General features: G+C 59.0%; 320 protein-coding genes, 8 tRNA genes, 2 rRNA genes and 2 pseudogenes (2 of these 332 running past the window's edge). 137 read left to right on the top strand and 195 right to left on the bottom strand.

Annotation, left to right across the window (positions count from 1 at the left end; genetic code table 11):
- From msrP to HU718_RS25865, 5 genes are all read right to left on the bottom strand, one after another.
- Positions 1 to 150: the start of a protein-methionine-sulfoxide reductase catalytic subunit MsrP gene (gene msrP / locus HU718_RS25845; RefSeq protein ID WP_186613971.1), read on the bottom strand. It extends 864 nt beyond the left edge of the window; only the first 150 of its 1014 coding nucleotides appear in the window; its start codon is at positions 148 to 150; the stop codon falls past the left edge of the window.
- Positions 151 to 213: 63 nt separating this feature from the next.
- Positions 214 to 1071, bottom strand: a complete 858-nt coding sequence (gene pssA / locus HU718_RS25850) for a CDP-diacylglycerol--serine O-phosphatidyltransferase (RefSeq protein ID WP_016983477.1) — start codon at positions 1069 to 1071, stop codon at positions 214 to 216.
- A 148-nt stretch (positions 1072 to 1219) separates the two neighbouring features.
- On the bottom strand, positions 1220 to 2236 hold the full coding sequence (gene ilvC, locus HU718_RS25855) for a ketol-acid reductoisomerase (RefSeq protein ID WP_007909969.1): 1017 nt from the start codon (positions 2234 to 2236) through the stop codon (positions 1220 to 1222).
- Between the two features lie 48 nt (positions 2237 to 2284).
- Entirely contained in the window at positions 2285 to 2776 is a 492-nt protein-coding gene (gene ilvN / locus HU718_RS25860) for an acetolactate synthase small subunit (RefSeq protein WP_003176102.1), read from the bottom strand.
- A 2-nt stretch (positions 2777 to 2778) separates the two neighbouring features.
- Positions 2779 to 4503 carry an acetolactate synthase 3 large subunit gene (locus HU718_RS25865; protein WP_034153917.1) on the bottom strand — a complete coding sequence of 575 codons (1725 nt, stop codon included), beginning with the start codon at positions 4501 to 4503 and terminating at the stop codon, positions 2779 to 2781.
- A 399-nt stretch (positions 4504 to 4902) separates the two neighbouring features.
- Between HU718_RS25865 and HU718_RS25870 the strand changes: the two genes are divergently transcribed.
- Positions 4903 to 5319 (top strand): DUF4124 domain-containing protein, encoded by a 417-nt coding sequence (locus HU718_RS25870; RefSeq protein WP_150709011.1) that lies wholly within the window; start codon positions 4903 to 4905, stop codon positions 5317 to 5319.
- Between the two features lie 108 nt (positions 5320 to 5427).
- On the opposite strand, the gene HU718_RS25875 is transcribed toward HU718_RS25870, so the two are convergent.
- The 3 genes from HU718_RS25875 to mrcB are packed head-to-tail and all read right to left on the bottom strand — an operon-like array spanning position 5428 to position 8853.
- A complete protein-coding gene (locus HU718_RS25875; RefSeq protein WP_150709010.1) occupies positions 5428 to 5763 on the bottom strand; it encodes a YqcC family protein in 336 nt (111 codons plus the stop codon).
- Entirely contained in the window at positions 5763 to 6512 is a 750-nt protein-coding gene (locus tag HU718_RS25880) for a tetratricopeptide repeat protein (RefSeq protein ID WP_186613973.1), read from the bottom strand. The genes HU718_RS25875 and HU718_RS25880 overlap by 1 nt, the downstream gene beginning before the upstream one ends.
- A gap of 16 nt (positions 6513 to 6528) precedes the next feature.
- Positions 6529 to 8853, bottom strand: coding sequence for a penicillin-binding protein 1B (mrcB, locus tag HU718_RS25885; RefSeq protein ID WP_102900490.1), 2325 nt, complete (start codon positions 8851 to 8853; stop codon positions 6529 to 6531).
- A 118-nt stretch (positions 8854 to 8971) separates the two neighbouring features.
- Here mrcB and HU718_RS25890 point away from each other — a divergent pair, with 118 nt between their 5' ends.
- From HU718_RS25890 to HU718_RS25905, 4 genes are all read left to right on the top strand, one after another.
- On the top strand, positions 8972 to 10528 hold the full coding sequence (locus HU718_RS25890; protein WP_186613974.1) for a bifunctional aminoglycoside phosphotransferase/ATP-binding protein: 1557 nt from the start codon (positions 8972 to 8974) through the stop codon (positions 10526 to 10528).
- A gap of 90 nt (positions 10529 to 10618) precedes the next feature.
- The gene (locus HU718_RS25895) at positions 10619 to 10963 is read left to right on the top strand and encodes a pentapeptide repeat-containing protein (protein WP_102900492.1); all 345 of its coding nucleotides are present in this window, start codon (positions 10619 to 10621) and stop codon (positions 10961 to 10963) included.
- Between the two features lie 287 nt (positions 10964 to 11250).
- Entirely contained in the window at positions 11251 to 11523 is a 273-nt protein-coding gene (locus HU718_RS25900; protein WP_003228231.1) for a TfoX/Sxy family protein, read from the top strand.
- Between the two features lie 16 nt (positions 11524 to 11539).
- Positions 11540 to 12334: a Crp/Fnr family transcriptional regulator gene (locus tag HU718_RS25905; protein ID WP_186613976.1), complete on the top strand. Its 795-nt coding sequence runs from the start codon at positions 11540 to 11542 to the stop codon at positions 12332 to 12334.
- A gap of 232 nt (positions 12335 to 12566) precedes the next feature.
- On the opposite strand, the gene HU718_RS25910 is transcribed toward HU718_RS25905, so the two are convergent.
- The 4 genes and pseudogenes from HU718_RS25910 to HU718_RS25925 all read right to left on the bottom strand — a co-directional run bounded on the left by HU718_RS25910 (position 12567) and on the right by HU718_RS25925 (position 16113).
- The gene (locus tag HU718_RS25910; RefSeq protein WP_186613978.1) at positions 12567 to 13418 is read right to left on the bottom strand and encodes a ChaN family lipoprotein; all 852 of its coding nucleotides are present in this window, start codon (positions 13416 to 13418) and stop codon (positions 12567 to 12569) included.
- 21 nt (positions 13419 to 13439) lie between these two features.
- A pseudogene (locus HU718_RS25915) lies at positions 13440 to 14174 on the bottom strand (heme ABC transporter ATP-binding protein); the annotation flags it as partial.
- 32 nt (positions 14175 to 14206) lie between these two features.
- Complete coding sequence (locus HU718_RS25920) at positions 14207 to 15190, bottom strand: FecCD family ABC transporter permease (protein ID WP_177413920.1); 984 nt, start codon at positions 15188 to 15190, stop codon at positions 14207 to 14209.
- 50 nt (positions 15191 to 15240) lie between these two features.
- A complete protein-coding gene (locus HU718_RS25925) occupies positions 15241 to 16113 on the bottom strand; it encodes a heme/hemin ABC transporter substrate-binding protein (RefSeq protein WP_110720241.1) in 873 nt (290 codons plus the stop codon).
- A 165-nt stretch (positions 16114 to 16278) separates the two neighbouring features.
- On the opposite strand from HU718_RS25925, the gene HU718_RS25930 reads away from it, so the two are divergent.
- Positions 16279 to 16596, top strand: a complete 318-nt coding sequence (locus HU718_RS25930) for a Rieske (2Fe-2S) protein (RefSeq protein ID WP_150730471.1) — start codon at positions 16279 to 16281, stop codon at positions 16594 to 16596.
- On the opposite strand, the gene sfsA is transcribed toward HU718_RS25930, so the two are convergent.
- Both sfsA and HU718_RS25940 read right to left on the bottom strand, forming a co-directional pair.
- On the bottom strand, positions 16593 to 17306 hold the full coding sequence (sfsA, locus tag HU718_RS25935; protein ID WP_186613981.1) for a DNA/RNA nuclease SfsA: 714 nt from the start codon (positions 17304 to 17306) through the stop codon (positions 16593 to 16595). The two genes, HU718_RS25930 and sfsA, sit on opposite strands and share 4 nt — an antisense overlap.
- On the bottom strand, positions 17306 to 18478 hold the full coding sequence (locus HU718_RS25940; protein WP_127929800.1) for a pyridoxal phosphate-dependent aminotransferase: 1173 nt from the start codon (positions 18476 to 18478) through the stop codon (positions 17306 to 17308). Before HU718_RS25940 ends, sfsA begins: the two co-directional genes overlap by 1 nt.
- 334 nt (positions 18479 to 18812) lie before the next feature.
- Here HU718_RS25940 and dksA point away from each other — a divergent pair, with 334 nt between their 5' ends.
- The 16 genes from dksA (at position 18813) to HU718_RS26020 (ending at position 39841) form a co-directional block, all read left to right on the top strand.
- Positions 18813 to 19256, top strand: a complete 444-nt coding sequence (dksA, locus tag HU718_RS25945; RefSeq protein ID WP_064118688.1) for an RNA polymerase-binding protein DksA — start codon at positions 18813 to 18815, stop codon at positions 19254 to 19256.
- Positions 19257 to 19446: 190 nt separating this feature from the next.
- Entirely contained in the window at positions 19447 to 20343 is an 897-nt protein-coding gene (gluQRS, locus tag HU718_RS25950) for a tRNA glutamyl-Q(34) synthetase GluQRS (protein WP_186613983.1), read from the top strand.
- A 77-nt stretch (positions 20344 to 20420) separates the two neighbouring features.
- Positions 20421 to 20597, top strand: coding sequence for a hypothetical protein (locus tag HU718_RS25955; protein WP_003176118.1), 177 nt, complete (start codon positions 20421 to 20423; stop codon positions 20595 to 20597).
- Positions 20581 to 23535 (top strand): sensor histidine kinase, encoded by a 2955-nt coding sequence (locus HU718_RS25960; RefSeq protein ID WP_186613987.1) that lies wholly within the window; start codon positions 20581 to 20583, stop codon positions 23533 to 23535. Before HU718_RS25955 ends, HU718_RS25960 begins: the two co-directional genes overlap by 17 nt.
- A 22-nt stretch (positions 23536 to 23557) precedes the next feature.
- On the top strand, positions 23558 to 24994 hold the full coding sequence (locus HU718_RS25965; protein WP_034153889.1) for a sigma-54-dependent transcriptional regulator: 1437 nt from the start codon (positions 23558 to 23560) through the stop codon (positions 24992 to 24994).
- 735 nt (positions 24995 to 25729) lie between these two features.
- Positions 25730 to 27133 carry a polynucleotide adenylyltransferase PcnB gene (locus tag HU718_RS25970; protein ID WP_016983493.1) on the top strand — a complete coding sequence of 468 codons (1404 nt, stop codon included), beginning with the start codon at positions 25730 to 25732 and terminating at the stop codon, positions 27131 to 27133.
- A 4-nt stretch (positions 27134 to 27137) separates the two neighbouring features.
- Positions 27138 to 27623, top strand: a complete 486-nt coding sequence (gene folK / locus HU718_RS25975) for a 2-amino-4-hydroxy-6-hydroxymethyldihydropteridine diphosphokinase (RefSeq protein WP_150730468.1) — start codon at positions 27138 to 27140, stop codon at positions 27621 to 27623.
- A 397-nt stretch (positions 27624 to 28020) separates the two neighbouring features.
- Positions 28021 to 28821, top strand: a complete 801-nt coding sequence (panB, locus tag HU718_RS25980; RefSeq protein WP_134177334.1) for a 3-methyl-2-oxobutanoate hydroxymethyltransferase — start codon at positions 28021 to 28023, stop codon at positions 28819 to 28821.
- Positions 28818 to 29678 (top strand): pantoate--beta-alanine ligase, encoded by an 861-nt coding sequence (panC, locus tag HU718_RS25985; RefSeq protein ID WP_186613989.1) that lies wholly within the window; start codon positions 28818 to 28820, stop codon positions 29676 to 29678. The genes panB and panC overlap by 4 nt, the downstream gene beginning before the upstream one ends.
- A 211-nt stretch (positions 29679 to 29889) precedes the next feature.
- Entirely contained in the window at positions 29890 to 30270 is a 381-nt protein-coding gene (gene panD, locus HU718_RS25990) for an aspartate 1-decarboxylase (RefSeq protein ID WP_095048673.1), read from the top strand.
- Between the two features lie 231 nt (positions 30271 to 30501).
- Complete coding sequence (pgi, locus tag HU718_RS25995; protein ID WP_186614164.1) at positions 30502 to 32166, top strand: glucose-6-phosphate isomerase; 1665 nt, start codon at positions 30502 to 30504, stop codon at positions 32164 to 32166.
- A 214-nt stretch (positions 32167 to 32380) separates the two neighbouring features.
- Positions 32381 to 34318 (top strand): acetate--CoA ligase, encoded by a 1938-nt coding sequence (gene acs / locus HU718_RS26000; RefSeq protein WP_186613991.1) that lies wholly within the window; start codon positions 32381 to 32383, stop codon positions 34316 to 34318.
- A gap of 51 nt (positions 34319 to 34369) precedes the next feature.
- Positions 34370 to 35239, top strand: a complete 870-nt coding sequence (locus HU718_RS26005) for an oxygenase MpaB family protein (protein ID WP_186613993.1) — start codon at positions 34370 to 34372, stop codon at positions 35237 to 35239.
- Between the two features lie 117 nt (positions 35240 to 35356).
- On the top strand, positions 35357 to 36373 hold the full coding sequence (locus tag HU718_RS26010) for a class I SAM-dependent rRNA methyltransferase (protein WP_150706904.1): 1017 nt from the start codon (positions 35357 to 35359) through the stop codon (positions 36371 to 36373).
- A gap of 220 nt (positions 36374 to 36593) precedes the next feature.
- Positions 36594 to 39545 (top strand): DUF748 domain-containing protein, encoded by a 2952-nt coding sequence (locus tag HU718_RS26015; protein ID WP_150730464.1) that lies wholly within the window; start codon positions 36594 to 36596, stop codon positions 39543 to 39545.
- Complete coding sequence (locus HU718_RS26020; protein ID WP_077574576.1) at positions 39545 to 39841, top strand: DUF2845 domain-containing protein; 297 nt, start codon at positions 39545 to 39547, stop codon at positions 39839 to 39841. The genes HU718_RS26015 and HU718_RS26020 overlap by 1 nt, the downstream gene beginning before the upstream one ends.
- A gap of 270 nt (positions 39842 to 40111) precedes the next feature.
- On the opposite strand, the gene HU718_RS26025 is transcribed toward HU718_RS26020, so the two are convergent.
- Positions 40112 to 40468 (bottom strand): BON domain-containing protein, encoded by a 357-nt coding sequence (locus HU718_RS26025; protein ID WP_095189297.1) that lies wholly within the window; start codon positions 40466 to 40468, stop codon positions 40112 to 40114.
- 297 nt (positions 40469 to 40765) lie between these two features.
- Positions 40766 to 41197, bottom strand: coding sequence for a pilin (locus tag HU718_RS26030; RefSeq protein WP_007909907.1), 432 nt, complete (start codon positions 41195 to 41197; stop codon positions 40766 to 40768).
- Positions 41198 to 41422: 225 nt separating this feature from the next.
- Between HU718_RS26030 and pilB the strand changes: the two genes are divergently transcribed.
- The 5 genes from pilB to yacG are packed head-to-tail and all read left to right on the top strand — an operon-like array spanning position 41423 to position 46034.
- Positions 41423 to 43123, top strand: coding sequence for a type IV-A pilus assembly ATPase PilB (gene pilB / locus HU718_RS26035; RefSeq protein WP_102900513.1), 1701 nt, complete (start codon positions 41423 to 41425; stop codon positions 43121 to 43123).
- Positions 43124 to 43125: 2 nt separating this feature from the next.
- Complete coding sequence (locus HU718_RS26040; protein ID WP_102900514.1) at positions 43126 to 44343, top strand: type II secretion system F family protein; 1218 nt, start codon at positions 43126 to 43128, stop codon at positions 44341 to 44343.
- Position 44344: 1 nt separating this feature from the next.
- Entirely contained in the window at positions 44345 to 45217 is an 873-nt protein-coding gene (locus HU718_RS26045) for a prepilin peptidase (protein WP_186613995.1), read from the top strand.
- Positions 45214 to 45837: a dephospho-CoA kinase gene (gene coaE / locus HU718_RS26050; RefSeq protein WP_186613997.1), complete on the top strand. Its 624-nt coding sequence runs from the start codon at positions 45214 to 45216 to the stop codon at positions 45835 to 45837. Before HU718_RS26045 ends, coaE begins: the two co-directional genes overlap by 4 nt.
- A complete protein-coding gene (gene yacG, locus HU718_RS26055) occupies positions 45834 to 46034 on the top strand; it encodes a DNA gyrase inhibitor YacG (protein ID WP_007959585.1) in 201 nt (66 codons plus the stop codon). The genes coaE and yacG overlap by 4 nt, the downstream gene beginning before the upstream one ends.
- A 6-nt stretch (positions 46035 to 46040) precedes the next feature.
- Here the strand turns inward: yacG and HU718_RS26060 are convergent, their stop codons facing one another.
- The 3 genes from HU718_RS26060 to HU718_RS26070 form a co-directional block, all read right to left on the bottom strand.
- The gene (locus HU718_RS26060) at positions 46041 to 46256 is read right to left on the bottom strand and encodes a hypothetical protein (protein WP_008078491.1); all 216 of its coding nucleotides are present in this window, start codon (positions 46254 to 46256) and stop codon (positions 46041 to 46043) included.
- A 65-nt stretch (positions 46257 to 46321) separates the two neighbouring features.
- Positions 46322 to 47011: an energy-coupling factor ABC transporter permease gene (locus HU718_RS26065; RefSeq protein WP_095048686.1), complete on the bottom strand. Its 690-nt coding sequence runs from the start codon at positions 47009 to 47011 to the stop codon at positions 46322 to 46324.
- Positions 47008 to 47475: an FAD/FMN-containing dehydrogenase gene (locus HU718_RS26070; protein ID WP_186613999.1), complete on the bottom strand. Its 468-nt coding sequence runs from the start codon at positions 47473 to 47475 to the stop codon at positions 47008 to 47010. The genes HU718_RS26065 and HU718_RS26070 overlap by 4 nt, the downstream gene beginning before the upstream one ends.
- Positions 47476 to 47605: 130 nt before the next feature.
- Here HU718_RS26070 and HU718_RS26075 point away from each other — a divergent pair, with 130 nt between their 5' ends.
- The 5 genes from HU718_RS26075 to HU718_RS26095 all read left to right on the top strand — a co-directional run bounded on the left by HU718_RS26075 (position 47606) and on the right by HU718_RS26095 (position 51038).
- A complete protein-coding gene (locus HU718_RS26075) occupies positions 47606 to 48232 on the top strand; it encodes a DUF1780 domain-containing protein (protein ID WP_007909887.1) in 627 nt (208 codons plus the stop codon).
- Complete coding sequence (locus HU718_RS26080) at positions 48229 to 48756, top strand: MOSC domain-containing protein (protein ID WP_095121770.1); 528 nt, start codon at positions 48229 to 48231, stop codon at positions 48754 to 48756. The genes HU718_RS26075 and HU718_RS26080 overlap by 4 nt, the downstream gene beginning before the upstream one ends.
- A gap of 51 nt (positions 48757 to 48807) precedes the next feature.
- Positions 48808 to 48981 carry a DUF3094 domain-containing protein gene (locus HU718_RS26085; protein WP_007909875.1) on the top strand — a complete coding sequence of 58 codons (174 nt, stop codon included), beginning with the start codon at positions 48808 to 48810 and terminating at the stop codon, positions 48979 to 48981.
- A 63-nt stretch (positions 48982 to 49044) separates the two neighbouring features.
- Positions 49045 to 50343 carry an NAD(P)/FAD-dependent oxidoreductase gene (locus HU718_RS26090; protein ID WP_095121769.1) on the top strand — a complete coding sequence of 433 codons (1299 nt, stop codon included), beginning with the start codon at positions 49045 to 49047 and terminating at the stop codon, positions 50341 to 50343.
- A 287-nt stretch (positions 50344 to 50630) separates the two neighbouring features.
- Positions 50631 to 51038, top strand: coding sequence for an HvfA family oxazolone/thioamide-modified RiPP metallophore (locus tag HU718_RS26095; RefSeq protein WP_016986236.1), 408 nt, complete (start codon positions 50631 to 50633; stop codon positions 51036 to 51038).
- 63 nt (positions 51039 to 51101) lie between these two features.
- On the opposite strand, the gene HU718_RS26100 is transcribed toward HU718_RS26095, so the two are convergent.
- From HU718_RS26100 to rluD, 8 genes are all read right to left on the bottom strand, one after another.
- The gene (locus tag HU718_RS26100; RefSeq protein ID WP_102900518.1) at positions 51102 to 52727 is read right to left on the bottom strand and encodes a methyl-accepting chemotaxis protein; all 1626 of its coding nucleotides are present in this window, start codon (positions 52725 to 52727) and stop codon (positions 51102 to 51104) included.
- 164 nt (positions 52728 to 52891) lie between these two features.
- Positions 52892 to 52968 (bottom strand) — tRNA-Pro (locus HU718_RS26105).
- Positions 52969 to 53065: 97 nt separating this feature from the next.
- Positions 53066 to 53141, bottom strand: a tRNA-Lys gene (locus HU718_RS26110).
- A 5-nt stretch (positions 53142 to 53146) separates the two neighbouring features.
- A tRNA-Pro gene (locus HU718_RS26115) sits at positions 53147 to 53223 on the bottom strand.
- A 9-nt stretch (positions 53224 to 53232) separates the two neighbouring features.
- Positions 53233 to 53308, bottom strand: a tRNA-Asn gene (locus HU718_RS26120).
- A gap of 297 nt (positions 53309 to 53605) precedes the next feature.
- On the bottom strand, positions 53606 to 56170 hold the full coding sequence (gene clpB / locus HU718_RS26125) for an ATP-dependent chaperone ClpB (protein ID WP_064118713.1): 2565 nt from the start codon (positions 56168 to 56170) through the stop codon (positions 53606 to 53608).
- Positions 56171 to 56300: 130 nt separating this feature from the next.
- The gene (gene pgeF / locus HU718_RS26130; protein ID WP_186614001.1) at positions 56301 to 57023 is read right to left on the bottom strand and encodes a peptidoglycan editing factor PgeF; all 723 of its coding nucleotides are present in this window, start codon (positions 57021 to 57023) and stop codon (positions 56301 to 56303) included.
- Positions 57020 to 57982 carry a 23S rRNA pseudouridine(1911/1915/1917) synthase RluD gene (gene rluD, locus HU718_RS26135; RefSeq protein ID WP_016986220.1) on the bottom strand — a complete coding sequence of 321 codons (963 nt, stop codon included), beginning with the start codon at positions 57980 to 57982 and terminating at the stop codon, positions 57020 to 57022. Before rluD ends, pgeF begins: the two co-directional genes overlap by 4 nt.
- A gap of 151 nt (positions 57983 to 58133) precedes the next feature.
- Here rluD and HU718_RS26140 point away from each other — a divergent pair, with 151 nt between their 5' ends.
- The 4 genes from HU718_RS26140 to HU718_RS26155 all read left to right on the top strand — a co-directional run bounded on the left by HU718_RS26140 (position 58134) and on the right by HU718_RS26155 (position 62441).
- Positions 58134 to 59150: an outer membrane protein assembly factor BamD gene (locus HU718_RS26140; protein WP_077574589.1), complete on the top strand. Its 1017-nt coding sequence runs from the start codon at positions 58134 to 58136 to the stop codon at positions 59148 to 59150.
- 126 nt (positions 59151 to 59276) lie between these two features.
- The gene (locus tag HU718_RS26145; RefSeq protein WP_038361669.1) at positions 59277 to 59519 is read left to right on the top strand and encodes a PP0621 family protein; all 243 of its coding nucleotides are present in this window, start codon (positions 59277 to 59279) and stop codon (positions 59517 to 59519) included.
- Positions 59509 to 61098, top strand: a complete 1590-nt coding sequence (locus tag HU718_RS26150) for an ATP-binding protein (RefSeq protein ID WP_150706910.1) — start codon at positions 59509 to 59511, stop codon at positions 61096 to 61098. The genes HU718_RS26145 and HU718_RS26150 overlap by 11 nt, the downstream gene beginning before the upstream one ends.
- A complete protein-coding gene (locus tag HU718_RS26155) occupies positions 61095 to 62441 on the top strand; it encodes a sigma-54-dependent transcriptional regulator (RefSeq protein WP_186614003.1) in 1347 nt (448 codons plus the stop codon). The genes HU718_RS26150 and HU718_RS26155 overlap by 4 nt, the downstream gene beginning before the upstream one ends.
- 116 nt (positions 62442 to 62557) lie before the next feature.
- Here the strand turns inward: HU718_RS26155 and thiO are convergent, their stop codons facing one another.
- From thiO to HU718_RS26190, 7 genes are read right to left on the bottom strand one after another with little or no spacing between them, the layout of a single operon-like run.
- Positions 62558 to 63658: a glycine oxidase ThiO gene (thiO, locus tag HU718_RS26160; RefSeq protein WP_186614005.1), complete on the bottom strand. Its 1101-nt coding sequence runs from the start codon at positions 63656 to 63658 to the stop codon at positions 62558 to 62560.
- Between the two features lie 58 nt (positions 63659 to 63716).
- Positions 63717 to 64118 (bottom strand): type IV pilin protein, encoded by a 402-nt coding sequence (locus tag HU718_RS26165; protein WP_186614007.1) that lies wholly within the window; start codon positions 64116 to 64118, stop codon positions 63717 to 63719.
- Positions 64119 to 64133: 15 nt separating this feature from the next.
- Positions 64134 to 67223, bottom strand: coding sequence for a pilus assembly protein (locus HU718_RS26170; RefSeq protein ID WP_186614009.1), 3090 nt, complete (start codon positions 67221 to 67223; stop codon positions 64134 to 64136).
- Complete coding sequence (locus HU718_RS26175) at positions 67210 to 67689, bottom strand: pilus assembly PilX family protein (RefSeq protein WP_186614011.1); 480 nt, start codon at positions 67687 to 67689, stop codon at positions 67210 to 67212. The genes HU718_RS26170 and HU718_RS26175 overlap by 14 nt, the downstream gene beginning before the upstream one ends.
- Before the next feature lie 10 nt (positions 67690 to 67699).
- Entirely contained in the window at positions 67700 to 68413 is a 714-nt protein-coding gene (locus tag HU718_RS26180) for a PilW family protein (protein ID WP_095121755.1), read from the bottom strand.
- Entirely contained in the window at positions 68410 to 68859 is a 450-nt protein-coding gene (gene pilV, locus HU718_RS26185) for a type IV pilus modification protein PilV (RefSeq protein WP_150706887.1), read from the bottom strand. The genes HU718_RS26180 and pilV overlap by 4 nt, the downstream gene beginning before the upstream one ends.
- Positions 68856 to 69329, bottom strand: coding sequence for a GspH/FimT family pseudopilin (locus HU718_RS26190; RefSeq protein WP_150706886.1), 474 nt, complete (start codon positions 69327 to 69329; stop codon positions 68856 to 68858). The genes pilV and HU718_RS26190 overlap by 4 nt, the downstream gene beginning before the upstream one ends.
- Before the next feature lie 130 nt (positions 69330 to 69459).
- Here HU718_RS26190 and HU718_RS26195 point away from each other — a divergent pair, with 130 nt between their 5' ends.
- A complete protein-coding gene (locus HU718_RS26195) occupies positions 69460 to 70014 on the top strand; it encodes a GspH/FimT family pseudopilin (protein WP_150706885.1) in 555 nt (184 codons plus the stop codon).
- Here the strand turns inward: HU718_RS26195 and ispH are convergent.
- The 6 genes from ispH to murJ form a co-directional block, all read right to left on the bottom strand.
- Positions 69986 to 70930 carry a 4-hydroxy-3-methylbut-2-enyl diphosphate reductase gene (gene ispH / locus HU718_RS26200; protein ID WP_034153853.1) on the bottom strand — a complete coding sequence of 315 codons (945 nt, stop codon included), beginning with the start codon at positions 70928 to 70930 and terminating at the stop codon, positions 69986 to 69988. The two genes, HU718_RS26195 and ispH, sit on opposite strands and share 29 nt — an antisense overlap.
- Before the next feature lie 162 nt (positions 70931 to 71092).
- Entirely contained in the window at positions 71093 to 71530 is a 438-nt protein-coding gene (fkpB, locus tag HU718_RS26205) for an FKBP-type peptidyl-prolyl cis-trans isomerase (protein WP_174244532.1), read from the bottom strand.
- A gap of 7 nt (positions 71531 to 71537) precedes the next feature.
- Positions 71538 to 72050, bottom strand: a complete 513-nt coding sequence (lspA, locus tag HU718_RS26210; protein WP_150730452.1) for a signal peptidase II — start codon at positions 72048 to 72050, stop codon at positions 71538 to 71540.
- Positions 72043 to 74874 (bottom strand): isoleucine--tRNA ligase, encoded by a 2832-nt coding sequence (gene ileS, locus HU718_RS26215; protein WP_150730451.1) that lies wholly within the window; start codon positions 74872 to 74874, stop codon positions 72043 to 72045. Before ileS ends, lspA begins: the two co-directional genes overlap by 8 nt.
- A gap of 13 nt (positions 74875 to 74887) precedes the next feature.
- Positions 74888 to 75826, bottom strand: a complete 939-nt coding sequence (gene ribF / locus HU718_RS26220) for a bifunctional riboflavin kinase/FAD synthetase (RefSeq protein WP_008078544.1) — start codon at positions 75824 to 75826, stop codon at positions 74888 to 74890.
- A 129-nt stretch (positions 75827 to 75955) separates the two neighbouring features.
- On the bottom strand, positions 75956 to 77494 hold the full coding sequence (murJ, locus tag HU718_RS26225) for a murein biosynthesis integral membrane protein MurJ (protein ID WP_186614013.1): 1539 nt from the start codon (positions 77492 to 77494) through the stop codon (positions 75956 to 75958).
- Between the two features lie 252 nt (positions 77495 to 77746).
- Here murJ and rpsT point away from each other — a divergent pair, with 252 nt between their 5' ends.
- The gene (gene rpsT, locus HU718_RS26230) at positions 77747 to 78019 is read left to right on the top strand and encodes a 30S ribosomal protein S20 (protein WP_003228351.1); all 273 of its coding nucleotides are present in this window, start codon (positions 77747 to 77749) and stop codon (positions 78017 to 78019) included.
- 183 nt (positions 78020 to 78202) lie between these two features.
- Here the strand turns inward: rpsT and HU718_RS26235 are convergent, their stop codons facing one another.
- The 5 genes from HU718_RS26235 to rplU form a co-directional block, all read right to left on the bottom strand.
- Entirely contained in the window at positions 78203 to 78670 is a 468-nt protein-coding gene (locus HU718_RS26235; RefSeq protein WP_186614015.1) for a CreA family protein, read from the bottom strand.
- 10 nt (positions 78671 to 78680) lie between these two features.
- Positions 78681 to 79799, bottom strand: a complete 1119-nt coding sequence (gene proB / locus HU718_RS26240) for a glutamate 5-kinase (RefSeq protein ID WP_042561149.1) — start codon at positions 79797 to 79799, stop codon at positions 78681 to 78683.
- Positions 79800 to 80019: 220 nt separating this feature from the next.
- Complete coding sequence (cgtA, locus tag HU718_RS26245; protein WP_016986202.1) at positions 80020 to 81243, bottom strand: Obg family GTPase CgtA; 1224 nt, start codon at positions 81241 to 81243, stop codon at positions 80020 to 80022.
- Between the two features lie 193 nt (positions 81244 to 81436).
- Positions 81437 to 81694 (bottom strand): 50S ribosomal protein L27, encoded by a 258-nt coding sequence (gene rpmA, locus HU718_RS26250; protein WP_003176049.1) that lies wholly within the window; start codon positions 81692 to 81694, stop codon positions 81437 to 81439.
- 34 nt (positions 81695 to 81728) lie between these two features.
- On the bottom strand, positions 81729 to 82043 hold the full coding sequence (gene rplU, locus HU718_RS26255; protein ID WP_003176051.1) for a 50S ribosomal protein L21: 315 nt from the start codon (positions 82041 to 82043) through the stop codon (positions 81729 to 81731).
- A gap of 239 nt (positions 82044 to 82282) precedes the next feature.
- Between rplU and HU718_RS26260 the strand changes: the two genes are divergently transcribed.
- From HU718_RS26260 to HU718_RS26270, 3 genes are all read left to right on the top strand, one after another.
- Entirely contained in the window at positions 82283 to 83251 is a 969-nt protein-coding gene (locus HU718_RS26260) for a polyprenyl synthetase family protein (RefSeq protein WP_007909817.1), read from the top strand.
- 146 nt (positions 83252 to 83397) lie between these two features.
- The gene (locus HU718_RS26265; RefSeq protein ID WP_016986200.1) at positions 83398 to 83739 is read left to right on the top strand and encodes a zinc ribbon domain-containing protein YjdM; all 342 of its coding nucleotides are present in this window, start codon (positions 83398 to 83400) and stop codon (positions 83737 to 83739) included.
- A gap of 205 nt (positions 83740 to 83944) precedes the next feature.
- Positions 83945 to 84202, top strand: a complete 258-nt coding sequence (locus HU718_RS26270; protein ID WP_034153845.1) for a PA4570 family protein — start codon at positions 83945 to 83947, stop codon at positions 84200 to 84202.
- A 131-nt stretch (positions 84203 to 84333) separates the two neighbouring features.
- Here HU718_RS26270 and bamJ read toward each other — a convergent pair whose 3' ends face one another.
- From bamJ to HU718_RS26285, 3 genes are all read right to left on the bottom strand, one after another.
- The gene (gene bamJ / locus HU718_RS26275; RefSeq protein WP_008078561.1) at positions 84334 to 84951 is read right to left on the bottom strand and encodes a BamJ family beta-barrel-assembly machinery protein; all 618 of its coding nucleotides are present in this window, start codon (positions 84949 to 84951) and stop codon (positions 84334 to 84336) included.
- A 122-nt stretch (positions 84952 to 85073) separates the two neighbouring features.
- Positions 85074 to 85379 (bottom strand): DUF6482 family protein, encoded by a 306-nt coding sequence (locus tag HU718_RS26280; protein WP_008078563.1) that lies wholly within the window; start codon positions 85377 to 85379, stop codon positions 85074 to 85076.
- Positions 85380 to 85514: 135 nt separating this feature from the next.
- Entirely contained in the window at positions 85515 to 86003 is a 489-nt protein-coding gene (locus HU718_RS26285) for a TIGR00645 family protein (RefSeq protein ID WP_007909801.1), read from the bottom strand.
- 162 nt (positions 86004 to 86165) lie between these two features.
- Here HU718_RS26285 and HU718_RS26290 point away from each other — a divergent pair, with 162 nt between their 5' ends.
- On the top strand, positions 86166 to 87995 hold the full coding sequence (locus HU718_RS26290; RefSeq protein WP_186614017.1) for a hypothetical protein: 1830 nt from the start codon (positions 86166 to 86168) through the stop codon (positions 87993 to 87995).
- Between the two features lie 51 nt (positions 87996 to 88046).
- Here HU718_RS26290 and HU718_RS26295 read toward each other — a convergent pair whose 3' ends face one another.
- Positions 88047 to 88364 carry a PA4575 family protein gene (locus tag HU718_RS26295; protein ID WP_095121723.1) on the bottom strand — a complete coding sequence of 106 codons (318 nt, stop codon included), beginning with the start codon at positions 88362 to 88364 and terminating at the stop codon, positions 88047 to 88049.
- 312 nt (positions 88365 to 88676) lie between these two features.
- Positions 88677 to 91115: a Lon protease family protein gene (locus tag HU718_RS26300; protein WP_038361727.1), complete on the bottom strand. Its 2439-nt coding sequence runs from the start codon at positions 91113 to 91115 to the stop codon at positions 88677 to 88679.
- A 277-nt stretch (positions 91116 to 91392) separates the two neighbouring features.
- Between HU718_RS26300 and HU718_RS26305 the strand changes: the two genes are divergently transcribed.
- From HU718_RS26305 to HU718_RS26320, 4 genes are all read left to right on the top strand, one after another.
- Complete coding sequence (locus tag HU718_RS26305; protein ID WP_007909797.1) at positions 91393 to 91881, top strand: DUF3015 domain-containing protein; 489 nt, start codon at positions 91393 to 91395, stop codon at positions 91879 to 91881.
- A gap of 94 nt (positions 91882 to 91975) precedes the next feature.
- Positions 91976 to 93829 carry an Lnb N-terminal periplasmic domain-containing protein gene (locus tag HU718_RS26310; RefSeq protein WP_186614019.1) on the top strand — a complete coding sequence of 618 codons (1854 nt, stop codon included), beginning with the start codon at positions 91976 to 91978 and terminating at the stop codon, positions 93827 to 93829.
- A 220-nt stretch (positions 93830 to 94049) separates the two neighbouring features.
- Positions 94050 to 94406 (top strand): hypothetical protein, encoded by a 357-nt coding sequence (locus tag HU718_RS26315; protein ID WP_038361731.1) that lies wholly within the window; start codon positions 94050 to 94052, stop codon positions 94404 to 94406.
- A gap of 70 nt (positions 94407 to 94476) precedes the next feature.
- Positions 94477 to 94971 (top strand): GreA/GreB family elongation factor, encoded by a 495-nt coding sequence (locus HU718_RS26320; protein ID WP_150694649.1) that lies wholly within the window; start codon positions 94477 to 94479, stop codon positions 94969 to 94971.
- Here HU718_RS26320 and gdhA read toward each other — a convergent pair.
- Both gdhA and ettA read right to left on the bottom strand, forming a co-directional pair.
- Positions 94968 to 96323, bottom strand: coding sequence for an NADP-specific glutamate dehydrogenase (gdhA, locus tag HU718_RS26325; RefSeq protein WP_186614021.1), 1356 nt, complete (start codon positions 96321 to 96323; stop codon positions 94968 to 94970). The genes HU718_RS26320 and gdhA overlap by 4 nt on opposite strands.
- 345 nt (positions 96324 to 96668) lie before the next feature.
- A complete protein-coding gene (ettA, locus tag HU718_RS26330; protein WP_016986192.1) occupies positions 96669 to 98333 on the bottom strand; it encodes an energy-dependent translational throttle protein EttA in 1665 nt (554 codons plus the stop codon).
- A 285-nt stretch (positions 98334 to 98618) separates the two neighbouring features.
- On the opposite strand from ettA, the gene morA reads away from it, so the two are divergent.
- From morA to HU718_RS26355, 5 genes are all read left to right on the top strand, one after another.
- Positions 98619 to 102467 carry a cyclic di-GMP receptor MorA gene (gene morA / locus HU718_RS26335; RefSeq protein WP_217868255.1) on the top strand — a complete coding sequence of 1283 codons (3849 nt, stop codon included), beginning with the start codon at positions 98619 to 98621 and terminating at the stop codon, positions 102465 to 102467.
- A gap of 240 nt (positions 102468 to 102707) precedes the next feature.
- Complete coding sequence (gene glyA / locus HU718_RS26340) at positions 102708 to 103961, top strand: serine hydroxymethyltransferase (RefSeq protein WP_077574612.1); 1254 nt, start codon at positions 102708 to 102710, stop codon at positions 103959 to 103961.
- Positions 103962 to 104295: 334 nt separating this feature from the next.
- Positions 104296 to 105609 carry a C4-dicarboxylate transporter DctA gene (locus tag HU718_RS26345; RefSeq protein WP_110720273.1) on the top strand — a complete coding sequence of 438 codons (1314 nt, stop codon included), beginning with the start codon at positions 104296 to 104298 and terminating at the stop codon, positions 105607 to 105609.
- 83 nt (positions 105610 to 105692) lie between these two features.
- A complete protein-coding gene (locus HU718_RS26350) occupies positions 105693 to 106397 on the top strand; it encodes a FadR/GntR family transcriptional regulator (protein WP_123448187.1) in 705 nt (234 codons plus the stop codon).
- An 18-nt stretch (positions 106398 to 106415) separates the two neighbouring features.
- Positions 106416 to 107126, top strand: coding sequence for a GntR family transcriptional regulator (locus tag HU718_RS26355; protein ID WP_186614025.1), 711 nt, complete (start codon positions 106416 to 106418; stop codon positions 107124 to 107126).
- A gap of 116 nt (positions 107127 to 107242) precedes the next feature.
- On the opposite strand, the gene yjiA is transcribed toward HU718_RS26355, so the two are convergent.
- From yjiA to HU718_RS26370, 3 genes are all read right to left on the bottom strand, one after another.
- A complete protein-coding gene (yjiA, locus tag HU718_RS26360) occupies positions 107243 to 108214 on the bottom strand; it encodes a GTPase (protein WP_150706874.1) in 972 nt (323 codons plus the stop codon).
- 162 nt (positions 108215 to 108376) lie between these two features.
- A complete protein-coding gene (locus HU718_RS26365) occupies positions 108377 to 108574 on the bottom strand; it encodes a YbdD/YjiX family protein (protein WP_003228401.1) in 198 nt (65 codons plus the stop codon).
- A gap of 15 nt (positions 108575 to 108589) precedes the next feature.
- A complete protein-coding gene (locus HU718_RS26370; RefSeq protein ID WP_016986185.1) occupies positions 108590 to 110656 on the bottom strand; it encodes a carbon starvation CstA family protein in 2067 nt (688 codons plus the stop codon).
- Between the two features lie 159 nt (positions 110657 to 110815).
- Between HU718_RS26370 and HU718_RS26375 the strand changes: the two genes are divergently transcribed.
- On the top strand, positions 110816 to 111184 hold the full coding sequence (locus HU718_RS26375; protein WP_150730071.1) for a PilZ domain-containing protein: 369 nt from the start codon (positions 110816 to 110818) through the stop codon (positions 111182 to 111184).
- Between the two features lie 118 nt (positions 111185 to 111302).
- Here the strand turns inward: HU718_RS26375 and radA are convergent, their stop codons facing one another.
- From radA to katB, 3 genes are read right to left on the bottom strand one after another with little or no spacing between them, the layout of a single operon-like run.
- The gene (gene radA / locus HU718_RS26380) at positions 111303 to 112670 is read right to left on the bottom strand and encodes a DNA repair protein RadA (RefSeq protein WP_007909773.1); all 1368 of its coding nucleotides are present in this window, start codon (positions 112668 to 112670) and stop codon (positions 111303 to 111305) included.
- Positions 112671 to 112713: 43 nt separating this feature from the next.
- A complete protein-coding gene (locus HU718_RS26385) occupies positions 112714 to 113250 on the bottom strand; it encodes an ankyrin repeat domain-containing protein (protein WP_186614027.1) in 537 nt (178 codons plus the stop codon).
- A gap of 60 nt (positions 113251 to 113310) precedes the next feature.
- Positions 113311 to 114852, bottom strand: a complete 1542-nt coding sequence (katB, locus tag HU718_RS26390; RefSeq protein ID WP_186614029.1) for a catalase KatB — start codon at positions 114850 to 114852, stop codon at positions 113311 to 113313.
- 287 nt (positions 114853 to 115139) lie between these two features.
- Between katB and mscL the strand changes: the two genes are divergently transcribed.
- Positions 115140 to 115553 (top strand): large-conductance mechanosensitive channel protein MscL, encoded by a 414-nt coding sequence (gene mscL, locus HU718_RS26395; RefSeq protein WP_102899944.1) that lies wholly within the window; start codon positions 115140 to 115142, stop codon positions 115551 to 115553.
- Positions 115554 to 115597: 44 nt separating this feature from the next.
- Here mscL and HU718_RS26400 read toward each other — a convergent pair whose 3' ends face one another.
- Positions 115598 to 116374, bottom strand: coding sequence for a ferredoxin--NADP reductase (locus HU718_RS26400; RefSeq protein WP_102899943.1), 777 nt, complete (start codon positions 116372 to 116374; stop codon positions 115598 to 115600).
- Positions 116375 to 116690: 316 nt separating this feature from the next.
- Between HU718_RS26400 and HU718_RS26405 the strand changes: the two genes are divergently transcribed.
- Together HU718_RS26405 and HU718_RS26410 are read left to right on the top strand one after the other, a co-directional pair.
- The gene (locus HU718_RS26405) at positions 116691 to 117401 is read left to right on the top strand and encodes an autoinducer binding domain-containing protein (protein WP_186614031.1); all 711 of its coding nucleotides are present in this window, start codon (positions 116691 to 116693) and stop codon (positions 117399 to 117401) included.
- Between the two features lie 178 nt (positions 117402 to 117579).
- Entirely contained in the window at positions 117580 to 118704 is a 1125-nt protein-coding gene (locus tag HU718_RS26410; protein WP_186614033.1) for a methyltransferase, read from the top strand.
- Positions 118705 to 118776: 72 nt separating this feature from the next.
- Here HU718_RS26410 and HU718_RS26415 read toward each other — a convergent pair whose 3' ends face one another.
- The 3 genes from HU718_RS26415 to HU718_RS26425 form a co-directional block, all read right to left on the bottom strand.
- Positions 118777 to 118944 (bottom strand): DUF2474 domain-containing protein, encoded by a 168-nt coding sequence (locus HU718_RS26415; RefSeq protein WP_186614035.1) that lies wholly within the window; start codon positions 118942 to 118944, stop codon positions 118777 to 118779.
- 76 nt (positions 118945 to 119020) lie between these two features.
- On the bottom strand, positions 119021 to 120028 hold the full coding sequence (cydB, locus tag HU718_RS26420) for a cytochrome d ubiquinol oxidase subunit II (protein WP_007909749.1): 1008 nt from the start codon (positions 120026 to 120028) through the stop codon (positions 119021 to 119023).
- Between the two features lie 3 nt (positions 120029 to 120031).
- Positions 120032 to 121480, bottom strand: a complete 1449-nt coding sequence (locus HU718_RS26425) for a cytochrome ubiquinol oxidase subunit I (RefSeq protein WP_102899941.1) — start codon at positions 121478 to 121480, stop codon at positions 120032 to 120034.
- A 392-nt stretch (positions 121481 to 121872) separates the two neighbouring features.
- On the opposite strand from HU718_RS26425, the gene HU718_RS26430 reads away from it, so the two are divergent.
- The 3 genes from HU718_RS26430 (at position 121873) to HU718_RS26440 (ending at position 123770) form a co-directional block, all read left to right on the top strand.
- Positions 121873 to 123111, top strand: coding sequence for an MFS transporter (locus HU718_RS26430; protein ID WP_007909739.1), 1239 nt, complete (start codon positions 121873 to 121875; stop codon positions 123109 to 123111).
- Between the two features lie 84 nt (positions 123112 to 123195).
- Positions 123196 to 123525 (top strand): type II toxin-antitoxin system RelE/ParE family toxin, encoded by a 330-nt coding sequence (locus HU718_RS26435; RefSeq protein WP_186614037.1) that lies wholly within the window; start codon positions 123196 to 123198, stop codon positions 123523 to 123525.
- Positions 123483 to 123770 (top strand): HigA family addiction module antitoxin, encoded by a 288-nt coding sequence (locus tag HU718_RS26440; protein WP_102899939.1) that lies wholly within the window; start codon positions 123483 to 123485, stop codon positions 123768 to 123770. Before HU718_RS26435 ends, HU718_RS26440 begins: the two co-directional genes overlap by 43 nt.
- Before the next feature lie 12 nt (positions 123771 to 123782).
- Here the strand turns inward: HU718_RS26440 and HU718_RS26445 are convergent, their stop codons facing one another.
- Both HU718_RS26445 and HU718_RS26450 read right to left on the bottom strand, forming a co-directional pair.
- Positions 123783 to 124328, bottom strand: a complete 546-nt coding sequence (locus HU718_RS26445; RefSeq protein ID WP_186614039.1) for a DJ-1 family glyoxalase III — start codon at positions 124326 to 124328, stop codon at positions 123783 to 123785.
- 66 nt (positions 124329 to 124394) lie between these two features.
- Positions 124395 to 124844 carry a DUF4879 domain-containing protein gene (locus HU718_RS26450; protein ID WP_141126442.1) on the bottom strand — a complete coding sequence of 150 codons (450 nt, stop codon included), beginning with the start codon at positions 124842 to 124844 and terminating at the stop codon, positions 124395 to 124397.
- Positions 124845 to 125066: 222 nt separating this feature from the next.
- Here HU718_RS26450 and HU718_RS26455 point away from each other — a divergent pair, with 222 nt between their 5' ends.
- The 4 genes from HU718_RS26455 to HU718_RS26470 all read left to right on the top strand — a co-directional run bounded on the left by HU718_RS26455 (position 125067) and on the right by HU718_RS26470 (position 129023).
- The gene (locus HU718_RS26455; protein ID WP_102899937.1) at positions 125067 to 126362 is read left to right on the top strand and encodes an NCS2 family permease; all 1296 of its coding nucleotides are present in this window, start codon (positions 125067 to 125069) and stop codon (positions 126360 to 126362) included.
- Positions 126359 to 127438, top strand: coding sequence for a tRNA (uridine(54)-C5)-methyltransferase TrmA (trmA, locus tag HU718_RS26460; protein ID WP_186614041.1), 1080 nt, complete (start codon positions 126359 to 126361; stop codon positions 127436 to 127438). The genes HU718_RS26455 and trmA overlap by 4 nt, the downstream gene beginning before the upstream one ends.
- A gap of 284 nt (positions 127439 to 127722) precedes the next feature.
- Positions 127723 to 128163, top strand: a complete 441-nt coding sequence (gene aroQ, locus HU718_RS26465) for a type II 3-dehydroquinate dehydratase (protein WP_008084592.1) — start codon at positions 127723 to 127725, stop codon at positions 128161 to 128163.
- A gap of 5 nt (positions 128164 to 128168) precedes the next feature.
- Positions 128169 to 129023: a shikimate dehydrogenase gene (locus HU718_RS26470; protein WP_150706862.1), complete on the top strand. Its 855-nt coding sequence runs from the start codon at positions 128169 to 128171 to the stop codon at positions 129021 to 129023.
- Positions 129024 to 129127: 104 nt separating this feature from the next.
- Here the strand turns inward: HU718_RS26470 and HU718_RS26475 are convergent, their stop codons facing one another.
- Together HU718_RS26475 and quiC are read right to left on the bottom strand one after the other, a co-directional pair.
- Positions 129128 to 129805: a TetR/AcrR family transcriptional regulator gene (locus tag HU718_RS26475; RefSeq protein ID WP_150706861.1), complete on the bottom strand. Its 678-nt coding sequence runs from the start codon at positions 129803 to 129805 to the stop codon at positions 129128 to 129130.
- A gap of 101 nt (positions 129806 to 129906) precedes the next feature.
- Positions 129907 to 131808, bottom strand: a complete 1902-nt coding sequence (quiC, locus tag HU718_RS26480) for a 3-dehydroshikimate dehydratase QuiC (protein WP_186614043.1) — start codon at positions 131806 to 131808, stop codon at positions 129907 to 129909.
- A gap of 357 nt (positions 131809 to 132165) precedes the next feature.
- Here quiC and HU718_RS26485 point away from each other — a divergent pair, with 357 nt between their 5' ends.
- Positions 132166 to 133503, top strand: a complete 1338-nt coding sequence (locus tag HU718_RS26485; RefSeq protein ID WP_186614045.1) for an MFS transporter — start codon at positions 132166 to 132168, stop codon at positions 133501 to 133503.
- Positions 133504 to 133624: 121 nt separating this feature from the next.
- Here the strand turns inward: HU718_RS26485 and HU718_RS26490 are convergent, their stop codons facing one another.
- The 4 genes from HU718_RS26490 to HU718_RS26505 all read right to left on the bottom strand — a co-directional run bounded on the left by HU718_RS26490 (position 133625) and on the right by HU718_RS26505 (position 137521).
- Positions 133625 to 134503: a DMT family transporter gene (locus HU718_RS26490; RefSeq protein ID WP_007909717.1), complete on the bottom strand. Its 879-nt coding sequence runs from the start codon at positions 134501 to 134503 to the stop codon at positions 133625 to 133627.
- A gap of 116 nt (positions 134504 to 134619) precedes the next feature.
- Positions 134620 to 135435 carry a sugar phosphate isomerase/epimerase family protein gene (locus HU718_RS26495; protein ID WP_186614047.1) on the bottom strand — a complete coding sequence of 272 codons (816 nt, stop codon included), beginning with the start codon at positions 135433 to 135435 and terminating at the stop codon, positions 134620 to 134622.
- Between the two features lie 2 nt (positions 135436 to 135437).
- Positions 135438 to 136499: a Gfo/Idh/MocA family protein gene (locus HU718_RS26500; RefSeq protein ID WP_186614049.1), complete on the bottom strand. Its 1062-nt coding sequence runs from the start codon at positions 136497 to 136499 to the stop codon at positions 135438 to 135440.
- A gap of 245 nt (positions 136500 to 136744) precedes the next feature.
- The gene (locus HU718_RS26505; protein ID WP_150706857.1) at positions 136745 to 137521 is read right to left on the bottom strand and encodes an IclR family transcriptional regulator; all 777 of its coding nucleotides are present in this window, start codon (positions 137519 to 137521) and stop codon (positions 136745 to 136747) included.
- A gap of 177 nt (positions 137522 to 137698) precedes the next feature.
- Here HU718_RS26505 and HU718_RS26510 point away from each other — a divergent pair, with 177 nt between their 5' ends.
- From HU718_RS26510 to HU718_RS26525, 4 genes are all read left to right on the top strand, one after another.
- Positions 137699 to 139438 carry an FAD-dependent oxidoreductase gene (locus tag HU718_RS26510; protein ID WP_186614051.1) on the top strand — a complete coding sequence of 580 codons (1740 nt, stop codon included), beginning with the start codon at positions 137699 to 137701 and terminating at the stop codon, positions 139436 to 139438.
- Positions 139422 to 140255 (top strand): aldo/keto reductase, encoded by an 834-nt coding sequence (locus HU718_RS26515; protein ID WP_186614053.1) that lies wholly within the window; start codon positions 139422 to 139424, stop codon positions 140253 to 140255. Before HU718_RS26510 ends, HU718_RS26515 begins: the two co-directional genes overlap by 17 nt.
- A gap of 193 nt (positions 140256 to 140448) precedes the next feature.
- Positions 140449 to 141336 carry a KPN_02809 family neutral zinc metallopeptidase gene (ypfJ, locus tag HU718_RS26520; RefSeq protein WP_150706854.1) on the top strand — a complete coding sequence of 296 codons (888 nt, stop codon included), beginning with the start codon at positions 140449 to 140451 and terminating at the stop codon, positions 141334 to 141336.
- On the top strand, positions 141337 to 142290 hold the full coding sequence (locus tag HU718_RS26525) for an alpha/beta hydrolase family protein (protein ID WP_186614055.1): 954 nt from the start codon (positions 141337 to 141339) through the stop codon (positions 142288 to 142290). It abuts the gene before it with no gap.
- Between the two features lie 143 nt (positions 142291 to 142433).
- On the opposite strand, the gene HU718_RS26530 is transcribed toward HU718_RS26525, so the two are convergent.
- From HU718_RS26530 to HU718_RS26540, 3 genes are all read right to left on the bottom strand, one after another.
- On the bottom strand, positions 142434 to 143027 hold the full coding sequence (locus HU718_RS26530) for an HAD family hydrolase (protein ID WP_186614057.1): 594 nt from the start codon (positions 143025 to 143027) through the stop codon (positions 142434 to 142436).
- Positions 143024 to 143893: an acyl-CoA thioesterase II gene (tesB, locus tag HU718_RS26535; RefSeq protein ID WP_003228466.1), complete on the bottom strand. Its 870-nt coding sequence runs from the start codon at positions 143891 to 143893 to the stop codon at positions 143024 to 143026. The genes HU718_RS26530 and tesB overlap by 4 nt, the downstream gene beginning before the upstream one ends.
- Before the next feature lie 111 nt (positions 143894 to 144004).
- Entirely contained in the window at positions 144005 to 144574 is a 570-nt protein-coding gene (locus HU718_RS26540; protein WP_186614059.1) for a GNAT family N-acetyltransferase, read from the bottom strand.
- An 82-nt stretch (positions 144575 to 144656) separates the two neighbouring features.
- On the opposite strand from HU718_RS26540, the gene HU718_RS26545 reads away from it, so the two are divergent.
- Entirely contained in the window at positions 144657 to 145577 is a 921-nt protein-coding gene (locus tag HU718_RS26545) for a histone deacetylase family protein (protein WP_186614061.1), read from the top strand.
- A 279-nt stretch (positions 145578 to 145856) separates the two neighbouring features.
- A complete protein-coding gene (locus tag HU718_RS26550; RefSeq protein WP_186614166.1) occupies positions 145857 to 147092 on the top strand; it encodes a TIGR03862 family flavoprotein in 1236 nt (411 codons plus the stop codon).
- 350 nt (positions 147093 to 147442) lie between these two features.
- Here HU718_RS26550 and rhlE1 read toward each other — a convergent pair whose 3' ends face one another.
- Positions 147443 to 148780: an RNA helicase RhlE1 gene (rhlE1, locus tag HU718_RS26555; protein ID WP_016986155.1), complete on the bottom strand. Its 1338-nt coding sequence runs from the start codon at positions 148778 to 148780 to the stop codon at positions 147443 to 147445.
- Between the two features lie 52 nt (positions 148781 to 148832).
- Positions 148833 to 149768: a drug/metabolite exporter YedA gene (gene yedA / locus HU718_RS26560; RefSeq protein ID WP_110720298.1), complete on the bottom strand. Its 936-nt coding sequence runs from the start codon at positions 149766 to 149768 to the stop codon at positions 148833 to 148835.
- 163 nt (positions 149769 to 149931) lie between these two features.
- On the opposite strand from yedA, the gene HU718_RS26565 reads away from it, so the two are divergent.
- Entirely contained in the window at positions 149932 to 150387 is a 456-nt protein-coding gene (locus tag HU718_RS26565) for an Lrp/AsnC family transcriptional regulator (RefSeq protein ID WP_150706848.1), read from the top strand.
- A 153-nt stretch (positions 150388 to 150540) separates the two neighbouring features.
- Here HU718_RS26565 and HU718_RS26570 read toward each other — a convergent pair whose 3' ends face one another.
- Complete coding sequence (locus HU718_RS26570; protein ID WP_186614063.1) at positions 150541 to 151053, bottom strand: BRO-N domain-containing protein; 513 nt, start codon at positions 151051 to 151053, stop codon at positions 150541 to 150543.
- 451 nt (positions 151054 to 151504) lie between these two features.
- Between HU718_RS26570 and HU718_RS26575 the strand changes: the two genes are divergently transcribed.
- The gene (locus tag HU718_RS26575) at positions 151505 to 152509 is read left to right on the top strand and encodes a KIAA2012 family protein (protein ID WP_186614065.1); all 1005 of its coding nucleotides are present in this window, start codon (positions 151505 to 151507) and stop codon (positions 152507 to 152509) included.
- Positions 152510 to 152542: 33 nt separating this feature from the next.
- Positions 152543 to 152617: pseudogene (locus HU718_RS26580) on the top strand (Lrp/AsnC family transcriptional regulator); the annotation flags it as partial.
- A gap of 128 nt (positions 152618 to 152745) precedes the next feature.
- Here HU718_RS26580 and HU718_RS26585 read toward each other — a convergent pair.
- From HU718_RS26585 to HU718_RS26595, 3 genes are all read right to left on the bottom strand, one after another.
- Positions 152746 to 153351, bottom strand: coding sequence for a 3'-5' exonuclease (locus HU718_RS26585; protein WP_077574644.1), 606 nt, complete (start codon positions 153349 to 153351; stop codon positions 152746 to 152748).
- Between the two features lie 21 nt (positions 153352 to 153372).
- A complete protein-coding gene (locus tag HU718_RS26590; RefSeq protein ID WP_007949802.1) occupies positions 153373 to 153852 on the bottom strand; it encodes a LabA-like NYN domain-containing protein in 480 nt (159 codons plus the stop codon).
- Positions 153853 to 153990: 138 nt separating this feature from the next.
- On the bottom strand, positions 153991 to 154755 hold the full coding sequence (locus HU718_RS26595) for a DUF2076 domain-containing protein (protein ID WP_186614168.1): 765 nt from the start codon (positions 154753 to 154755) through the stop codon (positions 153991 to 153993).
- A gap of 178 nt (positions 154756 to 154933) precedes the next feature.
- On the opposite strand from HU718_RS26595, the gene HU718_RS26600 reads away from it, so the two are divergent.
- Positions 154934 to 155608, top strand: coding sequence for a YciC family protein (locus HU718_RS26600; protein ID WP_186614068.1), 675 nt, complete (start codon positions 154934 to 154936; stop codon positions 155606 to 155608).
- Positions 155609 to 155683: 75 nt separating this feature from the next.
- The gene (locus HU718_RS26605) at positions 155684 to 156763 is read left to right on the top strand and encodes an endonuclease/exonuclease/phosphatase family protein (RefSeq protein WP_186614070.1); all 1080 of its coding nucleotides are present in this window, start codon (positions 155684 to 155686) and stop codon (positions 156761 to 156763) included.
- A 126-nt stretch (positions 156764 to 156889) separates the two neighbouring features.
- Here the strand turns inward: HU718_RS26605 and HU718_RS26610 are convergent, their stop codons facing one another.
- The 8 genes from HU718_RS26610 to HU718_RS26645 form a co-directional block, all read right to left on the bottom strand.
- Entirely contained in the window at positions 156890 to 158074 is a 1185-nt protein-coding gene (locus HU718_RS26610) for an MFS transporter (protein ID WP_095121632.1), read from the bottom strand.
- Positions 158071 to 159306: an ATP-grasp domain-containing protein gene (locus HU718_RS26615; RefSeq protein ID WP_186614072.1), complete on the bottom strand. Its 1236-nt coding sequence runs from the start codon at positions 159304 to 159306 to the stop codon at positions 158071 to 158073. Before HU718_RS26615 ends, HU718_RS26610 begins: the two co-directional genes overlap by 4 nt.
- Before the next feature lie 36 nt (positions 159307 to 159342).
- Positions 159343 to 160725 carry an FAD-binding oxidoreductase gene (locus tag HU718_RS26620; RefSeq protein ID WP_150793984.1) on the bottom strand — a complete coding sequence of 461 codons (1383 nt, stop codon included), beginning with the start codon at positions 160723 to 160725 and terminating at the stop codon, positions 159343 to 159345.
- A 142-nt stretch (positions 160726 to 160867) separates the two neighbouring features.
- Entirely contained in the window at positions 160868 to 161767 is a 900-nt protein-coding gene (locus HU718_RS26625) for a hypothetical protein (protein WP_225936824.1), read from the bottom strand.
- 22 nt (positions 161768 to 161789) lie between these two features.
- Positions 161790 to 162533 carry an alanyl-tRNA editing protein gene (locus HU718_RS26630; protein WP_186614074.1) on the bottom strand — a complete coding sequence of 248 codons (744 nt, stop codon included), beginning with the start codon at positions 162531 to 162533 and terminating at the stop codon, positions 161790 to 161792.
- A 12-nt stretch (positions 162534 to 162545) separates the two neighbouring features.
- Positions 162546 to 163688 carry a pyridoxal phosphate-dependent aminotransferase gene (locus HU718_RS26635; RefSeq protein WP_225936825.1) on the bottom strand — a complete coding sequence of 381 codons (1143 nt, stop codon included), beginning with the start codon at positions 163686 to 163688 and terminating at the stop codon, positions 162546 to 162548.
- Positions 163685 to 165268 (bottom strand): phenylalanine aminomutase (D-beta-phenylalanine forming), encoded by a 1584-nt coding sequence (locus HU718_RS26640; protein WP_095121619.1) that lies wholly within the window; start codon positions 165266 to 165268, stop codon positions 163685 to 163687. The genes HU718_RS26635 and HU718_RS26640 overlap by 4 nt, the downstream gene beginning before the upstream one ends.
- 4 nt (positions 165269 to 165272) lie before the next feature.
- Positions 165273 to 166286 (bottom strand): TauD/TfdA family dioxygenase, encoded by a 1014-nt coding sequence (locus HU718_RS26645; protein WP_186614076.1) that lies wholly within the window; start codon positions 166284 to 166286, stop codon positions 165273 to 165275.
- A gap of 325 nt (positions 166287 to 166611) precedes the next feature.
- On the opposite strand from HU718_RS26645, the gene HU718_RS26650 reads away from it, so the two are divergent.
- Positions 166612 to 168021: an amino acid permease gene (locus tag HU718_RS26650; RefSeq protein ID WP_095121615.1), complete on the top strand. Its 1410-nt coding sequence runs from the start codon at positions 166612 to 166614 to the stop codon at positions 168019 to 168021.
- A 40-nt stretch (positions 168022 to 168061) separates the two neighbouring features.
- Here the strand turns inward: HU718_RS26650 and hrpB are convergent, their stop codons facing one another.
- Positions 168062 to 170578: an ATP-dependent helicase HrpB gene (gene hrpB, locus HU718_RS26655; protein ID WP_186614078.1), complete on the bottom strand. Its 2517-nt coding sequence runs from the start codon at positions 170576 to 170578 to the stop codon at positions 168062 to 168064.
- 364 nt (positions 170579 to 170942) lie between these two features.
- Here hrpB and pmcY point away from each other — a divergent pair, with 364 nt between their 5' ends.
- Positions 170943 to 171362 (top strand): periplasmic Zn2+ metallochaperone PmcY, encoded by a 420-nt coding sequence (gene pmcY, locus HU718_RS26660; protein ID WP_007909665.1) that lies wholly within the window; start codon positions 170943 to 170945, stop codon positions 171360 to 171362.
- A 12-nt stretch (positions 171363 to 171374) separates the two neighbouring features.
- The gene (locus HU718_RS26665; protein ID WP_102899908.1) at positions 171375 to 172283 is read left to right on the top strand and encodes a cation diffusion facilitator family transporter; all 909 of its coding nucleotides are present in this window, start codon (positions 171375 to 171377) and stop codon (positions 172281 to 172283) included.
- A gap of 27 nt (positions 172284 to 172310) precedes the next feature.
- On the opposite strand, the gene HU718_RS26670 is transcribed toward HU718_RS26665, so the two are convergent.
- Positions 172311 to 173372 (bottom strand): DUF6515 family protein, encoded by a 1062-nt coding sequence (locus tag HU718_RS26670; protein WP_150706841.1) that lies wholly within the window; start codon positions 173370 to 173372, stop codon positions 172311 to 172313.
- Positions 173373 to 173823: 451 nt separating this feature from the next.
- Between HU718_RS26670 and HU718_RS26675 the strand changes: the two genes are divergently transcribed.
- Complete coding sequence (locus HU718_RS26675) at positions 173824 to 174303, top strand: Lrp/AsnC family transcriptional regulator (protein WP_007909658.1); 480 nt, start codon at positions 173824 to 173826, stop codon at positions 174301 to 174303.
- Positions 174304 to 174584: 281 nt separating this feature from the next.
- Positions 174585 to 174794, top strand: a complete 210-nt coding sequence (locus tag HU718_RS26680; RefSeq protein WP_007909655.1) for a DUF2788 domain-containing protein — start codon at positions 174585 to 174587, stop codon at positions 174792 to 174794.
- Here the strand turns inward: HU718_RS26680 and HU718_RS26685 are convergent.
- The 4 genes from HU718_RS26685 to HU718_RS26700 all read right to left on the bottom strand — a co-directional run bounded on the left by HU718_RS26685 (position 174789) and on the right by HU718_RS26700 (position 181281).
- Positions 174789 to 175427 (bottom strand): pseudouridine synthase, encoded by a 639-nt coding sequence (locus tag HU718_RS26685; protein ID WP_225936826.1) that lies wholly within the window; start codon positions 175425 to 175427, stop codon positions 174789 to 174791. The genes HU718_RS26680 and HU718_RS26685 overlap by 6 nt on opposite strands.
- Positions 175428 to 175497: 70 nt before the next feature.
- Positions 175498 to 176997 carry an AMP nucleosidase gene (amn, locus tag HU718_RS26690; protein ID WP_161806656.1) on the bottom strand — a complete coding sequence of 500 codons (1500 nt, stop codon included), beginning with the start codon at positions 176995 to 176997 and terminating at the stop codon, positions 175498 to 175500.
- Positions 176998 to 177179: 182 nt separating this feature from the next.
- Entirely contained in the window at positions 177180 to 178829 is a 1650-nt protein-coding gene (locus HU718_RS26695) for an acyl-CoA dehydrogenase family protein (protein ID WP_186614080.1), read from the bottom strand.
- Positions 178830 to 178926: 97 nt separating this feature from the next.
- A complete protein-coding gene (locus tag HU718_RS26700) occupies positions 178927 to 181281 on the bottom strand; it encodes a hybrid sensor histidine kinase/response regulator (protein ID WP_186614082.1) in 2355 nt (784 codons plus the stop codon).
- A 303-nt stretch (positions 181282 to 181584) separates the two neighbouring features.
- Between HU718_RS26700 and HU718_RS26705 the strand changes: the two genes are divergently transcribed.
- From HU718_RS26705 to HU718_RS26720, 4 genes are all read left to right on the top strand, one after another.
- Positions 181585 to 182382 carry a hydroxymethylpyrimidine/phosphomethylpyrimidine kinase gene (locus tag HU718_RS26705; RefSeq protein ID WP_007909650.1) on the top strand — a complete coding sequence of 266 codons (798 nt, stop codon included), beginning with the start codon at positions 181585 to 181587 and terminating at the stop codon, positions 182380 to 182382.
- An 18-nt stretch (positions 182383 to 182400) separates the two neighbouring features.
- A complete protein-coding gene (thiE, locus tag HU718_RS26710; RefSeq protein ID WP_186614084.1) occupies positions 182401 to 183024 on the top strand; it encodes a thiamine phosphate synthase in 624 nt (207 codons plus the stop codon).
- Between the two features lie 15 nt (positions 183025 to 183039).
- The gene (hemL, locus tag HU718_RS26715) at positions 183040 to 184323 is read left to right on the top strand and encodes a glutamate-1-semialdehyde 2,1-aminomutase (RefSeq protein WP_038361864.1); all 1284 of its coding nucleotides are present in this window, start codon (positions 183040 to 183042) and stop codon (positions 184321 to 184323) included.
- A gap of 225 nt (positions 184324 to 184548) precedes the next feature.
- Entirely contained in the window at positions 184549 to 185103 is a 555-nt protein-coding gene (locus tag HU718_RS26720) for a tetratricopeptide repeat protein (protein ID WP_003228518.1), read from the top strand.
- 122 nt (positions 185104 to 185225) lie between these two features.
- On the opposite strand, the gene HU718_RS26725 is transcribed toward HU718_RS26720, so the two are convergent.
- Complete coding sequence (locus HU718_RS26725; RefSeq protein WP_003185742.1) at positions 185226 to 185555, bottom strand: DUF1820 family protein; 330 nt, start codon at positions 185553 to 185555, stop codon at positions 185226 to 185228.
- Between the two features lie 133 nt (positions 185556 to 185688).
- Between HU718_RS26725 and miaB the strand changes: the two genes are divergently transcribed.
- From miaB to lnt, 5 genes are all read left to right on the top strand, one after another.
- Positions 185689 to 187017 carry a tRNA (N6-isopentenyl adenosine(37)-C2)-methylthiotransferase MiaB gene (miaB, locus tag HU718_RS26730; protein WP_095122051.1) on the top strand — a complete coding sequence of 443 codons (1329 nt, stop codon included), beginning with the start codon at positions 185689 to 185691 and terminating at the stop codon, positions 187015 to 187017.
- A 194-nt stretch (positions 187018 to 187211) separates the two neighbouring features.
- Positions 187212 to 188210: a PhoH family protein gene (locus HU718_RS26735; RefSeq protein WP_186614086.1), complete on the top strand. Its 999-nt coding sequence runs from the start codon at positions 187212 to 187214 to the stop codon at positions 188208 to 188210.
- Positions 188203 to 188697, top strand: a complete 495-nt coding sequence (gene ybeY / locus HU718_RS26740; protein ID WP_095122053.1) for an rRNA maturation RNase YbeY — start codon at positions 188203 to 188205, stop codon at positions 188695 to 188697. Before HU718_RS26735 ends, ybeY begins: the two co-directional genes overlap by 8 nt.
- Before the next feature lie 5 nt (positions 188698 to 188702).
- Complete coding sequence (locus HU718_RS26745) at positions 188703 to 189542, top strand: CorC family transporter (protein ID WP_007909641.1); 840 nt, start codon at positions 188703 to 188705, stop codon at positions 189540 to 189542.
- A gap of 17 nt (positions 189543 to 189559) precedes the next feature.
- Positions 189560 to 191083 carry an apolipoprotein N-acyltransferase gene (gene lnt / locus HU718_RS26750; protein ID WP_110720312.1) on the top strand — a complete coding sequence of 508 codons (1524 nt, stop codon included), beginning with the start codon at positions 189560 to 189562 and terminating at the stop codon, positions 191081 to 191083.
- A gap of 87 nt (positions 191084 to 191170) precedes the next feature.
- Here lnt and HU718_RS26755 read toward each other — a convergent pair whose 3' ends face one another.
- Complete coding sequence (locus tag HU718_RS26755; RefSeq protein WP_186614088.1) at positions 191171 to 191932, bottom strand: YdcF family protein; 762 nt, start codon at positions 191930 to 191932, stop codon at positions 191171 to 191173.
- A 104-nt stretch (positions 191933 to 192036) separates the two neighbouring features.
- Positions 192037 to 192360, bottom strand: a complete 324-nt coding sequence (locus HU718_RS26760; protein WP_186614090.1) for a hypothetical protein — start codon at positions 192358 to 192360, stop codon at positions 192037 to 192039.
- Positions 192361 to 192614: 254 nt separating this feature from the next.
- Between HU718_RS26760 and leuS the strand changes: the two genes are divergently transcribed.
- From leuS to HU718_RS26785, 5 genes are all read left to right on the top strand, one after another.
- Entirely contained in the window at positions 192615 to 195221 is a 2607-nt protein-coding gene (leuS, locus tag HU718_RS26765) for a leucine--tRNA ligase (protein ID WP_186614092.1), read from the top strand.
- A gap of 87 nt (positions 195222 to 195308) precedes the next feature.
- Complete coding sequence (locus tag HU718_RS26770) at positions 195309 to 195914, top strand: LPS-assembly lipoprotein LptE (protein ID WP_102899896.1); 606 nt, start codon at positions 195309 to 195311, stop codon at positions 195912 to 195914.
- Positions 195915 to 195953: 39 nt separating this feature from the next.
- Positions 195954 to 196991 (top strand): DNA polymerase III subunit delta, encoded by a 1038-nt coding sequence (holA, locus tag HU718_RS26775; protein WP_102899895.1) that lies wholly within the window; start codon positions 195954 to 195956, stop codon positions 196989 to 196991.
- A gap of 175 nt (positions 196992 to 197166) precedes the next feature.
- Positions 197167 to 197331, top strand: a complete 165-nt coding sequence (gene arfA / locus HU718_RS26780) for an alternative ribosome rescue factor ArfA (RefSeq protein WP_186614094.1) — start codon at positions 197167 to 197169, stop codon at positions 197329 to 197331.
- 61 nt (positions 197332 to 197392) lie between these two features.
- Positions 197393 to 198715, top strand: a complete 1323-nt coding sequence (locus HU718_RS26785) for a lytic murein transglycosylase (RefSeq protein ID WP_150730041.1) — start codon at positions 197393 to 197395, stop codon at positions 198713 to 198715.
- 125 nt (positions 198716 to 198840) lie between these two features.
- Here the strand turns inward: HU718_RS26785 and HU718_RS26790 are convergent, their stop codons facing one another.
- The 13 genes from HU718_RS26790 to HU718_RS26850 all read right to left on the bottom strand — a co-directional run bounded on the left by HU718_RS26790 (position 198841) and on the right by HU718_RS26850 (position 211426).
- On the bottom strand, positions 198841 to 199791 hold the full coding sequence (locus HU718_RS26790) for a S66 peptidase family protein (RefSeq protein WP_186614096.1): 951 nt from the start codon (positions 199789 to 199791) through the stop codon (positions 198841 to 198843).
- Positions 199792 to 199963: 172 nt separating this feature from the next.
- Positions 199964 to 200962 (bottom strand): lipoyl synthase, encoded by a 999-nt coding sequence (gene lipA, locus HU718_RS26795; RefSeq protein ID WP_161986515.1) that lies wholly within the window; start codon positions 200960 to 200962, stop codon positions 199964 to 199966.
- 25 nt (positions 200963 to 200987) lie between these two features.
- A complete protein-coding gene (gene lipB / locus HU718_RS26800; protein ID WP_141126548.1) occupies positions 200988 to 201635 on the bottom strand; it encodes a lipoyl(octanoyl) transferase LipB in 648 nt (215 codons plus the stop codon).
- Positions 201635 to 201910 carry a DUF493 domain-containing protein gene (locus HU718_RS26805; protein ID WP_077574665.1) on the bottom strand — a complete coding sequence of 92 codons (276 nt, stop codon included), beginning with the start codon at positions 201908 to 201910 and terminating at the stop codon, positions 201635 to 201637. The genes lipB and HU718_RS26805 overlap by 1 nt, the downstream gene beginning before the upstream one ends.
- Positions 201911 to 201995: 85 nt before the next feature.
- Positions 201996 to 203153, bottom strand: coding sequence for a D-alanyl-D-alanine carboxypeptidase family protein (locus HU718_RS26810; RefSeq protein WP_016986121.1), 1158 nt, complete (start codon positions 203151 to 203153; stop codon positions 201996 to 201998).
- Between the two features lie 187 nt (positions 203154 to 203340).
- Positions 203341 to 204351 (bottom strand): septal ring lytic transglycosylase RlpA family protein, encoded by a 1011-nt coding sequence (locus tag HU718_RS26815; RefSeq protein ID WP_095122076.1) that lies wholly within the window; start codon positions 204349 to 204351, stop codon positions 203341 to 203343.
- Complete coding sequence (mltB, locus tag HU718_RS26820; RefSeq protein WP_150706825.1) at positions 204351 to 205361, bottom strand: lytic murein transglycosylase B; 1011 nt, start codon at positions 205359 to 205361, stop codon at positions 204351 to 204353. The genes HU718_RS26815 and mltB overlap by 1 nt, the downstream gene beginning before the upstream one ends.
- 17 nt (positions 205362 to 205378) lie before the next feature.
- Positions 205379 to 206482, bottom strand: coding sequence for a rod shape-determining protein RodA (gene rodA / locus HU718_RS26825; RefSeq protein ID WP_049802149.1), 1104 nt, complete (start codon positions 206480 to 206482; stop codon positions 205379 to 205381).
- Between the two features lie 31 nt (positions 206483 to 206513).
- Positions 206514 to 208409, bottom strand: coding sequence for a penicillin-binding protein 2 (gene mrdA, locus HU718_RS26830; RefSeq protein WP_102899891.1), 1896 nt, complete (start codon positions 208407 to 208409; stop codon positions 206514 to 206516).
- A gap of 10 nt (positions 208410 to 208419) precedes the next feature.
- Entirely contained in the window at positions 208420 to 208887 is a 468-nt protein-coding gene (gene rlmH / locus HU718_RS26835) for a 23S rRNA (pseudouridine(1915)-N(3))-methyltransferase RlmH (protein WP_003185785.1), read from the bottom strand.
- A 9-nt stretch (positions 208888 to 208896) separates the two neighbouring features.
- The gene (gene rsfS / locus HU718_RS26840; protein ID WP_016986117.1) at positions 208897 to 209391 is read right to left on the bottom strand and encodes a ribosome silencing factor; all 495 of its coding nucleotides are present in this window, start codon (positions 209389 to 209391) and stop codon (positions 208897 to 208899) included.
- 72 nt (positions 209392 to 209463) lie between these two features.
- Positions 209464 to 210186: a nicotinate-nucleotide adenylyltransferase gene (nadD, locus tag HU718_RS26845; protein ID WP_095122081.1), complete on the bottom strand. Its 723-nt coding sequence runs from the start codon at positions 210184 to 210186 to the stop codon at positions 209464 to 209466.
- Positions 210155 to 211426, bottom strand: coding sequence for a glutamate-5-semialdehyde dehydrogenase (locus tag HU718_RS26850; protein WP_186614098.1), 1272 nt, complete (start codon positions 211424 to 211426; stop codon positions 210155 to 210157). Before HU718_RS26850 ends, nadD begins: the two co-directional genes overlap by 32 nt.
- A gap of 177 nt (positions 211427 to 211603) precedes the next feature.
- Between HU718_RS26850 and HU718_RS26855 the strand changes: the two genes are divergently transcribed.
- From HU718_RS26855 to HU718_RS26870, 4 genes are all read left to right on the top strand, one after another.
- Positions 211604 to 212299 carry a DNA-3-methyladenine glycosylase gene (locus HU718_RS26855; RefSeq protein WP_186614100.1) on the top strand — a complete coding sequence of 232 codons (696 nt, stop codon included), beginning with the start codon at positions 211604 to 211606 and terminating at the stop codon, positions 212297 to 212299.
- A 68-nt stretch (positions 212300 to 212367) separates the two neighbouring features.
- A complete protein-coding gene (locus tag HU718_RS26860; protein ID WP_095122087.1) occupies positions 212368 to 213684 on the top strand; it encodes a bifunctional DedA family/phosphatase PAP2 family protein in 1317 nt (438 codons plus the stop codon).
- 636 nt (positions 213685 to 214320) lie between these two features.
- On the top strand, positions 214321 to 216084 hold the full coding sequence (locus HU718_RS26865; protein ID WP_150730034.1) for a hypothetical protein: 1764 nt from the start codon (positions 214321 to 214323) through the stop codon (positions 216082 to 216084).
- A 346-nt stretch (positions 216085 to 216430) separates the two neighbouring features.
- Positions 216431 to 219700 (top strand): calcium-binding protein, encoded by a 3270-nt coding sequence (locus HU718_RS26870; RefSeq protein ID WP_186614102.1) that lies wholly within the window; start codon positions 216431 to 216433, stop codon positions 219698 to 219700.
- A gap of 156 nt (positions 219701 to 219856) precedes the next feature.
- Here HU718_RS26870 and HU718_RS26875 read toward each other — a convergent pair whose 3' ends face one another.
- Genes HU718_RS26875 through HU718_RS26885 form a run of 3 tightly spaced genes read right to left on the bottom strand, consistent with a single transcriptional unit; the run spans position 219857 to position 221536 of the window.
- Complete coding sequence (locus HU718_RS26875; protein WP_095122093.1) at positions 219857 to 220447, bottom strand: LON peptidase substrate-binding domain-containing protein; 591 nt, start codon at positions 220445 to 220447, stop codon at positions 219857 to 219859.
- A 10-nt stretch (positions 220448 to 220457) separates the two neighbouring features.
- On the bottom strand, positions 220458 to 221174 hold the full coding sequence (locus HU718_RS26880; RefSeq protein WP_034153757.1) for an LrgB family protein: 717 nt from the start codon (positions 221172 to 221174) through the stop codon (positions 220458 to 220460).
- On the bottom strand, positions 221174 to 221536 hold the full coding sequence (locus HU718_RS26885; protein ID WP_102899886.1) for a CidA/LrgA family protein: 363 nt from the start codon (positions 221534 to 221536) through the stop codon (positions 221174 to 221176). Before HU718_RS26885 ends, HU718_RS26880 begins: the two co-directional genes overlap by 1 nt.
- A 194-nt stretch (positions 221537 to 221730) precedes the next feature.
- On the opposite strand from HU718_RS26885, the gene HU718_RS26890 reads away from it, so the two are divergent.
- From HU718_RS26890 to HU718_RS26900, 3 genes are all read left to right on the top strand, one after another.
- A complete protein-coding gene (locus HU718_RS26890; protein ID WP_007909575.1) occupies positions 221731 to 222186 on the top strand; it encodes a MaoC family dehydratase in 456 nt (151 codons plus the stop codon).
- 112 nt (positions 222187 to 222298) lie between these two features.
- Positions 222299 to 224026, top strand: coding sequence for a C13 family peptidase (locus HU718_RS26895; protein WP_186614104.1), 1728 nt, complete (start codon positions 222299 to 222301; stop codon positions 224024 to 224026).
- A gap of 27 nt (positions 224027 to 224053) precedes the next feature.
- Complete coding sequence (locus HU718_RS26900; protein WP_134177796.1) at positions 224054 to 224695, top strand: oxidoreductase; 642 nt, start codon at positions 224054 to 224056, stop codon at positions 224693 to 224695.
- Positions 224696 to 224778: 83 nt separating this feature from the next.
- Here the strand turns inward: HU718_RS26900 and HU718_RS26905 are convergent, their stop codons facing one another.
- From HU718_RS26905 to HU718_RS26920, 4 genes are all read right to left on the bottom strand, one after another.
- Positions 224779 to 225063 (bottom strand): YceK/YidQ family lipoprotein, encoded by a 285-nt coding sequence (locus HU718_RS26905; RefSeq protein ID WP_095048791.1) that lies wholly within the window; start codon positions 225061 to 225063, stop codon positions 224779 to 224781.
- The gene (ubiX, locus tag HU718_RS26910) at positions 225056 to 225688 is read right to left on the bottom strand and encodes a flavin prenyltransferase UbiX (RefSeq protein ID WP_095122104.1); all 633 of its coding nucleotides are present in this window, start codon (positions 225686 to 225688) and stop codon (positions 225056 to 225058) included. Before ubiX ends, HU718_RS26905 begins: the two co-directional genes overlap by 8 nt.
- Entirely contained in the window at positions 225685 to 227034 is a 1350-nt protein-coding gene (gene mpl / locus HU718_RS26915; RefSeq protein ID WP_095122106.1) for a UDP-N-acetylmuramate:L-alanyl-gamma-D-glutamyl-meso-diaminopimelate ligase, read from the bottom strand. Before mpl ends, ubiX begins: the two co-directional genes overlap by 4 nt.
- A gap of 346 nt (positions 227035 to 227380) precedes the next feature.
- Positions 227381 to 229294: a sigma-54-dependent Fis family transcriptional regulator gene (locus tag HU718_RS26920; RefSeq protein ID WP_186614106.1), complete on the bottom strand. Its 1914-nt coding sequence runs from the start codon at positions 229292 to 229294 to the stop codon at positions 227381 to 227383.
- Positions 229295 to 229595: 301 nt separating this feature from the next.
- Between HU718_RS26920 and exaC the strand changes: the two genes are divergently transcribed.
- The 9 genes from exaC to HU718_RS26965 all read left to right on the top strand — a co-directional run bounded on the left by exaC (position 229596) and on the right by HU718_RS26965 (position 238944).
- On the top strand, positions 229596 to 231116 hold the full coding sequence (gene exaC / locus HU718_RS26925; protein ID WP_016984137.1) for an acetaldehyde dehydrogenase ExaC: 1521 nt from the start codon (positions 229596 to 229598) through the stop codon (positions 231114 to 231116).
- A gap of 214 nt (positions 231117 to 231330) precedes the next feature.
- Entirely contained in the window at positions 231331 to 232782 is a 1452-nt protein-coding gene (eat, locus tag HU718_RS26930) for an ethanolamine permease (RefSeq protein ID WP_007910884.1), read from the top strand.
- Between the two features lie 52 nt (positions 232783 to 232834).
- Entirely contained in the window at positions 232835 to 234229 is a 1395-nt protein-coding gene (locus HU718_RS26935) for an ethanolamine ammonia-lyase subunit EutB (RefSeq protein ID WP_095122112.1), read from the top strand.
- Entirely contained in the window at positions 234226 to 235059 is an 834-nt protein-coding gene (gene eutC / locus HU718_RS26940; protein ID WP_437180866.1) for an ethanolamine ammonia-lyase subunit EutC, read from the top strand. Before HU718_RS26935 ends, eutC begins: the two co-directional genes overlap by 4 nt.
- A 115-nt stretch (positions 235060 to 235174) precedes the next feature.
- Entirely contained in the window at positions 235175 to 235636 is a 462-nt protein-coding gene (locus HU718_RS26945) for a GNAT family N-acetyltransferase (protein ID WP_007910890.1), read from the top strand.
- 229 nt (positions 235637 to 235865) lie between these two features.
- A complete protein-coding gene (locus tag HU718_RS26950; protein WP_007910892.1) occupies positions 235866 to 236516 on the top strand; it encodes a DedA family protein in 651 nt (216 codons plus the stop codon).
- Positions 236517 to 236520: 4 nt separating this feature from the next.
- Positions 236521 to 237333, top strand: a complete 813-nt coding sequence (locus tag HU718_RS26955; RefSeq protein WP_186614110.1) for a M90 family metallopeptidase — start codon at positions 236521 to 236523, stop codon at positions 237331 to 237333.
- 112 nt (positions 237334 to 237445) lie between these two features.
- Positions 237446 to 237973, top strand: a complete 528-nt coding sequence (ppa, locus tag HU718_RS26960; RefSeq protein WP_003205933.1) for an inorganic diphosphatase — start codon at positions 237446 to 237448, stop codon at positions 237971 to 237973.
- Positions 237974 to 238197: 224 nt separating this feature from the next.
- On the top strand, positions 238198 to 238944 hold the full coding sequence (locus HU718_RS26965; RefSeq protein ID WP_102899876.1) for a S24 family peptidase: 747 nt from the start codon (positions 238198 to 238200) through the stop codon (positions 238942 to 238944).
- A 405-nt stretch (positions 238945 to 239349) separates the two neighbouring features.
- Here the strand turns inward: HU718_RS26965 and HU718_RS26970 are convergent, their stop codons facing one another.
- The 6 genes from HU718_RS26970 to HU718_RS26995 are packed head-to-tail and all read right to left on the bottom strand — an operon-like array spanning position 239350 to position 249531.
- Positions 239350 to 240162 (bottom strand): YfaP family protein, encoded by an 813-nt coding sequence (locus HU718_RS26970; protein WP_186614112.1) that lies wholly within the window; start codon positions 240160 to 240162, stop codon positions 239350 to 239352.
- 3 nt (positions 240163 to 240165) lie between these two features.
- Positions 240166 to 241785: a DUF2300 domain-containing protein gene (locus HU718_RS26975; RefSeq protein ID WP_186614114.1), complete on the bottom strand. Its 1620-nt coding sequence runs from the start codon at positions 241783 to 241785 to the stop codon at positions 240166 to 240168.
- Position 241786: 1 nt separating this feature from the next.
- The gene (locus HU718_RS26980) at positions 241787 to 246361 is read right to left on the bottom strand and encodes an alpha-2-macroglobulin family protein (protein WP_186614116.1); all 4575 of its coding nucleotides are present in this window, start codon (positions 246359 to 246361) and stop codon (positions 241787 to 241789) included.
- A complete protein-coding gene (locus HU718_RS26985; RefSeq protein ID WP_127929933.1) occupies positions 246358 to 246996 on the bottom strand; it encodes a DUF1175 domain-containing protein in 639 nt (212 codons plus the stop codon). Before HU718_RS26985 ends, HU718_RS26980 begins: the two co-directional genes overlap by 4 nt.
- Positions 246993 to 248705, bottom strand: a complete 1713-nt coding sequence (locus HU718_RS26990; protein ID WP_186614118.1) for a DUF2138 domain-containing protein — start codon at positions 248703 to 248705, stop codon at positions 246993 to 246995. Before HU718_RS26990 ends, HU718_RS26985 begins: the two co-directional genes overlap by 4 nt.
- A 34-nt stretch (positions 248706 to 248739) precedes the next feature.
- Positions 248740 to 249531 (bottom strand): YfaP family protein, encoded by a 792-nt coding sequence (locus HU718_RS26995; protein ID WP_095122138.1) that lies wholly within the window; start codon positions 249529 to 249531, stop codon positions 248740 to 248742.
- 391 nt (positions 249532 to 249922) lie between these two features.
- Between HU718_RS26995 and HU718_RS27000 the strand changes: the two genes are divergently transcribed.
- The 4 genes from HU718_RS27000 to HU718_RS27015 all read left to right on the top strand — a co-directional run bounded on the left by HU718_RS27000 (position 249923) and on the right by HU718_RS27015 (position 255062).
- Positions 249923 to 250165 (top strand): exodeoxyribonuclease VII small subunit, encoded by a 243-nt coding sequence (locus HU718_RS27000; RefSeq protein ID WP_003228627.1) that lies wholly within the window; start codon positions 249923 to 249925, stop codon positions 250163 to 250165.
- Positions 250162 to 251049, top strand: coding sequence for a (2E,6E)-farnesyl diphosphate synthase (gene ispA / locus HU718_RS27005; RefSeq protein ID WP_186614120.1), 888 nt, complete (start codon positions 250162 to 250164; stop codon positions 251047 to 251049). The genes HU718_RS27000 and ispA overlap by 4 nt, the downstream gene beginning before the upstream one ends.
- A 91-nt stretch (positions 251050 to 251140) precedes the next feature.
- Positions 251141 to 253039: a 1-deoxy-D-xylulose-5-phosphate synthase gene (gene dxs / locus HU718_RS27010; RefSeq protein ID WP_186614122.1), complete on the top strand. Its 1899-nt coding sequence runs from the start codon at positions 251141 to 251143 to the stop codon at positions 253037 to 253039.
- 139 nt (positions 253040 to 253178) lie between these two features.
- Positions 253179 to 255062, top strand: coding sequence for a TonB-dependent receptor domain-containing protein (locus HU718_RS27015; RefSeq protein WP_186614124.1), 1884 nt, complete (start codon positions 253179 to 253181; stop codon positions 255060 to 255062).
- A 138-nt stretch (positions 255063 to 255200) separates the two neighbouring features.
- Here the strand turns inward: HU718_RS27015 and HU718_RS27020 are convergent, their stop codons facing one another.
- The 12 genes from HU718_RS27020 to nrdR all read right to left on the bottom strand — a co-directional run bounded on the left by HU718_RS27020 (position 255201) and on the right by nrdR (position 263918).
- Positions 255201 to 256001 (bottom strand): cobalamin-binding protein, encoded by an 801-nt coding sequence (locus HU718_RS27020; protein WP_186614126.1) that lies wholly within the window; start codon positions 255999 to 256001, stop codon positions 255201 to 255203.
- Entirely contained in the window at positions 256001 to 256420 is a 420-nt protein-coding gene (locus HU718_RS27025) for an MFS transporter (RefSeq protein ID WP_186614128.1), read from the bottom strand. Before HU718_RS27025 ends, HU718_RS27020 begins: the two co-directional genes overlap by 1 nt.
- Positions 256417 to 257034: a GTP cyclohydrolase II gene (gene ribA / locus HU718_RS27030; protein WP_016984117.1), complete on the bottom strand. Its 618-nt coding sequence runs from the start codon at positions 257032 to 257034 to the stop codon at positions 256417 to 256419. The genes HU718_RS27025 and ribA overlap by 4 nt, the downstream gene beginning before the upstream one ends.
- A gap of 148 nt (positions 257035 to 257182) precedes the next feature.
- Complete coding sequence (locus HU718_RS27035; RefSeq protein ID WP_186614130.1) at positions 257183 to 257920, bottom strand: substrate-binding periplasmic protein; 738 nt, start codon at positions 257918 to 257920, stop codon at positions 257183 to 257185.
- A gap of 36 nt (positions 257921 to 257956) precedes the next feature.
- Complete coding sequence (locus tag HU718_RS27040; RefSeq protein ID WP_011336134.1) at positions 257957 to 258460, bottom strand: phosphatidylglycerophosphatase A family protein; 504 nt, start codon at positions 258458 to 258460, stop codon at positions 257957 to 257959.
- Positions 258457 to 259422 (bottom strand): thiamine-phosphate kinase, encoded by a 966-nt coding sequence (gene thiL / locus HU718_RS27045; RefSeq protein ID WP_095122153.1) that lies wholly within the window; start codon positions 259420 to 259422, stop codon positions 258457 to 258459. The genes HU718_RS27040 and thiL overlap by 4 nt, the downstream gene beginning before the upstream one ends.
- An 18-nt stretch (positions 259423 to 259440) precedes the next feature.
- A complete protein-coding gene (gene nusB, locus HU718_RS27050; protein WP_039761889.1) occupies positions 259441 to 259941 on the bottom strand; it encodes a transcription antitermination factor NusB in 501 nt (166 codons plus the stop codon).
- Positions 259938 to 260414, bottom strand: coding sequence for a 6,7-dimethyl-8-ribityllumazine synthase (gene ribH, locus HU718_RS27055; protein ID WP_003228649.1), 477 nt, complete (start codon positions 260412 to 260414; stop codon positions 259938 to 259940). The genes nusB and ribH overlap by 4 nt, the downstream gene beginning before the upstream one ends.
- Positions 260415 to 260505: 91 nt before the next feature.
- Positions 260506 to 261597, bottom strand: coding sequence for a bifunctional 3,4-dihydroxy-2-butanone-4-phosphate synthase/GTP cyclohydrolase II (gene ribBA, locus HU718_RS27060; RefSeq protein ID WP_150706795.1), 1092 nt, complete (start codon positions 261595 to 261597; stop codon positions 260506 to 260508).
- Between the two features lie 16 nt (positions 261598 to 261613).
- Entirely contained in the window at positions 261614 to 262276 is a 663-nt protein-coding gene (locus tag HU718_RS27065; RefSeq protein ID WP_150694725.1) for a riboflavin synthase, read from the bottom strand.
- Positions 262277 to 262323: 47 nt separating this feature from the next.
- Positions 262324 to 263457: a bifunctional diaminohydroxyphosphoribosylaminopyrimidine deaminase/5-amino-6-(5-phosphoribosylamino)uracil reductase RibD gene (ribD, locus tag HU718_RS27070; protein WP_186614132.1), complete on the bottom strand. Its 1134-nt coding sequence runs from the start codon at positions 263455 to 263457 to the stop codon at positions 262324 to 262326.
- Positions 263454 to 263918, bottom strand: a complete 465-nt coding sequence (nrdR, locus tag HU718_RS27075) for a transcriptional regulator NrdR (RefSeq protein WP_007910946.1) — start codon at positions 263916 to 263918, stop codon at positions 263454 to 263456. The genes ribD and nrdR overlap by 4 nt, the downstream gene beginning before the upstream one ends.
- 128 nt (positions 263919 to 264046) lie before the next feature.
- Here nrdR and HU718_RS27080 point away from each other — a divergent pair, with 128 nt between their 5' ends.
- The 3 genes from HU718_RS27080 to trxA all read left to right on the top strand — a co-directional run bounded on the left by HU718_RS27080 (position 264047) and on the right by trxA (position 266219).
- Complete coding sequence (locus tag HU718_RS27080) at positions 264047 to 264511, top strand: YbaY family lipoprotein (protein WP_186614134.1); 465 nt, start codon at positions 264047 to 264049, stop codon at positions 264509 to 264511.
- Positions 264508 to 265164: a class I SAM-dependent methyltransferase gene (locus HU718_RS27085; RefSeq protein WP_186614136.1), complete on the top strand. Its 657-nt coding sequence runs from the start codon at positions 264508 to 264510 to the stop codon at positions 265162 to 265164. The genes HU718_RS27080 and HU718_RS27085 overlap by 4 nt, the downstream gene beginning before the upstream one ends.
- 182 nt (positions 265165 to 265346) lie before the next feature.
- Complete coding sequence (gene trxA, locus HU718_RS27090) at positions 265347 to 266219, top strand: thioredoxin (RefSeq protein WP_016984107.1); 873 nt, start codon at positions 265347 to 265349, stop codon at positions 266217 to 266219.
- Positions 266220 to 266331: 112 nt separating this feature from the next.
- Here trxA and HU718_RS27095 read toward each other — a convergent pair whose 3' ends face one another.
- Complete coding sequence (locus HU718_RS27095) at positions 266332 to 266688, bottom strand: hypothetical protein (protein WP_016984106.1); 357 nt, start codon at positions 266686 to 266688, stop codon at positions 266332 to 266334.
- A gap of 125 nt (positions 266689 to 266813) precedes the next feature.
- Between HU718_RS27095 and HU718_RS29770 the strand changes: the two genes are divergently transcribed.
- The 8 genes from HU718_RS29770 to HU718_RS27140 all read left to right on the top strand — a co-directional run bounded on the left by HU718_RS29770 (position 266814) and on the right by HU718_RS27140 (position 273222).
- Positions 266814 to 267395 (top strand): PAAR domain-containing protein, encoded by a 582-nt coding sequence (locus HU718_RS29770; protein WP_224795156.1) that lies wholly within the window; start codon positions 266814 to 266816, stop codon positions 267393 to 267395.
- Positions 267392 to 268339 carry a CHAP domain-containing protein gene (locus HU718_RS27110; protein ID WP_150706790.1) on the top strand — a complete coding sequence of 316 codons (948 nt, stop codon included), beginning with the start codon at positions 267392 to 267394 and terminating at the stop codon, positions 268337 to 268339. The genes HU718_RS29770 and HU718_RS27110 overlap by 4 nt, the downstream gene beginning before the upstream one ends.
- A 170-nt stretch (positions 268340 to 268509) precedes the next feature.
- Positions 268510 to 268902, top strand: coding sequence for a hypothetical protein (locus HU718_RS27115; protein WP_225936827.1), 393 nt, complete (start codon positions 268510 to 268512; stop codon positions 268900 to 268902).
- Between the two features lie 158 nt (positions 268903 to 269060).
- The gene (locus tag HU718_RS27120; RefSeq protein WP_186614140.1) at positions 269061 to 269654 is read left to right on the top strand and encodes a DUF2796 domain-containing protein; all 594 of its coding nucleotides are present in this window, start codon (positions 269061 to 269063) and stop codon (positions 269652 to 269654) included.
- Between the two features lie 139 nt (positions 269655 to 269793).
- The gene (locus tag HU718_RS27125) at positions 269794 to 270504 is read left to right on the top strand and encodes an ABC transporter ATP-binding protein (RefSeq protein WP_016984101.1); all 711 of its coding nucleotides are present in this window, start codon (positions 269794 to 269796) and stop codon (positions 270502 to 270504) included.
- Position 270505: 1 nt separating this feature from the next.
- On the top strand, positions 270506 to 271771 hold the full coding sequence (locus HU718_RS27130; RefSeq protein ID WP_158959674.1) for an ABC transporter permease: 1266 nt from the start codon (positions 270506 to 270508) through the stop codon (positions 271769 to 271771).
- Positions 271772 to 271782: 11 nt separating this feature from the next.
- Positions 271783 to 272301: a DUF3299 domain-containing protein gene (locus HU718_RS27135; protein ID WP_102899949.1), complete on the top strand. Its 519-nt coding sequence runs from the start codon at positions 271783 to 271785 to the stop codon at positions 272299 to 272301.
- Positions 272302 to 272523: 222 nt separating this feature from the next.
- The gene (locus tag HU718_RS27140) at positions 272524 to 273222 is read left to right on the top strand and encodes an OmpW/AlkL family protein (protein ID WP_123448294.1); all 699 of its coding nucleotides are present in this window, start codon (positions 272524 to 272526) and stop codon (positions 273220 to 273222) included.
- Positions 273223 to 273690: 468 nt separating this feature from the next.
- Here the strand turns inward: HU718_RS27140 and HU718_RS27145 are convergent, their stop codons facing one another.
- Positions 273691 to 274623 (bottom strand): NAD-dependent epimerase/dehydratase family protein, encoded by a 933-nt coding sequence (locus tag HU718_RS27145; RefSeq protein WP_150706787.1) that lies wholly within the window; start codon positions 274621 to 274623, stop codon positions 273691 to 273693.
- Entirely contained in the window at positions 274616 to 275500 is an 885-nt protein-coding gene (locus HU718_RS27150; protein WP_034155952.1) for a sugar nucleotide-binding protein, read from the bottom strand. Before HU718_RS27150 ends, HU718_RS27145 begins: the two co-directional genes overlap by 8 nt.
- A gap of 308 nt (positions 275501 to 275808) precedes the next feature.
- Here HU718_RS27150 and HU718_RS27155 point away from each other — a divergent pair, with 308 nt between their 5' ends.
- Positions 275809 to 280095: a DEAD/DEAH box helicase gene (locus HU718_RS27155; protein WP_186614142.1), complete on the top strand. Its 4287-nt coding sequence runs from the start codon at positions 275809 to 275811 to the stop codon at positions 280093 to 280095.
- Between the two features lie 115 nt (positions 280096 to 280210).
- Here the strand turns inward: HU718_RS27155 and HU718_RS27160 are convergent, their stop codons facing one another.
- The gene (locus tag HU718_RS27160; RefSeq protein WP_186614144.1) at positions 280211 to 282304 is read right to left on the bottom strand and encodes a mechanosensitive ion channel family protein; all 2094 of its coding nucleotides are present in this window, start codon (positions 282302 to 282304) and stop codon (positions 280211 to 280213) included.
- Between the two features lie 568 nt (positions 282305 to 282872).
- Here HU718_RS27160 and HU718_RS27165 point away from each other — a divergent pair.
- Genes HU718_RS27165 through HU718_RS27180 form a run of 4 tightly spaced genes read left to right on the top strand, consistent with a single transcriptional unit; the run spans position 282873 to position 286847 of the window.
- The gene (locus HU718_RS27165) at positions 282873 to 283799 is read left to right on the top strand and encodes a DUF72 domain-containing protein (RefSeq protein WP_186614146.1); all 927 of its coding nucleotides are present in this window, start codon (positions 282873 to 282875) and stop codon (positions 283797 to 283799) included.
- The gene (locus HU718_RS27170; protein WP_186614148.1) at positions 283796 to 284593 is read left to right on the top strand and encodes an endonuclease/exonuclease/phosphatase family protein; all 798 of its coding nucleotides are present in this window, start codon (positions 283796 to 283798) and stop codon (positions 284591 to 284593) included. The genes HU718_RS27165 and HU718_RS27170 overlap by 4 nt, the downstream gene beginning before the upstream one ends.
- A complete protein-coding gene (gene clsB, locus HU718_RS27175) occupies positions 284590 to 285864 on the top strand; it encodes a cardiolipin synthase ClsB (protein WP_186614150.1) in 1275 nt (424 codons plus the stop codon). Before HU718_RS27170 ends, clsB begins: the two co-directional genes overlap by 4 nt.
- Complete coding sequence (locus HU718_RS27180; protein ID WP_150706782.1) at positions 285861 to 286847, top strand: lysylphosphatidylglycerol synthase domain-containing protein; 987 nt, start codon at positions 285861 to 285863, stop codon at positions 286845 to 286847. Before clsB ends, HU718_RS27180 begins: the two co-directional genes overlap by 4 nt.
- 115 nt (positions 286848 to 286962) lie before the next feature.
- Here HU718_RS27180 and HU718_RS27185 read toward each other — a convergent pair whose 3' ends face one another.
- The 3 genes from HU718_RS27185 to HU718_RS27195 all read right to left on the bottom strand — a co-directional run bounded on the left by HU718_RS27185 (position 286963) and on the right by HU718_RS27195 (position 290102).
- Positions 286963 to 287721 (bottom strand): alpha/beta hydrolase family protein, encoded by a 759-nt coding sequence (locus tag HU718_RS27185; RefSeq protein ID WP_007917206.1) that lies wholly within the window; start codon positions 287719 to 287721, stop codon positions 286963 to 286965.
- On the bottom strand, positions 287711 to 288820 hold the full coding sequence (locus HU718_RS27190) for a DUF3182 family protein (RefSeq protein ID WP_186614152.1): 1110 nt from the start codon (positions 288818 to 288820) through the stop codon (positions 287711 to 287713). Before HU718_RS27190 ends, HU718_RS27185 begins: the two co-directional genes overlap by 11 nt.
- Before the next feature lie 280 nt (positions 288821 to 289100).
- Positions 289101 to 290102 carry a GlxA family transcriptional regulator gene (locus tag HU718_RS27195; protein WP_150706780.1) on the bottom strand — a complete coding sequence of 334 codons (1002 nt, stop codon included), beginning with the start codon at positions 290100 to 290102 and terminating at the stop codon, positions 289101 to 289103.
- Positions 290103 to 290203: 101 nt separating this feature from the next.
- Between HU718_RS27195 and HU718_RS27200 the strand changes: the two genes are divergently transcribed.
- From HU718_RS27200 to HU718_RS27230, 7 genes are all read left to right on the top strand, one after another.
- Positions 290204 to 290758, top strand: coding sequence for a cysteine hydrolase family protein (locus tag HU718_RS27200; protein WP_186614154.1), 555 nt, complete (start codon positions 290204 to 290206; stop codon positions 290756 to 290758).
- A gap of 145 nt (positions 290759 to 290903) precedes the next feature.
- Positions 290904 to 291572 (top strand): YjfI family protein, encoded by a 669-nt coding sequence (locus tag HU718_RS27205; RefSeq protein WP_102901728.1) that lies wholly within the window; start codon positions 290904 to 290906, stop codon positions 291570 to 291572.
- Positions 291573 to 291589: 17 nt separating this feature from the next.
- Entirely contained in the window at positions 291590 to 292288 is a 699-nt protein-coding gene (locus HU718_RS27210; protein ID WP_038362095.1) for a PspA/IM30 family protein, read from the top strand.
- A gap of 198 nt (positions 292289 to 292486) precedes the next feature.
- A complete protein-coding gene (locus HU718_RS27215) occupies positions 292487 to 293137 on the top strand; it encodes a DUF2491 family protein (RefSeq protein WP_102901729.1) in 651 nt (216 codons plus the stop codon).
- A 15-nt stretch (positions 293138 to 293152) separates the two neighbouring features.
- Positions 293153 to 293578 carry a DUF350 domain-containing protein gene (locus tag HU718_RS27220; protein ID WP_095122202.1) on the top strand — a complete coding sequence of 142 codons (426 nt, stop codon included), beginning with the start codon at positions 293153 to 293155 and terminating at the stop codon, positions 293576 to 293578.
- Between the two features lie 17 nt (positions 293579 to 293595).
- Entirely contained in the window at positions 293596 to 294297 is a 702-nt protein-coding gene (locus tag HU718_RS27225; protein ID WP_186614156.1) for a DUF1190 domain-containing protein, read from the top strand.
- Positions 294298 to 294299: 2 nt separating this feature from the next.
- A complete protein-coding gene (locus HU718_RS27230; protein WP_186614158.1) occupies positions 294300 to 295457 on the top strand; it encodes a glutathionylspermidine synthase family protein in 1158 nt (385 codons plus the stop codon).
- 198 nt (positions 295458 to 295655) lie between these two features.
- Here HU718_RS27230 and HU718_RS27235 read toward each other — a convergent pair whose 3' ends face one another.
- Positions 295656 to 296180 carry a single-stranded DNA-binding protein gene (locus tag HU718_RS27235; protein WP_008081898.1) on the bottom strand — a complete coding sequence of 175 codons (525 nt, stop codon included), beginning with the start codon at positions 296178 to 296180 and terminating at the stop codon, positions 295656 to 295658.
- Between the two features lie 9 nt (positions 296181 to 296189).
- Entirely contained in the window at positions 296190 to 297587 is a 1398-nt protein-coding gene (locus HU718_RS27240) for an MFS transporter (protein ID WP_102901732.1), read from the bottom strand.
- Between the two features lie 191 nt (positions 297588 to 297778).
- Here HU718_RS27240 and uvrA point away from each other — a divergent pair, with 191 nt between their 5' ends.
- On the top strand, positions 297779 to 300613 hold the full coding sequence (uvrA, locus tag HU718_RS27245) for an excinuclease ABC subunit UvrA (protein WP_186614160.1): 2835 nt from the start codon (positions 297779 to 297781) through the stop codon (positions 300611 to 300613).
- Between the two features lie 65 nt (positions 300614 to 300678).
- Here the strand turns inward: uvrA and bfr are convergent, their stop codons facing one another.
- From bfr to HU718_RS27505, 52 genes are all read right to left on the bottom strand, one after another.
- Positions 300679 to 301146: a bacterioferritin gene (gene bfr / locus HU718_RS27250; RefSeq protein ID WP_016983567.1), complete on the bottom strand. Its 468-nt coding sequence runs from the start codon at positions 301144 to 301146 to the stop codon at positions 300679 to 300681.
- Between the two features lie 149 nt (positions 301147 to 301295).
- Positions 301296 to 302750, bottom strand: coding sequence for a catalase (locus HU718_RS27255; RefSeq protein WP_186614162.1), 1455 nt, complete (start codon positions 302748 to 302750; stop codon positions 301296 to 301298).
- Positions 302751 to 302990: 240 nt separating this feature from the next.
- Positions 302991 to 303377 carry a 50S ribosomal protein L17 gene (gene rplQ, locus HU718_RS27260; protein ID WP_003176402.1) on the bottom strand — a complete coding sequence of 129 codons (387 nt, stop codon included), beginning with the start codon at positions 303375 to 303377 and terminating at the stop codon, positions 302991 to 302993.
- Between the two features lie 42 nt (positions 303378 to 303419).
- Complete coding sequence (locus HU718_RS27265) at positions 303420 to 304421, bottom strand: DNA-directed RNA polymerase subunit alpha (RefSeq protein WP_003186012.1); 1002 nt, start codon at positions 304419 to 304421, stop codon at positions 303420 to 303422.
- A gap of 22 nt (positions 304422 to 304443) precedes the next feature.
- Complete coding sequence (gene rpsD / locus HU718_RS27270; protein ID WP_003176404.1) at positions 304444 to 305064, bottom strand: 30S ribosomal protein S4; 621 nt, start codon at positions 305062 to 305064, stop codon at positions 304444 to 304446.
- Between the two features lie 18 nt (positions 305065 to 305082).
- Positions 305083 to 305472, bottom strand: coding sequence for a 30S ribosomal protein S11 (gene rpsK / locus HU718_RS27275; protein ID WP_002555466.1), 390 nt, complete (start codon positions 305470 to 305472; stop codon positions 305083 to 305085).
- A 30-nt stretch (positions 305473 to 305502) separates the two neighbouring features.
- On the bottom strand, positions 305503 to 305859 hold the full coding sequence (rpsM, locus tag HU718_RS27280) for a 30S ribosomal protein S13 (protein ID WP_009045849.1): 357 nt from the start codon (positions 305857 to 305859) through the stop codon (positions 305503 to 305505).
- 130 nt (positions 305860 to 305989) lie between these two features.
- Positions 305990 to 306106 carry a 50S ribosomal protein L36 gene (gene rpmJ / locus HU718_RS27285; protein WP_002555468.1) on the bottom strand — a complete coding sequence of 39 codons (117 nt, stop codon included), beginning with the start codon at positions 306104 to 306106 and terminating at the stop codon, positions 305990 to 305992.
- A 27-nt stretch (positions 306107 to 306133) separates the two neighbouring features.
- Positions 306134 to 307462: a preprotein translocase subunit SecY gene (gene secY, locus HU718_RS27290; protein ID WP_003228718.1), complete on the bottom strand. Its 1329-nt coding sequence runs from the start codon at positions 307460 to 307462 to the stop codon at positions 306134 to 306136.
- A complete protein-coding gene (rplO, locus tag HU718_RS27295) occupies positions 307463 to 307900 on the bottom strand; it encodes a 50S ribosomal protein L15 (protein ID WP_003228720.1) in 438 nt (145 codons plus the stop codon). It abuts the gene before it with no gap.
- A 3-nt stretch (positions 307901 to 307903) separates the two neighbouring features.
- Positions 307904 to 308080, bottom strand: a complete 177-nt coding sequence (gene rpmD, locus HU718_RS27300; RefSeq protein WP_003176408.1) for a 50S ribosomal protein L30 — start codon at positions 308078 to 308080, stop codon at positions 307904 to 307906.
- A gap of 2 nt (positions 308081 to 308082) precedes the next feature.
- The gene (gene rpsE / locus HU718_RS27305) at positions 308083 to 308583 is read right to left on the bottom strand and encodes a 30S ribosomal protein S5 (RefSeq protein ID WP_003186035.1); all 501 of its coding nucleotides are present in this window, start codon (positions 308581 to 308583) and stop codon (positions 308083 to 308085) included.
- A gap of 3 nt (positions 308584 to 308586) precedes the next feature.
- The gene (rplR, locus tag HU718_RS27310) at positions 308587 to 308937 is read right to left on the bottom strand and encodes a 50S ribosomal protein L18 (protein WP_003186037.1); all 351 of its coding nucleotides are present in this window, start codon (positions 308935 to 308937) and stop codon (positions 308587 to 308589) included.
- Between the two features lie 10 nt (positions 308938 to 308947).
- Complete coding sequence (rplF, locus tag HU718_RS27315; RefSeq protein ID WP_003176412.1) at positions 308948 to 309481, bottom strand: 50S ribosomal protein L6; 534 nt, start codon at positions 309479 to 309481, stop codon at positions 308948 to 308950.
- Between the two features lie 12 nt (positions 309482 to 309493).
- The gene (gene rpsH / locus HU718_RS27320; protein ID WP_077574736.1) at positions 309494 to 309886 is read right to left on the bottom strand and encodes a 30S ribosomal protein S8; all 393 of its coding nucleotides are present in this window, start codon (positions 309884 to 309886) and stop codon (positions 309494 to 309496) included.
- 209 nt (positions 309887 to 310095) lie between these two features.
- Positions 310096 to 310401, bottom strand: coding sequence for a 30S ribosomal protein S14 (rpsN, locus tag HU718_RS27325; RefSeq protein ID WP_003228726.1), 306 nt, complete (start codon positions 310399 to 310401; stop codon positions 310096 to 310098).
- Between the two features lie 13 nt (positions 310402 to 310414).
- Positions 310415 to 310954 (bottom strand): 50S ribosomal protein L5, encoded by a 540-nt coding sequence (rplE, locus tag HU718_RS27330; RefSeq protein ID WP_003176415.1) that lies wholly within the window; start codon positions 310952 to 310954, stop codon positions 310415 to 310417.
- A 20-nt stretch (positions 310955 to 310974) separates the two neighbouring features.
- The gene (gene rplX / locus HU718_RS27335) at positions 310975 to 311289 is read right to left on the bottom strand and encodes a 50S ribosomal protein L24 (RefSeq protein ID WP_008081905.1); all 315 of its coding nucleotides are present in this window, start codon (positions 311287 to 311289) and stop codon (positions 310975 to 310977) included.
- Positions 311290 to 311300: 11 nt separating this feature from the next.
- A complete protein-coding gene (gene rplN / locus HU718_RS27340) occupies positions 311301 to 311669 on the bottom strand; it encodes a 50S ribosomal protein L14 (RefSeq protein ID WP_002555479.1) in 369 nt (122 codons plus the stop codon).
- A gap of 23 nt (positions 311670 to 311692) precedes the next feature.
- Positions 311693 to 311959 (bottom strand): 30S ribosomal protein S17, encoded by a 267-nt coding sequence (rpsQ, locus tag HU718_RS27345; protein WP_003194644.1) that lies wholly within the window; start codon positions 311957 to 311959, stop codon positions 311693 to 311695.
- 2 nt (positions 311960 to 311961) lie between these two features.
- Positions 311962 to 312153 carry a 50S ribosomal protein L29 gene (rpmC, locus tag HU718_RS27350; RefSeq protein WP_002555481.1) on the bottom strand — a complete coding sequence of 64 codons (192 nt, stop codon included), beginning with the start codon at positions 312151 to 312153 and terminating at the stop codon, positions 311962 to 311964.
- Positions 312153 to 312566 (bottom strand): 50S ribosomal protein L16, encoded by a 414-nt coding sequence (gene rplP / locus HU718_RS27355; protein WP_007896757.1) that lies wholly within the window; start codon positions 312564 to 312566, stop codon positions 312153 to 312155. The genes rpmC and rplP overlap by 1 nt, the downstream gene beginning before the upstream one ends.
- A gap of 12 nt (positions 312567 to 312578) precedes the next feature.
- Positions 312579 to 313265 (bottom strand): 30S ribosomal protein S3, encoded by a 687-nt coding sequence (gene rpsC, locus HU718_RS27360; RefSeq protein ID WP_003176422.1) that lies wholly within the window; start codon positions 313263 to 313265, stop codon positions 312579 to 312581.
- A gap of 13 nt (positions 313266 to 313278) precedes the next feature.
- The gene (gene rplV / locus HU718_RS27365; RefSeq protein ID WP_003103908.1) at positions 313279 to 313611 is read right to left on the bottom strand and encodes a 50S ribosomal protein L22; all 333 of its coding nucleotides are present in this window, start codon (positions 313609 to 313611) and stop codon (positions 313279 to 313281) included.
- Between the two features lie 11 nt (positions 313612 to 313622).
- Entirely contained in the window at positions 313623 to 313898 is a 276-nt protein-coding gene (gene rpsS, locus HU718_RS27370) for a 30S ribosomal protein S19 (protein WP_011336172.1), read from the bottom strand.
- 16 nt (positions 313899 to 313914) lie between these two features.
- Positions 313915 to 314739 (bottom strand): 50S ribosomal protein L2, encoded by an 825-nt coding sequence (rplB, locus tag HU718_RS27375; RefSeq protein WP_003228734.1) that lies wholly within the window; start codon positions 314737 to 314739, stop codon positions 313915 to 313917.
- A 14-nt stretch (positions 314740 to 314753) separates the two neighbouring features.
- Positions 314754 to 315053 (bottom strand): 50S ribosomal protein L23, encoded by a 300-nt coding sequence (rplW, locus tag HU718_RS27380; protein ID WP_002555488.1) that lies wholly within the window; start codon positions 315051 to 315053, stop codon positions 314754 to 314756.
- Positions 315050 to 315652, bottom strand: a complete 603-nt coding sequence (rplD, locus tag HU718_RS27385; RefSeq protein ID WP_007918468.1) for a 50S ribosomal protein L4 — start codon at positions 315650 to 315652, stop codon at positions 315050 to 315052. Before rplD ends, rplW begins: the two co-directional genes overlap by 4 nt.
- Positions 315653 to 315664: 12 nt before the next feature.
- A complete protein-coding gene (rplC, locus tag HU718_RS27390) occupies positions 315665 to 316300 on the bottom strand; it encodes a 50S ribosomal protein L3 (RefSeq protein ID WP_003228738.1) in 636 nt (211 codons plus the stop codon).
- An 80-nt stretch (positions 316301 to 316380) separates the two neighbouring features.
- The gene (rpsJ, locus tag HU718_RS27395) at positions 316381 to 316692 is read right to left on the bottom strand and encodes a 30S ribosomal protein S10 (protein ID WP_003186070.1); all 312 of its coding nucleotides are present in this window, start codon (positions 316690 to 316692) and stop codon (positions 316381 to 316383) included.
- A gap of 157 nt (positions 316693 to 316849) precedes the next feature.
- Positions 316850 to 318043 (bottom strand): elongation factor Tu, encoded by a 1194-nt coding sequence (gene tuf, locus HU718_RS27400; protein WP_095122212.1) that lies wholly within the window; start codon positions 318041 to 318043, stop codon positions 316850 to 316852.
- Positions 318044 to 318074: 31 nt separating this feature from the next.
- Positions 318075 to 320180 (bottom strand): elongation factor G, encoded by a 2106-nt coding sequence (gene fusA / locus HU718_RS27405; RefSeq protein ID WP_016984188.1) that lies wholly within the window; start codon positions 320178 to 320180, stop codon positions 318075 to 318077.
- A 30-nt stretch (positions 320181 to 320210) separates the two neighbouring features.
- Entirely contained in the window at positions 320211 to 320684 is a 474-nt protein-coding gene (rpsG, locus tag HU718_RS27410; RefSeq protein WP_007916467.1) for a 30S ribosomal protein S7, read from the bottom strand.
- Between the two features lie 107 nt (positions 320685 to 320791).
- Complete coding sequence (gene rpsL, locus HU718_RS27415; protein ID WP_003186084.1) at positions 320792 to 321163, bottom strand: 30S ribosomal protein S12; 372 nt, start codon at positions 321161 to 321163, stop codon at positions 320792 to 320794.
- A 215-nt stretch (positions 321164 to 321378) separates the two neighbouring features.
- A complete protein-coding gene (gene rpoC / locus HU718_RS27420) occupies positions 321379 to 325578 on the bottom strand; it encodes a DNA-directed RNA polymerase subunit beta' (protein ID WP_016984189.1) in 4200 nt (1399 codons plus the stop codon).
- A 64-nt stretch (positions 325579 to 325642) separates the two neighbouring features.
- Positions 325643 to 329716 (bottom strand): DNA-directed RNA polymerase subunit beta, encoded by a 4074-nt coding sequence (gene rpoB / locus HU718_RS27425; protein WP_186616718.1) that lies wholly within the window; start codon positions 329714 to 329716, stop codon positions 325643 to 325645.
- A 221-nt stretch (positions 329717 to 329937) separates the two neighbouring features.
- A complete protein-coding gene (gene rplL, locus HU718_RS27430) occupies positions 329938 to 330303 on the bottom strand; it encodes a 50S ribosomal protein L7/L12 (protein ID WP_003228750.1) in 366 nt (121 codons plus the stop codon).
- Positions 330304 to 330377: 74 nt separating this feature from the next.
- Positions 330378 to 330878, bottom strand: a complete 501-nt coding sequence (rplJ, locus tag HU718_RS27435; RefSeq protein ID WP_003228752.1) for a 50S ribosomal protein L10 — start codon at positions 330876 to 330878, stop codon at positions 330378 to 330380.
- A 197-nt stretch (positions 330879 to 331075) separates the two neighbouring features.
- Positions 331076 to 331771, bottom strand: a complete 696-nt coding sequence (rplA, locus tag HU718_RS27440; RefSeq protein WP_007916481.1) for a 50S ribosomal protein L1 — start codon at positions 331769 to 331771, stop codon at positions 331076 to 331078.
- Entirely contained in the window at positions 331771 to 332202 is a 432-nt protein-coding gene (gene rplK / locus HU718_RS27445; RefSeq protein WP_003228756.1) for a 50S ribosomal protein L11, read from the bottom strand. Before rplK ends, rplA begins: the two co-directional genes overlap by 1 nt.
- 117 nt (positions 332203 to 332319) lie before the next feature.
- Positions 332320 to 332853 carry a transcription termination/antitermination protein NusG gene (nusG, locus tag HU718_RS27450; protein WP_007916492.1) on the bottom strand — a complete coding sequence of 178 codons (534 nt, stop codon included), beginning with the start codon at positions 332851 to 332853 and terminating at the stop codon, positions 332320 to 332322.
- A gap of 9 nt (positions 332854 to 332862) precedes the next feature.
- Positions 332863 to 333231 (bottom strand): preprotein translocase subunit SecE, encoded by a 369-nt coding sequence (gene secE / locus HU718_RS27455; protein WP_007916493.1) that lies wholly within the window; start codon positions 333229 to 333231, stop codon positions 332863 to 332865.
- Between the two features lie 45 nt (positions 333232 to 333276).
- Positions 333277 to 333352 (bottom strand) — tRNA-Trp (locus tag HU718_RS27460).
- A 53-nt stretch (positions 333353 to 333405) separates the two neighbouring features.
- Positions 333406 to 334599 carry an elongation factor Tu gene (gene tuf, locus HU718_RS27465; RefSeq protein WP_095122212.1) on the bottom strand — a complete coding sequence of 398 codons (1194 nt, stop codon included), beginning with the start codon at positions 334597 to 334599 and terminating at the stop codon, positions 333406 to 333408.
- Between the two features lie 85 nt (positions 334600 to 334684).
- A tRNA-Thr gene (locus HU718_RS27470) sits at positions 334685 to 334760 on the bottom strand.
- Positions 334761 to 334786: 26 nt separating this feature from the next.
- Positions 334787 to 334860, bottom strand: a tRNA-Gly gene (locus HU718_RS27475).
- A gap of 25 nt (positions 334861 to 334885) precedes the next feature.
- Positions 334886 to 334970, bottom strand: a tRNA-Tyr gene (locus HU718_RS27480).
- 143 nt (positions 334971 to 335113) lie between these two features.
- Positions 335114 to 335545 carry a hypothetical protein gene (locus HU718_RS27485; protein ID WP_102901735.1) on the bottom strand — a complete coding sequence of 144 codons (432 nt, stop codon included), beginning with the start codon at positions 335543 to 335545 and terminating at the stop codon, positions 335114 to 335116.
- A 7-nt stretch (positions 335546 to 335552) separates the two neighbouring features.
- A complete protein-coding gene (locus tag HU718_RS27490; protein ID WP_102901736.1) occupies positions 335553 to 336305 on the bottom strand; it encodes a pantothenate kinase in 753 nt (250 codons plus the stop codon).
- Positions 336295 to 337248, bottom strand: a complete 954-nt coding sequence (birA, locus tag HU718_RS27495) for a bifunctional biotin--[acetyl-CoA-carboxylase] ligase/biotin operon repressor BirA (RefSeq protein ID WP_186616734.1) — start codon at positions 337246 to 337248, stop codon at positions 336295 to 336297. Before birA ends, HU718_RS27490 begins: the two co-directional genes overlap by 11 nt.
- Positions 337249 to 337380: 132 nt before the next feature.
- A 5S ribosomal RNA gene (gene rrf, locus HU718_RS27500) occupies positions 337381 to 337496 on the bottom strand.
- 171 nt (positions 337497 to 337667) lie between these two features.
- Positions 337668 to 340000 (bottom strand): 23S ribosomal RNA (locus HU718_RS27505); it runs 561 nt beyond the window's last position.

Below are 340000 nucleotides of genomic sequence, written 5' to 3' on the forward strand. Positions count from 1 at the left end.
CGCATCCTCGGCATTGGCCCAGCGCGGCAGGCTGCTGACGGCGATACCGGCAGCAGTGGCCCCCAATAATTGGCGGCGAGAGAGATAAATGGCTTCCGGCGTGACATCCGACTCATGGCAGTCGGACGCTTTGGGGACTTTGATCAACATGGCAACTCCGCAGCTTTGGAGGACTGATGCACCCATAGACTGCGGAGTATGCGGGAAATTACATCACTCGGCTTTTTTGTGCCGACGAAGATGCAACAGGTACTGCACCGGGCCGGAAGCCGCATAGGCGAGGAACACCAGCAGCAGAATGCGCGGCGGATCGCTGAACACCACGGCGAACACCAGCACCACCGCAAGGATCGCCACGAACGGCACGCGACCTTTCAGATCCAGCTCTTTAAAGCTGTTGTACTTGATATTACTGACCATCAGCATGCCGGCCGCCGCAACCATCAGCGCGACCAGGAACGACATCTTCGAACCCTGAATGCCGTAATCGCTGAACGCCCAGACAATCCCCGCGACCACACCGGCAGCAGCCGGACTGGCCAGACCGATGAAATAGCGCTTGTCAGCCGTACCCACCTGAGTATTGAAGCGCGCCAGACGCAACGCCGCGCCCGCTACATAGATGAAGGCGACCATCCAGCCAACCTTGCCCATGTCGCCCAGTGCCCAGCCGAATGCGAGCAGCGCCGGCGCAACACCGAACGCAACCATGTCCGACAGCGAGTCATACTCGGCACCGAAGGCACTTTGCGTATTGGTCATGCGCGCCACGCGACCGTCGAGGCCGTCGAGCACCATGGCGACGAATATCGCGATCGCGGCGAACGCGAAATACTTGCTCGCATTCGCCGAGTCGCCAGCGCTTAGAGCAGCCTGCGCGCTCATCGAGTTGATGATGGAATAAAACCCTGCGAACAGGTTCGCAGTGGTGAACAGGTTCGGCAGCAGATAGATACCACGATGCCGGACTTTACGACCTTCTGCGTCGTGCCCTTCTTCGATGTGTTCATCGATGGGCAGCAGGCTTTCGGCGTCAGAAGCCTTGTTCGGCTCTTCGGGACGTTCGCTCATGGACATTACCTTGCAACGGTTTGAAGAAAATTCGACAGATGCTTGAGGACGACAGTTCGGCCACAAACGCTGCAGCTTTATACCAGAACCACCGCCCCAAACGAAAAAACGCGGCCGAGGCCGCGTTTTTCGTACAAGGAACGACGACTTAGTTTTTGGCTTTGTCGACGATCTTGTTGGCACCGATCCACGGCATCATGGAGCGCAGTTGCTCGCCGATGACTTCGATACCGTGAGCGGCGTTGTTACGACGCTTGGCGGTCATCGAAGGGTAGCCGGTTGCGCCTTCGCTGATGAACATTTTGGCGTATTCGCCGTCCTGAATACGTTTCAGGGCGTTGCGCATGGCCTGACGGGATTCGGCGTTGATCACTTCCGGACCAGTCACGTACTCGCCGTATTCAGCGTTGTTGGAGATCGAGTAGTTCATGTTGGCGATACCGCCTTCGTACATGAGGTCAACGATCAGCTTCAGTTCGTGCAGGCACTCGAAGTAGGCCATTTCCGGCGCGTAGCCAGCTTCAACCAGGGTTTCGAAACCGGCTTTTACCAGTTCAACGGTACCGCCGCACAGAACGGCTTGTTCGCCGAACAGGTCGGTTTCGGTCTCGTCCTTGAAGGTGGTTTCGATGATACCGGTACGACCGCCGCCAACACCGGCAGCGTAGGACAGTGCAACGTTCTTGGCGTTGCCCGAGGCGTCCTGGTAGATCGCGATCAGGTCAGGGATACCACCGCCCTTGACGAACTCGGAACGCACGGTGTGGCCCGGAGCTTTCGGCGCGATCATGATCACGTCGAGGTCGGCACGCGGCACAACCTGGTTGTAGTGGATCGCGAAACCGTGGGAGAAGGCCAGAGTGGCGCCTTTCTTGATGTTCGGCTCGATTTCGTTTTTGTACAGCGAGGACTGGAACTCGTCCGGGGTCAGGATCATGACCAGGTCGGCAGCAGCAACAGCGGAAGCAACGTCGGTCACTTTCAGGCCGTGAGCTTCAGCTTTGGCAACGGTGGCCGAACCTTTACGCAGACCAACGGTAACGTCGACACCGGAATCCTTCAGGTTGCACGCTTGGGCGTGGCCCTGGGAACCGTAACCGATGATGGCAACTTTCTTGCCCTGGATGATCGACAGGTCGCAGTCTTTATCGTAGAAAACTTTCATGAATTTCCCCTTTATATCCAGGCCGTTCAGGCCATTCGCTAATTTGGTTTAGATGCTGAGTACTTTGTCGCCGCGGGCGATGCCGGTCACGCCGCTACGGACGGTTTCCAGAATCGATGCGGTGCCGATGGACTGAATGAAGCTGTCGAGCTTGTCGCTGGTACCGGTCAATTGAACGGTATACACGCTGGCACTGACATCGACGATCTGTCCACGGTAAATATCGGTAGTGCGTTTGATCTCGGCGCGCTGGGCGCCAGTGGCCTTGACCTTGACCAGCATCAGTTCGCGCTCGATGTGAGCGCTTTCCGACAGGTCCACCAGCTTGACCACTTCGATCAGCTTGTTCAGGTTTTTGGTGATCTGCTCGATGACTTCATCGTGACCAACGGTGGTCAGCGTCAGACGCGACAAAGTCGGGTCTTCGGTCGGGGCCACGGTCAGGCTTTCGATGTTGTAGTTGCGCTGCGAGAACAGGCCGACTACGCGAGACAAAGCGCCGGGTTCGTTTTCCAGAAGCAAGGAAATAATGTGCCGCATGATTAAGTACGCTCCGTCTTGCTCAGCCACATATCGCGCATCGAGCCGTCTTTGATCTGCATCGGATAGACGTGCTCGCTGGTGTCGACCGAAATATCGATCACGACCAGGCGATCCTTCATGGCGAACGCTTCTGCCATCTTCGACTTCAAATCCTTCGACTCGGTGATGCGTACGCCGACGTGGCCGTAGGCTTCAGCCAGCTTGACGAAGTCAGGCAGCGATTCCATGTAGGAGTGCGAGTGACGGCTGCCGTAGCTCATGTCCTGCCACTGACGCACCATCCCCAGAACACCGTTGTTCAGGATGACGATTTTCACTGGCAAGCCATACTGCAGGCAGGTCGACAGTTCCTGGATGTTCATCTGGATACTGCCTTCACCGGTGACGCAGGCAACATCGTCATCCGGGAAGCTCAACTTGATGCCCATGGCCGCCGGGAAACCGAAGCCCATGGTGCCCAGACCGCCGGAGTTGATCCAGCGATTCGGCTTGTTGAACGTGTAGTACTGCGCCGCGAACATCTGATGCTGGCCCACGTCGGAAGTGATGAAGGCATCGCCCTTGGTCACTTCGCAGAGGGTTTCGATCACGGTCTGCGGCTTGATCATGCTGCCGTCGCCCTTTTCGTAAGGGAACAGGCCGCGATCACCGCGCCACTCATCCACCTGCTTCCACCAACTGGCCACGGACTCCTTGTTCGGGGTCTCGCCGATTTCCTTGAGGATCGCGACCATTTCGGTCAGGACGCTCTCGACCGGACCAACGATTGGCACGTCGGCCTTGATGGTCTTGGAAATCGAAGCCGGGTCGATGTCGATGTGGATGATCTTGGCGTTCGGGCAGAACTTCGCCGCGCCGTTGATCACGCGATCGTCGAAACGCGCGCCGACCGCGAGGATCACGTCAGCATGGTGCATCGCCAGGTTGGCGGTGTAGCTACCGTGCATGCCGAGCATGCCGATGAACTGCCGATCAGTCCCCGGGAAACCGCCCAGGCCCATCAACGTGTTGGTCACAGGCAGGTTGAGCATTTTCGCCAGTTCGGTCAGCGGTGCGGAACCGTTGCCGAGGATGACGCCGCCACCGGAGTACATGACCGGACGCTTGGCCGCCAAGAGCATTTCTGCTGCCTTGCGGATTTGCCCGGAGTGACCGCGAACGGCCGGGCTGTAGGAACGCAGCTTGGCTTTCTTCGGGAAGATGTATTCGAACTTCTCGGCCGGGTTGGTCATGTCTTTCGGGATATCGACCACGACCGGGCCCGGACGACCGGATTGCGCCAGGTAGAAGGCCTTCTTCATGACTTCCGGGATTTCCGAAGCGTGCTTGATCATGAAGCTGTGCTTCACGATCGGCCGGGAGATACCGATCATGTCGGTTTCCTGGAACGCGTCGGTGCCGACCATAGTGCTTGGCACCTGACCGGAAATGATCACCATTGGAATCGAGTCCATATAGGCGGTCGCGATACCGGTAATGGCGTTTGTGGCGCCAGGACCGGACGTCACCAATACCACGCCGGCTTTACCGGTGGCACGGGCATAACCGTCAGCCATATGGGTGGCCGCTTGTTCGTGACGAACCAGGATGTGAGTCACTTCCGGTTCTTTGAACAGGGCATCGTAAACATGCAGGAGAGCACCACCCGGGTACCCGTAGATATATTTGACGCCTTCGTCACGCAAAAAGCGGACGAGCATCTCACCGCCAGATAAAAGCTCCACGTTGTTCACCTCTAAAACGCCAGAATACCGTCCACAAAAAAGGGGCGGGTCTTAATAGGTTTACTTCTCGGCAGAGCATGAGCGACGGTGGTCGCCGACTACGTCAGCACTGACTGAGCAAGTATTGGGATCGTCCCAAGTGTTGCGGGCCTTTCCCACCCAGCGCGAGGTAACGCGTTGCGGGTGTAACAGGTCGGCGCGGATGTGCGCCTCATGATCTACCGAGTGGGTCTGCTTCTGGCAGTCCCTCTACAGCGGACTTTGGATTCTTCTGTTTCGCCCTCTCCAAGTCAAGTCGTCTGTGTGGTTAATTGTGGGTAAGCACATGAGAACGCAAGAAAAAACCTGAAAACCGCTACTCTGTTAGTGTCAATTGCGCATTTTTGCCAAGGAATCAGCATGCGAACGCTCCTCCTCACTCTGCTGATCGGCCTCAGCCCATGGTGCATGGCCGCTCAAATCTACAAATGGGTCGATGCCCAAGGTGTCACCCACTTCGATGCGCAGCCGCCACCGGGTCAGCCGTCGACAACCTTGCAGACGCCCTCCTCGCCCCCGCCGAAACCTGCGGCAATGCCGGGCAGTGGCGCGCTCGGTGATCAGAAGGCTATCGACGACAAGGTGAAGAAGCAGGTTGCGGATCAACAGGCGCAGCTCAAACAGTTTTGCGAACAGGCACGGACGAACCTTGCGCAATTGCAAAACAATCCGCGTCTGAGGGAGGAAGTGGAGGGGCAATTGCGCAGGCTGGATGATGCGCAGCGTCAGGAGCGCATTGTCGAGGCGCAGAAGCAAATCGCGCAGAATTGTGAATAGACACCTGTAGGAGCTGCCGCAGGCTGCGATCTCTTGATTTTGCTTTCAAAAACAAGATTAAAAGATCGCAGCCTTCGGCAGCTCCTACCTATCCGGTGTCAGTCTGGCTCAGCGCGAGGCGGTGATCAGCAGATCAAACTCTTTGAGCAGCACCTGCAACCGACGATCCTTGCCACCCACGTTGCGCTGGGCGAAGACCATTTCCGCCATTTCCTGAATCCCCGAGGCATTCGGCAACGGCAGATCCTGTTCGAGGATCATCTTCATGCGCGGCAGGAAGATCCATTGCAGCCACTGCTCGAAGTCCAGCGTATCGACCGAAAACGGCTCGACACTGCTCAGTGCCTCAACCGACGGCTGAACGTCGTCCCACCAACCCTGAGTGCGCAGTTCACGCTCGATCAGCAACAGCTGATCGGCGATCTTCGGGAAACGAGCATCCATCACAGCGAAACCTTGGCCTTCTGACGGGCCTGAGCGGCGCCGGCGGAATCGCCTTGTTTCTCACGGGACTGGGCGATGATTTCCCACAGGCTCGCTTGCAGGTCCGGGCGACCGTTAGCCATGGTCAGTGCACGACGGGCGAACTGCTCGGCTTGCGGCGCATCGCCTTGAGCCATGCGCACCTGCGCCAGACGATAAAGCACTTGCGGCTCACGCGGCGCCACACGCTGGGCGCGCTCCAGACTCGACGATGCGCCGTTGAGGTCGCCACCGGCCTGCTGCTGTTGAGCCGTCGTCAGCAAGGCAAGTACCGGGCCGTCCAGTTGCTCATCCGCCGACAAGCCACCGCCGCTGCTGGCCGAAGGAATTCCGCTCGGTGTCGAAGGCATGTTGTAAGTGCCCGAATTAATCGGCGCCGATTCAACTGCTGAAGGGTTGTACGGCCCCGGCGTGATGCCACCGGACGCAGGGCCCGGCACGATTGGCGAAGAGCTGATCGGCGTCGATACGGCGGCACCACCGGCGGGCACCATCACCACCACGCCAGTGTCACCTTGCGGAATCGCCTGAGTCTGGCCCTGCGCAGGACGCTTGACCGTCGTTTGACGGAAACCGCCATTGGCCGAAATACGCTCGCTGTTGGACACCGCAGTACCGGAATCAACCACCGGAATCGAACCACGCTGTACGGTAGAGCAGCCGCTGAGCAAAGCCACGGCGGTCACTGCTGGAATCAACCACTTGTTCACTTGAAACCCTCTTTGCTTAATTCATCCAGCCCTTGACCCAATCCATCACCGACTCGCCGGAAGCAGGCGTTTCGCTTGCACAGGCGGCGCCGGGTGGCGGTTCGCTGCCGCGAATATACGGCATCTGTACCGCCCCCGGGCAGTTGGCATCGGAGCCCTGCCCGGTACGCGAATCAACCCATGCCTGCACGACGTTATCCGGTTGCGGCATGTCCAGCGGCAACGGGTCGGCCTTGCGCATGAAACTGGTCCAGACCTGCAGTGCACCGGTGGCCCCGGTGAACGGCGTCTTGCCGTTGTCGTCGCGCCCCAGCCACACCACTGCCAGCAGATCCTGACTGAAACCGGCGAACCAGCTGTCACGGGAATCGTTACTGGTACCGGTTTTGCCGGCCAATGTCAGAGTCTTGGGCAGCACGTTATAAACCGAGCTGCCGGTACCTTCACGCATCACGCGCTGCATGGCGTTCTGGATCAGATAGATGGACGCCGGATCAAAACGCTGTTCGATCTGGAACGGATAACGCTTGAGCGGCTCACCCTCGGCGGTCAGTACGCTACGAATCCCGCGCATCGGCGTGTTGAAACCACCGTTGGCCAGCGTCTGGTACATGGTCGCTACTTCGATCGGGGTCATGCCGCCGGCGCCCAGCAGCATCGACGGGAATGCCGGAAACTCGCGCGTCACGCCCAGACGCCCGAGGGTCTTGAGCACGTTAGGCACACCGACTTCCAGACCCAGTCGCGATGTCGACAGGTTGTAGGAATGCGCGAGCCCCTGATAAAGGAACACGGTGCCGTGGGAGCGGCGGTCATAGTTCTGCGGTTTCCACACTTGACCGTTCGCGCCTTTGACCGACAACGGATCGTCCGACAGCCAACTAGTCAGGGTGTACTGGCTCGGTTTTTCCAGCGCAGTCAGATAAACCGCCGGCTTGATCAACGAACCGATCGGCCGCACGGCATCCAGTGCGCGGTTGAAACCGGCATAACTGGCCTGACGGCTACCGATCATCGCCTGGACTTCGCCGGTTTCCGGATTGGTCACGACCATCGCCGCTTCCACATCATCGGAGCCTTTGCGCCCGGACAGACGTTTAAAGGTGTCGTTGACCGAGGCCTCGGCTTTCATCTGCAGAATCGGGTCGAAACTGGTGAAGATGCGCAGGCCTTCTTCGGTCAAGTCTTCGTCGCGGTAGTCTTCACGCAACTGGCGTTTGACCAGATCGATAAAGCCCGGGAATGAGCTGTCGGCCAGTTTGCCGCGCGTGGTCACACCCAATGGCATTTTCTTCGCTGCTTCGACCTGTTCGGCCGTCGCCACGCCTTGCTGCTCAAGCACGTCGAGCACCAGGTTACGCCGCTCCAGCGCACGCTCCGGATTGCGACGCGGGTTGTAGTAGGACGGGCCTTTGACCATACCGACCAGCATCGCCACCTGATGCAGCTTCAGCTCGGACAACGGCTGACCGAAGAAGAACTGACTGGCCAGACCAAAACCGTGGACCGCACGCTGACCGTCCTGGCCGACAAAGACTTCATTGAGGTAGGCCTCAAGGATTTCCTTTTTGTCGTAATGCAGTTCCAGCAACATCGCCATCATCGCTTCAGTGAGCTTGCGGGTCAGGCTGCGTTCATTGGTCAGGTAGAAGTTTTTCACCAACTGCTGGGTCAGCGTACTGCCGCCCTGCGTCATCTTGCCGCCCGAGGTGTTGACCCAGATAGCCCGGGCAATCGACTTCGGCGACACGCCCCAGTGGCTATAAAAGTCGCGGTCTTCGACAGCGATCAGGGTTTCGAGCAAATACGGCGGCACCTGATCGAGCTTGATCAGAATGCGGTCTTCGAGATTTTTCGGATAAATGCCGCCAATCATCAGCGGTTCAAGACGCACCACAGACAATTTCGAACCGTTGGTCGCCGACAGCTCGGCCACATAATCGCCAGAGAAACGCACGCGCACCGGCTGCGGTTTCTCCAGACCTTCATAGAACTGGAAGCCACGGGTATTCAGATCGACTGTATTGCCACTGACGGCTGCGGCGCCGGGGCCATTGCTCACGGCTTCGCGGCGATAGCCGAGGGCATCGAGTTCGGTGAGGAAATCGTCCTTGCTGAGCTTTTGTCCGACGAACAGCTCGAGCGGCCGCGCGTAAACCTTGGCCGGGATGGTCCAGCGCTTGCCGGAGAACTTCTCCTGCACCACGGCATCGAGGTAAACGGCGAAGCCAGCCAGCACCACAAGGCCGACCAGACTGAGTTTAATGGCCCAGCTCAACCATGGGCTAAGGCCCTTGGAGGGTGGTTTTTTCTTGGTACGGGGAGATCGAGTTCGAGTCATGGCGGCGGATTATACGCACTTTATTCATACTCAACAGGAGCGCTCCGAGGTTTGCGTCAGGCTGGCGAGCGGCCATAATGGCGACCTCGAATTTCCCCCAGTCTCTGAAGGATCGCCCGTGAGCCAGTCACTGATCGCTGCCCTGCAAAACCCGGCCCTCTACCCGCACCCCGTTGAAGGGTTCCAGGTCATCGAAACCCATATCTCGTGGGTGATCCTCACCGGTCCCTTCGCTTATAAAGTGAAAAAACCGGTCAACTTCGGCTTTCTCGACTTCACCGGTCTCGACTCGCGCGCACATTTCTGTGCTGAAGAGCTGCGTCTGAACCAGCGTCTGACCGACGATTTGTACCTGGAAGTGTTGCCAGTGACCGGCAGCGTTGAAGCACCGCAACTGGGCGGCGACGGCCCGGCCATTGAATATGTGCTGAAAATGCGCCAGTTCCCGCAGACCGGTTTGCTCAGCACCCTGCAAGCCAACGGCGAGCTGACCACCCAGCACATCGACGAGATGGCCGAGCAGATTGCCCGCTTCCACCTCACCGCGCCAAAAGTCCCTGCCGAACACGATGCCGGCACCCCGGACAGTGTGATGGCGCCGGTGTCGCAAAACTTCGAGCAGATCCTGCCGTTCCTCAGCGACAAAAACGATCTGCTGCAACTCGAGGCACTGAAAGCCTGGGCCGAAAGCAGCTTCGAGCGTCTCAAGCCACTGTTCGCGCAACGCAAGGCCGAAGGTTTCACCCGTGAGTGCCACGGCGATATCCACCTGGGCAACGCCACGGTCATCGACGGCAAAGTGGTGATCTTCGACTGCATCGAGTTCAACGAACCGTTCCGCTTCACTGACGTCTGGGCCGACACCGGTTTCCTCGCGATGGACCTGGAAGACCGTGGCCTGAAATCCCTGGCGCGCCGCTTCATCAGCCAATACCTGGAGCTGACCGGCGACTATCAAGGCCTGGAAGTGCTGAACTTCTATAAAGCCTACCGCGCACTGGTTCGCGCCAAGGTTGCGCTGTTCAGCATGCCGGCGGACGCGACGCCGGTGCAGCGCGCCACCACCCTGCGCCAGTACCGCAACTACGCCAACCTGGCGGAAAGCTACAGCACCATTCCTTCGCGCTTCATGGCGATCACCCACGGCGTTTCCGCGGTCGGCAAGAGCCACGTGGCCATGCGTCTGGTCGAAGCGCTGGGCGCCATTCGTCTGCGTTCCGATGTCGAGCGCAAGCGCCTGTTCGGCGAGCAAACCGTTGCCAACGACGTGCAAGCCGGTATCTATAGTGCTGACGCCAGCACCGCGACCTACTCGCGTCTGCACGAAATTGCGGAAGTGATCCTGCACGCTGGTTTCCCGGTGGTGATCGATGCCACTTATCTCAAGCGTGAACAGCGCGACAACGCGGCGAAGATCGCCGAAGCCACCGGCACGCCGTTCCTGATCCTCGACTGCAATGCGCCGCAAGCGGTGATCGAGAGCTGGCTGGCGATTCGTCAGGCGGACAAACAGGATCCGTCCGACGCCACACTGGCCGTGATCGAAGCGCAGCAGGCCAATCGTGAAGCGCTGACGCCGGAAGAAATCTTGCGCAGCAAACGCGTACAGACCAATGAATCCGGCACGCTGGACACCGTGGTCGCACAGATCCGTCAGCGCCTGCCAGGCCTGTAAGAAACTATTTCGGCCGTGAAGCCCTCGCTTGCTTCACGGCCGTCAAATAGTGGCACTATACTGGCGTCATAAAACCAACGGTGATATGACATGAGCCAGCCGAAACTTCTCGACACCCCGCTGTATGCCTTGCTGCACAAAGACGACATCACAGGTTTCAACAAAGAGCGCCCACTGGATGGCCCGATCGATATGGTCGGCGGCGATTTCCGTGGCCTCGATCTGCGTGAACTGAATGCCGATGGCGTGGATTTCAGGGACGCGTATTTCCGTTCCGCCGATTTACGTGGCATCGATTTCCGTAACGCATCGCTGGAAGGTGCAAGCCTGGCCCATGCGCAGATTTCCGGGGCGTATTTCCCGCCTGAGCTGAGTGCCGACGAGATTCTGATGTCGATGAATTTCGGGACGCGCCTGCGTTATCGCACCCGCTGATACGCATACCCCTCACTGATACAACACCCACCTGGTGGGAGCGAGCCTGCTCGCGAAGAGGGAGTGTCAGTCACCCTGATCGTGAAAGTCATACCGCTTTCGCGAGCAGGCTCGCTCCCACATCTGGAATGTGTTTCCTCCTGCCTTTCTGCGCTCGCAAGCCTTACAAGCTCCCCTTCTTAGAAGCGTTTGCGTTGAATCCGACCAAACAACCACGCTTTTCCTACTGATGGCTACACTCCTGAGAAGCTCGCCCACGCACCATTCGGCCGTCGCAAGGAGGCTTGATGAATGATGAACTGCAACACCTGAAGAATCTTGGCAAGACGTCGGCGCAATGGCTGCATGCCGTGGGCATCCACAGCGCCTCGGACTTGCGTCGCCTGGGCGCTGTAGACGCCTACCGGGCCGTGCGTACCCGCGGGTTTCGCGCATCGAAGGTGTTGTTGTATGCGATCGAAGGCGCGCTGATGGATGTGCACTGGAACGACATCCCCGCCGAACGCAAAGACGCCCTGAACAAACAGCTCGAAGCCATTTCCTCGCGCCACAAGAACTGAACGGGCATTGACCGTCATGTATTTACTGGGGGAACAATCGGCCTGCGCCGATGCCTTGATCAACCGCTTGCAGAGTTTGCCCGCGCTGTGGCTGCGCGATCTGTTGCCTTGCGGGCCGGTTCTGCAACTTGAAGCGACGGACGATCTGATGACGCAGTTACCCGCCGATCAGTTGTTTCTGCTCAATGACGGTGTGATCAATGGCTGCATCGGAACCCGGCCACTGTTTTATTGGCAGGAGGGCGATGTGATCGGCCTTCAGCAGGGAGACGACTGGGCGGATTGCCGCTTATGCAGTGAGGGCACGTTACGTTTGACGCCCTATCGACGTCCGGAAGTCTTCCAGCATTTATTTGCTGACTCTCGTCGGGCAGAACAGTTTCTCGAGTATCTGCTGGGGCAAGTGGCGATCCTTGCCCATGCTGTCGCGGAACTGAAGCCGCGAGAGTTTCGCAGTACCAACGGTTTTAAACGGGTTGAGGCGGGGGAAACACTGATCAATCAGGGTGACGCTGCTGACCATGTGTTTGTGATCATCGATGGGCATGCCGAGGCGTTTGTGGACGGACTTAAGGTGGGAGACGTGGCCAAGGACGAGATTTTCGGGGCCATGGCCGTGTTTACCGGCGAGCTGCGCAATGCCACGGTCATTGCCCGGGAGCCAAGTACGGTGATGCTGATTCCCGGTGAGCAATTCTTGAGCATGACCCGCACCAATCCAAAGATTGCACACAGCCTGATCGAGAGCATGGCGCGACGAATCGGCCAACTGAACAAGCAAGTCACCCAATTGAGCGCAAACAAAAGCTAAGGCCAAGCCCTTTGTTTTCGGGCCATTGCGGCCATTTCCAAGTCTAATTCAAAGAAATGAGAAAACAGTTGTTGACGCGGTAATGAGAATCGCTATGATTATCACAACTGGTCGCGAGATCAGTCGATATTCTGAAAAGCCCTTGGTTCGGACTCTCAGATTATCTCCTCATCAGGCTAATCACGGTTATTTGACCCGGTTTTTACCGGGTCTTTTTTTGCCTGTGGAAAAGTCATTTGCCGAACTGTTTGCGCATCTGCTCGCAGTAATCCTGCTTTGGCGTGACGGACGTGTACCAAACGTAATCGGCCATTGTTGCGGTCACTTCGGCGCCCTGCTCTGCCAGCATCAGCACTGTCGGTGACTCAGTGGCGCCCAAATCCACAACATGCAGCGGCACGCCAACATCCTTGCGCGCATGCCATGCACCGGCCAGCAACAAAGCAGGTTTCGGTGCAGCCAACAAGCGTTCGGCCATCCGCCGATCACGCTGTTGCTGAACGGCGAGCATTGCCGGCATCTGTGATTCGGGCAGCAAGCCACAATGGGAGCCGCTGATCTGTTCTAGCAAAACAGCTTTCACGGATGCTGTATTACTGCGCTCCCCGTTAAGCACGGGCGGATCGCGATAGAAGGTGCGGATTTCAGCGCTATCCAGATTCGCCGCCAGCAGTGGATACGGCTGAGTCAGCGCGAAGCGGACAATGGGTCCATAGAGATTCCAGTCCCAGCCGTCCTCCCAGGCCAATGCGGCAGGGAAGTCCGCGGGCGGCGTTGCGGCCTGGCGCATTTGATCAACGCGAGGCTGCTGATCCGGCGTGAGCATTTCCAGTAGCAGACTGCCCTGCGGCCGCTGTTCACCGAGCGAGCGCAACAGCCACAATTGCGCGGCGTGATGATCGGCGTTGTCATGCTGTTCACCGATAATCAACCGCTCAGGCTCAGCCAAGCGCTTCAGTAGCTGCTGCGCCGTCAGCACTTCGCCGTTGCGTAGATCGCGAATCTCGCCACTGATCGGCGGCGGAGCCACAGCATGCTGACACCCCGCAAGCAACACCACCGCCAACAGCCACATTCCACGCATGCAATCACCTCGATGATCCAGTCAGCGGGCGATGATTAGCGGATGCCCACGCTCCGGGTGCGGCTGCACCAACACTTCGAGACCGAATACGGCTTGGAGCGTGTCCGGTCGCAAAACCTGCTGCGGTGTATCCAACGCCACCGGCCGCCCGCCTTCCAGCAGCAGAATGCGGTCACAATAACGCGCCGCCAGATTCAGATCATGCAGGATCACCAACACCGCCGCGCCACGATCGGCAAACTCGCGCACAGCCTGCAGCGTGGTGTGCTGATGCAGCGGATCAAGCATCGAAGTCGGCTCATCCAACAGCAACGTCTGCCCAGCCTGACCCGGCCACAATTGCGCCAGCACCCGGGCCAGATGCACACGCTGACGCTCGCCACCGGACAGCGCCAGATAACTGCGACCGCTCAAGTGCCGGGCATCCGCTGCCGTCAACGCCGCCGCGATGATTTCGTCATCGCGCATCCGACCGCTTTGCCAAGGCAAGCGGCCCATTCCGACCACCTCTTCGACGCGGAAAGCAAAATCCAGGGTCGACACTTGTGGCAACACCGCCAATCGTTGCGCACGCTGCGGGCCAGTCCATTGACTCAATGCCTGCCCGTCGAGCGAAACCTCGCCCGCACTCGCCGCCAACTCCCCGCACAAGGCGCCCAGCAAGGTACTTTTGCCAGCACCGTTCGGCCCAAGCACACCAAGCACCTCACCCGGTTCGAGTTGCAGCGTTACATCGCTGAGCACTGCCTTGCGCCCACGCTGGATGTGCAAATTTTGCGCACGCAACATCAGGCGCGTCCTCGCAGCAGCAGATAAAGGAAGAACGGCGCACCGATAAACGCAGTGACAATACCGATCGGCAACTCTGCCGGCGCCAGCGCCAGCCGCGCGACCAGATCAGCCAGCAACAACAGACTCGCCCCGGCCAGCACCGATGCCGGCAGCAGCACTTTGTGATCCGGCCCCGCCAGCAACCGCACCAGATGCGGCACCACCAGCCCGACAAACCCGATCATGCCCGCGGCTGCCACCGCTGCGCCCACACCCAGCGCCGTGCAGAACACCAATTCACGCTTGAGCCGCTCGACATCAATGCCCAAATGCCCAGCCTCGGATTCCCCGAGCAGCAAGGCATTCAGCGCTTTGGCGCGACGTGGCAACCACAACGCCACGCCGGCGCTGATGATCAGCAATGGCCACAGCCGCGCGTAACTGGCGCCGTTGAGACTGCCGAGGTTCCAGAACGTCAGCGTACGCAGGGTCGCGTCATCCGCCAGATAAGTGAACAGGCCGACCGCCGAACCGGCCAGCGCGGTCAGGGCAATACCCGCAAGCAACATGGTCGCCACATTGGTCTGACCGTTACGGCGACCGAGGCGATAAACCAGCGCCGTCACCCCGAGGCCGCCGAGGAACGCGCAGGCCGACAGCAGATACGGCCCGAACCACTCCGGCAAGCCACCAAAAAACGAACCACCGACAATCGCAATCGCCGCACCCAGCGCTGCGCCGCTGGAAACCCCCACCAGTCCTGGATCCGCCAGCGGATTACGGAACAAACCCTGCATCGCCACACCGGACAGCGCCAGCACACCGCCAACCGCCAACCCGAGCAAGGTTCGCGGCAGACGAATCTGTCCGAGGATCAGCTCAGCCTGCTCCAGACCGTCCGGCGCCAGCGGCACGCCGAGCATGCGCAACGCTGCGCGCAACGTATCGAACAGCGGCAGGCTCACCGGCCCCAGCGCCAGTGACAGCCAGATCGCCAACAGACATAGAAGCGTCAGGCCAATGAACAGACCACGGGGTTTTACCAATGTGGTCATTGGCCGCTCTTGGCCGGGTAGAAACCGTCAGACAGGGTTTTCAGCGCTGCCGGCAAGCGTGGTCCAAGGCCACCAACCAACAGGGTTGGGTCCAGTTCCAGCACTCGGCCGGCCTTGGCCGCGCGACTTGAATTGAGAATCGGGTTTTCCTTGAACAGCGCCGCTTTCGCCGCGTCTCCGGTCAATGCACGGTCGGCGAATACCAACACTTCAGGATCGAGGCTGGCGAGGGATTCCACGGAAAACGGTTTGTAACCGGTATGCGTCGCCAGGTTATGCCCGCCCGCCTGTTGCAGCAGCCAGTCGGCAGCGGTGTCCTTGCCGGCGATCAATGGCTTGCCACCGGCATGCCCGAGCAACAACAGAACGCCCGGCGCTTTTTGTTTGGACTGCGCATCTGCAACCCGCACGTTCTGCGCATCGAGTTGCTGTTGATAACTTTGCAGTAGCTGCTTTGCCTGGGCTTCTGTGCCGAGCAACTGGCCCAGATGGGTGACGTTTTTCTCCAGTGTCGGCAGATCCGGCTGAGCCGAGAACAACTCCACCTGAACCTTGGCGGCCTTGACCTGTGACAGCACCGGCGGCGGGCCCATTTCTTCGGTGCCGATAAGGATGTCCGGGCGCAGACTGAGAATGCCCTCAGCGGAAAGGCTACGCTGATAACCAATGCTCGGCAGCGCCTTCAACGACTCCGGATGCTGGCTGGTGGTATCAACGCCGACCAGCTTCGACTCGCCGCCCAACGCACTGACCCATTCCGACAGCGCACCGCCGGCGCTGACCCAACGTTGCGGCAAATCGGCCGCTGCAGCCTGATGGCTGACGAACAGTCCGGCACACAGCACAACAACGCGAGTACTCAGGCGCATACACAGCTTCCTTGAAAGACGTTTTTCCCGGGCATCCGGATGACAGGCCAAGTATCCTCGCCCCTGCCAGCCGCCCTGCGGACGAAGGTCGCCATTTGATAATTGTTTGCATTTAAACGTCAAGCTCGGACATATCCGGACACGAGCGGACATTAGAGGATAGCCATGAAGTTTCTCTGCGCGGGCACTGAACTCGCCGAAGCGGCCAGCCGTGGCTTTGAAGTCAACGGGAACAAGCTGTTCGCCGTGCGCCGCAATGGGCAAGCGTACGTTTATCTCAATCGCTGCCCGCACCGGGGCGTTGGTCTTGAATGGCATCCCGACCAATTTCTCGACCCGAGCAACAGCCTGATCCAGTGCGCCACCCACGGCGCACTGTTTCTGATCGAGGACGGTGAATGCGTCGCCGGGCCTTGCGCCGGGCAATCACTCACAGCCATTGCGTGCCGGGAAGACGCGCAAGGCTTGTGGATCGATGTTTAACCGTTGAGCAGCACGTCGAGACGCCGGTCGATGGCCATCTCTTCATGGTTCAAGCGAACGCCGTAAGCCAGCACTTCAACACCACACGCCACCGCTTCACGCAGCGCCTCGGCGTAGGCCGAGTCGATCTCCTCGGCCGGTCGCACCGCTTCAATTCCGCTCAGATTGACGCAATACAACTGCACCGCCCGGATCCCGTCCCGCGCCAGATGTGCCAACTCCCGCAGATGCTTGGCACCACGCTGGGTCACGGCATCGGGAAACGCCGCCACCGCTGTGCCGTCGAAGCCCAGGGTGACGCTTTTCACTTCCACATACGCCGGGCCGCTTGGGTATTCGAGGCGAAAATCGATGCGGCTTTTTTCCTGCCCGTAGGCCACTTCGCGCTTCAACGCGGTAAAGCCGTTCAACTCAGTGATAACGCCAGCCTGCAACGCCTCCTCAACCAAACCGTTGGCCCGGGCGGTATTCACGCAAAACAAGCGGCCCTGCGGGGTTTCACCGATTTCCCAAGTGCCCGGTAATTTGCGTTTCGGGTCATTGGAGCGGCTGAACCAGACCTGTCCGCCCTCGACCTGGCAATTGAGCATAGAACCGGTGTTCGGGCAGTGAATGGTCAGCAACTCGCCGCCAACGGTTTCGATATCGGCGAGAAAACGCTTGTAACGCCGGATCAGACGCGCCTCTTCAAGTGGTGGATAAAAACGCATCAGCCTTGCCAACTCTTCAAGCCACGGGCGATTCGCTCCACCGCTTCCTGTAAGCGAGGGAGGTTTTGCGTGTAGGCAAAACGCACATGGTGACTGGCCTGATAACGACCGAAGTCCAGACCCGGCGTGAAGGCAACGTGCTCGGTTTCGAGGAAATGTCGGCAGAACGCGAAGGCATCGCCGCCGAACTGGCTGATATCGGCGTACAAATAGAACGCGCCCTCAGGCTCCACGGCGATGTTGAAACCCAATTCGCGTAATGCCGGCAAAAGGAAATCACGACGACGGCCAAATTCGGCGCGGCGCTCTTCCAGAATCAAGAGGGTGTCCGGCTCGAAGCAGGCCAACGCCGCGTACTGCGCCATGCTCGGCGCGCTGATGTAGAGGTTCTGCGCCAGCTTCTCCAACTCGCTGACCGCCGCATCCGGTGCCACCAGCCAACCCAGGCGCCACCCGGTCATGCCGAAATACTTGGAGAAACTGTTCAACACAAAAGCGTTGTCATCGACTTCCAGAACGCTGGCGGCATCGGTGCCGTACGTCAGGCCGTGATAGATCTCGTCCACCACCAGATGTCCATGCTTAGCCTTGATGGCTGTGGATAACCCGGCCAGTTCATCGCGAGTCAAAATCGTGCCAGTCGGGTTGGCTGGCGAGGCGACCAGTGCGCCGACGCTGTCGTGATCCCAATGGCGCTCGACCAGATCCGGGGTCAGCTGATAGCGCACGTCCGGACCTACAGGAACGAGCTGCGCCGCGCCTTCGACCAAACGCAGGAAGTGCCGGTTGCACGGGTAGCCCGGATCCGCCAGCAGCCAGTGTTTGCCGGGATCGACCAGCAGCGCGCTAGCCAACAGCAATGCACCGGAGCCACCCGGCGTGATCAAAATCCGTCGCGGATCAATGTTCAAGCCATAACGCGATTGATAAAACCCGGCAATCGCCTCGCGCAGCTCCGGAATGCCGCGCGCGGCGGTGTAGCGCGTCTTGCCTGCCGTCAGCGCCGCTTGCCCGGCACGGATGATCGGCTCGGCGGTGGTGAAGTCCGGCTCGCCGATCTCCAGATGGATCACATCGTGGCCTTCAGCCTGCAATTCATTGGCCCGCGCCAGCAACGCCATGACATGGAACGGTTCGATCGCACGACTGCGCGCACTGTAGGGCTGAGCCATTGGTTTTCCTTCGGCAGGGAAAAAGAGACGATTCTACCCATCTGCCGGAACGAGCGAGAACCCGCAGCGGTCACAGCCTCAAGAACGCTGGACTGTAACGACATGAGCGTACGCTCCAGGATTGACTAAAATCAGTGATTGAACAGGTCTTCAACACCAACAGACACGGCTTGCCAAACATTTGCAAGCGCCACCCGCCGGGGCCTCGACATCCGGGAGTAGCGCAGGCCGATTTGATCTGGTAAGTTCGCCCGCTTGCAGCCGCAGGGCCGGCAGGTGTCGGTGATGGAGCAATCCTGCGCAATGGATTACAAGAGTAGAGGCGGTCCATTTCATGCCCACCCAAGCAAAGCAACAGCAGCAAACGACGATCAGCGGTTTCGAACCTTACGTTCCGAAAGCCGGTGAAGAGTACATGGGCGCTCCGATGCGCGCGCACTTCACCAAGATCCTGAACAAGTGGAAACAGGACTTGATGCAGGAAGTCGACCGTACTGTTGATCATATGAAGGACGAAGCGGCCAACTTCCCTGACCCGGCCGATCGTGCCAGTCAGGAAGAAGAATTCGCCCTCGAGCTGCGCGCCCGCGACCGCGAGCGCAAGTTGATCAAGAAGATCGACAAGACGCTGGAGCTGATTCAGGACGAAGAATACGGCTGGTGCGAGTCCTGCGGCATCGAGATCGGCGTCAAGCGCCTCGAAGCCCGTCCTACTGCGGATCTGTGCATCGACTGCAAGACCCTGGCGGAAATCAAGGAAAAGCAGGTCGGCAAGTAATCTCGACCTGAACGAAAAACGGAGCGTGTGAACGCTCCGTTTTTGTTTCTGCCTTTTGCCTTTGTGGGAGCGAGCCTGCTCGCGAAAGCGGTGTGTCATTCAACATTTAATCGTCTGACACTACGCTTTCGCGAGCAGGCTCGCTCCCACAGGTTGACCTGCATATAGCCTGAAAAGTAGTTTCGTTTCCATGACTGCCAACACACCCCCCGCCTACATCGGCCGCTTCGCCCCAACCCCGAGTGGCCACCTGCACTTCGGTTCGCTGGTCGCTGCCCTCGCCTCCTACCTCGACGCCCGTTCGGTCGGCGGTCGCTGGCTGGTGCGCATGGAAGACCTCGATCCGCCCCGCGAAGAACCCGGTGCGCAAACGGCAATTCTCAAGGCGCTGGAAAGTTACGGCTTTGAATGGGACGGCGACATGGTGCGCCAGAGCGATCGGCACGACGCTTACGCCGACGTGCTCAACAGCCTGTTCAATCATGGCTTGGCCTACGCCTGCACCTGCTCGCGCAAACAGCTCGAAGCGTACAACGGCATTTATCCTGGCCTGTGCCGCAATGCCGGCCACGATCAACAGGACGCGGCAATCCGCCTGCGCGTACCCGAACTGGAATACCACTTCATCGACCGCGTACAGGGCGAATACCGCCAGCATCTGGGTCGCGACGTCGGTGATTTCGTGATCCGTCGCCGCGACGGTCTCTACGCCTACCAATTGGCCGTGGTCCTCGACGATGCCTGGCAAGGTATCACCGACATCGTCCGCGGTGCCGACCTGCTCGACTCGACGCCACGTCAGTTGTACCTGCAAGAACTGCTCGGCCTGCGCCAACCGCGTTACCTGCACCTGCCGCTGATTACCCAACCGGACGGCAACAAGCTCGGCAAGTCCTACCGTTCACCGCCGCTTGAAGCGGATCAAGCCACGCCACTGTTACTGCGAGCCCTGCGCGCCTTGGGGCAAAACCCCGGCGCCGAACTGGCCCACGCTTCGCAGCAAGAGTTACTCAAGTGGGGCAGCGCGCACTGGGATGCCACACAGATCCCGCGCACACTGACTTTGCCCGAGGCGCAACTACTGTGACGACACTTGCAGTCGCGCGCCCATCCGTTACCATCGCCGCACGTTTTCGGGCACGCGCATAAAAAAGAGAGGCCGGGATGTACATCTATCGCTTGGTCCTGCTTTTAGTCGTGGGGATCTACTTGTTTTCCCCCGCCATCATGGATTGGTGGATCGACGCTACGGGCGCCTGGTATCGCCCCTATCTGCTTTGGCTGATCCTGATTGTCGTGACCTTCATCCTGCAGAGCCAAAAAGATGCCGATGAGCTTTAGCCTGACCCAGATGATCCTGGTCAGCGCCGCGTACCTGGCGGTGCTGTTCGGCGTTGCCTGGATCAGCGAACGGGGCATGATCCCGCGGGCGATCATTCGCCACCCGCTGACCTACACACTGTCGCTGGGTGTTTACGCCAGTGCCTGGGCGTTTTACGGCACGGTGGGTCTGGCCTATCAGTATGGCTACGGCTTTCTTTCCAGTTATCTCGGCGTGTCTGGGGCGTTTCTGCTGGCGCCGGTGTTGCTGTATCCGATTCTGAAAATCACCCGTACTTATCAATTGTCGTCACTGGCGGATCTGTTCGCGTTCCGCTTTCGCAGCACCTGGGCCGGTGCGCTGACCACGATTTTCATGCTGATCGGTGTGCTGCCGCTGCTGGCGCTGCAGATTCAAGCGGTGGCCGATTCCATCGGCATCCTCACCGGCGAACCGATTCAGAGCCGCGTGGCGCTGGCGTTCTGCGCACTGATCATTCTGTTTACGATCTTCTTTGGTTCCCGCCATATCGCCACCCGCGAAAAACATGAAGGGCTGGTGTTCGCGATTGCCTTTGAGTCGGTGATCAAACTCGTTGCCCTTGGCGGCGTCGGCCTGTATGCGTTGTACGGCGTGTTCGATGGTCCGCAACAGTTGGAACTGTGGCTGCTGCAAAACCAGACCGCCCTCGCGGCGTTGCATACGCCCTTGCAGGAAGGCCCGTGGCGCACGCTGCTGCTGGTGTTCTTCGCCTCGGCGATCGTGATGCCGCACATGTATCACATGACCTTTACCGAAAACCTCAACCCCCGTTCATTGGTGAGTGCGAGCTGGGGCCTGCCGTTGTTTCTGCTGTTGATGAGCCTGGCGGTACCGTTGATCCTGTGGGCCGGCCTCAAGCTCGGCGCCACCACCGACCCGGAATATTTCACCCTGGGCATCGGCATTGCAGCCAACAGCAAACCGCTGGCATTGCTTGCCTACGTCGGAGGACTGTCGGCGGCCAGCGGCCTGATCATCGTCACCACGCTGGCCCTTTCGGGCATGGCGTTGAATCACTTGGTGCTGCCGCTTTATCAACCACCGGCTGAAGGCAACATCTATCGCTGGTTGAAATGGACCCGCCGGGCTCTGATCGTCGCGATCATCATGGCCGGGTTTTGCTTCTATCTGATGCTCGGTGCCGGACAGGATCTGGCCAACCTCGGCATTGTTGCCTTTGTCGCGACGCTGCAATTCCTGCCGGGTGTGCTCTCGGTGCTGTACTGGCCGACCGCTAACCGGCGCGGCTTCATTGCCGGTTTACTGGCGGGAATCCTGGTCTGGGTGGTGACGATGCTGCTGCCGTTGGTCGGCAATCTGCAGGGTTTCTACATTCCGCTGCTGAACATGATTTACGTGCTCGACGACACCAGTTGGCACATGGCAGCCATCGCCTCGCTGGCGGCCAACGTGTTGATGTTCACGTTGATCTCGCTGTTCACCAATGCCAGCCCCGAAGAAGCCAGTGCCGCTGAAGCCTGCGCTGTGGATAACGTGCGTCGTCCGCAACGCCGCGAATTGCACGCCGCCTCGCCGCAGGAATTCGCCACGCAACTGGCGAAACCGTTGGGTGCCAAGGCTGCGCAGAAGGAAGTCGAGCAAGCGCTGCGTGACCTTTATTTGCCGTTCGACGAACGCCGCCCGTATGCCCTGCGCCGTTTGCGCGATCGCATCGAAGCCAACCTCTCCGGTCTGATGGGTCCGAGCGTGGCGCAGGACATGGTCGAAACCTTCCTGCCGTACAAGGCCGGCGGCGAAAACTATGTGACCGAAGACATTCACTTCATCGAAAGCCGCCTCGAGGATTACCACTCGCGCCTCACCGGTCTGGCTGCCGAACTCGATGCCCTGCGTCGCTACCACCGCCAGACCCTGCAGGAACTGCCGATGGGCGTCTGCTCGCTGGCCAAGGATCAAGAGATCCTGATGTGGAACAAGGCCATGGAAGAACTCACCGGGATCGCCGCGCAGCGTGTGGTCGGTTCGCGCCTGAGTACCATCGGCGAGCCGTGGAAGGGATTGCTGCAGGGTTTTATCAACCTGCCCGACGAGCATTTGCACAAACAACATCTGGCCCTCGACGGTCAGACGCGCTGGCTGAACCTGCACAAAGCGGCGATCGATGAGCCGTTGGCACCGGGTAACAGTGGCTTGGTTCTGCTGGTCGAAGATCTGACCGAAACGCAGATGCTCGAAGACAAACTGGTGCACTCCGAACGCCTGGCGAGCATTGGTCGCCTTGCGGCCGGTGTAGCCCACGAAATCGGCAACCCGATCACCGGCATCGCTTGTCTTGCGCAAAACCTGCGCGAAGAACGCGAAGACGACGGCGAACTGACGGAAATCAGCGGGCAGATTCTCGAACAGACCAAACGCGTCTCGCGCATCGTTCAGTCGCTGATGAGTTTCGCCCACGCCGGCAGTCATCAGCACAGCGATGAACCCGTTTGTCTGGCAGAGGTCGCTCAAGATGCAATTGGCCTGCTGGCGCTGAACCGACGCAATTTCGAAGTGCAGTTCTACAACCTGTGCGATCCCGATCACTGGGTCGAAGGCGATCCGCAGCGACTCGCTCAGGTCTTGATCAATCTGCTCTCCAACGCCCGCGACGCCTCGCCGCCGCACAGTGCGGTACGGGTCAAGAGCGAAGCCGGCGAACACACGGTCGATCTGATCGTCGAAGACGAAGGCAGCGGTATTCCGAAGAACATCATGGATAGATTGTTCGAACCCTTCTTCACCACCAAGGATCCTGGCGAAGGCACCGGTCTGGGCCTTGCACTGGTCTATTCCATCGTTGAAGAGCATTATGGACAAATCACCATCGACAGCCCGGCTGATGTACAAAGCCAACGCGGCACCCGTATCCGGGTGACCTTACCGCGTCATGTCGAAGCGACGTCCGCTGTGAACTGAGACCGTCGAGAGTATCGAATCAATGCCGCACATTTTGATCGTCGAAGACGAAACAATTATCCGCTCCGCCTTGCGCCGCCTGCTGGAACGCAACCAGTACCAGGTCAGCGAAGCCGGTTCAGTGCAGGAAGCACAAGAACGCTTCACCATTCCTACGTTCGATCTGATCGTCAGCGATCTGCGTTTGCCGGGCGCTCCGGGCACCGAGCTGATCAAGCTTGGCCAGGGCACGCCGGTGCTGATCATGACCAGTTACGCCAGCCTGCGCTCGGCGGTCGACTCGATGAAGATGGGCGCGGTGGACTACATCGCCAAGCCTTTCGACCACGACGAAATGCTTCAGGCTGTCGCGCGGATCCTGCGTGATCGTCAATCGGCTCCTGCTGCAGGTGAGCCCGTTGCCGTGAAAACGACCAACGGCAGCGGCAAATCCGCGGTCGACAACAGCAACGGCGAGATCGGCATCATCGGCTCCTGCCCACCGATGCAGGATCTGTACAGCAAGATCCGCAAAGTCGCGCCGACCGATTCCAATGTGTTGATCCAGGGCGAGTCCGGCACTGGTAAGGAACTGGTGGCCCGCGCCCTGCACAACCTGTCGAAACGCGCCAAGGCGCCGATGATTTCGGTGAACTGCGCGGCCATTCCGGAAAGCCTGATCGAGTCCGAACTGTTCGGCCACGAGAAAGGCGCGTTCACTGGCGCCAGCGCCGGGCGTGCCGGTCTGGTCGAAGCGGCGGACGGCGGCACCTTGTTCCTCGACGAAATCGGCGAATTGCCGCTGGAAGCCCAAGCGCGCCTGCTGCGTGTGTTGCAGGAAGGTGAAATTCGCCGTGTTGGTTCCGTGCAGTCACAGAAAGTTGATGTGCGCCTGATCGCGGCCACTCACCGGGACCTGAAGAGCCTGGCGAAAATCGGCCAGTTCCGTGAAGACCTTTATTACCGCCTGCACGTGATCGCGCTGAAACTGCCGGCCCTGCGCGAGCGCGGTGCCGACGTCAACGAAATCGCCACTGCCTTCCTGGCTCGCCAGAGTGCGCGCATCAACCGTACCGACCTGAAGTTTGCCGCCGATGCCGAACAGGCGATCCGGCATTATTCCTGGCCGGGTAACGTGCGAGAGCTGGAGAACGCAGTCGAGCGTGCGGTGATTCTGAGCGAAAGCCCGGAAATCTCCGCCGACCTGCTGGGCATCGATATTGAACTCAGCGATCTGGAAGACGACGAGTTCATCGGCCTGCCGCCACAAACGCCGGGTAACGCCAGCAACAGCAGCCATGAACCGACCGAAGACCTGTCGCTGGAAGATTACTTCCAGCACTTCGTCCTCGAGCATCAGGACCACATGACCGAGACCGAACTGGCGCGCAAACTGGGCGTTAGCCGTAAATGTCTGTGGGAACGCCGTCAGCGTCTGGGCATCCCACGGCGCAAGACCGGGGTCGCCAGCGAGAGCTGAACGTTACCTGTCGAGTGTGCAGGTAACGCTTGAAGAGGTGAAAAAACTGTTACCTCAGTCCTTTCACGTAACAGAAGCCGGGGTTATCGGTAACGAAACCCCGGCTTTTTTTCGCCCCGACAAAACGGTTATATCGACCTAACCCCTTGTTTTATTGGGTTTCGCAAAAGTTGGCACGCCCCCTGCTATATGTTTGGTACAAGAACAATAACAAGCAATGCACAAGACAATAAAAATAAGACGAATCGACTCACGCACAATAAAAACAAGACGGCGAGAGGCGCAGCTAACTGATTCTTTTGGAGAGGCGTTGTATTTGGGGCTTGCCCCACGACCAGGCCGAGAACAACAAAAACTGTCCTAAGACAGAGCCTGTACTGGTTGGATCGAGAGATCACTGCAATTCAGCGACCAAAGCAATCCGTTTGCTCTTGGCTCCCGATTGGGAGGGTCACGAAGGAAACACTTCGTGGCGAGGGCACTCAACAAAAACAAGAAGCCCGAATCAATAATAAAAAGAGCACGCAACTACTTCTTGGGGAGCTTCGGCTCCCCTTGTAGTTTCTCCCTTCTGTAAAAAACTCCCTGTTTTACCCCCGTTTCACCCTTGTAGCTTGCGGCTTTCAGCTCGAAACTGCTGTCTCCTACACCATCCCCCGACTAAATGCTAGAATCTGCGCCCATCATGCGGTCATTCTTTGGTATGGCCGAACATTCCTTCAAACAGTGCATCCCATGCTGAAGAAGTTGTTCCAGTCATTCCGAACTCCCGTGCGTCGTACGCAACACATCCGCAGCACCCCTGAAGTGCTCAACAGCGGCCAACATTCGCTGCAGAAAACGCAGTTCAGCCGCTATGCGGTGAATATCGTCGAACGCCTGCAAGGTGCCGGTTACCAGGCTTATCTGGTCGGCGGTTGCGTGCGTGACATGCTGCTGGGCATCACACCCAAGGATTTCGACGTCGCCACCAGCGCCACGCCTGAGCAAGTCCGTGCCGAATTCCGCAATGCGCGGATCATCGGCCGTCGCTTCAAACTGGTGCACATTCATTTCGGTCGCGAAATCATTGAAGTCGCGACCTTCCGCGCCAATCACCCGATCAACGAAGACGACGAAGACAGCAACCAGTCTTCGCGTAACGAGAGCGGGCGGATTCTGCGCGATAACGTTTACGGCACCCTGGAAGAAGACGCGCAACGCCGCGACTTCACCATCAACGCCCTGTATTACGATCCGGTCAGCGAGCGCATCCTCGACTACGCCAATGGCGTACACGACATCCGCAATCACCTGATCCGCCTGATCGGCGATCCGAAGCAGCGCTACCAGGAAGACCCGGTGCGCATGCTGCGCGCGGTGCGTTTCGCCGCCAAGCTCAATTTCGGCATCGAGAAGCACACCGTGCAGCCGATCCGTGAACTGGCACCGATGCTGCGCGAGATCCCGTCGGCGCGTCTGTTCGAAGAAGTGCTCAAGCTGTTCCTTTCGGGACACGGCGCGATCACCTTCGAAATGCTGGTCGATCTGCAACTGTTCGCCCCGTTGTTCCCGGCCAGTGCCGATGCACTGGAACACAACCCGGAATACACCCACACGCTGATCAGCGAAGCGCTGACCAACACCGACCTGCGCATCAAGCAGAACAAACCGGTGACCCCGGCGTTCCTGTTTGCCGCGCTGCTGTGGCCTGCTCTGCCGGCCCGCGTGTTGCGCTTGCAAGAACGCGGCATGCCGCCGATCCCGGCGATGCAGGAAGGCGCCCACGAACTGATCGCCGAACAGTGCCAGCGCATCGCGATTCCGAAACGTTTCACCATGCCGATCCGCGAGATCTGGGACATGCAGGAGCGTCTGCCACGCCGCAGCGGCAAACGTGCCGACCTGTTGCTGGATAATCCGCGATTCCGTGCCGGTTACGACTTCCTGTTACTGCGTGAAAGCGCTGGCGAGGAAACGGATGGCCTGGGCGAATGGTGGACGGACTATCAGGACGCCAACGACAGCGAGCGTCGCGACATGATCCGCGACCTCAGCGGCAAGGGTGATGACGCCAGCGGCGCACCACGCAAACGTCGCCGCAGCAGCGGTTCCAAGCGCAAACGCGCCGGCGCACCGAGCGCCTCGACAGGCGAGTAAACGCATGGAACGCATCTACATCGGCATGGGCAGCAACCTCGCTGACCCGGCCGAACAATTGCACAGCGCCGTCGAGGCGCTGGGGCAATTGCCGCAGACCACACTCGCCGGCGTTTCTGCCTTCTATCAAAGCGACTCGTTGCTGCCGGGCCAACCGCGTTACACCAACGCGGTCGCGGCGCTCGACAGCTCGCTCGCCCCACTGGAACTGCTCGATGCATTGCAAGCCATCGAGAATGACCAAGGTCGCGAACGCCTCGAACGCTGGGGCCCACGTACGCTGGATCTGGATATTCTGCTGTTCGGTGATCGCCTGATCGACGAACCACGCCTGAAAGTCCCGCATTACCAGATTCAGGAACGCGCGTTCGTGCTCTATCCCCTCGCCGAACTGGCCCCGCAAGATTTGCACCTTGCCGACGGCCGCAGCCTGTCCGATCTGCTCGCCGCCTGCCCGTTCGTCGGCCTGGAACGCCTCCCGACAGATTGATTGCAATCCCCAGTGGGAGCGAGCCTGCTCGCGAAAGCGATGTTTCCTTCAACACTGCGTTGACTGATTCGCCGCCTTCGCGAGCAGGCTCGCTCCCACATTGGTTTATTCCACACCCAGGATTTTGTCGGACAAAAAGTCGTCGAATCAGCCCCGCCGCGCCGCTGAATCGCATCAGTAACGCCGGTAACACTCCCCTCGTAACAATGCGGTAACACACGCAATTGACTTCCTGTTGGCTCATCACGACTATAGGCGTCCCGCTGCCGCCAACACGGCACATACGGGCGCAATCCAGGCCTTATAAGCACGACAAAAGAGCGTGCGCCTGAGTAGATGAAGAATCACGCGCGTTACTCGCAGTAGTTTCCAGAGCGCCTGAACGAGGATTTTTTACATGCCAGCCATCACCCTGACCACGCTCCAGAGCCTCAAGCAGAAAGGTGAAAAGATCACCATGCTGACCTGCTATGACGCGACCTTCGCCCACGCCTGTAATGAGGCCGGTGTCGAAGTGCTGCTGGTGGGCGACTCCCTCGGCATGGTCCTGCAAGGTCACGACAGCACGTTGCCGGTGACCACCGCAGAAATGGCCTACCACACCGCATGCGTCAAACGCGGCAACAGCGATGCCCTGATCCTCGCCGACCTGCCGTTCATGGCCAATGCCACCCTTGAACAAACCATGACTAACAGCGCCATGCTGATGCAGGCCGGTGCGCACATGATCAAGGTCGAAGGTCAGTTGTGGCTTGCCGAGTCGATCCGTCTGCTCGCTGAACGCGGTGTACCGGTGTGCGCGCACATGGGCCTGACCCCGCAAGCGGTGAACATTCTCGGCGGCTATAAAGTGCAGGGCCGCAACGAGAACCAGGCGCGGCAAATGCGTGCCGATGCGATTTCGCTGGAACAGGCCGGCGCGGCGATGCTGCTGCTCGAATGCGTACCGAGCGAACTGGCTGCTGAAATCAGCCAGGCGGTGAAGATTCCGGTGATCGGCATCGGTGCCGGTAACGCCACCGACGGTCAGGTATTGGTGCTGCACGACATGCTCGGCCTGTCGATCACTGGCCGCGTGCCGAAGTTCGTGAAGAACTTCATGCACGGTCAGGACAGCATCCAGTCCGCGCTGAAGGCTTACGTCAACGAAGTCAAAGCCACCACGTTCCCTGGCATCGAACACGGATTCTCCGCATGAACACCGTTAAAACCGTACGCGAACTGCGCGCCGCTGTAGCCCGCGCTCGCAGCGAAGGCAAGCGCATCGGCTTCGTGCCGACCATGGGCAACCTGCACAGCGGTCATGTCGCGCTGATCACCAAAGCCACGCAACGGGTCGATTTCGTGGTCGCGAGCATTTTCGTCAACCCGCTGCAGTTTGGCGCCGGCGAAGACCTCGATAAGTACCCGCGCACGTTGGCGGCGGATCAGGAGAAGCTGCTCGAAGCCGGTTGTTCCCTGCTCTTCGCCCCGACTGTCGAGGAAATGTACCCCGACGGCATGGCCGGGCAGACTCGGGTCAGCGTGCCGCAATTGTCCGAAGGCCTGTGCGGCGCCAGCCGTCCGGGGCATTTCGAAGGTGTGGCGACCGTGGTCAGCAAACTGTTCAACATGGTCCAGCCGGATCTGGCGATTTTCGGCCAGAAGGACTACCAGCAACTGGCGGTGATCCGTGCGCTGGTGCATGACTTGAACATGCCGATCCAGATCATTGGCGAGCCGACCGTACGCGCCGCCGATGGCCTGGCGTTATCGTCGCGCAACGGTTTCCTCAGCGAAGAACAGCGCGCGGCGGCTCCGGTCGTTTATCGCTCGCTGAGCAACATTGCCGAGTCGATCAAGCAAGGTGAACGCGACTTCCCGGCGCTGATCGCTGCCCAGTTGCAGCAGCTTGAAGCCGCAGGTCTGCGCACGGACTACCTGGAAATCCGCCATGCCCTGACCCTGCGTCCGGCGACGGCTGAAGACCGTGATCTGGTGATTCTGGTGGCGGCGTTCCTCGGCACCACGCGGTTGATCGACAACCTGCACCTGAACCTCGATACGCCCGCTTAAAAACATCGCAATACCTCCTGTGGGAGCGAGCCTGCTCGCGAAGGCGGTGTGTCATTCAGCACAAATGTTGACTGACACACCGCCTTCGCTAGCAGGCTCGCTCCCACAGTGGTTTTCGGTGTTATGAAAATTGCATTTCACGCCATATTGCCGCTCCCAAAGCCTTCGGGCACACTGCCCGCCGTTCGATTCCAACCCGGGAAAAACCCTCATGCACGCGATCATGCTCAAGGCCAAACTGCACCGCGCCGAAGTCACTCATGCGGTGCTCGATTACGAAGGTTCGTGCGCCATCGATGGCGAGTGGCTGGATTTGTCCGGCATCCGTGAATACGAGCAGATCCAGATTTACAACGTAGACAACGGCGAGCGTTTCACCACCTACGCGATTCGTGGTGAAGAAGGCTCGCGGATGATCTCCGTCAACGGCGCCGCTGCGCACAAGGCCAAGGTCGGCGACCGCGTGATCATTTGTGCCTACGCCCATTACAGCGAAGCCGATCTGGTCAATTTCAAGCCGCGCATGCTCTACATGGCGCCCGGCAACGAGCTGAGCCACACCAGCAACGCCATCCCGGTTCAGCTCGCCTGATCGCAAAATCGCCCCGCTCCCCCTCCGTTTGTCGGCCAGTTCCCGGTCTCGATGTTAAAAAAGTACAGGGATCTGGTCAGACAAAGTCAAGACAGAACGCAGCGCGAGGTTTACTGTATTCGCCCTGTGTCCAGAAATCGTGTCGACGCAGTTGATCCCATGCCCAAACATGGCGTGCCGGGTCTGTTCAGTGTTCAAAAGGCCGTTCAAGTAAAAAGGAAAACCGCAGCGATGGCGTATTACCTCACTCCTCAAGACGTTACCGCTCTGCCCGCCTGGCAAGCGTTGAAAGATCACCGCCAAGCCATGCAGGATTTCAGCATGCGCGAAGCCTTCAACGCCGATCCGCAGCGCTTCAACCAGTTCACCCTCAGCAGCTGCGGACTGTTTCTCGATTATTCGAAGAATTTGATCAACGCCCAGACCCGCAACCTGCTGGTCGGTCTGGCCAATGAAGTCGATCTCAAAGGCGCCATCAAAGCGCTGTTTGAAGGCGAAATCGTCAACACGTCCGAAGGCCGCCCGGCGCTGCACACCGCCCTGCGCCGCCCGGTAGGCGACAAGCTGTCGGTCAACGGCGTCAACGTGATGCCGGAAGTCCACAAGGTCCTGAACCAGATTACCGATCTGGTCGGCCGCATCCACGACGGTCTGTGGCGTGGTTACACCGAGAAGCCGATCACCGACGTGGTCAACATCGGCATCGGTGGCTCGTTCCTCGGCCCTGAGCTGGTCTCCGAAGCACTGCTGTCGTACGCGCAGAAAGGCGTGCGTTGCCATTATCTGGCGAACATCGACGGCAGCGAATTCCACGAACTGACGCAGAAACTGCGCGCCGAGACCACGCTGTTCATCGTTTCGTCGAAATCCTTCAACACCCTCGAAACCCTGAAGAACGCGCAGGCTGCGCGCGCCTGGTACCTGGCGCAGGGCGGTTCGGAGGCCGAGCTGTATCGTCACTTCATCGCCGTATCGAGCAACAACGCAGCGGCCGTTGCGTTCGGTATCCGCGAAGAAAACATCTTCCCGATGTGGGACTGGGTCGGCGGGCGTTACTCGCTGTGGTCGGCCATCGGTTTGCCGATCGCCCTGGCGATCGGCATGTCCAACTTCAAGGAACTGCTGTCCGGCGCCTACACCATGGACCAGCATTTCCAGACTGCGCCGTTCGAACAGAACATGCCGGTGCTGCTGGCCCTGCTCGGCGTGTGGTACGGCAACTTCTGGGGCGCGCAAAGCCACGCGATCCTGCCGTACGACCATTACCTGCGCAACATCACCAAGCACCTGCAACAACTGGACATGGAATCCAACGGCAAGAGCGTGCGTCAGGACGGCACGCCGGTGTCGACCGATACCGGTCCGGTGATCTGGGGCGGCGTCGGCTGCAACGGTCAGCACGCTTACCACCAGTTGCTGCATCAAGGTTCGCAGTTGATCCCGGCCGATTTCATCGTGCCGATCGTCAGCTTCAACCCGGTTTCCGACCACCATCAGTGGCTGTACGCCAACTGCCTGTCGCAGAGTCAGGCGCTGATGCTCGGCAAGACCTTGCCGGAAGCCGAGCAGGAACTGCGCGACAAGGGCATGATCGAAGAAGAAGTGCACAAACTGGCGCCGCACAAGGTGATCCCGGGCAACCGTCCGAGCAACACCATTGTGGTTGAACGCATCAGCCCGCGTCGTCTCGGCGCGCTGGTGGCAATGTATGAACATAAAGTGTTCGTACAAAGCGTGGTCTGGGGCATCAACGCCTTCGACCAGTGGGGCGTTGAGTTGGGCAAGGAATTGGGCAAAGGCGTTTACAACCGTCTGGTCGGCAGCGATGAAACCACGGCTGATGATCCGTCTACCCAAGGCCTGATCAACTACTTCCGCGGTCGTCACCGCGGGTGATGTGAATGGGTTGCCCACAATTCCAGTGGGCACCCCATCTCCAATGTGGGAGCGAGCCTGCTCGCGAATGCGGTGTGTCATTCAGCATCTTTGTTGACTGACACACCGCATTCGCGAACAGGCTCGCTCCCACAGTTGTTTTACACATGACTTGAACCTCTGCATCGCTCGGCGCATCTTTATTCCTGACGCACCACAAGAATAAGGAACCGTCATGTTCGATATCAGCACGTTCCCCAAAGCCGATGCCGTCCGCCGGGCTGCTCAGTTGAGTCAGGATGACTACCGGCGCCTGTACCGCGAATCCATTGAACACCCCACAACCTTCTGGGCCGAACAGGCCACGCGTTTCCTCGACTGGAGCACGCCGTGGCAGACCGTTCAGCGCTATGACCTGAAAACCGGTGAAGCCGCCTGGTTCGCCGGGGGCAAACTGAACGTCAGTTACAACTGCATCGACCGCCATCTGGAAAAGCGCGGCGAGCAGACCGCCCTGCTCTGGGAAGGCGACGACCCGGCCGAATCGGCACAAATCACTTACAAAAAACTCCATCACCACGTCTGCCGCTTGGCCAACGTGCTGAAAAGCCGTGGCGTGAAGAAAGGCGACCGGGTGTGCATCTACATGCCGATGATCCCCGAAGCCGCTTACGCCATGCTCGCTTGCGCGCGGATCGGTGCGATCCATTCAGTGGTGTTTGGCGGCTTCTCCCCTGACTCCCTGCGTGACCGCATTCTCGACGCCGACTGCCGCACGGTGATCACGGCGGATGAAGGTGTACGCGGCGGCAAGTTCGTGCCGCTCAAGCAGAACGTCGACAAAGCCCTGCAAAGTTGCCCGGACGTCAGCACCGTCGTGGTGGTCGAGCGCAGCCAAGGCAACGTCGATTGGGTTGAGGGCCGTGACCTCTGGTATCACCAGGCCGTGCGCGATGTCAGCGACAATTGCCCACCGGAACCGATGGACGCCGAAGATCCGCTGTTCATCCTCTACACCTCCGGCAGCACCGGCAAACCCAAAGGCGTGTTGCACACCACCGGCGGTTACCTGCTGCAAGCGGCGATGACCTTCAAATACGTGCTCGATTACCGCGACGGCGAAGTGTTCTGGTGCACCGCCGACGTCGGTTGGGTCACCGGTCACAGCTACATCGTCTACGGCCCGCTGGCCAACGGCGCGACCACGCTGATGTTCGAGGGCGTACCGAGTTATCCGAGCAGTTCGCGCTTCTGGCAGGTGATCGATAAACACAAGGTCAACATTTTCTATACCGCACCGACCGCTCTGCGCGCATTGATGCGCGAAGGTGCCGCACCGTTGAAGGAAACTTCGCGCGCCAGCCTCAGATTACTCGGCAGCGTCGGTGAGCCGATCAACCCGGAAGCGTGGGAATGGTATTTCAACGTGGTCGGCGAACAGCGCTGCCCGATCGTCGATACCTGGTGGCAGACCGAAACCGGCGGCATCATGCTCAGCCCGCTGGTCAGCGCCCAGCGGATCAAACCGGGCTGCGCCACGCAGCCGATGTTCGGCGTGCAACCGGTGTTGCTCGACGAGCACGGCAAGGAAATCAAAGGCGCCGGCAGCGGCGTGCTGGCGATCAAATCGAGCTGGCCGGCACAGATCCGCAGCGTCTATGGCGACCCGCAGCGAATGGTCGACACCTATTTCAAACCCTACCCCGGCTACTACTTCACCGGCGACGGCGCGCGCCGCGACGAGGACGGCGACTACTGGATCACCGGGCGCATCGACGATGTGATCAACGTCTCCGGCCACCGCATCGGTACCGCCGAAGTGGAAAGCGCGCTGGTCCTGCACGACAGCATCGCCGAAGCCGCCGTGGTCGGTTACCCGCATGACGTCAAAGGTCAGGGCATCTACGCCTTCGTCACGCCGATGAACGGCACCGAACCGAATGACGAACTGAAGAAAGAACTGCTGGCGCACGTCAGCAAGGAAATCGGTAGCTTTGCCAAACCGGACCTGATCCAGTGGGCGCCGGCCTTGCCGAAAACCCGTTCAGGCAAGATCATGCGGCGCATCCTGCGCAAGATCGCCTGCAACGAACTCGACAGCCTCGGCGACACCTCGACCCTGGCCGACCCGAGCGTGGTGCAAGGCCTGATCGACAAGCGCCTCAATCAGTAACACCTCGGGCGCGGTCAACCGGCCGCGCCCGCCCTTTCGCACTGAGTGGTCATGGAATTCATCCGCAGTCGTATTGAAAACCAGCTCATGAGCCTGACCGGGCTGTCCCTCGGCCAACTCGATCTGGAAAACCCCAAGGGTGACCCCGGCCTGTTCGGCCCCGACTCGATCAGTTGGCAGGTGCACGGCGATTTCAGCAGCATGTTGATCGGCGGTATCAGCGCGTTGTTGCTGCAAGCCTTGCATCCGCTGGCACTGGCCGGGGTTTGGGATCATTCGAATTTTCGTCAGGACATGCTCGGGCGCTTGCGGCGCACCAGTCAGTTTGTTTCCGGCACCACGTTTGGTTCGCGACGGGATGCCGATTGGTTGATCGAGAAAGTGCGCACCATTCACCTGCAAGTGGTCGGCACTGCGCCGGATGGTCGGCCATACGCGGCCAGCGACCCGGATTTGCTCACGTGGGTGCACGTGGCCGAGGTCAGCAACTTCCTCGCCGCGCATTTGCGCTACCGCAATCGGCAATTGTCGCTGGCGGATCAGGATCGTTATTACGCCGAGATCGCGGTGATTGCCGAGCGTCTGGGCGCGCGGGATGTGCCGAAATCGCGGCAAGCCGTGGCCGAGTATCTGCAACGCGTGCGCCCGCAATTGCTCTGCGATGACCGCAGCCGCGAAGTCTTGCGCCTGTTGCTCGACGCGCCGGCGCCCAGTGTTCTGGCGCGGCCGTTTGGCGATTTGATGATGAAGGCCGGTATCGATCTGCTGCCGGACTGGGCCAGCGACATGCTTGATGTCCGGCAGAGTTCGCTGCAACGGCAACTGATTCGCGCCAGCGTCAGACGCAGTGCGCCGATGCTGCGCTGGGCGATGCGCAATGGTTCGGTGCAACGGGCCAAACGCCGGATGGGGCTGAGCTGACGCTCAGAGCTGCAAGCTGCAAGCTGCAAGATTTAAGCTTGGGGCTTGAAGCTTGGAGCTTGCAGCTCAGTAACTGCTAAACTCCCGCGCCCCCATTCTCACCAGCAAGGCGCCCGCATGTCTTCCTTGAATCAGGCGCTGCGCGCCGCCCTCGATCAACGCCAGGATTTGCTGGCCGAGCTGCACCGCCAGGGCACCGATTGCTATCGGCTGTTCCACGGCAGCCAGGAAGGCGCCGGCGGTCTGACCATCGACCGCTATGGCCCGCAACTGCTGGTGCAAAGCTTCCACCAGACGCTGGAGCGGGACGACCTGCTGCAACTGCACGCCATGGTTAATCAGAGCCTGGGGCTGGAAACCTTGCTGGTCTACAACGACCGCTCCCGTGGCAACTCGCGCATTGACCGCGAAGACAGCGTCTATAAGGCTGACGAGGCGGCGCTGGCCGATCTGGTTGGCCACGAATGGGGTCTGAACTACCGTGTGCGTGGACGCCATGCCGGACAAGACCCGCTGCTGTTCCTCGACCTGCGCAACACCCGTGGCTGGGTCAAGGATCACGCCAAGGGCAAATCCGTGCTCAACCTGTTCGCCTACACCTGCGGCGTTGGCCTGAGTGCCGCCGCCGGTGGCGCGCGTGAAGTGTGCAACCTGGATTTCGCTGAAGGCAATCTGGCGGTCGGCCGTGAAAACGGTCTGCTCAACCCGCAATTGCCGGAGATGCAGTTCATCCAGTCCGATTACTTTCCGGCAATCCGGCAACTCGCCGGTCTGCCGATCAGTCAGCGCCGTGGACAGAAACTGCCGAGCTACCAGCGCCTCGATCAGCGCCAATATGATCTGGTCCTGCTCGACCCGCCCGCCTGGGCCAAGAGCGCATTCGGCACCGTCGACCTGCTGCGCGACTACCAGAGCCTGCTCAAACCGGCCCTGCTGAGCACCGCCGACAACGGCGTGCTGATCTGCTGCAACAACCTGGCGAAAGTCAGCATGGACGACTGGCGCGAGCAGGTCCTGCGCTGCGCCGAGAAGGCCGGGCGACCGGTGCGCGAGTGGAGCGTGATGACCCCGGGCGCCGACTTCCCGTCCATGGATCAGCAACCACCGCTGAAAACCCTGATCCTGCAGCTCTGAACCGCCCGCGCAGCTAACAATTATCTAATGTGGGAGCGAGCCTGCTCGCGAAAGCGGTGTATCAGCCAACAAATAGAGCGACTGATATGACGCCTTCGCGAGCAGGCTCGCTCCCACATGGAAAGCGCTCCTACAGAAGAATCTGAACAATCCTGCCCCACGCGAGGTACTTCGGAACCAGAATCGCGTGCCATACTCCAAGGCACTCCGAATCAGACAGATGAAGCCGCACATGCCCAAAGGATTGATTCGCGCGATTGGCGCCTTGTTGACTGCTCTGGCCCTCTACAGCCTGCTGGGGTTTCTGATTTTGCCGGGCATCGCTCTGCGGGTAGCCAATCAGCAACTGGCCAACTACGCGACGGTGCCCGCGCATATCCAGCGTATCGAGCTCAACCCGTTCAGCCTTGAAGTCACCCTGTGGGGACTGGTCATCGGCGAGCCGGGCAAGGAACAGGTCGGCTTCGATCGCCTGTACGCCGACCTGCAAATCGACAGCCTGTGGACCAAAGCCCTGCATCTGGCCAACATCGAGCTGGACAAGCCGAAAACCGAAATCCTTTTCGCCAAAGACGGCAAACTCAACCTGCTCGGCCTGTTCAATGTGCCGGCCAGTGAGCCGACACCAGCCGACCCGGACGCCAAACCGTTCCCGCTGCGCATCGACAACATCAAACTGGCCGGCGGCGTGGTGCACTTTGAAGACGTGCGCCCGAGCGAGCCGATCGAATTCCTCTACGACGACCTCAGCTTCGAACTGAAAAACCTCAGCACCCTGCCCGAAGACAGTGCCGACATGACCCTGGTCGCCATCGGCCCGGCCGGTGGGCGGATCGACTGGAGTGGCAATTTCAGCCTGATCCCGTTCACTTCCGAAGGCACCCTGAAAATTACCGACGGCAAGATGAAAGCGTTCTGGCCCTACGTGCGTGATTCGGTGCCGCTGGTGCTGGAAGACGGTGTAATCAGCCTCAGCAGCGACTACAAACTCAATCTGTCGAAAGAAACCGAGCTGCAACTGAACAACGTGGCGGTGAGCATCGCGCCGTTCGCCATCAAGGCTCCGGATGGGCGACCACTGGCGAAACTCGAACGCCTGGACGTCAGCGAAACCTCGGTGGATCTGGCCAAACAACAAGTCGTGGTCGGCAAGATCCGCAGCAACAAACTGGAAACCTGGGCAGCCCTCGAAGCCGACGGGCAACTGGACTGGCAGAAACTGTTCGCCAGCCAACCGTCGAAACCCGCCGCCAAAGCCGCCGCCGAACCGGCGAACACGCCGGCCGCTGCCGACTCGCCGAAAGCCGAACCGACTGCGCCGAGCAAGCCTTGGCAGGTGTTGCTCAAAGACGTGCAATTGCGCAATTACACTGTGCATCTGGCCGACCGCTCGGCCCAACCAGCCGTTGCTCTGGATATCACCCCACTCAACGTCGACCTGCAGGATTTCGACAGTCTCAACGGTTCGCCCTTCAAGCTCAAACTCGACAGCGGCGTGGGCAAGCAAGGCAAGATCATGGCAGACGGCACGGTCAATCTCGCCCCGGTCAACGCCCAGCTCAACGTGAAAACCCAGGACATCGACCTGCGGGTTGCGCAGTCCTACATCAACCCGTTCATTCGTCTGGAACTGCGCAGCGGCATGCTCGGTAGTGATCTGAAGGTCAATCTCAAGAGCACCGAACCGCTGGCACTCAGCGTCACCGGTCGCGCACAGATCGATCAACTGCACACCCTCGACACCTTGAAAACCCGCGACTTCCTCAAATGGCAGCAAGTGGTGGTCGAAGGCCTGAACTATCAGCACGGCGACAGTCTGTCGATCGACAAGGTCAACCTGTTCCAGCCTTATGTGCGGTTCATGATCAACGACGATCGCACCACCAACATTGACGACCTGCTGATCCCGCAACCGGCCGACAGCGGCGCGAAAACCACAACAGCGAAACCGGCCAGCAACGAGAAACCGTTGGGCATTCATATCGGTGGCATCGCGATCAATGACGGCTCGGCCAACTTCGCCGACTTCAGCCTGACGCCGAACTTCGCCACCGCCGTGCAGCAGCTCAACGGCCAGATCGGCACCATCGACAGCCGTCAGGCGAAACCGGCCAGCGTCGACATCAAAGGCAAGGTCGATCGCTACGCACCGGTGACCATCAAGGGCGCGGTCAATCCCTTCGACCCGATGGCCAGCCTCGACATCGCCACCAGTTTCAAACGCGTCGAGCTGACGACACTGACGCCCTACTCCGGCAAATTCGCCGGTTACCGTATCCGCAAGGGCCGGCTCAACCTCGACCTGCATTACCTGATCACCAAGGGCCAGCTCAAAGCCGAAAACAAAGTGGTGGTCGAGCAATTGCAGCTCGGCGAAAAAGTCGACAGCCCGGATGCCGTGAGCCTGCCGCTGAAACTGGCGATTGCCCTGCTCAAGGACGTCGACGGCAAGATCTCCATCGAGTTGCCGGTGACCGGCGACTTGAACAACCCGCAATTCAGCGTGATGCCGATTGTCTGGCAGACCCTGCGCAACCTGATCGTCAAAGCCGCCGCCGCGCCATTCAAGATGATTGGCGGCCTTATCAGTGGTGGCAGTTCGCAAGACCTTGGCACCGTGTCGTTTGCTCCGGGTTCCAGCGAGTTGAGCAAGGATGCCGAAGCGGCGCTGATCAAACTGTCTCAGGCGCTGAAGGAGCGTCCGGCACTGCGTCTGGAGATCGAAGGCACGGCCGCCAAAAGCAGTGACGGCCCGTTGCTCGCCGAGCAGCGTCTGGAACGTGAATACCAGTACAACTACTACAAGATGCTCCAGCGTCGTGGCGATAAAGTCCCGGCTCAGGCGTCGCTGCTGCAAGTGCCCGACAGCGAGAAAGGTCCACTGCTCGAGGGCATTTACCGCACCCGTCTGAAAACCCAGCCGCCGGCGGAATGGAAGGATCTGGGCAAGGAAGAACGCACGGCGAAGATGCGCGAGGGAGTGATCCAGTTCTGGAGTGGCAGCGATGTGCTGTTGCGTCAGTTGGGTCAGGACCGGGCCAGCAGCATCAAGGATTATCTGGTCGATAAAGGCCAACTGGCAGACGACCGTGTGTACTTCATCGACGCCAATCTCGGTGAAGCCGAGAGCGATGGCCGCGTGGTGACGCAAATGCACCTGGATGCCGAATGATGAAACTGCAGTGGCTGGCATTGATCGCAATGACGTTCGCAGCCAGTCACGCCTCGGCGTCCGATACGCTGCGCTGCGGCAGTCAGTTGATCAGCCTTGGCGACCGTTCCAGCGAAGTCCTGCAGAAGTGCGGTGAGCCGGTTAGCCGTGATCTGCTCGGCTACAAGCGCAGCGCCAATCGCCGCGAGGAGTTTCAGGTCGAGGAGTGGACTTACGGTCCGAGCAACGGCATGTACCAATACCTGCGCTTTGAAGGCAATCGCCTGCGGCAGATCAACAGCAAACGCGGTAACTAAACCAACACCGATTCCCCTGTAGGAGTGAGCCTGCTCGCGAATGCGTCGTGTCAGTCGAAATCTTCGTCGGCTGACAGATCGCATTCGCGAGCAGGCTCGCTCCCACAATTGTTTTATGTTGCCCCTGAAATAGAACAAGCCCCGACACAAGTGGCGGGGCCTGTAATGGTCACATCCGTGTGACCGTTCGCATGAACTCTAAAGTTGCGGCAGACGTATTGCTCGGCCCGTCTGTCGCGTCTTCTCCCGGTCCAGGCGAGAAGTCATGCCTTACTCGGCTTTCAGGCCGTCAGCGGAGACCGCTTTAACGCCTTTGATTTTCTTGGCGATCGCAACAGCAACGTCTTTCTGCGATTCAGTTACAGCAGCAGTCGACGAAAGCGATACAACACCTTTGTTGGTTTCTACTTTGATGTCGGTGCCTGGAATGCCTTTTTCGGTGACCAAGTCAGCTTTGACTTTGGTGGTGATCCAAGTGTCAGAAGTAGCTTCTTTAGCCTGGGTGACTTCACCGGCAGCCAGAGTCATTGGAGCCTGGGTAGCCTGAGTGGATTGTGCGAATGCACCGGAAGCCATGGTCAGGGTCAGCGCGGTAGCAGCAGCGGCAGTGATAGCGAACTTCTTCATACGAGTAACTCCTGTTTTTCTGGAAAGTCTGCTGGTTGTCTTGTCAGCAGGGTTACCAAGGTAGTTGCGAACGCTGTGCCAACTTTTGAAAATCAATATTTTCTTTATAAATCAATAACTTATGAATTACAGAAATTTTCGAAATCATGCAATTTGCATGACCTTCGAATTATCGACATGCAAGTTACGGTTTTTTGGAAAGTTCCTAAGGCGCTGAAATTATTGAAGCTTTTGTGAAGTGCCGCGCAATGAAAAATGCCCCGCATTGCGGGGCATTCTGTTCACCACACATTCAACTTATGTACCGCTGGCGGTGCAGCCTTTTGGCGAATAGTCCGGTGCCACCGTGGTGCCGCAAGTCCAGACGCCAGCACCGGTGCCCGATGAACGGGTCAAGGTGATGGTTTTGTCCAGAACAGGGCCAGGAGCGTTCTTGATTGTGCAGACAATGGTGCCGGCCCCGGTCGAAGCGGTGCCCGATGCGGTCACGGCGCAATTTGACGTTGTGACGGTGGCACTACCGGCCACCAGCGTCAGCGTCGGATCGGTACCTTGGTTGATGGTGTCTTCGAACGGCACTTTCATCGCACTGATCTCCGCCAGCCCCGCCGTTACCTTCGACCGCGCCTGATACTTGGAATACTGCGGCAAGGCGATGGTCGCCAGAATCCCGATGATCGCCACCACGATCAGCAGTTCGATCAGAGTAAAACCTTGTTGTTTTTTCATAGACACGCTCCATGCATGAGTCGAAATCTCATGATCTGCAAGGGAAGCAGCATAGGCCATGCCAACGCCTCCAAGCCCCGCCCGTTGGGCGCGAACCCTCTACAACGCCATTTCCTACAGCCCGTAACCGCACTATCTGACACTTTTTGTCACCTGCACCCGCCGTGTTTGGCGCTGTCACTTGACTAGGCTATAAGTCATGAACTGCAAGCGTGCGGAATCCCCATGAATGACATCGCTCTGAGCGGTCTGGCCAAGCAACTGGTACAGGCCGAGTTGCTGACAGAAAAAAGTGCCCAGCAAGCCTGGCAACAGGCTCAGCGCAATCGCCTGTCGCTGGTCAGCTATCTGGTGCAGAACAAACTGGTCAAGAGCTGGCAGGTCGCCGAGATCGCCAGCGAGCATTTCGGCATGGCGTTCCTTGATCTAAATTGCCTCGACAAGGAAACCCAGCCCAAAGGACTGGTCAGCGAAAAACTGGTGCGTCAGCATCACGCTCTGCCCCTGTGGCGGCGAGGCAACAAGCTATTCGTAGGCATTTCCGACCCAAGCAATCATCAAGCAATCAACGACATTCAGTTCAGTACGGGGCTGAGCACCGAAGCCATTCTGGTCGAGGACGACAAGCTCACCGACGCCATCGAAAAATTTTTCGACACCCACACCAGTGGCCTGGAAGACATGGCCGATGTCGATCTCGACGGCCTCGATGTCGAAGCCATCGACGACAGCAAGCAAGACACGATTGGCGGACTCGACGCCGACGATGCGCCAGTGGTGCGTTTTGTTCACAAGATGTTGCTCGACGCGATCAAAAGCGGTTCTTCTGATTTGCACTTCGAGCCCTACGAGAAGAACTACCGGGTACGAGTGCGCACCGACGGCATCCTGCGCGAGGTGGCCAAACCGCCGATTCAACTGGCCGGGCGGATCGCCGCACGTTTGAAAGTCATGGCCAGTCTCGATATCTCGGAACGGCGCAAGCCGCAAGACGGGCGGATCAAGATGCGCCTGTCGAAGAGCAAGTCGATCGATTTCCGGGTCAACACTCTGCCGACGCTGTGGGGGGAAAAAGTGGTGATCCGGATTCTCGACCCTTCCAGCGCACAGATCGGCATCGACGCGCTTGGTTACGAACCCGCGCAGAAAGAACTGTACATGGCCGCGCTCAAGCAGCCCCAAGGCATGATTCTGGTCACTGGCCCCACCGGCTCGGGGAAAACCGTGTCGCTGTACACCGGCCTGAATATCCTCAACACCGTCGACATCAATATCTCCACCGCCGAGGACCCGGTGGAGATCAATATGGAAGGCATCAACCAAGTCAACGTCAACCCCAAACAGGGCCTCGATTTTGCCCAAGCGCTGCGCTCGTTTCTGCGCCAGGACCCGGACGTGATCATGGTTGGCGAGATCCGCGATCTGGAAACCGCCGAGATCGCGATCAAGGCTGCGCAGACCGGCCACCTGGTGCTCTCGACCCTGCACACCAACAGCGCTGCGGAAACCCTGACCCGTCTGCACAACATGGGCATCCCCGGCTTCAACATCGCCACCTCGGTCAGCCTGATCATCGCTCAACGCCTGGCGCGAAAACTGTGCAGCCACTGCAAGAAGCCCATCGAGATCCCACGCGAAACCTTGATCAAGGAAGGTTTCCCCGAGGAACGCATCGGCCATTTCACGATCTACGAGCCGGTCGGTTGCGATCACTGCAACGGCGGTTACAAGGGACGCGTGGGGATTTATGAAGTGGTGAAAAACACACCGGAGTTGCAACGCTTGATCATGGCCGAAGGCAACTCGCTGGAAATCGACATTCAAATGCGCCGCGACGGCTTCGACGATCTGCGCACATCTGGGTTGCACAAGGCCATGCAAGGCATCACCAGCCTTGAAGAAATCAATCGGGTCACCAAGGACTGAACATGGCGGTCAAGGCAGCGAAAATCAGTATCTACGCCTGGGAAGGTACGGACAGGAAAGGCAGCAAAGTCACCGGTGAGCTGAGCGGACAAAACCCGGCGCTGATCAAGGCACAACTGCGTAAACAGGGGATCAATCCCGGCAAGGTACGCAAAAAATCCGCGTCGTTGTTGAGTTTCGGCAAACGCATCAAGGCCCAGGACATCGCTCTGTTCACCCGGCAGATGGCGACCATGATGAAGGCTGGTGTGCCGCTGCTGCAGTCGTTCGACATCATCGGCGAAGGCTTTGAAAACCCGGCCATGCGCAAGCTGGTGGACGAGGTAAAACAGGAAGTCGCCGCCGGTAACAGCTTTGCCAACGCCCTGCGCAAAAAGCCGCAGTACTTCGACGAGTTGTATTGCAACCTTGTCGATGCTGGTGAGCAGTCCGGCGCCCTTGATACCTTGCTGGAACGTGTTGCGACGTATAAGGAAAAGAGCGAGGCCCTCAAGGCCAAAATCAAGAAAGCCATGACCTATCCCGCCGCCGTGGTGCTGGTGGCGGCAGTGGTGACCGGGATCCTGCTGGTAAAAGTGGTGCCGCAGTTTCAGTCGGTGTTCTCGGGTTTCGGCGCCGAATTACCGGCCTTCACCCTGATGGTGATCAGCCTTTCGGAGTTCATGCAGCAATGGTGGTGGGCGATTCTCGGCGCGCTGGTCGCGGCGATTTTCGGCACCCGCCATGCGTTGAAAACCTCTCAGGCGTTACGTGATCGCAAGGACACCTGGCTGTTGAAGCTGCCATTGGTGGGCACCCTGATGTACAAATCTGCGGTCGCCCGTTTCGCCCGAACCCTTTCCACTACATTTGCTGCTGGTGTGCCATTGGTGGAAGCGCTCGACTCGGTGGCCGGCGCCACCGGCAACGTGGTGTTCAAGCGCGCCGTGCTGCGGATTCGTCAGGACGTCTCCACCGGCATGCAGCTGAACTTTTCGATGCGCAGCACCGGAGTCTTTCCCAACATGGCCGTGCAGATGACCGCTATCGGCGAGGAATCGGGTGCGCTGGATGAAATGCTCGACAAGGTTGCAGGCTTTTACGAGGAAGAAGTGGATAACATGGTCGACAACCTCACCAGCCTTATGGAGCCATTCATCATGGTGGTGCTGGGGGTGATCGTCGGCGGTCTGGTCGTAGCCATGTACCTGCCGATTTTCCAACTCGGCTCAGCGATCTGACATGCCTATCGACGAACTGTTTGCCCTGTATCCACTGGCCTTTGTCTTCACCGCCCTGCTGCTCGGTCTGGTGGTCGGCAGCTTTCTCAACGTGCTGATCTGGCGTCTGCCGAAAATGCTCGAACGCGACTGGCGCCAGCAGGCCCACGACGTGCTCGGTTTGCCCGGCGAGACGCCTCAGCCCACCTACAATTTGATGCTGCCGCACTCCGAATGCCCACATTGCGCCCATCGGATCCGCCCGTGGGAAAACATTCCCCTGCTCAGTTATCTGTGGCTGCGCGGGCGCTGTTCGGCGTGCGCAGCGCCGATCAGCAAACGTTATCCGCTAACCGAACTGGCCTGTGGGTTGCTCTCGGCCTTCATCGCCTGGCACTTCGGTTTCGGTTGGCCGGCGTGCCTGCTCATCTTCCTCACCTGGGGTTTGCTGGCGATGAGTCTGATCGACACCGAGCATCAACTGTTGCCCGATGTGCTGGTGCTGCCGCTGCTGTGGCTGGGGTTGATCGTCAACAGCTTCGGCCTGTTCGTGCCGTTGCACGATGCGCTGTGGGGCGCAGTGGCCGGTTACCTGACGCTGTGGTCGGTGTTCTGGCTATTCAAACTGCTGACCGGCAAGGACGGCATCGGTCACGGTGATTTCAAGTTGCTGGCGCTGCTCGGCGCGTGGGGCGGCTGGCAGATTCTACCGCTGACCATCCTGCTGTCATCGCTGGTGGGCGCCATTATCGGGGTGGTTTTACTGCGCTTGCGCAATGAGAAAGCATCCACGCCGATCCCCTTCGGCCCCTATCTGGCAATTGCCGGCTGGATTGCCTTGCTCTGGGGTGGTCAAATAACCGACTTCTATTGGCAGTTTGTCGGTTTGAAATGAATACCCCTGTGGAAAAACCCTGGATTCTCGGCCTCACCGGCGGCATCGGCAGCGGCAAAAGCGCGGCGGCCCAGCACTTCATTGATCTGGGTGTCCACGTGGTGGATGCCGATCATGCGGCGCGCTGGGTGGTTGAACCGGGCCGTCCCGCCCTGGCAAAGATTGCCGAGCACTTCGGCCCCGGCGTATTGCAGGCCGATGGCACACTGGACCGCGCCGCCCTGCGCAAACTGATCTTCGAAGTACCGGAGCAACGGCGCTGGCTCGAAGCCCTGCTGCATCCGTTGATCGCCGAAGAAATCGCTCATCATCTGGCGCTGGCAAAATCACCTTACGCGATTCTGGTTTCGCCGCTGTTGATCGAATCCGGGCAATACGCGATGACCCAGCGCATCCTGGTGATCGACGCCCCGCAACAATTACAGATCGAACGCACCTTGCAGCGTGACCAGACCAGCGAGCAGCAGGTTCAGGCGATCCTCAAGGCTCAGTCGAGCCGCGAAGACCGTGCGAGCCGTGCCGACGACGTGGTGGTCAATGACCGCGACCTCGCCTGGTTGCACAGCGAAGTCGAGCGTCTGCATCACTTTTACCTGACTTTATCCGGAGGCCAAGCATGAGCCAGATCCCAACCGTAGAATGCCCAACCTGCGGCGCCCCCGTGGAATTTACCCCCGAGAACAAATTCCGTCCGTTCTGCTCCGATCGCTGCAAACTGATCGACCTCGGCGCCTGGGCGTCGGAAGAACACAAGATTCCGGTCGCACCGGATGCCGAGGACGAACTGTTTTCCGGCGATTTCGATCCGCGCCACTGATCCCGATCAGGGCCGCATAAAGCCGTAGTCCTGTTCGTCGTCGAGATTTTCCGCGAGAAAACGCAACTCGTCGGCCAGGTCTTCGGCGTTGCGCACAGCCTTGCTCTGCTGCACCACCGCACTGAGCAAGGCACGCAAACTCAACCCCGGGTCAAAGCCCACCTCCTGCGCCATGTCCAGACTCTGCCGGGTTTCCTGCCTTGCCCACTCGTAAACGCTCATGCCGCTGCTCCTGAAAGGATTTGCGCGAGCATGAAATTTCCCGCGCGTGGCGGGTTTGATGTGGATCAAGACTTCGGATCGTCGTCCTTCCACGGCGCCGAAAGGTAGCGCGTGCGGTTGAAGGTCTCCAGCCATTCCGGGCTGAATACCACCAGCGCACTGATGATCATGCCGTTGATGAACGCTTCGGGGAAAATGATCAGCCACACGTAACCGATGAAGTCTTCCAGCCATTCCGGCATGGCGAATAGGCCGTCGTACCACAGCAGCGTCAGACTGAGGATCAGGCACAACAAGGCCGACAACGCGGCGGCAAAGAATCCGGAACAGAAGATGTACACGAACGGATTACGCGGCTGTGCGCGCTCGACGAGGATTGCCACGCACTCGGTGACCAGCACCGGCAGCAAAATGAACAAAGCACCATTGACCCCCATCGCCGCGAGATCCTGACGCCCGAGCAACACCAGGCCGATTTGCGCCACCAGCCCGCCGACGATCGCCAGCGGCCAGTCCAGCAACAGCGTTACCGCCGTCATGCCGAGGAAGTGATAGGACACACCGGTATCGAAATCCCTGCGCATCAACCACAGCAGAAACAACGCAAACACGGTGCCGAACAGCAGATGCTGACGCCGACTGTCGCTGAACAACTCGACCCACGGCGCCCGTACGATCGCCCAAAGCAGCACCGGCAGATAAATCAGCCAGCCCAGCAGCAGACTTTCAGTCGCCAGCACCTCGACGCCGATCATGGGCGCGCCTTCTCCAGTGCCTCGCGCAGTTCGCTCGCGTTGGCGTACTCACGTTGCGAGAGCAATCGACCGTCCTTCAATTGCAACCACAACACCTGGCCTTCTGCGCCGGGATAGCGCGACGCGACCCGGCCTTCTCGATCAAGCATGACCCGGTAGTGGTAGTCGCGCATGGCCGGTACGGCAAACATCCTGGCAATCAGCGCTGGCATGCGCTGGATATCGGCAACGAATACCGCGTGGCGCGCCTCCAGATAGCCCTTGGGCTGATCCTTCAACGCTTCTTTGATCAGCTTGGCGCCGTCCATACCCCGCGCCACCAGCAACGTTGTAGTGCTGTCGTCGAGGGTGAAGGGCTGCTCGTACTGATCAAGCAACGTCCAGGGAGCAAGACGCTCGCCGATTTCGAGTGCATGGGCAAACAGCGGAAAAACAGCAAACAGCAGCAGCCAGCGAAATTTCACGATGAGTCCTCACGGTTTGGCGTAAATAGTCGATTGCCATGAGTCTACACCGCCCTTCTCGACTGCCCACTGATGCACTTTGCCGCGTAACGCTTTCAGCTTGTCGCATTTGAACGCTAAGCTTGGGCTTATGGATGACTCAGATTATTTACGCCTGCTGACCATCGCGGCCGAGCAAGCCAACGCCTTTCTGTCCAATGCCCGCAAATGGGAGCGTGAGCGTTGGGTCTGCCAGCGCCTGCTGCAAGGCTTGAATATTCCCTACCGCGCGGACGAATTCGCGCCGGCCGGCGAACCGCCGGATGTGCTGTTTCGCGATGCCAATTTCGAGGTGTTCTTCGTGCTCGACGAGGGGCGCCGACTCAACGACGAATGGCGCGATGAACTGCAGCGACGACGCAGCGCCTTTTCTCTCAGCCAACTGGTGCGCCGTGAGGCCAAGCCCAAGCGCATTCCGGCCAATGAATTCCTGCTGCGACTGGCACCGACCTTGCGCAAGAAGGCGCACAACTACAAGGAGCGCGGTATGGATCTGGGCGAACTGGACATCATCGCCTTCGCCAGTCTTAAACGTGAGGTGCTGGATCTGAACAGCCATTTCCCCCCGCCCACTGAATATCTGCGCCAAGGCTGGCGCTCGCTGTCCCTCGTCGGCCCGACCTTCGCCCGTGTGCTGTTCGCCCACCCGGACGCACCGGACTTCCTGCGCAGCAACCTCGGTCGCAGTATCGTCTTCGATGTCGGGATCAGCCTGTGACGCCGCTGCAGCAATTGATTGCCGATGTGCCACAGACTGGGTGTGTGCGCTGGATCGGCGTGCGTCCGGAATCCCGTGGGCCGATGATCGAACTCGATGCCGTGGAAGCTCGACTTGAAGCTGGACTGACCGGCGATCACGCCCGTCCCGGTGTGCGTAACGCGCGGCAGGTGACCCTGATCCAGTGGGAACACCTCGCGGTAATCAGCGCATTGATGGGCCGACCGCACGATCAACCGGTCAGACCTGAAGATCTGCGGCGCAATCTCGTTATCAGCGGTATCAATTTGTTTAGCCTCAAGGGTCGGCGCTTTCGAATCGGTCAGGCAATATTCGAAACCACGGGCTGGTGTCAGCCCTGCGCACGGCTGCAGAACAACCTCGGCCCCGGCACCTTTCAAGCGGTGCGCGGGCATGGCGGAATTACCGCGCGGGTGTTACAAAGCGGGATCATTCGCCTCGAAGACCGTGTAAGCGTCGAGCCGGTTCCGGACAGCGGCTATGCTGCTTTCAACCCCGGATAAAAACCGCTGTAGCTTCTGTCCATTCAGCAACGTCTACCTGACGAGGCAAATATGACCAGCCGCCTGAACCCCGAAGACCAGAAACATGTCGAAGAGTACCTGCAACTGTCCCAACACCGAGTCGAGCGCCGGCCTTTCCGGCCGTGGATGCTCCTGGTGCTGGTGCTGGCAGTGACCATTGGTCTGGGCCTGTTGAGCCGATTTATCAGTTACCTGACGCTATGAGCTGCCTCGCGCTCGCTTGGGTAACCGCACCGATTTCCTTTAAAAACCTTGCGAGTTATCCCCATGTCCCATCGTATTGTTATTGTCGGCGGCGGCGCCGGCGGTCTGGAGTTGGCTACCCGTCTGGGTAAGACTCTGGGCAAGCGCGGCACGGCCAGTGTGATGCTGGTCGACGCCAACCTGACGCACATCTGGAAACCGCTGTTGCACGAAGTGGCTGCCGGATCGCTGAACTCCTCCGAAGACGAACTCAACTATGTTGCCCAGGCAAAATGGAACCACTTCGAGTTCCAGCTGGGGCGCATGAGCGGGCTTGATCGTGCGCAGAAGAAAATTCAACTGGCGGCGACCTACGACGAAAACGGCGTAGAACTGGTGCCGGCGCGGGAAGTGCAGTACGACTCGCTGGTGATCAGCGTCGGCAGCACCACCAATGATTTCGGCACTCAGGGCGCGGCGCAGCACTGCCTGTTCCTCGACACCCGCAAGCAAGCCGAGCGCTTTCACCAGCAACTGTTGAATCACTATCTGCGTGCACACGCCGGGCAAACCGATGTGATCGAGCAGATCAGCGTAGCGATCGTCGGCGCTGGCGCGACGGGTGTTGAACTGGCGGCAGAATTGCACAACGCCGCCCATGAACTGGCGGCTTATGGTCTGGACCGGATCAAACCGGAAAACATGCACATCACCCTGATCGAAGCCGGGCCACGGGTGTTGCCTGCCCTGCCGGAGCGCATCAGCGGACCCGTGCACAAGACCCTGGAAAAGCTCGGGGTCAATGTCATGACCAACGCTTCGGTCAGCGAAGTGACCGCCGATAGCCTGATCACCGCCGATGGCAATGAGATCAAGGCCAGCCTGAAAGTCTGGGCCGCCGGTATTCGCGCACCGGGTTTCCTCAAGGACATCGACGGCCTGGAAACCAACCGCATCAATCAGCTGCAAGTGTTGCCGACGCTGCAAACCACCCGCGACGAGAACATCTTCGCCTTCGGCGACTGCGCCGCATGCCCGCAACCGGGCACCGATCGCAACGTGCCGCCACGGGCGCAAGCCGCGCACCAACAGGCCTCGCTGCTGGCCAAGTCGCTGAAATTGCGCATCGAAGGCAAGACCCTGCCGGAGTACAAGTACACCGACTACGGCTCGCTGATCTCGCTGTCGCGTTTTTCGGCGGTGGGTAACTTGATGGGCAACCTGACCGGCAGCGTGATGCTCGAAGGCTGGCTGGCGCGGATGTTTTACGTGTCGCTGTATCGCATGCACCAAATGGCGCTGTATGGGCCGTTCCGCACGGCGATGTTGATGCTGGGCAGCAAGATTGGCCGTGGCACCGAGCCGCGCCTGAAGCTGCACTAAAAACCTGTGGGAGCGAGCCTGCTCGCGAATGCGGTGTGTCAAACGACAAAAATGTCGACTGAGACAACCTCTTCGCGAGCAGGCTCGCTCCCACATTGTTTTGTGTTGATCGAAAGATCTGTTTCGTACTGTATCCCCCCTCGTTTTCCCCACCTTCGCTTACAAACTCCCCCGCCTGGCGACACAGTCGCGATACACCCCCACCGCCTAATGGCCAAACCCGAGCAACACCGCTCAGGCTTGCGTCTTTAACGTGTGGTTGCGTTGTGCAGCCCAGGAGAATGTAAATGTCCCGTACTTCGACCCTCGGTAAAAAATCCATTGGCCTGATCGGCGCCGCACTGGCTGGCGGTCTGATGTTGTCCGGTTCGGTGTTTGCCGCTCAACCACTGGCGCAGGGGTACATGGTCGCCTCGGCGGAAACCTCGGTGAAAGCGCCGGAAGGCAAATGCGGTGAAGGCAAATGTGGCGATGCTTCGATGGCCAAGACTGACAGCGATGGTGACGGCAAGGTTTCCCGCGCCGAATTCCTCAAAGTCGCGCCGAAGTCCGACTTCGACAAGATCGACACCAACCATGACGGCTTCATCGACGAGCAGGAGGCATACAACAACGTGAAGGCCAACTTTGAAGCCAACGGCAAGAAGATGCCGAAAGGCCTGTTCGAGCACCTGAAAGACCAAGACGGCGCCTGATCAGCGGAAAAAACAAAGCCGCGCTTCTCCTGAGAGAAACGCGGCTTTTTCATGTCTGCCGTTTTACAACTGGAAGCGCCGCACCATGCCCTGCAAGGCGTTGGCCAGTTGCGACAACTCATGGCTGGAGGCACTGGTCTGGTTAGCGCCAGCGGCAGAACGTACCGACAAATCACGAATGTTCACCAGATTGCGATCGACTTCGCGGGCGACTTGCGCCTGTTCTTCCGCAGCGCTGGCGATCACCAGATTGCGCTCATGGATCTCATGCACCGACGCGGTAATGGTTTGCAGCGCCTCACCGGCACGCTCAGCCAACGCCAGGGTGGTCGTGGCACGCGCGGTACTGGCCTGCATCGAATCCAGCGCCAGGCTCGAACCGCTGCGCATGCCCTGAACCATCTGCTCGATCTCCTGAGTCGATTGCTGCGTGCGATAAGCCAGCGCCCGCACTTCATCAGCGACCACGGCAAAACCTCGGCCGCTCTCACCGGCCCGCGCCGCTTCAATCGCTGCGTTGAGCGCCAGCAGGTTGGTCTGCTCGGCAATCGCCCGAATCACGTCCAGCACTTTTCCGATGTCCTGCGATTGATTGGCCAGTGATTGCACCAACTCACCGGTCTGTTGCACGTCACTGGCCAAGGCGTTGATGGCCGTGGCGGTCTCACTGACCCGCACCTGGCCCAGATGCGCCGACTCGCTGGATTGACGGGTCGCGTCAGACGTCGACACCGCATTGCGTGCGACCTCTTCCACTGCGGCCGTCATCTGATTGACCGCAGTCGCAGCTTGTTCGATTTCGTTGTTCTGCTGCTGCAGCCCCTGGGTGCTGTCGAGTGTCACTGCATTGAGTTCATCAGCAGCGGTCGCGAGTTGCGTGGCCGAACCGCTGATGCCTTGCAGCGTCTCACGCAGGTTCTGCTGCATGGTCGCCAGAGCCTTGAGCAAGCGACTGACTTCATCGTTGCCATGGGTCTCGATCGGCCGGGTCAGATCACCCTGCGCGACACTTTCTGCGGCGCTCACGGCACTGCTCAGCGGGCGAACGATACTGCGCGTGAGCATCATCGCCAGTGCCACCGTGGCCAGCGCGGCCAAGGCAATGAACAAGCTGACGATCGTGCGCGAGTTTTCGTAGTGCGCAGCAGACTTCTGACTTTCAGCCGCGACCTGTTTGGCAAACAGGTCCGCCAGGTCGTTGAGTTGCTTTCCGGAGCCATCGACGACGGTTTTCATGTCGACCAGCAACAATTTGGTCAGCTCATCACGCTTGCCTTGCTCAGCGAGGGCGAAGGATTGGGCGATGCCACTGCGATACGCGGCGAAGGTCTTTTTGAACTGGTCGTATAGCTGCTGGCCTTCCGGGGTGTTGACCAGTTTGTCGTAAGCGGCGATTTTCTCGCTCAGCTCTTTGTCGCGGGTGTCCATCTGGCTGCGGTAGGTGGCGATATTGTTCGTGTCCTGATCCAGCGCCATGCGCAACGAGATGGTGCGGATACGCAGCATGATCTCACGAATCTCGTCGCCGCCACGAATGCTCGGCAGCCACTGATTTTCCACCGCGACTTCACTGTCGCGAATGCTCGACATCTGCCCCAGCGCAAAAACGCCGAGCAAGGCCACCAACACCGCGATCAGGGCGAACCCCAGGGCCGCCCGGGGAGCAATATTCAACTGACGAAGCAACATGACGAACGCCCTTATTCTTGTATTGGCCAGATTCAAGGGGCGAAGCCATGGCAGTCCCCTCTTGTTAGCGGGCTATCGGCAGGTTGTATGATGACTTGAAGGGAAAATGAGTTTTTGTCGGACAAAAAAAATCCCCGTATCTTTCGATACGAGGATTTTTAATATGGTCGGGGTAAGGGGATTCGAACTCCTGACATCCTGCTCCCAAAGCAGGCGCGCTACCGGACTGCGCTATACCCCGGTAAAAAAAAGGCGACCTTTCAAAGATCGCCTTCTTCGATCAGCGCTTTTGGCCTCTGATCTTAAGATTCGATCCCAGCGCTAACTGGTTTCAAAAATGGTGGGTCGTGTGGGATTCGAACCTACGACCAATTGGTTAAAAGCCAACTGCTCTACCAACTGAGCTAACGACCCAAAAATGGTCGGGGTAAGGGGATTCGAACTCCTGACATCCTGCTCCCAAAGCAGGCGCGCTACCGGACTGCGCTATACCCCGGTTTGAAATTGGCTCCGTGACCAGGACTCGAACCTGGGACCCAATGATTAACAGTCATTTGCTCTACCGACTGAGCTATCACGGAACTACATATTTCAATTTACAACGGTGAAACTTACTGCTTCCAGTCACTCGTTCGCATCGCTGCGTTCGTGTGTCTGAGGCGCGCTATTCTACAACCTAGAACACCTCTGTCAACCCCCTAAATTGCTTTCAAGTTAATGATTTGCAACTTATTTCAGATTCCAACTCAGTGAGCTGAGACCGTCTTGGCGACTGACTGCGGGGCGCACTTTACAAGCCTTTTCCTTTGAGTTCAACAGCCTAACGAAAAAAAAGGCCCCACAATGTGGGGCCCTCCTTTTTTCATTGGCGTTTGGACTCAGTTGAAAACGATTTCGTCGTTCTCGACCTTGCCGGTCGCCGTGTCGCCTGGCATGAAGTGACCCGAGAGGATCAACTGTGCCAACGGGTTTTCGATCCAGCGCTGAATCGCCCGTTTCAAAGGACGTGCGCCATACACCGGGTCGTAACCAACGGCGATCAACTTGTCCATCGCCTCCGGGCTGAGTTCCAGCTTCAGCTCGCGTTCGGCCAGACGGCTGCGCAGACGGCCCAACTGGATCTCGGTAATGCCCGCGATCTGATCCCGCGCCAAAGGCTCGAAGATCACCACCTCGTCGACCCGGTTGATGAACTCCGGACGGAAGTGCGACGTCAGCGCATCCATGACTGCAGCACGCTGAGCCTCGCGATCACCGACCAGCTCCTGAATCTGCACAGAGCCGAGGTTCGAGGTCATGACGATCACGGTATTGCGGAAGTCCACCGTGCGGCCATGGCTGTCGGTCAGGCGACCATCCTCGAGCACTTGCAGCAAGATGTTGAACACATCCGGGTGCGCCTTCTCGACTTCGTCCAGCAGGATCACCGAATAAGGCTTGCGACGCACAGCCTCGGTCAGATAACCGCCTTCTTCGTAACCGACATATCCCGGTGGCGCACCGATCAGGCGAGCCACGGAATGTTTCTCCATGAACTCGGACATGTCGATCCGCACCATCGCCTCTTCAGTATCAAAGAGGAATTCGGCCAGCGCCTTGCACAGCTCGGTTTTACCGACACCGGTCGGGCCGAGGAACATGAACGAGCCGCTCGGACGATTCGGATCAGACAACCCGGCACGCGAACGTCGTACCGCGTTGGCCACGGCGACCACGGCTTCTTCCTGACCGATAACGCGTTTGTGCAACAGGCTTTCCATTTTCATCAGCTTGTCGCGCTCGCCTTCGAGCATTTTCGACACCGGAATGCCGGTCCACTTCGATACGACTTCGGCGATCTCTTCTTCAGTCACCTTGCTGCGCAGCAGCTGGTTTTCGCTCTTGCCGTGCTGATCGACCATTTGCAGGCTGCGCTCCAGATCCGGGATCACCCCGTACTGCAACTCGGCCATGCGATTGAGGTCGCCTTTACGGCGTGCGGCTTCCAGCTCCTGACGCGACTGTTCGATCTTCTGCTGAATCTGCGCAGAACCCTGCACCTCGGCTTTTTCCGAGTTCCAGATTTCTTCCAGATCCGAGTACTCACGCTCGAGACGGACGATTTCTTCCTGGAGTTTTTCCAGACGTTTCATCGCCGCTTCGTCGCTTTCCTTCTTCAGCGCCTGGGATTCCACCTTCAACTGAATCAGGCGACGCTCGAGACGATCGAGCACTTCCGGCTTGGAGTCGATTTCCATGCGGATGCGGCTGGCGGCCTCGTCAATCAGGTCGATGGCCTTGTCCGGCAGTTGCCGGTCAGTGATATAGCGATGACTGAGCTTCGCTGCCGCAATGATCGCGCCGTCGGTGATCGCCACCTTGTGGTGAACCTCGTAACGCTCTTTAAGGCCGCGCAGGATGGCGATGGTGTCTTCTTCGCTCGGCTCATCCACCAATACTTTCTGGAAGCGTCGCTCGAGCGCCGCGTCCTTCTCTATATATTGGCGATACTCGTTGAGCGTGGTCGCGCCAACGCAATGCAACTCACCGCGCGCCAGCGCCGGTTTGAGCATGTTGCCAGCATCCATCGAGCCTTCGCCTTTACCGGCGCCGACCATGGTGTGCAATTCGTCGATAAACAGAATGATCTGCCCTTCCTGTTTCGACAGCTCGTTGAGCAGCGATTTCAGGCGTTCTTCGAACTCACCGCGATACTTGGCACCGGCAATCAGCGCGCCCATATCGAGCGAGAGCAGACGCTTGCCTTTAAGGCCGTCCGGCACTTCGCCGTTGATGATGCGCTGGGCCAGACCTTCGGCAATCGCGGTTTTACCCACGCCAGGCTCACCGATCAGCACCGGGTTGTTCTTGGTGCGGCGTTGCAGAACCTGAATGGTGCGACGGATTTCGTCGTCACGGCCGATCACCGGATCAAGCTTGCCGTCTTCGGCGCGCTTGGTCAGGTCGACGGTGTATTTATCCAGCGCCTGGCGCGACTCTTCGTGGTTGGCGTCGTTTACCGCTTCGCCGCCACGCAGGTTGTTGATCGCGTTTTCCAGGGCTTTCTTGCTCACGCCCTGGCCGAGCAGCAACTTGCCGAGCTTGCTGTTCTCATCCATCGCCGCAAGTAACACCAATTCGCTGGAAATGAACTGGTCGCCCTTCTGCTGGGCCAGACGGTCAGCCTGATTGAGCAGGCGCGCCAGATCCTGCGACATGTTGACGTCGCCGGTCGGGTTCTGGATTTTCGGTAATTGGTCGAGCTCTTTGGTCAGCTCTTTGCGCAAGCTGTTGACGTCGAAGCCCACCTGCATCAGCAGAGGTTTGATCGAACCACCCTGCTGTTCAAGCATGGCTTGCATCAAGTGCGCCGGCTCAATCGCCGGATGATCGTGGCCGACAGCCAACGACTGGGCGTCGGACAAGGCCAACTGTAATTTGCTGGTTAAACGGTCTATTCGCATAAGTCACCTTCCTTTTGAGCAGGCCGGACCTAAAAACCATCCTGAATAAAGAAACCTGCCAGATACCACTGTAGATGCGGTCGATTCTGGGAGATTCAAGCGTCAGAGGGTTGATTCAGGTCAGGCAAGTCTAGCGGGTGAGCCAGATAAGGGAGGCAAAGCGACCGGTGCGTGGGGCACGGCGATAGGAGAAGAAGCGCGGATCGGTCACGGTGCAGAAACCGCCGCCATAAACAGCAGTGACACCACGTTCAGCCAGACGCAGGCGAGCCAGCTTGTAGATGTCAGCCATGAACTTGCCGGCATTGGGGCTCGGTACGAAGGCTTCTGCCGCTGCGGGCAATTGATTGATGAAGACTTCCCGCACTTCCGGGCCGACTTCAAAGGCTTGCGGGCCAATGGCCGGACCGAGCCAGACCAGCACCTCTCCCGCCGGAACATCGAGACTGTCGAGCGTCGCTTCCAGCACGCCCGCCGCCAGACCACGCCAACCGGCATGGGCCGCTGCCACACGAGTGCCAGCACGATCACAGAACAATGCCGGCAGGCAATCCGCCGTCATCGCAGTGCAGGCAATTCCGGGGGTTGTCGTCCAACTGGCATCTGCAGTCGCGACAATGCCCGGATCAGCATGCGCCACGGTAATCCCGTGCACTTGCTGCAACCAGGCAGTCTGTATAGAGAAGTGATCGGTCAGGCGCCGACGGTTTTCGGCAACTGCTTCCGGGCGATCATCGACATGATCGCCCAGATTGAGGCTGTCGAACGGCGCCTCGCTGACGCCACCCTCGCGGGTGGTGACGCAGGCTTTGACGCTGGCCGGCGCAGGCCAGTCCGGCGTCAGCCAGTTCATCCGACGAATGCCTCGCGATCCTGCTTGAGCAGGGTCAGCAGCCAGACGAAATCTTCCGGCAGCGGCGATTCCCAGCTCATGCGTTCACCGGTCGTCGGATGATCCAGCTCAAGGAAGCGCGCGTGCAGGGCCTGACGCGGGAAATGCTTGAGGGATTCCACCATCGTCGGGTTCGCGGCTGGCGGAATGCGGAAACGGCCGCCATACGCCGGATCGCCGACCAACGGGAAGTTGATGTGCGACATGTGTACGCGAATCTGGTGAGTACGACCGGTTTCCAGCTTCACCCGTACGTGGGTGTGCGAGCGGAAGCGCTCCAGCACACGGTAGTGACTGACGGCAGGCTTGCCGCCCTCCATCACCGCCATGCGCTGGCGCTGCTGGCCGTGGCGACCGATCGGGGCGTTGATCTTGCCCCCAGCGGTGACCACACCGATCACGATGCACTCATAGATGCGGCTGACGCTGCGACTCTGCAGTTGCGTCACCAGCTTGGTCTGCGCCTGAATGGTCTTGGCCACCACCATCAGACCGGTGGTGTCCTTGTCCAGACGATGCACGATACCGGCGCGCGGGACATTGATGATGTCCGGCACATGGTGCAGCAACGCGTTGAGCAGCGTGCCATCGGCGTGACCGGCAGCCGGGTGTACCACCAGGCCCGCAGGCTTGTTGATCACCAGGATGTCGTCGTCTTCATAGACGATGTCGAGTTCGATGTCCTGGGCGATCCATTCGCCCTGGGCTTCCTGCTCGGCAGTCAGCTCAAGGATGGCACCGCCGTGCACGATGTCGCGAGGGCGGATGACCGCCCCGTCCACAGTCAGGCGACCTTCTTTGATCCAGGCGGAAAGGCGCGAGCGAGAGTGCTCAGCGAAGAGTTGGGCAGCGACTTGATCGAGGCGTTGGCCGCCCAATTCGGACGGCACCTCTGCGCGAAGTTCAATTTTATCGGACATGCTCTGACTGTGCGTCGGCACAGCTTTTGGTTTCGGCTGCGCGCTTGTGGTTAAATACGGCGTCTTTTGCCCCGAGGCTTTTCAACGGGGCGCTCATCATAACAGGACGGCCCCGCCCAAGACAGCGGCCGTCATAGGGACGCAAGCCGCCATGCAAGTGAAACACCTGCTGCTGATCGCCATCCTCGCATTGACCGCTGCTTGCTCATCGAAGGAAGTCGTAGACGAAAACCTCAGCGAAGCCGAGCTGTATCAGCAGGCTCAGACTGACCTGGACAACAATAGCTACACCAGCGCCACAGCCAAGCTGAAGGCTCTGGAGTCGCGTTATCCGTTCGGTCGCTACGCCGATCAGGCACAGCTGGAGCTGATCTACGCCAACTATAAGAACGCCGAGCCGGAAGCTGCAAAGTCTGCCGCCGAGCGTTTCATTCGTTTGCACCCGCAGCACCCGAACGTGGATTACGCCTACTACCTGAAAGGTCTGACTTCTTTCGACCAAGACGTTGGCCTGCTGGCGCGCTTCCTGCCACTGGACATGACCAAGCGTGACCCGGGCGCCGCGCGCGACTCGTACAACGAGTTCGCCCAGCTGACCAGCCGTTACCCGAACAGCCGCTACGCGCCGGACGCCAAGCAGCGCATGATCTACCTGCGCAACCTGCTGGCGGCCTACGAAATCCACGTGGCCGACTACTACCTGACCCGTCAGGCTTATGTAGCCGCTGCCAACCGTGGCCGTTATGTAGTGGAAAACTTCCAGGAAACCCCATCGGTCGGCGACGGCCTGGCGGTGATGACTGAGGCATACCAGCGTCTGCACCTGGACGAACTGGCCAACACCAGCCTGGAAACCCTGAAGCTCAACTACCCGAATCACCCGAGCCTGCAAGACGGTCAGTTCGTGCCACGGGTTGCCGAAGCCGACAACCGCTCGTTCCTGAGCAAGGCGACTCTGGGTCTGATCGAATCGCGTCCACCGCTGCCGCCGGGCGAAACCCGCGCCAACCAGGACGTGCAGAAGCAGTTCCAGGACGCGAAAGACGCGATCCCGAACGAGCTCAAGCCTAAAGACGAAAACGGCGACGTGATCGAAGAGCCAGAGCCTGAGTCGAGCAACACCGACCGCTCGTGGTTCAGCTACATGACTTTCGGCGTGTTCGACTGATCACACCGGTTGCACCGAAAAGGGAGATCTGCGGATCTCCCTTTTTTATTGCCGCGCGTTAATAGGCTGTGCGCTTGTCGGGAGCTTGGCTAAACTGCCGGATCATCAGTCAAAAAGCCGCTCATCATGCTTCGTTTATTGTTCTGGATCGTCGTGATTTTCGCCGCGATATGGTTGTGGCGTAAATTCAAGGCGCCTGCCGCGTCCAATCAATCCAATCGCGCCCCTCGCGAACAGGACGCGCCACCGATGGTGCGCTGCGCCCATTGCGGCGTGCATCTACCGCGCGACCGCGCGCTAAGCGTGCAACAACAGTGGTATTGCAGCCAGGCTCACCTTGAGCAAGGCCCAGGTGCCAGTGATCGCTGAGGCCACCAGCGCCGACAGCAAACAGGCGCAGCGCCTGCTGCGCCTTTATCATCTTTACCGTTTAAGCGTCGGCATCACCCTGGTGCTGCTGATCTCCAGCAACATGGACAACCGCCTGCTGACGTCAGCCAACGACGAATTGCTGCGCGGTGGCAGTTGGCTGTATCTGATCCTCAACATTCTGTTGGTGGTGTTCCTTGAGAACACCCGACGGCCAGCGCAACTGTTCAGTCTGGCCCTCGTTGATGTCCTGCTTTTATGCGCTTTGTTCTTTGCGGCGGGCGGCGTCGGCAGCGCGCTGGGCAATCTGCTGATTGTCTCGGTGGCGATCAGCAACACCTTGCTACGGCGGCGCATCGGCCTCCTGATTGCCGCCATCGGTGCGCTGGGCATCGTCGGTTCGAGTTTCCTGCTGAGCTTCAACCATCCGCTGAATGCCAATGAATACCTGCAAGCCGGCACCCTCGGCGCGCTGTGCTTTGCCGCGTCGTTGCTGGTGCAGGGGTTGATCCGCCGCCTCGAAGTCAGCGAAACCCTTGCCGAGCAACGTGCCAGTGAAGTGGTCAGCCTCGAAGCCCTCAACGCGCTGATCCTGCAACGCATGCGCACCGGTATTCTGGTGCTCGATGAGGAGCGGCGGGTGCAACTGGCCAACCACAGCGCGCAAACCCTGCTCGCGCAATCGCACCTTCAGGGGCATCTGATCGATGACTATTCGACGGCGCTGGTCGATCGCCTGCAACTGTGGATGAACAACCCGACCTTGCGCCCGCAGAGCCTGAAAATCCCCGGCAACGGCCTGGAGCTGCAACCGAGCTTCATCGCCCTCGAACAGAGCCCCAACCAGCAAACCCTGGTGTTTCTCGAAGACCTCGCGCAAATCGCCCAGCAAGCGCAGCAACTGAAACTTGCCGCACTCGGCCGCTTGACCGCCGGCATCGCCCACGAGATCCGCAATCCGCTCGGTGCCATCAGTCACGCCGCGCAGCTATTGGCTGAATCCGAGGAACTCGATAGCGCCGATCGGCGTCTGACGCAGATTATTCAAGATCACTCCCAGCGCATGAACCGAGTCATCGAAAACGTCCTGCAACTGTCCCGCCGCCAGCAGAGCGCACCACAACGGCTGGATCTCAAGCCGTGGCTGGAAAACTTCGTCGCCGAAAGCCGTGAACAGGCCAGCGAGCGCCAGCAGATTCATCTGCGGATCAATTCAGGAGACTTCACCACGCTGATGGACCCCAATCAGCTCACGCAGATTCTCGACAATCTGTTACGCAATGGCTGGCGCCACAGCGCCCTGCTGCATGATCAAGCCGAAGTCTGGCTGGCCCTTTTCACCGATCCCGACAGCCAGTTGGCGGTCCTCGAAGTGCAGGACAACGGCCCCGGCGTGCCTGCCGATGAACAGACGCATTTGTTCGAACCGTTCTTCACCACCAGCAGCCAAGGCACCGGCCTTGGGCTTTATCTGTCCCGTGAGCTGTGCGAAAGCAACCAAGCGCGCCTAGACTTTCAATCACGCCAAGGCGGCGGCTGCTTTCGCATCACCTTTGCTCACGGACGGAAACAAAGTTGAATACGAGCCCACGGCAAAAAATCCTCATCGTCGACGACGAACCGGATATCCGCGAACTCCTGGAAATCACCCTGGGACGGATGAAACTCGACACCTACAGCGCGCGCAATCTGGCTGAAGCGCAGGCACTGCTGAACCGCGAGAGCTTCGACCTGTGCCTGACCGACATGCGCTTGCCCGACGGTACAGGGCTGGAACTGGTGCAGCATATTCAGCAGCGTTATCCACAGCTGCCGGTGGCGATGATTACGGCCTATGGCAGCCTGGAAACGGCAATCAACGCCTTGAAAGCCGGTGCTTTCGACTTCCTGACCAAACCGGTCGACCTCACGCGCCTGCGCGAACTGGTCGGCACAGCCCTGCGGATGTCGGCGGCTGGAGGCAGTTTCACCACGATTGATCGACGCCTGCTCGGTGATTCGCCGCCGATGCGCAACTTGCGCAAGCAAATCGACAAACTCGCTCGCAGTCAGGCGCCGGTGTACATCAGTGGCGAATCGGGCAGTGGCAAGGAACTGGTTGCGCGCCTGATTCATGAACAGGGGCCACGCGCCGGCCAGCCGTTCGTGCCGGTGAACTGTGGGGCAATCCCCTCGGAACTGATGGAAAGCGAGTTTTTCGGTCATCGTAAAGGCAGCTTTACCGGCGCGGTCGAGGACAAGCCCGGGTTGTTTCAGGCCGCCAATGGCGGCACGTTGTTTCTTGATGAAGTGGCGGACTTGCCGTTGTCGATGCAAGTAAAACTGCTGCGGGCGATTCAGGAAAAAGCCGTGCGCAGTGTCGGCGGTCAACAAGAGAACGTGGTGGATGTGCGGATTCTCTGCGCCACGCACAAGGATCTCGATGCCGAAGTCGCGGCCGAACGCTTTCGTCAGGACCTTTACTACCGCCTGAACGTGATTGAATTGCGCGTGCCGCCCCTGCGTGAGCGCCGTGATGACATTGAAGTGCTGGCGGCCAATATGCTCAAGCGCCTCGCCAAAGACACAGGCCAGCCGGCAGCACGCTTGCATCCGCAGGCTTTGGAAGCGCTGAAGAATTACCGGTTTCCGGGCAATGTACGGGAGCTGGAGAACGTTCTCGAACGAGCGCACACCTTGTGTGAAAACCGCACGATCGAGGCGCAGGATTTGCGTCTGAGTGAAGGAAACTGCGCGGCGGATGGCGGGATTGCCGATCTGACCCAGATCGATAATCTGGAAGATTATCTGGAGAACGTCGAGCGGAAGCTGATCTTGCAGGCGCTGGAGGAAACGCGCTGGAATCGTACGGCGGCGGCGCAGCGGTTGAGTCTTTCGTTTCGGTCGATGCGCTATCGGCTGAAGAAACTCGGTTTGGATTGAGGGCCCCTTCGCGAGCAGGCTCGCTCCCACATTGGATTTTGTGATCGACAAAGATCAACTGTGGGAGTGAGCCTGCTCGCAGAAAGCGATCTGCCAGGCTACAGAGAAATATCAGACTAAATGCGGCCTTCCGGCGCATACGGCGTCGGATCAATAATCGGCGCCCTTCCCAGCATCACATCAGCAAACAACTGACACGACGCCGGCGCCAACACCAGCCCATTGCGGTAATGCCCGCAGTTCAGCCACAACCCGGCAAACCCAGGCACCCGGCCAATGTAGGGAATCCCCTCCGGAGAGCCCGGACGCAACCCCGCCCAGTGCCCGACTACTTCGGCATCCGCCAGCGCCGGTAACAACTCAACCGCCGAAGCCTTGAGACTTTCCAGTGCAACATCGGTTGGGGTCTTGTCGTAGCCTTCGTGCTCCAGCGTGCTGCCGATCAGGATATGCCCGTCGCGACGCGGAATCGCATAACGGCCCTTGGCCAATACCATGCTAGGCAGGAAATCCGCCGCACACTTGTAGAGAATCATCTGGCCTTTGACTGGCTCGACCGGCAGCGCCAGGTCCAGCGTCTTGAGCAGATCACCGCTCCACGCCCCAGCAGTCAGCACGACCTGATCACCGTTGATCACACCCTTCGACGTCTCGACGCCAACAACCTGCTCTCCCTCGCGGACAAACCCGCTGACTTCGCATTGTTCGTGAATGGCCACGTTCGGCAGTGCCTGCAACGCCGCTTTCAGCGACTTGACCAAGCGCGGATTGCGCACGTTGGCGACATCCGCCATGTAGATCGCCCGGGAAAAACCACCACCGAGCACCGGCACCGCATCATGCGCCGCCGAGATATCCACAGCCCGCAACGGGCGATTTTCCCGCTTGGCCCAGGCCAGCGCTTCGGCTTCATCGTCCAAGTCCAGCCAGTACAGGCCGGTGGTGTGCACTTCAGGGTCAACGCCAGTGTCGGCAAACAAACGCTCGCCGAGCTGTGGATAAAAATCCTGCGACCAATGCGCCAGCGCGGTGACTGCCGGGCTATAACGCCACGGATACAGCGGCGAAACGATACCGCCGCCCGCCCAAGACGATTCCTGGCCGAGGTTCGAACGATCGAGCAGCACCACGCTGCGCACTTCGAAGGCGAGGTTGTAGGCGGTCAGCAGGCCAATCACCCCGCCACCGACAATCACCACTTGCTGTTGCCTGGTCATGTTTGATCCAACCGTAAAAAAGACAATGGGCGCAAAAGGCGCCCGAAAAGAAAGCGTCTCAGCGGCCCCAGCAATCCTTGGTGGTCAGCCCGGTAGTCGCGTTGTTCATGCTGCGAACACCGGTGTTGGTCAGGGTGAAATCCCCGCACTTGTCGGTGGCCATGGAGGTACCCGTTTTGCGGGTAGCGGTCAGCAGGAAGGTCTGGTCAGCGATGGTCGGGGTGAGGGTGTAGAAATCATTGCCCGTGCTGAGTCCGGTGACATTGGTGTAGGTATTGTTTCGGGTGTAGAAGCGCTCGAGGGTCTGCGCCTGTTCGGAGAGCAAAGACACCACTTCAGCGCGACGGCCCTTTTTCAGGTACTCGGTATAGCTCGGTGCGGCGATGGTGATGACGATCCCGATGATCGCAATCACGATCATGATTTCGATCAGGGTGAAGCCTCGGTTGAATCTGCGCATGCCTCAAACTCTCACTTACTGTATTTGTCGCCACATGATACGACGGCTGCCACCGCCGCCCTTTTCCACAACGGTTGTGATGGTGCCACTGGTGTCGCCCACAAGCTTTTCGGTGGCATTTGCGGAGATGACGTTAAGGGTCGGAATGCCACCGGTGAATATCACACCACTGGATATCGTGTCATTGCTGTCGACCAAACGGTCAGTATTGGTGTCGATGACGGCATAGTTGAGCATCTTACCGCTGAACGCATCCAGTTCGATCAGTTTGCCGGTACCAAAACTCGCACAGGGATCGGTGGTATCAACACTGGCCGTGGTAAAGACAATACGGCCCAGCACGATACTCGCCTGATTGATCACCCGCTCGCCGGTCAGCACGTTGTTGTACACCAGCGGCAGATACCAACCCTTCTCCGCCGGATACGTCGTGTCATTCTGCGTTGTGGTCAGAAACTGTCCAGAGCTGCCGGCAAATGACCCGGTGATCGCCTGCGGCTGCAGACTGCTGACAGTCAGTTGACCAGAACCACCATCGGCGTCCCATACGGAATAGAACGCCTGCAAATCCTTATTGGTCTTGTCGGCCGTTTCATTGAACTTGCCGGTACCAACGAAGATCTGTTTGCCGCCCAGCGCATTATCCGCCAGTAACGGCTGCGCGGTGATCGGTTGAGTCGCCCCGCCCGCCGCGGTGAACAGTGGCTTGCCGGAAAACGCCACGCCCCAACTGTCGGAGGACGTGGCACTCAGGTCGAACTTCCATAACCGCCCCTTCAAGTCGCCACCGTAAGCGGCCTGCACTACATTCGAAGAGTTGACCTTGAGTTTCACCGACGACAAACCGTTGCTGGTTTCCGTGCTGTCGATAACGATTTTCCTGATCAGCGAACCATCCAGCGCATCCAGTACATATAAAGCTGCAACGCCCGAATTGCTGCCGTAGCCGTTGGCAATGAATGTCGCCCAGCGACCATTGGCCAAGCGTGCCACTTCCGGACGGGCGTAGGCGTAACCCAGATCATTGAACGCGTTCGCCGTGTTGGCGGTGACCGGCGCACTGGCTTCCCACAATGCCCTGATGACATTGCCCGCCGAGGCATCAAACAGTTGCAGTCCATAAAAGGTTTTACCGCCGGCCCCAGTGCCACCAATGGCTAGAGTTTTCCAGTTGGTGCCGGCCTGCGCATCGAACACGCCGACCTGACCATCCACCAGAAACTTGTGGCTGACGCCGTTGACGTAGTTGGTGTCCGCGATCAGACGCAACGACGGCAGCACGCTGGAGGGCATGTACGCATAACGACGTGTGCCGTTCGCCGAATTGATCACGTTGACGAAACCGTCATTGGCGTTCACCACCAGACTGGCATTCATGTTTGCAGCCTTGGTCGTCAGGTAGTTGGTGTAACTGCTATCGCCCGACAGATCAGAGGCGCTCTTGTCTGCAGGCGACGCGAGTACCAGCGGCGAATTGATAATATCGCCAAGCAGCACACCGCGCACTTTGAGCCCGGCCTTGTTAGTCCCTTTGCTCCACTCCACAAGATCATTGCCGTTGATACCGGTGGGCAGGCCCTGATTCAGCGTCGTCTGCTGGGCTGGGGAAAAGTTGCCGAATGCTAGGGCTATCGGCGCATTGCTTACGGTGTTCCATGATTGAAAAGTCGGTGCCGTGGCAGAGGGCACGATGGTGGTGTCGGTCGTCCATTGCACAGCCGAGGTATTCACCGTGCCGGTCGCGGTGAAGCCGAACGACCTGATCGTGCCGCGCCAATCCTTGGGATCGTAAGTGGTTTGATAAAAACTGCTGCCAATGGTCAACGTGCTGCTGCTGGCGACGCCGGCACCACCAGAGCCGGCCTTGGAGGTGATATCGCTCAGTGCCGACGACAAGGCGGCATTGAGTCCCGTGCTGTCAGTCGCTTGGTAATACCTGCCCTGCCCATAACTGGCGGCGTCGGACAACATGTCGTTATCCGCGGCGAAACCCACGGTGTAGGTATTCATGTTCTGCCTGGGAAAATCTACTGCGTTCCAGCTCTTGCCCGCTGCATCGTTACCGGTCGAACGCATGTCGATGTCAAAGGCAAATTTGGCAATGTCATCCAGATACAGCGTGTCGCCTTCACCGTCACCGTTAAGGTTGTCGCCGTCATTATTCACGCCATCCCAATTCGGCAAGCGGCTGCCGCCCAGTGGATCGTTGGTCGCAAAGGTACGATCGTAAGTCGGCAGGCCGTCAGTAATCACCACGCCGTAGTTTTTCTGGCAGCGGTACTGGATCGGGCTGGTATAGGTCGCTGGTGTGCTGTTGTAGTAAGGCGCCAGGCCACGCATGTAGCGGGTGACTTCGTAATAGCTCTCGGCCAACGGCGTATTGGCCACGGCGTTCAGGCCACTGATCGATGAAATCAGCGCATTGTAGTTAGTGTCTGCCTGGGCTTGGGTGACGCTGCCGGTGACCGGCGATAGATCGCTGATCGAGCGGGCGATGAAACCGCCGTTGCCCGGATTACTGCTGGTGGCCGGGTTGAATGTCGACAGGCCCATGCGCAAAGTGCGGTTGCTGCTCACCAATGCCGTGGAAACGTTGCGCGCGACGTTCATTCGGTAATCGTTGGGAATAGCGCCGGTCGTGAAATCGCGAGTGCCGTTATTGGTGGCCAGGCCGACAATGTAGGAAATGTAATCTGCCGAATATCGCGTGTTCTCGTTGCCTACGGGGTCGGGAAGTTTCAGGCACAACGGCGCCAAACTGTTGTTGTAGAACGCGTAAGCGCCTCCAGAGCATCCGGAAGTCGGCAGGCTCGATAGAAATACTGTGTCGCCGGTTATCTGCGGAGCATTGAGTGCAGAGCACAATCCGAGAAACGCATTGCACTGCCGGGCGGGTGTGCGGTTGACGTTCGGATCGAATCCGCTGGAATAGATGATGCTGTTCATACTCCCCGAATCGTCGATCAGCAGCATGACGTTGGGTGGCACCGCCGCCGCACTCAATAGCGGCGAATCGGAAGGCGTGAACGCATAGGCCGGTGCCGCCAGATAAAAGCTCAGCAGCATGCCGATCCATAGAGATATGCAGCGCTCAATACTTCGCATAAACACTCTCCACCACGCTACGCGAAGTGCCGGCGATGCCGACCGCTGTAACCCGATACAACGTCGCAGAGGTATTGCTCGGTACGTTCACGGCCGTCAGAGTCGTACCGATGTTCTGTACTCCATAGAATCCATTTCCGGCCGCAATCCAGGTGACCCCGGAAGTCGAGTTGAGCCCCGCCGCGCTGACCACTGATGACTCCGCTGGCGGCGCGCATTGCGTGATACCGCTGCACACGGCCAGCGAATAACTGTCCAGTTGCACCGCACTTTCGCCAATCCGCAACGCCGCCTCGGCAGTCTGAAACGACTGATTACGCAGACTCACGCTGCCGGCCATTTTTTCCTGCAGGTTGGCGCTCTGCATCGACGACAGACCAATCAAGGTCAGCAACAACAGGAACACCAAACTCACCAGCAAGACCATGCCGTGCTGCGCCTGACGAGTGTGAAGAGAAATCCTCATCAGCGCGCCCTCACTGCAAGCGGTTGCGCAAAGCGGCAACCACGTTGAAGGTTTGACTGCGCACCCGATTGTTCGGATCGTTGAGGGTCAGGCTCAGGCGCACACTACGGATGCGCGCCGGATCACTGGGGTTGGCGCTATAAGTCGAAGCGGCCACATCTGTCGCGGAACTGGCCAGACCGAACATCACAGTGAACGCACTGACGTTGTTCACCAGCACCTGCTGCGTCGGTGTGCCGCTGCCGGTGCCCATGAGAATCTGATTGTTACTGAAACTGTAGATCAGACGCCGGATCGGAAACGCGATCTGTCCGCTCGCCGGAGATCGCAAGCCGGTATACGCCGTTGCACTGTTACGGCAGTCGGAGAGCACCGTCCAGGTCGGCGTGCCCCCGCCGCTGCCGATATCGGCGGTGACCAGCGTCAGTTTCAGGTTGGCATTGTCCCAACTGATCGGCATGACCTGCGCAGCGTTGAAGTCGCCCGCGGAGCTCGAATCGAGGATGGTGCCCAAACAACCGAACATCCCGACCATGCGAATTTCCTGAATCATCTTGCTCAATACGAACCGCGCGTCTTCCTGCATCGCGGCGGCGCTGTTCTGGCTGACATAAGTATTTTTCGCCGCGATGAAAATCTGCACCACGCCCAGCACCACAATCAGCCCCAGTGCCAGGGCGACGAGCATCTCGATCAGACCAAAACCACGCTGACCACGCCTCATGGTGTAGCCACCGGATCGACGGCGGCGCGGCTGGTCAGGACAAAACTGCGTTGAGCACTGGCGCTGTTGGCGGCTCGCGCATCGCTCCAGTTGATGGTAATCGTGTAAACCCGCTGATTGAGGGTGATGCTGCCTGTCGCGGTCGGGCCGCCGAAGTTGACGATGTTGGTGGTGAAATCGTAGAGATCCTGGTCGCGCGCAACGCTGAGATTGGCCGAAGTCGGCGGCGTGACGGTGTAGTCGGCGCCAGAGTTGGCGCGGATGCGGTCCATGATGTCGTAGGCGATGAAACTGGCCTGGCTGGTCATCCGCGAGCTGTCGGTGTACTTCAGCGCATTCAGTTGCACCGCTGCCGCGCCCAGCAGCCCGACCGTCAGAATCAGCAACGCGACCAGTACTTCGATCAGCGTCATGCCCTGCTGTACGTATTGACTCCTTGCCCTCATCCGCAACTTCCACCCAATTGAATTCGTCCGTTCAAACACACGTTCAGCGTCCTGCTTTGCGTTCCCAACGTGTAACTGATGGTCACCGCCGTCGACGGCGCTGCCAGACCACCGAGGTTGTTGAAATCCAGTGCGGTCACTCCTGAGGGTAGCGTCAGAGTGGCGCCGCTGCTCATCGCGGGAACAACCCGCAACACATTGGCCGGATTGCCAGTACTGTCGTAAACCGCCAATTCACCGGTCCAGACGCTGCCTCCAGCGGTCGGGCGCAGGCGCAGGGTGGTGCCACGGTCGATCGCTTCGAGCCTGGCGAAATTGATCGCCCGTTGCAGGTCACCCATCTCGGTATCAGCCTTGCTGCCCTGTATCGAACGAGTGAACGCCGGCACCGCCAGGGTGATCAGGATCACGAAGATCGCGATCGCAACCAACAACTCGATCAGCGTGAAACCTTTTGTACGAAGATCCATCAATGCCCTCCGTTGCCGTCGGCTATACCTGCTTCTACACGCTAGAACATTCAACCGGCCCGCGTCGGTTGATTTGCCCTGCCCGGCGCACGGAGCGCGCCGTTCATCACACTCCACGGAGGGAGCTTTCATGCCGCAACAGGGTTTCAGCCTGATAGAACTGCTTATGGGACTGGCGATTGGCGCAATTGTTCTGCTGTTGGTCAGTCCGGCGTTTGCCACACTCAGAGAATCGAACCATCGGGATCAAGCGGCGCAATCGCTGCTTGATGGCCTTCGCAACGCCCGCACACTGGCCATCACGCGCAATCAGAGCGTGGTGATTCATGGCATCAACGGCGACTGGAGTCAGGGCTGGCGGATCATTCTGGATATCAGCGGCCAGGGGCCGAAGGACAGCAGCAATCCGCTGCTGCAAGAAAGTGTGAGTGACACGCAGGTGCCGATTGTCGGTAATTGGTCGGTGAGTCGTTACGTACGTTTCAGCAGTCTGGGGCAACCGCTGATGCCCGGGCGGGCGTTTCAGGCAGGGACATTACATGTCTGCTCGGCTCGCGAGCCGGTCAGCCAGCGCCAGATAGTGCTGGCGGCGACCGGTCGCGTGCGCCTGAGCAGCGAAGAAGCTGAGCAGGCGCTGTGTCAAAAAGCCAAACGTATCAGATCGAACGCACGCGCAGCTCTTTAGGCATCGAGAAGGTGATGTTCTCTTCGCGCCCGGCCAATTCATCGGCACCGGTCGCGCCCCAGGCCTGCAATTGCTGAATCACGCCGCGCACCAGCACTTCCGGCGCGGACGCCCCGGCGGTGATGCCGATACGCTCAACGCCATCGAACCAGCTCTTTTGCAGGTCTTCGGCACCGTCGATCAGGTAGGCCGGTGTAGCCATGCGCTCGGCGAGCTCACGCAGACGGTTGGAGTTGGAGCTGTTCGGGCTTCCGACTACCAGAACCACGTCGCACTCGTCGGCCAATTGCTTGACCGCGTCCTGGCGGTTTTGCGTGGCGTAGCAGATGTCGTCCTTGCGCGGACCACCGATGGCCGGGAAGCGCGTGCGCAAGGCATCGATGACGCGACTGGTGTCGTCCATCGACAGCGTCGTCTGAGTAACGAAAGCCAGTTTTTCCGGGTTGTGCACCTGCAACTCGGCAACGTCTTTCTCGTCTTCGACGAGGTAAATCGCGCCGCCATTGCTGCCGTCGTACTGACCCATGGTGCCTTCGACTTCCGGGTGACCGGCGTGGCCGATCAGGATGCACTCACGACCGTCGCGGCTGTATTTCGCCACTTCGATGTGCACCTTGGTCACCAGCGGGCAAGTGGCGTCGAATACTTTCAGGCCACGGCCAGCGGCTTCGGTGCGCACGGCTTGAGATACGCCGTGAGCACTGAAAATCACGATGACGTCATCCGGCACCTGATCCAGCTCTTCGACGAAGATCGCCCCACGGCTGCGCAGGTCTTCAACGACGAACTTGTTGTGCACCACTTCATGGCGCACATAGATCGGCGGCCCGAAGACTTCCAGGGCGCGGTTGACGATTTCGATCGCCCGGTCCACGCCGGCGCAGAAGCCACGGGGGTTGGCGAGTTTGATTTGCATGCTGTGCCTCGTGTCTTGCGCGCAAGAAATAGCGAAAACAGTGGAAAACATTGTGGGAGCGAGCCTGCTCGCGAAGGCGTCAGCACATTCAACATCTACGGTGCCTGACACACCGCTTTCGCGAGCAGGCTCGCTCCCACATTTTGACCCGTGTGCGGTCAGTTACAGCGCTTTGACGGAAATGATTTCCACGTCAAAGGTCAGCGTCTTGCCCGACAGCGGGTGATTGAAGTCGATGGTCACTTGCGTGTCATCGAACTCTTTCACTACACCTGGCAGCTCAGTATTGGCCGCATCGTTGAAGATCACCAGCAAACCCGGCGACAACTCCATGTCGACGAACTGCGAACGCGGGATGATCTGCACGTTCTGCGGGTTCGGCTGGCCGAAAGCGTTTTCCGGCTCGACGGTCAGCGTGCGCTTGTCGCCGGCCTTGAAGCCGAACAGCGCCGCTTCGAAACCCGGCAGCAGGTTGCCGTCGCCGACCTTGAAGGTCGCCGGGGCTTTGTCGAACGTGCTGTCGACGGTGTCGCCGTTCTCCAGGCGCAATGCAAAGTGCAAAGTGACTTCCGTGTTCTGGCCGATGCGTTGCTCAGCCAATACCTGTTCAGTCATGAACGGCTTCTCCGGTCTTTTTACTTTTGAACATATCCAGTGCCAGCATCACCGCACCAACAGTGATGGCGCTGTCGGCGAAGTTGAACGCCGGGAAATGATGGCGGTTCTGCCAGTGCACCAGAATGAAATCGATCACATGGCCCAGGGCAATGCGGTCGTACAGATTGCCCAACGCGCCACCCAGCACCAGTGCCAAAGCGACGGCCAGCCAGGTTTCGTTGCGGCCCAGACGCTTGAGCCAGACCACCAGCACCGCACTGACCACAATCGCGATCAGGGCGAACAGCCAGCGCTGCCAGCCGGAGCTGTCAGCCAGGAAGCTGAAGGCTGCGCCGGTGTTGTAGGCCAAGGTCCAGCTGAAGTAATCAGGGATCACCACAATCTGTTGATACATTTCGAGCTTGCCTTCGAAGTAGAACTTGCTGGCCTGGTCAATGACCAGAACCAGCAAACTCAACCACAGCCAGCTCAACCGTCCGAAACGGCCAACGGCATTAGGCATAGTGACGAACCTCGCCAGCGCCGCTGATGTTGTCGACGCAACGACCGCAGATTTCCGGATGTTCCGGGTTGACGCCAACGTCTTCGCGGCAGTGCCAGCAACGGGCGCACTTCGGGAAGGCCGATTTGACGATCTTCAGCTTCAGGCCGCTGACTTCAGTCACTACCGCATCGGCCGGAGCCTGTACGAACGGCGCAACGCTGGCAGTCGAAGTGATCAGGACAAAGCGCAGTTCGTTGCTCAGCTTGGCCAGATCGGCGCTCAGGGCGTCTTCGGCGTACAGCGTCACTTCGGCTTGCAGGTTGCCACCGACGGCTTTCGCCGCACGCTGGATTTCCATCTCTTTGTTGACCGCTACTTTGACCGCCATTACGCGTTCCCAGTAGTCGCGGCCCAGCTCAACGTCTGCCGGCAGTTCGGTCAGACCTTCGTACCAGGTGTTGAGCATCACCGACTCGTTGCGCTCGCCCGGCAGGTATTCCCACAACTCGTCAGCAGTGAAGGCGAGGATCGGCGCGATCCAGCGCACCAGCGCTTCGGAGATGTGGAACAGCGCGGTTTGCGCCGAACGGCGGGCCTTGCTGTTGGCGCCAGTGGTGTACTGACGGTCCTTGATGATGTCGAGGTAGAAACCACCCAGCTCCTGCACGCAGAAGTTGTGGATCTTCGAGTAGACGTTCCAGAAACGGTATTCGCCGTAGTGCTCTTGCAGCTCGCGTTGCAGCAGCAAGGTGCGGTCGACCGCCCAACGATCCAGCGCGAGCATTTCTTCGGCCGGCAAGATGTCGGTAGCCGGATTGAAACCACTCAGGTTCGAAAGCAGGAAACGCGCGGTGTTACGGATACGACGATAGGCGTCCGCACTGCGTGTCAGGATCTGATCCGATACCGCGATCTCGCCCGAATAATCTGTCGAAGCGACCCATAGACGCATGATGTCAGCGCCCAATGTGTCGTTGATCTTTTTCGGCTCGATCACGTTTTTCAGCGACTTCGACATCTTGCGACCAGACTCATCGACGGTAAAACCGTGAGTCAGCAGTTCGCGGTACGGCGCGTGGTTGTCGATGGCGCAACCGGTCAGCAGCGACGAGTGGAACCAGCCACGGTGCTGGTCGGAACCTTCCAGGTACAGATCGGCACGCGGGCCGCTCTCGTGACCCATCGGGTGCGAACCGCGCAGGACGTGCCAGTGCGTGGTGCCCGAATCGAACCAGACGTCGAGGGTGTCGCTGATCTTGTCGTACAGCGGCGCTTCGTCGCCGAGCAACTCGGCAGCGTCCATCTTGAACCAGGCTTCGATGCCTTCGACTTCAACGCGCTTGGCGACTTCTTCCATCAGCTCTACGGTACGTGGGTGCAGTTCGCCGCTTTCCTTGTTGAGGAAGAACGGGATCGGCACGCCCCAGTTGCGCTGACGCGAGATGCACCAGTCCGGACGGTTGGCGATCATCGAGTGCAGGCGCGCCTGGCCCCAGGCCGGGACGAACTTGGTGTCTTCGATGGCTTTGAGCGAGCGCACCCGCAGGGTGTCGCCGCTGGTTGGCTCTTTGTCCATGCCGATGAACCACTGCGCGGTGGCGCGGTAGATCAGCGGGGTCTTGTGACGCCAGCAGTGCATGTAGCTGTGTTTGATGATGGCGGTGTGCAACAGCGCACCGACTTCGGTCAGCTTGTCGACAATGGCCGGATTGGCCTTCCAGATGAACTGGCCGCCGAAGAATTCCAGCGACGGCACGTACACGCCGTTGCTCTGCACCGGGTTAAGGATGTCGTCGTTGACCATGCCGTACTTCTTGCAGGTCACGAAGTCGTCCACGCCGTAGGCCGGAGCGGAGTGAACCACACCGGTACCAGCGCCCAGTTCGACGTAGTCAGCCAGGTACACCGGCGACAGACGGTCATAGAACGGGTGACGGAAGTTGATCAGTTCCAGTTGTTTACCGGTGGTGGTCGCAATGACCGAGCCTTCAACGCCATAGCGCGCCAGGCAGGCTTCGACCAGCTCTTCAGCCAGCACCAGCAGCTTGTCGCCGACATCTACCAACGCGTAGTTGAATTCCGGGTGAACGTTCAGCGCCTGGTTGGCCGGGATGGTCCACGGGGTGGTGGTCCAGATCACGATCGAGGCAGGTTTGCTCAGCGACGGCAGACCGAACGCAGCAGCCAGTTGGGCTTCGTCAGCGATCGGGAAAGCAACGTCGATGGTCGAGGAGTCCTTGTTCTCGTACTCGACTTCCGCTTCGGCCAAGGCCGAACCGCAGTCGAAGCACCAGTTCACAGGCTTGAGGCCCTTGAACACGAAACCGCCCTTGACGATTTCGGCGAGAGCGCGGATTTCGCCGGCCTCGTTCTTGAAGTCCATGGTCTTGTAAGGGTTGGCCCAGTCGCCCAGCACGCCGAGACGGATGAACTCCGACTTCTGCCCTTCGATCTGCTCGGTGGCGTAGGCACGGCACAGCTCGCGGGTCTTGTCCGCGCCGAGGTTCTTGCCGTGGGTCACTTCAACCTTGTGCTCGATCGGCAGGCCGTGACAGTCCCAACCCGGAACGTACGGCGCGTCGAAGCCCGACAGGGTCTTCGAGCGGATGATCATGTCCTTGAGAATCTTGTTCAGTGCGTGACCGATGTGGATCGTGCCGTTGGCATACGGAGGACCGTCATGCAGAACGAACTTCGGACGATCCTTGCCAATCTCGCGCAACTTTCCGTACAGGCCAATACTGTCCCAGCGCTGCAGGATCTGCGGTTCGCGCTGTGGCAGGCCGGCCTTCATTGGGAAGGCGGTGTCCGGAAGGTTTAGCGTGGCTTTATAGTCGGTCATTTAAGGCTCTTCATTAGCGATGGGCGCTAGGTGCGGCTAGTGCACGGGCGGTGGCGACATCCGCATTGATCGCCGTTTTCAATGCCTCCAGAGAGGCGAAGCGCTGCTCTTCACGCAGCTTTTGGTGGAAAACCACCGTCAAACGCCGGTCATACAGATCGCCGGCAAAATCTAGAAGATGGACTTCAAGGTGGGCCTTGCCATCACCTTGTACCGTGGGCCGTACGCCGATATTGGCGACGCCGGGCCAGGTCTTGCCGTCGATATCGACATCCACCAGATACACCCCGGTAAACGGCACGCGACGACGCTTGAGTTGAATGTTGGCAGTGGGCGTACCCAGTTGCCGGGCCAGTTTCTGGCCATGCAGCACGCGACCGGCTATCCGGTACGGGCGGCCGAGCAAACGTTCGGCCAAGGCAAAATCGGCGGCGGCCAAGGCGTTACGCACCTGCGTGCTACTGACGCGAATGCCGTCCAGCTCGACGGTTTGCGCGGCTTCAACGGTAAAACCGTGCATCTGCCCGGCCTGCAGCAGGAAATCGAAATCGCCGAGGCGGTCGCAACCGAAGCGGAAGTCGTCACCGACCTCCAGATGCTGCACGCCGAGGCCATCAACGAGGATGGTATCGACGAACTCACTGGCGCTGAGTTTGCTCAGACGCTGGTTGAACGCCAGGCACAACACCCGGTCAACGCCTTCGGCGGCCAGCAATTGCAGCTTGTCGCGCAAGCGGGCCAGACGCGCCGGCGCAGTCTCGGGGGCAAAGAATTCCCGCGGCTGCGGCTCGAAAATCACCACGCAGCTGGGTACGCCCAACTCGAGCGCACGCTCACGCAGCCGGGCCAGGATAGCCTGGTGACCACGGTGAACACCGTCAAAGTTGCCAATAGTGGCGACGCAGCCCCGATGCTGGGGGCGCAAGTTGTGGAGGCCTCGAACCAGCTGCATAACGCGCTTCTTGCTCATAAAGTGGTCGATTATAACCACACCCGACGGCCGACGACAGGCAACACCGTAACGCAAAGTGAACGAGCCGACAAAACTGCCTGCCCGCGCCTGTTTATAAAGGGTAAAACCTTAACTCAAGGCCTTGCGATTGAAGTCGCGCAGGCGGAAACCAAGCAGCAGCAACATACCGAAATACGTCACTACGCCGGCAGCCACCAAAGCGCCCAGACGCAGGAAGCGCTCAAGCATGTGACCTTGATCCCACGCCGGCATGAAATGCATGCCAAGCAGCAGCACTGCCGACATCACCGCCACCGCGATCACCAGTTTGAAACCGAACTTGGCCCAACCCGGCTGCGGCTGATACATCTGCTGTTTGCGCAGTTGATAGAACAGCAATCCGGCGTTGAGACAGGCACCGGCACTGATCGCCAGTGCCAGCCCCGCGTGCGCCAACGGGCCAATCAGCACCAGGTTGAACAGCTGAGTGACCACCAGGGTAAAGATTGCGATTTTTACCGGTGTACGGATGTTCTGTTGCGCATAAAAGCCCGGCGCCAACACTTTGATCACGATAATCCCGAGCAGACCGACAGAGTAAGCAATCAATGCGCGCTGGGTCATTTCGGCGTCGAAGCCACTGAACTGACCGTACTGGAATAACGAAACAGTCAGCGGCTCGGCGAGAATCCCCAGCGCCAGCGCACAGGGCAGCACCAGCACAAAGCACAGGCGCAGGCCCCAATCGAGAATCCGCGAGTATTCGTGGCGATCCTTGCTGGCATAGGTTTTCGCCAATGTCGGCAGCAGAATCGTCCCCAATGCCACGCCAAGCACGCCGGATGGCAACTCCATCAAGCGGTCGGCGTAATACATCCACGACACCGAGCCTGCGACCAGAAACGAGGCGAAGATGGTGTTGATGATCAGCGAGATCTGGCTGACCGAGACACCGAGAATCGCCGGCAGCATCTGCTTCATTACGCGCCAGACGCCGCTATCACGCAGATTCAAGCGCGGCAGCACCAGCATGCCGATCTTTTTCAGGTGCGGCAGTTGATAGAGCAACTGCGCCAGGCCGCCGACCAATACCGCCCAGCCCAGCGCCATCACCGGTGGATCGAAGTACGGTGTGAGGAACAGCGAAAACACGATCATGCTGACGTTGAGCAGAGTCGGCACGAAGGCCGGCACCGAGAAACGGTTCCAGGTATTGAGAATCGCACCCGCCAGTGAGGACAGGGAGATCAGCAATATATAGGGGAAGGTCACCCGCAACAGATCGGAGGTGAGCTGGAATTTTTCCGGCGTATCGGTAAAGCCCGGAGCCGTTGCCCAGATCACCCAGGGCGCAGCGATCATGCCCAGCGCCGTCACTACCGCCAATACCAGTGTCAGCAAACCCGACACATAGGCAATAAAGGTTCGGGTCGCCTCTTCACCCTGCTGGCTTTTGTATTCAGCGAGAATCGGCACGAATGCCTGAGAGAACGCCCCTTCAGCGAAGATACGCCGCAACAGATTGGGCAGTTTGAAGGCAATAAAGAAGGCGTCCGTCGCCATCCCGGCGCCGAATGTACGAGCAATCAGCGTGTCACGAACAAAGCCCAGAATCCGGGAAAGCATCGTGATAGAGCTGACGGCGGCCAACGATTTGAGCAGATTCATTGAGGGAATTTGTGCCTGTCGATAAACAGCAGGCGAACAAAGCGCCTACTTGTGCGATACTCCGCGCCGCAGCAGCACAGAGCCAAAGCTCGCGAGTTTACAGGTCAAGCGCCGGAAATAAATATCCCGCCTCTTTATACCTACCACTTAGCGGAACGTTTCAAGTGCCCTTGACAAGACTTCAACTCATCGGCATGATTCGCGGCCTATTTTGTTTGCTATTTCCTAAAAAGTCTTTCGAGGAGCTCGACGGTGGCCAACTCACCTTCCGCCAAAAAACGTGCAAAACAGGCTGAGAAGCGTCGCAGCCACAACGCCAGCCTGCGTTCCATGGTTCGCACCTACATCAAGAATGTAGTTAAAGCCATCGACGCAAAAGACGCTGAAAAAGCTCAAGCTGCATACGTTCTGGCTGTGCCAGTTATCGACCGTATGGCCGATAAAGGCATCATCCACAAGAACAAGGCTGCTCGTCATAAGAGCCGTCTGAATGGCCACGTCAAAGCGCTGAAAGAAGCTGCTTAATCGACGTAGTCATTAAAAAAACCGACCTTAGGGTCGGTTTTTTTATGCCTGAAATTTGGTGAATCCAGCGCAAAAAAATGTAGGAGTGAGCCTGCTCGCGATGGAGTTGTATCAGTCGATGCATATATTGACTGATACAACGCCATCGCGAGCAGGCTCACTCCTACAGCTGGATTTGCGGTGTTATTGCTGGACGGGCACCCACGGCAGGATCGGGATAGCGGTCACGGCATTCTGCGGACTGCCTTCGATCAAGCGATCGCTGTAGACCAGGTACACCAGCGTATTACGCTTCTTGTCGAGGAAACGCACCACCTGCATAGTCTTGAACACCAGCGAAGTGCGCTCCTTGAACACCTCGTCGCCATCCTTCAGATCACCCTTGAACTTGATCGGACCCACCTGACGACAGGCGATCGACGCTTCGGCGCGATCTTCAGCCAGACCCAAACCGCCTTTTACGCCGCCGGTCTTGGCGCGCGACAGGTAGCAAGTCACACCCTCGACTTTCGGATCATCGAAAGCCTCGACCACAATACGGTCGTTAGGGCCGACAAACTTGAACACCGTCGACACTTGACCGATTTCCTCGGCCGAGACCAGCAATGGCATCGCCATCAGCAAGCCCAACAATCCTTTTGCTAAACGCATCGAGTTTTCCTTAAACCAGAATCAGGTTGTCACGGTGAACCAATTCAGGCTCCGCCATGTAACCGAGCAAACCGACAATCGCATCCGACGACTGACCGATGATTTTTTGTGCTTCCAGCGCACTGTAGTTGGCCAGGCCACGGGCAATCTCACGACCATCGGGCGCCACGCAGACGACCATCTCGCCGCGACGGAAACTGCCCTGCACCAGCTTCACACCCACCGGCAGCAGGCTTTTGTTGCCCTGCGACAGCGCTGACACCGCACCATCGTCCAGCACCAGCGTGCCGCGAGTTTGCAGATGCCCGGCCAGCCACTGCTTGCGCGCCGCAAGCATGCCGCGCTCAGGCGACAGCAACGTGCCGATACGCTCACCCGCCTTCAGACGATCCAGCACGCGCTCAAGACGCCCACCAACGATAATAGTGTGCGCACCGGAACGCGCAGCCAGTCGCGCCGCTCGCAACTTGGTCTGCATACCGCCACGCCCCAGCGCACCACCCGTGCCACCCGCCACCGCATCGAGGCTCGGATCATCGGCGCGCGCTTCGTAAATCAGCTGCGCCTCGGGATTGTTGCGCGGATCAGCGTCGAACATGCCATCGCGATCAGTGAGGATCACCAGCAGATCCGCCTCGACCAGGTTAGCCACCAGCGCCGCCAGCGTGTCGTTGTCGCCGAAACGGATTTCGTCGGTGACCACGGTGTCGTTTTCGTTGATGACCGGGATGACTTTCAGCTCGACCAGTGCGCGCAAGGTGCTGCGGGCATTCAGGTAGCGCTTGCGGTCGGACAGGTCGTCGTGCGTCAGCAGAATCTGTGCAGTGTGCCGGCCATGCTCAGCGAAGCTCGACTCCCACGCCTGCACCAAGCCCATCTGACCAATCGCAGCGGCCGCCTGAAGCTCGTGCATCGCACTGGGTCGTGCGGTCCAGCCCAAACGACTCATGCCGGCCGCCACCGCCCCGGAGGACACCAGCACCAACTCGACGCCAGCCTCATGCAAGGCCACCATCTGCTCGACCCAGACACTCATTGCCGCGCGATCCAGCCCCTTGCCATCAGCTGTCAGCAAAGCGCTGCCGATCTTCACGACCCAACGCTGCGCACCTGTCACCTTGCTCCGCATCATCTTCAACCTTAGCTTGAGGGCAACGCGACCCAGCGCCGCCCATGACGTTATTTGTGACTTGCGATTTCCAGATACTAAAACGCCGCTCGATTGAGCGGCGCCTTAGAAAAACGGCTTGCAGCGATGATAACACCGCCCCGAGATGAAGGCTCAGCAGACACCAGCGATCTTCTAAAGGTCAAAAGATCGCAGCCTGCGGCAGCTCCTACCCAACGAATCAGTCACGCACGTAAATGATTTCCGGACCGTCTTCGTCATCCACATCTTCTTCGTCCCAATCATCGTCGCCGATGTCATGGACCGACTTCACGCCGCTGCGACGCAGGGCACGCTTGTCATCCAGCGCCTGCAGTTGCGCACGGGCTTCGTCTTCGATGCGCTGATCGAGATCGGCCAACTCTTCCTTGTAAGCCGGGTCATTGGCCAGGCGATCGGCGCGGTCTTCCATATAACGCATGATGTCGTGGCACAGACGCTCGGTACCGATCTTGGCGATCGCCGAGATCACGTAAACCGGACCAGTCCACTCAAGGCGATCAACGATTTCCTTGACGCGCTCATCGTGTTCTTCTTCAAGGATCTGGTCGCACTTGTTCAGCACCAGCCAGCGATCACGCTCTGCCAGAGACGGGCTGAACTTGATCAGCTCGTTGACGATCACTTCAGCCGCATCCGGTGCACTACTGTCATCCAGCGGCGCCATGTCGACGAGGTGCAGCAACAGACGCGTGCGCGCCAAGTGCTTGAGGAAGCGAATGCCCAGACCAGCACCGTCGGAAGCGCCTTCGATCAGACCCGGAATGTCGGCAATGACGAAGCTCTTCCAGCGATCGACACTGACCACACCGAGGTTCGGCACCAGCGTGGTGAACGGGTAATCGGCAACTTTCGGCTTGGCGGCCGATACCGAACGGATAAAGGTACTTTTACCGGCGTTCGGCAAGCCCAGCAGGCCAACGTCAGCCAGTACTTTCATTTCCAGTTTCAGGTCGCGCTGCTCACCCGGCTTACCCGGTGTGGTTTGACGCGGCGCACGGTTGGTACTGGATTTGAAACGGGTGTTGCCCAGACCGTGCCATCCGCCCTGCACTACCATCAGTTTCTGGCCAGCCTTGGTCAGGTCGCCGATGACTTCCTGGGTAGCGGAGTCGATCACCGTGGTGCCAACCGGCACGCGCAGGATCAGGTCTTCGCCTTTTTTACCGGTGCAGTCGGTGCTGCCGCCGTTGGAGCCACGCTCGGCATCGAAGTGCCGGGTGTAACGGTAGTCGACCAGGGTGTTGAGGTTTTCGTCGGCCATCATGTAGATGGAACCGCCGTCACCGCCATCACCGCCGTTCGGGCCACCGTTTTCGATGAATTTTTCCCGACGGAAACTCATGGCGCCATTGCCGCCGTCACCAGCCTTTACGCGAATCGATACTTCATCAACAAACTTCATAACCAACGCCTCTCGCCATACGGACGAGCCGAAAAACAATCAAGACATAAGACTCTTGCAAAAATGAGCGCAGCGACCCCAAAACACGACATGTATCGCACGCCGACAGCCCATACAAACAGTTTTGCAAGAGACTCACCCCACAAACGAAAAAGCCCCGTCGCGAGACAGGGCTTTTCCAGCGATCGCGCAATTAAGCTGCGACAACGCTCACGTAACGGCGGTTGAACGCGCCTTTTACTTCAAACTTGATCACGCCTTCGATTTTCGCGAAGAGGGTGTGATCCTTACCCATGCCAACGCCGTAGCCAGCGTGGAATTGGGTGCCGCGCTGACGCACGATGATGTTGCCCGGAATGATTTTCTGGCCGCCATACATCTTAACGCCAAGGCGTTTGGCTTCTGAGTCGCGACCGTTACGGGTACTACCACCAGCTTTTTTGTGTGCCATGAGTCAATTCTCCTAGTGAGGAATTAGGCTGAAATTAAGCCTGAATACCGGTGATTTTGATCTCGGTGTACCACTGGCGGTGGCCCATACGCTTCATGTGGTGCTTACGGCGACGGAACTTGATGATGCGGACTTTATCGTGACGACCTTGGGAAATCACTTCAGCCACAACGGTAGCGCCAGCAACAACTGGAGCGCCGATATTCACGTCGTCGCCATTGGCAACCAACAGAACGCGATCAAAGGTAACGGATTCGCCGGTGGCGATTTCCAGTTTTTCGATCTTCAGGTATTCACCTGGGGCGACTTTGTACTGCTTGCCGCCAGTAACGATTACTGCATAAGACATGGTATTTCTCCGATAATCCTGCTCACCCAGCTCTTTATAAGAAGAGGTATTGGCTGGCATGGCTGCATTAGGCTGGAAGGCCTGTTGCAATTGCGTAAGGCAGGTGCTGCCCAGGAAGTTCAGGGTGCGCGATTGTACGCAAGCTGCGAGAGTCACGCAAGAGGCCGTCCATCGCGCCTTGACAGGTCCGGATGGGGGTCCTAGCATGCCGCGCAACCCTTCTGGAGCGACTCTCGCTGATGCAACCCCAAGCTTTCTACCGCGCGGTGGCGGACGATTTTAGCGCCGTCGACGGCATCATCAAGAAGCAGCTGACTTCCCGAGTACCGCTGGTATCGAAAATCGGCGATTACATCACCTCGGCCGGCGGCAAACGTCTGCGTCCTTTATTAGTGTTGCTGTGTGGCAAGGCCCTGGGTCGCGAAGGCGACGACATGCGTCTTTTGGCCGCCACCATCGAATTCCTGCACACCGCCACCCTGCTGCATGACGACGTGGTCGACATGTCCGGCATGCGCCGTGGCCGCTCGACCGCCAACGCCATGTGGGGCAACGCCCCGAGCGTGCTGGTCGGCGACTTCCTGTACTCGCGCTCGTTCGAAATGATGGTCGAACTGGGCTCGATGCCAGTGATGAAGATCCTCTCCCAGGCCACGCGCATCATCGCCGAAGGCGAAGTGCTGCAACTGTCCAAGGTGCGCGACGCCAGCACCACCGAAGAAACCTACATGGAAGTCATCCGCGGCAAGACCGCGATGCTCTTTGAAGCTTCGACCCACAGCGCGGCTGCATTGGCCGGCGCTACCGCCGAGCAGAGCGAAGCCCTGCGTACCTTCGGTGATCACCTGGGCGTCGCGTTTCAACTGGTCGACGACCTGCTCGACTATAAGGGTGACGCGGAAACCCTGGGCAAGAACGTCGGTGACGATCTGGCCGAAGGCAAACCGACTCTGCCGCTGATCTACACCATGCGCGAAGGCACGCCGGAACAGGCTGCACTGGTACGTCAGGCGATCCAGAAAGGCGGGATCGAAGACCTGGAAAGCATCCGTATTGCCGTGGAAGCGTCCGGTTCGCTGGAGTACACCGCGCAACTGGCCCGTGATTACGTGGCCCGTGCGATCAAGTGCCTTGAGGCACTGCCGGCCAGTGAATATCGGGATGCGCTGGTTGAACTGAGTGAGTTTGCGGTCGCCCGTACGCACTGATATCGCTGAAGCAAGATCAAACGATCGCAGCCTTCGGCAGCTCCTACAGGGGCTGTCGGGGCTGCGATTTTTGCTTTTGACTGCCTGAAAAGCTAAAACCCTATACAATGTGCGACTTTTAGCGATCCACATACCAAGGAGCCTTAGTGAGCACGTTGCCACCCTGCCCGAAATGCAATTCCGAATACACCTACGAAGACGGTACCCAACTGGTGTGCCCGGAGTGCGCCCACGAGTGGTCCGCCAGTGGCGAAGCCGAAGTGGCGTCCGATGATGCCGTGAAGAAAGATTCGGTCGGCAACGTCCTGCAGGACGGCGACACCATCACCGTGATCAAGGATCTGAAGGTCAAGGGCACCTCGCTGGTGGTCAAGGTCGGCACCAAGGTCAAGAACATCCGTCTGTGCGATGGCGACCACGACATCGACTGCAAGATCGACGGTATCGGCCCGATGAAGCTCAAATCCGAGTTCGTCAGAAAAGTCTGATTCGGTTGTGATCCATCCCGCGCCAGGCGTGGGATGGAGCTTCGCCCTCCCCGCTCCGCCCCAGCAAAACCAAGCAATAGCCAAACGCCAGCCGTTTTGACCTTACGCAATCTTTACCCGGAAAATTTCAGAATTCGCCAATAGACGCTTGCTATTTGATGAATAAGAATTATTCTCATTGAAACCTTTCAAGGAGATGAGAACCATGACTTATTTGATCGACGCCTGGCTGGACCGCCCACATCCTTACCTCAGAATCCTCCATCGGGAAACCGGTGAAGTCTGTGCGGTACTTGAAGAAGAAGCCCTGCATGAGCTGCAGGATCAAGGGGATCTGGACGTCAGCAGCCTCAATTCCAGCGAGCCGCTGGTGCTCAAGGAACTGGTGCGCAATCTGTTCCTGTTCTGCTATGCCCGGGCCTTGCGCCCGACCAGTGAGCTGCATCACAAGATAGAACTATGAAACGCTTTAAAACTGTAGGAGTGAGCCTGCTCGCGATAGCGGTATATCAGGCAACAGATTCGCTGCCTGAAAGGGCGCCATCGCGAGCAGGCTCACTCCCACATTAGCCCGCCATCAAGGCAGGCCCGGTCTTACAGAACGTCCAGCAGCTCGACGTCGAATACCAGAACGCTGTGCGGCGGGATGCTGCCAACGCCTTGAGCGCCGTAAGCCAGTTCGCTCGGCACGTACAGACGCCATTTGCTGCCGGCATTCATCAATTGCAGGGCTTCGGTCCAGCCAGCGATCACGCCGCCAACCGGGAATTCTGCAGGCTGGCCACGCTCGTAGGAGCTGTCAAACACGGTGCCGTCGATCAGTGTGCCGTGGTAGTGAGTACGTACTTGATCTTCACGGGTCGGCTTGGCGCCTTCGCCCTGAGTCAGCACTTCGAATTGCAGGCCGGAAGCCAGGGTGGTGATGCCGTCACGCTTGGCGTTTTCAGCCAGGAATGCCAGGCCTTCGCCTGCAGCGGCTTCAGCTTTGGCAGCGGCTTCGGCTTGCATGATCTCGCGGATCACTTTGAAGCTGGCGGACATTTCTTCCTGACCCACACGGCTTTCCTTACCGGCGAACGCGTCGGTCAGGCCTGCCAGGATCGCGTCCAGGCTAACGCCCGGTGGCGGGTTGTCGCGCAGCTGGTCACCCAGCTGACGGCCGATGCCGTAGCTGACGCGGGTTTCGTCGGTGGACAGATTTACTTCGGACATGACACTGCTCCGCTGTGCGGACGGCCACAAGACTTGCCGTGCGTGCACAGCGCGTCCCGGCGCGCCCGGAACCAAAAGGGCGAGCAGACTAGCACAGATGTTCCGGCGATGGCGCGCAACGCCTACAGGGCAGAACGCCAGGCCAGCGGCACCTTCAGGCTTTCCTCGCCACTGGCACCCAGGCCACACATTTCATCGTGCACCGAGGTGTGTACAAGGTTGAAGGGCAACACCGGAAAGGCATGCAGCAAATCCCGCGCATGCTCAACCGAGCGTAGCGTCAGCATATTGCCTTTGAGATCACTCAACGGATACGCCGCCCCATGCATCCGTGCTTCGAGCAGATAAATCCCGCCTTCCATGGAGATCAGGTTCAACTCATCAACCTTCCTGGCGATGGCAAACGCATTCAACTCTTGCAGGTTCATGAACGCACCTCACAACGTGGCGAGTCAGGACCTCTACAGGGATATGCCCGCGCGCCTCAAAGCACAAGCCACAAACGAAACCGCCCGTCTGTTTCGCAACAGACGGGCGGTGTTTTTGCAGCGATCAACGGTTGATCAGTGCTTGGTGACCTTGTCCAGGTAACCCATGGCGAACGCCGAAACGACGAAGGTCATGTGGATGATCACGTACCACATCAAGTGCTCGGGATCGACGTTCTTGGCGTCCATGAAGATGCGCAGCAAGTGGATCGAGGAGATCGCTACGATCGAAGCGGCGACTTTCATCTTCAACGACGAAGAGTCCATGGTGCCGAGCCAGCTGAGCTTTTCCTTGCCTTCATCAATGTTCAATTCAGAGACGAAGTTCTCGTAGCCGGAAATCATCACCATCACCAGCAGGCCGCCGACCAGCGCCATATCGATCAGCGACAGCAGCACCAGAATCAGTTCTGACTCGGCCATCGAGAAAACGTTGGGCAGGATGTGGAAAACTTCCTGGAAAAATTTCAGTGCCAGCGCCAGCAGTCCGAGGGACAGCCCGATATAGATCGGCGCCAGCAGCCAGCGCGAGGCGTACATTGCATTTTCGATAAAGCGTTCCATTGAATCTCACACATGGGGGGCTGGAAATGGCGGCGAGTATAACAGCCCCCTATGACAGCCAGAAACCGCCGAAAAATCCGCCACCTGCGTGTGTGGGTGATTTTTTTTCTGCTAGTGTCCAAACCATTGACAGCCCAGTGACTGTAGACAGGACGCGTGGAAATGGATGTGCGATTACCAATAAAGACCGCCCTAATATGCCTTGCTGTGTTGCTCTGCGGCTGCTCGCCCGGCGACGAGAAGCACGCCGCCAGCCTTGAAGAAAAGACCGCAAAGTTCGAACAGGCGCTGGACACCATCACCGATTCGAAACTCAAGGGCGCCATCACCGAACTCGGCGGCTCACTGCTGCTGCTCGAACGGGCGCAACTCAAACTCAGCGACAATCCACCGCGCACCGAATACGGCGAAGACGCCCTCGCCGTGCTCAAGCACTACCCTGCCCCGCAGACCCTGGTCGATACCTTTATCAATGGCCTGTTCGTGCTGCACAAGGATGCCAGCTCCGATTACCTCACCGATCTGCAACCAGTGTTCCCGTTCAACCTGAACATTCCCGGCGGCTTCCTGTTCCCCCATGGCGTGGAGTGGCAGTCGGTGACGTTGAGCAACAAACGTGTGATTGCTTATCAGCCGGAATGGTCGGAAACCGATCCGGGCATTCAGCTCAGCCCCTCCAGTTCCAACGTAACCAACCCCGATGACCTGACCGTGACTTACCCGTTCATCGACGGACTGGATGTGGACAAGAAGTCCCTGCCGCAACCGGTCAGCCTGCAAGGCCAGATCGAAGTCATCGCACCGCGTCGCCTGTACAGCTTCGACCTGACGCAAAAGGACGTCGGCCAGACCCGCAGCAATGACAATCTCAGCGTCAAACTGCTGAAGCTTGAACAGAACTACGCAGAAGTCGAATTCAGCAATAACTTGCCGCTGGCAGCGGAAGTCGCAGAGGCCCAGCTCAATCCGCTGATCGTCCAGGCCCGGGATAAAACCGGTCAGCATCTGGTACGTGCCGGCTCGATCAACGAGAGTCCGGAGCAAGTGGCCTTCTACCAGAAACAACTGGCGTACCTGCAACAGCAGAAGAGCTGGAGCGATACGCTGGAAAAACAGCTCACCCAGGAACAGCAGGATTTCGAGCAGAAACACCCGCGTCGCTACAACAAGGTCTATTTCAATGGCCCGATCGAAACCCTGGAAGTCAGCGTGCTGGATTTTTCCTCGGCGACCGTGACCCGCAAACCGCTGGACCTGCCGATTCGCACGTTCAATCAGCACACCACGGAGAAAACCATCCAGCCGCTGGATCCGTCGGTGACAGTTTACGACGATCTGGCGGCCAACTGGCTCAAGGGGGCGAGCCTGACCGAAGAACAATTGAAGGCTGGCATTCGCATCCATCAATCCGTGGAAGAACCGAGTGCCGCGCGCATCGAGTTCTCCCATCGCCGCACGTTCAATGATGAATTGCTGGGCGATGACTTCAGTCCGGGTGTCAGCCCCGTCACGTTTTTCACCGAAAAGCGCAGCGGCAAGCTCGATGAGCCGATCGAACTGCCGCCCGAGGCGTACCAGGTCGACCCGCTGCGCGCGACAATCACTTACGACCTGAACCTGTTCCCGGAAACCCCGGCGATTGCCGTTGGCTCAATGCCGTTGTTTCTCGCCACGGTCGCCAAACAGGCATACGACGCCAAATCCTTGCCCAAAGGCCTGGAGATCAAGAACAACCAATTGGTGGTGGATCTGAAACTGTTCCCGCCCAACGAGTGGCGCTTCTTCGTCAAAGACGACAGTGGCAACTACCTCAAGCAGATCCTCTCGGTCAGCCACGATGCGAGCGCAGAAGGCCCGGCGTTGTTTGGCGTGCATTACTTTTATGGCCGCCCGACCCACGTGGAAACCTATCAGCGAACTGACCTTACCACCGTGCAATACGGCTTTGAGGTCAAACTCGACAAGGCGCAGGTGCCTGAGACTGCGCCTTGAAGAGCCAGATCAAAAGATCGCAGCCCGCGACAGCTCCTACAGGCGTAGAGCCTAATTCAGACTGCGGCCACGGCCACCGTTGATCTGCCGCAGTTGAGCTTGCAGGTGCAGGCTCCAGATCTGCGGATCGTCGGCCAGTTCGTAGCCATGCAAGGTCAGGCTTTCAACGATCGTGTCGAGTATCGATTCGGCGGCGACCGGCCCATGAAACGGGCCCTGGGCTTTAATGGCGGAAGGTTGTTCACCGGCCATGCCGGCGGCGAAGAGCAGCGTCCACATGCCGTTATCGCCAGCCAACGGCTTAATGGCGCATTCGATTCGGGTCACCAGACCCAGGCACTGACGGGTGAGACAGAGGTTGCGCGACATGGCGGCGACCCTCGGTGAAGCCGGTATTCAGCCCCCACGGGGGGACTGGCTCGATCCAGTGATACTGTCGATATCCTTGAGCTGAGAATAGAAGAAAAGTCCGCTGCGCAAGCAAGATAGAACCAGAAGGCGCCGAATGGTCATTGTGTGAATATTGGCGTCAGAGTTGTGGCGATTTTTCGATTAATTCACACCAAACAAATGTGGGAGCGAGCCTGCTCGCGAATGCGGAATGTCAGGCAACTTATTCGTCGTCTGATACAGCGCTTTCGCGAGCAGGCTCGCTCCCACAGTTTTTGACCGCGTTTAGGCTCAGGCCGGTTTGGCTTCGGCCAAAGCCTCCTGCGCCAATTCCTTCTCGGCTTCCTTGAGGTCTTCTTCGCTGATCATCTCGGCGATGTCGCGCAGACGCTCGACCACCCGTGCGTTGATGCTGCCTTCCGGGAATTCGCCATCGGCATTCGGTTCACCCGCCGGTTCGCCCACCAGCAGGCTCAATGCCTCGTCGGCCTGACGCACCGCGTACACGTGGAACTGCCCGGCACGCACCGCCGCCAGTACTTTCTCATCGAGCATCAGCGTGGCGACGTTGGCCTGCGGAATGATCGCGCCCTGCTCGCCGGTCAAGCCGCGTGCTTCGCAGAGGCGGAAGAAGCCTTCGATCTTCTCGTTGACCCCACCCACCGCCTGCACTTCACCGAACTGGTTGATCGAACCGGTGATCGCGAAGCACTGCTTGAGCGGGGTTTTCGACAGCGCCGAAATCAGCGTGCACGCCTCGCCCAACGACGCACTGTCGCCATCGACGTAACCGTACGACTGCTCCAAAGCGATGCTCGCGGAAATCGCCAGCGGGAATTCCTGGGCGTAACGGCTGCCCAGATACCCGGTGAGGATCATCACGCCTTTGGAGTGAATCGGCTGCCCAAGGTTGACCTCACGCTCGATGTCGACGATGCCGCTGCCGCCCGGGTACACCGTGGCGGAAATACGCGCCGGCACACCAAACGCCGAGTCGCCGACTTCGAGCACGGTCAGCCCGTTGCACTTGCCGACTGCCGCACCATCGGTGTCGATGAGGATGATCCCGGCGAGCATGTCGTCGAGAATCCGCGCCGACACACGCCCGGTGCGCGTGGCTTTGGCTTTAAGCGCTCGTTCGATATGCCCGGCATCGGTCATTTCATCGCCGGCCAGATGACGAATGAAATCCGCCTCGCTGACCAACTGGAACAGATCGCCAATGCGCGCCGACAAACGCCCTTGGTGTTCGGCCAGACGTGCGCTGTAAGTCGCCAGACGCGCCACCGCATCGGCAGTCAGCGGTGCCATGCCTTCTTCCGACGTGCGGGTTTTCAACAGCTGGGCGAATTGCTCCAGACTCTCGTCGACCATCGGGATGTCTTCGTCGAAATCAACGAGAACGCGAAACATCTCCTGGAAGTCCGGATCGAGGTCTTGGAGCGTGTAGTACAGCGATCGCGCACCGATGATGATGACCTTGACCTGCAACGGAATGTGCTGCGGGTTGAGCGTCACAGTGGCGAAACGGCCCATCTCGCCCAGCGGCGATTCCATTTTCAGCTTGCGCGATTGCAGGGCGCGTTTCAGCGCATCCCATACGAACGGCTCGCTGAGCATTTTTTCCGCTTCAAGAATCAGGAAACCGCCGTTGGCGCGGTGCAAGGCACCCGGACGCAACTGGCGATAGGTGGTGTAAAGCGCGCCCTGATCGGTGGTGTATTCGATGCGGCCGAAGAGGTTTTCGTAAGTCGGGTGCGGTTCGAACACCACCGGCGCACCGCCACTCACCGGATGGCCGACCACCAGGCTTGGCGCGTATTGCTCTTCCAGCAGCTTGCGCGCAACAGCGTCGGTCTTGCTGTCGTCGACCAGTTGCTCGACCACGGTTTTCAGGAGGTAAACCTGCATCGCTTGCAGGTAACCGCAGACCGCCGCGTTCTCGGCGTACTTCTCCGACAGCGGCGACAACAATGGCTGCAAGGCCAAGGTGATGGTTTCTTCGTTGAGCGCACGCAGTTGATTGTTCGACTCACGCTTCCATTGCGGCAGGCTGGCGAGTTCTTCGTTCAGGCGCTCTTCGAGGCCGGAAATATCATCGTGGAAACGCTCACGATCGGCTTCCGGCAACTGAGCGAATTCCGCTTCATCCAGCGCTTTACCGTCGAGCATCGGCGTGAAGGCAATATTGCTGGCGTCGCGGTACAGAGCGACGTCTTTTTCCAGGGCCAGACGCTCGATGATGTCGAGGGCCTTGTCGTAGCGCTGGTTGAACGCGCGGTCGATGGCGCTTTTCTTCTGCTGATAGGACGGGTGCTCGAACACCGCTGGAAACGTCGCCAGCAGGTTGTCGATCAAACCGTTGATGTCACCGATGAATGCGCCGGCCGTGCCCGATGGCAGTTCCAGGGCACGTGGTTCGCGTGGCTCATCGAAATTATTGACATAGACCCAATCCGCCGGGGTCTGCAGGCGCTTGCCTTCGGCCTTCAGGTAGCGTTTGACGAACGAGAAACGGCCGGTGCCGGGCTCGCCCATGACGAATACGTTGTAACCGGGGCGTGGCATCGCCACACCGAACTGCAAGGCTTCGACCGCGCGTTCCTGGCCGAGCACACCGCGAAAGGGCTCCAGATCATTGGTGGTAGTGAAGCTGAACTGTTCAGCGGAAAACGGACGGGTCAGCGCTTCGGGCGCGAGACGCAAGCTGGCAGCAACAGGATCAGGCATCGGGCTTCCTTAACAATCAGGCGGGGCAGATAGCGGCATTCTGGCGCTGCCCGTGCCCCACTGGCAAGGCGCGCCACACTACAAAGCATAGACAACCGCCCGCCCCTGCCCCGGCACCCATGAAATCGGGGTTATCGCCAAATCTTTTGTAAAAACTCACGGAACCCCAGGAACGTGCCTAAACTCCAAACTGCGCGGCTGGAACTAATACTGGCCCACTGGCACCGCCAGGTGTCAGAACCCTGTCCATTGGTATGCACACAAAGAGAAAAAAGCTATGAAACGGATTCTTCTCGGTACTCTCTTCACCGCTGTATCCATCAACGCAATGGCGCAAGCTCCAGGCGGCCCGGATTGCGGTTGGGGCAACATGCTGTTCGAAGGTCAGCGTGGCACCCCGGCGCACTTCCTCGCTTCCACCACCAACGGCACTTCCGGTAACGCCACCTTCGGGATGACGTCCGGCACCAACGGCTGCTCGACCAACGCTTCGCTGACCTACGGCGGCAAATCCTGGTTTGCCATGAATGGCATGATGAACGAGCTGTCCGAAGACATGGCTAAAGGCAACGGCGAAGCGCTGACGACTTATGCCGTGGTACTGGGCGTGGCGCCGGAAGACCGTGCGCACTTCGCTGCTGTGACTCACGAGCACTTCCAGCAAATCTTCAGCAAGGCTGACGTGACCGCTGAAGACGTGCATACCAACACCCTGGCCGTACTGAAATCGGATCCTCGTCTGGCCAAGTACGCAACTCAGGCTTAAGCTCGACCCCACCCGCTTCCTTCGGGAAGCGGGTTTTGTTTTTTCGGCCCGCCCTCCTTGGGTCTTTATTTCTTTCCTGTTCAAGTTGCCGACTATGCTCAAACGCCTTGCCTGGCTGGCGCTCTGTGTCTGCGCCCCGCTGTCCGCCGCGCCAACCATCGATCCTCAACGTTTGCAGCAACTGGCCAACGACCGCTTCTGGATTTCCCTCGGTCATTACGAAACCGCCAAGCTTGGCGGCTGGCGCAGCTATGTCAGCGACAAGAAGTTCTTTCTGGCGCCCGATGGCAATGAACATCCCGATCATGAACTGGCGGCCACCGTGCAAGCGCTGTACGCCCCGGCCAGTCTTGGCGAGCAACATGCGCAATGCGTTTATCCGGCGCGCACTCGCTGGCTGAAAGCGCAACTCAATCTCAGCGATCTGCCGACACCGGCATGCGCCGAATACAAGAAGTGGTTCAAGGATGTTTCGCCGCACAGCGCGGTGATGATCTTCCCGGCGGCGTATTTGAACAGTCCGTCATCGATGTTCGGCCACACCCTGCTGCGTATCGATCAGGCCGATGTGCAGGCCGACAAGACCTCGCTGCTCAGTTACGCGATCAACTTCGGCGCCTACATCGAAGGTTCGGACAACAGCATTCTGTATGCCTGGAAAGGTTTGATGGGCGGCTATCCGGGACTGTTCGCCCTGGTGCCGTATCAGGAAAAACTCTCCGAATACCGCAGCCTGGAAAACCGTGATCTGTGGGAATACCGGCTCAACCTGACGCAAGAAGAAACCGCGCGCATGGTCGAGCATGTGTGGGAGCTGAAGCAGATCCAGTTCGACTATTTCTTCTTCGACGAAAACTGTTCGTATCGGCTGCTTGAGTTGCTGCAGGTGGCACGGCCGAGCCTGCGCCTGACCGAACAATTCCCGTTGACCGCGATACCCACGGACACCGTTAAAGCGGTTAAAGAAGCCGGGCTGGTGGAAAGCATCGAATATCGTCCGTCCCGCGAGCGCGAACTGCTCAGCCGCGCCGAGCCATTGAACAGTGACGAACAGCAATGGGTGCTGAACGTCAGCGCCGATCAACAACAGTTGCAGGATCCGGCTTTCAAAGCCCTGCCCCGTGACCGTCAAGCGTTGATCATCGACGCTGCATATCGTCTTGAACGCTACCGCGCCAACGGCCAGGAGCGTGACCCGCAACGGGCGCAGCGCAGTTTCGAACTGCTGCGGGCGATCAACAAGAACCCCGCGCCTGAGTTGGACATCCCGCAGCCAGGCTTGCCGGAAGACGGCCACGAATCGCGTACCTGGCAGGCCGGTCTCGGCACCCGTGGTGATCGTGCATTCGGTGAGTACGGCTTGCGCATGGCCTATCACGATCTCAATGACAACGCCGAAAGCTTCCCGCTCGGCGCACAAATCGAGATCCTGCAGATGAAGTTGCGTCAGTACGAAGGCAATCACTGGCAGTTCCAGCAATTGGATCTGGCGACGATTCGCTCGCTGACACCGCGCAATGAGCTGCTGCAGCCACTGTCGTGGCAAGTCACTGGCGGTCTTGAGCGCGTACCGGGCAAGCATGATGACGAAACGCTGGTCAGCCACGTCAATGGCGGTGGTGGCGGCACCTGGGCCTTGGGTGATGACGTGCTGGGTTTTGCCCTCGGCACCGTGCGCGTTGAGCACAACAACGATTTTTCCGAGTTTGTATCCCCGGCCGGCGGTTTCAATACCGGCGTGTTGTGGAAAAACCCGTTGGGCAATCTCAGTCTGGAGGCTAAAGGCGATTACTTCTTCAATGGCGAAGTGCGCCGCAGTCTGAGTCTCAATCAGCAGTGGGAATTGTCGCGCAACCTAGGATTGCGGCTGAGTGCGCAGCGTGAGTTCAGCCATCTCGCCACGCCGGAAACCGAAGTCATGCTTGAAGTGAAGTGGTATCACTACTGATCTGAAGCCCGACAAATTCCCGCTGTGGGAGCGAGCCTGCTCGCGAAAGCGGTGGGTCAGTCAGCATCTTTGTTGAATGACCGATTGCATTCGCGAGCAGGCTCGCTCCCACATTTGGTCTTGTGGTGTTAATGGATTTTTCACGGGGCTTCGACAGCCGTGTCATGAATCAGCTTCTAGACTTTCCCCGTAAGCCGGACAACCGGCGCGGGAGAGTGCGATGTGGCGGTGTGCGGGTTTGCTGGGTGTTGTGCTGTTACTGGGCGGTTGCCAGACCACCCATGAAGACTTGATCGCCAAGGGTTATCCACCGGCCTTCGCCGACGGCTTCGATGACGGCTGCATCAGCGGTCGTCAGGCGGCCGGTTCGATCAGCGGCGAGTTTCGCAAGAACGTGCCGCGTTATCTCAAGGACAAGCAATACGCCGAAGGCTGGACCGACGGCTTCCGCCAGTGTCAGGCAATGCTGGAAAACAAGGATCGCGAGCAGTACCGCAACGAACACTGGGACGAACGCGAGCGCGCCTGGCAGCAACAGAAAGATCAGGACGCCGGGCGGGCTTATCGCTCGCAATAGGTCGCTCCCAGACATCCAGTGAAACCAAATGCCTGCGAGCATGGCCCAAACCTCATATGAGGAGGACACCATGAGTCGCGCATTCGTCAACGAAGACAACGCCGCCGCACAAGCCGATCAGCCGGTCGAACGGCAGGTCAGCGAGCAGCCCAATTACGTCACCGCGCAAGGGCTGGCGCAGTTGCAGGAAAAAGTCGCCGAACTGCAAACCCTGCATGCCGAACAATCAGCCAGAGGTGAGCAGGCCGACAAGCAACGGCTGGCGGATCTGCAACGTGATTTGCGTTATTTCAATCAGCGCCTGAGCAGCGCACAAGTGGCGGTTGCCGCTACGTCCAGGGACAAAGTGCAGATCGGCAGTTGGGTGACCTACGCTGACGAACACGACACCGAACGCCGCGTGCAACTGGTCGGCGAGGATCAGGCCGATGCCAGCAAAGGCCTGATCAATTGGGGTTCACCGCTGGGCCGGGCGCTGCTTGGCGCCCGACTCAACGACGAGGTGCTGTGGCAGCGCCCCGCCGGCGATCAAATGATTGAAGTGATCCGCATCGAACCGGCTTAAACCACGCCCTGCGCGAGCATTGCGTCGGCGACTTTGACGAAGCCGGCGATGTTCGCGCCTTTGACGTAGTTGATCCGCCCGTTCTCTTCGCCGTAATGCACGCAAGCGTGGTGGATCGACTGCATGATCGCGTGCAACTTGCTGTCCACCTCACCCGCCGTCCACAGCAGACGCATGGCGTTCTGCGACATCTCCAGACCGCTAACTGCGACACCGCCGGCGTTGGAGGCTTTGCCCGGGGCGAAGAGAATGCCGGCCTCGATAAAGATATCCACAGCCTCCAGTGTGGTCGGCATGTTCGCGCCTTCGGCCACGCACACGCAGCCATTGCGCAGCAATGTGCGCGCGGCTTCTGCGTCTAGTTCGTTCTGCGTGGCGCACGGCAGCGCGATGTCGCACGGCAACGACCACGGCAGCTGACCGGCGCGGAATTCCAGGCCGAACGCTGCGGCCAATTCGCTGATGCGTCCGCGTTTGACGTTTTTCAGCTCCAGCAGCGCCAGCCACTGCTCTTCGCTCAGCCCGGCTTCGCAATACAACGTGCCTTCTGAGTCGGACAGAGAAATCACCTTACCGCCCAGGTCCATCACCTTGCGCGCGGCGTACTGCGCCACGTTGCCGGAACCGGAAATCGCCACGCGTTTGCCTTCGACGGTCTGCTCGCGGCGCTTGAGCATTTCTTCAGCGAAGTAGACGCAGCCAAAACCGGTGGCTTCCGGCCGAATCAGGCTGCCGCCGTAAGTCATGCCTTTGCCGGTGAGGACGCTGGTGAATTGGTTGCTCAGGCGTTTGTACTGGCCGAAGAGGAAACCGATCTCGCGCGCACCGACGCCGATATCACCGGCCGGTACGTCAACGTCAGCGCCGATGTGGCGATACAACTCGCTCATGAACGCCTGGCAGAAACGCATGACTTCGGCGTCACTCTTGCCCTTCGGATCGAAGTCCGAGCCGCCCTTGCCGCCGCCCATGGGCAGCGAGGTCAGCGAGTTTTTGAAGGTCTGTTCGAAGGCGAGGAATTTCAGCACGCCGATGTTCACCGAAGGATGGAAGCGCAAGCCGCCCTTGTACGGGCCGATGGCGCTGTTCATCTGGATGCGGAAACCGCGATTGACCTGGACTTTGCCTTGATCGTCGACCCACGACACGCGGAACACCACGGCGCGCTCCGGTTCGCAGATGCGCTCCAGAATTCCCGAGGTCAGGTAGTGCGGATTGGCCTCGAGAAAAGGCCACAGACTGCGCAGGACTTCTTCGACGGCCTGGTGAAATTCGGGTTGATCCGGGTCGCGTTTTTTCAGGCGGGCGAGGAAGGATTCGACGGATTCGACGGATTCGACGGATTCGATCATGGGAAAAGTCTCGGCAAATTTATTGTCGTTGGAGGAGATTGGGCCGGACTGTAACAAACGAAATGCGCACAGGAACAGAGCAAAATGTCGCAGTTATGAAATTAAATGGTGCACAGGATATAAATTCGAAGTTTTTTTGACCTGTTTTGCACCTGAATGGTGAGACCAAATTTGAGATCTGCACCAAAAGTTATACCGCTTTCGCGAGCAGGCTCGCTCCCACAGGGGAATGCATTTCAAAGGTGGGAGCGAGCCTGCTCGCGAAGGGGTCATATCGGCACTCCCGAAAAACCGGGCAAAAAAAACGGAGCCCGAAGGCTCCGCTCTTTTTGCAACCAACCCGAATCAGGCCAGTTTCTTGTGACGTACGCGGTGCGGCTGGGCAGCCGCTTCGCCGAGGCGTTTCTTGCGATCGGCTTCGTACTCGGTGTAGTTGCCTTCGAAGAAAATCGCTTGCGAGTCGTCTTCGTACGCCAGGATGTGTGTCGCCACACGGTCAAGGAACCACCGATCGTGAGAGATCACAATTGCAGCGCCCGGGAAGTCCAGCAGGGCTTCTTCCAGGGAACGCAGGGTTTCAACGTCGAGGTCGTTGGACGGTTCGTCGAGCAGCAGGACGTTGCCGCCCTCCTTCAGGGTCAGCGCCAAGTGCAGACGACCGCGCTCACCACCGGACAGGTCCTTGACGAACTTCTGCTGATCGCCGCCCTTGAAGTTGAAGCGACCGACGTAGGTGCGCGACGGGATCTCGTAGTTGCCGATGCGAATCTGATCGGAACCGTCGGAGATTTGCTGGAACACAGTCTTGCTGCCATCCAGGTCATCGCGGCTCTGATCGACGCAGGCCAGTTGCACGGTTTCGCCGACTTCGATGCTGCCCGAATCCGGTGTTTCCTTGCCCATCAGCATGCGGAACAGGGTCGACTTACCGGCACCGTTACCACCGATCACGCCGACGATGGCGCCTTTCGGCATCGCGAACGACAGGTTGTCGATCAGGACGCGATCGCCGTAGCCCTTGGTGACGTTCTTGAATTCGATGACCTTGTCGCCCAGGCGTGGACCGGCCGGGATGTAGATCTCGTTGGTTTCGCTGCGCTTCTGGAATTCCTGCGATTGCATTTCTTCGAAGCGTTGCAGACGTGCCTTGGATTTCGACTGGCGGGCTTTCGCGCCTTTGCGCACCCACTCCAGTTCTTCCTTCATGGCTTTTTCGTGCGCCGACTGCTGCTTGGATTCGGCGGCCAGACGATCGGACTTGGCTTCGAGCCAACCCGAGTAGTTGCCTTCGTACGGGATGCCCGCGCCGCGGTCGAGTTCGAGAATCCAGCCAGCCACGTTGTCGAGGAAGTAACGGTCGTGCGTGATCGCTACCACAGTGCCCGGGAAGTCGTGCAGGAAGTGCTCCAGCCACGCTACGGAGTCGGCGTCCAAGTGGTTGGTTGGTTCGTCGAGCAGCAGCATGTCCGGGGCGGACAGCAGCAGGCGGCACAGGGCCACACGACGCTTTTCACCACCGGACAGGTGTTCTACTTTGGCGTCCCAGGCCGGCAGACGCAGCGCATCGGCGGCGACTTCCAGTTGGCGCTCAAGGTTGTGACCATCGCTTGCCTGCAGGATCGCTTCGAGTTTGGCTTGCTCGGCTGCCAGTTTGTCGAAGTCGGCATCCGGATCGGCGTAAGCGGCGTAGACCTCGTCAAGACGCGCTTGCGCATCCTTGATCACGCTGACCGCTTCCTCGACCACTTCACGCACGGTCTTGGTCGGATCAAGTTGTGGCTCTTGTGGCAGATAACCGATGTTCAGGTCCGGCATCGGACGAGCTTCGCCCTCGAACTCGGTGTCGACGCCAGCCATGATTTTCAGCAGCGTGGACTTACCCGAACCGTTGAGGCCGAGTACGCCGATCTTGGCGCCGGGGAAGAACGACAGCGAAATGTTTTTGAGAATTTCCCGCTTCGGCGGAACAACTTTGCCCAGCCGATGCATGGTGAAGACGTATTGAGCCATGGAGAACCTTGGGTCAGTGACAGATGAATGATTGCAGCGCAGGCGATGCCCGGCCAGACCATGCGCGTCGTTCACTTGATGGTTATCAATGCGTGCGCGCTGAAAAAGTCTGAGTCTAGGAGCTGGAACGCTCCCGCGTAACCGGCAAAGCTACCTTAATGACCGGTGGCAGTCCAGCCGAGCGGGGCTGGCACTTCGCCACAACTCAAGGCATGCTAGCCGCCCTTTGGGCGTCCGGCTTATAGTGCACGTCGCGCCAGTCCAGCCAAACCGCAGGATTCCAGCTTGTCCAATGTCACTCCGCCAGCCTCTGTGAGCAGCACCCCACCGGCGCCCGGCTCGTCCCTGCGCGGTACATTAAAGGGTGCGCTGGCGACACTCGTGCTTTTGTTGCTCGCGTTGCTGTTCTGGCAACTGCTCGACCAATTGCGCGAAACCCAGAAAAACCAGCGTCAGTACACCATCGATTACACCGCCGACCTCGCTTCACAGGTCAGCCTGAACATGGCGCTGAACGCGCAAATCGCCCTCAACCTGCTACCGATCGTCGAACAACCGCAATCAGCCGACGAACAGCAGGCGCTGCTGCGCAAGCTCCAGCAATCGCTCCCCGATCTGCGTAGCCTGGCGTTGCTCACCCCTTCCGGCAAAATCATCAGCGACAGTGCCGACAACAGCCACGACGCCGATTACCTGAGCGAACTGGTGCGCCGCAGCCGTGCACAGGCGCATTACTTCAGCAACGCCGACGACGGTTCGGTGGTGCATCTGTTACTACATCAGGCCAGCGGCAGCACGCGCGGTTATTGGGCGTTACGCCTGACCCCGACGTTCTTCGACTCGCTGACCAAACAGGGTGACACCGGTCTGCGTCCGTTGTGGCTGGTGGAAAACCGCATCAACCATCAGATCATCAGCCGCGATGAAGCGTTGCCCTCGGCCAAGCCCGGCGTGCTGAGCCCGGACGACCTCGCCAACACCGTGCTGACCGTGCCGCTAAGCAGCAGCGACTGGCAACTGCGTGGCCTGTTCGACCGCCAGCGCGTGCTCGAAGAACTGCTACCGGCGTTCATTGGCAAATGCCTGTTGGGCCTGGCGTTCTCGATGCTGCCGGTGATTGCGCTGTTGAACATGCGCCGCCGCCAGCGCCAGTTGCATGAGGGTCGCCGGCGCTATCAGGACATTTTCGAAGGCACTGGCGTGGCCCTGTGCGTGCTGGACCTGTCCGGCCTCAAGCAGGTCTTCGACAAGGCGCAGATCCAGACCAGTGACCAGCTCAAAGCCTGGCTCGACCAACCGCAGCAGCGCCAGCAACTGTTGCAGGAATTGCGCGTCACCGAGGTCAACCAGGTCGCGCTGCAACTGCTCAACGTCAACTCCTGCGAGCACGCCTGGCAACTGTTGATCGACGGCCATCCACACCGCCAGTGCGCCATCGGCAATCAAGTCCTCGATGCCGTGCTGCAGCAACAAAAGCAGCTGGAACTGGAAATCAAACTGCCGGACATCAACGGTCGCGACCAACACCTGTGGATGGTATTGCGCCTGCCGACCGAGCAGCACGACTACAAAGCCGTGATCCTCAGCATCAACGACATTACCAGCCGCAAGCTGATCGAATTGTCGCTGCTCGAGCGCGAAGGCTTCTGGTCGGACGTAGTGCGCACCGTGCCGGATCATCTGTATGTGCAGGACGTGATCAGCCAGCGGATGATTTTCAGCAACCACCACCTCGGCCAGACCCTCGGCTACAACCGCACCGAACTGCACCAGATGGGCGAGTACTTCTGGGAAATCCTCCTGCACCCGGAAGACGCCGACTACTACCATCGCTCGCGCCAGTTGCAGCGCCACGCCGGTTACAGTCAGTTGTTGCAATGCCAGTTGCGTTTCCGTCATCGCGACGGCAAGTGGCGGCGTTTCGATATTCGCGAACAGGCATTGGCTCGCGACAAACACGATCAGGTCACGCGGATCATCGGCGTGGCCAAGGACATCACCGAACAGATCGAAGCCAGTGAATCCCTGCGTGACAGCGAGCAGCGCTACCGCATGCTCGCCGAAAGCATCAGCGACGTGATTTTCTCCACCGACAGCAAGCTCTCGCTGAACTACGTCAGCCCGTCGGTGCAGGCTGTGCTGGGTTACGACGCCGAGTGGATTTTCCAGAACGGCTGGCAATCGACCATCGCCAACCCGCAGCAACTGAGCGGCATCTACACGCTGATGGATCGGGTCAGCAAGGCGCTGGACAAACCCGAGCAACTGGCGGTGTTGCGCAATCAGGTGCAGACGCAAATGTTCCTGTTCGACTGCCTGCGCGCCGATGGCCGCAAGATCCCGATCGAGCTGCGCCTGGTGCTGGTGTGGGACGAGCACGGCGCGTTCGAAGGCGTACTCGGTGTCGGTCGCGACATCAGTCAGCAGCGCCGCGCCGAGAAAGACCTGCGCATGGCTGCCACGGTATTCGAGCACTCGACCTCGGCAATCCTCATCACCGATCCGGCCGGCTACATCGTGCAAGCCAACGAAGCGTTCAGCCGCGTCAGCGGTTACGCCGTGAGCGAAGTGCTCGACCAGTTGCCGAACATGCTCACCGTCGATGAGCAGCAGGACGCGCATCTGCGCTACGTGCTCAAACAATTGCACCAGCACAGCACCTGGGAAGGCGAAGTCTGGCTCAAGCGCCGTAACGGCGAGCATTACCCGGCGTGGGTCGGCATCACCGCGGTGCTCGACGACGAAGGCGATCTGGCCAGCTATGTGTGCTTCTTCAGCGACATCAGCGAGCGCAAGGCCAGCGAACAGCGGATTCACCGCCTCGCCTACTACGACGCCCTGACCCATTTGCCGAACCGCACGCTGTTCCAGGATCGCCTGCACACCGCGCTGCAATCGGCCGAACGGCAGAAGTCGTGGGTGGTGCTGATGTTCCTCGACCTCGACCATTTCAAACCGATCAACGACTCCCTCGGCCACGCCGCCGGCGACCGCATGTTGAAAGACATGGCCACGCGCTTGTTGGCCTGCGTCGACGATGACGACACCGTGGCGCGCATGGGCGGCGACGAATTCACGCTGTTGCTGCAACATCGCTCCAGCCGCGAAATGGCGCTGAACCGGGCGATCCATGTCGCCGAACAGATTCTCGGCAGCCTGGTGCGGCCGTTCGTGCTTGAAGGCCGCGAGTTCTTCGTCACCGCCAGTATCGGCATCGCCCTGAGTCCGCAGGACGGCAACGAACTCAGCCAGTTGATGAAGAACGCCGACACGGCGATGTACCACGCCAAGGAACGCGGCAAGAACAACTTCCAGTTCTATCAGGCCGACATGAACGCCAGTGCGCTGGAGCGTCTGGAGCTGGAAAGCGACTTGCGCCATGCCTTGGAACAGAACGAATTCGTCCTGTATTACCAGCCGCAGTTCAGTGGCGACGGCAAGCGTCTGACCGGCGCTGAAGCGCTGCTGCGCTGGCGTCATCCGCGTCGCGGGCTGGTGCCGCCGGGGGATTTCATCCCGGTGCTCGAAGAGCTCGGTCTGGTGGTGGACGTTGGCGACTGGGTGATCAGCGAGGCGTGCCGTCAGTTGAAGACCTGGCACCAGAATCGCGTGCGCGTGCCGAAGGTCTCGGTGAACATTTCCGCGCGGCAGTTCTCCGACGGCCAGCTCGGCACGCGGATCGCGACGATCCTGCGCGAAACCGGCCTGCCGCCGGCGTGCCTGGAGCTGGAACTGACCGAAAGTATCCTGATGCGTGAAGTCAGCGAGGCCATGCAGATTCTCGCCGGGCTGAAAAACCTTGGCCTGAGCATCGCGGTCGATGACTTCGGCACTGGTTACTCATCGCTGAACTACCTCAAACAATTCCCGATCGACGTGCTGAAGATCGACCGCACATTCGTCGATGGCTTGCCGTCCGGTGAGCAGGACGCGCAGATTGCCCGGGCGATCATCGCCATGGCCCACAGCCTGAATCTGGCGGTAATCGCCGAAGGCGTGGAAACCCATGAGCAACTGGACTTCCTGCGTGAGCATGGCTGCGATGAGGTTCAGGGCTATCTGTTCGGGCGGCCGATGCCGGCGGGGCGGTTTGAGGCGCAGTTCAGCAATGACGCGCTGTTCATGTTCGACTGAACATCGGCGGCGCGGCATTCGCGAGCAGGCTCGCTCCCACAAGGGATTGATGCCGGTCAGAAAATCGCAAGAGCTTCCCGGTTACTGTGGAAGCGAGCCTGCTCGCGAAGCGGCCTTCAAAAGCACCGCACATCTGTCATGAACGCCACTTGTCTGCGACATGATGTCGTTTCATATGCCATCCAAAACCCATTGGGTTAGAATGCCCCCCTTTTCTGCCCCCGATCCTTGAGGACCGCCATGTTCAGCCGTGATTTGACTATTGCCAAGTACGACGCCGACCTTTTTGCCGCCATGGAGCAAGAAGCTCAGCGCCAGGAAGAACACATTGAGCTGATCGCTTCGGAAAACTACACCAGCCCAGCGGTGATGGAAGCTCAAGGCTCGGTCCTGACCAACAAGTACGCTGAAGGCTACCCAGGCAAGCGTTACTACGGTGGTTGCGAGTACGTCGACATCGTTGAGCAACTGGCCATCGACCGTGCAAAAGAACTGTTCGGCGCCGATTACGCCAACGTTCAGCCACATGCCGGTTCGCAAGCCAACGCTGCTGTTTACCTGGCCCTGCTGCAAGGTGGCGACACCATTCTGGGCATGAGCCTGGCCCACGGCGGTCACCTGACCCACGGCGCCAGCGTTTCCTCCTCCGGCAAACTGTACAACGCTGTGCAGTACGGCATCGACGCCAACGGCCTGATCGACTACGACGAAGTCGAGCGTCTGGCGGTTGAGCACAAGCCGAAAATGATCGTAGCCGGTTTCTCTGCCTACTCGCAGATTCTGGATTTCCCGCGCTTCCGCGCAATCGCTGACAAAGTAGGCGCTTACCTGTTCGTCGACATGGCTCACGTGGCCGGTCTGGTTGCCGCAGGTGTCTACCCGAACCCGGTGCCTTTCGCTGACGTCGTGACCACCACCACGCACAAGACCCTGCGCGGTCCACGTGGCGGCCTGATCCTGGCGCGCGCCAACGCCGACATCGAGAAGAAGCTGAACTCCGCGGTATTCCCGGGCGCCCAGGGTGGCCCGCTGGAGCACGTGATCGCCGCTAAAGCGATCTGCTTCAAGGAAGCGCTGCAGCCTGAGTTCAAGGCCTACCAGGAACAAGTGGTGCTGAACGCCCAGGCCATGGCCGAAGTGTTCATCGAGCGCGGTTTCGACGTAGTCTCCGGTGGTACCAAGAACCACCTGTTCCTGCTGTCGCTGATCAAGCAGGACATCTCCGGTAAAGACGCCGACGCCGCTCTGGGCAAAGCGTTCATCACCGTGAACAAGAACTCCGTGCCAAACGATCCACGCTCGCCGTTCGTCACTTCCGGCCTGCGCTTCGGTACTCCGGCTGTGACCACTCGCGGCTTCAAGGTTGCAGAGTGCAAAGAGCTGGCCGGCTGGATCTGCGATATCCTGGCTGACCTGAACAACGAAGCGGTGATCGACGCCGTTCGTGAGAAAGTCAAAGCCATCTGCAAGAAACTGCCGGTATACGGCGCTTGATGCGACGTTAAATCCGCAGCATGAAAAACCGGCCAAGTGATTGGCCGGTTTTTTTTCGCCCCTGATTTCCCGTGTAGGAGCTGCCGCAGGCTGCGATCTTTTGATCTGGATCTTAAAAACAAGATCAAAAGATCGCAGCCTTCGGCAGCTCCTACACGTGGCTATGGCCACTGGTCAGACCGGTCATGCCAATTTTGCTGTTTTCACTTGTCATTCCGAAAAAACCGAGCGTAGACTGCACCCGCACTGGACATACCGGTAAGACCACAATAATTAAGTCCTGAATCTGAGCGTGCAAGCGCCAGCAGCCGGGACACCGACCAGGATTCCTCCCATGCTCAGATGGTGCTCGCGTTCAATCTTCCTCCAAGTGGTTCTCGGACTGGTGCTCGGCATCGTCTGCGGGCTGACCCTTCCTGAATACTCGGCCCAGCTCAAACCGCTCGGCGACGGCTTCATCAAACTGATCAAGATGCTCATCGGCCTGATCGTGTTCTGCGTGGTGGTCAGCGGCATCAGCGGCGCGGGCGATCTGAAGAAGGTCGGGCGCATCGGCCTCAAGTCGGTGATCTACTTCGAAGTGTTGACCACCATCGCGCTGGTGATCGGTCTGGTGTTCGCCTTCAGCACCGGCATCGGCAGCGGCGCGAATATTCATTTAGAGCAGCTGTCGGCCGCCGACATGGGCGATCTCGCCGAACGCAGCCAGCACATGCACACCACCACGCAGTTCCTCATGGACCTGATCCCGACCTCGGTGATCGGCGCCTTCGCTGACAACAACATCCTGCAAGTGCTGCTGTTTTCGGTGCTGTTCGGTAGCGCGTTGAATCTGGTCGGCGAAGCAGCTTCCGGGATCTCGCGACTGATCAACGAACTGAGCCATGTGATCTTCCGCATCATGGGCATGATCGTGCGTCTGGCACCGATCGGCGTGTTCGGCGCCATCGCTTTCACCACCAGCAAATATGGCCTCGACTCCCTGCAACATCTAGGTAGCCTGGTCGGTTTGTTCTACCTGACCTGCATCGCTTTCGTCAGCGTGATTCTTGGTCTGGTGATGCGTGCATCCGGCCTGCGCATGTGGCCACTGCTCAAGTATCTGCGCGAAGAACTGCTGATCGTCATGGGCACGGCATCGTCCGACGCCGTGCTGCCACAGATCATGCGCAAACTCGAACACCTCGGCATCGGCAGCTCGACCGTAGGCCTGGTGATTCCGACCGGCTACTCGTTCAACCTCGACGGTTTCTCGATCTACCTGACCCTGGCCATCGTCTTCATCGCCAACGCCACCGGCACTCCACTGGCGATGACTGATTTGCTGACGATTCTGCTGGTGTCGCTGATTACCTCAAAAGGCGCCCACGGTATTCCCGGGTCGGCACTGGTAATTCTGGCGGCCACGCTGACAGCGATTCCGGCAATCCCGGTAGTCGGTCTGGTGCTGGTGCTGGCGGTGGACTGGTTCATGGGCATCGGCCGGGCACTCACCAATCTGATCGGCAACTGCGTCGCCACCGTCGCCATCGCCCGTTGGGAAAAAGACATCGACGTACAACGCGCCAACAAAGTACTCAGCGGTCAGCAGGGCTACACCTTTCAGCCGCGTAAAACAGCAACTCCGGCGCACCAGCAGGAGTTCTGATTTCAACCCTATCGGCGCTGCCGCAAGTGGCGATCTTTTGATCCCGGTTTGCGGCGCCCCTTTAGGCACATGGAGCAAGACAAGTGATTACCACATCAACCGTCGTCAACTCAGTCGTAGAAAAACTGCGCGCCGCATTGGCCCGTGGCCAGTGGCGCTCCGGCGACATGCTGCCGGGCCAGCGCGAACTGGCCGAACAATTGGGCATCAGCCGCCCGAGCCTGCGTGAAGCGGTGATCGTCCTGGAAACCCTTGGTCTGGTGCGTTCGATGCCGGGCAAAGGCGTGGTCGTCCTCGACGCACAACTGAGCGACAGCCAGAGCCACGACAGTGCAGTCGCCGGCGCCAGCCTGGAAGACGTGCTGCAACTGCGTTACACCCTTGAGCCGTTTATCGTCGGCCTGGTCGCGCAGTCGATCAGCAGCAAGGAAGTCGGCCAGTTGCGCCTGACTTTGATGGACATGCGCGAAGCCCTTGAAGCCGGCGACAGCGACGCTGGGGTCAGCGCTTACATCGCCTTTCACGAGGAGCTGTTCACGCTCACGTCGAATCCGATCTTCCAGAGCGTGGTGCAGCAGACCAGCAACGCCCTCAAGCAGAGCGCCGAGGTGCTGCGCAATTCGCCGGAGCATCTGGCTGAGCGCTTGGAAGAAAACGAAGCCGTGGTGCGCGCCATTCGTAGCAAGAACAGCGCACAGGCCAGCGCCGAAATGCGTCGGCACATTTTGCGCGAAGGCCAGCGGATGGGGATTGAGTTGAATATTCCGGAAGACAACCTGAGTCGCTGATCCAATGGGAGACCGGTCATGAACAGTTTCGCCTCACCGTCGCAAACCCAATCGACTACTACGCCCCTGCCCTTCTCCCGCCTCCGCGAACCGGCAGAGGGTCTTTATCCGCGACTGTTCGATGCGATTCTGGAACAGCGCATCGATTCGACCAGCCGATTTACCGAGGACAGTTTGAAAGAGATGTTCTGCGCCAGTCGTGCCGATGTGCGGCGGGTGCTGACGCAGTTGTCGCTTGAGCAGGTCATTGTGCTGCGCGCCAATCATCGGCCGCGTGTGGCAGCACCCGATCGGGAGCAGACGCGGCAGGCTCTGCATGCGCGGCGACTGGCCGAAAACACCTTGGTGCGTCTGGCCTGCCAACGTCCGCAAGCGGAAGGTTTGAAACGGCTGCGCGGGTTGATCGAGCGCGAGCGTCAGGCCGTTGAGCAGAATCGGCGCGGGGCGGCGATTCGCTTGTCGGGAGAGTTTCATCTGCACTTGGCGCAGATGGCGGGTAATGCACCGTTGGCGCATTTTCTTGGCAGTCTGGTGCCGCTGACGTCATTGGCGATTGCGCGAAGTCAGTGCCAGACGCATAGCTGTTGCGCATGGCAGGAGCATTTGGCGCTGGTTGAGGCAGTCGAGCGTGGCGATGCTTCCAAGGCTGGCATGCTGATGAATCAGCATCTGGATCATCTTGAGGAGACCCTGCTGGGTTCAGACCTTGAGCATTGTGCTGTCGGTTAGATCGCCTTCGCGAGCAGGCTCGCTCCCACAGTGAACTGCATTCCTCCTGACAGAATGCGAATTACTGTGGGAGCGAGCCTGCTCGCGAAGAGGCCATCACTGACAACCGAGATCCATCAGGCAGAAGCCACTCTGGCAAACCCCGCCCGAATCTTCTCTTCCGGCAAATCATCAGCAATAAACACAATCACACTTTCCCGCGCCTCACCCTCGGCCCATTCAGTGTCCCAGTCGAAACCGTAAAGCTTCAACACGCCCTGAAACACCAACCGCCGATCCTCACCGGCAATGTTCAGCACACCCTTGTAACGCAGCAATTGCTTGCCGTGTTCTTCCAGCAGTTCATTCATGAACTCGCTGAGCTGATCGATATCCAGCGGCTGATCGGTGCGCAATACCAAACTGGAAATACGATCAATCGACGGCGCCTTGCTCACCGGGCGCAGGCTCAACCCACCGCCAAGATCGGCGTTGAGGTTGAAGCCGCGCACATCCAGCAGTTCAGCCAGATCGATGCTGCCGTGTTCAACCACACGGATCGGCGCGCGACGGTTGATCCGCGTCAGGCGTTCGCTCAGTGCGCTGAACGTGGCTTCGTCGACCAGATCGGTCTTGCTCACCAGCAAACGGTCGGCAAAACCGATCTGCGCCTGAGCGATGGTCTGGCTCAGATGCACGTCCGCATGGGCGGCATCGACCAGGGTGATGATGCCGTCGAGCAGGTAACGCTCGCGCAGTTCTTCGTCGATGAAGAAGGTCTGTGCCACCGGAGCAGGGTCGGCCAGACCGGTACACTCGATGACCAGACGATCAAAGGCGATCTCGCCACTGTCCAGACGCTCAAGCAGCAAGTACAGCGCCTTGGTCAGGTCAGTGTGAATAGTGCAGCAGACGCAGCCGTTGGCCAGGGTCATGACTTGCACCGGCTCATCACCCAGCAACTGCGTGTCGATGCCGGCGTCGCTGAATTCGTTTTCGATCACGGCGATTTTCAGGCCGTGCTCGGCTTTCAAAATATGGCGCAGCAAAGTGGTCTTGCCGGCGCCGAGGAAACCGCTGAGTACCGTTACAGGTATGGGAGAAGACAAAACAGATCCCCTTCACAAAATGAATGAACAACACAAAAACAACTGTGGGAGCGAGCCTGCTCGCGAAAGCGGTGTGTCAGTCAAATCATTCATCAACTGACACTCCGTATTCGCGAGCAGGCTCGCTCCCACAGGGGATTACCTCAACCGCAGGCTGTCAGCTCAACAGCACTTCGGCCCACCCTTGCCACCGTAACGGGCTTCCTGACGTTCGCGGAAGAACATCTCGTAGCTCATCACCGGTTTGTCCGGGTGCTTGGTTTGCATATGCTCGACGTAGGTGTCGTAGTCGGGCATGCCGACCATCAGGCGCGCGGCCTGACCGAGGTATTTACCGAGGCGACTCAGGTCATTGAACATGCTGCAATCCTCTGGTTACGCATCCGGCAGGGCCTGGAATGGCGATTCTTTATCCGTGCGCTCTTTTTTGCCCCAGGCGGCGATGCCGACCTTGAGCGCATAGAACAGGATGCTGAAGACCACGAACAGGAACAGCGCGGTGAGCGTTGCGTTGGTGTAAGCGTTGAAGATCACGTGCTGCATCTGCTCGACGCTTTTTGCCGGTGCCAGCACCTGACCATTGGCCAGCGCATCGCTGTATTTCTTGGCCAGCGACAGGAAGCCGATCGCCGGGTTGGCATCGAACAGTTTGATGAAGCCTGCAGTCGTGGTGCAAATCAGCAGCCAGGTAGCCGGCAGCAGGGTGACCCAAATGTAGCGCTGGCGCTTCATTTTGATCAGGACCACGGTGCCGAGCATCAGCGCGATACCGGCCAGCATCTGGTTGGAGATACCGAACAATGGCCACAAGGTATTGATGCCGCCCAGCGGATCGATCACGCCCTGGTACAGCAACCAGCCCCACATCGCCACACAACCGGCGGTGGCGATCAGGTTGGCAGTCCACGACTCGGTACGTTTCAGCGCCGGCACGAAGGAGCCGAGCAGATCCTGCAGCATGAAACGTCCGGCACGAGTGCCCGCATCCACAGCCGTCAGAATGAACAGCGCTTCGAACAGAATCGCAAAGTGGTACCAGAACGCCATGGTGTTTTCACCCGGCAGGACACTGTGCAGGATCTGCGCGATACCGACCGCCAGGGTCGGCGCACCACCGGCACGGGCCAGAATGGTGGTTTCACCAATGTCATGCGCCACGGCTTGCAGCGCTTCCGGCGTGATCGCGAAGCCCCAGCTGGAGACAACTTGCGCAACCGAAGCGACATCACTGCCGACCACGGCGGCCGGGCTGTTCATGGCGAAGTACACGCCTGGCTCGATCACCGACGCGGCAACCATGGCCATGATCGCCACGAACGACTCCATCAGCATGCCGCCGTAACCGATGTAACGGGCGTTGGTTTCGTTATCCAGCAGCTTCGGCGTGGTGCCCGAAGAAATCAGTGCGTGGAAACCGGACACCGCACCGCAGGCGATGGTGATGAACAGGAACGGGAACAGACCGCCCTTCCACACCGGGCCAGTGCCATCGACAAACTGGGTCAGCGCCGGCATTTTCAGCTCAGGCATGGTCACCAGAATGCCGATCGCCAGGGCGATGATGGTGCCGATTTTCAGGAACGTGGAGAGGTAGTCGCGCGGCGCCAGAATCAGCCACACCGGCAACGATGCCGCGACGAAACCGTAACCGACCAGCATCCAGGTAATCTGCACGCCAGTGAAGGTGAACGCCTTCGCCCACACCGGATCAGCAGCAATCTGCCCGCCGAGCCAGATCGAACCGAGCAGCAGCAATACGCCGACCACGGAGATCTCGCCGATGCGGCCCGGGCGGATGTAGCGCATGTAAATGCCCATGAACATCGCGATCGGGATGGTTGCCATCACGGTGAAGATGCCCCACGGGCTCTCGGCCAGCGCTTTAACCACGATCAGCGCCAGCACCGCGAGGATGATGATCATGATCAGGAAGCAGCCGAACAGGGCGATGGTGCCGGGCACGCGGCCCATTTCTTCACGCACCATGTCGCCCAGGGAACGGCCGTTGCGCCGGGTCGACATGAACAGAACCATGAAGTCCTGCACCGCGCCCGCCAGCACCACCCCAGCTATCAGCCAGAGCGTGCCGGGCAAGTAGCCCATCTGCGCGGCCAATACCGGGCCGACCAGAGGCCCCGCGCCAGCGATGGCAGCGAAGTGGTGACCGAAAAGAATGTGTTTGTTGGTCGGCACATAGTCCAGACCGTCGTTGTTGAGCACGGCGGGGGTGGCCCGACGTGGATCAAGTTGCATCACGTTGTTGGCGATGAACAGACTGTAGTAACGGTACGCGACCAGATAAATGGCCACGGCTGCGACCACAATCCACAAGGCGTTGATCGCCTCGCCGCGGCGCAATGCCACTACGCCCAGGGCGCACGCTCCTACGATTGCCAGCACTAGCCAGGGTAAGTGGCGTAGCAGGCTATTATTATTTTTCATTTTATTATTCCAGCCAGGGTGGACAAGAAAGACAGCCACCCCGAGTTTAGCGCTTACGGCGCCAAAGGCCATACCCCGACGTTGGTCTAGACGCTTTAGCGATTGGCTGGCGCCCGCATTCGCGGTCTATAGTCAGCGAACCTTCATGAGGATTGCGCCATGAGCGAGCACCCAGCTGAGCGTCGCCGCTTCAAACGTATCGCGTTCGATGCCAAGACTGAATTGAGTCAGGGCGAGTACATCTGGCCGGTCAAGCTGATCGACCTGTCGCTCAAGGGGCTGCTGATCGAACGGCCGGAGCCTTGGCTGGGGGACAAGTCGAAGGACTTTCTCGTCGACATTCACTTGAGCGATGACGTCGATATCGAGATGGATGTGCAACTGGCCCATGAAGAAAAAGGCCAGTTGGGTTTTGTCTGCCGGCACATCAGCCTGGAATCGATCCAGCGCTTGCGGCGCTTGATCGAGCTGAACCTGGCTGACGAGGCCGAACTGGAGCGCGAGTTGGGCGCCCTGATCGAAATCTAGCCATCAATACAAAGCCCCTGTGGGAGCGAGCCTGCTCGCGAAGACGGTGTGTCATTGAGCAATGATGCCGACTGACACGGCCCCTTCGCGAGCAGGCTCGCTCCCACAGGTGTGGAGTTCACTCAAACAATGCGTCGAGGGCCTGTTCGAGGCGGGTCACGGCAATGATCTGCAAACCCGGAGGAGATTCCTTCGGCGCATTGCCCTTCGGCACGATCGCCCGTTTGAAGCCATGCTTGGCCGCCTCCTTCAAACGCTCCTGCCCGCTCGGCACCGGGCGCACTTCGCCGGACAGACCCACTTCACCAAACACCAACAGATCATGCGGCAACGGCCGATTGCGCAGGCTCGACATTACCGCCGCCATCAGCGCCAGATCCGATGCCGTCTCCAGCACCTTCACCCCACCGACCACATTAAGAAACACATCCTGGTCGTGCGTCGGAATCCCGCCATGGCGATGCAAAACCGCCAGTAACATCGCCAAACGGTTCTGATCCAGCCCCAACGTCACCCGGCGCGGATTGGCCAGATGACTGTCATCAACCAAGGCCTGCACTTCAACCAGCATCGGCCGCGTGCCTTCCCACGTTGCCATCACCACACTGCCGGGGACTTCTTCCTGCGCGCGAGTGAGAAAAATCGCCGACGGGTTGGAGACTTCTTTCAAACCCTTATCAGTCATGCCAAACACGCCGAGTTCGTTAACGGCGCCGAAACGGTTTTTCACCGCACGCAGCAAACGCAAACGCCCATCGGACTCGCCTTCGAAATACAGCACGGTGTCGACCATGTGCTCGAGAACTCGAGGCCCCGCCAGAGCGCCTTCCTTGGTGACGTGGCCGACGAGGAAAATCGCCGTACCACTTTGCTTGGCGTAACGCACCAGCAACGCCGCACTCTCGCGCACTTGCGATACGCCGCCAGGTGCCGATTGCAGCTGTTCGGTGAAGATCGTCTGGATCGAGTCGATCACCATCACCTTGGGCTTTTCCTGACGGGCCGTGGCGATGATGGTTTCGATGCAGGTTTCGGTCATCACCCGCAGTTGATCCTGGGGCAAGCCGAGACGCCGGGCGCGCATGGCCACTTGCTGCTGGGATTCTTCGCCAGTGACATAAAGGGCCGGCATGCTCTTGGCGAGATTGCACAGGGTCTGCAACAGGATCGTCGATTTGCCGATGCCAGGATCACCGCCGATCAACACCACCGAACCATCGACCAGACCGCCGCCCAAAACCCGATCCAGTTCACCGGACGCGGTAGAGAAGCGCGGAATCTCTTCGATGCTGACTTCGGCCAGCGTCTTGATCTGCGCCTGCTGCCCGGCCCAACCGGTGCGGCCGGTCGGCGCCGTGGCACCACCGCTCTCGATCATGGTTTCAGTCAGGGTGTTCCAGGCGCCGCACTCGCCGCACTGGCCCGCCCACTTGGGAAAGGTTGCGCCGCACTCAGTGCAGCCGTACATGCGCTTGGCCTTGGCCATCTGGATCCCCCGGCAAAAACCGCGATGATAACGCAGCCACCGCTCAGCGCGGCGCGGCGGTGCGGATTTCGCCGTTGGCCAGACGCGCGGCGCTATTGCCCAATGGGTCTTCGGCATTGAGGTCGGCGCCCTTGGCCTTGAGCCCATCGAGCAATTCCAGGCGCTTGAACAATCCGGCGTACATGGCCGCCGTCTGCCCTGCGCCGTTACGCTGATCGGGGCTGCAATCGGTGGCCATCAAACGGCGGGCGATCTGTAATTCACCTTTGAAAATCGCCCCCATCAGCGCGGTGTTGCCGCGTTGATCTTGCGCACAGGCATCGGCGCCGGCCGCGAGTAACCGCTCCACCGCCGGCGCTTGACCGTGATAAGCCGCGAGAATCAGCGCGGTGTAGCCTTTGCTGTCGCGGGTATCGAGGGAATAGCCGGACTCGATGAAGGTGTCGAGCATCGGCACGTCACCGCGCCGGGCGGCATCGAAATAGTAATCCTGCAACTGGGCCTTGATCGCCTCAGGGCTTTGCCCGGCCTGGGCTGTAAAGGACAGGCAGGCGAGTAACAGTAAGAGATAGAGCCGCATAAACACTCTCCTTGGGCAGAACGGGGCCTGAATCAGGCCCCGCGCTGCACGGTGTCAAGATCAGTCGGCCAGTTTGGCCGCCAACGTCTTGACCCGGCTCAGGTCACCCTTGGCCACTTTGGTCACACCGGTCCCGTATTCCGGGTCGGCCTTATAAAGGAAGGACAGGATGATGTGCTTGCTCTCCTCATCGGTGGTCGCCAGCGAGCCGCCGAAGCTGTCGATCAGGTCCTTGCGCTCCTGCTGGCTGAACGAGCGATACAGATCACCGGCCTGCTTGAAGTTCTGCTCACGCTGGATCTTCGCCTGCTGCGTGCTGCCCGACAGCGCCGACTGGCTATAACGCGCACCTGGCGTCTCGTCTCGGGGTTGCAGTCGGCTCGGCTGATAGTTCACGCCGCTGTTGCTGGCGCCGAAGTTCATCGCGCCATCCTGATTGCCATTATTCACGGCAACTTTTGGCGCATTGATCGGCAATTGCAGCGCATTGGCACCCAGGCGATACATCTGCGTATCGGCATAAGAGAACACTCGACCTTGCAACAAACGGTCTTCGGAAGGCTCGATACCTGGAACAATATTCGCTGGCGCCATGGCCACTTGTTCGGTTTCCTGGAAGACATTCGCCGGATTACGGTTCAACACCATTTGTCCAACTTTTCGCTCAGGAACACCCGGCCAGATCTTCGTTGCGTCCAATGGATCAAAATCAAACTTGGACAAATCTTGTGGCTTCAGCACTTGAATGTACAAGTCCCATTTCGGGAAGTTACCTTTATTAATGTTGCTCACCAGATCATTGGTCATATGACTGTAGTCTTGACCCTGAACATTAGCGACTTGCTTTGGCGTCAGATTATTTATGCCCTGCAAGCTCTTCCAGTGAAACTTTACATAGTTAACTTCGCCCTTGGCGTTGATCAACTTGTACGCATGTACGCCGTTACCGTCCATTTCTCGATAACTGGCGGGAGTTCCCGAATTCGAATACAACTCGGTCAGCGTGCGAGTGGCCTCCGGCACATGGGAGAAGAAGTCGAAGCGACGCGAATCGTCATCGAGGTTAGTCCGTGGGTCCGGTTTAAACGCATGCACCATGTCGGGAAACTTGATCGCGTCACGGATGAAAAAGGTCGGAAAATTGTTACCGACGAGATCCCAGTTGCCGTCGGCCGTGTAGAACTTGGTGGCAAAACCCCGTGGATCACGCAGGGTTTCCGGCGAGTGATTGCCGTGCACCACCGCAGAGAAGCGCACAAACACCGGCGTGCTCTGGCCGGCGGCGAACACCTTGGCCTTGCTCAGGTCGCTGAGATCGTTGGTCACGGTGAAGGTGCCATGGGCGCCAGTACCGCGAGCGTGAACCACGCGCTCGGGAATGCGTTCACGGTCAAAACGCTGCAACTTCTGAATCAGTTGCACATCCTGCAGCAGCACCGGGCCGTTGGCGCCGGCAGTCTGCGAGTTCTGATTGTCGCCCACTGCGGCACCGTTATCGCGGGTCAGCGGCGCGGCGTTAACGGAGAAGGTCAGCAAGCTGGCGGTGAGTACACCGAAGGTACGGCGACGGGGAAAAGCCCCCAGTCCAAGTGCGGAGTTCATATCAGGATCCTCTGGTTGTTTTGGGGCGCATCCAGATGCGCCAACCCAAGGCTAGAGGCCTGCGACGTCGAACATAAATAGAAAGAACGTAACGCCATGATTGATAAAATTGGCTTTCTGATCAGCGAGTTACCGGATATAACGCGCGCGATTGGTGGCACTTTGCAAACTAATCGTCGATTAATGTGTCGATAAAAACGGGCATTGTAAGAAGGTGTTTCGCGCAGGACGCGTTTTGCTGATTTACACTGCGTACACCAAACTCATCTGTAACAAGGAAATAACCTATGGGCGTGATAAGTGAGTTCAAGGCCTTCGCGGTCAAAGGCAATGTGGTCGACATGGCCGTCGGTATCATCATCGGTGCCGCCTTCGGCAAGATCGTTTCATCGTTTGTCGGCGACGTGATCATGCCGCCAATCGGCCTGCTGATCGGCGGGGTGGACTTCAGTGACCTGGCCATTACGCTAAAGGCCGCAGTGGGAGACAGCCCGGCGGTGGTATTGGCTTACGGCAAGTTCCTGCAGACTGTGCTCGACTTCATCATCGTTGCCTTCGCCATTTTCATGGGTGTCAAAGCCATCAACCGTCTGAAACGCGAAGAAGCCGTGGCCCCTAGCCTGCCACCGGTTCCGACCAAGGAAGAGGAATTGCTGGGCGAGATCCGCGATTTGCTCAAGGCACAAAATACACAGCCCTGAACCTTCGGCACAAAACACAACGGCGCCTGCGAGGCGCCGTTTGTTTACCAGTAGTTTTCCACCGCCACCTGGCCAGGTCGACGGGTCAGGCTGAGGCTCATGTGCCGTTTTTTCAGCAAGGCGCGAGTGTCGTCAATCATCTGTGGATTGCCACACAGCATGACTCGGGAGTGTTCGGCCGAAAGCTCCACGCCTGCGGCGCGCTCAAGCTCGCCGTTTTCGATCAGCGTGGTAATCCGCCCAGCCAGCGCGCCAGGATGTGACTCTCGCGTGACGGTCGGGATGAATTGCAGTTTGTGGATGTGCTCCGCCAGATAATCGCGCTGTGCCAGACCCGCAATCAATGACTGGTACGCCAGTTCGCGCGCCTCCCGGACGCTATACACCAGAATGATCCGTGCGAATCTTTCCCAGACTTCAAAGTCCTGCAGAATCGACAGGAACGGGGCCACTCCCGTACCGGTGGACAACAGCCACAAATCCCGGCCATCGACGAAACGATCCAGGGTCAGATAGCCAAACGCCTGCCGATCCACCAGCAGCGTATCTCCGACTTCAAGTCGACTCAGTTCACTGGTGAATTCGCCACCGGGCACCACAATGGAAAAGAACTCCAGGTGCTCATCGAACGGTGAGGACACCATGGAATAGGCACGCCAAACTGTACTGCCATCAGCCTTGACCACACCGAGGCGGGCGAACTGACCGGCCCGAAAACGAAATCCCGGGTCACGGGTGGTTCGCAAGGTGAACAGGCTGGGCGTCAAGGGTTTCACGTCAAGCAAGGTCTGGCGGGTGAAATTCTCTACGCTGGCTGTCATGGGGCACTCCATTCAACGATTGCCACCAGTTTCGCGCAAAGCCGCGCTCTTAAACACCACTGATTCGTAATGATATTGCGCGCATTCAACTACCTTTCAAGAATTGTACAAGTCTTGTCAAACGTCACTTGCCAATAAAACTGTCAAAGATGACAAGTCACATATAACGCCACGTACTTAAGAACACGTTATGCAGTTGCCCCTCCCTTTAAGAGCAAAAAAATCAAAACGCAAAGTAGGAAACGTCCTACACTCGTTTGCGTGCTAATCCCGTTGGATCCAACAAGCACCCCAGACATTGCACGGAGCACTTTTAATGGAAACGTGGAAGGAGTCACAGTTAAAACAACTGACTTTCGCCAAAGGTATTGATACTACCTACCCGATACTGCTGAGATTTGCCGAAAACCTGGGATTTAATTTCTTCGCAATATCAGTCACTTCACCGCAGCAAGTCACAAAGACCAATGCCCTGCAAATCAATAACTATCCCACCCAATGGAATGAACAATATGAGCAATTGCACTACTCTGAAGTTGACCCGGTAATAGCACACTGCAATCACTCAATGATGCCGGTGATCTGGAATGAAGCGCTGTTTTCCAACGCTCCGCGACTTTGGCAGGGCTTGCAAGAACAAGGTCTGCAACATGGCTGGTCACAATCTTTCCATCATGAAGCAAGCGGCTTTTGCAGCATTCTCAGCCTGGCGCGCAAGCATTGCCCGATCAGCCCACTCGAGTTGTATGAGCATTTCGGCTACATCTTTTATGCGGCCAGTCATTTGAGCGAATTATTCGCCCGCACGCTCCCCATGGCAGCCAAGACCCGACAGCCGCATCTCTCCTCCCGAGAGCTGGAGATTCTGCAGTTATCCGCCGGGGGCAAGACCGCCTACGAAATCTCGAAGATTCTTAGCCTGAGCGAACGCACCGTGAACTACCACGTACAAAACGTGATCGAGAAGCTCAACGTCTGCAACAAGATTTCTGCCGTCATTGCGGCAGCCAGAGCTGGCATCATCTAGATGCGAGGCCTTGTAAAGGATTAAAACTTGCGGGTATTCCCGACGAAAAAAACGTAACATTTACGCCCTTCCTGAGTGATGGCGCAGTCTTCCTCGCGTTGCAGTGCACTCGGTCGGGTTCCGCCGCAAGCTCCCGCTGGCTGCGGGACACCCCTCGATTACCCTGAGTCCCCGCCCCATGCCTTTGCTCGATACACCCTTCGCCCAACTCGACCTGATCCGCCAGCCCGAACAGCAGTACGAGCCGTTGCAAGCGTTCGATGCCGCCGATGAATACCTGCTCAACCATCTGGCAGCGCAGCAGCCGACAGCCGACACGCGGGTATTGGTGCTCAACGACAGTTTCGGTGCGCTGGCGGCGAGCCTGCTCGGCAAGGTCAAGGTCAGCAGCAGCGGCGACTCGTTTCTGGGGTTTCAGGGGCTGGAGAAAAACCTGCTGCGCAATGGCCAGGCATTCGACGCCATTCGCGGGATCCCCGCCAGCGAGCCACTGGTCGGGCCGTTCGACCGGGTACTGATCCGTGTACCGAAAACCCTCGCGCTGCTGGAAGAACAACTGATCCGCTTGCAAGGGCAGCTCGCGCCCGGCGCCGAAGTGATCGCAGCGGCCATGGTCAAACACCTGCCACGCGCTGCCGGTGATCTGCTTGAACGCTACATCGGTCCGGTACAAGCCTCTTTGGCGGTAAAAAAGGCTCGGCTGTTGATCGCCACACCTGAAGCAAAAGCTCCGGCTGTCTCGCCCTACCCTTCGCGGTATCGCCTCGACCAGCCGTCGATCGAATTGCTTAACCACGCCAACGTGTTCTGCCGCGAAGGCCTGGACATCGGCACACGCGCCTTCCTCCCGCATCTGCCGAAAAACCTGGGCAGTGCCCGAGTCGCCGATCTGGGCTGTGGCAATGGCGTGCTGGCGATCGCCAGCGCTCTGCAAAACCCTGATGCGCAGTACACGCTGGTCGACGAATCGTTCATGGCCGTGCAATCGGCTGCCGAGAACTGGCGCGCAGCGCTGGGCGATCGCGAGGTGATCGTGCGTGCCGGCGACGGTCTGGCCGGCCAGGAACCACAATCGCTGGACGTGGTGCTGTGCAATCCGCCGTTCCATCAGCAGCAGGTGGTTGGCGACTTCCTGGCCTGGCGCATGTTCCAGCAGGCGCGCGAAGCGCTGGTGGTGGGTGGCGCGCTGTACATCGTCGGCAACCGTCATCTGGGTTACCACAGCAAACTGGCGCGGCTGTTCCGCGGCGTCGAGCAAGTGGCCGCCACGCCGAAATTCGTGATCCTCAAAGCCCGCAAGTAACCTTCAGACAAAAAAAACCCTCCGTGAGGAGGGTTGCAAAGCCGTACCCGAAGGCGCCGGGACGGGGATGATTCAGTGCGTGGTCAGGCCTGCGGCATTCATGAACATGCGCATCAGGCTGGCGGCGATGAACAACACGCCGACGCTGCCGGCCCAGATCAAGGCCAACCAGCCGAGCCGCTGCCACAGCGGTTTTTTTTCGGCTTGTTCAATGTCGTGCAGGGAATGTTTGCCGGTCATTTCTGTAAACCTCTTCTAGATTGATGGCGCCGCTGCCGACGCCATCGCGAGCAGGCTCGCTCCCACTGGGTTTTGCTTAGTGATAACCGTCTTCATGGGTGACCTTGCCGCGGAACACGTAGTAGCTCCAGAAGGTGTAACCCAGGATGAACGGAATGATGAACAGCGTGCCCACCAGCATGAAACCCTGACTTTGCGGCGGTGCGGCGGCGTCCCAGATCGAAATCGACGGCGGCACGATGTTCGGCCACAGGCTGATGCCCAGACCGCTGTACCCGAGGAAGATCAGCACCAGCGTCAGCAGGAACGGCATGTAGTTGGCGTTGCGCGCCACGGCGCGGATCAGACCGTACATCGTCACCAGCACCAGAATCGGTACCGGCATGAACCAGAACAGGTTCGGCATGCTGAACCAGCGGGTGGCAATATCCGGATGAGCCAGCGGTGTCCAGATACTGACAATACCGATCACGGCCAGCAGTACGAAAGCCAATGGCCGTGCCAGGTCATGCATCTGTTCCTGGAGTTTGCCTTCGGTTTTCATGATCAGCCAGGTGCAGCCGAGCAAGGCATAGGCCACCACCAGCGCAGCGCCGCAGAACATTGTGAACGGCGTCAGCCAGTCCAGTGAACCGCCAGCGAACTGCCGATTGACCACCGGCAAGCCATCGATGAACGCACCCAGCGCCACGCCCTGAAAGAACGTCGCCGCCACCGAGCCACCGATAAACGCCTTGTCCCACAAATGGCGCTTGTCGTCCTTGGCCTTGAAGCGGAACTCGAACGCCACGCCGCGGAAGATCAAACCGATGAGCATGAAGATCAGCGGCAAGTACAACGCTGACAACACCACCGAATAAGCCAGCGGGAATGCGCCGAACAACGCCGCACCGCCCAGCACCAGCCAGGTTTCGTTGCCGTCCCAGACCGGGGCGACGGTGTTCATCATCACGTCACGGTCGACTTTACCGGGGATGAACGGGAAGAGAATCCCGATGCCCAGATCGAAGCCGTCCATGACCACGTACATCATGATGCCGAAGATGATGATCACGGCCCAGATCAGCGGAAGATCAATACCCATGAGTCAAATCTCCTTGGTCACACGAATGTCGTCGTCGCCGTGATCGGCATCGGCCGAGTCGTCGGCAGCGGACAACGGACGGGCCGGTGTGCGTTTCTTGCCTGGACCACCGTCCGGCGTTTCCGTGCCTTCGCTGATCTTCGGCCCTTTGCGCACCAGACGCATCATGTAACCGAGACCTGCACCGAACAGGGCGAAGTACACCACCACAAACATGATCAGGGTGATGCTCATCTGCATGAAGCTGTGGTTTGAAGACGCATCCGCCGTGCGCATCAGCCCGTAGACCACCCACGGCTGACGACCGATTTCCGTTGTGAACCAGCCCGCAAGAATCGCAATCAGGCCGGAAGGCCCCATCCACAATGCCAGATACAGGAACGGGCGCGAGGTGTAGAGCGTGTCGCGTTTGCGCAGCCACAGGCTCCACAGACCGGTGAAGATCATCAGGAAACCGAGGCCGACCATGATCCGGAACGACCAGAATACGATGGTCGAATTCGGCCGGTCTTCCGGCGGGAATTCCTTGAGCGCCGGCACCTGTTTGTCCAGCGAGTGGGTCAGGATCAGGCTGCCGAGGTAAGGGATCTCCACGGCGAACTTGGTTTTCTCTTCTTTCATGTCCGGCCAGCCGAACAGGATCAGCGGCGTCGCTTCGTCACCGTGGTTTTCCCAGTGACCTTCGATCGCGGCGATTTTTGCCGGTTGGTGCTTGAGCGTATTCAGACCATGGAAGTCGCCGATGACCGCTTGGATCGGCGCGACAATCAGCGCCATCCACATTGCCATCGACAGCATGGTGCGGATTGCCGGATTGTCCTTGCCGCGCAGCAGGTGCCAGGCCGCCGAGGAGCCGACGAAGAAAGCTGTGGCAACGAACGCAGCGGTCGCCATGTGCATCAGGCGATAGGGAAACGAAGGGTTGAAGATGATTGCCAGCCAGTCGGTGGGAATGACCTGGCCGTTAACGATTTCGAAGCCCTGCGGGGTCTGCATCCAGCTGTTGGAGGCGAGAATCCAGAAGGTCGAAATCAGCGTGCCGATTGCCACCATGACCGTGGAAAAGAAGTGCAGCCCGCGCCCGACCTTGTTCCAGCCAAACAGCATCACCCCAAGGAAACCGGCCTCGAGGAAGAATGCCGTGAGCACTTCATAGGTCAGCAACGGCCCGGTGACGGCACCGGCGAAGTCCGAGAAGCGGCTCCAGTTGGTGCCGAACTGGTAGGCCATGACCAACCCCGAGACCACGCCCATACCGAAGTTGACGGCGAAGATCTTCGACCAGAAATGGTAGAGGTCACGGTAGGTGTCGTTACGGGTTTTCAGCCACAGGCCTTCGAGTACCGCGAGGTAACTCGCCAGGCCAATGGTGATGGCCGGGAACAGGATGTGGAACGAGATGGTGAACGCGAACTGAATTCGGGCGAGATCTAGTGCCTCTAAACCGAACATATGGCTTCCTCTGTCAGGTAATACCGGCTGCGGACCCGGAGGCCTGCACCCACTGCCCCCACGGATATGGAGTGCGGCGAATTCTGATTCGTTCTTTTTAAACAACCATCGCAACGCAGGGAGTCTGGCCAACTGGCCACCGGATCAATTCCTTTTGGGTCTTGATCTGGATCAAGCAACGTTGAAAGAGTAGTCCCATTTTTGCCGATGAACTGCGTGGTCGTTTGCCGCGTGACAAGTTGCCTCATTGCAGCCGCGATGCTCTGCCAGACATTTCCTGCGGCAAGCTTGCGGAAATCGATGTCTGGCTAACTAAATTTTTTGTCATAGCAACTTCCTGTTACAGACTGGTGATAACCTCGCGATTCCCCTCGAGCCAGACCTGCCTTCAGATGCCCAGCCAAGAGCCCCTGCTGTTACGTCATCACCGCCCGTTTCTCGCTTTCTGGTTCGCGCGGATCTTTACCGCCAGCGGATTTCAGATGCTCACCGTGGCAATCGGCTGGAACCTCTACCAACTGACCGGCAACGTCCTCGATCTGGGCTTGGTCGGGCTGGTCGAATTCGCGCCGCGCGTGCTGTTCATGCTGCACACCGGGCATGTCGCCGACCGCTATGACCGACGCAAAGTCGCCGCAATCTGTCAGTCGCTACAGGCATTGATCGCGCTGGCATTGGCCATCGGCAGCGCCACCGATCACGTGACCCGCGAGATGATCTTCATCCTCGCCTTCCTGCTCGGCGCGGCGCGCTCGTTCGAGATGCCGACCACTCAGGCTCTGCTGCCGAGCATTGTGCCCAGCGCGCTATTCCCTCGGGCAGTGGCAGCGGCCCAATCGGCGCAGCAGTCGGCGACCATCGTTGCACCAGCGCTGGGTGGTTTGCTCTATGCATTCGGCAGCGTCTGGGTCTATGGCCCGACGGTGCTGCTCTACGTCATTGCCTGCACGCTGATGCTCAACCTGCCCGCGCGGCAAACGCCGTTGAACAAAGGCAAAGCCACGCTGGACTCATTGCTGGCGGGGATTCGTTTCATTCGCAGCCGCCCGGACATTCTCGGAGCGATTTCGCTGGATCTGTTTGCGGTGTTGCTCGGCGGCGCCACGGCGCTGCTGCCGGTATTTGCCAAAGACATTCTGCTGACCGGGCCGTGGGGCCTCGGCCTGCTGCGTTCGGCGCCGGCAGTCGGCGCACTGGGCATGTCGCTGTTCCTCGCGCGGTTTGCCGTGGAGCGCAATGTCGGCCGGGTGATGTTCACCGCGGTCGGGGTGTTTGGCGTCGCGACCATTGCCTTCGGCCTGTCGACCTCGTTCTGGTTCTCCCTGGCGGTGCTGGTGGTGCTCGGCGCGGCGGACATGATCAGCATGGTCATCCGTGCGTCTTTCGTGCAGCTGGAAACCCCGGACGAAATGCGCGGCCGGGTCAGCGCGGTGAACGGGTTGTTTATCGGTGCTTCAAACCAGTTAGGCGAATTCGAATCCGGCGTCACCGCCCACTGGTTCGGCACGGTTCCGGCGGTGGTGATGGGCGGGATCGGCACGCTGGTGGTGACCGGGACGTGGATCAAGTTGTTCCCGACGCTGGCGAACCGGGACCGGATGCATGTGCCGGTGGAAGAGGTGAAGGTCTGACAACCTCCAAAACACAAAATAACTGAAAAGGTGCGGTACATAGTTACCGCACCGAGTGTAATGTATCGCCTTACACTCGAGCCCATGATCAAATCCTTTCAGCACAAAGGCCTTCGAGGCTTCTATGAAACAGGTTCGACTCGCGGGATTCGTGCCGACCACGCAAAACGGCTGTCGCGCATGCTGCAGTTCATGGATCGCGCTACGATTCCCGCAGATCTGGACCTTCCGGGTTGGCGCCTGCATCGATTGAAAGGTGAACTGACGGAGTACTGGTCGCTGAGCGTTTCAGGCAACTGGCGAGTGATCTTTCGTTTTGTCGGTTCGGATATCGAACTGGTCGACTATCTGGACTACCAAGAGGCAGATTCATGCCCATGCACAACCCGCCACACCCCGGTGAAACACTGCTGATGGATGTTTTGCCCGAGCTTGGCATCACCGTGACCGAATTGGCCCGACACTTGGGCTTCGCGCGCCCACATCTTTCCCGTGTATTACACGGACATGCGCCAATCAGTCCGGATCTGGCTGTGCGTCTTGAGCGTGCCGGCATTGGCAAGGCGCGTGTGTGGCTAGGCGTACAAACCGACTACGATCTGTGGCAAGCGGAGCATCGGGAACAACCGGTTATCGAACTGATCGCTGTCCACGCCTGACACCTCCAGCCACTACAACTCCCCCGCCACTTTCCCCCGCAAGGCCTTGCCGCCGAGTTGCTCGACCAGCGTCAAGGCAAACTCCAGCGCGGCGCTTGAGCCTTGTGCGGTGACGCAGTTGCCGTCGACCACCACCAGTTGATCAACAAACGTACAGCCCGAGAGTTGATGACTGGCGCTGGGCAAACAGGTCATGCGTCGTTGACGCAGCACGCCGAAGCTTTGCAGGGCGACGGCCGGGGATTCGGCGATGGCGGCAAACAGGCGTCCGGCGCTGGCCTGATCCTTGAGCAGTTGTTGCAGCGGTTGATGCGCCGCCAGGTGCTGTGCGCCGACAGCGCCGCCGGGCAGGACGATCAGGTCAAAGGTTTGCGCCAGCACATCGACCAGCATGCCGTCGGCAGTCAGGCGCGTGCCACGCGCGCAGGTGAGCATGCGTCGGCCTTCAATACTGGCCGCCACCACTTCGATACCGGCGCGGCGCAGCACATCGATCAGGGTCACGCTTTGCAGATCATCAATGCCCTCGGCGAGGGTAATCAGGGCTCTAAAGGTCATGGGCGTTATCCGCTGGGTGATACTTGAAGCGTAGTCAGCTTCACCCGGATCGCGCTGCAACAGCCGTTACTTGATGTAAAGCTGGGTCGACATCGTGTTGCGTGGCGCGTTGATCGAGGTGTTGCTGAAGGTGAAGGTGCCTTCCTGCTTGCCCGCCAGATCGAAGGTATAAAGAGAACCGACGGTTTTGTTGCCGGGAGTGCATTCGGTCAGGTTGCCGTTATCAAAGGCACACACCGGGGCACGTGTGCCGTTCACTTCAAAACCGTCCAGTGCGACCTGAGGCTGGCTCTTGCCGTAGCCGACTTCGAGCACGTAGACCTTGATGTTCGGTCCGCTGTGATTGCACTGGGTCTGCGTCTGGCCATCGGCGATGTCTTCAAGACCGCAGGCCGGCGATTGCACCTTGATGACTTTCACTTGCGTCAACGGTGGCGCCGACGCTGCCCAGGCTGTCGACATCCCGGCCATCAGTACGGCAATCAAACCCAAAACCTTCATCCAGCACTTGCTCATGCGCTTCCCGCCCCGAAAAAATCAGCGCGCAGTATGGCGCAGTTGGCTTCAAGGCAAAACTTCGCCGACGATCGACACCAACAACCGCCATATTCCTCACGCTGCTGGTATGATGCGCGGCTTTTTCCGGCCCACCACAATTTTTCAGGCGCTTGCGACGGTCTGTGCTTTGCTGTTGAGGTCGATACATTCACGGCGCCACGCGCGCCACGGGGAGCAGACATGCTGGAAAGGCTGTTTCAACTCAAGGCACACAACACCAACGTGCGCACCGAGATTCTTGCGGGCATCACGACGTTCCTGGCCATGGCCTACATTCTGTTCGTCAACCCGAGCATTCTCGGCGAGACCGGCATGGACAAGGGCGCGGTGTTCGTCGCCACCTGTCTGGCAGCCGCCATCGGCTCGACGGTGATGGGCCTGATCGCCAACTACCCGATCGCCCTCGCACCGGGCATGGGTCTGAACGCCTTCTTCACCTACACCGTGGTTCTGCACATGGGCCACACCTGGCAAGTGGCGCTGGGTGCGGTGTTCATTTCTGCCGTGCTGTTCTTCCTGCTGTCGATCTTCCGTATTCGTGAATGGATCATCAACAGTATCCCGCTGCCGCTGCGCTCGGCGATTGCCGCCGGTATCGGCCTGTTCCTCGCGCTGATCGCCCTGCACAACGCCGGCATCGTCGTCAGCAATCCGGCGACCATGGTCGGCCTAGGTGACCTGAAACAACCGGCACCGATTCTCGCCACCCTCGGTTTCGCCCTGATCGTCGCCCTCGAAGCGCTGAAAGTGCGTGGCGCCGTGCTGATCGGCATTCTGGCCGTGACTATCGTGTCCATCGCCATGGGCTTCACCCCGTTCAACGGCGTGACCTCGATGCCACCTTCGCTGGCCCCGACCTTCCTGCAACTGGACATCAAAGGCGCACTGGACATCGGTCTGGTCAGCGTGATCTTCGCGTTCCTGTTCGTCGACCTGTTCGACAACTCCGGCACCCTGATCGGCGTCGCCAAGCGCGCCGGCCTGATGGGCAAGGACGGCCACATGCCGAAAATGGGCCGTGCGCTGATCGCCGACAGCACCGCGGCCATGGCCGGTTCGTTGCTGGGCACTTCGACCACCACCAGTTACATCGAATCGGCTGCCGGCGTCAGTGCTGGCGGGCGTACCGGTCTGACGGCCATCGTTGTGGCGATTCTGTTCCTGCTGGCGCTGTTCTTCTCGCCACTGGCGGCCAGCGTTCCGGCTTTCGCCACCGCGCCGGCACTGCTGTTCGTCGCCGTGTTGATGACTTCCGGTCTGGCGGAAATAGACTGGGACGACATCACCGTCGCCGCGCCAGTTGTCGTGACCGCGCTGGCCATGCCGTTCACTTACTCGATTGCCAATGGCATCGCGTTCGGTTTCATCTCCTGGACCGTGATCAAGCTGCTGTCGGGCCGCGCCCGTGAGCTGAACCCGGCGCTGGTGATTCTGTCGATTCTGTTCGTGATCAAGTTGGGTTGGTTCAACGCATGACTTTCGATTCCCAGGCCTACGCCGAGCAACTAGAAGCCAAGGTCACGCGCTTGCGTGATCTGCTGGCGCCGTTCGATGCCCCCGAGCCGACCGTGTTCGACTCGCCGCTGCAGAACTTCCGTCTGCGCGCCGAATTCCGCCTGTGGCGCGAAGGCGGCGAGCGGCATTACGCGATGTTCTCCCAGGACGACAAACGCACGCCGATCCTCATCGAAGAATTCCCGATTGCCAGCCTGCGCATCAATCAGTTGATGCCGCAGTTGAAGGCGGCGTGGCAGGCCAGTTCGGCACTGAGCCACAAGCTGTTTCAGGTGGAATTCCTGACCACGCTGGCCGGCGATGCAATGATCACCCTGTGCTATCACCGCCCGCTGGACGAACACTGGCACGCGGCAGCAACCAAGCTTTCTGCGGATCTCGGCGTCAGCATCATCGGTCGCTCGAAAGGTAAACGCGAAGTGCTTGGCCTCGATTACGTGGTCGAGAAACTCGAAGTCGGCGGTCGCACTTTCAGCTATCGCCAGCCGGAAGGCGCGTTCACCCAGCCAAACGGCACGGTGAACCAGAAGATGCTCAACTGGGCGTACGAGGCGCTGGGCGATCGCAGCGACGATCTACTGGAGCTGTATTGCGGCAACGGCAACTTCACCCTGCCGCTCGCCACGCGCGTGCGCAAAGTCCTGGCCACCGAAATCAGCAAGACCTCGGTCAACGCCGCATTGAGCAACCTCAGCGAGAACGCTGTGGATAACGTCACTCTGGTGCGTTTGTCCGCCGAAGAACTGACCGAAGCGCTCAACGAAGTGCGCCCGTTCCGTCGCCTGCAAGGCATCGACCTGAAGAGCTACGAGTTCGGCAGCGTCTTCGTCGACCCGCCGCGCGCCGGCATGGACCCGGACACCTGCGAGCTGACCCGGCGCTTCGACAACATCCTGTACATCTCCTGCAACCCGGAAACCCTGGCGGCGAACATCGCCCAGTTGCACGACACGCACCGTATTACCCAGTGCGCGTTGTTTGACCAGTTCCCGTGGACGCATCACATGGAATCGGGTGTGTTGTTGACCCGGCGTTGATTACGGGACAGCAGATACGAAAAAGCCGTCGTGATTGACGGCTTTTTTGTGGGTGCTCTAAAAGATCGCAGCCTTCGGCAGCTCCTACAGGGAAACGCATTCCTATGTAGGAGCTGCCGAACGTTCGGGCCGCGTTCGGACGATCTTTTGATCTGTGCGATCACCGAACATAAAAAGCCACGTCCATTTTTGATCAATTGACCATGGTAACCATCTAGTACATTTTATCTCCACAGGCTGAAATCCTCGGCCAAAGCCAAAAACAATAAGTGGAGTTACCCCTCATGCCCCCTATCGTTCTGGTGCTCAACGGCCCGAACCTGAACCTGCTCGGCACCCGCGAGCCGGCGACTTACGGTCACGAAACCCTGGCGGACATCTCGGCGTTGTGCGGTCGCGCTGCGGAAGAATTCGGCCTGGCCGTGGAGTTTCGCCAGACCAATCACGAAGGCGAACTGCTCGACTGGATTCACGCGGCCCGTGGCCGTTGTGCCGGGATCGTGATCAATCCGGCGGCTTGGACGCATACCTCGGTAGCAATTCGCGATGCACTGGTTGCCAGTGAGTTGCCGGTGATCGAAGTGCACCTGTCCAACGTCCACGCCCGCGAGCCGTTTCGTCATCACTCGTTCGTCTCGGCGATTGCCACAGCGGTAATGGCCGGTTTCGGCAGCCATGGTTATCGCTTGGCGCTGGAACATTTCAGCCAGCGGCTGAAGGGGTAACGCGCATGTCTCGCTCTAACGTAATACTCGCCGGGCTGATCGGCGCCGGCATTCAGGCTTCGCGCACGCCGGCACTGCATGAGCACGAAGGTGATGCCCAAGGTCTGCGCTACCTCTATCGATTGATCGATCTCGATCAGCTGAAAATGGACAGCACCGCCCTGCCCGACCTGCTGCTGGCGGCCGAACGGATGAATTACACCGGGCTGAACATTACCTTTCCGTGCAAGCAGGCGATCATCCCGCTGCTTGATGAGTTGTCGCCGGAAGCCAAAGGCATCGGCGCGGTGAATACCGTGGTGCTGAAGGACGGCAAACGTGTCGGTCACAACACCGACTGCCTCGGTTTCGCCGAAGGTTTTCGTCGAGGTCTGAAAGACGCCGCCCGCGAGCGCGTAGTCCAGATGGGCGCCGGTGGCGCCGGTGCGGCAGTGGCCCACGCATTATTGAGCGAGGGCGTACAGCAACTGACTATTTTCGATGTCGACAGTGAGCGCACCGAGAGCCTGGCGAATAATCTCAATCAACATTTTGGCGTTGGTCGTGCGGCGGCCGGTCGGGATCTGCCGAGTACGCTGAATCAGGCCGACGGCTTGGTCAATACCACGCCGATGGGCATGGCCAAACTGCCGGGCATGCCGGTGCCGGTCGAACTGCTGCGCAAGGAATTGTGGGTGGCGGAGATTGTGTATTTCCCGCTGGAAACCGAGCTGCTGCGCAATGCTCGCGCTCTGGGTTGCCGGACGCTGGATGGCGGCAATATGGCGGTGTTTCAGGCGGTGAAGGCGTTTGAATTGTTCAGCGGCGTGGTGCCAGATGCGCAGCGAATGCTCGCGCATTTTCAAAGCATGAATGGCTAAAAACCTGTGGGAGCGAGCCTGCTCGCGAAGGCGTACCTTCAGTCAACATATTTACTGACTGACACACCGCTTTCGCGAGCAGGCTCGCTCCCACAGGGACGGTGTCAGGCCTGCAGGTAGCGCAACACCGACTCGCAAATCATCTCGCGATGACGTTGTTTGACGCTTTCATCCGGCAGATCGATCTGAAAAATCTCGCCAAACGTGTGCCGGTTCGATACGCGATAGAAGCAGAACGAACTGATCAGCAAATGCACATCCAGCGCGTCCAGCCCCGCACGGAAAACACCTTCAGCAGCACCCCGACGCAGAATCTCACCGAGCGAATCGAGGATGGTGTTGTTCATCGCCTTGATTGCATCGGAACGCTTTACGTATTCAGCGTTGTGGATATTTTCAATGCTGACGATGCGCACGAAATCGACGTTGCGGTCGTGGTGATCGAAGGTGAACTCGACCAATCGGCGAATCGCTTCCACCGGCGCCAGCTCGGCCAGGTGCAAACGGTTTTCGGTGCTGCGGATATCACCGTAAAGCTTCTCCAGCACCTCGACGTACAACTGCTCCTTACTGCCGAAGTAGTAATAGATCATGCGTTTGGAGGTGTGGATACGCTCGGCAATTGCGTCGACGCGAGCGCCGGACAAGCCTTGCTGGACGAACTCGACGATCGCCTCCTGCAGGATGTTCTCGCGGGTCTTTTCCGGGTTGTTCTTGCGACTCTTGCGCGGCTCTACAGCGGAAACTTCAGAAGCTGCGGAAAGTTCTGTATTCATCGTCATTGCGGGCTCACGGCCATCACTGCACAGGCGGCGATTATGGGCCGCACAGCACAGTGAAGGAAGCTGCGCGGCCCGTGTTTAATCCCGCGTTTACGAATTTCCTACAACTTCGCGTGGCGCACTGCACCACTGCGTGATTTGGCCATGGCCGCCAGACGCACCGCGACGTTCGCTGCGCCGTAACCGGCATAGCCGTTTTTGCGCTGGATGATCTCGAAGAAGAAACGCCCTTCGAACGGCTCGGTGTAGACGTGGAACAGCTCGCCACCCTGCGCATCACGATCGTACAAGACGTTGTAATACGCCAGTTCGCTGAGGAATTCGTCGTCGAAATCGAAGCGCGCAGCAAGGTCGTCGTAATAGTTCAGCGGGATATCCAGCAATGGCACGCCGGCTTCTTTGGCGCGGCTGACTTCGGCGAAGATGTCGTCACAATCGAAGGCGATGTGGTGCACACCCGAGCCACGGTAACTCGACAACGCGTGGGAGATCGCGGTGTTGCGGTTCTCGGAAATGTTCAGCGGCAAGCGGATCGAACTGTCGCGACTGCGCAATGCGCGGCTCTTCACCAGCCCATACGGATCGGGCAGTACCACTTCATCGTCCGCCTCGAAATCCAGCAGGCTCTTGTAGAACAGCACCCAACTGTCGAGGCTGTCGGCCGGCAGCGCCATGGCCATGTGATCGATACGCTTGAGACCGCCACGGGCCGGGGCATCTGCCAGCAGATTGAAATCGGTGCCGTAGACATCAGCCTGTTCATCGACCAGATAGATCAGGCTACCGTCCGGGGCCCGCACTGCCGCCAGCTCCAGTTCATTGGGGCCGACCAGTCCGCGATAGGGCTGACCTTTGTAAGCGACGGCGCGGGCTAACGCACTGGCACTGTCCTTGACCCGCACAGCGGTGGCGCACAGCGACGGGCCGTGAGCCTCGAAAAAGCTGTGAGCGAAGGAATAGGGTTCAGAGTTGAGGATCAGATTGATGTCGCCCTGACGTAGCAGACTCACGCTCTTGGAACGATGTTGCCCGGCCTTGACGAACCCGAGGCGCTCCAGCCAGTTCGACAGCTTGGCGCCGAGGCTTTCATCCACGGCGAACTCAAGAAACTCTATGCCGTTGTACTCGCTGGCCTTCGGTGTTTCGAAGAGAATTTCGCGGTTGGCCACAGGTTTGGTTTCCTGCTCAAGACGCTGACGGGTCTTCTCTTCCAGATACAGCAGCGAGCGCAAACCGTCGGCGGCATTGGCTCGTGGCGGTGCGGCGCGGAAGCCGTCGTTGAAGATTTCCAGCGACAGCGGCCCGGTGTAACCGCTTTGAATGATCGGCGCGAGGAACCCCGGCAAATCGAATTCGCCCTGCCCCGGGAAACAGCGGAAGTGCCGGCTCCACTCCAAAACGTCCATCTGCAGGATCGGTGCATCAGCCATTTGTACGAAGAAGATCTTCTCGCCCGGAATGTCGGCGATAGCGCTTGGATCGCCCTTCAACGACAAGGTGTGAAAACTGTCGAGCAATACGCCGAGGCTCGGGTGATCGGCCTGACGCACGATGTCCCAGACCTGTTGATAAGTGTTGACGTGACGGCCCCAGGCCAGCGCTTCGTAACCAATGCGCAAGCCGCGCGCGCCAGCGTGCTCGGCCAACAGGCGCAGATCATCGACTAGAATTTGCTGATCGCCGACGCTGTCGGCCGAGGCGTTACTGCAGACCAATACCAAGTCGGTACCCAGTTCCTGCATCAGGTCGAACTTGCGCTCGGCCCGCTCGAGATTGCGCGCGAGGCGATCGCGGCGGCAGCCTTCGAAATCGCGGAACGGCTGAAACAGGGTGATGGCGATACCGAGGTCGGCGCACATCTGTTTAATTTCCCGTGGACTGCCGTCGTAGTACAGGAGGTCGTTTTCGAAAATCTCCACCCCGTCGAACCCGGCGGCGGCAATGGCTTCGAGTTTTTCCGGCAGGGTGCCGCTCAAGGAAACGGTGGCAATGGAACGCTGCATGTTTCAACTCCCGGACTGCGCCGCTTTATCTTTACTGTAGGAGCCGCGAAAGCCTGCAATCGTTTGATCTTTATTGCGGAAAGCAAAATCAAAAGATCGCAGCCTGCGGCAGCGCCTACACAGGATGGTTTTTATAGTGAGGGAAATTATTGGCTGCATCCCCGCGCGCAGCAATTTAAAGTGTACTACCCGGTTAGTTTTGCGTGCGATTATCGAACACAATGGCGGTTTGGCGAATTGACGATTTTTCGTCCACTGCCCAACATCGACTGCACATTGAGTCCGGATCTGAACCGCCGGTCGCAGCGTGCAAGTAAAAAGCACACCAAATAACAAATCCAAAAACGGGTGGAACACATGATTCCTTCACAGACTTCCCGCATGGCTCCGGCCATGAGCACTGCCACGGGTGGCATCGGCGACAAGATCCGCGGCGCCATGGCTGTCGGCAAGACCCGTTGGGGCATGCTGGCGCTGGTGTTTTTCGCCACTACCCTGAACTACATCGACCGCGCCGCCCTCGGCGTCATGCAGCCAATCCTCGCCAAGGAAATGAGCTGGACGGCGATGGATTACGCCAACATCAACTTCTGGTTTCAGGTCGGCTACGCGATCGGTTTCGTCCTGCAGGGCCGCCTGATCGACCGGGTCGGCGTCAAACGCGTGTTCTTCTGCGCCGTGCTGCTGTGGAGCCTGGCCACCGGCGCCCACGGTCTGGCGACGTCGGCCGTTGGCTTTATGGTCTGCCGATTTATTCTCGGTCTGACTGAAGCGGCGAACTACCCGGCCTGCGTGAAAACCACGCGCCTGTGGTTCCCGGCCGGCGAACGTGCAGTCGCCACCGGCATCTTCAACGCCGGCACCAACGTCGGTGCGATGTTCACACCAATGCTGCTGCCACTGGTTCTCCACGTGTGGGGCTGGCAAGCGGCGTTCCTGTGCATGGCGGCACTGGGCGGTATCTGGTTGCTGTTCTGGGGCTTGAAATACTTCAACCCGGAAGATCATCCGAGCGTAAAACAATCCGAACTGGACTACATCCAGCAAGAAGTCGAACCGGAACAGGCCCGCGTACCGTTCTCGAAGATTCTGCGGATGCGCGGTACCTGGGCCTTCGCCCTCGCCTACTCGCTGACCGCGCCGGTGTTCTGGTTCTACCTGTACTGGCTGCCGCCGTTCCTCAATCAGCAATACAACCTGGGCATCAACGTCACCCAGATGGGTATTCCGCTGATCATCATCTACGTCACCGCCGACTTCGGTAGCGTCGGGGGCGGCATTCTGTCTTCGTTCCTGATCGGTCGCGGGATGAACTCGATCAAGGCGCGCCTGCTGTCGATGTTCCTGTTTGCCTGCTGCATCATCGGCGTGGTCATGGCGGCTGGCTCTGCCAATCTGTGGGTGGCGGTGGCTGCGATTTCTCTGGCGATCGGCGCGCATCAGGCCTGGACGGCGAACATCTGGAGCCTGGTGATGGACTACACGCCCAAGCACATGATGAGCACGGTGTTTGGCTTCGGTGGCATGTGCGCAGCGATCGGCGGGATGTTCATGACCCAGATCGTCGGCCATATCCTCACCGTGACCAACAACAACTACACCGTGTTGTTCACCCTGATCCCGGCGATGTATTTCCTTGCGCTGACGTGGATGTACTTCATGGCACCGCGCAAGATTCCGACCATCACCGAGTAAAACAACTAATCCCCTGTGGGAGCGAGCCTGCTCGCGAATGCGGACTTTCATTCAACAGCAATGTTGACTGACTCACCGTCTTCGCGAGCAGGCTCGCTCCCACAAGGGCAGATCATTTTCTTCAGCGGCGGCTTTGTTGCCACGCTGCCGCCAGTCCGCTGCAACAGATCACCGCGATGCCAATGATCGTCAGCAGACTCGGCGTGTGATTGAACAGCAGCCAGCCCAACAACCCGGCAAACACAATCTGGCAATAACCGAACGGCGCCAGCAGCGCCGGAGCGGCATGACGGAACGCCTGGGTCAGAAACAAATGCGCGGTCATCCCGCAACTGCCCAGCGCCAGCATCAGCCCGGCGTGGGTCAGCGTCGGCACCTGCCAGAAGAACGGCACCAGCGCACTCATCACCAGCGTGTTGCACAACCCGGCGAAAAAGTTGCTGGTGGTCGGGCTATCGACTTCGGCGAGCTTGCGGGTCAGCAATTGATAGAAACAGAAAAACAGCGCCGAACAGAATGGCAGTAACACTGCCGGTGTGAACAACTCACCGCCGGGATGGACGATGATAAGCACGCCGATAAAGCCGCAGATCACCGCGATCCACTGACCTCGGGTCACTCGTTCCTTGAGCAGCGGCACCGACAATGCGGTCACCAACACTGGCGCAAGAAAGTTGACCGCCGTGGCTTCCGCCAATGGGATGTACAACAGCGCCGTGGTGAAAAACAGGCTGGTACCGAGTAGACAAAGTGCCCGCGTCAGCTGCCATAACGGCTTCTTCGTGCGCAAAACGCGCAACCCGGATTGCGGCAGAAAAATCCCCGCCATCAGCAGGGTGTGCACCAGATAGCGCGCCCACACCACCATCACGATCGGATAGAAACCGGACAGGTATTTCGACAGCGCGTCGTGGCTGGAGAACAGGAAGGTTGCCACGACAATCAGCAAGATCCCTTTGAAGGGTTGGTTGACACCGGAGAGCGGGGTGCTGACGGTCATTGGGTTTCCTTGTGTTGCCAAAAAGATCAAAAACCTTCGCAGGCAAGTCGCGCCGCTACTGGACCAGTTCGGTCCCTGTGGGAGCGGGCTTGCCCACGACAGGTGCGCAGCACCGCTTAAAGCCGCGCCAATAATTCCCGGGTTCTGTCGATCGCCATCTGCGCTCGCTCTAATCCGCTTACGCCCTGCTCGAGCAGTTTCAGCGTGGGAATTTCCAGACTCAGTGGAATATTAGTCGGCAGCGCTTTCAACAACCCGAGCAGATTGCAATCGCCCTCGCCGGGAAACCGCCGCTCGTTGCGCGCCTGACGCAAGATCTCGGCCATGTCTGACGGCCTCGGCCCCGCGACATCACATAATTGCGCATAACGCAGGCGCGACGCCGGCACTTCAGCCAGATCCTCCAGGCGTGACGCCGAACGATCAAAGTGGAACGCATCAACCAGCACCGCAGCGTTCTCCCGATCAGCGTTCTCGACAATTCGCAGTGCTTGTTCGAGGTTGCGCGCATCGGTCCAGGGCATGAACTCCAGATGCGGATGCAACCCATAATGCGCCGCCAGATCGCAAAGGGCCGCGAAGTTGTCGGTGAGTCGTTGCTCGTCAGGATCGTTACCGGCGACGAGTAATTCCGTAGCGCCAAATGCCGCGCCCACTGTCAGAAGTTTCTCGAAATCGGCGACGACGGTTTGCGGCTTCAGACGCAGGATTTCCACGTCGAGCACACGGATGCCGGTATCGCGCAGGCGCTGCAACGTCTGACGGCGCAAATCAGCATCGGCCACCAACGGGAAGTGATATTCCTCAGGAGTCGCTGGCTCCAGGCGCAGGCCGACATGGCTGTAACCGGCGCGTGCGGCCACTTCGACCATTTGCGGTGGCGACAACTCCAGCACGGTGAGGCTGGCCAGGGACAGGATTCGTTCGTTCATGTTCAAGCCTCGATCAGTGCAGGGGTGCAGGCTCGACCGGTGGCGGCGGCCTCGCGGATCGCTTCGACCAGCGCAAGGGTGCGGGCGGCATCGGCCGCACTCACCAGCGGCTCGACTTCACGCCGTGCCACGCGTACGAAATGCTGTAACTGCAAGCATAAGGCGTCGTCACCGCTGTAGGACTCTTCGACCATCAACAAGGGTTTATGCCAACCGGCGTCGACCTGATCGGCGGCGTAATGCCAGCGCTTGAGCTGCGGGATGCTCAAGGCGCCAGCAGTCCCCGCCAGCAGATAGCACGGCTGATCGGCCTGGCGCGGATATACCGGGTTCTCGCCGGAATCCAGCTCCCAACTCCACGGCGCGGCGACCGCGTCGGAACCGTTCAATGTGCCCAATGTGCCACCTTCGAATTGCAGCAACACCGCCGCGCTGTCCTCGTTGGCAAAACCGCGCACTGAATTGTCGGTGATGGCTTGTACCGAGCGCACTTCACCGCACAGATGCCGTAACAGGTCGAGGTCGTGAATCAGATTGGTCAGCAACATCCCGGCGCCCGGTTCGCGGCGCCACGGGATCTCGAAATAACTGTCAGGTTTGCGCAACTGGAACAACGCGGTGACCGTGATCAGACGCCCGAGCGCCCCGCTCTGCACCAGTTCATGGGCGCGTACGATCAGCGGATTGTGACGCCGATGATGGCCGACCAGCACCGGCACGCCGCTGCGTTTGACCGCTGCCACCAGTTCGCGCACTTCATCCAGATGCACCCCGACTGGCTTCTCCAAAAGCACCGGCACACCCGCGGCCAGACAATCGAGCGCGGTGCTGACGTGTTGATTATTCGGATTGGCGACAATGACCGCGTCCGGCCGGACAAGCTCCAGCATCTGACGGTGATCGACGAAATGCCTTACACCCCATTCAGCCGCGAGCCCTACTGCTTGCGGCCCGGGATCAGCCACGGCGCACAGCGTCGCTTCGCTGAGGGTTTGCAGATGCCGATAATGTTGCTGGCCCATGTTGCCGGCGCCGATCAAGGCGATTCGAAGGGGCGAATTCAAGGCGCGGTCCTCTTGTGATTGTTCTCGGAATAACACTCCGCAAACAATTTAGAACCGAGTTCCAGAATCAAACACCCATCAACCGCAAAACCGTGCGAACACCGCACAACTTTCCTGAACAACCCAAAATCAAATGTGGGAGCGAGCCTGCTCGCGAATGCGGTACGTCAATGAAATAAAAAGTGACTGACACACCGCTTTCGCGAGCAGGCTCGCTCCCACAGGGGGACCTAGGTGAATTCGGATTAGATAAACAGTTCTGAGGCCAGGCTTGCTGCTGATAATTCTTCGGTGAAGGTCAGCAACAGCGGCGCCAGCTCATGCAAGCGCGCCCCCGGCATTCGCGCACTGGGCCCGGCGATACTGAGCACGCCGATCACCCGCCCATCCGTTGGATGCTTCACCACCGCCGCAATCGCCGAAGTGCCGACTGCCGAACTCTCCTCGACCCAGGCATAGCCCTGCTCACGAGCCAGACGCAGCCGTTCCAGCAACTCGATATTGGAGCGCGGCGCATTCGGCCCGATCCCCACCGGCACCTCCGCCGCCTGCCGCTCGACCAGTGACAACGCCTCGGCGTCACTCATGCACGCCAGCCACGCATGCCCGGAAGCGGTGTAGAACAGCGGCGCATCACGGCCCATGTCCGGGTCATAACGCAGACCAGTGCGCGCGCCCTGTGCCTTGGCGATCCAGGTCTGGCGCTCGCCATCGATCACGCCCAAACGCACCAGTTCGCCGGTTTCCTGCGCCAGTCGATCAAGCACCGGCTGGACGATATCGGCACCGCTGCTCGACAAATACTGAAAGCCCATCGCGACCAGTTTGGTCGACAAGTGATAACGCAAGGTTTCCGCATTCTGTCGTACGTAGCCCAAGCGGATCAGCTCGGCGAGCAAGCGGTGCGTCGCGCTTTTGGGGATATCCAGTTGCTCGGCCAACGTCTGCATCGGCAGCCCGCGCGGATCACTGGTGAGGCTTTCCAGCACACTGAAAACCCGTTCGATTTGACTGCCAGCCATGGGAACATCCAAAGGAAATTTTGCCGATTCTAGAAGAGATCAGCGGCAAAGCGAAATCTGGAACTGGTTGTTCGATAAACGCCCGCTTTGTTGAATCAACGCTTGTCGAGCCGCTCCAGCACTGGTTATTTTCTGGAATCAAATTCCAAAAATAATTTATCGCTGGAGTGTTGTTTGATGCCTGCCGAACTCCCTGATATCGACTGCGACGTATTGGTCGTCGGATCCGGCGCTGCCGGGTTGTCGGCCGCCGTGACTGCCGCGTGGCATGGCTTGAAAGTCATCGTTGTCGAGAAAGATCCGGTGTTCGGTGGCGCCACCGCATGGTCCGGTGGTTGGGCTTGGGTGCCGTGCAATCCGCTGGCCCGTCGAGCCGGGATCGTCGAAGACATCGAACAACCGCGCACCTATTTGCGCCATGAACTGGGTGAGCATTTTGATTCGGCGATGATCGACGCGTTCCTTGAAGCGGGGCCGCGCATGGTCGCGTTTTTCGAGCAGCACACCGCGCTGCAATTTGCCGATGGCAATGCCATTGCCGACATTCATGGCGACACGCCGGGGGCCGGCAATGGCGGACGTTCGGTCATCGCTGCGCCCTATGACGGACGCAAAGTCGGACGCCTGCTCAAGCGTCTTCGTACCACCATGCGCGAAACGTCCTTCATGGGCATGCCAATCATGGCCGGGGCGGATCTGTCGGCGTTCCTCAATCTGACGCGCTCGTTCAAGGCGGCATGGCACGTAACCCGACGTTTCACTCGGCACCTGTTCGACCTCGCCGTGCATGGCCGGGCGATGCAACTGGTCAACGGCGTCGCGCTGGTGGCAAGACTGGCGAAGTCCGCCGAAGACCTTGGCGTTCTGCTCTGGGAATCAGCGCCTGTGACGGAACTGCTGCGTGATGGCTCGCGCGTCTCGGGTGCTGTGGTCAACACAGACAAAGGCCCAATCCGCATTCACGCACGCAAAGCCGTGGTGCTCGCCGCCGGTGGCTTTGCCAATGACATCGAACGGCGCAAAGCCCTGTTCCCGCGCACGCCGACCGGTCACGAGCATTGGGCTTTGCCACCGCAGGCCGTCAACGGCGATGGCCTGCGCCTGGGCGAAACCGTCGGCGCACGAGTCAATGCCGATGTGGCTTCGCCCGTGGCATGGGCACCGGTGTCGCAAGTGCCACATTCCGACGGCAGCATTGGCCATTTCCCCCACATCATCGAGCGCGGCAAACCCGGAATCATCGGTGTGCTGCGCAACGGCCAGCGCTTCGTCAACGAAGCCAACGGTTATTACGACTACGTCAGTGCCATGGTCGCCGCCGCACCGGAAGGCGAAGAAGTCGCCTCATGGCTGATCTGCACCCACGCTTTTCAACGGCGTTATGGATTGGGCATATCGCGGCCATTTCCGCTGCCCGTGTCAGAATTTATCCGCAGCGGCTATCTGAAAACCGGCAACACCATTGAAGAATTAGCCACTGCTTGCGGCATTGACCCGAACGCCTTGCGCCAGACCCTCGACGATTACAACCGCCATGCCCGACGTGGCGAAGACCCATTGTTCGGGCGCGGCTCAACTCCCTACAACCGCAAACAGGGTGATCCGGCGAACCTTCCCAACCCCTGCGTTGCCCCAATAGACACCGGCCCGTTCTACGCCGTGAAAGTCCAGCCGGGCTGCTTCGGTACGTTTGCCGGCCTCAAGGTCACCCCACGCGCGCAAGTGCTGGATGCCCACGAACAGCCCATCGCCGGCCTCTACGCAGCGGGGGGCGACATGGCCAGCATCATGGGTGGGCACTACCCGGCGGGCGGCATCAACCTCGGCCCGGCCCTGACTTTCGGTTACATCGCCGCCCGGCACATTGCCGGCATGACTGCTTTCGAACAGGAGATCGACCATGCAGCACATCGTTAATACCCAAGGCTTGAACATGCCGAAACTGGGCCTCGGCACCTGGCCAATGCTCGGCGACGAATGCACCCGCGCCGTGGAGCAAGCGCTGGAACTGGGTTATCGACACATCGACACGGCAGCGGCCTACAACAACGAAGACGCGGTCGGACAAGCATTGGCGAATACGCCGACACCGCGCGAGCAGATTCACGTCACCAGCAAGGTCTGGTGGGATCAGCTGCAAGCCGATGCGATGCGCCACTCCATGGACCGCAGCCTTACCGCTTTGCGCAGCGACTACGTCGATCTGTTCATGATCCACTGGCCAAGCACCGACTGGGATTTCCCAAGCACCCTCGCCACGCTGGCCTCGTTCAAGGAGCAGGGCCTGGCGCGAAACATCGGCGTGGCGAATTTTCCACTACCGTTGTTACGCAAAGTCATCGAGGAATATGGGATTGGTCTGTCAGCGATTCAGGTCGAGTACCACGTCCTGCTCGGCCAGAACGCCCTGCTCGACTACGCCCGTCAACACGACATGGCACTGACGGCCTACACCCCACTGGCGCGCAACAAGGTCTCGGACATCCCGCAGATTCAACAGATCGCCAACAAGCACGGTGTGTTGCCGACCCAGGCAGCGTTGAAATGGTTGCTCGATCAGCCGAATGTTGCGGCCATTCCCAAGGCCAGCAGCCGAGCCAATCAACTGGCCAACCTCGCATCTCTGCAGGTCGAACTCGACGATGAAGACCGCGCACTGATCGCCGCGCTGTCGAAGCGCGAACGTCAGGTCAGTCCGGATTTCGCCCCGGAGTGGGATGCGTTTGATCGCTGATTGATAATCCAGCGATAGAAATCCTGCGCGCGATTGAATTTGCCGCGCGCCAGACCGTCAATAACAAGCCCGACCTCGTCAGTACGAGGCCGGGCCTGTTTGCGTGTGCGCCAATAGACGGACGACCGGACTGGCGCCACACTCACACAACAGCAACACTCATCACCACCCGATACACACAGAGGATTCCCACATGCTATGGAAAAAAGGCCGACGCAGTGACAACGTCGTCGATGCCCGTGGTGATGATGCCGGCGGTGGCGGCGGCATGCGCTTCGGTGGCGGCAAAGGCCTGAGCCTCGGGGCCATCCTGCTGATCGTCGGTATCGGCTGGATCACCGGGCAGGACCCAATGCAGATCCTCGGTCAGCTCGCCGGGCAATCCACACAACAATCGGCGCCGACCTCGCAAACCCGTCAGGCCCCGCCGGCCAACGATGAACAGGCCGAATTCGTGCGCTCGATCCTCGGCGATACCGAAGACACTTGGGGCACGATTTTCCAGCAGGCCGGGCGGCAATATAAGGACCCGACCCTGGTGCTATTCAGCAATCGGGTCAATTCCGCCTGCGGTCTGGCGACCTCGGCAACCGGCCCGTTCTATTGCCCAGCGGACCAGAAGGTTTATCTGGACATGGCGTTCTTCCAGGAAATGTCGCAACGCTTCAAGGCTGCCGGCGACTTCGCCCAGGCCTACGTGATCGCTCACGAAGTCGGACACCATGTGCAGACGCTTCTCGGCGTCTCGGCGAAAATTCAGACAGCCCGCCAGCAAGGTCGGCAAATGGAAGGCGATGGCGGCTTGCTGGTGCGCCAGGAATTGCAGGCCGACTGCCTCGCCGGCGTCTGGGCCTACAGCGCACAGAAGCGCTTGAATTGGCTGGAACCGGGCGACATCGAAGAAGCCTTGAATGCGGCCAACGCCATCGGTGATGATCGCTTGCAACAACAGGGTCAGGGCCGTGTGGTGCCGGACTCGTTTACCCACGGTACGTCGGCGCAAAGGGTGCGCTGGTTCAAAACCGGATTCGCACAGGGCCAGGTCGGCCAGTGCGACACCTTCGCGGCGAAAAACCTGTAAATGCATAAATGGCTTTTGGCGTTACTGATTGTTGGCAGCACTGCGCAAGCCGCCGGTGTCGATGCGATCAGCCCCGGTCGTTTGCAACTCAAGGCCGGGGAAATGGCGGTCGGCATTGGTCCTGCGCCGGAGAAAATCGAGCGCGTGCTGATCGTCATTCATGGCCGGTTGCGCAACGCCGAAACCTACCGCAAAAGCGCCGAAAGTGCGGCCGAGCTGGCAGGGCAAACCACGCACACCTTGGTCATTGCCCCGCAGTTTCTCAATGAAAGTGATGTCGCTCTGTACTCGCTCCCCGCCACGTTGCTGCGCTGGCAAGGCAACGAGTGGATGGGCGGCGGGTTATCCACAGGGCCGAATCCGTTGAGCTCCTACGCCGCACTCGATGAGATCGTCGGACGGATCAGCGACCGCAAACAGTTTCCGGACGTGAAGCAGATTGTGATCTTCGGCCACTCCGGCGGCGGCCAGGTGGTGCAGCGCTATGCCCTGCTCGCCAAGGATCAGCCGGCGCTGAAAGCCAACGGCATCCGCTTGCGTTATGTGGTGGCGAATCCGTCGTCGTATGCCTATTTCAATGAACAACGGCCGGTGGCGTTCGATCACGCCAAGTGCGCGAGTTTCAATCGCTGGAAGTACGGTCTGTCAGACATGCCGGTCTATGCCGGTGGGCAAACGCCGTTGCAACTCGAGAGCCGTTACATCAAACGCGAGGTGATTTATCTGCTCGGGCAGCAGGACATCGACCCCAAGCATCCGGCGCTGGACAAGGGTTGTGAAGCCGAAGCGCAGGGTGCGTATCGCCTGGAGCGTGGCAAGTTGTACTTCGGCTATTTGTTGCGCCGCCATCCGGAAGGGGTGAATCAGCGGTTGGTTGAAGTGCCCGGGGTCGGGCATAACGGTGATGGGATGCTGACGTCGCCGGAGGGGCAGAAGGCGTTGTTTGAACAGTAAGTTGTGCGGTGGATGATCTGGCCTCTTCGCGAGCAGGCTCGCTCCCACATTGGATTGATGCATTGCACAAAATCTCTGTGCACTGAAGATCTAATGTGGGAGCGAGCCTGCTCGCGAAGGCGTCTTTCCAGACAGCAAAAATCTCAGGCCAGCAGCATCCGCCGCAACTCGACACAATCCTTCGCATGCCAATCGGTCAGCTCCGGCCACGGGTTATCCGGCAGATTCACCAACACCGTGCGCGCCCCCGCCGCCCGCCCGCAATCCAGATCAAAGCGGTAATCACCGACCATGACCATCTCGCTGGCCGGCACTTCCCAGGCGTCTGCCAGTTTCAGCAACCCACCCGGATGCGGCTTCGGTGGTGCTTCATCACGGCCCAACACATCTTCCACCGCGAAGCAGTCGGCCAAACCAATCGCCTGCAGGGTCACGTGCGCCAGTTCCCGCGCGTTGCGGGTCAGAATGCCGAGGCGATAACCGCGCGCATGCAGATCACGCACCAGCTCCACCGCTCCGGTGGCCGGGGTCGAACCCAGCGCCAGATCCCTTTCGTGTTCCAGCAGCCAGGCGTGTTTCGCAGCCGCCTCATCCGTCGGCAATGCCGCAAGATGGGTGAGGATGTCGTCCTCCGGCGGAATTGCCAGCGCCACGCGAATCGCCGCGAAATCATGCACGGCGACGGTCAGCGTGCCATCCATGTCGAACACCCAGTGCTTCACCTCTTTCAGGCTCATGCCCAATCCTTGCGATGGCGGATCAGGCCTTCCTGCGTCACCGACGCGACCAGTTGGCCGGCGCGGTTGTACACGCTGCCACGGGAGAAACCACGGGAATTACCGGCCCACGGGCTGTCCATCGCGTAGAGCAACCAGTCATCGGCGCGCAGATCATTGTGAAACCACAGCGCGTGATCGAGGCTGGCGACCTGCATGTCTTTCTGCCAGACCGATTTGCCGTGGGGCAGCATCGAGGTGGTCAGCAAACCGAAGTCGGAAGCGTAGGCGAGCAGGTATTTGTGCAGCGCCGGGATGTCGGCCAATGCGCCGTCGGCACGGAACCACACGTACTTCACCGGATCGGCCGGCTGCGGGTTGTACGGGTCTTTTTCGGTGACCGGGCGTACTTCGATCGGTTTCGGGCACAGCAGTTTTTCGCGCATGTGCTCCGGGATCAGGTGCGCGCGTTGCTGGGTCAGTTCCAGCTCCGACGGCAGGTTTTCCGGGCCGACCACCACGGGCATCTGACTCTGGTGCTCGAAGCCTGCCTCGTCGTATTGAAACGAAGCGCTGCAGGTGAAAATCGGATGGCCTTTCTGGATCGCCGTGACACGACGAGTGCTGAAACTGCCGCCATCGCGCACGCGATCAACCGAATAAACCACTGGCAACTTGGCGTCGCCCGGACGCAGGAAATAACCGTGCATCGAGTGCACGTGGCGCGCTTCTTCAACCGTCTGACTGGCCGCCGACAGCGACTGACCGAGCACCTGACCACCGAACAACTGACGGAAACCCAAGTCCTGGCTACGGCCACGGAACAGGTTTTCTTCGATCGGTTCCAGGGTCAGCAGGTCGACCAGATCTTCCAACACTTGGCTCATTCAGACTCTCCTCACACAAAGCACTATGCCGCGCAGTCTTGGCTGCGGCGGCCGATTCAAATTCTGGCGCGGGCCAATGATATGGCGGCCATTGTAAACGTCCGTGTCGGCTTATCCATGCAAGGTTTGCAGCCATTGTTCCCGAGTGATGCGGTACAGCACATGCCGACGCAACGGATGATCGACGGCCAGTTTCGGGTGATCGAAATCATCCTCGGGGGCGTGATGCATGCCGATCGCCTGCATGACCTTCTCCGAAGGCAGATTGGATTGCGCGGTGAAGGAGACGACTTCCTTCAGCGCCAACCGATCAAAGCCACAGCGCAGAGCGGTCCACGCTGCTTCGCTGGCATAGCCCAGGCCCCAATGTTCCTTGGCCAGGCGCCAGCCGATTTCCACCGCGGGGGTGAACGGCGCATCGAAACCGACCACGCCGAGTCCGGTGAAACCGATGAATTCACCGCTGTCCTTGCGCTCCAGCGCCCACAAGCCGAAACCGTGCTCGGCAAAATGCCCGCGAATCCGGCCGATCATCGACGCGCTCTCCAGGCGGCTCAACGGTTCCGGAAAATAGCGCATCACCTGAGGATCGGCGCACATCGCGGCAAATGCCGGCAAATCCTCGTCCTGCCACTGACGCATCAGCAAGCGCGCGCTTTCGAGTTCCAGTATCGGCTCCATCGTGCCCCTCCGTTTCCATGCCGCAAGTCTACATCGCTGGTAGGATCCTTCACTCTTTCCTACGTTCCTACATGAATTCGCCATGCCACTGCCGCTGATCTACCACGAAGACTACAGCCCCGAGTTTCCGGCGGATCACCGCTTCCCGATGGACAAGTTTCGCCTGCTGCGCGATCACCTCGTCGACAGCGGTCTGACCCGCGATGCCGACCTGCTCCGCCCGGAGATCTGCCCCAACGACATCCTCGCCCTCGCCCATGACCGTGCGTATATCGAACGCTACATGAGCGGCGAGTTGTCCCGCGAAGACCAGCGGCGTCTTGGCCTGCCGTGGAATGAAGCTTTGGCGCGGCGTACGGTGCGGGCGGTCGGCGGTTCGATTCTGGCGGCTGAAAAAGCTCTGGAACACGGTCTGGCCTGTCACTTGGCCGGCGGCACTCATCATGCGCACTACGACTACCCGGCAGGCTTCTGCATCTTCAATGACCTGGCGATCATCAGCCATTACCTGCTGCAAAGTGGTCGGGTGAATAGCGTGTTGATCTTCGATTGCGATGTGCATCAGGGCGACGGCACGGCGCGGATTCTCCATGACACGCCGGAGGCGATTACCGTTTCCCTGCACTGCGAGAAGAATTTTCCTGCACGCAAGGCGGAAAGTGACTGGGATATCCCGCTGCCCAAGGGCATGGGCGACGCTGATTATTTGAAAGTGGTCGACGACACACTCAACTATTTACTGCCGCTGTACCAACCGGATCTGGTGCTGTACGACGCCGGTGTTGATGTGCACAAGGACGATGCCCTCGGTTATCTACAGCTCACCGACGAGGGCGTCGCCGCCCGAGATGAAAGCGTGATGCGCCATTGCCTGGGCCGCGACATTCCGGTGGTCGGTGTGATTGGCGGCGGTTACAGCAAGGATCGCCACGCCCTCGCCCGCCGCCACGGCATCCTCCATCACAGCGCGCAACGGGTCTGGCAGTCACACGGTTGTCATTGAGCTGTGCTGCGTTACCCACAATGGCTGTGGAACTGCCTGTGGATAACCTGAGTGAAAGGGACTACAGGCCATACCGGTTATGGCCTGTAGCGCGCTGATCATTTTTCAACCAACATTCTGAGCCAACACAAATCCTGTAGGAGTGAGCCTGCTCGCGATAGCGTCAACACCTTCAACATTAACTTGGCTGATACACCGCTATCGCGAGCAGGCTCACTCCTACAAAAGATCTCGGCTGTTAGAATGCGCGCCTTATCCCGCCATACCGCAGCGCAAGCCATGACCCAGAACTCCGCCTCCTCCCCCGCTCACGTCGCCATCATCGGTGGTGGCCCCGCCGGCCTGATGGCCGCCGAAGTGCTGAGCCAGGCCGGAATCCGCGTCGACCTCTACGACGGCATGCCCTCGGTCGGCCGCAAGTTCCTTCTGGCCGGCGTCGGCGGCATGAACATCACCCACTCCGAAGCCTACCCGGCGTTTCTCTCGCGTTACGCCGAACGCGCCCCGCAAATCGCCCCGCTGCTGCGCGGCTTCGACGCCGATGCGTTGTGCCAATGGATTCATGATCTGGGTATCGAAACCTTTATCGGCAGCTCCGGCCGCGTATTCCCGACGGACATGAAAGCCGCGCCACTGTTGCGCGCCTGGCTCAAACGCCTGCGCGATAGCGGCGTAGTTATCCACACCCGCCACCGCTGGCTCGGCTGGGACGAACATGGCGCACTGCGCATCGACAGCCCGGAAGGTGAAATCACCGTCAAACCCGACGCCACCCTGCTCGCCCTCGGCGGCGGCAGCTGGTCGCGCCTCGGTTCCGACGGCGCGTGGATGCTGCCGCTGGAGCAACACGGTGTAGGACTTGCGCCGTTGCAGCCGAGTAATTGCGGCTTCGAAGTGCAGGCCTGGAGCGATTTGATGGTCAGTAAATTCGCCGGCGCGCCGCTGAAAAATATCGCCATCGGTTTGAACGACGACATTCCGCGCTTGGGCGAATGCGTGATCACCGCGACCGGCATTGAAGGTAGTCTGATTTATGCGTTGTCGGCGCCGATTCGTGAGTCGATCAATCAGTATGGCGCGGCGGTTATTCACATTGATCTGTTGCCCGGCCGGCCTGTGGATAAATTGCAGACGGCGTTAAGCAAGCCCCGTGGCTCGCGCTCGATGGCCAAGCATCTGCACAGTCAGGTCGGGATTGATGGGGTTAAAGCGGCGTTGTTGCGTGAACTCACTGATGCGGCGACCTTCGCCGATCCGGCGTTATTGGCGCGGGCGATCAAGGCATTGCCGCTGACGTTGGTGAAAACGCGGCCATTGGACGAGGCGATCAGCAGTGCCGGGGGCGTGACGTTCGAGGCGATGGATGAGCGCTTGATGCTCAAGGCGTTGCCGGGGGTGTTCTGCGCGGGCGAGATGCTCGATTGGGAAGCGCCGACGGGCGGGTATTTGCTGACGGGGTGCTTTGCCAGCGGGCGGGCGGCGGGGTTGGGTATTGTGCAGTGGCTGAAAAGCTAAACCCTCACCCCAGCCCTCTCCCAGAGGGAGAGGGGGCCGACCGGGGTGTCTGACGTCATCCATCGACCTGAAAGACCGAGTCGATTATGGATTTGGCCAGCCAACCGAAGTGTCTGGCGAAGGTCCTGTCGATTATGGATTCACAACAGAAGAATCAGGTCGGCGTACTTCGCAAGCATCCCCCAATCAGTCCCCTCTCCCTCCGGGAGAGGGGGCCGACCTAGATGTCAGGCGAAAGCTTTTTCGATTATGGATTCACAGCCATAGGATCAGGTCGGCGTACTTCGCGAACATCCCCCAATCAGTCCCCTCTCCCCCCGGGAGAGGGTTAGGGTGAGGGGCTTTTGACCTTAAGGCTTACGCTTACGCGGCCCAGTGTTAAACACCGGCACCTTACGCACAGGCTTGATCGAAGGCTCCGGCGCCTGCGTCTCGCCGCTGTCGACCCACTTGCCCAGATTGCGCTTGCCGCCACCGCCCGACGCTTTCGGCTTCTTCGGTTTTTTCGGCTTCTTGATCACCTGACCACTGGCATCGGTATCCGGCACACGGTGCTCTGGTTCGAAATCCGGCTCGTTCTGACGCTTCAACGTCTGGCGAGTCAGCATTTCAATCGCCGACAACATGTTCACTTCATCCGCGCAGACCAGCGAGATCGCCTCACCGGTTGCACCCGCACGACCGGTACGACCAATGCGGTGGATGTAGTCTTCAGCCACGATTGGCAGATCGAAGTTGATCACCAGCGGCAGATCTTCGATATCCAGACCCCGCGCCGCCACATCAGTCGCGACCAGAATCTGCACTTCACTGAGCTTGAAACGATCCAGCGCGCGCTGACGGGTCGCCTGTGGTTTGTCGCCGTGGATACCGTCGGCATTCACACCGAGGCCCTGGAGTTTTTCCACCAGCGCATCGACACCATTGCGGGTCTTGGCGAACACCAGCACCTGCTTCCACTTGTTCTTGCGCATCAGGTGCACGAACAGTTCAGCCTTGCGCTTCTTGTCCACCGTGACGATCCACTGCTTGACGGTGTTGGCCGCAACGTTGCGCGGGCTGACTTCGACGGTCAGCGGATCGTTGAGCATCTGCCCGGCCAGCAGGCGGATGTCATCGGAAAAGGTCGCGGAGAACAGCAGGGTCTGGCGCTTTTTCGGCAGCATGCGGTAAATGTTCGCCAGTTCTTCGGAGAAGCCCAGGTCGAGCATACGATCGGCTTCATCCAGCACCAGAGTCTGCAACTGATCGAGTTTCAGCGCGTTCTGGCGGAACAGGTCGATCAGACGACCTGGCGTGGCGACCAGCACATCGACGCCGCCGCGCAGCTTCATCATCTGCGGATTGATGCTGACACCGCCGTAAACCGCATAAGTGCGCAGCGGCAGGTTTTCGGCGTACTGGCGCACAGACTCATGAACCTGCTCGGCCAGCTCACGGGTCGGCACCAGAATCAGCGCACGTGCCGAATTGGCAGCGACTTTCGGCCCTTCCATGGCCAGCAACTGCAGCAGCGGCAAGGCGAAACCGGCGGTCTTGCCGGTGCCGGTCTGGGCGGCAGCCATCAGGTCACGACCGGCCAGCACGGCCGGAATGGCTTGCGCCTGAACCGGCGTCGGGGTCTGGTAGCCGAGCGTCTCGAGGGAGCGCAGCAAGGGTTCGATCAGGCCAAGGGTGGCGAAAGTCATGGGAGTACCGTAGGAAAAAATGACGCGGGCATGCAATGCCGCGCAGTTTACCCTAATTCGTACGCTGTTCTTCGCGAACGGCTGTCGGCGCTACGATCGGCGGCTGTGCCGGACGGCGCCACTGCGGCAGTCCGATCAACACCACAGCGCTGATGATCACCAGCATCGCCAGCGCTTCCTCGATCCCGATGGTCTCGCCAACAAACACAATCCCCAGCAACACCGCCACCGCCGGGTTGACGTAGGCATAACTGGTCGCCGCCGCTGGACGCACGTGCTTGAGCAAATACATATAAGAGTTGAAGGCGATGATTGATCCAAAGAAGATCAGATAGGCCAGCGCCAGCCAGCCTTCAACTGGCGGCATTGCTTGCAGACGCTCGCCACTGACGGCGCTGCCGATCAGCAGCACCACACCGCCGACCAGCATTTCCACCGCACTGGCCATCGCGCCCTGCGGCAACGGCAAATGTCTGCTCCACACCGAACCGAACGCCCAGGTCGCCGCCGCGAAAATCAACAGCGCCGCGCCCATCGGACTCGATTGCAAGTTGGAACCCATGTTGAGCATGGCGATGCCAATAATCCCCAACGCCACCCCAGCCCACTCGAGACGGGTATTACGCGCGCCCCAGAAATAACCGCACAGCAAAGTAAACAGCGGCACCGTCGCCACCGCCAACGCAGCAACCCCGGAAGCCACACCGGTGTGCTCGGCCACACTCACCGCGCCGTTACCGAAACTGAGCAGCAAAATGCCGATGATCCCCGCCGCTTTCCACTGCGCCCAGGTCGGCGCCGGAGCCCCGCGCCAGCGCAAGAACGCATACATCAGGCTGCCGGCGATCACGAAGCGCACCCCGCCGAGCATCAGCGGCGGCCAGTACTCGACGCCAATGCGGATCACCAGATAGGTCGATCCCCAAATCACGTACAGCGCAAAAAACGCGGCGATCAGCGGCAAGGAAAAACGGCGCAAGGCAGGCATGGGCAACTCGAAAGTCTGGCTCAGGGGATGGATTATTCTAGAAAGGCTGACGAGCAAAAATAAGTTACAAAACCTGTTTATAGCGCCGGTACACTTTGGAAATCACGGAGATCGCTGGAATAAACCACGATTTCGAAAGTCTGGCATTTTCAGGAGTCCGGCCTTGGACAAATACGACCGCATGCTGCTCAGCGCCCTGCTCGAAAATGGCCGCGCGTCCTACGCCGACCTCGCACGCAAAGTGAACCTCTCCGCCCCCGCCGTCGCCGAGCGCGTGGCCAAGCTTGAGGCATCCGGGGTGATTACCGGATATGAGGCGAAAATTGACCTGTCGAAAATCGGCCTGCCGATCCAGTGCATGATCGAATTACGCCTGCACCAGAACGGCAGTCAGAAGGTCTACGACGAACTGGTGAAAATCCCGCAACTGACCGAATGCTTTCGAGTAACGGGCGATCCGTGCGTGATGATGAAGGCTGCTGTGGGGTCAATGACGGAGCTTGAGGAATTGATCAATCGGGTGGCGAAGTTTGGCTTCAGCAAGACGTCGATTGTGCTGTCGAGCGCGATCGAAAAACGCGTGCCGCTCGGCCAGATCGAAGGCAACGGCAAATCCTGAGAACGATGATGCCCCGTGTGGGAGCGAGCCTGCTCGCGAAAGCGGTGTATCAGTCGATACAAATTTTGGCTGACACACCGTCATCGCGAGCAGGTTCATAGCTCATTCACCCGATCAAAAATCAACTTTCCATCCTGAAACAACTAGCGGTCTTCATCTGTAGCTGGCCCCTTCCTGAGTCAACATGTACGGCATGTCTCGCATGCGTATCCATGGCTCATTGCGCCAATGCAGAAGCCTCAACGTTTCCCCGGCACACATAATCAAGCGCAGATGTGGATCTGGAACTGACTTCGAACTCTGACGAAGCATTGGCACAATCTCGTGAGTCAGCCAACGACGCAGATGACGGTTCTCTGGGGAATAATGATAAACCAGCATTGCGTAAACCCCTGACTCGCTCAGCATCAAAAACTCTTGAGCACCATCATTACCTGACAGATGCATCATCCGCCGCTGATCCTCATCCAGCTTGAGCACTTGCCGCGAATTGATTTCCAGCCCCATGAGACGACCGATGTCTCGGGCACAGAACCAAGCTTCTGCATGTTGCAGAGTAGCCCGCAGTTGAATGTGATGACGGATGAACAATAGGGGTTGTATGAGCGGCTCACGAGGGATTGCTGAACCGAAAGTTTCTGAGTGCGTGGGGACAACCTTGACCATGACAAATCTCCTTAGAACATCGGAGCGGCCCGCATCACTTGCAGATGATGGGTGGCAGCTGTGCGCGGGTCTGCAAGACCGAGTAGGAGACCTCGGCAGACCCGAAGGTCTCCCGCACACAGCTACCATAAATCGATAGTCGCTAATTGAAGCGACGCGATTATAGGTTTGCCAGTGGTCTCCTAACAAACAATCGGCGGGCTTGCAGTCCCGATCGCTGAATTTGCAGCGACGCACAGAGGTTAACGGTAGGGTTATCTGGGCTCAAGACAGATTCCCCCTAAACTTCAGTAGGATGCTTCCCCAAACCATACACGTAACTAAACAACCGATTTACACGAGACTTTTGGTCGATGGACGCCACCCAGCGCAGCAGCTAATGTCCTGAATATGCCGAGAATCGGTCTTTCTCAAAAAATAAAAAACCGAAAGAAATGAAAGGAGTTCAAAAATGACGTGGAAGGGAACCCTACGCTCAATGCAGGCGTCAGCCAGAAGAGCTGAGCGCAACTCAAAACGGCGCCAACGTGAATTGCAGGTGCGTCAGAAAGAGTTCGAGAAAATGGAGGCTCTTGAACAGGCCGCGTACGAAGTTGAAGTCTACGAAAATCACATAGATTTGTTGCTGTCTGTGCATAAAGACTGTGGCGAGAGGATTGATTGGAGTGAGTTCGCTAATCAACCGCCACCGATAAAACCCGCCGCACTAAATACTCATGAAAACCAGGCTAGGGCGAGACAGGCCAGCTATAAACCTGGCTTCATTGCGCGCACTTTAAAACTTGAGGCCAGACAGCGTAAAAAACTGGAATTCGCTATTCAAGCAGCGGCTGCCAAAGACTCGCAGCAGTTGGCTCAAGAGGTAACGGAGTGGGAAGCGGAGCATCAGGATTGGAAAATAGATCACGAACTCGCGCTGGGAATTCTCGCCGGCAATGGCCAATCGAAAATTGATGCAGTTTTGCGCGTGAATCCGTTCACGGATATTTCCCATTTAGGCACATCTATTAATTTCTCGGTCGCAGACACTGGAATTCTCGAGTGCACGCTCTCGGTACACGGGACCAAAGTGATCCCTCAAGAGATCAAGTCACTGCTGCAGAGCGGAAAATTATCGGTGAAAAAAATGCCAATCAGCAAATTTAATGAGCTGTTACAGGACTACGTATCCAGCTGCGTTTTGCGTGTGGGTCAAGAACTGCTAAGTATTCTTCCCGAGCGCCTCGTCATTGTTACGGCGGTTGACTCTCTTCTCAACTCCGCAACCGGCCATCTCGAAGATCAGCCGATCCTCAGCGTCGCGCTTGCACGCGAGACGCTATTCAAACTCAACATGCAAAGCATCGATCCATCCGATTCGATGAAGAACTTTGTACACACGATGAATTTCAAGAAAACAACCGGATTTATGCCGGTGGACAAGGTTGATAGTCAACAATTCGCCAGTCTGGCCTGACGCGAAAAGATCGCAGCCTTCGACAGCTCCTAGACCTCGATTGTGCTGTCGAGCGCGATCGAAAAGCGCGTGCCGTTAGGCCAGATCGAAGGCAACGGCAAATCCTGAGAACGATGATGCGCCATGTGGGAGCGAGCTTGCTCGCGAAAGCGGTAGATCAGTCACATTGAAGTTGAATGACACACCGCATTCGCGAGCAAGCTCGCTCCCACAGGGGTTTTGTGTTGGGCTTGGGATCAGCGATAGCGCTGCAGATGTTCGCTGACTTTCGCGGCCGGGACTTTCTGCAGTTTGCACAGCAGGTCATGCGATAGCTCGCTTACACCGTGCTTGTGCCGCAACTCATCCGCCAGATGCGCCATCAGGTTGGCCGCCATCTCGGCATCGGCCATGGCCCGGTGAGCCTGGCCGGTATGCGGCAAACGCGCAAACGTGGTGAGCGTACCGAGCTTGTGATTCGGCGCCGCAGGCATCAAGCGCCGGGCAAGGAGCAGCGAACATGCAAAATTCTGCAACCGCGTACGCTTGATCCGCCCCAGTTCAAAGTCCCAGAACTTCTGGTCGAACGAGGCGTTGTGCGCCACCAGCGGCGTGCAGCCGACAAACTCATTGACCTCGTTCATCACCTGCTCGGCCGAGGGCGCGGTGCGCAGCATGGCGTTGCTGATGCCGGTCAGTTGTTCGATGAACGCGGGGACGCGGACGCCGGCGTTCATCAGGCTCTGGTAACGCTCGACGATGCGGCCGTTTTCCAGCATGACCACGGCGATTTCCGTAGCGCGGCAGTTGCTGTTCGGCGACAGGCCAGTGGTTTCAAAGTCGATGACTGCAATGCGTTCCAAACCGGGTGGTACTCCGTCAAATCAATTCTTTAGAAGCAGCGCGCCTTCGATCGGCACGTAACGGCTGGCGGCGCGGATCAGCGAATTGGCGGTCAGGCCCGGCACGCCATAGGCTACCGCTTGCACGCCGTGTTTGCTGATGATGCGTTCGAGCAGCATGTCGAAATCGCCATCACCGGAGGCCAGCACAATTTCGTCGACATGGTCGGCGGCATCCATGATGTCGAGGGTGATGCCCACGTCCCAGTCGCCCTTGGCCGAGCCGTCGCTGCGCTGGATGTAGGGTTTGAGTTTCACGGTGAAACCGAGGTTGCGCAGGATCTGCTGGAACTGCTGCTGCTTGCTGTCGCCACGGTCGATCGCGTAGGCGTAGGCCTCGACGATCTGCCCGTCCTTGCTGATGTCTGCCCACAGCGCGGCGTAGTTGAAGTGACAACCATAGGCCTGACGCACGGTGTAGTAGAGGTTCTGCACGTCGGCGAACACTGCGATTTTTTTCACCGGAGTTCCTGTGGGCGCGCAAGCGCACGAAGCGGGATCAGGCGCCAGGCCCGAAAAAGGCGCTCAGTATGCCAGTCCGAAGGAGGGTTCCGCGAATAATCGGCCCGGAGCCCTCAGGGGCTCCGGACGAATGGTGAGTCAGACGAAGGAATCGTCGTCATCGAAGAACGAGGAGTTGTCGTTGTCGTTGCCGTAGTCGGTGTCGGTGAAGCCGCCCTGGTCGTTGCCAGAGAAGCCATTGTCCGCCACACGCTGATCATCGCCCCAGCCACTGCTGCTCTGGTCAGCGACCTGCGCCGGTTCTTCCTTGATCACTTCAACGATTTCTTCCGGCTGCTGGTTGTGATGGAAAAGACTGCTGATGCCCTGCGCCAGCATCACACCACCGGCCACACCAGCAGCGGTTTTCAAGGCGCCGCCAAGGAAGCTGCTGCCCGCCGCCGGAGCCGCTTGCTGAGCGTAATTAGATGGTGGTGCACCGAAGTTCTGTTGTGGCGCGGGTGCGCCGAAACTCTGCTGCGGGGCCGGTTCACGCCAGCCTCCGGTCGACGCCGGGGCGGCACTCTGAGTCGGCGCCGGACGCGGGCTGCCACCAAAAATGCTCGACAGGAAACCACCGCCGCCGCTCGGCGCGGGTGCGGCACTCTGGGTCTTGGCCGATTGCAGTTCGGCCTGCAACTGCTGGACTTGCCGGGTCAGTTGTTTGTTCTGCTCATCGAGGCTCTTGAGCGCAGCCTCTTGCACCAGAATCGCCTGGGTCATGAAATAACCTGCCGCTGGCTGGCGGGTCAGGTGTTCCTTGATCCGCGCCTCAGCCTGGGCATCGCGCGGGGCTGCCTCCGTTTCGGCCTGTTGCAGCCGGGAAAACAGTCCATCGATCAGGGTTTGCTCTTCGCTGTTCATGGCGACCTCGTAGATTGCCGGGGATAACATTGCCCTCGTCCACGTTGGCCGAGGTGCTCTCCTGTAATGGAGACGGTGACAAAACGTTTCAATGACCTTTACCGAATGTTTACGTTTGTGTCGCGCCAGCCATCATCGGTTAAAGTGAGCCACTGTTTTCCACCTGCGATACCGACTGATGAATGCCCTCGAAGTACTGCGCGACTCTCTGTATTTTTTCAAACGCCATTTGGGCAGCATCGTGCGGTTGTGCCTGCCGTTGGTGACTTTCGAAGCGTTCCTGCAACAAGTTGTCGATCACGCCAGCGGACCGGAAAACATCTCGGCGATCAGTATCGTCGTCGGTCTGCTCGTATATCCGCTGTACACCGCGGCGCTGATCCTCTTTCTCGATGCACGCAGCCGTGGCGAGGCGCCGCGCAACCGTGATCTGCTGGCGATGGCCGCCACCCTGTGGCCACGCTTCGCGCTGCTCACCGCGTTGAATACCTTGCTGATTCTGTTGGGCCTGTCGCTGTATTTCCTGCCGGGCCTGATGTTGATGGTGATGCTCGCGTTCGGCGAATACCTGCTGGTGCTGCGCGGCATGGGCCCCTTGCAGGCGATGAAAGAAAGCCTGCGCCTGACCCGTGGCCATTTCTGGCGGATCCTGCTGTGCATTCTCTGTGTGATGACGCCGCTGTGGTTGCTCAAAGGCGCGACACTGGCGGTGTACCCCGAGCCGCAGAATCCTGTGATCGCGATATTGATCGACAGTGCTCACAGCTTCCTGCAACTGTTCACCAGTGTGGTGTTGTTCCGCCTGTTCATGCTGATCAGCGAATTGCCTGACAAACGTGACAGAGTGGTCTGACAGCACTGCGCTTGGGCTTCGAGACGGCCGTCAGGTATGCTCGGTCCCACTTTCTGTAACGCTATAAGCCGAGCCATGACCCGTCTACTGCGCTACACCCTGTTACTTGCCGTGCTCACCCTCGTCCTGATCGGCGCGCTGATGTTCAGCCTGACCTGGCGCCCCGATGCCCGCGAAACCCTGCCGGTCAGTTGCACGGGAAAGCCACCGACGCTGGTGCCGGGGCAGGCGCTGAAGGTCATGACCTGGAACGTGCAGTACCTGGCCGGCAAGCGTTACGTGTTCTGGAATGATCTGGCCCAGGGCAACGATGAAGCGCCGACCCTGGAAGACATGGCCTTCAGCCTCGATGAAGTGACGCGGGTGATCCGCGACGAGCAGCCCGATGTGGTGCTGTTGCAGGAACTGGATGACGGCGCCAAGGCAAGTGACTACCAGGATCAACTGAAGTTACTGCAGGAACGCGTTGCCGACCTGTATCCGTGCAGCGCCAGCGCGTTTGACTGGAAAGCCGAATTCGTCCCCGACGCTCATGTTTTCGGTAGTGTCGGGCGACAACTGGCGACCCTGAGCCGCTACCGCATCGAACACGCCGAGCGCCTGCAATTGCCGGTCGCCTCAGCCAACTTCATCAGCCGCCAGTTCCAGCCAAAAGATGCGCTGCTCGCGACCAAACTGCCCCTGAGCGATGGCGGGCAACTGACCGTATTCAATACCCATCTGGAGCGTGCCAGGCAACCCGACGACACTTTGCAGGCGCAAGTCAGCGCCGTGGCCAAAGTGCTCGACAAGTACGAAAGTCAGGGCCTGCCGTGGTTGATCGGTGGCGACTTCAATCTGTTACCGCTTGGTCAGTATCGCCGCTTGTCTGCCGAACAACGCATGCCCTACTCAGCCGACAGCGAACTGCATCTGCTGTGGGACAAGTACCCGATGATTCCGACCAACAACGAGGCCAGCGGCATCGACCGCGCGCAGTGGCTCACCCACTACCCCAACGACCCCGGCCTGAATGGTCCGGATCGCACGGTCGACTATCTGTTCTACAGCCCGAAGATCAAACGGGTCGAGGCGATGGTGCGGCAGGACGATACCTTGCGCATCTCTGATCATTTACCGGTGATCGCCCGCTTCCTGCTCCCCGCCGCCCCATAATCGAGATAATCCCGTGTAGGAGCAGCCTTCGGCAGCTCCTACGGGAGCACGTTTGAGTGGGCTTTCTCTTGATTGCGTGCAAAACAACCGACAGCAAAAACCGGCGACTGAATGCATCTCCCACCCTCAGGATGTCTGGGCAGACCTCTGCTCGATTTCAATGCCGATAAGCGGACGCTTCATGGCCATCGACACCCACGCGCCGACGGCTGCGATGACGCAGGCGGCAAATCCCAGCAGGAAGGACAGAAAGCTGAGTTCTTGCGCGACGGCCAGAAGTCCGAGCACCGCAGCGGTGGCTTCGGCGGCCCCCCACACACAGGTCTGCACCGCCATCGCGACAGAGCTGCGCCCGCGCCATATCTTCACGGCTTGGGCCTGATACAACGGGCCACAAATCATCTCGCCAATCACGATGAACACCACGACCAGAAACAGAACCGCCTGAGCTTGCGAGGAAATGGTCAACAGCAGGCAACCCGCGCCGATCAACAGGTTTGAGACAATCACCCGCGACAAACGCGACACCCGCTGAAAAAGCGCAGTTACGTAAACCTGGCTGAAAATGATGATGCCGCTGGCGACCAGAAACAGGATGCCCACCAGCTCACTGGAAAAGCGTTCGGTCGCGTAGGTAGGAAACACGTAATAAAACTGCGCATAACCCATCATCGTCAAAAAGTTGATGGCCATGAAGGCAACAACCTTGGGCGAAGCCTCGGGCAGTCCGGCCAAGGAGGCATTACCCGCTGGCTGCAATCCCGCTGACCGGGCCACATGAGGAATCAGCGTGGTGGACGCGGTTGCCATCACGCCTAACAGTAATGGCAAGGCGACAAACCAGTAACCCGCGCCGGCCAGAATCAACGACGCAACGAAGGGCGCAACGCCAGCGCCAGCGTTGGCAGCGACATTTTCGTAGGACAGAACACGTTCATGCTCGGCCTCACCAAAGTACTGAACGATGTAGGAAATCTGGGAAATCGTAGCAATCGAATTCGCGACTCCGAACACTACCACCAGTGCGATCCACAGCAGTGTGTGGGTGATCCCCAGCGCTGCCGTCAGCAACATGCAGCACGCGGCGACCGCCACACAGAACAACGCAAGGGCAATTTCCCGCCGTCGGTCAACCTTGTCCAGCATCCCTTGAAAGGCCAATGCGCCAATGCGGTTTGAAACAATGGCGAAGCCGACGACGACGCCCGCAGCACTGGTGCTCAAGCCCACGGTCGAGTTTAGCCAGATGGCCATGAACGGGTAGAAACAGCTCCAGGCTGCAGACGAAAGAAACCGCACGAAATAGATCATTGGAATACCGGGCTTCTAGGGCCGCGATCAGTCAGAACGCGCACTTGAGCGATCTCGTCCACGACCACGTCGGCGTAGCCGGTCAGCATGCCGATCCATGCGTAGTCGGACGTACCGATCGGTACGATCAGGCTGCCGACATTGGCGATTGGCGTATGAATGGACGCCAGCGGCGGTATCTCCCAGTCTTGCACGACGGCCTCATGGTCCAGGCAATACCAGTAACTCAAGGTCTGTCGACACTGTTCGACAGGTGAGTAGTGAAGCGTGCCTTCCAGCAACCCCAACGGCAGCAACGCAACCTGTTGCAGCACGGTCGCCGGCGCCAGGTCGTAGGCCAAGGCAATTTGCTCGACGATACTTGCGCCGCCCAGACGTCCCATGTTGGCGTCGATCAGATAAGCCGTGGCTGGGGTGGCGATAAATTCGCAATGAAAGAAACCGTTATCGAATTCCGAGCGCTTGATCAGGTCGCGCACGGCCGTCTCCATTTTCGAACGAACGGAGGAAGCGATTACACCATTGGCTGGAAACCGGTTGGCAACTTCAGTGAAACCGACACGATCACGTTTGGACACGCCCAGGAACGTCACCTGCCCGTTCTGTGCAAACCCTTCCATGCTGACGAGATCGCCCACGCAATGCGCCTGAACAATCCAGGTGATGTTTTCAGGATGATCGATTCCACTCTGCAGAATTGCTGACCTGATCACTTCGGCCGGATCGGTATCCGCCGCGATCGTCAGCAGCATCGTGGCCACCGCACCTGAACCAACCGAGGGTTTCAGCACCACGTCGTTGCCCACACCCGGCGTCAACCAAGGAATGTCGAGGGTTGCATCGGCCAGCGAAACGCAGGACTCGGCCGGAACATGTTCAGGTACCAAACGCCCGACGAATTCCTTGGACGACAATTTGGCAAATACGGCTGGCGGCGCATTGAAACCAAACTCTTCGGCAATCGCCGATACCACGGGAAACAGTTCATCAAAGAAGGTTGTAATGCTGTGAATCCGACCTGCCAATTCTGCATGAGTCTTCAAGTAGGAAGACAAGGCGTCTGCATCACTGAATCCTGGAATGCAGGTGACGCCCTCGAATATAGATTTGGCCGTGCCGTGAAAACCCGATGGGTCCACGGACAGAATCGGCTCGAAACCCACGCTGCGGATCGCATCGCAAACGTACTTGATGGAAACCTTGTTGATTCCAACGATCAAAATATGGCGCATCTTTCATATCCGTCCGTAAAAATGAAAAGAAGATGCTTATTGAGCATCGACAGTGCGTGGGTGATACATCTTGCCGGGGTTGAGGATGTTCGCTGGGTCCAGTGCCGCTTTGATCGCCCGCATGCAGTCGAGCGCCGCGCCGTGCTGGGCCGACATCCATTTCACTTTGCCCTCGCCGACGCCATGCTCACCGCTCACGGTTCCGCCGAACGACAATGCCCGACTCGACAAACGACTGAGGAAGGCTTGAATCGACACGCTTTCGTCTTCACCTTCCTGAAGCATGATCAACAGGTGAAAGTTGCCGTCGCCGACGTGGCCGATCAACGGCGCATCCAGCCCGGAAGCGGCGATGTCTGCCACGGTAGCGCTGATGCAGGCACTCAGGGATGACAGCGGGACACAGACATCCGTGGCCAGCCCCTTGCGCCCTTTGTAATACGCATGAAATGCCCACCAGGCGTCATGCCGGGCCTTCCACAGGGCCGTGCGCTCTTCGAGCCGATGGGAAATTTTCAGTTGGCCGCCAAACTCATGCGCGCAGTCGATAAAGCCTTCAACGCTACTGGCGACGGTTGAGGTGTCACCGTGGAACTCAAGAAACAGATGGGGATTTTCCGGCAAATTCAACGAAGGAGAGTAAGCGTTGCAGGCGCGAACGGCAGTGACATCCAACAGTTCGATGCGTGCGACCGAGAGGCCTTGGCCGAGTGCACTGGCCACCGTTTGCACCGCATCATCGACGGAGGCAAACGAGCAGACGCCAGCGACAATCGCTTCCGGCACCGGATGCAATCTGACGTCCAGCTCGCTGAACAGTCCAAGGGTTCCTTCCGAACCCACGGCAATCGCCAGCAGATCCAGGCCCATGGCGGATTTAGGCGCTCTTGAGCCGATTTGCGCCACCGTTCCGTCAGCCATTACCCAGCGTGCCGCTTTGACATTGGCAGCCATCGTCCCATAGCGCACGGAGTTGGTCCCTGAGGCGCGTGTCGCAGCCATTCCGCCCATCGAAGCATTGGCACCAGGATCGACTGAAAAAAACAGCCCCGTTTCGCGCAAGTGACTGTTCAATTGTTCGCGGGTGACACCCGGCTGAACCGTGGCGGTCATATCGGTCGTATTGATGCCGACAATTGCGTTCATCTCGGAACAGTCGATACAGACGCCGCCCTGCGGCGCGTTGATTTGCCCCTCGAGGGATGAGCGCGCTCCTGCGGCAATGACTGCCACGCCGTATTCGTGGCAGAGCGACACAACCTCAACGATTTCCTGCTCGTTTCGAACCGTGACGACGGCATCGGGCGGGCTCAACTGGACGCCGGGAGGCGCCTGGCAGAATTGTTGCCGGATGCTGTGTTCAAGCCGTACGCGCTCGCCAAACAACTGACACAGTTTTTCAATTACCTGCGTATTCATTACTCTCGTCCCTGTTTTAACTGATCACTGTCCGATTTGTTTTTATCGGTCGTATTGCTGCGCCATCCCGCGCACTCCTTTGAGCAGTCGACTGACGCAGTTCATCCCACAGGGAGGACGGTGAATACCGTCCTCTCCATAATTACTCTTTATCTTCTTTCGCTGTTCGGGCAGCACGCCCGTCGTATTCGGGACGGCCCGAAACAATCAGGCCGAAGAAGTAAGGCTGAGCACCTGAATCCTCAAGTTGAGTACCTGATTTGTTATGCACTTCAATCAAGGAAAACAGATCGACGAGACGATCCTGAATCTGCTCTATTTCCGCGTCTTTCAGGGTCACCATCGAGCTGTATTTGAAAGAACCTGAAACATCAAAGTATTCACTTTTTTCAGGTTTGAGCAGTGATCGTTCCACCTCATGGCGCAGGAACATATCCTTCAACTTCAATGCGTCAACAGACCTTGGCATCCTCAGCGTGGGCGCATGACGGACAAACGGCTCTTGGGGGGCGTCGCGCTCCTTGGAGACAAGATTCAGAAAAGCTTCGGTCCGTTGATCATAAGCAAGGCCAAGTTGCTGGCAAACCAGCTGCATTTCCGCAACGCCAGCGCTGTCCACCATATAGAGGTAGGTCATCAATGGCAGCAGTTCGAAGTTCTCTTCGAATGCCTTGATCACCTCTTCGGTAATAATGAACTCCCGCTCGTAGCGGCTCAGGCTCAATGCCCGACGCAATATCTTCGAATCATGCTCTCTGAGTTCGATTCTCGAAGAAAGATCGGTGACCTCGACACCTTTGCCAAATAACATTTCATGCACATCGCCCGGCAACAGATCTCTGAAGTAGTGCCAGTAATAATCAAAGCTGGCTTTACTGTCGACATCGATACCCAAGTGATCATGCAGCTCTACGGCGGCATCGATGCTCAGGTATTTTCTTCCTGCCTCTACGTCGCGGTAGTAATTAGCCGAGAAAGGAATATTGACATCTTCGAGAAACGTCGAAATCTTCAGATGCCCGGCATCGATCCGCAGCTGCATCAAAAACGCACCAAACGCTCGTTTATTCTCCAAGCGCTTGAGCCTCTGCCGACAGCGTGATATTCACCCGGGTCGTGTTTTTCTTGATTTTCATACTGGAAGTTACCAAGCCTATTTCCTGCGTATTACGCACATGAACTCCCCCACAGGGAATTGACCAGTTTTCGCATTGCCACCAACGAAATCCATGTCCCTTGCTCGTATCCGCTTCCGTACGAATCTCATGACTTGCAGAGCAAAACGCGTTCAGGGCAGCGGTTGCCTGCCTCAAACTGTTTTCATCGAACTCTTCGATAAACTCGTATTGATTTTCCCCCCCGGCGTCACTCAACGGCGAACGTACAGGGTGTGGAATCGAGCGCCCCAGCGTTTCTTCAAGCATGCAGTGGATCAAATGCATGGCTGAATGAATCCGCATCTGATGATATCGCAATGACCAATCAAGGGATGCAGTCGCCTTCTGGCCAACTGCGTGGGCGCTCAAAAAGGCAAACGCTTCATCGTTGATATTCAGGTAATGCCGGATCTGATCCTCGCGCTTCTTCGTCGCGACGATTTCGAGTTCCGGCAAAGCGAAGCCTGCCTCCGTGACCGGAATGCTCAACACTCCTCGATCCCCGAGCTGACCGCCTCCTTGCGGGTAAAAGACCGTCTGGCCAAGGAGCGCAAAAGGCAGGCCCATGTCGTCGCGCTCAAGCAGATCGACTCGACAATCCAGCTGCTTCAGATACGGGTTTTCGTGAAACAAAGGCAGTGTTTCGCTCATTCTTACCTCGAGTCAGGTCTCTTTCATGGGTGTTGCAAACTGATGCGAAGCGCTTGGGATTTCCGAGCCGCCCCAATTCTGTCGAGAACTGTCGGTGTGCAGCTGTTTTCGAAGCACATCACACAATCCAGTCATTTGCATGTCGCTGCCAATCGAGATCCTGAGGCAGTGATCAAGGCCATAATCGGTCAACGGCGCAGTCAGGAAACCTTCACTTGCCAGGCAGGCATGCAACGCCTGGCACTCCTGCGTGTTTTCGAACTCGACAAATACAAAGTTGACGTACTGGCTTCTAGCCGCAATGCCACAGGCATTGAACAGACGGACGATCTTTTGCCCCCACGCGACGCAATGTGCCGCCGTTTTTTCCAGATGCTCGGTGTCCCACAGCGCGTACTCTCCAGCGCGGGCGGAAAACGCGCTGACGTTGTAGGGCGCACGACGCGCTTGCAGCACTGCAATCAGATCAGCACTGGCATAGGCCCATCCCAGCCGTAAACCCGCGAGCCCATAGGCCTTGGAAAACGTTCGCAGGCATATTGCGTTGTTGCGAATATTGACGACCTGCACACCTGGCGAGTTTTCCCGGTCCGGGGCGAACTCTGCGTACGCTTCGTCGATGATGACCGTCGTACTTTCCGGGATGGTGGCAACCAGCCTCAGCAGCTCAGCCGGCGGCAGATAGTCCCCCAGCGGATTGGATGGGTTCACCAGCACCACGACGTCCGGTTTTTGTTGCAGGGCCGTACTCAGCGCAGTTTCGTAACCTTCACCCGCAACCGGAACCATCTCACTGTAGTCAGCGCCCAGTAGTTCGGCCCTGATCTTGTACATTTTGAAACTGTGCTGCTGAGCCACGAGGCGGCTGCCAGGTTTCAACAGACTGCGCAGTGCAATATCGATCAGTTCGTCAGACCCCGCCCCTGGCATCACTCGCGCAGGATCAACATTCCATCGCTCGCCAATAGCCGTGCGAAGCGACTTGTACGTCACCTCCGGGTACTCGCTCAGAAGCGCAGGCATCGATGTGCACAGATGCAGCGCCAGTGCCGATGCACCCAGCGGATTTTCGTTGGCATGCAAGCGAGCATCAGGCATCTCGGCGGGCACCGTAGCCTGCCCGGCCAAGACAGGGTTATCACTCGGCGAACTCATCGGCCATGCCCCCCGAGAACCTGCGCTACGAGACTTTCCAGATACCCGGTCAGAGCGATATCACGATCGAGATAAGGGATCAGCTCGCGCACCTGTGCATGCCACGCACGTCCGCGCGGACTCAGCTTGGCGCTACCGCGAATGTCTGCTGCCTGAGCTGCACAGATCAGTTCGAAGGCGATGACATAGCGCGTGTTCTGCAGCACTTCAGCCACACGACGCGCGGCAATAAGGCCGAAGGAAACCACGTCCTGAAAGTCAGCCGTGGTGGTCAGCGTCTGGATCGAAACCGGTGTGGCCAGCGAACGGTTTTCTGCAGTCAGGGAAGCCGACATGAATTGGCCGCCCATGAGGCCAAAACGCAGACCGCCATTTTCTGCACAGAGGAAAGACGGCAGACCGTTGCTGTTGGCTTTCGTCAGGAAACGATCTATTCGACGGTCGGCAAGGTTACACATCGTGATCATCGAAATCGTCAGATAATCCATGGCCGAAGCGATGTACTGCCCATGGAAATGGCCATTGTGGAACACCTCGCCATTCTCCGGCGTGACCAGCGGATTATCGTTGGACGAGTTCAGTTCATTGGCCACTATCCGCTCGACGAACTCGATGGTTTCCAGTACCGGCCCCAGAATCTGCGGTGTGCAGCGAATCGAGTAGGCATCCTCGATGGGCATGGCTTCCTGGCGAACTGCGTCGGTGCGCAATGCACTCAGCTGCGATGAGAGCTCAATGTCATCGATCGCCAGTTCCGAACCTTGCAGATCGTCCCAGATGGTCTCGGCGATTTTCTGCTGGCCCAGATGCGGTTTCAACTTGTGGACGTCAGGGTGAAATGGACGTACTCGGGCCTGCAGTGACTCGAAAGAGAACGCCGAGATCGAGATGTATTGCTCAAGAAGCTGACGCGCCTCGACCACGTTCATCGCCGCGACAGCGACCATGCAGGACGTGCCATTGATCAGCGCCAGTCCTTCCTTGTAGCTCAAGTGCAACGGTTTCAGCTGCAATTGTTCAAGCGCCTGCGCCGCCGGAACGCGCACGCCATGGAGGTAAGCGTAGCCGTCACCGGTCAACATCCGCGCAACAGCCGCCAACGGTCCCAGATCACCGCTGGTGCCCAGGGAACCTTTGCTGGGAATCTCAGGAATCAGCCCGGCGTTGTAAATGGCAATGTATCGATCAAAGTTCTCCAGCGAGATCGCCGAGTTACCACGGGACAAAGAAACAATTCGTGCGAACATCGTGGCGCGGGCGACGCTGTCGGGGAAGCGCTCACCAACGTTCGTCGATACACCTTGAATAAGGTTGGATTGCAGCTCATGGGCTTTCTCGAGCGGCACAAGGTGATCCACGAACCCGCCCATGCCGGTGTTGACGCCGTAAATGACCGCCCCTTGCGCAACCAGATTTTCCAGCGCCTCTCTCGAGGCCTGGACGCGCTGTCGCGTGGCTTGCGAAGCGACCACGGTTTTCCCCGGTTGGGCAAACGCGATCAGGTCCTTGAGGCATACGTCGACTCCGGGAGTCAGTACAAACGTGCTATCGGAGGCGAAATCCCTTTCCTGAATTGTCATTTTTTCATCCTTGAACGGCGTATGACTGGTCACCGGCCCAATTGCCGATGATCACGTTGATGGTTCGGTTACCCGAGAATGCACGTCGTCCGTGCGCATACTGCAAATTATCGAGCAGAAGGATGTCGCCCTCGCCCAAATCGATATCCTGTTCCAGCCCGCGCACGGCGTGGAAAAGCGCCAGGGTCAGATCTTCCGGGAGCGGTTCACCGTCACCGAAGCACATGGCCTCCAGCAGTAGCGGGTTTTCGCGTTGCGCCGTCATCAATTCACGGGCGTCCTGCTCCCGACCGTCGATAAGCGCCCACTCGATCATGGCTGCCGCCCCCCAGAAATGCGCTTGATTGCTCCAGATATTTGCGCTGGTCAGGGGATGTGCACGCATCGGGGAAATACAGTCCTGCCAGAGGATCAGGTCCGCGCCATTCCACTCGAAGTCCCATCCCCGGGCGCGGCAATGCATCTCGGCTTCAGCCTGACGGTGGGTCGAGAAAGTTTCCTGCCAACTCTTTTTCACGCCGGGCTTGAGACCGACCCGGTCTTCACTGGGTAACGTTCTACGTAATTTCAGGCCGCGCTCCGTCAGTCGTTGCAACATTGCCGGATCCACCAGACGTTCGAGTTTGCGCATGTCACCGATGACAGACTCGCCGCCCTTTCCAGCAGGCTCAACGCATACGAATGCGATGATCTCGGGAGGGCTTTTTACGTAGGCCATTTCCTGGTGAAGGATGACGGACCAGTCTGGCGGTGTGCGGGTCGCTTCCATCACCTTGCCCTGAATAGTCGAGCGCGGTGAGCTTCCACCCACGTAATCACGGGTTTCAAAGCCAAGTGCAGCAATGGCTGCCTCAAACACGCCGGGATCCCTGCACTGCCTGGCGGAGCGAATGAGCACCGCGCCGTCATCGAGCAACCGCGCACGAATGTCATCCGCGGCCTGCGAAAAAAAGTGCTTCGGATCAGCGTGTCCGCTGGTGACGAAATCAAATGGTGCTGTTGAATTGCTGCCCTTCACCTTCTCACTCCTTACGTCCCTGTAATCGTCGGCATGTCCTTCTGCGGTGCATTAGATATCACCCCCTATTTACAAATTCAACAGATAGAAATATGTTTCTTCCAATAGATTTAATGCGCTCTGTCCCGCAGCCACGCTGGTTCAAGGCCGCGAAAAAAAGCCAACCGATTGATATTCATGAGAAATAATTTCAAGGACGAGATGCACGAATGATCACGCAAAAAGCAGTCCTTCAGCGCGCACAGCGGCTTCATCACTGCGGCGCATTCAACCGCGAAAGCCTCCCGGCAAGTTTTCTCAGCAAAATTCAGGCGAGCCCATTTCAATGAGCGGACCCGAAGCGCGCTCAGGCGTACTGAAACGCGGCCTGAAAAATCGACATATCCAATTGATCGCGCTGGGTGGCGCTGTGGGAACCGGGCTGTTTCTGGGTTCGGCGGGCGCACTCAAATCTGCTGGTCCGTCAATGATCCTCGGTTACGCGATTTGCGGTTTCGTCGCTTTCCTGATCATGCGGCAGTTGGGTGAAATGATCGTTGAAGAACCCGTCGCAGGCTCGTTCAGCCACTTCGCCCATAAGTATTGGGGCGGATTCGCCGGATTTCTGTCGGGATGGAATTGCTGGATGCTGTACACCCTGGTGGGCATGTCCGAACTGACTGCCGTCGGCAAATATGTGCATTACTGGTGGCCCGATATTCCGACCTGGGTGTCGGCCGCAGTCTTTTTTGTACTGATCAATGCCCTCAACCTGATCAACGTGAAAATATTCGGTGAGGCCGAATTCTGGTTCGCCATCATCAAGGTCCTGGCAGTGATCGGCATGATCGCCATGGGCAGCTATCTGCTGGTCAGCGGCCACGGTGGCCCGCAAGCGAAGGTCAGCAACCTGTGGGAACACGGCGGATTTTTCCCACATGGACTCGGCGGCCTGGCGATGTCCATGGCGGTCATCATGCTGTCCTTCGGTGGTCTGGAAATGCTCGGTTTCACCGCGGCCGAAGCCGATAAACCGCAGACCGTGATTCCCAAAGCGATCAACCAGGTGATTTATCGCATTCTGATTTTCTACGTCGGCGTACTTGTCGTGCTGCTGTCGCTGATGCCGTGGGACAGTCTGGTCATCTCACTCAATGCAGCTGGAGACACCTACAGCGCCAGTCCTTTCGTTATGGTGTCGTCGATGCTCGACAGCGCCACCGCGGCGCACATTCTCAATTTTGTAGTGCTGACCGCTGCGCTGTCGGTCTATAACAGCGGTACTTATTGCAACAGCCGCCTATTACTGTGCCTGGCCGAGCAAGGTGATGCTCCGCAAAGCCTGACCAGGATCGACCGGCGCGGCGTCCCCGTACGCTCGATTCTTGCGTCTGCCGCTGTGACCCTGTTTGCCGTGCTGATGAACTACGTAATCCCGCAATATGCGTTGGAGCTGCTGCTGTCACTGGTGGTTGCGACGCTGGTGATCAATTGGGTGATGATCAGCCTTTCCCACTTCAAGTTTCGCCAACATCTGAACAGGGCCGGGCGCAAGCCATTATTCAAAGCACTCTGGTACCCCTACGGTAACTATGTGTGCCTTGCATTCCTGGCCTTCATCCTCGGCGTCATGCTGCTCGACCCCGTCATTCGCATCGCGGTGTACGCGATTCCCCTGTGGATCGGATTGATGTGGTTTTGTCATGGCATCAAGCATCGACGCACTGCTGCGCAGGGCCTCTACGGGGAAACCTGAACCACTGAGCGCCCCCACCGATCAAGTCGCGCTGGTAGCTCTACTTGCGCGGCTTGATCCGCGCAGTCGCCTCGGCCACCAACGGATCATCCGGCCAATAATGCTTCGGATAGCGCCCCTTCAAATCCTTCTTCACCTCGGCATAGGTGCTGCGCCAGAAGTTGGCCAGATCCTGCGTCACCTGCACCGGCCGCCGCGCAGGCGATAGCAGATGCAATTTGACCACCTGCCGCCCGCCGGCAATCCGCGGCGTATCCGCCAGCCCGAACAATTCCTGCAAACGCACCGCGAGAACAGGTGGAAACTCGCTGTAATCCAGACGAATCGACGACCCCGACGGCACGCTCAAATGATGCGGCGCCAGCTCATCGAGCTTTTGCGGCAACGGCCAGGGCAGCAGATTGCGTACGATGCTCGACAGATCCAGGCTGGCAAAATGGCTGAGCCGTGAGACCTTGCCCAGATAGGGCATCAGCCAATCTTCGAGGGTGTTCAGCAACGCCGCGTCGCTTACATCCGGCCACTGACTGTCATCCTGATGGTTCAACTCCAACTGCCGCAACAACGCCACCCGCGCCTGCCACTGACGCAGTTCCGGCGTCCACGGCAGCAGCTCCAGACCTTTGCGCCGCACCAGATTGACCAGCGCCTGACTGCGCGCATTTTCATCGAGGCCGGTCAGCGGTTCACGGCTGAGAATCAGCTCGCCGACCTTGCGCTGACGCTCGGCGCGCAGCACGCCTTCGCGCTCATCCCAATCCAGTTGATCGACGTTGCGCACCTGTTCGGCCAGCACCGAATCGAACAGCGCCGGATCGAAATCCGCCGCCAGATAAATCCGTTCTTCGCGCTGGCCTTGACGGCTGCCGAGATCAGCGATGACGATCCACGGCTCCTTCATCAGGCTGTCGGCCTCGGCGAACAAGGCCGCACGACCGTTGGCCAGACGATATTCGGCGCCACCGGCACGCCGCTGTTGCGCGACGCGATCCGGATAGGCCAGCGCCAGCAAGGCACCGAGCCAGCGCGGATGATCAGGATCGCTGACCGGCTCGCTGGCCTTGCCGCGCAGATAACCGCGATATTGCCGCGCCAATTGCTTAGCGCGCTGTACCCCGCCCTGCGCACCACGGGCGGCACGTTCCTCGCCGGACAGCAGCACCAAGCGACTATGCAGATCCGCCCCGGCGCCACGCAAGATATCGCGCTCGCCGAGCAACGCGGCGACATCGCACGCCATGTTCGCCAGACCCAACGCCTGCCCCCGCAGCAGCAAATGGCCGATGCGCGGATGCGCCGGCAATTCAGCCATGGCCTGACCGTGCGTGGTCAGAGACTCGCCTTCCAGCGCGCCAAGTCGCTGCAACAGATCCTGCGCCTGTGCATAAGCCGCCGCCGGTGGAACATCCAGCCAGACCAGTTCGCCCGGCGTGACACCCCAGCGCCCCAGTTGCAGGGCGAGGCTGGCGAGATCCGCCGAAAGAATTTCCGCACTGCCATACGCCGCCAGTTGTTCGTGCTGATCCTGCGACCACAAGCGATAGCAAACGCCCGGCTCGAGTCGCCCTGCCCGGCCCGCACGCTGGGTGGCGCTGGCCTTGGAAATCCGCTGAGTATCGAGGCGCGTCATGCCGCTGCCGGGATCGAAACGCGGCACCCGCGCCAGCCCGGCATCAATGACTACGCGCACGCCGTTGATGGTCAGACTGGTCTCGGCGATGTTGGTCGCCAGCACCACTTTGCGCTGACCGGCCGGGGCCGGATCAATCGCCGCACGTTGTGCGTTGAGGTCGAGTTCACCGTGCAACGGGCACAGCAACACATCGCCGCGCTCACCAATGGCGTCGGCCAATTGTTGATGCACACGACGGATTTCCGCCTGCCCCGGCAGAAACACCAACAGGCTGCCGGTTTCATCGTGCAGCGCTTCGAGCACGGTTTGCGTGACACGTTGGTCGATGTATTCACCGGGCTGAAACGGCCGGCCCCAGCGCATCGTCACCGGATACATGCGGCCTTCGCTGCGCAGGATCGGCGCATCATCGAGCAACCCGGCCAGACGCTCGCCTTCCAGCGTGGCCGACATCAACAAAATCTTCAGCGGCTGTTCAGCTCGGAACAACTCGCGACCGTTCAGACTTAAGGCCAGCGCCAGATCCGCGTCGAGGCTGCGTTCGTGAAATTCGTCGAAGATCAGCAAGCCCACGCCTTCCAGCGCCGGGTCATCCTGCAAGCGACGAGTGAGAATGCCCTCGGTGACCACTTCGATGCGTGTGTTGGGGCCGACCTTGCTGTCGAGACGAATGCGGTAACCAACGGTTTCACCGACCTTCTCGCCCAGCTCACTGGCCAGCCGTTCCGCCGCTGCCCGCGCGGCGAGACGGCGCGGTTCAAGCATCAGAATGGTCTGCCCGGCCAGCCACGCTTCATTGAGCAAGGCTAAAGGCACGCGGGTGGTTTTACCGGCGCCGGGCGGTGCTTCGAGCACGGCTTCGTGGCGCGTCGCTAGGGCTTCACGCAGGGCGGGTAAAACTTCATCGATTGGCAAAGAATTCATGCTGGCTCCCCAGGGCGTGCCCACAGTAAATTGCGAGTCGCGTTAAAGCTGTGAGCGTGCCAGGCAAGGCGCGGGACGCAGGTAAGGGTCGTTTCCTTGCCAAGTCCCGCAACGCAGCATGGCGCGCTCACAGCTTTAGCCCGGAGGGCCGAACCCCGATAGGATTCGTTGGCCTTCACGCGGTGTCGATCTGGAGAAAACAACTTCAATCCTCAACGTATTTCGGTAGGGGTGAGACGAGGCCGCGATTTACTGTGGGCACGCCCTGCCAGCGGCGAGTATAACGGCGAACTGGCGGGCGTTCGTCAGGGTCTTAACTTCACACGACTACGCTTCGTTCTTAGATGACTCAGGAGATTTTCCCATGCGCTTACCTTTTCGCCTGATCGGCGGTGTACTGGTCGCCACCCTGCTCACGCAAATCACCGCGTGCGGTTCGATTTTCTACCCGGACCGACGCGGTCAGATCGACGGCAAGATCGACCCGGCGATTGCTGTGCTCGACGCCGTGGGCCTGCTGTTCTACGTCATTCCCGGCCTGATCGCGTTTGCCGTCGACTTTGCCACCGGCGCGATCTATTTCGAACCGGGCCACACCGCGCAGATCGACCCGGCCAAGCTCAAGCAAGCCATCGGCCCAGACGGTCAGGTCGATAATCACAAGTTGCAGGCTATTCTCGAAAGCGAGTTGGGCAGAGATTTCCCACTGGATGATCCGCGCCTGATTCAACACAAGGGCAGCACTCAACAATTGGCGATGTTCGGCCTGCAACCCGCCGCTTAAAAAGGAAGTTAAATGACCTCCAGCCCCGAACACGCCCGCCTGCTGCGGCTGGCGACCCGCGCCTCGGTGGCGGTCGCGTGCACACTGATCATCGCTAAAGCCATCGCCTGGTGGCTGAGCGGCTCGGTGAGCATGCTCGCCGGCCTCACCGACTCGGCGCTGGATGGCGTCACTTCGCTGCTCAATCTGCTGGCGGTGCATTACGCGCTGCGCCCGGCCGATGACGATCACCGTTATGGCCACGGCAAAGCGGAATCGCTGGCGGGCATGGCGCAGGCGCTGTTCATTGGCGGCAGTGCGGTGTTGATTGCGTTTCAGGCCTACGAACGCATCCAGCACCCGGAACCGCTTGGCGCGCCGTGGATCAGCATTGGCGTGATCATTTTCTCATTGCTGCTGACGGTGGCCTTGCTGGTGCTGCAGCATCGAGTGATCAAGCAGACCGGCTCCAACGCCGTACGTGCCGACTCACTGCATTACCGATCCGATCTGTTACTCAACGGCAGTATTCTGGTGGCGCTGATGTTGGCCGGGTTCGGCTGGCATCAACTGGATGCCTGGTTCGGACTCGGCATTGCGGCCTATATCCTGTGGAGTGCAATCCAGATCGCCCGGGAAAGTTTTTCGGTGTTGATGGATGAGGAACTGCCAACCGACGTCAGCCAGCACATGCTCGAACTGGCGTGCAGTGTGCCCGGCGTGTTGGGCGCGCATGACTTGCGCACGCGGATTTCCGGCAACCACTGGTTTGTGCAGTTGCACCTGGAATTGCCGGGGGAATTGACCTTGTCAGTGGCGCACGGCATCAGCGACCAAGCCGCCGATGCCATTCACAAGGCCTACCCGCGAGCCGAAGTGCTGGTGCACGCCGACCCGATAAAAGCAGCTACAAGTCGCGAGCCGCAAGCTTCAAGCTTGTAGCTCGACACTTGCCGCTCGCAGCTGCTTCTATCTGACCTGATAACCGCGACTGCTCAGGCAATTGCCCTGAGCCTGCCGGTACGCCTGAACCACTTCGGGCGCCGGTTGATACGTCGCGGTGCGCGGATCGAAACCGCTTTGCTGCACGGCGTACTGATAGCACTGGTAACCGTCTTGCTGCACCTGCTCCGGCGACTGGCCGTTGGCCGGGTACGCTTCAACGTCATAGCCTTGAGACTGCGGTTGCGGCTGCTGCTGAACCGGCGGTTCGACCACGATGTAATCCTGCGTCGCTTCCTGATAGGCATAGTAGGAACCGGCGGCGAGGAACAGCAGCGAACCACCGATCCACACCTCACGGGCGTAATCCGGCAAATACTGGATGCGAATCCCGCGCGGCGGCTGCACGACGATGTAGCGCGGGCCTTGCGGACGATACCAGTATCCGCCGGAAAAGAAGTAATCCTGACCACGATACGGCACGCGGTAATCGCGATCCGGGAAGCGGTCGATCACATGTCCCGGTCGATACTGCGGACCCGGCCCCCAACCATTGCCATGCCCGTCCGGGCGCCCCGGCCAGCGATTGTCGTTGGGCCGATTGTTGGTCTGCCAATGCTGGTTGTTGTAGCCGTTCTGCGGGCGCTCGTCGCGGTAGTAACCCTGACGCGGTTCCTGGGTCTGGCGCACGGCGTCGGGCCGTGGCTGGATCGGCAGGCTGTTGGCCGGCAGTTGCGGCGGCGGTGGCGGTTGGCGCACCGGATTGGGATTGTAGGCCGGGCGATTCTGATCGCGGTTCTGCCACTGGCCATTGTTGTTGCCGTTGTGCTCGAACTGGCGGCTGTTGTCGCCACGAATGATCTCGTTGTTCTGCGGACGCGGTTGATTCTGTTGCGGCTGATTCTGCGATGGATTGTTCTGCGGGCGCGGCTGATTGTTGCCGCCACGGCCCTGATTGTTGCCCTGATGATCCTGGCCGTGGCCGCCGCCATCCGGGCCGCGATTCTGTGGTTCATCGGCAAGCGCTTGCACACTGACACTCACACACAGCAAACCAACACCAGCCAGACGCCAGATGCGCGAATTCATGCTTTTTCTCACTGCGGGGCCTGCAAATGTAAGAGGACTTGTCACTAAGACCGGGAATACACACACCGGGTTCTGCAACAGGTTATCAGTCGCGCAACTTATTTATTGAGCGCCCGACATGAAATCGCAGGCAAGAAAAAAGGGAGACCCGTCGGCCTCCCTTCTAGAGAACTTCGTCCTGGCTCGACGCTTTTGACGTCGGCTCACCTCACGCCGTCTTCTGGACAGTGTGCAGCTCGGGGGCCGGCACAACCCCGGTGGGGGTGGCGGCCGCGGCAGGCCGGATAGGGCGGGCCGCGTGGACTGTGTTACCGAGCAGTGATTCTGGTGATAAGAATAGGCCTGAGGCGGCGACAGAGGATTGCGAAGATTGCTGAAATAAACACCACTTGCGCAATTTTTAACCCTGGATAGATAATCTGCCGCAATAGTTACAACAAAGGACAGATTGATGAGCAAACTCGACCGTTACGACCTGAGCATTTTGGCGGAATTGCAGCGCGACGCCCGCATCTCCAACCAGGAGTTGGCCGAGCGCATCGGTCTGTCACCCTCCCCTTGCTCACGCCGGGTCAAGCAACTGGAAGACGACGGGTATATATCGCGTCAGGTGGCGTTGCTCGATCGCAAGATGCTCGGATTGAGCCTGACGGCGTATGTGCTGATCGGCATGGACCGGCATACACCGGAGCGTTTCGAGAATTTCGAAGCCGCGATTCGGACGTTGCCGCAGGTGCTGGAGTGCAGTCTGGTGACGGGCGTGGATGCCGATTACCAGTTGAAAGTGGTGGTGCCGGATATGGATCACTATCAGAAGCTGTTGCTGGGGCATTTGACGCGGATTGAAGGGGTGACCAGTGTTCGCTCGAGTTTTGTGCTGAATCAGGTGTTGAACAGCACGGAACTGCCGCTGACTCATTTGCGTAGCTGATCAAGGGCACCCTCACCCCAGCCCTCTCCCAGAGGGAGAGGGGGCCGACCGTGAGATGCTGAAAAAGTACGCCGACCTGAGCGTTCTGCTGTGAATCCATAATCGACTCGATTTTTCAGGTCGATGTATGACGCCAGACACCTCGGTCAGTCCCCTCGCCCTCCGGGAGAGGGTTAGGGTGAGGGCAACAGTTCCGGATCAGACCCAGATCAATGCCACCCCACACACCTTGACGTATACTCGCCGCGCCCTTTTAGCCCCATGCGCGCCGGAGAAACCCAATGGATCCAGCCTTATTAGAAGAGTGGATGATGACCGGTCTGGTCAGCATCCTGATCATTTTCATGGGTTTCATCGTCTGGGATCTGGCGAAGAAGTCCAAGGCCGGGCGCTTTGGCTCGTTCATTCTGTTCTTCGTGCTGGGCCTGGGCGTGGCCGCGTTCATCATCAAGAGTGTGGTAATCGGCCTGATCGAATCCGGCGCTCTATAAGCGCGCCGGCACTTCTTTCCACTGGCCCTGATCAAGGCCATCGATCGTCCAGTCACCAATCCTGACCCGCACCAGCCGCAACGTCGGCAGCCCGACCGCCGCCGTCATGCGCCGTACCTGACGGTTGCGCCCTTCGCGAATCACCAGCTCCAGCCATGACGTCGGTATGGTCGCGCGAAAACGCACCGGCGGATTGCGCGGCCACAACTCAGGTTCATCCAGTTGCCGCGCTTCGGCGGGCAAGGTCATGCCGTCGTTCAGCTCAACGCCGTCACGCAAGCGCTGCAACTGCTCGGCCGTCGGCACGCCTTCGACCTGCACCCAATAGGTCTTCGCCAGTTTGTGTTTCGGATCGGCGATGCGCGCCTGCAACTGCCCGTCGTTGGTCAGCAGCAACAAGCCTTCACTGTCACGATCGAGGCGTCCGGCCGGATAAATGCCGGGCACATCAATGTAATCCTTGAGTGTCGCCCGCCCCTCACCGTCGCTGAATTGCGTCAGTACATCGAACGGTTTATTGAACAGGATCAGTTTCGGATCGGCCGGTGGAGCCTTGGCAACACGGCGCGGAGAAGCAGACTGAGGCTTCTCCGCGCCAGGACGGCGGGAAGGTGGACGTGGAGGACGGGACATGGCGAAAAGAACATCTAACGGTCAGGGCTGCCAATGCTAGTAGCCTGACCGTTAAATGACCATCAACAAATCAGCGGAATGGCGGTTCGTCGAAGCTGCGCAGTTTGCGCGAGTGCAGCGAGTTGAGTTCGGTGCGCAGCAGATCCACCGCTTCGATGCCGATCTTCAAGTGCTGGCTGACCGCACGTTCGTAGAAGGCGTTGGCCGAACCCGGCAGTTTGATTTCGCTGTGCAGCGGTTTATCCGAGACGCACAGCAACGTACCGTACGGCACCCGCAAGCGATAACCCTGCGCGGCAATCGTGCCGCTTTCCATGTCCACCGCGACAGCACGGGACAGGTTGATCAACGGCCGTTCCTGCGCCCAACGCAATTCCCAGTTACGGTCGTCGTAGGTCAACACGGTACCGGTGCGCAGGCGTTTTTTCAGGTCGTCGCCCTTCTCGCCGGTGACATTCGCCGCAGCTTGCTGCAACGCCATTTGCACTTCGGCCAGCGCCGGGATCGGAATGTTCGGCGGCACCACACGGTCGAGAATGCCGTCGCGACGCATGTAAGCGTGGGCCAGCACGTAGTCGCCGATGGTCTGCGACTGACGCAGGCCACCGCAGTGACCGATCATCAGCCAGCAATGCGGACGCAGCACCGCCAAGTGGTCGGTGATGTTCTTGGCGTTGGACGGGCCGACGCCGATGTTCACCAGCGTGACGCCGTGGCCATCGCTGGCGATCAGGTGATAGGCCGGCATCTGGTAACGGTGCCAGACCACACCGGCAGCAATCGCCGACGCCTCGCCGTGATCCATGCCTTTCTCGATGATCACATTGCCCGGCAGCACCATGCGCACGAAACGCGGGTCGCTGCGCAATTGCTCCAGACCATGGACGATGAACTGGTCGACGTAGCGATGATAGTTGGTCAGCAGAATCCACGGCTGCACATGGCGCCAGTCGCTGCCGGTGTAATGCACCAGACGCCGCAGCGAGAAGTCCACACGGGCGGCGTCGAACAGCGCCAGCGGCAGCGGATCGGTGTTTTCCCAATCGTAGAGACCGTCGGCGATGCCATCGGTCGCTGCGGACAGGTCGGTACTCGGGAACACCCGCGCCAGCACGGCAGCGGTGACGCCGGAGCCGGCCAGTTCATCGCCCTGCTCGACCACATACGGATACGGAATGTTCTGCTGACTGACGCCGACTTCCACGGTCACCGTGAAGTCGTGCATCAATGGCGTCAGTTGTTCGAGCAAGTATTTTCGGAACGCCGCCGGGTGGGTAACGGTGACGCTGTAAGTGCCCGGCAGTTGCACCTTGGCGTAAGCGCGGGTGGTCTGCGGGACTTCGCCCTGGCAGTGATAGGTCAGACGCAGTTCGGGATAACGAAACAGAGCACGCTGCGCAGCGTCGGGTTCGACGCGATCCTTGAGGTAACGCTTGAGCGCCGAGTTCAGCGCAGTGGTGGCCCGCTCATGCAACTCGGCCAGACGATCCACGGCTTGTTCGGCGGTTTGAACGACAATAAACGCTTCGGTCACGATCAGCTTCCTGTGTTCTGACTTGCAGAGCTTCATCTTGCCTGCATCGTGGCGTCACGGGAACAGTGGCGTTGTGGGTGTACCCAAATCTTTAAATCAATGAAGATCCCCTGTGGGAGCGAGCCTGCTCGCGAATGCGGTGGGTCATTCAATAAAAATGTCGACTGATACACCGCTTTCGCGAGCAGGCTCGCTCCCACAAGGGAATTTTTGCTGGATTAGAAACCTTGCGGGGTTGAGCGGGCGACGAGGGACTCGATGTCGAGGCCGCGTGGCAAGGCGCCGTAGGCGCGGCCACCACCGCTCAGGCGGCTGGCAATAAAGGCATCGCTGACAGCTGAGTTCCCGGCCTCCAACAGGAGCTTGGCCTGCAAACCGAGCGCGATGTCTTCGGTCAGTTGCCGCGCACGGTACTGAATATCACTGGTGTCCTTGAACTGCGCCTGCAACTGCTGAATATGCGCGGCCAGACGCTTGTCACCATGTCCATCGCCCAGCTCACTGAACAACACGTCCAGCACACCCGGCTCTTTCGACAACGCGCGCAGCACGTCCAGGCACTGCACATTCCCCGAACCTTCCCACGTTGAGTTCACCGGCGCCTCGCGGTAAAGGCGCGGCAGAATGCTGTCCTCGACATACCCGGCGCCGCCCATGCATTCGGCCGCTTCGTTGATCATCCCCGGCGCGCGTTTGCAGATCCAATACTTGCCCACCGCCGTCACCAGCCGCGCAAATTGCGCTTCATGGCGATCATCCAGATGATCCAGCGCCTTGCCCATGCGCAAACTCAGGGCGAGCGCGGCTTCGCTTTCCAGGGCCAGATCGGCCAGCACGTTTTGCATCAATGGCTGTTCGCTGAGCAGTTTGCCGCCGACCTTGCGATGCGCGCAGTGATGGCTGGCCTGGGTCAGCGCCTGACGCATCAGTGAACTGGAACCGACCATGCAATCGAAGCGAGTCATCGCCACCATTTCGATAATGGTCGGCACACCGCGCCCTTCTTCCCCGACCATCCACGCCAGCGCGCCACGAAACTCCACTTCACTGGAAGCGTTGGACTGGTTGCCGAGTTTGTTTTTCAGGCGCTGGATGTAGAACTGATTGCGCGTGTCGTCCGGGCGATGGCGTGGCAGCAGGAAGCAGCTCAAACCCTTGTCGGTCTGCGCCAGCGTGAGAAACGCATCGCACATCGGCGCCGAGCAGAACCACTTGTGCCCGACCAGTTCATAGGCCTGACCCGGGCCGCTGGCGCCGACCGGATAGGCCTTGGTGGTGTTGGCGCGCACGTCGGTGCCGCCCTGTTTCTCGGTCATGGCCATGCCGATGGTCACGCCGGCCTTGTGCGCCATGCCGACGTTGCGCGGATCGTATTCGGTGGCGAGGACTTTCGGCAGCCATTGCTCAGCGATGTTCGGCTGCAAGCGCAGGGCCGGCACGCTGGCAAAGGTCATGGTCAACGGGCAACCGCTGCCGGCCTCGGCTTGGCTGTGCAAATAAGTCATCGAGGCGCGGGCGACATGGGCGCCGTCCTGTGGATGCGCCCACGGCAATGACGTCAGTCCGTGTTCGATCGCCGTGCGCATCAGCTCGTGATAAGCCGGGTGAAATTCCACCAGATCAATGCGATGGCCATAGCGGTCATGGCTGGCGAACGTTGGTTTGTTCTGATTGGCGAGGAACCCGGCTTCCATCAACGGACCACCGGCGAGCGCGCCGTAGGCATCGATCCGCGACTCCGCCCACCCGGCACCAAAGCGCTGCGACCATTCCTGCAGCGGCAGGTCGATGCGGTACAGGTTGGTGCCGTCCAGCGACGGTGGCTGGTTGGTGACCTGGTGGGTTTCGGCGAACTGATGCAGGTTCATGACGGGGCTCCTTGAATCAACCGGAGCGGTCAGTTAAGCACCGCCCCCAGACTGATCAAAGTGTCATAAACGCCGAATTGGCGGCGCTTTTACCCTATCAACAGGACAGCACCCGACGCTCCAGTGCGGATTGCAGTTCCTCGAATTTCACCGGTTTGTTCAGGTAATCGACCGGGGCTCCCGTGGCGCAAAGCTCTCGGTCCGCGGTCAGTGCGAGCATGAACACCGGCAGGTTGGCGCAGCCTGGCATGGCGTGAATCTGGCAGCACAAGGACGCGCCTTCAGGGGCGGGCATCTGACAATCGATCAGCACCGCATCGAAGGTTTCCCGCTGCAGGCAGTCCAGTGCCGCTGCGCCATTGTCAGCGGTGCGCACGCGGAAACCGAGCTTGAGCAACATGCCGCGCATCACCAATTGGTTGACGCTGTTGTCGTCCACCAGTAACACCGTGCAATCCTGCGGTGCGCGAACACAATCGTGCGAAGGCGCGGCTATTGGCGCAGATTCAACCACCGGCAATTCGAACTCGACGTCCAACTGGAAGCGGCTGCCGCTCCCAGGTTCCGAGCGATGGGTAAGCTTGCCGCCGAGCAGCTCAACCAACTGTCGGCAGATCGCCAGGCCGACGCCCAGTCCGCCGTATTCGCGGGTCATCGAACCGTCGAGCTGGAAGAAGCGTTGATACATCGTCGCCTCGCCCAGGTCGGTAAAACCGATGCCGGTGTCGATCACCGCAAACGACAGCGCCAGACGATTGCCCGTCGACGGCTTGCCCGTCACGCGCAGCGCCAACCCACCGACACGGGTGAACTTGATCGCATTGTCGAGCAGGCATTCCAAGCATTGCGCGAGCTTGGCGCTGTCGCCGTGCAGACGATCCGGCAGGGTTGGCAGCACATCGACCTTGAAGTCCAGCGACTTGCTCGCTGCATTGCCGTCGAACTGCACGCGCAACGCTTCGACCACGCCACGCAGGCTGAAACTGCCCGGCGCAGCCTTGAGCTTGCCGGCCTGCAATTCGGTAAGGGTGAGGATACCGTTGACCATGCGCATCATGTCCCGTGCGGACCCGGCAGCGGTTTGCTGATATTGCTCCAGCTCCGGATCCATTTCGACGGTTTGCATCAGTTCCAGCGAACCGATCACACCGTTCATTGGTGTACGCAGTTCGTGGGTCAAGGTCGCCAAAAACTCGTCTTTGAGCTTGTTGCTGTGGGCCAGTTGCTGGTTGAGCACTTCGAGTTTCTGCCCGGCGTCGTACAGCGTCTGCGCCTGTTGCTCGCGCATCGCGTTGATGCGGTCCGCCAGTGCCAGCGACAGCAGCGCCACCTCGATCGCCGAGCCGATCTGGCTGGCATACATCGTCAGGAACACGTTCGGCAGCAAGCCGAGCACCATCAGCGTGTTAACGATGCCGCCGAGCAGGAACGCCGACCAGGCGATGATGAAATAACGCGCCACGCGCAAGCCGCGCCACCAGGCCAGAATCCCTGCGGCGAAAATCACCACAGTGAAGGTCAGCGCCAGTATCGTCGCCAAGCGCAGCGACAGCGCGTAACTGGTCATCAGCGACAAACCAACCACCAGCGCGCCGAACGCGATCAGTGCAATCAGCAAGCGATCAAGCCAGCGGCTATGGTTTTTGGTCTGCAGGAAACTGCGGGCGAACTGACTGCCGAACAGCCCCGCACAGCCGATGAAAAATGGCGTGGCTGCGTTGGCCCACCAAGGATTATCCGGCCAGAAATACTCGACGGCAGCGCCATTCACCGACAACTGATAAAGGCCGAACGAGGCAATGTAGAAGATGTAATAGAGGTAACTGGTGTCGCGCACGCTGAGGTAGATGAACAGGTTGTAAACCACCATCCCCAGCAGCACGCCGTAAATGATGCCCAGCACATACAGGCGCACCGGTTGGTCTTCGAGATACGCGGTGCTCGACCACAACGTCACCGGTGCCTGGATCGAGCCTTCGCTCGCCAGTCGCAAGTACACGGTTTGCTGTTGGTCCGGTTTGAATGAAAGGCCGAACAAATAATTGTTCTGGCGGATCTCACGGCTGGCGAACGGCAAGGCATCACCGGTTTGCCGGACGAGGAGGTAGTCGCCAGCGGCATCGGGCATGTACAGGTCGAGATGGTCGAGCGGTGGATACGCCAGCTCCAGCAGCCAGGTACGCTGGGCAGAGGGATTGCTCGGACGGTAATGCAGGTCGATCTTCAGCCAGAACGCTGAGCGCGAGTAACCGGCATTGAGCGCGTCTTTATCGTGGGCTTTGAAATTGCCGGCGGCAGCCTGCGCGCGAACATCGGCAATGCTCGCCTGACCACTCGGGTCTTCGAACACTTGCAGCGACCGGCCCAGAGGCAGGCTCTGGGTGAATTCGTCGAATTCGACGGCGCTCGCCATAAGGGGCAAGCAGAACAGCAACATCAGCAGATAGCGCATTGAAGCCCCAGCGTGGCTCGTCCGGTTGTGTCAGGAAGCCCCCCATTCCCTTTGAGTAGACGTAAAACCGGTATTACCTGTTATTGGTTTGGATCCAGACTAGCATAGCCGTTGATGGCCATTGAGCACCATTGAAATTTTTCCTACAAAGGCTCTAGAACGGGCGTTCCAGAGCAAAGCAGCGAGCTAGAGCTGTTGAGTTGGTCAGCTTGTGACAGAGCGGTCGGATTCTCCTGCCAGGTTATCGGCCCGGGACAACGGCACTGAACCCGAAAATCAGCTTTGGTGGTAAGCTCGCGCACCATGAATATCTACAGCTCCCGCCCCGTTGTCCTCTGTCTCTCCGGCCACGACCCAAGTGGTGGCGCCGGCTTGCAGGCAGATATCGAAGCTCTGCTCGCGCAGGGTTGCCATGCGGCTCCGGCCGTCACCGCCCTGACCGTGCAAGACACCGTCAACGTCACTGACTTCCGCGTCCTCGACCGTGAGTGGGTGTTGGCTCAAGCCAATGCCGTGCTCAACGATTCCGAAGTCGCTGCGGTCAAACTGGGCATGCTCGGTTCGCTGGAAATGGTCGACACCGTTGTCGAACTGCTTTCCGCGCACCCGCACTTGCCAGTGGTCTGCGACCCGGTGCTGCGCGCCGGCGGCGGCGGACGCCTGGGCAAGGACGAGGTCGGCTATGCGATGCGTGAGCGTCTGCTGCCGCTATCGATCATTGCCACCCCCAACCTTCCTGAAGCGCGCATCCTCGCCGAATTGCCAGAAGGCACCGCCGACGAATGCGCTGAAAAACTCCTGCCGTTCGTCAAAAACCTGCTGATCACCGGCGGCCACGGCGACGAAACTGAAATCCACAACCGTGTGTACAGCCGCGACGGTCTGCGTGAAACCTTTATCTGCCAGCGTCTGCCGGGTAGCTATCACGGCTCTGGCTGCACCTTGGCCAGCGCCCTCGCCGGCCGACTGGCACAGGGCGAACATCTCGCCAGCGCCGTACGCAGTGCTCTGGATTACACTTGGCGCACCCTGCGCGATGCCGAACAACTGGGCAAAGGCCAGTTCGTCCCGCGTCGCCTGCCGCTGGATTTCTGCTCGTAACGTCGTGAGGTCTGCCCGATGAAACTACGTGGCCTGTATGCCATTACCGACAGCCAATTGCTGGCGGGCAAGTTTCTGTCTTACGTGGAGGCGGCGCTGGAAGGCGGCGTCACCCTGCTGCAATACCGCGACAAGAGCAGCGACGAAGCCCGCCGGCTGCGCGAGGCCGAAGCGTTGCGCGACTTGTGCGAGCGCTACAAGACGCAGCTGATCATCAACGATGATGCCGAACTGGCGGCGCGCCTTAACGTCGGCGTGCACCTCGGTCAGACCGACGGCCCGCTGTCACCGACCCGCGCGCTGCTCGGTTCCAAAGCCATCATCGGTTCGACCTGCCACGCGCAACTCGCGCTGGCCGAACAAGCCGCCAAAGAAGGCGCGAGTTATGTCGCCTTCGGCCGCTTCTTCAACTCCAACACCAAACCCGGCGCGCCGACCTGCAGCCTCGATCTGCTCGACCACGCCAAACGCACGCTGCACCTGCCGATCTGCGCGATTGGCGGCATCACCCTCGACAACGCCGCACCGTTGGTGGCCCATGGCGTCGACCTGCTGGCCGTAGTCCACGGTCTGTTTGGTGCCGAGAACACCGCCGAAGTGACCCGCCGCGCCCGCGCGTTCAATGAATTACTGAAAGTCTGATTTGAGAGCCCGATCATGTCTCGTTCCGAAACCCTGTTTGCCAATGCCCAGAAACACATTCCCGGTGGCGTGAACTCGCCCGTTCGTGCATTCAAGAGCGTTGGCGGCACGCCGTTGTTCTTCAAGCACGCTGAAGGCGCCTACGTCACTGACGAAGACGACAAGCGTTATGTCGATTACGTCGGCTCGTGGGGCCCGATGATCCTCGGCCACAGCCACCCGGACGTGCTCGACGCGGTGCGCAATCAACTGCAACACGGCTTGTCGTACGGCGCGCCGACCGCGATGGAAACCGAGATGGCCGATCTGGTCTGCTCGCTGGTGCCATCGATGGACATGGTGCGCATGGTCAGCTCCGGCACCGAAGCGACCATGAGCGCGATCCGTCTGGCCCGTGGTTACACCGGCCGCGACAGCATCATCAAGTTCGAAGGCTGCTACCACGGTCACTCCGACAGCCTGCTGGTCAAGGCCGGTTCCGGCGCACTGACCCAAGGCGTGCCAAGTTCGGCCGGCGTGCCGGCGGCATTCGCCAAACACACTCTGACCCTGCCCTTCAACGACATCGACGCTGTGGAAAAGATGCTCGCTGAAGTGGGTGAGGACGTGGCGTGCATTATTGTTGAGCCGGTGGCCGGCAACATGAACTGCGTGCCGCCAGCACCAGGTTTCCTCGAAGGTCTGCGTTCGCTGTGCGACAAGCATGGCGTGGTGCTGATTTTCGACGAAGTGATGACCGGTTTCCGCGTTGCCCTCGGCGGTGCTCAGGCGTACTACGGGGTCAATCCTGACCTGACCACCTTCGGCAAGATCATCGGCGGCGGCATGCCGGTTGGCTGCTTCGGCGGCAAGCGCGAAATCATGGAGCGCATCGCGCCGCTGGGTCCGGTGTATCAAGCTGGCACGCTTTCGGGTAACCCGCTGGCCATGGCCGCTGGTTTGACCACGCTGCGTTTGATCAGCCGTCCAGGCTTCCACGCTGAGCTGACCGATTACACCACGCGTTTGCTCGACGGTCTGCAACAGCGCGCCGATGCTGCCGGCATTCCATTCGTGACCACCCAGGCTGGCGGCATGTTCGGTTTGTACTTCAGCGGCGCCGATGACATCGTCACCTTTGAAGACGTGATGGCCAGCGACGCTGCGTTGTTCGGTCGCTTCTTCCACCTGATGCTGGAAGGTGGCGTGTACCTGGCACCGAGCGCCTTCGAAGCCGGCTTTACCTCGATCGCCCACGGCGAAGCCGAGTTGAAACTGACATTGGACGCTGCCGAGCGCGCCTTCGCTGCACTGAAGTAATCGCCGTACCGCTGACGTTGGCTATCGCCAGCGTCAGCATTCACCTACACCCACGCCGTTTTTCCGATGCTCCTGCTAAAAATCTCCCCTAAAGTGGGCGATATATTCCCCGCGCAGCAGAAAAACGAGTAAAGACTTTGTAAGGTTGGCCCTGCTTATTTCATAATGCGCGCTTATTGGATCCCTCGATGGGTCCGCGTGCCCTTCAGAGGTAAGTCGATTCCCATGAACCGCACCGGCCGCACCCTTGCCTTGGGCTGCCTGTTGCTCCTTCAGCCCCTGCTCGCGCATGCACAAGCAGGCGGCAACTCGTTGTTGATCCCGGCGATGGGTCGTTGCACCCTCAATACTCAGCCGCAAGACGTCACGCAGGCACTGGCCGCCTGCCAGAAAGCGGCGGACGAAGGGGATGCGCAAGCGCAATACGAGTTGGGTGAGTTCTACTACGACGGCAAGAATGCGCCGCGCGACCTCAATCAAGCCCTGAGCTATTTCGAAAAGGCCTCGCTGCAAGGCCACGCTCAGGCGCAGTTCAAGCTCGGCACGATGTTCTTCCACGGTGAAGGCGTGCAGGCCAACAACATTCAGGCGTATATCGTGCTGAAGATGGCCGCGGTCAACGGCGCTGAAGATGCGCTGGATACGGCTGACGAAGTTTCCGAAAAAATGTCCCGCGAAGATCTCGAAACCGCCACTCAGGTGCTCGGGCAAATTTTCCGTAAATACCTGATGGAATTGCAGAGTGCCGATGGGCGTACGCCTTTCTCGCCGCTTCCCTGATTTCTCTATAGATTTTTCTGGCCTCTTCGCGAGCAGGCTCGCTCCCACAGTAGATCTCCAGTGTTCAGAAGATCCCTGTGGGAGCGAGCCTGCTCGCGAATGAGGCGACTCGGTTTTAAGGCTTACTTCTCAGGCATCGGCATCGGGAACGGCATCACATTGCCGACCGCGCCACGGGCTTCGCTGATTTTCGGGGTGCCCAGACGCTCCACCTCGTCGATACGCACAATCGAATGCATCGGCACAAAGCTGCGCACCACGCCTTCGAACTGCGCCTTGAGCTTTTCTTCGCTCGGATCGACGACCACTTGCGTGCGCTCGCCAAAGACGAACTCTTCCACTTCCAGAAAACCCCACAGATCACTTTGATAGATCTGCTTGGCGTACATTTCGAACACCTGGCCCTGGTTGAGGAAAATCACCTTATAGATTGGAGCTTCGCGTTTGGTCATGGCGGGGGGATAACATCGGGGATAAAAATGAGGGCGCAAACTATAGCATAGCCACCGGACGCGCAGCGGTAGGAACCTGAGGGCTTGTTCCCTATAATGCGCGGTTCTTTGAATCACGTGATGACCCTAATCCATGGCCAAGAAGCTTTACATCGAAACCCACGGTTGCCAGATGAACGAGTACGACAGCTCGCGCATGGTCGATCTGCTGGGTGAACATCAGGCCCTGGAAGTCACCGCGCGTGCCGAAGACGCCGACGTGATTCTGCTCAACACCTGCTCGATCCGCGAACGCGCCCAGGATCGCGTGTATTCGCAACTCGGCCGCTGGCGCGAACTGAAACTGGCCAACCCGGAGATGGTAATCGCCGTTGGCGGTTGCGTGGCCAGCCAGGAAGGCGCGGCGATCCGCGATCGCGCGCCGTACGTCGACGTGGTCTTTGGCCCGCAGACCCTGCACCGCCTGCCGGAAATGATCGACGCCGCGCGCATCACCAAATTGCCGCAAGTCGACGTGTCGTTCCCGGAAATCGAAAAATTCGACCACTTGCCCGAGCCGCGCATCGATGGCCCGAGCGCCTATGTGTCGGTGATGGAAGGTTGCAGCAAGTACTGCACCTTCTGCGTGGTGCCTTACACCCGTGGCGAAGAAGTCAGCCGGCCGTTCGACGACGTCATCGCCGAAGTCATCCACCTCGCCGAAAACGGCGTACGTGAAGTGACGCTGCTCGGGCAGAACGTCAACGGCTATCGCGGTACGACCCACGACGGTCGCCTCGCCGATCTGGCCGAGCTGATCCGCGTTGTCGCCGCCATCGATGGCATCGACCGCATCCGCTACACCACTTCGCACCCGCTGGAGTTCTCCGACAGCCTGATCCAGGCCCACGCCGACGTGCCGGAACTGGTCAAGCACCTGCATTTGCCGGTGCAATCGGGCTCCGACCGGATTCTCGCGGCGATGAAGCGCAACCACACGGCGCTGGAGTACAAATCCAAGCTGCGCAAACTGCGCGCGGCGGTACCGGGGATCTGCATCAGTTCGGACTTCATCGTCGGTTTCCCGGGTGAAACCGAGAAAGACTTCGAACAGACCATGAAGCTGATTGCCGACGTCGGTTTCGACTTCTCTTATTCCTTCGTCTATAGCCAGCGCCCGGGCACCCCGGCTGCCGATCTGGCCGACGACACGCCGGAAGAGTTGAAGAAGGAACGCCTGAACGCACTGCAGCATCGTTTGAATCAGCAAGGCTTCGAGATCAGCCGACAAATGGTCGGTTCGGTCCAGCGCATTCTGGTGACGGATTATTCGAAGAAAGACCCGGGCGAACTGCAAGGGCGCACCGAGAATAATCGTATCGTCAACTTCCGCTGCGACAATCCAACCCTGATCGGTCAGTTTGCTGATGTGCACATCGACGCGGCGCAACCGCATTCGCTGCGTGGTTCGCTGATCCAATAATCAACACAGGGCACTGTGGGAGCGAGCCTGCTCGCGAAGGCGGCGACACATTCAACAACAATGTGTCTGGCACACCGCTTTCGCGAGCAGGCTCGCTTCCACAGGAACAGCGATGATTTAAGAGCTTTCGCACCCACGCCTCTGGCGTTATCCTTGATTTCATCTCAATTGCCCCAGGGCGGCTAAATACGACCTTGAACGCACCCATAGAACCACATCGTTTTATCCTCGAGCCCTTTGAGGCTCGCCGCTTCGCCAATCTGTGCGGGCAATTCGACGAGCATTTGCGCTTGATCGAACAGCGCCTGACCATCGAGATCCGCAACCGCGGAAACCAGTTCGAGCTGATCGGCGACCCCAAACACACCACGTCTGCGGAAAATCTGATTCGTCGCCTGTACCGGGAAACCAAAGGTTCAGAGCTGTCGCCAGATACGGTGCACCTGTTCCTGCAGGAATCGGCCGTGGTCGAGCTGGACAACCAGGCCCCCGCCGAAGCTTCCGTTGCCCTGCGCACCAAGAAAGGCATGATTCGCCCGCGTGGCTTGAATCAGCTGCGCTACGTCAAGGAAGTCCTCGGCAACGACATCAACTTCGGCATCGGTCCGGCCGGTACCGGCAAGACCTACCTGGCCGTGGCCTGCGCTGTCGATGCCCTGGAACGTGAGCAGATTCGTCGCATCCTGCTGGTGCGTCCTGCGGTTGAAGCGGGCGAAAAACTCGGCTTCCTGCCCGGCGACCTGTCGCAGAAGATCGACCCGTACCTGCGCCCGCTCTACGACGCGCTTTACGAGATGCTCGGCTTCGAATACGTGGCCAAACTGATCGAACGTCAGGTCATCGAAGTTGCGCCGCTGGCCTACATGCGTGGCCGTACGCTGAACAACAGTTTCATCATCCTCGACGAAAGCCAGAACACCACCGTCGAACAGATGAAGATGTTCCTCACCCGGATCGGTTTCGGCTCTACAGCAGTCATCACCGGTGACATCACCCAGGTCGACCTGCCGCGCGGCACCAAGTCCGGCCTGCACCACGTGATCGAAGTGCTCAAAGACGTGCCGGGTATCAGCTTCACCCACTTCCAGCCTAAAGACGTCGTGCGCCATCCTTTGGTCCAGCGGATCGTCGAAGCCTACGAGCGCTTCGAAAACCGTGACGAAGTACCCAAGGACACCTCGCGAAATGCTTGAGCTAGACCTGCAAATCGCGACTGACGCGAACGCGCCGAGTGAAGCCGACTTCCGCCTGTGGTGTGAACTGGCCCTGCGCCAACGCACCGCCGACTCGGAAATGACCATTCGTCTGGTCGACGAGGAAGAAGGCCGCGAACTTAATCACACCTGGCGCCACAAGGATTACGCGACCAACGTCCTGTCGTTCCCGGCCGAAGTACCCGACGAGTTTCTCGACATCCCATTGCTCGGCGATCTGGTGATCTGCGTGGCGGTGGTTGAGCGCGAAGCTGCCGAACAAGGCAAGGAACTAAAGGCCCACTGGGCACATCTGGTCATTCACGGCTGCTTGCATCTGCTCGGTTACGACCATATAGATGACGAAGAAGCCGAAGAAATGGAAGCACTGGAACGCGAGTTGCTTGCCGAACTGGGCTATCCCGATCCGTACGCGGACGACGAACCCGAAACATCCCCTATCGTTACAACAAAGGATTCAGAGTAATCGCTATGAGCGAAGATCGATCGAGCAACGGGCAGAAGTCATGGCTGGGTAAACTGACCCAGGCTTTTGCCCACGAGCCGAAGAACCGTCAGGAGCTCCTCGAGCTGCTGCGTGATGCACATCAGAACAAACTGCTGGACAGCGAAGCGCTGGCCATCGTCGAAGGCGCCATTCAGGTGGCTGACCTGCAAGTACGCGACATCATGGTGCCGCGCTCGCAGATGATCAGCATCAAGGCGACCCAGACACCGCGTGAATTCCTCCCGGCCGTGGTCGACTCGGCCCACTCGCGCTATCCGGTCATTGGTGAAAGCCATGATGACGTGATGGGCGTGCTGCTGGCCAAGGACCTGCTGCCGTTGATCCTCAAGGAAAACGGCGACAGCTTCAACATCAAGGACCTGCTACGCCCGGCCACCTTCGTGCCGGAGTCCAAGCGTCTGAACGTGTTGCTGCGTGAATTCCGCGCCAACCACAATCACATGGCCATCGTCATCGACGAATACGGCGGTGTGGCCGGTCTGGTGACCATCGAAGACGTGCTGGAGCAGATCGTCGGCGACATCGAAGACGAGCACGACGTCGAAGAAGACAGCTACATCAAGCCGCTGCCCAGTGGCGACTTCCTGATCAAGGCGCTGACGCCGATCGAGAACTTCAACGAGTTCTTCGACAGCGAATTCTCTGATGACGAGTTCGACACCGTCGGTGGTCTGGTGATGAGCGCGTTCGGGCACTTGCCAAAACGCAACGAAATCACTGAAATCGGCGCCTATCGTTTCCGCATCCTGAACGCCGACAGCCGTCGGATTCACTTGCTGCGACTGACCCCTATCGCCCGGTAATACCTCTAAGGATTGAAATGCGCTGGACAACCCGCCCCGGCTGGCCCGGTAACCTGCTGGCCGTGGCGGCCGGTGCAATCACTACCTTCGCTCTGGCGCCGTTCAACATCTGGCCGCTGGCTTTGCTGGCGGTCGGCCTGTTTTATGCCGGCTTGCGCGAGCTGAGCCCGCGTCAGGCGCTGGGCCGTGGCTGGTGTTTCGGTTTCGGCCTGTTCGGCGCCGGCACCAGTTGGATCTATTACAGCATTCACCACTTCGGTGGCGCTTCGGTGCTGCTGGCCGGGTTCCTGATGCTGCTGTTTACCGCCGCGATTGCCTGGTTCTTCGCCCTGCCGGCCTGGATTTGGGCGCGCTGGTTGCGCCGCAATGAAGCGCCGCTGGCCGATGCTTTGGCGTTTGCCGCGCTGTGGGTCGCTCAGGAAATGTTTCGCGGCTGGTTTCTCACCGGTTTCCCGTGGCTGTACTCAGGTTACAGCCAACTCGATGGCCCGCTGGCCGGGCTCGCGCCGGTCGGCGGCATGTGGCTGGTGTCGTTCACTCTGGCGCTGACCGCGGCGCTGATCTACAACGCTCCGCGGTTGCTGCAGACCGGACGCAAAGGTTTTGCGGTGGCGGGTTTGGTACTGCTGATCGGGCCGTGGGCAGCGGGCATTGCGCTCAAGGGCCACGCCTGGACCAGTCCGTCGGGCGCGCCACTGAGCGTTGCTGCAATTCAGGGCAACGTCGCGCAAAGCATGAAATGGGATCCGGCCGAACTCAACGCGCAGCTGGCCCTGTACCGCGATCTGAGTTTTCGCTCAAAACCAGTGGATCTGCTGATCTGGCCGGAAACCGCCGTGCCAGTATTGAAAGAGTCCGCCGAGGGCTACCTGAGCATGATGGGCAGCTTCGCCGCCGAGCGTAAATCAGCGCTGATCACCGGCGTGCCGATTCGCGAAATGGTCCGTCATGAAAGACGCTTCTTCAACGGTATCACCGTGGTGGGCGAAGGCGATGGTACTTACCTCAAGCAAAAACTGGTGCCATTCGGTGAATACGTGCCACTGCAGGACATCCTGCGTGGCTTGATCGCATTCTTCGATCTGCCGATGTCCGACTTTGCCCGCGGCCCAGCCGATCAGGCGCTGTTGCAGGCCAAGGGTTATCAGGTTGCGCCGTTCATCTGCTATGAAGTGGTGTACCCGGACTTCGCCGCAGGCCTGTCGGCACGCAGCGATCTGTTGCTGACGATCAGCAACGACACCTGGTTCGGCACCTCGATCGGCCCGCTGCAACATTTGCAAATGGCGCAGATGCGTGCGCTGGAAGCGGGCCGCTGGATGATACGCGCGACCAACAACGGTGTGACCGGGTTGATCAACCCCTTCGGGCAGATCACCGAGCAGATTCCGCAGTTTGAACAGGGCATTCTGTACGGCGAAGTGGTGCCGATGCACAACCTGACGCCGTATCTGCAATGGCGTTCGTGGCCGCTGATCATCCTGTGCGTGTTGTTGTTTGGCTGGGCACTGATGGCCAGCCGGATGTCGAAAACCCTTTAAAGCAAAAGATCGCAGCCTGCGGCAGCTCCTACAGGGAAAACGCAAATCCCAATGTAGGAGCTGCCGCAGGCTGCGATCTTTTGATCTTCAGCGGTAAAACAACGAATACCCCACCTGCCCCACCGCCTCATTCAGCAACTGCCCGCTCTGCCAGATCGACTTGAACTCCGGCAACCAGCCACCAAACGGCCGCGCATTATCAGTGCCCAGAAAGCCTACAGGCGCCGGCACCACTTCAAACCCTGCCTGCTGAAAACTCCACACCGAGCGCGGCATGTGCCAGGCCTGAGTGACGACAACCACGCGCTTGATCCCCTGCGGCAACAAGATATCAGCCGTGAACCTAGCGTTTTCCCACGTCGTACGGCTTTCACCTTCCTGCCAACGCACTGTCACGCCAAAATCGTCGCGCAATGAGTCCGCCATCAACTTCGCCTCAGTCGGCGGCGTACCGTAATGCAGGCCTCCCGTGGTCAGAATCGGCAAGCCGGAAGCTTTGGCCAGCCGCGCCGCATATCGCTGACGCTCAAGACCCACGCCGGTCGGCTGATCCTCGCCCCACGCCAGATCACCGCGCTCGCGACCGGAACCCAGCACCACAATCGCATCAGCTCGCTGTGCCAACGTCGCCCACTCTTCACGGGCCAATGGCGGTTCGCGCTCCAGCGCTTTGGCACCCCACTGCACAACCACCGGCAGGCTCATCAGCCACATTCCGCCAAAGCCGATCGCGAAGCACACGCCAGCCAGGCGTGGCCGAGAGCGACGCAGCCACCACGCGACCAGCAACAGCAGCAAAAGAATGCCGGGCGGCAAAAGAAGTTGTTTGATGAAATAACGAATGGGCATCGGGCATCTCCAAAGATGCCCGAAGCCTAAGAGTGTTAATAATGCGTTACAACCGATAGGTGGGATCCTGTTGAAAAAGATCCGGTTCTTGACCTGCCATGCGCTTACTTGGCCTGCAAAGCCCGTACCTTGACGGTATCTCTGCCGGGCGCCCTGTCCTTGAGCCAGATGACCTTGGCCGAATGTGCTGCATCGAGCTGCTTCACTGCCTGCGACAAGCATCCATGCGTTTCACGTTCACTACGATCCAGATAGGCCTTGACCAGTTTGAACTCGGCGGGGCTCAAGCCACGCAATTCCAGTTCCAGGGGGCGCTCGTCGCGCAGCCGGTCAGCGGTTTTGGCAGCATCCAGGGCCATGCCCAGACGGTTCATCAACCGCTCGTACAACTCAGGTTTCGTGACGTTTTTCTGCCGTTGCTCCACCATCCCTCACCTCATTGAAGATAAGACTCACTCCCCAGTTAGAGCTTAGCTTCGCTGCACAAACCGGCTGCACGCCGCGACCAACGGCCCTCGTCATGAATTCGCCGCACCAAACAGCTGTAATCAGGGTTTCCCTAGGCCAAGCGCGGTCATGTATGCTACGGCGCTTCCTGTAATTCCACTTCCAGCTCGTCCGGGCCATCCCGAATGCCGCGTTGAAGAGGATTAGGCCACCCCTATCCAGTACAAAAGTAGCCATGCACGAACAATATCAGCCCCGTGAAATCGAAGCCGCCGCCCAGTCGTTCTGGGACGAGCAAAAGTCCTTTGAAGTCAGTGAACAGCCAGGCAAGGAGACTTACTACTGCCTGTCGATGTTCCCTTACCCCAGCGGCAAGCTACACATGGGGCACGTGCGCAACTACACCATCGGCGACGTGATTTCCCGTTATCAGCGCATGCAAGGCAAGAATGTTCTGCAACCGATGGGGTGGGACGCTTTCGGCATGCCGGCGGAAAACGCCGCGATGAAAAACAACGTCGCACCGGCCAAGTGGACCTACGAAAACATCGCCTACATGAAAACCCAGCTGCGCAGCTTGGGTCTGGCGGTCGACTGGTCGCGCGAAGTCACCACCTGCAAGCCTGATTACTACCGCTGGGAACAATGGCTGTTCACTCGCCTGTTCGAAAAAGGTGTGATCTACCGCAAAAACGGCACCGTGAACTGGGACCCGATCGACCAGACCGTTCTGGCCAACGAACAGGTGATCGACGGTCGCGGCTGGCGTTCCGGCGCGCTGATCGAAAAGCGCGAAATCCCGATGTACTACTTCAAGATCACCGCTTATGCGGATGAGCTGCTGGAGAGCCTCGACGAGCTGACCGGCTGGCCTGAACAGGTCAAGACCATGCAGCGCAACTGGATCGGCAAATCCCGCGGCATGGAAGTACAGTTCCCGTACAACGTCGACTCGATCGGCGAAGCCGGCACTCTGAAAGTCTTCACCACCCGTCCGGACACCCTGATGGGCGCGACCTATGTCGCCGTGGCTGCCGAGCACCCACTGGCCACCTTGGCCGCAAAAAACAACACCGAGCTGCAAGCGTTCATCGCTGAATGCAAGGGCGGCAGCGTGGCTGAGGCCGACGTCGCCACGCAGGAAAAGAAAGGTCTGCCGACCGGCCTGTTCGTCGAGCACCCGCTGACCGGTGAAAAACTGCCGGTGTGGGTCGCCAACTATGTGCTGATGCACTACGGCGACGGCGCTGTGATGGCGGTACCGGCGCACGACGAGCGCGATTTCGAATTCGCCCACAAGTACAACCTGCCGGTCAAATCGGTGGTGCGTACCAGCTCCGGCGACAGCAACCCTGCTCCGTGGCAAGACGCCTACGGCGAGCACGGCACGCTGATCAACTCCGGCGAGTTCGACGGTCTCGACTTCGCCGGCGCGTTCGACGCCATGGAAGTTGCGCTGATCAAGAAAGAACTGGGCGCCTCGCGTACCCAGTTCCGCCTGCGCGACTGGGGCATCAGCCGTCAGCGCTACTGGGGCTGCCCGATCCCGATCATCCATTGCGATACTTGCGGTGACGTGCCGGTGCCGGAAGATCAATTGCCTGTCGTCCTGCCGGAAGACGTGGTGCCGGACGGCGCCGGTTCGCCGCTGGCGCGCATGCCTGAGTTCTACGAGTGCGCTTGCCCGAAATGCGGCCAGCCTGCCAAGCGTGAAACCGACACCATGGACACTTTCGTCGAGTCGTCGTGGTATTACGCCCGTTATGCCTCGCCGCACTTTGAAGGTGGCCTGGTCGAGAAATCCGCGGCTGACCACTGGCTGCCGGTGGATCAGTACATCGGCGGTATCGAACATGCGATTCTTCACCTGCTCTACGCGCGCTTCTTCCACAAGCTGATGCGCGACGAAGGCCTGGTGAGCTCCAACGAGCCATTCAAGAACCTGCTGACCCAAGGCATGGTAATCGCCGAGACTTACTACCGTCGCGAAGCCAATGGTGCTTACACCTGGTTCAACCCGGCGGACGTAGAACTTGAGCGTGACAGCAAAGCCAAGGTCATCAGCGCCAAGCTGAAATCCGACGGCCTGCCGGTGGAAATCGGTGGCACCGAGAAGATGGCCAAGTCGAAGAACAACGGCGTTGACCCACAGTCGATGATCGATCAGTTCGGCGCCGATACTTGCCGCCTGTTCATGATGTTTGCCTCGCCGCCAGACATGAGCGCCGAATGGTCGGACTCCGGCGTTGAAGGCTCGCACCGTTTCCTCAAGCGCGTCTGGCGTCTGGCGCAAGCCCATGTTAGCCAGGGTCTGCCGGGCAAACTCGACATCGCCAGCCTGAACGACGAGCAGAAAGCCGTGCGCCGTTCGATCCACGTGGCCATCAAGCAAGCCAGCCACGACGTCGGCCAGAACCACAAATTCAACACCGCCATCGCTCAGGTGATGACGCTGATGAACGTGCTGGAAAAGGCCGCACAAGGCACCGAACAGGATCGCGCACTGGTTCACGAAGGCCTGGAAGCTGTGACCTTGCTGCTCGCGCCAATCACGCCGCACATCAGCCACGAGCTGTGGAATCAACTGGGTCACAGCGATCCGGTGATCGACGCTGGCTGGCCTGTGGTCGACGAATCTGCGCTTGTACAAGACAGCCTGACCCTGGTCATCCAGGTCAACGGCAAACTGCGCGGGCAGATCGAGATGCCGGCGACCGCAACGCGTGAAGAAGTCGAAGCGGCTGCTCGCATCAACGAGAACGTGCTGCGCTTTGTCGACGGCCTGACTATTCGTAAAGTGATCGTTGTGCCGGGGAAACTGGTCAACATCGTCGCCAGCTAATTGGATCGGGCGTCAGGTTCGCCTGGCGCCAAGTAAAACCTTTCGGGCCGTACAGTCGGCCCACGTGGTTTCAAGGGGAGCAACACAATGATCAAACGCAATCTGCTGGTGATGGGCCTCGCCGTCCTTCTGAGCGCCTGTGGTTTCCAGCTGCGCGGTACTGGCACTACCGAACTCACCATCAAGGAGCTCGACCTGAGCGCTCGTAACGCCTACGGCGAGACGGTCACTCAACTGCGTCAGGTGCTTGAGTCCAGCGGCGTCAAGGTTTACAGCGGTGCACCGTACAAGCTGTTCCTGGCTGACGAGCAGGAAAACCAGCGCATCCTCAGCTACGCCGGTGCAGGTCGTACGGGCGAGTATCAGGTCACTACCGTCCTGAGCTACGACATCCGTGGCGAAAAAAACCTTTCGCTGCTGAGCGACAAGCTTGAAGTGCAGAAAGTGTTTATCCACGACGGTAACAACCTCGTCGGCTCCGACCAGGAAGCCAGCGACGCCCGTCGCGATATCCGTCGCGAGCTGGTTCAGCGCATGATGCTGCGCCTGCAACAGCTGACCCCAGGTCAACTGGAGCAACTGCAGCAAGCTGCCAACAACCGCGCCAAGGCTGAAGCTGACGCGCTCGAAGCGGCGCAAAAGGCTGAAGCGGAAACACCGCGCCAGTCGCCGCTCGAAATCCCGCAGCAGTAAGACGTTCGGGGCGCTCACGCGCCCCGTTCGACCTTTCTTATGAAGCTCGCTCCCGCCCAACTCGGCAAACATCTGCAAGGCGCCCTTGCGCCGGTCTACATCATCAGTGGCGATGACCCGCTGCTGTGCCAGGAAGCCGCCGACGCCATCCGCAGTGCTGCGCGTCAGCAAGGTTTCGACGAGCGCCAGGTGTTCGCTGCCGATGCCAGTTTCGATTGGGGTACGTTGTTGCAGGCCGGCGCCAGCATGTCGCTGTTCGCACAAAAACGCCTTTTGGAACTGCGCCTGCCTTCGGGCAAACCGGGTGACAAAGGTGCGGCGGCGCTTATCGAATACTGCTCGCGTCCCGCCGAAGACACGGTACTGCTGATCAGCCTGCCCAAGCTCGATGGCAGTGCGCAGAAGACCAAGTGGGGCAAGGCCCTGGTTGAAGGCCAGCAGACCCAGTTCATCCAGATCTGGCCGGTCGATGCCAATCAACTGCCGAGCTGGATTCGTCAGCGTCTGTCGCAGGCCGGGTTATCGGCCAGCCAGGACGCCGTCGAATTGATTGCCGCACGCGTCGAGGGCAACCTGCTCGCCGCCGCGCAGGAAATCGAAAAGCTCAAGCTGATGGCTGAAGGCGGTCAGATCACCGTCGAAACCGTGCAGGCTGCAGTGGCCGATAGTGCACGGTTCGACGTGTTCGGCTTGACCGATGCCGTGCTCAACGGCGAACCGGCTCACGCCTTGCGCATGCTCGAAGGGCTGCGCGGCGAAGGTGTCGAACCGCCGGTGATTCTCTGGGCACTGGCGCGAGAGCTGCGGTTGCTGGCCAACATCTCGTTGCAATACAGCCAGGGCACGCCGTTGGACAAGTGTTTCAGCCAGGCAAAACCGCCAGTCTGGGACAAGCGCAAACCACTGATGAGCAAAGCCCTGCAACGCTACTCGGCGCAACGCTGGGCGCAGTTGTTGCTCGAAGCACAGCGGATCGATGCGCAGATCAAGGGCCAAGCCGCCGGTTCGCCGTGGATGAGCCTGAGTCGTCTGGCTCTATTGATGGCTGGCCAGCGTCTTTCACTGCCTGCCGAATAAGATCAAAAGATCGCAGCCTTCGACAGCTCCTACACCAATCCCTGTAGGAGCTGCGGCACGCTGCGATCTTTTGATCTTGTTTCCTACAATGCACGCCTGCATTTGCACTATAGACAGACGCCCGACATCGGCAGATTATTTGCCGCGCAAAACCCACTCACTCGAGAGAACCCTCATGAGCAAAAAGCCATCGAAACATGGCCCGAACAAGGCCAAATCCATCGTCGCCCAGCCCCTGTTCCGCAGTCGCCAGGAACGACCAACCAAGGGTAAAGGCAGCTACCGCCGCGAAGCCTTCAAGTCTGACAGCTGGGAGGCTTCTTACTTTCTGGCTGCTTGAAGCGCAGTACCCCCCGGTCATGTTAAGGTCTGCACCTGATTCGTATCCCCTGGACCTGTGCATGCCCTTTAGTCTTTCCCATCGTTGGCCTGTCCGCCAATTGATCGCTGCCTCCAGTTTCATTCTGCTTGTCGCTTGTGCGGAAAAACCGACCGCCGCCGATGCGCAACCCCTTCAAGCCGCCCCTGTTGCCACGGCCCCAGCGATCATCCCGCCGGTAGTGCCGTCCGCCGACCCTCTCGATCTTCAGCCTACTCAGACCTTTGCCGAATGGCAGGCAGGTTTCCGCAAGGACGCGCTGGCCGCCGGGATTCGTCCAGAGCTGTTTGATCGCGCCTTTGCCAATGTCAGTTTCGACGCCAGCGTGATTCGTGCCGACCGCAGTCAGCCGGAATTCTCCCGCCCGGTGTGGGAATACCTCGACGGCGCGCTGTCGCCGCTGCGCGTGCGCAAGGGCCAGGCGCTGATCAGCCAGTACGCCGATATTCTACAAAGCATCGAGCAGCGTTATGGCGTCGACCGTCAGGCGCTGGTGTCGGTGTGGGGCATGGAAAGCAACTTTGGCCAGTTCCAAGGCAGCAAGTCGGTGATCAACTCGCTGGCTACCCTCGCTTACGAAGGGCGCCGTCCGGGCTTTGCTCATGCGCAATTGATCGCGGCTTTGCAGATCCTGCAGCAGGGCGATATCACGCCGGAGAAAATGCTTGGCTCGTGGGCCGGCGCCATGGGCCAGACCCAATTCATTCCGACCACCTACAACACTCACGCCGTGGACTTCGACGGTGACGGTCGCCGCGATATCTGGGGCAGCCCTGCCGATGCACTGGCCTCGACCGCGCATTACCTGCAAAGCTCCGGCTGGCAACGTGGTCAACCGTGGGGTTTTGAAGTGCAATTGCCGAGCAGTTTCAATTACACGCTGGCTGATGGTGCTATTCGCAAGAGCGTTGCCGAATGGCGTCAGTTGGGCGTGATCCTGCCAAACGGCGCTCAAGTCCCAGCCGGCTCGGAGCAACTTTCCGCTGCCCTGCTGCTGCCGGCCGGTTATCGCGGCCCGGCGTTCCTGATCCTCGACAACTTCCGGGCGATCCTCAAGTACAACAACTCTTCGTCGTATGCCTTGGCGGTGAGCCTGTTGTCCGAGCGTTTCAACGGTGGTGGCTTGATCAACGGCAGCTGGCCGAAAGATGATCTGCCGCTGAGCCGTACCGAGCGTATGGAATTGCAAACCCTGCTGAGCGCGCGCAATTACGATGCCGGCACAGCGGACGGGATCATCGGCGCCAATACCCGTAAGGCGATTCGCAGTGCGCAGCAGTCGCTTGGCTGGCCGGCTGACGGCTATCCGACGCACAAGTTGCTGGAAAGCCTGCGTACTCAGTAGAACGATTGTCGTATGGCGTATACCGCTTTCGCGAGCAGGCTCGCTCCCACATTGGATCTCTGTCGTTTACAGAACCCATGTGGGAGCGAGCCTGCTCGCGAAGACTGACTATCAGGCAATAGCCTTTAAGCCTTGATCACCACATCCTGCTCCAGCATCAATTCCTGCTTCCCGGCATCCAGCCGCACCAGCGCGCCCATCGGCAGCGTCAGGTTCGGATCGCAGTGCCCGCTACGCCACCCCGATAAAACCGGAATCCGCAACGGCTCGAAAGTCTGCTTGAGCAAGCGGTTCAGCGCTTCGACATCCACGCCTGCAATATCCCCGACCAACACCCCGCGCAACTTGGCCAACTTGCCGGCCAGGCGCATCTGGGTGAGCAGCCGGTCGATGCGATACAGCGGCTCGTTGATGTCTTCGATCAGCAGAATCACCCCCTCGACATCGATTTCGTAAGGCGTACCCAACGTCGAAGCGATCATCGCCAGATTACCGCCGAGCAAGCGCCCGTGGGCGATACCAGGCTCGACCGTGGTCAATGGATAAGCCACCGGATGGCTAAACACACTCCCTGCCTTCAATTGCCCGCGCAGCATGGCGAAGAACGAGGTGACCGTCGGCGGCTCCTTGTCACCCAGCAGGTCAGCATTGAGCAGCGGCCCGTGAAAGGTCACGAACCCGGCATAACGACTGATGGCCAGGTGCAGTGCGGTGATATCGCTGTAGCCGACGAAAGGCTTGGCGTGGCGGCTCAGCAAATCGTAGTCGATACGGTCGAGCAAGCGCGGCGTACCGTAGCCGCCGCGCAGGCAAATGATGGCATCAACCTCGGGATCAGCGAACGCTGCGTGCAGATCGCGCAGGCGCACATCGTCACTGCCGGCCAGATAGCCGTCCTTCTCGTAGACGCCGGGAAACACCTTCAAGCCATAGCCGCGGGCGCGCATCCATTGCAGCGCCTTATCGGTGTCCAGAGCACCGGGGCCGGCAGGTGCAATGACGCCGATCAGTCCTTCTGAGGGCAGTGCGGGCACGGCTCTGTGCGGACAAAGTGTGTGGGTCGGTCGAACGGTCATCCTTGGATCTCCCTGTGAGTCATGCACACACAGTAGTCAGGAACGGGGGCAAACAGAAGAGGTTCGGCCACGCCGCAGGTTGCAGGAAAAATCAGCATCTAATGTAAGACGGGCAAAAAAATGCCCGCCGGGCGTTAAAACCTCGGCGGGCATTTTTTCATTCAGCGCCGGATCAGGAACCCAGCAGCTCAGCCTTGACCAGCTTGGCTTGCTCGTCGGCGTGGTACGAAGAACGCACCAGCGGGCCCGACGCGACGTTCTTGAAGCCCATCTTGTAACCTTCTTCGGCGAACCAGGCGAAGGTGTCCGGGTGCACGAAACGCTGCACCGGCAAGTGGCTGCGCGACGGTTGCAGATACTGACCGAGGGTCAGCATGTCGATGTCATGTTCGCGCATGCGCTTCATGACTTCGATGACTTCCTCGTCGGTCTCACCCAGACCCAGCATCAGGCCGGATTTGGTCGGAATGTGCGGCATCATCTGCTTGAAGCGTTGCAACAGAGTCAGCGACCACTGGTAATCCGAACCCGGACGCGCAGCCTTGTACAAGCGCGGCACGGTTTCCAGGTTGTGGTTGAACACATCCGGCGGCTCGGCGGCGGTGATTTCCAGCGCGACGTCCATGCGGCCACGGTAGTCCGGAACCAGGGTTTCCAGCTGTACGTTCGGCGACAGTTTGCGGATTTCGCGGATGCAATCGGCAAAGTGCTGGGCACCGCCGTCACGCAGGTCATCGCGGTCAACCGAAGTGATCACCACGTACTTGAGCTTGAGGTCGGCGATGGCGATGGCCAGGCTTTCCGGCTCGTTGACGTCCAGTGGCTTCGGACGACCGTGGCCAACGTCGCAGAACGGGCAGCGACGGGTGCAGATGTCGCCCATGATCATGAAGGTCGCGGTGCCGCCGGAGAAGCATTCGCCGAGGTTCGGGCAGGAGGCTTCTTCGCAGACGCTGTGCAGTTTGTGTTTGCGCAGCAGGCTCTTGATGCGGTCGACTTCCGGCGAAACCGGGATGCGCACACGAATCCAGTCAGGTTTCTTCGGCAGCTCGGTGGTCGGAATGATCTTTACCGGGATGCGTGCAACCTTCTCGGCGCCGCGCAGCTTGACGCCGGCTTCTACCTTGGGACGCGGGGCCGGGCGCTCGGTCACGTCGAGCGTCGGGATCATGGTTTGCACTGCATCAGTAGTCATATCAGTCGATTCCGCCCGTCAGGGTCGTCTGCTCAGCATAGTCGAGGTGTTTGACGAGCTGCGCGCGCAGCCGGGCACTTACCTCGGCAAATTCAATCGATCCTGCGTGCTCGCTCAGCTGGGTCATCGCCAGCCCGGCATAGCCGCAGGGATTAATCCGTCGAAACGGTTCCAGGTTCATATCCACGTTCAGGGCCAGGCCATGAAAGGAACAACCGTGGCGAATCCGCAAACCCAGAGAAGCGATTTTCGCTCCATCGACGTACACGCCGGGAGCGTCTGGCTTGGCCGCCGCGGTCACGCCGTAGCTGGCCAGCAGTTCGATCAGGCAAAGCTCCATGCGGCTGACCAGATCACGCACGCCGAAACCCAGTTTGCGCACATCCAGTAACAGGTAAGCCACCAATTGGCCGGGGCCATGATAAGTCACCTGGCCGCCACGATCGACCTGCACCACCGGGATGTCTCCCGGCAGCAGCAAGTGTTCGGCCTTGCCAGCCTGGCCCTGAGTGAACACCGGCGGGTGTTCAACGAGCCAGATTTCGTCGGCAGCATCGCTGCCGCGTTCGTTGGTAAAACGTTGCATGGCATGCCAGACCGGCTCGTAAGCCATCTGGCCGAGCTCACGAAAGCCCAGCGTGCCCGGCATCACAACACCATGTGCACGAAGCCGGTCGCCCGCAGTTCGCTGTTGATGTTGTACAGCTGATCCTGATCGGTCGCGACGATGTGCAACTGAATGGTGGTGTATTTGCCGTTGGTGCTTTGACGCTCGTCGATGCGCTCATCGTTGATGGTCGCGTGTTTCAGGACGATTTCGATGATCTTGTCCTTGTTGCCGACACCCGTATCGCTGATCACCTTAATCGGATAATCAGTCTGGGGAAATTCGATCTTTGGCGCCTTTACTTCTGTATCGGTCATGGCGTAACGGCCTCTAGAGCGCAAGCCGTGGTAACGCACATGGCCCCGCACCGGTTCGGGGCGGGGCCATGCAGGTCAACACAAATCAGTTGAACAAGCCGTAGAAGAATAGACGGATGCTATCCCACATGCGGCGGAAGATACCACCCTCCTCGACGCCATCCAGAGCGATCAGGTCAGCGCTGTGCACGACCTTGTCTTCCAGTTTGACTTCGACTTTACCGATCACGTCGCCCTTGGCGATTGGCGCGGTCAGTTGCGGGTTCATGGTCATGCTCGCAGCAAGCTTCTTCAGCTGACCTTTTGGCAGGGTCATGGTCAGGTCTTCAGCCAGGCCGGCCTTGACTTGATTGGTGGTGCCTTTCCACACCGGGGCCTGAGCCAGTTCGGTGCCCTTCTGATAGAAGGTCTGGGTTTCGAAGAAGCGGAAACCGTAGGTCAGCAGCTTCTGGGTTTCAGCGGCGCGAGCCACTTCGCTGTTGGTGCCGAACACCACGGCGATCAGGCGCTGGCCATCACGTACAGCCGAGGACACCATGCAGTAGCCGGCTTCATCGGTGTGACCGGTTTTCAGACCGTCAACGGTCTTGTCACGCCACAGCAGCAGGTTGCGGTTAGGTTGCTTGATGCCGTTCCAGAAGAACTCTTTCTGCGAGTAGATCGCGTAGTGAGCCGGGTCTTCGTGGATGATCGCACGCGCCAGGATCGCCATGTCGTGAGCCGACGAGTAGTGCTCAGGATTTGGCAGACCGGTCGGGTTCATGAAGTGGGTATTGGTCATGCCCAGATCGGTGACAGTCTTGTTCATCAGGTCGGCGAATGCGTCTTCGCTACCGGCGATGTGCTCGGACAGCGCCACGCTGGCGTCGTTGCCGGACTGGATGATGATGCCGTGCAGCAGGTCGCTGACAGTCACCTGCGAGCCAACCTTGATGAACATCCGCGAACCGCCGGTACGCCAGGCGTTCTCGCTGACGGTCACCGGATCGTTTTCACCGATCTGGCCACGACGGATTTCCAGGGTCGCGATGTATGCGGTCATCAGCTTGGTCAGGCTGGCCGGTGGCAAACGCTGGTCACCGTTGTTTTCTACCAGCACGTTGCCGCTGGCGGCATCCATGAGTACGTAGGCTTTAGCGGCCAGTTGCGGTGGCGACGGCATCATCTCGGCCGCGAAGGCGGCTGGCGAGAGGAGCAGCGGGACTAGCAGACACAGGCGTTTGGCAAAGGTGGTGATGTTCATCCGTCTCTCGAAATCGCTAATGGAAACTGTCCTTGCGGACAAAATTTAATCAGATGACTTTCTAACGAGCCATCGCGTGTTCAGTTGCTCACTCCAGTCACCCTTGCCGGGCTTTTGTTCTTCGACGAGCCAGCAACCTGGTTCACCCCCCGATACCGCAAGTGAACCGTCAATCAAGTTCTACGTATTACTCGGTGACCACGCTTGGCGAACCAAGGTTGGCCAAGCGCACGCTGTTCTGCACCTGGGCGATTTCACCCGGCGAGCCGATCGGCCCCAGGCGTACCCGATGCAGAGTCTGCTGATTGCGCACGATCGAGCTGATGAACACCGGAGCGCTCACCATCCCGCTGAGCTTCGACCTCAGCAGTTCTGCAGCGTCCGGGTTGGCGAACGCGCCCACCTGCAGATACTGGCCAGACGCTGTTGCAGAAGCGTTTTTTTTTGCGCTCATCGGCACCGGGACGGTGTCAGAAGCATGTTGCTGCGGCGGCGGGGTCCATTGCTCGACTGTACCGGCCGAGGCCGTGATCACCGGTGCGCTGTTCTGCGCGACTTGCGGCTCGTTGAGCATCAGCGGTGCCGGACGGCCCTTGGCAGCCCAATACTGCTGCGGATCGATGCCTTCAACCTTGACCCGCGCGGTGCCGGTTTCGGCGTAACCGAGTTTTTTCGCCGCCGCGTAGGACAAATCGATAATGCGGTCAGAGTAGAACGGCCCACGGTCATTGACCCGCAGGATCACCGTCCGGTTGTTGTCCAGGTTGGTCACCCGAACGTAACTTGGCAGTGGCAAGGTTTTGTGCGCGGCACTCATGCCGTACAGGTCGTAGACCTCGCCATTGGCGGTGTTCTGACCATGAAACTTGGTGCCGTACCAAGACGCCGTACCCGAAGCGACGTAGGTCTTGGACTCTTGCAACGGGAAGTAGGTCTTGCCCAGCACGGTATACGGGTTGGCCTTGTAGGGCCCGGTGTGCAGGGTCGGGGTGGCATCGGGGATGCGCGACACGTCGACGTCCCACCACGGCGCGCCATCTTTGTGTGCGCGGTTGATGTCCAGGCCCGGCTGCGCACGCACAGCGGTCGAAGAGGTTTTCTGTGTCGGCGCACGGCTGGTCGTACAACTGGCGACCAACACCGCCAACGCAGCGAAAGCCACCAGCTTCAGGGGTTTATTGTTAGGCAATGCCCGCATTACTTGACGCCCCGTGCTTGTACCAGCTGTTCAGACAGTTGATGTACGGCCATGGCGTACATCACGCTGCGGTTATAACGCGTGATCGCGTAGAAATTCTTCATGCCCATCCAGTATTCGGGGCCATTGTCGCCTTCGAGGCGAAATGCAGTAACCGGCATATCATCGCGCAGCGCATCATGACTTGACCAGCCCAGCGCTCGCAACTCTGCGACGGTCTTTGTCGGCTCGATGCCGGTGGTCAGGCCTTCATCAACCTGCTCTCCACGCACATCGGCGCGGCTGACCACAGGTTCGCCGGCCACCCAGCCGTGACGCTTGAAGTAACTGGCGACGCTGCCGATCGCATCATCCGGGTTGTTCCAGATATTGATGTGGCCGTCACCGTCGAAATCCACCGCGTAAGCGCGGAAGCTGCTCGGCATGAACTGCGGCAAGCCCATGGCCCCGGCGTACGAGCCTTTCAGGGTCAGTGGGTCGACCTGTTCTTCACGCGCCAGCAGAAGGAACTCACGCAGTTCCTTGCGGAAAAATTCGGCACGGGGAGGATAGTCGAAACCGAGCGTGGACAACGCATCGATCACCCGGAAATTACCGGTATTACGTCCGAAAAAGGTTTCAACGCCGATAATCGACACGATGACTTGTGCCGGTACCCCGTATTCCTGCTCGGCACGGGCCAGGGTCGCCTCGTGTTGACGCCAGAAGTCCACACCACGAGCAATGCGCGCGTCAGTGATGAACATCGGACGGTATTCTTTCCACTGCTTGACCCGTTCGGCGGGCTTGGAAATGGCGTCAAGAATCGACTGCTTGCGCTCTGCCTCGCGGAACACCCCCATCAGTTGTTCACCGGCGAAACCATAGTCGCGGGTCATTTCACCGACGAACTCGGCCACCTGCGGCGAGCCTTCGTATTCGCCGGCCAGCGCTTCCTGCACACTGCCCAGGAGGCCCATCAGGCCAACCAGCGGCGCGCATCGAGTCGCCCAGCCACGCATTACTTGCATTGAACTCTTCACCTTATTCAAACCTGCGCGATCCACTTGCGATGGGTATGGATCGACATCAAAACCCCAAACGCTGACAGCAGTGTCACCAGCGAAGTTCCTCCGTAGCTAATGAACGGCAACGGCACCCCTACGACCGGCAACAGGCCACTGACCATACCGATGTTGACGAAAACGTAAACAAAAAACGTCATGGTCAACGCCCCGGCGAGCAATTTGCCGAACAGCGTTTGTGCCTGCGCGGTAATCACCAGCCCTCGGCCGATCAACAGCAGGTAGATCAGCAACAGCGCGCAGATACCTACCAGACCGAACTCTTCGCCGAGTACGGCAATGATGAAGTCGGTATGGCTTTCCGGCAGAAAGTCCAGGTGCGACTGAGTACCGAGCAGCCAGCCCTTGCCGAAGACGCCGCCGGAACCGATCGCGGCTTTCGACTGAATGATGTTCCAGCCGGTGCCCAACGGGTCACTTTCCGGGTCGAGGAAGGTCAGGATCCGCTGCTTCTGGTAGTCGTGCATGATGAAAAACCACATCGCCACCGACACCGGAATTGCCGCGGCCAGCACGCTGAGAATCCAGCGCCAGCGCAGCCCGCCCATGAACAAGACGAATGCGCCGCCCGCCAGAATCAGCAGCGAAGTGCCCAGATCGGGCTGGCGTACAATCAGCGCGAACGGCACGCCGATCAGCATCAGGCTGATGCCAACATGCTTGAGTTGTGGCGGTAACGTGCGCTTGGACAGGTACCAGGCGATGGTCGCCGGCATCAGGATCTTCATGAACTCCGAGGGCTGGAAGCGGATCACCCCGGGGATGTTGATCCAGCGTGTCGCGCCCATGGCGTTGTGGCCCATGATGTCCACCACCAACAGCAGCACCACGCCGATCACATAGCCGAGCGGCACCCAACGCGCCATGAAACGCGGTTCGAACTGGGCGATGATGATCATCGATACCAGACCGATTCCGAATGAAGTGGCCTGTTTAGCCAATAGATCCCAGCTCTTGCCGCTCGCCGAATACAGCACGAACAGGCTGCCGGCGGCGAGGATCAGCAGCAGGATCAACAACGGGCCATCGATATGCAGTCTTTGCAGCAACGTCGCGCGGCGACGCATCACATCCTCACTGGAGAGCATGCGATCAAAGTTATTCATCACGGGCCGTAGCCTCCGCACTGATTGGGCTGGCGTATTCGGCCTTCAAACGTCCGTCCTGATCGAGCAGCCAGGCATCCATCACTTGCCGCACCACTGGCGCGGCAACGCCGGAGCCGGACTCACCGTTCTCGACCATCACCGATACAACGATTTTCGGGTCATCGGCCGGAGCAAAACCGACGAACAAGGCGTGGTCGCGGTGGCGCTCCTGAACCTTGGAACGGTCGTACTTCTCACCCTGCTTGATCGCCACGACCTGCGCCGTACCCGATTTGCCGGCGATGCGATATTGCGCACCGATGGCCGCTTTGCGCGCGGTACCACGAGCACCGTGCATCACCTGCTGCATGCCGTGGTTGACCTTGGTCCAGTCCGACGGATCACGCAGGATAATGTCCGGCATCGGATTTTCATCCACCGGCTTCACCCCTTCGAGGGATTTGGCCAGATGCGGACGGTTCCAGATGCCTTTGTTGGCGACCAGCGCCGTGGCCTGGGCCAGTTGCAGCGGAGTTGACTGCATATAGCCCTGGCCGATCCCGAGGATCAGGGTTTCGCCCGGGAACCACGCCTGCTTGCGCGTCGCCCGCTTCCACTCGCGGGACGGCATCAGGCCGGGGGATTCTTCGAACATGTCCAGCGAGACCTTCTGGCCGATGCCGAACTTGTTCATGTAGGCCGACAACCGATCAATGCCGAGCTTGTGGGCCAGGTCATAGAAGTAGGTGTCGTTGGACCGCATGATCGCCGTATCGAGATCGACGAAACCGTCACCGGTGCGGTTCCAGTTACGGTATTTGTGATCGTAGTTGGGCAGCATGTAGTAGCCCGGGTCGAATACCCGGCTGGAGGCTGTCACCACACCCGAATCGAGACCGGCAATCGCCACCGCCGGTTTGATCGTCGAGCCCGGCGGGTACAGACCGCGCAATACGCGGTTGAACAATGGCCGGTCGATGGAATCACGCAACTCGGCATACGCCTTGAAGCTGATCCCGGTGACGAACAGGTTCGGATCGAAGCTCGGCTGACTGACCATCGCCAGCACTTCGCCGGTCTTCGGATCCAGCGCCACGACCGCGCCGCGACGTCCGCCCAATGCTGCCTCGGCGGCTTCCTGCAACTTGATGTCCAGGCTCAGCACAATGTCCTTGCCGGGAATCGGATCGGTGCGCTTGAGCACCCGCAACACACGGCCACGGGCGTTGGTCTCGACTTCTTCGTAACCGACCTGACCGTGCAATTCCGGCTCGTAGAAACGCTCGATGCCGGTTTTGCCGATGTGGTGGGTGCCGCTGTAGTTGACCGGATCGAGGCTCTTCAGCTCTTTCTCGTTGATCCGCCCCATGTAGCCCACCGAGTGCGCAAAATGCGCGCCCTGCGGGTAGTGACGAACCAGTTGTGCAACCACCTCCACGCCGGGCAGGCGGAACTGGTTCACGGCGATGCGGGCGATCTGCTCTTCGCTCAGCTCGAACAGAATCGGCACCGGCTCGAACGGCCGGCGCCCCTGACGCATGCGCTTCTCGAAGATCACCCGGTCCTCGGGCGTCAGCTCCAGCACTTCGACGATCACGTCGAGCACTTGCTGCCAGTCGCCGGAGCGCTCGCGGGTCATGCTCAAGCTGAAGCTTGGACGGTTGTCCGCCACCACCACGCCATTGCGGTCGAAAATCAGCCCGCGGGTCGGTGGAATCGGCTGCACGTGGACGCGGTTGTTTTCCGACAGTGTCGAGTGATACTCGTACTGGATCACCTGCAAGTAATACAGCCGCGCAATCAGCACGCCGATCAACAGCATGATCGCAATGGCCCCGAACACGACGCGGCTACGCACCAGGCGTGCGTCCTTTTCGTGGTCCTTGATGCGGATCGGCTGAGACATGAGGGCTGGATTACTTGTGGTAAGGGTGACCGGACAACACGGTCCAGGCACGATACAACTGTTCGCCGATCAGGATCCGCACCAACGGGTGCGGCAACGTCAGCGGCGACAACGACCAGCGCTGATCGGCACGGGCGCAGACTTCCGGCGCCAGCCCTTCGGGGCCACCAACCATGAAATTGACCGTGCGCGAATCCAGCCGCCAACGGTCGAGTTCGACCGCCAACTGCTCGGTGCTCCAGGGTTTGCCGTGGACTTCCAGCGTGACGATCCGCTCGTTCGGCCCGACCTTGGCCAGCATGGCTTCGCCTTCCTGGCGGATGAATCGGGCCACGTCGGCATTCTTGCCACGGGTATTGAGCGGTATTTCCACCAGTTCCAGCGCCAGCTCGGACGGAAGACGCTTGGCATATTCATGCCAGCCTTCTTCCACCCACTTGGGCATGCGTGAACCGACGGCGATCAGGCGCAGTCGCACAGCAATCCCTTACAGCTGGTCTTTGTTGAGCTTGGTGAAATGCTCGTGGGTGTTTTCCGGGCTGTGGTGTTTGGCATCGGCCGCACGGCTCTGCTCGGCACCGGCCCACAGGCGCTCCAGGTCGTAGAACTGACGTGCCGAGGCAGTCATCATGTGCACGATTACCAGGTCCAGGTCGAGCAGCACCCAGTCACTGTCGCCCTTGCCTTCTTCGCCCAGCGGCTTGGCGCCCTGCTTTTTGACTTCTTCGCGAACCTTGTCGAGCATCGCGTTGATCTGGCGGTTGGAAGTACCGGTGGCGATGATCATGTAGTCAGTGATGCTCTGCTTGTCGCGAACATCAATGATCTGGATGTCTTGTGCCTTGACGTCTTCCAGCGCAGCTACAGCCAGCTTGACCAGCTCGTCGCCCTTCAGCGGCTCATTGGTGTTGACCGGTTCTGGCAGCGGGGCGCTCTTGAATGTGCCTTTGCGCTTTACTTTGGTTTGGTCTTTGTCAGTCATATAAAACTCGTTTTGCTCGTATATTCGGCGGCTTGGCGACACGTGGATTCGTATCAGTGAAGCACGCCTTGTTCAGTTCGACGCACGGTACAGACCGTGCGCATCGATGTAGGCCAGGACCGCGTCGGGCACCAGGAAACGTACCGACTTACCGCTGGCCAGCAGTTGACGGATCTGGGTGGCGGAAACCGCGAGCGGTGTCTGCCAGACGAATGCAATCTGTCCGCTCGGCCCTTTCAGGGCCAGCGGGTCGCTCACCGAACGCGCTGCCAGCAGGTTGCGCAAGGCATCCGGCGGTTCGCTGTCGGCGTCCGGGCGCTGTAGCACCAGGATATGGCAATGCTGGAGCAACTCTTCCCAGCGGTGCCAAGTGGGCAGGCCGCAAAATGCGTCCCAGCCCAAAAGCAGAAAAACCTGGGTCTCGGCGGGCATTTCAGCGCGCATCGACTCCAGGGTATCAATGGTCCAGGACGGCTTGTCCCGCTGCAATTCGCGGGCGTCCACCACCAGCGACGGCAATCCGGCCACCGCACACTCGACCATCGCCAAGCGATCCTGCGCCGACACCTGCGGCGTACCGCGATGTGGCGGCCGCGCATTCGGCATCAGACGCAACTCGTCGAGCGCCAGCGCTTCGGCGACTTCCAGCCCACCGCGCAAATGGCCGATGTGCACCGGGTCGAACGTACCGCCCAATACGCCGATACGACGGGGGCGAGGCTCGCTGCCGGTTTGCGGCGCTGTCAGGTCGAGGTCGGTCAAGTCAGACCGGCGCCTGGCCGCGCAACTGGCCATCACCGACCACGACATACTTCTCGCAAGTCAGTCCTTCGAGACCTACCGGGCCACGGGCGTGCAGCTTATCAGTAGAAATGCCGATCTCGGCACCCAATCCGTATTCAAATCCATCGGCGAAGCACGTCGGCGTGTTGATCATCACCGACGCCGAGTCGACTTCCGCCACAAACCGGCGGGTGTCGGCGAGGTTTTCGCTGACGATCGAGTCGGTGTGATGGGAGCCGTAATGGTTGATGTGTTCGATGGCCTGATCCAGACCGTCGACCACACGGATCGACAGGATCGGCGCCAGGTACTCGGTGCTCCAGTCGTCTTCGCTGGCCGCAACGGCGTCAATAATCGCTAGGGTGCGCTCGCAGCCGCGCAATTCGACGCCTTTTTCGCGGAACTGGGCGGCCATCGACGGCAGGAAATCCTTGGCAACCGTCTGATCAACCAGCAGCGTCTCCATCGCACCGCAGATGCCATAACGATAAGTCTTGGCATTGAAGGCGATGCGCTGGGCCTTCGGCAGATCGGCGTGGGCACTGACGTAAACATGGCAGATGCCGTCCAGATGCTTGATCACCGGCACCCGGGCATCACGGCTGATACGTTCGATCAAGCCACGGCCACCGCGCGGCACGATCACGTCGACGTACTCAGGCATGGTGATCATCGCGCCAACGGCGGCACGGTCGGTGGTTTCGACCACTTGCACCACGGCGGCGGGCAACTCGGCCTCGGCCAGACCGCGCTGAATGCACGCGGCAATCGCCCGGTTGGAATGAATCGCTTCAGAACCACCGCGCAGAATGGTCGCGTTGCCGGACTTCAGGCACAGGCTGGCGGCATCGATGGTCACGTTGGGCCGGGATTCGTAGATGATCCCGATCACGCCCAGCGGCACGCGCATTTTGCCGACCTGAATCCCTGACGGACGGAAGCTCATGTCGCGGATCGCGCCGACCGGGTCCGGCAGTGCCGCGACCTGACGCAAACCGACGATCATGCCGTCGATGCGCGCCGGGGTCAGCTCCAGACGCTCCAGCAGTGCCGGCTCCAGACCATTGGCGCGACCGGCAGCCAGATCCTGTTCATTGGCGGCGGCAAGCTCGGCGCGCGCGGCGTCCAGGGCATTGGCAGCAGCCTGCAAGGCGCGGTTCTTCTGCGCGGTGCTGGCACGGCCGATGACCCGGGAAGCTGCGCGGGCGGCGCGACCCAATCGGGTCATGTAGTCAAGAACGGACTCAGTCATGGTCTGCTGGGGTCTTGGCAAAGAGGAAAGCGGCAGATTATAGCTGTCGCGTCCCGGGACTAACAGCGGTGACGGGCGGATGGTCGAAATGAACGCTGATTCGCCGGTGTTCAGGCTCAATTAAGCCGTGCGTTGTTATCATCTCGACCTCTTCAGCCTGGATAAACATTGCCCGCCATGTCCAACCTGACCGTTCGCAACCGCGCCGAACGCCTGCCGCTGGGGCTCCCGGACACGTTTTTCGACCGTGACACGCAAGTGCTGGCCCGCGATCTGCTCGGCAAAGTCATCCGCCATCGGATCGGCGACCTGTGGCTCAGTGCGCGAATCATTGAAACCGAAGCGTATTACTGCGCAGAAAAAGGCAGTCACGCCTCCCTCGGCTATACAGAAAAACGTAAGGCTTTGTTTCTGGATGGCGGACACATCTATATGTATTACGCCCGCGGGGGTGACTCCCTGAACTTCAGCGCACAGGGGCCGGGCAATGCCGTACTGATCAAATCCGCCTATCCGTGGGTCGATGAAATCAGCGGCCCGGCGAGCCTGGCGCAGATGCTGCTGAACAATCCGGATGCCCAGGGCCGTCCGCGCCCGTCGCAGAAGCTCTGCGCCGGTCAGACCTTGCTGTGCAAAGCACTGGGTTTGAAAGTACCGATGTGGGACGCCAAACGTTTCGATCACCAATTGCTTCTGGTAGAAGACACCGGGCCTGCGCCGCCGCACATCATTCAAACCACACGCCTGGGCATTCCCCATGGCCGTGACGAGCACTTGATGTACCGCTTCGTCGACTCAGCTTATGCGCAATGGTGCACGCGGAACCCGCTTCGACGTGGCCAGGTCGAAGGCCGGGATTATTTCTTGCTGTGACTCCCCAATGCAGGAGTTGCCGAAGGCTGCTCCTACACAGGGTTAATCAATGATTGGAGTTTTTCTGTATGGGCCCATGGCTCGATAGCGTGACCGGTTGGCTGGCGGCCAATCCACAGTGGCTGGCCGCGGCGGTATTCATTGTTGCCTTTGTCGAATGCCTGGCGATTGCGGGGCTGATCGTGCCTGGCACGGTGCTGCTGTTTGCCGTGGCCGCACTGGCTGGCAGCGGCGCGCTGTCGTTGAGTGAAACCCTGTTGCTGGGCTTCCTCGGCGGCATCCTTGGCGATTTGATCTCGTACTTTCTCGGCCGACATTTCCACCAGAACATCCGACGACTGCCGGGACTGCGCCATCACCCGGAATGGATGGCCGGCGCCGAAACCTATTTCCAGCGCTACGGGATCGCCAGCCTGTTGGTAGGACGCTTTATCGGCCCACTGCGCCCGATGCTGCCAATGGTCGCCGGGATGTGCGACATGCCCTTCCCACGCTTCGCCGCCGTCAGCTTGTTGGCCGCCGCAGGCTGGAGCCTGGCCTATCTGTTGCCCGGTTGGGCCACCGGCGCGGCGTTTCGCTTGCCATTGCCGGAGGGTTTCTGGCTTGAGGCCGGGATCGTCGCTGCCAGCATCGCGGTCATGGTCGGTCTCAGCGCGAACAGCAGCCTGCGCCGTCACCGCCGGGCGACGCTGTGGATCAGCAGCATGAGCCTGTTGATTCTGCTCGGTCTGTTCATCGGCTATCCGTATTTGACAGCCCTCGACCAAGGCGTGATGACGCTGGTGCAGGAACATCGCCAACCGCTGCTGGATGAAATCGCCGTCACCTTTACCCTGATCGGCGAGTTCCGCAACATGCTGATGTTCAGCATTCTGCTGACAGGTCTGCTGTTGCTGTGCCGCCAGTGGCGTCAGGCGATTTTTGCCGCAAGTACCCTGCTGTGCACGGCGCTGGCCAACACGGTGACCAAGCTGTTTTTCGCAAGGGTTCGTCCGGAAATACTGACCGACCCGATTACCAGCTTCAGCATGCCCAGTGGCCATGCCTCGGGTTCGTTCGCACTATTCCTGACCCTGGGCGTCCTCGCTGGCCGCGGCCAACCACCCCGCATGCGCTTGACCTGGCTGCTGGTTGGCTGCATTCCGGCCCTGGCGATTGCCCTTTCACGGGTTTACCTGGGTGCGCACTGGCCGACCGATGTCCTGGCCGGCGCGATGCTGGCGGCATGTGTCTGTGCTGCAAGCCTGTGGCTGAATCAGCGCCAGGGCCCCCTCAATGCAATGCCTTTCAAAGTCTGGTGGCTGATTCTGCCGGCACTGGTGGCACTGTTCAGTTTCTTCGCGTTTCGCCACCTGCCCCACACACTATTGCGTTACGCGTACTGATTAAATCTGTTTGTCCCTTTCCCCTATCCGCCACTCTTTGAAGATTATTCTGACAAGAGTGGCGCGATCTCCCTACGCCCCCTTAATACCTTCCCGGTAAATATTCCTCGCTTAATAACTCCAACTACCTACATCACCCCGCCCTATAAAACTCAAGTTACATATTTAACCGCAACATCGTAACAGCGCACCCACTGCCCGACAAAAAATCAATTACATTGAAACCGCCAGAACTTCAAAACCAAAACAATCAAATAACCACTGACAAACTTTCATATGCAACACACAAACATCACACGCACTCAATCAGCAACTTAAATACCCATGAACCCAATCAACTCCGAGTAATCCATGAGTCCAAAAACACCGCGCAAACCACCCACTGTATCGTCGCAACCCATCGAATCCATTTCGCCACCTGCGCGCCAGCCGGACCTCGCTTCTACACGTGCACACTGGCCTTTCGATTCCCGTGTTTCAACACACCCCACTCGCCCCCAGACGCCTGATCCGGCCATCGATTACCCCCCGCCAGCCACGTTGCACATCAGCGAAATGCCGACACGGAGCATTGACGGCCACGCGAACGAACACCCTGTGGATAAATACTGGCTTCACGCCCCTTTCCTGCGGGGAATGCAATCTGCCAACGATGAGGGCTGGCGTTTCATCGTCGGGCGCCGGTTTGTCGACGTCGAACACGACGGAGGCCTGCGCACCGCGCATGTCGATCTGGACGAAAAACTCAAAGTCTATCGGCTGAAACTGCTCAAAGACCGTCATGCACTTGGCCCGATCATCTACAAAAATGAAGGGCGACCAACCTGGCGCCTGACCTCCGACGACATTGCCACCAACCGTGTCCGCCAGACCGCACAAACGGCAGGCGAGCCTGCTCCCAAGCGTCGCTCTGCATTCACGGACGAACAGATCGATCAGCCCTCTGCTGCCAAACAACCGCGCACGATGGAGGCGCCGACATTCATCGACCCGAACCGCTACAGGCCATCGGATCGCTCTCCAGATGCTCAGGGCTACTACGAACTTGAACCGAGACCCGGCTCAACGCGAACCGACACACTGTTTGCGTTCCGCGATCAATACGCCCGATGGATTCAGGTCGCCCCGCCCGTCGACGGGTTTGGCGCCCCCGCCACGCATTTGCAGCAATGGACCGATCATCAGATATGGCAGGCGTACGCCGTGGAAGGCCAGGACATCGCACGATTCCGGATCGAGGCCCAGGCTTCGGGCGGCCCGCCACGCTGGGCCGAGCCACGAGACCTGCCGAACGCGGTCGAGGCATTGGTAGGCAGTTCACTGCGCTGGCTGCATCCGTCCATGACCGCGACAGAACGCGAGACATTCCTGCAGTCATACAACTTGCTGCCAGGACAGTTGACCCGCTTGCAGCAGCACCTCAAAAGCGAGCTGACGATGCCGGCATGGGCAACGGCGCATAAACGTCTGACGCAAGACATCGGCAACCCGCATCGCCTCGACCAGCTGAGTCAGGATGCTATCAGCGAACTGCATTTGAAACGCCACCCGCGCCATGACTGGTACGACCCGGAACGCCTTTTGACCGTTGAGCTGCGCGAAGCGCTGTTGGCCAAACTGGGTTACCTGCGCAACCAGCACAACTGCCTTTATCGAACCGACGTGCCAGCGCTGTTTCGCGGGGATGAACGCACACCGTTCGAATTGGCGAATGACGACACTATGCTGTCCCGCTACGCACACAGTCCCGGAGCCTCCACGCATAAACCGATGAGCGCCACGTTCAGCCTCAAGGAAGGACAGATGTATGCCAGCGCACCGGACCCGGAATACCTGCGATTCAACAGCCAGACCAACAAGTATCCCGGCAGAGCCGCAGACGATGCGTCCCCTGACAGCGATGCCGGTAACAGCAGCGACAGCAGCGCCTCTTCCGACTGGTCGGATGCCGCAAGCCCGGTCGCGATGGACCGTGAACGCAACTACGAACGGACCCGGGAGCGCCAGACACAAATGTTTATCTATGCGCTGGACACCCGAGGCCTGGAAGTGGTCCCCCATGAAGTGAACTATCTGTTCAACTCGTCTGCCCTCGACGCTCCGACCACCCGGTTTCCCTCGGATGATCACGAAGGCCTGATTTCCGTGACCAAAAAAGGTCTGGACGCCAAGCGCGTCTGGCTGCTGGATTCAACCTTGAGCAAAGCGGCGAACGTTTACGACATCCAGGAACAGGCCGGCGCAAACGCCGAACGCATCGAAGCGGCAACCCACGCGGGGCGTGCCAACCAAGATGAATACGATCGACTGATCGATGCCGCGCAAGCGGCGGGCAAACCGATACTCAAACTTTCCGGCAATAAAGACGAGTTCGGCGATGACATCACCTGGCCTGAATAAATGCGCCTGAGTGCCTGTACTCGCAACAACTTTTCCTGATTCAAATCAGTTAAACGCTTTATTCAAACCGGTACGGAAACCGGGGCGGCACAACGCTTATCATTAAAAGGATCAATTCGTGGCAAAACTTATAGAACCGGCAATCGAAATACCTCTTGGCCCCACTCTGCAGGTCACCGCAATCAGTCGTTCGGCCAATACTCATGCGCCTGCAGCCAACCATACTTAAGCCACTTCCACACTTTCAAACATAACAACAGACACACTCATTGAAGGCGATGGCGTAAAACACACACTCAAATCCCTCGATAAACATTTCGGCCCCCTGCGCATCGGTGAAGTCTGGGTGAGCCGTGTGGAACTCAAGGCCTTGGGCGCCACGGTCAACGGCCAGGTCATCAGTGCGGCGAACGCCAGCATAAAAACACCGGACCAGGCCTTTCTGAATGCACTCAACTTCAACTCGGCAACGGTCGAGACACGCGTCAGACACGCGGACATCGCCGACAGCGGGGTCGTGGCCACCCTCTTCTTTGAAATTGCCTGCAAACGTTCCAGCGACGCCTCGGCGCTGTTCGTCAGCGCCAGACCGCTGCCCGCCGGCAGCGGAATGGATCGCCTGAACCAACTGAGCCAAGCGGCACAAACCCTGGACATTCATCGCGTCGACTCTTTTGAAAATGCACCGGGCTGGGTCAGCAAATCCAAAAGCTACCTGATGAGTGGTGCCGGTGTCGGCTTGCAGGCATTCGGGATTTACAGCGGCTACATGGCGATGATGGATGCCATCAAAAAAGGCGACACCCTGGAAGCCGTCTACCAGGGGAGTTCGATTGCTGCCGAATTCGGTTCTCTGATCATCGAACGCGGCCTGACCAAAACCGGCGAAGCGATGCTCAGAAACGGTTCGAGGGCGTTTGGGCGATTCCCGCTGACGTCGGCCGGCAAATACCTGAGTCGGGGTGCCGGCCTCTTTGCCAGCGCAATCACCCTGCCATTCGACATCAACGATGCCGTGTCTTCGTTCAATGCGGCCGCGGCGACCAGCGGCAAGGAGGCACAGGATCACTACGTCGCCGGCGCTCTGAGTGTCGCCAGTGCGGGCATCAGCCTGGCGCTGGGCGCAGCGGCGCTGGCCGGTTTTGGCAGTGTCGCCGGCCCGTTGGGCCTGGCCGCAGCAGCCATCCTCATTCTCGGGTCGATGATTTACCAGGCCGCGCGAGTGGTCGACGATATTGATGATTACATCGAACTGAGCGCCCATGAACGCTTGCGCTCCGGCTGGTTCGCCTTCACCGGGCAGGAGCTGGATCAAGAAGTGCTGGACCGCTTCAAGATCTCCAAGGCATTCAGTGATTACACCCGGCAACGGGAGGTCTCGACCAAAGCCTTGCTGGAAGGTGCCTACAAGAACTTTGCCGAATATGTGGTCAACGGCAGCTTCAGTGTCGAACTGCAACCCTTGAAAATCTGGCGTCACCAATGGAATGAGCGCGCCGGAGAGCAAGCGTTCAAGCTCGACAGCGAAACAGTCATTATCGGCGGCGACGACATCATCGATGCCCGCGACGGCATACCGCCAAACCTCGCGGGTAGCGTCAAAGGTACGCCCGGCGATGACAAAGGCGTGTTCTGGCGCCTCGATGACGGCAACGACCAGGTCGTCGGGGTCAAGGACAAACCTAACTTCTTCAGCTATCGGGAGGGCACGAAGACCCTGACCGGGGGCAGCAAGGCCGATGAGTTTTACTTCGAAACCACCGACAAGATGCTCAATCAGCAAGCAGCGCCATCCGGCATCAGCACGCTCGATGGCGGCGAAGGTTCCGACACCCTGGCCTTTGAAGGCCGCCGCCCCGTCACTGATACTCGCCACCTCGGTTACAACATCAATCTGCAGACCGGCAAGGTCGCCCTGCGCAGCCATGACCAGACCACGACTGCGATCGAGATCGCACACGTGCGCGCGATCGAAAACATCTCGACATTGCGCAATGGTGTCAGTCTGGTCACCGGGAGCAGCGAGGCCAATCGCATTTCGGCCAATGGCAATGATCACATCGCGGCCGGTGACGGTGACGATACCATTGCCATCCGCGGTGCCGATTGCCGTGTTGACGGAGGTCTCGGCCTGGATCGCTACTACATCGCGGACACCTCAGCCAGGACCACGATCATTGAAGACGGTGAGCAGTCGAGTGTCATCGAACTGGGCTGGCCCATCGAATGGATCCAGCGTTGGCAGATCGTCGGCACCTCACTGCTCGTCAGTTCATTGCGTGGCCGGGACGGTGAGGACCCCGAGCATGTCCTGACTATCGAAAACATCTACCAATGGGTCGACGGTCAACGTCACCTGAAAAATGGCCAATTGCTGTTCAAGACCCAGGACGGCTATGAACTGCTGCCTGCCCTGCCATCGCTGATGCAGGGGGCGCCGGCGCAGGATGTTGAAGTGGTCGTCAGCGTCATCGGCAAATCCGCTGCCACCGAGATCATCAATGGCGGCACGGTCACGCTCACGGAGCAGGGATCGAAGCGGCATTTTGTGGCACGCACCGAGCGCAGGGTCGAATTCGTTGCCGGGCCCGGCCTGCCCAAAACCTCCAGAGTCATCTATCTGGATTACAAGGATGCCGAGATGGTCGATGTGGTCGTCAATTACCATGTCGAGAAGCGCGCGGGCGTATCGCTCAACTCCCACCTGTACTACAGCGACATCAACATCTCGCTGTTGCTTCCAGAGAAAATAGTGACGCTCAAGGGCGTCGTCCAGACATCGACGTACGCCAATGGCTACAGCGGCCAGAACAGCCTGAAGGTCACGACTGCTCATCTGGCACAGGACATTGCCGTGGTAATGCAGGACGGCGTTTCTTACCGGCTGCAACTGCCCGATCTGCCCTATCTGTCGGACGCCATGGAACCGGGCAGCAAGATTCGCAAAGCCGCTGGCTGCCTGAAGCCAAGACATGGTGAATATCTGTTTTCCCGGCCAACGATTGCTCGCACCATCGCGCTGCCAGCCACACCCAACCGGGTCGATATAGAGGCCGCATCCCACAACGGCATCTATGTTCTCCAAGGCGCAAGTTCGTCCTACGACATCTACCTGACCAGCAACATGATCATTCGCCTGATGACTCCGGGAGCCCAAGCAAGAACGAGCAATGCCTCGACTTGGAATCTGTTCACCGCCCGGATGACCGAGGCGATCAGCCGCGATGACATCAAACTGGACGCCGAGCGCCTGTGGGTGGGGAGCGCACTGATCGAGTTGCCGACCATAGAAGATGACATGCCGGTCGAGTCGGTGAGCGTAGTGACCCGCTCCGGCAACATCTATGAGGTCGCCTTGCTGTTTGAAGTGCTGCAACTTTACCTGATCAACGCACAGAGCTATTCGAGCGTCGATAGCCTGCTGGCCGACATTCGCCTGCACCGGCAACGCAATGAGCTGGCCGCCAGAATCATTGTCCAGAACCTTGGCGTGACGACGAAACTGGACGGCACGCTGTATTACAACTCGACAAAAGACTACTGGGGAATCGACAGCAACCCGGCCTTGCGGATCAAACCCGAAGACCTGGTCATAGCGCCGGCCAGCGCCTCTTGACCCTGACCGAAGCTGCTTGATGCCAAGCGCCCGATGTGATGTTCCTCGTCACATCGGAGCCTGACCATTATTGGGCCCGACAACGAGTTCCTGTGAGTCTTGCCGAAGCAAAGCCCAAATACTGCGGACAGGTGGCTGGGGCCCATCGAAGTGTCACTAGGCGAACAATTCGCCCTGCAACTCATCGAGCAACGCTTGGATCGCATCGAGTCGCTGTTGCGGATCATCGAGTTGTAGCAGGTCGATTTTGTCTTCTTCAGCGAAAGGCAACAGATAGGCCAATTGATTGGCCAAAGACTGCTGTCCCAGCGCTTCAATGCCCATGTTCAGCGCCTCGACCATCGGGTGCTCCGCCAATGCCTTGAGCAGCGCCATCAGGTCGGCGTCTTCGTCCTGCAACGGTTGCTCGGGCTCCTCGTCCAGCCACTCGACATCGGCGATGATCAATTGATCGCGCTGCACCTCGGTGCGTAACACGTTGAAGCGCCGAGCGCCCTGCACCCGAATCCCCAGCAGACCATTGTCCTGCTGCTGGAAATCGGTGATGCGCGCCTCACATCCGACCAAGGCAAAACCTTCAGGGGCAGCGCCGACTTCATGGCCCTCAAGGATGCACACGACGCCGAAGCCTGCGCCCTGTTTCATGCAGCGGCCGATCATGTCCAGATAGCGCGCCTCGAATATCTGCAAATCGAGATTGCAACCGGGAAACAGCACCGTGTTCAGCGGGAAAAGCGGCAGACTCATAGACATTTCCTTACACCACCATCGACACCGCCAACGGCAGGAACACCGCCGTGGCCACGCCCATCAAACTCATCGCCAGCGCCGCAAAGGCACCGCACTCATCACTTTCCTGCATGGCCACTGCCGTGCCGACCGCGTGAGCGGTCATGCCAAGCGCCATTCCGCGCGCTTCCGGGCTGTGCACACCGAGGCGGTTCAACAGCGTCGGACCAAAAATCGCGCCAATCACCCCGGTGATCAATACGAACACAGCGGCCAGTGCCGCAACACCACCGATCTGCTCGGCCACCAACATGGCAATCGGCGAGGTCACCGACTTCGGCGCCATGGTCATCAGGATCATGTGCTCGGCACCGAACCACCAGCCCAGCGCCACGCCCATGCCCGTGGCCACGACACCGCCTATCACCAGCGTAGTAAAAATCGGCCAGAACAATTGCCGAATACGTCGCAGGTTGAGATACAGCGGCACGGCCAGCGCCACCGTCGCCGGGCCCAGCAGAATGCTGAGAATCTCGGTGCTCTTGCGGTACTCGGCGTAGGTCAGGCCGCAGCCGACCAGCACGCCGATCACCAACAGCATGGAGACCAGCACCGGTTGCAGAAAGATCCAGCGGGTTTTCTCGAACGCCGCCAGCACCAGTTGATAGGCACCGAGGGTGATACCGATGCCGAACAGCGGATGATGAATGACCGAAGCCCAGGCGCCCTGCCAGTCGAAAAGCATCAGGACTCCTCCGACGCAGGTGCGTGGCGCTTGACCAGACGCTGCATCAGCACCCCGGCAAAAGCCATCGACAGGATCAACGACAGCACCAGCGCGCCGACAATCGCCCAGAAATCCGCGGCAATGTCGCTCGCATAAACCATCACGCCCACCGCCGGCGGCACCAACAACAACGGCAGATAACGCAGCAGGCTACCGGCCGCGAGATTCAGCGGTTCGCCGACTTCACCGCGAATGATCAGAAAGACCAGCAACAGCAGCAGACCGATGATCGGCCCCGGCAGTACCGGCAACAGCAAATGATTGAGCGCCGTACCGAGCAATTGGAACAGCACCAGCATGGTCAGGCCACGTAGCAACATCCGACATCTCCGTCTTACTTTCCACTGTGCAAGTCGCCCGCATTATAAGCACGCCTGCGCTATGGACCGGCATTCGCCAAAAGCATGGTCGGTTGACCGGAGCAAATCGCCATGATGATCTACAGTGGTTCGCAGGGAGGTCAAATCCCCCCACCTGAAAAACTATAAAACCGATGAACCCAAGGAGAGTCTCAATGCCCTATGTTCCCGTTGCAGAGCTCAAAGATTATGTCGGCAAGGAACTCGGACGTTCCGAATGGCTCACCATCGATCAGGAACGCATCAACCTGTTCGCCGAAGCCACCGGGGATTATCAGTTCATTCACGTCGACCCGGTCAAAGCCGCGCAAACACCTTTCGGCAGCACCATTGCCCACGGTTTCCTGTCGTTGTCGCTGATCCCCAAATTGATGGAAGACATCCTGATCCTGCCGCAGGGCGTGAAGATGGTGGTCAATTACGGTCTGGACAGCGTGCGTTTCATTCAGCCAGTGAAGGTCAATTCCAAGGTTCGCCTGAAGGTCGATCTGGGTGAAGTCACCGAGAAAAAACCCGGGCAGTGGCTGCTCAAAGCCACCGCGACACTGGAGATAGAAGGCTCGGACAAACCGGCCTATATCGCCGAGCCACTGTCGCTCTGCTTCGTCTGATCGTTCCGGATGCGAAGCAGCGCACGCTGTTTCGCGTCAACACTGGTTTTACCGGCTGCATTAGGTCACATAGCTGCGGCATACTCGGTCGCCTAATTGCCCGGATCCCGCTATGCGCTCACTTGCTCGTCTTGCACCCCTTGCCTTGACCCTGATGCTCACCGCTTGCGGCGACGGCGAATCGCTGTTGCCGCCGGATGCGCGCCTGCCCGACGGCGGACGCTATCGCGGTGAACTGGTCGATGGCTTGCTGCAAGGTCAGGGCCGCGTCGACTACCCCAACGGCAGTTGGTATGCCGGGCAGTTCGACAAGGGCCAGTGGCATGGGCAGGGCGAATGGCATGGCAGCAACGGCGAGGTCTATCGCGGACAGTTTCAGCAAGGCCTGTTCGACGGTCAGGGCAGCCTGACCACCAACGCCAGCAGCTACACCGGCGGCTTCAAACAGGGACGCCGCGAAGGCGAAGGCACCCTGAAAGAAAACGCCATGACCTACCGTGGCGAATTCAGGGCTGACCAATATTCCGGGCTGGGTCGTCTGGAAATGGACGATGGCAGCTCCTATCAAGGCCAGTTCGCCCACGGCAAACCCAACGGTGAGGGCCAGCGCGGCGATGCCAGCGGCAACTCGTTCACCGGGCATTTCGTCAACGGGCAGCTGGAAGGCAACGGCACCTTCAACAGCGCTGACGGCGATATCTACGTCGGCGGTTTCAAGAACAACCAACTGCATGGCAAGGGCCGCTACGAAAACGCCGACGGCGATGTCTGGCTCGGTCAGTTCAAGGAAGGCGCACTGACCGGCAAGGGCGAGTTGATCGGTGCCGACGGCAGCCATTACGTCGGCGCGTTCAGCGACTGGCGCTTCAGCGGTCAGGGTCGTTTGAACCTGCCTGATGGCAGCTTCTACATCGGCGGCTTTGACAACGACAGTTACGCCGGACGCGGCACTCTGGTGCTGACCGATGGCAGCGTGATGAGTGGCACCTGGATCAACGGCCAGCGCGTACGCGATGCTGACGGCAAGTTGCTGCCCGATACGCTCGAGCTCGGTTTGCTGGCTCAGGGCCGGTTGCTCGATGACGCATTGGCCGCCATCCCCGCGTCGACTCCAGCGGTCGAGCTGTACACCCTGACCCTCGGTGGCGACGGCAAGCAAAGCGTGTTCCTGCGCGAATCCGATTATGTCGCCAACATGCTCAACACGCGCTTCGGCGCCTATGGCCAGATTCGTCTGGTCAATCACCGCGATCACCTCGGCGACCGGCCGATGGCCACCCGCGAAAACCTGCGCCGCGCCGCGCAAACCCTCGCCGAACGCAGCGGCCCGGAAGATCTGCTGTTCATCTACCTGACCAGCCACGGCACCGCCGAGCATGAACTGGTGCTCGACCAACCGCGCATGGAGCTGGCCGACCTGCCTGCCGACGAACTCGCTGCCGTGCTGGCACCGCTGAAAAACCGCGACAAAATCATCGTGATTTCGTCGTGCTACTCCGGCGGCTTTATCCCGGCGCTGAAAGACGAACGCACGCTGATCATGACCGCCTCGCGCGCCGATCGGGTGTCCTTCGGCTGTTCGGAAGAAGCCAACTTCACCTATTTCGGCGACGCCCTGTTCGCCCAGGCGCTGAACCAGACCGATGATCTGGAGCAAGCCTTCAAACTGGCCAAGGCCACCGTCGCCGAACGGGAACTGGCGGACAGTTTCGAAGCCTCGGAGCCGCAGATCTGGGCGCCGAAAACCGTGCTGGCGCACTGGCAACTGCTGCGCAAACAGCAAGCAAGAAAAGCTTTGCAAAGTGCTGCATTGAACGACGGAGCGATAAAGAGCAACTAAGCTGAACAGTATCAAGGGAGAGACACTATGTACTTGACGCCTCAGCACGTATTGCTTGCCGGAGCCACCGGTTTGACCGGTGAACATCTACTCGACCGTTTGCTCAACGAGCCAACGATTTCTCGCGTGCTCGCCCCTTCCCGTCGCCCCTTGGCCGAACATCCGCACCTGGAAAACCCCGTCGGCGACCCGCAGGTGTTTCTGCCGCAACTCAGCGGCCGGGTCGATATCGCCTATTGCTGCCTCGGCACCACGATCAAGCAGGCCGGTTCAGAAGCGGCGTTTCGCGCGGTGGATCTGGACATGGTCGTGGCGTTCGCCAAACGCGCGCGGGAGATGGGCGCGCGGCATCTGATTGTGATCAGCGCGATTGGCGCCGATCCGAAGTCGTCGGTTTTCTACAATCGGGTCAAGGGTGAAATGGAGCAGGCACTGCGTGCGCAGGACTGGCCACAACTGACCATTTGCCGGCCTTCACTGTTGTTGGGTGAACGGACAGAACCGCGTCTGGCCGAGCAGCTCGCCGGACCGTTGTCGAAGCTGATTCCAGGTAAATACCGTGGCATCGAAGCTTGCCATTTGGCGCGGGCGATGTGGCGCCTGGCGCTGGAAGAGCAGGACGGGGTACGGGTGATCGAGTCGGATGATTTGCGCAAGCTCGGCAAATGAAAAAGATCGCAGCCTTCGGCAGCTCCTACAGGATCAAGTCGAACCCCATGTAGGAGCTGCCGAAGGCTGCGATCTTTTGCTTTTCACAATCCACCAGTCGCCTGAAAACTCACGCCGATCACCGTCAGCAATGACAACGGCAGCAACAGCGTATCGAGCAACGCACTCGCCGGCAGGTCCACCCCCGGATAACTTGGCGCCTCAGCCCCGAACCGATCCATCGCGCAGCACCCGCCATTCAATGCATACAAATCCAGCCGCGTCCCGGAGTACACCACCGGTGCCCCCGGTTTGGCCGCATCCAGCGTGCGCGCCGTGGCACACCCGGTCAGCAACAACACCAGCCCAATCGCCAGCAGCTTATTCATCGCTGCTCAGATGATGCTCACCCCAACGCGGCAACATGTCCTGGGGAATACCCAGCAAATTGAGAATCCGCGCCACGACGAAATCGATCAGGTCATCGATGGTCTGCGGCTGATGATAGAAACCCGGCGAGGCCGGCAGAATCGTCACGCCCATGTTCGACAGTTTGAGCATGTGCTCCAGATGAATGCTCGAATACGGCGCTTCACGCGGCACCAGAATCAACTGGCGGCGCTCCTTCAACGTCACATCAGCAGCGCGTTCGATCAGGTTGTTGCAGGCGCCCGTGGCAATCGCCGACAACGTCCCGGTTGAACACGGCACTACCACCATCGCCGCGGGAGCGCCGGAACCCGAGGCCACCGGCGACATCCAGTCTTCCTTGCCGTACACGCGGATCTGCCCAGCGGCAGCCCCGGTGTATTCGGTCAGGAAGGCCTGCATCATTTGCGGCTTGGGCGGCAGCGTGACATCGGTCTCGGTCGCCATGACCAGTTGCGCAGCCTTAGAGATCAGGAAGTGCACTTCGCGATCTTCCCGCACCAGACAATCGAGCAGACGTAGACCGTATTGCGCGCCGGACGCGCCGGTCATCGCCAGCGTGATGCGTTCGGGGCCATTGTTCATACCAGCGCCTCGGCGAGTTTGCCGTGCAGGCCGCCGAAGCCGCCGTTGCTCATGATCACCACGTGCGTGCCGGGCTGGGCCTGGCTCTTCACGCGTTCAATGATGCCCTCCAGCGAATCGCTGACAATCGACGGCACCGTGCACAGCGCGGCGGTGCCGGCGAGGTCCCAGCCAAGGTTGGCCGGGGCGTACCAGATCACCTGATCGGCATCGACCACGCTGTCCGGCAAACCGTCACGGTGGGCACCGAGCTTCATCGAGTTGGAGCGTGGTTCGATGATCGCGATCAGCGGTGCGTCGCCGATGCGTTTGCGCAAACCGTCGAGGGTGGTGGCGATGGCAGTCGGGTGGTGGGCGAAGTCGTCGTAAATGGTAATGCCGCGGACTTCGGCGACTTTCTCCATGCGGCGTTTGACGTTCTTGAACGCACTCAACCCGGCGATGCCCATCGACGGCACCACGCCAACATGGCGCGCAGCCGCCAAGGCAGCCAAGGCGTTGGCGACGTTGTGCTGACCGGTCAGCTCCCACTCGACTGTGCCTTGCGACACGCCTTCGAACATCACTTCGAACGCTGAGCCATCTTCGCTGAGCAGTTTGACCTGCCACTGACCGCCGGCACCGGTGGTCTGCACCGGGGTCCAGCAGCCCATTTCGATCACACGCTGCAAGGCTGGCTCGGTGGTTGGATGAATGACCAGGCCTTCACTCGGGATGGTGCGCACCAAGTGATGGAATTGCCGCTCGATCGCCGGCAGATCCGGGAAGATGTCTGCGTGATCGAACTCAAGGTTATTGAGGATCGCGGTGCGCGGACGGTAGTGCACGAATTTCGAGCGCTTGTCGAAGAATGCGCTGTCGTATTCGTCGGCCTCGATCACGAAGAACGGTGTACCGCCCAGACGTGCCGATACCGAAAAGTTCTGCGGCACGCCGCCAATCAGGAAGCCCGGACTCATGCCGGCGTGTTCCAGGACCCAGGCGAGCATGCTGCTGGTGGTGGTTTTGCCGTGGGTGCCAGCCACCGCCAAGACCCAGCGACCTTGCAGCACATGGTCAGCCAGCCATTGCGGGCCGGAGACGTATGGCAGGCCTTTGTTCAGGACATATTCCACTGCCGGGTTGCCGCGCGACATGGCATTGCCGATCACCACCAGATCCGGTGCCGGATCGAGCTGCGCCGGGTCATAGCCCTGCGTCAGTTGAATGCCTTGGGCTTCCAGCTGTGTGCTCATCGGTGGATAGACGTTGGCGTCGGAGCCGGTCACGTGATGGCCCAGCTCTTTGGCCAACACCGCCATCGAGCCCATGAAAGTCCCGCAGATACCCAGAATATGAATGTGCATAGTCGACCTCGTAAACATGGCCGCAGGTTAGCGTAGGGAGGGGGAAATCGCACTCTTTAGGTGAGGGGCGGGATGGGTGGGCCGTTACATCTCGACTCGACTGCAGACTGCCGCCCTCACCCCAGCCCTCTCCCAGAGGGAGAGGGAGCCGATCTGCGTTGCTTTCTAATCCTGGGTTCGACTCGATAACTCAGGTCGGCGTAAGTCGCCAAAACACTTCGATCAGAAGCCGATCTCGGTCGCTTTCAAATCCTGAGTTCGGCTGTATGGCTCAGGTCGGCGTAGATCATTAGAGCGACTCGGTCAGTCCCCTCTCCCTCTGGGAGAGGGCTAGGGTGAGGGCCTTCTAACTGACTCGCCGCTCAATCCCATGCTTACGCAGCTTTCTATAAAGGGTATTGCGGCTGACCCCAAGCTGCTCAGCCGTATGCGTCATATGCCACCGCGTCTGCTCCAAAGTTTTAAGCAGTGCAATTCGCTCGGCATCATCCAGTGGATGCTCCGAGCACTCGGCTCGCGGAAGGACTGGACGCCCCTGCCGAATCATCACCGGCAAATCCTCCAGCCCGATCCGCCCCTCATCACACAACGCCGCCAGCGTGCGCAGGACATTGCGCAACTGCCGCACATTGCCCGGCCAATTGAACGCCAGCAAAGCCTGACGCGCCGGCTCGTCGATCAGGATCGCTTCACCGCCCGCCTCTTCGGCCAGCAGAAAATCCAGCAACTGCGATTTATCACTGCGTGCGCGCAACGCTGGCAACGCCACTTCCAGACCGTTGAGCCGGTAATACAAATCCTCTCGGAAGCTGCCATCGACGACCCGCTCCAGCAGATTGCGGTGGGTGGCACTGATGATCCGCACGTTGACCGACTCCGGCTCGCCGCCGATCGGCACCACCTGACGATCCTCCAGAACTCGCAACAGCCGAGTCTGCAAGGCCAGCGGCATGTCGCCGATTTCATCGAGGAACAACGTCCCGCCATCGGCCTGCTGCAGCTTTCCGCGCATGCCGTCCTTGCGCGCGCCGGTGAAGCTGCCGCCGCGATAGCCGAACAGTTCGCTTTCAATCAGGCTCTCAGGAATGGCCGCGCAGTTGAGCGCGACGAAGGATTTGGCGGAGCGTTGACTGGCCTGGTGCACAGCCTTGGCGAAAGCTTCTTTACCGGAGCCGGTTTCGCCGTTGATAAGCAGCGGCACATCACGCTCGAACACGCGCAGGGCTTTGCGAAAATCTGCCTGCAACGTTTCATCACCGAGGCATATGCCCGAAAGGCGCGGGGCCTCAGCCACGACTGGCGTCGATACAAAAGGTAGAGGCTTGCGCGACTCACCGCGCAGCACGGCAAACAAATGTCGCCCGTCACGGGTGCGCAACGGCCAACTGGCGCTGGCATTGGCACTCGCGCGGCCAAGCAATTCATCCAGTGAACAATCGAAAAACGCCTCCACCGGTTTACCCAGCAGGCCGCCGCGAATATGCCCGAGCAAATTCAGCGCACTCTGGTTGACCGCACTGATCCGCCCTTCCCCGTCAAACGCCAGCAAGCCTTCGCTGAACAGTCCGACGGACTCGGCCTGCAAATGAAAGCGCAGCAACCATTGGTTATCGAAACAGCGCAGGAAGTAACAACTCTCGATCATCTTCGCCGACAGATTGACCAGCGCCATGGTGTGAAACTGGCTCTGCCGCGAAACGTCGTGGCGCGCCGAGGACACGTCGAGCACCGCGAGCAGTTCGCCGTGCGGGTCGAACACCGGGCTTGCCGAGCAGGTCAGCCCTGTGTGGCGACCGCGAAAGTGTTCGTCCTGATGAATCGTCAGCGCCTGGCGCTCGACCAGGCAGGTGCCGATGCCGTTGGTGCCTTCGCAGGCTTCGCTCCAGTCGGCACCCAGCCAGAGACCGGCGCGTTCGAAGATCTTGCGTTCGGCCGGCGCGGTGACGCAGTTGAGGATCACCCCGCGCGCGTCGGTCAGCAATACCGCATGCCCGGCGCCGGAGAGCTGTTGATGCAGGCTACTCATTTCATTGCCAGCGATCTGCAGGACTTGCTGCAGTCGTTCGCGGCTTTCGAGAACGCGCCCGTGTTCGAGCACGGTCGGCGCCATGCTCAGCGCCGGGTCGAGGTGGTAGTCCTCCAGACAGCGCAGCCACGAACGGGCAATCGACGGATCGGCACCGGGCCCGTGCAGGTGCGGTTTGCCCTGAGTAGCGGTGAGAACCTGCTGCGCATGGCGGCTCAAATGGTTGTCGTGCATTTCTTATTGTTCTCCCCGAGGCTCGACGGCCCAATGCTGAGGTGACGCCCAGCATCCTCCAGCCACCGACGCATTGCAATGCTGGCAAGACTGCCCGGTCATCAGCTGTGCCGAAAGCGGTACAAACTGTCACCCCACCTGTACCGAAACCGTCACAGACGCCATCCGCTCGTCCGAGACAAACCACCCAAGCCCTTGATTTACCTGCCCTGCACGGCAGTGGCCCGACCTTTGCTCTACGCTTAAAGCAAGCGCACTTGCGCGTTTCTCTAATAAGTACAAAGCCAAGGAGAACATCATCATGCGTTACGCTCACCCCGGTACTGAAGGCGCCAAAGTCTCGTTCAAAGCCAAATACGGTAACTACATCGGCGGCGAGTTCGTCGCGCCTGTCAAAGGTCAGTACTTCACCAACACCTCGCCAGTGAATGGCCAGCCGATTGCCGAATTCCCCCGCTCCACTGCCGAAGACATCGACAAGGCACTGGACGCCGCCCACGCTGCTGCCGACGCGTGGGGCGCGACGTCCGTGCAGGCGCGCTCGCTGATCCTGCTGAAAATCGCCGACCGCATCGAACAGAACCTCGAACTGCTGGCGATCACCGAAACCTGGGACAACGGCAAGGCCATCCGCGAAACCCTCAACGCCGACATCCCGCTGGCCGCCGACCATTTCCGCTACTTCGCTGGCTGCCTGCGCGCCCAGGAAGGCAGCGCTGCCGAAATCGACGGCAACACCGTGGCCTATCACATTCACGAACCGCTGGGCGTGGTCGGCCAGATCATCCCGTGGAACTTCCCGATCCTGATGGCCGCGTGGAAACTCGCACCGGCGCTGGCTGCCGGTAACTGCGTGGTGCTCAAGCCTGCCGAGCAAACCCCGCTGGGCATTACCGTGTTGCTGGAACTGATCGGCGACCTGCTGCCACCGGGCGTGCTGAACATTGTTCAGGGCTATGGCAAGGAAGCCGGCGAAGCGCTGGCGACCAGCAAACGCATCGCCAAAATCGCTTTCACCGGCTCGACCCCGGTCGGCTCGCACATCATGAAATGCGCCGCCGAAAACATCATTCCGTCCACTGTGGAACTGGGCGGCAAATCGCCGAATATCTTCTTCGAAGACATCATGCAGGCCGAGCCGACCTTCATTGAGAAGGCCGCTGAAGGTCTGGTGCTGGCGTTCTTCAACCAGGGCGAAGTCTGCACCTGCCCATCCCGTGCACTGGTGCAGGAATCGATCTACGACGAGTTCATGGCCGTCGTGATGAAGAAAGTCCTGCAAATCAAACGTGGCGATCCACTGGACACCGACACCATGGTTGGCGCCCAGGCGTCCGAGCAGCAATTCGACAAGATTCTTTCGTACCTGGAAATTGCCAAGGGCGAAGGCGCCGAACTGCTGACTGGCGGCAAAGTGGAGAAACTCGAGGGCAACCTGTCGACCGGCTATTACATCCAGCCGACCCTGCTCAAGGGCACCAACAAGATGCGCGTGTTCCAGGAAGAAATCTTCGGCCCGGTGGTGAGCATCACCACGTTCAAAGACGAAGCCGAAGCCCTGGCGATCGCCAACGACACCGAGTTCGGCCTCGGCGCCGGCCTGTGGACTCGCGACATCAACCGCGCCTATCGCATGGGCCGCGCGATCAAGGCCGGTCGCGTGTGGACCAACTGCTACCACCTGTATCCGGCGCATGCCGCGTTTGGTGGCTACAAGAAGTCCGGCGTTGGGCGTGAAACCCACAAGATGATGCTCGATCACTATCAGCAGACGAAAAACCTGCTGGTGAGCTACGACATCAATCCGTTGGGCTTCTTCTAAGCGGATGAGGGGCGAGGCCGTCGTTTCTGCATCGCCCCTCAGATAGCTTTCGCGAGCAGGCTCGCTCCCACAGGGAATTGCGTGCACCTGCAATGTTCGACTCGACACAACTCTAATGTGGCAGCGAGCCTGCTCGCGAAAGCGGTGTGCCTTTCAACCCCATGGTTCCTGACGGAACAATCGGGCCAATAAAACAATAAGAACGGTGAAACCTATGCCTAGCGAATCCCCGGCTGGCGCTCCGGCGACCGGCGCCTCCGTCGACTTTGAAAAAGTCGGATCGGATTACTTTCAACAACGCGAACTGAAAAAAGGTGCCGCCGGCTGGGTACTGCTGGTGGGTCTGGGCGTTGCCTACGTGATTTCCGGTGACTATGCCGGCTGGAACTTCGGCCTCGCTCAGGGTGGCTGGGGCGGCATGTTCCTGGCGACGCTGCTGATGGCCACCATGTACCTGTGCATGTGCTTTTCTCTGGCCGAGTTGTCTTCGATGATCCCCACCGCTGGTGGGGGCTACGGTTTTGCCCGCAGTGCATTCGGGCCGTGGGGCGGGTTTCTCACCGGCACCGCGATTCTCATCGAATACGCCATTGCCCCTGCGGCTATCGCGGTGTTCATCGGTGCCTACTGCGAATCGCTGTTCGGCATCGGCGGCTGGATGATCTATCTGGCCTTCTACATCATCTTCATTGCCATCCACATTTTCGGGGTCGGCGAAGCGCTCAAGCTGATGTTTGTCATCACCGCCGTCGCCGCGCTGGCGCTGGGGGTGTTTCTGGTGGCGATGGTGCCGCACTTCGACGTCGCCAACCTGCTCGACATTCCGGTCACTGCCGCGGCGGGTGCCAGTCCATTTCTGCCATTCGGCTATGTCGGCGTCTGGGCGGCGATTCCCTATGCGATCTGGTTCTTCCTTGCCGTCGAAGGCGTGCCGCTGGCCGCCGAGGAAACCAAGAATCCCAAACGCGACCTGCCGCGTGGCTTGATCGGCGCCATGTTGGTGCTGCTCATGTTTGCCCTGCTGATTCTGATCGTCGGTCCAGGCGGTGCGGGTGCCAACTCGCTGCTGACCTCCGGCAACCCGTTGGTCGAAGCCTTGAGCAAAGCCTATGGCGGCTCGACCTGGATGGGCAGTTTCGTCAACCTCGTAGGGCTGGCCGGACTGATCGCGAGTTTCTTCTCGATTATCTACGCGTATTCGCGGCAGATTTTCGCGCTGTCACGGGCCGGCTACCTGCCACGCAAACTGTCCGAAACCAATAAAAGCAAGGCACCGGTCCTGGCGCTGGTGATTCCCGGCATCATCGGTTTCGGCCTGTCGCTGACCGGCCAAGGCGATCTGCTGATTCTGGTGGCGGTGTTCGGCGCAACCATTTCCTATGTGCTGATGATGGCCGCGCACATCACCTTGCGGATTCGCCGCCCCAAAATGGACCGGCCGTACCGCACACCGGGCGGCATCTTCACCTCCGGCGTGGCCTTGGTGCTGGCGTGCATCGCCGTGGTCGCAGGCTTCCTGGTCGATCCACGGGTGGTAATCGGTGCCGCCGTCATCTATGGAGTGTTAATTGCTTACTTTGCGTTCTACAGTCGACATCACTTGGTAGCAGGCACGCCGGAAGAAGAATTCGCGGCGATCCAGAAGGCTGAGCAAGCCTTGCACTGAGTGCCGACAATCCCGGCGCAGGCTCGGTCTGCGCCGTCACGGAGAATTGTGTATGGCCAGTTTCGCTCACACGGTCGGCGCCCAGACCTATCGCTTCGACAGCCTCAAGGACGTCATGGCCAAGGCCAGCCCGGCACGCTCCGGGGACTTCCTCGCTGGCGTCGCCGCGCTTAATGACGGCGAGCGCGTGGCTGCGCAAATGGCGCTGGCCGACATTCCGCTTACGCATTTCCTGCAGGAAGCGCTGATTCCTTACGAGTCCGATGAAGTCACCCGGCTGATCATCGACACCCACGACAAGCAAGCTTTCACCGTGGTCAGCCACCTCACCGTGGGCGGTTTCCGCGACTGGCTGCTCAGCGACGCCGCCGATGAAACCAGCCTGCGCAACCTCGCCCCCGGCCTGACACCAGAAATGGTCGCGGCGGTATCAAAGATCATGCGCGTGCAGGATCTGGTGCTGGTAGCGCAAAAGATTCGCGTGGTGACCAAGTTTCGCGGCACCCTCGGCCTGCGCGGGCGTCTCTCCACGCGCCTGCAACCCAATCACCCGACCGACGAACCTTCCGGCATCGCCGCGAGCATTCTCGACGGTCTGCTCTACGGCAATGGCGACGCGATGATCGGCATCAACCCGGCCACCGACAGCATCGCCTCAATCTGCGCGATGCTGGAAATGCTCGACGCGATCATCCAGCGCTACGACATCCCGACCCAGGCCTGCGTACTGACTCACGTCACCACCTCTATCGAGGCGATCAATCGTGGCGTGCCGCTGGATCTGGTGTTCCAGTCGATTGCCGGCACCGAAGCGGCCAATGCCAGTTTCGGTATCAACCTGAACGTGTTGCAGGAAGGCTACGACGCCGGCCTGAGCCTGAATCGCGGCACCCTCGGGCAGAACCTGATGTATTTCGAAACAGGTCAAGGCAGCGCGCTGTCGGCCAACGCCCACCACGGTGTCGACCAACAGACCTGCGAGACGCGGGCCTACGCCGTGGCGCGACATTTCAAGCCGTTTTTGGTGAACACCGTCGTAGGATTTATCGGCCCGGAGTACCTGTACAACGGCAAACAGATCATCCGCGCCGGCCTCGAAGACCACTTCTGCGGCAAATTGCTCGGTGTGCCGATGGGCTGCGACATCTGCTACACCAACCATGCCGAAGCCGATCAGGACGACATGGACACCCTGCTAACGCTGCTCGGTGTCGCCGGGATCAACTTCATCATGGGAATCCCCGGCTCCGACGACATCATGCTCAACTACCAGACCACTTCATTCCACGACGCGCTCTACGCCCGGCAGACCCTGGGCCTGAAACCGGCGCCGGAGTTCGAGCAATGGCTGGCGAACATGGGCATCTTCACCCAAGCGGACGGCAAGGTTCGCTTTGGCAACAACTTGCCGCCGGCCTTCCGCCAGGCATTGGCGCAACTGGGATGAGTCACATGGAAAAACCGCCTGTGGACCCGCAGAACCCGTGGCTGGAACTGCGCCGCCTGACCCCGGCGCGCATCGCTCTCGGCCGCACCGGCACCAGCCTGCCGACCAGCGCGCAACTGGATTTCCAGTTTGCCCACGCGCAGGCACGCGATGCCGTGCACTTGCCGTTCGATCACGCTGGCCTCAGCGCGCAACTCGGTGAGCGCGGGCGCGAAAGCCTGCTGCTGCACAGTGCCGCCGTAGATCGAAACAGCTATCTGCAACGTCCGGATCTGGGCCGCAAGCTCAGCGATGAATCGGCGCAGGCCTTGCGTGATTACGCGGCGGCGCATCCCGGCGGTGTCGATCTGGCGATTGTCGTGGCCGATGGCCTTTCGGCGTTGGCGGTGCATCGGCATACGTTGCCGTTTCTCAATCGGCTGGAAGAGCAAATGAGCGCTGACGGCTGGTCGATGGCGCCCGTGGTTCTGGTGGAACAGGGACGCGTTGCCGTCGGTGATGAAATCGGCCAGTTGCTCGGCGCAAAAATGCTGGTAATGCTGATCGGCGAGCGCCCGGGCCTCAGTTCGCCGGACAGCCTCGGTTTATATTTCACCTACAATCCAAAGGTCGGCCTGACCGATGCCTACCGCAACTGCATTTCCAATGTGCGGCTCGAAGGTTTGAGCTACGGCATGGCGGCGCACCGCTTGCTTTATCTGATGCGCGAAGCCTGTCGGCGGCAGTTGTCGGGGGTCAACCTGAAGGACGAAGCACAGGTTCAGACGCTGGAATCGGACGCCGGTGTAGATATGAAAGGCAATTTCCTACTCGATCCGCCCACAACCTGAACCGTTTCCGCATTGCCTTTCTGCGCCGGTTTCAGGCAGGATCGATGCACGGCCGCCAGGGTTTCCCATCGCCGTCAGAGCAGTTGAAGACAGCCACTTGAAGACGAGACCTATCATGCGGATTATTCAAGCGACCCTCGAACATCTGGATTTGCTGACCCCATTGTTCGTCAAATATCGCGAGTTCTACGGTTCCCTGCCTTACCCGGATTCCTCCCGCGCGTTCCTCGAAAAACGCCTGCGCCGCAAGGAATCGGTGATCTACCTGGCCCTGGCCGATGATGACGACAAGAAGCTGATGGGCTTTTGTCAGCTCTATCCGAGCTTCTCCTCGTTGTCGCTCAAGCGCGTTTGGATCCTCAACGATATCTATGTCGCTGAAGACGCCCGCCGGCAACTGGTCGCCGACAACCTGATCCGTACCGCGAAGAAAATGGCCAAGGAAACCCAGGCCGTGCGCATGCGCGTCTCCACCAGCAGCAACAATGAAGTCGCGCAGAAAACCTACGAATCCATCGGGTTCAAGGAAGACACCGAGTTCAAGAACTATGTGTTGCCGATCAGCGAAGAGCTTTGATTACAAACGCAACGTGTGATGGGGGAGCCTGCTCCCTCAGACATGCTGGCTGCTTCCTGACAATTGTTCACACCTCGACATCCCTCGCTACAAAACCAACACGCTTTTCATCCCTCAGACCGTATAATCCCGATCTTTCCGGCTTGTAAGAAAAACTACACCCCGCTGTAGGCTTACACGAAGTCATCCGCACAGGCCTGCCGAGTCGGGCCGCCATACAGGTGCCTCCATGGATTTCAACCCGCTCGACCTTATCCTGCATCTCGACGTTTACCTCGATTTGCTGGTGAACAACTATGGGCCATGGATCTACGCCATCCTGTTTCTGGTGATTTTCTGTGAAACCGGTCTGGTCGTGATGCCTTTCCTGCCGGGTGATTCACTGTTGTTCATCGCCGGTGCAGTTGCCGCTGGCGGCGGCATGGATCCGGTGCTGTTGGGCGGACTGCTGATGCTCGCGGCCATCCTGGGCGACAGCACCAACTACGTGATCGGACGAACGGCCGGAGAAAAACTGTTCAGCAACCCGAACTCGAAAATCTTCCGTCGCGATTACCTGCAAAAAACCCACGATTTCTATGACAAACACGGCGGCAAGACCGTAACGCTGGCGCGCTTCCTGCCGATCATCCGTACCTTTGCGCCGTTCGTCGCCGGCGTAGCGAAGATGCCATACCCGCGCTTCTTCGGTTTCAGCGTGCTGGGCACCATCCTCTGGGTCGGCGGTCTGGTCACGCTGGGCTACTTCTTCGGCAACGTACCGTTCATCAAGAAAAACCTGTCGTTGTTGGTAGTGGCGATCATTCTGTTGTCGCTGGTGCCGATGATCCTCGGTGTGGTTCGCAGCCGTTTCGGCGGCACCAAAGCGCAATCGCACTAAGCCGATGTGGTCGCTGAGCGCCTGGCGTCGCCGGCGCATTCTGGCGAAGTACCCGATTGCCGACGACATGTGGCAACGGGTGCGCCATCAATTGAGTTTTCTTGATGGCATCAGCGCTGCCGAAGATCAGTGGCTGCGCGAAGCCTGCGTGCTGTTCCTCGACGACAAACACTTGAGCGCCCTGCCCGGCGTCGAACTGCATCAGGAACAACGCCTGTTGCTCGCCGCCCAGGCGCAATTGCCGCTGCTGCACCTCGGCGATCTGAATTGGTATCAGGGTTTCCACGAGATCGTGCTCTACCCCGACGACTTTCTCAGCCCGCAACGTCATCGCGACGCCAGCGGTGTCGAGCATGAGTGGGACGGCGAACACAGCGGCGAAGCCTGGCAGCAGGGGCCGATCATCCTCGCCTGGCCCGGCGTCATGGCCAGTGGTGGCTGGGAAGGCTATAACCTGGTGATCCACGAACTGGCGCATAAACTCGACATGCTCAACGGCGACGCCAACGGCCTGCCGCCGCTGCACACCGACATGCGCGTCAGCGACTGGGCCGAGGTGATGCAACACGCCTACGACGACCTCAACCGCCAGCTCGACCATGACCCGGACGCCGAAACCGCCATCGATCCCTACGCCGCCGAGAACCCGGCGGAGTTCTTTGCGGTCACCAGCGAGTATTTCTTCAGCGCCCCGGATCTGCTGCATGAGGCTTATCCACAGGTGTATGCGCAGTTACAGCTTTTCTACCGTCAGGATCCGTTGAGCCGGTTGCGGCAACTTCAGGCCACAGACCCGGTCTATCAGGCGCACGACTAAGCTCTGCACGACTTTCGGTACATGGCGTCGACGGCAGAATATGCCTATAATCGCCGCCACTTTTTGGTCAATCCGGCCAAGTGTTTTTGGTCAACTACGGGGGCAACGCCCAATGAGCTACAGCAAGATTCCGGCTGGCAAAGACCTGCCGAACGACATCTACGTCGCGATCGAGATCCCGGCCAACCACGCGCCGATCAAATACGAAATCGACAAAGACAGCGATTGCCTGTTCGTTGACCGTTTCATGGCCACCCCAATGTTCTACCCGGCCAACTACGGTTACATCCCGAACACCCTGGCTGACGACGGTGATCCCCTCGACGTGCTGGTTGTGACCCCTTACCCGGTTGCTCCAGGCTCGGTGATCCGCGCGCGTCCAGTCGGCATCCTGAACATGACCGACGACGGCGGCGGCGATGCCAAAGTTATCGCGGTACCACACGACAAGCTGTCCCAGCTGTACGTCGATGTGAAGGAATACACCGACCTGCCGCCACTGCTGATCCAGCAGATCGAGCACTTCTTCGCGAACTACAAAGATCTCGAAAAAGGCAAATGGGTCAAGATCGAAGGCTGGGCCGGTGCTGACGCCGCCCGCGAAGCGATCACCAAGTCGGTTGCCGCCTACAAAGGCTAAGCACCTGCGCTACGCGTGATGCTTGAAGAAAACCCCGGTTGATCCGGGGTTTTTTGTGCTCGGGGAAAAGCCGCCTTAAACATAGTGTTTATGACGGACTACAGAAAAGTTTTATCTTGTGTAATTTCCCACAAGAACGTCTTACATCCCGTCGCAAAATTCAGTCCGTTTTTGAACGCCCGGTTTATTCAAACCGCTCTGGCACGGCCGTAGACTCCGTGTTTATGAGAAAGAACACTAGCGGTCCAAGATTCAAGGCACTCCTGGAAGCAGCGAACATCTCCACGACGGGTTTCGCAAAGTTCTGGGGCACGGAAGCCCAAAATGTCCACAACTGGTACACCCGGGGCGTCCCGGCGTATCGCATGGAAGAAGTCTCACGCCTGCTGTCCGTCAACAGCGAATGGCTGAAAACCGGCGAAGGCATAAAAGAAGCGCCGAGCCTGAATCAGCCTGCCAGCAATGGCGACAGCTTTGATGCCCACGACCCCCAAGGCGCCTATCGATTCATCCATCCCAACGACATCGAACTGGCCTTCTTCAAAGAAACACCACTGAGCAACGGCTCCGACAAAACCCACGTCATTCAGGATCAGGATCTCTCCATCCGGCTGCTGCGCGCGCCCCTTGATCAACTGGAAATCCGCCCCGCCGATGCTATCTGTGCGCACATGATCGGCAACAGCATGGCCGAACGCATCGAAGACGGCTCCATCGTCGCCATCGATCGCGGCCTGACTCAAGTGGTGGACGGCGAGATCTATGCCATCGAACACGACGGCATGCTGCGCATCAAATACCTGCACCGTATGCCTGGCAACGGCCTGCGCCTGCGCAGCCACAACAGCGCCGAATACCCGGACGAAGTGTTTCGCCCGGCACAGATCGAGGAGCAACGGATTCATATATTGGGCTGGGTGTTCTGGTGGTCGACGGTAAGCAAGCGCCGGCCGGTGGTGCCGTTTCTCTGACTTGATGCGGTTTTCGAGTTTGCACTGAACCCTGTGGGAGCGAGCCTGCTCGCGAAGAGGCCCGGACATTCGGTACAAATCCCGGATTTCTGACGCAGAAGTCGCTCTAAACCGCACTTCAGACTGGGAATCCCAAGCAAAACTCAGTATCCTGCGCCCCACATTTGCGCATCGACCCGCCCTGCGGCCCAGACAGCGCCCGACGCGGCAGACCAACGTCTGACCAAGTCCCACAGCCGGACGCAGATCCGGATGTACGTTTTGAAGGCTGGCAAGGCTTACCAAAAATAGGCCAAGCCGGTCCCCGAGAAGCCGGCCACAAGCCGGCTTTTTAATGCCTGAAAGAAATAGCGGATAGTCCGAGTTCTGCTGACCCACTCATCTGTGCAGGAACATCTCGCCCCCTCACGGATAACTGAACGACTTCACCAACGTCAGTTCCCCCACCGCGCGCATCGGGATCAAAAACGTCTCCATCTTCTCGCTCGGCGTCCCTTCTTCAGTAATCACCGTCACCTGCGCTGTGGTCAGCGCCTGCACCGCTTCATCGCCGCCCTCATCATCCCCGCGATACCCACCGCCGTAGTAATTCACATACACCAGATACTGGCCCTTGATCGGAGCAGGCATGGCGAAGATTTCCGGGCCGTAGCCGGTGGTGACGTCGACGTCGAGCGCGGCGCCGTTGGCGGCGCTGCGGTTGCCGTACCAGATGTGCGCGCCGTCGGGGGTGACGAGGTGCAGGTCGAGGTCGGTGCCGTCGCTGTCCCACGCCAGCAGTACGCGCAGTTTGGCCGGGGTGGCGCCGCCGCTGGTGTTGAGGAATTGCGTGCGGTGGCGTTGTTGGCCGTCAGGGCTGCGCACTTCGACGCTGTTACTGCCGTTGGGGAACGAGAACGGGCGGTCGAAGCGGCCGCTGTCGTCGATTTTCAGCGGCATGCTCACGCCATTGACGATCAGGCGGCCGGGTTCGTTGTCCTTCCGCGCCGCTTTGATCTCGCCGCTGATGCGTGCGGTATTGGCCTGGCCAATCGGGGTGTTGACCGAGGAGGCCGGGTAGTTAACGGTCTGGCGGAAGCTTTCGCCCTCGCCTTCAGGTGCGCCGCTGCGCCAGCCGCCGACTGGGGTGTCGAGTTTGACGCCGTCGGCAGCGATGGCCGGCGAGAGCGCAGTCAAGGTGCAGAGCAGCAGCAAGACCTGTGGATAACGGAGTGTCATGGTCTATTCCAGCAAAAGATGACGGGCGAGCCCTTCGATGTAGGTTTCATCCTGGCCGTTGGGATGTGCTTCAAAGGCCAGGTGCAGATATTCGTGGGTCAGGTCGAGGCGATCCTGCAGAGTCAGCACGCCGCGCACGTAGATACGTTGGCGTTCGCGGTCGACGAAGGGCCTGCCGAACGCCAGTTTGCACACGGCGAAAGTGCTGACTTCGTTGTAGCCGGTTTCGCTCTCCAGTTTCGGGCGCCAGCCGCGTCGTTGTTTCTGCAGCCAGTCTTGGGCTGCGGGCAATGCTTCGCAGGAGGCGACCGGATTGTCCCAACGGCTGAGGCTGGCACGCGGGTAGGCGTGGAGCAAAATCGCGTCGTAGCGTTGACCGGCATTGGCTTGCTCGACGGCTTGTTGCCAGGCGAGTTTGTCCGGGCCGGGTTGATCGGAGTGATAGGTGACGGTGCTACCAGCCAGCACGAGGTCTGCCGTCCATGCGGCGATGTTGCGGGATTCGGCCGAGGCTGGACGCGGGGCGACACGCTGGCGATTGCTGCTGTCATCGATGTTCAGGCAATCGCCGTTGCGCGTGGCGTTTTGCAGCAGATAGGTGCGGATTGCCACGGCCAGTGCTTTGGCCGCTTCGGCGGGTTCGGGTTTGGCTTCGCGCTCCAGCACGCGGGCGACGTACTCTTCGCGATCAAGCCTTGCGACGAGTTTGTCGTTGAGCAGAAACAGTTCGCCATCGCTGTGGATATCCAGCGCGTTGCCGTTGGCGAACTCGACGCGGTAGTCGCCCTGCAACGGGCCGGATGTCACGCGGCGATCACCCGCTAAGACCTTCGAAACTGGGTACTTCGAAAACAGGCTGACTTCGACACAACGCCCCGCCTCCGCCGGCCAGGCTGCCGGCAACACGGTCGCCAATGCTTGGCCGTAATGCCGCAAGACCATCTGACTGGTGCCTCGCCCACCCGCCCATACCGGCGCGCCGTCCGCCGTCCAGCCAGCAAACCCACCCTGCCGCGACTGCGGATCCTGATCGCCAAGCCAGCTCCAGGTTTTCACCCGCAAGCGCCCGCCCAGTTCACCAACGACATTGCCGTCCGCCGCGTTCAGCACCACGTCGAGTAGCACTCGACGCGCCTGATCCTGCGCCGGTAGCGAGGCCAGGACCTTCAGCAAATCAGCCACGGAAACCCGTTGAGCCGGTTGCACCGACGGCAAATCCAGCAACCACGACGGCGCCCGCCGCGCCTGCCAATACGTGCGCCATTCGGCAGAAGAAATGCCCAACCGCGCAGGCTCAAAATACAACCCGCAGGATTTCACCAACGCCTGATCACGCTCGATCCTGCCACCCGCCGAGCAGCAATAAACCTCTTCCTTCGACTGCCCGCGACATTCATACGCAGGCTCACGCGCACTGGTGTCCACCAGCCACGCGTAGACAAACAACTTCCACAGACTGCCCAGCGGCGTATCCAGCGATGACGGCAACGGTTCACGCTTGATCAGTTGCGTCTGACTCAACGACAACAACTCGCCCTTATAGGCCACGCGCAACGGCTCATCCTGCGCCGTCGCCAGCGCAGGCATCACACACATCAGCAGCCACAGCAGCGGCCGGCTCATGTCAGTTGACCGTGACCTGACCGAGGGCGGCTTTCGCTTCCTGGGCCTGATGCTGCGGTGCGTAGACCTGCTTGAAACGCACCGGCGGCAAGTTGAACTGGCCCTTCTGCGAGAAGCGCACCAGATGGCGCAGGCGCAACTCGCCACTCAGCGCATCCACCGGCACGGCGTAAGCCAGTTGGCCCGGTTCGAAGCGCGCCTTCTCCAGCGCAGCCGGTTCGGTGCCGTCCTTGCCCTGCAACTTGATGCCCCACGTCGTGCGTTCGACATCGGCACCCGGTGGCAGCGGCACTTCGAGCATGCCGTAGCGCAGTGGTTTCGGCGCTTTGCTGGTGAGGATCACTTCGTCCAGATACAGGCTGTCGCTGGACAGCGGCTTGCTGCCGACCGGCTCCAGTTTGAAGGTGAACGCCTCATCGCCCGGCACCAGTCGCGACAGGCGCCGGGTGATGGTCACGGCCATCGGATCGGCCGCCGGCTGCTGAGTCTGGAAGCTCAGCGCCGCGCGCAGCGGACGCTCTTGCGTACCGGACACCGTCAACACGCTCGGCACCGGAGTGGCGCCTTGCCAAGTCCAGTACATCTCACCGGTTGCACCGTAGTTTTTCTTCCAGCCTTCACCCGGTGTCAGGGCAATGGTCGGCGAAGCCTGGGCGATGCTGCGTTGCAGCCAGGTCAGCGCCAGCGCACGTTCGAGGGTCGATTGCTGCGGCAACAGTCGTTGCAACAGCGCTTGCGCACGCGCCTGATCAAACGGTTGCAACGACAGGTTCAGCGCTTCGGCAAACGGCTGCGAGCTGACCGAAAGAAGCTGTTGTGCAGCGCCCACCTGACGATTGAACGCGTCCGGCAAGGCGACTTTCGACTGCGTGGCCAAAGAGGCGGTCAACACCCGCGCCGCCGCCAGTCCGAGCGCCGAATCCGGATCGCTCATCACCAGACTGTCTTCGCCATCGTCCATCAGCGTTTCTGCATTGCCTTCACCGGCCTTGGCCAGATCGTCCATCAAGCCGCTAAGCAGCGTGTTCACCGGCAAATGCATCTGCTTGGCGAACGACAGAATCAGCGCCCGTTGCAGTAATGGCGTGTTCGGCGCTTGCTTGGCGTACACCTCCAGCACTCGCTGCCAGTGCTCCGGCGGCAAGGTCAGTTCCAGCACTTGGCTGGCGTTAAAGTCAGCGTAATAGGCGTAGGCAGTAAGGAACGCATCCGGCTCACCCTCGTAACCCCACCAGGTGAAACTCGCCGATGGCCCGGCCATTTGCACCAGACGCAGACGGCTGTTCTGCATGATCAGACGCAAGCGATCACGGATCTGCGGATTCGACGCGAGCGACGGATAAGCAATGCTCAGCGGCAGCAAACGACTGGCGGTCTGCTCGACGCCGCCGTACGGATAACTCAGCAGATCATCGAGTGCCGAGCGGAACAACGCTTGCGGACTGTCATCCAGACGCAGACGAATATCGGTGGCATCGGTTGGCAGACTCAGCGCAGTGTCGCCGCTGGCGACATCAAGGCTTTGCGTCTGCGTCACTTGCCAGCCATCACCGGTCGCACTCAGGCGCACGGCCAGAGAGTCGGCGGTTTTGCCGTCCTGCACCAGCTCCGCCGTCCACTCGCCAGAAGCCAATGTGAACGCCGGCAGCGGCAGGTAATTGATGCCGTTGTTCAGGGTCACCGGCAGGCGTTGTTCGATGCCAGCGTAGTGAGTGACCAGTTCAGCCTTGACCGGTTTCTCGGCCTGACTGAACGCGAACACGCCGAGTTGCGGCTGATCGCCCTTGCGGAATTTGCTCGGCCCGCTCCACTTCAGGTACAGCGGTTTTTCCGAACGCACGAACTGTTTCTTTTGTCCGACCTGACCGTCATCGGCGATGGCGCGGGCGGTAATGCGCCAGCGGGTCAGCGAGTCCGGCATCTTGAAAGTGAAGCGGGTTTTGCCGTCGGCACCGGTCAACAACTCCGGTTGCCACGCAGCGGTGTCGACGTCTTCACGACGCGGACGCTCCAGCACTTTCACCCCACGCTCGCTGCGATTGGCTTTGCCCGGCGCACCGGGGCTACCCGGCAGCGCGACGTCGTAACTGATGAACGACAGGCTCGCACTGGTGCGCACGTTGTTACGGCGCGGGTGATAGAAGAACTGGTCGATGGTCGGCGCGACTTCCGGTTGCAGCGCGTAGACCATTTCGTCGACGACGCTGACGGTCAGATGCGCCGGCACCGCTTTGCCGGCGAACTGCGTAGTCAGGTCAACCGTGACCGTATCGCCCGGCAGATACACCGCTTTGTCAGTGCTGATCGCCACGTCGATTTGCGGCGCGACCACTTTGATCCCGGCGTTCTGGAAGCTGTACTGACCGCCCTTGGTGTAGAGCACGGAGAAGGTCAGGTTCGGCGCGAAGTTGTCCTTCACCGGGATGCGTGCGCGGTATTGGGTGTCGCTGAGTTTCTCCAGCTTCAACCAGTCGCCGCCCTTGGCCAGCAGCGCGGTGGCTTCGACCTTGTCGCGCTCCAGCGACAGCAAGGCATCGCTGACCGGCTCAGGAAAAGTGATCAGCGCCAGCGCTTCATCACCGGCCTTGTACTCAGCCTTGTCGAGGACAATTTCCACAGTACCCGGCACCGCTTTCACACCGTCACCAGTGACCGAATGCCCGGTGGCACCGAGTACGCGACCGTGTTGATCTTTCAGGGTCAGGTTGTAGGTACCTGGACGATCGAAAGCCAGACTGAAGCCTTTATCCGTCGCCGCAAGTTTGCCTTCGCCCGTGCTCTGGTCTTCCAGACGCACCCAGCCATAAGTGCTCGGTATTACCGCTTTGCTTTGCTCGGTGCCGCCCTCGTTGGCGTAGCTGAACGCAACCTTATCGCCGACTGCACTGAAGCGTTGCGGCGCGCTCAGACGGAAACTCGCCGCGCCACGGTCGATGAGGATTTCCTTGGTGGTCTTGACCCGATACGCCGCGCCATCGCTGGCGAACACGGTGAGCATGTAGCGGCTCGGTTTGTCGGCAGCCGGCAGGTCGAGGGTCGCGTTACCTTTGCTGTCGGTGGTCAGTTCGGTGCTGGTCAGTTCCACCGGGAATTGCCCGAGGTATTGCAGCTCATTGTCGACCATCGACAGTTGCTGGGCACGCAGGCTCAGGCTCAGCTTGGCGTTGGCCACCGGTTTGCCGTCCGGGTAGAGCAACACCAGATTGCCTTTGACCGGTTCGCCGGTGCGGTAATCCTGCTTGGCCAGATTCAGTGAGATTTCGAAGTGCGGTTTGATGTATTCCGCCACACGGAAGGCGCTGCTGTAGGCCTGTTCCTTATAGTTGAAACGAATCTCGTAACCCCCCGCCACCGCGTTGTCCGGCAACTGGAAACGGCCCTGAGTACCGGCCTTCGAATCGAGTTTCAGGTCGAGGTGTTGCAACTCGGTACCGGTGGCATCGAGCACGCTGACCGTGACATCCGCTGCACCCGGCAACACCGAATCCCGCGCATTCTTGAACTCGCGACCAACGATTTTCAACGACACCCAATCGCCCGGGCGATACAGCGGCCGATCGGTGAAGGCATACAGTTTGGTGTCGTAGATTTCGCTGTCGTAATAGAAGTTTTCCGAGACGAATACACCGCCCTCTTCGTCCTCGCCGATGACGAACGAACGCTCCGGACTGACGTGTTTCAGGCGCAGCAAGCCATCGGCATCAGTGGCACCACTGCTCATCACGCCGAGGCCATCCGTCCACAGCACATTGACCTTCGGCACCGAACTGCCTTCGTGTTTGCGCGCCGCCCAGACCAGCAATTCATCGCCGGCAATCTTGCTCACCGCCACAGTGTTGGAGACGAAAACCATGGTGGTCGCGCGGTATTTACCGATCAGCGCTTCGACCAGATACAGACCCGGTTTCAGATTACCCAACGGGATATAAACGTTACCCGGCGCGACACTGACGAAGTCGCTCGAAGAACCTGCGAGATTGACCCCGGCCGGCGGCTGAATCGGCTTGGCCTGCCACAACGGATAACGGAACTGGCTGACCACCGGCAGACCCGGAATCAGCGCAAATTGCGGCTGCGCGTCGTACGGAGTAGGCGCGACCATGGCGTTGCCCATCTTCAGTTCCGGTACTTCTTCGGTGACCTGTTTACGCGATTCGTAGGAGAACGCGCGCTGCATCACCCGACGGGATTTGCGGTACCAGTTATCCCATAAGTACGCGAGGGTGTTGGACAGGCCTTCGCCCTTGAACTGACCGTCGCTGACCACGCGGTGCAGGTTTTTCTGGCGTTTGAGGAAATCCAGCGGCTTGTCGATGCGATACACGCGAATGTCGGCGCCGCCGTACGGTTCCATGCGAAAACGGCGATAGTCACGGCCCGGCGCTTCGAGGCGCACCATTGCCTGTTCATCGGCAGCAAAACTGCTGTCGGCGAGCAGGAAGAAGCTTTCACCGGACACCGGCGTGTAGCCGCTCGGCTCGACCGAATCTTCGGCGCTGACGGTAGCCACTGGCAGCAACAACGCCAGCAGCAAAGGAATTCGGGAGCAAAGTCGCAACATGCGGGCACCGGTCATTGGGAGAGAAAGTTCAGTCGATAGACGCCGATGAAGTTGGGGTTGGCTGCGTCGGGTATCCATCGAGTGTCCTTCCATGTCATGAGTTGCTGCAGGCTTGCCGAACGCATGCCGTTGTCAGTCGGGGTGGTGGTGCCGGTGTGATAGGCGATGTAGCGGCCCATCCAGATCATCAGGTGCTGGTCGTCGCCCTGATCGAAAAACATCAGATCACCGGGCCGCGCCTGCGACACGTCGCGACTGACCAGATGGCTGTTGAACTGAATCAGTTTGATCGCGTTGACGTACGGCCCGACCTTGCCGCCGCCCTGCTGCCATTGCTGGGCAAGCTTGCGTTGCTCATCGCTCAGCGAAAGCTCGGGCGGCAGGTAGCGATTGGACAGGCCATTGCTGCGCAGCCATTTGTCGTCGTGGACTTTCAGCGCTTCGTTGGCGGCAAAACGTACCAGCCCGGCACAATCCTGCTGATACCAGCGCGGGCTCGGGCCCTGGCTGAGTTGCTCTTGGGCGATGCGCACAAACCAGGCGCGAAACACCTGGGATTGCGCCGGATCCAGAGCTGGTGTTTCAACGGCTCGGGCACCCGCACTCAATAGCAGCGCAAGCAGGCCGAGGCTGCGGATCAGTGTCGTCACAGCGCTTTCCACTCCAGCGGCAGCCACTGCCAGTGGCCGTCAGGCTCGCTGCCTTCAGGCAAAGTCAGGGCATATTTGCCGTAGCCGCCGAGGGTGCGCAGTTTCGGGATCAGATAGGTTTGCGCGGCGTTGTAGAACACCGGCTCCATGTCCTGCGGCAGGCTGTCGAGGGTTTCCTGCTGCATCAGTTGCGCCATCGAATCCGGGCCGAAATAGATCGGCATCAGCACATCTTTCGGCAGAACGTCGGCCATTGGCGGGAAGCGCTTATCGAGGGTGCCGAGCGCCTTGTCGACCAGTTTGTCGTCGAGGGAAAACAGCAGCGTCGAGCCGTGACGGGCAAGACTGACTTTCATGAATGCCTTGCCGGAAATCGCGTCCGGGTTTTCGGCAGTCTTCGCTGCATACGGGCCGAAGTTGGAACTGACCTGACGCTGCCAGACGTGGCTCTGGCCTTCCTGTTTCTCGACCACCGGGAACACGTTTTCGTCGACGTTGGCCTCGAACGCGCCGACCATCGAGCCAAAAAGTTTGCCGAGGTCGACATCGAGTTTACTGCTGTCTTCATCTTTCAGGCTGGCCACCAGCAACGGCGTGTACAACCGCGAATCGGCGTACCAGCACAGGCCCGCCGCGCCGGCCACATGTTCGGTGAGGGTTTGCGCCACGGCTTCTTCAGCGCCGAGTTTTACCAGCAGTGGTTTTTGCGGTTCGGCGGCGACCGGCAAGGTTACGCAGGCACTGGCGCCGAGTGGCATGGCTTGCCAGACTGGTTTGAAATCGAAGTCGGGCTGGTTTTCCAGTTCGTCCATGGCCAAGTAGCTGTGCCAGCCCTTGTCGTCCATGTCGAAGCGCAGCCCGGCGAAGTTCGGGATGAAGCGCTGATAGCCCATGGCGAGAACGCTGGAGTTGACCGATAGGCGTTGCTTGGTTTCCGGAGTTTTCGCCGGCAGGCCGAAGGCTTCAGGGAACAGTTTTTCGCCATTGAGCAGCGCCGCCAGCGCTTGTGGCGAAACGTGGCCCGACTCTTCGGAGACGCCACTTTCCGGGTCGTAATACTTGGCCGGGTTGGACAGCACCACCAGTTTGTCGCCGTGGGAGGCGAACAACAGGGCTTTGCTGGCGTTATAGGTCAATTGGTACAGCGGCACGCTATCGCCGCCGACCTTGAGTTCGCCCATCTGGCTGAGCTGAGTGTCATCCAGCGCTACTTTCGCCAGCGGCTCCAGCAGTTTCGCCAGCCCACCACGATCCATCACCAACAGAAAATCCTTCAAGCGACCATCGGCACCACGCCACAGCGCAACATCGGCCGGTTGATCGAAAAGCTGCTCGATCAGGCTGTCCTGCAACTTCAGATCATGCTCGTAGATGATCCGGCGCAGACTGCCGATCAAGCCGAGGCGATCAGCATGAGTCTCGTAATAGAAGACGAAATCCTCGGTGAGCGTGGCCTTGAGGAACGGCACGGTCAGCAAGTCCTTGGGCAACTGGCTCAGCGAGCGGGTTTCCAGCAACGCATCCGGACGGCTCAGGCCAAGCTTGTCACTGGCCAATTCCGCCGGCGGCGCCTTGGGCTTGAGCAGCAGCCAGCCAAAACCACCCGCCACGCCGGCCACCAGGCACAACCCGGCCAGCAGCAAGGGCCAGCGCCGCGAAGGTTTGGCCGCTGGCGTGTCGGCAGCCGGAGTAACAGTGTTATCGCTCATCTTCACAAACCCAGTTTCATCCGTGACGGGATGCTTAATAGTTGAAAGTCTTGACCAGCAGCAGATCACCGATCGCCCGCAGGGGCACGATGAACGTTTCGCGTTTTTCGTCGACAGTGTTTTCGTTGAGCACCAGCGTGATTTGCGAGGTGATCACCTCGTTCTGGTTGCTGGTCTCCTCGAAGTTATAGCCGCCGTTGCCGAAGTTGCCCCAATAGTTGACGTAAACCAGGTAGGTGCCGTGCAGCGGCGCGGTCATGGTGAACATTTCCGGGCCGGGGCCATCGACGCCATCCGGGTCGAGACCGCCGCCATTGTTCAACGCCGGACGCGCCCAGAACGCATGCTGACCGTCGGGCGTGACAATGTGCAGATCGAGCTCGGCTTTCGGATCGTCCCATCCCAAGACAAGACGAATACGCGCCGGCGTGCGCAAATTGTTTGCTTCATAAAATTGCACACGCTTGAGCGACTGGCCCTCGGCGCTGATCACTTCGACGCTGTTGGAGCCCGCGCCGAACGCGTACGGCCGGGCGAAACGGCCCTGGTCGTCGGTGTACAGATTCAGTGGATTGCCGTTCACCGCGAGACTGTGCGGCGGGCGCATATGGCCGATGGCTTTGAGCTGGCCCTGGATCATCGTGCGATTGCGCTGGATGCCGCGATCGATCGGCGGCGTCGGGTAGGCGACTTGCGGGTTTTCCGTGCGATCAAGCAAGCCGTGATAGCGCCAGCCGCCCACCGGTTCCGACAACTCAGCGCTCGGCGCCGCCAGCAGCGCGGGTGCGCAGGCCAGGCCGATCAGCAGCCAAAGAAATGAACGCATGTGATGCCTCCTGCCATGCCTGAACGAAACCTTGCACCCGATCCTCGGTACTTCACAGCGGTGAAAACTGCGTTTCGTCTGAAAGACCCGTGACTATGGGGTCGTAGAAGGCGCGAAGATTAGCCATTTGGCGGTTTTTTAACAATCGGATACATGTGCTTTTGCTGTAGGAAACTTGCACAGTCGACAGGCGTGAGCCGAATAGGAAAATTATTCGGCTCACAAAATGAGCCGAATAAGCCTCACCTCTCCTTAATCACTACAAATCCTGTCGCGACGGAGCTTGCTACCTCGCCACAGGATTAAGGGTCAGCCGCAGCCTGCTCATTTGCCCATACCCCCCCTATCTGCTAGTGTCGCGCCGGTTTAACGTCAACCGGAAATCGCCGCCATGGCCCGCAAAAAAGCTGCACTGGATTTCGAACAGTCCCTCGCCGACCTGCAAACACTGGTCGAGCGTCTGGAGAACGGTGAATTGTCGCTGGAAGACTCGCTGACCGCTTTCGAGCAGGGCATCGGTCTGACCCGTGACTGCCAGGCAGCGCTGGCGCAGGCCGAGCAGAAGGTGCAAGTGCTGCTGGAGCGCGATGGCGAACTCGCCGAGGAACCCTTCGACGCGGAACAGCCAGAATGATCGCGGCGTACACGGCGACCAGTCAGACCCGGGTTAACGCAGCGCTGGAAACCCTGTTCAACGCGCCTTTGCCGGAGTTGGCGCGGCTTTACGAAGCCATGCGCTACAGCGTGATGAACGGCGGCAAACGCGTGCGCCCGCTGCTGGCTTACGCTGCGTGCGAAGCGCTCGGCGGCAAGGCTGAGCAAGCCAACGGTGCGGCTTGCGCGGTCGAGCTGATCCACGCTTATTCGCTGGTTCACGATGATTTGCCGGCGATGGACGACGACGATCTGCGTCGCGGCCAGCCGACCACTCACAAAAAATTCGATGAAGCCTGCGCGATTCTCGCCGGTGACGGTTTGCAGAGTCTGGCCTTCAGCGCCCTGCTCGACCCGCGCCTGAGCGATTGCAGCAGTGACATCCGCTTGCAAATGGTCACCGCGCTGGCTAACGCCGCCGGCCCGGCAGGCATGGTCGGCGGTCAAGCCATCGACCTCGGTTCGGTCGGCCTCAAACTCGATCAGAAAGCCCTCGAACAGATGCACCGGCACAAGACCGGCGCACTGATCGAAGTCAGCGTCAAACTCGGTGCTCTGGCCAGCGGCCGCGCCGAGCCGGATGAACTGCGCGCCCTGCAGACTTATGCACAGGCCATTGGCCTCGCTTTCCAGGTGCAGGACGACATCCTCGACGTCGAAAGCGATACCGAAACCCTGGGTAAACGCCAGGGCGCCGACATCGCCCGCGACAAACCGACCTACCCGGCGCTGCTCGGTCTCGACGCTGCCAAGGCTTATGCGCTGGAACTGCGCGATCAGGCCCTGCACGCCCTGCGACCGTTTGACGCGGTCGCCGAGCCGTTGCGCGAGCTGGCCCGGTACATCGTCGAGCGGCGCAACTGACGGCGTATCCGCCAAAAAAGACCAACGCGTGGGCAGGGGGCGATGCATCAGGTAAACTGCCGCATCTTTTATACCTATAACGATTCGCCTGATGCCCACGACGTTTCATGAGATTCCCCGCAAGCGCCCGACCACGCCCCTGCTCGACCGCGCGAATACGCCGGACGGCCTGCGCCGGTTAGGCGAAGCCGAGCTGGAAACCCTGGCCGATGAGTTGCGCCTGGAATTGCTCTACACGGTCGGTCAGACCGGTGGGCATTTCGGTGCCGGCCTGGGCGTGATCGAGCTGACCATCGCGTTGCATTACGTCTTCGACACGCCGGACGACCGTCTGCTGTGGGACGTCGGGCATCAGGCGTATCCGCACAAGATCCTCACCGGTCGCCGCGAGCGCATGGGCACCCTGCGCCAGAAGGACGGCATCGCCGCTTTCCCGCGTCGCTCCGAGAGCGAGTACGACACTTTTGGCGTCGGCCACTCCAGCACCTCGATCAGCGCAGCGCTGGGCATGGCCATTGCCGCCCGCCTGCAAGACAGTGATCGCAAGGCGATTGCGGTGATCGGCGACGGCGCGCTGACCGCCGGTATGGCCTTCGAGGCGCTGAACCATGCGCCGGAAGTGAACGCCAACATGCTGGTGATCCTCAACGACAACGACATGTCGATCTCGCGCAATGTCGGCGGTCTGTCGAATTATCTGGCGAAGATCCTCTCCAGCCGCACCTACGCGAGCATGCGTGAGGGCAGCAAGAAAGTCCTGTCGCGCCTGCCCGGCGCCTGGGAAATCGCTCGTCGCACCGAAGAATACGCCAAGGGCATGCTGGTCCCCGGCACCCTGTTCGAAGAGCTGGGCTGGAACTACATCGGCCCGATCGACGGCCACGACTTGCCAACGCTGATCGCCACGCTGCGCAACATGCGCGATCTCAAAGGCCCGCAGTTCCTGCACATCGTCACCAAGAAAGGCAAAGGTTTCGCCCCGGCGGAAGTCGACCCGATTGGTTACCACGCGATCACCAAACTCGAACCACTCGATGCCCCGGCCGCTGTGCCGAAAAAGGCCAGCGGGCCGAAGTATTCGGCAGTGTTCGGCGAGTGGCTGTGCGACATGGCCGCTGCCGATCCACGCCTGGTCGGGATCACCCCGGCGATGAAGGAAGGCTCGGACCTGGTGGCGTTCAGCGAACGCTTCCCGCTGCGCTACTTCGACGTGGCGATTGCCGAGCAACATGCGGTGACGTTCGCCGCCGGTATGGCCTGCGAAGGCGCGAAACCGGTGGTGGCGATCTATTCGACATTCCTCCAGCGCGGTTACGACCAGTTAGTGCATGACGTCGCGGTGCAAAACCTCGATGTGTTGTTCGCCATCGATCGTGCCGGTCTGGTCGGCGAAGACGGCCCGACCCACGCCGGCAGCTTCGATCTGTCGTACCTGCGCTGCATCCCGGGCATGGTCATCATGACCCCGAGCGATGAAAACGAACTGCGCAAGATGCTCACCACCGGCCACCTCTACAACGGCCCGGCGGCGGTGCGTTACCCGCGTGGCAATGGTCCGAATGCGACCATTGAGAAAGACCTTGAGCCGATCGAAATCGGCAAGGGCATCGTCCGTCGTCAGGGCAGCAAAGTCGCCTTGCTGGTGTTCGGTGTGCAACTGTCCGAAGCGCTGAAAGTCGCTGAAAAACTCGATGCCACCGTGGTCGACATGCGTTTCGTCAAACCGCTCGACGAAAAGCTGGTGCGCGAGATTGCCGACAGCCACGAATTGCTGGTGACCATCGAAGAGAACGCGATCATGGGCGGCGCCGGTGGCGCGGTCAGCGAGTTCCTCGCGCGGGAGAACATCCTCAAGTCGATGCTGCATCTGGGCTTGCCGGATATCTACGTTGAGCACGCCAAGCCTGCGCAAATGCTGGCCGAGTGCGGGCTGGATGAGGCCGGGATCGAAGCGTCGATTCGTGAGCGTCTGGCCTTACTCGACAAATAAACGCAATACCCTTGTGGGAGCGAGCCTGCTCGCGAATGCGGACTGTCAGTCAAATCAGGACTGACTGATACACCGCATTCGCGAGCAGGCTCGCTCCCACATTTGATTTGTGTACACCTGAAACACCAGTGGACCGTCCATGAAACTCTCGCGCCTCGCCCTGCCCTTCTTCCTGCTGCCATCCGTGAACGCGCTCGCCGATACCTTCGAGCGTGATCAAGCACTGAAACTGCCAGACATGCTGATCTCAGCCAACCGCCAGGTCGAAGCCCGAAACGACAGCAGCGCCGCCAACACGGTATTCACCCGCGAAGACATCGACCGCCTGCAACCGAGCGACGTGCCTGATCTGCTGCGCCGCGTCCCTGGCGTGCAAGTGGCGCAGGCCGGCGGGCGCGGCAGCCTGCCGGGGATCTACATTCGCGGCACGCAGTCGGCGCAGAGTCTGGTGCTGGTCGATGGCCAGCGCATCGGCAGTTCAACGTCCGGCGACAGCAACCTGCAGCATCTGAATATCGAACAGATCGAGCGCGTGGAAGTACTGCGCGGTTCGCGTTCGGTGATTTACGGCAGCGATGCGATTGGCGGGGTGATTCAGATCTTCACCCGACGCGGCACTGAGCAGGGTTTGCAGCCCCGCATGCACTTGGGGTTCGGCAACAATCAGACCTGGGAGCGCAGCCTTGGCCTGTCCGGAGGCGATGACAAGACCCGCTTCAATCTCGGCGCCAGCCTCGATGAGACCGCCGGAATCGACCGTACCCATGAGTCGTACCCAAGCGATGGCGATCACGATGCCTACCGCAATAAATCCGTCAGCCTGAGCCTCAGCCATGCGCTGACCGATGACATCGAAATCGGTGCCAATCTGCTGGATAGCCGTGGCAAGAGCGAGTTTGACAACCCGTTCGGCCGCTTCGACATGAATACATTCGAATCGGTCCAGCAGCAGCCCTACAGCGATTTCAACGTCAGCAGCGTCAGCAGTTACGTCGATGCCCGGGTCAACGAAATCTGGAAAACCCGCGTCGAGTTCGGCCATACCGAGAACCGCGAGAAGACCTTCGACAAGCTCAGCGACGAACGCACGGTGTTCAACACCTACCGCGACTCGGTGAACTGGCAGAACGACCTGACACTGGACGCACGCAACAGCCTGATCCTCGGCGGCGACTGGTACGAAGACCGCGTCAACAGCAGCACCGCATTCGACGAAGACAGTCGCTGGAACCGCGCCGCATTCATCCAGCATCGTTATCAGGCCGACAGTTTCTCCACGGAGCTGGGTCTGCGCCATGACGATAACCAGCAATTCGGTAGCCAGAACACCTGGAGCGGCACGTTCACTTTGCCGCTGAACCCGGACAACGATCTGTTGCTGAGCTACAGCGAAGGCTTCCGCGCGCCGACCTTCAACGACCTGTACTACCCGGACTTCAGCAACCCGGATCTGAAACCGGAAACCTCGAAAAGCTACGAGCTGCAATGGCGCAGCCAGTTGAGCGACAGCAGCCGCCTGGAAGCGTCGATTTATCGCACCGACCTGGAAGACGCGATCATCTTCGGCAGCAATTCACGCCCGGAGAACGTCGCGTCGGCGCGGATCAACGGTTTTGAAGCAGCGCTGAAACAGGAAGTGTTCGGCTGGCAGAGCAATCTTGGCGTTTCGATCATCGATCCGCGTGATCGTGATACCGGGCACACCTTGGCCCGGCGTGCGCGGCGCACGTTGAGTTGGGATCTCGATCGACAGTTTGACCAGGTCAGCCTCGGTGCCAGTTGGCAGGCGGTCAGCAGCAGTTATGACGACAAGGACAATACGCAGGCGCTGGGTGGCTATGCGCTGTTCGGCTTGCGCAGCAGTTGGGCACTGAATCGCGAGATCAAGCTGGATCTGAAGGTCGATAACATTTTCGACAAGAGCTACAGCCGGGCGAACTACAGCTATGACGGCAGCCAGTACGGCTATCGCGAGGAAGGTCGGGTGTGGATGTTCGGCGTCACCTGGACGCCAGAGCTTTGATCTGAGCTTTGCAGTGCTTTGGCTGCCCTCTTCGCGAGCAGGCTCGCTCCCACAGTAGATTGAGCACAACCACACATTTTGTGCCCGCCAGAGAACCAATGTGGGAGCGAGCCTGCTCGCGAAGAAGTCACCACGGTTTCAGTGGGCCGGCGCGATCAATTGGCAGAGCTTGGCGGTGGCGCTGATCATCTGGCCGCTTGGGCGTTCGAGGCCTTTGTCGGTGACCAACAGTAATTTCCCCTGTTTCACCGCTGCCACCTGCGGCCACGCCTTCCACGCATCAAGTTGCGCCTGATCCCCCGCCAGAATCACCTCAGGATCACGCTGCAAAACCGCCTCGATACTCACCTGCGGCGCCGGTAGACTCAGGTCAGCGAACACATTGCGCGCCCCGCACACTTCCAGCGCATCGCTGATGATCTGCCCGCCACCGACGGTGTACAGCGGCTTGTCCCACACCTGATAGAAAACCCGCAACGGCACATCGCGGCGATAGCGCTGGCGCAGCTCAACCAGTTGTTTGCGCAACTCCCCCGCCCGCTTCACCCCACGCTCCGGCCGCCCCAACTGCGCAGCAATGGCTTCTATCTGGGTGGTGAGTTGTTCGAGGGAATGCGGTTCGGCGACGAAGGTCGGGATACCCAGACGTTTCAATTGATCACGTTGCGCAGGGCCGACACTCCCGGGCCACAGCAACAACAAATCAGGCTGGAGGCTCAGCAGCTGTTCCATATCGAGTTGGCCATAGCGACCGACTGACGGAACGCTGGCAATCGCCGCCGGCCGCTCTCCGGCATCCAGCACACCGACCAACAGATCAGCCGAATCCAGTTCAACGACGATTTCAGAAAGGGACGGCGCGAGGCTGACCACCCGCAGGCTCGCCAGCACCGGAGCCGAGACGGCCAGCAGCAGAAGCGCCAGCCACAGACGGCGCATCAGCCGAGTTGACGCGGGATACGGTATAGATAAAACAGCACTGCCGTGGACAACGCCAGCAGCATCAACGGTACGGCTTCAAGACCGACAAACACCGCCAGTGCGCCAATCCACGCCGGCAAGGCTGCCGCGAGAAAAGCCGCACGACGACGGGATGCGAGGGCAATCCACGCTTCAGGTTCATCCGGGGTATCGAGGGCTTTTTGCGTGGCGATCAGCGCATGTTTATAACGGCCAAAAAACTTCAGGCTGACAAACATCGATGCAACGCCGGCAATAAAGAACGGCATCGCCAGTACTGGCAGAATCCCTTTGCCCTGACCAAACAACGCGTTGAGCACGAACAACGGCACCAGCGCCAGCGCGAGGTATTTCCACCAATCGACCGACAATCGGCGCCGCACCTGACCGCGAGTCACGCGCGATCGACCTCGCCCTGATGCTCGTTGCCCATCATGTGGTCAAGCTTGCTGGCCTTGGTCGCCAGGTAGAGCTTGTTGTGCGGGTTGTGCCCGGTGTGCAGCGGCACGCGTTCGGCGACGGTGATGCCCATGTCAGTCAAGGCTTTGACCTTGCGCGGGTTATTGGTCATCAGGCGCAGGGACTTCACGCCCAGATGCTCGAGCATCGGCAGGCACATGGCGTAGTCGCGCTGGTCGGCGGCAAAGCCCAGACGCTCGTTGGCTTCAACGGTGTCAGCGCCGCCGTCCTGCAGTTCGTAAGCACGGATCTTGTTCAGCAGACCGATGCCGCGACCTTCCTGACGCAGGTAGAGCAACACGCCTCGGCCTTCTCGGGCGATGGCTTTGAGGGCGCCTTCGAGTTGCGAGCCGCAGTCGCAGCGCTGGCTGAACAAGGCGTCGCCGGTCAGGCATTCGGAGTGCAAACGGCCGAGAACCGGGGCGCCGTCGGCAATTTCACCCAGGCTCAGCACGACGTGCTCGCGGCCGGTGGCTTCATCGAGAAAACCGTGCATGGTGAATTGCGCAAAAGGCGTTGGCAGCTTGGAAGCGGCGACAAAGACGACAGGCACCGGTGTGCTCCTGATCTAAAGAGTCTGAAAATTCGCAGGCCGGCATTGTAACAGCAGGTTCCTGCAGACGCTTAGGCTGAATTATCGGGCATAACGATCAAAAAGTTTGATAACAACTGAGTTGCCTCGCTCCCACAGGGGTAAGTGATCAGTTCGAGTTGAACGGATACGGCTGCTGCCACTTCTCGAAGATTGGCTTCAACTCGCCGCTCTTCACCAGTTGCTCCATACGCTGGTCATACAGCGCCATCAGCGCTCGCGCCTGTGGCGTGTCGGCAAACCCGAGAAACAGCGGCAGCTCGGCCAAGTGTGAATAGCGATACAGCGCCGGATCTGCTGCGGTTTTGACCACCGCTTCAATCTCGGTCAGCGCATCGATGTAGTAATCCGCCCGCCCCTGCTTGAGCATCGACAAAATGCCGGTACGCCGTTGGATCTGATTGTAACGCTTGATATTCGGCAGGTAGTTTTCGTAGCGATAACCGCGCACCCAAGCCAACCGATACTTGCCCAGCGTCGCCTCGGTGGGCGATGGATTGCTCGCCAGCCCCAATGCATAGATGTGGTCGGAATCGAAGTTCCAGTGCGGATACAGCACCTGCTCGGCCTCGTCGCGGTAGGAGCCAACCAGCGCGTCGACTTCCTTTAACTGCACCAGCCCGACCGAACGGGTGTAAGGCACGCTGCGGATATCCAGCTTGACCCCGGCCGGTTCGAACACCTTGCGCAACACGTCCCAACCGAGGCCATGGCCATCGGCGGCGGTGTAGTCTTCCCAGTCTTCGCTGGCCAGATGGATGACCGTCGGCGTCGGCGCAGCTTCCTGCGCACCGGCCACGGTACTCAGCAAAGCCAAAACCATTAACGCCAACCAGCGTCGAGCCATCCCTAGTCCCTCACTTGACTCTGATATCCCTTGGAATCAGGCGAAAACCCACACCAGACCCTGCATCGCCAGCCAGGCGAACACACCGGCCAGTACGTCGTCGAGCATGATGCCGACGCCGCCATGCACATGTCGGTCGATCCAGCGAATCGGCCACGGCTTGAGAATGTCGAAGAAACGGAATACGAGGAAACCCGCGAGCAACCAGTACCAGCCTTCCGGCACCAGCCACAGGGTGATCCACATCCCGACCATTTCGTCCCAGACGATGCCTTCGTGGTCGTGTACCCGCAGATCGTCGGCGACTTTGCCGCACAGCCAGAAGCCGAACAGCATGGTGATCCCGAGCATCAGCCAGTAACCCCAGTCGGGCAACATCTGCCACAACGGGATAAAAGGTAGTGCAACTAACGAACCCCACGTGCCCGGGGCTTTCGGCAGGGTGCCGGAGCCAAAGCCGAACGCGAGGAAATGCCAAGGATTGCGCCAGACCGACGGCGGAACGAATTCGGCCGGAACCTGTTTCGGGTGATCTGTCACGGTGTCTCCTGAAAATGTTGATAGCCCCGGATTTGCGGGGTGATGTCGTGCCCTTCGCGATCCAGCAGAATCACGCCCTGACCTTCCGCCACACGACCGATCACATGGATCGGCCAGCCATTGGCCAGCAGCGGCGGCAGCTCAACGGACGGCAGGGTGAACGCCAGCACATAATCATCGCCACCGCTCAGCGCTGCACGCTCGGCGCCGCGCTGACCGAGAAACGCCACTAATGCATCCGACAGCGGTACGCGCTCGCGTTCAATCTCAAGCTGCACCTTCGATGCCAGTGCGATGTGGCCACAGTCGGCGAGCAGGCCATCGGAGATATCCAGCGCCGACGTGGCTTTGCCACGCAGGGCCTGGCCGAGGGCAAGTTGCGGTTGTGGCGACCAGTAATGATCGAGCAGCGGTTGGGCGACCTCTGGCTCGGCGTCACGTTGCCCCAGCACCAGCGGCAAGGCACCGGCAGCATTGCCCAGTTCACCACCGACACAGAGCAAGTCGCCCGGTTGCGCGCCACTGCGAGTCAATGCCTGACCCGTAGGCACGCGACCAAACACAGTCACCGTCAGACTCAACGGCCCACGCGTGGTATCGCCGCCGACCAGCGCAACGCCGCAGCTCTGCGCCATGCGGTTCAAACCGTGGGCATAGGCTTGCAGCCAATCGGCGGTCACCGTCGGTACAGTCAGGGCAAGGGTAAAGGCAACGGGCGTGGCGCCCATGGCGGCCAGATCGCTGACCGCGACGGCCAGCGAGCGCTGACCGAGCAGAAACGGATCGCAGGGGTCGGCGAAATGCACACCGGCCACCAGCGTATCGGTGGAGATCGCCAACTGTTCCCCGGAAGGAACAGCGAGCAAGGCGCAGTCGTCGCCGATCCCCAGAGCAACGCCTTCGCCGCCCTGCGCACAGGGCGCGGCGGCGAAGAAATTGCGGATCAGCTCAAACTCGCCCATTGAAGTATCAAGCGCGTTTCAGCGCTTGAACGCCTTCACTTCAGCTTCACGCAGGCGCGGGGCCAGCTTGTCGAGCACACCGTTGACGAACTTGTGGCCGTCGGTCGAACCGAAGACTTTCGCCAGCTCGATACCTTCGTTGATCACCACGCGGTACGGCACGTCGACGCGCTTGAGCAGTTCCCAGGTCGACAGGCGCAGAACGGCCAGTTCAACCGGGTCCAGCTCTTCGATCGCCAGATCCAGGCAAGGCGTCAGGGCGGTGTCGATTTCGGTCTTGAACTGCGGAACCCCGTGGAGGATTTCGCGGAAGTATGCACCGTCGACATCGGTGAAATCGTTATCAACGCGAAACTGCGCTTCGATCTCGTTCAGCGATTGCTTGGCCATGTGCCACTGGTACAGCGCTTGAGTCGCGAGCTGACGTGCTTCGCGACGCTTGACGCTTTTCGAGGGCTTGCCGGCATCCGCAGGTTTTGGATCGCGCGGGTTGAAACGATCGCTTTCGTCGCTAATCACTTGGCCTCCAACTGTGCCAGCAGGCTGACCATTTCCAGAGCGGACAGGGCAGCTTCGGCACCTTTGTTACCGGCCTTGGTGCCGGAACGTTCGATGGCTTGCTCGATGGAATCAACGGTCAGGACGCCGAAAGCAACCGGAACGCCGAACTCCATGGAGACCTGGGCCAGACCCTTGGTGCACTCGCCTGCCACATATTCGAAGTGCGGAGTACCGCCACGAATGACCGCGCCGAGGGCGATGATGGCTGCGAATTCACCTTTCTGGGCGACTTTCTGCGCTACCAGCGGGATTTCGAAGGCGCCAGGTGCGCGGATGATGGTGATGTCGCTTTCGCTCACGCCGTGGCGAACCAGGGCATCAACTGCACCGCTGACCAGGCTTTCAACCACGAAGCTGTTGAAACGGCCCACTACCAAAGCGTAGCGGCCTTTAGGGGCGATGAAGGTACCTTCGATGGTCTTCAGGGTCATTCGTCAGTTCTCTTAAAGAGCCGGGACGCGTCTGCTACGCGTCCCTCAGTGATTTATTTGCCGCGAATTGGCGTCCGGAAACAACCGGTCATTATTCGGAGGGCACGTATTCTACAACTTCCAGATCGAAACCGGATATCGCATTAAATTTCATTGGCGCAGACATCAGGCGCATTTTGCGCACACCAAGGTCACGCAGGATCTGCGAACCGGCACCGACGATGCTGTAGGTGGTCGGTTTTTTCGGCGCGGCCTGATCAGCGGTTTCGCGGATGTGCGCCAGCAGCACGTCGCCGTCAAGCGGGTGACCGAGCAACAGCACCACACCGCTGCCCGCCTCGGCAACCGCAGCCATGGCGGCGCGCAGGCTCCAGCGGCCCGGTTGCTTGACCATCAACAGGTCGCGCAGCGGATCCATGTTGTGTACGCGAACCAGGGTTGGTTCTTCGGCGCAAACAGTGCCCAACGTGAGGGCCATGTGCACGTCGCCTTCCACCGAATCACGATAGGTCACCAGGTTGAATTGGCCCAGTTCGCTGTCCAGTGGCTGCTCGGCAATCCGCTGAACGGTACGTTCGTGGATCATCCGGTAGTGAATCAGGTCGGCGATGGTGCCGATCTTGATGTTGTGCTCGGCAGCAAAAGCTTCCAGCTCAGCACGACGGGACATGGTGCCGTCGTCGTTCATCACTTCGCAGATCACGCCACTTGGCTCGAAACCGGCCATGCGCGCGAGGTCGCAAGCGGCTTCGGTGTGGCCAGCACGAGCGAGGGTGCCGCCGGCCTGCGCCATCAGCGGGAAGATGTGGCCCGGGCTGACGATGTCTTCAGCCTTGGCGTCCTTGGCGGCCGCCGCTTGCACGGTGCGCGCACGGTCAGCGGCAGAGATGCCGGTGGTCACGCCTTCGGCGGCTTCGATCGAGACGGTGAACTTGGTGCCGAAACCGGACCCGTTGCGCGGTGCCATCAGTGGCAGCTTCAACAGTTCGCAGCGCTCGCGGCTCATCGGCATGCAGATCAGGCCACGGGCGTGTTTGGCCATGAAGTTGATGTGTTCGGCCTGGCAGCATTCGGCGGCCATGATCAGGTCGCCTTCGTTCTCGCGGTCTTCGTCATCCATGAGGATGACCATCTTGCCTTGGCGGATGTCTTCAACCAGTTCTTCGATGCTATTGAGCGCCACAAGGCACCCCCTTCAGTCAGGATTTGAGGTAGCCATTGGCGGCCAGAAAGCTTTCAGTAATGCCGCCAGCGCTCGGCTCTGCAGCCTTGTCGCCGAGCAGCAGACGCTCCAGATAACGCGCCAGCAAGTCGACCTCCAGATTCACCCGGCGACCTGGCTTGTAGGACGCCATGATGGTTTCGCTCAGGGTGTGCGGAATGATCGTCAGCATGAATTCGGCGCCATCGACTTCGTTCACGGTCAGACTGGTGCCGTCGACAGTGATCGAGCCTTTGTGGGCGATGTACTTGGCCAGTTCTTTCGGCGCGCGAATGCGAAATTCGACAGCACGAGCATTGTCGCTGCGCGAGACGATTTCGCCGACACCGTCGACATGACCGCTGACCAGGTGCCCGCCGAGACGGGTGGTCGGGGTCAGGGCCTTTTCCAGATTGACCGGACTGCCGCTTTTCAGGTCATTCATAGCGGTGCAGTCGAGGGTTTCGCGGCTGACGTCGGCGGCAAAGCCGTCGCCCGGCAGCTCAACGGCGGTCAGGCAAACGCCGTTGACCGCGATGCTGTCGCCGAGTTTGACGTCGCTCAGGTCGAGCTTGCCGGTGGCGACATGGACCCGCACATCTCCACCCTTTGGGGTCAGTGCGCGGATACTGCCGATGGATTCGATGATGCCGGTAAACATGGGGTTCTCCTTGAGAACTGAGCCAGCGCTAACGCGATGGCCGGGAATTATACGCTCGCCGCTTGAGCAGGGATGGCAGTGACTCGCCAGTCATCGCCCACCGCGCGAATTTCGATGATTTTCAGCTCTGGCGCATCTTTCATATAGGCCAGCGGCCAGTCCAGCAACGGACGCGCCGAAGAACCGAGGAACCTGCCGGCGATGAAGATCACGAACTCGTCGACCAGACCAAGCTGAGCAAAAGCGCCGGCCAGACGCGGACCGGCCTCGACCAGCACCTCGTTGACGCCACGGTTGGCCAGTTCGATCAGCAATTGATGCAGATCGACCTGACCGTCATCACCCGGCACGATCAGGCACTCGGGGCCGTGAGCGTATTGCTCTTCGATCGCGACACAGGTGGCGACCAACGCCGGGCCGGCCTTGAAGAACGGCGCATCCAGCGGCACCCGCAGGCGTCCGTCAATCAACACGCGCAGCGGCGGGCGACTCATGGCCAGCGCTGTTTGCTCACTGTCCAGACCGAGCTCGTCAGCGCGAACAGTCAAGCGCGCCCCGTCGGCCAGAACGGTATCGGCACCGGTCAGCACCACGGAGGCCTGAGCGCGCAAACGCTGAACAGCCGAACGAGCAGCGGGACCGGTGATCCATTGACTCTCGCCGCTTTCCATCGCCGTGCGACCGTCGAGGCTCATGGCCAACTTGACCCGCACGAACGGCAAGCCGTGTTCCATGCGCTTCAGAAAACCTTGATTGAGCTGGCGCGCTTCGGCTTCGAGCACACCGCTTTCAGTGGCGATGCCGGCATCAGCCAGACGCTGCAAACCACGTCCGGCAACTTGCGGATTCGGGTCACGCATCGCCGCAACCACCCGAACAACCCCGGCATTCACCAGCGCATCGGCACACGGCGGTGTGCGGCCATGGTGGCTGCACGGTTCGAGAGTTACATAAGCAGTCGCGCCCCGGGCCAGCTCACCGGCGGCGCGCAGGGCATGGACTTCGGCGTGCGGTTCGCCGGCACGTTCATGCCAGCCTTCGCCGACGATCTGGCCGTCACGCACCACCACGCAACCGACCCGAGGATTGGGGTGCGTGGTGTAGTGACCTTTGCGCGCCAGTTCCAGCGCGCGCGCCATGAAGTGGGCATCGAGGATGGCCTGCTCGGCGGCGGTGGTCATTCTTTCACCGGTTCGCGGGCGAGGCGGTCGATTTCTTCGCGGAACTCGTTGAGGTCCTGGAAGCGCTTGTACACCGAAGCGAAACGGATGTAGGCGACTTCATCAAGCTTTTGCAGCTCGGCCATGACCAGTTCGCCGACCACAAGGGATTTGACCTCGCGTTCGCCGGTGGCGCGCAGCTTGTGCTTGATGTGAACCAGAGAGGATTCGAGCCGCTCGACGCTCACCGGACGTTTCTCCAGCGCGCGTTGCATGCCGGCGCGGAGTTTTTCTTCGTCGAACGGTTGGCGGCTGCCGTCGGTTTTGATCAGGCGCGGCAACACCAGTTCGGCCGTCTCGAACGTCGTGAAACGTTCGCCGCAGGCCAGGCATTCACGCCGGCGGCGCACCTGTTCGCCCTCGGCGACCAGACGCGAGTCGATGACCTTGGTGTCGTTGGCACCGCAGAAGGGACAGTGCATGGTGGCTGGCAACAAAAAAAGGGAGGGCCATGGTAGCGCATCCCGGTGGCAAGACAAGCCATAGGCTTTGCGGTATACAGAACGGCATGATCGTTTGATCCATGGATTTCATTTTGCCGGAGCATCCAATGCCGTTACGTCCGCTCGTTTTGCTCAGTCTTTTCAGCCTGCTGGTGGCCTGTGGCAGCGATGCACCCAAGCCCCAGCCGCCAACGCCAAGCCCGGCGCCGCAGCAAGCGCAGAAAAAAGCCAAAGAGGCCGCCGACCTTGGGCCGCTGCCGGCCTATCAACGGGAATTGAGCGGTACCCTGCAAGGCGTGCCGGCCGGTGCCGAAGTCGAACTGGCATTGCTGGTGATCGACGTGAAGGATCGCCCGCAACAACTGCTCGCCAGTTCCAGCCTGATCGGCAACAACCAGATTCTGCCGTTCCGCCTGCGCTTCAACCCGGACGCCTTCCCGGCCGGTGCGCGGGTTGAGTTGCGTGGCCGCGCCAGTCAGTCCGGCCAGTTGATCCTGCATCTGCCGTCGCAAACCATCACCCAGCCGACCACCCAAGCGTTAGGCCAACTGCAATTTGTCAAAGCACCATGAATGCACCGCTCGACCTGCAACAGGCGCTGGGTGAATTGCTCGGCGACGCCAGACTGAAAGCCTGTGCGTTACCGGACACCGATTTGCAGTTGTGGCTGATCGACGGCGACAACATGGCGCGCGAATTCAGTCAGGAAGAAACCCAGCGAATCCTGCATGAACCGCCGTACTGGAGTTTTTGCTGGGCCAGTGGCCTGGCGGTGGCGCGCTACCTGGCGGAGTTCCCGCAGTGGGTGCGCGGCAAGCGCGTGCTGGATTTCGGCGCCGGTTCCGGAATTGCCGGGATCGCGGCGGTCAAGGTCGGCGCGCTGGAAGTGGTGGCGTGCGATCTCGATCCGCTGGCGATCGCCGCGTGCCGGGCGAATGCCGAACTCAATAATGTGCAGATGAGTTATTCGACGGACTTCTTTGCCGAAGCCGATCGCTTTGATCTGATTCTGGTGGCGGACGTGTTGTACGACCGAGCGAATCTGCCGTTGCTCGATGCGTTTTTAAGTCGTGGCCGTGAAGCGCTGGTGGCGGACTCGCGGGTCAGGGATTTTCGGCATCCGCTGTATGAGCGCATTGAAATGCTCGAGGCGATGACCTTGCCGGATCTGGCGGAGCCGGAAGAATTTCGGCATGTCAGCCTGTACCACGCGCGGCGTGACTAAAAGCTTCGTCGGAACGCCGCCCGGAGCAGGCTCGCTCCCACAGGGGAATACATTCCAGGGTGGGAGCGAGCCTGCTCGCGAAAGCGTCCTGTCAGGCAACACACCTCTCGAACCCGCCCCGCTTCCGGCCACACCCCACCAAGCCGTATAGTTGCCCCATCCACGCTTCTACGAGATCCCCCATGAGTGAGCAAACGCCGTACATCTTCGACGCCACGACGGCCGATTTCGACCAGTCGGTGATCGAGGCTTCCTTCAACAAACCGGTGCTGGTGGATTTCTGGGCCGAATGGTGTGCGCCGTGCAAGGCGCTGATGCCAATGCTGCAAGGCATTGCCGAGAGCTATCAGGGCGAGTTGCTGCTGGCCAAGGTCAACTGCGACATCGAGCAGGACATCGTCGCCCGTTTCGGCATTCGCAGCCTGCCGACCGTGGTGCTGTTCAAGGACGGTCAACCGGTCGACGGCTTTGCCGGTGCACAACCGGAATCCGCCGTGCGCGCCCTGCTTGAGCCGCATGTACAGATGCCGCCACCGGCCGCCGCCGATCCGTTCGAACAGGCTCAGGCGTTGTTCGATGACGGCCGTTACGCCGACGCCGAAGCGGCGCTGGTGGTGATGCTCACCGAAGACAACACTAACGCCAAGGCGCTGATCCTCTACGCGCGCTGCCTGACCGAACGCGGCGAGCTGGACGAAGCGCAAACCGTGCTGGATGCAGTCAAGAGCGACGAACACAAAGCCGCGCTGGCCGGGGCCAAGGCGCAGATCAAGTTCCTCGGTCTGGCGCGTGACCTGCCAGATGCAGCTGACCTGAAAGCGCGTCTGGCGAAAGATCCGCAGGACGATGAAGCGGTGTATCAACTGGCGATTCAGCAACTGGCGCGCCAGCAATACGAGGCGGCGCTGGAGGCGCTGCTCAAGCTGTTCATCCGCAACCGCAGTTATGGCGAAGGTCTGCCGCACAAGACCTTGCTGCAGGTGTTCGAGCTGCTGGGCAACGATCATCCGCTGGTGACGGTGTACCGCCGCAAGATGTTTGCTGCGCTTTATTAAGATCAAAAGATCGCAGCCTTCGGCAGCTCCTACACGGGATTGTGTTCACCGCGCATTTTGCGGATGAACGCTGCATCTACAGGAGCTGCCGCAGGCTGCGATCTTTTGCGGTTCACTCGATCCAGCTGTAGAGCGGCGTATCCCCGCCACTCACCACTTTCACGTCCGAACTGTGGCGCAGTCGTACCAGCAGGCGCTTGCCTGACACCGCGCTGCCGGTCAGGCCTTCCAGTTGCTCAAGCAGATCCGGCCCGCTGAGCTGGCCAGCCTTGCGCAGTAAATCCCTGGCGACCTGCCACAACGCATCGTCCTGATTTTGCGGTTTCGCCGCTGGCACCGCCACGGCCGCCGCTTGGGCTATCTGCGGCTGTGCGCCAAGGGCTGAGCCCAGCTTCGCCCAGTCGCTGTCATCCAGTTCCACCGTCAAATCCACCGGCACATCGCCGACGGTTCCGCGTATCCGCAACATTGAGTTCGCCTCCGTACATTTCTGACCTGCATGCTCCCACGGGACATGTGTAACACCAAGTGTAGGCAGCTGGCAGTTCGAGAGTTATCAACTACATTTTTGTTTTTTCCATGGGAAGGATGCCCATGTCTTCAGGACGAAAGCTGGCGTCAAAAGGAGGCCCGACTTCGACGGGCGGCGTGATACTTGAGGGAAACGAAAACCTCAAGATTGAAGGAAAAATCATCGCTTCCATTGGGCAAATCGCCAGTTGTCCGGTTTGCGGTCCCGGCAAGGGACCGATCGTGGCAGTGGGTGAAAGAACACTGATATTGCCTGCAGGCCCGGCAGCGTTGGTAGATGACTATGTCGCCTGCGGCTGCCCGCCCATGTCCAACAAGCTGCTTCCCCAACAACACAGTGGTTTTGCCGGAACAGGCCGTCCTGTCCCCATCGACATGGGCTCACCAGTTGTCGCGATGACTTCGTACCGTTATCTGCAAGTGATCATTGAACGCTTGGACGACAGCGAAAAACCCGGACTGGCGTACAAACTCAAGGACAGAAAAAAGGTTGCCGTCTTGCAGGACAGCACCTGCAACGCCACGGGTGAAGGCTGCGAACACCCGGTTGAAAACCATGCGGATTACGACACTCTGTTGGTCGGTGAAGACTCGGAATGGACGTTTTACGCCTACGAAGAAACCCTTGATCAGGATCTTTCATGAAATCGGAAATCAAACTGATCTTTAAAGACTTTCTGATGCAGCCACCCAAAGGAGTCAAGTTTCAGTTGCTGGTGGATGCGCTGGTCATTGATGACAACATTATTCAGAACGATGACAAACCCCGAATCTACTCACTCATCTCTGATAAGGAGCAAACCGCAATAACCTTGGGCACAAAGAAATTGCCGTCGATAAAAAACCGCCACAGCCACGAAGTTATTGTCCAGATCGTCGGTGCATCGGGAGCGACAAAGGCAATGCACACAGCCACATTGACCGAAGGAAAATCCTTGTCGATCGTCGCCGTCTCGCCATGGGTCAAAGTGCCCTTGTCCACCAGCGGTGCCGTTTCAAATGACACTTTTTACGAAGTGGAGTACGGGGTCAAACGCAGGAACGAGACCCGTACCGTCAAGGTAGTCATCCAGGACATGCCGCGCCGAATATTGATGGCGGCGCTGTCGTATCGTGGCTCCACCACCTGGGCATATGGCAAGAGCAAAGAATCGTTGCCACACCCGACTATCAATAAAACGGTGACATTTGCAGCCGAAACCAACAAATGCAACCTCTTCGTCTATGACGTACTGACCTCGATCGGCATCAATGTCGCGTGGATTGAACACGGCAAGTCAAAATTTCTGCCCGGAATGATGAAGGTCAGTCCACCTGTGGCAGGTGAATGGGCTGACGATGAACGCCTTCTCGCCACCTGGAAAGTGGAGCGTTCACCTTTACCCGGCGATATCGGTGCGTATGCTGTCACTTATTCTAACGCCAGCGGTCATGTCGGTTTCGTGCTAACCCATGGGGTCTGTATTTCCGCTGGCCGAGAGAAAGTCGAAGTCAACGATGCAGGCTTTCGAAACGCCGCAGGCAATGCAATACGCGGTGACCATGACTTCACTATTTTTCGACGGTACAAACACAGCACGCCAAGATGAAACGACTTTTCTGGATACTTCCTGCAATCCCCCTTCTGCTGATCATGGGGTGGCGCTTCTGGTCGCCTGTCGATCTTTCTTCCTGTACAAACGATACCGCGGCACCGGGACCACTTAGCGTATTCATTCGCAACTACTTCGAGAGCAACCTTCGTACAGACTGGCGGGATATGGATGATCGTTTCGATGTTCTCTCCACTCCCGAAGGCCAGAGTATCGCCAGCCAGCCACAGCCGTACGCCTGCGAAGCATTACATATCCTGCAAAGCCCGACTTTCAGTCAGAGCGAAAAGATCTACACCACCGTATTGATGTTCCAGTTGCCGATCAGTCAGTACATGGGCTTCATGGATCGTAGCCATCAACTCTACACAGAGCACAGCATCGATCAGGAAGTGATGAAACTGGTAATACTGCCGCGTGGAACGGCCATCAATTACTGGTGGCTACCCGCCTGGCGCCAGCGCTTCACTCGCGATGCACCGAACATGCTCGACACAAATTTGATCAGTCGCGTGCTATCGGGACACCACTGGTTCGAGTATCCCGGCGCAGGCTTCTGACTCTAAAAGTGTGACCTCCAATCTAAGCACCGCCCCGGAATCTGCCTCGGGCGGTGCTCAGTCATGTCTTGCGCAAAGCGGAGCGCACGGGCAAACTCTGCGCACTTTCGTTATAAGATTACATAACAAACTCTTCACTTTACTTCCCGGAGACCGCCATGCGTCGTCTGTTGCTCGCTTTGCCGTTTGCCCTGTTGCCGCTGGCCATTGCCCATGCGGCTGATGAGCATGACCACGACCATGAACACGGCAGCCTGGGTGCGCATGAACATGGCGTTGGTCGTTTGAATGCCGCGCTCGATGGTCAGACCCTGGAGCTGGAGCTGGAAAGCCCGGCGATGAACCTTGTGGGTTTCGAACACATCGCCACCAGCGATGCCGACAAGGCCAAAGTTGCCGCCGCGCGTGCGCAACTGGAAAAACCCTTGGCCCTGTTCAGCCTGCCCGCCGCTGCCGGTTGCAAAGTGGTCAGCCAGGAACTGGAAAGTCCGCTGTTCGGCGACAAGCCAGATGCCGACGACCATGATGAAGATGAAGCGGACAAGGACGGTCACGAGCATCACCACGACCACAGCGAAATCCACGCGCATTACCAATTCAGCTGCGCCACACCGGGTGCGTTGAAGACGCTGGATCTGGCTAATGTCTTCAATACCTTCCCGGCGACGCAGAAAATTCAGGTACAACTGATCAGCGCCAGCGGCCAGCAAGGTACCGAAGTGACGGCCAAGGCTGCCTCGCTGAAATTCTGATCACACCGAAAATCCCCTGTGGGAGCGAGCCTGCTCGCGAAAGCGGTGCATCAGTCGACATCAAGGTTGACTGTCAGATTGCATTCGCGAGCAGGCTCGCTCCCACAAGGGTTCAGTGTCCAACCATGAAACTGGTGCCATGACCCAAGCACTCATCGAACTGTCCGACCTGGGCTTCAATTGGCCCGGTCACCCGCCATTGCTGGACATCCCGGCGTTTCGTCTGGAAGCCGGCGAAACCCTGTTCCTCAAGGGCCCCAGCGGCAGCGGCAAGACCACCCTGCTCGGTTTGCTCGGTGGCGTGCAGAAGCCCGGTCGCGGCAGCATTCGCCTGCTCGGCCAGGAACTCACCGAACTCTCTGCCGGCGCTCGCGATACGTTTCGCGTCGATCACACCGGCTACATCTTCCAGCAGTTCAACCTGCTGCCGTTTCTCTCGGTCCGCGAGAACGTTGAGCTGCCGTGCCACTTCTCGAAACTGCGTGCTCAGCGAGCGAAACAGCGCCACGGCAGCGTCGATCAAGCCGCCGCCACCCTGCTCGCCCACTTGGGCTTGAAAGACGAAAGCATCCTCAGCCGTCGCGCCGATTCGCTGTCGATCGGCCAACAACAGCGTGTCGCTGCAGCCCGTGCATTAATCGGTCAGCCTGAGCTGGTGATCGCCGACGAACCGACTTCGGCGCTGGATTACGACGCTCGGGAAAACTTCATTCGCCTGCTGTTCGCCGAATGCCGCGAGGCCGGTTCCAGCTTGCTGTTCGTCAGCCACGATCAGAGCCTGGCGCCGCTGTTCGACCGTCACCTGTCCCTGGCCGAACTCAATCGCGCCGCCACGTCTGCCGAGGTCTGAGATGTATCTGTTTCGTCTGGCCATGGCCAGCCTGGCCAACCGCCGCTTTACCGCCCTGCTCACTGCCTTCGCCATTGCCCTGTCGGTGTGCCTGCTGCTCGCCGTCGAGCGCGTACGCACCGAAGCCAAAGCCAGTTTCGCCAGCACCATCAGCGGCACTGACCTGATCGTCGGCGCGCGCTCCGGCTCGGTGAATCTGCTGCTGTACTCGGTGTTCCGCATCGGCAACGCCACCAACAACATTCGCTGGGACAGTTTCGAACACTTCGCCAACAACCCGAAAGTGAAATGGGCGATCCCGATGTCCCTCGGCGACTCCCATCGTGGCTACCGGGTGATGGGCACCACTGAAGCGTATTTCGAGCATTACCAGTACGGTCGCCAGCAACACCTGGCACTGGCCGATGGTCGCGCGTTTGCAACCGATCCTTTTGAAGTGGTGCTGGGTGCCGAGGTCGCGGATGCGCTGCATTACAAGCTCGGTGACAAACTGGTGCTGGCCCACGGCGTGGCCGCGATCAGTCTGGTCAAGCACGACGACAAACCGTTCACCGTGGTCGGCATTCTCAAGCGCACCGGCACGCCGGTCGATCGCACGTTGCACATCAGCCTCGGCGGCATGGAAGCCATTCATATCGACTGGCACAACGGCGTGCCCGCGCGAGGTAACGGCCGGATCACGGCGGATCAGGCGCGCAACATGGATCTGACGCCGCAAGCAATCACCGCATTCATGCTCGGCCTCAACAGCAAGATTTCCACGTTTGCGCTGCAACGCGAGATCAACGAATTCCGTGGCGAACCGATGCTGGCGATCCTGCCGGGCGTAGCGTTGCAAGAATTGTGGAGCCTGATGAGCACCGCTGAAAAAGCGTTGTTCGTGGTCTCGCTGTTTGTGGTGCTGACCGGGTTGATCGGCATGCTCACGGCGATTCTCACCAGCCTTAACGAGCGGCGCCGCGAGATGGCGATTCTACGTTCGGTCGGTGCGCGACCGTGGCACATCGCGAGTCTGCTGGTGCTCGAAGCTTTCGCACTGGCGCTGACCGGTGTGATTGCCGGGCTGGCGCTGTTGTACATCGGCATCGCCGCTGCGCAAGGTTATGTGCAGGCCAATTACGGTTTGTATCTGCCGCTGGCGTGGCCGAGCGAGTATGAATGGACGCTGCTCGGTGGCATTCTGGCCGCCGCGCTGCTGATGGGCAGCGTGCCGGCCTGGCGCGCTTATCGCCAATCCCTGGCCGATGGCCTGTCGATCCGTTTATGAGGATGTTCACCATGCCCCGCGCCTTACTTGCGCTGCTATTGCTGGTCGCCCTGCCCGTGTGGGCAGCGGCGCCGAAAGACCTGACGTGGTCGGAAATGATTCCGCCGGACGCCGCGCCGGAGGTGCCGAACATGACCCCGCTGCATGACCTGTCGAAGATGGGCGATGCGCTGTCTGCCGAATCCGCACCAGCGGCGAAACAGGACATGCCGAATGCGCCGGTGGTGAAGGCTCTCGACGGTCAGAATATTCGCTTGCCGGGCTACATCGTGCCGCTGGAAGTCAATGAAGAGGGGCGCACCACAGACTTTTTGCTGGTGCCGTACTTCGGCGCGTGCATCCATGTTCCTCCACCGCCGTCGAACCAGATCGTGCATGTGAAAAGCGAGTTGGGCGTGAAGCTGGATGAGCTGTATCAGCCGTACTGGGTCGAAGGACCGTTGCAGGTCAAGGCGTCGAGCAGCGAACTGGCGGATGCCGGGTATCAGATGGATGCGGACAAGATTTATGTTTATGAGCTGCCGGAGTGAATCCGGCGGTTTTGTGTTGATTGATCCATCGTCTTCGCGAGCAGGCTCGCTCCCACAGGTGATCACATTCCAGGGTGGGAGCGAGCCTGCTCGCGAATAGGCCCTCAAAGGTTCCACAGAAACCCGCCCCTTCACTGTTTCATTGAGCTGAGTCAAAAGACCGTATCAGTTGGTTTCGTACCATAGGACATCAGAAACTTTTAACGTCCTTTCGGAGCCCCCATGAACAAGTCCTTGCTCAGCGCTTCGCTGTTTGCCCTCGCGCTCGCAGCCCCGCTCGCCCACGCCCACGAAGCCGGTGACATCCTCATCCGCGCCGGTGCAATCACCGTCAACCCGAAGGCCGACAGCTCCAGCGTCAAGGTCGATCAGGGTCCGTTGAGCGGCGCTAATCTGGGCGGCAAGGCGACCATGAGCAGCGACACCCAACTGGGTCTCAACTTCGCCTACATGCTGACCGATCACGTCGGCCTCGAACTGCTCGCGGCCACGCCGTTTGAGCATGACGTCAAACTCAAGGGCACTGCCCTGCCAGCGGCCAACGGCAAGCTCGGCACCCTGAAACACCTGCCGCCAACCCTCAGCGTTGTGTACTACCCGCTGGACTCGAAGTCGCCGTTCCAGCCCTACGTCGGCGGTGGCATCAACTACACCTGGATCTACGACGAGCACGTTGGCAGTGAAGCCAGCGCCAACGGTTTCAGCAATTTCAAGGCAAAAAACTCCTGGGGTCTGGCCTGGCAGGTCGGCGCAGACTACATGCTGACCGACAACATCATGCTCAACGCCCAAGTGCGCTACATCGACATCGATACCCGCGCCACCGTCGAGAACAACGCGGTTGCGCCGGGCACACGTGCACGGGTGAATGTCGATGTGGATCCGTTCATCTACATGGTCGGTTTGGGCTATAAGTTCTAAGTCGAGTTACCGAACGTTCACGTGGTGGTGAATGAGGCTTGGTGGTGAGCAGGCATAGAACTGACGGCGACCGTACGCAGTTGATCGGGGGATAACATCCCCTCGCCACAGGAGTAGCGACATATTCCGGCCGTGAAAAAGGCGCCTGTCAAAGGGCGCCTTTTTCATGTCTGCCGCAAATGTGTGGCGTGAGTTGGATCATCCCCCTCACCCCAGCCCTCTCCCTCAGGGAGAGGGGGAAAGGGAGCCGATTTGGGTGCTTTTCAAATCCGAGTTCGACTCGATATTTCAGGTCGGTTTGACTCGAAAGAACACCTCGATCAGTCACCTATCCCCCGGGAGAGGGAGCCGATTTGTGTGCTCTTCAAAATCTGAGCTCAACTCGGTATCTCACGTCGGCGCATTTCTCACAAACGCTACGGTCAGTCCCCTCTCCCTCTGGGAGAGGGTTAGGGTGAGGGGCTCTTTTCAGGAGCGCCCCAACAACCGCGCCAGCCCCACGCTCATCGGCGTCTGCTGTGGCAGTTTGAAGCGCTCCAGCAAGCGAGCGTTGTTCGCCCGCGAGTGACGGATATCGCCGGAACGCGCCGGGCCATAGCTGATCGGCGGCAGCTCACCGACCACCGCTTGCAGTGCTTCAAGCATCTGCTTGAGGCTCATTGCCTGATTCCAGCCGACGTTCACCGGGCCGACTTCGACCTCAGGCTTTTCGATCCCCTGAACCAGCAGATCGACCAGATCTTCGACATAGAGGAAATCACGCGTCTGCTCACCATCGCCGAACACGGTAATCGGCAGACCTTTCTGCGCGCGCTCGCTGAAGATGCTGATCACCCCGGAGTACGGCGAGGACGGATCCTGACGCGGGCCGAAGATATTGAAGAAGCGGAAAACCACCGGTTCCAGGCCATGCTGGCGGCGATAGAAATCGAAATAGTGCTCGCCCGCCAGTTTGTCCGAGGCGTACGGCGTCAGCGGCGCTTTGGGCGTGTCTTCATCAATCGACTCGCCCTCGCCGTTGTTGCCGTACACCGCCGCACTGGAGGCATACAACACCCGTTTGACCCCGGCCAGACGCATGGCTTCGCAGACGTTCAGCGTGCCGATGAAATTGCTCTGGTGAGTTTTCACCGGATCATCCACCGAGGCCTGCACCGAAGCCACGGCCGCCAGGTGAGCGACCGCGCTGCAGCCGTGCATGGCCTTGGCCACCAGCGCCGCATCGGCAACATCACCGACAATCAGCTCAAGCTTTGGATTATCCAGCGGCAGGTTGCTGCGCTTGCCGGTCGACAAGTCGTCGAGGATGCGCACCGAATGTCCCTTGGCGAGCAACGCATCGGTCAGGTGCGAGCCAATGAAGCCAGCGCCGCCGGTGATTAAAACAGTCCCTTCAGCCATGACGGTAGAACCTATCCAGTAAGCCCGGGAGTGCGGCACGCCAGGCGCGCGGTTTGATCCCGAAAGTGTGCAGAATTTTCTTGCAGGCCAGCACCGCGTGTTGCGGCTCTTCGGCAGCGTCCGGCCGCGCGGCGTGAGCCTGGGCGGTCGGCGCTTCGATGGCCAGGGCGTGCAGGCTGCGCGCTTCGGTCAGAATCGCCTGACCCAGCGCCAGCGGCGTGGTTGCTTCGTGGCCGGCGTAGTGATAAGTGCCCCACAGTGGCGCTGCGCAGTCGAGTTGCTTGAGCACCGAAATGATCACTCGCGCGGCATCGTCGACCGGCGTCGGGTTGCCACGGCGGTCATCCGCCAACAGCAATTCGTCCGGTTGCTCGGCACGTGCGAGGAAACGCCCGAGGGTGCCATCCGGGCTGTCATCGAGCAGCCAGCCGAAACGTAGCAGGACATGTTGCGGGCAAGTGGCGCGAACGCTTTGTTCGATCCGCCACAACGCCTGACCACGCAGCCCCAGTGGCACCGGTTCGTCTTTTTCGCTGTACGCCGTGGCACGCGAACCATCGAACACCCGATAACTGGAGGGCTGGACGAGGACGATGTTGTGGTGCTGGCACAATTCGGCCAGACGCTCGATCGCACGTTCCTGCCCGGCCATACGGCTTTCGCTGACGGTTTCGGCCTGGAACCAGTCGAAATAGTAGGCGAGGTTGATCAATGCATCGGGACGGGTGTCGTCGAGCAATTGGGTCAGGCTCGCGGCATCCCAGCCGTTTTCGGGCGGGCGGGGGGCGAGGAAACCGATGTCTTCCTCTGCACCGAGGCGAATCAGCGCCTGCCCAAGGGCATTTCCGCCGCCCAGTAACATAAGGCGCATTCGCATAGAGTCAGCAGGCCCAGTCTGATTGGAACGATGGCTTTAGCGACGGATCTCGTGGAACCGTCGTCGATAATTGCCGGAATCGTTGCATTTTGCGGGTTTAGTGCGCAACCGTCATCCGTAAAGTGTAGATCGCCGGGATTTGTGTCGTCCCGACCGGCCCCTTCGCGAGCAGGCTCGCTCCCACATGGGATTTTGCGGTGCACAAAAATCCACTGTGGGAGCGAGCCTGCTCGCGAAGAGAGCCGGCCAGACGCTGAAGATCCCAGCGGTACTTGCATCTTCCCATCCGCGCCCGCATAACTTAAGCCATGAATCTGCCCATCCCCACGGACGCGGCCCTGGCAGGCTTTCACCCCGCCGTCAGCGCCTGGTTCAGCAAGACTTTCCCGACGGTCACCGCCGCCCAGGCCCGTGCATGGCCGTTGATCCGCCAGCGTCGTTCTACCCTGATCGCCGCGCCCACCGGCTCGGGCAAAACCCTCACCGCATTTCTCGCCGTGCTCGACGACCTCGTCCACCGTGGCCTGGAAAACCCCGACGGCCTGCCCGACGAAACGCTTGTAGTTTACGTCTCGCCGCTCAAGGCGCTGTCCAACGACATCCGCATCAATCTGCAAAATCCACTGGCCGGAATCACCGAACAGCTGCGGCAAATGAACCTTCCGGAAGTACACGTCACCACCGCCGTGCGCACCGGTGACACCCCACAGAAAGAGCGCGCGGCCATGCGCAAATCGGCGCCGCACATTCTGGTGACCACGCCGGAATCCCTCTATGTGCTGCTCGGATCCGAATCCGGGCGGAAAATGCTCGGCACCACGCGCACGGTGATCATCGATGAAATCCACGCGATGGCCGCCGGCAAACGCGGCAGTCATCTGGCCCTGAGCCTTGAGCGACTACAAGCGTTATGCAGCGAACCACTGACCCGCATCGGCCTGTCCGCCACGCAGAAACCGGTGGAAGCGGTGGCGCAATTTCTCGTCGGCCACGACCGTCCCTGCGAAATCATCGACATCGGCCACGCGCGGCCACGGGACCTGGGCATCGAAGTACCGCCCGTGCCGTTGTCGGCAGTCATGGCCAACGATGTCTGGGAACGGGTCTACGACCGCCTCGCCGAACTTGCCCGCGAGCACCGCACCACGCTGATTTTCGTCAACACGCGGCGCCTCGCCGAGCGCCTGAGCCGACACCTCAGCGAACGCCTCGGCAAGCACGCAGTGGCGGCGCACCACGGCAGTCTGGCCAAGGAGTTTCGCCTCGACGCCGAACAACGCCTCAAACGTGGTGAACTGCAAGTGCTGATCGCTACCGCGTCGCTGGAATTGGGCATCGATATTGGTGAAGTCGATCTGGTCTGCCAGATCGCCTCACCCCGCTCCATCGCCGGGTTTCTGCAAAGGGTCGGCCGCTCCGGTCACCAGGTCGGCGGTACGCCCAAGGGTCGGTTGTTCGCCACCACCCGCGATGACCTGATCGAATGCGCCGCCCTGCTCGACAGCGTGCGCCGTGGCGAACTCGATACCCTGCACATCCCCGAAGCACCGCTGGATGTACTCGCCCAGCAAATCATCGCCGAGGTCAGTTGTCAGGAATGGTCAGAAGACGCCTTGCTCGCGATGTTCCGTCAAGCCTCGCCCTACTGCGATCTCGACGAAAAACACTATCAGGCCCTGCTGAGCATGCTCGCCGAGGGCTACAACGGTCGCCAGGGCATCCGCAGCGCCTACCTGCACCGCGACGCCGTCAGCCGCACCCTGCGTGGCCGCCGTGGCGCGAAACTCGCTGCCGTGACCAGCGGCGGCACCATCCCCGACAACGCCGATTACAGTGTCATGCTGGAGCCGCAAGGCCTGAACATCGGCAGCGTCAACGAAGACTTCGCGGTGGAAAGCATCGCTGGCGATGTGTTCCAGCTCGGCAATACGTCGTATCGGATCCTGCGTGTGGAAACTGGCAAGGTGCGCGTCGAGGATGCCCACGGCCAGCCGCCGACCATTCCCTTCTGGCTTGGTGAAGCGCCGGGACGCAGTGATGAGTTGTCGTTCGCCGTGGCACGTCTGCAAGCGCAGCTCGACGAACTGCTCGGCGCCAGCCCCGGCAATCTGCAACCAGCGCTCGACTGGCTGACGCATACCCTCGGCCTCAACCGCGCCAGCGCCGAACAACTGGTCGAATACCTCGCCCGCACCCGTCAGACCCTCGGCGCCCTGCCCTCGCAGGACACGCTGCTGATGGAGCGGTTTTTCGACGAATCCGGCGGCACGCAATTGATCATCCATTCGCCGTTCGGCAGCCGTATCAACCGCGCGTGGGGTCTGGCCCTGCGCAAGCGTTTCTGCCGCACCTTCAATTTCGAATTGCAGGCTGCTGCCAGCGAAGACGCGATCGTGCTGTCGCTGTCCACCAGCCACAGCTTTGAACTCGATGAGATCTGGCGTTACCTGCACAGCAACAGTGCCGAGCACATCCTCATTCAGGCTGTGCTTGATGCGCCGTTGTTCGGCGTGCGCTGGCGCTGGAATGCCGGGGTCGCGTTGGCGCTGCCGCGTTTTACCGGTGGGCGCAAAGTCGCCCCGCAGTTGCAGCGGATGAAAAGCGAAGACCTGATTGCCAGCGTGTTTCCCGACCAGATCGCCTGCCTGGAAAACCTCGCCGGCGAACGGGAAATTCCCGAGCATCCACTGATCGAGCAAACCCTCGACGATTGCCTGCATGAAGCGATGGACAGCGAAGGCTGGCTGAATCTGCTGCGGCGCATGGAGCGTGGCGAGGTGCGTTTGATCAGTCGCGATCTGCCGGCGCCCTCGCCGCTCGCCGCAGAAATTCTCAGTGCGCGGCCGTACACCTTTCTTGACGATGCACCGCTGGAAGAACGTCGCACCCAAGCGGTGATCAACCGCCGCTGGAGCGATCCGCAATCGACCGATGACCTCGGTGCGCTGGACGCGGACGCTATTAACGCCGTGCGCGAAGAAGCCTGGCCGACGCCGAACGCTGTGGATGAAATGCATGAAGCGCTGATGAGCCTTGCATGCGTCAGCGAGGGGGAAGTGCAAGCGAATGAGGGCTGGCGCGCATGGCTGGAAACCCTGGCCCGCAGCGGGCGCGCCTGCCGTTTGCAGATCGACTCCGAGCATGGCTTGTGGCTGGCCCGCGAACGCCTGACCTGTCTGCAAGCGCTTTATCCACAGGCCAAATTGCAAGACGAACTGGAGGCGTTACCGGGGTTCGATGAAGCCTGGACGTTCGACGAGGCCTTGGTCGAAGTGCTCCGCGCGCGACTCGGTGCGTTCGGCCCACTGCCATTGCCCGCCATCGCCGAACCGCTCGCATTGCCGGCCGCGCAAGTCCATCAGACCCTCGCACAACTGGAGCGCGAAGGTTATGTGCTGCGTGGTCAATTCACGCCGAAACTCAATGTCGAGGAATGGTGTGAACGCCACCTGCTCGCGCGCATTCATCGCTACACGGTCAAGCGCCTGCGCCGGGAAATCGAACCGGTGGCGTTGCAGGATTTCATGCGGTTTCTGTTCGACTGGCAGCATCTGTCGCCCTCGACGCGCGGCCAGGGCAGCACCGTATTGCCGGCGATTGTCGGCCAGTTCGAAGGCTACGCAGCGGCGGCTTCGGCGTGGGACAGCGACCTCCTCCCGGCGCGGCTCAAGGACTACTCACCGAGCTGGCTGGATGAGCTGTGCCGCAACGGCAAACTGGTGTGGACGCGCCTCAGTGCCCGGCAAAAAGTCAGTGGCACGGCATTGCGCAGCACGCCGATTGTGTTGCTACCGCGTAGTCAGGTCGGCCTATGGAGTGCGCTGGCCGAACAGACCCCAGTGAGCGAACTCTCGCCGAAAACCCAGAAGGTATTTGAAGCCTTGAGTCAGCACGGCGCGCTGTTTTTCGATGAGCTGATTCATGAAGCGCACCTGCTGCGCACCGAGCTGGAAATCGCCTTGCAGGAACTGGTCGGCGCCGGCTTGGTGAACGCCGACAGCTTCGCAGGCCTGCGCGCATTGATCACCCCGGCAAGCAAGCGCCAGCAGCGCAGCAGTCGCCGTGGGCGCGGCGCTTTTATCGGTGGAATGGATGACGCCGGGCGCTGGGCCTTGCTGCGGCGCGGGGCGGCTGTGGATAACAGCGAAACCCTGGAGCACGTCGCGATGACGTTGTTGCGGCGCTATGGCGTGGTGTTCTGGAGATTGCTGGAGCGCGAGGCGGACTGGTTGCCGAGTTGGCGCGAATTGCTGCGCACGTTTCATCGGCTGGAAGCGCGCGGCGAGATTCGTGGCGGGCGGTTTGTCAGTGGTTTGGCGGGGGAACAGTTTGCCTTGCCCGAGGCGATTCCGTTGTTGCGCGAAGTGCGACGGCGGCCGCATGACGGCAGTCTGGTGGCGGTGTGCGGGGTGGATCCGCTGAATCTGGCCGGGACGTTGTTGCCGGGGGTAAAAGTGCCGGCGTTGGTGAGTAATCGGTTGGTGTATCGCGATGGGTTGCCGGCGGCGGCGGATATTGCCGGCAAGCAGCAGTTTTGGCTGGAACTGGATCAGATTGATATGGAGCATGTGCGCGGCAAATTGATCCGGCATTGAGGGTGTTTGGGCTGAAGTCTTCGCGAGCAGGCTCGCTCCCACAGTTTGATCGCGTTCCCCCTGTGGGAGCGAGCCTGCTCGCGAAGGCGTCAGCAGCCCTACACCAGAACTTGCTCTATGTCCGCGATTCCTGCGACACCTCGCTCGCCACCACCGCCCCCTCCTGCTGCCGCTTCGGCAACAAAACCTGCTGTGGATAAGTCTGCGCGAAATGCACCACCGGGCTGTTATCCACAAGCTTCTTCAAACGCTGATTGAACGCCCGGCTCACCGCATACTGCCCCCCCGACACCGTGCGGAACTGCGCCGTCAGCACCACGCCATTCAAATCCATCTTGTCGACGCCGAACACATCCAGCGGCCCTTGCAGGTTGTACTTGAGGAACGGGTCTTCGCGGATCGAATCACCGGTCTCGCGGATCAGCTCGATGGCTTTATCCACGTCAGTGTCGTAGGTGAACTGCACCGAGAAAAACGCAAAGGCAAACTGCCGCGATTGATTGGTCACTGCCTTGATCTGGCCGAACGGCACCGAGTGCACAAACCCTTTGCCGTCACGCAGACGCAGAGTGCGAATAGTCAGTCCTTCGACCGTACCGGCATGGCCCGAGTCAAGCACCACCCAATCGCCAATCGACAGGGTGTCTTCAATGATGATGAACAACCCGGTGATCACGTCCTGCACCAATTGCTGTGAACCGAAACCGATGGCCAGACCGACCACCCCGGCACCGGCCAGCAGTGGCGCAACGTTGATCCCAAGATTGGCCATGGTGGTGATTGCGCAGATCACCACGAGGATGATTTTGATCGCGTTGCGCAGCAGCGGCAGGATGGTTTTCACCCGCGTACTCGGCTGCCGCGCTGCGCGTTTGCTGAGCGGCGGCTTCAGCGCTTCCTGAATCGCCGTGTCGAGCACCACCCACAACAACCACGTGACCAGGAAGATCAGGCCGATGCTGCTCAGCGCGTTGCTGATGGCTCTTCCGACCGTGCTGCTCTGGGCAAAATCGAGCAGCGACACGCCCCAGATCCGCCCGAGGATATCGATAAAGGCGATAGCGATGACGATCCGCAGCAAGGCATGCAAAAGGCTGAGGAAACGTTCCTTGTAGGCGCTGCTGCGCTGGATCGCTTCGGCCTTTCGTGACTTGAACAAGTGCTGCAGGATCGTGCTGAGGAATACCGTGCCGATTAACAAAACCGTGGTGAACAGCGCGCAGCGCAGGGCTTTCTGATTGTCCTCGCCGATGCCGATCAGATTGACCGCCGAGACCAGCACCATCAGCACGATCGGCCAGTACCACAGCCCGGAAAAGATCCGCAGCGACTCCTGCAACGAAGGTTGTTTCAACCGCTGACTGAGCGAACGATTGCGGATCAGATGCGCCACCGGGCGACGCAATCGGATCACCAACAGGCCAAAAATCACCGAGGCAATCAGGCCAGTAAATACCGCGACGCTGCTGGTGATATTGCCGCCCAGTTGGCGGGCGATCTGCGGACTGGTCAGCGCATCGCTGAGGGCCGCAAGGAAGCCGATCAGGAACAGCGGACGCGGGCAATAATCACGAATGATCCGCGCCGCCGGACGTTTATGGCCGACGTTGAACATCACCACCACGCACAACAACATCGAAGTGGAAAAGATGCCGCTGCTGGTGGCGTAGGCCAGGCACAGCGCCAGCGCGCGCCCTACCGAGGCTTGCAGAAAATGGCTGACATACAACGTCAACGGCAGACAGATCAGCGCCGGCACGGTGTACGGCAGCAAGTAACCAATCAGGTCCTGACTGCGCTGACGGGTACGTAACCAGCGGCCCTCGCGCAGGCGTTTGGCCAACAGACTGCCCAGTACGGTCAATAACGCGAAACTGCCGAGCCAGACGCCCGACAGCGTGAGGAAATCCCCGGCGACGCTCCAGCCCGAGCGATTCGACGGTTGATTGACCAGTTTGTCCACTTCATCGGCGGCGCGATCGGCGCGCAGGCGCCAGGCATCGACCAGATGTTCGTTGAGGTCGAGTTTGTCCTGGACGTCGTCGATGCTTGAACTGATCGCACCGAGCAGCCCGCCCTGCACGATCGGTTCAGGTTTGGCCGCCTCTTCGGCGGTGGCCGGGACACCCGGCAATGCGGCGGCGTCAATTTCACTGGCGCCGAGAAACAGCAGTGCTCCCAGCAGAATGGCGATCCTGAACTTGACCAAAACTCCGACCTCCCTTGGCTGAACCTGTAAGGAACTGATCGGTAATTGCACAGCAAGTTCAAGAGCCCCCTCACCCTAGCCCTCTCCCAGAGGGAGAGGGAACTGACCGAGTTGCCTGATCTGGCTGCACCGACCTGAAAGTCCTGAGTCGAACTCGAATCCTGAGAACCCTGAACATCTGATCCCCTCGCCCCCTCCCAGCGTGAGAGGGAACTGACCGAGTTGCCTGATCTGGCTGCACCGATCTGAAAGTCCTGAGGCGAACTCGAATCCTGAGACCCCTGAATATCTGCTCCCCTCGCCCCCTCCCAGCGTGAGAGGGAACTGACCGAGTTGCCTGATCTGGCTGCACCGATCTGAAAGTCCTGAGGCGAACTCGAATCCTGAGAACTCTGAACATCTGCTCCCTTCCCCCTCGCCCCCTCTGGGGGAGAGGGTTGGGGTGAGGGGGAGCGCTTTTGATCTTCGCCTTGGACGTGACCGTCCGTAATGCCATCGAAACTTTCCCGAACCGCCAGCAGTCATCAAAAGATACCGGCAACACGAGGACTTTCGACGGGAGGGCGGCATGGCAACGATTCACATCGGTATTTCCGGCTGGCGGTACGCACCGTGGCGCGGGGACTTCTACCCCGAGGGACTGGCGCAGAAACGCGAATTGCAATTCGCGTCGAGAGCGGTCAACAGCATCGAAATCAATGGATCGTTCTACGCCCTGCAACGGCCCGAACGTTATGCGCAGTGGTACGCCGAAACCCCCGACGACTTCGTCTTCAGCGTCAAGGCGCCGCGCTTCATCACCCACATCCGCCGTTTGCGCGAGATCGAAAAGCCTCTGGCCAATTTCTTCGCCTCCGGGGTGCTGGAACTCAAGGAAAAGCTCGGGCCGATCCTTTGGCAATTTCCGCCGAATTTCAAATTCGAGCCTGAGCGTTTTGAACATTTCCTCGCGCTACTGCCCCACGATACCGAAGCCGCCGCCACCCTCGCCCGGCAACACGATGCTCATCTGCACGGTCACGCGAGCCTGAAAGCCTGGCGTAAAAAACCGCTGCGCCACGCTGTGGAAATCCGCAACGACAGCTTCCTTGATCCCGATTTTGTGCGCCTATTGAAGCGCTACAACACCGCGCTGGTGATCGCCGACACCGCCAATAAATGGCCGTACCGCGAAGACCTCACCAGCGACTTTGTCTACTTGCGCCTGCACGGTGCCGAAGAACTCTACGCCAGCGGCTACACCGCGCCAGCCCTCAAGCGCTGGGCCGAACGCATCGACGCCTGGCACCACGGCGAGCAACCAAAGGATGCTCATCTGATCGCACCACGCTTGAAGCCACGCGCACGCAAGTCCCGCGAAGTGTTCTGCTATTTCGACAACGACATCAAAGTCCGCGCGCCGTACGACGCCCGTGACCTGCTGCATCGTTTCGAGCTGGATAAAGACCTCGCCACCACCCCCGGCGAACCCGCTGGCGAAGGAGTGTTGGCATGAGTATTCCAGAACCGGTCGGCTTCACCGATGAGGGCTCAGTGGTCGCGCCGACAGTGCGCACGTTTACCGTGCTGACGGTGAATACCCACAAGGGTTTCACCGCCCTCAACCGACGCTTCATTCTTCCGGAACTGCGCGAAGCGGTGCGCAGCGTCGCGGCCGACGTGGTGTTTCTGCAGGAAGTTCATGGCACCCACGAGCACCATCCCAAGCGCTACAGCAATTGGCCGACGATGCCGCAGTACGAATTTCTCGCCGACAGCCTCTGGCCGCAGTTCGCCTATGGGCGCAATGCGGTGTACCCGGAGGGCGACCACGGCAATGCGCTGCTGTCGAAATTCCAGATCATCCGTCACGACAACCTCGATGTGTCGATCAACGGCCACGAAAACCGCGGCCTGCTGCATTGCGTGCTGCGCCTGCCGGGTGACGGCACCGAGGTGCATGCGATCTGCGTGCATCTGGGCCTGCGCGAAAGTCATCGCAACGCCCAACTGGATTTGCTCATGCAACGCCTGGCGGAGTTGCCCGACGACGCACCAGTGATCGTCGCGGGCGATTTCAATGACTGGCGCCAGCGCGCCGATGCGCAGCTCAAACCCTGCGGCCTGCGCGAAGTGTTCGCCGAGCACCAGGGCAAACCGGCGCGCAGTTTTCCCGCGCGCCTGCCAACACTGCGCCTTGATCGTATTTACGTGCGCAACCTCAAGGCCAGCCAGCCGAAAGTTCTGGCGAACCGGCCTTGGTCGCACCTTTCCGACCACGTTCCTTTATCGGTAGAGATCGAACTATGAGCAGCGCGCCGCTGGAGAAATCCGCCGTGGAACCGGTCGCCATCAACCCGCCGATACGCGAGCCGGGCCATGTTGATGTCGAGTACCGCTGGCAGGGCAACAATCGCGTCGAGTTGCTGGAGAACGGCGAGGAGTATTTCCCGCGAGTGTTCGAAGCGATGCGCGCAGCGAAGAGTGAAATCCTCCTCGAGACCTTTATCGTTTTCGAAGACAAGGTCGGCGCCGAGTTGCAGGAGATTCTGATCGACGCTGCCCGTCGTGGCGTGCGCACCACGGTCAGCCTCGACGGCTTTGGTTGCGGCGAGTTGAGCACCGGTTATCTCACCGCGCTGAGCGAGGCCGGCGTACATCTGCAAATCTTCGATCCGGCACCGAAACACCTGGGCATCCGCACCAATTGGTTTCGCCGTTTGCATCGCAAGATCGTGGTGGTCGACGGCCTGACCGCGTTTATTGGCGGGATCAACTTTTCCGGCGATCACCTCGCTGATTTCGGCCCTGAAGCGAAGCAGGATTATTCGGTGCAGGTCCAAGGGCCGGCAGTCGCCGACATCCATCATTTCGCCCTGCTGCAAAGTGGTCGGCCGGGCCGTGCGCGGTTCTGGTGGCAACGTCGGCGCCAGCGCCGCGCGGAGATGGCTTTCGATGACCACGACGGTCAGGTGCGCCTGGTGTTCCGCGATAACGACCAGCACCACTCCGATATCGAAGACGTCTATCTGCAGGTACTGCGCCGCGCCAAACGCCGGGTCGTGATCGCCAACGCCTACTTCTTCCCCGGTTATCGCTTGCTGCGGGAAATCCGTAACGCGGCGCGGCGCGGGGTCGAGGTGCGCCTGATTCTGCAAGGCCAACCGGACATGCTGGTGGCCAAACTGGCGGCGCGCATGACCTACGATTACCTGCTCAAGGCCGGCGTACAGATTCATGAATATTGCCAGCGCCCGCTGCACGGCAAAGTGGCGCTGGTCGACGAAGAATGGAGCACGGTCGGCTCAAGCAATCTCGACCCGCTGAGCCTGTCGCTGAACCTGGAAGCCAATGTGCTGATCCGCGATCGCGCGTTCAATCAGCATCTGTTCGAACGCCTCGAAGACCTCAGCCAGAACCACTGCAAAGCCATGGACCCCAGCAAGTCACCGCGTGGACGCATCTGGCACATGACCGTGGGGTTTCTGGTGTTTCACTTTCTGCGGCATTTCCCGGCGATGGCCGGATGGTTGCCAGCACATAAACCGCGGCTCAAGCCATTTCGAGGGAACACGCCATGAGCCACTCCGAAGCGCACCCGAGCGGCCATGCGGCGCCAGCCAGCCATTCGAAATGGAGTCGCTGGAAGCGCCCGTTGACCTTGCTGTTTTTCCTCGCGCTGATCGTGTTGCTGACACTGTTCGCCACGCGCATCGAATGGGCCGAGGTGCTGCAAACCCTCGCCGACTTCAAGGTCCGTACGCTGATCATCGCCGCCAGCCTGACGCTGCTGAGTTTTCTTGTGTACGCCAGTTTCGACCTGATCGGCCGCACTTACATTCGTCAGGACCTGACCTGGAAACAGATTCTGCCGGTGGGGATTATCAGCTATGCGTTCAACCTCAATCTCAGCGCGTGGGTGGGTGGCATCGCGATGCGCTATCGGCTGTATTCGCGCCTTGGGGTGAGCAAAAGCAACATCGCCAAGATCCTCGGTCTGAGCCTGGCGACCAACTGGTTCGGCTACATGACCATTGCCGGCGTGGTGTTCAGCAGTGGATTGGTGACAATGCCGCCGGGCTGGAAAATCAGCAGCAGTGCGCTGCAAGGCATCGGCGTGCTGTTGCTGCTGGTCAGCGCCGGATATCTCGCGGCATGTCAGTTTTCCAAGCGCCGCGAGTGGTCGATTCGCGGGGTGGAGATCAATCTGCCGTCGCTGCGCATGGCGGTTCTGCAATTGCTGCTGGGGGCGTTGAACTGGTCACTGATGGCGGCGGTAATTTTCACCTTGCTGCCGAGCAAGCTCGATTATCCGTTGGTGTTGGGCGTGTTGCTGATCAGTGCGATTGCCGGGGTCATCACTCACATTCCGGCAGGTCTTGGCGTGCTGGAAGCGGTGTTTGTGGCGTTGCTGCAACACGAGGCTTCACGCGGCAGTCTGGTGGCGGGACTACTGGCGTATCGGGCGATTTATTTTCTGCTGCCGCTGTTGATCACAGTCGTGATGTATCTGGTGGTTGAGGCCAAGGCGAAGGCGCTGCGAATAGAGAAGAAACCTTCCTGAGAGGCGTGCTGAGGCTGATGCCCTCTTCGCGAGCAGGCTCGCTCCCACAGGTTGAATGCATTCCAAATGTGGGAGCGAGCCTGCTCGCGAAGGCGTCCGAAAGAACACGGAAAGATCAAGCCGATTGAATGATGCTCAACCGTTCACCCACGACCATCTCGGTAATCCAGTCCACCAGAATCGAGGTGTACGCCTGCTGCGACACCGGCTCACTCAACGCATGATCAGCGCCATCGATAATCCGGTGCGTCAATGAATGCGTCTGCTGGCATGCCGCGCGGTAACTCATGATCGCCGCGTGAGGCACGTAATCGTCGGTTTCAGACTCCACCAGCAACACATCGCCAGTGAATTGCGAACAGGCATGCAGCGCCCGATTGGTGTCCGCGCGCACCAGCGTGCTGCGGTAATCGCGCAGATCGGCCTTGTCCAGCTCACGCTTGGGTGTATGCCATTGCTCGTCGCGATACAGCGCCGGCACGCGCAACGCCAGCCAGCGCACCGGGCGCAGCGAGGTGAGGATCGCCGCCAGGTAACCGCCATAACTGGTGCCGACCACGGCAATCGCCGAGGTGTCGAGCGCCGGATGCGCGAGCAAGCGGTCATACGCCGCGAGCAAATCACGCAGATTGTCTTCGCGCGTTACACGGGTCAGCGGGATCCCGGTACCGCCGGTATGTCCGCGCAAGTCGAACGTCAGGCACACACACCCGAGACCGGCGATGCCTTTGGCCCGCTCTAGATCACGTTCCTGACTGCCGCCCCAACCATGTACGAACAGCACCCCCGGCACCTTCGATTTGGGACTGAGAAAGGTCCCGCTCATCTGTTCATCATCAATGTCGATTTGAATGCTTTCGCTTCTAGCCGTCATAGGATTTGACCGTTACGTATTTGAGGAGAAATTCACTGTTTTCGGCCGGCCCGCGATAGACCTCGATGGCGTCCGCCGGCAGCGGCTGATCGATGTAGGTTTCTACCGACGACACGCGGATCGCGCGCATCCCCGGATCATTGACGAAACTTTGTAGCGCTGCCACTTCGGCGCTGCTGGCACCGCCCATGCGCCAGGATTGCTCGAGCACGCCGCTGCGGTTTTTGCCGTTGCTGTCCAGGCCTTGGGCGATGTCATAGTTGCGTCGTGAGGCGTAGAAACGCGGGTAAGCCTCATCGGCGGCGCGGTCGAAAATCTGCGCCTGTTCGATGGCCAGTCGCACATCATCCGCCAGATCCAGCGCCAGCAGATCGTCATAGCTGCCCTGCACCACCAACAGGTTCGAGCCGCCGTACACGTCTTCGCCGAGGGCATCCTTGGTCAAGTATTGATCACCGCAGTAGCTCAACACTTTGTCGCCGATGAATGACTGGCCGACGCTGTGGGTAATGACGTCGCTCAGGTCCTGCTCCAGCACCATCCCTTCGCTGAATTGTTTTTCAATGCCGGGGCGGGTAAGGATTTCGTCGAAAGCATCGAGGCTGTTGATCACTTCCTGCCCGCGACCGGCGCAGGCGTGAACCGGCTTCAAGCGGATCGGGCCGTTGTACAGCAAGTGCTCGGCAGCAGGCCGCGCATCGTCCAGCGCGAACACACTGAGACCGTCGAGTACCACGTTACGCACGCGCTCGGAAAACAATGGCGACCAGCCTTGCGGCGCATGAGCCAGATGACTGCGCAAACCGTGACTGATGGCTTTGGTGCAGATGAAGTCATGTTCGACAAAGCCGCCCCACAGATCACCCGGGCCGCTTATACCGAGTTCATGCGCGCGGGCGGTTCCGACAATGGTTTGCGTCGGCAGCAGATACAGTTCACGGCCGCGGTGTTTGTCCGGGTCGTAGCTGCCGCCGAACTTGCATCCGAGAATCTGCGCCAGACATCGCGCCAGGGCCTTGTTGGTCTGTACTTCATGTTGGGGTGCATCGGCGCGCACCGAGTGGGCGACAACGATTTTCCTGCGGGGTGTCGGGGTCATGCGTTCCCCTTCCATCGGTTCGATGACTGTAGCGATGATAGGTGCAGAGATCAGGCCAACGGCCGCTCTACGAAAATCCTAGAGCAATCAGAAACTTGCCGAAAACGTACTGGCACCACGCCTGTTTCAATCTGCACGAACGCGTGCAAAACCCCGGCAAATTGCACGATCTAAAGTCCTATGGAGTTCGATGTGGGAGCGAGCCTGCTCGCGAAGGCGTCGTGTCAGCGGACAGCAATTTCGCAGATCCACCGCTTTCGCGAGCAGGCTCGCTCCCACATTAGATATTCGTCGACTTCGGGTTTGGGGTCACCCCAAACCGCGCCCGATAATCACTCGGCGCCAGCCCGGTGATTTTCCTGAAAATCGCGCGAAACGCGCCCGGATCCTGATAGCCCACCGTCCACGCAATATGATCAATCGTGCCATTGCTGAACTCGAGCATCTCCCGCGCCTTGCCCACCCGCAGATGCTGGCAGTACTCAGTCGGTTTCAACCCGGTTGCCGCACGAAACCGGCGCAGAAATGTGCGTTCCTCCAGCCCCGCCCGCTCCGCCATCGCAGTCAAGGAAACATCCGTCGCACCGGTGCTTTGCAACCAGTGCTGAACCTTGAGAATCGCCGCATCGCCATGCCCGAGAATCGGCGCGAAATTACTGCCGCACTCACTGGCGCTGTCACTGTGCTCTATCACCAGAAATCGCGCGGTGCCGGTGGCAATGCTCGGCCCGAGCAACCTGTCGACCAGACGTAATCCCAGTTCCGACCACGCCATCAATCCGGCCGTGGTGATCAAGTCGCCGTCATCGACAATCGGTGTATCCGCCTTGAGTTTGATCTTCGGATAACGCTCGGCAAAGGCCTTGGCCGACGTCCAGTGGGTAGTGGCGCTACGGCCGTCGAGCAGACCGCTTTCAGCCAACATCAGCGAGCCTACGCAAACCCCGCCCAGCGTCGCCCCGTTGGCATGTTGATCGCGTAACCATTGCATCAGGCTGGCCGGTGCTTGCGCCGCCGAGAACCCGCCGATCGATGGCGGAATCAGCACCGCCAGCAAAGCGCTGTCGTCACCCGCATGACTGGCGTAAGTGCGCGTTGGCGGCTGATCACCTTCGACCTGCCAGTGACTGACCCGCAGCACCGGCAACTGCGCGGCCTGATGTTCGGCAGCAATCCGGTTGGCCACCGCGAACAGATCGGTCAGGCCATGCACCGCTGCCATCTGCGCGCCGGGATAGATCAGCACGCCCAGTTCAGCGATGACAGCCCTTTCTGCGCCCATTGTCAGTTTTCCCCTGTCTATTGTCGGTGCGGCCAATCCTCGAAGCGCTGAACAAGGCCAATACTGAAGCCACTTCCAGCCAACACATCGAGGACACACCCATGGCCAAGCAAGCGCTCATCGTAGTCGATATCCAGAACGACTACTTCCCCCAAGGCAAGTGGCCGCTGGCCGATGCCGATGCCGCTGCCGACAACGCCGCCCGGCTGATCGCCGCGTTCCGCGAGGCCGGCGATTCGGTAATACACATTCGCCACGAATTCACCTCAGCGGACGCGCCGTTTTTCACCCCGGGCTCGGACGGCGCCAAGTTGCACCCGAAAGTGCTCAATCGCGCCGATGAACCGGTGGTGCTCAAGCACTTCGTCAACTCGTTCCGCGAAACCGAACTGCAAGCGATACTCGACGCACAAGGCGTCAAGGAACTGGTGGTGGTCGGCAGCATGAGCCACATGTGCGTTGACGGCATTACCCGGGCGGCGGCAGATCTGGGTTACACCGTCACGGTGATTCACGACGCTTGCGCCAGCCGTGACCTGGAATTCAATGGGCTTACGGTGCCAGCGGCCCACGTCCACGCTGCTTTCATGTCGGCGCTCGGTTTCGCCTACGCCAGCGTGGTATCCACTGATCAATTCCTCACCGCCCAGCACTAAGCCATATTCTGCAAAAACACCAGGCCCGCCTTGCCGCGGGTCTTTTTTCGCCTGTCATAAAAATCTCACGCGTGAGCCATTGATGGCACTTTGAATTGGTTGTAGTGTGGCTCACGCGTGAGATGTCCATAACCGAGCCATTGCCATGAAAAGCCGTTCCCCCACCGCGAAATCAGAAAGCCCCAAGGGAGAGCGTGCGAAAGCGTCCACGAAAAAACCGTCGAGCTTCTATATGAAGCAGATGCGCGCGGGCCTGGCCGCTGCCGGTTATGTGAAACACGAAACTTGGGTGCTTCCCGAAAACCGAAGCTTGCTCAAGCAAATGGAGCAACAGCTACGCCAACCGATTCTGGCTGGCTCTTTCATGTCGGAGAATTACATGAGCGCAGGCAACAACTGGACCATCGATAGCCTCTTCAACGCCCTCAAGGCCCTGGACGAGGTGGCTTCGCAAGAGATCACGCTGTCGCTGATCCAGAGCTCCGAACCCAGCATCAAGCTGGAAATGAACGAATTCGGCGGTCTGCCGATTCACATCGCCCTGGCCGGCCAGCAGATCATCGTCGACACCGTGCTGGTGGACATCGATTCGATCTCGGACGTAGCGGCCTTCAACGACGCCGTGTTGCGCAGCCGGGAAATGTTCCCGCTGTCGTCTATCGGTATCGAGTCGATGCCGAACGGGCAGACCGTTTACAACATGTTTGGCGCCCTCAGCGCCGACTCGAGCCTGACCAACGTCGTCACCGAGGTGAAAACTCTGGTCGACAACGTGCAGCGCGCGAGTGAAGCCTTCGAACACTTCTTCAAGTAATCAACAGGGAATATCCAATGACTCAGTCCATCTGGAGCAAGTTGTTCACCGCACTGCGCGGCGGCGCCAATGAAGTTGGCGAAGCGATCGCCGACCAACAGGCCCTGCGCATCCTCGATCAGGAAATCCGCGACGCCGACAGTGCGCTGTCGAACGCTCGTCGCGAACTGGTCACCATCATGGCCAAACACAAACTGGCTGCCGACCGCGTGAGCGAGTACGACGCCAAGATCAAGGATCTGGAAGCCAAAGCGGTCTCGGCGCTGAACGCCGGCCGTGAAGACCTGGCGCTGGAAGTGGCCGAAGCGATTTCGACCCTGACCAACGAGCTGGATGTTGAGAAAAAGCAGAGCGACGAATTCGGCACCTACGCCGAAAACATGCGCAAAGACATCAGCAAGGCCGAGTCGCGTATCAAGAGCCTGCGCCAGCAAGTGGACATGGCCAAGGCCCGCGAAAGCGTGCAGAAAGCCCAGGTCAGCGCCTCCATCGCCAGTGGTGGCGCCAATGGCAAACTGGAAACCGCTGTCGGCACGTTGAACCGCCTGCAAGCCAAGCAGCAGCAACGCGCGGCTGAACTCAGCGCTGCGGACGAGCTGGCTGACGCGTCGACCGGCAACGACCTGGAACGCAAACTGCGCGACGCCGGCATCACGCCGAACGAAGGCAGCGCCAATGCGATTCTTGAGCGCCTGAAGCAAAAGTCCGCTCAGTAAGCATTTGCACAAAACCTGTGGGAGCGAGCCTGCTCGCGAAGACGGAATATCAGTCGGCATATGAGTCAGCTGACATGACGCTTTCGCGAGCAGGCTCGCTCCCACGTGGTTTGTGGCGTGTTGTTGATCGCTCAGCCCGGTACACTAGCCACGCTTTTTCGCCGACGAACACCTCCACCCGCTTCAAGGAACGTACCCATGGGATGGTTTAAAGACTTGCTGGGCACCAGCAACTGGCAGACCGCTGCGCCAACACCGACCGTTGCCAGTGGCCCACTTGGCATGGCTCAGGGCAAGGCCGTCAGGTTCGATACAACCCTGGCGCTGCTGCTCGATGGCTCGACCACGGTGCGCGTGCCCTTCGATCAGGCGATCTGGAGCCACGGCTGGGTCGACCTCGGCCAGTCCAACAAACTGCACCGCTATTACATGAACGACGAGGATTTTTGGCTACAGATTCACGTTACTGGTGAAGATCAGATCGAATCGGTCACCCTGTTCAATTACCTCAGTTACGTGACCGTCAACAGTGACGCCGAACTGCAGCGCCTCGCCGGCCCCGACAGCCAGATCGGCCTGCCCGCCTACAGCCACGACGGTGTCGAATACACCCGCGAGTGGGGCACCGAACGAGGCCAGACCGAACTCGTGCCGATGACCGAGCAAGTGGTCAATCCGGACGAGAGCTACACCATCGAACATCACTCAATGCTTTATGCGCGCGAGACCGGCCTGACCGATCGCCGCGAATTGCTGCTGTTCTCCGTCGAACAGGACGAAGAAGGCACCGTCAGCCTGAGCACCTCGCTGGGCATTTCGCTGTACACGACAGATCTGAGCACCATTTAAAAAAGGAAGTTTTTCATGCTGGAAATGCTGGCCGTTTCGCTGAACAAAACCGCGCTGGTCGGTTTCGTCGTCTACCTCATCGGCGCCGTTCTGCTGTTCATGCTGTTTCAATTCGTCTACACGCGCATCACGCCGCACAAGGAATTCGAGCTGATCCGCTCCGGCAACATCGCCGCCGCCATCGCCCTGTCCGGCGCGATCATCGGCTTCGCGATTCCGGCCAGTAACGTGATTGCGTTTTCGGTCAACGTCCTCGACTTTGTGCTGTGGGCAGTGATTGCCGCCGTCGTGCAACTGTTCGCGTTCCTCGCCACGGGCCTGGTGCTCAAAGGCACTTCGCAGCGTATCGCCAACGGTGAAATCGCTTCCGGCATCTATGTCGCGGCGGTCGCGATCAGCGTCGGCATGCTCAACGCCGCGTGCATGACACCGTCCAACTGATCGGCAGGAAGCCTTAGATGAAACGCAGCAAATACGTTCAGTTGTCCCTTGCCGCTTCGGTGGCCATGGCCATTTCCGGCCAGGCGACAGCCGCAGATCAACCACGCAGTTTCCAGAATGTGGAACAGTGCGTCGACGCCGAAGTGGCCGCCGATGTCTGCTCCAACGCCTACGTCGCCGCCCTGACCGAACACCGACGCATCGCCCCGGCGTACGACAACAAGGCCAAATGCGATGCGGACTTTGCCGCTGACTGGTGCCAGAAAAATTCCGACGGCCGCTTTGTGCCGAAACTCGGTGGCTTCAAAGTGCCGCAGGAAGGTGAGCCGGCGCAGAACCTCGACGCCATCGCTGATGCGCAGATGCCCGCCGGTAATGCAACGGCGCAGAATGTGCAAAGCACTTCGCACGTCTCCAGCGGCGGTGGCGGCGGCGGTGGCGGAAATGGCTGGCTGACCGGCTGGCTGATCGGCAATGCGATGAGCAACAACGCCGAACGCACGGTTTACCGCGATCGCGAAACGCGCCAGCCGTACAACACCTCGACGCAGTACCGCAGAGCCGAAACCACGACGCGCAGCCAACCTGATTACGAGAGCAGCAAAAGCAAACCGGTCAACGTGGCGTCTTCGACCTCACGCGGCGGCTTCGGCAGCCAGTCCAGCGCGCGCAGCGGTTGGGGTGGTTGGGGCAGCAGTTCCGGTCGTTCGAGCAGCTGACGATGAAGAAGATTCTCTGCGCCGAGCGCCCCGACTGGAAGCAGACTGCCGAAAGCCTCGGCTTCATGTTCCACACCATCGATGACGAGCCGTACTGGGACGAAAGCGCGTACTACCAGTTCACGCTCGCGCAGATCGAAAACGATCTTGAGGACCCGACCACTGAACTGCACGAGATGTGCATGGACCTGGTCGACCGCGTGGTGCACAGCGAAGAACTGCTGGATCGCCTGAGCATCCCGCCGGCGTACTACGACATGATCCGCACGTCCTGGCTGGAAGGTCATCCGCATCTGTACGGCCGCATGGACTTTTCCTACAGCGGCAACGGCCCGGCGAAACTGCTGGAGCTCAACTACGACACACCGACCAGTCTTTACGAAGCGGCGGCGTTCCAGTGGGGCTGGCTGGAACAATGCATCGAGCGCGGCACGCTGCCGCGCCATGCCGACCAGTTCAACAGCATCGACACCCAACTGCATCAGGCCTTCGCCGAGTTACAGCTGAAGCGGCCGTTCTACTTCGCCTCGATGAAAGACTCGGTCGAGGACAAGGGCACCACGGATTACCTGCGACTGATCGCCGAGAAGGTCGGCATCGAATCGCGTCACATCGATATCGAAGACATCGGTTTGACGGCTGAAGGGCGGTTCGTCGACCTGGAAGATCGCTGGATTCCGCACCTGTTCAAGCTGCATGCCTGGGAATTCATCTTTCACGAGCCATTCGGCGCGGCGATTGCCGAGTGTGATACGCAATTTTTCGAACCGGCGTGGAAGGCGATCCTGTCGAACAAGGGTGCACTGCCATTGCTGTGGGAGTTGCACAAAGGGCATCCGAATCTGCTGGCGGCGCATCTCGACCCAAATCCGGCCAGCGCGGTGCCCAAGGGTTGGGTACGCAAGCCGTACTTTTCCCGTGAAGGCGCGAACATTGAGTTGCAAACGGCTGACGGCCTGATCGTCAAAGAGGATGGGCCCTACACGGATGCGCCGTTTATCCTGCAGGAATTTGCGCCATTGCCGAAATTTGGTGACAGCTACACGTTGATCGGTTCCTGGGTGATTGGTGATCAGGCAGCGGGGATTGGTGTAAGGGAAGACAACAGCCTGATCACCAAAGATTCGAGCCGGTTTCTGCCGCATCTGATCCTTGATTGAAACCCAAATCCCTTCTGTGGGAGCGAGCCTGCTCGCGAAAGCGGTGTGTCATTCAACCATTTTTTGAACTGGCCGACGCCTTCGCGAGCAGGCTCGCTCCCACAGTTGATCGGGGGGATTGCAGGTTATTTGCTCCACAAAAAAAGGCCCGTCGTTTAAGCGACGGGCCTTTTTATTTGCAGCGGTTACAACAGCGAATCAGAACGGAATATCGTCATCAAAGCTGTCGAAATCCGGAGCCGGTTGCGGTGCGGCCTGCTGTGGAGCCGGGGCCGAACGCTGCTGTGGAGCCGACTGCTGCGGACGCGGCGCCTGCTGGCGTGGGGCCGGAGCGGACTGCTGGTAGTTGTTGCCACCGCCTTGTTGATCGCCCTGTTGTGGACGGCCGCCGAGCAGTTGCATGGTGCCTTGCATGTCGACCACGATTTCGGTGGTGTAACGCTTGATACCGTCTTTTTCCCACTCACGGGTCTGCAGCTTGCCTTCGATGTAAACCTGCGAACCCTTGCGCAGGTATTCGCCGGCGATTTCGGCAACCTTGCCGAACATCGAAACACGGTGCCACTCGGTCTTCTCGACCTTCTGACCGGTTTGCTTGTCGGTCCACTGTTCGCTGGTGGCCAGACTCAGGTTGGTCACGGCGTTACCGTTAGGCAGGTAGCGAACTTCGGGATCCTGGCCGCAAGTGCCGACCAATATGACTTTGTTAACCCCACGGGCCATAACGTTCTCCTAGGCTTCGCAAGCAGCCCCGGCCGGGTTGTTCACCAGGCGTTCGAGGGTGTCGCGATCCACTAATTCTTTGTCCAGTTTGATGTAAACAGCCGCTTCGTCAGCAACTATCACTGCATCGGTTACCCCTACGAGGGCCTTGAGGCGCTCGACCAGACCCGCTTCGCGGATCGCCTCGGGCGACAACGGCAAGCGCAGGCTCGTCACGTAGGGAGGTTCACGCATGGTAACAGCAAAGGCCAACCAAAGTGCAGCCAGCCCGGCACATCCAAGGAACACAACCGACAGACCGCCATGCTGAAACAGCCAGCCGCCGAGTATCCCGCCGAGTGCCGAACCGAGGAACTGGCTGGTGGAATACACGCCCATTGCCGTGCCCTTCCCGCCCGCCGGTGAAACCTTGCTGATCAGCGACGGCAATGAAGCCTCCAGCAGATTGAACGCGGTGAAGAACACCACCGTACCGATCACCAGAGCCCGCAGGCTGTCGCCGAACTGCCAGAAGAATAGCTCAGTCAGCATCAGCGTCATGACGGCGCCGAGCAAAACTCGTTTCATTTTGCGTTTCTTCTCGCCGTAGATGATGAAGGGGATCATGGCGAAGAACGAAATCAGCAGTGCGGTGAGATAGACCCACCAGTGCTGCTCCTTGGGCAAACCGGCTTTTTCCACCAGCGCCAGGGGTAACGCAACGAAGCTGGACATCAACATGGCATGTAACACAAAGATGCCCAGATCAAGGCGCAACAGGTCCGGATGCTTGAGCGTCGGCATCAAGGCCTGACGCGCCACGCCGGACTCGCGGTGAGTCAACGGCCCGGTGGATTTCGGCACCATGAACATCACGATGACGATGCCCACCAGCGCCATGCCGCCGGTGGCGAGAAACAATCCAGAGAGCCCGAAAGCACGGGTCAACAGCGGCCCGACCACCATGGCCACGGCGAACGACAGACCGATGGTCATACCGATCATTGCCATTGCTTTGGTGCGATGCTGCTCGCGGGTCAGGTCGGAAAGCAGCGCCATGACCGCTGCGGAGATCGCCCCGGCACCTTGCAGGATCCGGCCGGCAATCACGCCCCAGATCGAATCGGCCTGAGACGCCAGCACACTGCCGAGAGCAAAGACGATCAGCCCGAGGTAAATCACCGGGCGACGGCCAATGCGGTCCGAAATGACGCCGAAAGGAATCTGAAAAATTGCCTGGGTCAGGCCGTACGCGCCGATAGCCAACCCGATCAGGGCCGGGGTCGCGCCTGCCAGATCCATGCCGTAGGTCGCCAGTACCGGCAACACCATGAACATGCCAAGCATACGGAAGGCGAACACCAGGGCCAGACCGCTCGCCGCGCGGGTCTCGCTGCCACTCATGCGTTCGCTGTGGGGATCGTGCATGGAAAAACCTCGTGTGAACCGGCGGCGATTCTACCAGTCCCATCGGAAGACGGGGTAGATCGCGACGCTTTGACGCGTATAGATGAAACTCTCTTCATCCGGGGCAAAAAACCCTTCGTTTGATAGTGTGCATCCATCCAGTATTTGCCCGTATACTCCTACGTTTTCGACGCCCGCCGAGCGAGGCCACTTTGGACAAGATCCTGATACGTGGGGCCCGTACCCACAACCTGAAGAACATCGACCTGACCCTGCCACGGGACAAGCTGATCGTCATCACCGGCCTGTCCGGATCCGGCAAGTCGTCCCTGGCCTTCGATACGTTGTACGCCGAAGGCCAGCGCCGCTATGTCGAATCGCTGTCGGCTTACGCCCGCCAGTTCCTGTCGATGATGGAAAAACCCGACGTCGACACCATCGAAGGCCTGTCGCCAGCGATCTCCATCGAACAGAAGTCGACTTCGCACAACCCGCGCTCCACGGTCGGCACAATTACCGAAATCTACGATTACCTGCGCCTGCTTTATGCACGCGTCGGCACGCCGCGCTGCCCGGATCACGACATTCCGCTGGAAGCGCAGACCGTCAGCCAGATGGTCGATCTGGTGCTGGCGCAGCCGGAAGGCAGCAAACTGATGTTGCTGGCCCCGGTGATTCGCGAACGCAAGGGTGAACATCTTTCGGTCTTCGAAGAGCTGCGCGCACAAGGTTTCGTTCGCGCCCGGGTCAACGGCCGGATCTGTGAGCTCGACGAACTGCCGAAACTGGATAAACAGAAGAAGCACTCGATCGATGTAATCGTCGACCGTTTCAAGGTACGCGCCGATCTGCAGCAACGTCTGGCCGAGTCTTTCGAGACTGCGCTGAAACTGGCGGACGGCATTGCACTGGTCGCGCCGATGGACGATGAGCCGGGCGAAGAGATGATCTTCTCCGCGCGCTTCGCCTGTCCGATTTGCGGCCACGCAATCAGCGAGCTGGAACCCAAGCTGTTTTCCTTCAACAACCCGGCCGGCGCATGCCCGACGTGCGATGGTCTGGGTGTGAAGCAGTTCTTCGACATCAAGCGACTGGTCAACGGTGAACTGACCTTGGCCGAGGGCGCAATACGTGGCTGGGACAGGCGTAACGTCTATTACTTCCAGATGCTCGGCTCATTGGCCTCGCACTACGGTTTCAGCCTCGAAGTACCGTTCAACGAACTGCCAGCCGATCAGCAGAAATTCATCCTGCATGGCAGCGGCTCGCAGAACGTTGACTTCAAATACCTCAACGACCGTGGCGATATCGTCAAACGCTCGCACCCGTTCGAAGGCATCGTGCCAAACCTGGAGCGTCGCTACCGCGAGACCGAGTCGGCGAGCGTGCGCGAAGAGCTGGCCAAGTTCCTCAGCACCCAATCGTGCCCGGATTGCCGAGGCACTCGCCTGCGCCGTGAAGCGCGGCACGTCTGGGTTGGCGAGAAAACGCTGCCGGCAGTGACCAACCTGCCGATTGGCGATGCTTGCGTGTACTTCGGCGAGCTGAAGATGACCGGCCGCCGTGGCGAGATCGCGGACAAGATCCTCAAGGAGATTCGCGAGCGTCTGCAGTTCCTGGTCAACGTCGGACTTGATTACTTGTCGCTGGATCGTAGCGCTGACACTTTGTCCGGCGGCGAGGCGCAACGGATTCGTCTGGCCAGCCAGATCGGCGCCGGTCTCGTCGGTGTTCTGTACATCCTTGATGAACCGTCCATCGGCTTGCACCAACGCGATAACGATCGACTGCTCGGCACGCTCAAGCACCTGCGCGATATCGGCAACACGGTGATCGTGGTCGAGCACGACGAAGACGCGATTCGCCTGGCCGACTACGTTGTGGATATCGGCCCGGGCGCCGGCGTGCATGGCGGGCAAATCGTTGCTGAAGGTACGCCGGCTGAGGTCATGGCGCACCCGGATTCCCTGACCGGTAAATACCTGTCGGGGCGCGTGAAGATTGAAGTGCCGGCCAAACGTACGCCGCGCAACAAGAAGCTCAATCTGTCGCTCAAAGGCGCGCGCGGCAACAACCTGCGCAATGTCGACCTGGATATCCCGATTGGTTTGCTGACTTGCGTAACCGGCGTGTCCGGCTCGGGCAAATCGACACTGATCAACAATACCCTGTTCCCGCTGAGCGCCACGGCCCTCAACGGCGCGACCACCCTGGAAGCGGCAGCGCACGACAGCATCAAAGGTCTGGAGCATCTCGACAAAGTCGTCGATATCGACCAGAGCCCGATCGGTCGTACGCCGCGCTCCAACCCGGCGACGTATACCGGTTTGTTCACACCGATCCGCGAACTGTTCGCCGGCGTGCCTGAGTCTCGCTCCCGCGGTTACGGCCCGGGACGTTTCTCCTTCAACGTCAAGGGCGGTCGTTGCGAAGCATGCCAGGGCGATGGCCTGATCAAGGTAGAAATGCACTTCCTGCCGGACATCTACGTGCCGTGCGATGTGTGCAAGAGCAAGCGCTACAACCGCGAAACCCTTGAAATCAAATACAAGGGCAAGAGCATCCACGAAACCCTCGAGATGACCATCGAGGAAGCCCGGGTGTTCTTCGACGCGGTGCCAGCACTGGCGCGCAAGCTGCAAACACTGATGGATGTCGGTCTGTCGTACATCAAGCTCGGGCAGTCGGCAACGACGCTTTCTGGTGGTGAGGCGCAGCGGGTCAAGTTGTCTCGCGAGCTATCCAAGCGTGACACCGGCAAGACTCTGTACATCCTCGATGAGCCGACCACCGGTTTGCACTTCGCGGATATTCAGCAGTTGCTCGATGTGTTGCATCGACTGCGCGACCACGGCAACACCGTGGTGGTGATCGAGCACAACCTCGATGTGATCAAAACTGCCGACTGGCTGGTGGATCTCGGACCGGAGGGTGGCTCCAAAGGTGGACAGATCATTGCCACCGGCACGCCGGAGCAGGTGGCCGAGATGAAGCAATCTCACACTGGCCATTACCTCAAGCCATTGCTGATTCGCGATCGGGCTTAAACGCCATGCATAAAAAAGCCCCTGTCACTTCAACAGTGACAGGGGCTTTTTTGTATCTATTGCAATCAGGAAGCGTGGGATTGCAGGTAGTTTTCGAGACCGATCAGTTTGATCAGGCCCAACTGCTTTTCCAGCCAGTAGGTGTGATCTTCTTCGGTGTCGTTCAACTGCACGCGCAGGATCTCGCGGCTGACGTAGTCTTTATGCTGCTCGCACAGCTCAATGCCCTTGCACAGTGCGGCGCGAACTTTGTACTCAAGGCGCAGATCTGCTTCGAGCATCTCCGGTACGGTGGTACCGACATCCAGATCGTCCGGACGCATGCGCGGCGTGCCTTCGAGCATCAGAATCCGGCGCATCAACGCATCAGCGTGGCCAGCTTCTTCTTCCATCTCGTGGTTGATTCGCTCGTAGAGCTTGGTGAACCCCCAGTCCTCATACATCCGCGAATGAACGAAATATTGATCACGCGCGGCCAGTTCGCCGGTCAGCAACGTGTTGAGGTAATCGATTACGTCTGGGTGGCCTTGCATCGCCCTACATCTCCCTACTTGAAAGTCTGTAGTTTGAACCAACCTGACTGGAAGGTCACCCGCTTCACGCAATAAAAGCGAAGATATTCTGAGAAAAGCAGCCTAAATAACGCAAAAACCGCCCAAATGAGGGCGGTTCTGCTTCTCGTTTAGACTTCGTTAAGCTGTACGTTGAGCAGCCTTGCGATTGCTTCTCCATACGCCGTGTCGGCTTTGTAGAAATGCTGCAACTGACGATCGACCACATCACTGGAAACACCCGACATGGCGCCGGCGATATTGCTGACCAGCAACGCTCTCTGCTCGTCGCTCATCAGTCGGAACAGCGCACCGGCGTGGCTGTAGTAATCGGTGTCTTCGCGGTGATCGTAGCGATCGGCAGCACCGCTCAAGGCCAGTGCAGGTTCTGCGTAACGCGGAGCTTGTTTCGGCGCCTCGGTGTAGCTGTTCGGTTCGTAGTTAGGCGCGGCACCACCGTTGCTGCCGAATGCCATTGAGCCGTCGCGCTGGTAAGTGTTTACCGGGCTGCGTGGCGCGTTTACCGGCAGTTGCTGGTGATTGGTACCCACGCGGTAGCGGTGAGCGTCAGCGTACGCAAATACGCGGCCCTGTAACATACGATCTGGCGACAGACCAACACCTGGCACCATATTGCTTGGGCCGAATGCCGCTTGCTCGACTTCTGCGAAATAGTTCTGCGGGTTGCGGTTCAACTCCAACTCACCCACCTCGATCAACGGGAACTCTTTCTGCGACCAGGTTTTGGTGACGTCAAAAGGATTCTCGTAATGTGCCGCCGCCTGAGCTTCGGTCATGATCTGGATGCACACGCGCCATTTCGGGAATTCACCGCGCTCGATCGCTTCGAACAGATCACGCTGGGCGTAATCCGGATCGGTACCAGCCAACCGTGCAGCATCGGCCGGAGCCAGATTCTTGATGCCTTGTTTGGTCTTGTAGTGCCATTTCACCCAGTGACGCTCACCTTTCGCGCTGATCAGGCTGTAGGTGTGGCTGCCGAAGCCGTGCATGTGACGGTAGCCATCAGGAATGCCACGATCGGAGAACAGAATGGTGACCTGATGCAGCGCCTCAGGCGAATGCGACCAGAAGTCCCACATCATCTGCGCGCTTTTCAGGTTGCTTTGCGGCAGGCGCTTTTGGGTGTGGATGAAATCAGGGAATTTCAACGGATCGCGAATGAAGAACACTGGCGTGTTGTTGCCAACGATGTCCCAGTTGCCTTCTTCGGTGTAGAACTTCAGCGCGAAACCACGAGGGTCTCGCTCGGTATCCGCCGAACCGCGCTCGCCACCGACAGTGGAGAATCGCAAAAACGTCGGGGTCTGCTTGCCGACAGATTCGAACAGCTTGGCGCTGGTGTACTCGGTTATGTCACGAGTCACGGTAAACGTGCCGTAAGCACCCGAGCCTTTGGCATGTACGCGGCGCTCAGGGATGTTTTCCCGATTGAAGTGGGCGAGCTTCTCGATCAGATGAAAGTCGTCGAGCAGCAGCGGGCCACGTGGGCCGGCGGAGCGAGAATTCTGGTTATCAGCGACAGGTGCGCCACTGGCGGTCGTAAGCGTTTTGATCTGGCTCATACGGTCTTCTTCCTCTGTCAGTCTTGAAACTGCCGGCTAATCGGCTTGCTGGGAAGTATCGATCATCCATGTGACGCCTACAAATTCATTAACTTGCAGACATCGATAGATAATTACTAATTATGTTTCCCAGCACATAGTGCCAACAGAAAGGTGTCAGAAACTTGTACGAACAGCGCATTTTCTTGCAGGCACAAAAAACCGGGCACTAGGCCCGGTTCTTTGTTTCAGACTGACGTCTTACTCGGCGGATACAGCTTCGCCAGCAGTAGCACGATCAACCAACTCGACGTACGCCATAGGCGCGTTGTCGCCAGCGCGGAAACCGCACTTGAGGATGCGCAGGTAGCCACCCTCACGGGTAGCGTAACGCTTGCCCAGATCGTTGAAGAGCTTACCAACGATAGCTTTCGAACGAGTACGGTCGAAAGCCAGACGGCGGTTAGCCAGGCTGTCTGTCTTGGCCAGAGTGATCAGCGGCTCAGCAACGCGACGCAGTTCTTTGGCTTTTGGCAGAGTAGTTTTGATCAGCTCGTGCTCGAACAGCGACACCGCCATGTTTTGGAACATGGCCTTGCGGTGCGAGCTGGTGCGGCTCAGGTGACGACCACTTTTACGATGACGCATGGTTCATTCCTTACCAAACACTACGTTCGGTGATTACGACGATCAGGCAGTCGCCTTGTCGTCCTTCTTAAGACTTGCAGGCGGCCAGTTGTCGAGGCGCATGCCGAGGGACAGACCGCGGGAGGCCAGAACGTCCTTGATTTCAGTCAAGGATTTCTTGCCCAGGTTCGGAGTCTTCAACAGCTCTACTTCGGTACGCTGAATCAGGTCGCCGATGTAGTAGATGTTTTCCGCCTTAAGGCAGTTAGCCGAACGTACAGTCAGTTCCAGATCGTCAACCGGGCGAAGCAGGATCGGATCGATCTCGTCTTCCTGCTCGACAACCACTGGCTCACTGTCACCTTTGAGGTCGACGAACGCAGCCAACTGCTGTTGCAGGATGGTTGCAGCGCGGCGGATAGCCTCTTCAGGATCCAGAGTACCGTTGGTTTCCAGATCAATAACCAGCTTGTCCAGGTTGGTACGCTGCTCGACACGGGCGTTTTCCACCACGTATGCGATACGGCGAACCGGGCTGAACGAAGAGTCAAGCTGCAAGCGACCGATGCTGCGGCTTTCGTCTTCATCGCTCTGACGCGAGTCGGCTGGTTCATAACCACGACCACGAGCTACGGTGAGCTTCATGTTCAGGGCGCCGTTAGACGCCAGGTTAGCGATTACGTGATCGGGATTAACGATCTCGACATCATGATCCAGCTGAATATCGGCAGCGGTAACCACCCCCGAACCCTTCTTCGACAAGGTCAGCGTAACTTCGTCACGACCGTGCAGCTTGATGGCCAGACCTTTAAGGTTCAACAGGATTTCAATTACGTCTTCCTGTACACCTTCGATGGCGCTGTACTCGTGGAGCACACCGTCAATCTCGGCCTCGACTACTGCGCAGCCGGGCATTGAGGACAACAGGATGCGTCGCAGCGCGTTGCCCAGGGTGTGGCCAAAACCACGCTCGAGAGGCTCGAGAGTGATCTTGGCGCGGGTTGGACTGACAACCTGCACATCAATATGGCGGGGTGTCAGGAACTCATTTACCGAAATCTGCATGGATGCACCTATTTTCTAGCCCTTACTTGGAGTAGAGCTCGACAATCAGGCTTTCGTTGATGTCGGCGGACAGATCACTGCGAGCAGGAACGTTCTTGAAAACGCCCGACTTCTTCTCAGTGTCTACTTCTACCCATTCTACGCGGCCACGTTGGGCACACAGATCGAGAGCTTGGACAATGCGAAGTTGGTTTTTTGCTTTCTCGCGAACTGCAACCACGTCACCAGCACGAACCTGATACGACGGAACGTTTACGGTCTGACCGTTAACGCTGATCGACTTGTGCGATACCAGCTGACGGGATTCGGCACGAGTCGAACCAAAGCCCATACGGTATACAACGTTGTCCAGACGGCATTCGAGCAGTTGCAGCAGGTTTTCACCGGTTGCACCTTTCTTGCCAGCAGCTTCTTTGTAGTAGCCGCTGAACTGACGCTCGAGAACGCCGTAGATACGACGGACCTTCTGCTTTTCACGCAGTTGGGTGCCGTAATCGGACTGGCGACCGCGGCGTTGGCCGTGGATACCAGGTGCTGCTTCAATGTTGCACTTCGATTCGATCGCGCGCACGCCGCTCTTCAGGAAGAGATCGGTGCCTTCGCGACGAGCGAGTTTGCATTTTGGACCAATGTAACGAGCCATTCTTTACAATCTCCTGGATTACACGCGGCGCTTCTTCGGCGGACGGCACCCGTTGTGCGGGATTGGCGTCACGTCGGTGATGCTGGCGATCTTATAGCCACAGCCGTTCAATGCACGGACAGCAGACTCACGACCTGGACCTGGACCTTTGACGTTAACGTCGAGGTTTTTCAGGCCATATTCCAGCGCAGCTTGACCAGCACGTTCAGCAGCTACTTGAGCAGCAAACGGGGTGGACTTGCGGGAACCGCGGAAACCCGAACCACCGGAGGTAGCCCAAGAAAGCGCGTTACCTTGACGGTCGGTGATGGTCACGATGGTGTTGTTAAAAGAAGCATGGATGTGGGCGATGCCATCAACCACTGTCTTTTTAACTTTTTTACGAGGACGAGCAGCAGGTTTTGCCATGATTAATTTCCTGTCGATTCGCGTGGGCGATTACTTGCGGATCGGCTTACGCGGACCTTTACGGGTACGCGCGTTAGTCTTGGTACGCTGACCGCGCACTGGAAGACCACGACGATGACGCAGACCACGGTAGCAACCGAGGTCCATCAAACGCTTGATTTTCATGTTGATTTCGCGACGCAGGTCACCTTCAGTGGTGAACTTCGCCACTTCGCCACGCAACTGCTCAATCTGCTCGTCGCTCAGATCTTTGATCTTTGCGGCTGGGTTTACCCCAGTCTCTGCGCAAATTTTCTGCGCAGTAGTGCGACCAACACCATAGATGTAGGTCAGCGAGATAACAGTATGCTTGTTATCTGGAATGTTAACGCCTGCAATACGGGCCATTCAGTGGGACTCCAATTGACAGCTACCTACGCCCCGGAAGCCAAGAAATAGGGCGCGAGATAATATCGCTGTAATAACAAATAATCAACCCGGTAGCGCACTAGCTACCGGGCTTGAAGCACAATCACACTCAGCCTTGGCGCTGTTTGTGACGCGGTTCCGCGCTGCAAATTACTCGAACAACACCTTCGCGGCGAATAATCTTGCAGTTACGGCACAGCTTTTTCACCGATGCACGAACTTTCATCACCAACTCCTCGAACCTTATGGGTACTCAGCGCAACATGCCGCTGCCGTAACCCTTCAGGTTGGCTTTCTTCATCAGGGATTCGTACTGGTGCGAAACGAGGTGCGATTGTACTTGGGACATGAAGTCCATCACAACCACGACCACGATCAGCAACGAGGTCCCGCCAAGGTAGAACGGAACGTTTGCTGCAACCACCAGGAACTGGGGCAACAGGCACACGGCCGTCATGTAAAGAGCACCGAACATGGTCAAGCGAGTCAGAACGCCATCAATATAGCGCGCAGACTGCTCACCTGGACGGATGCCCGGAATAAAGGCACCGGACTTCTTCAGGTTTTCCGCTACGTCTTTCGGATTGAACATCAACGCCGTATAGAAGAAGCAGAAGAAAATAATCCCTGCACTAAACAGCAGAATATTCAACGGCTGACCAGGAGCGATCGACTGCGAGATGTCCTGCAACCAGCCCATACCTTCAGACTGACCGAACCAGGCACCCAACGAAGCCGGGAACAGCAAAATGCTGCTCGCGAAAATAGCCGGAATAACACCGGCCATGTTCACCTTAAGCGGCAAGTGGCTTGTCTGTGCAGCAAAAACCTTGCGGCCCTGCTGACGCTTGGCGTAGTGAACAGCAATACGACGCTGACCACGCTCAATGAACACCACGAAACCGATAATCGCTACTGCCAGCAAACCGATGGCAACCAAGGCGAAGATGTTGATATCACCCTGACGCGCAGACTCGAAAGACTGCCCGATTGCTCTCGGAAGACCGGCGACGATACCCGAAAAAATCAACATCGAGATACCGTTGCCTACACCACGCTCAGTAATCTGCTCACCCAGCCACATCATGAACATCGCACCAGCCACAAAAGTGGATACCGCGACGAAATGGAAGCCAAAGTCACCAGTGAACGCAACGCCCTGCCCCGCCAGACCAATGGACATGCCAATAGCCTGAACCAGAGCGAGGACGACGGTGCCGTAGCGGGTGTACTGGCTAATCTTGCGACGGCCAGCTTCACCTTCCTTCTTCAACTGCTCCAGCTGCGGGCTGACGGCTGTCATCAATTGCATGATGATCGATGCCGAAATGTACGGCATGATCCCCAGTGCAAAGATGCTCATCCGTTCCAGCGCGCCGCCGGAGAACATGTTGAACAAGCTAAGAATGGTCCCCTCATTCTGTCGAAACAGGTCTGCGAGTCGGTCCGGGTTGATACCTGGAACCGGGATGTGTGCGCCTATTCGGTAGACGATAATCGCCAGGAACAGAAAACGCAGACGAGCCCAGAGTTCAGACATACCGCCTTTGCCGAGCGCAGAGAGAGCACCTTGCTTAGCCATTTATTCCTCGAACTTGCCGCCAGCTGCTTCGATAGCCGCACGCGCACCTTTGGTGGCGCCGATTCCCTTGCCGATAGTGACAGCGCGAGTCACTTCACCGGACAGCATGATTTTCACACGCTGTACGTTGACGTTGATCACGTTGGCATCTTTCAGGGACTGCACGGTGACGATGTCGCCTTCCACTTTAGCCAGTTCGGACAGACGCACTTCTGCGCGATCCATGGCTTTCAGGGAAACGAAACCGAACTTCGGCAGACGACGATGCAGCGGCTGTTGACCGCCTTCAAAGCCTGGAGCAATAGTGCCACCGGAGCGGGAGGTCTGACCTTTGTGACCACGGCCACCAGTCTTACCCAAACCGCTACCGATACCACGGCCCGGACGATGCTTTTCGCGACGGGAACCCGGCGCTGGACTCAGATCATTGAGTTTCATCGATTAACCCTCGACACGCAGCATGTAGTAAGCCTTGTTGATCATCCCGCGATTCTCGGGAGTATCCTGGACTTCTACAGTGTGACCGATGCGACGCAGACCCAGACCCTTAACGCACAGTTTGTGGTTAGGGATGCGGCCGGTCATGCTTTTGATCAGCGTTACTTTAACGGTAGCCATGATCAGAAGATCTCCTTGACGCTTTTGCCACGCTTGGCGGCAATGGATTCAGGAGACTGCATAGCTTTCAAACCTTTGAAAGTGGCGTGAACCACGTTTACCGGGTTAGTCGAGCCGTAGCACTTGGCCAGAACGTTCTGAACGCCAGCAACTTCGAGGACAGCACGCATAGCGCCGCCAGCGATGATACCGGTACCTTCAGAAGCAGGCTGCATGTACACCTTCGAAGCGCCGTGAGCGGACTTCATTGCGTACTGCAGAGTGGTGCCGTTCAGATCAACTTGGATCATGTTGCGGCGAGCAGCTTCCATTGCCTTCTGGATCGCAGCAGGCACTTCACGCGACTTGCCACGGCCGAAGCCAACACGCCCTTTACCATCACCAACCACGGTCAACGCGGTGAAAGTGAAGATACGGCCGCCTTTAACGGTTTTGGCTACGCGGTTAACTTGAACCAGCTTCTCAATGTAGCCTTCGTCGCGCTTTTGGTCGTTATTTGACATAACTTAGAACTCCAGCCCAGCTTCACGAGCAGCATCAGCCAGCGCTTTAACGCGGCCGTGGTACTTGAAGCCAGAGCGGTCGAAAGCCACTTGCGAGACGCCAGCGGCCTTAGCACGCGTAGCGACCAGCTGGCCAACCTTTGTGGCCGCGTCGATGTTGCCAGTGGCGCCATCACGCAGTTCTTTATCCAAAGTCGAGGCGCTTGCCAGGACTTTGTTGCCGTCGGCCGAGATGACCTGGGCGTAGATGTGCTGCGACGAGCGGAACACGCAGAGACGCACGACTTCGAGTTCGTGCATTTTCAGGCGTGCTTTGCGAGCGCGACGCAGTCGAGTAACTTTTTTGTCGGTCATTTGCTATGCCCTACTTCTTCTTGGCTTCTTTACGACGGACGACTTCGTCCGCGTAGCGCACACCTTTGCCTTTGTACGGCTCTGGTGGACGGAAGTCGCGGATCTCAGCAGCCACTTGACCTACCAGCTGCTTGTCGATGCCCTTGATCAGGATATCGGTCTGGCTAGGAGTCTCAGCGGTGATGCCTTCCGGCAGTTCGTAATCCACTGGGTGCGAGAAGCCAAGGGCCAGGTTCAGAACCGTGCCTTTTGCTTGCGCTTTGTAACCAACACCGACCAGCTGGAGCTTGCGCTCGAAGCCTTGGCTTACGCCTTGGACCATGTTGTTTACCAACGCACGCGTGGTACCGGCCATTGCGCGAGTTTGTTGATCGCCATTGCGAGCAGCGAAACGCAGCTCACCAGCTTCTTCAACGATCTCAACGGACGAATGGATGTTCAGTTCAAGAGTACCCTTGGCACCCTTCACCGAAAGCTGTTGGCCTGCGAATTTTACTTCGACACCGGCTGGCAGCTTAACGGGGTTCTTAGCGACGCGAGACATGCTTATCCCCCCTTAGAACACAGTGCAAAGAACTTCGCCGCCGACACCGGCAGCGCGCGCAGCACGATCCGTCATCACACCTTTGTTGGTGGAGACGATAGACACGCCAAGACCGCCACGAACTTTCGGCAGATCTTCAACGGACTTGTACTGACGCAGGCCTGGACGACTAACGCGCTTCACTTCTTCGATAACCGGACGGCCTTCGAAGTACTTCAGCTCGATGGACAACGACGGCTTAGCGTCGGTGGTGATCTGAAAATCCGCGATGTAACCTTCGTCCTTCAGGACTTTTGCTACAGCCGCCTTCAACGTGGAAGATGGCATGCTTACGACAGACTTTTCAGCCATCTGGGCATTACGGATTCGAGTTAGCATGTCCGCTAACGGGTCCTGCATACTCATGGGCTAGACGCTCCTAATACAGAAAAATTAGCCTTGCGGCTACTACTTGTCGCCGAGAACTTCCGGGCATGAAAAACACGGGCTCAGGCGAGCCGGTCATTCTAGACACACCCCAGAAATGAATCAAGCCCCAAAAGGGGCTTGATTCAGATTCAAGGCCACCGATGGTCAGGTTCTTGCGAACCCGAACATCGAGACTTTGACAGCAATTACCAGCTGGCTTTAACCAGACCTGGTACGTCACCACGCATTGCAGCTTCACGCAGCTTGTTACGGCCAAGGCCGAACTTGCGGTAAACGCCGTGCGGACGACCAGTCAGGCGGCAACGGTTACGCATGCGCGAAGCGCTTGCGTCACGTGGTTGCTTCTGCAGAGCTACGGTAGCTTCCCAACGTGCTTCTGGACTTGCGTTCAGATCAACGATGATAGCTTTCAGCGCTGCACGCTTGGTGGCGTACTTGGCAACGGTGAGCTGACGCTTCAGCTCACGGTTTTTCATGCTCTTCTTGGCCATTTTCCTACTCCAATCAGTTGCGGAACGGGAATTTGAAAGCACGCAGCAGAGCGCGGCCTTCATCATCGTTCTTGGCAGTGGTGGTCAGGGTAATGTCCAGACCGCGGAGAGCATCGATCTTGTCGTAGTCGATTTCCGGGAAAATGATCTGCTCTTTCACGCCCATGCTGTAGTTACCACGACCATCGAAGGACTTGGCATTCAGGCCGCGGAAGTCGCGAACCCGAGGCAGGGAGATCGAAAGCAGACGATCCAGGAACTCATACATACGCTCACGGCGCAGAGTCACCTTGACGCCGATCGGCCATCCTTCACGGACTTTAAAGCCAGCGATGGATTTACGAGCGTAGGTCACAACGACTTTTTGGCCGGTGATCTTTTCCAGGTCAGCAACAGCATGCTCGATGACTTTTTTGTCACCAACAGCTTCGCCCAGACCCATGTTCAGGGTGATTTTTGTAACGCGTGGAACTTCCATCACGTTCGAAAGCTTAAGTTCTTCCTTAAGCTTCGGTGCGATTTCCTTCCAGTAAATCTCTTTTAGTCGTGCCATGGTCTTCTACCTAGCAGTGTTCAAGCATCAACCGCTTTTTGGGTCGACTTGAAGACACGAATTTTCTTGCCGTCTTCTACTTTGAAACCAACGCGGTCAGCCTTGTTGGTTTCGCCGTTGAAAATGGCGACGTTAGAAGCGTCCAGTGGAGCTTCTTTTTCGACGATACCGCCTTGCACGCCCGACATCGGGTTAGGCTTGGTATGACGCTTGACCAGGTTCAGACCGCTGATAACCAGACGGTTATTAGCAAGAACCTTGAGCACCTTACCGCGCTTACCTTTGTCTTTGCCGGCGATCACGATGATCTCGTCGTCACGACGAATCTTTTGCATGTCGGATCTCCTTACAGCACTTCTGGGGCGAGCGAGACGATCTTCATGAACTTCTCAGTACGAAGTTCACGGGTCACTGGCCCAAAGATACGGGTGCCGATCGGCTCTTGCTTGTTGTTCAGAAGAACAGCAGCGTTGCCATCAAAGCGGATAATGGAGCCATCAGCACGACGTACGCCGTGACGAGTGCGGACTACAACAGCAGTCATCACTTGGCCTTTTTTCACTTTACCGCGAGGAATTGCTTCCTTCACGGTAACTTTGATGATGTCACCGATACCAGCGTAACGACGATGGGAGCCACCCAGCACCTTGATGCACATAACACGGCGAGCGCCGCTGTTATCGGCCACATCGAGCATGGATTGAGTCTGAATCATATAATTTCTCCGACCCCTAGTCCTTAGACTTCCACAGCGCGTTCGAGAACATCAACCAGCGCCCAAGACTTGGTCTTGGCCATAGGACGAGTTTCACGAATAGTGACTTTGTCGCCGATGTGGCACTGGTTGGTTTCGTCGTGCGCGTGCAGCTTAGTCGAACGCTTAACGTATTTACCGTAGATCGGGTGCTTTACGCGACGCTCGATCAATACGGTGATGGTTTTGTCCATCTTGTCGCTGACAACACGGCCAGTCAGCGTACGGACAGTTTTTTCGGCTTCAGCCATGATCACTTACCTGCCTGCTGGTTGAGCACAGTCTTCACGCGAGCGATGTCACGTTTAACTTGCGAGAGCAGATGAGACTGCCCCAACTGGCCAGTTGCTTTCTGCATACGCAGATTGAACTGGTCGCGCAGCAAGCCGAGCAGTTGCTCGTTCAGCTGCTGTGCGGATTTTTCACGAAGTTCATTCGCTTTCATCACATCACCGTCCGTTTAACAAAGGCGGTGGCGAGCGGCAGCTTTGCAGCAGCCAGGGCAAAAGCCTCACGCGCCAGCTCTTCAGAAACACCCTCGATTTCATACAGGACTTTGCCTGGCTGAATCTGGGCAACCCAGTACTCCACACTACCCTTACCTTTACCCATACGAACTTCGAGGGGCTTTTTGGAAATAGGCTTGTCCGGGAATACACGGATCCAGATCTTGCCGCCACGTTTAACGTGACGGGTCAGAGCACGACGCGCTGACTCGATCTGACGAGCGGTGAGACGACCACGAGCTACAGACTTCAGCGCGAACTCGCCGAAGCTGACTTTGCTACCGCGCTGAGCCAGACCACGGTTGTGGCCTGTCATCTGCTTGCGGAACTTCGTACGCTTAGGTTGCAACATTTGGCGTACCCCTTACTTAGCAGCTTTTTTACGAGGCGCTGGTGCTTGTGGTTTCAGCTCTTCTTGGCGACCACCAATTACTTCGCCTTTGAAGATCCAAACCTTTACACCGATCACACCGTAAGTGGTGTGAGCTTCGTAGTTGGCATAGTCGATGTCGGCACGCAGGGTGTGCAATGGCACACGACCTTCGCGATACCATTCAGTACGTGCGATTTCAGCACCGCCGAGACGACCGCTCACTTGGATTTTGATGCCCTTGGCACCAATGCGCATTGCGTTCTGAACTGCGCGCTTCATAGCGCGACGGAACATTACACGACGCTCCAGCTGCTGAGCTACGCTCTGCGCAACCAGCATACCGTCGAGCTCCGGCTTGCGGATCTCTTCGATATTGATGTGCACAGGCACACCCATTTGCTTGGTCAGGTCCTGACGCAGTTTCTCAACATCTTCACCTTTCTTCCCGATAACGATACCTGGACGAGCGGTGTGGATGGTGATACGTGCAGTTTGGGCCGGACGATGGATATCGATACGGCTTACGGACGCGCTTTTTAGTTTGTCTTGGAGATACTCACGCACTTTCAGATCTGCGAACAAGTAGTCCGCATAAGTCCGACCGTCTGCGTACCAGACGGAGGTGTGCTCCTTGACGATTCCCAGGCGAATGCCAATGGGATGTACTTTCTGACCCATCTCTTCGACTCCGTTACTTGTCAGCAACCTTGACAGTGATATGGCAAGACCGCTTGACGATGCGATCAGCACGGCCTTTGGCACGTGGCATGATGCGCTTCAGCGAACGCCCTTCGTTGACGAAAACGGTGCTGACCTTCAGGTCATCAACGTCTGCGCCTTCGTTATGCTCGGCGTTGGCTACGGCCGACTCCAGCACTTTCTTCATGATCTCGGCGGCTTTCTTACTGCTGAAAGCCAACAAGTTGAGCGCTTCGCCCACCTTCTTCCCGCGGATCTGGTCGGCGACCAAGCGGGCTTTCTGGGCGGAGATTCGAGCGCCCGACAACTTAGCGGCTACTTCCATTTCCTAACCCCTTAACGCTTGGCTTTCTTGTCAGCCACGTGCCCGCGATAGTTGCGGGTACCGGCGAACTCGCCCAGTTTGTGGCCGACCATGTCTTCGTTAACGAGAACTGGGACGTGCTGACGACCGTTGTGTACTGCGATGGTCAGACCGACCATTTGTGGCAGGATCATCGAACGACGCGACCAAGTCTTAATTGGTTTGCGATCGTTCTTTTCCGCCGCCACTTCGATCTTCTTCAGTAGGTGAAGATCAATAAAAGGACCTTTTTTCAGAGAACGTGGCACTGTCGTATCCCTCTATTTACTTGCGACGACGGACGATCATTTTGTCGGTACGCTTATTACCACGAGTCTTCGCGCCCTTAGTCGGGAAGCCCCATGGCGATACCGGATGACGACCACCAGAGGTACGACCTTCACCACCACCATGTGGGTGGTCAACCGGGTTCATGGCAACACCACGAACGGTTGGGCGAACGCCACGCCAGCGCTTGGCACCAGCTTTACCCAGCGAACGCAGGCTGTGCTCGGAGTTCGAGACTTCGCCCAGGGTCGCACGGCATTCAGCCAGCACTTTACGCATTTCACCGGAACGCAGACGCAGGGTAACGTAAACGCCTTCACGAGCGATCAGCTGAGCCGAAGCACCAGCAGAACGAGCGATCTGTGCGCCTTTACCCGGCTTCAGTTCGATGCCGTGTACGGTAGAACCGACTGGAATGTTGCGCAGTTGCAGAGCGTTACCTGGCTTGATTGGAGCCAGAGCGCCTGCGATCAGCTGGTCGCCAGCACTCACGCCTTTAGGGGCGATGATGTAGCGGCGCTCGCCGTCTGCGTAGCAGAGCAGTGCGATGTGAGCAGTACGGTTTGGATCGTATTCGATACGCTCGACAGTGGCGACGATGCCATCTTTGTCGTTGCGACGGAAATCGACCATACGATAATGCTGCTTATGACCACCACCGATGTGACGCGTGGTAATACGGCCATTGTTGTTACGACCACCAGTCTTCGATTTTTTCTCGAGCAGCGGTGCGTGAGGAGCGCCTTTATGCAGCTCCTGGTTGACCACCTTGACCACAAAACGGCGGCCAGGGGAAGTCGGTTTGCATTTAACGATTGCCATGATGCACCCCTTCCTTACTCAGCACTGCTGCTGAAATCGAGATCTTGGCCTGGCTGAAGGGAGATAACTGCCTTCTTCCAGTCATTACGCTTGCCCAGACCGCGAGCAGTGCGCTTGCTCTTACCCAGAACATTCAGGGTAGTGACGCGCTCTACTTTCACGCTGAACAGGCTTTCGACGGCCTTCTTGATTTCCAGCTTGGTTGCGTCAGTAGCAACCTTGAAAACGAACTGGCCTTTCTTGTCTGCCAGAACCGTAGCCTTCTCGGAAACGTGCGGGCCAAGCAGAACTTTAAATACGCGTTCCTGGTTCATCCCAGCAGCTCCTCGAATTTCTTCACGGCCGACACGGTGATCAACACCTTGTCGTATGCGATCAGACTAACTGGATCGGAACCTTGGACGTCACGTACATCTACGTGCGGCAGGTTACGAGCAGCCAGGTACAGGTTCTGATCAACAGCGTCCGACACGATCAAAACGTCGGTCAGGCTCATGTTGTTCAGCTTGCCCAGCAGATCTTTGGTTTTCGGAGTTTCAACAGCGAAATCCTGAACCACGACCAGACGATCAGTACGCACCAGCTCAGCAAGGATGGAACGCATTGCTGCGCGATACATCTTCTTGTTCAGCTTCTGGGAGTGATCCTGTGGACGTGCTGCAAAAGTGGTACCGCCGCCACGCCAGATTGGGCTACGGATAGTACCGGCACGAGCACGGCCAGTACCTTTCTGACGCCATGGGCGCTTACCGCCACCACGAACGTCGGAACGGGTCTTCTGCTGCTTGGTACCTTGACGGCCGCCAGCCATGTAGGCCACGACTGCTTGGTGAACCAGCGTCTCGTTGAATTCGCCGCCAAATGTCAGTTCGGAAACTTCGATCGCTTGAGCGTCATTTACATTTAATTGCATGTCAGCTTCCCCTTAACCGCGAGCCTTGGCTGCTGGACGTACAACCAGGTTGCCGCCAGTAGCGCCAGGAACAGCACCCTTGACCAACAACAGATTGCGTTCAGCGTCCACGCGCACTACTTCCAGGGACTGCACGGTCACGCGCTCAGCGCCCATATGACCGGACATTTTTTTGCCCTTGAATACACGACCAGGAGTCTGGCACTGGCCGATAGAGCCTGGGACGCGGTGGGATACGGAGTTACCGTGGGTGTTATCTTGCCCGCGGAAATTCCAACGCTTGATCGTACCCTGGAAGCCTTTACCCTTGGACTGACCGGTTACATCAACCAGTTGACCAGCGGCGAAGATTTCAGCGTTGATCAGATCGCCAGCCTGGTACTCGCCTTCTTCAAGACGGAATTCCATGGTAGTGCGACCAGCGGCAACGTTCGCTTTAGCGAAGTGGCCAGCCTGAGCTGCTGTTACACGCGAAGCACGACGCTCGCCGACAGTGACTTGCACTGCACGATAGCCATCGGTCTCTTCAGTTTTGAACTGGGTGACGCGATTCGGTTCGATCTCAATGACCGTGACCGGAATGGAGACACCTTCTTCGGTGAAAATACGGGTCATACCGCATTTACGACCGACTACACCAATAGTCATGTTGTAAACCTCATGAGTGTACGGGGCTTTCACCCGCTATGGCCGCCCATTTCAGAGCGTTACACGACTAAGACCGAGTCTTAGCCGAGGCTGATCTGCACTTCCACACCGGCCGCAAGATCAAGCTTCATAAGAGCATCAACGGTTTTATCCGTTGGCTGGACGATGTCCAGAACGCGCTTATGAGTGCGGATTTCGTACTGGTCGCGCGCGTCTTTGTTGACGTGCGGAGAAACCAGAACGGTGAACCGCTCTTTACGGGTAGGCAGTGGAATTGGACCACGCACTTGAGCACCAGTACGTTTCGCGGTTTCCACGATTTCCTGGGTTGATTGGTCGATCAGGCGATGGTCGAAAGCCTTCAACCTGATACGGATTTGCTGATTTTGCATTGGATTTCAGACTCCGGCTGCTATTCCCACCGAGCGCAATACGCCCGTTAAAAGGAGGCGCAATTCTATAGACGCCCCAGATAGGTGTCAACCCAATAAAAAAGCCCCCGCTGAGCGGGGGCTTTTTCAAGTCAACAAGCAAACTCTATAAAAGAGATTACTCGATGATTTTGGCTACGACGCCAGCGCCGACGGTACGACCGCCTTCACGGATAGCGAAACGCAGACCGTCTTCCATCGCGATGGTTTTGATCAGGGTAACAGTCATCTGAATGTTGTCACCTGGCATTACCATTTCAACGCCTTCTGGCAGCTCGCAGTTACCAGTCACGTCAGTAGTACGGAAGTAGAACTGTGGACGGTAGCCTTTGAAGAACGGAGTGTGACGACCGCCTTCTTCCTTGCTCAGAACGTAAACTTCTGCGGTGAACTTGGTGTGCGGCTTAACCGAACCCGGCTTAACCAGAACCTGACCACGTTCAACGTCGTCACGCTTGGTACCACGCAGCAGAACGCCGCAGTTCTCGCCAGCACGACCTTCGTCGAGCAGCTTGCGGAACATTTCAACACCGGTGCAAGTAGTAACGGTGGTGTCACGCAGACCAACGATTTCCAGCGGATCCTGAACGCGAACGATACCGCGCTCGATACGACCAGTCACAACAGTACCGCGACCCGAGATCGAGAATACGTCTTCGATTGGCATCAGGAATGGCTTGTCGATCATACGAACTGGTTCTGGGATGTAGCTGTCCAGAGTTTCAACCAGCTTCTTGACAGCAGTGGTGCCCATCTCGTTGTCGTCTTTGCCTTCCAGAGCCATACGAGCCGAACCGATGATGATCGGAGTGTCGTCGCCTGGGAAGTCATAGGTGGACAGCAGGTCGCGAACTTCCATCTCAACCAGTTCCAGCAGCTCTGCGTCGTCTACCAGGTCAGCCTTGTTCAGGAAAACCACGATGTACGGAACGCCTACCTGACGGGACAGCAGGATGTGCTCACGGGTTTGTGGCATCGGACCATCAGCGGCCGAGCAAACCAGGATAGCGCCGTCCATTTGAGCAGCACCGGTGATCATGTTCTTCACATAGTCAGCGTGACCTGGGCAGTCAACGTGAGCGTAGTGACGGATCAGCGAGTTGTACTCAACGTGCGCGGTGTTGATGGTGATACCGCGAGCTTTTTCTTCTGGAGCGCTGTCGATCTTGTCGAATTCAACTACGGCCGAACCGAAAACTTCGGAGCAGACGCGAGTCAGAGCAGCGGTCAGAGTGGTTTTACCGTGGTCAACGTGACCGATAGTGCCAACGTTGACGTGCGGTAGGGAACGATCAAATTTTTCTTTAGCCACGACAATTAACTCCTAGCCTAAAGGGGCTGAATCAGCCTTGTTTTTTGGTTACGGATTCGACGATGTGCGACGGAGCCGTATCGTATTTTTTGAATTCCATAGAGTAGCTTGCGCGACCCTGGGACATGGAACGAACGTCGGTCGCATAACCGAACATCTCGCCCAGTGGAACTTCGGCACGGATAACCTTGCCGGACACTGTGTCTTCCATACCCTGGATCATGCCGCGACGACGGTTAAGGTCGCCCATCACATCACCCATATAGTCTTCAGGCGTAACAACCTCTACAGCCATGATCGGCTCAAGCAACTCACCACCGCCCTTCTGGGCCAGTTGCTTGGTCGCCATGGAGGCAGCCACTTTAAACGCCATCTCGTTGGAGTCGACGTCGTGGTAAGAACCATCGAACACGGTAGCCTTCAGGCCGATCAGCGGATAGCCGGCAACAACGCCGTTCTTCATCTGCTCTTCGATACCCTTCTGGATAGCCGGGATGTATTCCTTAGGAACCACACCACCTACAACTTCGTTCACGAATTGCAGACCTTCCTGACCTTCGTCAGCAGGAGCAAAACGAATCCAGCAGTGACCGAACTGGCCACGACCGCCGGATTGACGAACGAACTTGCCTTCGATTTCACAGTTCTTCGTGATGCGCTCACGATACGAAACCTGAGGCTTGCCGATGTTGGCTTCGACGTTGAACTCACGGCGCATCCGGTCAACCAGGATGTCCAGGTGCAGCTCGCCCATGCCGGAGATGATCGTCTGACCAGTCTCTTCATCAGTTTTAACGCGGAAAGACGGGTCTTCCTGAGCAAGCTTGCCCAGAGCGATACCCATTTTTTCCTGGTCATCCTTGGTCTTAGGCTCTACGGCAACCGAAATAACCGGCTCCGGGAAGTCCATGCGAACCAGGATGATTGGCTTGTCAGCGTTGCAGAGGGTTTCACCAGTGGTGACGTCCTTCATGCCGATCAGGGCCGCGATGTCGCCAGCGCGCACTTCCTTGATCTCTTCACGGGCGTTTGCGTGCATTTGCACCATACGACCTACGCGCTCTTTCTTGCCTTTAACCGAGTTGATCACGCCGTCGCCGGAGTTCAACACGCCCGAGTAAACGCGGACGAAGGTCAAGGTACCCACGAATGGGTCGGTAGCGATCTTGAACGCCAGAGCCGAGAACGGCTCCGCATCGTCTGCATGACGCTCCAGCTCGATTTCCTCGTTATCAGGGTCAGTACCCTTGATCGCAGGAATGTCGGTCGGTGCAGGCAGGAAGTCGATAACGGCGTCGAGAACCAGGGGAACGCCCTTGTTCTTGAACGAAGAACCGCAAACAGCCAGAACGATTTCGCCGGCGATAGTACGCTGACGCAAAGCAGCCTTGATCTCTTCGATCGACAGCTCTTCGCCTTCCAGGTACTTGTTCATCAGCTCTTCGTTGGCTTCAGCAGCAGCTTCAACCATGTTGTTGCGCCACTCTTCAGCCAGCTCTTGGAGCTCGGCAGGAATGTCCTTGCGAACAGGGACCATACCCTTGTCAGAGTCGTTCCAGTAGACAGCTTGCATGTTGATCAGATCGATCTGACCCTGGAAGTTGTCTTCGGAACCGATGGCCAACTGGATCGGCACCGGAGTGTGACCCAGACGCTGCTTGATCTGACCGATCACGCGCAGGAAGTTGGCACCAGCACGGTCCATCTTGTTTACGTAAACAAGACGTGGAACACCGTATTTGTTGGCTTGACGCCATACGGTTTCCGACTGAGGCTCAACACCCGAAGTACCGCAGAACACAACGACAGCGCCGTCGAGTACGCGCAGGGAACGCTCAACTTCAATAGTGAAGTCAACGTGGCCCGGGGTATCGATTACGTTGAAGCGGTGCTCGTCCTTGTACTGCTTCTCGGAACCTTTCCAGAAAGCGGTGATGGCAGCAGAAGTAATGGTAATACCACGCTCCTGCTCCTGCACCATCCAGTCTGTGGTCGCGGCGCCATCATGCACCTCGCCCATTTTGTGACTTTTGCCGGTGTAAAAAAGGACGCGCTCGGTGGTGGTGGTTTTACCAGCATCCACGTGAGCGACGATACCGATGTTACGGTAGCGGCTAATCGGAGTAGTACGAGCCATAAAGCCCTCGCAAAATTAGTGAAGCTAAAATTAGAAGCGGTAGTGCGAGAAAGCTTTGTTGGCTTCAGCCATACGGTGCACGTCTTCACGCTTCTTAACAGCAGCACCTTTACCTTCAGCAGCATCCAGCAGTTCGCCAGCCAAACGCAGAGCCATAGACTTCTCGCCACGCTTACGGGCGAAGTCTACCAACCAGCGCATTGCCAGAGCGTTACGACGGGAAGGACGAACCTCGACCGGAACCTGGTAAGTAGCACCACCAACGCGGCGCGACTTCACTTCGACCAGCGGAGCGATGGCGTCGAGTGCTTTTTCGAAGAGTTCCAGGGGATCGGTGCCAGCCTTACGGGTCGCAACGGTTTCCAGGGCACCATAAACGATACGCTCGGCAACGGCTTTCTTGCCGCTTTCCATAACGTGGTTCATGAATTTGGCGAGGATCTGGCTTCCGTATTTCGGATCGTCCAGAATCTCACGCTTTGCTGCTACGCGACGTCTTGGCATGATAAGCCCTCAAGCGGTCTTCAGGTTAGCTCGGGACAGATCCAATGGATGCGTGCCCGACCTTACTCTTATCGACTCAATAAAATGAAAATCTGCAAAGCGGCCGATTACTTCGGACGCTTGGTACCGTACTTCGAACGACCCTGGTTACGACCTTTAACGCCGGAAGTATCCAAGGAGCCGCGAACGGTGTGGTAACGAACACCTGGCAAGTCTTTTACACGACCGCCGCGGATCAGTACCACGCTGTGCTCTTGCAGGTTGTGACCTTCACCACCGATGTACGAGGAAACCTCGAAACCGTTGGTCAGGCGCACACGGCATACTTTACGCAGTGCCGAGTTAGGTTTTTTCGGCGTAGTGGTGTACACACGGGTGCACACGCCACGACGTTGCGGGCAGTTCTGCAGCGCAGGTACGTCGGATTTCTCGACGATACGCTTACGCGGCTGACGTACCAGCTGGTTGATAGTTGCCATCTACTAGCTCCACTGTTGTCTTGCGACGCTATTGTCTTGCAAGAAAAGCAAAATGGCAGGAACGAATTCCCGCCAAATTTAGGGGATCAAGAGTCTAAAGAGGATCTTGTCCCCAGTCAAGGCAAGGCCCCGACCTCCCCGCCCGTCGAACCTTGACAATATGTCTCGATTCGACGAACGGAGCGATCAGGGCCTCAGCTCATTTACCGCAGAACTCAGTTACCGCTCGAGTTCAGCGCTTCGGTCAGCGCAGCTTCCACTTCACTGGCGCTTACGCGCAACGGCTTGTCTGCTTCACGACGACGCTTGCGCTCGCTGTGATATGCCAGGCCGGTACCTGCCGGGATCAGACGACCCACGACCACGTTTTCTTTCAGGCCGCGCAGGTAATCGCGCTTGCCGGTGACTGCCGCTTCGGTCAGTACGCGGGTGGTTTCCTGGAAGGAAGCCGCCGAGATGAACGATTCGGTGGACAACGACGCCTTGGTGATACCCAGCAGAACGCGAGTGTACTTGGAGACGAACTTGTCTTCGCCGCCCAGACGCTCGTTCTCTACCAGTACGTGAGTCAGTTCCATCTGGTCGCCCTTGATGAAACTCGAATCGCCGGATTCAGCGATTTCAACTTTACGCAGCATCTGACGCAGGATGGTCTCGATGTGCTTATCGTTGATCTTCACGCCTTGCAGACGGTAAACGTCCTGGATCTCGTTAACGATGTACTTGGCCAGCGCGCTCACACCCAGCAGACGCAGGATGTCGTGCGGATCGCTTGGGCCGTCGGAGATAACTTCGCCGCGGTTTACCTGTTCGCCTTCGAACACGTTCAGGTGACGCCACTTCGGAATCAGCTCTTCGTACGGATCGGAACCATCGTTCGGGGTAATAACCAGACGGCGCTTGCCTTTGGTCTCTTTACCGAACGCGATGGTGCCGCTGACTTCAGCCAGAATCGACGCTTCTTTCGGACGACGGGCTTCGAACAAGTCGGCAACACGCGGCAGACCACCGGTGATGTCGCGGGTCTTCGAAGTTTCTTGCGGGATACGCGCGATAACATCACCGATCGCGATCTTCGCACCGTCCGCCACACCGACCAGGGCGTTGGCTGGCAGGAAGTACTGAGCGATAACGTCAGTGCCTGGCAGCAACAGATCCTTGCCGTTGTCGTCGACCATCTTCACTGCTGGACGGATTTCTTTGCCCGCAGCTGGACGATCTTTCGCGTCGAGCACTTCAATGTTGGTCATACCGGTCAATTCGTCAGTCTGACGCTTAATCGTGATGCCTTCTTCCATGCCCACGTAGGTCACGGTACCTTTCATTTCGGTAACGATCGGGTGAGTGTGCGGATCCCACTTGGCCACGATTGCGCCAGCGTCGACCTTGTCACCTTCTTTAACCGAAATCACAGCACCGTACGGCAGCTTGTAGCGCTCGCGCTCACGACCGAAGTCATCAGCGATGGCCAGCTCACCGGAACGGGACACAGCAACCAGGTGACCATCCACTCGCTCAACGTGTTTCAGGTTGTGCAGACGGACAGTACCGCCATTCTTCACCTGAACGCTGTCGGCTGCGGAAGTACGGCTTGCCGCACCACCGATGTGGAACGTACGCATCGTCAACTGGGTACCCGGCTCACCGATGGACTGGGCAGCGATAACGCCGACCGCTTCACCGATGTTCACCTGGTGACCACGAGCCAAGTCACGGCCGTAGCACTTGGCGCAAATGCCATAGCGGGTTTCGCAGCTGATCGGCGAACGCACGATCACTTCGTCGATGCTGTTCAGCTCGATGAACTCAACCCACTTCTCGTCAACCAGAGTACCGGCCGGAACGATAACGTCCTCAGTGCCTGGCTTGAATACGTCACGGGCAATAACACGACCCAATACGCGCTCACCCAACGGCTCTACAACGTCACCGCCTTCAATGTGCGGAGTCATCAGCAGACCGTGTTCGGTGCCGCAATCGATCTCGGTTACAACCAGATCCTGCGCCACGTCTACCAGACGACGAGTCAGGTAACCGGAGTTCGCAGTTTTCAACGCGGTATCCGCCAGACCTTTACGAGCACCGTGAGTGGAGATGAAGTACTGAAGTACGCTCAAACCTTCACGGAAGTTCGCAGTAATCGGCGTTTCGATGATGGAACCGTCCGGCTTGGCCATCAGACCACGCATACCGGCCAGCTGACGAATCTGTGCTGCGGAACCCCGCGCACCCGAGTCAGCCATCATGTACATCGAGTTGAAAGACTCTTGATCGACTTCAACGCCATGACGGTCGATAACCTTCTCTTTCGAGAGGTTGGCCATCATTGCCTTGGAAACTTCGTCGTTCGCTTTCGACCAAAGGTCGATCACTTTGTTGTACTTCTCGCCCTGGGTTACCAGGCCGGAGGCGTACTGGCTCTCGATCTCTTTCACTTCGTCGGTGGCAGCACCGATGATGCGGGCTTTCTCGTCAGGGATAACGAAGTCGTTAACACCGATGGAAACGCCGGAGATGGTCGAGTAAGCGAAACCGGTGTACATCAACTGGTCAGCGAAGATCACGGTCTCTTTCAAACCAACCACGCGGTAGCACTGGTTGATCAGCTTGGAGATCGCCTTTTTCTTCATCGGCAGGTTGACGACGTCGTACGACAGACCTTTTGGCACAACCTGGAACAGCAGCGCACGGCCGACAGTGGTGTCGACGATACGGGTACCGCTCACGCTGTTGCCGTCACGGTCGTTGACGGTTTCGTTGATACGTACTTTAACCTTGGCGTGCAGTGCGGCTTCGCCGGCACGGAACACACGGTCAACTTCCTGCAGATCCGCGAATACACGACCTTCGCCTTTGGCGTTGATCGCTTCACGAGTCATGTAGTACAGACCCAATACAACGTCCTGCGACGGAACGATGATTGGCTCACCGTTGGCTGGCGACAGAATGTTGTTGGTCGACATCATCAACGCACGCGCTTCCAACTGGGCTTCCAGTGTCAGCGGTACGTGCACGGCCATTTGGTCGCCGTCGAAGTCGGCGTTGTACGCGGCGCAGACCAGAGGGTGCAGCTGGATAGCCTTACCTTCGATCAGTACCGGTTCAAACGCCTGGATACCCAGACGGTGAAGGGTCGGTGCACGGTTGAGAAGAACCGGGTGTTCGCGAATCACTTCAGCGAGAACGTCCCAAACCTCTGGCAGTTCGCGCTCGACCATTTTCTTGGCCGCTTTGATGGTGGTCGCAAGACCACGCATTTCGAGCTTGCCGAAAATGAACGGTTTGAACAGCTCGAGAGCCATTTTCTTCGGCAGACCGCACTGGTGCAGACGCAGGGTCGGGCCTACGGTAATTACCGAACGACCGGAGTAGTCAACACGCTTACCGAGCAAGTTCTGACGGAAACGACCTTGCTTACCCTTGATCATGTCAGCCAGGGATTTCAGAGGACGCTTGTTCGAACCGGTGATAGCGCGGCCACGACGACCGTTGTCGAGCAGAGCATCGACAGCTTCCTGCAACATACGCTTTTCGTTGCGCACGATGATGTCCGGAGCGGACAGATCCAGCAGGCGCTTCAAACGGTTGTTACGGTTGATCACTCGACGATACAGATCGTTGAGGTCGGAAGTCGCGAAACGACCGCCATCCAGCGGGACCAGTGGACGCAGATCTGGCGGCAGAACCGGCAGAACGGTCAGCACCATCCACTCTGGCAGGTTGCCGGAACCCTGGAAGGCTTCCATCAACTTCAGACGCTTGGACAGCTTCTTGATCTTGGTTTCAGAGTTGGTTTGCGGGATTTCTTCACGCAGACGGCCAATCTCGTGTTCCAGGTCGATAGCGTGCAGCAGTTCACGGACAGCTTCAGCACCCATACGGGCGTCGAAGTCGTCACCGAACTCTTCCAGCGCTTCGAAGTACTGCTCGTCGTTCAGCAGCTGACCTTTTTCAAGGGTGGTCATGCCTGGGTCGATAACAACATAGCTCTCGAAGTAGAGAACGCGTTCGATATCACGCAGGGTCATGTCCATCAGCAAGCCGATACGGGACGGCAGCGATTTCAGGAACCAGATGTGGGCGACCGGCGAAGCCAGTTCGATGTGCGCCATGCGCTCACGACGAACCTTGGCCAGTGCAACTTCAACGCCGCACTTCTCGCAGATCACACCACGGTGCTTCAAGCGCTTGTACTTACCGCACAGGCACTCGTAATCCTTTACCGGGCCAAAGATCTTGGCGCAGAACAGGCCGTCACGCTCAGGTTTGAACGTACGGTAGTTGATGGTTTCCGGCTTTTTAACTTCACCGAACGACCATGAGCGGATCATCTCAGGCGAGGCCAATCCGATACGGATGGCGTCGAACTCTTCGACTTGACCCTGGTTTTTCAGCAAATTCAGTAGGTCTTTCAAGGCCTTTCCTCCTGGCGGAGCAGAGAGCGGGCAATCCTGCCCCGCTCTCGATTCGCGTCACGTGTTATTCGGTTTCCAGATCGATATCGATGCCGAGGGAACGAATTTCCTTGATCAACACGTTGAAGGACTCGGGCATGCCCGGCTCCATACGGTGATCGCCATCCACGATGTTTTTGTACATCTTGGTACGGCCGTTCACATCGTCCGACTTCACTGTGAGCATTTCTTGCAGAGTGTAAGCAGCACCGTATGCTTCCAGTGCCCAGACCTCCATCTCCCCGAAACGCTGACCACCGAACTGCGCCTTACCACCCAGCGGCTGCTGGGTAACCAGGCTGTACGAACCGGTAGAACGCGCGTGCATCTTGTCGTCTACCAAGTGGTTCAGCTTCAGCATGTACATGTAGCCAACGGTAACTGGACGCTCGAACTTGTTGCCGGTACGGCCGTCAGTCAGCTGCATCTGGCCGCTTTCCGGCAGGTCTGCCAGTTTCAGCATGGCCTTGATTTCGCTTTCCTTGGCGCCGTCGAACACTGGAGTGGCCATTGGAACGCCGCCACGCAGGTTCTTCGCCAGATCCAGGATTTCCTGATCGGAGAAGCTGTCCAGATCTTCGTTACGACCGCCGATCTGGTTGTAGATCTCGTCCAGGAAGGTACGCAGCTCAGCGACTTTACGCTGCTCTTCGACCATCCGGTTGATCTTCTCGCCCAGACCTTTGGCCGCGAGGCCCAGGTGGGTTTCAAGGATCTGACCAACGTTCATACGCGAAGGTACACCCAGCGGGTTGAGGACGACGTCGACCGGGGTGCCATTGGCATCGTGCGGCATGTCTTCAACCGGCATGATCACAGAGACCACACCTTTGTTACCGTGACGACCGGCCATCTTGTCGCCCGGCTGGATGCGACGACGGATTGCCAGATAAACCTTGACGATTTTCAGCACGCCTGGAGCCAGGTCATCGCCCTGCTGCAGTTTGCGCTTCTTGTCTTCGAACTTGTCGTCCAGCAGACGGCGGCGATCAACGATGTAGGCCTGAGCCTTCTCGAGCTGCTCGTTCAGAGCATCTTCAGCCATGCGCAGTTTGAACCACTGACCATGCTCAAGACCGTCGAGCACTTCGTCGGTGATGTCCTGACCTTTCTTCAGACCTGCGCCGCCTTCAGCCTTGTGGCCTACCAGAGCGGAACGCAGACGTTCGAAAGTCGCGCCTTCAACGATACGGAACTCTTCGTTCAGATCCTTGCGGATCTCGTCGAGCTGAGTCTTCTCGATCGACAGTGCACGAGCATCACGCTCAACGCCGTCGCGGGTGAAGACCTGTACGTCGATGACAGTACCTTTGGTGCCGGTTGGCACGCGCAGGGAAGTGTCTTTAACGTCGCTGGCTTTTTCACCGAAGATTGCACGCAGCAGTTTTTCTTCCGGAGTCAGTTGGGTCTCGCCTTTCGGAGTGACCTTACCCACCAGGATGTCGCCTGCGCCAACTTCAGCACCTACGTAAACGATACCGGCTTCATCCAGTTTGTTCAGTGCAGCTTCACCCACGTTCGGGATGTCTGCAGTGATCTCTTCAGGCCCAAGCTTGGTGTCACGGGCCACACAGGTCAGTTCCTGAATGTGGATCGTGGTGAAACGGTCTTCCTGAACCACACGCTCGGACAGGCAGATGGAGTCTTCGAAGTTGAAGCCGTTCCATGCCATGAACGCGATGCGCATGTTCTGACCCAGCGCCAGTTCACCCATGTCGGTGGACGGGCCGTCGGCCATGATGTCGCTACGCTGAACGCGATCACCCTTGCTCACCAGCGGACGCTGGTTGATGCAGGTGTTCTGGTTCGAGCGGGTGTATTTGGTCAGGTTGTAGATGTCGACACCAGCTTCGCCGGTTTCAACTTCGTCATCAGCAACACGAACCACGATACGGCTGGCGTCGACGGAATCGATCACGCCACCACGACGAGCCACGACGCAAACGCCGGAGTCACGGGCTACGTTACGCTCCATGCCGGTACCTACCAGCGGCTTGTCAGCGCGCAGGGTTGGTACAGCTTGACGCTGCATGTTCGAACCCATCAACGCACGGTTGGCGTCGTCGTGCTCGAGGAACGGAATCAGCGACGCTGCAACCGAAACTACCTGCTTCGGCGAAACGTCCATCAAGGTGACTTCTTCAGGTGCCTTAACGGTGAATTCGTTCAGGTGACGTACGGCTACCAGTTCGTCGATCAGGACTTTCTGGTCGTTCATGGTCGCCGAAGCCTGCGCGATCACGTGATCGGCTTCTTCAATAGCGGACAGGAACACGATCTCGTCGGTGACCACACCCTCTTTTACCACGCGGTACGGGCTTTCCAGGAAGCCGTACTGGTTGGTGCGAGCGTACGCAGCCAGGGAGTTGATCAGACCGATGTTCGGACCTTCCGGCGTTTCAATCGGGCATACGCGACCGTAGTGAGTCGGGTGTACGTCACGGACTTCAAAGCCTGCACGCTCACGAGTCAGACCGCCAGGGCCGAGTGCAGAGACACGACGCTTGTGGGTGATCTCGGACAGCGGGTTGTTCTGGTCCATGAACTGCGAGAGCTGGCTGGAACCGAAGAACTCTTTCACCGCTGCAGCCACTGGCTTGGCGTTGATCAGGTCTTGCGGCATCAGGCCTTCGCTTTCAGCCATCGACAGACGCTCTTTGACCGCACGCTCAACACGTACCAGGCCAACGCGGAACTGGTTCTCGGCCATTTCGCCTACGCAGCGAACACGACGGTTACCCAGGTGGTCGATGTCATCGACGATGCCTTTACCGTTACGGATGTCGACCAGAGTCTTCAGTACCGCGACGATGTCTTCCTTGCACAGCACGCCCGAACCTTCGATCTCGGTACGACCGATACGACGGTTGAACTTCATCCGGCCGACCGAAGACAGGTCATAGCGCTCAGGGCTGAAGAACAGGTTGTTGAACAGGGTTTCGGCAGCGTCTTTGGTTGGCGGCTCGCCTGGACGCATCATGCGATAGATCTCGACCAGCGCTTCCAATTGGTTGCTGGTGGAGTCGATCTTCAGAGTGTCGGAGACGAACGGACCGCAGTCGATATCGTTGGTGTACAGAGTTTCGATGCGAACAACACCAGCCTTGGCAATTTTTGCCAGGACTTCAGTGTTCAGCTCGGTGTTGCACTCTGCCAGGATTTCGCCGGTAGCCGGGTGCACGATGACCTTGGCGGTAGTACGGCCCAGGACGTAGTCCAGAGGTACTTCCAGAGTCTTGATGCCGGCTTTTTCGATCTGGTTGATGTGGCGCGCGGTAATACGGCGGCCCGCTTCAACAATGACCTTGCCCTTCTCGTCCTGAATGTCCAGAACCGCAATTTCACCACGCAGACGCGAAGCAATCAGTTCCAGGCTGAGGGTTTCGCCGCTCAGCTTGAAGACGTTGGTGGTGTAGAACGCGTCCAGCACTTCTTCAGTGGTGTAACCGAGCGCACGCAGCAGTACCGATGCCGGCAGCTTGCGACGACGGTCGATACGCACGAACACGCAGTCTTTCGGGTCGAACTCGAAGTCCAGCCACGAACCGCGGTAAGGAATGATGCGCGCGGAGTACAGCAGTTTGCCGGAGCTATGCGTCTTGCCGCGGTCGTGGTCGAAGAACACGCCCGGGGAACGGTGCAGCTGGGAAACGATTACACGCTCGGTACCGTTGATTACGAAGGTACCGTTCTCAGTCATCAGGGGGATTTCACCCATGTAGACTTCTTGCTCTTTGATGTCCTTGATCGCTTTGTTCGACGATTCTTTGTCGAAAATGATCAGGCGCACTTTTACCCGCAAAGGTACGGCGAAAGTTACACCGCGCAATACGCATTCTTTGACATCAAATGCCGGTTCGCCCAGGCGATAACCGACGTACTCCAGCGCAGCATTGCCGGAGTAGCTGATGATCGGGAAAACGGATTTGAAGGCCGCATGCAGGCCCACGTCGCGGAACTGATCTTTAGTCGCTCCCGCTTGCAAGAATTCACGATACGAATCCAGCTGGATGGCCAGGAGGTAAGGCACATCCATGACGTCCGGCAACTTGCTAAAGTCCTTGCGGATACGTTTTTTCTCAGTATATGAGTAAGCCATCAGCGTTCCCCAGCTTGGTCACCTGCTTGTTTGGCCCCTCCCGACGGGAGCAGCCAGAAAATCGTGCAAACCCCATGGTTTGCTCCACCGCATCGGGTGGTTACAGCGCCCTTATCAGCACCGACCCAGTCGGCTGCCAATAACGGAAAAAGGCCGGTGGCAAGAGCCACCAGCCATCAGCCTGTCGCTTGACGCTCGGGCTGGAGGAGCAAAGTCGATACTTATTTCAGTTCGACTTTAGCGCCTGCTTCTTCCAGCTTCTTCTTGGCGTCTTCAGCAGCTTCTTTCGAAACGCCTTCAGCTACAACCTGAGGAGCGCCGTCTACTTTCTCTTTGGCTTCTTTCAGGCCCAGACCGGTCAGTTCACGAACTGCCTTGATCACGTTAACCTTCTTCTCGCCAGCTTCCAGCAGAACAACGTTGAACTCGGTTTGCTCTTCAACAACAGCGGCAGCAGCAGCTGGACCAGCCGAAGCAGCAGCAGCGGTAACACCGAAGGTTTCTTCCATCGCTTTGATCAGCTCAACGATTTCCACTACGGATTTCTGGCCGATTGCTTCGATGATTTGTTCGTTAGTCAGAGACATGACTCAATTCCTGAATTGGGGGACGGCCTACGCGACCATCGAAATAAACAAAAAACGCGAGAAGTTGACGAGCCTTAGGCTGCGGCAGCTTCTTTCTGGTCGCGAATTGCCGCCAGAGTACGAGCCAATTTGCTGGTAGCGCCTTGAATCACGCTCATCAGCTGAGAAATTGCTTCGTCACGGGTCGGCAGAGTTGCCAGTACGTCGATCTGATTAGCTGCGAGGAACTTGCCCTCGAACGCAGCTGCCTTGATCTCGAACTTGTCCTGACCCTTGGCAAACTCTTTGAAGATACGGGCAGCAGCACCCGGATGTTCGTTCGAGAATGCAATCAGGGTCGGGCCGGTGAACACGTCGTTGAGGACACTGTATTCAGTGTCAGCAACAGCGCGCTTGAGCAGGGTGTTACGTACAACACGTACGTAAACGCCAGCTTCACGAGCCTCTTTACGGAGTCCGGTCATTGCGCCTACTGTTACGCCACGTGCATCAACCACGACAGCGGACAGAGCGACTTTGGCAGCCTCGTTGACTTCAGCGACGATGGCCTTCTTGTCTTCGAGATTAATTGCCACGGGTTTAACTCCTGCTTATTACCGTTTCATTCGATCGAAACCGAATGTCGTTTTGGTGTCTGATTCGGTAAGGAACCGGGAGCACCATCTGCGTAGGCTTATGGTTTAAGACTTGCGTCGCCTACGGTCTTGGATAGCCCCCGCCAGGCAGGGACCCCAATCTTTCAATTGGCGCGTTAACCGCGCCAACCTTTGTCTTACGCGTCCAGCGAGCTCTGGTCGATAACCAGACCTGGGCCCATAGTGGTGCTCAGGGTAACGCGCTTGACGTAGATACCTTTCGAAGAAGCTGGCTTGATACGCTTCAGATCAGCGATCAGGGCTTCAACGTTTTCCTTCAGCTTGACGGCGTCGAAGCCCATCTTGCCAACGGAGGTGTGAATGATGCCGTTTTTGTCGGTGCGATAACGAACCTGACCAGCTTTAGCGTTTTTAACCGCGGTAGCTACGTCTGGAGTTACGGTACCAACTTTCGGGTTAGGCATCAGACCACGTGGACCGAGGATCTGACCCAACTGACCTACAACGCGCATGGCATCCGGGGATGCAATCACTACGTCATAGTTCAGGTCGCCGCCTTTCATTTCGGCAGCCAGGTCGTCCATACCTACACGGTCAGCGCCGGCAGCCAGAGCGGCCTCAGCAGCTGGACCTTGGGTGAACACAGCAACGCGAACGGTCTTGCCAGTGCCGTGTGGCAGCACAGTAGCGCTACGGACAACCTGGTCGGATTTACGCGGGTCAACACCCAGGTTTACAGCAACGTCGAACGACTCGCTGAACTTGACAGTCGACAGCTCAGCCAGCAGAGCAGCAGCGTCTACAATGTTGTAGGCCTTGCCTGCTTCGATTTTGCCGGCGATAGCCTTTTGACGCTTGGTCAGCTTAGCCATTACACACCCTCCACGTTAAGGCCCATGCTACGAGCAGAACCGGCGATAGTACGCACGGCTGCATCCATATCAGCTGCAGTCAGATCCGCGTTTTTGGTTTTCGCGATTTCTTCCAGCTGAGCACGGGTAACGGTGCCAACCTTAACGGTGTTCGGACGAGCGGAACCGCTGGTCAGACCGGCCGCTTTCTTCAGCAGAACCGAAGCAGGGGTGGATTTTGTTTCGAAAGTGAAGCTACGGTCGCTGTAGACAGTGATGATCACTGGAGTCGGCAGACCAGCTTCCAGACCCTGAGTACGGGCGTTGAAAGCTTTGCAGAATTCCATGATGTTCACGCCGTGCTGACCCAGAGCAGGACCAACAGGTGGGCTTGGGTTAGCCTGAGCGGCCTTCACTTGCAGCTTGATGTAAGCGGTAATTTTCTTGGCCATGAGGCACTCCAATTACGGGTTCGAACGCCTCGAAAGGCTCCCCGGTTACTTGCGCGTTTATCCCAGTGACGACAAAACCCCACAGCCTAGGGCTGCGGGGTTGGGATGCTTGTTCAGCTAGACCTTTTCGACCTGACTGAACTCCAACTCTACCGGAGTAGAGCGACCGAAAATAAGCACAGCCACTTGGATCCGGCTCTTTTCGTAATTAACTTCTTCAACAACGCCATTGAAATCAGCGAATGGACCGTCATTGACTCGCACCGTCTCACCTGGCTCGAAGAGAGTCTTCGGCTTAGGCTTGTCGCTACCATCAGCGACGCGACGCAGAATTGCTTCCGCCTCTTTATCGGTGATCGGCGCAGGCTTATCAGCGGTACCGCCGATGAAACCCATCACCCGAGGAGTATCCTTGACCAAGTGCCAAGTACCCTCGTTCATATCCATCTGAACCAGCACGTAGCCCGGAAAGAACTTACGCTCGCTTTTGCGCTTCTGGCCATTACGCATTTCAACCACTTCTTCAGTGGGAACCAGAATCTCGCCGAAGCCATCTTCCATGCCAGCCAGCTTTACGCGCTCGACCAGCGAGCGCATCACATGCTTCTCGTAACCCGAGTAAGCATGCACAACATACCAACGCTTAGCCACGGGACACCCTTAGCCGACAATCAAGGAAACAAGCCAGCCGAGCAGGGAATCAAGACCCCACAACAGCAACGCCATAACCAGAACAACAGCCACCACAATCAGGGTGGTCTGCGTGGTTTCTTGGCGAGTTGGCCACACGACTTTACGAATCTCGGTGCGAGCTTCCTTAACCAGTACAAAGAAAGACTTGCCCTTCGCAGTCTGCAGGCCTACAAAGGCAGCTACAGCAGCAATGACAAGCAAAGCGAGTACACGGTACAGGATCGGCGAAGCAGAGTAATACTGATTGCCAACAACGCCAACAACCACCAAAGCGACAACTACAAGCCACTTGAGCAGATCGAAGCGAGAGCCTTGAGCTTCAGCTTTAGGAGTCATCTATGAAGATCCTGTGAAAAGAAAGCCAGACACACCGAGTGAATCTGGCAGGTCAGGAGGGAATCGAACCCCCAACCTACGGTTTTGGAGACCGTCGCTCTGCCAATTGAGCTACTGACCTAAAACAAAATCAGGCCGACCATTATGCCGGCCCGAAAAATACATTACAACTACTTACTCGATGATTTTGGCTACGACACCAGCGCCGACGGTACGACCGCCTTCACGGATAGCGAAACGCAGACCGTCTTCCATCGCGATGGTTTTGATCAGGGTAACAGTCATCTGAATGTTGTCACCTGGCATTACCATTTCAACGCCCTCTGGCAGCTCGCAGTTACCAGTCACGTCAGTAGTACGGAAGTAGAACTGTGGACGGTAGCCTTTGAAGAACGGAGTGTGACGACCGCCTTCTTCCTTGCTCAGAACGTAAACTTCTGCGGTGAACTTGGTGTGCGGCTTAACCGAACCCGGCTTAACCAGAACCTGACCACGCTCAACGTCGTCACGCTTGGTACCACGCAGCAGAACGCCGCAGTTCTCGCCAGCACGACCTTCGTCGAGCAGCTTGCGGAACATTTCAACACCGGTGCAAGTAGTAACGGTGGTGTCACGCAGACCAACGATTTCCAGCGGATCCTGAACGCGAACGATACCGCGCTCGATACGACCAGTCACAACAGTACCGCGACCCGAGATCGAGAATACGTCTTCGATTGGCATCAGGAATGGCTTGTCGATCATACGAACTGGTTCTGGGATGTAGCTATCCAGAGTCTCAACCAGCTTCTTGACGGCAGTGGTGCCCATCTCGTTGTCGTCTTTGCCTTCCAGAGCCATACGAGCCGAACCGATGATGATCGGAGTGTCGTCGCCTGGGAAGTCATAGGTGGACAGCAGGTCGCGAACTTCCATCTCAACCAGTTCCAGCAGCTCTGCGTCGTCTACCAGGTCAGCCTTGTTCAGGAAAACCACGATGTACGGAACGCCTACCTGACGGGACAGCAGGATGTGCTCACGGGTTTGTGGCATCGGACCATCAGCGGCCGAGCAAACCAGGATAGCGCCGTCCATTTGAGCAGCACCGGTGATCATGTTCTTCACATAGTCAGCGTGACCTGGGCAGTCAACGTGAGCGTAGTGACGGATCAGCGAGTTGTACTCAACGTGCGCGGTGTTGATGGTGATACCGCGAGCTTTTTCTTCTGGAGCGCTGTCGATCTTGTCGAATTCAACTACGGCCGAACCGAAAACTTCGGAGCAGACGCGAGTCAGAGCAGCGGTCAGAGTGGTTTTACCGTGGTCAACGTGACCAATGGTCCCAACGTTGACGTGGGGCAGGGAACGATCAAATTTTTCCTTAGCCATCGATATCACCCTCAACAGAAGAAATTAGACAAACAATATCAACCATTAAAACAAAGGCAGATATTTTCATATCTGCCTTGTTATATGGAGCTCTTGAGCGGATTTGAACCGCTGACCTCACCCTTACCAAGGGTGTGCTCTACCAACTGAGCTACAAGAGCAAAACACTTTGCACAACCTGCAAACTTGGAGCGGGTAGCGGGAATCGAACCCGCATCATCAGCTTGGAAGGCTGAGGTTCTACCACTAAACTATACCCGCGGAGCCTGCAGCTCACGCTTAAATCTGGTGGAGGGAGAAGGATTCGAACCTTCGAAGTCGTAGACGTCAGATTTACAGTCTGATCCCTTTGGCCGCTCGGGAACCCCTCCTAATCAGGCCGGCATTCTATACTATGCCAAACCCTTGTCAAGCATTTTCTCATTTAAAAACCTGAGGTTAGCTGCGTTGACATCGCTTCACTCTGAATTCCTGTTTAGGTCTTCGCTGTGGAGCGGGCGCCATTCTATGCAAACTATTCAGTAGGTGCAACCCCCTCACATAGCATTATTTTATGTTTTAACTCATTGAATTCGTTGGAAAGGTTTTGCAACTGAACATCCCCCAGCAAACGCTGGCCCTGAGGCGAAACAGACAACCAATAACCAGCCCCAGATACATCCCTCGTCGAAGATTTTACATCAACCCCCATTTCAGCCAGACGCTGCTGGAGCGCTGGAATCGATTCCTGCCGAGAGAAACCGCCAAGGAAAAGACACTGTTGCCGACGCCCCGCCTGCCCCTCCCGAACCTCACCCGTCGTTTCGCTGAGCAAGCGAATGTCTTGCTGGGAACCTCGATACAAACTAAGAGGCGTTACATCCTTCGCCCGCAAGGGCGCCTCCTGCTGATGCCAGACATAATAGAAACCATTAAGAACAAGGAGCAGGAGAAACAACCAACGCATACAAACCTCAGGAAAAAGGACACGCCATAGCCAAGCCCACAAAAACGAGGTCGGGTACGACTCGGGCCTCAGGCGCGACATCTGCGACCAAAACAGCATCACCGCCAGTTATAAAGACTGCGAAATCTTTCCCCCAGTAGGAACTCGCCATTTCCAGTTGAGTCAGCACAAAACCTCGCAACATTAACGAACACCCACGCTCCACCGCCTCAACAGTGCTCCGCCCAGGCGCATTGCTGGACAGCGCGCGTTCAGCCGCCAGGTCGCCATAGCGAATCTTGCGGGTATGAGTACGCAACTGATTTCGCATCAACGGCATCCCCGGGCAAATAAAGCCGCCCAAATGCTCTCCATCAGCGGCAATAAAATCAGCAGTTACTGCCGTACCGAAATCGAGTACCAGGCAAGCGCTGCCCGATGCCAGATGAAACCCGCCAAGCATGGCCAACCATCTATCGAGCCCGAGACGCTCGTAGTCTTCATAACCATTTTTGACACCAGACATTTCACGAGCGGACTCAGCGCACACAACCGAAATACCGAACTCCCGCTCGATCGCATCGATCAATGCATCAGTTTCCTCTGCAGTCCTGACACTCACCAGGCGACACTTGCGCAGCACAAGCCCATCAAGAGATCTCAAACTATCAAGCAACGCCAGATCAGAGTCGACAACCCCTTCAGAAAAAAGAGCGTCGGGCGCAGCCTTCAGTACTCGCCATTTAATAAAGCTGTTCCCGCAGTCGAGCTCAAGAATCATCACGCAACCTCAGACTGAGCTCACCACCACTAAAGACTTTTTCCACGCCACTCACCTTCAAGCGCAGAGCACCCTGACTATCTATTCCGAGCACCACGCCATCTACCTGACTCGAACCCGCAATCAATGATACAGGCCGATCCTGCCACAGGTGATTGGCCTCCCATTCTGCCTGGAGAACCGAGAAACCATCCGCCTGATGACGCTGGATGTAAGCACTTAACTGCTCACTCAGCTCAACCACCAAAGCATTACGATCACTGCTCTTGCCTGACTCAAGCCGGATAGAGGTCCATTGCTGGTCAACCTCATCAGCAAGCTGCATATTCACGTTGATACCAATACCCAACACCACATGGCAAACATCTGCCGGATCTCCAACGAGCTCCAGAAGAATGCCGGCGATTTTCTTGCTACCTACCAAGACATCGTTGGGCCACTTCAATCCGGCACTTGGCACACCAAAATTTCGCAGAGCCTGCAAGACAGCCAGCCCCACGACAAGACTCAAGCCCTCGAGCTGGCGCATTCCGCCATCAATACGCAGGACAAGGCTGTAATAAAGATTTTCAGCGAACGGACTCACCCATTTGCGACCTCTTCGCCCACGCCCGGAGACTTGCCGTTCTGCGAGCACCAAAAAGGGGGCCAAACCACCTTGGCCGATCGCGCGCAAAGCCTCAGCGTTTGTCGAGTCGACCGAATCCAGAACGGTCACCGGCCAGCTTGGCGCCATTGCAGATATAGTCAGAGAGTCAAGCAGCATCAATGGTGCAGCCAGTTGATAGCCCCGCCCCCGAACTTTATGAATGGATAAGCCAAGATCAGCCTCCAGATGCTGAAGCTGCTTCCATACCGCACTTCGACTTATTCCCAGGGCAGCGCCCAGATCCTGACCAGAATGGAATCGACCATCCTTCAGAAGGTTCAACAACGTCAGCATGCAGGTCTCGCCTCACAATGAGGCCCGAATAATAGCCATGCCCCGGGCCGTTGCATAGAAATCAAGCAGATACATTTCCTGCGGGCAAAACAAAACCCCAACTGCTTTCGCAATTGGGGTTTCGGAATTTAATCTTGACGATGACCTACTCTCACATGGGGAAACCCCACACTACCATCGGCGATGCATCGTTTCACTGCTGAGTTCGGGATGGGATCAGGTGGTTCCAACGCTCTATGGTCGTCAAGAAATTCGGGTACTGAGTCGTGGCCAAGTGGCCTCGCTTCAGCAAATTGGGTATGTGATGGCTTTCGGTGTTTTGTGCTGCTTTTTTAAGTGCAGTCGAACTTTCGGTTCGTTTCGTCTTCACACACCGCAATCTGGTGCCTTTTCAGGTCAGCAAATTGCTTGGGTGTTATATGGTCAAGCCTCACGGGCAATTAGTATTGGTTAGCTCAACGCCTCACAGCGCTTACACACCCAACCTATCAACGTCGTAGTCTTCGACGGCCCTTCAGGGAACTCAAGGTTCCAGTGAGATCTCATCTTGAGGCAAGTTTCCCGCTTAGATGCTTTCAGCGGTTATCTTTCCCGAACATAGCTACCCGGCAATGCCACTGGCGTGACAACCGGAACACCAGAGGTTCGTCCACTCCGGTCCTCTCGTACTAGGAGCAGCCCCTCTCAAATCTCAAACGTCCACGGCAGATAGGGACCGAACTGTCTCACGACGTTCTAAACCCAGCTCGCGTACCACTTTAAATGGCGAACAGCCATACCCTTGGGACCGGCTTCAGCCCCAGGATGTGATGAGCCGACATCGAGGTGCCAAACACCGCCGTCGATATGAACTCTTGGGCGGTATCAGCCTGTTATCCCCGGAGTACCTTTTATCCGTTGAGCGATGGCCCTTCCATACAGAACCACCGGATCACTAAGACCTACTTTCGTACCTGCTCGACGTGTCTGTCTCGCAGTCAAGCGCGCTTTTGCCTTTATACTCTACGACCGATTTCCGACCGGTCTGAGCGCACCTTCGTACTCCTCCGTTACTCTTTAGGAGGAGACCGCCCCAGTCAAACTACCCACCATACACTGTCCTCGATCCGGATAACGGACCTGAGTTAGAACCTCAAAGTTGCCAGGGTGGTATTTCAAGGATGGCTCCACGCGAACTGGCGTCCACGCTTCAAAGCCTCCCACCTATCCTACACAAGCAAATTCAAAGTCCAGTGCAAAGCTATAGTAAAGGTTCACGGGGTCTTTCCGTCTAGCCGCGGATACACTGCATCTTCACAGCGATTTCAATTTCACTGAGTCTCGGGTGGAGACAGCGCCGCCATCGTTACGCCATTCGTGCAGGTCGGAACTTACCCGACAAGGAATTTCGCTACCTTAGGACCGTTATAGTTACGGCCGCCGTTTACCGGGGCTTCGATCAAGAGCTTCGCGTTAGCTAACCCCATCAATTAACCTTCCGGCACCGGGCAGGCGTCACACCCTATACGTCCACTTTCGTGTTTGCAGAGTGCTGTGTTTTTAATAAACAGTCGCAGCGGCCTGGTATCTTCGACCGGCATGAGCTTACGGAGCAAGTCCTTCACCCTCACCGGCGCACCTTCTCCCGAAGTTACGGTGCCATTTTGCCTAGTTCCTTCACCCGAGTTCTCTCAAGCGCCTTGGTATTCTCTACCCAACCACCTGTGTCGGTTTGGGGTACGGTTCCTGGTTACCTGAAGCTTAGAAGCTTTTCTTGGAAGCATGGCATCAACCACTTCGTCACCCAAAGGGTAACTCGTCATCAGCTCTCGGCCTTAAGATCCCGGATTTACCTAAGATCTCAGCCTACCACCTTAAACTTGGACAACCAACGCCAAGCTGGCCTAGCCTTCTCCGTCCCTCCATCGCAATAACCAGAAGTACAGGAATATTAACCTGTTTTCCATCGACTACGCTTTTCAGCCTCGCCTTAGGGACCGACTAACCCTGCGTCGATTAACGTTGCGCAGGAAACCTTGGTCTTTCGGCGTGGGTGTTTTTCACACCCATTGTCGTTACTCATGTCAGCATTCGCACTTCTGATACCTCCAGCAAGCTTCTCAACTCACCTTCACAGGCTTACAGAACGCTCCTCTACCGCATCACCCGAAGGTGATACCCGTAGCTTCGGTGTATGGTTTGAGCCCCGTTACATCTTCCGCGCAGGCCGACTCGACTAGTGAGCTATTACGCTTTCTTTAAAGGGTGGCTGCTTCTAAGCCAACCTCCTAGCTGTCTAAGCCTTCCCACATCGTTTCCCACTTAACCATAACTTTGGGACCTTAGCTGACGGTCTGGGTTGTTTCCCTTTTCACGACGGACGTTAGCACCCGCCGTGTGTCTCCCATGCTCGGCACTTGTAGGTATTCGGAGTTTGCATCGGTTTGGTAAGTCGGGATGACCCCCTAGCCGAAACAGTGCTCTACCCCCTACAGTGATACATGAGGCGCTACCTAAATAGCTTTCGAGGAGAACCAGCTATCTCCGAGCTTGATTAGCCTTTCACTCCGATCCACAGGTCATCCGCTAACTTTTCAACGGTAGTCGGTTCGGTCCTCCAGTTAGTGTTACCCAACCTTCAACCTGCCCATGGATAGATCGCCCGGTTTCGGGTCTATTCCCAGCGACTAGACGCCCTATTAAGACTCGCTTTCGCTACGCCTCCCCTATTCGGTTAAGCTCGCCACTGAAAATAAGTCGCTGACCCATTATA

Origin of the sequence: Pseudomonas tensinigenes, from assembly GCF_014268445.2 — a bacterium.
Taxonomy (GTDB): Bacteria; Pseudomonadota; Gammaproteobacteria; order Pseudomonadales; family Pseudomonadaceae; genus Aquipseudomonas; species Aquipseudomonas tensinigenes.

Bases quoted from the DNA above. Each gene is read 5' to 3' on its own strand.
- HU718_RS25965 (WP_034153889.1), top strand. From the start codon at position 23,558: ATGCCGCACATTTTGATCGTCGAAGACGAAACAATTATCCGCTCCGCC.
- HU718_RS25875 (WP_150709010.1), bottom strand. From the start codon at position 5,763: ATGGATGCTCGTTTCCCGAAGATCGCCGATCAGCTGTTGCTGATCGAG.
- thiE (WP_186614084.1), top strand. From the start codon at position 182,401: ATGAAACTACGTGGCCTGTATGCCATTACCGACAGCCAATTGCTGGCG.
- lipB (WP_141126548.1), bottom strand. From the start codon at position 201,635: ATGCCGGGCACGCTGGGCTTTCGTGAGCTCGGCCAGATGGCTTACGAG.
- rplE (WP_003176415.1), bottom strand. From the start codon at position 310,954: ATGGCACGACTAAAAGAGATTTACTGGAAGGAAATCGCACCGAAGCTT.
- HU718_RS26615 (WP_186614072.1), bottom strand. From the start codon at position 159,306: ATGCGCCATATTTTGATCGTTGGAATCAACAAGGTTTCCATCAAGTAC.
- HU718_RS27000 (WP_003228627.1), top strand. From the start codon at position 249,923: ATGGCCCGCAAAAAAGCTGCACTGGATTTCGAACAGTCCCTCGCCGAC.
- ribF (WP_008078544.1), bottom strand. From the start codon at position 75,826: ATGCAGCTGGTTCGAGGCCTCCACAACTTGCGCCCCCAGCATCGGGGC.
- HU718_RS26425 (WP_102899941.1), bottom strand. From the start codon at position 121,480: ATGTTCGGTTTAGAGGCACTAGATCTCGCCCGAATTCAGTTCGCGTTC.
- rplU (WP_003176051.1), bottom strand. From the start codon at position 82,043: ATGTCTTATGCAGTAATCGTTACTGGCGGCAAGCAGTACAAAGTCGCC.
- rplA (WP_007916481.1), bottom strand. From the start codon at position 331,771: ATGGCTAAGCTGACCAAGCGTCAAAAGGCTATCGCCGGCAAAATCGAA.
- lspA (WP_150730452.1), bottom strand. From the start codon at position 72,050: ATGCCTAATGCCGTTGGCCGTTTCGGACGGTTGAGCTGGCTGTGGTTG.
- HU718_RS26685 (WP_225936826.1), bottom strand. From the start codon at position 175,427: ATGTCCCGTCCTCCACGTCCACCTTCCCGCCGTCCTGGCGCGGAGAAG.
- HU718_RS26085 (WP_007909875.1), top strand. From the start codon at position 48,808: ATGACCAGCCGCCTGAACCCCGAAGACCAGAAACATGTCGAAGAGTAC.
- yedA (WP_110720298.1), bottom strand. From the start codon at position 149,768: ATGCCTGCCTTGCGCCGTTTTTCCTTGCCGCTGATCGCCGCGTTTTTT.
- HU718_RS26545 (WP_186614061.1), top strand. From the start codon at position 144,657: ATGCCACTGCCGCTGATCTACCACGAAGACTACAGCCCCGAGTTTCCG.
- HU718_RS26850 (WP_186614098.1), bottom strand. From the start codon at position 211,426: ATGACTGAGTCCGTTCTTGACTACATGACCCGATTGGGTCGCGCCGCC.
- HU718_RS26375 (WP_150730071.1), top strand. From the start codon at position 110,816: ATGAGCGAGCACCCAGCTGAGCGTCGCCGCTTCAAACGTATCGCGTTC.
- HU718_RS26515 (WP_186614053.1), top strand. From the start codon at position 139,422: ATGCAGCACATCGTTAATACCCAAGGCTTGAACATGCCGAAACTGGGC.
- HU718_RS27140 (WP_123448294.1), top strand. From the start codon at position 272,524: ATGAACAAGTCCTTGCTCAGCGCTTCGCTGTTTGCCCTCGCGCTCGCA.
- HU718_RS25905 (WP_186613976.1), top strand. From the start codon at position 11,540: ATGTATTTACTGGGGGAACAATCGGCCTGCGCCGATGCCTTGATCAAC.
- HU718_RS27015 (WP_186614124.1), top strand. From the start codon at position 253,179: ATGAAACTCTCGCGCCTCGCCCTGCCCTTCTTCCTGCTGCCATCCGTG.
- thiO (WP_186614005.1), bottom strand. From the start codon at position 63,658: ATGACCAGGCAACAGCAAGTGGTGATTGTCGGTGGCGGGGTGATTGGC.
- rhlE1 (WP_016986155.1), bottom strand. From the start codon at position 148,780: ATGACTTTCGCCACCCTTGGCCTGATCGAACCCTTGCTGCGCTCCCTC.
- HU718_RS26980 (WP_186614116.1), bottom strand. From the start codon at position 246,361: ATGACCGGTGCCCGCATGTTGCGACTTTGCTCCCGAATTCCTTTGCTG.
- HU718_RS26315 (WP_038361731.1), top strand. From the start codon at position 94,050: ATGTGGCGGTGTGCGGGTTTGCTGGGTGTTGTGCTGTTACTGGGCGGT.
- dxs (WP_186614122.1), top strand. From the start codon at position 251,141: ATGCCCACGACGTTTCATGAGATTCCCCGCAAGCGCCCGACCACGCCC.
- HU718_RS27490 (WP_102901736.1), bottom strand. From the start codon at position 336,305: ATGATTCTTGAGCTCGACTGCGGGAACAGCTTTATTAAATGGCGAGTA.
- HU718_RS25930 (WP_150730471.1), top strand. From the start codon at position 16,279: ATGAAGTTTCTCTGCGCGGGCACTGAACTCGCCGAAGCGGCCAGCCGT.
- HU718_RS26280 (WP_008078563.1), bottom strand. From the start codon at position 85,379: ATGAACCTGCAAGAGTTGAATGCGTTTGCCATCGCCAGGAAGGTTGAT.
- HU718_RS26610 (WP_095121632.1), bottom strand. From the start codon at position 158,074: ATGATCTATTTCGTGCGGTTTCTTTCGTCTGCAGCCTGGAGCTGTTTC.
- HU718_RS26695 (WP_186614080.1), bottom strand. From the start codon at position 178,829: ATGAACCTGCATCAGTTCGCCGAAACCCACCAGGTCACCAACCAGCCA.
- rodA (WP_049802149.1), bottom strand. From the start codon at position 206,482: ATGCGTCGCCGCGCGACGTTGCTGCAAAGACTGCATATCGATGGCCCG.
- HU718_RS25960 (WP_186613987.1), top strand. From the start codon at position 20,581: ATGCCGATGAGCTTTAGCCTGACCCAGATGATCCTGGTCAGCGCCGCG.
- HU718_RS27180 (WP_150706782.1), top strand. From the start codon at position 285,861: ATGAGCCACTCCGAAGCGCACCCGAGCGGCCATGCGGCGCCAGCCAGC.
- HU718_RS26755 (WP_186614088.1), bottom strand. From the start codon at position 191,932: ATGCCCATTCGTTATTTCATCAAACAACTTCTTTTGCCGCCCGGCATT.
- HU718_RS26935 (WP_095122112.1), top strand. From the start codon at position 232,835: ATGGCCAGTTTCGCTCACACGGTCGGCGCCCAGACCTATCGCTTCGAC.
- HU718_RS26065 (WP_095048686.1), bottom strand. From the start codon at position 47,011: ATGATCGGCGTCGAGGTGCTGGCGACTGAAAGTCTGCTGCTGGGCTGG.
- tesB (WP_003228466.1), bottom strand. From the start codon at position 143,893: ATGAGCCAAGTGTTGGAAGATCTGGTCGACCTGCTGACCCTGGAACCG.
- HU718_RS26170 (WP_186614009.1), bottom strand. From the start codon at position 67,223: ATGCGAAGTATTGAGCGCTGCATATCTCTATGGATCGGCATGCTGCTG.
- HU718_RS26195 (WP_150706885.1), top strand. From the start codon at position 69,460: ATGCCGCAACAGGGTTTCAGCCTGATAGAACTGCTTATGGGACTGGCG.
- HU718_RS26300 (WP_038361727.1), bottom strand. From the start codon at position 91,115: ATGCCTGATCCTGTTGCTGCCAGCTTGCGTCTCGCGCCCGAAGCGCTG.
- HU718_RS27115 (WP_225936827.1), top strand. From the start codon at position 268,510: ATGGATGATCGTTTCGATGTTCTCTCCACTCCCGAAGGCCAGAGTATC.
- HU718_RS25870 (WP_150709011.1), top strand. From the start codon at position 4,903: ATGCGAACGCTCCTCCTCACTCTGCTGATCGGCCTCAGCCCATGGTGC.
- ispH (WP_034153853.1), bottom strand. From the start codon at position 70,930: ATGCAAATCAAACTCGCCAACCCCCGTGGCTTCTGCGCCGGCGTGGAC.
- folK (WP_150730468.1), top strand. From the start codon at position 27,138: ATGGAACGCATCTACATCGGCATGGGCAGCAACCTCGCTGACCCGGCC.
- rpsN (WP_003228726.1), bottom strand. From the start codon at position 310,401: ATGGCCAAGAAGAGCATGAAAAACCGTGAGCTGAAGCGTCAGCTCACC.
- HU718_RS26970 (WP_186614112.1), bottom strand. From the start codon at position 240,162: ATGACACTCCGTTATCCACAGGTCTTGCTGCTGCTCTGCACCTTGACT.
- HU718_RS26095 (WP_016986236.1), top strand. From the start codon at position 50,631: ATGTCCCGTACTTCGACCCTCGGTAAAAAATCCATTGGCCTGATCGGC.
- HU718_RS26405 (WP_186614031.1), top strand. From the start codon at position 116,691: ATGGAAACGTGGAAGGAGTCACAGTTAAAACAACTGACTTTCGCCAAA.
- HU718_RS26770 (WP_102899896.1), top strand. From the start codon at position 195,309: ATGATCAAACGCAATCTGCTGGTGATGGGCCTCGCCGTCCTTCTGAGC.
- HU718_RS26650 (WP_095121615.1), top strand. From the start codon at position 166,612: ATGAGCGGACCCGAAGCGCGCTCAGGCGTACTGAAACGCGGCCTGAAA.
- HU718_RS27255 (WP_186614162.1), bottom strand. From the start codon at position 302,750: ATGAGCCAGATCAAAACGCTTACGACCGCCAGTGGCGCACCTGTCGCT.
- HU718_RS26270 (WP_034153845.1), top strand. From the start codon at position 83,945: ATGACTTATTTGATCGACGCCTGGCTGGACCGCCCACATCCTTACCTC.
- ubiX (WP_095122104.1), bottom strand. From the start codon at position 225,688: ATGAACAATGGCCCCGAACGCATCACGCTGGCGATGACCGGCGCGTCC.
- HU718_RS27110 (WP_150706790.1), top strand. From the start codon at position 267,392: ATGAAATCGGAAATCAAACTGATCTTTAAAGACTTTCTGATGCAGCCA.
- HU718_RS26595 (WP_186614168.1), bottom strand. From the start codon at position 154,755: ATGAACAGCGAAGAGCAAACCCTGATCGATGGACTGTTTTCCCGGCTG.
- rluD (WP_016986220.1), bottom strand. From the start codon at position 57,982: ATGTCCGATAAAATTGAACTTCGCGCAGAGGTGCCGTCCGAATTGGGC.
- cydB (WP_007909749.1), bottom strand. From the start codon at position 120,028: ATGGGTATTGATCTTCCGCTGATCTGGGCCGTGATCATCATCTTCGGC.
- HU718_RS26965 (WP_102899876.1), top strand. From the start codon at position 238,198: ATGAGAAAGAACACTAGCGGTCCAAGATTCAAGGCACTCCTGGAAGCA.
- exaC (WP_016984137.1), top strand. From the start codon at position 229,596: ATGCGTTACGCTCACCCCGGTACTGAAGGCGCCAAAGTCTCGTTCAAA.
- rpsL (WP_003186084.1), bottom strand. From the start codon at position 321,163: ATGGCAACTATCAACCAGCTGGTACGTCAGCCGCGTAAGCGTATCGTC.
- HU718_RS26680 (WP_007909655.1), top strand. From the start codon at position 174,585: ATGGATCCAGCCTTATTAGAAGAGTGGATGATGACCGGTCTGGTCAGC.
- fusA (WP_016984188.1), bottom strand. From the start codon at position 320,180: ATGGCTCGTACTACTCCGATTAGCCGCTACCGTAACATCGGTATCGTC.
- trxA (WP_016984107.1), top strand. From the start codon at position 265,347: ATGAGTGAGCAAACGCCGTACATCTTCGACGCCACGACGGCCGATTTC.
- eutC (WP_437180866.1), top strand. From the start codon at position 234,226: ATGAGTCACATGGAAAAACCGCCTGTGGACCCGCAGAACCCGTGGCTG.
- HU718_RS25955 (WP_003176118.1), top strand. From the start codon at position 20,421: ATGTACATCTATCGCTTGGTCCTGCTTTTAGTCGTGGGGATCTACTTG.
- rpmJ (WP_002555468.1), bottom strand. From the start codon at position 306,106: ATGAAAGTTCGTGCATCGGTGAAAAAGCTGTGCCGTAACTGCAAGATT.
- rpsD (WP_003176404.1), bottom strand. From the start codon at position 305,064: ATGGCTCGTTACATTGGTCCAAAATGCAAACTCGCTCGTCGCGAAGGC.
- HU718_RS26020 (WP_077574576.1), top strand. From the start codon at position 39,545: ATGAAACTGCAGTGGCTGGCATTGATCGCAATGACGTTCGCAGCCAGT.
- HU718_RS27170 (WP_186614148.1), top strand. From the start codon at position 283,796: ATGAGTATTCCAGAACCGGTCGGCTTCACCGATGAGGGCTCAGTGGTC.
- ilvC (WP_007909969.1), bottom strand. From the start codon at position 2,236: ATGAAAGTTTTCTACGATAAAGACTGCGACCTGTCGATCATCCAGGGC.
- acs (WP_186613991.1), top strand. From the start codon at position 32,381: ATGTTCGATATCAGCACGTTCCCCAAAGCCGATGCCGTCCGCCGGGCT.
- hemL (WP_038361864.1), top strand. From the start codon at position 183,040: ATGTCTCGTTCCGAAACCCTGTTTGCCAATGCCCAGAAACACATTCCC.
- HU718_RS27020 (WP_186614126.1), bottom strand. From the start codon at position 256,001: ATGCGCCGTCTGTGGCTGGCGCTTCTGCTGCTGGCCGTCTCGGCTCCG.
- HU718_RS25900 (WP_003228231.1), top strand. From the start codon at position 11,251: ATGAATGATGAACTGCAACACCTGAAGAATCTTGGCAAGACGTCGGCG.
- HU718_RS26525 (WP_186614055.1), top strand. From the start codon at position 141,337: ATGCATAAATGGCTTTTGGCGTTACTGATTGTTGGCAGCACTGCGCAA.
- HU718_RS27165 (WP_186614146.1), top strand. From the start codon at position 282,873: ATGGCAACGATTCACATCGGTATTTCCGGCTGGCGGTACGCACCGTGG.
- holA (WP_102899895.1), top strand. From the start codon at position 195,954: ATGAAGCTCGCTCCCGCCCAACTCGGCAAACATCTGCAAGGCGCCCTT.
- rplO (WP_003228720.1), bottom strand. From the start codon at position 307,900: ATGAAACTCAATGATCTGAGTCCAGCGCCGGGTTCCCGTCGCGAAAAG.
- eat (WP_007910884.1), top strand. From the start codon at position 231,331: ATGCCTAGCGAATCCCCGGCTGGCGCTCCGGCGACCGGCGCCTCCGTC.
- HU718_RS26550 (WP_186614166.1), top strand. From the start codon at position 145,857: ATGACCCAGAACTCCGCCTCCTCCCCCGCTCACGTCGCCATCATCGGT.
- HU718_RS27190 (WP_186614152.1), bottom strand. From the start codon at position 288,820: ATGACCCCGACACCCCGCAGGAAAATCGTTGTCGCCCACTCGGTGCGC.
- HU718_RS26075 (WP_007909887.1), top strand. From the start codon at position 47,606: ATGGATGACTCAGATTATTTACGCCTGCTGACCATCGCGGCCGAGCAA.
- panC (WP_186613989.1), top strand. From the start codon at position 28,818: ATGAACACCGTTAAAACCGTACGCGAACTGCGCGCCGCTGTAGCCCGC.
- HU718_RS26890 (WP_007909575.1), top strand. From the start codon at position 221,731: ATGCCCTATGTTCCCGTTGCAGAGCTCAAAGATTATGTCGGCAAGGAA.
- HU718_RS26875 (WP_095122093.1), bottom strand. From the start codon at position 220,447: ATGAGTCTGCCGCTTTTCCCGCTGAACACGGTGCTGTTTCCCGGTTGC.
- pmcY (WP_007909665.1), top strand. From the start codon at position 170,943: ATGCGCTTACCTTTTCGCCTGATCGGCGGTGTACTGGTCGCCACCCTG.
- HU718_RS26140 (WP_077574589.1), top strand. From the start codon at position 58,134: ATGCAAGTGAAACACCTGCTGCTGATCGCCATCCTCGCATTGACCGCT.
- rplD (WP_007918468.1), bottom strand. From the start codon at position 315,652: ATGCAATTAAATGTAAATGACGCTCAAGCGATCGAAGTTTCCGAACTG.
- HU718_RS26015 (WP_150730464.1), top strand. From the start codon at position 36,594: ATGAAGCCGCACATGCCCAAAGGATTGATTCGCGCGATTGGCGCCTTG.
- rplC (WP_003228738.1), bottom strand. From the start codon at position 316,300: ATGACTATTGGTGTAGTCGGTCGTAAATGCGGTATGACCCGTATTTTC.
- rpsG (WP_007916467.1), bottom strand. From the start codon at position 320,684: ATGCCAAGACGTCGCGTAGCAGCAAAGCGTGAGATTCTGGACGATCCG.
- HU718_RS26790 (WP_186614096.1), bottom strand. From the start codon at position 199,791: ATGACCGTTCGACCGACCCACACACTTTGTCCGCACAGAGCCGTGCCC.
- HU718_RS26175 (WP_186614011.1), bottom strand. From the start codon at position 67,689: ATGAGGATTTCTCTTCACACTCGTCAGGCGCAGCACGGCATGGTCTTG.
- HU718_RS26320 (WP_150694649.1), top strand. From the start codon at position 94,477: ATGAGTCGCGCATTCGTCAACGAAGACAACGCCGCCGCACAAGCCGAT.
- HU718_RS26895 (WP_186614104.1), top strand. From the start codon at position 222,299: ATGCGCTCACTTGCTCGTCTTGCACCCCTTGCCTTGACCCTGATGCTC.
- mltB (WP_150706825.1), bottom strand. From the start codon at position 205,361: ATGCAAGTAATGCGTGGCTGGGCGACTCGATGCGCGCCGCTGGTTGGC.
- HU718_RS26950 (WP_007910892.1), top strand. From the start codon at position 235,866: ATGGATTTCAACCCGCTCGACCTTATCCTGCATCTCGACGTTTACCTC.
- rpmD (WP_003176408.1), bottom strand. From the start codon at position 308,080: ATGGCTACCGTTAAAGTAACGCTGATCAAAAGCATGACCGGCCGCATC.
- HU718_RS26475 (WP_150706861.1), bottom strand. From the start codon at position 129,805: ATGACGATGAATACAGAACTTTCCGCAGCTTCTGAAGTTTCCGCTGTA.
- HU718_RS27265 (WP_003186012.1), bottom strand. From the start codon at position 304,421: ATGCAGATTTCGGTAAATGAGTTCCTGACACCCCGCCATATTGATGTG.
- HU718_RS27235 (WP_008081898.1), bottom strand. From the start codon at position 296,180: ATGGCCCGTGGGGTTAACAAAGTCATATTGGTCGGCACTTGCGGCCAG.
- ppa (WP_003205933.1), top strand. From the start codon at position 237,446: ATGAGCTACAGCAAGATTCCGGCTGGCAAAGACCTGCCGAACGACATC.
- gluQRS (WP_186613983.1), top strand. From the start codon at position 19,447: ATGACTGCCAACACACCCCCCGCCTACATCGGCCGCTTCGCCCCAACC.
- amn (WP_161806656.1), bottom strand. From the start codon at position 176,997: ATGAAGCTCTGCAAGTCAGAACACAGGAAGCTGATCGTGACCGAAGCG.
- glyA (WP_077574612.1), top strand. From the start codon at position 102,708: ATGTTCAGCCGTGATTTGACTATTGCCAAGTACGACGCCGACCTTTTT.
- HU718_RS26060 (WP_008078491.1), bottom strand. From the start codon at position 46,256: ATGAGCGTTTACGAGTGGGCAAGGCAGGAAACCCGGCAGAGTCTGGAC.
- rplW (WP_002555488.1), bottom strand. From the start codon at position 315,053: ATGAACCAGGAACGCGTATTTAAAGTTCTGCTTGGCCCGCACGTTTCC.
- HU718_RS26725 (WP_003185742.1), bottom strand. From the start codon at position 185,555: ATGACCAAACGCGAAGCTCCAATCTATAAGGTGATTTTCCTCAACCAG.
- HU718_RS27220 (WP_095122202.1), top strand. From the start codon at position 293,153: ATGCTGGAAATGCTGGCCGTTTCGCTGAACAAAACCGCGCTGGTCGGT.
- ribD (WP_186614132.1), bottom strand. From the start codon at position 263,457: ATGACCACCGCCGCCGAGCAGGCCATCCTCGATGCCCACTTCATGGCG.
- rplQ (WP_003176402.1), bottom strand. From the start codon at position 303,377: ATGCGTCATCGTAAAAGTGGTCGTCACCTGAGCCGCACCAGCTCGCAC.
- rplB (WP_003228734.1), bottom strand. From the start codon at position 314,739: ATGGCAATCGTTAAATGCAAACCGACTTCCCCTGGCCGCCGTTTTGTG.
- HU718_RS26450 (WP_141126442.1), bottom strand. From the start codon at position 124,844: ATGAGCAAGTGCTGGATGAAGGTTTTGGGTTTGATTGCCGTACTGATG.
- rplP (WP_007896757.1), bottom strand. From the start codon at position 312,566: ATGTTGCAACCTAAGCGTACGAAGTTCCGCAAGCAGATGACAGGCCAC.
- katB (WP_186614029.1), bottom strand. From the start codon at position 114,852: ATGAACTCCGCACTTGGACTGGGGGCTTTTCCCCGTCGCCGTACCTTC.
- rplL (WP_003228750.1), bottom strand. From the start codon at position 330,303: ATGTCTCTGACTAACGAACAAATCATCGAAGCAATCGGCCAGAAATCC.
- HU718_RS26670 (WP_150706841.1), bottom strand. From the start codon at position 173,372: ATGAATTCGCGCATCTGGCGTCTGGCTGGTGTTGGTTTGCTGTGTGTG.
- HU718_RS26490 (WP_007909717.1), bottom strand. From the start codon at position 134,503: ATGACCGTCAGCACCCCGCTCTCCGGTGTCAACCAACCCTTCAAAGGG.
- arfA (WP_186614094.1), top strand. From the start codon at position 197,167: ATGAGCAAAAAGCCATCGAAACATGGCCCGAACAAGGCCAAATCCATC.
- HU718_RS26760 (WP_186614090.1), bottom strand. From the start codon at position 192,360: ATGGTGGAGCAACGGCAGAAAAACGTCACGAAACCTGAGTTGTACGAG.
- pilB (WP_102900513.1), top strand. From the start codon at position 41,423: ATGAATGACATCGCTCTGAGCGGTCTGGCCAAGCAACTGGTACAGGCC.
- HU718_RS26860 (WP_095122087.1), top strand. From the start codon at position 212,368: ATGGGCCCATGGCTCGATAGCGTGACCGGTTGGCTGGCGGCCAATCCA.
- HU718_RS26285 (WP_007909801.1), bottom strand. From the start codon at position 86,003: ATGGAACGCTTTATCGAAAATGCAATGTACGCCTCGCGCTGGCTGCTG.
- HU718_RS26235 (WP_186614015.1), bottom strand. From the start codon at position 78,670: ATGCGTTTAGCAAAAGGATTGTTGGGCTTGCTGATGGCGATGCCATTG.
- rpsJ (WP_003186070.1), bottom strand. From the start codon at position 316,692: ATGCAAAATCAGCAAATCCGTATCAGGTTGAAGGCTTTCGACCATCGC.
- HU718_RS26010 (WP_150706904.1), top strand. From the start codon at position 35,357: ATGTCTTCCTTGAATCAGGCGCTGCGCGCCGCCCTCGATCAACGCCAG.
- HU718_RS26605 (WP_186614070.1), top strand. From the start codon at position 155,684: ATGACCCGTCTACTGCGCTACACCCTGTTACTTGCCGTGCTCACCCTC.
- HU718_RS27095 (WP_016984106.1), bottom strand. From the start codon at position 266,688: ATGTTGCGGATACGCGGAACCGTCGGCGATGTGCCGGTGGATTTGACG.
- lipA (WP_161986515.1), bottom strand. From the start codon at position 200,962: ATGATCCCGACGCTCGACGTGACCGAGCGCCCGGCCCCGCGTCCCAAG.
- miaB (WP_095122051.1), top strand. From the start codon at position 185,689: ATGGCCAAGAAGCTTTACATCGAAACCCACGGTTGCCAGATGAACGAG.
- HU718_RS26905 (WP_095048791.1), bottom strand. From the start codon at position 225,063: ATGAATAAGCTGCTGGCGATTGGGCTGGTGTTGTTGCTGACCGGGTGT.
- HU718_RS26745 (WP_007909641.1), top strand. From the start codon at position 188,703: ATGAGCGAAGATCGATCGAGCAACGGGCAGAAGTCATGGCTGGGTAAA.
- HU718_RS26455 (WP_102899937.1), top strand. From the start codon at position 125,067: ATGCTGGAAAGGCTGTTTCAACTCAAGGCACACAACACCAACGTGCGC.
- HU718_RS26720 (WP_003228518.1), top strand. From the start codon at position 184,549: ATGAACCGCACCGGCCGCACCCTTGCCTTGGGCTGCCTGTTGCTCCTT.
- ybeY (WP_095122053.1), top strand. From the start codon at position 188,203: ATGCTTGAGCTAGACCTGCAAATCGCGACTGACGCGAACGCGCCGAGT.
- HU718_RS27225 (WP_186614156.1), top strand. From the start codon at position 293,596: ATGAAACGCAGCAAATACGTTCAGTTGTCCCTTGCCGCTTCGGTGGCC.
- HU718_RS26815 (WP_095122076.1), bottom strand. From the start codon at position 204,351: ATGCGGGCATTGCCTAACAATAAACCCCTGAAGCTGGTGGCTTTCGCT.
- HU718_RS26470 (WP_150706862.1), top strand. From the start codon at position 128,169: ATGTCTCGCTCTAACGTAATACTCGCCGGGCTGATCGGCGCCGGCATT.
- HU718_RS26025 (WP_095189297.1), bottom strand. From the start codon at position 40,468: ATGAAGAAGTTCGCTATCACTGCCGCTGCTGCTACCGCGCTGACCCTG.
- HU718_RS29770 (WP_224795156.1), top strand. From the start codon at position 266,814: ATGTCTTCAGGACGAAAGCTGGCGTCAAAAGGAGGCCCGACTTCGACG.
- HU718_RS26785 (WP_150730041.1), top strand. From the start codon at position 197,393: ATGCCCTTTAGTCTTTCCCATCGTTGGCCTGTCCGCCAATTGATCGCT.
- cgtA (WP_016986202.1), bottom strand. From the start codon at position 81,243: ATGAAGTTTGTTGATGAAGTATCGATTCGCGTAAAGGCTGGTGACGGC.
- HU718_RS27085 (WP_186614136.1), top strand. From the start codon at position 264,508: ATGAATGCACCGCTCGACCTGCAACAGGCGCTGGGTGAATTGCTCGGC.
- ispA (WP_186614120.1), top strand. From the start codon at position 250,162: ATGATCGCGGCGTACACGGCGACCAGTCAGACCCGGGTTAACGCAGCG.
- HU718_RS26855 (WP_186614100.1), top strand. From the start codon at position 211,604: ATGTCCAACCTGACCGTTCGCAACCGCGCCGAACGCCTGCCGCTGGGG.
- clsB (WP_186614150.1), top strand. From the start codon at position 284,590: ATGAGCAGCGCGCCGCTGGAGAAATCCGCCGTGGAACCGGTCGCCATC.
- mrcB (WP_102900490.1), bottom strand. From the start codon at position 8,853: ATGACTCGAACTCGATCTCCCCGTACCAAGAAAAAACCACCCTCCAAG.
- rpsM (WP_009045849.1), bottom strand. From the start codon at position 305,859: ATGGCCCGTATTGCAGGCGTTAACATTCCAGATAACAAGCATACTGTT.
- HU718_RS26045 (WP_186613995.1), top strand. From the start codon at position 44,345: ATGCCTATCGACGAACTGTTTGCCCTGTATCCACTGGCCTTTGTCTTC.
- HU718_RS26355 (WP_186614025.1), top strand. From the start codon at position 106,416: ATGAACAGTTTCGCCTCACCGTCGCAAACCCAATCGACTACTACGCCC.
- quiC (WP_186614043.1), bottom strand. From the start codon at position 131,808: ATGCAGCGTTCCATTGCCACCGTTTCCTTGAGCGGCACCCTGCCGGAA.
- HU718_RS26090 (WP_095121769.1), top strand. From the start codon at position 49,045: ATGTCCCATCGTATTGTTATTGTCGGCGGCGGCGCCGGCGGTCTGGAG.
- dksA (WP_064118688.1), top strand. From the start codon at position 18,813: ATGCCCACCCAAGCAAAGCAACAGCAGCAAACGACGATCAGCGGTTTC.
- HU718_RS27035 (WP_186614130.1), bottom strand. From the start codon at position 257,920: ATGGCTCGACGCTGGTTGGCGTTAATGGTTTTGGCTTTGCTGAGTACC.
- HU718_RS25940 (WP_127929800.1), bottom strand. From the start codon at position 18,478: ATGGCTCAGCCCTACAGTGCGCGCAGTCGTGCGATCGAACCGTTCCAT.
- HU718_RS26305 (WP_007909797.1), top strand. From the start codon at position 91,393: ATGAAACGGATTCTTCTCGGTACTCTCTTCACCGCTGTATCCATCAAC.
- pilV (WP_150706887.1), bottom strand. From the start codon at position 68,859: ATGAGGGCAAGGAGTCAATACGTACAGCAGGGCATGACGCTGATCGAA.
- rplK (WP_003228756.1), bottom strand. From the start codon at position 332,202: ATGGCCAAGAAAATTACCGCTTACATCAAGCTGCAAGTGAAGGCCGCT.
- HU718_RS26435 (WP_186614037.1), top strand. From the start codon at position 123,196: ATGATCAAATCCTTTCAGCACAAAGGCCTTCGAGGCTTCTATGAAACA.
- HU718_RS27230 (WP_186614158.1), top strand. From the start codon at position 294,300: ATGAAGAAGATTCTCTGCGCCGAGCGCCCCGACTGGAAGCAGACTGCC.
- HU718_RS25970 (WP_016983493.1), top strand. From the start codon at position 25,730: ATGCTGAAGAAGTTGTTCCAGTCATTCCGAACTCCCGTGCGTCGTACG.
- HU718_RS27065 (WP_150694725.1), bottom strand. From the start codon at position 262,276: ATGTTTACCGGCATCATCGAATCCATCGGCAGTATCCGCGCACTGACC.
- pssA (WP_016983477.1), bottom strand. From the start codon at position 1,071: ATGAGCGAACGTCCCGAAGAGCCGAACAAGGCTTCTGACGCCGAAAGC.
- trmA (WP_186614041.1), top strand. From the start codon at position 126,359: ATGACTTTCGATTCCCAGGCCTACGCCGAGCAACTAGAAGCCAAGGTC.
- HU718_RS26635 (WP_225936825.1), bottom strand. From the start codon at position 163,688: ATGAGTTCGCCGAGTGATAACCCTGTCTTGGCCGGGCAGGCTACGGTG.
- coaE (WP_186613997.1), top strand. From the start codon at position 45,214: ATGAATACCCCTGTGGAAAAACCCTGGATTCTCGGCCTCACCGGCGGC.
- rpoB (WP_186616718.1), bottom strand. From the start codon at position 329,716: ATGGCTTACTCATATACTGAGAAAAAACGTATCCGCAAGGACTTTAGC.
- HU718_RS27145 (WP_150706787.1), bottom strand. From the start codon at position 274,623: ATGGCTGAAGGGACTGTTTTAATCACCGGCGGCGCTGGCTTCATTGGC.
- secY (WP_003228718.1), bottom strand. From the start codon at position 307,462: ATGGCTAAGCAAGGTGCTCTCTCTGCGCTCGGCAAAGGCGGTATGTCT.
- rpmC (WP_002555481.1), bottom strand. From the start codon at position 312,153: ATGAAAGCGAATGAACTTCGTGAAAAATCCGCACAGCAGCTGAACGAG.
- rplN (WP_002555479.1), bottom strand. From the start codon at position 311,669: ATGATTCAGACTCAATCCATGCTCGATGTGGCCGATAACAGCGGCGCT.
- HU718_RS26005 (WP_186613993.1), top strand. From the start codon at position 34,370: ATGGAATTCATCCGCAGTCGTATTGAAAACCAGCTCATGAGCCTGACC.
- HU718_RS26385 (WP_186614027.1), bottom strand. From the start codon at position 113,250: ATGCGGCTCTATCTCTTACTGTTACTCGCCTGCCTGTCCTTTACAGCC.
- HU718_RS26945 (WP_007910890.1), top strand. From the start codon at position 235,175: ATGCGGATTATTCAAGCGACCCTCGAACATCTGGATTTGCTGACCCCA.
- HU718_RS25895 (WP_102900492.1), top strand. From the start codon at position 10,619: ATGAGCCAGCCGAAACTTCTCGACACCCCGCTGTATGCCTTGCTGCAC.
- HU718_RS26030 (WP_007909907.1), bottom strand. From the start codon at position 41,197: ATGAAAAAACAACAAGGTTTTACTCTGATCGAACTGCTGATCGTGGTG.
- HU718_RS26430 (WP_007909739.1), top strand. From the start codon at position 121,873: ATGCCCAGCCAAGAGCCCCTGCTGTTACGTCATCACCGCCCGTTTCTC.
- HU718_RS26885 (WP_102899886.1), bottom strand. From the start codon at position 221,536: ATGTTGCTACGTGGCCTGACCATGCTGGTGCTGTTCCAATTGCTCGGT.
- lnt (WP_110720312.1), top strand. From the start codon at position 189,560: ATGCGCTGGACAACCCGCCCCGGCTGGCCCGGTAACCTGCTGGCCGTG.
- rplR (WP_003186037.1), bottom strand. From the start codon at position 308,937: ATGACCGACAAAAAAGTTACTCGACTGCGTCGCGCTCGCAAAGCACGC.
- HU718_RS27080 (WP_186614134.1), top strand. From the start codon at position 264,047: ATGCCGTTACGTCCGCTCGTTTTGCTCAGTCTTTTCAGCCTGCTGGTG.
- HU718_RS26570 (WP_186614063.1), bottom strand. From the start codon at position 151,053: ATGGTCAAGGTTGTCCCCACGCACTCAGAAACTTTCGGTTCAGCAATC.
- HU718_RS25910 (WP_186613978.1), bottom strand. From the start codon at position 13,418: ATGCGTGGAATGTGGCTGTTGGCGGTGGTGTTGCTTGCGGGGTGTCAG.
- proB (WP_042561149.1), bottom strand. From the start codon at position 79,799: ATGCGGAGCAAGGTGACAGGTGCGCAGCGTTGGGTCGTGAAGATCGGC.
- rplX (WP_008081905.1), bottom strand. From the start codon at position 311,289: ATGCAAAAGATTCGTCGTGACGACGAGATCATCGTGATCGCCGGCAAA.
- ilvN (WP_003176102.1), bottom strand. From the start codon at position 2,776: ATGCGGCACATTATTTCCTTGCTTCTGGAAAACGAACCCGGCGCTTTG.
- rpsE (WP_003186035.1), bottom strand. From the start codon at position 308,583: ATGTCAAATAACGACCAAAAGCGCGACGAAGGCTACATTGAGAAGCTG.
- HU718_RS26640 (WP_095121619.1), bottom strand. From the start codon at position 165,268: ATGACAATTCAGGAAAGGGATTTCGCCTCCGATAGCACGTTTGTACTG.
- HU718_RS27485 (WP_102901735.1), bottom strand. From the start codon at position 335,545: ATGCGTTGGTTGTTTCTCCTGCTCCTTGTTCTTAATGGTTTCTATTAT.
- HU718_RS26865 (WP_150730034.1), top strand. From the start codon at position 214,321: ATGCAATCTGCCAACGATGAGGGCTGGCGTTTCATCGTCGGGCGCCGG.
- HU718_RS26540 (WP_186614059.1), bottom strand. From the start codon at position 144,574: ATGGAGCCGATACTGGAACTCGAAAGCGCGCGCTTGCTGATGCGTCAG.
- leuS (WP_186614092.1), top strand. From the start codon at position 192,615: ATGCACGAACAATATCAGCCCCGTGAAATCGAAGCCGCCGCCCAGTCG.
- HU718_RS26295 (WP_095121723.1), bottom strand. From the start codon at position 88,364: ATGTCGCGCAACCTCTGTCTCACCCGTCAGTGCCTGGGTCTGGTGACC.
- HU718_RS26530 (WP_186614057.1), bottom strand. From the start codon at position 143,027: ATGAGCCTGAAAGAGGTGAAGCACTGGGTGTTCGACATGGATGGCACG.
- pgi (WP_186614164.1), top strand. From the start codon at position 30,502: ATGGCGTATTACCTCACTCCTCAAGACGTTACCGCTCTGCCCGCCTGG.
- HU718_RS26410 (WP_186614033.1), top strand. From the start codon at position 117,580: ATGCCTTTGCTCGATACACCCTTCGCCCAACTCGACCTGATCCGCCAG.
- aroQ (WP_008084592.1), top strand. From the start codon at position 127,723: ATGCCCCCTATCGTTCTGGTGCTCAACGGCCCGAACCTGAACCTGCTC.
- birA (WP_186616734.1), bottom strand. From the start codon at position 337,248: ATGCTGACGTTGTTGAACCTTCTGAAGGATGGTCGATTCCATTCTGGT.
- HU718_RS26165 (WP_186614007.1), bottom strand. From the start codon at position 64,118: ATGCGCAGATTCAACCGAGGCTTCACCCTGATCGAAATCATGATCGTG.
- tuf (WP_095122212.1), bottom strand. From the start codon at position 334,599: ATGGCTAAGGAAAAATTTGATCGTTCCCTGCCCCACGTCAACGTTGGG.
- rpsH (WP_077574736.1), bottom strand. From the start codon at position 309,886: ATGAGTATGCAGGACCCGTTAGCGGACATGCTAACTCGAATCCGTAAT.
- HU718_RS26145 (WP_038361669.1), top strand. From the start codon at position 59,277: ATGCTTCGTTTATTGTTCTGGATCGTCGTGATTTTCGCCGCGATATGG.
- panD (WP_095048673.1), top strand. From the start codon at position 29,890: ATGCACGCGATCATGCTCAAGGCCAAACTGCACCGCGCCGAAGTCACT.
- ribH (WP_003228649.1), bottom strand. From the start codon at position 260,414: ATGACCCTGAAGACCATCGAAGGTACCTTCATCGCCCCTAAAGGCCGC.
- HU718_RS25925 (WP_110720241.1), bottom strand. From the start codon at position 16,113: ATGCGCCTGAGTACTCGCGTTGTTGTGCTGTGTGCCGGACTGTTCGTC.
- HU718_RS26575 (WP_186614065.1), top strand. From the start codon at position 151,505: ATGACGTGGAAGGGAACCCTACGCTCAATGCAGGCGTCAGCCAGAAGA.
- HU718_RS26260 (WP_007909817.1), top strand. From the start codon at position 82,283: ATGCAACCCCAAGCTTTCTACCGCGCGGTGGCGGACGATTTTAGCGCC.
- HU718_RS26880 (WP_034153757.1), bottom strand. From the start codon at position 221,174: ATGCTTTTCGACTGGCAGGGCGCCTGGGCTTCGGTCATTCATCATCCG.
- rsfS (WP_016986117.1), bottom strand. From the start codon at position 209,391: ATGACTGACAAAGACCAAACCAAAGTAAAGCGCAAAGGCACATTCAAG.
- HU718_RS27240 (WP_102901732.1), bottom strand. From the start codon at position 297,587: ATGCACGATCCCCACAGCGAACGCATGAGTGGCAGCGAGACCCGCGCG.
- HU718_RS26190 (WP_150706886.1), bottom strand. From the start codon at position 69,329: ATGGATCTTCGTACAAAAGGTTTCACGCTGATCGAGTTGTTGGTTGCG.
- HU718_RS27125 (WP_016984101.1), top strand. From the start codon at position 269,794: ATGACCCAAGCACTCATCGAACTGTCCGACCTGGGCTTCAATTGGCCC.
- HU718_RS26975 (WP_186614114.1), bottom strand. From the start codon at position 241,785: ATGAGCCGGCCGCTGCTGTGGCTGCTGATGTGTGTGATGCCTGCGCTG.
- rplF (WP_003176412.1), bottom strand. From the start codon at position 309,481: ATGTCTCGCGTCGCTAAGAACCCCGTTAAGCTGCCAGCCGGTGTCGAA.
- ileS (WP_150730451.1), bottom strand. From the start codon at position 74,874: ATGACCGACTATAAAGCCACGCTAAACCTTCCGGACACCGCCTTCCCA.
- HU718_RS27135 (WP_102899949.1), top strand. From the start codon at position 271,783: ATGCCCCGCGCCTTACTTGCGCTGCTATTGCTGGTCGCCCTGCCCGTG.
- HU718_RS26040 (WP_102900514.1), top strand. From the start codon at position 43,126: ATGGCGGTCAAGGCAGCGAAAATCAGTATCTACGCCTGGGAAGGTACG.
- mpl (WP_095122106.1), bottom strand. From the start codon at position 227,034: ATGCACATTCATATTCTGGGTATCTGCGGGACTTTCATGGGCTCGATG.
- HU718_RS26620 (WP_150793984.1), bottom strand. From the start codon at position 160,725: ATGAATACGCAGGTAATTGAAAAACTGTGTCAGTTGTTTGGCGAGCGC.
- HU718_RS27200 (WP_186614154.1), top strand. From the start codon at position 290,204: ATGGCCAAGCAAGCGCTCATCGTAGTCGATATCCAGAACGACTACTTC.
- HU718_RS26180 (WP_095121755.1), bottom strand. From the start codon at position 68,413: ATGAGGCGTGGTCAGCGTGGTTTTGGTCTGATCGAGATGCTCGTCGCC.
- HU718_RS26370 (WP_016986185.1), bottom strand. From the start codon at position 110,656: ATGAAAAATAATAATAGCCTGCTACGCCACTTACCCTGGCTAGTGCTG.
- mrdA (WP_102899891.1), bottom strand. From the start codon at position 208,409: ATGTCTCAGCCGATCCGCATCAAGGACCACGAAAAGGACGCACGCCTG.
- ypfJ (WP_150706854.1), top strand. From the start codon at position 140,449: ATGCTATGGAAAAAAGGCCGACGCAGTGACAACGTCGTCGATGCCCGT.
- rpsK (WP_002555466.1), bottom strand. From the start codon at position 305,472: ATGGCAAAACCTGCTGCTCGTCCTCGTAAAAAAGTTAAAAAGACAGTG.
- HU718_RS26445 (WP_186614039.1), bottom strand. From the start codon at position 124,328: ATGACCTTTAGAGCCCTGATTACCCTCGCCGAGGGCATTGATGATCTG.
- clpB (WP_064118713.1), bottom strand. From the start codon at position 56,170: ATGCGAATAGACCGTTTAACCAGCAAATTACAGTTGGCCTTGTCCGAC.
- HU718_RS26920 (WP_186614106.1), bottom strand. From the start codon at position 229,294: ATGCACGACAACCATTTGAGCCGCCATGCGCAGCAGGTTCTCACCGCT.
- HU718_RS26990 (WP_186614118.1), bottom strand. From the start codon at position 248,705: ATGAGCGATAACACTGTTACTCCGGCTGCCGACACGCCAGCGGCCAAA.
- HU718_RS26705 (WP_007909650.1), top strand. From the start codon at position 181,585: ATGAATATCTACAGCTCCCGCCCCGTTGTCCTCTGTCTCTCCGGCCAC.
- thiL (WP_095122153.1), bottom strand. From the start codon at position 259,422: ATGGGCGAGTTTGAGCTGATCCGCAATTTCTTCGCCGCCGCGCCCTGT.
- HU718_RS26485 (WP_186614045.1), top strand. From the start codon at position 132,166: ATGATTCCTTCACAGACTTCCCGCATGGCTCCGGCCATGAGCACTGCC.
- HU718_RS26625 (WP_225936824.1), bottom strand. From the start codon at position 161,767: ATGCAGCTGCGGATCGATGCCGGGCATCTGAAGATTTCGACGTTTCTC.
- nadD (WP_095122081.1), bottom strand. From the start codon at position 210,186: ATGGCCAGTTGCGCGGCCAGGCGCCGGTCTGACTTGACCGACCTCGAC.
- HU718_RS26665 (WP_102899908.1), top strand. From the start codon at position 171,375: ATGACCTCCAGCCCCGAACACGCCCGCCTGCTGCGGCTGGCGACCCGC.
- HU718_RS26810 (WP_016986121.1), bottom strand. From the start codon at position 203,153: ATGAACATCACCACCTTTGCCAAACGCCTGTGTCTGCTAGTCCCGCTG.
- HU718_RS26995 (WP_095122138.1), bottom strand. From the start codon at position 249,531: ATGCGTTCATTTCTTTGGCTGCTGATCGGCCTGGCCTGCGCACCCGCG.
- HU718_RS26345 (WP_110720273.1), top strand. From the start codon at position 104,296: ATGCTCAGATGGTGCTCGCGTTCAATCTTCCTCCAAGTGGTTCTCGGA.
- HU718_RS26290 (WP_186614017.1), top strand. From the start codon at position 86,166: ATGGATGTGCGATTACCAATAAAGACCGCCCTAATATGCCTTGCTGTG.
- HU718_RS27185 (WP_007917206.1), bottom strand. From the start codon at position 287,721: ATGACGGCTAGAAGCGAAAGCATTCAAATCGACATTGATGATGAACAG.
- bfr (WP_016983567.1), bottom strand. From the start codon at position 301,146: ATGCAAGGCCACCCAGACGTAATCGATTACCTCAACACGTTGCTGACC.
- HU718_RS26700 (WP_186614082.1), bottom strand. From the start codon at position 181,281: ATGCGCTATCTGCTGATGTTGCTGTTCTGCTTGCCCCTTATGGCGAGC.
- HU718_RS26600 (WP_186614068.1), top strand. From the start codon at position 154,934: ATGAATGCCCTCGAAGTACTGCGCGACTCTCTGTATTTTTTCAAACGC.
- HU718_RS26510 (WP_186614051.1), top strand. From the start codon at position 137,699: ATGCCTGCCGAACTCCCTGATATCGACTGCGACGTATTGGTCGTCGGA.
- HU718_RS27120 (WP_186614140.1), top strand. From the start codon at position 269,061: ATGCGTCGTCTGTTGCTCGCTTTGCCGTTTGCCCTGTTGCCGCTGGCC.
- HU718_RS27155 (WP_186614142.1), top strand. From the start codon at position 275,809: ATGAATCTGCCCATCCCCACGGACGCGGCCCTGGCAGGCTTTCACCCC.
- yacG (WP_007959585.1), top strand. From the start codon at position 45,834: ATGAGCCAGATCCCAACCGTAGAATGCCCAACCTGCGGCGCCCCCGTG.
- rpsC (WP_003176422.1), bottom strand. From the start codon at position 313,265: ATGGGTCAGAAAGTACATCCCATTGGCATTCGCCTGGGAATCGTCAAG.
- rpsQ (WP_003194644.1), bottom strand. From the start codon at position 311,959: ATGGCTGAAGCCGAAAAAACTGTCCGTACGCTGACTGGCCGTGTTGTC.
- HU718_RS26100 (WP_102900518.1), bottom strand. From the start codon at position 52,727: ATGTTGCTTCGTCAGTTGAATATTGCTCCCCGGGCGGCCCTGGGGTTC.
- HU718_RS27210 (WP_038362095.1), top strand. From the start codon at position 291,590: ATGACTCAGTCCATCTGGAGCAAGTTGTTCACCGCACTGCGCGGCGGC.
- HU718_RS27195 (WP_150706780.1), bottom strand. From the start codon at position 290,102: ATGGGCGCAGAAAGGGCTGTCATCGCTGAACTGGGCGTGCTGATCTAT.
- ettA (WP_016986192.1), bottom strand. From the start codon at position 98,333: ATGGCTCAATACGTCTTCACCATGCATCGGCTGGGCAAAGTTGTTCCG.
- HU718_RS26440 (WP_102899939.1), top strand. From the start codon at position 123,483: ATGCCCATGCACAACCCGCCACACCCCGGTGAAACACTGCTGATGGAT.
- HU718_RS26415 (WP_186614035.1), bottom strand. From the start codon at position 118,944: ATGACCGGCAAACATTCCCTGCACGACATTGAACAAGCCGAAAAAAAA.
- HU718_RS26630 (WP_186614074.1), bottom strand. From the start codon at position 162,533: ATGAGCGAAACACTGCCTTTGTTTCACGAAAACCCGTATCTGAAGCAG.
- mscL (WP_102899944.1), top strand. From the start codon at position 115,140: ATGGGCGTGATAAGTGAGTTCAAGGCCTTCGCGGTCAAAGGCAATGTG.
- murJ (WP_186614013.1), bottom strand. From the start codon at position 77,494: ATGAATCTGCTCAAATCGTTGGCCGCCGTCAGCTCTATCACGATGCTT.
- rpmA (WP_003176049.1), bottom strand. From the start codon at position 81,694: ATGGCACACAAAAAAGCTGGTGGTAGTACCCGTAACGGTCGCGACTCA.
- bamJ (WP_008078561.1), bottom strand. From the start codon at position 84,951: ATGTCCGAAGTAAATCTGTCCACCGACGAAACCCGCGTCAGCTACGGC.
- HU718_RS27130 (WP_158959674.1), top strand. From the start codon at position 270,506: ATGTATCTGTTTCGTCTGGCCATGGCCAGCCTGGCCAACCGCCGCTTT.
- HU718_RS26365 (WP_003228401.1), bottom strand. From the start codon at position 108,574: ATGTTCAATGACCTGAGTCGCCTCGGTAAATACCTCGGTCAGGCCGCG.
- HU718_RS26900 (WP_134177796.1), top strand. From the start codon at position 224,054: ATGTACTTGACGCCTCAGCACGTATTGCTTGCCGGAGCCACCGGTTTG.
- nrdR (WP_007910946.1), bottom strand. From the start codon at position 263,918: ATGCACTGTCCCTTCTGCGGTGCCAACGACACCAAGGTCATCGACTCG.
- HU718_RS26495 (WP_186614047.1), bottom strand. From the start codon at position 135,435: ATGAACGAACGAATCCTGTCCCTGGCCAGCCTCACCGTGCTGGAGTTG.
- radA (WP_007909773.1), bottom strand. From the start codon at position 112,670: ATGGCCAAGGCCAAGCGCATGTACGGCTGCACTGAGTGCGGCGCAACC.
- HU718_RS26505 (WP_150706857.1), bottom strand. From the start codon at position 137,521: ATGGCTGGCAGTCAAATCGAACGGGTTTTCAGTGTGCTGGAAAGCCTC.
- pgeF (WP_186614001.1), bottom strand. From the start codon at position 57,023: ATGAACTGGCTGACGCCGGACTGGCCTGCGCCGGCCAGCGTCAAAGCC.
- secE (WP_007916493.1), bottom strand. From the start codon at position 333,231: ATGACTCCTAAAGCTGAAGCTCAAGGCTCTCGCTTCGATCTGCTCAAG.
- rplV (WP_003103908.1), bottom strand. From the start codon at position 313,611: ATGGAAGTAGCCGCTAAGTTGTCGGGCGCTCGAATCTCCGCCCAGAAA.
- HU718_RS27205 (WP_102901728.1), top strand. From the start codon at position 290,904: ATGAAAAGCCGTTCCCCCACCGCGAAATCAGAAAGCCCCAAGGGAGAG.
- gdhA (WP_186614021.1), bottom strand. From the start codon at position 96,323: ATGATCGAATCCGTCGAATCCGTCGAATCCGTCGAATCCTTCCTCGCC.
- HU718_RS26310 (WP_186614019.1), top strand. From the start codon at position 91,976: ATGCTCAAACGCCTTGCCTGGCTGGCGCTCTGTGTCTGCGCCCCGCTG.
- HU718_RS26805 (WP_077574665.1), bottom strand. From the start codon at position 201,910: ATGACCGATACAGAAGTAAAGGCGCCAAAGATCGAATTTCCCCAGACT.
- HU718_RS26400 (WP_102899943.1), bottom strand. From the start codon at position 116,374: ATGACAGCCAGCGTAGAGAATTTCACCCGCCAGACCTTGCTTGACGTG.
- sfsA (WP_186613981.1), bottom strand. From the start codon at position 17,306: ATGCGTTTTTATCCACCACTTGAAGAGGCGCGTCTGATCCGGCGTTAC.
- hrpB (WP_186614078.1), bottom strand. From the start codon at position 170,578: ATGAATTCTTTGCCAATCGATGAAGTTTTACCCGCCCTGCGTGAAGCC.
- HU718_RS26675 (WP_007909658.1), top strand. From the start codon at position 173,824: ATGAGCAAACTCGACCGTTACGACCTGAGCATTTTGGCGGAATTGCAG.
- HU718_RS26955 (WP_186614110.1), top strand. From the start codon at position 236,521: ATGTGGTCGCTGAGCGCCTGGCGTCGCCGGCGCATTCTGGCGAAGTAC.
- HU718_RS27150 (WP_034155952.1), bottom strand. From the start codon at position 275,500: ATGCGAATGCGCCTTATGTTACTGGGCGGCGGAAATGCCCTTGGGCAG.
- HU718_RS27215 (WP_102901729.1), top strand. From the start codon at position 292,487: ATGGGATGGTTTAAAGACTTGCTGGGCACCAGCAACTGGCAGACCGCT.
- panB (WP_134177334.1), top strand. From the start codon at position 28,021: ATGCCAGCCATCACCCTGACCACGCTCCAGAGCCTCAAGCAGAAAGGT.